441 protein-coding genes, 2 tRNA genes, 5 pseudogenes and 1 CRISPR repeat array (3 of these 449 cut by a window edge) are annotated in these 450,786 nt (G+C 71.6%); of the genes and pseudogenes, 162 read left to right on the forward strand and 286 right to left on the reverse strand.

Features of this window, described 5'->3' with window-relative positions:
- Positions 1-83, forward strand: partial view of a PhzF family phenazine biosynthesis protein gene (locus tag CRM89_RS13250; RefSeq protein ID WP_050768108.1) — the final stretch only. The gene continues 619 nt to the left of window position 1, outside the view; 83 of the gene's 702 nt are visible here — the last part of the coding sequence; its start codon lies off the left edge, out of view; the stop codon is at positions 81-83.
- Here the strand turns inward: CRM89_RS13250 and CRM89_RS13255 are convergent.
- Positions 1-1,120, reverse strand: the 5' portion of a protein-coding gene (locus CRM89_RS13255) for an AraC family transcriptional regulator (protein WP_106427544.1). It extends 32 nt beyond the left edge of the window; 1,120 of the gene's 1,152 nt are visible here — the first part of the coding sequence; the start codon lies at positions 1,118-1,120; its stop codon lies beyond the left edge, outside the window. The two genes, CRM89_RS13250 and CRM89_RS13255, sit on opposite strands and share 115 nt — an antisense overlap.
- Before the next feature lie 207 nt (positions 1,121-1,327).
- Between CRM89_RS13255 and CRM89_RS13260 the strand changes: the two genes are divergently transcribed.
- A complete protein-coding gene (locus tag CRM89_RS13260; protein ID WP_098084163.1) occupies positions 1,328-2,050 on the forward strand; it encodes an SDR family NAD(P)-dependent oxidoreductase in 723 nt (240 codons plus the stop codon).
- Here the strand turns inward: CRM89_RS13260 and CRM89_RS13265 are convergent.
- The 3 genes from CRM89_RS13265 to CRM89_RS13275 form a co-directional block, all read right to left on the reverse strand.
- Positions 1,957-3,582 (reverse strand): acyl-CoA synthetase, encoded by a 1,626-nt coding sequence (locus tag CRM89_RS13265; protein ID WP_098084165.1) that lies wholly within the window; start codon positions 3,580-3,582, stop codon positions 1,957-1,959. The genes CRM89_RS13260 and CRM89_RS13265 overlap by 94 nt on opposite strands.
- 121 nt (positions 3,583-3,703) lie before the next feature.
- Complete coding sequence (locus tag CRM89_RS13270) at positions 3,704-4,927, reverse strand: aspartate aminotransferase family protein (protein WP_098084168.1); 1,224 nt, start codon at positions 4,925-4,927, stop codon at positions 3,704-3,706.
- 47 nt (positions 4,928-4,974) lie between these two features.
- Positions 4,975-5,610 carry a Pr6Pr family membrane protein gene (locus CRM89_RS13275; protein WP_041560257.1) on the reverse strand — a complete coding sequence of 212 codons (636 nt, stop codon included), beginning with the start codon at positions 5,608-5,610 and terminating at the stop codon, positions 4,975-4,977.
- A gap of 136 nt (positions 5,611-5,746) precedes the next feature.
- Here CRM89_RS13275 and hrpA point away from each other — a divergent pair, with 136 nt between their 5' ends.
- A complete protein-coding gene (gene hrpA / locus CRM89_RS13280; protein WP_098084171.1) occupies positions 5,747-9,778 on the forward strand; it encodes an ATP-dependent RNA helicase HrpA in 4,032 nt (1,343 codons plus the stop codon).
- Positions 9,779-9,899: 121 nt separating this feature from the next.
- On the opposite strand, the gene nrdR is transcribed toward hrpA, so the two are convergent.
- Both nrdR and CRM89_RS13290 read right to left on the reverse strand, forming a co-directional pair.
- Positions 9,900-10,370 (reverse strand): transcriptional regulator NrdR, encoded by a 471-nt coding sequence (nrdR, locus tag CRM89_RS13285; RefSeq protein ID WP_011210331.1) that lies wholly within the window; start codon positions 10,368-10,370, stop codon positions 9,900-9,902.
- Positions 10,371-10,597: 227 nt separating this feature from the next.
- Complete coding sequence (locus CRM89_RS13290) at positions 10,598-10,990, reverse strand: hypothetical protein (RefSeq protein ID WP_011210332.1); 393 nt, start codon at positions 10,988-10,990, stop codon at positions 10,598-10,600.
- A 323-nt stretch (positions 10,991-11,313) separates the two neighbouring features.
- On the opposite strand from CRM89_RS13290, the gene lexA reads away from it, so the two are divergent.
- The 5 genes from lexA (at position 11,314) to CRM89_RS13315 (ending at position 17,140) form a co-directional block, all read left to right on the forward strand.
- Positions 11,314-11,991 (forward strand): transcriptional repressor LexA, encoded by a 678-nt coding sequence (lexA, locus tag CRM89_RS13295; protein ID WP_050768301.1) that lies wholly within the window; start codon positions 11,314-11,316, stop codon positions 11,989-11,991.
- A gap of 31 nt (positions 11,992-12,022) precedes the next feature.
- Positions 12,023-12,679, forward strand: coding sequence for a hypothetical protein (locus CRM89_RS13300; protein ID WP_060589756.1), 657 nt, complete (start codon positions 12,023-12,025; stop codon positions 12,677-12,679).
- Positions 12,680-12,776: 97 nt separating this feature from the next.
- Positions 12,777-13,622, forward strand: a complete 846-nt coding sequence (locus tag CRM89_RS13305) for an RNA polymerase sigma factor SigF (protein ID WP_060589754.1) — start codon at positions 12,777-12,779, stop codon at positions 13,620-13,622.
- Between the two features lie 261 nt (positions 13,623-13,883).
- Entirely contained in the window at positions 13,884-14,993 is a 1,110-nt protein-coding gene (locus tag CRM89_RS13310; protein ID WP_220276383.1) for a glycosyltransferase family 4 protein, read from the forward strand.
- A complete protein-coding gene (locus CRM89_RS13315; RefSeq protein ID WP_060589751.1) occupies positions 14,993-17,140 on the forward strand; it encodes a glycogen debranching N-terminal domain-containing protein in 2,148 nt (715 codons plus the stop codon). The genes CRM89_RS13310 and CRM89_RS13315 overlap by 1 nt, the downstream gene beginning before the upstream one ends.
- A gap of 7 nt (positions 17,141-17,147) precedes the next feature.
- Here the strand turns inward: CRM89_RS13315 and CRM89_RS13320 are convergent, their stop codons facing one another.
- Positions 17,148-17,522, reverse strand: coding sequence for a helix-turn-helix domain-containing protein (locus tag CRM89_RS13320; protein WP_011210338.1), 375 nt, complete (start codon positions 17,520-17,522; stop codon positions 17,148-17,150).
- A gap of 130 nt (positions 17,523-17,652) precedes the next feature.
- Between CRM89_RS13320 and CRM89_RS31725 the strand changes: the two are divergent.
- The 3 genes and pseudogenes from CRM89_RS31725 to CRM89_RS13330 all read left to right on the forward strand — a co-directional run.
- A pseudogene (locus tag CRM89_RS31725) lies at positions 17,653-18,111 on the forward strand (NAD(P)-dependent oxidoreductase); the annotation flags it as partial.
- 84 nt (positions 18,112-18,195) lie between these two features.
- Positions 18,196-18,891, forward strand: a complete 696-nt coding sequence (locus CRM89_RS32265; RefSeq protein ID WP_371392062.1) for a MarR family winged helix-turn-helix transcriptional regulator — start codon at positions 18,196-18,198, stop codon at positions 18,889-18,891.
- Complete coding sequence (locus CRM89_RS13330) at positions 18,888-19,256, forward strand: DUF5313 family protein (RefSeq protein WP_011210341.1); 369 nt, start codon at positions 18,888-18,890, stop codon at positions 19,254-19,256. Before CRM89_RS32265 ends, CRM89_RS13330 begins: the two co-directional genes overlap by 4 nt.
- Before the next feature lie 9 nt (positions 19,257-19,265).
- Here CRM89_RS13330 and CRM89_RS13335 read toward each other — a convergent pair whose 3' ends face one another.
- Both CRM89_RS13335 and CRM89_RS31735 read right to left on the reverse strand, forming a co-directional pair.
- The gene (locus CRM89_RS13335; protein ID WP_041560258.1) at positions 19,266-19,550 is read right to left on the reverse strand and encodes a YrhK family protein; all 285 of its coding nucleotides are present in this window, start codon (positions 19,548-19,550) and stop codon (positions 19,266-19,268) included.
- Between the two features lie 111 nt (positions 19,551-19,661).
- A pseudogene (locus CRM89_RS31735) lies at positions 19,662-19,742 on the reverse strand (MarR family transcriptional regulator); the annotation flags it as partial.
- A 154-nt stretch (positions 19,743-19,896) separates the two neighbouring features.
- On the opposite strand from CRM89_RS31735, the gene CRM89_RS13345 reads away from it, so the two are divergent.
- The 3 genes and pseudogenes from CRM89_RS13345 (at position 19,897) to CRM89_RS31340 (ending at position 22,171) form a co-directional block, all read left to right on the forward strand.
- Positions 19,897-20,292 carry a hypothetical protein gene (locus CRM89_RS13345; RefSeq protein WP_098084177.1) on the forward strand — a complete coding sequence of 132 codons (396 nt, stop codon included), beginning with the start codon at positions 19,897-19,899 and terminating at the stop codon, positions 20,290-20,292.
- A 57-nt stretch (positions 20,293-20,349) separates the two neighbouring features.
- Positions 20,350-21,047: pseudogene (locus CRM89_RS31335) on the forward strand (pyridoxal-phosphate dependent enzyme).
- On the forward strand, positions 21,044-22,171 hold the full coding sequence (locus CRM89_RS31340; protein WP_098084180.1) for an MFS transporter: 1,128 nt from the start codon (positions 21,044-21,046) through the stop codon (positions 22,169-22,171). Before CRM89_RS31335 ends, CRM89_RS31340 begins: the two are co-directional and overlap by 4 nt.
- A gap of 51 nt (positions 22,172-22,222) precedes the next feature.
- Here the strand turns inward: CRM89_RS31340 and CRM89_RS13360 are convergent, their stop codons facing one another.
- The 3 genes from CRM89_RS13360 to CRM89_RS13370 all read right to left on the reverse strand — a co-directional run bounded on the left by CRM89_RS13360 (position 22,223) and on the right by CRM89_RS13370 (position 24,434).
- On the reverse strand, positions 22,223-22,849 hold the full coding sequence (locus CRM89_RS13360) for a DUF305 domain-containing protein (RefSeq protein WP_098084183.1): 627 nt from the start codon (positions 22,847-22,849) through the stop codon (positions 22,223-22,225).
- 83 nt (positions 22,850-22,932) lie between these two features.
- Positions 22,933-23,415, reverse strand: a complete 483-nt coding sequence (locus CRM89_RS13365; RefSeq protein WP_098084186.1) for a hypothetical protein — start codon at positions 23,413-23,415, stop codon at positions 22,933-22,935.
- 65 nt (positions 23,416-23,480) lie between these two features.
- A complete protein-coding gene (locus CRM89_RS13370; RefSeq protein WP_098084189.1) occupies positions 23,481-24,434 on the reverse strand; it encodes a YafY family protein in 954 nt (317 codons plus the stop codon).
- Between the two features lie 61 nt (positions 24,435-24,495).
- Between CRM89_RS13370 and CRM89_RS13375 the strand changes: the two genes are divergently transcribed.
- Together CRM89_RS13375 and CRM89_RS13380 are read left to right on the forward strand one after the other, a co-directional pair.
- Positions 24,496-25,083 (forward strand): DinB family protein, encoded by a 588-nt coding sequence (locus CRM89_RS13375; protein ID WP_098084192.1) that lies wholly within the window; start codon positions 24,496-24,498, stop codon positions 25,081-25,083.
- A complete protein-coding gene (locus CRM89_RS13380; RefSeq protein ID WP_098084195.1) occupies positions 25,080-25,334 on the forward strand; it encodes a hypothetical protein in 255 nt (84 codons plus the stop codon). The genes CRM89_RS13375 and CRM89_RS13380 overlap by 4 nt, the downstream gene beginning before the upstream one ends.
- Here CRM89_RS13380 and CRM89_RS13385 read toward each other — a convergent pair.
- Entirely contained in the window at positions 25,288-25,881 is a 594-nt protein-coding gene (locus CRM89_RS13385) for a YdcF family protein (RefSeq protein WP_060589735.1), read from the reverse strand. The two genes, CRM89_RS13380 and CRM89_RS13385, sit on opposite strands and share 47 nt — an antisense overlap.
- A gap of 211 nt (positions 25,882-26,092) precedes the next feature.
- Positions 26,093-27,466 (reverse strand): AarF/ABC1/UbiB kinase family protein, encoded by a 1,374-nt coding sequence (locus tag CRM89_RS13390; RefSeq protein WP_098086981.1) that lies wholly within the window; start codon positions 27,464-27,466, stop codon positions 26,093-26,095.
- A 150-nt stretch (positions 27,467-27,616) separates the two neighbouring features.
- On the opposite strand from CRM89_RS13390, the gene CRM89_RS13395 reads away from it, so the two are divergent.
- The 5 genes from CRM89_RS13395 (at position 27,617) to CRM89_RS13415 (ending at position 32,300) form a co-directional block, all read left to right on the forward strand.
- Positions 27,617-28,252: a TetR/AcrR family transcriptional regulator gene (locus CRM89_RS13395; protein WP_011210349.1), complete on the forward strand. Its 636-nt coding sequence runs from the start codon at positions 27,617-27,619 to the stop codon at positions 28,250-28,252.
- 250 nt (positions 28,253-28,502) lie between these two features.
- Positions 28,503-29,756 carry a CdaR family transcriptional regulator gene (locus CRM89_RS13400; RefSeq protein ID WP_253805093.1) on the forward strand — a complete coding sequence of 418 codons (1,254 nt, stop codon included), beginning with the start codon at positions 28,503-28,505 and terminating at the stop codon, positions 29,754-29,756.
- Positions 29,757-29,808: 52 nt separating this feature from the next.
- A complete protein-coding gene (locus CRM89_RS13405) occupies positions 29,809-30,462 on the forward strand; it encodes a TetR/AcrR family transcriptional regulator (protein ID WP_011210351.1) in 654 nt (217 codons plus the stop codon).
- Positions 30,463-30,578: 116 nt separating this feature from the next.
- Complete coding sequence (locus tag CRM89_RS13410) at positions 30,579-30,998, forward strand: YciI family protein (protein ID WP_011210352.1); 420 nt, start codon at positions 30,579-30,581, stop codon at positions 30,996-30,998.
- A 15-nt stretch (positions 30,999-31,013) separates the two neighbouring features.
- Complete coding sequence (locus CRM89_RS13415; protein WP_098084201.1) at positions 31,014-32,300, forward strand: RNA polymerase sigma factor; 1,287 nt, start codon at positions 31,014-31,016, stop codon at positions 32,298-32,300.
- An 86-nt stretch (positions 32,301-32,386) separates the two neighbouring features.
- On the opposite strand, the gene CRM89_RS13420 is transcribed toward CRM89_RS13415, so the two are convergent.
- Positions 32,387-32,884: a CGNR zinc finger domain-containing protein gene (locus tag CRM89_RS13420; protein ID WP_041560260.1), complete on the reverse strand. Its 498-nt coding sequence runs from the start codon at positions 32,882-32,884 to the stop codon at positions 32,387-32,389.
- A 25-nt stretch (positions 32,885-32,909) separates the two neighbouring features.
- Between CRM89_RS13420 and CRM89_RS30420 the strand changes: the two genes are divergently transcribed.
- Both CRM89_RS30420 and CRM89_RS13425 read left to right on the forward strand, forming a co-directional pair.
- Positions 32,910-33,149: a hypothetical protein gene (locus CRM89_RS30420; protein WP_172964409.1), complete on the forward strand. Its 240-nt coding sequence runs from the start codon at positions 32,910-32,912 to the stop codon at positions 33,147-33,149.
- 739 nt (positions 33,150-33,888) lie between these two features.
- Positions 33,889-34,104 (forward strand): TrmO family methyltransferase, encoded by a 216-nt coding sequence (locus CRM89_RS13425; RefSeq protein WP_255266234.1) that lies wholly within the window; start codon positions 33,889-33,891, stop codon positions 34,102-34,104.
- Between the two features lie 117 nt (positions 34,105-34,221).
- On the opposite strand, the gene CRM89_RS13430 is transcribed toward CRM89_RS13425, so the two are convergent.
- The 8 genes from CRM89_RS13430 to CRM89_RS13465 form a co-directional block, all read right to left on the reverse strand.
- On the reverse strand, positions 34,222-35,367 hold the full coding sequence (locus CRM89_RS13430) for an acyl-CoA dehydrogenase family protein (protein ID WP_011210358.1): 1,146 nt from the start codon (positions 35,365-35,367) through the stop codon (positions 34,222-34,224).
- Positions 35,368-35,571: 204 nt separating this feature from the next.
- Complete coding sequence (locus tag CRM89_RS13435) at positions 35,572-36,633, reverse strand: alpha/beta hydrolase family protein (RefSeq protein WP_011210359.1); 1,062 nt, start codon at positions 36,631-36,633, stop codon at positions 35,572-35,574.
- Between the two features lie 79 nt (positions 36,634-36,712).
- A complete protein-coding gene (locus tag CRM89_RS13440; RefSeq protein ID WP_011210360.1) occupies positions 36,713-37,573 on the reverse strand; it encodes a lysophospholipid acyltransferase family protein in 861 nt (286 codons plus the stop codon).
- A gap of 322 nt (positions 37,574-37,895) precedes the next feature.
- Positions 37,896-39,338, reverse strand: coding sequence for a GTPase HflX (gene hflX, locus CRM89_RS13445; protein ID WP_050768302.1), 1,443 nt, complete (start codon positions 39,336-39,338; stop codon positions 37,896-37,898).
- A gap of 223 nt (positions 39,339-39,561) precedes the next feature.
- The gene (gene dapF / locus CRM89_RS13450; RefSeq protein ID WP_170916183.1) at positions 39,562-40,497 is read right to left on the reverse strand and encodes a diaminopimelate epimerase; all 936 of its coding nucleotides are present in this window, start codon (positions 40,495-40,497) and stop codon (positions 39,562-39,564) included.
- A complete protein-coding gene (locus CRM89_RS13455; RefSeq protein ID WP_098084204.1) occupies positions 40,494-41,330 on the reverse strand; it encodes an RNA methyltransferase in 837 nt (278 codons plus the stop codon). The genes dapF and CRM89_RS13455 overlap by 4 nt, the downstream gene beginning before the upstream one ends.
- Positions 41,327-42,268 (reverse strand): tRNA (adenosine(37)-N6)-dimethylallyltransferase MiaA, encoded by a 942-nt coding sequence (gene miaA, locus CRM89_RS13460; RefSeq protein WP_011210364.1) that lies wholly within the window; start codon positions 42,266-42,268, stop codon positions 41,327-41,329. The genes CRM89_RS13455 and miaA overlap by 4 nt, the downstream gene beginning before the upstream one ends.
- Entirely contained in the window at positions 42,265-43,038 is a 774-nt protein-coding gene (locus CRM89_RS13465; RefSeq protein ID WP_098084206.1) for a hypothetical protein, read from the reverse strand. The genes miaA and CRM89_RS13465 overlap by 4 nt, the downstream gene beginning before the upstream one ends.
- A gap of 281 nt (positions 43,039-43,319) precedes the next feature.
- Here CRM89_RS13465 and CRM89_RS13470 point away from each other — a divergent pair, with 281 nt between their 5' ends.
- Entirely contained in the window at positions 43,320-44,696 is a 1,377-nt protein-coding gene (locus CRM89_RS13470) for a DUF349 domain-containing protein (RefSeq protein ID WP_011210366.1), read from the forward strand.
- Positions 44,697-44,726: 30 nt separating this feature from the next.
- Here the strand turns inward: CRM89_RS13470 and CRM89_RS13475 are convergent, their stop codons facing one another.
- On the reverse strand, positions 44,727-45,308 hold the full coding sequence (locus tag CRM89_RS13475; protein ID WP_106427723.1) for a hypothetical protein: 582 nt from the start codon (positions 45,306-45,308) through the stop codon (positions 44,727-44,729).
- A gap of 161 nt (positions 45,309-45,469) precedes the next feature.
- On the reverse strand, positions 45,470-46,981 hold the full coding sequence (miaB, locus tag CRM89_RS13480; RefSeq protein ID WP_098084209.1) for a tRNA (N6-isopentenyl adenosine(37)-C2)-methylthiotransferase MiaB: 1,512 nt from the start codon (positions 46,979-46,981) through the stop codon (positions 45,470-45,472).
- A 297-nt stretch (positions 46,982-47,278) separates the two neighbouring features.
- Here miaB and CRM89_RS13485 point away from each other — a divergent pair, with 297 nt between their 5' ends.
- The 4 genes from CRM89_RS13485 to CRM89_RS13500 all read left to right on the forward strand — a co-directional run bounded on the left by CRM89_RS13485 (position 47,279) and on the right by CRM89_RS13500 (position 50,564).
- Entirely contained in the window at positions 47,279-48,007 is a 729-nt protein-coding gene (locus CRM89_RS13485) for an amino acid ABC transporter ATP-binding protein (RefSeq protein WP_041560263.1), read from the forward strand.
- A 65-nt stretch (positions 48,008-48,072) separates the two neighbouring features.
- The gene (locus CRM89_RS13490; RefSeq protein WP_011210370.1) at positions 48,073-48,906 is read left to right on the forward strand and encodes a glutamate ABC transporter substrate-binding protein; all 834 of its coding nucleotides are present in this window, start codon (positions 48,073-48,075) and stop codon (positions 48,904-48,906) included.
- Positions 48,907-48,996: 90 nt separating this feature from the next.
- Positions 48,997-49,668 (forward strand): amino acid ABC transporter permease, encoded by a 672-nt coding sequence (locus tag CRM89_RS13495; protein WP_011210371.1) that lies wholly within the window; start codon positions 48,997-48,999, stop codon positions 49,666-49,668.
- Positions 49,665-50,564 carry an amino acid ABC transporter permease gene (locus tag CRM89_RS13500; RefSeq protein WP_060589719.1) on the forward strand — a complete coding sequence of 300 codons (900 nt, stop codon included), beginning with the start codon at positions 49,665-49,667 and terminating at the stop codon, positions 50,562-50,564. The genes CRM89_RS13495 and CRM89_RS13500 overlap by 4 nt, the downstream gene beginning before the upstream one ends.
- Before the next feature lie 19 nt (positions 50,565-50,583).
- Here CRM89_RS13500 and CRM89_RS13505 read toward each other — a convergent pair whose 3' ends face one another.
- The 6 genes from CRM89_RS13505 to CRM89_RS13530 all read right to left on the reverse strand — a co-directional run bounded on the left by CRM89_RS13505 (position 50,584) and on the right by CRM89_RS13530 (position 55,743).
- A complete protein-coding gene (locus tag CRM89_RS13505; RefSeq protein ID WP_098084213.1) occupies positions 50,584-51,438 on the reverse strand; it encodes a 3-hydroxyacyl-CoA dehydrogenase in 855 nt (284 codons plus the stop codon).
- A gap of 165 nt (positions 51,439-51,603) precedes the next feature.
- Positions 51,604-52,191 (reverse strand): recombination regulator RecX, encoded by a 588-nt coding sequence (recX, locus tag CRM89_RS13510; protein WP_082668699.1) that lies wholly within the window; start codon positions 52,189-52,191, stop codon positions 51,604-51,606.
- A 508-nt stretch (positions 52,192-52,699) separates the two neighbouring features.
- Positions 52,700-53,743, reverse strand: coding sequence for a recombinase RecA (gene recA, locus CRM89_RS13515; protein WP_011210376.1), 1,044 nt, complete (start codon positions 53,741-53,743; stop codon positions 52,700-52,702).
- A gap of 173 nt (positions 53,744-53,916) precedes the next feature.
- On the reverse strand, positions 53,917-54,369 hold the full coding sequence (locus CRM89_RS13520) for a nuclear transport factor 2 family protein (protein ID WP_098084216.1): 453 nt from the start codon (positions 54,367-54,369) through the stop codon (positions 53,917-53,919).
- A 19-nt stretch (positions 54,370-54,388) separates the two neighbouring features.
- Complete coding sequence (locus CRM89_RS13525) at positions 54,389-55,270, reverse strand: pyridoxamine 5'-phosphate oxidase family protein (protein WP_098084219.1); 882 nt, start codon at positions 55,268-55,270, stop codon at positions 54,389-54,391.
- A gap of 11 nt (positions 55,271-55,281) precedes the next feature.
- Positions 55,282-55,743 carry a VOC family protein gene (locus CRM89_RS13530; protein WP_170986785.1) on the reverse strand — a complete coding sequence of 154 codons (462 nt, stop codon included), beginning with the start codon at positions 55,741-55,743 and terminating at the stop codon, positions 55,282-55,284.
- Between the two features lie 155 nt (positions 55,744-55,898).
- Between CRM89_RS13530 and CRM89_RS13535 the strand changes: the two genes are divergently transcribed.
- Entirely contained in the window at positions 55,899-56,423 is a 525-nt protein-coding gene (locus CRM89_RS13535) for a CGNR zinc finger domain-containing protein (RefSeq protein WP_098084224.1), read from the forward strand.
- Between the two features lie 35 nt (positions 56,424-56,458).
- On the opposite strand, the gene CRM89_RS13540 is transcribed toward CRM89_RS13535, so the two are convergent.
- Genes CRM89_RS13540 through CRM89_RS13555 form a run of 4 tightly spaced genes read right to left on the reverse strand, consistent with a single transcriptional unit; the run spans position 56,459 to position 59,747 of the window.
- Positions 56,459-57,601, reverse strand: coding sequence for a phosphotransferase (locus CRM89_RS13540; RefSeq protein ID WP_098084226.1), 1,143 nt, complete (start codon positions 57,599-57,601; stop codon positions 56,459-56,461).
- Positions 57,598-57,792 carry a DUF3046 domain-containing protein gene (locus CRM89_RS13545; protein ID WP_011210382.1) on the reverse strand — a complete coding sequence of 65 codons (195 nt, stop codon included), beginning with the start codon at positions 57,790-57,792 and terminating at the stop codon, positions 57,598-57,600. Before CRM89_RS13545 ends, CRM89_RS13540 begins: the two co-directional genes overlap by 4 nt.
- 46 nt (positions 57,793-57,838) lie before the next feature.
- Positions 57,839-59,002, reverse strand: a complete 1,164-nt coding sequence (locus CRM89_RS13550; RefSeq protein WP_011210383.1) for a glycosyltransferase — start codon at positions 59,000-59,002, stop codon at positions 57,839-57,841.
- 37 nt (positions 59,003-59,039) lie between these two features.
- Positions 59,040-59,747: a PIG-L deacetylase family protein gene (locus CRM89_RS13555; RefSeq protein WP_098084228.1), complete on the reverse strand. Its 708-nt coding sequence runs from the start codon at positions 59,745-59,747 to the stop codon at positions 59,040-59,042.
- Positions 59,748-59,834: 87 nt separating this feature from the next.
- On the opposite strand from CRM89_RS13555, the gene CRM89_RS13560 reads away from it, so the two are divergent.
- On the forward strand, positions 59,835-60,422 hold the full coding sequence (locus CRM89_RS13560) for a peptidylprolyl isomerase (protein ID WP_228821872.1): 588 nt from the start codon (positions 59,835-59,837) through the stop codon (positions 60,420-60,422).
- 122 nt (positions 60,423-60,544) lie between these two features.
- Here the strand turns inward: CRM89_RS13560 and CRM89_RS30955 are convergent, their stop codons facing one another.
- From CRM89_RS30955 to pgsA, 6 genes are all read right to left on the reverse strand, one after another.
- Positions 60,545-60,718 carry a hypothetical protein gene (locus CRM89_RS30955; protein ID WP_011210386.1) on the reverse strand — a complete coding sequence of 58 codons (174 nt, stop codon included), beginning with the start codon at positions 60,716-60,718 and terminating at the stop codon, positions 60,545-60,547.
- A gap of 161 nt (positions 60,719-60,879) precedes the next feature.
- On the reverse strand, positions 60,880-61,737 hold the full coding sequence (locus CRM89_RS13565; RefSeq protein WP_220276232.1) for a hypothetical protein: 858 nt from the start codon (positions 61,735-61,737) through the stop codon (positions 60,880-60,882).
- 57 nt (positions 61,738-61,794) lie between these two features.
- Entirely contained in the window at positions 61,795-62,622 is an 828-nt protein-coding gene (locus CRM89_RS13570; protein ID WP_011210388.1) for a PspA/IM30 family protein, read from the reverse strand.
- 198 nt (positions 62,623-62,820) lie between these two features.
- On the reverse strand, positions 62,821-63,258 hold the full coding sequence (locus tag CRM89_RS13575) for a helix-turn-helix domain-containing protein (protein ID WP_011210389.1): 438 nt from the start codon (positions 63,256-63,258) through the stop codon (positions 62,821-62,823).
- 136 nt (positions 63,259-63,394) lie between these two features.
- The gene (locus CRM89_RS13580) at positions 63,395-63,886 is read right to left on the reverse strand and encodes a CinA family protein (protein ID WP_041561198.1); all 492 of its coding nucleotides are present in this window, start codon (positions 63,884-63,886) and stop codon (positions 63,395-63,397) included.
- 29 nt (positions 63,887-63,915) lie between these two features.
- The gene (pgsA, locus tag CRM89_RS13585; RefSeq protein WP_041560267.1) at positions 63,916-64,554 is read right to left on the reverse strand and encodes a CDP-diacylglycerol--glycerol-3-phosphate 3-phosphatidyltransferase; all 639 of its coding nucleotides are present in this window, start codon (positions 64,552-64,554) and stop codon (positions 63,916-63,918) included.
- A 170-nt stretch (positions 64,555-64,724) separates the two neighbouring features.
- Here pgsA and CRM89_RS13590 point away from each other — a divergent pair, with 170 nt between their 5' ends.
- Positions 64,725-65,291: an amino-acid N-acetyltransferase gene (locus CRM89_RS13590; protein ID WP_011210392.1), complete on the forward strand. Its 567-nt coding sequence runs from the start codon at positions 64,725-64,727 to the stop codon at positions 65,289-65,291.
- 61 nt (positions 65,292-65,352) lie between these two features.
- The gene (locus CRM89_RS13595; protein WP_011210393.1) at positions 65,353-65,637 is read left to right on the forward strand and encodes a YciI family protein; all 285 of its coding nucleotides are present in this window, start codon (positions 65,353-65,355) and stop codon (positions 65,635-65,637) included.
- A gap of 21 nt (positions 65,638-65,658) precedes the next feature.
- On the opposite strand, the gene CRM89_RS13600 is transcribed toward CRM89_RS13595, so the two are convergent.
- Together CRM89_RS13600 and CRM89_RS13605 are read right to left on the reverse strand one after the other, a co-directional pair.
- A complete protein-coding gene (locus tag CRM89_RS13600; protein WP_011210394.1) occupies positions 65,659-66,663 on the reverse strand; it encodes a TerC family protein in 1,005 nt (334 codons plus the stop codon).
- Positions 66,664-66,744: 81 nt separating this feature from the next.
- Positions 66,745-67,707: an aminoglycoside phosphotransferase family protein gene (locus tag CRM89_RS13605; RefSeq protein ID WP_098084232.1), complete on the reverse strand. Its 963-nt coding sequence runs from the start codon at positions 67,705-67,707 to the stop codon at positions 66,745-66,747.
- Positions 67,708-67,734: 27 nt separating this feature from the next.
- Here CRM89_RS13605 and CRM89_RS13610 point away from each other — a divergent pair, with 27 nt between their 5' ends.
- Positions 67,735-68,409 (forward strand): GAP family protein, encoded by a 675-nt coding sequence (locus CRM89_RS13610; RefSeq protein ID WP_060593209.1) that lies wholly within the window; start codon positions 67,735-67,737, stop codon positions 68,407-68,409.
- Positions 68,410-68,413: 4 nt separating this feature from the next.
- Here CRM89_RS13610 and CRM89_RS13615 read toward each other — a convergent pair whose 3' ends face one another.
- Positions 68,414-71,005, reverse strand: a complete 2,592-nt coding sequence (locus CRM89_RS13615; RefSeq protein WP_060589698.1) for a DNA translocase FtsK — start codon at positions 71,003-71,005, stop codon at positions 68,414-68,416.
- A gap of 117 nt (positions 71,006-71,122) precedes the next feature.
- A complete protein-coding gene (locus CRM89_RS13620; RefSeq protein WP_011210398.1) occupies positions 71,123-71,746 on the reverse strand; it encodes a TIGR03085 family metal-binding protein in 624 nt (207 codons plus the stop codon).
- Between the two features lie 144 nt (positions 71,747-71,890).
- Here CRM89_RS13620 and CRM89_RS13625 point away from each other — a divergent pair, with 144 nt between their 5' ends.
- Together CRM89_RS13625 and CRM89_RS13630 are read left to right on the forward strand one after the other, a co-directional pair.
- Complete coding sequence (locus CRM89_RS13625; protein WP_041560269.1) at positions 71,891-72,259, forward strand: DUF4189 domain-containing protein; 369 nt, start codon at positions 71,891-71,893, stop codon at positions 72,257-72,259.
- Between the two features lie 71 nt (positions 72,260-72,330).
- Positions 72,331-72,888 (forward strand): hypothetical protein, encoded by a 558-nt coding sequence (locus tag CRM89_RS13630; protein WP_011210400.1) that lies wholly within the window; start codon positions 72,331-72,333, stop codon positions 72,886-72,888.
- 81 nt (positions 72,889-72,969) lie between these two features.
- Here CRM89_RS13630 and CRM89_RS13635 read toward each other — a convergent pair whose 3' ends face one another.
- Both CRM89_RS13635 and dapA read right to left on the reverse strand, forming a co-directional pair.
- On the reverse strand, positions 72,970-75,051 hold the full coding sequence (locus CRM89_RS13635; protein WP_011210401.1) for a ribonuclease J: 2,082 nt from the start codon (positions 75,049-75,051) through the stop codon (positions 72,970-72,972).
- Complete coding sequence (dapA, locus tag CRM89_RS13640) at positions 75,048-75,956, reverse strand: 4-hydroxy-tetrahydrodipicolinate synthase (protein ID WP_011210402.1); 909 nt, start codon at positions 75,954-75,956, stop codon at positions 75,048-75,050. Before dapA ends, CRM89_RS13635 begins: the two co-directional genes overlap by 4 nt.
- 148 nt (positions 75,957-76,104) lie before the next feature.
- Here dapA and CRM89_RS13645 point away from each other — a divergent pair, with 148 nt between their 5' ends.
- Positions 76,105-76,578: a toxin-antitoxin system HicB family antitoxin gene (locus CRM89_RS13645; RefSeq protein WP_098084233.1), complete on the forward strand. Its 474-nt coding sequence runs from the start codon at positions 76,105-76,107 to the stop codon at positions 76,576-76,578.
- Here the strand turns inward: CRM89_RS13645 and CRM89_RS13650 are convergent.
- From CRM89_RS13650 to CRM89_RS13690, 9 genes are all read right to left on the reverse strand, one after another.
- Positions 76,524-77,783, reverse strand: coding sequence for a winged helix-turn-helix domain-containing protein (locus CRM89_RS13650; protein ID WP_011210404.1), 1,260 nt, complete (start codon positions 77,781-77,783; stop codon positions 76,524-76,526). The genes CRM89_RS13645 and CRM89_RS13650 overlap by 55 nt on opposite strands.
- A gap of 200 nt (positions 77,784-77,983) precedes the next feature.
- A complete protein-coding gene (locus tag CRM89_RS13655) occupies positions 77,984-78,994 on the reverse strand; it encodes a hypothetical protein (RefSeq protein ID WP_098084235.1) in 1,011 nt (336 codons plus the stop codon).
- The gene (locus tag CRM89_RS13660; RefSeq protein WP_098084237.1) at positions 78,991-80,229 is read right to left on the reverse strand and encodes an ATP-binding protein; all 1,239 of its coding nucleotides are present in this window, start codon (positions 80,227-80,229) and stop codon (positions 78,991-78,993) included. The genes CRM89_RS13655 and CRM89_RS13660 overlap by 4 nt, the downstream gene beginning before the upstream one ends.
- Complete coding sequence (locus CRM89_RS13665) at positions 80,226-80,906, reverse strand: response regulator transcription factor (protein ID WP_229434762.1); 681 nt, start codon at positions 80,904-80,906, stop codon at positions 80,226-80,228. The genes CRM89_RS13660 and CRM89_RS13665 overlap by 4 nt, the downstream gene beginning before the upstream one ends.
- 104 nt (positions 80,907-81,010) lie before the next feature.
- The gene (locus CRM89_RS13670) at positions 81,011-81,466 is read right to left on the reverse strand and encodes a flavodoxin family protein (RefSeq protein ID WP_098084239.1); all 456 of its coding nucleotides are present in this window, start codon (positions 81,464-81,466) and stop codon (positions 81,011-81,013) included.
- A gap of 4 nt (positions 81,467-81,470) precedes the next feature.
- Positions 81,471-81,968: a hypothetical protein gene (locus tag CRM89_RS13675; RefSeq protein WP_098084243.1), complete on the reverse strand. Its 498-nt coding sequence runs from the start codon at positions 81,966-81,968 to the stop codon at positions 81,471-81,473.
- On the reverse strand, positions 81,965-82,711 hold the full coding sequence (dapB, locus tag CRM89_RS13680; RefSeq protein WP_098084245.1) for a 4-hydroxy-tetrahydrodipicolinate reductase: 747 nt from the start codon (positions 82,709-82,711) through the stop codon (positions 81,965-81,967). The genes CRM89_RS13675 and dapB overlap by 4 nt, the downstream gene beginning before the upstream one ends.
- Positions 82,712-82,783: 72 nt before the next feature.
- Positions 82,784-83,890: an alcohol dehydrogenase catalytic domain-containing protein gene (locus CRM89_RS13685; RefSeq protein ID WP_011210415.1), complete on the reverse strand. Its 1,107-nt coding sequence runs from the start codon at positions 83,888-83,890 to the stop codon at positions 82,784-82,786.
- A gap of 82 nt (positions 83,891-83,972) precedes the next feature.
- On the reverse strand, positions 83,973-85,196 hold the full coding sequence (locus CRM89_RS13690) for an MFS transporter (protein WP_011210416.1): 1,224 nt from the start codon (positions 85,194-85,196) through the stop codon (positions 83,973-83,975).
- An 89-nt stretch (positions 85,197-85,285) separates the two neighbouring features.
- Here CRM89_RS13690 and CRM89_RS13695 point away from each other — a divergent pair, with 89 nt between their 5' ends.
- Positions 85,286-85,633 carry a helix-turn-helix transcriptional regulator gene (locus CRM89_RS13695; RefSeq protein ID WP_011210417.1) on the forward strand — a complete coding sequence of 116 codons (348 nt, stop codon included), beginning with the start codon at positions 85,286-85,288 and terminating at the stop codon, positions 85,631-85,633.
- Here CRM89_RS13695 and CRM89_RS13700 read toward each other — a convergent pair.
- From CRM89_RS13700 to rpsO, 4 genes are all read right to left on the reverse strand, one after another.
- Positions 85,618-86,031 (reverse strand): hypothetical protein, encoded by a 414-nt coding sequence (locus tag CRM89_RS13700; protein WP_127516197.1) that lies wholly within the window; start codon positions 86,029-86,031, stop codon positions 85,618-85,620. The genes CRM89_RS13695 and CRM89_RS13700 overlap by 16 nt on opposite strands.
- A gap of 199 nt (positions 86,032-86,230) precedes the next feature.
- Positions 86,231-87,574 (reverse strand): pitrilysin family protein, encoded by a 1,344-nt coding sequence (locus tag CRM89_RS13705; RefSeq protein ID WP_220276237.1) that lies wholly within the window; start codon positions 87,572-87,574, stop codon positions 86,231-86,233.
- Positions 87,575-87,612: 38 nt separating this feature from the next.
- The gene (locus tag CRM89_RS13710; RefSeq protein ID WP_011210420.1) at positions 87,613-89,907 is read right to left on the reverse strand and encodes a polyribonucleotide nucleotidyltransferase; all 2,295 of its coding nucleotides are present in this window, start codon (positions 89,905-89,907) and stop codon (positions 87,613-87,615) included.
- Positions 89,908-90,371: 464 nt separating this feature from the next.
- A complete protein-coding gene (gene rpsO, locus CRM89_RS13715; RefSeq protein WP_011210421.1) occupies positions 90,372-90,641 on the reverse strand; it encodes a 30S ribosomal protein S15 in 270 nt (89 codons plus the stop codon).
- Between the two features lie 164 nt (positions 90,642-90,805).
- On the opposite strand from rpsO, the gene CRM89_RS13720 reads away from it, so the two are divergent.
- Entirely contained in the window at positions 90,806-91,039 is a 234-nt protein-coding gene (locus CRM89_RS13720) for a nuclear transport factor 2 family protein (protein WP_011210422.1), read from the forward strand.
- Positions 91,040-91,046: 7 nt separating this feature from the next.
- Here CRM89_RS13720 and CRM89_RS13725 read toward each other — a convergent pair whose 3' ends face one another.
- Entirely contained in the window at positions 91,047-92,006 is a 960-nt protein-coding gene (locus CRM89_RS13725) for a bifunctional riboflavin kinase/FAD synthetase (protein WP_011210423.1), read from the reverse strand.
- Positions 92,007-92,126: 120 nt separating this feature from the next.
- Between CRM89_RS13725 and CRM89_RS13730 the strand changes: the two genes are divergently transcribed.
- Positions 92,127-92,894, forward strand: coding sequence for a metal-dependent transcriptional regulator (locus CRM89_RS13730; RefSeq protein WP_011210585.1), 768 nt, complete (start codon positions 92,127-92,129; stop codon positions 92,892-92,894).
- A gap of 72 nt (positions 92,895-92,966) precedes the next feature.
- On the opposite strand, the gene truB is transcribed toward CRM89_RS13730, so the two are convergent.
- The 5 genes from truB to CRM89_RS13755 form a co-directional block, all read right to left on the reverse strand.
- The gene (gene truB / locus CRM89_RS13735) at positions 92,967-93,887 is read right to left on the reverse strand and encodes a tRNA pseudouridine(55) synthase TruB (RefSeq protein WP_098084251.1); all 921 of its coding nucleotides are present in this window, start codon (positions 93,885-93,887) and stop codon (positions 92,967-92,969) included.
- Positions 93,887-94,555: a 4'-phosphopantetheinyl transferase Npt gene (npt, locus tag CRM89_RS13740; protein WP_060594905.1), complete on the reverse strand. Its 669-nt coding sequence runs from the start codon at positions 94,553-94,555 to the stop codon at positions 93,887-93,889. Before npt ends, truB begins: the two co-directional genes overlap by 1 nt.
- A gap of 76 nt (positions 94,556-94,631) precedes the next feature.
- Entirely contained in the window at positions 94,632-95,588 is a 957-nt protein-coding gene (locus CRM89_RS13745; protein ID WP_098084253.1) for a metallophosphoesterase, read from the reverse strand.
- A gap of 69 nt (positions 95,589-95,657) precedes the next feature.
- The gene (locus CRM89_RS13750) at positions 95,658-97,856 is read right to left on the reverse strand and encodes a fibronectin type III domain-containing protein (protein WP_098084256.1); all 2,199 of its coding nucleotides are present in this window, start codon (positions 97,854-97,856) and stop codon (positions 95,658-95,660) included.
- A gap of 4 nt (positions 97,857-97,860) precedes the next feature.
- Complete coding sequence (locus CRM89_RS13755; RefSeq protein ID WP_060594903.1) at positions 97,861-99,543, reverse strand: Hsp70 family protein; 1,683 nt, start codon at positions 99,541-99,543, stop codon at positions 97,861-97,863.
- 102 nt (positions 99,544-99,645) lie between these two features.
- Here CRM89_RS13755 and CRM89_RS13760 point away from each other — a divergent pair, with 102 nt between their 5' ends.
- Positions 99,646-100,206 (forward strand): nucleotide exchange factor GrpE, encoded by a 561-nt coding sequence (locus CRM89_RS13760; protein ID WP_107646870.1) that lies wholly within the window; start codon positions 99,646-99,648, stop codon positions 100,204-100,206.
- A gap of 81 nt (positions 100,207-100,287) precedes the next feature.
- On the opposite strand, the gene CRM89_RS13765 is transcribed toward CRM89_RS13760, so the two are convergent.
- The 12 genes and pseudogenes from CRM89_RS13765 to rimP form a co-directional block, all read right to left on the reverse strand.
- Complete coding sequence (locus CRM89_RS13765; protein ID WP_098084262.1) at positions 100,288-101,022, reverse strand: TIGR03943 family protein; 735 nt, start codon at positions 101,020-101,022, stop codon at positions 100,288-100,290.
- Positions 101,019-102,023, reverse strand: a complete 1,005-nt coding sequence (locus CRM89_RS13770) for a permease (RefSeq protein ID WP_098084264.1) — start codon at positions 102,021-102,023, stop codon at positions 101,019-101,021. Before CRM89_RS13770 ends, CRM89_RS13765 begins: the two co-directional genes overlap by 4 nt.
- 51 nt (positions 102,024-102,074) lie before the next feature.
- Positions 102,075-102,992 carry a cupin-like domain-containing protein gene (locus tag CRM89_RS13775; RefSeq protein WP_098084267.1) on the reverse strand — a complete coding sequence of 306 codons (918 nt, stop codon included), beginning with the start codon at positions 102,990-102,992 and terminating at the stop codon, positions 102,075-102,077.
- A gap of 215 nt (positions 102,993-103,207) precedes the next feature.
- Complete coding sequence (locus CRM89_RS13780; protein WP_098084270.1) at positions 103,208-103,957, reverse strand: nucleotidyltransferase domain-containing protein; 750 nt, start codon at positions 103,955-103,957, stop codon at positions 103,208-103,210.
- Positions 103,958-104,115: 158 nt separating this feature from the next.
- Complete coding sequence (locus CRM89_RS13785) at positions 104,116-105,465, reverse strand: MATE family efflux transporter (RefSeq protein WP_011210596.1); 1,350 nt, start codon at positions 105,463-105,465, stop codon at positions 104,116-104,118.
- Positions 105,462-106,523, reverse strand: coding sequence for a bifunctional oligoribonuclease/PAP phosphatase NrnA (locus tag CRM89_RS13790; protein ID WP_098084272.1), 1,062 nt, complete (start codon positions 106,521-106,523; stop codon positions 105,462-105,464). Before CRM89_RS13790 ends, CRM89_RS13785 begins: the two co-directional genes overlap by 4 nt.
- A gap of 10 nt (positions 106,524-106,533) precedes the next feature.
- The gene (rbfA, locus tag CRM89_RS13795) at positions 106,534-106,977 is read right to left on the reverse strand and encodes a 30S ribosome-binding factor RbfA (protein ID WP_011210598.1); all 444 of its coding nucleotides are present in this window, start codon (positions 106,975-106,977) and stop codon (positions 106,534-106,536) included.
- Positions 106,978-107,010: 33 nt separating this feature from the next.
- The gene (locus tag CRM89_RS13800) at positions 107,011-107,301 is read right to left on the reverse strand and encodes a DUF503 domain-containing protein (protein WP_041561228.1); all 291 of its coding nucleotides are present in this window, start codon (positions 107,299-107,301) and stop codon (positions 107,011-107,013) included.
- A gap of 88 nt (positions 107,302-107,389) precedes the next feature.
- Positions 107,390-110,308: pseudogene (gene infB, locus CRM89_RS13805) on the reverse strand (translation initiation factor IF-2).
- A 112-nt stretch (positions 110,309-110,420) separates the two neighbouring features.
- Complete coding sequence (locus CRM89_RS13810) at positions 110,421-110,828, reverse strand: YlxR family protein (protein WP_081433323.1); 408 nt, start codon at positions 110,826-110,828, stop codon at positions 110,421-110,423.
- 59 nt (positions 110,829-110,887) lie between these two features.
- Complete coding sequence (gene nusA, locus CRM89_RS13815) at positions 110,888-111,916, reverse strand: transcription termination factor NusA (protein WP_011210602.1); 1,029 nt, start codon at positions 111,914-111,916, stop codon at positions 110,888-110,890.
- Positions 111,913-112,566, reverse strand: a complete 654-nt coding sequence (rimP, locus tag CRM89_RS13820) for a ribosome maturation factor RimP (protein WP_098084275.1) — start codon at positions 112,564-112,566, stop codon at positions 111,913-111,915. Before rimP ends, nusA begins: the two co-directional genes overlap by 4 nt.
- 183 nt (positions 112,567-112,749) lie before the next feature.
- Here rimP and CRM89_RS13830 point away from each other — a divergent pair, with 183 nt between their 5' ends.
- Positions 112,750-113,430, forward strand: coding sequence for a hypothetical protein (locus CRM89_RS13830; RefSeq protein ID WP_324188818.1), 681 nt, complete (start codon positions 112,750-112,752; stop codon positions 113,428-113,430).
- Positions 113,427-113,855, forward strand: coding sequence for a ferritin-like domain-containing protein (locus CRM89_RS13835; protein WP_011210605.1), 429 nt, complete (start codon positions 113,427-113,429; stop codon positions 113,853-113,855). The genes CRM89_RS13830 and CRM89_RS13835 overlap by 4 nt, the downstream gene beginning before the upstream one ends.
- 1 nt (position 113,856) lies before the next feature.
- Here CRM89_RS13835 and CRM89_RS13840 read toward each other — a convergent pair whose 3' ends face one another.
- Positions 113,857-115,608: an acyl-CoA dehydrogenase family protein gene (locus CRM89_RS13840; protein ID WP_060594894.1), complete on the reverse strand. Its 1,752-nt coding sequence runs from the start codon at positions 115,606-115,608 to the stop codon at positions 113,857-113,859.
- A gap of 150 nt (positions 115,609-115,758) precedes the next feature.
- Positions 115,759-117,516: a proline--tRNA ligase gene (locus tag CRM89_RS13845; protein WP_011210607.1), complete on the reverse strand. Its 1,758-nt coding sequence runs from the start codon at positions 117,514-117,516 to the stop codon at positions 115,759-115,761.
- A 58-nt stretch (positions 117,517-117,574) separates the two neighbouring features.
- On the opposite strand from CRM89_RS13845, the gene yaaA reads away from it, so the two are divergent.
- The 4 genes from yaaA (at position 117,575) to CRM89_RS31740 (ending at position 120,100) form a co-directional block, all read left to right on the forward strand.
- Positions 117,575-118,318 carry a peroxide stress protein YaaA gene (yaaA, locus tag CRM89_RS13850; RefSeq protein ID WP_098084279.1) on the forward strand — a complete coding sequence of 248 codons (744 nt, stop codon included), beginning with the start codon at positions 117,575-117,577 and terminating at the stop codon, positions 118,316-118,318.
- Between the two features lie 46 nt (positions 118,319-118,364).
- Positions 118,365-118,778: a PPOX class F420-dependent oxidoreductase gene (locus CRM89_RS13855; protein ID WP_098084281.1), complete on the forward strand. Its 414-nt coding sequence runs from the start codon at positions 118,365-118,367 to the stop codon at positions 118,776-118,778.
- Positions 118,779-118,986: 208 nt separating this feature from the next.
- Positions 118,987-119,271, forward strand: a complete 285-nt coding sequence (locus tag CRM89_RS13860) for a hypothetical protein (protein ID WP_098084283.1) — start codon at positions 118,987-118,989, stop codon at positions 119,269-119,271.
- Positions 119,272-119,368: 97 nt separating this feature from the next.
- A complete protein-coding gene (locus CRM89_RS31740; RefSeq protein WP_228821871.1) occupies positions 119,369-120,100 on the forward strand; it encodes an RRQRL motif-containing zinc-binding protein in 732 nt (243 codons plus the stop codon).
- 358 nt (positions 120,101-120,458) lie between these two features.
- On the opposite strand, the gene CRM89_RS13870 is transcribed toward CRM89_RS31740, so the two are convergent.
- The gene (locus tag CRM89_RS13870) at positions 120,459-121,097 is read right to left on the reverse strand and encodes a TetR/AcrR family transcriptional regulator (RefSeq protein ID WP_098084286.1); all 639 of its coding nucleotides are present in this window, start codon (positions 121,095-121,097) and stop codon (positions 120,459-120,461) included.
- A gap of 127 nt (positions 121,098-121,224) precedes the next feature.
- Here CRM89_RS13870 and CRM89_RS13875 point away from each other — a divergent pair, with 127 nt between their 5' ends.
- From CRM89_RS13875 to CRM89_RS13885, 3 genes are all read left to right on the forward strand, one after another.
- Entirely contained in the window at positions 121,225-122,106 is an 882-nt protein-coding gene (locus CRM89_RS13875) for an alpha/beta fold hydrolase (protein ID WP_098084288.1), read from the forward strand.
- A 313-nt stretch (positions 122,107-122,419) separates the two neighbouring features.
- Positions 122,420-123,352 (forward strand): tyrosine-type recombinase/integrase, encoded by a 933-nt coding sequence (locus CRM89_RS13880; RefSeq protein ID WP_229434764.1) that lies wholly within the window; start codon positions 122,420-122,422, stop codon positions 123,350-123,352.
- A 192-nt stretch (positions 123,353-123,544) separates the two neighbouring features.
- Entirely contained in the window at positions 123,545-123,817 is a 273-nt protein-coding gene (locus tag CRM89_RS13885) for a hypothetical protein (RefSeq protein ID WP_098084291.1), read from the forward strand.
- A gap of 48 nt (positions 123,818-123,865) precedes the next feature.
- Here CRM89_RS13885 and CRM89_RS30425 read toward each other — a convergent pair whose 3' ends face one another.
- Positions 123,866-124,204, reverse strand: a complete 339-nt coding sequence (locus CRM89_RS30425; RefSeq protein ID WP_127516199.1) for a hypothetical protein — start codon at positions 124,202-124,204, stop codon at positions 123,866-123,868.
- Positions 124,205-124,215: 11 nt separating this feature from the next.
- Complete coding sequence (locus CRM89_RS13890; protein WP_098084293.1) at positions 124,216-124,407, reverse strand: hypothetical protein; 192 nt, start codon at positions 124,405-124,407, stop codon at positions 124,216-124,218.
- Between the two features lie 109 nt (positions 124,408-124,516).
- Here CRM89_RS13890 and CRM89_RS32005 point away from each other — a divergent pair, with 109 nt between their 5' ends.
- The gene (locus CRM89_RS32005; RefSeq protein WP_256385935.1) at positions 124,517-124,645 is read left to right on the forward strand and encodes a hypothetical protein; all 129 of its coding nucleotides are present in this window, start codon (positions 124,517-124,519) and stop codon (positions 124,643-124,645) included.
- A 602-nt stretch (positions 124,646-125,247) separates the two neighbouring features.
- Here CRM89_RS32005 and CRM89_RS13905 read toward each other — a convergent pair.
- Both CRM89_RS13905 and cobA read right to left on the reverse strand, forming a co-directional pair.
- Positions 125,248-126,732, reverse strand: coding sequence for an MFS transporter (locus CRM89_RS13905; protein ID WP_011210610.1), 1,485 nt, complete (start codon positions 126,730-126,732; stop codon positions 125,248-125,250).
- A gap of 52 nt (positions 126,733-126,784) precedes the next feature.
- On the reverse strand, positions 126,785-128,056 hold the full coding sequence (gene cobA, locus CRM89_RS13910; protein ID WP_098084300.1) for a uroporphyrinogen-III C-methyltransferase: 1,272 nt from the start codon (positions 128,054-128,056) through the stop codon (positions 126,785-126,787).
- A 215-nt stretch (positions 128,057-128,271) separates the two neighbouring features.
- Between cobA and CRM89_RS13915 the strand changes: the two genes are divergently transcribed.
- Both CRM89_RS13915 and CRM89_RS13920 read left to right on the forward strand, forming a co-directional pair.
- Positions 128,272-129,402, forward strand: a complete 1,131-nt coding sequence (locus CRM89_RS13915; protein WP_098086984.1) for a phosphotransferase family protein — start codon at positions 128,272-128,274, stop codon at positions 129,400-129,402.
- A 7-nt stretch (positions 129,403-129,409) separates the two neighbouring features.
- Positions 129,410-130,537 carry a hypothetical protein gene (locus CRM89_RS13920; protein WP_098084303.1) on the forward strand — a complete coding sequence of 376 codons (1,128 nt, stop codon included), beginning with the start codon at positions 129,410-129,412 and terminating at the stop codon, positions 130,535-130,537.
- A gap of 39 nt (positions 130,538-130,576) precedes the next feature.
- On the opposite strand, the gene CRM89_RS13925 is transcribed toward CRM89_RS13920, so the two are convergent.
- The 6 genes from CRM89_RS13925 to mqo all read right to left on the reverse strand — a co-directional run bounded on the left by CRM89_RS13925 (position 130,577) and on the right by mqo (position 137,492).
- On the reverse strand, positions 130,577-130,966 hold the full coding sequence (locus CRM89_RS13925) for a cobalamin biosynthesis protein (protein WP_229434765.1): 390 nt from the start codon (positions 130,964-130,966) through the stop codon (positions 130,577-130,579).
- Entirely contained in the window at positions 130,963-132,387 is a 1,425-nt protein-coding gene (locus CRM89_RS13930) for a cobyrinate a,c-diamide synthase (RefSeq protein WP_098086986.1), read from the reverse strand. The genes CRM89_RS13925 and CRM89_RS13930 overlap by 4 nt, the downstream gene beginning before the upstream one ends.
- Positions 132,384-132,998, reverse strand: coding sequence for a cob(I)yrinic acid a,c-diamide adenosyltransferase (gene cobO, locus CRM89_RS13935; RefSeq protein WP_060594865.1), 615 nt, complete (start codon positions 132,996-132,998; stop codon positions 132,384-132,386). The genes CRM89_RS13930 and cobO overlap by 4 nt, the downstream gene beginning before the upstream one ends.
- A gap of 268 nt (positions 132,999-133,266) precedes the next feature.
- Positions 133,267-135,180, reverse strand: coding sequence for a magnesium chelatase subunit D family protein (locus CRM89_RS13940; RefSeq protein WP_098084306.1), 1,914 nt, complete (start codon positions 135,178-135,180; stop codon positions 133,267-133,269).
- 189 nt (positions 135,181-135,369) lie between these two features.
- Complete coding sequence (locus CRM89_RS13945) at positions 135,370-135,819, reverse strand: GNAT family N-acetyltransferase (protein ID WP_011210618.1); 450 nt, start codon at positions 135,817-135,819, stop codon at positions 135,370-135,372.
- Between the two features lie 149 nt (positions 135,820-135,968).
- On the reverse strand, positions 135,969-137,492 hold the full coding sequence (mqo, locus tag CRM89_RS13950; RefSeq protein ID WP_098084308.1) for a malate dehydrogenase (quinone): 1,524 nt from the start codon (positions 137,490-137,492) through the stop codon (positions 135,969-135,971).
- Between the two features lie 259 nt (positions 137,493-137,751).
- Between mqo and CRM89_RS13955 the strand changes: the two genes are divergently transcribed.
- A complete protein-coding gene (locus tag CRM89_RS13955) occupies positions 137,752-138,792 on the forward strand; it encodes an alpha/beta hydrolase (protein WP_011210620.1) in 1,041 nt (346 codons plus the stop codon).
- On the opposite strand, the gene CRM89_RS13960 is transcribed toward CRM89_RS13955, so the two are convergent.
- Genes CRM89_RS13960 through map form a run of 3 tightly spaced genes read right to left on the reverse strand, consistent with a single transcriptional unit; the run spans position 138,772 to position 141,839 of the window.
- Entirely contained in the window at positions 138,772-139,335 is a 564-nt protein-coding gene (locus tag CRM89_RS13960; protein WP_086846336.1) for a hypothetical protein, read from the reverse strand. The two genes, CRM89_RS13955 and CRM89_RS13960, sit on opposite strands and share 21 nt — an antisense overlap.
- A gap of 58 nt (positions 139,336-139,393) precedes the next feature.
- Entirely contained in the window at positions 139,394-140,956 is a 1,563-nt protein-coding gene (locus CRM89_RS13965; protein WP_098084311.1) for a cobyric acid synthase, read from the reverse strand.
- A 19-nt stretch (positions 140,957-140,975) separates the two neighbouring features.
- The gene (map, locus tag CRM89_RS13970; RefSeq protein WP_011210623.1) at positions 140,976-141,839 is read right to left on the reverse strand and encodes a type I methionyl aminopeptidase; all 864 of its coding nucleotides are present in this window, start codon (positions 141,837-141,839) and stop codon (positions 140,976-140,978) included.
- 168 nt (positions 141,840-142,007) lie between these two features.
- Between map and CRM89_RS13975 the strand changes: the two genes are divergently transcribed.
- Positions 142,008-142,814: an SDR family NAD(P)-dependent oxidoreductase gene (locus tag CRM89_RS13975; protein ID WP_086846316.1), complete on the forward strand. Its 807-nt coding sequence runs from the start codon at positions 142,008-142,010 to the stop codon at positions 142,812-142,814.
- Positions 142,815-142,904: 90 nt separating this feature from the next.
- Here the strand turns inward: CRM89_RS13975 and CRM89_RS13980 are convergent, their stop codons facing one another.
- Positions 142,905-144,611 carry a 3-ketosteroid-delta-1-dehydrogenase gene (locus CRM89_RS13980; protein WP_060594863.1) on the reverse strand — a complete coding sequence of 569 codons (1,707 nt, stop codon included), beginning with the start codon at positions 144,609-144,611 and terminating at the stop codon, positions 142,905-142,907.
- Between the two features lie 201 nt (positions 144,612-144,812).
- Here CRM89_RS13980 and CRM89_RS13985 point away from each other — a divergent pair, with 201 nt between their 5' ends.
- Both CRM89_RS13985 and CRM89_RS30960 read left to right on the forward strand, forming a co-directional pair.
- Entirely contained in the window at positions 144,813-145,160 is a 348-nt protein-coding gene (locus CRM89_RS13985; RefSeq protein ID WP_060594862.1) for a hypothetical protein, read from the forward strand.
- Entirely contained in the window at positions 145,153-145,329 is a 177-nt protein-coding gene (locus tag CRM89_RS30960) for a hypothetical protein (RefSeq protein WP_157838430.1), read from the forward strand. The genes CRM89_RS13985 and CRM89_RS30960 overlap by 8 nt, the downstream gene beginning before the upstream one ends.
- Here CRM89_RS30960 and CRM89_RS13990 read toward each other — a convergent pair.
- The 8 genes from CRM89_RS13990 to CRM89_RS14025 form a co-directional block, all read right to left on the reverse strand.
- Positions 145,326-146,192 (reverse strand): alpha/beta fold hydrolase, encoded by an 867-nt coding sequence (locus tag CRM89_RS13990; protein WP_011210628.1) that lies wholly within the window; start codon positions 146,190-146,192, stop codon positions 145,326-145,328. The genes CRM89_RS30960 and CRM89_RS13990 overlap by 4 nt on opposite strands.
- A gap of 82 nt (positions 146,193-146,274) precedes the next feature.
- The gene (locus CRM89_RS13995) at positions 146,275-146,790 is read right to left on the reverse strand and encodes a flavin reductase family protein (RefSeq protein ID WP_011210629.1); all 516 of its coding nucleotides are present in this window, start codon (positions 146,788-146,790) and stop codon (positions 146,275-146,277) included.
- 70 nt (positions 146,791-146,860) lie between these two features.
- On the reverse strand, positions 146,861-147,826 hold the full coding sequence (locus CRM89_RS14000; protein WP_098086987.1) for an alpha/beta hydrolase: 966 nt from the start codon (positions 147,824-147,826) through the stop codon (positions 146,861-146,863).
- A gap of 12 nt (positions 147,827-147,838) precedes the next feature.
- Positions 147,839-149,449, reverse strand: a complete 1,611-nt coding sequence (locus tag CRM89_RS14005; protein ID WP_098084314.1) for an NAD(P)/FAD-dependent oxidoreductase — start codon at positions 149,447-149,449, stop codon at positions 147,839-147,841.
- Positions 149,446-150,399 carry a VOC family protein gene (locus CRM89_RS14010; RefSeq protein ID WP_011210632.1) on the reverse strand — a complete coding sequence of 318 codons (954 nt, stop codon included), beginning with the start codon at positions 150,397-150,399 and terminating at the stop codon, positions 149,446-149,448. The genes CRM89_RS14005 and CRM89_RS14010 overlap by 4 nt, the downstream gene beginning before the upstream one ends.
- An 85-nt stretch (positions 150,400-150,484) precedes the next feature.
- Positions 150,485-151,567, reverse strand: coding sequence for a ferredoxin--NADP reductase (locus CRM89_RS14015; protein WP_098084317.1), 1,083 nt, complete (start codon positions 151,565-151,567; stop codon positions 150,485-150,487).
- Positions 151,568-151,719: 152 nt separating this feature from the next.
- A complete protein-coding gene (locus tag CRM89_RS14020) occupies positions 151,720-151,980 on the reverse strand; it encodes a metal-sensitive transcriptional regulator (RefSeq protein WP_041560309.1) in 261 nt (86 codons plus the stop codon).
- The gene (locus CRM89_RS14025; protein WP_011210635.1) at positions 151,964-152,383 is read right to left on the reverse strand and encodes a DUF302 domain-containing protein; all 420 of its coding nucleotides are present in this window, start codon (positions 152,381-152,383) and stop codon (positions 151,964-151,966) included. Before CRM89_RS14025 ends, CRM89_RS14020 begins: the two co-directional genes overlap by 17 nt.
- Before the next feature lie 96 nt (positions 152,384-152,479).
- On the opposite strand from CRM89_RS14025, the gene CRM89_RS30965 reads away from it, so the two are divergent.
- Together CRM89_RS30965 and CRM89_RS14030 are read left to right on the forward strand one after the other, a co-directional pair.
- Positions 152,480-152,617, forward strand: coding sequence for a hypothetical protein (locus CRM89_RS30965; protein ID WP_167547544.1), 138 nt, complete (start codon positions 152,480-152,482; stop codon positions 152,615-152,617).
- Between the two features lie 87 nt (positions 152,618-152,704).
- Entirely contained in the window at positions 152,705-153,715 is a 1,011-nt protein-coding gene (locus tag CRM89_RS14030; RefSeq protein ID WP_011210636.1) for an LLM class flavin-dependent oxidoreductase, read from the forward strand.
- A gap of 44 nt (positions 153,716-153,759) precedes the next feature.
- On the opposite strand, the gene CRM89_RS14035 is transcribed toward CRM89_RS14030, so the two are convergent.
- Positions 153,760-154,236: a hypothetical protein gene (locus tag CRM89_RS14035; RefSeq protein ID WP_098084320.1), complete on the reverse strand. Its 477-nt coding sequence runs from the start codon at positions 154,234-154,236 to the stop codon at positions 153,760-153,762.
- Between the two features lie 145 nt (positions 154,237-154,381).
- On the opposite strand from CRM89_RS14035, the gene CRM89_RS14040 reads away from it, so the two are divergent.
- Complete coding sequence (locus CRM89_RS14040) at positions 154,382-154,978, forward strand: DUF4126 domain-containing protein (RefSeq protein ID WP_060594857.1); 597 nt, start codon at positions 154,382-154,384, stop codon at positions 154,976-154,978.
- 210 nt (positions 154,979-155,188) lie between these two features.
- On the opposite strand, the gene CRM89_RS14045 is transcribed toward CRM89_RS14040, so the two are convergent.
- The 5 genes from CRM89_RS14045 to CRM89_RS14060 form a co-directional block, all read right to left on the reverse strand.
- The gene (locus tag CRM89_RS14045; RefSeq protein ID WP_041561235.1) at positions 155,189-155,548 is read right to left on the reverse strand and encodes a DUF4254 domain-containing protein; all 360 of its coding nucleotides are present in this window, start codon (positions 155,546-155,548) and stop codon (positions 155,189-155,191) included.
- Between the two features lie 393 nt (positions 155,549-155,941).
- On the reverse strand, positions 155,942-157,174 hold the full coding sequence (locus CRM89_RS14050; protein ID WP_011210641.1) for a helix-turn-helix domain-containing protein: 1,233 nt from the start codon (positions 157,172-157,174) through the stop codon (positions 155,942-155,944).
- Positions 157,175-157,280: 106 nt separating this feature from the next.
- Positions 157,281-157,439: a hypothetical protein gene (locus CRM89_RS30970; RefSeq protein ID WP_157838431.1), complete on the reverse strand. Its 159-nt coding sequence runs from the start codon at positions 157,437-157,439 to the stop codon at positions 157,281-157,283.
- 37 nt (positions 157,440-157,476) lie between these two features.
- Positions 157,477-158,646 (reverse strand): zinc-dependent alcohol dehydrogenase, encoded by a 1,170-nt coding sequence (locus CRM89_RS14055; RefSeq protein WP_011210642.1) that lies wholly within the window; start codon positions 158,644-158,646, stop codon positions 157,477-157,479.
- A gap of 12 nt (positions 158,647-158,658) precedes the next feature.
- On the reverse strand, positions 158,659-159,189 hold the full coding sequence (locus CRM89_RS14060; RefSeq protein ID WP_098084323.1) for a hypothetical protein: 531 nt from the start codon (positions 159,187-159,189) through the stop codon (positions 158,659-158,661).
- Between the two features lie 228 nt (positions 159,190-159,417).
- On the opposite strand from CRM89_RS14060, the gene CRM89_RS14065 reads away from it, so the two are divergent.
- Entirely contained in the window at positions 159,418-160,278 is an 861-nt protein-coding gene (locus CRM89_RS14065; RefSeq protein WP_011210644.1) for a helix-turn-helix transcriptional regulator, read from the forward strand.
- Between the two features lie 12 nt (positions 160,279-160,290).
- Here CRM89_RS14065 and CRM89_RS14070 read toward each other — a convergent pair whose 3' ends face one another.
- Positions 160,291-161,115: an ABC transporter permease gene (locus CRM89_RS14070; RefSeq protein WP_098084326.1), complete on the reverse strand. Its 825-nt coding sequence runs from the start codon at positions 161,113-161,115 to the stop codon at positions 160,291-160,293.
- 3 nt (positions 161,116-161,118) lie between these two features.
- Positions 161,119-161,925 carry an antibiotic transporter gene (locus CRM89_RS14075; protein WP_324188817.1) on the reverse strand — a complete coding sequence of 269 codons (807 nt, stop codon included), beginning with the start codon at positions 161,923-161,925 and terminating at the stop codon, positions 161,119-161,121.
- A 243-nt stretch (positions 161,926-162,168) separates the two neighbouring features.
- Here CRM89_RS14075 and CRM89_RS14080 point away from each other — a divergent pair, with 243 nt between their 5' ends.
- The 3 genes from CRM89_RS14080 (at position 162,169) to CRM89_RS14090 (ending at position 163,625) form a co-directional block, all read left to right on the forward strand.
- Complete coding sequence (locus tag CRM89_RS14080; RefSeq protein ID WP_098084332.1) at positions 162,169-162,663, forward strand: hypothetical protein; 495 nt, start codon at positions 162,169-162,171, stop codon at positions 162,661-162,663.
- Positions 162,664-162,709: 46 nt separating this feature from the next.
- Positions 162,710-163,216, forward strand: coding sequence for a peroxynitrite isomerase (locus tag CRM89_RS14085; RefSeq protein WP_098084334.1), 507 nt, complete (start codon positions 162,710-162,712; stop codon positions 163,214-163,216).
- 196 nt (positions 163,217-163,412) lie between these two features.
- Positions 163,413-163,625: a hypothetical protein gene (locus CRM89_RS14090; protein WP_098084336.1), complete on the forward strand. Its 213-nt coding sequence runs from the start codon at positions 163,413-163,415 to the stop codon at positions 163,623-163,625.
- 4 nt (positions 163,626-163,629) lie between these two features.
- Here the strand turns inward: CRM89_RS14090 and CRM89_RS14095 are convergent, their stop codons facing one another.
- The 5 genes from CRM89_RS14095 to dxr all read right to left on the reverse strand — a co-directional run bounded on the left by CRM89_RS14095 (position 163,630) and on the right by dxr (position 170,229).
- Complete coding sequence (locus CRM89_RS14095) at positions 163,630-165,420, reverse strand: penicillin-binding transpeptidase domain-containing protein (protein ID WP_011210650.1); 1,791 nt, start codon at positions 165,418-165,420, stop codon at positions 163,630-163,632.
- Positions 165,421-165,493: 73 nt separating this feature from the next.
- The gene (locus CRM89_RS14100; RefSeq protein ID WP_011210651.1) at positions 165,494-166,357 is read right to left on the reverse strand and encodes a GNAT family N-acetyltransferase; all 864 of its coding nucleotides are present in this window, start codon (positions 166,355-166,357) and stop codon (positions 165,494-165,496) included.
- Positions 166,358-166,413: 56 nt separating this feature from the next.
- Entirely contained in the window at positions 166,414-167,571 is a 1,158-nt protein-coding gene (ispG, locus tag CRM89_RS14105) for a flavodoxin-dependent (E)-4-hydroxy-3-methylbut-2-enyl-diphosphate synthase (RefSeq protein WP_011210652.1), read from the reverse strand.
- A gap of 152 nt (positions 167,572-167,723) precedes the next feature.
- Positions 167,724-168,923, reverse strand: a complete 1,200-nt coding sequence (locus tag CRM89_RS14110) for an RIP metalloprotease (protein WP_098084340.1) — start codon at positions 168,921-168,923, stop codon at positions 167,724-167,726.
- 148 nt (positions 168,924-169,071) lie between these two features.
- A complete protein-coding gene (gene dxr / locus CRM89_RS14115) occupies positions 169,072-170,229 on the reverse strand; it encodes a 1-deoxy-D-xylulose-5-phosphate reductoisomerase (RefSeq protein WP_098084342.1) in 1,158 nt (385 codons plus the stop codon).
- A 126-nt stretch (positions 170,230-170,355) separates the two neighbouring features.
- Here dxr and CRM89_RS14120 point away from each other — a divergent pair, with 126 nt between their 5' ends.
- A complete protein-coding gene (locus tag CRM89_RS14120) occupies positions 170,356-170,625 on the forward strand; it encodes a DUF2631 domain-containing protein (protein ID WP_011210655.1) in 270 nt (89 codons plus the stop codon).
- Positions 170,626-170,632: 7 nt separating this feature from the next.
- Here the strand turns inward: CRM89_RS14120 and CRM89_RS14125 are convergent, their stop codons facing one another.
- Complete coding sequence (locus CRM89_RS14125) at positions 170,633-171,610, reverse strand: LysR family transcriptional regulator (protein WP_098084345.1); 978 nt, start codon at positions 171,608-171,610, stop codon at positions 170,633-170,635.
- Positions 171,611-171,672: 62 nt separating this feature from the next.
- Between CRM89_RS14125 and CRM89_RS14130 the strand changes: the two genes are divergently transcribed.
- Together CRM89_RS14130 and CRM89_RS14135 are read left to right on the forward strand one after the other, a co-directional pair.
- The gene (locus CRM89_RS14130) at positions 171,673-172,110 is read left to right on the forward strand and encodes a DUF5997 family protein (RefSeq protein ID WP_011210657.1); all 438 of its coding nucleotides are present in this window, start codon (positions 171,673-171,675) and stop codon (positions 172,108-172,110) included.
- 61 nt (positions 172,111-172,171) lie between these two features.
- Positions 172,172-173,167: a zinc-binding dehydrogenase gene (locus tag CRM89_RS14135; RefSeq protein WP_098084348.1), complete on the forward strand. Its 996-nt coding sequence runs from the start codon at positions 172,172-172,174 to the stop codon at positions 173,165-173,167.
- A gap of 40 nt (positions 173,168-173,207) precedes the next feature.
- Here CRM89_RS14135 and rlmN read toward each other — a convergent pair whose 3' ends face one another.
- The 7 genes from rlmN to rpsB all read right to left on the reverse strand — a co-directional run bounded on the left by rlmN (position 173,208) and on the right by rpsB (position 179,158).
- Positions 173,208-174,317 carry a 23S rRNA (adenine(2503)-C(2))-methyltransferase RlmN gene (gene rlmN / locus CRM89_RS14140; protein ID WP_011210659.1) on the reverse strand — a complete coding sequence of 370 codons (1,110 nt, stop codon included), beginning with the start codon at positions 174,315-174,317 and terminating at the stop codon, positions 173,208-173,210.
- Positions 174,318-174,367: 50 nt separating this feature from the next.
- Positions 174,368-174,685 (reverse strand): lipopolysaccharide assembly LapA domain-containing protein, encoded by a 318-nt coding sequence (locus tag CRM89_RS14145; protein WP_011210660.1) that lies wholly within the window; start codon positions 174,683-174,685, stop codon positions 174,368-174,370.
- Positions 174,686-174,752: 67 nt separating this feature from the next.
- The gene (locus tag CRM89_RS14150) at positions 174,753-175,637 is read right to left on the reverse strand and encodes a phosphatidate cytidylyltransferase (protein WP_011210661.1); all 885 of its coding nucleotides are present in this window, start codon (positions 175,635-175,637) and stop codon (positions 174,753-174,755) included.
- A 107-nt stretch (positions 175,638-175,744) separates the two neighbouring features.
- A complete protein-coding gene (gene frr, locus CRM89_RS14155) occupies positions 175,745-176,302 on the reverse strand; it encodes a ribosome recycling factor (protein ID WP_011210662.1) in 558 nt (185 codons plus the stop codon).
- 50 nt (positions 176,303-176,352) lie between these two features.
- A complete protein-coding gene (pyrH, locus tag CRM89_RS14160; protein ID WP_011210663.1) occupies positions 176,353-177,081 on the reverse strand; it encodes a UMP kinase in 729 nt (242 codons plus the stop codon).
- Between the two features lie 286 nt (positions 177,082-177,367).
- Positions 177,368-178,195 carry a translation elongation factor Ts gene (gene tsf, locus CRM89_RS14165; RefSeq protein WP_011210664.1) on the reverse strand — a complete coding sequence of 276 codons (828 nt, stop codon included), beginning with the start codon at positions 178,193-178,195 and terminating at the stop codon, positions 177,368-177,370.
- A 105-nt stretch (positions 178,196-178,300) separates the two neighbouring features.
- Complete coding sequence (gene rpsB / locus CRM89_RS14170) at positions 178,301-179,158, reverse strand: 30S ribosomal protein S2 (RefSeq protein ID WP_011210665.1); 858 nt, start codon at positions 179,156-179,158, stop codon at positions 178,301-178,303.
- Between the two features lie 352 nt (positions 179,159-179,510).
- Between rpsB and CRM89_RS14175 the strand changes: the two genes are divergently transcribed.
- The 3 genes from CRM89_RS14175 to CRM89_RS14185 all read left to right on the forward strand — a co-directional run bounded on the left by CRM89_RS14175 (position 179,511) and on the right by CRM89_RS14185 (position 181,499).
- Positions 179,511-179,816 (forward strand): hypothetical protein, encoded by a 306-nt coding sequence (locus tag CRM89_RS14175; RefSeq protein ID WP_127516201.1) that lies wholly within the window; start codon positions 179,511-179,513, stop codon positions 179,814-179,816.
- 59 nt (positions 179,817-179,875) lie between these two features.
- Positions 179,876-180,472: a murein hydrolase activator EnvC gene (locus CRM89_RS14180; RefSeq protein ID WP_172964508.1), complete on the forward strand. Its 597-nt coding sequence runs from the start codon at positions 179,876-179,878 to the stop codon at positions 180,470-180,472.
- Between the two features lie 304 nt (positions 180,473-180,776).
- Positions 180,777-181,499: a GAF and ANTAR domain-containing protein gene (locus tag CRM89_RS14185; RefSeq protein WP_098084354.1), complete on the forward strand. Its 723-nt coding sequence runs from the start codon at positions 180,777-180,779 to the stop codon at positions 181,497-181,499.
- 50 nt (positions 181,500-181,549) lie between these two features.
- Here the strand turns inward: CRM89_RS14185 and CRM89_RS14190 are convergent, their stop codons facing one another.
- The 6 genes from CRM89_RS14190 to dprA form a co-directional block, all read right to left on the reverse strand.
- On the reverse strand, positions 181,550-183,445 hold the full coding sequence (locus CRM89_RS14190; RefSeq protein WP_172456857.1) for an alkyl/aryl-sulfatase: 1,896 nt from the start codon (positions 183,443-183,445) through the stop codon (positions 181,550-181,552).
- A 40-nt stretch (positions 183,446-183,485) separates the two neighbouring features.
- Complete coding sequence (locus CRM89_RS14195; RefSeq protein WP_086846332.1) at positions 183,486-183,806, reverse strand: DUF202 domain-containing protein; 321 nt, start codon at positions 183,804-183,806, stop codon at positions 183,486-183,488.
- A complete protein-coding gene (locus CRM89_RS14200; RefSeq protein WP_011210671.1) occupies positions 183,803-184,174 on the reverse strand; it encodes a YidH family protein in 372 nt (123 codons plus the stop codon). Before CRM89_RS14200 ends, CRM89_RS14195 begins: the two co-directional genes overlap by 4 nt.
- A 338-nt stretch (positions 184,175-184,512) precedes the next feature.
- On the reverse strand, positions 184,513-185,268 hold the full coding sequence (locus tag CRM89_RS14205) for an acetoacetate decarboxylase family protein (protein ID WP_195039551.1): 756 nt from the start codon (positions 185,266-185,268) through the stop codon (positions 184,513-184,515).
- Positions 185,269-185,312: 44 nt separating this feature from the next.
- Positions 185,313-186,236, reverse strand: a complete 924-nt coding sequence (locus CRM89_RS14210) for a tyrosine recombinase XerC (RefSeq protein ID WP_172964509.1) — start codon at positions 186,234-186,236, stop codon at positions 185,313-185,315.
- Positions 186,237-186,327: 91 nt separating this feature from the next.
- Positions 186,328-187,506: a DNA-processing protein DprA gene (gene dprA, locus CRM89_RS14215; RefSeq protein WP_172964510.1), complete on the reverse strand. Its 1,179-nt coding sequence runs from the start codon at positions 187,504-187,506 to the stop codon at positions 186,328-186,330.
- Here dprA and CRM89_RS32010 point away from each other — a divergent pair.
- Positions 187,480-188,343 (forward strand): hypothetical protein, encoded by an 864-nt coding sequence (locus CRM89_RS32010; RefSeq protein ID WP_127516203.1) that lies wholly within the window; start codon positions 187,480-187,482, stop codon positions 188,341-188,343. The genes dprA and CRM89_RS32010 overlap by 27 nt on opposite strands.
- Positions 188,344-188,453: 110 nt before the next feature.
- On the opposite strand, the gene CRM89_RS14230 is transcribed toward CRM89_RS32010, so the two are convergent.
- The 10 genes from CRM89_RS14230 to CRM89_RS14275 form a co-directional block, all read right to left on the reverse strand.
- Positions 188,454-189,962, reverse strand: a complete 1,509-nt coding sequence (locus CRM89_RS14230; protein ID WP_098084362.1) for a YifB family Mg chelatase-like AAA ATPase — start codon at positions 189,960-189,962, stop codon at positions 188,454-188,456.
- On the reverse strand, positions 189,962-190,318 hold the full coding sequence (locus tag CRM89_RS14235) for a YraN family protein (protein WP_041561245.1): 357 nt from the start codon (positions 190,316-190,318) through the stop codon (positions 189,962-189,964). The genes CRM89_RS14230 and CRM89_RS14235 overlap by 1 nt, the downstream gene beginning before the upstream one ends.
- A gap of 100 nt (positions 190,319-190,418) precedes the next feature.
- The gene (locus tag CRM89_RS14240; protein ID WP_011210678.1) at positions 190,419-190,724 is read right to left on the reverse strand and encodes a DUF2469 domain-containing protein; all 306 of its coding nucleotides are present in this window, start codon (positions 190,722-190,724) and stop codon (positions 190,419-190,421) included.
- 46 nt (positions 190,725-190,770) lie between these two features.
- Positions 190,771-191,526, reverse strand: a complete 756-nt coding sequence (locus tag CRM89_RS14245) for a ribonuclease HII (protein ID WP_011210679.1) — start codon at positions 191,524-191,526, stop codon at positions 190,771-190,773.
- Positions 191,527-191,593: 67 nt separating this feature from the next.
- Entirely contained in the window at positions 191,594-192,370 is a 777-nt protein-coding gene (gene lepB / locus CRM89_RS14250; protein ID WP_011210680.1) for a signal peptidase I, read from the reverse strand.
- Positions 192,371-192,452: 82 nt separating this feature from the next.
- A complete protein-coding gene (gene rplS, locus CRM89_RS14255) occupies positions 192,453-192,794 on the reverse strand; it encodes a 50S ribosomal protein L19 (RefSeq protein ID WP_011210681.1) in 342 nt (113 codons plus the stop codon).
- 162 nt (positions 192,795-192,956) lie between these two features.
- Positions 192,957-193,838 (reverse strand): hypothetical protein, encoded by an 882-nt coding sequence (locus CRM89_RS14260; protein WP_011210682.1) that lies wholly within the window; start codon positions 193,836-193,838, stop codon positions 192,957-192,959.
- Between the two features lie 47 nt (positions 193,839-193,885).
- The gene (locus tag CRM89_RS14265; RefSeq protein ID WP_098084364.1) at positions 193,886-196,237 is read right to left on the reverse strand and encodes a Tex family protein; all 2,352 of its coding nucleotides are present in this window, start codon (positions 196,235-196,237) and stop codon (positions 193,886-193,888) included.
- A gap of 220 nt (positions 196,238-196,457) precedes the next feature.
- Positions 196,458-198,125, reverse strand: a complete 1,668-nt coding sequence (locus CRM89_RS14270) for an AMP-binding protein (RefSeq protein WP_098084367.1) — start codon at positions 198,123-198,125, stop codon at positions 196,458-196,460.
- Positions 198,122-199,771 (reverse strand): AMP-binding protein, encoded by a 1,650-nt coding sequence (locus tag CRM89_RS14275; protein WP_060594839.1) that lies wholly within the window; start codon positions 199,769-199,771, stop codon positions 198,122-198,124. Before CRM89_RS14275 ends, CRM89_RS14270 begins: the two co-directional genes overlap by 4 nt.
- Positions 199,772-199,866: 95 nt before the next feature.
- On the opposite strand from CRM89_RS14275, the gene CRM89_RS14280 reads away from it, so the two are divergent.
- Together CRM89_RS14280 and CRM89_RS14285 are read left to right on the forward strand one after the other, a co-directional pair.
- Complete coding sequence (locus CRM89_RS14280) at positions 199,867-200,715, forward strand: LuxR C-terminal-related transcriptional regulator (RefSeq protein WP_050768311.1); 849 nt, start codon at positions 199,867-199,869, stop codon at positions 200,713-200,715.
- Between the two features lie 104 nt (positions 200,716-200,819).
- A complete protein-coding gene (locus CRM89_RS14285; RefSeq protein WP_098084370.1) occupies positions 200,820-202,010 on the forward strand; it encodes a PQQ-binding-like beta-propeller repeat protein in 1,191 nt (396 codons plus the stop codon).
- Between the two features lie 6 nt (positions 202,011-202,016).
- On the opposite strand, the gene trmD is transcribed toward CRM89_RS14285, so the two are convergent.
- The 12 genes from trmD to ftsY all read right to left on the reverse strand — a co-directional run bounded on the left by trmD (position 202,017) and on the right by ftsY (position 213,670).
- Positions 202,017-202,712, reverse strand: a complete 696-nt coding sequence (trmD, locus tag CRM89_RS14290) for a tRNA (guanosine(37)-N1)-methyltransferase TrmD (protein WP_060594837.1) — start codon at positions 202,710-202,712, stop codon at positions 202,017-202,019.
- Positions 202,713-202,722: 10 nt separating this feature from the next.
- Positions 202,723-203,247, reverse strand: coding sequence for a ribosome maturation factor RimM (rimM, locus tag CRM89_RS14295; protein ID WP_098084372.1), 525 nt, complete (start codon positions 203,245-203,247; stop codon positions 202,723-202,725).
- A gap of 15 nt (positions 203,248-203,262) precedes the next feature.
- Positions 203,263-203,505, reverse strand: a complete 243-nt coding sequence (locus tag CRM89_RS14300; RefSeq protein WP_011210690.1) for an RNA-binding protein — start codon at positions 203,503-203,505, stop codon at positions 203,263-203,265.
- On the reverse strand, positions 203,505-203,939 hold the full coding sequence (rpsP, locus tag CRM89_RS14305) for a 30S ribosomal protein S16 (RefSeq protein WP_011210691.1): 435 nt from the start codon (positions 203,937-203,939) through the stop codon (positions 203,505-203,507). Before rpsP ends, CRM89_RS14300 begins: the two co-directional genes overlap by 1 nt.
- A 220-nt stretch (positions 203,940-204,159) precedes the next feature.
- Positions 204,160-204,291 (reverse strand): hypothetical protein, encoded by a 132-nt coding sequence (locus CRM89_RS32015; protein WP_256385936.1) that lies wholly within the window; start codon positions 204,289-204,291, stop codon positions 204,160-204,162.
- Positions 204,292-204,380: 89 nt separating this feature from the next.
- A complete protein-coding gene (locus CRM89_RS14315) occupies positions 204,381-205,475 on the reverse strand; it encodes an amidohydrolase family protein (protein ID WP_086844048.1) in 1,095 nt (364 codons plus the stop codon).
- Positions 205,476-205,595: 120 nt separating this feature from the next.
- Positions 205,596-207,158 carry a signal recognition particle protein gene (ffh, locus tag CRM89_RS14320; RefSeq protein ID WP_011210694.1) on the reverse strand — a complete coding sequence of 521 codons (1,563 nt, stop codon included), beginning with the start codon at positions 207,156-207,158 and terminating at the stop codon, positions 205,596-205,598.
- Between the two features lie 91 nt (positions 207,159-207,249).
- Positions 207,250-207,564, reverse strand: coding sequence for a hypothetical protein (locus CRM89_RS14325; protein ID WP_060594834.1), 315 nt, complete (start codon positions 207,562-207,564; stop codon positions 207,250-207,252).
- A gap of 122 nt (positions 207,565-207,686) precedes the next feature.
- On the reverse strand, positions 207,687-210,140 hold the full coding sequence (locus CRM89_RS14330) for a [protein-PII] uridylyltransferase (protein ID WP_098084375.1): 2,454 nt from the start codon (positions 210,138-210,140) through the stop codon (positions 207,687-207,689).
- A gap of 66 nt (positions 210,141-210,206) precedes the next feature.
- Positions 210,207-210,545 carry a P-II family nitrogen regulator gene (locus CRM89_RS14335; protein ID WP_011210697.1) on the reverse strand — a complete coding sequence of 113 codons (339 nt, stop codon included), beginning with the start codon at positions 210,543-210,545 and terminating at the stop codon, positions 210,207-210,209.
- Between the two features lie 4 nt (positions 210,546-210,549).
- Positions 210,550-211,896, reverse strand: a complete 1,347-nt coding sequence (locus tag CRM89_RS14340) for an ammonium transporter (RefSeq protein WP_011210698.1) — start codon at positions 211,894-211,896, stop codon at positions 210,550-210,552.
- A 253-nt stretch (positions 211,897-212,149) separates the two neighbouring features.
- On the reverse strand, positions 212,150-213,670 hold the full coding sequence (ftsY, locus tag CRM89_RS14345; RefSeq protein ID WP_098086993.1) for a signal recognition particle-docking protein FtsY: 1,521 nt from the start codon (positions 213,668-213,670) through the stop codon (positions 212,150-212,152).
- A gap of 121 nt (positions 213,671-213,791) precedes the next feature.
- On the opposite strand from ftsY, the gene CRM89_RS14350 reads away from it, so the two are divergent.
- Entirely contained in the window at positions 213,792-214,181 is a 390-nt protein-coding gene (locus tag CRM89_RS14350) for a DUF2237 family protein (protein WP_011210700.1), read from the forward strand.
- Between the two features lie 102 nt (positions 214,182-214,283).
- On the opposite strand, the gene smc is transcribed toward CRM89_RS14350, so the two are convergent.
- Positions 214,284-217,895, reverse strand: a complete 3,612-nt coding sequence (smc, locus tag CRM89_RS14355) for a chromosome segregation protein SMC (protein WP_098084377.1) — start codon at positions 217,893-217,895, stop codon at positions 214,284-214,286.
- 305 nt (positions 217,896-218,200) lie between these two features.
- Between smc and CRM89_RS14360 the strand changes: the two genes are divergently transcribed.
- Positions 218,201-219,418 (forward strand): hypothetical protein, encoded by a 1,218-nt coding sequence (locus tag CRM89_RS14360; protein WP_098084380.1) that lies wholly within the window; start codon positions 218,201-218,203, stop codon positions 219,416-219,418.
- Between the two features lie 57 nt (positions 219,419-219,475).
- Here CRM89_RS14360 and CRM89_RS14365 read toward each other — a convergent pair whose 3' ends face one another.
- The 7 genes from CRM89_RS14365 to CRM89_RS14395 all read right to left on the reverse strand — a co-directional run bounded on the left by CRM89_RS14365 (position 219,476) and on the right by CRM89_RS14395 (position 223,579).
- On the reverse strand, positions 219,476-219,919 hold the full coding sequence (locus tag CRM89_RS14365; RefSeq protein ID WP_011210703.1) for a DUF1707 domain-containing protein: 444 nt from the start codon (positions 219,917-219,919) through the stop codon (positions 219,476-219,478).
- 116 nt (positions 219,920-220,035) lie between these two features.
- A complete protein-coding gene (locus CRM89_RS14370; protein ID WP_011210704.1) occupies positions 220,036-220,485 on the reverse strand; it encodes a DUF350 domain-containing protein in 450 nt (149 codons plus the stop codon).
- Between the two features lie 45 nt (positions 220,486-220,530).
- The gene (locus tag CRM89_RS14375; RefSeq protein ID WP_011210705.1) at positions 220,531-221,697 is read right to left on the reverse strand and encodes a glutathionylspermidine synthase family protein; all 1,167 of its coding nucleotides are present in this window, start codon (positions 221,695-221,697) and stop codon (positions 220,531-220,533) included.
- On the reverse strand, positions 221,697-222,428 hold the full coding sequence (locus CRM89_RS14380) for a hypothetical protein (protein ID WP_060594828.1): 732 nt from the start codon (positions 222,426-222,428) through the stop codon (positions 221,697-221,699). Before CRM89_RS14380 ends, CRM89_RS14375 begins: the two co-directional genes overlap by 1 nt.
- 31 nt (positions 222,429-222,459) lie before the next feature.
- Positions 222,460-222,762, reverse strand: coding sequence for an acylphosphatase (locus CRM89_RS14385; RefSeq protein WP_011210707.1), 303 nt, complete (start codon positions 222,760-222,762; stop codon positions 222,460-222,462).
- 68 nt (positions 222,763-222,830) lie between these two features.
- The gene (locus tag CRM89_RS14390; protein WP_011210708.1) at positions 222,831-223,289 is read right to left on the reverse strand and encodes an OsmC family protein; all 459 of its coding nucleotides are present in this window, start codon (positions 223,287-223,289) and stop codon (positions 222,831-222,833) included.
- A 101-nt stretch (positions 223,290-223,390) separates the two neighbouring features.
- Positions 223,391-223,579, reverse strand: a complete 189-nt coding sequence (locus tag CRM89_RS14395) for a hypothetical protein (RefSeq protein ID WP_115410186.1) — start codon at positions 223,577-223,579, stop codon at positions 223,391-223,393.
- A gap of 490 nt (positions 223,580-224,069) precedes the next feature.
- Here CRM89_RS14395 and CRM89_RS14400 point away from each other — a divergent pair, with 490 nt between their 5' ends.
- Both CRM89_RS14400 and CRM89_RS14405 read left to right on the forward strand, forming a co-directional pair.
- Complete coding sequence (locus CRM89_RS14400) at positions 224,070-225,200, forward strand: glycosyltransferase family 4 protein (RefSeq protein ID WP_060594825.1); 1,131 nt, start codon at positions 224,070-224,072, stop codon at positions 225,198-225,200.
- Positions 225,197-227,332 carry a glycogen debranching N-terminal domain-containing protein gene (locus CRM89_RS14405; protein ID WP_086844062.1) on the forward strand — a complete coding sequence of 712 codons (2,136 nt, stop codon included), beginning with the start codon at positions 225,197-225,199 and terminating at the stop codon, positions 227,330-227,332. The genes CRM89_RS14400 and CRM89_RS14405 overlap by 4 nt, the downstream gene beginning before the upstream one ends.
- A 246-nt stretch (positions 227,333-227,578) precedes the next feature.
- On the opposite strand, the gene CRM89_RS14415 is transcribed toward CRM89_RS14405, so the two are convergent.
- The 8 genes from CRM89_RS14415 to CRM89_RS14450 form a co-directional block, all read right to left on the reverse strand.
- Positions 227,579-229,087 (reverse strand): PstS family phosphate ABC transporter substrate-binding protein, encoded by a 1,509-nt coding sequence (locus tag CRM89_RS14415; RefSeq protein ID WP_229434767.1) that lies wholly within the window; start codon positions 229,085-229,087, stop codon positions 227,579-227,581.
- A 113-nt stretch (positions 229,088-229,200) separates the two neighbouring features.
- On the reverse strand, positions 229,201-230,256 hold the full coding sequence (locus CRM89_RS14420) for a PHP domain-containing protein (RefSeq protein ID WP_098084383.1): 1,056 nt from the start codon (positions 230,254-230,256) through the stop codon (positions 229,201-229,203).
- Positions 230,257-230,838 (reverse strand): dihydrofolate reductase family protein, encoded by a 582-nt coding sequence (locus CRM89_RS14425; protein ID WP_011210716.1) that lies wholly within the window; start codon positions 230,836-230,838, stop codon positions 230,257-230,259. It abuts the gene before it with no gap.
- Between the two features lie 66 nt (positions 230,839-230,904).
- Entirely contained in the window at positions 230,905-231,789 is an 885-nt protein-coding gene (gene mutM, locus CRM89_RS14430) for a bifunctional DNA-formamidopyrimidine glycosylase/DNA-(apurinic or apyrimidinic site) lyase (RefSeq protein WP_086844065.1), read from the reverse strand.
- A 1-nt stretch (position 231,790) separates the two neighbouring features.
- Positions 231,791-232,513 (reverse strand): ribonuclease III, encoded by a 723-nt coding sequence (gene rnc, locus CRM89_RS14435; RefSeq protein ID WP_011210718.1) that lies wholly within the window; start codon positions 232,511-232,513, stop codon positions 231,791-231,793.
- A 25-nt stretch (positions 232,514-232,538) separates the two neighbouring features.
- Positions 232,539-232,721, reverse strand: a complete 183-nt coding sequence (rpmF, locus tag CRM89_RS14440) for a 50S ribosomal protein L32 (protein ID WP_011210719.1) — start codon at positions 232,719-232,721, stop codon at positions 232,539-232,541.
- Positions 232,722-232,778: 57 nt separating this feature from the next.
- Entirely contained in the window at positions 232,779-233,405 is a 627-nt protein-coding gene (locus tag CRM89_RS14445; protein ID WP_011210720.1) for a DUF177 domain-containing protein, read from the reverse strand.
- A 129-nt stretch (positions 233,406-233,534) separates the two neighbouring features.
- Positions 233,535-234,281, reverse strand: coding sequence for a DivIVA domain-containing protein (locus CRM89_RS14450; RefSeq protein ID WP_041560319.1), 747 nt, complete (start codon positions 234,279-234,281; stop codon positions 233,535-233,537).
- A gap of 232 nt (positions 234,282-234,513) precedes the next feature.
- Between CRM89_RS14450 and CRM89_RS14455 the strand changes: the two genes are divergently transcribed.
- Positions 234,514-235,026 (forward strand): GtrA family protein, encoded by a 513-nt coding sequence (locus tag CRM89_RS14455; protein ID WP_098084385.1) that lies wholly within the window; start codon positions 234,514-234,516, stop codon positions 235,024-235,026.
- A 54-nt stretch (positions 235,027-235,080) separates the two neighbouring features.
- On the opposite strand, the gene coaD is transcribed toward CRM89_RS14455, so the two are convergent.
- From coaD to CRM89_RS14475, 4 genes are all read right to left on the reverse strand, one after another.
- On the reverse strand, positions 235,081-235,566 hold the full coding sequence (coaD, locus tag CRM89_RS14460) for a pantetheine-phosphate adenylyltransferase (protein ID WP_011210723.1): 486 nt from the start codon (positions 235,564-235,566) through the stop codon (positions 235,081-235,083).
- Between the two features lie 41 nt (positions 235,567-235,607).
- A complete protein-coding gene (rsmD, locus tag CRM89_RS14465) occupies positions 235,608-236,174 on the reverse strand; it encodes a 16S rRNA (guanine(966)-N(2))-methyltransferase RsmD (protein ID WP_098084387.1) in 567 nt (188 codons plus the stop codon).
- Positions 236,174-239,575, reverse strand: a complete 3,402-nt coding sequence (locus CRM89_RS14470) for a pyruvate carboxylase (protein WP_011210725.1) — start codon at positions 239,573-239,575, stop codon at positions 236,174-236,176. Before CRM89_RS14470 ends, rsmD begins: the two co-directional genes overlap by 1 nt.
- Positions 239,576-239,708: 133 nt before the next feature.
- Positions 239,709-240,089 carry an SgcJ/EcaC family oxidoreductase gene (locus CRM89_RS14475; protein WP_060594819.1) on the reverse strand — a complete coding sequence of 127 codons (381 nt, stop codon included), beginning with the start codon at positions 240,087-240,089 and terminating at the stop codon, positions 239,709-239,711.
- Between the two features lie 222 nt (positions 240,090-240,311).
- Here CRM89_RS14475 and CRM89_RS14480 point away from each other — a divergent pair, with 222 nt between their 5' ends.
- Positions 240,312-241,733: a short-chain fatty acyl-CoA regulator family protein gene (locus CRM89_RS14480; RefSeq protein ID WP_195039549.1), complete on the forward strand. Its 1,422-nt coding sequence runs from the start codon at positions 240,312-240,314 to the stop codon at positions 241,731-241,733.
- A gap of 22 nt (positions 241,734-241,755) precedes the next feature.
- Here CRM89_RS14480 and recG read toward each other — a convergent pair whose 3' ends face one another.
- Together recG and CRM89_RS14490 are read right to left on the reverse strand one after the other, a co-directional pair.
- The gene (gene recG / locus CRM89_RS14485; protein WP_098084389.1) at positions 241,756-244,023 is read right to left on the reverse strand and encodes an ATP-dependent DNA helicase RecG; all 2,268 of its coding nucleotides are present in this window, start codon (positions 244,021-244,023) and stop codon (positions 241,756-241,758) included.
- A gap of 24 nt (positions 244,024-244,047) precedes the next feature.
- Entirely contained in the window at positions 244,048-245,682 is a 1,635-nt protein-coding gene (locus tag CRM89_RS14490; protein ID WP_098084392.1) for a DAK2 domain-containing protein, read from the reverse strand.
- Positions 245,683-246,026: 344 nt separating this feature from the next.
- Between CRM89_RS14490 and rpmB the strand changes: the two genes are divergently transcribed.
- The 3 genes and pseudogenes from rpmB (at position 246,027) to CRM89_RS30980 (ending at position 247,571) form a co-directional block, all read left to right on the forward strand.
- Positions 246,027-246,218, forward strand: coding sequence for a 50S ribosomal protein L28 (gene rpmB, locus CRM89_RS14495; RefSeq protein ID WP_011210730.1), 192 nt, complete (start codon positions 246,027-246,029; stop codon positions 246,216-246,218).
- Positions 246,219-246,305: 87 nt separating this feature from the next.
- Positions 246,306-246,701, forward strand: a pseudogene (locus CRM89_RS30975) (N-acetyltransferase family protein); the annotation flags it as partial.
- Positions 246,702-246,794: 93 nt separating this feature from the next.
- The gene (locus CRM89_RS30980) at positions 246,795-247,571 is read left to right on the forward strand and encodes an enoyl-CoA hydratase/isomerase family protein (RefSeq protein WP_041561253.1); all 777 of its coding nucleotides are present in this window, start codon (positions 246,795-246,797) and stop codon (positions 247,569-247,571) included.
- A gap of 10 nt (positions 247,572-247,581) precedes the next feature.
- Here CRM89_RS30980 and CRM89_RS14505 read toward each other — a convergent pair whose 3' ends face one another.
- The 4 genes from CRM89_RS14505 to CRM89_RS14520 form a co-directional block, all read right to left on the reverse strand.
- Positions 247,582-248,463: an alpha/beta fold hydrolase gene (locus tag CRM89_RS14505; protein WP_011210732.1), complete on the reverse strand. Its 882-nt coding sequence runs from the start codon at positions 248,461-248,463 to the stop codon at positions 247,582-247,584.
- A gap of 90 nt (positions 248,464-248,553) precedes the next feature.
- A complete protein-coding gene (locus CRM89_RS14510; protein WP_011210733.1) occupies positions 248,554-248,811 on the reverse strand; it encodes a hypothetical protein in 258 nt (85 codons plus the stop codon).
- A 70-nt stretch (positions 248,812-248,881) separates the two neighbouring features.
- Entirely contained in the window at positions 248,882-249,565 is a 684-nt protein-coding gene (locus CRM89_RS14515; protein WP_011210734.1) for a uracil-DNA glycosylase, read from the reverse strand.
- An 11-nt stretch (positions 249,566-249,576) separates the two neighbouring features.
- Positions 249,577-250,578 (reverse strand): thiamine-phosphate kinase, encoded by a 1,002-nt coding sequence (locus CRM89_RS14520; protein WP_011210735.1) that lies wholly within the window; start codon positions 250,576-250,578, stop codon positions 249,577-249,579.
- A gap of 99 nt (positions 250,579-250,677) precedes the next feature.
- Here CRM89_RS14520 and CRM89_RS14525 point away from each other — a divergent pair, with 99 nt between their 5' ends.
- From CRM89_RS14525 to CRM89_RS14535, 3 genes are all read left to right on the forward strand, one after another.
- The gene (locus CRM89_RS14525; protein WP_098084395.1) at positions 250,678-251,436 is read left to right on the forward strand and encodes a DUF3515 domain-containing protein; all 759 of its coding nucleotides are present in this window, start codon (positions 250,678-250,680) and stop codon (positions 251,434-251,436) included.
- 102 nt (positions 251,437-251,538) lie between these two features.
- On the forward strand, positions 251,539-252,192 hold the full coding sequence (locus CRM89_RS14530) for a TetR/AcrR family transcriptional regulator (RefSeq protein WP_011210737.1): 654 nt from the start codon (positions 251,539-251,541) through the stop codon (positions 252,190-252,192).
- The gene (locus CRM89_RS14535; RefSeq protein WP_098084398.1) at positions 252,189-253,352 is read left to right on the forward strand and encodes an NAD(P)-binding protein; all 1,164 of its coding nucleotides are present in this window, start codon (positions 252,189-252,191) and stop codon (positions 253,350-253,352) included. The genes CRM89_RS14530 and CRM89_RS14535 overlap by 4 nt, the downstream gene beginning before the upstream one ends.
- A 9-nt stretch (positions 253,353-253,361) precedes the next feature.
- On the opposite strand, the gene CRM89_RS14540 is transcribed toward CRM89_RS14535, so the two are convergent.
- Both CRM89_RS14540 and CRM89_RS14545 read right to left on the reverse strand, forming a co-directional pair.
- Complete coding sequence (locus CRM89_RS14540) at positions 253,362-254,453, reverse strand: D-alanine--D-alanine ligase family protein (RefSeq protein ID WP_060594814.1); 1,092 nt, start codon at positions 254,451-254,453, stop codon at positions 253,362-253,364.
- Positions 254,454-254,518: 65 nt separating this feature from the next.
- Entirely contained in the window at positions 254,519-255,529 is a 1,011-nt protein-coding gene (locus CRM89_RS14545) for an NAD(P)H-dependent glycerol-3-phosphate dehydrogenase (protein WP_011210740.1), read from the reverse strand.
- A gap of 31 nt (positions 255,530-255,560) precedes the next feature.
- On the opposite strand from CRM89_RS14545, the gene cofC reads away from it, so the two are divergent.
- The 3 genes from cofC (at position 255,561) to CRM89_RS14560 (ending at position 259,442) form a co-directional block, all read left to right on the forward strand.
- Positions 255,561-256,241 (forward strand): 2-phospho-L-lactate guanylyltransferase, encoded by a 681-nt coding sequence (gene cofC / locus CRM89_RS14550; RefSeq protein ID WP_098084401.1) that lies wholly within the window; start codon positions 255,561-255,563, stop codon positions 256,239-256,241.
- Positions 256,242-256,314: 73 nt separating this feature from the next.
- Positions 256,315-258,483 (forward strand): RNA degradosome polyphosphate kinase, encoded by a 2,169-nt coding sequence (locus CRM89_RS14555; RefSeq protein ID WP_011210742.1) that lies wholly within the window; start codon positions 256,315-256,317, stop codon positions 258,481-258,483.
- A 20-nt stretch (positions 258,484-258,503) separates the two neighbouring features.
- Positions 258,504-259,442, forward strand: a complete 939-nt coding sequence (locus CRM89_RS14560; protein WP_011210743.1) for an NUDIX hydrolase — start codon at positions 258,504-258,506, stop codon at positions 259,440-259,442.
- Between the two features lie 127 nt (positions 259,443-259,569).
- Here CRM89_RS14560 and CRM89_RS14565 read toward each other — a convergent pair whose 3' ends face one another.
- The 3 genes from CRM89_RS14565 to leuC form a co-directional block, all read right to left on the reverse strand.
- Positions 259,570-260,268, reverse strand: a complete 699-nt coding sequence (locus tag CRM89_RS14565; protein WP_011210744.1) for an HU family DNA-binding protein — start codon at positions 260,266-260,268, stop codon at positions 259,570-259,572.
- A 158-nt stretch (positions 260,269-260,426) separates the two neighbouring features.
- On the reverse strand, positions 260,427-261,035 hold the full coding sequence (leuD, locus tag CRM89_RS14570; protein WP_011210745.1) for a 3-isopropylmalate dehydratase small subunit: 609 nt from the start codon (positions 261,033-261,035) through the stop codon (positions 260,427-260,429).
- A 39-nt stretch (positions 261,036-261,074) separates the two neighbouring features.
- Positions 261,075-262,499 (reverse strand): 3-isopropylmalate dehydratase large subunit, encoded by a 1,425-nt coding sequence (gene leuC, locus CRM89_RS14575; protein ID WP_011210746.1) that lies wholly within the window; start codon positions 262,497-262,499, stop codon positions 261,075-261,077.
- A 155-nt stretch (positions 262,500-262,654) separates the two neighbouring features.
- Here leuC and CRM89_RS14580 point away from each other — a divergent pair, with 155 nt between their 5' ends.
- The 3 genes from CRM89_RS14580 (at position 262,655) to CRM89_RS14590 (ending at position 264,231) form a co-directional block, all read left to right on the forward strand.
- Positions 262,655-263,356 carry an IclR family transcriptional regulator gene (locus CRM89_RS14580; protein ID WP_011210747.1) on the forward strand — a complete coding sequence of 234 codons (702 nt, stop codon included), beginning with the start codon at positions 262,655-262,657 and terminating at the stop codon, positions 263,354-263,356.
- 32 nt (positions 263,357-263,388) lie between these two features.
- Entirely contained in the window at positions 263,389-263,946 is a 558-nt protein-coding gene (locus CRM89_RS14585; protein ID WP_011210748.1) for a pyridoxamine 5'-phosphate oxidase family protein, read from the forward strand.
- Positions 263,947-264,048: 102 nt separating this feature from the next.
- Positions 264,049-264,231, forward strand: coding sequence for a DUF5302 domain-containing protein (locus CRM89_RS14590; RefSeq protein ID WP_098084404.1), 183 nt, complete (start codon positions 264,049-264,051; stop codon positions 264,229-264,231).
- Positions 264,232-264,330: 99 nt separating this feature from the next.
- Here CRM89_RS14590 and CRM89_RS14595 read toward each other — a convergent pair.
- The 4 genes from CRM89_RS14595 to CRM89_RS14610 form a co-directional block, all read right to left on the reverse strand.
- A tRNA-Glu gene (locus CRM89_RS14595) sits at positions 264,331-264,403 on the reverse strand.
- Positions 264,404-264,554: 151 nt separating this feature from the next.
- Positions 264,555-264,626: transfer RNA gene (locus CRM89_RS14600), tRNA-Gln, on the reverse strand.
- A 129-nt stretch (positions 264,627-264,755) separates the two neighbouring features.
- Positions 264,756-266,225 carry a glutamate--tRNA ligase gene (gene gltX / locus CRM89_RS14605; protein ID WP_098084406.1) on the reverse strand — a complete coding sequence of 490 codons (1,470 nt, stop codon included), beginning with the start codon at positions 266,223-266,225 and terminating at the stop codon, positions 264,756-264,758.
- A 13-nt stretch (positions 266,226-266,238) separates the two neighbouring features.
- Positions 266,239-267,012, reverse strand: coding sequence for a fumarylacetoacetate hydrolase family protein (locus tag CRM89_RS14610; protein WP_011210751.1), 774 nt, complete (start codon positions 267,010-267,012; stop codon positions 266,239-266,241).
- Positions 267,013-267,213: 201 nt separating this feature from the next.
- Here CRM89_RS14610 and CRM89_RS14615 point away from each other — a divergent pair, with 201 nt between their 5' ends.
- Positions 267,214-268,449 (forward strand): MFS transporter, encoded by a 1,236-nt coding sequence (locus CRM89_RS14615; RefSeq protein WP_098084409.1) that lies wholly within the window; start codon positions 267,214-267,216, stop codon positions 268,447-268,449.
- On the opposite strand, the gene CRM89_RS14620 is transcribed toward CRM89_RS14615, so the two are convergent.
- The 7 genes from CRM89_RS14620 to CRM89_RS14645 all read right to left on the reverse strand — a co-directional run bounded on the left by CRM89_RS14620 (position 268,415) and on the right by CRM89_RS14645 (position 274,690).
- Entirely contained in the window at positions 268,415-269,002 is a 588-nt protein-coding gene (locus CRM89_RS14620) for a Uma2 family endonuclease (protein WP_011210753.1), read from the reverse strand. The genes CRM89_RS14615 and CRM89_RS14620 overlap by 35 nt on opposite strands.
- A 132-nt stretch (positions 269,003-269,134) precedes the next feature.
- Positions 269,135-270,142: a 3-isopropylmalate dehydrogenase gene (locus CRM89_RS14625; RefSeq protein WP_098084412.1), complete on the reverse strand. Its 1,008-nt coding sequence runs from the start codon at positions 270,140-270,142 to the stop codon at positions 269,135-269,137.
- Between the two features lie 70 nt (positions 270,143-270,212).
- Positions 270,213-271,811 (reverse strand): phosphoglycerate dehydrogenase, encoded by a 1,599-nt coding sequence (gene serA, locus CRM89_RS14630; RefSeq protein ID WP_011210755.1) that lies wholly within the window; start codon positions 271,809-271,811, stop codon positions 270,213-270,215.
- A gap of 1,173 nt (positions 271,812-272,984) precedes the next feature.
- On the reverse strand, positions 272,985-273,191 hold the full coding sequence (locus CRM89_RS14635; protein ID WP_011210757.1) for a cold-shock protein: 207 nt from the start codon (positions 273,189-273,191) through the stop codon (positions 272,985-272,987).
- A 198-nt stretch (positions 273,192-273,389) separates the two neighbouring features.
- Positions 273,390-273,512: a hypothetical protein gene (locus CRM89_RS32020; protein ID WP_256385937.1), complete on the reverse strand. Its 123-nt coding sequence runs from the start codon at positions 273,510-273,512 to the stop codon at positions 273,390-273,392.
- 177 nt (positions 273,513-273,689) lie between these two features.
- On the reverse strand, positions 273,690-273,896 hold the full coding sequence (locus tag CRM89_RS14640; RefSeq protein WP_011210759.1) for a cold-shock protein: 207 nt from the start codon (positions 273,894-273,896) through the stop codon (positions 273,690-273,692).
- A 323-nt stretch (positions 273,897-274,219) separates the two neighbouring features.
- Positions 274,220-274,690: an HNH endonuclease gene (locus CRM89_RS14645; protein WP_098084414.1), complete on the reverse strand. Its 471-nt coding sequence runs from the start codon at positions 274,688-274,690 to the stop codon at positions 274,220-274,222.
- On the opposite strand from CRM89_RS14645, the gene CRM89_RS32025 reads away from it, so the two are divergent.
- A complete protein-coding gene (locus CRM89_RS32025) occupies positions 274,595-274,945 on the forward strand; it encodes a Scr1 family TA system antitoxin-like transcriptional regulator (RefSeq protein ID WP_256385938.1) in 351 nt (116 codons plus the stop codon). The genes CRM89_RS14645 and CRM89_RS32025 overlap by 96 nt on opposite strands.
- A gap of 249 nt (positions 274,946-275,194) precedes the next feature.
- Entirely contained in the window at positions 275,195-275,503 is a 309-nt protein-coding gene (locus CRM89_RS14655) for a hypothetical protein (protein ID WP_127516205.1), read from the forward strand.
- A 65-nt stretch (positions 275,504-275,568) separates the two neighbouring features.
- Here the strand turns inward: CRM89_RS14655 and CRM89_RS14660 are convergent, their stop codons facing one another.
- From CRM89_RS14660 to CRM89_RS14675, 4 genes are all read right to left on the reverse strand, one after another.
- Positions 275,569-276,222 (reverse strand): Uma2 family endonuclease, encoded by a 654-nt coding sequence (locus tag CRM89_RS14660; RefSeq protein ID WP_098084419.1) that lies wholly within the window; start codon positions 276,220-276,222, stop codon positions 275,569-275,571.
- A 112-nt stretch (positions 276,223-276,334) separates the two neighbouring features.
- The gene (gene ilvC, locus CRM89_RS14665) at positions 276,335-277,336 is read right to left on the reverse strand and encodes a ketol-acid reductoisomerase (RefSeq protein ID WP_170916168.1); all 1,002 of its coding nucleotides are present in this window, start codon (positions 277,334-277,336) and stop codon (positions 276,335-276,337) included.
- Positions 277,337-277,444: 108 nt separating this feature from the next.
- A complete protein-coding gene (ilvN, locus tag CRM89_RS14670) occupies positions 277,445-277,948 on the reverse strand; it encodes an acetolactate synthase small subunit (RefSeq protein ID WP_011210765.1) in 504 nt (167 codons plus the stop codon).
- A complete protein-coding gene (locus CRM89_RS14675; protein ID WP_060594805.1) occupies positions 277,945-279,888 on the reverse strand; it encodes an acetolactate synthase large subunit in 1,944 nt (647 codons plus the stop codon). The genes ilvN and CRM89_RS14675 overlap by 4 nt, the downstream gene beginning before the upstream one ends.
- A gap of 348 nt (positions 279,889-280,236) precedes the next feature.
- On the opposite strand from CRM89_RS14675, the gene CRM89_RS14680 reads away from it, so the two are divergent.
- Both CRM89_RS14680 and ilvD read left to right on the forward strand, forming a co-directional pair.
- Positions 280,237-280,875 (forward strand): PH domain-containing protein, encoded by a 639-nt coding sequence (locus CRM89_RS14680; RefSeq protein ID WP_098084422.1) that lies wholly within the window; start codon positions 280,237-280,239, stop codon positions 280,873-280,875.
- Between the two features lie 138 nt (positions 280,876-281,013).
- Positions 281,014-282,855 carry a dihydroxy-acid dehydratase gene (gene ilvD / locus CRM89_RS14685; protein ID WP_011210768.1) on the forward strand — a complete coding sequence of 614 codons (1,842 nt, stop codon included), beginning with the start codon at positions 281,014-281,016 and terminating at the stop codon, positions 282,853-282,855.
- Between the two features lie 71 nt (positions 282,856-282,926).
- Here the strand turns inward: ilvD and CRM89_RS14690 are convergent, their stop codons facing one another.
- Complete coding sequence (locus CRM89_RS14690; RefSeq protein ID WP_098084425.1) at positions 282,927-283,826, reverse strand: DoxX family protein; 900 nt, start codon at positions 283,824-283,826, stop codon at positions 282,927-282,929.
- A 117-nt stretch (positions 283,827-283,943) separates the two neighbouring features.
- Between CRM89_RS14690 and CRM89_RS14695 the strand changes: the two genes are divergently transcribed.
- Complete coding sequence (locus CRM89_RS14695; RefSeq protein ID WP_060594803.1) at positions 283,944-285,047, forward strand: sorbosone dehydrogenase family protein; 1,104 nt, start codon at positions 283,944-283,946, stop codon at positions 285,045-285,047.
- 102 nt (positions 285,048-285,149) lie between these two features.
- A complete protein-coding gene (locus CRM89_RS14700) occupies positions 285,150-285,560 on the forward strand; it encodes a DUF4259 domain-containing protein (RefSeq protein ID WP_172456852.1) in 411 nt (136 codons plus the stop codon).
- Between the two features lie 61 nt (positions 285,561-285,621).
- Here CRM89_RS14700 and gatB read toward each other — a convergent pair whose 3' ends face one another.
- The 10 genes from gatB to CRM89_RS14750 all read right to left on the reverse strand — a co-directional run bounded on the left by gatB (position 285,622) and on the right by CRM89_RS14750 (position 297,843).
- Positions 285,622-287,127, reverse strand: a complete 1,506-nt coding sequence (gene gatB, locus CRM89_RS14705) for an Asp-tRNA(Asn)/Glu-tRNA(Gln) amidotransferase subunit GatB (protein ID WP_371391990.1) — start codon at positions 287,125-287,127, stop codon at positions 285,622-285,624.
- Positions 287,128-287,179: 52 nt separating this feature from the next.
- Complete coding sequence (locus CRM89_RS14710; RefSeq protein ID WP_060594801.1) at positions 287,180-288,556, reverse strand: S9 family peptidase; 1,377 nt, start codon at positions 288,554-288,556, stop codon at positions 287,180-287,182.
- Positions 288,557-288,652: 96 nt separating this feature from the next.
- Positions 288,653-289,117 (reverse strand): hypothetical protein, encoded by a 465-nt coding sequence (locus CRM89_RS14715; protein ID WP_011210774.1) that lies wholly within the window; start codon positions 289,115-289,117, stop codon positions 288,653-288,655.
- A gap of 40 nt (positions 289,118-289,157) precedes the next feature.
- Positions 289,158-290,192, reverse strand: coding sequence for an ATP-dependent 6-phosphofructokinase (locus CRM89_RS14720; RefSeq protein ID WP_011210775.1), 1,035 nt, complete (start codon positions 290,190-290,192; stop codon positions 289,158-289,160).
- Between the two features lie 68 nt (positions 290,193-290,260).
- Positions 290,261-291,151 carry a hypothetical protein gene (locus CRM89_RS14725; protein WP_228787351.1) on the reverse strand — a complete coding sequence of 297 codons (891 nt, stop codon included), beginning with the start codon at positions 291,149-291,151 and terminating at the stop codon, positions 290,261-290,263.
- A gap of 186 nt (positions 291,152-291,337) precedes the next feature.
- On the reverse strand, positions 291,338-292,549 hold the full coding sequence (locus tag CRM89_RS14730) for an NADH:flavin oxidoreductase (protein WP_098084434.1): 1,212 nt from the start codon (positions 292,547-292,549) through the stop codon (positions 291,338-291,340).
- A complete protein-coding gene (locus CRM89_RS14735; RefSeq protein WP_098084437.1) occupies positions 292,546-293,130 on the reverse strand; it encodes a TetR family transcriptional regulator in 585 nt (194 codons plus the stop codon). Before CRM89_RS14735 ends, CRM89_RS14730 begins: the two co-directional genes overlap by 4 nt.
- Positions 293,131-293,362: 232 nt before the next feature.
- Positions 293,363-295,792: a protein kinase gene (locus CRM89_RS32270; RefSeq protein WP_324188816.1), complete on the reverse strand. Its 2,430-nt coding sequence runs from the start codon at positions 295,790-295,792 to the stop codon at positions 293,363-293,365.
- Positions 295,793-295,843: 51 nt separating this feature from the next.
- Entirely contained in the window at positions 295,844-296,536 is a 693-nt protein-coding gene (locus tag CRM89_RS14745) for a response regulator transcription factor (protein WP_011210780.1), read from the reverse strand.
- Positions 296,533-297,843 carry a sensor histidine kinase gene (locus tag CRM89_RS14750; RefSeq protein WP_011210781.1) on the reverse strand — a complete coding sequence of 437 codons (1,311 nt, stop codon included), beginning with the start codon at positions 297,841-297,843 and terminating at the stop codon, positions 296,533-296,535. The genes CRM89_RS14745 and CRM89_RS14750 overlap by 4 nt, the downstream gene beginning before the upstream one ends.
- A 176-nt stretch (positions 297,844-298,019) precedes the next feature.
- Between CRM89_RS14750 and CRM89_RS14755 the strand changes: the two genes are divergently transcribed.
- The 3 genes from CRM89_RS14755 to CRM89_RS14765 all read left to right on the forward strand — a co-directional run bounded on the left by CRM89_RS14755 (position 298,020) and on the right by CRM89_RS14765 (position 301,659).
- On the forward strand, positions 298,020-298,364 hold the full coding sequence (locus CRM89_RS14755) for a hypothetical protein (RefSeq protein ID WP_060594796.1): 345 nt from the start codon (positions 298,020-298,022) through the stop codon (positions 298,362-298,364).
- A 77-nt stretch (positions 298,365-298,441) separates the two neighbouring features.
- Complete coding sequence (locus CRM89_RS14760; protein WP_011210783.1) at positions 298,442-299,170, forward strand: ABC transporter ATP-binding protein; 729 nt, start codon at positions 298,442-298,444, stop codon at positions 299,168-299,170.
- Positions 299,167-301,659: an FtsX-like permease family protein gene (locus CRM89_RS14765; RefSeq protein ID WP_098084439.1), complete on the forward strand. Its 2,493-nt coding sequence runs from the start codon at positions 299,167-299,169 to the stop codon at positions 301,657-301,659. Before CRM89_RS14760 ends, CRM89_RS14765 begins: the two co-directional genes overlap by 4 nt.
- 13 nt (positions 301,660-301,672) lie before the next feature.
- On the opposite strand, the gene CRM89_RS32275 is transcribed toward CRM89_RS14765, so the two are convergent.
- Entirely contained in the window at positions 301,673-304,465 is a 2,793-nt protein-coding gene (locus CRM89_RS32275) for a serine/threonine-protein kinase (protein WP_098084442.1), read from the reverse strand.
- Between the two features lie 249 nt (positions 304,466-304,714).
- Between CRM89_RS32275 and CRM89_RS14775 the strand changes: the two genes are divergently transcribed.
- Positions 304,715-305,542, forward strand: coding sequence for a hypothetical protein (locus CRM89_RS14775; protein ID WP_228790404.1), 828 nt, complete (start codon positions 304,715-304,717; stop codon positions 305,540-305,542).
- 8 nt (positions 305,543-305,550) lie between these two features.
- Here the strand turns inward: CRM89_RS14775 and CRM89_RS14780 are convergent, their stop codons facing one another.
- Positions 305,551-306,213, reverse strand: a complete 663-nt coding sequence (locus CRM89_RS14780) for a response regulator transcription factor (RefSeq protein WP_011210787.1) — start codon at positions 306,211-306,213, stop codon at positions 305,551-305,553.
- Positions 306,214-306,272: 59 nt separating this feature from the next.
- Positions 306,273-307,610 (reverse strand): sensor histidine kinase, encoded by a 1,338-nt coding sequence (locus CRM89_RS14785; protein ID WP_098084444.1) that lies wholly within the window; start codon positions 307,608-307,610, stop codon positions 306,273-306,275.
- A gap of 257 nt (positions 307,611-307,867) precedes the next feature.
- On the opposite strand from CRM89_RS14785, the gene CRM89_RS14790 reads away from it, so the two are divergent.
- From CRM89_RS14790 to CRM89_RS14800, 3 genes are read left to right on the forward strand one after another with little or no spacing between them, the layout of a single operon-like run.
- A complete protein-coding gene (locus CRM89_RS14790) occupies positions 307,868-308,719 on the forward strand; it encodes a hypothetical protein (RefSeq protein ID WP_195039548.1) in 852 nt (283 codons plus the stop codon).
- Positions 308,716-310,068 (forward strand): alpha/beta-hydrolase family protein, encoded by a 1,353-nt coding sequence (locus tag CRM89_RS14795; RefSeq protein ID WP_098086996.1) that lies wholly within the window; start codon positions 308,716-308,718, stop codon positions 310,066-310,068. Before CRM89_RS14790 ends, CRM89_RS14795 begins: the two co-directional genes overlap by 4 nt.
- A gap of 21 nt (positions 310,069-310,089) precedes the next feature.
- Positions 310,090-310,536, forward strand: coding sequence for an SRPBCC domain-containing protein (locus CRM89_RS14800; RefSeq protein WP_098084447.1), 447 nt, complete (start codon positions 310,090-310,092; stop codon positions 310,534-310,536).
- Between the two features lie 37 nt (positions 310,537-310,573).
- Here CRM89_RS14800 and gatA read toward each other — a convergent pair whose 3' ends face one another.
- The gene (gene gatA, locus CRM89_RS14805; RefSeq protein ID WP_098084449.1) at positions 310,574-312,046 is read right to left on the reverse strand and encodes an Asp-tRNA(Asn)/Glu-tRNA(Gln) amidotransferase subunit GatA; all 1,473 of its coding nucleotides are present in this window, start codon (positions 312,044-312,046) and stop codon (positions 310,574-310,576) included.
- The gene (gene gatC, locus CRM89_RS14810) at positions 312,043-312,342 is read right to left on the reverse strand and encodes an Asp-tRNA(Asn)/Glu-tRNA(Gln) amidotransferase subunit GatC (protein WP_011210793.1); all 300 of its coding nucleotides are present in this window, start codon (positions 312,340-312,342) and stop codon (positions 312,043-312,045) included. The genes gatA and gatC overlap by 4 nt, the downstream gene beginning before the upstream one ends.
- 361 nt (positions 312,343-312,703) lie before the next feature.
- Between gatC and CRM89_RS14815 the strand changes: the two genes are divergently transcribed.
- On the forward strand, positions 312,704-313,354 hold the full coding sequence (locus CRM89_RS14815) for an amino acid-binding protein (protein WP_041561266.1): 651 nt from the start codon (positions 312,704-312,706) through the stop codon (positions 313,352-313,354).
- 63 nt (positions 313,355-313,417) lie between these two features.
- On the opposite strand, the gene CRM89_RS14820 is transcribed toward CRM89_RS14815, so the two are convergent.
- Genes CRM89_RS14820 through CRM89_RS14830 form a run of 3 tightly spaced genes read right to left on the reverse strand, consistent with a single transcriptional unit; the run spans position 313,418 to position 315,563 of the window.
- Positions 313,418-313,924, reverse strand: coding sequence for a GNAT family N-acetyltransferase (locus tag CRM89_RS14820; protein ID WP_086838676.1), 507 nt, complete (start codon positions 313,922-313,924; stop codon positions 313,418-313,420).
- 25 nt (positions 313,925-313,949) lie between these two features.
- A complete protein-coding gene (locus tag CRM89_RS14825; protein WP_041560326.1) occupies positions 313,950-314,285 on the reverse strand; it encodes a hypothetical protein in 336 nt (111 codons plus the stop codon).
- Between the two features lie 36 nt (positions 314,286-314,321).
- Positions 314,322-315,563, reverse strand: coding sequence for an ATP/GTP-binding protein (locus tag CRM89_RS14830; RefSeq protein WP_098084452.1), 1,242 nt, complete (start codon positions 315,561-315,563; stop codon positions 314,322-314,324).
- A 121-nt stretch (positions 315,564-315,684) separates the two neighbouring features.
- Between CRM89_RS14830 and CRM89_RS14835 the strand changes: the two genes are divergently transcribed.
- Complete coding sequence (locus CRM89_RS14835; RefSeq protein WP_127516208.1) at positions 315,685-316,038, forward strand: hypothetical protein; 354 nt, start codon at positions 315,685-315,687, stop codon at positions 316,036-316,038.
- Here the strand turns inward: CRM89_RS14835 and ligA are convergent.
- The 7 genes from ligA to CRM89_RS14870 all read right to left on the reverse strand — a co-directional run bounded on the left by ligA (position 316,035) and on the right by CRM89_RS14870 (position 325,106).
- Positions 316,035-318,086: an NAD-dependent DNA ligase LigA gene (gene ligA / locus CRM89_RS14840; protein ID WP_229435080.1), complete on the reverse strand. Its 2,052-nt coding sequence runs from the start codon at positions 318,084-318,086 to the stop codon at positions 316,035-316,037. The two genes, CRM89_RS14835 and ligA, sit on opposite strands and share 4 nt — an antisense overlap.
- A 171-nt stretch (positions 318,087-318,257) precedes the next feature.
- Positions 318,258-319,313, reverse strand: a complete 1,056-nt coding sequence (locus CRM89_RS14845) for a methionine synthase (RefSeq protein ID WP_060594787.1) — start codon at positions 319,311-319,313, stop codon at positions 318,258-318,260.
- Positions 319,314-319,359: 46 nt separating this feature from the next.
- A complete protein-coding gene (gene mnmA / locus CRM89_RS14850) occupies positions 319,360-320,475 on the reverse strand; it encodes a tRNA 2-thiouridine(34) synthase MnmA (protein ID WP_098084454.1) in 1,116 nt (371 codons plus the stop codon).
- Positions 320,475-321,704: a cysteine desulfurase family protein gene (locus CRM89_RS14855; protein WP_098084456.1), complete on the reverse strand. Its 1,230-nt coding sequence runs from the start codon at positions 321,702-321,704 to the stop codon at positions 320,475-320,477. Before CRM89_RS14855 ends, mnmA begins: the two co-directional genes overlap by 1 nt.
- A 212-nt stretch (positions 321,705-321,916) precedes the next feature.
- Entirely contained in the window at positions 321,917-322,870 is a 954-nt protein-coding gene (locus CRM89_RS14860; protein ID WP_371391992.1) for a lysophospholipid acyltransferase family protein, read from the reverse strand.
- Positions 322,867-323,688: a GNAT family N-acetyltransferase gene (locus CRM89_RS14865; protein WP_060595186.1), complete on the reverse strand. Its 822-nt coding sequence runs from the start codon at positions 323,686-323,688 to the stop codon at positions 322,867-322,869. Before CRM89_RS14865 ends, CRM89_RS14860 begins: the two co-directional genes overlap by 4 nt.
- A 113-nt stretch (positions 323,689-323,801) precedes the next feature.
- Positions 323,802-325,106 carry an NAD(P)/FAD-dependent oxidoreductase gene (locus tag CRM89_RS14870; RefSeq protein ID WP_011210810.1) on the reverse strand — a complete coding sequence of 435 codons (1,305 nt, stop codon included), beginning with the start codon at positions 325,104-325,106 and terminating at the stop codon, positions 323,802-323,804.
- 111 nt (positions 325,107-325,217) lie between these two features.
- Between CRM89_RS14870 and CRM89_RS14875 the strand changes: the two genes are divergently transcribed.
- Complete coding sequence (locus CRM89_RS14875; protein ID WP_041561269.1) at positions 325,218-326,075, forward strand: LysR family transcriptional regulator; 858 nt, start codon at positions 325,218-325,220, stop codon at positions 326,073-326,075.
- Positions 326,076-326,132: 57 nt separating this feature from the next.
- Here CRM89_RS14875 and CRM89_RS14880 read toward each other — a convergent pair whose 3' ends face one another.
- Both CRM89_RS14880 and CRM89_RS14885 read right to left on the reverse strand, forming a co-directional pair.
- Entirely contained in the window at positions 326,133-327,089 is a 957-nt protein-coding gene (locus tag CRM89_RS14880) for an electron transfer flavoprotein subunit alpha/FixB family protein (RefSeq protein WP_011210812.1), read from the reverse strand.
- A gap of 42 nt (positions 327,090-327,131) precedes the next feature.
- The gene (locus CRM89_RS14885; protein WP_011210813.1) at positions 327,132-327,917 is read right to left on the reverse strand and encodes an electron transfer flavoprotein subunit beta/FixA family protein; all 786 of its coding nucleotides are present in this window, start codon (positions 327,915-327,917) and stop codon (positions 327,132-327,134) included.
- 237 nt (positions 327,918-328,154) lie between these two features.
- Here CRM89_RS14885 and CRM89_RS14890 point away from each other — a divergent pair, with 237 nt between their 5' ends.
- The 3 genes from CRM89_RS14890 to CRM89_RS14900 are packed head-to-tail and all read left to right on the forward strand — an operon-like array spanning position 328,155 to position 331,788.
- Positions 328,155-328,922, forward strand: coding sequence for a bifunctional 2-polyprenyl-6-hydroxyphenol methylase/3-demethylubiquinol 3-O-methyltransferase UbiG (locus CRM89_RS14890; RefSeq protein ID WP_098086998.1), 768 nt, complete (start codon positions 328,155-328,157; stop codon positions 328,920-328,922).
- Positions 328,919-330,529: a glycoside hydrolase family 57 protein gene (locus CRM89_RS14895; protein ID WP_098084459.1), complete on the forward strand. Its 1,611-nt coding sequence runs from the start codon at positions 328,919-328,921 to the stop codon at positions 330,527-330,529. Before CRM89_RS14890 ends, CRM89_RS14895 begins: the two co-directional genes overlap by 4 nt.
- Entirely contained in the window at positions 330,526-331,788 is a 1,263-nt protein-coding gene (locus tag CRM89_RS14900; protein ID WP_011210816.1) for a glycosyltransferase family 4 protein, read from the forward strand. The genes CRM89_RS14895 and CRM89_RS14900 overlap by 4 nt, the downstream gene beginning before the upstream one ends.
- Positions 331,789-331,796: 8 nt before the next feature.
- Here CRM89_RS14900 and CRM89_RS14905 read toward each other — a convergent pair whose 3' ends face one another.
- Positions 331,797-333,119, reverse strand: coding sequence for a PQQ-binding-like beta-propeller repeat protein (locus CRM89_RS14905; RefSeq protein WP_267499173.1), 1,323 nt, complete (start codon positions 333,117-333,119; stop codon positions 331,797-331,799).
- A gap of 332 nt (positions 333,120-333,451) precedes the next feature.
- On the opposite strand from CRM89_RS14905, the gene CRM89_RS14910 reads away from it, so the two are divergent.
- The 3 genes from CRM89_RS14910 to CRM89_RS14920 all read left to right on the forward strand — a co-directional run bounded on the left by CRM89_RS14910 (position 333,452) and on the right by CRM89_RS14920 (position 336,225).
- Positions 333,452-334,798 (forward strand): lipase family protein, encoded by a 1,347-nt coding sequence (locus CRM89_RS14910; RefSeq protein WP_172964512.1) that lies wholly within the window; start codon positions 333,452-333,454, stop codon positions 334,796-334,798.
- Positions 334,799-334,900: 102 nt separating this feature from the next.
- Positions 334,901-335,650, forward strand: a complete 750-nt coding sequence (locus CRM89_RS14915) for an acyltransferase (protein WP_011210819.1) — start codon at positions 334,901-334,903, stop codon at positions 335,648-335,650.
- Between the two features lie 56 nt (positions 335,651-335,706).
- Entirely contained in the window at positions 335,707-336,225 is a 519-nt protein-coding gene (locus CRM89_RS14920) for a DUF1697 domain-containing protein (RefSeq protein WP_256385964.1), read from the forward strand.
- On the opposite strand, the gene CRM89_RS14925 is transcribed toward CRM89_RS14920, so the two are convergent.
- The 8 genes from CRM89_RS14925 to ctaD form a co-directional block, all read right to left on the reverse strand.
- On the reverse strand, positions 336,222-337,412 hold the full coding sequence (locus CRM89_RS14925; protein ID WP_098084462.1) for an SAM-dependent methyltransferase: 1,191 nt from the start codon (positions 337,410-337,412) through the stop codon (positions 336,222-336,224). The two genes, CRM89_RS14920 and CRM89_RS14925, sit on opposite strands and share 4 nt — an antisense overlap.
- The gene (locus CRM89_RS14930) at positions 337,413-338,381 is read right to left on the reverse strand and encodes a class I SAM-dependent methyltransferase (RefSeq protein WP_011210822.1); all 969 of its coding nucleotides are present in this window, start codon (positions 338,379-338,381) and stop codon (positions 337,413-337,415) included.
- A gap of 158 nt (positions 338,382-338,539) precedes the next feature.
- Positions 338,540-339,307, reverse strand: coding sequence for an enoyl-CoA hydratase-related protein (locus CRM89_RS14935; RefSeq protein WP_060594781.1), 768 nt, complete (start codon positions 339,305-339,307; stop codon positions 338,540-338,542).
- A gap of 50 nt (positions 339,308-339,357) precedes the next feature.
- On the reverse strand, positions 339,358-340,128 hold the full coding sequence (locus CRM89_RS14940; protein WP_220276279.1) for an NUDIX hydrolase: 771 nt from the start codon (positions 340,126-340,128) through the stop codon (positions 339,358-339,360).
- 99 nt (positions 340,129-340,227) lie between these two features.
- Positions 340,228-341,061, reverse strand: coding sequence for an ABC transporter ATP-binding protein (locus CRM89_RS14945; protein ID WP_098084465.1), 834 nt, complete (start codon positions 341,059-341,061; stop codon positions 340,228-340,230).
- A gap of 36 nt (positions 341,062-341,097) precedes the next feature.
- Positions 341,098-341,886, reverse strand: a complete 789-nt coding sequence (locus CRM89_RS14950; protein WP_170986797.1) for an aminoacyl-tRNA hydrolase — start codon at positions 341,884-341,886, stop codon at positions 341,098-341,100.
- 105 nt (positions 341,887-341,991) lie between these two features.
- Entirely contained in the window at positions 341,992-343,212 is a 1,221-nt protein-coding gene (gene serB, locus CRM89_RS14955; protein ID WP_098087000.1) for a phosphoserine phosphatase SerB, read from the reverse strand.
- 78 nt (positions 343,213-343,290) lie between these two features.
- Positions 343,291-345,036 carry a cytochrome c oxidase subunit I gene (gene ctaD, locus CRM89_RS14960; protein ID WP_011210828.1) on the reverse strand — a complete coding sequence of 582 codons (1,746 nt, stop codon included), beginning with the start codon at positions 345,034-345,036 and terminating at the stop codon, positions 343,291-343,293.
- Positions 345,037-345,307: 271 nt separating this feature from the next.
- Here ctaD and CRM89_RS14965 point away from each other — a divergent pair, with 271 nt between their 5' ends.
- The 3 genes from CRM89_RS14965 to CRM89_RS14975 all read left to right on the forward strand — a co-directional run bounded on the left by CRM89_RS14965 (position 345,308) and on the right by CRM89_RS14975 (position 348,218).
- A complete protein-coding gene (locus tag CRM89_RS14965; RefSeq protein ID WP_098084467.1) occupies positions 345,308-346,105 on the forward strand; it encodes a VOC family protein in 798 nt (265 codons plus the stop codon).
- A 44-nt stretch (positions 346,106-346,149) separates the two neighbouring features.
- Positions 346,150-347,217: an iron-siderophore ABC transporter substrate-binding protein gene (locus tag CRM89_RS14970; RefSeq protein WP_098084470.1), complete on the forward strand. Its 1,068-nt coding sequence runs from the start codon at positions 346,150-346,152 to the stop codon at positions 347,215-347,217.
- A gap of 110 nt (positions 347,218-347,327) precedes the next feature.
- Entirely contained in the window at positions 347,328-348,218 is an 891-nt protein-coding gene (locus tag CRM89_RS14975) for a dioxygenase (RefSeq protein WP_098084473.1), read from the forward strand.
- Between the two features lie 50 nt (positions 348,219-348,268).
- Here the strand turns inward: CRM89_RS14975 and nrdF are convergent, their stop codons facing one another.
- Complete coding sequence (nrdF, locus tag CRM89_RS14980) at positions 348,269-349,231, reverse strand: class 1b ribonucleoside-diphosphate reductase subunit beta (RefSeq protein ID WP_060594776.1); 963 nt, start codon at positions 349,229-349,231, stop codon at positions 348,269-348,271.
- A 307-nt stretch (positions 349,232-349,538) separates the two neighbouring features.
- Entirely contained in the window at positions 349,539-350,711 is a 1,173-nt protein-coding gene (locus CRM89_RS14985) for an alpha/beta hydrolase (protein WP_098087001.1), read from the reverse strand.
- A gap of 179 nt (positions 350,712-350,890) precedes the next feature.
- Between CRM89_RS14985 and CRM89_RS14990 the strand changes: the two genes are divergently transcribed.
- Entirely contained in the window at positions 350,891-352,699 is a 1,809-nt protein-coding gene (locus tag CRM89_RS14990) for a CocE/NonD family hydrolase (protein ID WP_098084475.1), read from the forward strand.
- A gap of 84 nt (positions 352,700-352,783) precedes the next feature.
- Here the strand turns inward: CRM89_RS14990 and mgtE are convergent, their stop codons facing one another.
- Both mgtE and CRM89_RS15000 read right to left on the reverse strand, forming a co-directional pair.
- Positions 352,784-354,148 carry a magnesium transporter gene (gene mgtE / locus CRM89_RS14995; RefSeq protein WP_098084478.1) on the reverse strand — a complete coding sequence of 455 codons (1,365 nt, stop codon included), beginning with the start codon at positions 354,146-354,148 and terminating at the stop codon, positions 352,784-352,786.
- A 711-nt stretch (positions 354,149-354,859) separates the two neighbouring features.
- A CRISPR array of direct repeats spans positions 354,860-355,802; the repeat unit is 29 nt; unit sequence GGGCTCATCCCCGCGTGCGCGGGGAGCAC.
- 288 nt (positions 355,803-356,090) lie between these two features.
- Complete coding sequence (locus tag CRM89_RS15000; protein WP_127516210.1) at positions 356,091-356,297, reverse strand: hypothetical protein; 207 nt, start codon at positions 356,295-356,297, stop codon at positions 356,091-356,093.
- Between the two features lie 373 nt (positions 356,298-356,670).
- Between CRM89_RS15000 and CRM89_RS15005 the strand changes: the two genes are divergently transcribed.
- The 4 genes from CRM89_RS15005 (at position 356,671) to CRM89_RS15020 (ending at position 359,781) form a co-directional block, all read left to right on the forward strand.
- A complete protein-coding gene (locus CRM89_RS15005; RefSeq protein WP_228821866.1) occupies positions 356,671-357,243 on the forward strand; it encodes an alpha/beta fold hydrolase in 573 nt (190 codons plus the stop codon).
- Positions 357,227-358,048: a MerR family transcriptional regulator gene (locus tag CRM89_RS15010; protein WP_098084481.1), complete on the forward strand. Its 822-nt coding sequence runs from the start codon at positions 357,227-357,229 to the stop codon at positions 358,046-358,048. Before CRM89_RS15005 ends, CRM89_RS15010 begins: the two co-directional genes overlap by 17 nt.
- A complete protein-coding gene (locus tag CRM89_RS15015) occupies positions 358,045-358,659 on the forward strand; it encodes a dihydrofolate reductase family protein (RefSeq protein WP_060594773.1) in 615 nt (204 codons plus the stop codon). Before CRM89_RS15010 ends, CRM89_RS15015 begins: the two co-directional genes overlap by 4 nt.
- A 129-nt stretch (positions 358,660-358,788) precedes the next feature.
- Positions 358,789-359,781 (forward strand): LLM class F420-dependent oxidoreductase, encoded by a 993-nt coding sequence (locus tag CRM89_RS15020; RefSeq protein ID WP_086848126.1) that lies wholly within the window; start codon positions 358,789-358,791, stop codon positions 359,779-359,781.
- Positions 359,782-359,846: 65 nt separating this feature from the next.
- Here CRM89_RS15020 and nrdE read toward each other — a convergent pair whose 3' ends face one another.
- The 4 genes from nrdE to CRM89_RS15040 form a co-directional block, all read right to left on the reverse strand.
- A complete protein-coding gene (gene nrdE, locus CRM89_RS15025; RefSeq protein ID WP_060594771.1) occupies positions 359,847-361,928 on the reverse strand; it encodes a class 1b ribonucleoside-diphosphate reductase subunit alpha in 2,082 nt (693 codons plus the stop codon).
- A 65-nt stretch (positions 361,929-361,993) separates the two neighbouring features.
- Positions 361,994-362,497 (reverse strand): class Ib ribonucleoside-diphosphate reductase assembly flavoprotein NrdI, encoded by a 504-nt coding sequence (gene nrdI / locus CRM89_RS15030; protein ID WP_041560332.1) that lies wholly within the window; start codon positions 362,495-362,497, stop codon positions 361,994-361,996.
- Between the two features lie 45 nt (positions 362,498-362,542).
- Positions 362,543-362,776 carry a redoxin NrdH gene (locus tag CRM89_RS15035; RefSeq protein WP_011210843.1) on the reverse strand — a complete coding sequence of 78 codons (234 nt, stop codon included), beginning with the start codon at positions 362,774-362,776 and terminating at the stop codon, positions 362,543-362,545.
- A gap of 466 nt (positions 362,777-363,242) precedes the next feature.
- The gene (locus CRM89_RS15040) at positions 363,243-363,809 is read right to left on the reverse strand and encodes an NAD(P)H-dependent oxidoreductase (protein ID WP_060594770.1); all 567 of its coding nucleotides are present in this window, start codon (positions 363,807-363,809) and stop codon (positions 363,243-363,245) included.
- 108 nt (positions 363,810-363,917) lie between these two features.
- Between CRM89_RS15040 and CRM89_RS15045 the strand changes: the two genes are divergently transcribed.
- Positions 363,918-364,580 carry a TetR/AcrR family transcriptional regulator gene (locus tag CRM89_RS15045; RefSeq protein ID WP_082668823.1) on the forward strand — a complete coding sequence of 221 codons (663 nt, stop codon included), beginning with the start codon at positions 363,918-363,920 and terminating at the stop codon, positions 364,578-364,580.
- Positions 364,581-364,584: 4 nt separating this feature from the next.
- The gene (gene nadE, locus CRM89_RS15050; RefSeq protein WP_060594769.1) at positions 364,585-365,409 is read left to right on the forward strand and encodes an ammonia-dependent NAD(+) synthetase; all 825 of its coding nucleotides are present in this window, start codon (positions 364,585-364,587) and stop codon (positions 365,407-365,409) included.
- Positions 365,410-365,421: 12 nt separating this feature from the next.
- Here nadE and CRM89_RS15055 read toward each other — a convergent pair whose 3' ends face one another.
- The 4 genes from CRM89_RS15055 to moaA all read right to left on the reverse strand — a co-directional run bounded on the left by CRM89_RS15055 (position 365,422) and on the right by moaA (position 368,769).
- Entirely contained in the window at positions 365,422-366,654 is a 1,233-nt protein-coding gene (locus tag CRM89_RS15055) for an RNA polymerase sigma factor (protein WP_098084484.1), read from the reverse strand.
- 1 nt (position 366,655) lies between these two features.
- Positions 366,656-367,369: a YciI family protein gene (locus CRM89_RS15060; protein ID WP_098084487.1), complete on the reverse strand. Its 714-nt coding sequence runs from the start codon at positions 367,367-367,369 to the stop codon at positions 366,656-366,658.
- A 106-nt stretch (positions 367,370-367,475) separates the two neighbouring features.
- Entirely contained in the window at positions 367,476-367,718 is a 243-nt protein-coding gene (locus CRM89_RS15065; RefSeq protein ID WP_098084490.1) for a MoaD/ThiS family protein, read from the reverse strand.
- The gene (moaA, locus tag CRM89_RS15070) at positions 367,711-368,769 is read right to left on the reverse strand and encodes a GTP 3',8-cyclase MoaA (RefSeq protein ID WP_098084492.1); all 1,059 of its coding nucleotides are present in this window, start codon (positions 368,767-368,769) and stop codon (positions 367,711-367,713) included. Before moaA ends, CRM89_RS15065 begins: the two co-directional genes overlap by 8 nt.
- Positions 368,770-368,892: 123 nt before the next feature.
- On the opposite strand from moaA, the gene glp reads away from it, so the two are divergent.
- From glp to CRM89_RS15085, 3 genes are read left to right on the forward strand one after another with little or no spacing between them, the layout of a single operon-like run.
- A complete protein-coding gene (glp, locus tag CRM89_RS15075) occupies positions 368,893-370,095 on the forward strand; it encodes a gephyrin-like molybdotransferase Glp (protein ID WP_098084494.1) in 1,203 nt (400 codons plus the stop codon).
- A gap of 46 nt (positions 370,096-370,141) precedes the next feature.
- Positions 370,142-371,191: a bifunctional molybdenum cofactor biosynthesis protein MoaC/MoaB gene (gene moaCB / locus CRM89_RS15080; RefSeq protein ID WP_098084496.1), complete on the forward strand. Its 1,050-nt coding sequence runs from the start codon at positions 370,142-370,144 to the stop codon at positions 371,189-371,191.
- Positions 371,181-371,618: a molybdenum cofactor biosynthesis protein MoaE gene (locus CRM89_RS15085; protein WP_060594764.1), complete on the forward strand. Its 438-nt coding sequence runs from the start codon at positions 371,181-371,183 to the stop codon at positions 371,616-371,618. Before moaCB ends, CRM89_RS15085 begins: the two co-directional genes overlap by 11 nt.
- A gap of 4 nt (positions 371,619-371,622) precedes the next feature.
- Here CRM89_RS15085 and CRM89_RS15090 read toward each other — a convergent pair whose 3' ends face one another.
- Together CRM89_RS15090 and CRM89_RS15095 are read right to left on the reverse strand one after the other, a co-directional pair.
- Positions 371,623-372,588, reverse strand: a complete 966-nt coding sequence (locus tag CRM89_RS15090) for a GTP-binding protein (protein ID WP_228821883.1) — start codon at positions 372,586-372,588, stop codon at positions 371,623-371,625.
- A gap of 343 nt (positions 372,589-372,931) precedes the next feature.
- Positions 372,932-374,236, reverse strand: a complete 1,305-nt coding sequence (locus CRM89_RS15095) for an N-acetylmuramoyl-L-alanine amidase (protein WP_098084499.1) — start codon at positions 374,234-374,236, stop codon at positions 372,932-372,934.
- 265 nt (positions 374,237-374,501) lie between these two features.
- Here CRM89_RS15095 and CRM89_RS15100 point away from each other — a divergent pair, with 265 nt between their 5' ends.
- Positions 374,502-375,251 carry an SDR family oxidoreductase gene (locus tag CRM89_RS15100; RefSeq protein ID WP_098084502.1) on the forward strand — a complete coding sequence of 250 codons (750 nt, stop codon included), beginning with the start codon at positions 374,502-374,504 and terminating at the stop codon, positions 375,249-375,251.
- Positions 375,252-375,374: 123 nt separating this feature from the next.
- Here the strand turns inward: CRM89_RS15100 and CRM89_RS15105 are convergent, their stop codons facing one another.
- From CRM89_RS15105 to CRM89_RS15120, 4 genes are all read right to left on the reverse strand, one after another.
- Complete coding sequence (locus CRM89_RS15105) at positions 375,375-376,793, reverse strand: aminotransferase class I/II-fold pyridoxal phosphate-dependent enzyme (protein WP_098084505.1); 1,419 nt, start codon at positions 376,791-376,793, stop codon at positions 375,375-375,377.
- A complete protein-coding gene (locus tag CRM89_RS15110) occupies positions 376,790-383,248 on the reverse strand; it encodes a type I polyketide synthase (RefSeq protein WP_098084508.1) in 6,459 nt (2,152 codons plus the stop codon). Before CRM89_RS15110 ends, CRM89_RS15105 begins: the two co-directional genes overlap by 4 nt.
- 63 nt (positions 383,249-383,311) lie before the next feature.
- Complete coding sequence (locus CRM89_RS15115; protein ID WP_229434769.1) at positions 383,312-383,884, reverse strand: GNAT family N-acetyltransferase; 573 nt, start codon at positions 383,882-383,884, stop codon at positions 383,312-383,314.
- A gap of 456 nt (positions 383,885-384,340) precedes the next feature.
- Positions 384,341-385,666 carry an MFS transporter gene (locus tag CRM89_RS15120; protein WP_098084511.1) on the reverse strand — a complete coding sequence of 442 codons (1,326 nt, stop codon included), beginning with the start codon at positions 385,664-385,666 and terminating at the stop codon, positions 384,341-384,343.
- 304 nt (positions 385,667-385,970) lie between these two features.
- Here CRM89_RS15120 and CRM89_RS15125 point away from each other — a divergent pair, with 304 nt between their 5' ends.
- From CRM89_RS15125 to CRM89_RS15140, 4 genes are read left to right on the forward strand one after another with little or no spacing between them, the layout of a single operon-like run.
- Entirely contained in the window at positions 385,971-386,378 is a 408-nt protein-coding gene (locus tag CRM89_RS15125; protein ID WP_060595179.1) for a molybdopterin-binding protein, read from the forward strand.
- Positions 386,375-387,130, forward strand: a complete 756-nt coding sequence (gene modA / locus CRM89_RS15130; RefSeq protein ID WP_098084513.1) for a molybdate ABC transporter substrate-binding protein — start codon at positions 386,375-386,377, stop codon at positions 387,128-387,130. Before CRM89_RS15125 ends, modA begins: the two co-directional genes overlap by 4 nt.
- A complete protein-coding gene (gene modB, locus CRM89_RS15135) occupies positions 387,127-387,939 on the forward strand; it encodes a molybdate ABC transporter permease subunit (protein WP_060594756.1) in 813 nt (270 codons plus the stop codon). The genes modA and modB overlap by 4 nt, the downstream gene beginning before the upstream one ends.
- Positions 387,940-387,959: 20 nt before the next feature.
- Positions 387,960-388,985 carry an ABC transporter ATP-binding protein gene (locus CRM89_RS15140; RefSeq protein ID WP_229434770.1) on the forward strand — a complete coding sequence of 342 codons (1,026 nt, stop codon included), beginning with the start codon at positions 387,960-387,962 and terminating at the stop codon, positions 388,983-388,985.
- 23 nt (positions 388,986-389,008) lie between these two features.
- On the opposite strand, the gene CRM89_RS15145 is transcribed toward CRM89_RS15140, so the two are convergent.
- Positions 389,009-390,505: a bifunctional phosphatase PAP2/diacylglycerol kinase family protein gene (locus CRM89_RS15145; RefSeq protein ID WP_098084518.1), complete on the reverse strand. Its 1,497-nt coding sequence runs from the start codon at positions 390,503-390,505 to the stop codon at positions 389,009-389,011.
- Positions 390,506-390,654: 149 nt separating this feature from the next.
- Here CRM89_RS15145 and CRM89_RS15150 point away from each other — a divergent pair, with 149 nt between their 5' ends.
- The 3 genes from CRM89_RS15150 to CRM89_RS15160 all read left to right on the forward strand — a co-directional run bounded on the left by CRM89_RS15150 (position 390,655) and on the right by CRM89_RS15160 (position 392,990).
- A complete protein-coding gene (locus CRM89_RS15150; protein WP_098084521.1) occupies positions 390,655-391,824 on the forward strand; it encodes a thiolase family protein in 1,170 nt (389 codons plus the stop codon).
- Positions 391,821-392,564, forward strand: coding sequence for an SDR family oxidoreductase (locus CRM89_RS15155; RefSeq protein ID WP_086848142.1), 744 nt, complete (start codon positions 391,821-391,823; stop codon positions 392,562-392,564). The genes CRM89_RS15150 and CRM89_RS15155 overlap by 4 nt, the downstream gene beginning before the upstream one ends.
- 177 nt (positions 392,565-392,741) lie before the next feature.
- Complete coding sequence (locus tag CRM89_RS15160) at positions 392,742-392,990, forward strand: CsbD family protein (RefSeq protein WP_060594753.1); 249 nt, start codon at positions 392,742-392,744, stop codon at positions 392,988-392,990.
- 31 nt (positions 392,991-393,021) lie between these two features.
- Here the strand turns inward: CRM89_RS15160 and CRM89_RS15165 are convergent, their stop codons facing one another.
- The gene (locus CRM89_RS15165) at positions 393,022-393,486 is read right to left on the reverse strand and encodes a MarR family winged helix-turn-helix transcriptional regulator (protein WP_060594752.1); all 465 of its coding nucleotides are present in this window, start codon (positions 393,484-393,486) and stop codon (positions 393,022-393,024) included.
- A gap of 93 nt (positions 393,487-393,579) precedes the next feature.
- Here CRM89_RS15165 and CRM89_RS15170 point away from each other — a divergent pair, with 93 nt between their 5' ends.
- The 8 genes from CRM89_RS15170 to CRM89_RS15205 all read left to right on the forward strand — a co-directional run bounded on the left by CRM89_RS15170 (position 393,580) and on the right by CRM89_RS15205 (position 400,447).
- Entirely contained in the window at positions 393,580-394,356 is a 777-nt protein-coding gene (locus CRM89_RS15170) for a dioxygenase (RefSeq protein WP_060594751.1), read from the forward strand.
- A gap of 59 nt (positions 394,357-394,415) precedes the next feature.
- Complete coding sequence (locus CRM89_RS15175) at positions 394,416-394,955, forward strand: DoxX family protein (protein ID WP_098084524.1); 540 nt, start codon at positions 394,416-394,418, stop codon at positions 394,953-394,955.
- Positions 394,956-394,995: 40 nt separating this feature from the next.
- Positions 394,996-395,853 carry an NAD-dependent protein deacetylase gene (locus CRM89_RS15180; RefSeq protein WP_098084527.1) on the forward strand — a complete coding sequence of 286 codons (858 nt, stop codon included), beginning with the start codon at positions 394,996-394,998 and terminating at the stop codon, positions 395,851-395,853.
- 206 nt (positions 395,854-396,059) lie between these two features.
- The gene (locus CRM89_RS15185) at positions 396,060-396,833 is read left to right on the forward strand and encodes an ABC transporter permease (protein ID WP_371392063.1); all 774 of its coding nucleotides are present in this window, start codon (positions 396,060-396,062) and stop codon (positions 396,831-396,833) included.
- A complete protein-coding gene (locus tag CRM89_RS15190; RefSeq protein WP_172964513.1) occupies positions 396,833-397,474 on the forward strand; it encodes an ABC transporter ATP-binding protein in 642 nt (213 codons plus the stop codon). The genes CRM89_RS15185 and CRM89_RS15190 overlap by 1 nt, the downstream gene beginning before the upstream one ends.
- On the forward strand, positions 397,471-399,081 hold the full coding sequence (locus CRM89_RS15195; protein ID WP_098084535.1) for an FAD-dependent oxidoreductase: 1,611 nt from the start codon (positions 397,471-397,473) through the stop codon (positions 399,079-399,081). The genes CRM89_RS15190 and CRM89_RS15195 overlap by 4 nt, the downstream gene beginning before the upstream one ends.
- Entirely contained in the window at positions 399,078-399,416 is a 339-nt protein-coding gene (locus CRM89_RS15200) for a ferredoxin family protein (RefSeq protein WP_098084538.1), read from the forward strand. Before CRM89_RS15195 ends, CRM89_RS15200 begins: the two co-directional genes overlap by 4 nt.
- 29 nt (positions 399,417-399,445) lie before the next feature.
- Positions 399,446-400,447, forward strand: a complete 1,002-nt coding sequence (locus tag CRM89_RS15205) for an ABC transporter substrate-binding protein (protein WP_098084541.1) — start codon at positions 399,446-399,448, stop codon at positions 400,445-400,447.
- A gap of 25 nt (positions 400,448-400,472) precedes the next feature.
- On the opposite strand, the gene CRM89_RS15210 is transcribed toward CRM89_RS15205, so the two are convergent.
- Together CRM89_RS15210 and CRM89_RS15215 are read right to left on the reverse strand one after the other, a co-directional pair.
- The gene (locus CRM89_RS15210; RefSeq protein ID WP_060594746.1) at positions 400,473-400,799 is read right to left on the reverse strand and encodes a hypothetical protein; all 327 of its coding nucleotides are present in this window, start codon (positions 400,797-400,799) and stop codon (positions 400,473-400,475) included.
- 54 nt (positions 400,800-400,853) lie between these two features.
- Complete coding sequence (locus CRM89_RS15215) at positions 400,854-401,465, reverse strand: flavodoxin family protein (RefSeq protein WP_011210879.1); 612 nt, start codon at positions 401,463-401,465, stop codon at positions 400,854-400,856.
- Positions 401,466-401,584: 119 nt separating this feature from the next.
- On the opposite strand from CRM89_RS15215, the gene CRM89_RS15220 reads away from it, so the two are divergent.
- Both CRM89_RS15220 and CRM89_RS15225 read left to right on the forward strand, forming a co-directional pair.
- Complete coding sequence (locus tag CRM89_RS15220) at positions 401,585-402,742, forward strand: AI-2E family transporter (protein WP_060594744.1); 1,158 nt, start codon at positions 401,585-401,587, stop codon at positions 402,740-402,742.
- Between the two features lie 81 nt (positions 402,743-402,823).
- Positions 402,824-403,702: an SDR family oxidoreductase gene (locus CRM89_RS15225; protein ID WP_050768145.1), complete on the forward strand. Its 879-nt coding sequence runs from the start codon at positions 402,824-402,826 to the stop codon at positions 403,700-403,702.
- Here the strand turns inward: CRM89_RS15225 and CRM89_RS15230 are convergent.
- Positions 403,662-404,717, reverse strand: a complete 1,056-nt coding sequence (locus CRM89_RS15230) for an AraC family transcriptional regulator (protein ID WP_060594743.1) — start codon at positions 404,715-404,717, stop codon at positions 403,662-403,664. The genes CRM89_RS15225 and CRM89_RS15230 overlap by 41 nt on opposite strands.
- Before the next feature lie 82 nt (positions 404,718-404,799).
- Between CRM89_RS15230 and CRM89_RS15235 the strand changes: the two genes are divergently transcribed.
- From CRM89_RS15235 to CRM89_RS15245, 3 genes are all read left to right on the forward strand, one after another.
- Positions 404,800-406,257, forward strand: a complete 1,458-nt coding sequence (locus tag CRM89_RS15235; RefSeq protein ID WP_098087003.1) for an NAD(P)/FAD-dependent oxidoreductase — start codon at positions 404,800-404,802, stop codon at positions 406,255-406,257.
- A gap of 23 nt (positions 406,258-406,280) precedes the next feature.
- The gene (locus tag CRM89_RS15240) at positions 406,281-408,026 is read left to right on the forward strand and encodes a GMC family oxidoreductase (RefSeq protein WP_060594742.1); all 1,746 of its coding nucleotides are present in this window, start codon (positions 406,281-406,283) and stop codon (positions 408,024-408,026) included.
- Between the two features lie 66 nt (positions 408,027-408,092).
- Positions 408,093-408,713 carry a DUF4334 domain-containing protein gene (locus tag CRM89_RS15245; RefSeq protein ID WP_098084543.1) on the forward strand — a complete coding sequence of 207 codons (621 nt, stop codon included), beginning with the start codon at positions 408,093-408,095 and terminating at the stop codon, positions 408,711-408,713.
- On the opposite strand, the gene CRM89_RS15250 is transcribed toward CRM89_RS15245, so the two are convergent.
- The 4 genes from CRM89_RS15250 to CRM89_RS15265 form a co-directional block, all read right to left on the reverse strand.
- A complete protein-coding gene (locus CRM89_RS15250; RefSeq protein WP_011210886.1) occupies positions 408,700-409,962 on the reverse strand; it encodes an acyl-CoA dehydrogenase family protein in 1,263 nt (420 codons plus the stop codon). The two genes, CRM89_RS15245 and CRM89_RS15250, sit on opposite strands and share 14 nt — an antisense overlap.
- Before the next feature lie 8 nt (positions 409,963-409,970).
- The gene (locus tag CRM89_RS15255) at positions 409,971-410,975 is read right to left on the reverse strand and encodes a phosphotransferase family protein (protein WP_098084546.1); all 1,005 of its coding nucleotides are present in this window, start codon (positions 410,973-410,975) and stop codon (positions 409,971-409,973) included.
- On the reverse strand, positions 410,972-411,268 hold the full coding sequence (locus CRM89_RS15260) for a DUF6285 domain-containing protein (protein ID WP_098084547.1): 297 nt from the start codon (positions 411,266-411,268) through the stop codon (positions 410,972-410,974). The genes CRM89_RS15255 and CRM89_RS15260 overlap by 4 nt, the downstream gene beginning before the upstream one ends.
- Positions 411,269-411,344: 76 nt before the next feature.
- Positions 411,345-412,226, reverse strand: a complete 882-nt coding sequence (locus CRM89_RS15265) for an oxygenase MpaB family protein (RefSeq protein ID WP_098084548.1) — start codon at positions 412,224-412,226, stop codon at positions 411,345-411,347.
- A gap of 112 nt (positions 412,227-412,338) precedes the next feature.
- On the opposite strand from CRM89_RS15265, the gene CRM89_RS15270 reads away from it, so the two are divergent.
- On the forward strand, positions 412,339-412,980 hold the full coding sequence (locus tag CRM89_RS15270) for a TetR/AcrR family transcriptional regulator (RefSeq protein WP_098084549.1): 642 nt from the start codon (positions 412,339-412,341) through the stop codon (positions 412,978-412,980).
- A gap of 239 nt (positions 412,981-413,219) precedes the next feature.
- Positions 413,220-413,738, forward strand: a complete 519-nt coding sequence (locus tag CRM89_RS15275; RefSeq protein ID WP_098084551.1) for a hypothetical protein — start codon at positions 413,220-413,222, stop codon at positions 413,736-413,738.
- Positions 413,739-413,990: 252 nt separating this feature from the next.
- Here CRM89_RS15275 and CRM89_RS15280 read toward each other — a convergent pair whose 3' ends face one another.
- The gene (locus tag CRM89_RS15280) at positions 413,991-414,887 is read right to left on the reverse strand and encodes an SDR family oxidoreductase (RefSeq protein WP_098084554.1); all 897 of its coding nucleotides are present in this window, start codon (positions 414,885-414,887) and stop codon (positions 413,991-413,993) included.
- A gap of 114 nt (positions 414,888-415,001) precedes the next feature.
- Between CRM89_RS15280 and CRM89_RS15285 the strand changes: the two genes are divergently transcribed.
- Positions 415,002-415,607: a TetR family transcriptional regulator gene (locus CRM89_RS15285; RefSeq protein ID WP_098084556.1), complete on the forward strand. Its 606-nt coding sequence runs from the start codon at positions 415,002-415,004 to the stop codon at positions 415,605-415,607.
- Positions 415,608-415,628: 21 nt separating this feature from the next.
- Here the strand turns inward: CRM89_RS15285 and CRM89_RS15290 are convergent, their stop codons facing one another.
- The 7 genes from CRM89_RS15290 to CRM89_RS15320 form a co-directional block, all read right to left on the reverse strand.
- Positions 415,629-417,047, reverse strand: coding sequence for a cytochrome P450 (locus CRM89_RS15290; RefSeq protein WP_098084559.1), 1,419 nt, complete (start codon positions 417,045-417,047; stop codon positions 415,629-415,631).
- A gap of 87 nt (positions 417,048-417,134) precedes the next feature.
- The gene (locus tag CRM89_RS15295; RefSeq protein ID WP_098084561.1) at positions 417,135-417,692 is read right to left on the reverse strand and encodes a type 1 glutamine amidotransferase domain-containing protein; all 558 of its coding nucleotides are present in this window, start codon (positions 417,690-417,692) and stop codon (positions 417,135-417,137) included.
- Positions 417,693-417,806: 114 nt separating this feature from the next.
- Complete coding sequence (locus tag CRM89_RS15300) at positions 417,807-419,000, reverse strand: ABC transporter permease (RefSeq protein WP_098084564.1); 1,194 nt, start codon at positions 418,998-419,000, stop codon at positions 417,807-417,809.
- Positions 418,997-419,905, reverse strand: coding sequence for an ABC transporter ATP-binding protein (locus CRM89_RS15305; protein ID WP_216641973.1), 909 nt, complete (start codon positions 419,903-419,905; stop codon positions 418,997-418,999). Before CRM89_RS15305 ends, CRM89_RS15300 begins: the two co-directional genes overlap by 4 nt.
- Positions 419,906-420,014: 109 nt before the next feature.
- A complete protein-coding gene (locus tag CRM89_RS15310; RefSeq protein WP_098084569.1) occupies positions 420,015-421,088 on the reverse strand; it encodes a maleylacetate reductase in 1,074 nt (357 codons plus the stop codon).
- A 101-nt stretch (positions 421,089-421,189) separates the two neighbouring features.
- Complete coding sequence (locus CRM89_RS15315; RefSeq protein ID WP_011210899.1) at positions 421,190-422,809, reverse strand: 4-hydroxyphenylacetate 3-hydroxylase family protein; 1,620 nt, start codon at positions 422,807-422,809, stop codon at positions 421,190-421,192.
- A gap of 30 nt (positions 422,810-422,839) precedes the next feature.
- A complete protein-coding gene (locus CRM89_RS15320) occupies positions 422,840-423,391 on the reverse strand; it encodes a flavin reductase family protein (RefSeq protein WP_098084572.1) in 552 nt (183 codons plus the stop codon).
- Between the two features lie 172 nt (positions 423,392-423,563).
- On the opposite strand from CRM89_RS15320, the gene CRM89_RS15325 reads away from it, so the two are divergent.
- Complete coding sequence (locus CRM89_RS15325; RefSeq protein WP_011210901.1) at positions 423,564-424,499, forward strand: AraC family transcriptional regulator; 936 nt, start codon at positions 423,564-423,566, stop codon at positions 424,497-424,499.
- 147 nt (positions 424,500-424,646) lie between these two features.
- Here the strand turns inward: CRM89_RS15325 and CRM89_RS15330 are convergent, their stop codons facing one another.
- Positions 424,647-425,861 carry a TerC family protein gene (locus CRM89_RS15330; RefSeq protein WP_011210909.1) on the reverse strand — a complete coding sequence of 405 codons (1,215 nt, stop codon included), beginning with the start codon at positions 425,859-425,861 and terminating at the stop codon, positions 424,647-424,649.
- Positions 425,862-426,215: 354 nt separating this feature from the next.
- Between CRM89_RS15330 and CRM89_RS15335 the strand changes: the two genes are divergently transcribed.
- Positions 426,216-427,349, forward strand: a complete 1,134-nt coding sequence (locus CRM89_RS15335; protein ID WP_228821862.1) for a DUF2332 domain-containing protein — start codon at positions 426,216-426,218, stop codon at positions 427,347-427,349.
- Between the two features lie 55 nt (positions 427,350-427,404).
- Here CRM89_RS15335 and CRM89_RS15340 read toward each other — a convergent pair whose 3' ends face one another.
- Positions 427,405-428,358 carry a DNA polymerase domain-containing protein gene (locus CRM89_RS15340; protein WP_172964514.1) on the reverse strand — a complete coding sequence of 318 codons (954 nt, stop codon included), beginning with the start codon at positions 428,356-428,358 and terminating at the stop codon, positions 427,405-427,407.
- Between the two features lie 123 nt (positions 428,359-428,481).
- Here CRM89_RS15340 and CRM89_RS15345 point away from each other — a divergent pair, with 123 nt between their 5' ends.
- Positions 428,482-430,050: an AIM24 family protein gene (locus CRM89_RS15345; protein WP_098087004.1), complete on the forward strand. Its 1,569-nt coding sequence runs from the start codon at positions 428,482-428,484 to the stop codon at positions 430,048-430,050.
- 6 nt (positions 430,051-430,056) lie between these two features.
- On the opposite strand, the gene CRM89_RS15350 is transcribed toward CRM89_RS15345, so the two are convergent.
- The 6 genes from CRM89_RS15350 to CRM89_RS15375 form a co-directional block, all read right to left on the reverse strand.
- Positions 430,057-430,398, reverse strand: a complete 342-nt coding sequence (locus CRM89_RS15350) for a DUF6766 family protein (RefSeq protein ID WP_060594723.1) — start codon at positions 430,396-430,398, stop codon at positions 430,057-430,059.
- 52 nt (positions 430,399-430,450) lie between these two features.
- Complete coding sequence (locus CRM89_RS15355; protein WP_011210914.1) at positions 430,451-431,464, reverse strand: alpha/beta hydrolase family protein; 1,014 nt, start codon at positions 431,462-431,464, stop codon at positions 430,451-430,453.
- A gap of 219 nt (positions 431,465-431,683) precedes the next feature.
- Positions 431,684-432,448: an ATP-binding protein gene (locus CRM89_RS15360; protein WP_127516212.1), complete on the reverse strand. Its 765-nt coding sequence runs from the start codon at positions 432,446-432,448 to the stop codon at positions 431,684-431,686.
- A gap of 42 nt (positions 432,449-432,490) precedes the next feature.
- A complete protein-coding gene (locus tag CRM89_RS15365) occupies positions 432,491-432,970 on the reverse strand; it encodes a Dps family protein (protein ID WP_098084579.1) in 480 nt (159 codons plus the stop codon).
- A 101-nt stretch (positions 432,971-433,071) separates the two neighbouring features.
- Entirely contained in the window at positions 433,072-433,752 is a 681-nt protein-coding gene (locus CRM89_RS15370) for a PAS and ANTAR domain-containing protein (RefSeq protein WP_228803152.1), read from the reverse strand.
- Positions 433,753-433,866: 114 nt separating this feature from the next.
- The gene (locus tag CRM89_RS15375) at positions 433,867-434,070 is read right to left on the reverse strand and encodes a hypothetical protein (RefSeq protein WP_011210918.1); all 204 of its coding nucleotides are present in this window, start codon (positions 434,068-434,070) and stop codon (positions 433,867-433,869) included.
- 240 nt (positions 434,071-434,310) lie between these two features.
- Between CRM89_RS15375 and CRM89_RS15380 the strand changes: the two genes are divergently transcribed.
- The 3 genes from CRM89_RS15380 to CRM89_RS15390 all read left to right on the forward strand — a co-directional run bounded on the left by CRM89_RS15380 (position 434,311) and on the right by CRM89_RS15390 (position 437,044).
- A complete protein-coding gene (locus CRM89_RS15380) occupies positions 434,311-435,003 on the forward strand; it encodes a hypothetical protein (RefSeq protein ID WP_098084585.1) in 693 nt (230 codons plus the stop codon).
- A complete protein-coding gene (locus tag CRM89_RS15385; RefSeq protein WP_011210920.1) occupies positions 434,966-435,256 on the forward strand; it encodes a hypothetical protein in 291 nt (96 codons plus the stop codon). Before CRM89_RS15380 ends, CRM89_RS15385 begins: the two co-directional genes overlap by 38 nt.
- A 144-nt stretch (positions 435,257-435,400) precedes the next feature.
- Positions 435,401-437,044: an alkaline phosphatase gene (locus tag CRM89_RS15390; protein ID WP_098084587.1), complete on the forward strand. Its 1,644-nt coding sequence runs from the start codon at positions 435,401-435,403 to the stop codon at positions 437,042-437,044.
- 9 nt (positions 437,045-437,053) lie between these two features.
- Here the strand turns inward: CRM89_RS15390 and CRM89_RS15395 are convergent, their stop codons facing one another.
- Both CRM89_RS15395 and CRM89_RS15400 read right to left on the reverse strand, forming a co-directional pair.
- On the reverse strand, positions 437,054-437,242 hold the full coding sequence (locus CRM89_RS15395; protein WP_060594717.1) for a hypothetical protein: 189 nt from the start codon (positions 437,240-437,242) through the stop codon (positions 437,054-437,056).
- A gap of 140 nt (positions 437,243-437,382) precedes the next feature.
- Positions 437,383-438,390, reverse strand: coding sequence for a YeiH family protein (locus CRM89_RS15400; protein WP_098084593.1), 1,008 nt, complete (start codon positions 438,388-438,390; stop codon positions 437,383-437,385).
- 71 nt (positions 438,391-438,461) lie between these two features.
- On the opposite strand from CRM89_RS15400, the gene CRM89_RS15405 reads away from it, so the two are divergent.
- From CRM89_RS15405 to CRM89_RS15420, 4 genes are all read left to right on the forward strand, one after another.
- Positions 438,462-439,397: a LysR family transcriptional regulator gene (locus CRM89_RS15405; RefSeq protein ID WP_098084595.1), complete on the forward strand. Its 936-nt coding sequence runs from the start codon at positions 438,462-438,464 to the stop codon at positions 439,395-439,397.
- A gap of 132 nt (positions 439,398-439,529) precedes the next feature.
- On the forward strand, positions 439,530-440,021 hold the full coding sequence (locus tag CRM89_RS15410) for a helix-turn-helix transcriptional regulator (RefSeq protein ID WP_098084597.1): 492 nt from the start codon (positions 439,530-439,532) through the stop codon (positions 440,019-440,021).
- Positions 440,022-440,026: 5 nt separating this feature from the next.
- Positions 440,027-440,437 (forward strand): VOC family protein, encoded by a 411-nt coding sequence (locus tag CRM89_RS15415; protein WP_011210928.1) that lies wholly within the window; start codon positions 440,027-440,029, stop codon positions 440,435-440,437.
- 33 nt (positions 440,438-440,470) lie between these two features.
- Positions 440,471-442,858: an excinuclease ABC subunit UvrA gene (locus tag CRM89_RS15420; protein ID WP_098084599.1), complete on the forward strand. Its 2,388-nt coding sequence runs from the start codon at positions 440,471-440,473 to the stop codon at positions 442,856-442,858.
- Here CRM89_RS15420 and CRM89_RS15425 read toward each other — a convergent pair.
- Entirely contained in the window at positions 442,843-443,397 is a 555-nt protein-coding gene (locus CRM89_RS15425) for a TetR/AcrR family transcriptional regulator (RefSeq protein WP_060594713.1), read from the reverse strand. The genes CRM89_RS15420 and CRM89_RS15425 overlap by 16 nt on opposite strands.
- A 105-nt stretch (positions 443,398-443,502) precedes the next feature.
- Between CRM89_RS15425 and CRM89_RS15430 the strand changes: the two genes are divergently transcribed.
- Positions 443,503-445,038 (forward strand): MFS transporter, encoded by a 1,536-nt coding sequence (locus CRM89_RS15430; protein ID WP_098084602.1) that lies wholly within the window; start codon positions 443,503-443,505, stop codon positions 445,036-445,038.
- 152 nt (positions 445,039-445,190) lie between these two features.
- Here the strand turns inward: CRM89_RS15430 and CRM89_RS15435 are convergent, their stop codons facing one another.
- From CRM89_RS15435 to CRM89_RS15455, 5 genes are all read right to left on the reverse strand, one after another.
- On the reverse strand, positions 445,191-446,369 hold the full coding sequence (locus CRM89_RS15435) for a phytoene/squalene synthase family protein (protein WP_098084604.1): 1,179 nt from the start codon (positions 446,367-446,369) through the stop codon (positions 445,191-445,193).
- Positions 446,356-447,888: a phytoene desaturase family protein gene (gene crtI, locus CRM89_RS15440; RefSeq protein ID WP_098084607.1), complete on the reverse strand. Its 1,533-nt coding sequence runs from the start codon at positions 447,886-447,888 to the stop codon at positions 446,356-446,358. The genes CRM89_RS15435 and crtI overlap by 14 nt, the downstream gene beginning before the upstream one ends.
- 19 nt (positions 447,889-447,907) lie before the next feature.
- On the reverse strand, positions 447,908-449,038 hold the full coding sequence (locus CRM89_RS15445) for a polyprenyl synthetase family protein (RefSeq protein WP_228787534.1): 1,131 nt from the start codon (positions 449,036-449,038) through the stop codon (positions 447,908-447,910).
- Positions 449,039-449,323: 285 nt separating this feature from the next.
- The gene (locus tag CRM89_RS15450) at positions 449,324-449,746 is read right to left on the reverse strand and encodes an organic hydroperoxide resistance protein (RefSeq protein WP_098084609.1); all 423 of its coding nucleotides are present in this window, start codon (positions 449,744-449,746) and stop codon (positions 449,324-449,326) included.
- 3 nt (positions 449,747-449,749) lie between these two features.
- Positions 449,750-450,196, reverse strand: coding sequence for a MarR family winged helix-turn-helix transcriptional regulator (locus CRM89_RS15455; RefSeq protein ID WP_060594708.1), 447 nt, complete (start codon positions 450,194-450,196; stop codon positions 449,750-449,752).
- A 114-nt stretch (positions 450,197-450,310) separates the two neighbouring features.
- On the opposite strand from CRM89_RS15455, the gene CRM89_RS15460 reads away from it, so the two are divergent.
- Positions 450,311-450,786, forward strand: the 5' portion of a protein-coding gene (locus CRM89_RS15460; protein ID WP_011210941.1) for a HEAT repeat domain-containing protein. 190 nt of this gene lie beyond the right edge of the window; 476 of the gene's 666 nt are visible here — the first part of the coding sequence; its start codon is at positions 450,311-450,313; its stop codon lies off the right edge, out of view.

Here is a 450,786-nt window from a genome sequence, read left to right on the forward strand (position 1 = left end):
CACAGCTGTTCACCGAGTGGGATTCCGACGGCTGGGTGCGGCTCGGCGGCCGGGTGGTCGCCGACTCGGTGATCGAGATCTGACGCCGGCCGGGCGCGGTCGCCCCGCGCCGCGGCGCCACCGCGCGGGCGAAATGCCCGGGTGAGATCCCGCGCCACTGCTTGAACGCGGTGGAGAAACTCGGCGCGCCCGCATAGCCCATCCGGTAGGCGACGTCCTCGACGGTCAGGCCGCCGGCCAGCAGTTCCTCGGCCAGTTCCCCGTAGGTCTGCGAGCACAGCCCACGGTAGCTGGTGCCTTCCTCGGCGAGCCTGCGCCGCAGCGTCCGCAGGCTCATGTGCAGCAGCGCCGCCATCTCCTCCTGCCCGACCCGCTCCCCCATCCGGCGCAACAGCACCTCGCGCACCGTTCCGGCGATGCCGTGGCGCAGCCCGCGCCGGTGCAGCAGCTGCGCGCACTGCTGCTCGAACAGCCGCGCGGTGAGCGGGCTGGCCTGCGGTAGCGGATCCTCGAATCCGGAGGTGTCGAAGACGACCAGGTGCGGGCCGACACCGTCCACGCAGTCGAGGCCGTACTCGTCGATGAGCGGCTGCAGCCGCGGGCGCAACCCGCCCGACACCGAGCCGCGCAGTACCGGCGCCGGGGCGTGATAGACCGCGGCCCAGTTCGCCAGCAGCACGGTGACGTCGCGTTCGAGCAGGAACCCGCGCAGCTCGGCGGGCACGTCGCTGTCGTCGGCGTACAGGTGCAGTTCGTCGTCACGGTAGACGTGCCAGATGCGGGCGAAGGTCGTGGTCATGCGGATGTAGCGCATGAGCAGATCCACCGCCGAGCGCACGGTCGGGCTGGCCAGCAATGCCAGGCCGAGCGCGCCGTAGCTGGTGACGTGGGTGCGGGCACCCGCGGCCAAGCCGAGGCCGGGCGGATCGCCCAGTGCCGTCACGATATTGCGGACCAGGGCCAGTTCCTGTGCGGCGGTGACCTCGCCGTCCGGCGTGTTCAGCAGAGCCGGATCGATGCCGGTGCCGCGCAGGCACGCGCGCACGCCGAGACCGTGCTCGGCCGCCACCTCGACCAGCACCGCCGACAGACCGACCGTACGCCGCCATTCCCAGGTCATCGCTGTCATGGTCGTCGGCTATGACCGGTCCGCGCAGGAAAACGATCGGACATCGACCGGACACCCGCTCGTCCGCCGCGTCCGCCGAAACCCGGTGTCGCCCACCGAGACGGCCGGAATTCGCAAGGTCGTGGCCCGAATTCGCATGGGCGCAACCGGGTCTCGGCGGTACCGTCGAGCGGACGGGACGGCGAGCGGAGACAGCGGATGGGCATGGGGACGCTCGCGGGCCGCCGGATCGCCATCGCCGGGGGTGCGCGGGAGCTGGAACAGGAAGTGGCACTGGCGTTTCTGGGGGCCGGGGCGCGGGTGGTACTGGGCGATCGGTCGGCCGCCACGGCCCGGCGGCGCGCCGCCCGCCTGGCGCACAGCACCGGCGCCGCCGTTCTCGGCGCGCGCGTGATCGCCTACCACGAGGACTGTTTCACCGCGTTCCTCGCCGAAGCACACGCCCGGTTGGGCGGGCTGGACGTGGTGGTCAACACCGTCGAAGCCGCCCCCGGCGCCGCGCAGGCACCCGACCTCACACCGGCGATCGTCGGCGCGCGCGTCGCGGCGCGGATGTTCACGGCCCGGGGCCACGGACACATCGTCAACGCGGGATCGGCGGCCGGGGTCGCCGGCGCGCTCGGCGCGGCCGTCTACTGCGCGACCAAGTACGCGCTGGTGGAGGCGGCCGGGCTGCGCGGACGCGCGGTCACCGGCGACACCCTGCTCAGCACGGTGGCGCCGGGCGGCGCTGCGGACGCACAGCGGATCGCCGCGGCGGTCGCCGACTGTGTGGCGCACGGCAGGAACGGCCTGGTCACCGTCGGAGACATCGACCTCGCGACGGTTCAGTCCAGCTCGCGCAGGACGCGGACGAGGACCTTCCCGCTCGGGTTGCGCGGCAGTTCCGGCAGGAAGAGCACGTCGCGGGGCACCTTGTAGCGGGCCAGGTGGGTGCGTACGTGGTCGCGCACCTGCTCGGCGGTGAGCGCGTGGCCCGGTCGCAGCACCACGGCCACCCGCAGCCGCTGGCCGTACTCGTCGTCGTCGACGCCGAAGGCGCTGGCCTCGGCCACCGCGGGATGGGCGGCCAGCAGGTCCTCGACCTCGCCGGGGAAGACGTTCTCACCACCGGAGACGATCATGTCGTCCTCGCGTCCGTCGACGAACAACCGTCCGGCCGCGTCGATATGACCGAGATCGCCGGTGGCCATCAGGCCGCGCACCCGCGGCTTGTCTCCGCCGCCGGTGTAGCCCTCGAATTGGTAATCGTTGCCGACGAAGATGCGGCCGGTGTGCCCGGCGGGCAGTTCGCGGTCCGTGGCGTCGAGGATCGCGACCACCGCGCCCGGCACCGGCCGACCCACGCAGCCGGGGGCCTCGGCCAGGTCGGCCGGGGTGGCGATGGTGGCGTAGGCGGCCTCGGTGGAGCCGTACACGTTGTAGAGCACGGGCCCGAACGCCTCGGTGGCGCGCAGGCACAGCGGAGCGCCCAGCTGCGACCCGGCGACGAAGACCACCCGCAGCCGGGACAGCTCCCGGTGGGCCCTGGCGTGCGGATCGGCGTCGACCAGGCGGCGCAGCATCACCGGCACCACCACCAGCGTGCTCGCGCGGTGCCGGACCAGGCTGTCCAGCACCGCCTCGGGGTCGAACTTCCGCCGGATCACCAGCGTGGTGCCGAATCCCAGCGCCAGGACGGCGTGCGCGAAGCCGAGCGTGTGGAACAGCGGCGCCGGGCATTCGGTCACCTCCCGGACGCGCAACGGCACGCGAGCCAGGAGGCCGCCCAGCGGCGACAGCGAGGTCGGCTCCCGCCGCGGGGCGCCCTTCGGGGTGCCGGTGGTGCCGCTGGTGAGCAACACGATCCGGGCGGGCGTGCGGGGCCGGCGGGCCGGTGTGCGGGCTCCGCCCGCGATGAGGTTGTCGAGGGTGTCGACGGCGGGCGCGTCGGTCCAGGCGCGGTATCGGCCCCGCCGCGGACGCAGGTCACCGAGCAGCCCGGTGAACTCCTCGTCGTGGACCACCAGGTCGGCGCCCTCCCTGGCCAGCACCTCGCGCAGCTGCCCGGCGCCGAAATCGGTGTTCACCAGGATGATTCGGGCCCCGCACTTGGCCGCGGCGAAGACCGCGTAGTGGAAGCCGCGGTGGTTGCGGGTCAGTACCGCCACGCCCTCGCCGTCGCGCAGTCCGCGGGCCCGCCAGGCGTTGGCGAGCGCGGTGGTGCGCTCGTCGAGTTCGCGGAAGCTCACCCGCCCGCGCTCGTCGAGCACCGCGGTGCGGTCCCGGTAGCGCACCGCCGCGACGCCGACCAGTCCGCCCAGCAGACCCGAGCGCACCACCGCGAGGCCCATTCCGGCCAGCCGGTCGGGCCGCTCGGGGGTGAGGAGCCCGGCGCGCAACGCCAGTGCGGCGTAATAGGTCTCGTCCCGGACCCGCCGCACCACCCCGGCCGCCGTCACCTTGGGCATCATCGCACTCCTGTCACCCGGCCGACCGGCCCGCGAAACCCCGCACGCGGAGTGCGGGCATCTGCCCTCACAGTATGGCCTGTCGGGTACCCGCGTCGAGTGCCCGACCCCACGGCGACGGCGCTCAGCCCAGGGCGCGGGCGAACGCGGCCGCCAGCTCGCGAACCTGCTCGTCGGTCATGACGAACGCGGGCGAGATCTGCAATGCCCCCTGACCCGCGGCCCGGCTCGACACCCCTTCCGCCCGTAGGGCTTTGACGAAGGCTGGCGCTTCGGCGGGATCGGCGAGCTGGACGGCGGCGACCGCGCCCAACCCGCTGCGCACCTCGGCGACCCGTGGATGCTGTGCCAGCGGAGCCAGCTCGGCGTGCAAGGTGGACTCCAGTCGCGCCGCCTCGGCGAGCAGGTTCTCGCGCTCGAGGATGTCCAGATTGGCCAGTGCGGCCGCGGCGGAGGCGGCGTGTCCGCCGTAGGTGTAGCCGTGGCGCCACCACACCCCACCGGCGAAGAACGGCTCGGCCAGGTGCGGCGCGATGAACACCGCGCCCATCGGCAGATAGCCGCTGGTGAGGCCCTTCGCGGTGGTCATCAGGTCCGGGCGGAGGTCGAACCGGCTGGAGGCGAACCAGGAGCCGCCGATGCGGCCGAAGCCGGTGACCACCTCGTCGGCGACGAAGAGGATGTCGTGGTCGGCGCAGATCGCCCGCACCTCCCTCAGATACCCCTCCGGTGGCAGGTACACCCCGCCCGCGCCGATGATCGGTTCGCAGAAGAAGGCCGCGATCCGCTCGGCGCCGACCTCCTCGATCAGCGCGAGCAGCCCCTTGGGGTCGTCCCAGTCGACCGTGCGTGCGTCGGGCATGAGTTCGCCGTAGCCGTCCCGGTTGGGCGGCAGGCCCGACAGCGCGGTGCCCGCGACGTGCATGCCGTGGTAGGCGCGCTGCCTGCCCACCACGATGGTCTTGCCCGGCCTGCCGACCTCGTGCCAGTAGCGGCGGGCGAACTTCGCGGCGGTGTCCACCGAGTCGGAACCGCCGGAGGTGAAGAAGATCTTGCTGCCCGGGATCGGCGCGATCGCCGAAAGCCGTTCGGCCAGTTCCCGGGTCGGCGGCTCGGCGATGTCGCCGAAGTTCGAGTAGTGCGCGATCCGGCGCAGCTGGGCGGCGACGGCGTCGGCGATCTCGGCGCGGCCGTGGCCGACGTTGGTGAACCACAGGCCCGCGGTGGCGTCGAGATAGCGGTTGCCCGCCTCGTCGTAGACGTAGGCGCCCGCACCGCGGGCCACCACGAACGCGCCGTCCCGTGCGACGGCGCCCATATCGGCGAATCCATGCCACAAGGCGTTCATGACACCACCTCTACCCTATGCCGGTGGCGCCCCGGTGTCGGCCCAGCTCACAGCGCCGGACTCGGCGCGCGCCCGCGCGCGGCGAACCCGCCCACCGCCGTGACGGCCACCGCGAGCAACGCGAACACCCCGGTCAGCACGACCAGCCCGACGATCAGCGAGGGATACCCCTGCTCGCGCGGGTCGATGAAGGGATACGGGTACCAGTCGACGACCGGGCCGCGGATCAACGTATAGGCGCCGTAGCAGGCCGGATAGATCAGCCAACCGCCGATCAGCCGGCCGGTGACACCGAGCGCGACCGGGGCGGCCAGCCAGTCGGCGACCAGCACGATCGGCAGCACGCGGTGCAGGATGTCGTTGATCCAGCGGTCGGTGAGCATCACATCGATGTCGGCCAGCAACACCGCGTACACCACGCCGGTGATCAGCAGATAGAGCGTGGCGGCGCCGCGCAGCAGCTGCCAGCGCCGCCCACCCGGGTCGCGCACCCCACCGACCAGCAGGACCAGCACGCCGAGCACGTTGGACTGGATGGTGAAGTAGCTGAAGTAGTTCGCCGTGGAGAACGCCGGTTGGTCGAGGTTGCGCAGCGGAATCCACACCAGCGCGACCACACCGAGTACTCCGAAGGCGATGCGCAGTCCCCGAATCCACCACGCGGTGCCCGAGCCACCGTTCATCGGCCGATCTTCGCACATGGGACCCGCCGAAGCGGGCCGATCGCACGACTCAGCACACCGCGGGTTATCCCCGCGTGCCGTCCCGCCCGCCGCCGCGGGGGCGCGCGCGACCGCGACCGGTAGGCTGGAGTGCGCAATGACCAGGACAGCTGACACCGGAACACGCGAGCTCCGCACCCGCCTGGCGAATCTCTCCCTCCGCGACGAACACCGGCTGCGCCGCAGGCTGGAGCGCGCCCGGGGCACCGACCTCGACGAGATCGCCGCCGACATCGCCGCGGCCGAGGCGCGAATCGAGGCACGTCGCGCGTCGGTACCGACGATCCGCTACCCCGAGCAGCTGCCGGTCAGCGCCCGCCGCGACGACATCGCCGCCGCCATCGCGGCCAACCAGGTCGTGGTCGTCGCCGGTGAGACGGGTTCGGGTAAGACCACCCAGATCCCCAAGATCTGCCTGGAGCTGGGCCGCGGCATCCGCGGCACCATCGGCCACACCCAACCGCGCCGCCTCGCCGCCCGCACGGTCGCCGAGCGCATCGCCGAGGAACTGGGCACCGAACTGGGCGACGTGGTCGGCTACACGGTGCGGTTCACCGACCAGGCATCCGAGCACACGCTGGTCAAACTCATGACCGACGGCATCCTGCTCGCCGAGATCCAACGCGACCGGCTGCTGCGCCGCTACGACACGATCATCATCGACGAGGCGCACGAACGCAGCCTCAACATCGATTTCCTGCTCGGTTATCTCAAGCAGTTGCTGCCGCGTCGCCCGGATCTGAAGGTGATCATCACCTCGGCCACCATCGACCCCGAGCTGTTCGCCCGGCACTTCGCCGCCGCCGACGGCACGCCCGCGCCGATCGTCGAGGTGTCCGGCCGGTCCTATCCGGTGGAGATCCGGTACCGGCCACTGAGCCTGGAGCTGCCCGCCACCGGCGACGAGGGCGCGGACACCGAGGACGAGACCACCGTCGTGGACCGCGATCCGGTCGACGCGATCGCCGACGCGGTACGCGAACTCTTCGCCGAGGGCGACGGCGACGTGCTGGTCTTCCTTTCCGGCGAACGCGAGATCCGCGACGCCGCCGACGCGCTGCGCGACCTGAAGCTGCCCCGCACCGAGATCCTCCCGCTGTACGCCCGGCTCTCCGCGGCCGAGCAGCACAAGGTGTTCGCCCCGCACACCGGGCGTCGGGTGGTGCTGGCCACCAACGTCGCCGAGACCTCGCTGACCGTGCCGGGCATCCGCTACGTGATCGACCCGGGCACCGCGCGCATCTCCCGCTACTCGCTGCGGACCAAGGTGCAACGGCTGCCGATCGAGCCGATCTCGCAGGCCTCGGCCCGGCAGCGCGCGGGTCGCTGCGGGCGCGTCGCCGACGGCATCTGCATCCGGCTGTACTCCGAGGAGGACTTCGAGTCCCGGCCCGCGTTCACCGAGCCGGAGATCCTGCGCACCAATCTGGCCGCGGTGATCCTGCAGATGACCGCGCTCGGGCTCGGCGACATCGAGAACTTCCCGTTCGTGGAGGCGCCGGACCGGCGGGCCATCCGCGACGGCATCGCGCTGCTCGAAGAACTCGGCGCCCTCGCCGAGCCCGCACCGCAGCCGGACGCGGCCGCGCCGTCCGAGGACGGCCCGCGTGCCCCGAAGGGGCGCCGCCGTCGCGGCGGCGAGGGCGCCGGCGGCATGGCGCTGACCCCGATCGGGCGGGAGATGGCCCAGTTGCCGGTCGACCCGCGCATGGCGCGGATGCTCGTGCAGGCCAACCGCAACGGCTGCCTGTCCGACGTGCTCGTCATCGTGGCGGCGCTGTCGATCCAGGACGTGCGCGAACGCCCGGCCGACCAGCAGCAGGCCGCCGACACCCGGCATGCCAGGTTCACGGTGGAGGGCTCGGACTTCCTGGCCTACCTGCGATTGTGGGACTACCTCACCGAGCAGCGGAAATCCTTGTCGTCCAACCAGTTCCGTCGCATGTGCCGGGAGGAGTTCCTGCACTACCTGCGCATCAGGGAGTGGCAGGATCTGCACGGGCAGCTGCGCACGATCACCCGCGGGCTGGGATGGACGGCCGAACGCCGTCGCGCCACCGCCGACGACGACACCCCGTGGGACTCGACCGCCATCCACCAGTCCCTGCTGGCGGGCATGCTCTCCCACCTCGGGGTGCGCGAGGCCGAGACCCGCGAGTACCTGGGCGCGCGCGGCGCGAAGTTCATGATCTTCCCCGGTTCCTCGCTGGCGAAGAAACCGCCGCGCTGGGTGATGGCCGCCGAACTGGTCGAGACCTCACGGCTGTGGGGCCGGATGGTGGCGCGGGTGGAGCCCGAATGGGCCGAACGGCTCGCGGGAAATCTGGTCAAGCGCACCTACTCCGAACCGCACTGGTCGGCCGGGCGCGGCGCGGCCCGCGCCTACGAGCGGGTCACCCTCTACGGCATTCCGCTGGTCACCGGACGCCCGGTGGACTACGGCCGCATCGACCCGGAACTGTCGCGCGAACTGTTCATCCGGCACGCCCTGGTGCAGGGTGAGTGGCGCACCCGGCACCGGTTCTTCCACCGCAACCGGGAGCTGCTCGATGATGTCGCCGACCTCGAGCACCGGGCCCGGCGCCGCGACATCCTCGTCGACGACGAGGTGCTCTTCGAGTTCTACGACCGGCGCATCCCCGCCGACGTGGTGTCGGTGCGGCACTTCGACAGCTGGTGGAAGAAGGCGCAGCGGGAGAACCCGGAACTGCTCGACTTCACCGAGTCGACGGTGGTCAACGACGTCGCCGCGGCGCTGGACCCCACCGACTTCCCGGACGCCTGGCGGCAGGGCGAACTCAGCTTCCCGCTCACCTACCAGTTCGAACCAGGCCAGGAGGACGACGGTGTCACCGTGCGCATCCCGGTCGAACAGCTCGCGCACGTGCGCCCGGTCGGCTTCGACTGGCTGGTGCCCGGCATGCGCGCCGAGCTGGCCGGTGCGCTGATCAAGACGCTGCCGAAGGCGCTGCGCCGCAGCGTGGTTCCCGCCCCGGACTTCGCGGCGGCGGCGCTGGCGGCGCTCACGCCGCGCGCCGAACCGCTGCGCGTCGGGCTGGCGCGCGAGCTGTCGCGGCTGGGCGGGGTGACCATCACGCCGGCCGACCTCGACCCGAGCGCACTGCCCGATCACCTGCGGATGACCTTCGCCGCCGTCGACCGTTCGGGCGCCGTCCTGGCCAAGAGCAAGAGCCTCACCGAGCTGAAAACCGCACTGGCCGAACAGGTGTCGAAGTCCGTGGCGAAGGCGACCGCGGGCGCCGAGCGGGCGCCTGCCACGGTGTGGACCTCCGAGACACTGGGCGCGGTGCCCGAGACGGTCCGCAGGCAGGTCGCCGGACAGACGGTGACCGGATATCCGGCCCTGGTGCCCGAAGGCGAGGGCGTGGCCGTCCGGGTGCTGAGCTCGCCCGCCGAGCAGGCGGCGGCGATGCGGGCGGGCATCAGAGCGCTTGTGCTGCAAGCTCTCCCGACCTCGGTGCGGGCGGTGACCGCCGGGCTCTCACCGACCGACCGGCTGGCCTTGAGCCAGAATCCGTACGGGTCGCTGGACGCGCTGGTGCAGGACTGCCGGGCGGCCGCCGCGGACGAACTGATCGCCGCCGCGGGCGGTCCGGTGCGCGACCCCGAGCGGTTCCAGGAGCTGCTCGCACGGATCCGGCCCGAGTTCGCCACCGCGGTCGCGCGGATCGTGCGGCTGGTGGTGCCGGTGCTCGCGGAGGCGCACCGGGTCACCACCGCACTGGGCCAGATCAAGGAGCGCGACATCGCCGAGGACGTGCGCGCCCAGCTCGACGAACTGGTCTTCGCCGGGTTCGTCTCCGAGTTCGGTACCGCCCGGCTGCGGGAGCTGCCGCGCTACCTGCGCGCGGCACGGGAGCGGCTCGCCGCCCTGCCCGCCTCCGCGGTGCGCGACCGGCAGGGCATGGCCGAGGTCGACCGCGCGCTGGCCGCTTACGACCGGCTGCTGCGCGCACTACCCGAGCCGCGCCGCACCGCGCCCGACGTGCTCGAGATCTGGTGGATGATCGAGGAGCTGCGGGTCAGCCTGTTCGCCCAGAAGCTCGGCACCCCGTACCCGGTGTCGGCCAAGCGCATCGAAAAGGCCATCGCCGCGGTCCGGCGTTGAACGGAGCCGCGGTCCGGCGTCGAACCGAGCCGCGGTCCGGCGTCGAACCGAGCCGCGGTCCGGCGTTGAACCGAGCCGCGGTCGGCCGTCGAACCGAGCCGCGGTCGGCCGTCGAGGCCGCTCAGTCGGCTGTCGCGCCCGCGCGCGCCCGCGCCGCGCGCATCTCGCTGATCTCGCGCTCGAAGTCCTCGGCCGAGGTGAAGGACCGGTACACCGAGGCGAAGCGCAGGTAGGCGACCTCGTCCAGGTCGCGCAGCGGGCCGAGGATGGCCAGGCCGACCTCGTGACTGGGCACCTCGGGCGAGCCCTTGGCCCGCACCGCGTCCTCCACCTGCTGCGCGAGCAGGTTCAGCGCGTCGTCGTCGACCTCGCGGCCCTGGCACGCGCGCCGCACGCCACGGATGACCTTCTCCCGACTGAACGGCTCGGTGACGCCGCTGCGTTTCACCACCGACAGGATGGCGGTCTCGACCGTGGTGAACCGCCGCCCGCAATTCGGACAGGAGCGCCGACGGCGGATGGCCGCACCTTCCTCGGCCTCGCGCGAGTCGACGACCCGGGAGTCGGGGTGTCGGCAGTACGGGCAGTGCATCCGAGATCCTTCGTCGATGCGTGCGCTCGCGGCGGATGCGCCCTCCGGTCGGGAGGCCGAGCCCGGCGAGCAGGTGTCCAGGCGGGTAGGCAGTATGTCGAGAATACCTGCCGGGATCACCTCGGCACCGGTCACCGCGGCCAAAACCTGGCCCGTTGCCGCATGGGCGGGCGCCGCGTCCGGTGCGCCACCGCGCCGAGCCGACGGCAGCGACGCGCGGAAACCGTTCAGCGCCACCACGGTTCAGCCGCCGCGCTCGGCTGTTCGACCACCGCGGGCGCGGGTTGCTGCGCCGGCTGCGGCGCCGCCGCACGCCACTGGGCGAGCACCAGGAAGCCCGCGACGATCAGCGCGGTGAGCAGGGCCGCGGCGGCCAGTGTCGCAAAACCCAACTGCGCCTGCTCCACCCGCCGCTGCGGCCGCGGGGCGGGCCGGCGCGGCGGCGTGAGACGCATGCGCTCGTAGCGCAGCGGCGCGCCACCGGGACGGCCGACCAGCGGCCTGCGGTCGACCGAGCGGACCCGCTCGCGATCGCGCACGCCGGCGCGCCGGGCGCGGGGCAGCGTGGCGCGGGTGGCGGTGCCGAATGCCGGTGTGCTGGAACGGGTCGCGCTGTACATCGGACAAACCTCCGTGGGGATCCTGGTTGCGGCTCGAAGGGCGTCGGGGCGGGGCGGGCGGTGGCAGCGGGCGGGGCGGCGCCCGGTCCGACCTGCTCGGATCACAGCTTTTCGATCACATGTTCGAAGAACTGATGTTCGAATTTCTACCACGGGCCGCCGACATTGTCAGCACGAAACGCCCGACATACTCGAACAGATGTTTGAAAGATCGCCGCGCCCGGACTAGATTCGAGAAACGATCTCGACAACGGAAAGGGCGGGTTGCGGTGAGCCGGACAGACGACACGGGTGAGGAGAGCGGAGTCGCCGTCGATCCCGCCCTGAACGGGGCGGATCTCACCGTGCGTCAGCGCAAGGTGCTCGAGGTCATCCGCACGTCGGTGAGCGAGCGCGGCTACCCGCCGAGCATCCGCGAGATCGGCGACGCCGTCGGCCTCACCTCCACCTCCTCGGTCGCCCACCAGTTGCGCGCCCTCGAGCGCAAGGGCTACCTGCGCCGCGACCCCAATCGGCCGCGCGCGGTGGACGTCCGTGGTCTCGACGAGGCGGTCCGCGCGGTCACCGCGCTGCCCGGCGCCGCGCTCGAGGAACCCGACACCCTCGCCGAGGACACCGGCCGCCCCACCCCCACTTTCGTGCCGGTGCTCGGCCGCATCGCGGCCGGTGGCCCGATCCTGGCCGAGCAGGCCGTCGAGGACGTCTTCCCGCTGCCGCGCGAACTGGTCGGCGACGGGTCGCTGTTCCTGCTGCGGGTGGTCGGCCAGTCGATGGTCGACGCGGCGATCTGCGACGGCGACTGGGTGGTGGTGCGCCAGCAGAACGTCGCGGAGAACGGCGACATCGTCGCCGCCATGATCGACGGCGAAGCCACGGTGAAGACGTTCAAGCGCACCGGCAAGGACGTCTGGCTGATGCCGCACAATCCGCTGTTCGAGCCGATCCCCGGTAACGACGCGCGCATCCTCGGCAAGGTCGTCACGGTCATTCGCAAGATCTGACCGTCCCGGCGCGGCGGCGGACAATGGCGGCATGACCGAGCTGGTCTGGTACGCCGCCTACGGCTCCAACATGCACAGCGAACGCCTGCGCTGCTACCTCGCGGGCGGCTGTCCACGGGGCGGGGCGCGCACGCTGCCGGGTGGACGCGATCCGCGCGATCCGGTGCGCACGGCCGCGGTGTACGTGCCCGGCGTGTTGTACTTCGCCACCGAGTCGGCCACCTGGACCGGCGGGCGGGCCTTCTACTGCCCCGACGCACCCGGGGCGATGCCCGCCCGCGCGTATCTGCTGACGGCGAGCCAGTTCGCCGACATCGTCGCGCAGGAGATGTACCGCCTGCCGGGCACCGACCTCGATCTCGCACCGGTGCTGCGCAGCGGCCGGGCCGCCCTCGGCCCCGGTCGGTACGAGACCCTGGTGCGCGTGGGCACCCTGGCGGGTCACCCGATCCTGACCTGCACCGCGCCGTGGCACCACACCGCGGTGCCCGGCAACCCACCGGCGGCGGCCTACCTGCGCCATCTCGCCGCCGGGCTGGTCGAAGGGCACGGCTGGACACCGGAGCGGATCGCCGGGTACCTGGCCACACGCCCCGGCGCCGACCTGGCCTGGACCCCGGAGACGGTGCTCGACGTCCTGCGCTCGCCCCGCCGCAACGGGTCGGCGACCGCCGCGCCACCGGGTTGAGCACACCGGAGTTGGTCTTGTTTGGGTCCGGAGCAGCCCGGGTATCACCACGGGCGTCGAGTACACGGCAGCGAGACGCAACCGAGGGAGATCTCTCATGCTCGAGACCGCCGCGACAACACGAACCACCACCCGCCCGACGGCACGCAGGCCGGGCCAGGCCGAAGACAGTTACGACAACATCGAACCGTGGTTCGCCGAACTGGCGGCGCTCGACGAGCACGACCCGCGCAGGCGGGCATTACGCGAACACATCATCGGGCTGTGCCTGCCGCTGGCCGACCACATCGCCCGCCGCTTCTCCGGCCGCGGCGAAGCCTTCGACGATCTGCACCAGACCGCGCGGCTGGGCCTGGTGCAGGCGGTGGACCGATTCGACGTGCGCCGCGGCAGCTCCTTCCTCGCCTTCGCGGTGCCCACCATCATGGGCGAGGTGCGCAGGCACTTCCGCGACCACACCTGGGCGCTGCGGGTGCCGCGCCGCGCCAAGGAACTGCAGGCCATGATCGGCCCGGCCACCGAGAAACTGTCCCAGCGGCACGGTCGCATGCCGACGGCCCGCGAGATCGCCGCCGAACTCGACGTCGAGCTGGTGGAGGTGACCCGCGCACTGGTGGCCGCCAACGCCTACTCCACCAACACCCTGCACGCTGTCGGTCGCGACGACGACGGCAACGTCGGCCTGTCCATCGGCGACAGCCTCGGCACCGAGGAGCCGTGCTACCGGCTGATGGAGGACGCGATGGCGGTTCGCCCGTTGATCGCCGCGCTCCCCGAGCGGGAACGCCAGGTGTTGATCTGGCGGTTCTACGATTCGCTCACCCAGTCCCAGATCGCCGAGCGTCTCGGCGTCTCCCAGATGCAGGTCTCGCGGATCCTCAACCGCACCCTGACCCGGCTGCGCGAGGAAGCGCTGGCCGAACCCACGGCCGCCGTGGCCTGAGAACCCCACGACACCCCGGGCGCGAGAGTTTGCAACCGGTCTCCGCTGCGGTTTGATCAGTGCGGCGCAGGGTAGTTGCTGTGCAGTAGCCACCCGGCCCGTGTTCGGTTGTTCCCACGGGCCGCTCGTTCGACGTGTTTCCCCGGTTCGACTTGTTTCCGCAGGACGTGGCACCACCCCTATTCAGGAGGATGAGTCGTGGGCGTTCGGTCAGGTTCGAGCTCTGGTTCTCTCCCGCACGACGGCGGCGACGTCGTCGGTCTGCTGCGCCCGCGCGGCGGACTGCACATCGTGCTCGTCGCCCCGCCCTACTTCCAGGTGCCGCCGACCGGCTACGGCGGCGTGGAGGAGGTGGTGGCGCAGCTGGCCGACGCGCTCGTCGCGCGCGGTCACCGGGTCACCCTGATCGGTGTCGGCGAGCCGGGCACCGCCGCGGATTTCGTCGCCGTCGCCACGCACGGCGCGGCCGAACAGCTGGGCGAAGCGTTTCCCGAGGTGGTGCACGCGCTCCGGGTGCGGCAGGCGATCGAGGAACTGGCGGCGACGGGCCCGATCGACGTCGTGCACGACCACACCTTCGCCGGGGTGCTCAACGCGCCCACCTACCGCCGGCTGGGTATCCCCACGGTCCTCACGGTGCACGGCGCGGTGGACGGCGAGTTCGGCGAGTACTACCGCCGCATCGGGGCGAGCGCGGGACTGGTGGCGATCAGCGACCGCCAGCGCGCCCTGGCGCCCGGGCTCAACTGGGTGGGCCGGGTCCACAACGCCGTCGTCCCCCAGCGCTGGCCGTTGCGCACCGAGAAGGAGCCCTACGCGCTGTTCCTCGGCCGCTACTCCCCCTGCAAGGGCGCCGATCTCGCGCTTCGCGCCGCGCACGAGGCGGGCGTGCCGCTGATCCTGGCCGCCAAGTGCATCGAACCGATCGAGAAGGAGTTCTTCGAGGACTGTGTCCGGCCGCTGCTCGGCGACCGGGACGTGGTGTTCGGGGAAGCGGATTCGACGCAGAAGCGGCAGCTGCTCGCCGGCGCCCGCTGCCTGCTGTTCCCGATCCGGTGGGAGGAACCGTTCGGGATGGTGATGATCGAGGCGATGGCCTGCGGCACACCGGTGGTCGCGCTGCGCGGCGGCGCGGTGGCCGAGGTGGTCGAACACGGGGTGACCGGCTGGGTCTGCGAGACCCCCGCGGAGCTGCCGGATGCGGTGCGGCGCAGCGCCGCTCTCGATCCGCGCGAGTGCCGGGCGCGGGTGGAGCGGCTGTTCAGCGTCGACCGGCTGGCCGCCGGGTACGAGGCCGTCTATCGCGAGACCGTCGCGACCGCGCCGCTGCCCGCGTCCGCGCCCGCCCTCGTCGGATCGGCGGTGCGGTGATGACCGCGCCACTGCGGCCGCTGGCCGGCACGGCGAATGTCTGTGCGGTCGAGGCGGATTCGGGATCGCTCTGCGTGAGCGACCGGCGCGGCGACATCCAGCGTGGCGCCACCCAAGGGCTCTTCTACCGCGGCGCGCGGGTGCTCTCGCAGTGGGAGTTGACCGTGGAGGGCCGGGGTGTGGAGCAGGTGGCCTTCGACAACGTCTGTCCCGGCCAGACCCGCTTCCTGCTGCGGGTGGCACCGCATTCGGGGCCGGAATCCACCGTGCTGCTCGAGCGCCACCGCATGCTGGGGCACGGTCTCACCGAGACCATCACCGTGCGCAATCTCGGCCACGAGGACACCGCGCTGACCCTGACACTCGACGTGGACGCCGATTTCGCGGACCTGACCGACGTCAAGCACGGCAGGCCGGGCGCGGGCGGCGCCGACGTCGTGATCAGCGGCGAGGAAATGCTGTTCACCGACGACAGCGACGCAGGCCACGGCGTCGCGGTGATCGCCGACGGCGAGCCCGCCGTCACGCCGGGCCTGTTCCGCTGGCACGCCGTGGTTCCCGCTCACGACCGGTGGCAGGCGACGGTGTTCGTCCAGCCGGTGCACCGGCACCGGCGATCCCCGGTGGTCGGTACCGAGGCGCCGCGTGAGCCGGACGAACCGAACACCAGCTGGCGCGCCACCCCGACCCGGGTGCACGCCACCGCCCGCGAGTTCGCGCGGGTGCTCGCCCACACCGAGACCGACCTGGCCACCCTGGCCGTCCGGCACGGCGACGGCCGGCCCGCCTACCTGGCCGCGGGCGCACCGTGGTCGATGTCGCTGTCGGGCCGCGACAGCATGCTCAGCGCGTGGATGACGTTGCCGCTCGATCCCGAACTCGCGCTCACCACATTGCGCACGCTCGCCGCCACCCAGGGCACCACCTGTAATCCGCACACCGAGGAGGAGCCGGGTCGCATCATCCGGGCCTTCCACGGGCCCGGCGAACCGGACCGGGCGGGGGCCTGTTACGGCTCGGTAGACACCACGCCGCTGTTCGTCATGCTGCTCGGCGAAGCCCTGCGCTGGGGTGCGGACCCGGGCGAGGTGCGGCGTTTGCTGCCCGCCGCCGACGCCGCCCTGGCCTGGATCGACGGGTACGGCGATCTCGACGGCGACGGCTTCGTCGAGTACCGCCGCCACACCGATCGCGGGCGGATCCACCAGAGCTGGAAGGACAGCTGCGACTGCATCAACGACGCGCACGGGCACCGCGCCGATCCGCCGATCGCGCTGGCCGAGGTGCAGGGCTATGCCTACGCGGCCGAACTGGCCCGCGCCGAACTCGCCGAGGCGTTCGGCGACATCCGCACCGCCGAGCGGATGCGGGCGCGCGCGGCCGATCGCAAAAAGCGCTTCGACGCCGCGTTCTGGATATCCGAGCGCGGCCACTACGCGCTCGGCCTGGACGGACACAAGAACCACATCGACGCGCTGACCAGCAATCCCGCCCACTGCCTGTGGACGGGCATCGTGGCCGACGCACGTGCCGCCGAACTGGTCGAATCACTGGCCCGCCGGTCGATGACCAACGGCTTCGGGCTGCGCACCCTCGGCGCCGACATGGCGGCCTACAACCCGATGAGCCATCACAACGGTGCGGTGTGGCCGCACGACACCGCCATCGCCGTCGCCGGGCTGCTGCGCTACCGGCAGGTGCCCGGCGCCAAGGCACTGGCCGAGACACTGACCGCGGGTCTGCTGGACGCGGCCGGGTTCTTCGACGGACGGCTGCCGGAGCTGTTCTGCGGCTTCGACCGCACCGAATTCCCCACGCCCGTCCCGCATCCCGCGTCGTGCGCACCGCACGCCGTCGCGGCGGCCGCGCCGCTGTTGTTGCTGCGCTCCTGGCTAGGCTTGCAGCCGGACGTGCCGCGCCGGACCCTGGTCCTGCATCCGAGCCTGCCGCACGACTGGGGCACGGTGCGCATCGGCGATCTGCGGCTGGGGAGCGCGACCGTGCACATCACCGCGCACACGAACTCGGCCGAGGTGACCGGCCTGCCCGCGGACTGGCAGCTGCGCCGGGCGGGCACCGGGCACGGCGCCGACCGCGGCGGCGCACCGTTCGCCGACGACGAGCACGTGTCATCGGCCACCCGCTGACAGACGATCAGCCCGCCGCGAGGTCCTCCCGCGGCGGCTGCACGCGCTGGGCGCCGATGCGCTCGATCCGGTCGCGGCCCCAGGTCGCCAGCGGTTCGAGCGCACGGTTCAGCGACCGGCCCAGCTCGGTGAGCCGGTACTCCACCCGCGGCGGCACCTCGGGATGGGCCTGGCGGTCGACGATCCCGTCCTCCTCGAGCTCGCGCAGTTGCTGGATGAGCATCTTCTCGGAGATGCCGGGCAGGCCGCGGCGCAGCTCGCCGAACCGGCGCACGCCGTGGTTCTCCAGCTCCCAGAGGATCAGGCCCTTCCATTTGCCGCTGACGACGTCCATCGCGGCGTCGATGCCGCAGAAGTACGGGCCGAATCTCTTCTCGCCCATGCCTCCCACCTCCTCACACACCCGTGGGTGAGTACCCCACCGAATAGTAGGTACTTGCCGGTTCCACCGTATCGGGTGAGGGTGGAGTCCGGCGCCGCACCAGCCCCTGCGAACAAGGAGAACCACCGCCATGGCGGACACCCGATCCACCCCCGTGACAGTCCTCGGCCTCGGTCCGATGGGCCGTGCGCTCGCCGCCGCGCTGCACAAGGGCGGTCACCCCACCACGGTGTGGAATCGCTCCCCCGGCAAGGACGCCGACCTCGTCGCCGCCGGCGTGCGCCGCGCGCCCGACGCGCCCGCGGCCGTGCGGGCGGGCGAACTCGTCGTGGTCGTGCTCAGAGATCACGCCTCCGTCCACACCGTGCTCGATCCGCTCGCCGCCGAGCTGGCCGGACGGCAGGTGCTCAACCTCACCAGCACCGCGCCCGCGGAATCGCGCGACCTGGCCGCGTGGGCCGAGAGCCACGGCATCGAATACCTCGACGGCGGCATCATGGCCGTGCCCGAGATGATCGGCACCGAGGGCTCCTCGATCCTCTACAGCGGCTCCCGCGCGGTGTTCGACCGCCACCGGACCGCACTCGAACTACTCGGCCGCGCCGACTATTTCGGCGCGGACGCCGGGCTCGCCGCACTGGTCGACTTCGCGTTGCTCTCCGCCATGTACGCGATGTACGGCGGGTTCTTCCACGGCGCGGCGCTGGTCGGGTCGGCGGGCATCTCCGCGACCGACTTCGCCGGGCGCGCCGGCGCGTGGCTCACCGCGATGGCGCAACTGCTGCCCCGGTACGGCGCGGTGATCGACGGTGGCGACTACACCACCGACGTGCAGCATCTCGATTTCCAGAAGGCCGCCTTCGACGCGATCGTGCGGGCCAGCCGGGACGCCGGTGTCGCGCTCGACATCGTCGCGCCGATCAAGACCCTCATCGATCGGCAGGTGGCCGACGGACACGGTGCGCTGGCGTTCGAGCGCACCGTGGACCGCCCCCTGCTCGAACCGCTCGGGCTCACCCACCCGCAGTACCTGGTGATGCTGGCGCTGTGGGAGCGTGCCCCGATGTCGGTCAAGGCCATCGCCGAGGCCATCCAGCTCGACTCGCCCACGCTGTCCCCGCTGCTCAAGCGGCTGGAGGCGGCCGGGCTGATCACCAGGGAGCGCGACCCGCGCGACGAACGCAACCTCCAGGTGAACCTCACCGAGGCGGGCGCCGCGCTGCGTGCGAAAGCCGAGCGCATCCCACCCGCCGTGGTGGAGAGCCTCGGCGTCACCATCGCCGACCTCGAGGAGCTGCGCGAGGTGCTCACCCGCGTCAACGAGGCGGCCCGCCGCTCGCTGTCCACCACCCGAGGAGTCTCCGCATGAAACGCCCCAATCCCGTCCAGTGGATCGGCTACTCCCTCGGCCGCCGCCTACCCGACGACCTGCAGGACTGGGTCCGCCACGACCTCACCGGCAGGCACGCGGTCGCCCGGCACCTCATCCGCGGCCTCGTTCCGTTCACCCCGCTGTTCGCGGTGTTCCTGATGTTCCCCGGCGAGCTGTGGCTGCGCGGCTCGATGGTGCTGCTCGCCGTGCTGCTCGCGCTGTTCTACACCGCGGCCTTCATGCCGATGAACCGCGCGCACCGCCTGGCCAAACACGGACTACCCGCCGATCTGGAGAACCCCGAGCGCGCCCGCAGACGCGCGGCCGACCGCGCCCGCTACGCGGCGAAATACCCTCATTAGCCCAGGTACTCAATAGTCGTACCCGTCGTCGCGGTCGGCGCCCAGCCGCTGCAGATGCACGCGGCGGTTGAGCCGGATCAGCGGCCGGGCCAGGAAGTACAGCGAGCCGATCAGGAACAGGCAGCGCCCGGCCACCACGGTGGCGTCGAAGAACTGCAGGATGCTGCCGGCGGTGAAGAAGACGGCGATGAGCACGTCGTTGGCGATGGAGATGCTCTCGTAGCGGTTGTTGACGACGATCTGCTGCCGGCCCACCGGCAGGCGCAGGGCCGGTTCGGAGTGGGTGTCGGTCATATCCCGGCGCCTACCCGGTCGGGCCCGGCTCATAACACCGCGGTGGGCGGTGGGCCGAGAAGCTCCGCTCGAGCCCACCGCGTCGGCGGCGGACTCAGCGCAGTTCCTCTAGACCGCCAGCACCGAGCGGTTGGCGACGGCGAGGGCGAAGCAAACCTGCCGGTCCAATCGCAGCGGGTCATCGATCTCCACGGAGCCTCCTTACAGCGCCGCCGCATGGCGCGGCCTTTCGTTTAGACACTATCAGTTAATGCGTTAATTGTTCACGCCGCCTCGGTTCCGGCGGCATACGGTAGGCGGGTACCGTAAATAGCGGTCGAATCTCGTTGCTAGAGTCGACGCCACCATGAGGCTCACCGATCCGTTGCGGCGCTTGGCATTACCGCTCCTGGCAATCCTGGTGTTGCTGGCCGGACTGCTCACCGTATGCGTCGGCGCCGCCGCCGCGAGCCACCACCACCCCGCCTCGACCGCCCCCTCCCCCGCGCACACCGCCGCCCACCCGCTCGACGACGCCGCCGCGCACCCGTGCGCGCCACACCCCGCGCACTGCGTGGAGAAGGCGCTCGCGCCCGCCGGCCTGCCCGCTCCGACGGGCACACCGGCGGCCGTCCCGGTCGCGGGTAGCGAGCCGGCCCCGGCGCCGTCGCCGGCGACCGCGACACCGCGCGGACCGCCCACCGCACTGCCGGTGCGCGGGGGCTGCGAGATCCTGACCCACCTCTGTATCGCTCGACGCTGACGGGCAGGCGCCAGGCCGGACCGCGTGGTCCGTGCCGGTGTCCATCCCGCTCCGCGCATCCTCCGCGCCGCGGCAGCCGCGGCGCGGCCACAGAAAGCGAACAGACGCATGAACGACCGGGCCGCCCTGCACATGGTGCGCCGCGGCGACCTCGCGCCCGGCGCCCGGATCGTCGAATCCAGCAGCGGCACCCGGGGATTCGGGCTCGCCCTGGCCGGGATCGCCCACGACCATCCGGTGACGGTGGTGACCGACCCCGGGCTGGAACCGCTCGTCGCCCAACTGCTCGCCGCCCACGGCGCGCGGATCGAGCTGGTCACCGAACCCCACCCGGTCGGCGGCCGGCAGCAGGCCCGGCGCGAACGCGTGCGCGCGTTGCTCGACCGAGACCCGGCGGCCTGGTGCCCCGACCAGTACACCAAACCCCGACTGTGGGGCAGCCGCACCCTGGCCGCCACCCAGTACGCGACCGGCGGGTGGAGCGTGGGCGCGGTCGCGTTGGTCGCGGGCTGGGCCGCCCGCGTGCACGACGCCGACGACGTGGTCGTCGCGGTGTTCCCTAACGGTCCGCATCGCTACTTCGACACCGTCTTCAGCGACAGCTACTGCCGCACCCACGGCCTGTTCGACACCGAGCCGCCCGCCGAACCCGCCACGCTCGACCATCCGGCGGAACGAGTCGTCACCTCGTGGACCGGTGTGCGACCGTGCTCGATCCGCGCCGGTTCAGCCCGGCGACGGAGGCCACCGCATGACGGCGCTGCGCACCTTCCGCACCTTCGACCGGCCCGTCCGGCTGCTGATGATCAACCAGTTCGGCATCAATCTCGGCTTCTACATGTTGATGCCGTACCTGGCCGGGCATCTCGCCGGACCGCTGGGATTGGCCGCCTGGGCGGTGGGTCTGGTGCTCGGGATCCGCAACCTCTCCCAGCAGGGGATGTTCCTGCTCGGTGGCACACTGGCCGACCGGATCGGCGACAAGCCGCTGATCGTGGCGGGATGCCTGCTGCGCACCGCCGGTTTCGGCCTGCTGGTGTTCGCCGAGACGCTGCCCGCGCTGCTGATCGCCTCGGCCGCGACAGGTTTCGCGGGCGCGTTGTTCAATCCCGCGGTGCGCGCCTACCTGGCCGCCGGCGCGGGCGAGCGGCGGGTGGAGGCGTTCGCGCTGTTCAACGTCTGCTATCAGGCGGGCATCCTGGCCGGGCCGCTGGTCGGGCTGGCGATGACGGCGGTCGACTTCCGGATCACCGCCGGTGCCGCCGCACTGATCTTCGCGGTCCTGACCGTCGCGCAGTGGTGCGCGCTGCCCACCGGCCCGGCGCGCACCGGACACTCGTCGGTGCTGCGGGACTGGCGCACGGTGCTGGGCAATCGGCGGTTCACCGCCTTCGCGGTGGTGATGACGGGTTCCTACGTGCTGTCCTTCCAGGTGTACCTGGCCCTGCCGCTGCACGCCCGCGTGCTGTCGGAGGCACACGCGCAGGCGCTGACCTCCGCGATCTTCGTCGTCTCCGGCGTGGTGGCGGTGGCGGGCCAGCTGCGGATCACCGCGTTGCTGCTCGCGGCCGCGCTCCTGGCGGTCGGCACGGCGGCGGTGTTCCCGTTCGAGATGGACATTGTGGTCGCGCTGGCCGGCGGTCGGCTGGTGGCCACCCACTACGGCTACTACAACACCGTGGTCGGCGTCGGCATCCTGGCGGGCAACCTGCTGACCGGCACGGTGCTCGGCGCCGCGCACGCCGCGGGCGCCGGGTGGGCGGTGTGGACCGGGCTCGCCGCCGTGGGAGCGGTGTCGGCGGTGGGCCTGCACCTGGTGGAACGGCGGGCAGCGGCCCCGCCGCGTGTCACTTCCGCGGCATCCACCGCCGCGCCGTGATCGACGGCCCGGTTCCCCCGGCGCGCGGCCGGGGGAACCGGGCCGCATCGGTCAGCCCTGCAGCAGGCCGCGCATCTGGTCGATCTCGGCCTGCTGGCCGTCGATGATCTGCTGAGCCAGTGCCTTCGCGGCCGGGTCGGCACCCTGCGCGAGCTCGGTGCGCGACATCTGCACCGCGCCCTCGTGGTGGGCGATCATCATCGTCAACCACATCCGGTCGAACTCGGCGCCGCGGGCCGCCCGCAACTGCGCCATCTGTTCGTCGGTCATCATGCCGGGCATCGACATGTCACCGTGCCCCATGCCGGCGTGGCCGCCGCCGTCGACGGGCGCGCCCCAGCTCTGCAACCAGCCGGTCATGGTGGCGATCTCGGGGTCCTGCGCCTGCTGGATGCGGGCGGCCAGGTCGCGCACGCGCGGGTCGGTGCTGCGCTCGGGCACCAGCGCGGCCATCTCCACCGCCTGGCGGTGATGCGGGATCATCTCCTGCGCGAACGCCACGTCGGCGTCGTTGTGCGCGGCCGCACCGGTCGCGCCGGTGGTCGCGCCGGCCGTCGTGGACGACGCGGTGGTCGCGTGCGTGTCGTGGTCGCCGCTGTCGTCGCCGCAGCCGGCGAGCAGGGCGGCGGTGGCCAGGACCGCGGGGATGGCAGCGCGCAGGGTCGTACGAGAGGTCATGGTGTGTGCTCCTGGAAGTAGGAATTGCTCGTGGCAGGTGAGAGCGCGCCGCGACCCGGAACGCCGGGTCCGGCGGGCGTCGATCACAGCCGCAACACGCACAATGCGGCCAGGCGCCGGGAGGTCGGGCGCGGTGGCGGCCGGGCCACGGACGGCGCGGTCCGGCGAGCTCGGGCGACCGCGTCGTCGCGGGTCAGGCCGACCAGGCCGAACAGCACCAGCGCGAGACCGGCCAGCGCGGTGAGGATCGCCGCGCACAGGTGGAGCAGATCGTGGCCGCCGTCGTGTTCGCCGGGGGCCGGTTCACCGGGGGCGCCGTCGCGCGGTCCCGCGGCATTCTCCGGTCCACCGGACCCATCGGCACGGTGGCCGTCCGGCGCGAACCCGGTGACCTCGTGCAGGTCCGCCGGGGCGGATGCCGCGGCGGGAACGGCCGCGTGCCGCGAATGATCCGCCGCCCCTGTCGAATCGAGTGCGGCGCCGACGAGGTGGTGCATGCCCAACACCGCCATCGCCACGACGGCGGGCAGCCATGCACGCAGGAGCGATCCATCGGCGAGCCGCACGCCCTCGAATCTAGCAGCCGCCGAGCCCCTCTCCGCGATCGCCGAGACCCCCGGGCCCGCGATACTCAGCCGCCCATCCGCGCCAGGCGCCGGGCCAGGCGGGCGGCGGCGGCGCGGAGTTCGGGCGGCTCGAGCACGTCGGCGTCGACGCCGAGCCGCGCGACGTGCACCGCGAGCCAGTCCAGGTCCATGCCGCCGACGATCAGGAGGCAGCGGCCGTCGCCGTCGTCCTCGATCCGGCCGACCTGCGGCGGCACCAGCTCGCGGATGCGCCGGGCGGGGGCGTGCAGCCGGATGCGGGCCAGGTGCGGGTAGGGCGCCTCGGTCATCGATCGCTGCACGTAGTCCACCGGATCCGGGTGCTCCCTCGGGCGGAAACGCCAGGTGGTGGTGACGAGGTCGCGCATCCGGTCCAGTCGGAAGGTCCGCCAGTCGGCCCGGTCGATGTCCCAGGCCATCAGATACCAGCGGTGGCTGGTGGCGACCATCCGCACCGGTTCGACGGTGCGCTCGGTGTCGGCGGCGCCGCGACCGGCGTACCGGAACCGCACCCGGACGGCGTCGCGGCAGGAGTGTGCCAGGCGCACCAGGACGTCGGCGTCGACTTCGGCGCCGGGCCCGACGAGGGTGTCGGTGGCGCCGTGCACCGCCCGCACCTCCGTGCGCAGCCGGGGCGGCATCACCTGATCGAGTTTGGCCAGCGCCCGTAACGCCGCCTCCCCCGTCCCGGCCACCGTCCCGCCCGAGGCCATGCGCAGCGAGACCGCCGTGGCGATGGCCTCCTCGTCGTCGAACAGCAGCGGCGGCAGCCGGGTGCCCGCGCCCAGCCGGTAGCCGCCGCCGACACCGGCGGTCGCCTGCACCGGATAGCCGAGGGCCCGCAGCCGCTCGACGTCGCGCCGCACCGATCGATCGGTGACGCGGAGTTCGGCGGCCAGCTCGGCCGCCGTCCACGACGGCCTGCGCTGCAACAGCGCGAGCAGCCGCAACACCCGCTCGGTGGTCGCCTCCACGCTCATACCCGGATCGTCGCACAGATCGCGGAACGTAGCTGTCCGCATTCGGCGAGACACTGGTGGCATGACTGATCAGACCTGGAACGCCCTGCTCCGCGACCAATTCGACTGGCACTGGACCCACCAGCTGCGCGGACGCCTCGACGGCCTCACCGACGCCGAGTACTTCTGGGAACCCGCGCCCGGCTGCTGGAGTGTGCGCCCGCGCGGCACCGGCACGGCGCCCGTGCAGGGCGGTTCCGGCGCCATGACCATCGACTTCGCCATGCCCCCGCCCGATCCGGCCCCGTTGACGACCGTCGCCTGGCGGCTCGGCCATGTCGTCGTCGGCGTGCTCGCCATGCGCAACGCCGCGCATTTCGGCAGGCCGGCCACCGATTACCAGTCCTTCGAGTACGCCGCCACGGCCGCCGACGCGCTGGCGCAGCTCGACGCCGAGTACGCGCGCTGGCGGGCGGGCGTCGAGTCGCTCGGCGACGCCGGTCTGGCCCGCCCGGCGGGACCGGCCGAAGGTCCCTACGCCGAGCTGCCGATGGCGGCGCTGGTCCTGCACATCAACCGCGAACTCATCCACCATCTCGCCGAAGTCGCGCTGCTGCGCGACCTCTACCTGCACACCCACGCCACCGATTCGCTGACGAGCACGCGTTGACCACGCTGCCCATCCCGGTCGATCCGCCGCGGCCGCCCATCGGCCCCACGTCCGCGCAGGGCAGGATCGCCCCGTCCGGACCGGCCCGCTACGTCGGCGGCCGGCACGGCGTCGACGCCACCGGCGCGCTCCTCGACGGCCTCGCGGCCCAGACCGAGCGGGCCCGGCGCCACGTCCTCGCCGTGCTGGACGGCGGCACCGTGCTCACCGGCCGAACGGAAGTGCGAGGGCCGGGACCTCCTCCGGGGTGAGTGCCGCGGCGACCTCGATGCCCGCGGCGCGGAAGAGGGCGACCGCCCGGGGAACGTGGTCGCCGGAGGTGACCACGACGGCGTCGCGGGCGCCGAGGGCGGCGAGGATGCGCGCGGCGTACTCGGCGTTCTCGCGGGTGGTGGTGGCGCGGTCGTCGCGGTGGACGCGGGCCGGCGGGATGCCGCGGGCGACGAGCCAGTCGGCCATGGCCGCGGCCTCGGTGGTGCCGTTACGGGGGTTGCCCCCGGTCACGATGATCGGTGACGCCGGGGCCAGCAGCGCCTGGGCGTATCCGGCGCGCAGGCGTTCGACGAGTTCGGGGCGCATGGCGCCGTCGGGCAGCAGTCCGTAGCCGAGCACCACGATGGCGGTGTCCGGGCCGCGGAAACCGAGTCGGGAGCCGGGCTCGGGCAGGCCGGGCAGCGGCGGGAGATCGAGCGGGGTCGCGCCGACGACGGCCGGGGCGGCCAGGCCGGTGGCCAGCGCGGCCGCGGCGAGCAGCACGCGCGTCGCGGCTCGGACGGTGGACGACAGGATGTGGCGCATGGAATCTCCCTGGTCTCGCACGTCCCGCCGGTGCCGAGCCGGGACGTGCGCACCATCATGGGGACGGCGCCGCGCCGTCCCGGCCGAAATCGCCCGGCTCTGGACAACTCACGGGACGATCCACGGCCCTTCGGTGACCCGCCACCCCGGCCTCGCCACCGGGCACAAACAGCACCGGCACCCGCCTGTCACCGGGCACGGCCCCCCGCGCTCACCCCCGCTCGGCCCGCCAGCGCGCGATCGCGCGCCCGACCTCCGTGTGCGGCGCATCTCCGAGCAGCCATTCGCGCGCCAGCAGGTGCCAGTTGGCGGTACACACCAACTGTCCGAGCACCGCGTAGGTGAACAGGTCGGCGCGGCGGGAGAACACGTGCTCGCGGGGCAGGTGCTGACGGTGGACACCCCGGAAGCGCACGGCGCGCGGGTCGACGGCGAGCACCACGGCGCCGGTGGCGATCTCGGGGGTGATGGTGATCGGCTCGTCGAGCAGGTGCCAGCCCGCCGCCGCCCACACGTACTCGAGGCAATCCTGGGCCGTGACACCGGAATCCGGGTCGACGATGCCCCGCCCGACCCAGGCCGCGTACAGGTCGTCGGCCCGGTGCTCGCCCGCCGCGCGCAGGCAGTCGCGTTCGAAATCGGCGTCGACCGGGTTCATCCGGTGGTACAGCCCGAAATCGACGAAGGCGGCGCGGCCGTCGGCGGCGAGCAGGACGTTGCCGGGGTGCGGGTCGCCGCAGAATTCGTAGTCGACGAACAAGGAATTGATGTAGAAGCGGTAGATCAGTTCGCCGAGGTGGTCGCGGTCGGCATCCGGAAGTGCCCGCAGCTCGTCGAAGGGCCTGCCGTCGACGAGCTCGGTGACGAGCACGTTCGGACCGCAGTGCTCGATGATGCTGTCGGGCACCAGGACGTAGGGGTGGCCGCGATAGCGGCTCGCGACGCGGTGCTGATCGCGGGCCTCGCGCCGGTAGTCGAGTTCGCCGCCGATGTTGAGCGCGACCTCGTCGAGCACGGCGGTGTCGGCGGCGCTGGGCAGCACCGATTTCCACAACCGCGCGATCATGCGCAGGTTGCGCAGATCCGCCTCGACGGCCTGGTCGACACCGGGGTACTTCACCTTCACGGCCACCGCGCGCCCGTCCCGCAGGCGCGCCCGGTACACCTGCCCGATGGAGGCGGCCGCGATCGGCGTCTCGTCGAAATCGGCGAAGATCCGCGCCATCGGCCCGAGGTCGTCCTCGATCACCCGGCGCATCGCCGCGAACGCGACGTGCGGTGCGCGGTCCCGCAATTCGGCCAGTTTGGCGCGGAAGAGCTCGCGATGGGATTCGGGCACCAGGTCGACGTCGAGCACCGAGAGCATCTGTCCGAGCTTCATGGCCGCGCCCTTCATTCCGCCGAGGACGGTGACGAGCTGCTGCGCGGCCTGCAGGGCGGACCGCTCGGCCAGCGCCCGGCGCGCCTGTTCGGTGCGCCCGAGCATCGCGACCTTGGTGCCGACACCGCGCACGGCCTGCCCGGCGGCGAGTCTGCCCAGCCTGCTGCCTCGTGCCAGCCTGCCGCGCGGCACCCGATCGTCCATCGTCCAACCCTCCACGACTCCCGGCCCGGCGGTGTCGCCGGTCACAATACCGCCGCCCCGGTATGGTGCCGGATTCTCGTGGTTCGTCCCGTTGTGCGTCGTTAAGCTGAGCGGAAGCTCATCTTCGTCGCCGGAGAACAGGAGGTTGCGGTGCCGTCGACGCCCGGGAGCCGACGCAGGCCGACCCAGGAACGGGCGAAGGCGACCAGAGAGCTGATCCTCGACACCGCCGCCCGGCTGTTCGGCGAACGCGGCATCGACGCGACCTCCACCAACCGCATCGCCGCCGAGGCGGGCGTGAGCGTCGGCACGGTCTACCGGTATTTCGCCGACCGCACCGTGATCGTGGAGGAACTGCTCGAACGGCTGCTCGAGGGCATCGAGCGGCGGCTGACCGAGCGGCTGTTCGGCATGGTGGCCGACGGGATCGAGTCGCTGGCCGCGCAGGTGTTCGAGGCACTGACCGAGGAACTGGTCGCGCACGCGCCGCTGGTGCGGGCCCTGGTGGGCGGTGTGCAGTTCTACAACAGCGGCATTCCCGAGTTCGAGCAGCGCCTGCGGGTGCTGGTCAAGGTCATGATCATCCAGCTGCTCGGCCCCGGCGACGACCGGCGCTACGACACCATGACCTTCGTCTTGATCAACACCGGATTCGCCACCGTGTTGCGCGCCTCGGCGCTCGAGGTGGGCAGCGCCGAACGCCGGGACGCGATCACCCTGACGGCTCGGATGATCGGGGCGTGGGCGGCCGTCGAGAGCGCCGACCCCACCATGATCGAAAAGTGAGCACCCTTCCGCTTCCGGACGGAACAAGCACCCGCTTCACCCACCGATTACCACTGTTCATGCAGGTGAGGGCGATTTTCTCGGAGCGGTGAACGGGATGTGAAGCGGAGTAGAAGGTGAGCACCGCGCCGGATTACCGTTCTCGATACCAGTCGACGCCGAGTCACAGGAATCGGCTCGACACCGACGCCGCCGGTCCGCGCTCGCCGCACCGCGGCGACTTCGGCACCCGGTGACAAGGAGGTCCCCCGTGACGATCGAGAGCATCGCCCCGTCCACGCCCGATGTCGATCGCCTGACCCGGGATGTGGTGGCGCACCTGACGCGCCCCGGCGCCCCCGGGCGTGCCCTGCCCGGTGACCGGCTGGGCGGCGACCTGACCGTCGTCGTCCGCGGCTGTCTGAGCTGGCTGCTGCGGCGCGCCGCCGGTGCCGCCACCACCGAGCAGATCCCGCGCCTGGACAGCGCAGCCGCGGGCTGGGCACGCGCCGGCGTCCCGATCGACACCGTGCTGCATGCCGTGCACGACGGCGTCAAGGTCAGTCTCGACCTGCTCTTCCCACGTTCCGGGCCCGCCCGCAGCGCCGACATCGTGCCCGCCGCGGCGGCCGCGCTGGAGCTGCTCAACCTCGTCTCCGCCACGGTCGGCAAGGCCTATGTGCGCGAACAGAAGGCGGCCGCCGCGCCACGCCACACCGCCGTGCACACGCTGACCTCGGCGCTGCTGAGCGGGCACGCGACCTCGGCGATCGCGCGCGACCACGGAATCCCGCTCGCCGAGCGCTATTTCGTGCTGGCGCTGGCGGTGCCCGCCCACCCCGACGAGCACCATCCCCGCCTGGACGGTCAGGTCGTGGCGCGGCGCAAACTGCGCAGGCTCCAGGCCGCGCTGGCCACCGAACTCGGCAACCAGGCGCTGTCGCTGCTGTCGGTCGACGGTGGCACGATCCTGGTGCCCACCACCGCCTGCGCGGAGACCGCGCTCGACGGCCTGGTCGAGCGGTTCTCGCGCGCCGCGCGGGTGCACATCACCGCCGCCGTGCTCACCGCCACCGTGGCGCAGATCCCGACCGCCGCCACCCAGGCACACGAATTGCTCGACACGGCCGAACATCTGGGCCTCGGGCCCGGCCTGCATCGGCTGGCCGACCTGGCGTTGCAGTATCAGCTCGTCCGTCCCGGCGCGGGTCGCGACAGCCTGGAGGCGTGTATCGCGCTGCTCGACGACCACCCCGACCTGCTGCGCACCTTGCAGACCTTCATCGACACCGATCTGAGCAGGCTGCGCACCGCCGAGGCGTTGTACGTGCACCCGAACACGGTCGACTACCGGTTGCGCCGGGTGGCCGAGGTGACCGGTCACGATCCGGCCCGCCCCGACGGCCTGTTCTACCTGCGCTCGGCGCTGATCGCGCGGGCGAGCGCGGGTGCCACGGCTCCCGCGCACCCGCCGCGGCCGGTGCGGCCACGCCGGGCCGTGCAGCCGCTGGCCACCGCGGGCTGACCCGGCGCCTACCATGCAAGATCATCGCCCACCGATCGGCAGGTGAACCACGATGCCATCCAAGGCCGCGCCGCGTCGGCGGCCCAATCAGGAGCGTGCCAAGCTCACCCGGGACCACATCCTCGACACCGCCGCGCGGCTGTTCGGCGAACGCGGCATCGCCAACACCTCCACCAATCGGATCGCCGTCGAAGCCGGGGTGAGCATCGGCACCGTGTACCGGTACTTCGCCGACCGCACCGTCATCGTGGAGGAATTGCTGGCCCGGCTGCTCGCCGACGCGGAGAAACACCTGCACCGCGCACTCGAGACGCCCGGTTCCTCGGCGCAGCAGCGCTTCGCCGTCGCCTTGGAGGCGATCTCGGCGGAGTTGACGGCCGAAGCGGCGCTGGTCCGGGCACTGGTGGGCGGGGTGCATTTCTACGACACCGCCATCCCGGACTTCGAACCGCGGCTGCACCGGCTCATCAAGGCGAACATGGTCCAGCTCCTCGGTCCCGGCGACGACCGCGAGTACGACATGATGACCTTCGTGGTGCTCAACACCGCCTTCGCCGGGGTGCTGCGCGCGGCCACGATGGATGTCGACGAGCACGAGCGGCGCGAGGCCGTCGCCATGACCGCGCGGCTGGCGGGCGCCTGGATCGATGCCCGGGCCGCCCAGCGGGACGCGCCTGCCGCCGGATCCGCGCCCGCACTCGGCTGACCTGCCGAAACGAACCGCGAAAAAATTCTTCGCCGATTTGTCGATTCGTGTCCGCGCCCGTTCGACCTAGGGATGAGAGGGTCGCAGGGACCCACCGATATCGCAGGAGACGAACGATGAAGTACATGCTGATCATGCGCGCCACCGACGAGGCCTACGCGTCCATGGGCGAGGTCGATTTCACCGAGATGATCGAGACGATGGGCCGGTTCAACGACGAGCTGATCCGCGCCGGTGTGCTGCTCGCCGCCGAGGGGCTGGAAGACCCGGCCGAGAGCGTCGTGGTCGACTACTCCTCCGAGGACCCGGTGGTCACCGACGGTCCCTACGGCGAGACCAAGGAACTGTTCGGCGGCTTCTACATTCTCAACGTGGCCTCCAAGGAGGAGGCGATCGAGTGGGCCAAGCGACTGCCCGCCGCCGGTCCCGGATTCAAGACCGAGATCCGCCGGGTGCCGACCATCGACGAGTTCCCGCAGGACAACGAGTGGATCCAGAAGGAGCGGGCCTGGCGCGAGGCGACCGGGCAGCTCTGAGCGGAGCCGGAGACGATGGCCGAACACACCGGCCGCGAGGCCGTCGCCGCCGTGTGGCGGATCGAGTCCGCGCGGATCGTCGGCGCGCTCGCCCGCTACACCGGCGACTTCGCCCTCGCCGAGGACCTGGCGCAGGAGGCGCTGGCCGAGGCGCTGGTGACCTGGCCGCGAGACGGCACGCCGCGCAATCCGGCGGGGTGGCTGCTGACCGTGGGGCGCCGTCGCGCGATCGACGCCTTCCGCCGCAACTCCGCCCTCGACGAGCGCTACACCGCCCTCGCCCGCGATCTGGGCGAGGGCGGTGCCCTCACCGGCGCCGAGGCCGGCGATCCCGCGCGGGACGCCGAGGAGATCCTGTGGGATCCCGATCGGATCGACGACGACGTGCTGGCCCTGATGTTCACCGCCTGCCACCCGGTGCTGTCCCAGGAAGCGCGGGTGGCGCTGACGCTGCGGGTGATCGGCGGCCTGGGCAGCGACGAGATCGCGCGGCTGTTCCTGGTGCCGACGGCCACCGTGCAGGCGCGCATCACCCGGGCGAAGAAGACCCTCGCCGCCGCGCGGGTGCCGTTCGAGGTGCCGCCGGCGGCCGAGCGCCCGGCCCGGCTGATCTCGGTGCTCAAGGTGATCTACGTGATCTTCACCGAGGGCTCCACCGCGGGCAGCGGTCCCGAGCTGATCCGCTTCGACCTGGCGGGTGAGGCCCAGCGCCTGGCCCGGGTGTTGACCCGCCTGATGCCCGACGAGCCGGAGGCACACGGCCTGCTCGCCCTGCTCGAACTCACCGCGTCCCGGTTCCCCGCCCGCACCGGCCCCGACGGCGAGCCGGTCCTGCTCGAGCAGCAGGACCGGCGCCGCTGGGACCGTTCGGCGATCCGGCGCGGTCGCGCCGCCCTGGCCCGCGCCGGTGCGCTCGGGCGCGGCCTCGGCATCTACGGCCTGCAGGCCGCCATCGCCGAATGTCACGCCGTCGCCGCCTCGGTCGAGGAGACCAACTGGGAGCGGATCGTGGTGCTGTACGAGGCGCTGGGGAGGTTGGCGCCCTCCCCGATCGTCGAACTCAACCGCGCGGTCGCGGTGTCGATGGCGCAGGGCCCGGCCGCGGCGCTGCCGATCGTGGACGGGCTGGCGACCGCCAAGGGACTGACGGGCTCGCACCTGCTGCCGACCGTACGCGGTGAACTGCTCAGCCGCCTCGGCCGTACCGACGAGGCCCGGGTGGAATTCGCCCGCGCCATCGAACGCTGCGGCAACGACCGCGAGCGCACCGTCTTGAAACGCAAGATCGCCGCCCTGGGCTGAGCGGATTCAGGCGGGCACGGGTTCGGGCGGGTGCGGGTTCGGGCGGGTGCGGGTTCGGGCGGGCGCGGGTTCAGGCGGGCGCGGGTTCAGGCGGTGCGACGGCGGTGTTCGGCGACGTGTACCCGGGTCGCGCAGCGGGTGGAGCAGTAGCGGCGGCGCCCGTTGCGGGAGGTATCGACGAACACCGCCGAGCAGCCCGCGCGAGCGCAGGTGCCGATGCGGTCGGGCGCCTCGCAGAAGAGCACGGCCAGACCGACGGCGGTGTAGGCCTTGACCCGCTCGTCCACCGGCGCGGTCACCTCGGCGTAATGCAGGTGCGGCGAGCGGCCGTCGTGCGTGGAGATGTGGGGCTTGCTGGCGGTCGCGGCCAGCAACGCGTTGAGCCGCTCCACCGTCGGATCGGCGAACACGGCCGCCAGTTCACCGATCCAGGAGCGCAATTCGGCCTCCTGCTCCGGCGCGACCGGGCCGACCGGCCGGTAGTCCATCTCGGCCAGCACCGCGCCCAGGTCCTCGTCCGGCCCGGCGTTCACCAGCCGGGCCGCCAACGCCGCCGCCATGCCGCCGTAAGGGTTGAACTGCACTAGACCATTACATCAGGCTGGGTTCATGTCCGCCACCTGCCCCACCTGCGCCTGGCCCACCCCGTCGATCGTCTCCACCCACCGCGACGTCCGCTACCTGCGCTGCCTCTGCGGCACCTGGATCGTCCAGGACCGCGACCAGGTGATCGCCACCGCGGGCGAGAGCGCCTTCCCTCCGGCCCACACCACCCTCGACCGGCCGACACCGGAGGAGCGCCGTGCCGGCCCGCCATCGACCGAGGTCGGCAGCAGACCGGGCCGCTGAATCGCCCTCGAACACCACCCGTCCCCCAGAGCACCAGCCGATCCCGCCATCGACGCCACGGAAATCCCGCGCCGCACAGCCGAATTCGTCCCATCGGACGCGCTCGGGTGGTTGGATCCCCCCATGGACAGTCCCGACGCCATCGTCGGCGCACAACTCCGAGCAGCCCGCACGGCCGCTGGGATGTCGCTGGATGCCTCGGCCTCACTGATCCCCTCCAGCAATGCTCCGGCGGCACCCACGATCCGACAGTCATGTTGCTCAACCTCGGAAAGGCCGATGTGGAACGACGCAGCTTTCTCCGCGCCGGATACTCCGCGGCTGTGAGCGCCTCGGTGCTGAACACGGGCCGGACCGGGAGTCCCGTGCCCGATTCCCGCGTCGCGGCGGGCACCCGTCACGTGGGCCGGGCCGACGTCACCGCGGTTCACGACGTCATCGCCCTGTTCTCCAGGATCGATCAGCGACACGGTGGAGGACACGGACGGTCGGCCGAACACGCCGCCGCCCAACGCTACTTCGTGGCGGCGACCAAGCTCGCAACGGAGGCGGACGACGCGCCGCTGACCGGTCACATCCTGCGCGCGATGGCTCACCAGGCGATCGACCTCGGTGACCCGAGATCGGGGCTGGCACTGGCCGAGGCTTCGGTCGACGGCTCCCGCTATCGCGGCGCCTGTCCGATCTCCATTTCGGTGCACGCAGTGCCCGCGACAACCCCGTCTGGCCGAAGGTCGGCATCTTCGGCCACCGCAACATGCGTCGGGTCAACTGGCTGGGTGTCTCCCGCACGCGGTTGCTCCGCATCGACGGCCTCGACCTGCACGTGGCCGAGCTGGACGCGGTCGACGGGACCCCGGTGCTCGACATCAAGCCCTGGTTCGCCGAGTTCGGCCCCCGGGGCGAGGTTCGGCAAGCCGCCTGGGCGACCGAGATGCTGCGAGACTACTTCTAGGTTTCCGACACCGGGAGTCCCTGTCGGATACCGCGCCGGTCGTCTGCATTCCGTAGTGCCCGGAGACGACGATGCCGGACGGGTCGAGCACCCGTCCGGCATCGAAAAAGGGTGGGATCAGGTGAGTTTGAGGGAGCGGCCGATGATCTCCTTCATGATCTCGGTGGTGCCGCCGTAGATCGTCTGGATGCGGGCATCGGTGTAGGCCTTGGCGATGGGGTACTCGCGCATGTAGCCGTAGCCGCCGTGCAGCTGCAGGCACCGGTTGATGAGGTCGAGCTGCTCCTCGGTGCTCCACCACTTGGCCATCGCGGCGTCCTCGGCGGAGAGCTTGCCCGCGTTGAGGTCCTCGATGAAGCGGTCGACCATGATCCGCACCGCGGTGGTCTTGGTGGCCAGCTCGGCCAACACGAACCGGGTGTTCTGCAGGGCGCCGATCGGCTTGCCGAACGCCTTGCGGTCGCGTACGTACTGACAGGTCATGTCCAGGCACGCCTCCATCGCGGCGGCCGCCATGACGGCGATGGACATGCGTTCCTGGGGCAGGTTCTGCATCAGGTGGATGAAGCCCATGCCCTCGGTGCCGAGCAGGTTCTTGCCGGGCACACGGACGTCGGTGAAGCTCAGCTCGGCGGTGTCCTGCGCCTTGAGACCGATCTTGTCGAGGTTGCGGCCGCGCTCGAAGCCGGGCATGCCGCGCTCGACGACGAGCAGGCTGAAGCCCATCGCGCCCTTCTCCGGGTCGGTCTGGGCGACCACGATCACGAGGTCGGCGTTGATGCCGTTGGTGATGAAGGTCTTGGCGCCGTTGAGGATCCAGTCGTCGCCGTCGCGCACCGCGCGGGTCTTGATGCCCTGCAGGTCCGAGCCGGTGCCGGGCTCGGTCATGGCGATGGCGGTGATCAGCTCACCGGAGCAGAACTTGGGCAGCCAGCGCTGCTTCTGCTCGTCGTTGGACAGCTCGAGCAGGTACGGCGCGATGACGTCGTTGTGCAGCGAGAAACCCAGACCGGAGTACTGCCCCTTGACGGTCTCCTCGGTGATCACGGCGTTGTAGCGGAAGTCCTTGACGCCGCCGCCGCCGAATTCCTCGGGCACGGCCATGCCGAGGAAACCCTGCTTGCCGGCCTCGAGCCACACGTCACGATCGACGATGCCCGCCTCTTCCCACTTCGCGTGGTTCGGGGCGACGTGCTGATCGAGAAACTTGCGGTACGACTCCCGGAACAACTCGTGCTCGGGCTCGAACAGTGTGCGCTCCACACCAACCTCCTAGTGACCACACCGGCCGGACCAACCGACCCGTCGTTACCGCATACGGTACCCGGAACACGAATCACAGTTCACTTCGCACCGGAAAATCGCGGTTTCACCAGGAAGAGTAGCGTCACAAGCACCCATCGAGCGAGATTCCCGGCAAACGTAACCGCGAGTACACGCTTATCCGTCGAAAATAGCGCATCGCTATCATTCCGGCAGGCCGAGCCCCTTGGCCAGGACCGGCCAGGACAGTTTCAGCGCGTCCTCCCAGTAGCCCCAGGAGTGGGTGCCGCGCGGCTGGAAGTCGTAGGTGGCGGGGATCCCGAGCTGCGTGAGCCGGTCGCGCATGTTGCGCGTGCAGTGGTCGGCTCCGGCCTCGAGGATGCCGCCGAGCACGAGCTGGTTGGTCAGCCCGTCGCTGCCCGGCATCGCGTGCGGGCCGTTGAGGGTGTCCCACTTGCCCGGCAGGCCGGTGCCGGTGGACAGGAACAGCTCGAGTCCGCGCAGGCGCTCGGCCTGCACGTAGGGATCGTTGGCCGCCCACATCGGGTCGTCCGGGGGGCCGTACATGTTCACCACGTCGCCGTGTCCGGCGGCGACCACGGTCGCCACGAAGTGGTGCCCGACCGGATCGCTGATCTGCGCGCACCCGCTGTAGGCCGCGACGGCGCGGTACAGCCCCGGTGCCGCGATCGGCAGTTGCAGCGCCGAGGTGCCCGACATGGAGAGCCCGGCGAGTGCGTTGACACCGTTCGTCCCGAGCGCCGCATCGATCACCGGGGGCAGTTCCTCGGTGAGGAAGGTCTTCCACTTGTTGACACCCAGCGCCGGATCGGGGGCGCGCCAGTCGGTGTAGTAGGTCCAGGCACCGCCGATCGGCTGCACCACGTTGACGTTCTTGTCGGCGAGGAACTCGAGCACCGAGGTCTGCTTCGCCCAGCTCGCCGAATCCTCGCCGCCGCCCGCGCCCGCGAGCAGATAGAGCGTCGGGCGCGGTGCGCCGGTGTCGGCGGGCCGCTGGACATCGATGTCGATCACGCGGCCCATCGCCGCGGAGTACACCCGCAGGCGCACGGTGCGCGCGTCGACCACGACCAGATCCACCGCCCGGGAACCGTCGGCCGAGGTCGGCGTGGCCAGCGGCTCGCCCGAGGTGACGACCGGATCGGGCGGCACGGGGTCGGCGGCCGCACCGGCCGCCGGAACGAACGCGATCGCAACCACCGCCGCAACCGCGGTGACCGCTGATCGGGTACCGCTCCACACCATTCCCTCACGCTACGCACGGCACGCCGGATGTTTGCCGGACCGACGGAAGATCGGGGAGGAAATGGGGAATGTCCCCGATTCAGCGGCGGAGCAGATCCTTCATCCGGCCGACGAGCGTACGACCGGAGTCGCGGTCGCGTTCGGCGAGCAGGAACCGGATCTCCTCCTCGAGGGCCTTGCGCACCACGTCGCGCAGGTCCGCGGCGGCGGATTCCGGATTGTCCGACTCGACCCACGGCGCGGGGTCGATCGGCGCACCGGCGGAGAAGTAGAACCGTTCCGGGCGCGGAATCGGGGTGAGCCCGATCCCGCGCACCAGCGGCGGGGTGAGATCGCGCTTGAGGCCGAGCGCCTCCACGGTCCAGCGCACCGGCCGCATCAGCGGATGATCGCCGTCCACGACGATGTCGAAGGCGTCATCGACGCCGATCATCGCCACCGGCACGATCGGCACGCCCGCGGTGAGCGCCATGTGCGCGAAGCCGGTACGACCCTCCCACTTGAGCACGTACTTCTCCCCCTTGCGGCGCACCGCCTCGCGCCCGCCGCCGGGAAAGACGATCACCGCCTCGCCGCGTTCGAGCAGCGCCAGGCAGTTGCCGCGGGTGCCGCGCACCGACCCGTACCGGTGCAGGAAGTGCCGCACGCCCGGCACCGCGATGAGCACGTGTTCGGCCAGGCCGCGGATGAGCCTGCCCCGGTGGCGCAAGACCTCGGGCAGCAGCAGCGGCGCGTCGATCGCGCCGAGCAGATTGTGATTGCCGACGAGTAGCACGGGCCCTTCGGCCGGGATGTTGTCCAGGCCGTAGAAACGCGGACTCGTCCACGCGCGCAGCGGCGCGAGCAGTGTTTCCAGAATTCGGATGTCGGTGTCCGCGAGTCGCACCTGCAGTGGCGCGCCGTCGGTCAGCACCGCCTCGGCGGGCGAGGATTCAGGCATAGGTGGCTACCCCATCGCATGTCGGATCCCTGCACGTCGTCGTACGGAATGTGATGTCCCCTGGTCCGCGAGAACCGCGGCTGTGACCCAGACTACCCAGATCGATGGAACATGTTGCAACTCGGATAGCGGATGTGCATCAATTCACAGTTCCGCCCACCCGGCGGCGGCGCGGGACGGGATCGCGAGGCGCATCAATCCCATTGGCCTAGCGCATGATCCGACGATGGCTCGCCCGTGGGCGCGAACCGGTGGCGAACCCGATACGTCCGGCGCCATCCGGCGCCGGACGTATCGGTCGGTTCTATTTTCCGCGTCGGTGCTATGTCCGCTCGGCCCCGACCGGCTCGCCGGCGGCACCGGCGTGCGCGTACTCCGACAGCGCCGCCGCCAGCGCGTGCGGGACACGGGCCCGCAGCCGGGTGCCGCCCTCCTCGTGCGCCGATTCGAGGATCCGGCCGTCGGCGTGCACGCGGGCCAGCAGGTCGCCCCGGGTGTAGGGCAGCAGCACGCCGACCTCCACGTCGAGACCACCGAGTACCTCGTTCAGCCGGGCCCGCAGCCCGTCGACGCCCGCACCGGTATGCGCGGAGACGAACTCCGCGTCCGGCAGCAGGCCGCGCAACTCGGTGCGCCGCATCGGCGAGATCGCGTCGATCTTGTTCACCACCAGCAGTTCCGGCGGCGCCGCGGCCCCGGACTCCTTGATGACGTCGGCGATCACCTCGCGCACGGCCTTGATCTGGCCCGCCGGGTCGGGATCGGAACCGTCGACCACGTGCAGCAGCAGATCCGCGCCGGTCACCTCCTCCAGCGTCGAACGGAACGCCTCGACCAGCTGGGTCGGCAGGTGCCGGACGAACCCGACCGTGTCGGTGAACACGACCTCGCGCCCGTCGTCGAGCTCGGCCCGACGGGTGGTCGGATCGAGCGTGGCGAACAGCGCGTCCTGCACCAGGACCCCGGAGCCGGTGAGCGCGTTCATCAGGCTCGACTTGCCCGCGTTGGTGTAACCGACGATGGCGACCTGGGGAATGCCCGAGGACGCCCGGCGCGCCCGCTTGGTCTCGCGGGCGGTCTTCATCTCGCGGATCTCCCGGCGCAGTTTCGCCATGCGCTCGCGGATGCGACGGCGATCGGTCTCGATCTTCGTCTCACCGGGACCGCGCAGGCCCACGCCGCCGTTGCTGCCCGCGCGGCCACCGGCCTGCCGGGACATCGACTCACCCCAGCCGCGCAGCCGGGGCAGCATGTACTCCATCTGTGCCAGCGAGACCTGCGCCTTGCCCTCGCTGGAGGTGGCGTGCTGGGCGAAGATGTCCAGGATCAGCGCGGTCCGGTCGATGACCTTGACCTTGACCACCTTCTCCAGCGCGGTCAGCTGCGCCGGGGTCAGCTCGCCGTCGCAGATCACCGTGTCGGCGCCGGTCTCGAGCACGACGGCCCGCAGTTCGTCGGCCTTGCCGGAGCCGATGTAGGTGGCCGGGTCCGGCTTGTCGCGGCGCTGGATCAGCGCCTCGAGCACCTGCGACCCGGCGGTCTCGGCGAGGGCGGCCAGCTCGGCCATGCTCGCCTCGGCCTGGGCGGCCGTGCCCGAGGTCCACACGCCGACCAGCACGACGCGTTCCAGGCGCAGCTGCCGGTACTCGACCTCGGTGATGTCGGTGAGTTCGGTGGACAGCCCGGCCACGCGGCGCAACGAGCTGCGTTCCTCGAGCTGTAGTTCGCCCGCGGTGGGCTCGGCGGTCCAGCCGTTGCGCTTCATGCGGGCGGCACGCTCGGCGAGGACGTCGCCTTCGCGCGCGTAGTCATCGTTCTCGTCGGTGACGTCGCCGTCGGTGAGATCGATGTCAGAAGTGAATTCGGCCTGGTCGGCGTCGTCGTTCGCGCCGGAGGTCGAAGTGATGTCGAACGTCTCTGATTTCCTCATACACCATCCATGCTGCCACGCCGGTGGGGTGGCGTGCATTCCGATTTCGCCCGGGTGATCATCCGAGCGTCTGCCACCAGTCCGCCGTGAGGCGACCGGTGGCGACCAGCACCGACGGACCGCGCAGCCACGCCGAGCCCGCCTCCAGCCCGACCCGCACCGCGCCGCCGGGCACCCGTACGGTGACCGCCCCGCTGCCGGTGGCCAGCTCGAAGCCCTCGGCACTCAGGGCCGCGGCCGCCGCCGCCACGGTTCCCGTTCCGCACGACCGGGTTTCGCCGACGCCGCGCTCGTAGACGCGCATGTCCACCGCGCGCTGCTCGTCGAGCGGGGTCAGGATCTCGACGTTCACCCCGTGCGGGAACAGGTCGGGGTCGTAGCCGGGCGAGACGGTCAGGTCCAGCTTGGCCAGCGCCTCCGCGGTGAGTGTGGGGTCCACGCACGCCAGGTGCGGATTCCCGACATCGATACCGAGACCGGAGTAGCCCCAGCCGGCCACGGTCGCGGTGGAGGCGCCCAGCGCACGGACCTCCCCCATCGCCACGGTGACCTCGCCGTGGGTCGGGCCGGCCGCGTGCACGGTCACCGGCCGCGCGCCCGCACGGCTGCCGACCACGTGCTCGGTGCCCTCCGCACGTCCGGTGGCGGCCAGGTAGTGGGCGAAGACCCGCACGCCGTTGCCGCACATCTCCGCGATCGATCCGTCGGCGTTGCGGTAGTCCATGAACCAGTCGGTGTCGGACACCCCGGCGGGCAACGCGTCGAGCACGCCCGCGCGCAGCAGCGCACCGGCGCGCGCCACCCGCAGCACCCCGTCCGCGCCGAGGCCGCGCTGCCGGTCGCAGAGCGCGGCCACCCGCGCGGGCGTCAGGTCGAGCCGGACGTCCTCGTCGGGCAGCACGACGAAGTCGTTCTCGGTGCCGTGGCCCTTCGTGAACTCGATGTCCGTCCCGCCGATGTCCGTCACGCCTGTGGTCTCCGTTTCCGTCGTCATCGGACAAACGTCCGCCGCTGCCGGGATATTTCGTAGAGGGCGACCGCACCCGCCGACGGTGCGCCCAGGGAACTGGCGGTACCGCCCATCGGGATGGCGACCAGTTCGTCACAGGCATCCTGCCAGGCGGCGCTCATTCCACTGGTCTCGTTGCCGATCACCAGGATGGTGGCGTCGCGGAAGTCGTGATCGAACACCGCCGCGGTGCCGTGCTCGTCGGTGCCGACCACGGTGGTCGGGATGCCGCGCGCGATCTGGCGGTCCCGGAACTCGAGCACCTGCGCCGGGCCGGGCACCCGGAACACCGGCACCGCGAACAGCGAACCGGTGGAGGCGCGCACCGCGCGCGGGTCGTACTGGTCGGCGCCGTGCCCGGTCACCACGACCGCGGCGGCGCCGAACGAGTCCGCCGAGCGGATCAGGGTGCCGAGGTTACCGGGCGAGTTGGGCCGATCGAACACCACGACCACGGGTGCGTCCTCACCCGGCTCACCGGGCGCGAACTCCGCCAGCTCGGGCTGGCGGGAGACCGCCACCGCGACGAGTTCCGGTGCGGCCTCGGTCTTTTCGCCGAGATCGGCCATCAGCTCGGGCACCAGGCCGACCAACGGCACGTCGGTGGTGTCGAGGATCTGCCGTGCCCAGCCCGACAACTCCGGCCCGCCGAGCCGGTACAGCAGCGTCTCCAGCGGCCAGCCCGCGGCCAGCGCCTGGGTGATCGGGCGCACCCCCTGCACGAGGAAGCGGCGGTCGCGATGGCGTTTGGTGCGGTTGGTCAGATAGGCCTGCCACACCTGCGCCGAGGCGTTGCGGGTGCTGACTCGTCGGGTCACTGCGTGGTCCGTTCCGTGGTCGCGGGCGCCGCCGCGGCGTCGCCGAGCAGGGCCAGTGCCGTGGTCACGAGGCCGGGGTCGGCGCCGTCGAGCCAGCGCACCCGCGGGTCGCGCCGGAACCACGAGCGCTGCCGCCGCACATAGCGGCGGGTGCCGATCAGCGTGCGCTCCTTGGCGTGTTCGAGGTCGTATTCGTTGTCGAGATAGGCCAGGACGTGGGCGTAGCCGATCGCCCGCCGCGCGGTCACGCCCTCGCGCAGTCCGCGCTCGACCAGGCCGCGCACCTCCGCCACCAGGCCGCTGTCGAACATCAGGGCGGTGCGGCGCGCGATCCGCTCGTCGAGTTCGGCGGTGTCGCGGTCCACGCCGAGGATGATCGTGCCCCAGCGCGGTGTCCCGATGCGCGGGGCCGACGCGGCGAACGGTTTGCCGGTGAGCTCGACGACCTCGAGCGCGCGCACCATGCGCCGCCCGTCGGTGGGCAGAATGGTCGCCGCCGCCGCCGGATCGGCCGCGCGCAGCGCCGCGTGCACCGCGGCCACGCCCTCGGTCGCCAGCAGCCGCTCCCACTTCGCGCGCACCGCCGGATCGGTGGCCGGGAACTCCCAGTCGTCCAGCAACGCTTGGACATACATCATCGAGCCGCCCACGATCACCGGTGTGCGCCCGCGCGCCAGGATCGCCTCGACGTCGGCGGCGGCGTTGCGCTGATAGGTGGCCACGCTCGCGGTCTCGGTCACGTCGAGGACGTCGAGCTGGTGGTGCGGGATGCCGCGGCGTTCGGCGACCGGCAGCTTGGCGGTGCCGATGTCCATGCCACGGTAGAGCTGCATGGCGTCGATGTTGACGATCTCGCCGTCGAGGTGTTCGGCGAGCGCGAGCCCGAGCTCGGATTTGCCGGTGGCGGTGGGACCGACCACCGCGATCGGCACCCTCATCCGGCCCTGCCTTCCCGATACTCCCCCGGACGCCACACGCTGACGTGATAGCCGACGCCGAACGGCGCGTCCCGATAGTAGGTGCGCACCGCGGGGTCGGCCGCGTCGGGGGCGAACAGCCCGGCCAGCACCTGGTAGGCGGCCCGGCCCGCGAGGCCGACCCGCGCGCACCGCGCCGCGTCGAGATCGGCCAGCCCGGCCCGGTCGCCCGCGTCGAGGGCGTCGTCGAGCCGCTGTTGGAGGGCGGGCGCGTCCTCGTGCCAGTAGCCGGGGGCGCTGGTGGACAGCGTGCAGGCGCCGTCGGCGACCACCAGCACCCCGCGCGGCCCGGGCGCGGCGTCGAGGTCGGCGCGCAGCTGGACGCCCAGTTCCCGGCAGCGCGGCGGCGGGGTGTCGGCGGCGACCAGCAGCGCGTCGGCACTCGCCGCGGGCGCGGCGATCCCGCGCAGCCAGCCCGCGATCAACAGGGGCAGCGGGAGCCGCGGATCGGGCTCGCCGTCCAGCGCCCGCGCCGACAGGCCGGCGCGCACGTCGGCGCCGAAGCCGCGGAAGGTGCCCACGGTGTCCGAACCGGCCTTCAGATCGGCCTCGTCCACCCCGATCACCGTCCAGTCGCGGACGCCGGAGAGCTCGCCCACGGCCGCCAGCGTGGCCGTGCGCAGCCGGGCCAGGTGCTCGGCCCGCTCGTCGCCGGACAGGCCGGGCTGCCCGCCGCACAGTTCCGGAACGAGGACGGGCGGCGAAGGGACCAGGGCCGCGATCGTGAACACGCCGTCAACCGTATCGGCTCGGCGTGGCGGGGCCGCGCGGTACCACGGGCCGGGGCAGGGTGGCGGGTTCGAGTGTCTCGCGGGTCAATCCCGGTGGGGATTGATAGTGTCGAGGTGCGACGACCCAGGTCATCACGGGTTGTCGACCCACAACGAACCGCGGGCAGGGTTGCCGTCCGCGGGCGAGTCGGCGGTGATGGTCGCGGCGGCTCGGACCGGGTTGAATGGGATGAGCTAGGGCGTAACCAGGCAGCCGTGACGCGCGGCAAGGACGGAGAGCAATGACCGACAGCAACGGAACCGCGAAGGCCACCCCCGGCGGCACACCGCGTCCGTCCGGTGCCCCCAAGCCAGGCGGATCGAAGTCCCATCCCAAGCCGCACGCGGTCAAACCGGCCCCGGGCCCGGCCCAGCACCATCCGCACCCGGTGGTGGTGCCCACCGTCAGCGACCCGAGCAAATGGGGGCGCGTCGACGAGGACGGCACGGCCTGGGTGAAGACCGCCGACGGCGAGCGCATCGTCGGCTCCTGGCAGGCGGGCGACGCCGCCGAGGGCCTGGCCCATTTCGGCCGCCGTTTCGACGACCTCGCCACCGAGGTGGCGCTGCTCGAGGCGCGGCTGGCCGCGGGCGCGGACGCCCGCAAGACCAAGGCCGAGGCCATCCGGCTGGCCGAATCGCTGCCCACCGCCGCCGTCATCGGCGACATCGAGGGGCTGGCCAAGCGCCTGCAGGCGATCACCGAACACTCCGAGGAAGCCGCCGCGCACGCCAAGGAGGAGAAGGAACGGGCCCGCCACGAGCACACCGAGCGCAAGGAAGCGCTGTGCGCGGAGGCGGAGAAGATCGCCGCCGAGTCCACCCAGTGGAAGGCCGCGGGCGATCGGCTGCGCGAGATCCTCGAGGAGTGGAAGACCATCCGCGGCGTGGACCGCAAGGTCGACGACGCGCTGTGGAAGCGCTACTCCAAGGCCAGGGAGGCGTTCAATCGCCGTCGCGGCGCGCACTTCGCCGAACTCGACCGCGAGCGGGCGGCCGCCAAGGCGCGCAAGGAAGAACTGTGCGCCCGCGCCGAGGAACTGTCCGACTCCACCGACTGGGTGGGCACGGCGGCGGTGTTCCGGGAACTGCTGGCCGAGTGGAAGGCCGCGGGCCGGGCGCCGCGCGAGGCCGACGAGGCGCTGTGGCGGCGGTTCAAGAGCGCGCAAGACGTCTTCTTCGCCGCGCGCAACGCGGCGGTCTCCGAGCGCGAGGCCGAATTCGAGGCGAACGCCGAAGCCAAGGAAGAGCTGCTGCGGGCCTACGAGCACATCGATCCGGCCCACGATCTGGACGCCGCCCGAGCGGCCCTGCGCGATCTGCAGGAACGCTGGGAGGCCATCGGCAAGGTGCCGCGCGACCGGATGCACGATCTGGAGGGCAGGCTGCGCGCCATCGAGAAGCGGGTGCGCGACGCCGTGGACGCGCAGTGGCGCCGCACCGACCCGGAGGCGATGGCCCGCGCCGCGCAGTTCCGCGAGAAGGTCGCACACTTCGAGGAGCAGGCCGCCAAGGCCAAGGCCGCGGGTCGCGAGCGGGACGCCGAGAAGGCGCTCGAGCAGGCCAAGCAGTGGCGGGAGTGGGCCGAAGCCGCCGAGGGCGCGGTCAGCAATCGCTGACCGCGTCGGCGCACGCGTCGCCGCTCGGGGTCACTCCTCGCCGGTCAGGCGCTTGCGGTCGCGTTCCTCGGCGGCCTTGGCCGCGTTTCGCCGCTGTTCCTCGGCTTCCAGGTGCAGGGCCGTGCGGCTCCACACCACGCGGACCCAGTGGAAGGTCAGCACGATGATGGCGATCGTGCCGATCACCAGGCCGATGCCGGGGCCCGCGCCCATGTAGTTGCCCAGGCCGGGGGTCTGGCGGTGCCAGATCGACAGCACGCCGAACACGCTCGCGATGGCCGAGCCCGCCACCGCGAACCAGGCCAGCACCCAGCGCCGGGTCATCAGCGCCAGCAGCGAGAAGCCGACGCCGAACACGGCGACGAACCACACGAACACCCGCGAGGGCAGGCCGATGTGCTCGATCCTGGCCGCGTCGGTGCCGAGCAGCACGTCGAAGCCGCGGGCGCTGCCCGCGTGCGAGAGCACCAGCGACAGCAGCAGCACGAACACCGCGCCCGCCACCACCATGGCACGCACGCCCGGATCGATTTCGCCCGCGATCCGCCGCTCCACCGCGTCGATCTCCGCGCGGAACTGATCGAAGTCGTTGCTCTGCTCGACCGAGCTCACCGCGTCCTCGCCTCCTGAGTCGTCACCGGATTGGTCCCGGTCCACTGTGCCATCCGTGGGCTCCGCCCCGGCAGGCGACCCACTACGCGGCGTAGTACCGGGATCGGTGCCGTCGTCCGCGCCGCCCTCGCGGCGGTCGTCGTCGTGCTCGCCCGGCCCGGTCATGCGCCGCAACCGGTCGAGCAGCCCGCGGCCACCGGCTCGGGGGCGGGCGCGCCGACACGGGGCAGGCCGAGACCGACACCGATGGGCGCGGTCTTCGGGGTGATGCCGCGCTCGTGCGCGTCGCCCGCCCGGGTGCGCCGATGCGTCTTGACCGGTGCGTCGGCGATCAGATGATGCGGCGCGGCCTCGGTGATGTCGACGGTGACCAGGTCGCCGGGCCGGATCGGCTCGGCGGTGCCGCCGGGCCGGAAGTGCACGAGCCTGCCGTCCCTGGCGCGCCCGCTCATCCGCGCGGTGGCGGCGTTCTTCTTGCCCGAGCCCTCGGCGACCAACAGTTCCACCTCGGTGCCGATCAGCTCGCGGTTGGCCGCCAGCGAGATCTCCTCCTGCAACGCGATCAGCCGGTCGTAGCGCTCCTGCACCACCTGCTTGGGCACCTGGTCGGCCATCTCCGCGGCCGGGGTGCCGGGCCGCTTGGAGTACTGGAAGGTGAACGCGCTGGTGAACCGGGCCTGGCGCACCACGTCCAGCGTCTCCTGGAAGTCCTCCTCGGTCTCGCCGGGGAAGCCGACGATGATGTCGGTGGTGATGGCCGCGTGCGGCATCGCCGCCCGCACCTTCTCGATGATGCCCAGGTAGCGCGCCTTGCGGTAGGAGCGCCGCATCGCCTTGAGCACCCGATCCGAGCCGGACTGCAACGGCATGTGCAGCTGCGGGCAGATGTTGGAGGTCTGCGCCATCGCCTCGATGACGTCGTCGGTGAACTCCGCCGGATGCGGCGAGGTGAAGCGCACCCGCTCCAGCCCCTCGATACCGCCGCACGCGCGCAACAGCTTGGCGAAGGCGCCGCGGTCGCGCGGCTCGTCCGGGTCGGCGAAGGACGCGCCGTAGGAGTTGACGTTCTGGCCGAGCAGCGTCACCTCGAGCACGCCCTGATCGACCAGGGCCTGCACCTCGGCGAGCACGTCACCGGGCCTGCGGTCGACCTCCTTGCCGCGCAGCGCGGGCACGATGCAGAAGGTGCAGGTGTTGTTGCAGCCCACCGAGATCGACACCCAGCCCGCGTAGGCGGACTCGCGCTTGGCGGGCAGCGTCGAGGGGAACGCCTCCAGCGACTCCAGGATCTCCACCTGCGCCTGCTCGTTGTGGCGGGCGCGCTCGAGCAGCACCGGCAGCGAGCCGATGTTGTGCGTGCCGAACACCACGTCCACCCAGGGCGCCTTGCGCACCACGGTGTCGCGGTCCTTCTGGGCCAGACAGCCGCCCACGGCGATCTGCATCCCCGGCCTGCCCGCCTTCACCGGCGCGAGGTGGCCCAGGGTGCCGTACAGCTTGTTGTCGGCGTTCTCGCGGACCGCGCAGGTGTTGAACACCACCAGGTCGGCCGTCGCCCCCGGGGCGGCCTTGACGTAGCCGGCGTCCTCGAGCAGACCGGACAGACGTTCGGAATCGTGCACGTTCATCTGGCAGCCGAAGGTACGGATCTCGTAACTGCGCGCTCGCGTCATCACCTGTCCTGCGTCCACCCCGATGCTCTTCGGTGTCGATTCCACCTGTCCAGGGTACGGGGGCCGCCGCGGGCCCCGCGCACGGCATCCGCGCTGGCACCGGGCGCGGGCGGGGCGGGTGACGGCAGATTACGACGGCGTGACGATGCGGCGTGCCGTCGCGGCGTGTCGTGGAAAGCAGGGCAAAACGCGGATTTCCCCTTAAGGTCTTGGACCATGAGTGATGCCGCCGCCACGCCCGGCACGACCGGCGACACCCCGAGCTTGGACAAGGGCCCCGCGAGTTCTGCGCCGCCGATGGTTTCGATGCGCGCGGTGAACAAGCACTTCGGCAAGCTGCACGTACTGCGCGACATCAACCTGGAGGTGCCGCGCGGACAGGTCGTGATCGTGCTCGGCCCTTCGGGTTCGGGCAAATCCACGTTGTGCCGCACCATCAACCGCCTCGAGCCGATCGATTCCGGCGACATCGCCGTCGACGGCGTGCCGCTGCCCGCTGAGGGCAAAGCGCTGGCCGCGCTGCGCGCCGAGGTCGGCATGGTGTTCCAGTCGTTCAACCTGTTCGCGCACAAGACGATTCTCGAGAACGTGATGCTGGCCCCGGTCAAGGTTCGCGGGGTCAAGAAGGAACAGGCCCGCGCCAGGGCGGTGGAACTGCTCGAACGGGTCGGCATCGCCGACCAGGCCGACAAGTACCCGGCGCAGCTGTCCGGCGGTCAGCAGCAGCGCGTCGCCATCGCCCGGGCGCTGGCGATGAACCCGAAGGTGATGTTGTTCGACGAGCCGACCTCCGCCCTCGACCCGGAGATGGTCAACGAGGTGCTCGACGTGATGGTCTCGCTGGCCAAGGACGGCATGACGATGCTCGTGGTCACCCACGAGATGGGCTTCGCCCGCCGCGCGGCGAACCGGGTGCTGTTCATGGCCGACGGCGCCATCGTCGAAGACACCGATCCCGAGACCTTCTTCACCGCACCGAAATCCGAACGGGCCAAGGACTTCCTGGGCAAGATTCTCAGCCATTGACCCTCTCGGCCCGTCGAAGCCTCCGGACACCGGTAGCGACAACCACACAAGGAGTTAGGAACTCGATGAGGATCACCCGTGCACTTCGTTTCGGCGTCGGGGCGCTCGCCCTGGCCCTGGCCGCGACCGCCTGCGGCGGCGGTGACGAGGGCAGCGCCCTCGAGCACGCCCAGGAGGGCAAGCTCACCATCGGCATCAAGTACGACCAGCCCGGCCTCGGCCTGCGCACCAAGGACGGCGCCTACACCGGCTTCGACGTCGCGGTCGCCCAGTACGTGGCGGGCAAGCTCGGCGTGCAGCCCGACGGCATCACCTTCAAGGAGGCCCCCTCGGCGCAGCGCGAGACGCTGATCGAGAACGGGCAGGTCGACTTCGTCGTGGCGACCTACTCGATCACCGACAAGCGCAAGGAGAAGGTCGATTTCGCCGGGCCCTACTACATCGCGGGGCAGTCGCTGCTGGTGAAGGCCGACAACACCGACATCACCGGGGTCGAATCCCTCAACGGCAACAAGAAGCTGTGCTCGGTGAAGGGTTCCACGCCCGCGCAGAACGTCAAGGACAAGTACGCCCAGGACGTCCAGCTGCAGGAGTTCGACACCTACTCGCTGTGCGTGGAGGCGCTGCGCAACGGCTCGGTCGACGCGGTGACCACCGACGACATCATCCTGGCCGGTTTCGCCGCCCAGTCCCCCGGCCAGCTGAAGGTGGTCGGGCAGCCGTTCACCACCGAGAACTACGGCATCGGCCTGAAGAAGGGCGACCAGGAGACCCGCGACAAGATCAACGACGCGATCGAGGCGATGATCGCCGACGGCTCCTGGGCCAAGGCGCTGCAGGAGAACGTCGGTGCCTCCGGCTTCACCCCGTCGGCCCCGCCGCAGGTGGACCGCTACTGATTCCCACCCGGGTGGCCCGCCGCGCGCGGGCCACCCGCCCATCTCACCACCGATCGACCACCACACACCGATGGGAGGGACGCGCCGGCCGTGTTCGACCTGATCTCGGAGTACGACAGCCAGATCCTGCAAGCCTTCTGGGTGACGATCAAGCTGACCCTGTTCTCGGCGGTCGGCGCGCTGATTCTCGGCACGATCGTCGCCGCGATGCGCGTGTCCCCGATCCCGGTGGCCCGCTGGCTGGGTACCGCCTACGTCACGATCTTCCGCAACACCCCGCTCACGCTGATCATCGTGTTCTGCTCGCTGGGCCTGTATTCGGCGCTGGGGTGGAAGCTGGCCGGTGACTCCATCGCCGACAACAACTACCGCTGGGCGATCGTCGGCCTCAGCGTCTACACCGCCGCGTTCGTCTGCGAATCGCTGCGCTCGGGCATCAACACGGTGCCGCTCGGCCAGTCCGAGGCGGGCCGCTCGCTCGGCTTCAGCTTCAGCCAGAACCTGCGGCTGGTGGTGCTGCCGCAGGCGTTCCGGTCGGTGATCGCGCCGCTGGGCAGCGTGCTGATCGCGTTGACGAAGAACTCCACCATCGCCGCCGCCATCGGCGTCGCCGAGGCCGCGCACCTGATGGCCGAGATGATCGAGACCGAGGCCGCGCTGCTGGCCATCGGCGCGATCTTCGCCTTCGGCTTCGTCCTGATCACCCTGCCGACCGGCCTGCTGTTCGGTTGGCTCGCGAAACGATACGAGGTGGCCCGATGAGTGCAGGCGCTTCGGTCCTGTTCGACGCGCCCGGCCCCCGGGCACGGGTGCGCAACCACGTCTTCTCGGTGCTCGTCGCCGCCGCGATCCTGGTGGTCGGCTACCTGTTCTTCCGCGCGTTCGAGGAGAAGGGCCAGTTCGAGGCCGACAAGTGGAAGCCGTTCCTGGAGGGCGAGGTCTGGGAGACCTACCTGCTGCCCGGCCTGCGCGGCACGATCGTCGCCGCGCTGCTGTCGATCGTGTTCGCGATGGTGATCGGCATGATCTTCGGCATCCTCCGGCTGTCCGATCACCGCTGGGTGCGCATCGTCGCCGGCGCGATCGTCGAGTTCGCCCGGGCCATCCCGGTGCTGATCCTGATGATCTTCCTGTTCGCCCTCTACAGCGAATACGACCTGTTCAAGTCCGACGATCTGGCGCTGGCCGCCGTGGTCACCGCGCTCACCGTCTACAACGGCTCGGTCATCGCCGAGATCGTGCGCGCGGGCATCCGGTCGCTGCCGCGCGGGCAGACCGAGGCCGCGATGGCGCTCGGGTTGCGCAAGAACCAGCTGATGCGGCTGATCCTGCTGCCGCAGGCCATCACCGCCATGCTGCCCGCGCTGATCTCGCAGATGGTGGTCGCGCTCAAGGACACGGCCCTGGGTTACCAGATCACCTACGTCGAGATCGTGCGGTCGGGTCAGCAGCTCGGCGCCTCGGAGAGCAACACCATTCCGGCGCTGATCGTGGTCGCCGTGGTGATGATCGCCCTGAACAGCACCCTGACCGTGGTCGCCACCCGGCTGGAGCGGCGCCTGCGCGCCGGGCGCCGGGCCAAGGGCGGTGGCGCCGTGCTGGCCGCGGACTCGATCATCACCGACGCCGCACCGGGCATGGACCTGGAGAAGAAGTGAGCCGGTATCTGTCCGTGAGCTAGTACTTGTAGAAGCCCTCGCCGGTGGCGATGCCGAGCTTGCCCTGGTCGATGTAGTTCTCCTTCAACCAGGTCGCCAGCTTCTGGGTGTCGGCGTCGCCGTGGGCGAGGATGTTGTAGGGGGTGGTGAGACCGATGACGTCGAGGATCTGGAACGGGCCCATCGGGGCGCCGGTGGCGATGCGCCAGGTCTTGTCGACGGCCTCGGGCTCGGCGTACCCGCCCGCGGCCAGTGCCATCCCCGCGTTGAGGAACGGCACGAGCAGCGAGTTCAGCACGTACCCCGACTTCTCCTTGTGCAGCTCGATCGGCACCATGCCGATGGCCTCGGCGAACTCGACCACCGTTCGGTAGACCGCGGGGTCGGTGTCGGGGGTGCCCATCACCTCGGCGGTGTTGAACTTCCACACCTGGTTGGCGAAGTGCAGGGCCAGGAATCGGTCCGGGCGGCCGGTGAAGTCCTTGATGTCGCTGGGCAGCAGCGTGGAGGAGTTGGTCGCGAAAATCGTTCGGGCGGGGGCGAGTTCGCCCAGACGCCGGTAGGTGTCGCGCTTGATGTCGAGCACCTCGGGGACCGCCTCGATCACCAGGTCGGCCTCGGCCGCGGCGGCGGCGAGATCGGCGGTGAGGGTGATGCCCGAGCGGGTGGCCTCGGTCTTGTCCTCGGTGGCCCCCGGCACGTCCTGCCGGTAGGCGGCGGCGAGCTTGGCGAAACGCTCCCGCGCGGCGTCGAGCGCCTGCTCGCTGATGTCGTAGGCGGTGACGTCGAACCCGTGGAAGGCGGTCTGGAACGCGATCTGCGAGCCGAGCACCCCGGTCCCGAGAACGGTCACCTTCTTGATGTCGACGGCCATGCTGTTCTCCTCTCCGCGAGACGGCGGTCGCCTCGGCACGCCACCCATCATGGCCCGGCCGCGGGGGGCGCCGCCGCCGACAGGCAGCGCGAGAACGGGCAAACCGGGCAACGGCGATAACGATTCCGCAAAATACGGGCAATCCAGACCGGGGCGCCGGGGCGGTCAGTCCGCCGGCCCGGCGTCCATGCCCGCGGCGCCGAGGTCCTCGGCGGCTCCCAGCTCGGCCTTCACCACGGCGAAGGCCGTGGACTGGGGGTACCCGCGCCGGGCGAGCATGCCGACCAGCCGCCGAAGAACCTTGTCGCGCTCCAGGTTTCGCGGCATGGTGCGCAGCTTCCGCCGCACCAGCTCGGCCGCCCGCGCCTGTTCGTCGTCGTCGCTCACCGCGGCCAGGGCCGCGTCGACATCGGCGGCGGCGACGCCCTTGCGGCGCAGCTCCTGCGCCAGCGCCTGCCTGCCCTTGCCGGAGTAGGTGTGTCGCGAGGCGACCCACTGCTCGGCGAAGGCGGCGTCGTCGATCAGCCCGACCTCGGCGAGCCGTGCCAGCGCCGCGTCGGCGACCTCGGCGGAGTAGCCCTTGGCGGCCAGCCGCTGCGCGAGTTCGGCGCGACTGCGGGCGCGGACGGCGAGCAGACGCAGGCACGCCTCCTTCGCCTGCTCGACCGTCCCGCCGTGCGGGGTGCGCTCCGACGTCGACCGGCTCGTGCCCGCCTCCGCCTCCTGCGCCTCCCACTCGGATCCGGCCGCCACCGGATCCGCCCGGCGCGCGGCGCGACCACCCGCGCCCGCCGACCGGGAGTTCTTGCCCCGCCGTCGCCTCTCGTCACCTCGGCCGGGATCCGCCGCTCCGCGGCGACCTCGACCGGAGCTCTGCCCCGGGCCGACGTCCTGGGAGCCGCCGCGATCCGACGGTTCGACGACGCCCCGCGCACCCTCGGCGATGGGGCTCTCGGCCGCGGCGAGGTCGCGAGCGCCGCGGCTCCGGTCCGGCTCGGGGTGGTTCCGGCGGGGGTGGGTGGACCCGGTCGAGCGCGCCCGCTGCGGATCGGGCTCGCTCGACCGGGTTCCCGGGCGGTCCGCGCGGGCCGAACCACCATCGGCCCGCGGGACGGGTTCATGCCTCGCCGACGCGGGGTGATCGCGTCCGGAAACGCCTACGCCGGCGAGGAGTTCGTGCAACCGGCGGCGCATGTCGTCGACCGGATCGGGCCGCTGCTCGGCAGCCCGGTCCGCGACGGTGCGCCGGCCGGAGTCGGGCTCAGAAATCGGCGGGCACCTCGGCCGCGTCCTCGGCGGTCAGATCGGCGCCGATGCCGAGTTTTTCCTTGATCTTCTTCTCGATCTCGTCGCGGACGTCGGTGTTCTCCAGCAGGAACTTGCGGGCGTTCTCCTTGCCCTGGCCCAGCTGGTCGCCCTCGTAGGTGTACCAGGAGCCGGACTTGCGGATGAAGCCCTGCTCCACACCCATGTCGATCAGCGAGCCCTCCTTGGAGATGCCCTGGCCGTAGAGGATGTCGAACTCGGCCTGCTTGAACGGCGGGGAGACCTTGTTCTTGACGACCTTGACGCGGGTGCGGTTGCCGACCGCGTCGCTGCCGTCCTTGAGGGTCTCGATGCGGCGCACGTCCAGGCGCACCGAGGCGTAGAACTTCAGCGCCTTGCCGCCGGTGGTGGTCTCGGGCGAGCCGAACATGACGCCGATCTTCTCGCGCAGCTGGTTGATGAAGATGGCGGTGGTACCGGAGTTGTTGAGCGCGCTGGTCATCTTGCGCAGCGCCTGGCTCATCAGCCGGGCCTGCAGGCCGACGTGGCTGTCGCCCATCTCGCCCTCGATCTCGGCGCGGGGCACCAGCGCGGCCACCGAGTCGATGACGATGATGTCGATGGCGCCGGAGCGGACCAGCATGTCGGCGATCTCGAGCGCCTGCTCACCGGTGTCGGGCTGGGAGACCAGCAGGGCGTCGGTGTCGACGCCGAGCTTGCGCGCATAGTCGGGGTCGAGCGCGTGCTCGGCGTCGATGAAGGCGGCCACACCGCCCGCGGCCTGCGCGTTGGCGACCGCGTGCAGGGCGACGGTGGTCTTACCGGAGGATTCCGGACCGTAGATCTCGACGATGCGGCCGCGGGGCAGGCCGCCGATGCCCAGCGCCACGTCCAGCGCGATGGAGCCCGTCGGGATCACCGAGATGGGCTGGCGGGCCTCCTCGCCGAGCCGCATCACCGCGCCCTTGCCGAAGCTCTTCTCGACCTGGGCGAGCGCGAGCTCGAGGGCCTTGTCGCGGTCGTAGGCCTGTGGTGCCATGTCCTGATCCCCTTTTCGACGGGTAGGTCCTGTTGTCCTGGTTGGCGCCCACAGTAGAGGGCGGCACCGACAAGTTCTGACCCCGAGCCTAGACGAACAGGTGTTCGACTCCAAGCGACTCGCCGCGCGGATCGCCCCACCCCGGCAATCCGCGCGCTACCCGTCCGTGGGGCCTACCACAGCGGCAGGGGCGTGTCCTCCTCGTCCGCACCGCGCGGGCCGCGGATACGACGCTCGGCCTCGGTGATCGGCACGTCGTCGATGCCGGCCTCCCGCCGTGACATCAACCCGTCCGGGGCGAACTCCCACTGCTCGTTGCCGTAACTGCGCCACCAGCGGCCCGCCTCGTCGTGCCATTCGTACTGGAAGCGCACGGCGATGCGGTTGCCGTCGTGCGCCCACAGCTCCTTGCGCAGCGCGTAGCCGTTCTCGATGCGCCATTTGCGGGTGAGGAAGTCGACGATGGCGGCGCGGCCGGTGAAGTACTCGGCGCGGTTGCGCCACACCGAATCGGCGGTGTACGCGGCGGCGACGAGTTCGGGGTCGCGGGTGTTCCAGGCGTGTTCGGCGGCGCGCACCTTGGCCAGGGCGGCGGTGTGGTCGAAGGGCGGCAGCGGTGGTCGCACGGGGTTCCTTCCGGGTGGGTCAGGGGTTGACGGGGGACAGTTCGGCGGGCCCCCAGCGCAGCGGGCCGTGCGGCCACGCGACGACCTCGTCGACGGTGAAGTCGATCGAGCACTGCGAGCCGGGCGCGAAGGTCGATGCGTCCCAGTTCAATGCGGCCGTTCCGGTGAGTTGCAGCGCACCGCCGGTGGTCCAGTCCGGGACGAGCAGTCCGCAGCGCGGGTACGCGGCGAGGTTGCCCAGCGTCATGAACATCGAGTTGCCCCGGTAGTCCGGCCAGCGCAATCGCGTCGGCGAGAGCACCCGCAGGAAGCCGGGATTGCCGCCGCGATGCGAGGCGTCGACGTGGCCGTCCGGGTCGGCGCTGGCGACGAAGAAGGTGTCGGCCGCCGCGATCATCGCCTGCTGGGCCACGTCCAGGGCGCTGCCCCGGCGCGGCGTCGTCACGCCGTCGCGCCGGTGGTCGACGACCGCGCGACGCGAGATGTACTTCGGGCAGTTGGCGTAGACCTGGTCGACGGTGATCGCCAGCTCGGCACCGTGCGGCGCCGACCGCCCGTTCACGCGCATCCGCCTGCGCCGGGAGGGTTGCAGGGCGATCATGCCGATACTCGCCGGCCCGGCGAGCGGGCCGGCGAGCGGATCGCCGTCGGCGGGGCGGGTCGCTAGGGTCATCGAGGAGTCGTCGATCACCCGCACGAAACCCGGTTCGCCCACCAGCCCGCTCGCCCACAGCCTGCCCCCGGCATCGGCGGCGGCCACCACCACCATCGGCTGGGCGGCCAGGAACTCCGCGGCCACCGGCGGGATGTCGGCGCGGATGGTCCGGCCGACCTTCGCCGCGATGCCGTCCTGCCCCAGCCGCCGCTGTACGGCGAGTTCGCCGGGATGGAAGGGCGTCATGATGCGCAGCCTCAGAAGAAGCCGCAGGTGGGCGCCGCACCGCTGGGTGCGGGTGCGCTCTCGGCGCCGCTGGGTGCGTACACCTCGAGCCGGATGCCGTCGGGATCGGTGAAGAAGATGCCGCCCGAGGCCGTGCCCTCGCCGTGCGCCACCACCCCGTCGTGCACCAACGCGACTCCCAGTTCTCGCAGCGTGCGTTCGATCGCGCGCACCCGGTCCATGTCGTCGACCTGGAACGACAGGTGGTGCAGGCCGGGCGTGCGCGCGGAGAACGTGCCGTCGGACTGGGCCCAGAGGGTCAGCACCAGCGCACCGTCCCGCCCGAGGAAGGCGAAGCGGGTGTCACCCTCTCCCCCGGCCGTGATCTGCTCGAAACCCAAGGCACGGCAATAGAACTCGGCCGAGCGGTCGAGATCTGAGACGTTCAGCCCGATGTGTCCGGTGGTGAGCACCGGAGCGGTCGCCGCGGTCATGGACATCCTCCTGGAATCATTAACCGTCTTTTACGGTTTCAGTGGTTAGAACGGTAGCCGGAGGGGCACAACAGAGTCAACCCATTGAAATGATTTAAGCGGTTAGAAAGGTGGTGACGCCCATGCGTGGGCCTCCGCACTCGATACCCTCGGGCATGCCCGATCCACGTCCGCACCTCGGGGAACCGCTGGCCCTGGACCTGTTGAACACACGCTGGAACAGCGACGGCCCCCGGGATCTGCTCACCGACACCACCGGCCTGGACATCTGGCTGACCTCGGCGGGGCTGGCCGGGCGGGCGACCGCCGACGAGGCCACCCGCGCCGCGGTCCTGGCCGCCCGGGACGCCATCCACGACGTGGTCCGCACCGACGACCCGCGCGCCCGCGCGGCACTGAACGCGGTGCTCGCCCACGGCCGGATCCGGCGCACGCTGACCGAGTCCGGCCCGGCCGCCGAGCCCGAGGTCGCCGATCCGGCGTGGTTACCGGCCTGGCTGGCCGCGGCGAATCTGCTCGACCTGCTGGCCGCCGCGCCCGACCGGATCCGCCAGTGCGCGCACGAGGAGTGTGTGCTGTTCTTCTACGACACGTCCAAGAACGGCACCCGCCGGTGGCATTCGATGGCCACCTGCGGCAATCGCGCCAAGGCCGCCCGGCACTACGCCAAGAAATCCTGACCGCCGAGAAGCCATGACCGCCGAGCAGTCCCGACTCAGAACAGTTCGTCGAGCAGGCGGTAGTACTCCAGCCGCGCGCGATCCGGCTCGGGCAGGCCGTAGGCGTCGAAGAAGGCGGTCACCTCCGCCGGACCGTACTCGCGCAGGTCACGTTCGGCCAGCGCCAGGTCGCGGTAGCGATCGGCGACCCCGAGTGCGCCGACGTCGATCAGCAGGTCGCCGTCGAGCACGTTGGGCGGGGTGTAGTCGCCGTGGGCGACCACCAGATCCGCCTCGGGCGGCCGCCGGTCCAGCAGCTCGGCCAGCACCGATTCGGGCGTGTGGTCGGCGTTGTCGTCGTCGAAGTCGTCGGCGTCGACCAGCCCTTCGATCACGTTGCGGCGCGCCTGGGCCAGCACACCGTCCAGGCGGCCGTCGAACGGGCAGCCGGCGACGGGCAACGCGTGCAGGCGCCGCAGCAGCGCGCCCATCGTCGCGCCGATCGGGACGCCCTCGGTGTCGGCCAGGGTGGCCAGACTGGGCACCCCCGCGTCGGCGAGCACCAGCACGCCACCGGCGCACACCACCACCTCGGGCACGCGGATACCGTTGTGCCGCAACCATTCCAGTCGTTCGTACTCCGCCACCGCGTGCGGGCCGCGTTTGACCCAGTGCCCGCTCGCGCGGACCACGCCGCCGCTGCGGCCCTCGTGCTCGTCCGACCACCGCGGGCGCGGCCCGAGAACCGCCGCCACCGGCTCCGGCAGCGGCTCGCGCAGCTCGTCGAGGGTGTCCAGGGCGGTGCGGGTCGATTCGATCAGCTCCGGATCGCCCTCGGCCAGCCGCACCCGCAGCGCCTCGGTGAGCACCTCCCGCGCCGCATCCCGCTCGCCGCGTGCGGCCAAGGTCAGTCCGAGATGATGGGCGGCGAAGGAGAACGCCGCCGGATCCGCGCCGGCGGCGAGATACGCGCGCCGGTAGAGGGTCTCGGCGGTGCCGAGGTCACCCCGGTAGCGGTAGACGTCGGCGAGCTCGATCCACACCGCGATCCGGTCGGACTCGGTGCGGGCCAGTTCCAGGGCGCGGTCGAGCCGGTCGAGCGCCTCGCCGTACCGGCCGCGCACCATCAGGTCCACCCCCGCCCGGCGGAAGGTCCGGAACTCACCCGGCGCGGTCGTCACCGCCTCGGGGCCGGTCACCAGCGTGCCTTCGGCACGTCGAATTCCGCGCACAGCGCCCGCCACACCTCACGCGGATCGATGCCCGCTTCGATCGCCTCGGCGCCGGTCCGGCCGCCGAGCGACAGGATGACGTGATCGGCGAGCAGCGCGTCGCCGCGGGCCACGCCGAACTCGGTGTGCAACAGCTCCTGGAACTCCGTCAACCGCACCGTCCCGAAGATACCCGCCCGCGCCGGACCGCCCCACCGTGGCGGGTCAGCGGGCCCGCACGCGGTCGAGCACCCGGTGACACACCTCGACCGGGTCCTCGACCTGCGCCACCGTCATGGCGGCGGCCTCGGCCGCGGCGGTGTAGCGCGGATGGTCGAGCACGGCCAGCACCGCGGCCCGCACCGCCTCGGCCGTCAGCGGGCGCACCACGATCGAACTGCCCTGCCGCGCCGCCCGATTGGCCAGCTCCCACTGGTCGCCGCCGCCGGGCACGGTGACGATGGGCACCCCGGCCAGCAACGACTTGGCGAGCAGCCCGTGCCCGCCACCGCCGACGACCACCGCGGCGTGTTTCAGCAACTCATCCTGGCGGCCCAGGCCCGCGGTGGCCCAGGCGGGCAGGTCGGCGGGCGGCTCGTCCAGCATGGAGATCGCCACCCGGACGCCCGCGCCGTCGAGGGCCCGCAGCACGGTGTCGACCAGGCCGGTGACGCCGGTGTGCGCGGTCGACGGCGCCACCACCACCAGCGGGCCGTCACCCGGGGGCAGAGCCAGCACGTCGGCGGTCGGCTCCCACAGCAGCGGACCGACCAGGTGGGCGTTGTCCGGCCAGTCCGGCCGTGGCACCTCCAAGGCGGGCAGGGTCGCCAGCAATCGGGCCGACGGGCCGGGATCGGCGGCGGGCAACCCGACGCTCTCCCGCGCGCGGGCGCGCTGCTGCTCGCCCGTGCGTATCGCGCGCGCGGTCATCGCCCGCAGCACGGCGTCACGCAGCCTGCCGCGCAGGCCCTCCCCCACCGCGAGGCCGCTGCCGATGGGCGGCAACCCCTTCGACGGCAGATACAGCGGATGCGGGGCGAGTTCCACCCACGGCACCCCGAGCCGTTCGGCCGCCATTCCGCCACCCGCGGTGAGCACGTCGGAGACCACCAGTTCCGGCAGCATCGCGCCCAGGTCGGGCAGGATCTCGGTGGAGATGTGCGCGGCGCGCTCGTGGATCCGTCGGCCAGCGTCGCGGTCGTCGTCGATCGCCCTGGGCGCCAAGCCTTTCAGGCGGCGCACCGGAATACCGGCCGCCTTGGCCATATCGAACCAGCGCGGACCGGTGAACAGCACCGGCTCGTCACCCGCCGCCAGGAATCGCGCGCACAGCGCGAGCGCCGGGAACGCATGGCCGGGGTCCGGGCCCGCTACAACGGCAACACGCATCGGCTCAGCCTGCCACACCGTCGTCGCCGGGTCGCGCTCACCGGAAGTAGTAGAGCCGGAACCCCACCGCGCGCTCGGCCGGGAACCCCTCGATCGGTCCGGTGCCCATCTCGACGATCGCGCGCACCTGGTCCGCCACCGGCTCGTCGCTGAGCGCGGCGAGGTAGCGCCGGTGTTCGGACAGCGAGGCGATCGCCCGGTCGATCGTGTCGGTGACGTCGACCGCGTGGGTGGGGCCCGGTCCCGTGACGGCCGCCCAGCGGGCGGTCCACGGCGCCAGGTCGGCCAGTTCGGGGAAGATCCACTCGTTGCCCGCGTCGGCCACCGCGTCCAGACCGGCCCGCCCGACCGCGCGGTGGTCGGCGCTGTTGAGATAGCCGGGACCCCAGGTGTCGCCGAAATGCAGCAGGATCACCATCTCCGGCCGATGCCGGCGGATCGCGGCGGCCAGATCGCGACGCAGCGCCAGCCCGTACTCCAGCCGCCCGTCGGGGTGACCGAGGAACTCGACCTCGCGCACGCCCACCGTGGCCGCGGCCGCGATCTCCTCGGCCTCGCGCAGCGGACCCGATTCCGCGGGCGGCAGACCGGCGATCCCGGCCTCGCCGCTGGTCGCCAGCACGTAGCGAATGTCCTTGCCCTGCTCGGTCCATCGCGCCACCGCGGCGGCCGCGCCGTATTCGATGTCGTCGGGATGGGCCACGATCACCAGGCCGCGTTGCCAGTCCTCGGGAACCTGCTCCATGCGCCCATTCAAACATCGGCGCCCACCCGGCGGCGAGAACGGCGGCCGGGCGCGCGGGAGGGCGATCGATGCGGTAGACACATGCCCATGACGAAGCTCACACCCGCCGCGGCGGTGCTCGCGCTGGCGCTGCTCACCTTCCTCGCGCCCGGGCCGCTGACCGCCCCGCAGGCGCATGCCGACGCGCTGCCGCGGGTGTATCTGGATCTGACCATCGGCGGCGCGCCCGCGGGCCGGGTGGTGATCGAGCTGCGCTCGGACGTGGTGCCGCGCACCGCAGAGAACTTCCGCGCACTGGCCACCGGCGAGCAGGGCTTCGGCTACCGCGGGTCGACCCTGCACCGGGTGATTCCCGGATTCATGGCCCAGGGCGGCGATTTCACCCACGGTGACGGCACCGGCGGGCACAGCATCTACGGCCCCGTCTTCGCCGACGAGAACTTCCAGCTGCCGCACGCGGGGCCGGGCGTGGTCAGCATGGCCAACCGGGGGCCGGGCACCAACGGCTCGCAGTTCTTCATCACCCTGGACGCGACGCCGTGGCTGGACGGCAAGCACGTCGTGTTCGGCACGGTGGTCGAGGGCATGGACGTGGTGCAGGCCGTGGCGGCCACGGGCAGCGACACCGGCGCGACCACGCAGCCGGTGGTCGTCGCCGACAGCGGGCAGCTCTGACGGCGATCCGACGACGACGGGCCGTTCACCGGAAGGTGAACGGCCCGTTGGTTTTTCGTCGCCACTGCTCGTCGCGCCACTGCTCGTCGCGCCACTGCTCGTCGCGCTACGGCTCGTTCGCGCTACAACTTGTCGACGGTCGAGCGGTCGGCACCGGAGATCGCCTTGTACAGCAGGTACGCGCCGAAGACGAGGGCGCTGATCACCAGGATCGGGAACAGCCCCTTGATCAGCGCACCGATGACGGCCAGTGCGATCCAGACGACCGCCACGACACCGATGATCTTCCACAGCATTTCCAGCCTCCTGGATGTCTCCTCCGATCGCCCGTCCGGCGACCCGATACGTCCAGCCTGGCAGCCCGAAGGCGGGAAATCAGCAGGTCAACGGCGATATCCGGGTGGAAATCAGGGTTCACCCCGAGCCGCGGGGCGACGCGGTGGGTGGCGGCCGGGGGTCAGCGGACCCGCGACCGCGCGGTGTCCAGGACGGGACGGTCGGCGATCTCGGTGAGCGCTTGCGCCCAGCCGTCCAGCCGGTCGGCGGCGTGGCGCAGGTCGGCCACGATGCCCTCGAATTGATAGGTGACCACCGAACTCTCGGGTACCGCCAGCACATGTCCGGCGGCGGCGAGCACCTGCTCGTATTCGCCCACACCGGCCTCGAGGCGGGCCAGCGCGCCGCGGGTGGACTCGGCCAGCGCCGCCGCGGCCTGCGGGTTGCCCCGGCCGATCACGTCGAGCGCCTGCTCCATCTGCACGATGTCGGCGGCCAGCGCGTGCAGTGCGGCGGCACCGGAGGCGGCGGTCTCCACCATCTCGACCAGTTCGTCGGGCGGGAGTCGACGACCTGCGGCGATCTGGGTGGTGACGCCGTGCATCGCCCGCTCCGCCCGGACCAGGCGGGCGATGGGCGCGCGGGCGGCCGAACGCAGCGGCGGCTGCCGGCGGGGCTGGAAGCGCGGCTGCGGCAGCGGGGCGCCGCGCATGCGCAGGTACCGGCGGGTGCTGACAGCGGCGCCGGTGACCGCGGCGATCGCACCGCCGCCCAGGGCGAGTACCGCCCACACCGGCGCGGAGACCACGACCAGGCCGAGGGTGCCGACCGTCGTCAGGCCGGAGACCGTGCCCAGCTGGACACTGCGCCTGCGGGCACGCCTGCGCCTGCGCAGTTCGCGCTCGCGCGGGTCGGCCCAGCGGCGCACCGCGACGAGGGCGTACTCGCCCATGTCGCGCAGCGTTTCGGGCAGGGTCCCCGCCTGCGGCGTACCGTACGGTGCGGGCGCGGACGCGGCGGGAATTCGCTTGCGGCTCATCTGTTTCCTCACACCTGTCGCGACCGAGGGCACCGACGGCTCACCGGATCGCGGGTCTCACTGCTGGGCGGTCTGGCCCTTGTTCATCTGGGGCTGGGCCTGCGCCGGGTCGGCCTGGGCGGGATTGATCGCGGGGTTGGCGCCACCGGCGGGCAGCGACTCGCCACGCATGGAGGCGCGGATCTGCTCGAGCCTGCTGTGGCCGGCCATCTGCACGCTGGCCTGCTGGACCTCCATCATCCGGCCCTGCACCGAGTTCTGGGCCAGCTCGGCGGCGCCGAGGGCATTGGCGTAGCGGCGCTCGATCTTCTCGCGGACCGCGTCCAGGCTGGGCGTGCTGCCGGGCGCCGACAGTGTGGAGTCCATCTGCTGCAGCGAGGCCGAGACCTGCTCCTGCATCTTGGCCTGCTCGAGCTGGCTGAGCAGCTTGGTGCGCTCGGCGACCTTCTGCTGCAGCAGCATCGCGTTCTGCTCCACCGCCTTCTTGGCCTGGGCGGCGGCCTGCAGCGACTGGTCGTGCAGCACCTTGAGGTCCTCGACGGCCTGCTCGGCGGTGACCAGCTGCGCGGCGAACGCCTCGGCGGCGTTGGTGTACTGGATCGCCTTCTCGGTGTCGCCCGCGGCGCTGGCCTGGTCGGCGAGCATGACGGCCTGGCGGGCGTTGGCGTTGAGCTTCTCGACCTCGTCGAGCTGCCGGTTGAGCTTCATCTCCAGCTGGCGCTGGTTGCCGATGACCGACGCGGCCTGCTGCGAGAGGGCCTGGTGCTGGCGCTGGGCTTCCTCGATAGCCTGCTGGATCTGCACCTTCGGATCCGCGTGCTCCTCGATCTTGGAGTCGAAGAGGGCCATCAGGTACTTCCAGGCCTTGACGAACGGATTAGCCATCGATTGATCCCGCCTCCATCTGATGTACCGCTTGACGCGGCCAGGGCACGCGACCCTCGCGCACCCGGTTGTCCTTATCCTCCACGATGCGGCACCTGGACCGGACCGGCCGGCCCAACCGACGCTTACTACAGAATCTAGCCGCTTTCGGCGTCCGCCCCCAGTGAAGACGACGGCCGGGTCACCGGTTGCGCGGGCTCAGTTGCTCTTCACCAGCACCAGCATGTCCGCCGTGGGGGCGGGAATCACGATGCGGGTGTCCTCGTCGATCTGCGGGCGGACGGCGCCCGCGGCCGACATGGTCGCACCGGCGGGTTCGCCGACGGGGGCGTCCTGTCCGGCGGTCGCGGCCTCCTCGTGCGGGGTGGGTTCGGTCGCGGCCGGTTCCTCGACCGGCACCGCGTCCGTCCCGGCCATGATCGTGCTCACGTCCCACAGCACCCGCGACAGCGGCACGTCCAGCGCGTCGCAGATGGCGGCGAGCAATTCGCTCGACGCCTCCTTGCGACCCCGTTCGACCTCCGACAGATACCCCAGGCTCACGCGCGCCGAGGTGGAGACCTCACGCAGGGTCCGGTGCTGGGCGAGACGTGCACGCCGCAGACTGTCGCCGATCGCCTCTCGCAGCAGCGTCATCTCGATCTCCTTCGCTCCCGATCACCGTGCCCGCTCCGGCAGCCTCGCCTGGCGCGCACCGCTCTTTCTGGCACAACGTCCCGCGGCGCGCGGTGGTTCCCGCCCGGCGAACTCCGGCGGAGCGTCCCGAGCGTTCTCAACCGCTCCGGACGCACCGCAGCAGCTCCGCCACCGCGCGCTGGGCCGCGGTGTGTCTGATGGTCCACCGCTGTCCGGCCAGCCGCAACCGCATGACCTCGGTGTGCCACGGCCCGGACAGCCCGAGGAACACCGTCCCCACCGGGTGCCCGCCCTGGGTGTCGGGTCCGGCGACGCCGGTGAGGCCGACGCCCCAGTCCGACCCGCAGCGGGCGCGGGCACCGACGGCGAGCTGTTCGGCGGTGCTGGCCGCGACCGGCCCCTCCGTCGCGAGCAACTCCGCGCTCACCCCGGCCAGGGTGTGCTTGAGGTCGGTGGCGTACACCACCAGGCCACCGCGCAGTACGGCGCTGGCACCCGGCACGCCCGCCAGGGTGGCGCTGAGCAGGCCCGCGGTGAGCGACTCGGCCGTGGCGACCGTCTGGCCCGCGGCCCGCAAGGCCCGTACCAGCTCGGCGACCGGGGCGTCCCCCGCGAGCGGGTCGGGCACGGCCGCCGGTTCGGACACATCCGCCCCGCTCATGCGCCGCGGGTCCGATGCGTGCCACCGGCGAACCACACCCGCGCCGCCTGGCCCACGTAGTCGAGTCCGGTCACCACCGTCAGCACCAGCGCCACGTACATCAGGATCATTCCCGCCGTCGCGAATCCGCCCGCGAGGGGCAGCAGCAGCACGGCGATGGCGACCGACTGCACCAGCGTCTTCAGCTTGCCGCCGCGGCCGGCCGGGATCACCCCGCGCCGCACCACCACCAGCCGCAGCAGCGTGACCCCGAGTTCTCTGGCGATGATCACCAGCGTGATCCACCACGGCAGGTCACCGAGCGCCGACAGGCCGATCAGCGACGCGCCGATGAGGGCCTTGTCCGCGATGGGGTCGGCCAGCTTGCCGAAGTCGGTGACCAGCCCGTATTTGCGGGCCAGTTGCCCATCGAAGCGGTCGGTGATGGCGGCCAGGCCGAACAGCGCGGCGGCACCGATCCGCCAGCCCGTGTCGTGCCCGCCACCGGCGAACAGCGCGAGCACGAACACCGGAACGATCGCGATGCGGGCCATCGTCAGCACGTTCGCGACGTTGAGGACGGGCACCGCCGCTTCCGAGGGAGCCGCGACGAAACCGGGGCGCCCCGGCACCTGATCAGGGCCGGGGCGCGACATCGCCGTATCGGCGTGACGGCCCTCGATCACGCGGAAACCTCGCTCCCGCGCGACGCCCGCGGCGTCACAGCCTGCGGTTGCGCTGCCCCGGCGCGATGCGGTGAGCGGAACGACAGGATGTGCGGCACACGTTCAGACTATCGGTAACCCGGCCGACTACTGTGCACCCCATGACCTCTCGGGGACCACTAGGTGGTTCGACCAGCGACGCGCCCACCGGCGCGGCCCCGGCCGCGCCCGGCTCCGTCCCGCTCGTGCGACGCGCCCGTACCTCGGACGTGCCCGAGATCAAGCGCCTGGTGGACGTGTACGCCGGTCGCATCCTGCTGGAGAAGAGCCTGGTCACCCTTTACGAGGCGGTCCAGGAGTTCTGGGTGGCGGAGCTGGACGGCCGGGTGGTCGGCTGCGGCGCCCTGCACGTGCTGTGGGCCGATCTGGGCGAGGTGCGCACCGTGGCCGTGCATCCCGACGTCAAGGGCCGCGGGGTGGGCAGGCTGATCGTGCAGCGCCTGATCGAGGTGGCCAGGGAACTGGAGCTGCGCAGGCTGTTCGTGCTGACCTTCGAGGTGGAGTTCTTCGCCAGGCACGGGTTCGTGGAGATCGACGGGACGCCGGTGACCGCCGAGGTGTACGCGGAGATGTGCCGGTCCTACGACACCGGCGTGGCCGAGTTCCTCGACCTCAGTTATGTGAAACCCAACACGCTCGGCAACACCAGGATGTTGCTGACCCTCTGAGCGCCCAGCGCTCGCCCGTTCGATCAGACCCCGCTCGATCACAGCCAGGAGTGACCAGCCCGTGCCGTTCTTCGCCGTCCACTACACCTACTCCGAGGCCACCGTGCCGGGCCGCGACACCCATCGCCCGCGCCATCGCGCCTGGCTGGCCGACCAGCTGACCGCGGGCGCGCTGGTCACCAGCGGCCCCTACACCGACGGATCGGGCGCGCTGCTGCTGTTCCGCGCCGAGAGCGCCGAGGAGCTGCGCGCCCTGCTCGCCGACGACCCCTTCGCCCGCGAGCAGCTCATCGACGCGGTGCGCATCGACGAATGGCTGCCGGTACTCGGCGCGTTCACCGACTGAGCGAGCGGTGACCGGCTTCGGTCACCGGTCCTCGCCGACGCGCGAGCGCACCGCGGACTGGCCGCGCGTCTTGATCAGGCTGGCCACCGTGGCCACGACCAGCACGCCGAGGATGACACTCAGCGAGAGCGGCGTGGAGATCTCCGGCACGCTCACGTGCTCGCCGCCGTTGACGAACGGCAGGGTGTTCTCGTGCAGCGCGTGCAGCACCAGCTTCACGCCGATGAAGGCCAGGATCGCGGCCAGGCCGTAGGACAGGTACACCAGCCGGTCGAGCAGGCCGCCGATCAGGAAGTAGAGCTGGCGCAGGCCCATCAGCGCGAAGGCGTTGGCGGTGAACACCAGGTACGGCTGCTCGGTGAGGCCGTAGATCGCGGGGATCGAGTCCAGCGCGAAGAGCAGGTCGGCGAAGCCGATGGCCAGCAGCGCCAGGGCCAGCGGGGTGAGCGCGCGCGTGCCGTCCACCCGGGTGACGAGCCGGTCGCCGTCGTACTCCTGGGTGGTGGGCACCACCTTCTTGACGAGGGTGACGATGCGGCTGTCGCGTTTCTCCTCGGCCTCCACCTCGTGGCCGCTCTCGCGCATCAGCTTGATCGCGGTGTAGATGAGGAAGGCGCCGAACAGGTAGAACACCCAGCTGAAGGCGCTGATCGCGGCGGCACCGACGGCGATGAACGCACCGCGCATCACCAGGGCGAGCACGATGCCGATCAACAGCACCTTCTGCTGGTAGATCCGCGGCACGGCGAAGGTGCTCATGATGATGAGGAAGACGAACAGGTTGTCCACCGAGAGCGCCTTCTCGGTGACGAAACCGGCGTAGTACTCCCCGCCGTAGGTCGAGCCCCACCGCCACCACACGTAGCCGCCGAAGGCGAGTGCCAGGCCGATGTACACCGCCGACCAGAAGCCGGACTCCCGGAAGGTGGGTTCGTGGGGGGTGCGCACGTGGGCGTAGAAGTCGAAGACGAAGAGCCCGATGATCACCGCGATGGTGACCACCCACTCGAGCGCGCTCACCTGCATGCGGAACTCCGTTCGACGGTCATGTCAGCCATCATGCCGGATTTGTCTGGTTCTGTCGGCTTTGCGGGTGTGTTGCCATGATTACACAGCGGCGCGGCCGCCCCCGGACAGCGCCTGCGCCACCGCCCGGTGCAGCCGCAGCAGGTCCGGCTCGTCGTCCTCGATCGCCCACGCGATCTCCTCGACCGCCCGCAGGAAGGCCCAGCCCCGGGCCCGCTCGGGATCGATGCCGAGCCAGTCCGCCGTGCGCGCGACGACCGCGGCGGCGTGCGCGGGCTCGGGCGCGCTCTGCACCTGGATCATGATCAGGAAGCCTGCGTCGAAGGCGGCCTCGCCGAGGTAGGACTTCGGGTCGATGAGCAGCCACGGCTCCCGCTCGGCCGCCACGATGTTGCCCAGGTGGGTGTCGCGGTTGACCACCAGCAGCGGCCCGTCCGGTTCGGCCAGGCGCGCACACCAGTCCAGCGCGTCGGCGCGCAGCCGCGGTCCGAGCACCTCGGCGAAACCGGCCGCCGGCCTGCGCAACGCCGCGGTCCACCCGGCGACCATGTCGAGTGCCGCGGGCAGCGGCGGGAATCCGGCGGGCAGTTCGGCGGGCGGACGGCGCAGGCGACGGTACAGCCGGCACGCCAGCTCGATCCGATCCCGGTGCTCCGGCCTGCCCTCCAGGCTCGGGAAGCCCGGCTGGGTCAGCAGTTCGGTGCCGGGCCGCGCCCGTTCGAGCAGCATGGCACCGGTGCCGGGATCGAAGGCGTACAACCGGACCGCGCCGTCGCCGTCGTAGCAGGCCAACCCGGTCGGTTCACCGACGTTCTCCTCGTCCACCACGGGCACCTTCAGCACCGCGTCGGACCCGTCCGCCCGCCGCACCGGCGCCACATAGGAGTGCGTCCCCCCACCGAACCCGGGCCCGGTCACGGTCAGCTCCCATTCGGCACAGCGCTCGGCCACGACGTCGTCGAGCCCGGCGAGCCAGGCCGCCCCGCGCGCGCCGAAGACGCGATCGATGGTGGCGGCGACGTCGGTGGGGAGATGGCTGCGCATGGGACACAGCGTATGTTCGGACAGGCCATGTTGACGCTGTTGCCCGCGCTGGCGGGGTTCGCCTTTCTCGATTCGCTGGACCTGCTGCTGGTCGGTGTGACGGCGGCGGTGGTGTACGACAGCCGGTTGCGCAGGCGCTCGCCGGTGCCGGGCGGGGCGAGTTTCCTCGCCGGGGTTTTCGTGACGACGGTGGCGTTCGGGGTCTGCACGGTGCTCGGCATCGGCTGGCTCACCGACCTGGTCGACTTCCGGCTCACCCCCGCCATCCGCTACCGGGGTGAGCTGGCCGCGGGGACGATTCTGCTGGTGCTGGCGGCGCTGCCGTCGACCGGCGAGCGCACGCCGCCCCGCTGGGCGGTCGAATTACGCGGCCGCCCAGCGGTTCTCGCCGCCACGGGACTGGCGATCGGCATCGTCCAGTCGGCCACCTCGGTGCCGTATCTGGCGGGCCTGGCGATGCTCTCGGCGCACGGCACCGCGCTGTGGCCGGTGATCCTGCCGGTCTACGGCGTGATCGCGCTGCTGCCACCGGTGCTCGTCCTGGTGCTGGCCACGCGCCGCACCGTGGGCGCGCGCCGCGCGTATCGCGCGATCGTGCGCGGCATCACCCGGTTCGGGCCACCGTCGGTGCGCGTCCTGTTCGCCGTGGCGGGGGCCGCCCTGGTGCTGGACGCGCTGGCCCACCCGGGGGACCTGTGGTGAGCGACTATTCGCCGTCCGCGCCGCCCTCGGCGGGGCCGCCGCCGCGGATGGAGTAGAGCAGCCCGTCGAGTTCGTCCGGCTTGACCAGCACGTCGCGCGCCTTGGAGCCCTCGCTGGGCCCGACCACGCCGCGGGTCTCCATGAGGTCCATGAGCCGGCCGGCCTTGGCGAAGCCCACCCGCAGTTTGCGTTGCAGCATCGAGGTGGAACCGAACTGCGAGGTGACCACCAATTCCACGGCCTGGAGCAGCAGGTCGAGGTCGTCGCCGATGTCGGGGTCGACGTCCTTCTTCTCCCCCGCCTTGGCCGCGGTGACGCCCTCCTGGTACTCGGGCTCGGCCTGGTTCTTGGTGAACTCGACGACGGCGTGGATCTCCTCGTCGCTGATGAAGGCGCCCTGCAGACGGGTGGGCTTGCTCGCGCCCATCGGCAGGAACAGGCCGTCGCCCATGCCGATCAGCTTCTCCGCGCCGGGCTGATCCAGGATGACGCGCGAGTCGGTGAGCGAGGAGGTCGCGAACGCCAGCCGGGAAGGCACGTTCGTCTTGATGAGGCCGGTCACCACGTCCACCGAGGGGCGCTGGGTGGCCAGCACCAGGTGGATGCCCGCCGCGCGCGCCTTCTGGGTGATGCGCACGATCGCGTCCTCGACGTCACGGGGCGCGGTCATCATCAGGTCCGCCAGCTCGTCCACGATGGCGAGAATGTAGGGGTAGGGCCGGTACACGCGCTCGCTGCCCAGCGGCGCCGTGATCGCGCCGGACTTGACCTTCTTGTTGAAGTCGTCGATGTGGCGGACCTTGTTGGCCTGCATGTCCTGGTAGCGCTGCTCCATCTCCTCCACCAGCCAGGCCAGCGCGGCGGCCGCCTTCTTCGGCTGGGTGATGATGGGCGTGATCAGGTGCGGAATGCCCTCGTAGGGGGTGAGCTCGACCATCTTCGGGTCGATGAGGATCATCCGCACCTCGTCGGGGGTGGCCCGCTGCAGCAGCGAGACCAGCATCGAGTTCACGAAACTCGACTTGCCGGAGCCGGTGGAACCGGCGACCAGCAGGTGCGGCATCTTGGCCAGGTTCGCCGAGACGAATTCGCCCTCGATGTTCTTGCCGAGGCCGATCACCAGCGGATGGTGATCGTTGCGGGTCGAGGGCGCCTTGAGCACGTCGGCCAGGCGCACCAGCTCGCGATCGGCGTTGGGCACCTCGATGCCCACCGCGGACTTGCCGGGGATCGGCGCGAGCAACCGCACGTTCTCGGTGGCCACCGCATAGGCGATGTTGCGGGCCAGCGCGGTGATCTTCTCCACCTTCACGCCGGGACCGAGCTCCACCTCGTAGCGGGTGACCGTCGGGCCGCGCACGAAGCCGGTGACCGCCGCGTCGATCTTGAACTGCACCAGCACCTCGGTGATCGCCTCGATCATCGATTCGTTGGCGGCGCTGCGCTTCTTGGGTGGGTCGCCGTCGGTGAGCAGGTTCATCGGCGGCAACGTGTAGTCGCCCTCGATCACCCGGTCGGCCACGAACTCCGGTTCCGGGGGCGGCGGCGGGGTCTGGTCGGCCACCGGCGGCGCCGGGCGCTTCTTCGGCTTGGGCGGCTCGGCGGGCGGGCTCGCGGCGATCGGCTTCGGATCGCGCAGCGGCGGCTCACCGGGCAGCGTGTCGCCGAGTACCTCGGTGACGGCGTCGGACCCGGCGAACTCGTCGGGCGGGTAGTTCTCCTCCGGGGTGCGCCCGCGGCGGCGGGACCGGCCGTGGTGCAGCGGGAAACCGTCGGCGTCGTAGCCGATGGGGTCGAAACCGCCGTCGTAGTCGCCGTATTCGTCGCCACCGCTGGCCGTGCCGAAGATCTCGCGCAGCCGGGCGGGCACCTCGCGAACGGTGGTACCGGTGACGAGCAGGACGCCGAAGACGATGGCCAGCACCAGGATCGGCACCGCCAGCCAGGCGGTGAGCCCGTCGGCCAGTGGGCCGCCGAGCACGTAGCCCACGAATCCCGCCGCGTGCGCGCGGCCCGCGGCATCGGTCGGCGCGCCCGCGGCCAGATGCCAGACGCCCAGGGCGGGCAAGCCGATCAGCAGGCCGCCGAGCACCAGGCGCGGCCGGATCTCCGGGCGCGGCTCGGTGCGCATCAACACGATCGCGATGCCGGTGGCGACGAAAGGCAGTGCGGCCGAGGCGGAACCGGAGATCGCCCGGATGACGCCCTCCACCCAGCGTCCGATGGGCCCGCCCGCCGAGAGCCAGACGGCCGCGGCGATCACCCCGCTCAGGCCGAGCAGGGCCAGCGCGATGCCGTCGCGGCGGTGACCGTGTTCGATCTCGCCGGCCCGGCTCAGTGTCCGGGTGGTGGCGCCGATACCGCGCGCCAGCATCGTCCAGCCACCGCTGATGCCGCGGCCGAGCACCGCCAACGGCGCGGTGTCGGACCGGCGACGGGCGGGCTTGCGCGCCGGTGTGGCGCGGGCTCGGGGCGCCGCGCCCGCGCGCGGGGTACCGCTCGCGCGCGGCGTGCGAGACCGTGCCGCCGTCGTCCGCCCCCGGGCCGATCCCGCCCGCGCCCGACTGGTCGTGGTGCTGCGGGACTTACCTGCCATGCCCCCAGGCTAGCCGCAATCGCCCCATCGAGACCATCCGCAACACCAGTACCGCCCACCTCATCGGGATGAACATCACGGGACGGCCGGGTGGAGAATGCGCCGTCCGGGCGCTGATCAGACCGATCGGTCGGTCTCGAGGACGGCGCGGACCGCCGCCGGATCACCCGCGGTCTCCAGCCGCACCTGGTCGCGACCGAAGGCGTGCAGCAGCAGTTCGGCGGGCGTGCCCGTGAGCGTCACCGCCGGGGCGGCGCCGGAACCGACGGTGACACTGCGGCCGTCCGGGGTTGCCAGCGTGACCGGTACCGGCGCCTTGCGATACGACATCCGGGCCATCCGGCGCAGCAGCGTCCACAGCCGGTCCTCGTCGGCGGCGGGCAGTTCGCGCGGCTCCCAGCCCGGCGCGGCCCGGCGCACGTCCTCGTGATGGACGAACATCTCGCTCGTATTGGCCAGCGCGTCCACCGGCTTGAGCGGGGACCACCAGGGCGGACCGGTGCGGATCTGCTCGAGCAGGTCCGGGAACGGCCTGGCCGCGACCTTCTCCTGCACCGACCGCAGATGCCCGGCGAAGGGCCGCAGCAGGATGCCGGGCGCCGCGTCCGGCCTGCGCTCGCGAACGATCAAGTGCGCGGCCAGATCCCGCACCGTCCAGGCACCGCACAGGGTGGGCGCGTCCGGCCCCGCCGCGGCCATCGCCTCGACCAGTGCCCGCCGTTCGCGCTGCGCCATACTCACGCGCCGAACATAGCCGATCCGGACCCGGCGGGAACACCCCCGACGCCGGGCGATCCGGCGCGGCGCTGGATTTCCTGGGGTGCTGGTGGGTAGCTTGTCAGGGCGTCCATCGGGTCGTGGACCATTCATCGAAGGGGATTCGTCTTGAAGAAGTTCTTCGCCGCCACGGCGGTGATGGTGGCGGCTGTCGCGTCGATGCTGGGGGCTGCGGCGCCCGCGCAGGCCGCCTACGGCTACTACGGCGCCATCGCCACCTCGCGCAGCGGCGCCTACGGCATCGCCAACAACTACGGCAGCTTCTCCGACGCCGAACAAGCCGCCGTCGACGCCTGCGGCGCCGGCTGCCGCGTGCTGGTGTCCTGGTCGAACGGCTGCGGCGTGCTCGCCAGCTCCAACACGCAGTGGAGCGCCGCCGCCCGATCGAGCTACACCGCGGCCCGCTCGGCGGCGCTGTCGCGGCTGTCCGGCGGCTGGGTCGTCGACTGGCGGTGCACCGCGGGCTACTCGCTGTAGGTCCGCCCGCCGCATCCACCGACCGCGGGCCGCGACCGCGGCCCGCGACAGACTTCATCCAGGGGAAACACGTGAAGAACCGTACTTTTCGGGCGTCGCTGGCCCTCGCCGTGACCGCCCTCGCCCTGACCCTCGGAGCATGCGGCTCCGAGAGCGACACCACCGCCGCCTCGACCACCGCGACCACCTCCGCGGCCGGACAGTTCGAGGCAGGCACCAACGAGGATGCTCCGGTGGAGGGCCAGGCCCCCACCTCGACCACGCCGCCGAACCTGCCCAAGCCGACGGCCGCCGAGCTCAACGACCGCCTGACCCGCGCCTTCGACTCCTCGGTCCCGGCCGAGGAGAAGATCGGCTGGATCCAGGACGCCGAGCGCGACCCGCAGCTGGTGGACAAGCTGGTCGACGCCGCCAAGCGCAACAACGTGACCGTCGAGATCACCAACGTCGGCGAGCCGCAGAACGGCACACTGAAGGCCGACGCCGAGGTCACCATCGACGGGCGCCCGGTGGAGAACGCCTACGTGGAGTTCGTCGCCGAAGACGACCAGTGGAAGGTCTCGCACCAGTTCACCTGCAACATCGTGCGTTCGGCGCAGCTCGATTCGGCGGCCTGCCAGGCCCAGTGAGCCAGCAGCCGTGACAGAGGGCCGGGAGGCCGTGACGAAAGGGCCGGGAGGCATGCCTCCCGGCCCTTCGCGTGAACGGACTCAGACCCCGATGACGGTGGGCACGATCATCGGACGGCGCCGGTAGGTGTCGGCCACCCAGCGCCCGACCACGCGGCGCACACCCTGGGCGATGCGGTGGGTGTCGGTGATGCCTTCCCCGGCCAGGCGCAGCAGTTCGGCCTCCACGAGTTCGGCGGCCTCGGCCAGTGCGGTCGGGTCGTCGGAGAACCCGCGACCACTCAATTCCGGTGCGCTGACGGCCTTTCCGGTCGTCTCGTCGATGGCGACGGTGATCGAGATGAAACCGCCCTCGCCCAGCACGAGGCGGTCGGACAGCGTCGACTCGCCGACATCGCCCACCGAGAGCCCGTCGACGTAGACGTGGCCGACCGGCACGCGGCCCACGATCGAGGCGATCCCGTCCACCAGGTCGACGACCACCCCGTCCTCGGCGAGCACCACCCGCTCCTCGGGCACCCCGGTCGCGACGGCCAGCGCCGCGTTGGCCCGCAGGTGCCGCCACTCGCCGTGCACCGGCATCGCGTTCGTCGGCCGCACCGCGTTGTACAGGTAGAGCAGCTCGCCCGCCGAGGCGTGCCCGGAGACGTGCACCTTGGCGTTCTGCTGGGTGATGACCGAGGCGCCGAGCCGTGCCAGCCCGTTGACGACCGCGAACACCGAGTTCTCGTTGCCCGGGATCAGCGAGGACGCCAGCACCACCAGGTCGTCGGGGCGGATGTTGATCTGGCGGTGGTCGCCGCGCGCCATCCGCGACAGCGCCGACAGCGGCTCGCCCTGGGACCCGGTGGAGATCAGCACCAGGCGGTCGCCGGGCAGGGTCGCGGCGACATCGAGGTCGACGACCACGCCGTCGGGCACCGTCAAGTACCCGAGATCCTGGGCGATCTGCATGTTGCGCACCATCGAGCGGCCCACGAAACACACCCGGCGCCCGTACTTCTGAGCCACGTCCACGACCTGCTGGATGCGGTGCACATGGCTGGCGAACGACGCCACGATCACCCGGCCACGGGCCTTGCCGATCACCGTGTCCAGGACGCCGCCGATCTCGCGTTCGGGGGTGACGAAGCCCGGCACCTCGGCGTTGGTGGAGTCGACCAGGAACAGGTCGACGCCTTCGTCGCCCAGGCGGGAGAACCCGGCCAGATCGGTGAGGCGACCGTCCAGCGGCAGCTGGTCGAGCTTGATGTCGCCGGTGTGCAGCGCGACGCCCGCCGGGGTGCGGATGGCGACGGCCAGCGCGTCCGGGATGGAGTGGTTGACGGCGAAGTACTCGCATTCGAAGGGGCCGTGCGAGGTGGTCTCGCCCTCGGTCACCTCGATCAGCTTCGGGTGCAGCCGGTGTTCGCGGCACTTGGCCGCGACCAGCGCGAGGGTGAACTTCGCGCCGAGCACCGGAATGTCGGAGCGGTTGCGCAGCAGGAACGGCACCGCGCCGATGTGGTCTTCGTGGCCGTGGGTGAGCACGATCGCGACGATGTCGTCCATCCGGTCCTCGATGGGCCGGAAGTCGGGCAGGATCAGGTCCACACCGGGCTGCTGGTCCTCGGGGAACAACACGCCACAGTCGACGATCAGCAGCTTGCCGCCGTACTCGAAAACCGTCATGTTGCGGCCGATTTCGCCGATACCGCCGAGCGCGAACACCCGCAGGCCGTTCTTGGGCAGCTTCGGCGGGGCGCCGAGCCGATCCTGTGCCGCGACCACCGGCGGCTGCGCGGGCAACTGCTCGGCGCGGCCGCGGCCCTGCCTGCCGCCACGGCCGGAGCGGCGGCCACCCGCGGAGCGGCCCTCACCGGAGTCGCCGCGGGCGGGCTTGTCCTGACGCTGGGTACGGGCGTCGCCCCGGTCGCCACGGGCCGGCCGCTCGGCCTTGGCCGGGGCGGTGGGCTGGTCGGTGCCCGCCGGAGCGGTGGGCTCACCGGCGCTCCCGCCGGGCCGGTCGGCGGCCGGTTCCGCGGCGGGTTCGGCGGCCGGTTCCGCGGGCCGTGCCGACTCCGCACGCTCGGCGGCGGCTTCGGCGGCGCGGCGTTGTTCGGCCGGGTCGGGCGCGCCGGCGGGGCGGCTCGCCGTGCGGCGGGGACGGCGCGGTGTGGTCATACGAGAACCCCCGCTGTCCGCAGATCCGCGGACAGCTGATCGAGTTGGGCGGTGTTGGGCATGAGCTGCGGCAGCCGGGGCTCGCCCACGTCGATGCCGAGCAGGCGCAAACCGGCCTTGGTCATGGACACGCCGCCGAGGCGGGCCATCGCGGCGTTCAACGGCACCAGGCTCGCGTTGATCTCGCGGGCGCGCACCACGTCACCGGCGACGAAGGCGTCGTACATCTCCCGGAGCCGCTCGGGGACCAGGTGACCGATCACGCTGATGAAGCCGACCGCGCCGATGGACAGCCACGGCAGGTTGAGGCAGTCGTCGCCGGAGTAGTAGTCCAGGCTGGTGTGCGCGATGATGTCCGCGCCGGAGTTGAGGTCGCCCTTGGCGTCCTTCACCGCGACGATGCGCGGGTGGTCGGCGAGCCTGCGCAGGGTTTCGGGGCCGATCGGAATGATCGATCTGGGTGGAATGTCGTAGAGCGTCACCGGCAGATCGGTCGCATCGGCGACGGCGGTGAAGTGCGCGTAGAGGCCGTCCTGGCTCGGCCGGGAGTAGTACGGGGTGACGACGAGCAGGCCGTGCGCGCCCGCGCGCTCGGCGTTGCGGGCCAGCTCGATGGAGTGGGCGGTGTCATAGGTGCCCGCGCCCGCGATGACGGTGGCGCGGTCGCCGACGGCGTCGACGACGGCGTGCAGCAGATCGAACTTCTCCGACTCGGTGGTGGTCGGCGACTCGCCGGTGGTGCCGGAGATGGCGAGCAGGTCGACGCCGCGGTCGACGAGATGGGCGGCCAGCGATACCCCGGCGTCGACATCCAGCTTGCCGTCGGCACTGAAGGGGGTCACCATCGCGACACCTACCGTGCCGGACGCACGCAGCTCCGTTGGCGTCGATTCACCGTTCGTCATGGTCAGAAAGGCTACCCGGTCCCCTGCGCGCCCTCGACACCGTGACCGCCCTACACGCCGGACGCCGAGCCGCCCGGCGACGGACCGACATCGAAATGACATCATCAATACCCTTGTGTGATGTCATTCATGACACCAGACTGATGTCATGAATCTGGAGAAGTACACCGCCCAGCTGCGCGAGAACCTGATCGCGGCGGCCGCCCTGGGTGACGAGAAGACCCAGGCCACCGCCGCGGCGCTGGCCGCGGCCACCGAGAACTCGGCCCGGCTGGTGCTGCTCGCGGCGCTGTCCGACCTCGCCGCCGAGGTCAGCACGACGCTGGGCGACCGTACCGTCCACGTCTCGATGAGCGGCACCGACGCCGTCGTCGATGTGCGCAAGGATCCGGCCGCCGACGAACCCCCGACCTTCGAGGAGATGACCGGCGACATCAGCCGGGTCACCCTGCGCCTGGTCGAGCAGATGAAGGCCAAGGCCGAGGAGGCCGCCGCCGCCAGCGGCGTCTCGCTGAACTCCTGGCTCTCCCGCGCCGTGGACGGCGCGCTCCGCGAGCAGATGCGCAGCTACGGCACCAGGCGCGACACCCCGGGCCGCGACAGCCCCGAGCGGGAAGGCTGAGCCGCGGCGAGCTCGGCGGCGAGATCGCCGCGCTCGCCGATCACCACGTCGTCGAGTTCCAGCCAGTCGGCCATTTCGCGCAACGATCCGGCCAGCGCGGCGGCCACCCGCACCGGGTCGTGGCCGGGCTCCACGAACGCGCCGGGCACCAGCAACCGGCCCGCCGCCCGCTCGGCGCGCAGATCGACCCGGCCCACGAGCTGATCGTCCAGCAGGAACGGGAAAACGTAATAGCCGTACACCCGTTGGGGTTCGGGCGTGTAGATCTCGATGCGGTAGTGGAAGTCGAAGACCCGCTCGGTGCGCGGCCGGAAGAAGATCAGCGGGTCGAACGGACACAGCAGGGCGGCGCCCTCGACCTTCCGCGGCGTCACCGCACCGGCGCGCAGATAGGCGGGCTTGTCCCAGCCGGTCACCGTCACCGGCTCGAGCTCACCCGCGTCCACCAGATCCGCGATCGCCGGTGCGCTCTGCGAGCGGTGCAGCCGGTAGTAGTCGCGCAGGTCGGTCTCGGTGGCGACGCCGAGGGCGGTCGCGGACCGGAGAATCAGCTCCCGCACGGCCTCGTCCTGCGGCACCGAGCGAGCCGACACCTCCGGCGGTACCACCCGTTCGGTGAGGTCGTAGTACCGGCTGAAGCCGACGCGGCGGTCGACGGACAGCTCGCCGGCGGCGAAGAGCTGCTCGCAGACGAGCTTGGTGTCGCTGAGATTCCACCAGGACCCCTTGGGGCGCGGACGATCCAGCTCCAAATGGCGCTCCACCTCGCCCGCGGTGCAGGCGCCCGCCTCGCGGATCACGTCGAGGATGTCGTTGCCGAGGGTGGGGTTGCGTTCGAGCGCCCGCCGCATGCCCGCCCAGCGGCCGTGCCGGTACTTCTCCATCCGCCACCGCATCAGCGGCCAGTCCGCGACCGGGATCAGCGCCGCCTCGTGCGCCCAGTACTCGACCAGCCGCCGCGGCTTGCGCGCCGAATGACTCCACGCGGCCTCGTCGAGCAACCCCCGGTCGTAGCCGCCGATCCGGCTGAACACCGGCGCGTAATGGGCCCGCACCACCGCCGACACCGAATCCAATTGCAGCAGTTGAGTTCTGCCGAGGACATCGAGCACCGTGCGCCGCGTCGGCGTGCCACCCCGCCGCCTGCCGAACCCCTGCGCCGCCAACGCCGTGCGCCGGGCCGCGGCCGCACTCATCCTCCGCATACCCGCACTGTGCCATGCGGCACCGACACGACCGGCCGCCGACCCGCTCAGGCTCAGTCCGAATTCGCCTGAGCGCGGCGGCCTCCACGGCCACGCTCCCGCTACCGCTACGGCCGCTGACCCGCTCAGGCTGAGCCGGATTACGCCTGAGCGCGGCGGCCCCCACGGCCACGCTCCGCACGCCTTTGGCCGCTGCCCGCTCAAGCGGTGACCGTGATCCTGCCGGTCGGGTCGATCTCGGTGCGCCTGCTGGCCGTGGGGCCGTCCACCAGGATCGTCGCCAGGGTGCGGCGGCCCGGCGGTAGCACGCGGACGGTCACGGCGGCGGCGTCGACCGTGTTCAGTTCCTCGACCGCCGTCCGGATCACCCGGTCGCGGACGGTCGCCGGGACGCCGGTGAAACCGCCGTCGTCGAGCAGCACCACGTCGGCACCCCGCGCCCGCGCCTGCCAGGCCGCGGCCGACAGCTCCTCGGTGACCAATTGCGGTGCCCGCAACCGGTCGCGCAACCCGGCTTCGAGCAGTCGGCACTGCTCGCGTTCGGCGGCGTCCAGGTCGGCGCCCGCGGCGATGCGCTCGAGCATCGGACGGGCCTTCTCGTCCAGTTCGGCGAGCTGACGGTCGCGCTCGGCGTTCTCGGCGGCCATGGTGGCCTCCGCGGCGGCGCGCATGGTCGCCTCCTCGCGCAGCACCCGCAGCGAACGCTGGGTGGGGCGCATCACCGCCACCCCGACCGTCACCGCGGCCACCGTCAGCGTCGGCACGTCGGCCGCGGAGAACACGCTCTCGACCCCGGCGAGATCGGCGGCCGCGACCGCCAGCGCCAGGCCCGCCACCCCGCCCCACGCCGCACCGAGGCGACCGCGCAGCACCAGCATGGCCAGTACATAGGAGGCGGCGAACACGGTCGCGGGGGTGACCTCGCGGTCCGGGCGTGGGAACAGCCGGGTCAGCGTGGTCGCGGCGATCGCGGCGACCAGCACGAACCAGGTCGCGCGCCACGGCAGCGGCTCGTCCTCGACCAGGACCACGACGGCGCCCGCCGCGGCGATGAGCACCAGCGCGACCAGCGTGGGCAGCGGACGGACGGTGCCGAAGTTGTGCACGCTGTACAGCCCCAGCGTGGCCTGCAGGATGGCCAGGAAGTACCAGGCGCTGCGGCCGTGCAGGCCGAGCAGTTCCCGCAATCCCGTGTCCGCGCCCGCGTTCATCGCGTCTGCTCCGGGTCGTGCCAGGACAGCGTCACCGTGGTTCCCTGGCCGGGGCGCGAAGCCAGCTCGGCGTCTCCGCCGGGCAGGCTGCGCATCCGGCCCAGGATGCTCACCGCGACGCCGAGCCGGTCGGCGGGCACCTTGGCGGGGTCGAAGCCCGCGCCGTTGTCCCGCAGGACCAGCCGGGCCGCGGCCGGGCCGAGTTCCACGGTGACCCCGCGGTGCACCGGCCGATCCCCGGCCCCGGCGTGCCGCACGCTGTTGCGCACCGCCTCGGCGGCCGCGGCGGCCATCGTGCCCGCCGCGTCCACGGGCATGTGCAGCGCCGCGCTGCCGGGTGGCCTGCGCACGAGCACCCCGATGCCCGGATCGACCTCCCGCACCGCCGTGGTCAGGAAACCCGCGACGGCATCGGCGTCGAAGCGCTCGGAACCGCCACTGCCGACCCGCAACCCGTCGAGCTGGGCGAGGGTGCGGGCGGCCTGCTCGCGCAGCACCGGCGAACTCGCGCCCGCCCGGGAAGCGTCCAGCAGGGTCGAGAGCACGGCGTCGTGGATCAACGCGGCGAACCGGGCACGTTCCCGGTCGCGGGCCGCCGCCCCCGCCGCCCGGGCGGCACGCGCGCTCGCCTCGGCGGTCTCCCGGTCGACCCGGGCCGCACCGGCCTGCGCGTAGATCGAGCACCACAGAAACAGCGAGCACAGGCCCGTCGAGCGGGCCAGCAGCCCGAGATACCACAGCGCGGACATGTCCCCGACCACCGCGAGGTTGCCCACCGCGAGCAGCACATTGCCGCCGAGCAGATAGGCGATCGACACCGGCGGCCGCCAGGCCAGCGAAGCCGCGAGCACGCCCAGCGAGAACACCCGGAACATCCAGCTGGCGGTGTGCTCGGGCTCCGGCTCGACGTAGGCGAACGACACCGCCGCCGCGGCCACCAGGTAGCAGGTCGCCAGCGCACCGGCGACCTGCCGCACCACCCGCACGTTCGTGCCGATCGAGACCGCGGCCAGCACCGGGAACAGCACGAAGGCCAGCACCGCGGCCGCCGCCGTCCAGTCCGGTGCGACCTCCCGATGTTCGAGCAGCTCCGGGAAGTCCAGTACCGCGGCGATGGTGCCCGCCAAGCCGACGGCCAGGGCCAGCCGCCGCGTGATCCGGTCCGCGGCGGCCTCGCCGGCCCGGGGCGGGCCGGCGGGCCGCGCCGGGACGCGATCCGCGACGGTGGCGATCATCCGCGCGCGCGTTCGGGCACCGGCAGCCAGCCGTCCTCGACCGCGCGCTTGTAGAGGTCCGTCTTGGTGGGCGCCGGCCTGCCCGCGTCGGCGTATTTCTGGCGGATGCGCCCGAGGTAGTCGTTCACCGTCTGCTCGGACAGGCCGGTCAGCCGCGCCACCCGGGACGCCTTCTCCCCCGAGGCGTACAGCGTGAGCACTTCCTCCTGCCGCGGGCTGAGCCCGACGCCGGACAACTCCGGATCACCATCGATCGCGGCGGCCCAATCGGTGGTCACCACCTGCTCCCCCGACGCGGCCCGGCGCACCGCCGCCACGACGGTCGCCACGCTCTCGGATTTGCGCAACACACCGAGCACGCCCGCGCGGGCGGCCGATCGGACCAGATAGGCGTTCTCGGCGCCGGTGAACACCAGCACCTCCACCCCGCGCTCGCGCAGCGCGCGCACGTTGTCCTCGGGCAGCGAGGAATCCGCCAGCCGCAGGTCCAGCACGCACAGATCCAGATCGGGCGACGGGCCGACGGCGTCGAGCAGTTCGGCCACGGTGCGCGCCGTGTGCACCAACTCCAGATCCGGCTCCGCGGCCAGCATCGCCGCCAACCCGATCGCCACCGACTCGTGATCCTCGACCAACGCGATCCGCCGCCGCGTCACCTCACCAGCATTCACCGACACACTCCCATCGTCACCACACTGAGCGACATCGATCGAAACCGGCGTCGTGTTGCAGTATGACCGTTCACGAACGAATCTGTTCAGCGAGGAGGTGATGCGTCGACCTACTCCCCCATGAGCTGCGCCGCCAGCGTCGCGCCGAGTTCCCAGCACGCTTCGAGATCGTCCTTGGACGGCTTTCCCGAGACCACCACGTACTCGGCTGCCTTCACCCACCTGAGCCCGGTGGTGATCGAGGTGACACCCTTCTCCGCGCCCTCGGTGCCCTCGTTGCCGTGCAGGTACAGCCCGAACGGACGGCCGCGGGTCGCGTCGAGGCACGGGTAGTAGACGGTGTCGAAGGCGTGTTTGAGGGCGCCGCTCATGTAGCCGAGGTTGGCGGGGGTGCCGAGCACATATCCGTCGGCTTCCAGCACGTCGGTCGGGGACACCGACAGGGCGGGGCGGCGGACCACTTCCACGCCCTCGATCTCCGGGTCGGTGGCGCCGGACACCACGGCCTCGAACATGGCCTGGCAGTGCGGGGACGGGGTGTGGTGGACGATCAGCAGCCGCGCCATCGGGTCAGCCCTTCTGTTCGCGTTCCAGACGTTCCAGGGCGACCGCGCGCCGCATCGTCTCGCGGGCGCGGGTGCGGTCGCCCGCGTAGTCGTAGGCCCTGGCCAGGCGGTAGGAGACGCGCCAGTTGTCGGGGTCGGCTTCCCATTCCTGCTGCACCCGCAGGAACAGTTCGTCGGCGGCGGCGCGTTCGATGCGGCCGGAGGGGCGGCGCGGCAGCTCGGAGACGTCGAGTTCCATGCCTTCCTCGTGGATGCGGCGGGCCAGGTGCTGGTGCGCCAGCGCGGCGCGCACCGAGGCGACGACCACCCACAGGCCGACGATGGGCAACAGCAGGACCCCGATCCCGATGGCGATGCCCGCGCCCTCTCCGGAGGTGAGCAGGCCGATCGCGATGCGCCCGAGCCACAGGAAGTAGAAGCCGAGCACCAGCACCAGCGCCGCGATGAACACGACGATGCGGGCCACCGCGCGGCCGTCGCCGGGTCCGGCCGCGGTGCTCACAGGTCCAGGAACGGGTCGAGTCCGACGGTGAGCCCGGGCCGCTTGCCGATCTCGCGCACGCCGAGCAGCACGCCGGGCGCGAAGGAGGACCGGTCGATGGAGTCGTGGCGGATGGTCAGCGTCTCCCCCTGGGTGCCGAACAGCACCTCCTGGTGGGCGACCAGCCCGGCCAGCCGCACCGAGTGCACCCGCACCCCGTCGACGTCGGCGCCGCGGGCGCCCTCGAGTTCGGTGCTGGTGGCGTCGGGGCTGCGGCCGACTCCGGCGCGGTTCCTGGCCTCGGCGATGAGCCCAGCGGTGCGGTAGGCGGTGCCGGAGGGGGCGTCGGCCTTGTTCGGGTGATGCAGTTCGATGACCTCGACCGACTCGAAGAACCGGGCGGCCTGCTCGGCGAACCGCATCGACAGCACCGCGCCGATGGCGAAGTTCGGCGCGATCAGCACACCGGTCGCGGGGCTCGCCGCCAGCCAGCCGCGCACCTCGTCCAGCCGCGCGGCGTCGAAGCCGGTGGTGCCGACGACGGCGTGGATGCCGTGCTCGACCAGGAACTTCAGGTTGCCCATCACCACGTCGGGGTGGGTGAAGTCGACGACGACCTCGGTGCCCGTCTCGGTGAAGGTCTCCAGGGCGTCGCCCTTGTCGACCTCGGCGACCAGCTCCAGGTCGTCCGCCGCCCGCACTGCCGCGCAGATCGCCTGGCCGACTTTCCCGCGTGCTCCCAGCACTCCGACCCGAATGGTCACCGCACCTCCTCGTCTCGCCGATGTGGTGGCAAGCCTATCGAGCGGCGCCCGCGGGCCGGCGCGGCCCCGTCCTCAGTCGAAGACGATCACCTGGCGCAGCGCGTGGCCGGCGGCGAGTTCGTCCATCGCCCGGTTGATCTCGTCGAGCCCGATGTGCGCGGAGACGAGCCGCTCCACCGGCAGTGTGCCCGCGCGCCACATCCGCACGTACTCGGGAATGTCGCGGGCGGGCACCGCCGAGCCCAGGTAGCTGCCGACGATGGACCGGCCCTGTGCGACCAGGCCCAGCGGGGCGATGCTGGCACGCGCGTCGGGTGCGGGCAGACCCACCGTCACCGTGGTACCGCCCGCGGCCGTGGCCGCGACGGCGGTCTCGAAGGCGCGCACATTGCCCGCGGCCTCGACGACCACCTCCGCCACGATCCCCCGCTCGGCCACCTCGGCCGGGGTGTAGGCCGCGCTCGCCCCCAATTCCCGTGCCAGCGCCAGTTTCTCGGGCACGGTGTCCACCGCGATGACCTCCGGTGCACCCAACGACACCGCGACCAGCACCGCCGCCATGCCGACACCGCCCAGCCCGACCACCATGATCCGGTCCGCCGGACCCGGCTTCGCCGAATTCAACAGCGCGCCACCACCGGTGAGCACCGCGCACCCCAACACCGCGGCGACCTCGGGCGGCACGTCGTCGGGCACCGGCACCACCGACCGCCGGTCCACCACCGCATGCGTGGCGAACGCCGACACACCCAGGTGGTGATGCACCGGCGCACCGTCGCGGATCAGCCGGCGACCGCCACCAAGCAGCTCCCCGGCGTTGTTGGCGACACTGCCCGGCACACACGGCATCCGGCCCTGGCTGGCACAGCCCGCGCACTCACCGCAGCGCGGCAGGAACGTCATCACCACGCGCTGCCCGACCGCGACATCGCTGTCCCCCGGACCCACCGCCTCGACCCGGCCCGCGGCCTCGTGCCCGAGCAGCATCGGCACCGGCCGCACCCGGTTGCCGTCCACCACCGACAGGTCCGAATGACACAGCCCGGCCGCTTCGATACGGACCAGCAACTCACCGGGCCCGGGCTCGCCCAGCTCGAGCTCACACACGTTGATCGGCGCCGACTCGGCGAACGGGGCCGGCGCCGCGATCCGCTCCAGGACCGCCCCACGAATCCTCATTCCCCCGACGCTACCGCCCGGCCCGGCGGGCGGGCATCGCCCCCGCCGAATCGGTCCCGCGGCCGGACACCACCGGGTGTGCTCAGGCCACGTCGAGGCGTTCCCGATCGATCCGGTTGCGCCGCACTCCCAGTCCGGCCGCGACCAGGCACGCCACCGCGACCAGTCCGACGAACCACGGGAACACCGTGCCGAGCCCCCAGGTGGTCGCCGCCCACCCGGCCGCGACCGTCGGCAACGCCATCGCCGAATAGGCGAGCAGGTAGTAGGCCGACATGGTCTCCCCGCGCTTGTGCTGCGGCACCACCTCCGACAGGTGCCGCAGCGACCCGCCGAATCCGAGCCCGAACGTCGCGCCCAGCGCCAGGCCCGCCCCGAGCACCGCGACCCAGTTGTGGGTGGCCAGCGCGGGCACCGTCAGCAGCAGCGCGATCGCCATGCCGGTGTCGCCGACGATGGCCGCGCGCCGGGCCGGGATGCCGGTGGCGAACAGCTGGGCCGTCGCACCGGACAGGGCGGTGGTAGCGACCACCGCGCCGCCGAAGACCAGATTGTGGATGCCGGTCTGCTGGGCGGCCAGCGATGGGTACAGCGACAGCAGCACGCCGAGCACCGACCAGGCCGCCATCACGCCGATCGCCGAGAACCAGAAGTCGGCGCGGATCTCCTGCGGCACCGCGGGTCTCGCGATCCGGATACGACCGGCGACCCGCTGGCCGTGCGGCTCCCGCAGCACCAGGACCCCGGCCGCGACCGCGAGGCACACCACGGTGATGGCGACATAGGGGGTGCGCAGCGGATGCGGGGCGTATTGGGCCAGCACCGCCGAACCCAGGATCGCCACCGCCATCCCGACGTTGAAGGCGACACCGCTCAACTGCCCGGACCGCGCGCCGCGGTGCGGGCGCAGATCCAGCAGCGCCGCCGCACCCGCGACCACCGTCGAGCCGACCGCGAGACCGTGTAATGCCCTGGCCAGCAACAACATCGGCACCGAATCGGCCAGTACGAAGACCACCAGCCCGGCGATCATGATGCCGAAGGCGCCCAGCAGCACCGGCTTGCGTCCCACCACATCGGAGATGCGGCCCGACACCAGCACCGCCGCCAAGGCCGCCACCGCGTACACCGCGAACACCACGGTCGTGGTGAACGGCGACAGCTGCCATTGCTGCTCGTAGATCCCGTACAGCGGGGCGGGCACGCCGGACACCCCGAGCGCCACCCCGCTGGCGGCCAGCACCAGTGCGTACGCCCACCGCTGGACGGACCGGCCTTCGCCGACCGTCACCGTCGTCGCTGTCATCGATGCTCCCCATCAGGTAAGTTTGATGTTGATCGAACACGACACTACAACCGGTTCGATGGTTGTCAAACCCATCGGTGAGGTAGCTCATGACCGACGCGGACGACGCATCACACCCACCCGTCGCGCCCTTGCCCGCCGTCCTCGGCGCGCTCCAGGATCCGGTGCGCCTGGAGATGGTGCGCCGGCTGAGCAACGCGGGCAGCGCGGTGCGCTGCGGCGCGCTCTACGACGTGATCAACAAGTCGACCGCCACCCATCACTTCAAGATCCTGCGGGAGGCGGGCCTGATCGAACGGCTCGTCGTGGACGGTCAGACCTGTCAGCGCCTGCGCGCCGAAGCGGTCGAGGACGCCCTGCCCGGTCTGCTGTCCTCGGTGGTGGCGGCCGCCAACCGCGCGCACGACCGGCGGGCACCCGCTCAGCAGGTGTCGTAGCGCCAGCTGCCGTCGACATAGGTCCAGGTGGCCGGTGCCGACTCGTCCTCGCTCGCGCGGGCATCGGTGTGGCGGACGGTGACCCGGCCGGTGGTGCCGGTCACCGTGACGGCGATCTCCGGCTCGGCGGCCTTCAGGTCCCGGCCCGCGTACCGCTGCGTCATCTCCTCGACGTAGGCGTCCTGGCCGAGGGTGAGCCGGCACCGCGCGGACCGGAACTGATAGGCGCCCGGGTAGTCGCCCGCGGCCAGCGCCTCGGTCATCTGCTCGGCGGCCGTGCGCAGCGACTCCTCGGTCGGGCCCTGCGCGGCGGCGTTGTCCGCGTCCGCCCCGCCGCAGCCGGCCAGCACGGCCACCACCGCGAGCGCACCCACGGCCCGGCCCCCACGTCCGATCATCTTCGCCTCCTCGTCTGCCGAACTCCGGGCGCGCCACGATCATTCGCCGCGCCCGATACCGCGCGCCACCGTATCGCGCCGGGCGCGCCGCTCCTGTGGCGAGTCCGGCGCGCCCCGGGTGGCAACCACCACGCGGCCCAGAGGTCACGCCGGGAATTTCACGCGAGCGAGCTTCCCACCCGGAGTCCGGCCGCCCGGTTCAGGCGACCAGGCGCCGGACCGCGGCGGGCAGGTCGCGGGTGCGCCGGTACGGCCCGGCGACCGAGACCCCGAACGGCCGCGACAGCAGCGTGCGCGCGATGGCGGCCACCTCCTCGGTGGTGACGGCGTCGATGCGAGCCAGCGTCTCCGAGACGCTGCGGTGGTTGCCGTAGCTCAGTTCGCTGCGGCCGATCCGGTTCATCCGGGAAGCCGAATCCTCCAGACCCAGCACCAGCCCGCCGCGCAGCGACCCCTTGGCGCGGGCGCATTCGGCGTCGGTCACGCCGTGTTCGGCGACCTCCTCGAGCACGCCCTTCGCCAGCCGCGCCACCTCGCCCAGGTTCTCCGGCTGGCAGCCGATGTACACCGAGAACGCGCCGGTGTCGGCGAAGGTGTCCACACTCGAGTACACCGAATAGGCCAGCCCGCGCTCCTCCCGGATGCGCTGGAACAGCCGCGAACTCAACCCGCCGCCGACCACTGTGTTCAGCACCGACAGCGGCCAGCGCCGCTCCCCCTCGTGCCGTCCGAACGCGCGCACGCCGAACACCAGATGCGCCTGCTCGCTGTCGCGGAAACTCCACTGCAATTCCGGCGCGCCGTGCGGACGGAACCTGCCCTCCCGCCGCGGCGCGGGCTGCGCCGCCGGATCGAGCCGGTTCTCGAAGGCGCGGTGCACCAGTTCGACGGTGTGCTCGTGCTCGACATTGCCCGCCACCGCCACCACCATCCGGTCCGGACGGTAGCGGCGCTGATGGAAGCCACGCAGCTGGGCGGCGGTCATCGACTCGATGGATTCCACCGAGCCGATCACCGGCCGGCCGATCGGATGGTCGCCGAACAGCGCGGTCAGGAAGGCGTCGCCGACCAGATCCTCGGGGTCGTCGTCGCGCATGGCGATCTCCTCGAGCACCACCTGCCGTTCGACGTCCACGTCGGCCGAGCGGCACAGCCCGTTGAGCACCACGTCGGAGACCATGTCCACCGCCAGCGGCAGGTCCTCGTCGAGCACATGCGCGTAGTAGCAGGTCTGTTCCTTGGCGGTGAAGGCGTTCAGTTCACCGCCGACGGCGTCCATCGCCTGCGCGATGTCGAGCGCCGACCGGGTCGGCGTCGCCTTGAACAGCAGATGCTCGAGGAAATGCGCAGCACCGGCCACGGTGCGGCCCTCGTCGCGGGAGCCGACGCCGACCCACACCCCGATCGAGGCCGACCGGACCCCGGGGACATGCTCGGTCACCACCCGCAGGCCGCCGGGCAGCACGGTGCGCCGCACGCCGGAGTCCACCGCCTCGTCGACCCGCTGCCGTAGTGACGGACCCCCCTGCCCGCTCGGGATCAGGGGGGTCGTCGTCTTCTTCTTGCTCACACCGACCAGTACTACTCGGTTCCGGCGTCGACGGCATCCGCCGCGGGCTCGTCGGCGTTCTCGTCGACCGGGACCAGCGAGATCTTGCCCCGGTTGTCGATGTCGGCGATCTCCACGCGCAGCTTGTCGCCGACGTTCACCACGTCCTCGACCTTGGCGACGCGCTTGCCGTTGCCCAGCTTGGAGATGTGCACCAGACCGTCGCGACCCGGCAGCAGCGAGACGAACGCGCCGAAGGCGGTGGTCTTGACGACCGTGCCGAGGAAGCGCTCGCCCACCTTGGGCAGCTGCGGGTTGGCGATGGCGTTGATCGCGTCGATCGCGGCCTGGGCCGAGGGGCCGTCGGTCGCGCCGACGAACACGGTGCCGTCGTCCTCGATGGAGATGTTGGCGCCGGTGTCCTCGGTGATCTGGTTGATGACCTTGCCCTTGGGCCCGATCACCTCGCCGATCTTGTCGACCGGGATCTTGATCGCGGTGACGCGCGGAGCGTAGGGGCTCATCTCGTCCGGGGTGGCGATGGCCTCGGCCATCACGTCCAGGATGGTGGTGCGGGCGTCGTGCGCCTGGCTCAGCGCACCGGCGAGCACCTGCGAGGGGATGCCGTCGAGCTTGGTGTCCAGCTGCAGCGCGGTGACGAACTCGCGGGTGCCTGCGACCTTGAAGTCCATGTCGCCGAAGGCGTCCTCGGCGCCGAGGATGTCGGTCAGCGCGACGTAGCGGACCTCCTGCTCACCCTTGTCGTTGGTGACGGTGTCCGACACCAGGCCCATCGCGATGCCCGCGACCGGCGCCTTGAGCGGCACACCGGCGTTGAGCAGCGACAGGGTGGAGGCACACACCGAGCCCATCGAGGTCGAGCCGTTGGAGCCCAGCGCCTCGGAGACCTGACGGATCGCGTACGGGAAATCCTCCTGGCTGGGCAGCACCGGGATCAGCGCCCGCTCGGCCAGCGCGCCGTGGCCGATCTCGCGCCGCTTGGGCGAACCGACCCGGCCGGTCTCACCGGTGGAGAACGGCGGGAAGTTGTAGTGGTGCATGTAGCGCTTGCTCGTCTCCGGGCCGAGCGAGTCGACCTGCTGCGCCATCTTCACCATGTCCAGCGTGGTGACGCCCAGGATCTGGGTCTCACCGCGCTCGAACAGCGCCGAGCCGTGCGCGCGCGGCACCACGGCCACCTCGGCCGAGAGCGCGCGGATGTCGGCCAGACCGCGGCCGTCGATGCGGAAACCGTCGGTGAGGATGCGCTGACGGACCAGCTTCTTGGTGACCGAGCGGAACGCCGCGCCCAGCTCCTTCTCCCGGCCGGCGAACTGCTCGGCCAGCCGGTCGAGCACGGCGAGCTTGATCTCGTCGATCTTCTCCTCGCGCTCCTGCTTGCCCGCGATGCTCAGCGCCTCGCCCAGCTCGGCCTCGGCCGCGCCTTCGACGGCCTCGTACACGTCGGGGCCGTAGGGCGGGAAGAGCGGGAACTCCTCGGTCGGCTTGGCCGCCAGCTCGGCCAGGTCCTGCTGGGCGCGGCACAGCCGGGCGATGAACGGCTTGGCCGCCTCGAGTCCCTCGGCCACCACGGCCTCGGTCGGCGCCTGCGCGCCGCCCTCGACCAGCTCGATGACCTTCTCGGTGGCCTCGGCCTCGACCATCATGATCGCGACGTCACCGGATTCCACGACCCGGCCCGCGACCACCATGTCGAACACGGCGCCCTCGAGCTGCTCCACGGTCGGGAACGCCACCCACTGGCCACCGCCCGCGGAGTTCGCACCCTGGTCCGGGATCAGGGCGACGCGCACGCCGCCGACCGGGCCGGAGAACGGCAGGCCCGCGATCTGGGTGGACGCGGAGGCGGCGTTGATGGCCACCACGTCGTAGAGATCCTTCGGATCCAGGCTCAGCACGGTGACCACGACCTGGACCTCGTTGCGCAGGCCGTCGACGAACGACGGGCGCAGCGGGCGGTCGATCAGGCGGCAGGTCAGGATCGCGTCGGTGGAGGGGCGGCCCTCGCGGCGGAAGAACGAGCCGGGGATGCGGCCCGCGGCGTACATCCGCTCCTCGACGTCGACCGTCAGCGGGAAGAAGTCGAACTGGTCCTTCGGGGTCTTGCCCGCGGTGGTGGCCGACAGGAGCATGGTCTCGTCGTCCAGGTAGGCCACGACCGACCCGGCGGCCTGGCGCGCCAGCCTGCCGGTCTCGAACCGCACCGTGCGGGTGCCGTAGCTGCCGTTGTCGATCAGCGCGACCGATTCGAACACACCCGGCTCGACCTCCACGGCCGAGGACTTGCGTTCACTTGTCTGCGTCATTGTCTTCTCTCAACCTCTCGTCTCGCCGGATCGAGCGTCCGTCGGACGCGATCCGGCTGTCGTCAGCCGTACCCGGCACGGTCGCGCGGTAGCCCTCCTGGCCACGACGCGCACACCCGGCCGATCCCCCTTGGAAACGGCGACGCGGAGGCGGTCATCGATCGAAGCCCGACGGGCGGATGTCCACTCGAGAGGCCACTACCGAAGACCGACGCCACGCGGCGGGTGCATACGGCTGTGCACATGTTGTTCGTGCCCGGGGGAGGTAACCACCCCTCATACACGAATAGCCAACGGGGCCGATTCTACGTCTCCCCGTCGGCTGTGGCCCGACCGGCTCACCGGAACGGGCGATATTCACCCCGGAAAACCCGCGCGAGCCGCCGGCGCGACGCTCCGTGGGGAGCGTGGGGCCGGCGGCTCGGGCGGATGGAGAAAGCGAGTGCGGCGGGGCCGCTACTCGGTCAGCGCCGGAGACCCAGGCGCTCGATCAGGGCGCGGTAGCGCTCGATGTCCTTGTCCGCCAGGTACTTCGACAGCCGCTTGCGGCGACCGATCAGCGCCATCAGGCCGTGGCGGGTGTGGTGGTCGTGCTTGTGCTTCTTCAGGTGCTCGGTGATGTCGGCGATCCGCTTCGACAGCAGCGCGATCTGGGCCTCCGGGGACCCGGTGTCCTTCTCGTGCAGGCCGTACTCGGCCAGGATGGCCGACTTCTGCTCGGTGGTCAGCGCCATGGGGCATCCACTCCTGTTTCTCAGTTCCGCGCTCGAATTCTCCGGTGATCCGGCCGGGCAGCCACCGCGGACCGCAGCAAACCCGAGGAGCCACTTTACCGGAGCCGGACCCGCCGATCCCAATCGCGGTACGCACGGGCACGCGGCGTGCTGGAATCGAAGGCGTGGACCCGGCCGTTGCGGATGTGCTCGACGCGCTCACCCGCGGTGATTACGCCGCGTTGCGCCCCATGCTGCACCCCTACCTGCGTTGGACCGACAACGGCGAGACCATCCGCGGCCGCACCAAGGTGCTCGCGCACCTGGCGGCCAACCCCACCGACGAGCCGCCGGTGGCGGTGGAGTTGCGCGACGGGCAGATCTACCGGTGGACGGTGCCGGAACGGGAGCTGCCCTAGGCGCCGCTCAGGCGGTGAGGATCCGGCGGGCGTTGTCCACGTCGCGCCGCATCGCCGCGATCAGCGAGTCCAGCCCGTCGAACTTCTCCATGCCGCGCAGGTGCTCGACGAAGTCGACGGCGACGTGCTGGCCGTACAGGTCGGCCTGACCGTCGATGACGTAGGCCTCCACCGTTCGGGCGCGGCCGGAGAAGGTGGGGTTGGTGCCGACCGAGATCGCCGCCATCGCGCGCTCCCCCGGCGTCACGGTGCCGATGGTCGGCCCCGGCCCGAGCACGGTGAACCAGCCCGCGTACACGCCGTCGGCGGGAATCGCGGCATACATCGGCGGCGCCACGTTGGCGGTGGGGAAGCCGAGTTCGCGGCCGCGGCCGTCGCCGTGCACGACCACGCCCTCCACGCGGTGCGGGCGGCCCAGCGCTTCGGCGGCCGCGCGCATGTCGCCGGCGTCGACGCAGGCGCGGATGTAGGTGGAGGAGAACGTGACGGCGTGTTCGCCGACCAGCTTGACCCCGTCGACCTCGAAGCCGAAGCGCTGCCCCAGCTCCCGCATGGTGTCCACGGTGCCCGCGGCCTTCTTGCCGAAGGTGAAGTTGTCGCCGACGACCACCTCGGCCACGTGCAACCGCTCGACCAGCAGGTCGTGCACGTAGCGGGCGGGGGTGAGCTTCATGAAGTCCTGGGTGAACGGCATCACGCAGAACACGTCGATGCCCAGTTCCTCGACCAGTTCGGCCCGGCGGGTGAGGGTGGTCAGCTGCGCGGGATGGGAGCCGGGCCGCACCACCTCCATCGGGTGCGGGTCGAAGGTCATCAGCACGGCGGGAACACCCCGTGCCGCGGCCGATTTCACGGCTCTGCTGATCAGTTGCGCGTGGCCGCGGTGCACCCCGTCGAAAACACCGATCGTGAGCACACACCGACCCCAGTCCGCGGGCACATCGTCGAGACTTCGCCATCTCTGCACACGCGCAGCCTACGCAAGACGCGGGGGGAACAGTATTCCGGCCAGCCCAAGTCACACGTCGCTTCCGGCCCGGTGTACGGCCGGTGAACACGGTCGTGGGATGTGTGGATCGGCGACCGAATGCATAAGCTCGCAGATGTGCCCGGTAAACGAGATGTCGCCACTCGTCGCGAGCTGAACGATCCCGCCGCAGGTGCCGCGGGCGACGGTCCCGCGACCGCCGCGCCGGAGCTGACCTCGGTCGCCCAGGATTATCTGAAGGTCATCTGGACCGCGCAGGAGTGGTCGCAGGAGAAGGTCTCCACCAAACTGCTGGCCGAGCGCATCGGGGTGTCGGCGTCGACGGTGTCCGAGGCGGTGCGCAAGCTGGCCGATCAGGGGCTGGTCGAGCACGCCCGCTACGGCTCGATCGCGCTGACCGACCACGGCCGCCGCGCCGCCGTGGCGATGGTGCGCAGACACCGGCTGATCGAGACGTTCCTGGTGAACGAGCTCGGCTACGGCTGGGACGAGGTGCACGACGAGGCCGAGGTGCTCGAGCACGCGGTCTCGGAGCTGCTGATGGCCCGCATCGACGCCAAGCTCGGGTACCCCGACCGCGATCCGCACGGCGACCCGATTCCCTCGGTCGACGGGGATGTGCCCACCCCGCCCGCGCGCCAGCTCAGCGATTTCGAGGCCGGCCAGTCCGGCCGGGTGGCCCGCATCTCCGACTCCGACCCGGACATGCTGCGCTACTTCGACGCGGTCGGCGTCGCGCTGGACACCGTCATCGAGGTGGTGGAGCGCCGCGACTTCGCGGGCACCATCGCGGTGCGGATCGGCGGCTCCGAGGGCGCCGTCGACCTGGGCCGTCCCGCGGCCGAGGCCATCTGGCTCACCCACTAGGCCGACGGCGACCGGGCGCGGCCGGGCCGGTCCGGCCCCGCCGAGGAGATCCGACGCAGCCACCAGTCGCGGTCAGTCCACCAGACCGCGCGGGCGCACCACGAACACCGGCGAGGCGCGCTTGCCCTTCTCCTCGAGCAGCGCGATGGCGGTGCCGTCGGCGGTCAGGGCGGCGTACACACCGGGGATGCCGACCGGGTCGAGCCAGCGGCCGTCGCGCAGCGACTCCGCCTCGCGGGCGTCGATCTCCCGGTGCGGGAAGGCGATTCGCACGGCCTCGTCCATGTCGAGGTTCAGCCGAGGCTCGTCGGCGAGCGCGTCGAGCGTGCGGGCGTGGTCGAGGGTGAACGGGCCCACCCGGGTGCGGCGCAGCGCCGTCAGGTGGCCGCCGACACCGAGCGCCGCACCCAGATCTCGGGCCAGTGCCCGCACGTAGGTACCCGAGGAGCACTCCACCACCACGTCGAGGTCGACGAATCCGGCGACGTCGCGGCGAGCCAGGATCTCGAAGCGCGACACCGTGACCGGCCGCGCGGCCAACTCGACCTGCTCCCCCGCGCGGTGGCGGGCGTACGCGCGCTCGCCGCCGATCTTGATCGCGCTGACGGTGGCGGGCACCTGCTGGATGTCGCCGGTCAGCGCCGCCACCCCCGCGGCGATCTCGGCGTCGCCGAGGTGGCCCGCGGGGACGGTGGTGAGCACCTCGCCCTCGGCGTCGTCGGTGGTGGTGGCACTGCCGAGGCGGATGGTCGCGGTGTAGGCCTTGGTGGTGAGGGTGAGCAGCCCGAGCAGCTTGGTGGCCCGCTCCACGCCGAGCACCAGCACGCCGGTGGCCATCGGGTCGAGGGTGCCCGCGTGCCCGATCTTCCTGGTGCCCAGGATCTTCCGGCAGCGCGCGACGACGTCGTGGCTGGTCATGCCGCCGTCCTTGTCGACGACGAGCAGCCCGCCGAGCGGGTCGACGCGGCGCGTCGGTGCGCTGCGCTCGCCCATCAGTCGTGCACGATCGCGGTCAGGATCAGCCCGTCGGCGATCAGCCAGCGTCCGTCGAACGAGGTCAGCGGCAGGCCACCGTCGGTGGTCTGGCCCGGCACCAGCAGATCGGTGTGAAAGGTGCCCGAACCGCCGCCCGCGCCGTCCTCCTCGACGGTGAAGGTGATGTGCGCGTCCTCGAAGCCGAGCCAGCGCCCGGTGAGCGGGAACCATGCCTTGTAGGTGGCTTCCTTGGCGCAGAACAGCAGCCGGTCCAGGTGCAGGCCGGAATCGGTGCGGCGCAGCCACTCCCGCTCCTGCGGCAGGCTCACCGAGTCGAGCACGCCGTCGGGCAGCGGGCCGTGCGGCTCGGCGTCGATACCGACCGAGCGGAACCGGATCTTGTGCGCCAGCGCCGCGGCCCGGTAGCCGTCGCAGTGGGTGAGGCTGCCGACGATGCCGCGCGGCCACACCGGCGCGCCCCGCTCCCCCTTGCCGATCGCCACCGGCGGCTCGCCGAGTTCACGCAGCGCCAGGCGCGCGCAGTGCCTGGCACCGATGAAGTCGCGACGGCGCTTCTCCACCGACTGGGCGATCAGATGTTCCTCGGCCGGGTGCGGCTTCAGATCCTCCGGGTACTCCAGCAGCTCGGCAGCGGCCACCCCGCTGGGCAGAATGTTCTCGATCATCGGATGCGAGCCTAGCCGAGCCGGGCGACCCTCCCCCGCGGGCGAACCGAGCGCTTCCCGACAATCGACGGCCGCCTCACAGTCCGCGCCTGCGCTGTGCCTTGGCGCGCATCTCCGCTGCCGCCGCCTCCATCTCGGGGGTGAGTCGGAAGTGGCCGCCCCACTTGTTCAGCGTGCCGGGCGGGTACTCCGGCGCGGGCAGGATCTGGCGCAGCAGGCGGTCGGGCAGGCCGCGCCGTTGCCATTCGCGCGGGTAGCCGAGGGAGACCTCCTCGAAGCGGACACCGTCGTAGTAGGAGGTGCGCGGAATGTGCAGATGCCCGTAGACCGAGCACAGCACGTTGTAGCGGGTGTGCCAGTCGGCGGTGCGGGTCGTCCCACACCAGAGCGCGAACTCCGGGTAGAACAGCACATCGGTGGGTTCGCGAACGAGCGGGAAGTGGTTGATCAGCACCAGCGGGGTGCCCGAGGGCAGCGCTTCGAGGCGCCGCTGCGTCACCTGCAGGCGGTCATGGCACCAGGCGTCGCGGGTGAGATACGGATCGGGTGAGAGCAGGAACTCGTCGGTGGCGACGACGTTGCGGGAACGGGCGATGGCGAGGCCGTCGGCCTTGCCGGTGGCGCCCTCGGGCAGGAACGAATAGTCGTAGAGCAGGAACATCGGGACCAGGGTCACCGCGCCGCCGTGCTCCTCGCTGCCCGGGCCGCGCCACACCGGAAACGGGTCCTCCGGGGTCACCACGTCCAGGTCGCGGCACAGCGACACCAGGTAGTCGTAGCGGGCGACGCCGTGCATCTGCACCGGGTCCTTGGCCGTGGTCCACAGTTCGTGGTTGCCCGGCACCCAGATCACCTTGGCGAAGCGTTCGCGCAGCAGGCGCAGCGCCCAGCGGATGTCGTCGGTCTTCTCCCCCACGTCCCCGGCCACGATCAGCCAGTCCTCCGGCGAATCGGGCCGGATCTGCTCGACCACGGGCCGATTGCCCTGGTGCCCGACGTGGATGTCGCTCACCGCCATCAACTTGGGTATCACTCGACCCACCTTGTCACATGACGCGCCGCACCGGCGCACGCGCCATGCCCGCCCGCCGGTCGCCGGAGTTCAGGACCGGTGACTCCACCGCAGCCGCGCGGCGGGGGCGAAACCGGGCGCGACGCGCAGGCGGCCGTCGGCCTCGCGGCGGCAGGAGGCGATCGCGACGTGGCAGGGACGCGGGAGATCCGCGGGAATCGCGACGCCACCGTCGAGTTCGTAGCGCATGTTCGTGACCTTCCACGCGCGGACGCCCGGCTCGTCGTGGGTGAGCGGCGCCCGGTCGCCACGGACGACCACCATCACCTCGGTGACACCGGCGGGCCAGTCGAACACCAGTCGGCCGCCGTGTTCGCGCGGATTGGTGACGACGGGGATGCCGCCGGGCACGGGGTCGTCGGGGAGCGCAGGGTCGGGCGGGTGCGGCGTGCCGGCGGCGCGGGACGGTGTGGTCGGCCCAGCGGCGGCGTGATCCGGCGCGGTGGCGCGCGGCTGTGCCTCCGCGTCCGAGCGGGCGGGCTCGGAGTAGCGGCCGGCGAGGGCGGTGGCGACGGCGTAGACCGGCATGGTGTCGGCGGGGGCGGCGCCGTCTTCGAGTTCGGTGGTGCGGGTGCGGCCGACCACGCGCCACGAGCCGTCCGGTTGCTGCCGGGTGACGCGGTAGTCCGCCGGTTCGGTGGTGGGGGGCGACCAGCGGATCAGCACCGAGCCGTTCGGCAGGCGGCTGGTGCGGACGTCGTGTGGGGCGGGCACGGGGGTGCGGGCCAGTTCCGCCGCGGCGGGGCCGTGGTCGGCGCAGCGGGTGAGCGCCTGGCTCAGCAGGCGGGCCCGTTCGAGCGGGGCCGCGGCGGAGGCGGCGGCGACGAGCCGGTCCGCCTCGGCGACGGCGTCGGCGGCCTCCCGGCCCAGGGCGTCGAGTCCGACGTCGTAGCCGGTGGGCGGCGGCACGTCGCGGGCGATGCGGCGCAACTGCTCGACCAGCGCCAGCACCTCGCCATAGCGGGCGCCCGCGCGGGCGGTGGCGGCCGAACGCCACTGCGCGGCGGCTTCGGCGAGCACGCGTTCGACGTCGTCGGCGACCGAGCGGATCTGGGTGGTGCCGTCCCGGTGGACGTCGAGCATGCGGGCGTCGGCGATGTGCCTGGCCGCCTCCTGCGGGCGTCCTTCGCGCAACGCCGCACGGGCCGCCTTCAACGGTTCCATCCAGGCGTTGACGGCCTGCCGCGGCGGCGGTGCGGTGTCGGCCCATCCCGGCCGCGGCGGGGCGGCACCGGCGTGCACGGGCGTCGCCTCCACCTGGGCGCCGAGTTCGCGGGCCAGATCGGCGAGCAGGGCGGCGGCGCCGGCCCGGTCGAGCCCGTGCTCGATCGCCTCCTCCAGCAGGAAGTCGTAGTCCTCCCCGGCCAGCCGGTCCTCCACCAGCACCGCGGCCCGCACCTTGGGCCGCAGCCGCTCGGCCACCTCGGCCACCACCGCGGCCACGTACGCATCGGTGACCGGGCCGCCCGGCTCCACCAGATCCCGGACGTGGACCAGCAGCTCGTCGAGCACCACGCGCATCCGTCCGGGCGGCAGCTCGCGGGCACGGGCCCGCAATGCCTCCGCGCGCAAGCGGATCTCCGCGGTCTCCGTGGCGCGGGTGGGGTCCAGGCCGAGCAACGCCAGCAGGGTCGGGGCGGGCGGGCCGTCGACCAGCCGCGCCCACTCGTCGAGCAATCGGCGGATCTCCGCGCGGCGGTGCTCGGTGAGGACCGTCGCGGCGGCCGCGGGCTCGGCGCGCGGTTCGTCGGCCACCACCGGATGCCCGCGCAGCCGTTCGGCGACCTCGGCCGCGCTCAATCCGCTCATGGCGCCGATCTCCTCGAGACCGGCCACCTTGCCCGCGGGCACGCCGCCGTAGCGCTGCACCAGCCGCTCGACGGCGGCGTCGAGCATGGCGAACCGTTCGGCGTCGCGCTCCTGGCGCTCGCGCCGGATGCGCAGCGCCTCGGCACGCCGGGCGGACTCGTCCAGCAGCAGGTAGGACAGCCGCTCGTGATTGTCGACGAGCACGCCGACCAGCACCCGGTATTTGGGGTGGTCGCGCTGGCGCTGCCAGAATCCCCACACCTCGGCGACCCGGGCCGCCACCTCCGCGTCGGTGAGCCGCTCGGCCTCCTCGAGCGGGATGTCGTAGAGCTCGAACGGGTCGGACTGCTCCATGCCGCCGCGGCGCTCCACCGCGGCCAGCACGCGCTTGCGGTAGTCGTTGGGGTCGAAGGGCTGCATGGCGCTAGCTGTCGCGCCGCCGGGAACGCTGCACCTGCTCGAGTTCGCGAGCGACATCGGCCTGCGAGAGCGTGGCACCGGTCTGCGCCGACAGCGTCAGCGGCATGTCGGCCTCCACGTGGTAGGCGGTCACGTGCAGCACCCCGTCGAAGCCCATCTCGAAGGTCACCCGCACCTCGCTGCCCGCCGGGTAGCCGGGCGGGATCCCGCGGATACGGCCCTCCACGAGCACCTTCGTGTCCTCCGGCCGCACCGATTCGGCCTGGCCCTGCTGTTCGACGATGGTCAGCTCGATCTGGTCCTGGTCGGCGCGCACGGTGCCGAACGAGCGGCGCACCCGCACCGGCAGGGTCTGGTTGCGATGGACCAACCAGGCGGCGGCCAGGCCGTAGTGCGAATCGAGCGCCAACACGCCGAAACCGCGCGAGACCACGGTGTCGACCTGGATCTCGAGCATCCGCCGCACCACGCTCACCGGCTGCCCGAACGAGGCCGCCACGCGGGCCACCGACTGTTCCAGATCGCCCGGCGCGGCTTCCGACACCGAGCCGCCGTCGCGCAGCCGTCCGCGGGTGACCAGGTCGGCGACGACGAGCCGCTCCATCTCCAGCTTCTCGCCGTAGAGCGCCGCGCCGCGGGCCACCGACAGATCCGGGTCGCGCAGTTCGCCGTCGAGCCCGAACTCCCGGCGCAGCTCGCGCGCCACCATCGGCATCCGCGACGACCCGCCGACCAGCAGCAGCCGGTCGACCCGCGCGACACCGCGTTTGGCGGCCTCGGCCAGGCAGTCGCGGGTCAGGTCGAGAGTGCGGCGCATCAGCGAGGCGGTCATCGCCTCCACCTCGGCGCGGGTGAGGGTGACCACCGCGCGGGCGCCGTCGTGCGCCACCACGACCTCGGTGCTCTCGGCCTCGCTGAGTTCGCGTTTCGCCCGCTCGGCGGCCAGCACCAGCATCTGGGATCCGGCCGAATCGTCGAGCGGGTCCTCGGCGTCCGGGTTGGCCGCGCAGAAGCGCTGGGACAGGTGCAGGGCGATGCGCTCGTCCCAGTCGGCGCCGCCGAGCTGGTGGTCGCCCTCGACCGCGAGGACCGAGATACGGCGGTCGGCCAGCTCGATGACGGTGGCGTCGAAGGTGCCACCGCCCAGGTCGTAGACCAGCACGGTCTCCCTGGTGCCTGCCTTACCGACGTCGACACTGCCGTCGAGTCTGCCGAACCCGTAGGAGAATGCCGCCGCGATGGGCTCCGACAGCACCCCGGCGACGTCGAAGCCCGCGTAGGTGCCCGCCTGGATGGTGGCCTTGCGTTCCTCGTCGCCGAAGTAGGCGGGCACCGTGATCACCGCGCGCCGCACCGGCTCGCCGCAGGCGAACTCGGCGTCGGCGGCGAGGCTCTCGAGAATCAGCGCGGAGACCGCCGGCGCCGACCACAGCTGGCCGTGCGCGGCGAACCGCCAGTCCGCGTCGCCCATGCGGCGTTTCACCAGCGCGCACACGTGCTCGGGGTCGAGCCGGGCCTGACGACGCGCGCCTTCCCCGACGAGATGGTCGAAGGGCGAGGCGAAGAGGACGACCGACGGCACCGTCGGTTCGCCGTGCAGGCCCGTGAGTACGTCGGGTCGACCGTCGGCGTCGATCCGTGCGATTGCCGAGTTGGTCGTGCCCAGGTCGATGCCGAAGACCCCCATGCGTGGTGATGCTAGCAGCACCCCGCGACGCCCTCGCGCGCATCGGCCGGTGAATCCGGCTGCCGCTCGGACCGATTCGCCCGGCCGGGCTATGGTGCCCCCATGACGGAACCGGCGCAGCGGGCCGACCGCCCCCGCGACAGCAGTCCCGACCAGGGCGAATCCGCCCCCGCGAGACCGCAGGAGGCCACCGGCGCCGCCGAACCGGCCGCCGCGGCGCTCGCGGCGCTGGCCGAGCGGGTGGAGGATCTGTCCCGGGTGGTCGCCCGACAGGCCGCCACGCTGGAGCGCATGGCCGACGAGGCCAGGGCGCGGGCACGCCGCGATCGCGCGGACCTGCCGCTGCTGACCGAACTCTTCGCCCTGCACGGCGATACCGTGACCTGCGCCCGCACCGCCGAATCCGACCGCGACCGCACCGCCTTCACCGCACTTGCCGGCCGCCTCGAACGCCTGCTCACCGGTCGCGGCGCCACCCTGGTCACGCCCGGACCGGACACGCCCTTCGACGCGCGCACGATGGAGGCCGCCGACGTCGTCGACGTCGCCGACCCGGCGGCCGACCGCACCGTCGAGGCGCTGCTCTCCCCCGGCCTGCTCGTCGAGGACCGCTCGGTGCGTCCGGCCGCCGTCGTCGTGCGCCGCCACCGGCCGACGACGTGACCCTCGAGCGGCCGGCACGACCGCGCCCGTGACCGACGGTCCGCCCGCGCGGGCCCGGCCGTGCCCGGCCCGCCCACGACCTCAGCGCACCTGTTCGTAGGAGTTCTCCGGCCGCTCGATCCGCCGGTGCCCGTGCACGACGAGCGTCGGCGCGAGTTCGGGATCGCTTCGGGCACTGCCGGTTTCGACCACGCCCCGCACCTCGAGCCAGGTGTCCTCGGCGAGCGGCTCGGGCACCCCCGCGAGATGGACGCGCACGTAGCGCGCGTCGGCCACGCAGCAGCTGATCACCACGCGGGCCAGATCCAGGCCGCCGGCGCGGCCGTGCAGCACGAACCCGCTGACGGTGACCTCCCGGCCGTCGAGCGAGCCGAGCGCGTCGAAGTTCGCCCGGTTGACCAGGTCGGTGATCGTCACGAACGGCGCAGGCCCGTCGGGCAGCGGCGGAAACGGCCTGACCCGCGATTCGGTCTCCGCCGACAGCGACCGCGGACGCAGCGGCGCACTCGTCACCGCGGCGTCGGCGCCCAGCGCGGGCGGGGTGACCAGCAGCAACGCCGCCGCGGGCACCAGCAGCACCCAGTGCACCTTCCCGCTGCCGTGCGCATGGGCGTCATCGTGCCCGTGGCCGGGTCCGCCCCGGTACACGTCCCGCACGATCGCCGCGGTGGCCAGCGCCAGCACCGCGAGGCCGGAGATCAGCAGGAACGGAAACAGGCCGGCCTTGACGTAGCGCAGGTAGGTGTCGTCGAAGACGATGCGCAACACCGCGATTCCGACGAGCACCAGCAGCAGGTTCTGCGTCTCCCGTCTCATCGCACACCGCCGAGGAACGCCAGGCCCGCCAGGGTGGCGCAGACGAGGGCGACCACGAACGTCAGCGGGGAGAACCACAGCGCGAACCGGCGGCCGAAGGTGCCCGCCTGCATGGCGAACAGCTTGACGTCCACCGCCGGTCCGACCACGAGGAACACCAGCCTGGGCAGTAGCGGCAGCGACGACATGCTCGCCGCCACGAACGCGTCGGCCTCCGAACACAACGCCAGCACCACCGCGAGCACCGCCAGCACCAGGATCGCGAGCAGGATCTGCCCGGCCAACTGCTCGTACCAGTGCGGCGGCACCAGCACGTGCAGGACGGCGGCGGTGGCCGCGCCGAGCACGAGGAACGCGGCGGCCTGCAGGAAATCGTGCCGGGCGGCCTCGGCGAACACCTCCGCGCGCGTCCGCCCCACCGCGCAGCTCGCGCCGCGTCCGGTGGGCAGCAGCCAGTGCGCGCTGCCGAAGCGCGACCACAGCAGACCCATCATCAGCGCGGTCGCCAGCGATCCCGCGAAGCGGGCGCCGACCATCCCCGGCTCACCGGGAAAGGCGACCGCGGTCGATACCAGCACGACCGGATTGATCGCGGGCGCGGACAGCAGGAAGGCCAGCGCCACCGATCCCGGCGCCCCTTGGTCGATCAGCCTGCGCGCCACCGGCACCACGCCGCATTCACAACCGGGCAGCGCGATTCCGGCCAGCCCGCCCACGCCGATGGCCGCGGTCTCGTTGCGCGGCAGGATCTTCCGCAACACCAGCGGTGACACGAACGCGGCGATCAGCCCGCTCACGAGCACGCCGAGAACCAGGAACGGCACGGCCTGCACGAAGACCCCGACGAACATCGTCAACCCGGTGCGCAGGCGCACGTGCGCGTCCACCGCCGCGGCCAGCGGCGCCTGCCAGAGGATCCCGGCGACGACGAGCAGGGCGAGAACGTGCGTGGAGGAGACCCGGAACCGCGCGCGGCGCACGGTCGACTGCTCGAGCATCATCCCATCTTGCCAAGGATGATTATCGTTATCGACAACCGCCGTGCGCGGATCTCAGGCCGCGCGCCGGAACCGGCCGGTCACCCCCGCCACGATCCGCAGCAGCCCGCGCATCGCCATCGGGAAGAACGCCGCCCGCATGAACTCGAAGTACTTCGGGTTGTACCGCGCCACATACGAGATCGAGGCGTCCAGCGATTCGACCTGGTGCCACCAGAACATCGGGATGTAGAGCACGTCGCCGGCGTCGAGCACCACGTCGTAGCTGGTGGCCCGGCGCAGCCGCGGGTAATCGGCGGTGTCGGGGTCGAACTGGTCGGGCAGCCGGGTGTAGGGATCGTTCACCCTGCGCGGGACGATGCCGTAGACGTTGTGGTACTCGTTCGGCGGGAACAGCCGCACCCGCTTGCGCCCGTGCAACTGGATCAGCAGACCGTGCCAGGGGTCGTTGTGCAGCGGAGTCAGGTTGCCGGACTGGCCCATCCACACGCTGCTGGCGGCCGTGCTCTGGGTGCGCCCGCCGACGGTCGCGGGCAGCTGCTCGGCCAGCGGCTTCGGATTGGCCGCCGCGCGCGAGTAGTACTTCTTGTCCGGGCGCGGCGTGTCGAATACCGCGTCCATCACGTCGCCGTACTCGAGCAGTTCCACCGGCGAGGTCTCCTGGGTGAAGACGTTGGTGGTGCTGGTGAGCGCGTAGACCTTCTCGGTGCGGTACTTCTCGCGCAGCCGCTGCGGCTGGTAGTCCTCGAACACCGGCCACGCGGTGGCGACGTCGCGGATCACCACCGGCGTCTTGCGATCGAAAACCTCGGCCAGTTCCAGGTTCTCGTGGTCGGGTACCACCCGGCCGGGGGTGCCGCCGGTGCGGGGCCGCACCCGGTCGCGCACGCTGCGAGCCAGCCACAGCGCGAATCCGGCGCCGAGGATCGGCGCCAAGGTCAACGGCCGTTCGTCGTACCCTTTGTCCGTCATCTCCCACTCCCCTTCGACACGTCGCGCCGCACCCGGGCCGGGCTGCGGGCCTCTGCTGACGTTATCGGCGTCACCACCGCGAATCGATACACCAGAAATGGTGTCTGTACAGGTAGACGGCGTGTCCGGCGCGGGTCGGCGGGTCCGAGCGCCCGGCGGCAGGCGGCGGTGCGCACCCCGCGGCGGCGGCCCACCGCGGGGTGCGCGAGCACGGCTCAGGAGTCGATACCGAGCAGGGTTTCGGCCCGGGCCAGCGCGTGGCCGAGCACCCCGGGTTGCGGTCGCAGTTCGGCGACGACGGCGTCGATGTCGCGCAGGCCGGCCCGCGCCAGCAGCCGCTTCTCGTTGGTCACCCACTCCCCGCGTTCGGCCAGGATCGCGTGCGCGGTGTACATCGCGGCGGTGGCGAGCGCGGCCGCGAATTCGGTGACCTGGGCGCGCGGGAGGTAGGCGCCGCGCGCGTACCGCAGGGTGAGCGCGGCCCGGTCCCGCCAGATCGGCGGCGCGGATTCGCGCAGCGCGGGCGGGTAGTCCGGGCGCGGCAGCTCGCCGGACAGGACCTGGTTGACGGCGAGTTCGGCCGGCAGCAGGTAGCTCGGAATGCCCGCGAGATGGAACATCAGCGGCTCCCAGTGGAAGTGCCCGGCCCGGGCCCGCTCGAGTTCGCGCTCGACCACGTCGAGGTCGCGGTAGTGCACATCCACGTGGCGGCCCTCGACGGTGAGCCAGGCGCCCCCGTTGAAGACGCCACCGCCCCAGGCGCCGAGCTCGGAGACCTCGCCGGGCCAGCCGATCGCCCGCAGGTGCTCGGGGCGGAAGTCGCCGCGGTAGTAGATGCCGAAGTCCCAGTCGCTGTCCGGGCGAGCGGTGCCCTGGGCGCGGGAACCGCCCAGGGTCACCGCCAGCACACCGGGCAGCGCGGCCAGGCGCTCGGCGACGTGATCACGGAATTGTTCGTCGGTCATGGAGTATCCGATCGTCGACGGTGCGGTGGAAGGCGATCGCGGACAGCACGATTCGACGCCGACGAGGCTCGCGGCGCCGTAGGTGTGTCACGCGCGATCGGTCACTGCACAGCCGCGATCCTACCGAGTGATCACGGGGCCGCCGCCGGTTTTTCCGGCTACTCGGCGGCCACGGCGGCGCCGTGGGGCACCTCGCTGCCGACCGTCGCCCACTTCCCCGACATCGTCCGCCGGCTCACCGCCGCCAGCCGCAACACCATGAACGCGGCCAGCCCGGACCAGATCCCGGCGATCCCCCAGTCGAAGGCCAGCGACAACCAGATCGCGGGCAGGAAGCCCAGCAGCGCCGCCGCGAGCGTGGCCGTGCGTAGGAAGGCGGCGTCGCCCGCGCCGAGCAGCACCCCGTCGAGCGCGAACACGACACCCGCGACCGGGATCAGCGCGACGAAGAACCACCACGCCACCTGGGTGCGCTCCAGCACCGCCGCATCGGTGGTGAACAGGGCCGGGATCACCGTGTAGCCCGCGGCGAACACCGCCGCCAGCGCCAGCGCGAACAGCTCCGACCACCGCGTGATGCGCCCGGCCAGCCGGCGCGCGCCCGTGGCGTCACCGCCGCCCAGCGCCGCGCCGACCAGGGTCTGGGCCGCGATGGCCAGCGCGTCGAGGGTCAGCGCGAGGAAGCTCCACAGTTGCAGCACCAGTTGGTGGGCGGCCACCGAGGCCGCGCCGAAGCGGGCCGCCACCGCCGCCGCGGAGACGAAGCACGCCTGGAAGGACAGGCTGCGCAGGATCAGGTCACGCCCGAGCACGAGTTGCGCGCGCATCACCGACCAGTGCGGGGTGAGCGGCACCCGTTCCCGCACCACCGCCGTGACGAACAGGGCCGCCGTCACCGTCTGCCCCGCGACATTGGCCACCGCCGAACCCGCCAGTTCCAGACGCGGCGCGCCGAGCAGCCCGTGGACCAGTACCGGGCACAGCACCGCGGACAGCCCGAGCCCGCACACCACGAACACCAGCGGCCGCCGGGTGTCCTGCACCCCGCGCAGCCAGCCGTTGCCCGCCATCGCGATGAGGATCAACGGCACGCCGAACAAGGCGATCCGCAGCCACGGCAGCGCCTCGGCGGCGATGTCGCCACCACCGGAAATGGCGGCGGTGACCGGCCCGGCCGCGGCCTGCATCACCACCAGGATCAGTCCACCGACCGCGACGGCCAGCCAGGTGGCCTGGACGCCCTCGGCCACCGCGCCGGGCCGGTCACCGGCGCCGTGCCGCCGCGCCGAGCGGGCGGTGGTGCCGTAGGAGAGGAAGGTCAGCTGCGTGCTCACCTGCGCCAGGATCAGCCCGCCGACCGCGAGCCCGGCCAGCGCCAGCGCGCCCAGTCTGCCCACCACGGCCAGATCGAACAGCAGATACAGCGGCTCGGCGACGAGCACGCCCAGCGTGGGCAGGGCCAGACCCAGGATGCGCCGGGGTCCCGCGGCGGCCGGGTCCGCGCTCACCCGAGCGCCCGCACCAGCGCCCCGACGATCTCCTCGGGGCTGCCCTCGGCGGTGTACCCGGCGGCGTACCGGTGCCCGCCACCGCCGAGCGCGGTGGCCACCGCGGCGACGTCGACGCCGTCGTCGGCGCCCGGCCCCGAATCCCGGGAGCGCAGCGACACCGTCCACCGGCCCGACTGTGCGCGCGACTCCTTGAAGACCGCGGCGATGCCCGCCTCGGCGGTGGTGCGGACGATGTCGATGACGCTCTCCACCTCCTCCGAACGCACGTCGGTGAGATCGGCCCGGTGCACGAACGCGTACGCGAGCCCGACCCCGCCGCGCACGCCCGGTTCCAGGCGCGCGGTGGACAGCACCCTGGCCAGCATCGGCAGCCAGGCGAAGGGGTGGGTGTCGAGCAGTGTGCGAGCGATCTCGGGGCCGTCGATCCCGGTCGCGAGCAGCCGTTCGGCCAGCTCGTGGGTGCCGGGGCGGACCCAGCGGAACGAGCCGGTGTCGGTGACCAGCCCGGCGTAGAGACAGTGCGCGACGGGGGCGTCGATCGGCTCACCCCACACGTCGAGCAACCGCGCGACGAGTCCCGCGGTCGACTCGGCGCCGGGGTCGACGACGTTGATCGCACCGAAGCGGGTGTTGGACCGGTGGTGATCGATCACCACGGTGGTCGCCGCGCCCGCGAGCCGGTCGGCGAGCGCACCCATCCGGCTCGCGCTGGCGCAGTCCACCGCGACGAGCACATCGGCGGTGTCCGGCACCTCGGCGGGCGGCACCAGCAGGTCGGCGCCGGGCAGGGTCGCCATGCTGGCGGGGAGTTCGGCGGGCTCGGCGAACGCCGCCCGCACGGCCACGCCGCGCCTGCGCAGCACCGTCGCCAGTGCCAGCGCGCTGCCGACGGTGTCGGCGTCGGGCTGCACGTGACTGACCACGGTGACCGAGCCCGCCGCCGCCAGCGCGGTGACGGCGGCACGCAGCGCCGCGCCGAGCATGTCCGGCGAACCGTCCGAAGAGGCTTGCGCCGCAGCGGAATCCGCTCCGACGCCGGGACCGCTGGTCGTCATCGGCGGCGCGTCACTCGGCGTCGTCGCGATCGGTCTTGTACGGGTCCGGCTCGCCCGCGTGCCTGGCCTCCGCGGCCACGCGCGCCACCTCGGCGTCCGCGGCGCGCGCCCTGGCCAACAGCTCCTCCATCTCCCGCGCGGCGTCGGGCACCTTGTCCAGCACGAACGCCAGCGACGGGGTGAACTTCACCCCGGTGCCCGCGCCCACCTTCGACCGCAGCACCCCCTTGGCCTTGGCCAAGCCGGCCGCCGCGGCGTCGTAATCGGGTTCGGCGTCGATGGTCTCGCCCATGACCGTGTAGTACACGGTCGCCTCGCGCAGATCACCGGTGACCTTCGCGTCGGTGATCGTCACGAAACGCAGCCGCGGATCCTTCACTTCGTACTCGATGGCGGTGGCCACGATCTCCGAAATCCGCTTCGCGAGTCGGCGTGCCCTGGCTTGATCCACCACGGCTGTCCCTCCTCACTATCGATGAAAAACCGTCTAGTCCTCGGGTCCGAAGACGCGGCGGCGTACTGCCAGCAACTCTAGCTCCGGGCGCGCCGCGACGTGCCGCTCGCATTTGTCGAGCACGGCCGTCAAATGGCTCATGTCCGGGCTGACCATGCCCACGCCCAGCAGCGTGCGCCGGTACCGGTCGTGTTCCCCGGCCTCGGCCACACTCACCCCGAAGCGCTGCAACTCGGCGAGCACCGGCCGGATGACCGACCGCTTCTCCTTCAACGAGTGCACGTCGCCGAGCAGGATGTCGAACTCCAGTGCACCCAGGTACACCCACACACCTTCCCGTTCACGGCGACCGGACCGCGCGGCCGCGCCCACCTCCCAGGGCAGGCGCGGCCGCGCGGTGGTCGTCGAGGCGTCAGTCGCGCGGCTTCTCGCGCAGCTCGTAGGCCTCGATGATGTCGCCTTCCTTGATGTCGTTGTAGGTCAGCGTCATACCGCACTCGAAGCCCTCGCGGACCTCGGTGACGTCGTCCTTCTCCCGCCGCAGCGAGGAGATGGTCGTCGTCTCGGCGACCACCACGTTGTCGCGCAGCAGGCGCGCCTTGGCGTTGCGCTTGACCGACCCCGACAGCACCATGCAACCGGCGATGTTGCCGACCTTCGACGAACGGAAGATGGCCCGGATCTCGGCGCGACCCAGCTCGACCTCTTCGTAGATCGGCTTGAGCATGCCCTTGAGGGCCTTCTCGATCTCGTCGATGGCCTGGTAGATCACCGAGTAGTACCGGATGTCCACGCCTTCGCGGTTGGCCAGCTCGGTCGCCTTGCCCTCGGCGCGCACGTTGAACCCGATGATGATCGCGTTCGAGGCCGAGGCCAGGTTGACGTTGGTCTCGGTGACACCACCGACACCGCGGTCGATGACCCGCAGGCGCACCTCGTCGCCGACCTCGATCCCCATCAGGGCCTCTTCCAGCGCCTCGACGGTACCGGCGTTGTCGCCCTTGAGGATCAGGTTCAGCTCCGACGTCTCCTTCAGCGCGGCATCCAGATCTTCCAGGCTGATCCGCTTGCGGCTGCGCGCGGCCAGAGCGTTGCGCTTGCGCGCGTTGCGCCGGTCGGCGATCTGGCGGGCGATGCGGTCCTCGTCGACGACCAGCAGGTTGTCACCGGCGCCCGGCACCGAGGTGAAGCCGACGACCTGGACCGGCCGCGACGGCAGCGCCGCCTCGACGTCCTCGCCGTGCTCGTCGACCATCCGGCGCACGCGACCGTAGGCGTCACCCGCGACGATCGAGTCGCCGACCCGCAGGGTGCCGCGCTGGATGAGCACGGTCGCCACCGGGCCGCGGCCGCGGTCGAGGTGCGCCTCGATCGCGACGCCCTGGGCGTCCATGTTCGGGTTGGCGCGCAGGTCCAGCGCCGCGTCCGCGGTGAGCAGCACCGCTTCCAGCAGCGCGTCGATGTTGGTGCCCTGCTTGGCGGAGATGTCGACGAACATGGTGTCGCCACCGTATTCCTCGGCCACCAGCCCGTATTCGGTGAGCTGCTGGCGGATCTTCTCCGGGTTCGCGCCTTCCTTGTCGATCTTGTTGACCGCCACGACGATCGGCACGTCGGCCGCCTGCGCGTGGTTGATGGCCTCCACCGTCTGCGGCATGACGCCGTCGTCGGCGGCGACCACCAGGATCGCGATGTCGGTGGCCTTCGCACCGCGGGCACGCATGGCGGTGAACGCCTCGTGACCCGGGGTGTCGATGAAGGTGATCAGGCGGTCCTCGTCGCCGAGGTGCGTCATCACCTGGTAGGCGCCGATGTGCTGGGTGATGCCACCCGCCTCGCCCTCGCGGACGTTGGCCTTGCGGATAGTGTCCAGCAGTCGGGTCTTGCCGTGGTCGACGTGACCCATGACGGTGACCACCGGCGGACGGACCTGCAGGTCGTCCTCGTCGCCCTCGTCCTCGCCGTAGGTGAGGTCGAAGCTCTCGAGCAGCTCGCGGTCCTCGTCCTCGGGGCTGACGACCTGCACGACGTAGTTCATCTCGCTGCCGAGCAGCTCGAGGGTCTCGTCGTTGACCGACTGGGTCGCGGTCACCATCTCGCCGAGGTTGAACAGCGCCTGCACCAGGGCCGCCGGGTTGGCGTCGATCTTCTCCGCGAAGTCCGACAGCGACGCACCGCGGGCGAGGCGGATGATCTCACCGTTGCCGCGCGGCAGCCGCACGCCGCCGACCGACGGCGCCTGCATCGAGTCGTATTCCTGGCGCTTCTGGCGCTTGGACTTGCGGCCACGACGCGGGGCGCCACCGGGACGGCCGAACGCGCCCGCGGCACCGCCGCGACCGCCCGGACCACCCGGGCGACCGCCGCCACCACCGGGACGACCGCGGAAGCCACCGCCCGCCGGTGCACCCGCACCGGCGCCGGGCGCGCCGCCACCGCCGCGGTAGCCGCCGCCACCGCCACCGGGACGACCGGCACCGGGGCACCGCCGGGACGACCGGGACGGCCGCCAGCGCTGGGGCCGGGACGCGGCGTGCGCTGCGGCATCGCACCCGGGTTCGGGCGCGGCGGCATCGAGCCGGGGCTCGGCCGCGGACCACCCGGACGCGGACCGCCCTGCGCGGCCGCGGGGCGCGGGCCCGGCGTGGCGCCGGGACGCGGCGCACCCTGGCCGGGGCCGGGACGCGGACCACCCTGCGCGGGCCGGGACGCGGGCCGCCGGGCCCGGGACGGGCCGCCGGACGCTCCCGCTCGGGCGCGGGCTGGGACGAGTAGGGGTTGTTGCCGACGCGCGGGGTCTTCGGACCCGGCTTGGGGCCGGGTCGCGGACCGCCCTGCGCCGGAGCGCCGGGGCGCTGCTGCTGCTGGCCGGGACGCGGGCCACCCGGGGTCGGCCGCTGGGCGGGCGCCTCGGGCGCCGCCTTGGCCGCGGGGCCTCCGGGGCGGCCGGACGCGCCGGGGTGGGCGCGGGACCGGGCTTCACGGCCGGGCCGGGCCGGGCGTCGGTGGGACGCGCGGTCTGCTCGGCGGGCGCCTGGGGCGCCGACGCCGCGGGGGCCGGGGTACGGGGACCGGGGCGCGGACCGCCGGGGGTGGGCTTCGCGCCCGGACGCGCCGACGCCGCAGGACCCGGCTTGGCGCCGGCCTTGGCGCCGTTCGCGGGTGCGGACTTCGACGCGAACGACTCGCGCAGCCGGCGTGCGACGGGTGCTTCCACCGTCGACGACGCCGACTTCACGAACTCGCCTTGCTCCTTGAGCGTTGCGAGTAGTTCCTTGCTCGTGACACCGAGTTCTTTCGCCAACTCGTGCACGCGGGCCTTGCCTGCCACTGCTCTCCTCACTGAGAGGTCGAGCAGCGCCACCGTTGTGGGAGGGGACGGCGGCCCGCACGACCTCGGGTTATCTCCGATGGACGTTCATCGTTGGTACTTCACGGTGTGCTCATGAGTGCTCGTGCCTGTTCTCGAGGTATTGCTCCAGGGCTGAGATATCCAGATGTCCGGACACTCGTAGTGCTCTGCCGAATGCTCGGCGTCGAACCGCTTGGCTCAGACAAGCCGAAAGGGGGTGCAACCAGGCACCCCTCCCGGGAAGTCTGCGCCGTGGATCGGGAACGACCACGACGATACGGGATCCGTCGCCGGCGTCCCGATCACGTGCCACGATCCGTAACAGATCGACGGCCGACTCGCGCTTCCGGCATCCGATGCACGTACGCACCGGCTCCGACCGGCGCGGAGTCGTCCGGTGGTGCTCGGTGGTGCGTTCGGGCAACGGCGCCGAAGGCTCGTGTCGAACCTGACACCACTCTACAGCCGCACCACCGTGATCACCGAACCCGTCCCCCATCGACATGCTCAACGCGCCGTCGGGGGCCGCTGATTCCCGGCTCGTGCCGCGGGCTCCGCTCAACTGCGATGCGCCTCCGTCCGCATGCCGTCGCCCACGTCCGGGGCGGCGTCGCTGCGGATGTCGATGCGCCAGCCGGTGAGCCGGGCCGCGAGCCGCGCGTTCTGCCCCTCCTTGCCGATGGCCAGCGAGAGCTGGAAGTCCGGGACCACCACCCGCGCCGCGCGGGCGTCGGGATCGACGATGGTGACCGAGACCACCTTCGAGGGCGAGAGCGCGTTGCCGACGAAGGTCGCCGGATCGTCGGCGTAGTCGATGATGTCGATCTTCTCCCCGGCCAGCTCGCTCATCACGTTGCGCACGCGCTGGCCCATCGGGCCGATGCAGGCGCCCTTGGCGTTGACGCCGGGCACCGTGGAGCGCACCGCGATCTTGGAGCGATGCCCGGCCTCGCGGGCGACCGCCACGATCTCCACCGAGCCGTCGGCGATCTCGGGCACCTCGAGTGCGAAGAGGCGGCGGACCAGGTTGGGGTGTGTGCGCGAGAGCGTGATCTGCGGGCCGCGCGGACCGCGCGAGACGCCGACGACGTAGCACTTGATCCGGTCACCGTGCTCGTATGTCTCGCCCGGCACCTGCTCGGCGGGCGGGATCAGGCCCTCGGTGCCGTGCAGTTCGCTGCCGATACGGACCACGACGGTGCCGCGGGCGTTGGCGCGCGCGTCGCGCTGCACCACACCGCCGACGATGTCGCCCTCGTGGGTGGAGAACTCGCCGAAGGACTTCTCGTTCTCCGCGTCACGCAGGCGCTGCAACACGACCTGCCGGGCGGTGGTCGCGGCGATGCGCCCAAAGCCTTCGGGGGTGTCGTCCCACTCGGAGATGACGTTGCCGTCGGCGTCGAGCTCGCGCGCCATCACCCGGACCGCGCCGGTGCGCTGGTTGATGTCTACGCGCGCGTTGGGCTGGTGGCCCTCGGTGTGCCGGTAGGCGGTGAGCAGGGCCGACTCGATCGCGGAGATCACCGTCTCGATCGAGATCCCCTTGTCGGCGACGATCGCGCGCAGGGCTTCGATTTCGATGTTCATTCCTCGATCCCTTCGGTCGGGTCGGACGCTGCTGCTGTCGTTGTTTCCTCGCTGATCGCCCCGTCGGCGGCGATGGCCCGGTCGGCACCGGGATCCGGCCTGCCCGGCGCCACCCCGCCCGCGAGTTCCAGTTCCCTGGCCCCCGGCGGGGAGAACTCCACCTGCACGACCGCCCGCTCGATGTCGGCGAGCGGCACGCGCACCCGGTGCGGATTCCGCTTGCCGCCGAGCACCAGGGCGATCTGCTCGCCGTCGAGTACCCCGACACGGGCCTCGAAGCCGGCCGAGCCGCCGGGATCGGGAGGCTCCGCCCCCGGCCGCAGGGTGATCCGCACCTTTCGCCCCTGGGCCCGGCGCCAGTGCCGCGGCGCGGTGAGCGGCCGGTCGACCCCGGGGGTGGTGACCTCGAGCAGATACGGCGAATCGCCGAAGATGTCCGTGTCGTCCAGGACCACCGACATCTCCGAACTCAGCTCGGCGACCGCGTCCAGGTCGGCTGCCCCGTCGCTGTCCACGACGACCGTGACCCGGGTCTGCGCGTCCGCGCGGCTGCCTGCCCTGGTGATCTCGACGCCCTCGAGGTCGAATCCCCGGCGTTCGACGAGACCAGCAACGAGCTGGCTCACCCTTTCCTCGGTCGGCATGGGCATGTGGGGCGGCTCCTGGTTCAGTTGTGGCGCGGTCGAAGATTCTGTACCGAAGGTCTAGCGTAACGCGCCCCGAGAGTGTAAAGGACCAGCGCCCTAGAGCAAGTTCACCCGGCGTGGCGGCGAGTGGTGGCGCGGCGCGCTCCGGCGGCGAGCGGCCGCCGGCGAATCTGGCACGATGATGCCGTGCCCATCCGCCTCCCCGCCCCGCCGCATGCCGGCGTCCTGCCGCCCCGGGCCGACGCCCCGGTGGATCATCCCGGACGCAGCCGTCGCGAGCCCGCCGACACCCGCGCCCGCGGCGTCCACCGGTCCAGCGCGGCAACAGGTTCCGGTCACTTCGGTGGTCCCACGGTGGGTCGCCGTACCGCGCTGCGGGTCGCCGGTGCGGGCACGCTCGGTGTGCTGGCGCTGGGCGCGAGCGCGGGCTGTGCGGAGGAGCCGGTCCACGACCCCGATCCGCTCGCCGCCCAGGAGGCGCTGGCCCGCGCCGACGCCGCCGCGGCGACCGCCGCGATCGCGCTCGCGCCACAGCGGCAGACCACCCTGACGACGATCGCCGCGCAGCGCACCGAGCACGCCGACGCGCTGCGGGCCGAGGTGGCGCGGGTGATCGGGGTCTACGGCGACGGGACCACTCCGGTGCACAAGACCAGGGAGCCGAGCGCACTCGCCGCTACCGGCACGCCCGTCCCCGGCACGGCACCGCCCGCCGCACCGCCCAGCCTGGACCAGCTGCGCGAGCAGCTGACCCGTTCGGCGAAGGCCGCCGCCGACGCCGCCGTCGTCCAGGCCGGCTACCGCGCCGGCCTGCTCGCCTCCATCAGCGCCGCGTGCGCCGTCCATGCCCGGGAGATCAGCGCATGACCGACGCCGAACGTCAGGCGTTGCTCGACGCCCTGCGCGCCGAGTACGCCGCCGTCTACGCCTACGGCGTCATCGCCGCCTACGCCTCTCCCGAACGCGCGGGCCTGATCGCCGAGCACACCGCCGCCCACCGCGCCCGCCGCGACGCCACCGCGGACGCGCTGCGCGCCGCGGGCGCGGACGTGCCAAGCCCGGACGCCGCCTACGGTGTCCCGTTCCCGGTGCAGGATCCGGTCGCCGCCGCCCGGCTCGCCGAGACCGTGGAGACCGATGCCACCGTGGCCTGGCGCGCCGTGGTCGAACAGGGCGACAGCGAGGCGACCCGCAGGCTCGGGGTGGAGGCACTCACCGAGGCGGCGCTGCGCCTGGCCGCCTGGCAGGCCATCCTCGGCACCCCGAGCCCGGCGCTACCCGGCACCGTCTGAGTCAGGGCCGCATCTCGTAGGCGCCGTCGTAGCCGACGACCTGTGCCCACACCCGGTCGAAGCGCTCCCGGTCGGTCGCCGGGGTGCGCAGGGCGGCCACCGCCTGCGCGCGCTGCGTCTCGGTCGCGGAGGGTTTGCCGTACAGGGTGGTGGCGTGCGCGTTGAAATCGCGGATCTGGAAGTCGAAGATCTGGTCGAGCACATCGCGGTCGAGCCCGGTGATCGCCGCCTGTTCCAGGATCAGCTGACCGTAGACCACCAGCGAGAACAGATGGCCGATGGTGAGCATGAAATCCAGGTCGCCCTGCTGGTTCTCGTCCGGGCCCGCGGTGGCGAGCAGCTCGCGCAGCGCGAGGGCCTGCTCCAGGAAGCGCCCGACGTTGGGGACGTCGGCGTGCGCGCGGTACACCGGTACCCAGTCGGCGAACCGCACCTTGCCCGCGCCGCGGGCGGGCCCCTGCCGCCAGAAGAACGCGTCGTCGCCCGCGTCCTGCCTGGTGCCGATCTCCGGGTACTCGGCCGGGTGGAACAGGTAGTTGGGCAGGAACTTCAGGATCTGGCCGACGTTGACGTGCACCGTGCCCTCGAGCCGCGGGAGCGTGCGGATCAACCGCTGCACCTGGTCGAAGTAGGTGTTCTTCTCGAAGCCCTTGGCGGCGAGCACGTCCAGCAGCAGGGTGACGACCACCTCGGCCTCGGAGGTCACCTTGGACTTGGTCATCGGGTTGAACAGCAGGTAGCGGCGGTCGTCCAGGCTCGCGCTGCGGAAGTAGTCCACCGCGCGGTCGCTGAACAGCTTCATCGCCACGATCCGGCTGTAGGCGTCCACGAAATTGCCGCGCACATGCGGGAACTCGGTGACGCGCCGGCCGTAGAGGATCCGGTTGTGCGCGTGCGTGATCGCCTCGTAGAAGGAGTGCTCCACCATGCCGATGCCGCCGTGGCAGAGATTGAACTTGCCGACGTTGACGGTGTTGAGCGCCGCCGAGAACGCCTCCGGACCGGTGTGCAGGATGTCCTCGGCCCGCACCGGATAGTCCACGAGCCGGAAGGTGCTCACATACATCTGCTGGTGCACCACGTTGTCGATCAGCTGGTAGTTCTCATGTCTGCTGTCGGCCACGAACCACACGTATCCGTCGGCGCCCTCGACGTCGCCGCGCCGGGAGAACACCGAGACCATGCTCGCCACGTTGCCGTTGCCGATGTAGTACTTGGTGCCGTCGGCGCGGAACAGGATGCCGGCCTCGTGGTCGGCGCTCCCCGGTTCGGTGGGCGTGAGCACGAGGTCGGTGTGGTAGATGTCGGCGCCGTGCGCCTGCTCGGACAGGGCGAAGGCCATGACCTGACCGTCGGCGAGGTCGGCCGCGGCGCGCTGTTTGGCGGCCTCGTTGTCGCTCTGCCAGATCGGGCCGAGGCCGAGGATGGTGACCTGCTCGGCATACCAGTAGGCCAGGCCGTAGAAGCCGAGGATCTCCGACAGCGCCGCGTTGCGGGCGGCGTCCCATCGCCGGTCGGGATCACCCGCGGCGTAGGCGGCCGGGGTGAGGAAGGTCGCGAACAGCTTTTCCTTCGCGACGAACTCGACGAAGTCGGCGGTCCACACCGCGGCGTGGTCGTCGGCCAGCAGCCGCCGCTTGCCCTTGTTCTCGAACCACTCGATCGTCGCCCGCAGCAGGCGGCGCGTCTCGGCGTCGAAGTGCTCGGGATCGTAGGTGGCCGGGTTGAACAACAGCGGATCGGTGCTCGTCATAGGGGTCAAGCTACCAGCGGGTAACAGCGGCTGACCAGCGGTTACACCTTACGGTGGCGTAGGTGGAGCCGAACTCTCTCACGGCCGGTTCGCCCGGCCGCTGACACGGCGATGCCCCGGCCCGGGACGGGGCCGGGGCATCGCCGGGATTCAGCCGCGGATCCGCGCGACCACCGTCGCCACCGCCTCCGCGGCGGGCACGTTCTCGGCCTCGCCGGTGAAGCGGTTGCGCAACTCCACCGTGCCGTCGGCCCAGCCACGGCCGATCACCACCACCCACGGCATGCCGAGCAGTTCGGCGTCCTTGAACTTCACCCCGGGCGAGGCGGTGCGGTCGTCGAACAGCACGTCCAGCCCCTGCGCGTCCAGTCCGGCCACCACCTGCTCGGCGCCGGTGCGGGCGGCCTCGTCCTTGTTCGCGACGACCACGTGCACGTCGAACGGCGCGACCGCGGCGGGCCAGCGCAGGCCCTTCTCGTCGTGCTGCTGCTCGGCGATCACCGCGACCATGCGGGAGACACCGATGCCGTAGGAGCCCATGATGAGCCGCACCGGCTTGCCGTTCTCGCCGAGCACGTCGACCTCGAACGCGTCGGTGTACTTGTAGCCGAGCTGGAAGATGTGGCCGATCTCGATGCCGCGCGCCGCCTCCAGGGTGCCGCGCCCGTCCGGCGACGGGTCGCCGTCGCGGACCTCGGCGGCCTCGATGGTGCCGTCGGGGGTGAAGTCGCGGCCCGCGATCAAGCCGACCACGTGCTTGCCCGGGCTGTCCGCGCCGGTGATCCAGGCGGTGCCTGTGCCGACCCGCGGATCGACGAGGTAGCGGATGCCGTTCTCCTGCAACGCCTTCGGGCCGATGTAGCCCTTCACCAGGAAGGGATTGGCGGCGAAGTCGGCGTCGGTGAGCAGTTCCACCTCGGCGGGCTCGACGGAAGCGCCGAGCCGCTTGTCGTCCACCTCGCGGTCGCCGGGCACGCCGATGCCGACGATCTCGGTCTTGCCGTCCGGGTGGCGCAGCTTGACCATCACGTTCTTGAGCGTGTCGGCGGCGGTGACCGGACGCCCGAACTGCTCGGCGATGCCCGCGGCGTTGGCCCACTCGACCAGCGACGCGATGGTGGGGGTGTCGGGGGTGTCGTGCACGACCGCGGCGGGCCTGCCCTCGATCGGCTGCGGTTCGGGCGCGGGCGTGACCACCGCCTCCACGTTCGCCGCGTAGCCGGACTCGCGGCAGATGACGTAGGTGTCCTCGCCGACCGGGCTGTCGGCCAGGAACTCCTCGGAGGCGCTGCCGCCCATCGCGCCGGAGGTGGCCGCCACGATCACGTACTTGACGCCGAGCCGGTCGAAGATGCGCTGGTAGGCCTCACGGTGCGCGTTGTAGCTCGCCTTCAGCCCGTCCTCGTCCAGATCGAAGGAGTAGGAGTCCTTCATGACGAACTCGCGCCCGCGCAGGATCCCCGCGCGCGGCCGCTCCTCGTCGCGGTACTTGGTCTGGATCTGGTACAGCGTGACCGGCAGATCCTTGTAGGAGTTGTACTCACCCTTCACGGTGAGCGCGAACAGCTCCTCGTGGGTGGGGCCGAGCAGGTAGTCCGCGCCCTTGCGATCGTGCAGCCGGAACAGGCTGTCGCCGTATTCGGTCCAGCGGTTGGTGGTCTCGTAGGGATCACGCGGCAGCAGCGCGGGCAGCGAGATCTCCTGGCCGCCGATGGCGTTCATCTCCGCCCGCACGACGTCCTCGACCTTGCGCAGCACCCGTAGCCCCAACGGCAGCCACGAATACACACCCGGGGCGACACGGCGCACGTACCCGGCACGGACCAGCAGTTTGTGACTGGGCACCTCGGCGTCGGCGGGGTCGTCGCGCAGGGTACGCAGGAACAGGTGGGAGAGGCGGGTGATCACGGCTCCACAGCGTAGTCCCCGCTCGAATCGCCGCTCAAAGGCATTACCGTATCCGCTCGTGCTGGTGCTGCTGCCTCCTTCCGAAACCAAGTCCGACGGTGGTCCGGCCGGTCCGCTCGACCTCGACGCGCTCGCGATGCCCCAGCTCACGCCGGTGCGGGCCGCGCTGGTCGACCACCTGATCGCGCTGGCCGCCGACCCCGAGGGCAGCCGCGCCGCGCTCGGGCTCGGCAAGGGCGCCGAGGCCGAGATCGCCCGCAACGCCGCACTGCGCACCTCCCCCACCCGGCCCGCGCTCGAGCGCTACACCGGCGTCCTCTACGACGCGCTGGACGCGCGATCGTTCACCCGCGCCCAACGGGACAAGGCCCGTGCCCGACTGGCGATCGGTTCCGCGTTGTTCGGCGTGGTGCGGGCCGGTGACCTCATCCCCGCCTACCGGCTCTCCGGCGGCTCGAAACTGCCCGGCCTGCCGACGCTTTCGGCGATGTGGCGCGACGTGCTGCCGGACGCGTTGACCGCCGAGGCCGCCGGCGAGCTCGTGGTCGACCTGCGCTCGGGCGTCTATCAACAGCTGGGCCGGGTACCGGGCGCGATCACCGCCACCGTGCTCACCGAGCACCCGGACGGTTCCCGCACCGTGGTCAGCCATTTCAACAAGCACCACAAGGGCCTGCTGGCGCGCGCGCTGGTGCTCACCCGCGCCGAGCCCACCGACGTGCGCGGCCTGGCCAGGGTCGCGGCCAAGTCCGGGTTGCGGGTGGAAATCGCCTCGCCGACCGAACTTCTCGTGCTGACCTGAGGCGTGCCGGGAATGCGCGGGCGCGCCCGCGCGGTTCCACCTTCACGTGACCGCTACCACGACGCTCTCCGACGAGCTGAAGACCTACATCGACGAGGCGAAGGTGTTCGCCACCGTGGCCACGAACGGGCCCGGCGGCCAGCCCCACCTGACCGTGGTCTGGCTGGCCCGCGACGGCGACGACCTGCTGTTCTCCACGACCGTGGACCGGCAGCAGGGCAAGAACCTCGCCGCCGACCCCCGGGTGACCGTGATGATCAACCCACCGGAGAAGCCCTACGTCTACGCCGAGATCCGCGGCATCGCCACCCTCACCCCCGACCCGGATCGGACTCTGCCCGACCAGCTCTCGCTGAAGTACACCGGGCAGCGCTACGCCGAGTTCAACCCGGCCTCGGCCCAGGACGGCGACCGGATCGTCGTGCGGGTCACCCCGCGCAAGGTGGTCGGCCGCTTCTGAGCCGGGTCAGCGGGAGCTGCTCGCGTCCAACCAGGCGCCCCGGGCACCGCCCACCGCGCCCGCGACGTCGTCACCCGCGTGATGAGCGCCCGGAACGACCCCGCCGCCGGGCGGGCCACCCTGCCCGACTACGAACGCAGCGGGCCTGGACCAGGAACTCGACGCCCACCTGGCCGTCGCAGGCGCCCGCGACCCGCTGCGCCACACCGTGCGCGCCCACCTCGATCTGGCTGCCAGCGAAGCCGCCACCGTCGCCAAACAGGCATCCCGGATCTCGGACCGGTGGGGTGAGCGCCGCGACGCCGTCGTCGCCGCCCGCACCACCGCCAAGCCGCCCTTCGACAGCCCGCAGCGCCGCGAGCAGATCACCCGCCGGATGCGGGCAGCAGGGCTGTCGGAGGACTCCATCGCCCAGCGGCTGGCCGCCGAAGCCGGCCAAGCCCACCCGGTCGCCACCGCGCTCGAGGCCCTCAAAGACCGTGCCCGCGCCTGACCGATCCCGGCGCCGGAATCGGCCAGGTCATCCACCCCAATCCGGGCAAGGGCCGCGACACCGACCGCGACCTCGGCTTCCGAACCTGCTGACCACGATGACCGTGGACGACCGGCAGCCCGACACCTTCCCGTGGCGGGCTGCCCCAGCTCATTTGAAGACCCGTCGCCAGCTGCGTGCGGCCGGCCTTTCGCCCGGCGGGCAGGACGTCGCCGCGGTGATGGTCGGCAAGCGCCGCGGCCGCCGCCTGATCGCCTACCTGTTCGACGTGGGGCGGGCGCGGCCGAAGCGGACGCCCTCACCCGCCCAGCTGGCCGCGATCGAGAAGGCAACCCGCGAGCACCAGGCCCGCGCCGCCGCCCGCCGCGACGACGCCATCGCCCAGCAGCACGCCGCCCGGACCGCACGACCTCGTTCCACGAAGACGTGCGCCACCCGCGTCGACCGCTCGGCTGCAGACCACCTCCCCCGCCCCAACCGGCGCCCGGACAGCGGCCAGGCGGCACTACACCCCGGGGGTGGAGCGGTGACCGACCTCGTCGAGCTGCTGGCCATCGCCCGCATCGACACCACGGCCGCGGTCGCTGACCTGTTCAGCTGCCAGACCTACGACGACGCCGACACCGGGACCGAAACCGGACCCGGCGTGGAGGCGATGTGGGAGACGCTGACCGTCGACCCCGCCGCCCCGATCTGCCTGGACTCGCTCGACCAAGCGCTCACCACCTCCGGCTACCGGCGCACCAGCGCCTGGCGCAAACGCGTCACCGCCGCCGGCGCCATCCGCTACTTCGCCCACGCCACCATCGCGATCCCCGACCTGCCCTAAACCCGCAGGCGCGAGTCAGCCCCCGCCAGAGCGCGAACCTGGGGGGCTGACTCGCGCCTACGACCTGATCTTCCCGCGATCGTTCTTGGCCGCGCTGGACTGCGCGCGTGGCGCGAACCCCGACTTCGCCGTGCTGCTGTCGGGTATCTCGCCGCCGTCGACTGGATCCGCGAGGCGTCGGCACCGGTCATCTTCGTCTCACCGCCGCTTTCAGCCTACGGAAACGCACTGCCGCGCAGTGTGTCTCGCGAACGATCGTTCGTGAGACAAAGCTATAGGTGACGCAAAGCTGGCTTGCAGCAAGCTCGCGGTTGCCCTTTGGTCGATGAGGCGGTATCGGACTGCTGTCCGGTGGCGCTCAGTTCGATGCCGACCGGGTCGAGTCGGTGTCTGCGGTGTTTGTCTCCAGCACGCGATCGAGCAGATGGTCGATGAGTTCGAGCGCGGATTGTGGGGTGATGAAGTTCTGGAGCATGGCCTGGGCCAGTCCGCCGATCGTCATGGTGATGAGTTCGGCGTCGCGTTCGGGGACGTTCGTGCCCGACCGGCCGGAGCTCCGGGTGCGCCGGAGTTGGTCGGTGACGATCGCGACGAGGGCGTGGGGCGCGGCGAAGGTTTCTTCGGCGGTGATGCCTCGGCTGGCGATCGCCGCGGTCGCGAACACGTTGAGCACGATGACTTCTTCCCGGCGCTGCTCGTCCAAGGGCAGCAGTTCGGTGAGGACCGCGTGAATCGCCGCTCGGGGTGTGGCCTCGGGCCCCAGTGCGGTCCACCGATGGTGGAATCGGGCTCCGGCGTCTTGCATGACCGATCGGTGGGTCGCCAGCAGGAACTCGTTCTTGGTCCCGAAGTAGTACTGCACCAGCCGTATCGAGATCCCGGCCTCGGCGGCGACCGATTGGAAAGTCACCGCTTCCAGGCCGCCGGTGACGATGACGCGGCGCACGGCATCGGTGATCTGGCGGCGCCGCACTTCACGGTCGACCAATCGTGGCACGGGAACCTCGTCTTCATCGTCTTGTGGCGTTCTCGGCACTAGATGGTATGCCCATACCGCATAAGTGGTACGTACATATCATCTAGATGATATGTTCATGCCATCAAGCGGATGAAAGGGTCGTCCAATGCCGAAACTCGGGAAATTCACCAGCGAGGAAGCGAAAGTGAGCTTCCTGCGCGCCTACGATGCGGTCGCCGTAAAGTGGCCGGTGCCTTCGACTCAGATCGACGTCGAGACATCGTTCGGGACGACCCGAGTGCGCAAATCGGGAACCGGTGCGGGTGCGCCGATCGTGCTACTGCCGGGTATCGGGGGAAACGGTCAGGTGTGGTGGCGGTTCATCGCGGAGCTGTCCCGCGGTCGCGTCGTCTACACACCGGACGTCATCGGCTGGGCAGGCCATTGCACACAAACCGCCCCCTTGCGCGATACCGAAGACATCGCGACGTGGATGGCCGAGACGCTCGATGGACTCGGCGTCGATCGTGTCCATCTGGCCGGAAACTCTCTCGGAGCATGGCTTGCGACCGCCATCGCGGTACATCGCAGCGATCGACTGGCAACTCTGACCATGCTCGAGCCCAGCGCGTCGACCTTCGCCAAACCGCGCCCTAGCCTGCTGTTCAAATTCTTGATGGCCGGGATGCGGCCGACGCCCGAACGGATGCGGAAGTTCAACAATTGGCTGATGCCCGGCTTCGAACTCGACGACGAAGAATTCGCCCTGGCGCTCGCCACGACCAAATTCCGGCCCGGCATGCCATGGGACCGCCCGTTCACCGACGAGCAACTGGCACTCATCACCGTCCCGACTCTCGTGCTCTTCGGAGCCGAAACGGTAGTGAACGACCTCGAACACACGGCAGACCGCGCCCGCCGACAGATCCGGTCGGCCGAGGTCGAAATCTACCCCGGAGTCGGGCACGACCTGCTGTGGGCCAACCCCGAGCAGATCATTCCCCGCTACCTCACCTTCGTCGGCAACCACGACCAGATCCACGCCTGACCCATACCCACCCGGGACTACGCGGTCCTCGCCACTCGCGTCACCTGGCAGCGCGAGAACACCGCCACTCATCGCTGCGATTCACAGGTGACGCACCCGCAGGACCGAATGTTCGGAAACCCGTTCGGAAACAGCTCGTCGGTTTCGCGACCGCGCTTCGAGCCGGGCAGAGGCCCGCCCTCTAGTAGTTGCCTGGCAACTGTGGTTATCGGGCAAGGTAGAGCCGAACGGGGTCGAGCGACCTGGCGCGAGGGGGTTCCGGCGCCCGGAGCTCGATTCCCGGTTATCGGGCAACTCGGCGGAGGAGGGTGCGGTGCGCGATGAGAACGAGGTCATCGACGAGGAGTTCGTGGCGCCGCCGCTGGCGGTGCCGATCGAGCAGTTCCTCACCGACCTGGCCAACGCCAACCGGCCGGCCAACACCATCCGCGCCTACCGCGCCGACCTGACCGGCTTCGCCGAGCACGTCGACGGCGGGCTCCCCGGTGTCGACGTCGCCGCGGTCCGCGCGTTCCTGTCCGGGATCGCCGACCTCGCCCCGGCCACCCGCAAACGCAAGCGGGCCGCGGTGGCCGCGTTCTGCCGGTGGGCGGTGCGCCAGGACCTCCTGGCGGTCAACCCGATGAACCGCGTCGACACCATCACCGTGCCCAAGACCCTGCCGCGTCCCGCGACGGCCGCCGACATCGCGAAGGTGTTCGCCGCGATCTGCCCGCGCCGCCCGCGCAAGGAGGTGCCGGTCGAGGTGCTGCGGGACCGGGTGCTGTTCGAGACCGCCTACGTCTGCGGCGCCCGCGCCAGCGAGGTGTGCGCGCTGCACGTCGAGGACTTCGACCTTCGCCTGGACGACGAGCACGTGCGCCTGCACGGCAAGGGCGGCACGGTGCGCACCGTGCTGCTCCACGACCGCGGCTACGTCGCCATGCTCCGGCTCTACCTACAGCGCACCGGCTACAGCGCCGGGCCGATGTTCCGCGCCAGCATCAACGGCCGCGGCGGCCCGCTGTCCTACTCCGCCGCCCACCACCGGTGGAGCCGCTACTGCGCCGCGGCCGGGGTCGACATCGACATCCACCAGCTCCGGCACTCCCACGCCACCGAACTCATCAACGCCGGCGTGAGCATCGAGGTCGTGCGCAAGCGGCTCGGCCACGCCTCCACCGAGACCACACAGGTGTACGCGCTGCTGGCCGACCAGGTCGCCGACAATGAGATTCGGGCTGCCCGACGGCGCCGGGGGCTGTAGCCGCTTCGGGGAGAACCTGGCCTAGCCAACATCGAGTGAATTTCGTCCGGGCGGCATACCGTAGAAGCAATCCGGGTGCACGCCGACCGAACCCAGGGGGACCAGTGGCCAGGCGCCTCGCCCTCGGTCAGGGTGCGGTCATGCGAAGCAGGTGTCGAGGCCGGGTGGATCCGGCCCGCCCAGGTGCACGGGATGAAGATCGGCCGCTACCGAACCGTGGACGTGCCGTTGTACCGCACCGGCGACGTCGAAGCCCTACTCGAACGTCCGGACGTCGATTGGGAAGCGGTGCGTGCCTGCCCGAAAGGCGAGAAGTCGCCGTTGCTGGAGATAGTGGGCCGCCGACAGATCACCCGCGCGCAGGCCATCCGGTCGTTCCTGCAGTGGTACGGCGCCGGCGAAGAACAACCGGCCCCGGACCATGTCCAGGGCGGGTTGCTTGTCGGAACTGCACCGGGCGGATAGTGCCGGCGGCCGTAGGGCAGCTGACCGGCAAGAATGTTCAAGCCGATGTCAGGCGCGGATACTCGCCTCGAGCTCAGCAGCATCGGGTCCGGTAATAGTGAACTCCACGTCCACCGGCCTAGCCGGGGTGCTCGCACCATTGGCCGGACCTGGCACGATCGACTGCGCCAGATCGCTGATCAGGTCGAGCGGGCCGATCAACTCCCGCGCGGTCGCGTGATGGCGCAGTGCGGATCGTGGTTCCGCGAGAAGAACCGCAAGGACATCTTCGACGCCGAACCAGCTACGGCCGCTACTCTCGGCCGCTTGCGCAGCTTGACGCAGCGCGCGGATCAGGGCCGGAGCCGCACCAGTCAAAGTCGCTCGAGTTTCGTTGGTTTCAGTCACTGCTTCTCCCATCAGAAGAGGATTTCCAAGCCCGTGTAGAACCCGCCGATACAGGTTCGAGTGCCGTCCATCTCGTCGATCACAATCCCACCGCCCTCGACGCACTGCCCGCTGGTGATCGCTGATGCCTGTCCGGAGGCACCTATCGTAACCAGCAGCGCGAAACCGGCGACTGCTACGGCTTTGGTCAGAGTTTTACGCATTTCAGAACCCCCACATGTGTTGAGCCGGTGAAGGACTCGCCGACATCTATTCTGACGCGCCTCGCCCGTGCAGGGTTCCATCCATTGACAGTCCAGTTATCCACCCCGCTTGACATTCGTCGCTGTCGAGACCGTCGACTTCGTCGAATTGACGACGTTCTGCGGTATTCGACAAACGATCGTTCCGCGGCTGACCGATGCCGACACCGGTTCCCGGCGCTGGTTCACCCACACCTGATACTGCATTGAAACATCGAGTGGGTGGGGTCCTCGACGACCGTCGTGGGATAGCCGGGCTCAGTCGACAGCGCTGCGGTCCGGGCATATCGGACCGACGTCGGTGCTTCGCCATCGGCGCACCGCCAACCAGCGCCGCACCAAGCCGGGGATGTCACCGGTGTCTCGCAGCTCGGTGGCGTAGGCGCCGGTAAGCAAGGGTGCTCGCCGACCAGATCGCCGACACCGAAAATCCGGGCAGCACGGCGCCGCCGCCGCGATTGCCCGCCCATGAGCCAGCCAGGAGCCGGCGTCGACGAGGCGCATCGAGCCCTCGACGATGCCGAACCACACGAAAGCAGCTGCAGCGCCTGACTGCCCCTGATCGGTGAATCACCGGACCCGGGTTCGACCATTGCCGCATGCACTCCACACGGCCCGAGGCACTGATCGAGATCCGCGACGCCATCTTGGGCGAGCTGGACCGCGGCGGCGCGGTCAGTCCGGCCCACGCCGTCGCCCCAGGCGCCTCGGCTCACCAACTTCTCGGCGAGGACCAGATCCGTGTGCTGGAGGCGGACCTCGTCCTCGTGCAAGAGGCCCTCGCCGGCGACGTGTTCTCCATCAGCTCCGCTGCGCTTCCTCCTGGGCGTGCTGGGCCCTGGCGATCTGTTCGGGGGTGAAGCGCAGGGTGAGCGCGATCAGGCCGATGACGGCGGCCACGCCCGCGCACACCGCCAGCACCAGTGTGTAGCCCTCGCCGAGCGCGACGATCTGGGCGTCGGTCATCGCCGAGACCTTGCCGGTGGTGCCGCCCAGCGACAGCGTGCGCGAGACCGCGACCGGGGTGAGGATGCCGATCGCCATCGGGGTGCCGAGGTTCATGAACATCTGGCCGACCGCCGAGAGCGGGCCGATGTCGGAGGGCGGTACGCCGACGAGCACGCACAGCGGGGTGACGACCATCGCGACACCGACGCCGAAGCCGATCACGATCAGCAGCGGCAGCAGCGTCGGTAGGTAGGACACCTCGCCGTCGAGGGTGGAACCGAACAGCAGGCCGACGGCCAGCACCAGCGCGGCGCCGAACAGCAGCCAGCGCGGCGCGACCGTCATGGCCAGTTTGGAGGCCAGCGCGCCGCCGATGCCGATGCCGACGGTGAACGGGATGGAGGCCACGCCCGCTTGCAGCGGACCGTAGCCGAGCACGTTCTGCAGGAACTGGGCGACGAAGTAGGTCATCGCGCCGAGCACACCGCCGGCGAGCAGGATCAGCACGAAGGTGGTGACCCGGTCGCGGCTGTCGAACAGCGACCAGGGCAGCAGCGGATCGTCGACGTTGCGTTCGGCGATCACGAAGACCACGAGCAGGATCGCGCCGCCGATCAGCGCGCCGATCACGGCCGGATGCGACCAGCCCAACTCCGGGCCCTCGGTGGCGCCGAAGACGATCGCCGCGCAGGCCAGCGTGCCGAGCACCGCGCCGCGCGCGTCGAGGGCGACCCGGTGGTGGCCGGTGTCGGCCAGGCAGTAGATCGCGCCGAGGATGATCAGGGCGCCGATCGGCACGTTGATCAGGAAGATCCAGCGCCACGACAGCTGGGTCAGCGCGCCGCCGACCACCAGCCCGCCCACCGAACCGATGCCGACCATCGAGCCGACGATGGCGATCGCCTGGTTGCGGGCCTTGCCGGGCGCGAAGGTGGTGGCGACCAGTGCGAAGGCGACGGGGGCCGCGATGGCCGCGCCCGCGCCCTGCAGCGCGCGCGCCGCGATGAGCATCGCCTGCCAGTGGGCGAGGCCGCACAGCAGCGAGGCGACCGTGAACAGCCCGACGCCGGCGATGAGCATGCGTTTGCGGCCGAACGCGTCGCCGAGGCGCCCGCCGAGCAGCATCAGCCCGGCGAAGGTCAGGCCGTAGGCGGTGACGATCCAGGCGCTGCCCGCGCTGGACAGCCCCATCTGGTCCTGCAGCCGAGGCAGCGCGAAGATCACCACCGTGCCGTCGAGCACGACCATCAGCTGTAGCCCGCTCAACACGAGGATGGCGAGCCCGAAGGCGCGCTGCGTCACCGGAAACTGCGTCGTCGCAGCGGGGTTCTCGAGCACAGTGAGCCACTGTAGTGGACGGCTCGACGGTTTCCGGTACGCACGGGTACGGCTACTGACCGGCCGAACCGGTGAGCGCGCCGATGTCCGCGAGCGCGAAGGCGGCGGTCGGTCCGATGACGATGATGGCGGGCGGCCGGATCCCCTCGGCCCGCACCCGGGCGGCGACCGTGCCGAGGTCGGCGCGCAGCACGCGCTGGGTGCGCAGGGTGCCCTCCTGGACGACCGCGGCCGGGGTGTCGGCCGGTCGGCCGCCCGCCAGCAGCGCGTCGGCGAACTGTTCGATGCGTTCGACGGCCATCATCAGCACGAGTGTGCCGCGCAACCGCGCCAGGGCGGACCAGTCCACCAGCGAATCGGGGTGGTCGGGCGCGACGTGACCGCTGACGACGACGAATTCGTGCGTCACGCCGCGATGGGTGACCGGGATGCCCGCCGCCGCGGGCACCGAGATCGGGCTGGTGACGCCGGGCACCACGGTGACCGGCACGCCCGCCGCCACGCAGGCCTGCACCTCCTCGTAGCCGCGGCCGAACACGTACGGGTCGCCGCCCTTGAGTCGCACCACGAACTTGCCCGCCTGGGCGCCCTCGACGAGTGCGGTGTTGATCGCCTCCTGCGCCATCGCCCGGCCGTAGGGGATCTTCGCCGCGTCCACGACTTCCACGTGCGGGCCGAGTTCGGCGAGCAGTTCCGGCGGCGCGAGCCGGTCGGCGACCACCATGTCGGCGCGGGCCAGCAGCCTGCGGCCGCGCACGGTGATGAGGTCCGGGTCACCGGGACCGCCGCCGACGAGGGCGACGCCGGGGGTGACCGGCACCGAATCGTCGGCCACCACACCGGATTGCAGCGCCTCGAGCAGCCCGGTGCGGACCGCGGCCGAGCGGCGATGCGCGCCGCGGGCCAGCACGCCCAGGGTCAGGCCCTCGTAGCGGGCGGTGGCGGGGGTGACGGCGGTGCCGAGGCGGGCGTTGTCGGCGCGCACGCAGAACACCCGGCGCCGTTCGGCTTCGGCGACGACGGCGGCGTTGGTCTCCGGTTCGTCGGTGCAGGCGATGGCGTACCAGGCCTCGGCGAGGTCGCCGTCGGCGTAGGGGCGCAGCGTCACCCGGATCTGGCCGGAGCTCGCCATGCCCTCGACGGTTGGTGTCACCTCCCGGCTGATGACGTGCACGTCCGCGCCCGCGGCGATGAGCAGCCCGAGCCTGCGCGCGGCGACCGTCCCGCCGCCGACCACGACGACGCGGCGGCCGCGCAGATCGAGTCCGACGAGATAATGCGGCTCGGCTACCTGGTCCTCGGTGGTGTCTGACGTGTTCGGCACAGTGTTCGAGCCTACGGCCTGCCCGCCCGGCGTTCGCACGCAGACCGGGAACCTTCCCGGCCGGTCGATTCTCGGCGTGTCGCTCGCGGTTTCCGACGATTTCACCCCCGCGAGAGAACTGTAACGCGTTACAGTCGGCCTCACTCGATGCGACGGCGCACCGGCCCCGTGGGCGTCCCGCTCGGGCGATGAAGCACAGCCTCAGGAGGTTCACGATGGCAGGCGAGGCAGATCCCGCGCAGCGGCGGCAGTTGACGGTCAGCGAGCGGGATCTCGACGGCCTCGCCGCCGACCTGTCGGCCTGGCTGCACGAGCGGACCGGCGCGGATTCGGCACCGGCGGTGACGGGACTCAGCAGACCGCAGAACTCCGGAATGTCGAGTACCTCGGTGCTTTTCGACGCCGCCTGGCAGGTCGGCGGGCGATCCGAGCAGGGCGCGTTCGTGGCGCGACTGGCGCCGGACCCGCGCGACTTCCCGGTCTTCCACACCTACGACCTGGCCACCCAGTACCACGTGATGGCCGGGGTCGCCGCGGCCACCGACGTGCCGGTGCCGCAGCTGTACTGGCTCGAGACCGACCCGGCGGTGCTGGGCACCGAGTTCTTCGTGATGCGACGGGTGGAGGGCCGTATTCCCACCGACAATCCGCCCTACGTCTTCCTCGGCTGGCTCTTCGACGCCACCCCCGAGGAACGGGCGCTACTGGCCACCCGCACGGTCGAGACGATCGCCGCCGTCCACGCCATCCCCGACGCCGCCGCCAGGTTCCCGATGCTGGACGGTCCCGGCCCGGCGTTGCGCAGGCACGTGGACTGGCATCGCGCCTGGTACGACTGGGCGCTGGCCGACGACGGCTACCGCATCCCGATCATCGAGCGCGGCTTCGACTGGCTCGAGGCGCACTGGCCCGCCGATCCCGGCCCGGAGGTGCTCTCCTGGGGCGATGCCCGGCCCGGCAACATCATCTTCGACGGCTTCGAACCGGTCGCGGTGCTGGACTGGGAGATGGCCGCGCTCGGCCCCCGCGAGATCGACGTGGCCTGGACGGTGTTCATCCATCGCTTCTTCCAGGACATCGCCACCCGCTTCGACCAGCCCGGCCTGCCCGATTTCCTGCGCCGCTCCGATGTGGTCGCCACCTACCAGCGGATCACCGGCCACACCGTGCGCGACCTGGACTTCTACCTGGTCTACGCCGCGCTGCGACACGCCATCGTGATGGCCAGGATCAAGCGGCGGATGCTGCACTTCGGCGAGGACACCGACTGCGCCGACCGCGACGACTACGTCATGCACCGCGCGGTGCTGGCCGCGATGCTCGACGGCACCTACGAATGGGATTGAGGACACGATGAGCGCAGCCACGCGCGTGCCCGGCTCGGCGCCGGTGCCCCTGGACGAATACCCCGTCCACCAGACCCCGCTCTCGCTGGCCCGGGTGGCCGGCAGCGACCGGAACTTCTACGACCGCAGCTATTTCAACGCCCACGACCGCGACGGCGGCACCCTGGCGATCACCGGGTTCGGGGTGTACCCCAATCTCGGTGTCACCGACGCCTACCTGGCGGTGCGGCGCGGCGACCTGGTGCGGTCGGTGCGCTTCTCCGACGCGCTGGGCGATCGCGGACTGGACATGCGGGTCGGCGGCTACCGCATCGAGGTGCTCGAACCGCTGCACCGGCTGCGGGTGGTCTGCGAGCACGACGACCTCGCCTGCGACCTCACCTGGACCGGCGCGTTCCCCACGGTGGCCGAGCAGCCGCACCTGATCCTCAACGGCGCCCGCCCGATCATCGATGCGTCCCGGTTCGCGCAGGTGGGCGCGTGGTCGGGCACGCTCAGTGTCGAGGGCACCGACATCACCGTGGACGAGCAGGTGTGGACCGGCACCCGCGACCGGTCCTGGGGCATCCGCCCGGTCGGGGAGGCCGAGCCGCCCGGACGGGCCGCCGCCGAGCCCTCCGGTGGCTTCTGGTGGCTGTACATGCCGTTGCGGTTCGACGACTTCGCCGTGGTGGTGATCGTGCAGGAGAACCCGGACGGCTACCGCACCCTCAACGACGCGGTGCGGGTCTGGCCGGACGGACGCGTCGAGCAGCTGGGCTGGCCGCGCGTCGACATCGACTACCGGTCCGGATCGCGGCATCCGGTCGGCGCCCGGCTGTCGATGACCACGCCCGACGGTAAACCGCTCGAGGTGGAGATCCGCACCGGGACCGGCATTCCCCTGCATGTCGGCTGCGGGTACGGCGGCGACCCGGACTGGCAGCACGGCCAGTGGAAGGGGCGCGGCTGGGCGGAGTTCCGTCGCTACGACCTCACCGATCCGGCGATCGTCCCCCGCATCCCGTTCGGTGTCACCGACCATGTCGCGCACGCCCGCTGCGGGGATGCGGAGGGCTGGGGGTTGTTCGAACACGCGAGCATCGGACGGCACGATCCCACCGGCTTCGCCGACTGGGGCGCGGTCGCGCCCTGACCGAGTCCTCGGCCCGGCACGAACCGCAGGCCCGGACGATCAGGCGCACGCCGCCGCCGCGACGGTGACCCCGCCGACCACGGTCTTGGCCAGGACCAGCGGCCCGCCCGCCGCGGCGAGGCGCGCGGCGGCTTCGGCGATGCCGGTCGCGCCGGTCGCCGCGGCCACGCGGGCCGACGGGTTCGGCACCGAGACGGCGGCCAGCCGGTCGGGTGGGTAGGCCAGCAGCGGAACACCGAGCTGTACCGCGGCGTCGGGCATCCCGCTGTCGGCCACCCGGCGGTCGAGGGTGGCCAGCCGACGGCAACGGTGCTCGCCCAGCACGGCGCGCACCGCCGCGACGATGTCGGCGGCGGGGGTGCCGGGGCGGCACCCGACGCCGACCGCGAGTTCCCGCGCGGACAGCCCGGCGGCACCGGCGGTGGTCACCGCGGCATCCGGGCGTGGTCGGCGGCCGCCGCGACGAACCGGACCGTCGCGCTCGGGTTTCCGGCGGGATGGGTGTGCAGGTACGAGGCGTGCACGCGGCGGGTGAGCAGCCCTTCGCGGACGGTGGCACCGGCGGGGTCGCGCCAGCCCCAGGCGGGCCGGTCGACCACGGCGGTGGTCAGGCGGGTGCGGTGGAATTCGTGGCCGCGGACGCGTTCGCCGGCCCGCCACAGCGGGGAATCGGCCAGCGCGACGGCCTCGCGATACCCGAGGGTCAGGCGCGGACCGAATTCGGCCTCGGCGTCGACCACCCCGGCCAGCGCGTGGCCGTCCAAGGATCGGGTGAGATACAGCAGGCCCGCGCATTCGGCGTGGATCGGCAGCCCGGCGGCGGCGCGTTCCCGCACCTCGGTGAGCAACGGGGTGTTGGCCGCCAGCGCCGCGGCGTGCTCCTCGGGGAACCCGCCGGGCAACACCAGACCCGCTGTGCCCGTGGGCAATTCGTCACGCAAGGGATCGAACACGACCACCCGCGCGCCTGCCGCCGCGAGCAGCTCGCGGTGCTCGGCGTAGCCGAAGGTGAAGGCGGGTCCACCGGCCATCGCGATCACCGGTCCGTCCGCCGCGGCAGGCTGCGCATCGGTGGTCCCCCGGTGGTCGGCCAGCACAGTGCGGACCACGTCCGCCGGATCCCACGCGGGCTCGGCCGCCGTGCACCGGGCCAGGGCCGCCACCGCGCCCAGGTCCACGTGGGCGGCGACGAGATCGGTCATCGCCGCCACGGCGTCGGTGGCGGCGCGACCGTGCTCCACGGCCGGGATGAGACCCAGGTGCCGGGACGGGACCTCGAGTGCCCCCATCCGCGGCAGCGCGCCGAGCACGGGCAGCCCCACGCGGGCGCAGGCCGCGCGCAGCACCTGTTCGTGCCGTTCGCTGCCCACCCGGTTGAGGATCACACCGCCGAGCCGCACGCCGCTGTCGAAGGTGGCGAAGCCGTGCAGCAGCGCGGCCAGGCTCTGACTGTGGCCGCGGGCATCGACGACCAGCACCACCGGCGCGCCGAGCAGCCCGGCCACCTGGGCGGTGGAGCCCTCCGCGACCGGGGCCGGATCGCCCTCGTCGATGCGGCCGTCGAACAGGCCCATCACCCCCTCCACCACGGCCAGGTCGCAGCCCGCCGTGCCGTGGCGGTACAGCGGCGCGATCCGCTCGGCGCCCACCAGCACCGGGTCGAGGTTGCGGCCGGGCCGTCCCGCCGCCAGACCGTGATAGCCGGGATCGATGTAGTCGGGCCCGACCTTGAACGGCGCGACCCGGTGCCCGGCGCGGCGCAGCGCGCCGATCAAGCCGGTGGCCAGCGTGGTCTTGCCGCTCCCCGAGGCGGGCGCGGCGACGACCACCGCGGGGACCGGGCCGTTCACCACTCGATGCCCCGCTGGCCCTTGCGGCCCGCGTCCATCGGATGCTTCACCTTCGTCATCTCGGTCACCAGGTCGGCGGCCTCCAGCAGCGCGGGCGGCGCGTCCCGGCCGGTGATCACCACGTGCTGGTTGCCCGGCCGATCGACCAGGGTGGCGACCACCTCGTCCACGTCGACCCAGCCCCATTTGAGCGGATAGGTGAACTCGTCGAGCACGTAGAACCGGTGCTCCTCGGCGGCGAGTCTGCGCGCGATCTCCCGCCACCCGGCCAGCGCGGCCGCGGCGTGATCCTCCTCGCTGCCGTGCTTGCGGGTCCAGGACCAGCCCTCGCCCATCTTGTGCCACTGCACGGGGCCGCCGACGCCGGTCTCCTCGTGCAGCTTTCCGAGCGTGCGGAAGGCGGCCTCCTCCCCCACCTTCCATTTGGCGCTCTTGACGAACTGGAACACCGCCACATCGAAGCCCTGGTTCCAGGCGCGCAACGCCATCCCGAAAGCCGCGGTGGATTTGCCCTTGCCCGGACCGGTGTGCACGGCCAGCACCGGCTGGTTGCGGCGCTGCCGCGTGGTCAGCCCGTCGTCGGGCACCGTCTCCGGCACACCCTTAGGCATCCTCACTCCTCGTATTCCCGTGCCGCACCGGCACTTTCACTTCGCCACCCGGTCCGTCGAGCGGGCGGCCTCCATGGTGACGCTGCGCTACCACCTCCGCCCGCTGACCCGCTCAGGCGGTGTCTGATTCTGCCCGAGCGGGGCGGCCTCCGTGGTGACGCTGCGCTACCGCCTCCGGCCGCTGACCCGCTCAGGCGGTGTCTGATTCTGCCTGAGCGGGGCGGCCTGCGTGGTGACGCTGCGCTACCGCCTCCGGCCGCTGACCCGCTCAGGCGGCGCGCGGCGATCGGGCGGGGTCGGCCGCGCGCACGACGTCGGCGACCGCCGCTCCGGTCAGCTCGCCGAGCCGCACCAGCGTGCCGCCCAGCGCCCGCGCCAGGTCGGCGGCCAGCCCGAGGCGGACCATGCCGCGCTCGCAGTCGACCACCATCGCGGTGACGCCGTCGCGGGCCAGCAGCCCCGCCGCCGTCTTCGCCCGGCCCACCGGATCGGCGCCGCCGGTGGCGCGGCCGTCGGTGAGCAACACCAGCATCGGCCGCCTGCGCGGGTCGCGGACGCGCTCGCGGGCGACGATCTCGCGCGCCCGCAGCAGACCCGCCGCCAGCGGGGTCTTGCCGCCGGTGCGCAGGCCCGCGAGCCTGCGGACCGCGATGTCCACCGAGGAGGTCGGCGGCAGCACCAGGTCCGCGGTCGCGCCGCGCACGCTCACCACCGCCACCTTGTCGCGGCGCTGATAGGCGTCGCGCAGCAAGGTGACGATCGCGCCGGTCACCGCCGACAGCCGGTCCCTGGCGGCCATAGAGCCGGAGGCATCGACCACGAACACGACCAGATTGCCTTCGCGGCCTTCGCGATACGCGCCGCGCAGATCTTCCGGCGCGAGCGCGAGCGGCCCGGCGAGGCGGCCGCGCGTGCGCTGGTGCGGCGCGGCGGCGAAGACGGTGCCGAGCAGGTGCAGGCCGGTCCCCGGCTCGGTGGTGGAGCGGACCACCCGGCCGGTGCGGGTCTGGGCGCGGGAACGGCGGCCGGGGGCGCCTTCGCCGACGCCGGGCACCTCCCAGCGCGGCGGTTTCGCGGCGCCGGGCGCCGGGGTTCCGGTCCGCCCTTCGGGGGCCTGCCCGCCACCCGGCCCGCCCTCGGGCGGTGTGCCGGGGTCGTCGGGGCCGTCGCCGGGATCCTCGCCGCGGTCCGCGGAGCGCGGCGGCTGGTCGGGCTCGTCGGTGGCAGGCGGTTCGGCCTGCTCGGCCGCGTCGCGCATGGCCTGGTCGAGTTGTTCCTCGCTGATACCCGGCTCGTCGAAGGGGTCACGGCGACGGCGATGCGGCAGCGCCAGTTCCGCCGCCACCCGCACGTCCTCGGCCTCGACCGCGTCGGCCCCACGCCACGCGGCGTGCGCGGTGGCCGTGCGCGCGACCACCAGGTCCGCGCGCATGCCGTCGACGTCGAAGGCCGCGCACAGGGCGGCGATCCGGCGCAATTCGGTGTCGTCGAGTTCGACGCAGGCGACCCGCTCGCGAGCGGCGAGAATGCGGTCGGCGATCTCCCGGTCGGCGGCGGCGTAGCGCGCGGCGAACCCGGCCGGGTCGGCCTCGTAGTCGAGCCTGCGCCGCACCACGGTCATGCGGACGTCCACGTCACGGGAGGCGGCCACGTCGACGGTGAGGCCGAAACGGTCCAGCAGCTGCGGACGCAGCTCGCCCTCCTCCGGGTTCATGGTGCCGACCAGCACGAAGCGCGCCGGATGCGAATGCGAGACGCCGTCGCGTTCGACGTGCACCCGGCCCATCGCGGCCGCGTCGAGCAGCACGTCCACCAGGTGGTCGTGCAGCAGATTGACCTCGTCGACGTAGAGCACGCCGTGGTGGGCGGCGGCCAACAGCCCGGGCCGGAACGCCTGTTCGCCGTCGCGCAGCACCCGCTCCAGATCCAGTGAGCCGACCACCCGGTCCTCGGTCGCGCCGACCGGCAGCTCCACCAGTCGCGCGGGCCGCGCCCCGGTCTCGTCCACCACCGGCGGCAACAGCTGCGCCAGCGCCCGCACCACCGTCGACTTCGCGGTGCCCTTCTCGCCGCGCACCAACACCCCGCCGATCCCCGGATGCACCGCACACAGGATCAGCGCCAACTGCAGCCGCTCCTGCCCGACCACGGCCGAGAACGGAAACCCCGCCTCCTCCGTCACCGACGAACCACCGGCATGCGCTCTTTCAGCGTGGGACAACGACACACCCCCACCCTAAGCACGCCCCCACCACCCCCGGACCACCACCCCGCCGCCGCTCCCCCGCGACGGCGGCGGCGGACGGTATGTCTCCGGATCGCCGATCCACCGGCCGTCGGTGCCGAAGCAGCCGGTCGATCCGGAGTCGGTCTATCCGCGGCGCATGGGGACGTGGCGGATGCCGTCTTCGACGAATTCCGCGCCGTCGGGTTGGAAGCCGTGCTTGGCGTACATGTCCACGAGGTAGGTCTGGGCGTTGAGGCGGACGGTGGCGGAACCGGCCTCGGCGAGGGCGGCCTGGAGCAGGCGGGTGGTGTAGCCGTGGCCGCGGGCGGCGGGGGCGGTGCAGAGGCGGCCGATGCGGAAGGACTTGACGCCGTCGTTGTGCTCTTCGAGCAGGCGCAGGGTGCAGATGACCTCACCCTCGTCGTCGAGCCAGAAGTGGCGGGTCTCCGGCAGCAGGTCGAGCCCGTCCAACTCCGGGTACGCGCACTTCTGTTCGACGACGAACACTTCGACGCGGAGTTTCAACAGCTGGTACAGGGTGGCGGTGTCGAGATCCGCGGCCCAGGAACGTTTGAGAACAACTGTCGACATCATCGCGCTTTGCTATCACACCGGGGCCGCTGCCCGCCACATCTGCGGCGCGCTGCGCGGTCGCACAGCGCGCCGTCGCCGGCCTCCGAGCAGGTCACGGCCGTCCGACAGACGGCGCGGACGGCTCGGACGGCTCAGACTGCTCAGACTGCTCAGACGGCGGAACCGACCCCGGCCGCCTGCGGGGTGTTCGACTCCGACAGGTGCAGCGCCTTGGTCGTCCAGTCCCACACCTCGTGGAACAGGGCCTTGTCCTCGGACAGCTTCACCCCGAGCGAGGGGATCATCTCGCGCAGTCGCGGGGTCCAGTCGGCGTATTCGCGCGGGAAGCAGCGCTGCAACACGTCCAGCATGGCGGTGACGCAGGTGGACGCGCCCGGCGAGGCGCCGAGCAGACCGGCGATGGTGCCGTCCTGGGCCGCGATGACGGCGGTGCCCAGCTCCAGCACACCACCCACGCCCTTGCGGCGGATGATCTGCACCCGCTGGCCCGCGGTGATGAGTTCCCAGTCGCGGCCGTTGGCGCGCGGGATGAACTCCTCCATCGTGTAGACCTTGCCCGCCTGCGACTTGAGCAGCTCCGAGACCAGGTACTTCACCAGCGACAACTCGGTGACGCCGACGCCGAGCATGGGCGCGATGTTGCCGGGGCGCACCGACTTGAACAGGTCGGCGTTGCTGCCGTCCTTGAGGAACTTCGGGGTCCAGCCCGCGTAGGGGCCGAACAGCAGGCCCGGCTTGCCGTTGATGACGCGGGTATCCAGGTGCGGCACCGACATCGGCGGCGCGCCCACGGCGGCCTTGCCGTAGACCTTGGCTTCGTGCTTGTCGATCAGCTCGGGGTTGGTGCAGCGCAGGAACTGGCCGCTGACCGGGAACCCGGCGAAGCCCTTGATCTCCTTGATGCCGGACTTCTGCAGCAACGGCAGCGCGCCGCCGCCCGCGCCGACGAAGACGAACTTGGCCGAGATGGTGCGGGTCCGGCGGGTGCGGGTGTTGCGCACGGTGACCGTCCAGCTGCCGTCGGACTCCTTGGACAGGTTGCGCACCTCGTGGCCGAAGGCCAGGTCCGCGCCGGTGGCGCCGAGGTAGGCGAGCAGTTCCTTGGTGAGCGAGCCGAAGTCGATGTCGGTGCCGCCGTCGGTCCAGTTCAGCGCGATCGGGTCGGAGAAGTCGCGGCCCTTGGTCATCAGCGGCAGCCTGCGGCTGAACTCGTCGGGGCTGTCGATGAACTCCATGCCCTCGAACAGCGGGTGCGGCGCGAGCGCGTCGTAGCGCTTGCGTAGGTACTGCACGTCGTCGGCGCCGTGCACGAAGCTGACGTGCGGGATGGGGTTGATGAAGCGGGACGGATCACCGAGGATGCCGTTCTCCACCGCGTAGGCCCAGAACTGCCGCGAGACCTGGAAGCGCTCGTTGATGTCGATCGCCTTGCTCACGTCCACCGAGCCGTCGGGGCGCTGCGGGCTGTAGTTGAGCTCGCACAGTGCCGAGTGGCCGGTGCCCGCGTTGTTCCACGGGTCGCTGCTCTCGGCGGCGGCGGCGTCGAGTCGCTCGAACAACGAGATCGACCACTCCGGCTGGAGCCGGCGGAGCAGCGCGCCGAGGGTGGCACTCATGATTCCGGCACCGATGAGTACCACATCGGTCTTTTCAGTCCTGGCAGCGTTCGGCACGGGTAGATCGACTTCCTTGTCACTGTCTGGCGCGGCCACCGTGGCCTGCCTGGGTTGTAACGAGCCTGGCGTGACTCGGCGGGGGTAGGTTACCCGCCGTTCACCTGAGGCCAATTGTGCACCTCATCTCCTGCGATCCCGGCAGCGGACCCGGTGAATGTGACAAAGATTCCTCCTGCGCCGCTGGTCGTGTGGGGTCTACTTTCCTGGGTAGCGCTGGCCTAGATTGGCTCTCGTGACGAAAGAACCCTCCGCGGGCGTGTCCGATATCACTGCGGCGAGCGGGGCGCGGTGGCGGCCGGACGTCCTGGGCGCGGACTACGAACAGCACACCATCGAGCTGGGCGCCGACCCCGACGGGGAAGGTGACATCGCGGCGACGCTGGTGCGGCACGTGCCGGGCTCGGCAAGCGAGGCCACCGACTGCGCCGTGCTCTACGTGCACGGGTTCACCGACTACTTCTTCCAACGCCACCTCGCCGAGCACTTCGCCGCGCGGGGGCACCGGTTCTATGCGCTTGACCTGCGCAAGTGCGGCCGCTCGCTGCGCTCCGGCCAGAGCCCGCACTACGTCACCGACCTGGCCTTCTACGACGCCGAACTGGACGAGGCGCTGCGCATCGTGCGCGCCGAGACGGGCGCGCCGGTGCTGCTGGTCGCGCACTCCACCGGCGGGTTGATCGTGCCGCTGTGGCTGGACCGGCGCAATCGGGCCGGGGGCACCGCCGCCGCCGGGGTGATCGGGCTGGTGCTCAACAGCCCCTGGTTCGATCTGCAGGGGCCCTCGTACTACCGCACCATCGGCACGCCGCTGATCGACGCGCTCGGCCGGTTCCGGGCCACCTCCCGGCTGCCCGGCGCGGGGATCAGCACCTACGGCGACAGCCTGCACAAGAGCGTGGCCGGGGAATGGGACTACAACCTGGACTGGAAGCCGCTGGCCGGTGCGCCGGTGCGGTTCGGCTGGCTGCGCGCGATCCGGCGCGGGCACTTCCGGCTGCACCAGGGCCTGGACGTGGGGGTGCCCTCGCTGATCCTGCGGTCGCGGCTGACGAAGTTCCTGCGCAAGTACGGTCCCGCCGCCGACGTGGCCGACACGGTGCTCGATGTCAAGCAGATCCAGCGCTGGTCGGGCTGCCTGGGCGATCGCACCAACATCGTGCCGATCGACGGCGCCCGCCACGACGTGTTCCTGTCGTCGGAGCAGCCGCGGGCGCAGGCGTTCGCCGAGCTGGACCGGTGGCTGGACTGGCTCGCCGAATACCGGCGCGCGGCGGCCTCACCAGAGACTGGTGCGTAGCACGATCTCGGTGGCCATTTCGTGGTCGGCCTCGGTGGCGACATTGTCGACGTCGACCTCCACCACCCGGAATTCGCCGTAGACGTGGCGGCCGGAGGCGTCGGCCACCGGCCGCGGCAGCCCCTTGGTGACCAGCACGGTCACCGGCAGTTCCAGCGGGCGGCAGTGGGTGTCGGCGACGGTGCCGTCCGGGCCGGGGACGGCGGGGTGGGCGCGGTCGGCGACGACGAGGCTGATGAACCGTCCGAACGGGCCCGAGCACAGCCGCCAGCCGATCTCGGCGCCCGCGCCACGCCCGGCGACGTGCGCGTACGGGACACCGAGGGCGTCGAGCAGGGCGTGCACATCGGCGGGTTCGAGGCCCTCGACCGACTCCACCGCGAGCGTGCGCAGATCCGAGGTCGTCAGCCGGGCCACCACCTGGTCGAACACGTCGACCGGGTCGCCCACGTCGGGCAGCAGCAGCACCGTGTGTCGCGTTTCGGGGCCGTCGACGCGGACGGTGAACGTCCGGTCGCCGACCGTGATCCGGCGAGACTCCATGTCGAGACGGTACACCGGCGCGGGGTGGCGTCGAAGGGGTCGCGTCACACCGATGCCGCTACGCCTGCCCGACGGTGAGCACCGGGAGCCCGGTGGGCGCACCATCGGTGAGGATCCGCTCGAGCGCGTCCTGATCGAGGTGCTTCTCGACCAGATCGGCGAGCAGGTCCAGTTGTCCGGCGCGCACGGCGGCCACCGAGGTGTCGGGCGCCACCTGGAAGCCGTGGCGACCGGCGCGCGCGGCGACCTCCCGCAACCAGGCGCGGCGGAACCCGTCGCTCTCCAACAGCCCGTGCACGTGGGTGCCCCAGGCCCCGCCCGTCACGGACCCTTCCGGCGACAGCGGCACGGCGTCCTCGCCCCCGTCGACCGCCGCCTCCGGTGCGTCGACGAGCCCGAGCCACGGCGCGTCGCCGGACCGGCGCACCCGGCCGTGGTGGATCTCGTACCCGCGCACCGGGTTTCCCGCGCCCACCCCGGTCACCCGCCGCAGCACCTTCGGCGCGGCGAACTCGGTCTCCAGGTCGAACACGCCCAGCCCGGCGACCTCGCCCGCCCCGGACTCGACCTCGTCCACGATGCGCCGCCCGAGCATCTGGTACCCGCCGCAGATCGCGAGCACCGGCCGGCCCGCGGCCACCCGCGCCCGTAACGCCTCGCCGAGACCGGTGCGGCGCAACCACGCCAGATCCGAGACGGTCGACTTGCTGCCGGGCACCACGACGAGATCGGCGTCGGCGAGCCGGGAGGGCTCGCTCACCCAGCGCACCGCGACGCCGGGTTCGCAGGCCAGCGCCTCCACGTCGGTGGAGTTGGAGATGCGCGGCAACCGCACCGCCGCGACCGTCAGCCACTCGGTCCCCACCGGCGGGCGCGGCCGGCCGACCGGCGCGTCGGCGACGGTGCCGAGCGAATCCTCGGCGTCCAGCCACAGCTCCTCGGCAAACGGCAGGACGCCGAGAGTGGGCCTGCCGGTGAGTTCGGCGAGCCGGTCGAGCCCGGGCCGTAACAGGTCGACGTCGCCGCGGAACTTGTTGACCACGAAGCCGGCGATCAACCGCTGGTCGTCGGGCTCGAGCACGGCCACGGTGCCGAACAGGTGGGCCAGCACGCCGCCGCGGTCGATGTCGCCGACGACGAGCACCGGCAGGTCCGCGGCGCGGGCCAGCCCCATGTTGGCCAGATCGGTGGCGCGCAGGTTGATCTCCGCGGGCGAACCGGCGCCCTCGCAGAGCACCACGTCGAATTCGGTCCGCAAGGAAGCCAATTCGGCGGCGACGACCTCGCGCAGGGCGGTGCGGTGGCGGAAGTAGTCGGCGGCGCCGACGGTGTCGACGGCCTGACCGCGCACCACCAGTTGCGAGCGCCGGTCGCTGCCGGGTTTCAACAGCACCGGGTTGAACCGCACGCTGGGTTCGAGCCCGCACGCGCGGGCCTGCAACGCCTGGGCGCGGCCGATCTCCCCGCCGTCGAGGGTGACCACGGAGTTGTTGGACATGTTCTGCGCCTTGAACGGCGCCACCCGCACGCCACGGCGCGCCAGCATCCGGCACAGCCCGGCCACCACCACGCTCTTTCCCGCGTCGGAGGTGGTGCCCGCGACCAGCAGCGCGCCCTTCACCGGCGGTGTCCGGCCGCGGTCACGGCAGAGTGAGCACTTCCGCGCCGGTCTCGGTGACGACCAGCGTGTGCTCGAACTGCGCGGTCCACTTGCGGTCCTTGGTCACCACGGTCCAGCCGTCGTCCCAGATCTCGTAGTCGATGCCGCCGAGGTTGATCATCGGCTCGATGGTGAAGGTCATCCCGGGCTCGATGACGGTCTCCACCGCGGGCTGGTCGTAGTGCAGGATCACCAGGCCGTTGTGGAAGGTGGGGCCGACGCCGTGCCCGGTGAAGTCGCGCACCACGCCGTAGCCGAAACGGTTGGCGTAGGCCTCGATGACCCGCCCGATGACGTTGAGCGCCCGGCCCGGCCGCACCGCCTTGATGGCCCGGTTGGTGGCCTCCTCGGTGCGCTCGACCAGCAGCCGGACCTCCTCGTCGACGTCGCCGGCCAGGAAGGTCTTGTTGGTGTCGCCGTGCACGCCGTGGATGTAGGCGGTGACGTCGATGTTGACGATGTCGCCGTCCTGGATGACCGTCGAATCCGGGATGCCGTGGCAGATCACCTCGTTCAGCGAGGTGCAGCAGGACTTCGGGAAGCCCTTGTAGCCGAGCGTGGACGGGTAGGCGCCGTGATCGCACATGTACTCGTGCGCGATCCGGTCCAGTTCGTCGGTGGTGACCCCCGGTGCGACGGCCTTACCGGCCTCCTCCAGCGCCTGCGCGGCGATGCGGCAGGCGATCCGCATCTTCTCGATGGTCTCCGGGGTCTGCACCCACGGTTCGCTGCCCTCTTTCGCGGTCTTCTTCCACGCGTACTCCGGTCGCTCGATGGAGCGCGGCACCTCCCGGATCGGGGTCGGTGTGCCGGGAACGAGGGGCTGACGAGTGCGCACGGACATGCCGACAGCCTATCGGCAGCGGCGGTGGTGACGACCGCGGGAAGGCGCCGCGGCGACCCGCTGAGTGAGACACCCGTGTACTCCCGACCAGGTGGCGCGGCATCCTGGGGTGCCGGGCGGCGCCGCATCGGGTGAGCGCCGCCGTCACCAGAACAGGAGCTCACTCGTATGCCCCACCTCCAGCGTTATGACAACCGACGGGTCCTGGTCACCGGGGGCGGCAGCGGCATCGGCCAGGCCACCGTGCTGCGCATCCTGGCCGAGGGTGGCCGTGTCGTCGCCGCGGACATCAGCGAGGCCGGTTTGCAGGACACCGTCGCCAAGGCCGGCGAGCACGCGTCGAACCTGACCACCGTCGTGATGAACATCGCCGACGAGGAGTCGGTGCGGTCCGGTGTCGCCGAGGCGGTGCGGCACCTCGGCGGCCTCGACACGCTGGTCAACGCGGCGGGCGTGCTGCGCTCGGCGCATTTCGAGCAGACCAGCCTGGCCGATTTCGAGCAGGTGCTGCGGATCAACCTGGTGGGCACCTTCCTGGTGACGCGGGAGTCGATCGCGGCACTGCGGGCGGGCACCAGCCCGGCGGTGGTCAATTTCAGCTCCACCTCGGCCGCGTTCGCGCACCCGTACATGTCGGCCTATGCCGCGTCCAAGGCCGGTGTGCAGGCGATGACCCACGCGCTGGCCTCGGAGTTCAGCAAGGAGGGGATCCGCTTCAATTCGGTGCAGCCCGGCTCGATCTCCTCGGGCATGACCGACGGCAGCGGCGCCGCCAAGCAGAGTGTGGGCCCCGGCCTGCCCGCCGACGCCGACTTCGCGCTGTTCGCCAAGGCCTCCCCCGCGCTGCCGCTGCCCGGCGGCGCGATCTTCGCCGGGCCGGACTCGGTGGCCGCGGTGGTGGCCATGCTCGGCTCCCCGGACGCCTATTTCATGACCGGCACCGAGGTGCGCGTCGACGGCGGCTCGCACATGTGATCGCCGTCCCCGGCAACCGAACGCACCAAGGAAGGCCCGCCACCGGATCCGGTGGCGGGCCTTGTCGCTCGGGGACGGCGCAGCCGGTATCTATCCGCCGTCCCCGCGCGTCTGTGCCGCGTGCTGGGCCGCGATGTAGCCGTAGACGAGTCCCTGGCCGATGGTCGCGCCCGCACCGGGGTAGGTGGCGCCGAAGGCGTTGGCGGCGGTGTTGCCGATCGCGTAGAGGCCGTCGATGGCGCTGCCGTCCTCGCGCAGGACCCGCGCGTGTTCGTCGGCGACGACGCCGCCGCAGGTGCCCAGATCGCTGAGGATCATCTTCACCGCGTAGTACGGGGCCTTGGCCAGCGCGGCCAGGTTCGGGTTCGGCGACACCGTCGGGTCGCCGTAGTAGCGGTCGTACGCGCTGGCGCCGCGGTCGAATTCGGTGTCCACACCCGTTCCGGCGAGGTCGTTGAACTGCCGGAAGGTGGCGGTGAAGGTCTCCTCGGGCACCCCCATCGCCCGGGCCAGCGCGGCCGGATCGGCCGCCTTGTGCGCGATGCCCGCCTCGTACCATGACTTCGCCAGCGGCTGGCGCGGGTAGAACTGCCCGGCCAGGATGTAGCTGTTGCGGTAGCGCTGATCGAACACCAGCCACATGTCGGTGACCGGGTCGCCCGCGCGTTCCCTGGCCAGCAGCTGCTGCCCGAAGGACATGTAGTCGACGGCCTCGTTGACGAACCGCTTGCCGGTCTGGTCGACGATGAACGAGCCGGGCAGCGAACGCTCGGCGAGCATCACCGCGGGCGCGGCGCCGGGCAGCGGCGCGAACGCCGGGAACCACCACGCCTGATCCATCGACGCGATGCCCGCGCCGAGTTGCTGGGCGGCCTCGATGGCGTCACCGGTGTTGCCTTCCGCGCCGAGGCTGGCGTGTTCGGGCAGCGCCGGGGACTGGTACTTGCGGCGGGCCGCCATGTCGTGGTCGAAGCCGCCCGCGGCGAGGACGACACCGCGGCGGGCTGTCACGGTGACCTCGCGGTCGCCCTGCACCAGCACGGCACCGGTCACCCGGTCGCCGGTCATGACCAGGCGCACCAGGCTGGTCTCGGTCCAGACCGGGATGCCCGCGCGCAGCACACCGGCGAACAGGCCGGCCGCGAGCGCCTGACCGCCGGCCATGTACTCCCGGCCGATCAGCATGCCGCCGAGGCCGAGGGAGGCGCGTTTGACGATGCGCGGCAGCGCCTTCAGCGGTTTGCGCGCCAGCAGATTCATCCACTTGTAGTCGGCGCCGGTGACCGGCATCGGCACCGGCGCCTCCATGACGCCGGGCCGCAGCCGGGGCCGTTCCGCGCCGAGGACGGAGGCGTCGAACGGACGGCATTCGCAGGTGCGGCCTTCCGCGCGGCCGCCGGGCTGCTCGGGGTGGTAGTCCGAATAGCCCTCGGCCCAGAAGAACCGCATCGGGGTGGTGCGCTCCAGCATGGCGACCGCCGCGGGGCCGTTGTCCAGGAACGCCTGACCGCGCTCGGCGGGCGCCGAATCACCGACCACCGACCGGACATACGTGCCCGCCTCCGCCAGCGCCTGCGCGCCCTGGTCGGGCAGTATCGAGCTGCCCGGAATCCAGAACGCACCGCCCGAACGCGCGGTGGAACCGCCCACGTGGGCGGTCTTCTCGGCGATGACGACCGAGAGTCCGAGTTCGTGTGCGGCCAGCGCGGCCGCCATGCCCGTGCCCGAGCCGACGACCAGCAGATCGACGGTCACATCGTGGGCGGGCGTGCGCGGGGGCATCGTCTTGTTCACCATCAGTTGTTCACCATCAGTTCGGACTCCACTCCGGGGGTCGGGACGCGAGTGGACGTAACGTAGAATGTCGCGGGCGCGCCGCCGCCGCGCGTGTCCATTCAGCGGGAGTATCCGGCGTCCGGTGCGCGGGAGTACCGCGGCGCTCCCGGCCACCGGGAGATCGCCCCGCCGCCCACGCGGTCCCCACCTACGTTCGGGTACATGGACGATCGCACGCTCTACATCATCGACCGGGTGGTGCTGAAACCCGGGACCGCTCGCGCTTTCCTCGACGCCTATCTGACCGGGTACGTGCCCGGGGCGCGCGAGCGGGGGCTGACGCTGGAGCGGATCCTGGTGAGTCCGCCCGTGTGGATCGAGGGCGAGCCGAACACCGTGACCGCCACCTGGACGGTGCGCGGCCCGTCGGAGTGGTGGGCGGCGGCCGTGCGCGGCCGCCACGATCCCGGGCCGGCGCGGTGGTGGGAATCGATGGCGCCGATGATCGCCGAGCGCAGCCGGTCCACGGCCGCGCACCACGAGGATGTGGCGGGGTTGTGCGATGTATGAGGTGACCCGGCCGGTCGCCCGTACCCTGCCGCAGGCGCGCAACGGCGGCGACGTGCGCGCGCACCGCGCGGCCGTCGACAGCTCTCGCCCGCTGCTGTCGCGCGTCGGCAGCTCTCGCGCGAGACCGGCGCCGGTGGTCGACGCGGCGCCGGTCGCGGCGGCCGGCTAGCGGCCGAGGAAGGCCAGCACCACGGCCTCCCAGGCGCGCTTCTGCTCGATCATCACCCAGTGCCCGCAGTTGGGGAAGATGTGCACTTCGCCGTTGCGGAGCGTGCGCATCGGGAGCAGCGCCATGTCGACCGGGCTGACCCGGTCGTCACGGCCCCAGGTGACCAGGACCGGGGCGGTGATCCGGCCGAGATTCGCCCACCCCGGGGTGGTGTCGGCGGCGCGCGCCGCCTCGGCCATGCGGGCCAGCGCGGCGCTGCCGTACATGCGCCGCGAATTCTCCAGTGTGGCCGGGTCGGTCGCCTGCTGCCAGCGCTGCTCGATCAGTTCCTCGGTCACCAGCGACTGGTCGAACACCATCGACCGCAGCCACGCGATCAGCCGTTCCCGGGTGGGGTTGTCGACGAACTCGCCGAGCCGGATGATGCCCTCCCCCGGCTGCGCGCTGAACAACGGGGTGCCGATGCCGCCGATGGTGACCAGGCGCTCCACCCGCTCGGGCGCGGCGATGGCGAAATCGGTGGCGACGAAACCACCCATCGAGTTGCCGATGATGCGCACCTGTTCCAGGCCGAGCCCGTCGAGGAAGGCGCGCACGGCCTGCTGCGCCGACAGCATCGGGTGGACGGCGCCGAAATCGTCACTGACGCCGAACCCGGGGAACTCCAGGACCAACGTCCGGTAGTGCTCGGCGAAGACCGGGACGTTGCCGCCGAAGTTGCGCCATCCGGTGACGCCGGGGCCGGAGCCGTGCAGCAGCAGCAGCGGCGGCCCGTCCCCGCATTCGCGGTAGCGCAACACCCCGTGTTCGGTGGTGAGTTCGCGCAGTTCGGGGACGGCGAGGGTATCGACTGGAGTACTCATGCCCCGAGCCTGCCACCGGAGCGGCGCCCCGCCGGGCCGAATTCCCGGTGACCGGCACAGCTTTCCGCCGGGGCCGCCGGATTCACCGCGGGGTGCCGAGACTGCCGTAGCGGCCGCGGAAGAACACCAGCGGGTCCCGGTCGGTGGCGTGCAGGCTCCGCACCCGGGAGACGACGATGGTGTGGTCACCCGCCTCGTGTTCGGCCTGCGGCTCGGCTTCGATCCAGGCCAGGCACTCGCCGAGCACCGGAGCGCCGAGCGGCGACGGCGTCCAGTCCAGGCCCTGGAACTTGTCGGCGCCGCGAGCCGCCAGTTGGCGGCACACCGGCTCCTGCGCCGCGGCCAGGATGTTGACCACGTACCGCCCCGCCGCGCGCACCCGTGGCCACGATGTGCTCGTCGCGGCCACACAGAACGCGATCAGCGGCGGGTCGAGCGAGACCGAGGTGAACGAGTTGGCCGCCAGCCCGGTGGGTTGCCCGGTCTCGGGGTCGATACCGGTGATCGCGACGACGCCGGTGGCGAAATGCCCCAGCACATGCCGCATCAGGGTGGGGTCGAGCTCCGGCAGGTCGGTGCCGGTGAGGGTGTCGGTCATGGGTCACCTTCCAGGAGTGCGGCGCCCGTGCGGGCGTGGGTGTCGCGCGGCCTGCCCGTCGGCCGCCGGCTCATGCCGTGCCCTCGCCGACCGCGGGGCGCGGCGAGGCGAGGACCGCGCGCATCATCTGCCAGAGTTCCGCGCGGGCAGGTCCGGTGAGCGAGAGCTTCGGGAAGGTCAGGAACCCGTGGAACAGACCGTCGAAGCGGTGCGCGGTGACCGGCACGCCCGCCGCGGCCAGCCGCCGGGCGTAGTCCTCCCCCGCCGAGCAGGGCGGGTCGAGTTCGGCGGTGACGACCACCGCGGGCGGCAGCCCGGCGAGGCTGTCGGCCCTGGTGGGCACCAGATACGGACTGTCGGTGCCGTGCGGGGCGTACTGCTGCCAGTACCACCGCATGGCCTCGGTGGTGTTGTAGTACCCCGCGCCGTAACGGCGGTAGGACTCGGTGTCGAAGTCGTCGTCGATCACCGGATAGATCAGCACCTGCGCCGCGATCGGCGGGCCGCCCCGGTCGCGCGCGGCCAGGCTCACCGTGGCGGCGAGGTTCCCGCCCGCGCTGTCACCGGCCACCGCGATCCGCTCCGGGTCGCCGCCGAACTCGCCCGCGTGCCGGTGCACCCAGGTCACCGCGGCGTAGAGGTCCTCCATCGCCGCCGGACCGGGGTGCTCGGGCGCGCGGCGGTAGTCGACCGAGACGACCACCGCGTCCACCGCCTGCGCGGTGCTGCGGCAGAACTCGTCGTGGCTGTCCAGATCGCAGAAGACGAATCCGCCGCCGTGGGCGAACACCACCACCGGCCGCAGGGCGTCACCGTGCGGGACGTACACCCGCACCGTGAGATCCCCGCCCGGACCGGGTATCACGTGATCCCGCGCCGTCCGCATGTCCGGCTGACGGGTCAGCGGCGCGCGCCGGGCGGCGATGATCTCGCGGAGTTCGGCGGCCTCGTAGCGGGTGACGTCCGGGAACGACTCCAGTGCCGCGAGCATCGCCACCACGTCGGGGTGCAGATCGGACCGTCGCTGTGCGCCCATCTCGGTCACCCCTCACTCGTCCGCCGCGGCGCCGTCGAGGACGAAGCCCTTGTACCCGGCGGCGGCCACCTCGTCGCAGATCTGGCTGTAGTTGCCGAACCCGCCGATGTAGGGCATGAACACCCGCGGCTTCCCGGGGATGTTGGCGCCCAGATACCAGGAGTTGGCCTGCGGGAACAACGTGGCCGCGGCCTTGGTGTTGCACTCGGCCACCCACTGGTCCACCGCCTCGGCACCGGCCTCGATGGTGGTCACGTTGTGCTCGTCGAGATGATCCAGGCAGCGCGCGATCCAGTCCACGTGCTGCTCGGCCACCAGCACCATGTTCGCCAGCACGCTGGGGCTGCCCGGCCCGGCCAGGATGAACATGTTCGGGAAGCCCGCCACCGCCAGGCCCAGGTAGGTGCGCGGGCCTGCCGCCCATTCCTGCCGCAACTCCCGCCCGCCGCGGCCGCGGATGTCGATCCGCAGCAGCGAGCCGGTCATCGCGTCGAACCCGGTCGCGAAGATCAGCATGTCCAACTCGTAGGACCCGCCGCTGGTGCGCACACCGGTCGCGGTGATCTCCTCGATCGGAGTCCGCCGCAGGTTCACCAGGGTGACGTTGTCGCGGTTGTAGGTCTGGAAATAGCCGGTGTCGGTGACGATCCGCTTGGTGCCGATCGGATGGTCGGTCGGGATCAACTGCTCGGCGATCTCCGGGTCGGCCACCATCTCCCGGATCTTGGCCTCGACGTACTCGCGCGCGGTGTCGTTCGCCGCCTGGTTCGTCGTCTGGTCCGGGAACGCCTTGGCGAACAGGTAGCCGCCCCGCTGCCACCACTGGTCGTAGATCCGCCTGCGCTCGGCCTCGTCGACCTCGAGCGCACCCTTGGGATACGGACTGTTCGGCGTGCCGCCCCCGCTGATCCGCGACAGCCGCCGCCGCTCCGCGTAATTGGCCTTCACCTCGGCCACGAACTCCGGATCCAACCGCCGGTTGCCCGCCGGGATCGAATAGTTCGGGCTGCGCTGGAACACCACCACCTGCGCGGCCTCCTCGGCGATCACCGGAATCGCCTGGATCCCCGACGATCCGGTGCCGATCACGCCCACGCGCTTGCCGGCGAAACGCACCGGCTCGTGCGGCCACTCACCGGTGTGGTACAGCTCCCCGCCGAAACTGTCCCGGCCGGGGATGTCGGGTTTGTTCGTCGCCGACAACACACCCGTGGCGAGCACGCAGTAGCGGGCCGTCACCGTTCGGCCGGTGTCGGTGGAGACCGTCCACCGCGCCGTCTGTTCGTCGAAGACCGCCGCGGTCACCCGGGTCGAGAACTCGTAGGCCGAGCGCAGATCGTGCCGGTCGGCGACGTGCTCGAGGTACCGCAGGATCTCTTCCTGCGTCGCGATCCGCTCCGACCAGGTCCACTCCTGCTGCAACTCCTCGTCGAACGAATACGAGTAGTCGATGCTCTCCACATCGCACCGGGCGCCCGGATACCGGTTGTGGTACCAGGTGCCGCCCAGCCCCTCGGCGGACTCGAAGCCCCGCACCCGCATCCCGCGCTGCCGCAGTTTGTACACCGCGTACAGGCCCGAGATCCCGGCTCCGACCACCACGGCATCGAATTCGGTGCTCACGACGCCACTTCCCGCGGCTCGGCGGTCTGCGCGGCGGCCTCCTGCTGCGCCTGCTTCATCTCCCGCATCCACATCCACTCGTGGCCCCAGTAGCTGTCGGCGGTGATCTCCTCGGCGGTGTAGTAGGTCTCGTCGACGAGCTTGCCGCCGGTGCCGTACTCGATGTCCCAGCCGCCGGGCACCCGGACGTAGAAGGAGATCATCTTGTCGTTGGTGTGGCGGCCCAGCGTCGAGGACACCGGGAAGTCGCGCGCCATCACCTGGTCGTAGGCGCGGCCGACCGCGTCCAGTTCGTCGACCTCGACCATCACGTGGATCAGGCCGGGGTCGCGGCCCTCCAGGCTCGGCATGATGGCCAGACTGTGGTGGCGCTGGTTGACGCCGAGGAACCGGATCCGCTGCGGCGGCGCGTCCGGCGGCGACGGCATCCGGAACGCCCCGCGCGCGAGGAAGCCCAGCGTCTCGGTGTAGAAGGCGAACGACTCGTCGAAGTTGGTCGTGGGCATCACCACATGGCCGAGGCCCTGCTCGCCGGTGACGAAACGCTGGCCCCACTTGGTCAGCACCGGGCTGTGTTCGAGCACGGGCCCGTAGAAGAACTCCAGCGGTGTGCCGCCGGGGTCCTTGGCGCAGATACCCGCCTCGACCTTGCGGCGATCGGCCAGTTCCTGCGACATCTCGGTGTATTCCACCCCCGCGGCCTCCAGGGTGGCCGCCAGCCTGCGCAGCGCGGGCGCGTCCCGCACCTCCCAGCCGACGGCGGTCACCCGGTCCACCTCACCGTGTTCGACGGTGATGCGCGCGGGGCGCTCGTCCATCCGGAAGTGCAGGGCGTCCTCCTCGACGCCGAAGCCGGGGGCGAAACCCAACACCTCGAAACCGAGTTCGCGCCAGCGCTCCATGTCGGTGGCGTACACCCGGACGTAGCCGAGTCCTTTGATTTCGGTCATGGTTGCTCGTGTTTCCTTTCCGAACCGACCGCCGGTGACGTGCCGGAGATGGGGGACGATGGGTTGCTGTCAGTACTCGGGGCGTTCAGTACTCGATGGCGATCTCGTCGGTGACGGGCTCGGCCTGGCAGGCCAGGATGTAGCCGTCGGCGAGGTCGTCCTCGGTGAGGATCTCGTTGTGCGCCAACCGGACCCGGCCGGATTTCAACGTGCACACGCAGGCGCTGCAGGCACCTTCCCGGCACGAATACGGCGCGTCCACCCCCGCGGCGAGCAGCGCGTCGAGCAGGGTGCGCCCGGCCGCCCACGGCACCCGGCGCTCGTCCCCGTCGATGGCGACGTCCACCTGGCACACCACCTCGCCGCCGTCGCTTCCGTCGGCGGGTTCGGTGTCGGCGGCGAACGGGTCGGCCTGCAACGACAGGAACCGTTCGGAATGCACTCGGGCCCCGGGGAATCCGAGCGTCGCGCACACCTGCGCGGTGAGGTCCATCAGCGGGGCCGGTCCGCAGAGGAAGACGCTGCGGTCGAGGAAGGGCCGCAGCAGGGTCGACAACAACCGGCGGGACGGGTAGCCCTGCACCGACTCGAGCACGTGGATCACCGTGAACCGGTCACCGAAGCGGGCCTCGAGCGCGCGCAGTTCCGCGGCGAAGATCACCGAGGCCTCGTCCCGGTTGGCGTAGATCAGCACGACCTCGCCGGCACCGCCGAACAGGATCGATTTGGCGATCGCGATGACCGGGGTGATGCCGCTGCCCCCGGCCACCAGCACCACCGACTCGTCCAGCGAGCGCGGCGTGAATGTGCCGGCCGGTGGCAGCACCTCGAGTTCGTCACCCGCGGCGACGGTGTCACACAGCCAGTTGGAGCCGTGGCCGCCCTCGACCCGCTTCACGGTGAACTTCATGGCGGTGTCGCTGTGCGGCGAACTCGCCAGCGAGTAGCAGCGCCCCGACCCGCTGCCCGCGTCCGGCACCCGGACCGTCAGGAACTGACCGGGCCGGTAGCCGAAGGCCGCGGCGTGGTCCGGATGCGGCTCCACGACGAACGACCGCGCATCGGCGGTTTCGTCGATCACCTCGACCACGCGAACCACGCGTGCGCGCGAATCCGGCGCAGCCGGGCCCCCGGCAGCCCTGAGGCCGACACTGGTCTCCGCGGTCATCCGCCCTCCTGAGCCCTCTCGAATCGCAACCCGGGGCGTGTGGATCAGGCCCGGGATGCGGGAAGGCTACGGCGGTCAGGGGGGCGGCTGAGCCCGCTCGTCTCGCTGATCGGGACGGCATCTGCTCCAGCGGGCGGGTTCCGGCACCGGCCTCAGGCCAGGGCGAGGAACAGTTTCTCCATCTTCTTCACGTCCACGGAGTCGAGGTCGCCCTCGGCCAGGCAGCGTTGCAGGCCGGTGGCGACCAGGGCGTAGCCGCTGCGGCTGATGGCCTTGTCGACCGCGGCGAGCTGAGTGAGCACGTCCTCGCAGTCGGCGCCCGCCTCCATCATCCGGATGACGGAGGCGAGGTGACCGTGTGCCCGTTTGAGGCGGGTGGTCACCGCCTTCATCTCCTCAGCTTCGAGGCGCATGCCCGGCCTCCGCCTCGGTGAGATCGGCGAGCAGGCCGGTGAGCCGGGTCCGGGCGTCGGCCACGACCTCCGACAGTCCGGGCCGGTCGCTGAGCGAAGTCAGCACATCCGGATCCATCACGGTGACCGCGGTCGCCGATTCGCCCGCGCTGCGGACCACCACATTGCACGGCAGCAGCGCCGCCACCCGCGGATCGGCCTGCACCGCCCGATGGGCGAGCTGGGGGCGGCACGCGCCGAGGATCACCTGCGGCGGGGTCTCGACCCCCAGCTTCGCGCGCAGCGTCGCACTCAGATCGATCTCGGTGAGCACGCCGAACCCGGCGTCGGCCAGCCCGGCCCGCACCCGCGCCAGCGTCTGCTCGTACGGCTCGGCCACCGTGGCCTCGAGTGTGAAGTCCATCGGCTGTCTCCTTTCCTCCACCGTCGAGCCTACATCCCCCCAGGGGGATATGCTGCTGACCGAGAATCCCCGACCCAGCATCGAAAGGAAATCACCGTGTGCCAGCCGATCCGCTGCTCGACCTGCGGCAAGATCACCTGGACCGGATGCGGTCAGCACGTCGACCAGGTCCGCGCCCAGGTCCCCGCCGACCAGTGGTGCCCGGGCCACCCCGATCCCGGCCGGGCCGAGTGACCGGCGCCGATCCGGCCCGGAATACCGCACCCCGCCGCCCGGTTCAGTCGAGTAGTTGACATAGAAACTTCTCCGAGGGGACACGCCGTGGAACTGGGATTGACAACCTTCGCCGAGCGCTACCCGGTCGGCGACCGCCCGGCCCCGACCGCCGCCGAGCGGCTGCGCCAGGTGGTCGACGAGGCCGTGGCCACCGAGCAGGCCGGCCTGGACGTCTACGGCGTCGGCGAGCACCACCGCGTCGACTTCGCCGCGTCCGCGCCCGCGGTCGTCCTGGCCGCGATCGCCGCGCGCACCGAGCGCATCCGGCTCACCAGCGCGGTCACCGTCCTCAGCTCCGACGACCCGGTCCGCGCCTACCAGCAGTTCGCCACCCTCGACGGACTGTCGAACGGCCGGGCCGAGCTGATGGCGGGTCGCGGCTCGTTCACCGAATCGTTCCCGCTGTTCGGCTACGACCTGGCCGACTACGACGAACTCTTCGAGGAGAAGCTGGGCCTGCTGTTGCGGCTGCGCGAGGACGGGCCGGTCACCTGGTCGGGCAAGTTCCGGCCGCCGCTGCGCAGCACGATCGTGTACCCGCGCACCGAGGGCAGGCCGTTGCCGGTGTGGATCGCGGTGGGCGGCAGTCCCGAATCGGTGATCCGCGCGGGGCTGCTCGGCCTGCCGCTCGCGCTCGCCATCATCGGCGGCGAACCCGCGCGGTTCAAGCCGCTGGTGGAGCTCTATCACCGCGCGTTGGCCGAGGGTGGACACGAGCGGCAGCCGGTGGCGGTGCACGCGCACGGCTACGTCGCCGACACCGAGGAACAGGCCATCGCCGACTTCTACGACTCCTACGCGGTGGCGATGAGCAGGCTCGGCCGCGAACGCGGCTGGGGCGCGATGACCAGGGCGCACTTCGACCAGTTGCGCGCACCGGCGGGCTCCCTGGTCCTCGGCGATCCCGAGCAGGTGACGGAGAAGATCGCCGGCATCCGCGACACCCTCGGGCTGGACCGCTTCATGCTGCACACCAGCGTCGGCACGCTACCGCCGGAGAAGGTGCGGCACACCATCGAGCTGCTGGGCGAGAAGGTCGCGCCGCACCTGCGGTGACCTGCGGCAGCCGGCGCGCAGCCGCGGGCGGGGGTCGTTCGCGATCAGGCGTCACCGTCGCGGTCGGCGCCGCCGCGGTCACCCGCGTTCCGGTCGATCCGGCGTGGCCGGATCCGGCGCGGGGCGGGGGGCTTGCCGCTCGCGCGTTTCCGCTGCCAGGCGTGCAGCTCGACGAGTTCGCCGCCGCGCTCGGCCGCACCGGGCTCCGCCGCGGACCCGACCGGCCCGTCCGCCCCGGCCTGCCACGCCCCGGTCTCGGCCTGCAGTTCGGAGCGCAGCACCGGCCGGGTCGGCGGTGGATCGCCCGGTGCGTTGTCCCGCCAGGGCTTGTCCCGGCGTCCCGCGGGTTCCTCGACCACCCGCCGCGGCTGCCGCGGCAGCCGAACGACCGTGGACGGCTCCTCCGCGCCGCGCGCCGGGTCGTTCCTCGCGGGCTTCAATTCGTCCAGTTTGCGGCGCAGCTGATCGCGCACCGTGCGCTTTCCCGCCTCCGGCGGTCCGGGTGCTTCCCTGTCCGTCATGGTGCGGGCAGCCGGCGGCCACGGCACCGGTCGGTCGGGCTGGTCACGTCACTCACCCCTGCATTGTCCCCCGAGTGGGCGTGTCCGGTCACGGCCGTGTCGCCGCGCACGGCCGCCCGGCACGATTCGCCACTACCATCGCAGGGTGTCACTGCTCCCCCTGATCTTCACCGCGGGCTGGGCCAGCGGGATCAACGCCTACGCGGTGGTGCTGTTGCTCGGGCTGTTCGGCGTCACCGGCCTGTCCGACGAGGTGCCCGCGGGCCTGCAACGCGCCGATGTGCTGATCGCGGCGGCGGTGCTGTTCGCGATCGAGGCGGTGGCCGACAAGATCCCCTACCTGGACTCCTTCTGGGATTCCCTGCACACGGTCGTGCGTCCGGCGGCGGGCGCGGTGGTCGCCGCGCTCATCGCGGGCTCCGACGAATCGCTCACGCAACTGGCCGCCGCCGCGGTGGGCGGTACCACGGCGCTGGTGAGTCACCTGGTCAAGGCCGGTCTCCGGATGGCGATCAACACCTCACCGGAACCCGCCAGCAACATCGTCACCAGCGCCGCCGAGGACGTCGGGGTGGCGGCGGTGATCACGCTGGCGATCTTCCATCCGCTGGCCGCGGCGCTCGTGGCGGCACTGCTGCTGCTGATCGGGCTGACGGTGGTCGTCCTGCTGGCCGGGCGGATCCGCCGGTACCGGCGGCGATGGCGCGAGCGGCGGGAGCGCCGGACGCTGCCGACGGCCTGAGGGCCTGAGGCCTCTGGGAGGGCAGCCCCTGGGGAGGGCATAGGGGCTCTTGCTGAGCGTCGGGAGAAGGACGGCGCGGCGCGGGCCGGGCGTACCGCGCCGGTCGACGCGGTACGCCGGGCGAGACGCGCCGTTGCGCCCGCCGTCCCTGCGCCTGCGACGCGGCAGGCCCGGCGGATCGCGCGGTGACCTCGATGCGGGTCGCCCGGGCTACCGGCCGGGGAGGCGGCGACGGCCGCCCGCCACGTCGGTGACCAGATCAGTGTAGCCGTCGACGAGTTCGGCCAGGTGATACCAGTGTTTATGGGTGGTGTCGCTGCGCGGGCCCGCACTGTCGATGGCCTGGTTGGCATCGACCCAGCTACGCGCCATTCGGTCCACCACGGCGCCCAGGCTCTCGGTGTGCAGGGCGGCGTCGGGCCGGTGCACCGGCACCTCGTGTGCGATCCACTCGTCGATGTCGTCGACCAGTTCGCTACGACGGCAGTCGATTTCGGCGAGCAGGTGGGCGTCGGCCAGTTGGGCGCGGCGCGCGTGCAGCTCGGCGAGGGCGTGCGCGGAGCGCAACAGCTCCCGATCCTCGAACCGCCTGCCCTGGAAGGCGCTCAGCAGCTGTGGCGCCGTCGGCAGCACCCCTATCGTCGGTGCGCTCATCCCCGCGCCCCCGCATCCGCCACGGTCATCGCAAATCTCGGCATGATCGGCTTCTCGATTCGATTGTCCGGCGTTCCGGGCGCCGCCGCCGCTGGAGCGGCGACACCGGCTAGCTGGATCATGCGCGTGCAGATGCAAGAACGCAACGCCGAACGCAATAGTGCGTTCGGATCCATGCGCGGCACTGCGCGGGCGGGCCGGCCGAAAACCGTGGTCATGCGGCCGGAAGCCGCGAGCGACTCGCACGACATGCCGAAGGGTATGTGTAAGAGGGCTTTCCAGCGCGGGTCGGTGCTGTGGACCGATGGATCAGCCGCGCAGGGCGGTGTGCAGGCGGGCGGCGGCCACCGCCCGACGGGCGTCGTCGCGCGGGAGCAGCGCCAGGGCGTGCTCGTGCACCTCGATGTCGTCGGGGGCGCGCTCGCCGAAGCGCAGCGCGTGCTCGGGTTCGAGGCTCGCCAGGACGGCGGTGCGCACGCCCACCTCGAGATGCTCGCGCCATTCGACGATGCCCGGCGCCTCCGAATCCGGCAGCAGTGGGCCCTGGTACAACCGCACCGCCGAGGCGGTGTCGCCGGTGCGCAGCGCGGCGAGCAGTTCGACGGCGTCGCAGGCCAGCGGCGCCGACAACTGGTAGACCCGGCTGGTGATCTCCTCGCCGGTGACGCGGCGCAGATGCGAGACGTCGGCCTTCACCGTGGTCAGGGTGGCCGGACGATCGCCGTAGATGGCCCACTGCAGCCGTTCGGGGGTGAATCCCTCCGGCTCCAGCGCCAGCAGCGTGAGGATCTCGAGCTGCCGCGGCCGCAGCCGCACCGGCCGGCCCTCGCGCACCAACCGGCCCGCACCGAGACAGGTCAACCGCACCGTGTCGGGTGCGGACGCCATCGGCAGCCGTGCCTCGATTGCGCTCACCAGCGTGCGCACGGTCGACAACACCAGCGGATGCGCGCGGTCCCAGGTGGAGGACAGGTCCAGCACGCCGAGTTTGCGCCCGTCCGGGCTCTTGATCGGTGCGCTGTAGCAGACCCAGCCGTGCAGCGCCGCGACCAGGTGCTCGGCGGAGAACACGGTGCTCGGCCTGCCGGTGCGCAGCGACAGCGACAGGGCGTTGGTGCCCATGTGCGTCTCGTCCCAGCAGCCGCCGGGGGCGAAGTTCACCCGTTCGGCGCGGCGGCGCATCACCGGACCGCCGTAGGACCACAGGATGGTGCCGCTCTCGTCGGTGACCGCCGCGACGAACCCGGCGTCGTGGGCGATGTCGTGCAGTTGATCGGCCAGTTCGGTGACGGGCTTGCGCAGCGGTGATTCCAGCCAGCGGGCCCCGATGTCGTCACTGCCCGCGTGCGGGGCGCTGTCGCGGGCCGGGTCGACCGTGGCCAGCGAACGCCGCCACGATTCGGCGACCTCCTCCCGGACCGCGGCGGGCGGCTCGGGGGGCGCGGCGGGTGGCGGTCCCGGCACGCGGCGGGCCCACTCCTGCTCCAACGCAGCTCTGCGCTGCGAGAGCGTGCTGGGTGGTGCCATCTCGCGCTGACTCATCTGCCGGGACTGTCCCACTTCCTTGCTTCCTCGTGACAGTCTTCTTCGTCACAACCGTGCGGGACTTTCTATCATGCCTCACGCGGGCCGTGACGTGCAGACGAACTCAGTCCGGGGGCTCGACGGCGCCCGCCTCCTCGCTCACGTCCTCGGCGTCGGGGACCTCGCGGGAGTCCCCGGCGAGACGATCGTCGAGATCCTCGCGGTCGGCGGGTCGTTCCGCGGAACCGGGACGTTCGGGCTCGGTGTGTTCGGGTTCGGTCATACCGGGCGGTTACCCGGGCCGGCCGCGCTCACGCGCCTCACGGCCGGAACACCGCGCGGACACACCCCTCGTCCTTGTTCTTGAACACCTCGTAGCCGCGCGGCCCGTCCTCGAGCGACAGGTCGTGCGTGACGAGGTAGGAGGGATCGAGGTCGCCCTGCAGGATGTGGTCGAACATGCGCGGCACGTACCGCTGCCCGTGCTGCTGGGCGGTGCGGATGGTCAGGCCCTTGTTGGTGACCACGCCCATCGGGAACTTGTCGGTGAGCCCGTAGATGCCGAGCACCGCGACCACACCGCCCTTGCGGCAGGCCAGGATCGCCTCGCGCAGCGGGGTGGCCCGGTCGGTCTCGAGCCGCAGCAACTGCTTGGCGCGGTCGTAGATCTGCTGCAATCCGGTGCCGTGGCCCTCCATGCCGACCGCGTCGATGCAGGCGTCGGGCCCGCGGCCGCCGGTCATCTCCCGCAGCGCCTCCTGGACGCTGTCCACCGCGGTGTAGTCGATGGTCTCGGCGTCGAAGTGCTTGCGCGCCAAGGCGAGTCGCTCCGGGATGCGATCGATCACGACGACCCGGCCCGCACCGAGCAGGCGCGCGGTGTGCCCGGCCATCAGGCCGACGCCGCCGCTGCCCCACACCGCGACGGTGTCGCCGGGGGCGATGTCGCAGAAGTCGGCGCCCATCAGCCCGGTCGGCACCGCGTCGGAGACGAACAGCGCCTGCTCGTCGGTGATGCCCTCGGGCACGACGAAGCTGTTCACATCGCCGAACGGCACCCGGACGTACTCCGCGTGCGAGCCCTGATAGCCGCCGAACGGGTGGGTGTAGCCGTAGATGCCGCCGGTCGGATAACCGAACACCGGTTGTTGCAGTTCGGCGTTGGGGTTGGTGGTGTCGCACAGCGAGTACATGTCGCGGGTGCAGTAGAAGCAGGTGCCGCAGCCGATGAAGGAGGGCACCACCACCCGGTCGCCGACCTTGCGGTCGCGGACCTCCCGGCCGACCTCGACGATCTCGCCCATGAACTCGTGGCCGAACACGTCGCCCGCCCGCATCCCCGGCAGGTAGCCGTCGATGAAGTGCAGGTCGGAGCCGCAGGTGGTGGTCAGTCGCACGCGCACGATCACGTCGTGCGGGTTGACCAGCCTGGGGTCCTCCACGGTTTCGACGGCGAGGTCGTTGACGCCGTTCCAGCACAGTGCGCGCATCTCGTCTCCTGTTCAGCGCGCGCCCGCACGCGCGCTCGGGTTGTGGGCGAGGGTGGGCAGTTCACCGGTCTGCAGCAGGGCACGCGCCCGGTAGAGCACCTTGAACGCCACGGCGCCGGTGAGCAGGCCGGGCACCGGCGCGGTGACCCGCAGCGTCACCTCGGTGCCCAGATCGGCGGGGGCTTCGGCGAATTCGATGTGCAGCTGGGCGTCGACGCCGTCGGCGGCCGCGTCGGTGTACCGCAAGCCGTCGGCGTCGGTACTCAGGGTGGTGTGCCAGGTCGCGATCTCCTCGCCGTCGCGGCGCAGCGTCCAGTCGTAGCGGTCCGGTTCCGGGCAGCTCACCGCACCGAACTCGCCGAGCACCTGCGACAGCGAGGCCGGGTCGCGCCAGAACGCGGCGATCCGCTCTCGCGGCGCGGCGACGGTGAGCGTCTGCGCGCTGGTGCGCGAGCCCACCGTTCCGGCGACCTTGCCGACCAGATCGGTCACCTGATCCTTGACGCCGCTCACCTGATCCTTGACCGTGTCGATGTAGTGCACCGCTGCTCCTTCCCGAGTGCCGGCCCCCGCCCGCGTAGCCTCGGCCTACCCGGCCGGGGGACGGGCAAACCACGGGCACCGGACAGGGCATCGGACAACCGTTCACCCGCGGCCCGAAGTCGATGGCGGACAGGTAATCTGCCCGGAACGCGCATCGGCGACGCCGCGCCGGAAGCACGGCGGACCCGGATGCGTCCCGATCGCGCCGGGCGAAAGGAAATCCGTCTCATGGCTGGCAAGCGCACCGTCCTCACGGCCGGGTTGCGCCGCCTCGCGGCGCTGCTGTCGGAGATGCGAGAGAGTGCGGGGCTGAGCAAGGAGGAGGTCAGCGCCCGCACCGGCATCAACGTCACCACGCTCTACCGGATCGAGGCGGCGCAGGCCCGGCCGCAGCGGCGCACCCTCACCGCGCTGCTCGACCTCTACGCCGTCGACGACGAACGCCGCCGCTATGCGCTCGACCTGCTGGTCGACGCGCAGAAGCCGGGCATGTCCCGGCCGTGGGAGGCCAACCTCACCGAGGTGTACGCGGCATACATCAACTTCGAGGCCGAGGCCCTGTCGGCCCGGCACTACCAGACCTCGTTCATCCCCGGCCTGTTGCAGACCCCGCAGTACGCGATGGCCGTCATCGACACCTCCATGCCGAAGGTGGAGGCCGCGGTGATGGAGTCGCGCACCCAGGCCAGGATGAACCGCGCGGTGGTGTTGTCCAAGCCCGAACCGCTGGAGCTGTGGGTGGTGCTGGACGAGGCGGCGATCCGGCGTGTGGTCGGCGGACCCGACACCATGCGCGGCCAGCTGGAGAAGTTGCTCGAGATGAGCAAACTGAAGAACGTGATCCTGCAGATCCTGCCGTTCGACGCCGGGGCGCATCCGGGGATGGCCGGCTCGTTCACGCTGCTGGATTTCCGCGACCCCAACGACCCGGAGCTGGTGTACGTCGAAGGGATCGCCGGGGACGAGCTGGTGGAAGGGCACGCGGAAGTGCGCCGGTTCGGGGTGATCTTCGATCAGCTGCGCGCGATGGCGTTGAGCCCGCGTGATTCGGTGGGGCTGATCGAGTCGGCCGCCGCGACCATGCGCTGAGGACTCCCCGGGTCACGCGCCGCCACCGGCGCCGGACCGGGCGGCACGGCGATATCCGCGCAGGGCCGGGCCCGCGAACACCGCGAACGCGCCCACCGACCAGGCCAGTGTCGCCAGCAGCGGGCCGCGCACGGGGCCGCCGAGCGACAGTCCCCGCATCGCGTCGATCGCCTGGGTCAGCGGCTGATGGGCGACGAGCGGGCGCGCCCACGCCGGATATGCCGCGAGCGGCACGAAACCGGTGCTGAAGAACATCAGCAGCGAGGACAGCAGCGACACCGCCTCGACGAAGGCGGTGCGCGTGGTGACCATCGCCGCCGCGAACACCATCGTCGCGAACCCCAGCCCGAACACCAGCGGCACCGCCAGGAACACGACGCCGGCCAGCACCCCCTGCTGGAACCGGAATCCGAGCAGGACACCGACGATCACCATCACCGCGGTCGCCACCAGGATGCGCGCGGCTTCGGCGAGCAGCCGCGCCAGCGGGTCGGCGCCGCGGTGTACCGGCAGCACCCAGAACCGGGCGGGCAACCCCGCGTCGCGCTCCCGCCCGAGCGCGACGGCGCCGGCCACCGACCCGGACATCGCCGCGACCAGCGCGACCATCGGCACCGTCCCGTAGAGCGCACTCGCCCCGGCGAACGCCGACACCTGGCGCCCGGTCACCGCGTTCAGCACCATCAGCAGCCCGGCGGGGAACACCACCGTCGCGACCACGGTCTGCGGGTCGCGCGCGACGCGCAGCAGCAACCTGCGCGCGTGCAGCACGCTCTGGCCCCCGAGCAGCGCCACGGTCTCGGTGGGGCCGGTGACCACGGGGGGTTCGGTGCGCATCCCTCACCGCCCGCCCCGCCTCGCGACGAACACCGCACCCGCGCCGAACACCGCACCCAGCCCGAGGATCCACGCCACCGCGGGACCCAGCGTCGACCAGCCGATCGTGCCCGCCGCCCCGGTGGCGTCGCCCGCCAGCGCGCGCAACGCGTCGACGAAGGCCGACACCGGTTGGTGCGCCGCGAATCCGGCCAGCCACGGCGGGAAGTGCTCGGCGGGGGCCAACCCGGTGGACACCAGACCGAGGATCAGCTGCGGCAGCGCCAGTAGCTGCGTCGTCGCCTCGGGACCGGCCGAGAGGCTGCCCAGCAGGTCGGCGCCCAGGCTCAGGACCGCGCCGACGGCGAGCGCGAGCAGCAGGAAGCCCCCGGTCTGCCACCACGGCCCGAAGAACCGCGCGCCGATCACCCCGCCGCACACCAACGCGGCCGCCCCGGCGATGCCGCCGCGGTACAGCGCGGCGGCGAGCCGGGCCGCCGGCGGCACCAGCCGGGGCAGCGGCAGCGTGCGCAGGCGTTCGTCGAGTCCGGCCCTGGCGTCCACCGCGGCCCGGTGCGCCGCCGACACCGCGCAGAACGCGACCGCCTGCATCACGATCATCGGCAGCAGGAACTGCGCGTAGCTGCTCAGCCCGTGCCCGTAGGCCGCCATCACCGCGTTCATCGGCACGTAGAAGCCCAGCGTGAACACCGTCGGGGCGAGCACCGCGGTGAGGACCTCACCGTTGTGCAGCGAGGGACGCAGCAGCCGGGCGGTGAGCGTCCACCACTGCGCCGCGGCCGACGGGTGCGGCCGCGACGGCAGGACCACACGGTTGGGCTCCGTCGCACGGTGCGCCGGGCGGCGGCGGTCTCCCGGCAGACGGGTCCGGTCGGTCACGGCGCGCATCCCGAATACACGCGCGGCGCTCGCGCCTGGTTCATCCGCACTGGTCGGGCCGGGTGCCGTTCTCGTCGGCGCACGCGAAAACCGGTCGCGGCGAGCGCATCACGGCGGCGGTGTGACCGACGACGGACGTGACGGGTCGCCGGGGCGTCGGTAGAGTGAGCGCCGATGACCAGCATGGAAGCCCGTCTCGGCGACGCGACCCGGACGGTGCCGCTGCCCAGTCCGTGGGATGTCAACGAGTATCTGGCCAGGGTGGCGGCCCACCGCGGACGATCGATCTCGCTGCGGCCGGTGCCCGCCGAGCTGCTCGCCGGAAACGGCTGCCGCGGCGCGGGGCTGTGGGTGTCGCGCAGATTCGACGACATCATCGTCTACGACGCCGAAGCCACCGACCGCAACGCCGATCACATCATCCTGCACGAGATCGGCCACATGCTGCTCGGGCACGGGCCTGCCGACGACGCGCCGACCGCCGCAGAGCTGCCGCCGGAGCTGGCCGCCCTGGTGCCCGCGGTGCCCGGCCAGCACGTGCTCGGCCGCGCGGAGTTCGGCCAGGACCGCGAGCAGGAGGCGGAGGTGTTCGCCGACATGACGATGGTCTACGCCACCCTGCCGCGGCGCCGCAGCCGAGGGCTGCGGCGATTCGGCCGCCGACGGTGACCCGCGCGGCGGCCTGTGGTGCCGTCCCCGGTGACGCCAGCTATCCTTGTCCGCCGTGGCCGAACCGCAACCGTCCGTAGCCCTGCATCCCGACATCGCCGCGCTCGCGTCGCTGCTGGGCACCTGGCGAGGCGCCGGTCACGGGCAGTACCCGACGATCGAGTCGTTCGACTACCACGAGGAGATCAGCTTCGGCCATCTCGGCCGTCCGTTCCTCACCTACCGTCAGCGCACCCGCGCCGCCGACGGCAGCAGGCCCATGCACGCCGAGACCGGCTACCTGCGCCGCCCGCGCCCCGACCATGTCGAGCTCATCCTGGCGCACCCGACCGGGATCACCGAGATCTGCGAGGGGTCGCTGACGATCGCCGACGGTGAGCTGCGGATGGACTTCGACTCCACGCACATCGGCCGCAGCAGCACGGCGAAACTCGTGACGGCCCTGGGCCGTTCGTTCCGGGTCGCCGGCGACACCATCGAGTACTCGCTGCGCATGGCGGCGGTCGGCGAGCCGCTGACCCACCACCTGGCCGCCACACTGCACCGGGACTGAGCCCAGCCCGCGAGCCCCGGCCGCCGCGTCCCCGCCACCATCCGTTCCGCCGGTGTGCTGCGAACTGCACACGAGCGCGCGGTTGCGGGCTGCGTCACCGGGGTCTTGTCCGGTCCGCCGCGGCGCACTACCGTGTCAATCGGTTTCAGCAAATCGTCAGCAAACCGCCGGGAGTCGCGTAGCGAGGAGTCCGACCATGAAGCTGTCCACCACCGTCCTGGCCACCGCCGGTCTGTTGCTCGGCGGCACGCTCGCCGTGGAACTGCTCGGCGGCAGCGAATCGACCGCCGCGCCCGCCGGCTCGCCGGCCGCCGTGCACAGCTGCACCGCGGCCGTCCCGGATCCCCAGGCGGCGGCGACCCAGCGGTTCGGCTCGGTGGTGGCCGTCGGCCTCACCCGGGCCCGCTGAGCGCTCAGTACTCCGGCGGCAACGCCGCGAACATGTCCCTGGTCACCGCGACCGCGTTGTCGGAGCTGCCACCCTTGACCAGCAATGTGGCGAACGCGATGTCGCCGCGGTATCCCACGAACCAGGAGTGCGAACCGCCCTCCACCTCCGCCTCACCGGTCTTGCCGTAGACCTCGCCTTGGTCGACGATGCGGGTGGCGGTTCCGCCGGTGATCACCTTGCGCATCATCAGCCGCAGGCCCTCGATCACCGCCGGGTCGATCGCCGGGCGCTCGCCGTCCACGATCGTCTCCCGCCCGCCGATCAGCCACGGCACCGGGGCGCTGCCGTTGGCGACCGTCGCCGCCATCAGCGCCATCCCGAACGGGCTGACCACGACCTTGCCCTGCCCGATGCCGTCCTCGCTGCGCTGCACCATGTCCTCGGCGGGCGGCACCGAACCCGAGGTCGTCGGCAGTCCGACCACGGTGTAGTCGGGTCCCACGCCCAGCCCCGCCGCGGTCACGTGCAACGCGTCGGCGGGCAGCTCGCTGGCCAGCTTGGCGAAGGAGGTGTTGCAGGAGCGCTCGTACGCGGTGGCCATCGGCACGCTGCCGACACTGAACATGTTGTAGTTCGGGATGGTCCGCTCGCCGATGACGATCTGGCTCGGGCACGGCACGATGGTGTCCGGGGTCGCCAGCCCTTCGTGCATGGCCGCCGCCGCGGTGACCGTCTTGAAGATCGAGCCGGGCGGATACTGCCCGATGGTGGCCATCGGCCCGTCCCGGTCGGCCGCCTCGTTCTGGGCCACCGCCAGGATCGCGCCGGTCGACGGCCGGATCACGACCATCATCGTTTGTTCCTTGGGCACGTCCACCGCACGCTGCGCCGCGTTCTGCACATACCGGTCGATGCTCAGCGCGAACGACGGCGCGGGCTGCGCGGGCACCTCGGTGAGCACATCGGTGTCGACGCCGTTGGCGTTCTGGGTCACCACGCTCCAGCCCGCCTTGCCGTCCACCTCGGCGATCACGGTCTTGCGGATCTGGGTCAGCAGGTCGGGCGCGAAGCCACGCTCGGTGGACACCATGTCCCACTCCTGGTTGAGCCGCACCCCCGGCAACCCGATGAGCAGGGCACCGACCTCGTTGTATTCGACCTCGCTGAGCAGCGCGACGGTGTAGGGCCCGTCGGCGGCGCGAGCCGCGCGCAGGATCGCCTCCGGGGTGAGCTTCTTGTCGAAGCGCAGCAGCGCCGCCGACAGCGCACCGGCCACCTTCGCCGGATCCGGCGCGTCCGCGGGCGAGAACGCCACCCGCGTCACCTCGCCCGGCACCAGCACATCGCTGCCGGACTGCTCGTTGACGCGGGCGCGCGGCGCGGGCGTGGTGCGCAGCGCCAACGTCTGCGTGTCGCCGAGGCGAGGGTGGATGTTCGAGGAGGTCCAGCGCACCGTCCAGCGGCCCTCGCTGCGGCCCATCTGCAACTGCCCGGTGTAGCTCCAGACCCGGTTCTTGGGCAGGCGCCACTCGTAGCTGTAGTCGACGGTCGCGGTGTCGCCGGTCACCCTGGCCGCACCCGAGCGGGCGGTCAGCTCCTCGGCCTGCAGCTTCTCCCACGCCGAAGCCAAGGCGGCACTTGCCTTCTCCGGCTGGCTGGTGAGCTCCGCGGCGGCGTCGAGCTCACGGGCGGCAAAGGCGGAGAGGAAGGACTCGGCCACCGGAACCGGCCCCTGCGGGCCGGACGAGCAGCCCACCACCGCCGCCGCGACCAACATCGCGACGACGACCGGGATCAGTATGCGCGTCGACATCGCTGCCGATGGTACTGGCCACCGAACGGCAAACTCCTGCGGCGCACCGAATCTCGCGCCCCGGGCCGCGCGTTCAGTCGAGCAGGACCGTGGCGAACGTCGCCACCTGCCGGAACCCGACCCGGCCGTAGGCGCGGCGGGCGACGGTGTTGAAATCGTTGACGTAGAGGCTGGCCGTGCGGCCGGAGGCGACCACCGCGTTCGCGACCGCCGCCGTGCCCGCCGTGCCGAGCCCGCGCCCGCGCCGGTCCGGATGCACCCAGACGCCCTGGATCTGGCCGGTCCGCCGGGACAGCGACCCGATCTCGGCCTTGTACACCACCCGCCCGTCCTCGAACCGCGCCCAGGCGCGACCGGATTCGATCAGGCTCTGGATCCGCCTGCGATAGGCGCGGCCGCCGTCGCCCGCCCGCGGATCGACACCCACTTCCTCGATGAACATCGCGATCGCGGCCTCGAGGTAGCGGTCGAGTTCGTCGGGGCGGGCCCGGCGCACCTCGGCGTCGGGGTCGTAGAGCGCCGGATGGGCGAGCGCCAGCAGCGGCTGCGTGCCGCGCAGTTCCCGCGGCGGACCCCACCGCTCGCTCAGCATCTCCCACAGCGGCAAGGCCAGTTCCTGGCGGCCGACCAGGGACGAACACATCCGCGGCCACCGGGCGGCACGGTCGGCGAAGGCGCGCAGTGCCTCGTGGTCGCCGCGCAACGGCACCAGATTCGCCCCGGAGAAGCACAACGACTCCGCCGGACCCTCCCGGGTCCACAGTTCGCCCTGGGCGCCGCGGGCGTCCAACCCGAACTCCTGCAGCCGCGCGACCACCATGCACGAGGCCACCGGGTCGGTGTCGAGCACCCGCAGAACCTGGGCCAGGTCCCGGTTCGTCAGCGGACGCGCGGCAACATATTTCGCCCGACGCGTCGGCTCCCGCAGACTCCGCACACCGACAGCCTGCCACGAACCGGACCGACGCGGTACAACTCGTGGGAAAGACCAGGTCAGCTCACGGTGACGACCGGCTCGCCGGAGCCGGCCTGCTCGCCCATCTCCTCGGCGATCCGCATCGCCTCTTCGATCAGCGTCTCCACGATCTGGTGCTCGGGCACGGTCTTGATCACCTGGCCCTTGACGAAGATCTGGCCCTTGCCGTTGCCGGAGGCCACGCCCAGATCGGCCTCACGCGCCTCGCCCGGGCCGTTCACCACGCACCCCATCACGGCCACCCGCAGCGGCACCTCCATGCCCTCCAGCCCCGCGGTCACCTCGTTGGCGAGGGTGTAGACATCGACCTGGGCACGGCCGCACGACGGACAGGACACGATCTCGAGCTTGCGCGGGCGCAGGTTCAGCGACTGCAGGATCTGCGTGCCGACCTTGACCTCTTCGACCGGCGGCGCCGACAGCGAGACCCGGATGGTGTCACCGATGCCCTCGCTCAGCAGCGCGCCGAAGGCCACCGCCGACTTGATGGTGCCCTGGAACGCCGGACCCGCCTCGGTGACGCCCAGGTGCAGCGGGTAATCGCACTGCGCGGCCAGCTGCCGGTAGGCCTCCACCATGATCACCGGGTCGTTGTGCTTGACCGAGATCTTGATGTCGCCGAAACCGTGCTCCTCGAACAGGCTCGCCTCCCACAGCGCCGATTCCACCAGCGCCTCCGGGGTGGCCTTGCCGTACTTCTCCAGCATCCGCTTGTCCAGCGATCCGGCGTTCACGCCGATCCGGATCGGAATGCCCGCGGCGCCCGCCGCCTTGGCGACCTCTTTGACCCGGCCGTCGAATTCCTTGATGTTGCCGGGATTCACGCGCACCGCGGCACACCCGGCATCGATCGCGGCGAATATGTAGCGCGGCTGGAAGTGGATGTCGGCGATGACCGGGATCTGGCTCTTCTTCGCGATCGTCGCCAGCGCGTCGGCGTCTTCCTGACGCGGGCACGCCACCCGCACGATGTCACAGCCGGACGCGGTGAGCTGCGCGATCTGCTGCAGCGTGGCGTTGACGTCGTGGGTCTTGGTGGTGGTCATGGACTGCACGGAGACCGGGTGATCGCTGCCCACGCCGACCGAGCCCACCATCAGCTGGCGGGTCTTGCGGCGGGGGGCGAGAACGGCCGCCGGAGCGGTCGGCATCCCCAATCCGATGGTGCTGGTCACTGTCGGCTGCCTACTTTCCTACGTTCGTGCGGGCCGTTCGCTTCCGAGCTTAGTCACCGGCGGAGCCCGCCTCACCAGGTGAGGTCGAAGCCACAGCACCGCCGTGTCGGCGTCCGCCGGTACGGGCGACAGGGTACTCCGCGCGAGCGAACTCAGGGCGCCAGGCGAATCGGGTTGACGATGTCGGCGGCCAGGGTGAGCACCATGTACGCGCCGCCGATCGCGACCATCGCGTAGGTGAGCGGGAGCAGCTTGAGGTAGTCGACCGGGCCGCCCGGGGCGAGCCCGCGCCAGCCGCGCACGGTGTTGCGCACCTTCTCGTAGAGCACGACGGCGATGTGCCCGCCGTCCAGCGGCAGCAACGGCAGGATGTTGAAGGCGCCGAGGAAGAAGTTCAGGCTGGCCAGCAGGAGCACGAACACCTCCCACAGGCCGGCCTCCACGCTCTCGCCGCCGATGCGGCTGGCGCCGTAGATGCTGACCGGGGTCTCCGGGTCGCGCTCGCCGCCGGTCACGGCCTCCCACAGCGCGGCCACCTTGGCGGGCATCTGGGCCAGCGCCTCGAAGGTGCGCACGAACAGATCGCCGGTGAACGCGACGGACGCCGGGATCGCCGAGACCGGGCTGTACTCGATGACCGCGGGCGGCGCGTCCAGCGTGATGCCGATCGCGCTGACCTGCGCGGAGGAGCCGTCGGTCGCGTAGCGCAGCACCCGCTGCGGGGTGACCGTCACCTGGACCGTCTGCCCGCCGCGGTCCACGGTGTAGGCGATCGGCCCCTGCTGCTTGCGGGTCTGCTCGGTGAATTCCGCCCAGGTGCTCACCGCGACGCCGTTGACCGCGGTCACCCGATCGCCCGGGCGAAGGCCGCCCTGCTCGGCGGGTCCGGCGCCGGTGCACTGCTGCTGGCTGCCGTCGGGATTCTGGTCCGCGACGCATTGCATCTGGCCGACGACGGGGGCGGGTTCGTCGAGGTTGGGCAGGCCCCAGCCGATCGCGAGCACCACGATCAGCAGGAAGCCGAGCAGGAAGTTCATCACGATGCCGCCGACCATCACGACCAGGCGCTTCCAGGTGGCCTGGCGGTACATGGCCCGGTCCAGTTCCTCGGGCCGCACCTCGTCCAGCGCCGTCATGCCCGCGATGTCGCAGAAGCCGCCGAGCGGAATCGCCTTGAGGCCGTACTCGGTCTCACCCCGGCGGAACGACCACAGCGTCGGCCCGAAACCGATGAAGTAGCGGCGAACCCGCATGCCGGTGGCCTGCGCCGCCCACATGTGCCCGCATTCGTGCAATGCCACCGAGATGAGGATGCCGAGTGCGAACAGCACGAACCCGACGGCGAACACCATTAGCTCTCCAGCCCTCCTGCGTTGCGCAGCTCGTCGACATTCCGCGCACGCGCGCCGTACGGCCGCGAGCACCCGACCACACTATCGGTCCGCTCCCCCGGCCCTCACCCAGTCTGCCAGGGCGGGCCCGGTCGGCGCGCCGGTTCCCTCACGCCCCGACGAGTTCGGCGGCCCGACCCCGGGCCCAGCGGTCGGCGGCCAGCACGTCCTCGACCGTCTCCGGTTCGGCGCGCCACCGGTCGGCCGCCTCCACCGCCCGGGCGACCGTGCGCACGATCTCGGGAAAGCGGATCCGCCCGTCCAGGAACGCCTGCACCGCGACCTCGTTGGCGGCGTTGTACACCGCGGTGACGCTGCCGCCCGCCTGCCCGGCCTGCCTGGCCAGCTCGACGGCCGGGAACACCTCGGTGTCGACCGGCTCGAAGGTCCAGGTCGAGGCGGTGCTGAAATCGCAGGCCGCGGCCGCGCCGGGCACCCGGTCCGGCCAGCCGAGCGCGAGCGCGATGGGTAGCTTCATGTCCGGCGGGCTGGCCTGGGCCAGCGTCGAGCCGTCCACGAAGGTGACCATCGAGTGCACGATCGACTGCGGGTGCACCGTGACGTCGATGCGGTCGTACGGAATACCGAACAGCAGGTGGGTCTCGATGAGTTCGAGCCCCTTGTTCACCAGCGACGCCGAGTTCAGCGTGTTCATCAGTCCCATCGACCAGGTCGGGTGCGCCTTCGCCGCCTCGGGATTCACCGACTCCAGCATCTGGGCGGTCCAGCCGCGGAAGGGGCCGCCGGAGGCGGTGAGGACCAGCCGGTCCACCTCGTCGGCGCGGCCGCCGCGCAGGCACTGCGCCAGCGCCGAGTGCTCGGAGTCGACCGGCACGATCTGGCCGGGGGCGGCCGCGCGGGTCACCAGCGACCCGCCCGCGACCAGTGATTCCTTGTTGGCCAGGGCGAGCCGGGTGCCCGCGGTCAGCGTCGCGAGGGTGGGTTCCAGGCCGAGCGAACCGACCAGCGCGTTGAGCACCACGTCCGCCTCGGTGCGGCGCACCAGTTCGGTCACGGCGTGCGGCCCGGCCAGCTCGATGTCCAACGCCGCGCCCGCCGCCGGATCGGCCACCGCGACATTGCGGGTGCCGGTGGCGGCCATCTGCTCGGCGAGCAGGGCCGGATTGCCGCCGCGCGCGGCCAACCCGACCACCTCGAACTTGTCGGGGTTGGCCGCGATGACCTCCAGCGCCTGGGTACCAATGGATCCGGTGCTGCCCAGCAGCAGGACTCTCACGATGTCGGACACCCCGTCATTGTGGCGCATGCCCGGACACCGCGACGGCGGGCGCACGGCCGGGCCCGACTTCCAACGACGCGGCGTCGTATGTCACGATATGCGGCAGCAAGCCGACTGCGTACCGTCCCTTCGGTACCCGACAAAGGAGCGATCGTGGCCGCCACGGACATCGAACCCGCCCACACCGAGCGCGCCGTCGTCACTCACGTGGACACCGCCGAGGTCCCCTCGGCCGAATGGGGCTGGAGCGGCGAGGCGCCCCGCACCTTCAAGGCCGCGGGCATCATCGTCGCGCTGATCCTGCTGGCGATGATCATCGGCAACCACCACGGCAACATCGAGAACATCTTCCTGGTCGGCTTCGCCCTGGCGATCTTCGCGATCATCGGTTACGACTGGATCTACCGCCGCAAGCCGCGCTAGTCGCCGCTCAGCGGCCCCGCCGCCCGGCGCTTCCGCGCCGGGCACCCGCGCGCGGCGACGCGGCCTTCTCGGCGCCCGTCGCCGCACTCTTCTTTCCCGCACCCTTCTTCCCCGCGGCCTGTTTGCCCGTGGCCTGTTTTCCCGTGGATTTCGCGTTCGCCGCCGGTCCCGATGGGCCGCGTGAACTCCGGGCCGATCGTCCGCGCACCACGCCGATGAACTCCTCCACCAGCACGGTGGTCCGCTCGCTCGGCCAGGCCAGCGCGATCTCGGTGTCGGGATGATCGGTCACGGTCCGATACACCAGGTCGCGGCGCGCGTGCAGCCGGGCGATGGAATGCGGCACGATGGCGGGCCCGACACCGGCGGCGACCATCTCGAGCACGACCGCGGCCTGGTCGACGTCCGCGGCGTCCTGGAGCCGCTCGCCCGCCAGATCCGCCACGCTCACCTCGTCGAACAGCGAGATCTCGTGCTCCTTCGGCACGACCACCACCGGCAGCTCACGATAGAGCGGGATCACGCCGAGCCCGTCACGCTCGATCGGCTGGCGCACGAAGCACATGTCGACCCGGCCGTCGTCGAGCGCCGCGCGCTGTTCGGCGGCGGCGATCGGCACGGTCTCGAGCGGCGAGTCCGGGAACCGCTCGCCCCAGATCCGCTCCCACTTCGACACCGTCACACCCGGCACGAAGCCCACCCGCAACCGCTCCGGCGTGCGGGCCGCCGGCTCGGATTCCGCTGGCGTGGACAGGATTTCGCGGGCGGCCCGAAGCAGGTCCGCGCCGTCCTCGGTCAACTGCGTGGGCTGCGCCCCGGGCACGAACAGCCGCACCCCGAGTTCGTTCTCCAGCTCGATGACGGTGGCGCTGAGCCGTTGCCGCGCGATCCCGAGCGTCTTGGCCGCGCGCGTGAAGTGCAGCTGTTCGGCGACCTCCGCGAACCAGCGCAAGCGGGTGGGATCGATCGAGGCGTACCGGCTCATTCCAGCCAGCGTATTGCACGGGCGGCGCGGGAGCGGCCCCCGCCGCCCGCTAGGCTGTTGCGGTGAGTCCGGAGCAGAAATCGCAGATGATGAAGCCGCTGACGGCGGCGAACAAGCTCGGCATCTACCTTCCGGCCGCGCCCGAGGAGTTCCGCAACTCCCCCATTTCGCGGACCGAGCTGGAACGACTGCGCACCGATCCCCCGGCCTGGCTCACCGAACTGCGCCGCACCGGCCCGTTCCCGCGCGACGTCACCGCCCGCAAGCTCGGCGTCTCCAACAGTGGCCTGGCCCGCGCCGAGGTCTCCGACGCCCTCACCGCCGACGAGATCGCCGCGCTGCTGGCCGATCCGCCGGAATGGCTGATTCGGGAGCGCGAGAACTACGCGCAGGTGCAGCGCGAGAACGAGCGCATCAAGGCCAAGCGGGCCGAGCACCGCGCGGCCACCAACCGCCCGGCCAAGAACCGCTTCGGCACCGCGCCGGAACGCCGATCTTGACCTGAACCTCGCTCGAGGTTACAGGCTGGTGGTGTCACCGACCCCGATCCGAGGAGACACCATGCGTGCCGTGCAGGCCACCCGATTCGGCGGACCCGAGGTGCTCGCCGTCCGCGAGCTACCCGATCCCGTACCCGCGAGCGGCGAGGTCCTGATCGAGGTCGCGGCGGCCGACGTGATGTTCCTCGACACCCGGTTGCGGTCCGGCTGGGGCACCGATTTCTTCCCGGTACGGCCGCCCTATGTCCCCGGCGGCGGCGTCGGGGGCACCGTGCGGGCCGTCGGTCCCGGGGTGGACACCGCGTGGCTGGGCGCGCGGGTGGTCGGGCCGACCGCGGCCAGCGGTATCGGTGGCGGGGTGCCGACCGGCGGCTACGCCGAGCGTGCGCTCGTCACGGAGCAGACCCTGCTCGCGGTGCCGGCGGGCCTGGACATCGACCGGGCGGTCGCGCTCGTCCACGACGGCCGCACCGCCCTGGCCGCGTTCGATCGCGCCACCGTACAGCCCGGTGACCTGGTGCTCGTCACCGCGGCGGCGGGCGGTCTCGGCACCCTGCTGACCCAGCTGGCACATCGGGCGGGGGCGAAGGTGGTGGCGGCGGCGCGCGGCGCGGCCAAACTCGAGCTCGCCCACCGCCTCGGCGCCCACCTGAGCATCGACTACAGCGAACCCGACTGGGCCGAGCACGCCCGCGCCGCCACCGGTGGCTCCGGCTTCCACGTGGTGTTCGACGGGGTGGGCGGCGCGCTCGGCGATGCCGCCCTGGCCGTCACCGCCGACGGCGGCCGGTTCCTCGGGTACGGCTCCGCCTCCGGCGAATTCGCCGGCGCGCACGCCGAGGCCGCCCGCGCCCGCGGTGTCGAGGTCGTCGGCCTGTTCGATCTGCAGGCTGGCAAACCCGACTGGCGTGCGCTCGGCGCCGAGGCCCTCCGAATGGCCGCCGAAGGACACCTGGAAGTCGTTGTCGGCCAGACCTTTCCGTTGGCTCAGGCGGCCGGCGCGCACGCCGCGATCGAGACCAGGACCGCGGTGGGTCGAACCGTGCTGATTCCCTGACCCCGCGGCGGCTGCCCTGACCCGGCGGTGGCGCGTCGGGTCAGTTCTCGGCGGCGAGCTGTCCGCACGCCGCGGCGATCTCCTGGCCGCGCGTGTCGCGCACCGTGCACGGCACGCCCTGCTCGTTGACACGGCGCACGAATTCCCGCTCGACCGGCTTCGGGCTGGCGTCCCACTTGCTGCCCGGAGTCGGGTTGAGCGGGATCACGTTGACGTGCACCCGCGAGCCCAGCGCCTTGTGCAGCTTCGCACCGAGCATGTCGGCGCGCCAGGGCTGATCGTTGATGTCGCGGATGAGCGCGTACTCGACCGACACCCGGCGGCCGGTCGTGTCGGCGTAGTAGCGGGCGGCGTCGAGCACCTCGGCGACGGGCCAGCGGTTGTTCACCGGCACCAGGGTGTCGCGCAGCTCGTCGTCGGGGGTGTGCAGGGAGACCGCGAGGGTCACCGAGAGCCCCTCGTCGGCCAGCTTGCGGATGGCGGGGGCCAAGCCGACGGTGGAGACGACGACGTTGCGCTGGGAGATGCCGAGCCCGTCGGGAGCGGGTGCGGTGATGCGGCGCACCGCGGCGACCACGCGCTTGTAGTTGGCCAGCGGCTCGCCCATGCCCATGAACACGATGTTGGACAGCCGGCCCGGCCCGCCCGCGACCGCACCGTCGCGCAGGGCGGCCGCGGCCGCGCGCACCTGGTCGACGATCTCGGCGGTGGACAGGTTGCGGTTCAGCCCACCCTGACCGGTGGCACAGAAGGGGCAGGCCATGCCGCAGCCGGCCTGGCTGGAGATGCACAGGGTGTTGCGGTCGGCGTAGCGCATGAGCACGCTCTCCAGCAACGTGCCGTCACCGGCCCGCCACAGCGTCTTGCGGGTGCGGCCGTCGTCGCAGGCCACGTGCTTGACCACGTCCAGCAGGCGCGGGAACAGCGCCGCGCCGATCTGCTCGCGGACCGGGGCAGGCAGATCGGTCATCCGCGCCGGATCGGCCTCCAGCCGCCCGTAGTACTGGCGGGCGATCTGGTCGGCCCGGAATTTCGGCAGCCCGAGCTCGGCGACCGCCGCGCGCCGCTGCTCGGCATCGAGGTCGGCGAGGTGCCGGGGCGGCATGCCACGGCGCGGAGCGTCGAAAACCAGGGGGAGGGAGACCGTCATAGTGCTTCCAGTGTCCCATCTCCGCCCGGGTGCCGTGCAGCCGCCCGGAATCAGTGCTTGGCGGCGCGCCGCAACTGGAGAATCCGCACGCCGCCGACCAGCGCCATCACCAGCGCGCCGCCGATCACCGACAGCAGCACCGCCACCCCGAGCGGGAGGTTGAACTCCCAGAAGAACAGCTGCACCTCGACGGTGTCGAGATTCTGCAGGATGAAGATCAACAGCACGACCAGGATCAGCGTGCCCGCCACCAACCCGACCCAGGTGTAGCCGGTCTTGGAGGAGATGGAGCGCGTGGTGGTCTCCCCGACGACGGGCGGCACATCCCGCCCGCTCGCGTCGGGATCGTATTCGGGATTCGCGGCCATGGCTCGATCATGGCCGATCGCCGCACCGGCCGCCGGGATTTCCCCGCATGTCGCGGCCCCGCGCCGCTCAGATCAGGGTGCTGAGCACCAGCCACGCGACGAACGCCGAGGGCAGCATCGAGTCGAGCCGGTCCATGATGCCGCCGTGGCCGGGCAGCAGCGTGCCCATGTCCTTGATGCCGAGTTCCCGCTTGATCTGGGATTCGATGAGGTCGCCCACGGTGGCCACCAGCACCAGGCCGACGCCCAGCACCACGCCGATCATCGAATTCGCCTGCAACAGCAGGGTGACGGTCAGCAGGCCGCCGATGACGCTGAACACCAGCGACCCACAGAAGCCCTCCCAGGACTTCTTCGGGCTGATCGAGGGCACCATCGGATGCCTGCCGAACAGCACGCCCGCGACGTATCCACCGACGTCGGAGCAGACCACCAGGATCATGAAGGTCAGCACCCGCAGGTTGCCGTCCTCCTCGAGCAGCAGCAGCGTCGCGAAGGCGGCCAGCAGCGGGATCCAGGCGAGGGTGAAGACCGTGATGGCGGTGTCGCGCAGGAAGTTCCGTGGCGCGGTGCGCAGCCCGTGGTCGAACAGTCGCCACACCATGCAGCTCAGCGCGGTCGCGGCGAAAGCGGCCACCACGCCCTCCGCGCCGAAGGGCCAGCCCGCCCAGAACACGGCCTGCCCGCCGACGATCAGCGGTATGCGCGGCACCAGGACGTCGGCCTCCCGCAGCCGCTTGGCCACCTCCCAGGTCGCGACACCGATCCCGGTGGCCGCGAACGGGATGAAGACCAGCGGCGCGAACAGCAGAATCGCGATGAGCGAGAGCCCGAGACCGAAGCCGACGGCGAGCGCGGCGGGCAGGTCACGGCCCGCCCGGGATTTGGTGGCCGCGGGCGCGGGATCGCCCTGGTGCGCGTGGATCGTTTCAGGTGTGCCGTTCGCCGGCATCGGCTCGTCGGCCGCACCTTCGGCGGCGGCTTTCTCGGCCACGATTGTCCCGTCGCTCACTCGTCGTTCCGTTCGTCCCCCGCCCGGGCGGGCCCTCGGATCTGGCCTCAGACCTCGAGGAGTTCGGCTTCCTTGTGCTTGACCAGTTCGTCGATCTGGCTCACGTATTTGGCGGTGGTCTTGTCGAGTTCCTTCTCGGCGCGCCCGACCTCGTCCTCGCCCGCCTCGCCATCCTTCTGGATGCGGGCCAGCTCGTCCATCGCCTTGCGACGGACATTGCGGATGGCGACCTTCGCGTCCTCGCCCTTGCCCTTGGCCTGCTTGACCAGTTCGCGGCGACGCTCCTCGGTGAGCTGCGGGATGGTGATGCGCAGGATGTCACCGTTGTTGGTGGGATTCACGCCGAGATCGGAGTTGCGGATCGCGGTCTCGATCGCGCCGAGCTGCCCCGCCTCGTACGGCTTGATCACCACCATCCGCGGTTCGGGCACGGTGATGCTGGACATCTGGGTGACCGGCGTGGGCGATCCGTAGTAGTCCACGACCACCCGGGCGAACATGCCCGGATTCGCGCGGCCGGTCCGGATGGTCCCGAGATCGTCCTTCGCCACCGAGACGGCCTTCTCCATCTTCTCCTCGGCGTCGAAGAGCGCTTCTTCAATCACGACCATTTCCTCCACAGCGTCGTCATCGTCATGATCCGCAAGTCGCGGGCTCAGGAACGAACCAATGTGCCGATCTTCTCACCGGCGACCGCTCGGGCGATATTGCCCTTCGTCAACAAATTGAACACCAGGATGGGCATCTGGTTGTCCATACACAGACTGAAGGCCGTCGCATCGGCGACCTTGAGGCCGCGCTCGATCACCTCTTTGTGGGTGATCTCGGTGTACATCGTGGCGGTCTGCACCACGCGCGGATCGGCGTCGAACACACCGTCCACCGCCTTGGCCATCAGCACCACGTCGGCGCCGATCTCGAGGGCGCGCTGCGCGGCGGTGGTGTCGGTGGAGAAGTACGGCATGCCCATGCCCGCGCCGAAGATCACCACGCGGCCCTTCTCCAGGTGCCGCTTGGCGCGCAACGGCAGATACGGCTCGGCCACCTGACCCATCGTGATGGCCGTCTGCACCCGGGTGTCCACCCCTTGCTTCTGCAGGAAGTCTTGCAGCGCAAGGCTGTTCATGACGGTGCCGAGCATGCCCATGTAGTCCGAGCGGGCCCGCTCCATACCGCGTTCCTCGAGTTCGGCGCCGCGGAAGAAGTTGCCGCCGCCGATCACCACGGCCACCTGCACCCCGCCGGCGACCACCTCGGCGATCTGCTCGGCGACCGTTTCGACGACGTCGGGATCGAGTCCGACCTTGCCGCCGCCGAACATTTCACCACCCAGTTTGAGAAGTACCCGGCGATATCCTGGACGGTCGGTACCCGGGTCCGTCATCGGTGCTCTTCTCCTTCGGTGATCGGGGTCTGCCCACCTGGTGTGAGCCATCGGTCGGTGACCTTCCGGCAGGCTCGCAAGCCGCCCAACAAAGCCTCCTCATCCTGCCTTACCCGAGTGACCGCGATGCGTCAGACCCCCGGAAAAGGCGGCAATTCTCCGCCGTACGGCGCGATATGTCCGATCCGCGCCCCGGAATATCGATCGCGTGATTCGGCACCCGGACAAAGCAACAGGCCCCCCGCACGACGCCGTTGTCACGCGGGGGGCCTGCCTGAGCTCGGGGTCAGGCCTGGCCGACCTCGAAGCGGGCGAAGCGGGTGACGGTGACACCGGCCTCGTCCAGCTGCTGCTTGACGGTCTTCTTGTTGTCGGTCACCGACGGCTGCTCCAGCAGGACGACGTCCTTGAAGAAGCCGTTGACGCGGCCCTCGGTGATCTTGGGCAGGGCGGCCTCGGGCTTGCCCTCCTCGCGAGCGGTCTGCTCGGCGATGCGGCGCTCGTTCTCCACGATGTCGGCGGGGACCTCGTCGCGGGTCACGTACTTGGCCTTGAGCGCGGCGACCTGCATGGCGGCGGCACGGGCGGCCTCGGCCGCGGCGTCGCCCGCACCCTGGTACTCCACCAGCACGCCGACGGCGGGCGGCAGGTCGGAGGCACGCTTGTGCAGGTAGGTGGCGACCGGGCCGTCGAGCGACACCACGCGGCGCAGCTCGAGCTTCTCGCCGATCTTGGCGGCCAGCTCCTGCAGGGCGGCGTCGGCGGTACGGCCGTCGCCCAGGTCCAGCGCCTTGAGGCTGTCCAGGTCGGCGGTCTTGGCGGCCGCGGCGGCGGTGACGATCTGGTTCGCGAGCGCCTGGAACTCGTCGTTCTTGGCGACGAAGTCGGTCTCGGAGTTGATCTCGATCATCACGCCGTCCTTGGCGGCGACCAGGCCCTCGGCGGTGGTGCGCTCGGCGCGCTTGCCCACGTCCTTGGCGCCCTTGATGCGCAGCAGCTCGACGGCCTTGTCGAAGTCGCCGTCGGTCTCGGCCAGCGCGTTCTTGCAGTCCATCATTCCGGAGCCGGTGAGCTCGCGGAGCCGCTTCACATCGGCAGCGGTGTAGTTCGCCATCGGTGGCGAGCCTCCTCAGTGTCTAGGTCGGGGTGGGAAAACCACCTTGCCGACCGCTCCTGAACGCAGAAGGGTCGGCAAGGTGAACGAACGGCTCCGAACGACTCAGAAGTCGGCCGGGGTCTGCGCGGCCGGGGCTTCCTCGGTCGCGGCAGCGGGCGCGGCCTCGGCCGAGCCCTCCGCGTTCGGGTTCGCCTGCGCCAGCAGCTCCTGCTCCCACTCGGCCAGCGGCTCGCCCGCGCCCGCTTCGGGCTTGGCGTCGCCGGAGGCCAGGCCCGCGCGGGCCTGCACGCCCTCGGCCACCGCGGAGGCGACGACCTTGGTCAGCAGCGCGGCCGAACGGATGGCGTCGTCGTTGCCCGGGATCGGGTAGTCGACCAGGTCGGGGTCGCAGTTGGTGTCCAGGATCGCGATGACCGGGATGTTCAGCTTGCGCGCCTCGCCGACGGCGATGTGCTCCTTGTTGGTGTCGACGACCCAGATGGCCGAGGGCACCTTCTGCATGTCGCGGATACCGCCGAGGGTGCGCTCCAGCTTGTTCATCTCACGCGTGAGCATGAGGATTTCCTTCTTGGTGCGACCCTCGAAGCCACCGGTCTGCTCCATCGCCTCGAGCTCCTTGAGGCGCTGCAGGCGCTTGTGCACGGTGGAGAAGTTGGTGAGCATGCCGCCCAGCCACCGCTGGTTCACGTAGGGCATGCCCACGCGGGTGGCCTCGGCCGCGATCGACTCCTGCGCCTGCTTCTTGGTACCGACGAAGAGCACGGTGCCACCGTGGGCGACCGTCTCCTTGACGAACTCGTACGCCTTGTCGATGTAGGTCAGCGTCTGCTGCAGGTCGATGATGTAGATGCCGTTGCGGTCGGTGAAGATGAACCGCTTCATCTTCGGGTTCCAGCGCCGGGTCTGGTGTCCGAAGTGTGCGCCGCTGTCGAGCAGCTGCTTCATGGTTACGACAGCCATGGCTCCCGTATCTCTCTTTCGTTGCCGGTTGACGCAGGTGGTCGGCGACCATCTGCCCTGGCGCCGCCGAATCGTCGGACCCGATCGGTGATCGGGACCAGCCGGCGATTCCCTGTCCGTGCGGGCCGCGCGAAGCGAGGACACGAGATGTGGGCTCGGATTCACGAACGGCGCCGCTTCGAACAAGCACGGGTGGCGCGCGAAGTCGGTCCATGCCGGGCACGAACCGCTCGACCAGTCTACGGTCTGTGCGGCCCACCAGCTAAATCGGGTCTGTCCCCAGGCCGTCCGTCATCCCCAATCGCCGGTTCGACGGTACCGGCGGACGGAACGCGGCGGCAGGCTCGACGGCATGTCTCGCTTCTCCGTCACCATGACCATGCTGGTGCCGCTGTTCTTCGCGTCCGCGCTGTTCACCAGCCTCTTCGCGCCGCCGGTGCCGACCGGGAGCGGCGCGCCGCCCGGCCGCGCGGAGCTCCCGTCCGGCACCGGTTCGCCGGTGGTGTGCGAGCAGCCCGGGATCACCGGGTCGGCCTGCCGGCTCATCGAGCCGCCCGGGCGCGCGTGGCGGCGGATCGCACCGCTGCCGACCGGGTCGGCGATCGGAGTCGGGGTGGTTTCGGTGGTGCCGATGAGGACCTCCGTGGGACCGTCGTGACCGGAGGACTGGTTTCCGCCCCTCCCGGAGCGACGCTCCGCGGGGGCGCGCGGCATGCGGTGCGGGCATCGGTCATCGGTGGACTGCTGGTCCTGGCGCTGCTGTTGCCGGGCGGTGTGGCCACGGTGTCGACCGGTTCGGCCCCGGCGAGCGCGGCCCCCGTGACGCGCGAAGCGCCGGCCGATGTGCCGTCGGTCGCCGCGGCGCGGGGTGCGTTCGGGTGGCCGTTGCGGCCTCGGCCGCGGATCGAACGGCGTTTCGACAAGCCCGAGCGGGACTGGCTGCCGGGGCACCGCGGGGTCGACCTCGCCGGGATGCCCGGTCAGCCGGTGCTGGCCGCCGGAGACGGCATCGTGGTGTTCGCCGGAACGGTGGCGGGCAAGCGCGTGGTCTCGGTCGATCATCCCGGCGGGCTGCGCACCACCTACGAGCCGGTGCAGCCCGCGGTCACGGTCGGGCACCGGGTCACGCGCGGCACGGTGCTCGGGACGCTCGAGGTCGGCCACCCCGGGTGCCACGCGCCGGCGTGCCTGCACTGGGGACTGCGGCGGGAGGCGGGCCGCCGCGGACGGCCCGAGTACCTCGACCCGCTCGGGTTGCTCCATCTCGCACCGCTCCGGCTCCTGCCCCTCGACGGCACGCGGGCACCACCGTGATCACCGTCGCGCGGCGAGGTCCCCGGCCGGCCACCATGCCGGTCCGCGGTGCGCAGTAGTTCGGGCTCGAGTGCCGAGTGGACAGGCGATGCCGGGGCACGGCAATGCCCTCCGATCGCCCCGTCGACTCGTCCGGTCCGCGATGCGACGATGAGGAATCGGCTCCGCACCCGCCCCGCGGGTCCCGCCCGCAGTCCTGTCGCCGGGCGATCGGCGGCGACCGACGCGGCGGCACCGGGTCGGCCGGGGACGAACAGGCACCACCGCACGAACAGGCACCACCGCGACAGGCCAGGAGACCACCATGGGCGCACCGCCACCGCTGCTGGACGTGCTGGTGCGGTCCGTCGACACACTCACCGGCGATTTCGATGTCGTGGAACTCGCGCAGCAACTCGTCGACGCCTGTGTGGCGCTCACCGGTGGCGGCGATGCCGGGCTGTTCGTGGCGAACCATCGGGGGGAGCTGCGCCTGCTCGCCGCCACGGACGAGCGGGCGCGCCCGTTGGTCGAGGCGATCGACGGCCCGGGTCGTCACACCTACCGCACCGGAACCCGGTGTGTGGCCGATGATCTCAGCGCGGCGGCGGTGGTCTGGCCGGATTTCGCCCGGCACGCGCGGCGACAGGGCTACCGCTCGGCCTACGCCGTGCCGCTGCGCCTGCGCACCGATCGACTCGGGGTGCTCACGATCCTGGGCCGCACCTCGAACGCCCTGCACCGCAGCCAATTACGGGTGGTGCAGACCCTCGGCGACGTGGCCGCGATCGGCATCGCCCAGCACGTGCTCCGTCCGCGCGTCGAACCCATCGGCGACCGGCTGCCGGTCGCACTCAACGACCGCGTCACCGTCGAACACGCGCAAGCCGTGCTCGCCCAGCGCGGTGATCTCACCGATCCCGAAGCCTTCGATCGCCTGCGCAGCCACGCGCTGCGCACCGGCCGCCGCCTCGCCGACCTGGCCGGCGGCATCGTCGCGGGCACCGTCGACGCGGGCATCGTCCTCACCACTCCCGCCCGCCGCTGAACCCGAGCGCGGCGCCGGCCGCATCGTGAACCTGCCCTGGTTCTCGCCGCTCACGGGGTGACGATCGCGAAATCCGGGTCCGGGGTGTCGAGCACGGCCACCAGCGCGGCGAGCTTCGTCGGGTCGCCCTCGATGGCGATGTCGCCCGCCGCGACCGCGACGCCGAAATCCGCACCCCCCAGCAACACCCGGACGAGCGCCGAGCGGTCGAGGACGAAGGTCGCGTCGGGTTCGGGCAGCGGCCCCGGCGGGCGTGGGCAGTGGGTGAGTACGCCGTTGCGTACCTCCACCCGGTGGACCTCGTCGGTGTCGGTGAGCTGCCATTCGGTGAGCATCCGCAGCTCCCACGCCTTCGGCCCGTCGACCCGCAGTGCGACGGCGTCGAAGATCTGCTCGACGGTCATCGTCTCGGGCGCACCGGCCGGGGCCCAGGCGCTCGGTGTGCCGAAGATCCCGTACCGCAGCTCGTAGGCGCCGCCGAGGTAGATGTTGCGCCAGGCGGCGTTCTCCGCGCCGTAGGCGAGTTGTTCGAAGGTGCTGGCCTGCAGGTGCCGGGCTTCCTCGTTGTGCGGGTCGGTGAAGAGCACGTAGTCGACGACCTGGGCCACCCACCGATAGTCACCGGCCTCGTAGCTGGCGCGCGCCTTGCGCAGCACCTCCTCGGGGCCGCCCATGAACTCCACGTGCCTGCGCGCGGCCTCGACCGGCGGATGCTCCCACAGGTGCGCGGGGTTGCCGTCGAACCAGCCGAGGTGGCGCTGGTAGATCGCCTTGACGTGGTGGCTCACCGAGCCGTGGTAGCCACGCGCGTGCCAGGCGTGCTCGAGCGCGGGCGGCAGTTCCAGCCGTTCGGCGATCTCGGCGCCCACGTGGCCCAGATTCATCAGCCGCAGTGTCTGGTCGTGCAGGTATCCGTACATGTCGCGGTGCAGCGCAAGGAGTTCGACCACCCGGTCGCGGCCCCAGGTGGGCCAGTGGTGGCTCGCGAACAGCACCTCGCTGCGGTCGCCGAACAGCGTGATGGTCTCGCTGAGGTACTTCGTCCACGCGCGCGGGTCGCCGGCGGGCGCGCCGCACGGCGCCTCCGGATCGTGCAGGGTGTGCGCGGCGCTCGCGCCCACGCCCAGTGCCCGGTGCCGCGGCAGGTACACGGTCATCTCGGCCGCCGACGGGGCCGCGGCGACCTGGAAGACGAACGGCACCCCGTCGATGGTCGCGCGGCGGCCGGTGGTCGCGATCTCGACCGTCGGCGGCAGCAGCGTGACGGTGCCGAGCGAGGTGGTCTGCCCGAGTCCGGCCCCGACACTGCCCAATGGCCCACGCGGCAGGACCGCTCCGTACCGGTAGGAGGCGCGCCGGGCGGCCGCGACGCCCGCACCCGTGCTCATGGCCGCCGCCTGTTCCAGGAAGCCCGCGGGCGCGAGAACCGGACAGCGCCCCGCCGCGACCTCGGCCGCGGTGGTCACGCCGAGCGCGCCACCGAAGTGATCGACGCCCGCGTGCGTGTAGATCAACCCGGTCACCGGCCGGTCGCCGCGATGTTCGCGATAGAGGGCCAACGCCGCCGCGGCCGTCTCGGCCGACATCAGCGCATCGATGACGACGATGCCGCGCTCGCCCTCCACGATGGTCATGTTGGCCAGATCGAGCCCCCTGACCTGATAGATCCCTTCGGTCACCTCGAACAGCCCCTGCCGCACCGACAGTCCACAGTGCCGCCACAGGCTCGGGTGCACCGAGGGCGGACACGGCTCGCGCAGGAACGCGTAGGAGTCGCTGTCCCACACGACGGTTCCGTCGGCGGTGGTGACGACACCGGGGCGCAACGCCGCGACGAAGCCGCGGTCGGCGTCGGCCGCGTCGGTGGTGTCGGCGAACGGCAGCGCGGCGGCCGCACGCCGGTTGGCCGCGACGATGGCCGGGCTCGGATCGGCCGCAGTGCTCATGTCCATCGTGACCTCCTGGCGAACATCAGGGCCCGCGGTGTCAGGGCCAGGGTTCGGTGCCGACGACGGCCACACCGACGGCGGCGAGAACGAGGATGGCGAGCGTCGCCGCCGCGACGGTGACGCGCGCGGGACGAACCCGCTCGGGCCCGGCGTGCCGCAGCAGCCGGGCCCGTCGATTCGCGACGATCGCGACCACGGCCAGCGGCACCACGCCCGCGGCCAGCGGCAGGAGTCCGGCACCGCCGTCGCCGATGGCGTGTTCGGCCAACAGCGCCACCACGACGGTGGCCGCCAGCGCGGTGCGCCGCCACGCCAGCGCGGTCCGTTCGGCGGCCAAGCCGGTGTCGGGCGGGTTCATCGCAGGATCACCGCCACCGCCGCGAGCATCGAGACCAGTCCGATGCCCGCCGCCAGGATCGGCACCAGCAGGCTGTCGGGCAGCGGCGCGCCCCGGCGCATGGCCGCGCCGATCCGCCGCCAGTTGACGTACGCGCCGACCGCGACGATCACCGCGAGCAGGATGCAGGCCAGGGCGAGTGCCCGGCGGAACCCGCCGATCGGGAACGGCTGGACGAGCGTGTGGACGGCGACGCCACCGGCGAGCAATCCCAGCGCCGTCCGCATCCACGCCAGGAAGGTGCGTTCGTTGGCGAGGGTGAAGCGGTAATCGATCTCCGCGGCGGGCTCGTCGGTACCGGTTTCGCCGCCGCGGTCCGGGAGGGTCACCTCGACTCCCCCGGGCGCTCGGTGTCCGAAGCGGTACCGCGCGGCGCCGCGACCGGCCCCGTGGCCACGCTCCGAGCGCAAGGTCGCACGGGACACCACTCCCCATCCGGTCGGTTCGGACCGCAAGCAAACGGCCCGCAACGCCAGGTTAGCGGCGGACCGGTTGGTCGTCTACGAGCCGCGCGGGGCAGGAGTGTCCCCGACTTCCTGGCCGCGGCCGTGCCCGGTGAGGCAGCCCCGGCGTCCCGGTCTCGACCGGCTCCCCGGCAGCCGGCGGGCGGACCCGGGTCGCCGGATTTCCCGGCACCACAAGATATTCGGGCACGGACCGCCCGCCGCTACACCACCACGGCGTCCTCGAAGACCATCGCCAGGCGCTCCACCGTCGAAGCCGATACCGCCCGGCGCGGTAGCCCGAGCGAGGCCAGCTCGGCCGCCCACGGATGGTCGCCGAGCACCAGCTCCGCACCGCCCGGGCGGGCCCGCATCCCCGTCGGCGCCATCTCCCAGCGCGTGCAGCGCGTGACGCCGTCGATGTGGGAGTAGGCGTCGAAGGAGGCGCCCGCACCCCGGCGCAGCGGAGTGGGCAGGCCGGGCCGCACGGTCAGCTCCGCGATCAGCGCACCGTTCTGGCGCAGCACACCGCGCCGCACGCCGTGATGGGTGACGTCGAAGTCGGCGAGTTCCTTCGGGAAACCCCAGATGCCGCGACCCGCGGCCAGGGTGAATTCACCGTCCACCGGCAGCCGATGGATGAACACGCCCGCCGAGCCCCCGAGCAATCCGCGCAGGCCGGCGAGCGTGCCGCCGCCGGTCGCGGTGTGGTGTCGCACCATGAACGAGACCCCGAACTCGTGGTAGGGGCCCAGATCACCGTCCACGTACTCGACGAAGACCAGGGTGCACATCGCCCGCCCACCCGGCAGGCAGAGTACGCGCAGCCCGGAGTAGTCGATCAGGCGCTGGGCCGCGGCGACCGGGACGAGATAGGACGCCATGAAGGCGTGCGCGGTGCGGATCCGCACCGGCATCCGGATCTCCCGACCCAGCACCAGGTGGGTGCGCACCGCTCCGTCGCCTGTCTCCACCGCCATGCGCCCGCCTCCTGAAACTAGAACTTGTTTCAGAATAGCGTTCGTCAGGCCCGCGGGTGCGCCTGATCGTGCACCTTCTTCAATCGCTCGATGGACACGTGGGTGTAGAGCTGGGTGGTCGCCAGGCTGCTGTGACCGAGCAGTTCCTGCACCACGCGCAGGTCGGCTCCGCCTTCGAGCAGGTGGGTGGCCGCGCTGTGGCGTAGGCCGTGCGGGCCGAGGTCGGGTGCGCCGGGGATCGCGGAGACGACCTCGTGCACCACGGTCCGCGCCTGTCGCTGGTCCAGCCGTCGCCCCCGCCGCCCGATCAGCAGCGCCCGGCCCGACTCGACGGTGGCGAAGGCGGGTCTGCCGCGCCGCAGCCACTGTTCCACGGCCAGATCCGCGGGTCCGCCGAAGGGCACGGAGCGTTCCTTGTTGCCCTTGCCCAGCACCCGCACGAGCCTGCGCTCACGATCGACATCGTCGATGTCGAGGCCGCACAGCTCGCTCACCCGGATGCCGGTGGCGTAGAGCATCTCCACGATCAACCGGTCCCGCAAGGCCATCGGATCCTCTTGCCGGGCACCGGACTCGGCGGCGTCCATCGCGGCCACTGCCTGCTGCCGGGCCAGCACCGCGGGCAGGGTGCGGTGCGCCTTGGGCGCGGCCAGCCGCAGGCCGGGGTCGGCCGACAACCTACCCGTCCTGGTCAGCCACGCGGTGAACGTCCGCACCGCCGACGCCCGGCGCGCCAGCGTGGTGCGCGCCGCGCCCGCGGCGGCCAGATCGGCCAACCAGGACCGCAGCAACGGCAGGTCCAGCTCCCCGATCGCCGCGTCCGGCGACCGCGTGTACAAGTGCGTCAGCAACGCCCGGGCATCCCCCACGTAGGCGCGGACCGTGTGGGCGGAGCGATTCTGCCCCAGCCGCAGATGTCGCCCGTACTCCGCCAGCAACGCCGTCAGGTCTTCCGGCAAACCCTCCATTCCCCCACCGTGACCTGCCCGCTCGCGGTTGACAAGTTCCCGCGCCGCCGGCGGCGGCCGACCCCGTGGCTGGGCAAGTCCGAGTATCGAATCACCCATCCGCGGCGGTACCGCCGGACCGTCGAGGGCGGGCCAGACGTGACCATCCGGTGGCGTCGGCGCCGACCAGCCCCGCCATCTCCAGCGCGACCAGGGCCGCGCGGACGGCCGGTGTGGACAGGCCCGTGGTGCCGCGGAGTTCGCCGGGAAGCCGGGAGCCGATGGCCGGCAGCGCCGCGTAGACGACCGCTTCGTCCCCGGTGAGCGACTCGGCCACGGTGGTCACGGTCCCACCCGGCAGCGACAGCCGCAGCGGGCCCGCTTCGTCGATCACCTCCTCGGCGCGGGTGACGAGCAGCGCCTCGCCCTCGCGGATCATGCGGTGGCAGCCGACCGATGCGGCGGAGGTGACCGGGCCGGGCACGGCGAGGGCGGGACGGCACAGGCGGCGCGCCCATTTCACAGTGTTGCGGGCGCCGCTGCGCAAACCGGCCTCGACGACGAGGACACCGTCGGCCAGCCCGGCGATCAACCGGTTGCGCGCGAGGAAGCGGTGTTTGTGCGGGACGGTGCCGGGCGGATACTCGCTCACGACCAGCCCCACCTCGGCGATCTCGGCGAGCAGCCGGTCGTGCTGGGCCGGATACGGCCGGTCCACGCCACAGGCGAGGACGGCGATGGTGGGACCGCCGACGGCCAGGGCGGCCCGGTGGGCCATCGCGTCGATGCCGAAGGCCGCACCGGAGACGATGGTCCAGCCGCGGGCGGCCAGATCGCCCGCGAGCTCCGCCGTCACCCGGTTGCCGTAACCGCTGCTGCACCGGGAACCGACCACCGCCAACGCCTGCTCGCTGGACTCCAGCAGCGAACGCGGCCCCCGCACCCACAGCACCAGCGGCACCGCGCCGTCGGGGTCCGGTCCGCCCGCCAGCTGACTCAGCCCGAGCATCCGCCAAGCAGGCCACTCCGCGTCCTCGGGAGTCACCACCCGGCCACCGAGCCGTGCCATCGTCGCGAGATCGGCCTCGGCGCGGTCGACCTCGCGCCGTGCTCGGGTGGCACCCCGCAACGCCTCGGGCAACTCCCGCTCGCGCACAGCGCGCGCCGCCTCCACCACGCCCACCGACTCGATCAGCGCCGACAGCGCCGCACACGGTCCCTCCACCACCCGCGAGAGATACACCCACGCCAGTCGCCGCGCGTCGTGATCGGCCGAGGACGCGCACACCACGCGGGGGCCGCTCCCGGCTTCGCCACCGCCCCTGACCTCGATGCCCCCGCCGCCGCCATCCGCACCGCCGCCGTCCACGTCGCCGCCCCCGACCTCGTCGCCTCCCCGGTCCCCGTCACCTCCCCGGTCCCCGTCGACTCCGCTGTACGCGCCATCCCCTTCGACGCCGCCGCCACCACCTCCGCCGTTCCTGCCACCTCCGTCATCCCTGACGCCGTCACCGCACTTCCCGCCGCCGTTCCCGCCGCCGACGGCGCTGTCACCGGATTCGTCACCCCTGTCCCCCACGCTGCTGCGGGCTGCATCCGAGACCGCCCCCGCGCCGCCGTCGCCATCGCCATCGGCGTCACCGCGGCCACCTTCGCCGCCGCCGCAGGCACTGTCACCGAATTCCTCGCTCCTGTCCCCCACGCTGCTGCGGGTTGCATGCGAGATCGCCCCGGCACCGTCGCCGCCGTCACCACCGCCGTTGCCGTAGCCATCACCGTCACCGCCGCCGCCATCACCGTCACCGCCGCCATCACCGCCGTCGCGGGCACTGTCACCGGACTCCTCGCCCCTGTCCCCCACCCCCACACTGCTGCGAACTACGTCCGAGACCGCCACCGCGCCCCCGCGGGCTTCGTAGTCCTCCGGTCGGTCGCCGACTCCTGGCTCGCAATGCGCGGCCGCAGCACGACCTGCCCCGCGGTGACCGGTTGCGCGGTGACCGGGCTCGGCGTCTCCCTGCGCCGCCGAGCCGCGACCACCACCCGGTACCGCACCGGAGGTGTCGATCCTGTCCGCAGGCGCCGAGGAGGCGGCGGTTTCGTGCTCTCGGCTCGCTCGGCGCGCTGATGGTTCTCCGGCCCTCTCGGACACTACCTCGGTCATTTGCTGTCCCCCCTGGGAATCGTCGAATACCTGTGCGCCGACCGGCGTGTCCGCCGCGGCCGGGGTCTGTCGTGTCACGGTGCGCCGCGCTGCCGGAAGTTCAAGGCCAGCATCACGTCCCGTGCGGTGGGGACGGGAGCGCCGCGCAGGTCGCACACCGTCCAGGCGACGCGGATGGCGCGATCGGCGCCGCGCGCGGACAGCCTGCCCATCCGCACGGCCGCCTCCAGCGGGGCGACCGCCTCGGCGGGCAGCGGAAAACGCTGTCGCAGAACGTGTCCCGGCACTTCGGCGTTGGTCCGCCAGCCGTCGGCGCGCCAGCGGTGCGCCGCCGCGGCGCGGGCGGCGGCGACCCGCTCCCGCACCGTGGCGCTGCTCTCGGCGACCTCGGAGCCCAGTGCGGGCCCGGTGTGACCGTGCATGCGCACCCAGAGGTCGATGCGGTCCATCAGCGGACCGGACAGTTTGCCCAGGTAGCGGCGACGGGCCAGCGGCGGGCAGATGCAGTCCACGTCGCGGGCGGGCGCGCACGGGCACGGGTTGGCGGCGAGTACCAGCTGGAAGCGCGCGGGATAGCGGGCGACGCCGTCGCGGCGGGCGATGCGTACCTCGCCCTCCTCGAGCGGGGTACGCATCGCCTCGAGCACCTTGGTGCCGATCTCGGCGCATTCGTCGAGGAACAGCACCCCGCGGTGCGCCCGGCTGACCGCGCCCGGCCGTGCCGTGCCCGAGCCGCCGCCGATCATCGCGGTCACCGAGGTGGAGTGGTGCGGTGCCACGAACGGCGGGGTGGTGACGAGGGGATGCTCGCCCGACAACGCGCCCGCCATCGAATGGATGGCCGTCACCTCCAGCGACTCCGCTTCGGTGAGTGGCGGCAGCAGACTCGGAAGCCGTTGCGCCAGCATCGTTTTACCGATGCCGGGCGGGCCGGTGAGCAGCAGATGGTGGCCGCCGGCCGCGGCGACCTCGAGCGCCCACCGTGCCTCCTCCTGCCCGACCACCTCGCTCAGGTCGCCGTCGGGGGCGGCGGCGCCGGGCAGGACGCCGTCGGGTTCGGCCAGCCCACCCTCCCCGCGCAGCCATGCCACCAGGCCACGCAGGGTCTCCGCGCCGAGCACCTCGATGCCCTGCACCAGTCCCGCCTCGGCCAACGCGGCGCGTGGCACCACGACCGTGGGCCAGCCCGCGGCGCGCGCCGTCATCACCGCGGGCAGGATGCCGCGGACCCGCCGCACCCGTCCGTCCAGGGCCAGTTCGCCCAGCAACACCGCCTTGCCGAGCCGGGTGGAGGGGATCGCGTCGGCGGCGTCGAGCACCGCCGCCGCCAGCGCCAGGTCGTAGACGCTGCCCACCTTGGGCAATGTCGCCGGGGACAGCGCCAGGATGACCCGGCCGTCCGGCCACTTCTCCCCCGAGTTCGCGACCGCGGCCCGCACCCGGTCCCGGGATTCCGTCAGGGCGGTGTCGGGCAGGCCCACCAGATGCACCGAGGGCAGCCCCTGGCCGATGTCGGCCTCGATCTCCACCAACTGGCCGTCCACCCCGGCGACGGCGACCGAGTGGGCGCGGCCGAGCGCCATCAGAAGACCGCCTTCAGGTGGTCGATGACGGGGCGATGCCCGGGTGTCATCAGCACCGAGACCACGTCGAACCGGATCTGTTGCCAGGGCCCGTCCTGTTCGGCCAGCCACAGCAGAGCCAGGCGGCGGATCCGCTGGCGCTTGGTGAAGGTGACCGCTTCGGCGGGCGTGCCGAACCCGAGCCCGCGGCGGGTCTTGACCTCGACGAAGGCGGTGGTCTGTGCGTCACGCGCGATCAGGTCCAGCTCGCCGTAGCGGCACCGCCAGTTCCGCGCGACGATCTCCATGCCCGCGTCCCGCAGGAAGCGGGCGGCCAGTTCTTCCCCGTGTGCGCCGAGCGCCTGTTTGTCTCCCACACGGGCCAGGATGGTCGCCGACGTCGCCGATCCCGACGCGGCGACCTGGGCTTTCAGCCGCCCTGGGGATCACCGGACGGCTGAGGACAACGCGGCCGCGTCACTCGGGCAGGCGCAGGTCCGGCTTCTCCAGCTCCTCGATGTTGACGTCCTTGAAGGTGATGACCCGCACGTGCTTGACGAAGCGCGCGGGCCGGTACATGTCCCAGACCCAGGCGTCGCTCATGCGCACCTCGAAGTACACCTCGCCGTCGGCGTTCTGCGGGCGCAGCTCGACGGAATTGGCCAGGTAGAAGCGACGCTCGGTCTCCACCACGTACGAGAACTGACCGACGATGTCCTTGTACTCGCGATACAGCGAGAGCTCCATCTCGGTTTCGTACTTCTCGAGGTCCTCGGCACTCATCGGGTGGGACGTCCTCCTTCTCGGCGCAGTGCGTCGTATTCCGACATCATCCCGCATGCGCCGCGTCGGCAGCCACCCGGCTGTCCGCCACGCCGTCGGCGAGCACCGTCTCGGCGTATTCGACGGTGGGATCGAGCGGGCGCAGCCCCAGCCGCTCGCGCACATTCCGCCAGGACCGGCGGTGTTCGCTGCACGGGCCGAGCCGCTGCAACGCCGCGGTGTGTTCGGGGGTGTTGTAGCCCTTGTGGGCGGCGAAACCGTAGCCCGGGTGGCGGCTGTCCAGCTCGACCATGATCCGGTCCCTGGTGACCTTCGCGAGGATGCTCGCGGCGGCGATGCAGGCCGCCGCGGCGTCCCCGCCGATGACCGGCAGGGAGGGCGCCGCGAGGCCGGGCACCCGGAACCCGTCGGTGAGGACGTAGCCCGGCCGCTGTCGCAGGCCCGCGACCGCACGGCGCATGCCCTCGATATTGGCGACGTGGATGCCGATGGCGTCGATCTCCCAGGCCGGGATGACCACCACCTCCCAGGCCAGCGCGAGCCGCGTGATCACCGGGTACAGCTCCTCACGGGCGGCCTCGGTGAGTTTCTTGGAGTCGTCGAGCCCGGCGAGCCGGTCGTAGGCCTTGGGCGCCAGCAGGCAGGCCGCCACCACCAGCGGGCCCGCACAGGGACCGCGGCCCGCCTCGTCCACGCCCGCGACGGGTCCGAGCCCGCCGCGGATCAGCGCCGCCTCCAGCGTGCGCAACCCACCCGCCTTGCGCATCACCATGCGCGGCGGCCACCCCGTGCGTGCCGTCATCGCTCCACTCCGGCTTGCCTGCCCCACTGCGTGCATCCCTACCGTGCGAATTATCCGCCCGTGCCCCTCAGTTGCCCTGCGGGTCCTCGGCGCGGATGGGGCCGAGCCGGGTCGGCGGCCAGATCTTGAACACGGCCTTGCCGCGCACGTTCTCGATCGGCACGGTGCCCTGGAGCTCGTCACCGACGTGCGCGCGGGAATCCGCGGACTGGTTGCGGTTGTCCCCCATCACCCACAGATGGCCCTCGGGCACCTTGATCGGCCCGAACACCCGCCCGGCCGGGTAGCTCGCGTTCTGCTGGCCGGTCAGCCAGCGGTAGTCGTTCTGGACATACGGTTCGTCGAGGGCCTTGCCGTCGACCATCACCCGGCCCTGGGCGTCGCAGCACTGCACGGTCTGCCCGCCGACCGCGATGACGCGCTTGACCAGGTCGTTCTCGTCGGGCGGGACGAGCCCGAAGAAGGAGAGGAAGTTCTGGACGCCGCGCACCACCGGGTTGTCCGAGCGGATCGACTGGTAGCGGGTGTTCCAGGAGGGCGGACCGACGAAGACGACGACGTCACCGGGCTGCGGGTCCCCGGCGTAGTAGCTGATCTTCTGGACGTAGATGCGGTCGCCGATCTGCAGCGTCTCCTCCATCGACTGGGAGGGGATCACATACGGCCTACCGATGAAGGTGACCACGAGCGCGGCGATGATGGCGGCGATGCCGATCAGGATCGGCAGTTCCTGCCAGAACGGCCGCTGCTGTTTGGTCTTCCGATTACCCCTGCGCCGCCCGCGGCGGCCCGCCCCCTCGTCGTCCGATTCGGACACCCGCACCGACCCACTTTCGTCTGCCACGCCGAACAGACTAGCCCGGCACCATGACTCACGTCCGGTGCCGGGCCAGTCGACGATCAGTTGTCCCGGTCAAGGGCAGCGCTCAGCGCTTCTCCTTGATCTTGGCCGCCTTACCGCGCAGGTCGCGCAGGTAGTACAGCTTCGCCCGGCGGACGTCACCGCGGGTCACGACGTCGATGTGATCGATGTTGGGGCTGTGCACCGGGAAGGTGCGCTCCACGCCGACACCGAACGACACCTTGCGCACGGTGAAGGTCTCGCGGATGCCACCGCCCTGGCGACGGATCACGACGCCCTTGAAGACCTGGATGCGCTCCTTCGAGCCTTCGATGACCTTCACGTGCACATTCAGGGTGTCGCCGGGCCGGAAGTCCGGGACATCGCTGCGCAGCGACTTTTCGTCGACGAAGTCAAGGGTGTTCATTTCCATCCTTCTGGAGTTCGCGCGAACAGAGGACCCTGGCGGCACGGGTGTGCTCGACCGGTTCATGCTCCGAATTAAGGGATGCTCCCGGGGTCGAGAAAGCACCCAGGGCAACCTGAGCATTGTGCCAGACGGGCCGGGCCGCGACGAAATCGGCCGGGGTCAGCGGGGCGCCTCCGCCGGTTCGGGCCGGTCCGGTGCGGGCGCGCCGTGGTGCCGGTGCGGCGCGGGTGGCGCGGGCACCACGGTGCGGCTGAGCTCGGCCTCGGCGGCGGTGCGGGCGTGCTCGACGTCGGGTTTGCCCGCCACCAGATCCTGCACGAAGATCTTCGCCCGGATCACCGGCCTGCGGTAGCGGCGCTCGCGCACGATGGCGCGCGCCATCAATCGGCGGCGGTTGGCGTAACGCCAGCGTGCCCAGGGCGCGCCCGGCCTGCTCAGCCGCAGCGCGCCGACGAACAGCAGCGGCGGGAAGAACATGCCGAACAGGCCGGTCCAGATCTTGCCCTTGGCGATCACGACGGCGGCCATGGCCAGATTCGCCAGCGCGAAACCCGCCGCCACCAGGTGCCCGACAGTGCCGAGCGAGGTGCGGAAGTCGTTGATCTCCAGCAGCGACAGCGGATGGAAGCCGAGCAGCAACAGACCGGTCACGGCCAGCGCGACGAAGACCGCGTCGACCGAGGTGCGGCCCTGCTCCTCCCAATAGACGTCGCGCAGGTAGTAGATCAGCGCGAACTCGTCGAGCACCAGGGCGCTGCCGACGCCGAACGCCGCGGCCAGCGCCGCGGCGACCGGGGTGTCGGCGTCCTCGATCACCGCGACCATGCCCAGCCCGGACCCGAGGACGAGCACCACCCCGAACACCATGTGGTGGATGTGCACGTCACCGGCGCGCAGGTTGCCCGGCCACCACCGCACATCGGCCCGGATCATCCGGACGCTGAGCCGGATGAACAGGAAGCCGAGGATGAAGCCGAAGAGGAAGCAGAGCAGCGGCAGGCGGCCGTGCGCGATCACGTCCTGTTCGAGCCACCGTCGCATGACCGCCGGTACCTCCCCGCTTCTCCGGTGCGCCGCCGGGCCGGCTGCTACTTGCCGAATCCGGCGCGGCGCAGGGCGTCGGCCATCGACCCGCTGGGTGCGGGGGCATTGCGCCTGCCCTGGTTGCGACTCTGCTGCCGCCCCTGTCCATTCTGCCGTTGTCCGCCGCCGGCACCACCGGAACCGCCGCGGCGCCCGCCCTCGCGCTGGCCGCCGCGCTCGCCCTTGGCGGCGCCCGGCTCGTCGTCCAGCCGCAGCGACAGGCCGATGCGCTGACGGGCGACGTCGACCTCGAGCACCTTCACCTTCACCACGTCACCGGACTTGACGACCTCGCGCGGGTCCTTGACGAAGGAGTGCGACATGGCCGAGACGTGCACCAGCCCGTCCTGGTGGACGCCGACGTCGACGAACGCGCCGAACGCCGCGACGTTGGTCACCACGCCCTCGAGCACCATGCCCGGCTTCAGGTCGGCGACCTTCTCCACCCCGGCGGCGAATTCCGCGGTCTTGAACTCCGGGCGCGGGTCGCGGCCGGGTTTCTCCAGTTCGCCGATGATGTCGGTGACGGTGGGCACGCCGAACTTCTCGTCGGTGAACTCGGCGGGCCGCAACGACCGGAGCACGCCGGTGTTGCCGATCAGCTCGTCGACGCGGCGGCCGGTGGCCTCGAGAATGCGCCGCACCACCGGGTAGGCCTCCGGGTGCACCGCCGAGGTGTCCAGCGGATCGTCGCCGCCGCGGATGCGCAGGAAGCCCGCGCACTGTTCGAATGCCTTCGGCCCGAGCCGGGGCACGTCGAGCAGGGCGGTACGGGAACGGAACGGCCCGTTCTGGTCCCGATGGGCGACGATGCTCTCCGCGACGGCCGAGCCTATGCCCGACACCCGCGACAGCAGCGGCACCGACGCGGTGTTGACGTCGACGCCGACCGCGTTCACCGCGTCCTCGACCACCGCGCCCAACGAGCGGGCCAGCAGCGTCTCGGAGACATCGTGCTGATACTGGCCGACGCCGATCGACTTGGGGTCGATCTTCACCAGCTCGGCCAGCGGGTCCTGCAACCGACGTGCGATCGAGACCGCGCCGCGCAGCGAGACGTCCAGTTCCGGCAGTTCCTGGGAGGCGTAGGCGGAGGCGGAGTACACCGAGGCGCCGGCCTCGGAGACGACCACCTTGGTCGGCTTCTTGTCCGATGTGGGACCGATGCGGGAGATCAGCTCGGCCACCAGCGCGTCGGTCTCGCGCGAAGCCGTCCCGTTGCCGATCGCGATCAGTTCGACACCGAAGCGGGCCACCAGCGCGCCGAGCACGGCCAGCGACTTCTCGGTCTGGCCCTGCGGCTTGTGCGGGTAGATCACCTCGGTCGCGACCACCTTGCCGGTCGCGTCGACGACGGCCACCTTGACACCGGTGCGGTAGCCGGGGTCAAGGCCCATCGTGGTGCGGGTGCCCGCGGGGGCGGCCAGCAGCAGATCGCGCAGGTTCGCCGCGAAGACGTCGACGGCGTCCTTCTCCGCCGCCTGCCGCAGCCGCATCCTGGTGTCGATGCCCAGGCTCACCTGCAACTTGGTCCGCCACGCCCACCGCACGGTGTCGAGCAGCCAGCTGTCGGCGGGGCGTCCGCGATCGGCGATGCCGAACTTCGCGGCGATGCGGCCCTCGTAGACGCTGCGTTCCCCCGGCGCGAGTTCCTCGGTGTCGGGCTCGAGCTGGAGGCTGAGCACCTCCTCCTTCTCCCCGCGGAACAGCGCGAGCACCCGGTGTGAGGGCAGCGAGCTGAACGCCTCGCTGAACTCGAAGTAGTCGGCGAACTTCGCCCCCGCCTCCTCCTTGCCGGGCCGCACGGTGGAGGTGAGCTGCCCGCGATTCCACATCATCTCGCGCAACTCACCGACCAGGTCGGCGTCTTCGGCGAACCGCTCGACCAGGATCGCGCGGGCGCCGTCGAGCTGCTCGGCGGTGTACTGCGCGGGATCGGTGGTGGGGTCGGCCAGCAGGGCGTCGGCCACCGGCTCGTGCCCGGCCTCGCGCGCGATCTGGGCCTTGGTGCGCCGCTTGGGCTTGTAGGGCAGGTAGATGTCCTCGAGGCGGGCCTTGGTCTCGGCCAGCAGCAGGCTGCGGTGCAGCTCGTCGTCGAGTTTGCCCTGGGCGCGGATGGATTCGATGATGGCGGCGCGGCGCTCGTCCAGCTCGCGCAGGTAGTGCAGGCGTTCCTCCAGCGTGCGCAGCTGCGCGTCGTCGAGGCCGCCGGTCACCTCCTTGCGGTACCGGGCGATGAAGGGCACGGTCGAGCCCGCGTCGAGCAGTTCGACCGCGGCGCGGACCTGGCTCTCCCGCACCCCGAGTTCCTCGGCGATGCGGCTGCCGACGCCCGCCGGACCCGCGAGCGTGCCCACCGGTGCGGCGGTCGTATCGGTGCTGTTCGTCTCTGAACTGGCGATCTCGGGCGCTGTCGTCACGAGCGGCAACACTAGCGGCTCCCACCGACGGCGGCTGCTCCGCCTCTCCGCGGCGTTTCCCGGTGCGTGCGCCGGATACGGCGACGCGCCGGGGCGCCGGAACGAATCCCGTGGGATCCGCCGACGCACCCGGCGCGCCCGGCTGTGTGCGTGCCGATCACGTGCCGGACTGCAGCATTTCGCGGGCCAGCTCGCGCATCTCGGCCTTGCGCACCTTGCCGGTGACCGTCATCGGGAACTCCTCGACGACGTGCACGTACCGCGGGATCTTGAAGTGCGCGAGTTTGCCGGTGCAGAACTGCCGCACGGCCGCCGCGTCCAACGGTTCGGCGCCCGCGCGCATCCGGATCCAGGCCATCAGCTCCTCGCCGTAGCGTTCGTCGGGCACGCCGATGACCTGGGCGTCGAGGATGTCGGGATGGGTGTAGAGGAATTCCTCGATCTCGCGCGGGTAGATGTTCTCCCCGCCGCGGATCACCATGTCCTTGATGCGGCCGGTCACCGCGACATAGCCGTCCTCGTCCATCACGCCGATGTCGCCGGTGTGCATCCAGCGGGCGGCATCGATGGCCTCGGCGGTCTTCTCGGGCTCGTCCCAGTAGCCGAGCATCACCGAGTAGCCGCGGGTGCACAGCTCGCCGGGCTCGCCGCGCGGCACGGTGCGGCCGGTCGCCGGGTCGACGATCTTGACCTCGAGGTGCGGGCCGACCCGGCCGACGGTGGCGGTCCTGCGGTCGATGTCGTCGTCGCGGCGGGTCTGGGTGGAGACCGGGCTGGTCTCGGTCATGCCGTAGCAGATGCAGACCTCGCTCATGCCGAGCCGGTCGATGACCCGCTTCATCACCTCCACCGGGCACGGTGAGCCTGCCATGATGCCGGTGCGCAGGGTGCTCAGATCCGGTGCGGCGCCGGACTTCTCCAGCTCGGTGTCGAGTTCGGCGAGCACGGCGATGAACATCGTCGGCACCCCGTAGAGCGAGGTGCACTTCTCGGCGGCGACGGCGGCCAGGGTGGCGGCCGGATCGAACGACGGCGCCGGGATCACGATCGCCGCGCCGTGGCTGGTGGCCGCGAGATTGCCCATGACCATGCCGAAGCAGTGGTAGAAGGGCACCGGCACGCAGATGCGGTCCTGCTCGGTGTAGCCGCACAGCTCGCCGACGAAGAAGCCGTTGTTGAGGATGTTGTGGTGGCTGAGCGTGGCACCCTTGGGGAAACCCGTTGTGCCCGAGGTGTATTGGATGTTGATCGGATCGTCCATGGTGAGCTCGGCGCCGAGCTCGGCCAACCGGACCGGGTCGGGCGTGGTGCTCGTCACCTGCTGCCACTGGTCGTCGCCGAGGATGAGCACCTGCTCGAGCCCCGGACACTCCCCGCGCACCTCGTCGATCATGGCGACGTAGTCGGAGGTCTTGAACTCGCGCGCCGCGATCAGCATGCGCACGCCCGCCTGACGCAGCACATAGGCCAGTTCGCTGGTGCGATAGGCCGGATTGATGTTGACCAGGATCGCGCCGATCTTCGCGGTCGCGTACTGGGTGAGGAACCACTCGGCACAGTTCGGCGCCCAGATGCCGACGCGGTCACCCTTGCGGATACCGCGCGCGTCCAGGCCCGCGGCCAGCGCGTCGACCGCCGCGACGAGTTCGCGGTAGGTCCAGCGGCGGCCCGACGGAATGTCCACCAGCGCTTCCCGATCCGGATGCGCGGCCGCGGTGCGGTCGAGGTTCGCGCCGATCGTGTCGCCGAGCAGCGGGGTGGGAGACGGGCCGGAGTCGTAACTCGGCAGTGCTCTCGTCGCCGTCGTCGTTGTCGCCGTCGTCATCGCTTGGCCTCCTGTTCGCGCAGCACGAAACGCTGCACCTTGCCACTGGGCGTCTTGGGCAGACTGTCCACGAAATGCACGCGGCGCGGGTAGGCGTGCGCCGCGAACTTCTGCTTCACCAACTGCTGCAGCTCCGCGGCGAGCTCCGCGCTGCCGTCGACACCGGAGCGCAGCACCACGAACGCCTCGAGCACCTCGCCGCGCAGTTCGTCGGGCAGGCCGACCACGGCGGCCTCGGCGACGTCGTCGTGCATGACCAGCACGCTCTCGACCTCGAACGGGCCGATGCGGTATCCGGCCATGATGATGACGTCGTCGTCGCGGGCCGAGAAGGTGAAGAAGCCGTCGGCGTCGCGGGAGCCGGCGTCACCGGTCAGGTACCAGCGGCCGTCGGCGGTGAAGCGTTGCGCGGTGCGCTCGGGGGCGTCGAGGTAGCCGAGGAACCACATCAGCGGGCTGCGGGTGGTGTCGATGGCCAGCCTGCCCAGCTCGCCGGGGGCGGCCTCGACGTCGGCGGTGTCGGAGAGCACCGCGCAGGTCCAGCCCGGCAGCTGGCGGCCCATCGAGCCCAGCGGCGCGGCCGCGTTCAGCTGGTCGTGCCAGGCGTTGCAGATGACCATGCCGTGCTCGGTCTGCCCGTAGTGGTCGCGCACCGGCACACCGAGGGTGCGCGCGGACCAGGCCACCACCTCCGGGGTGAGCGGCTCGCCCGCCGAGGACGCCCGGCGCAGCGAGATACCGGCGGGCGCGGGCCCGTCGTCGGAGCGCAGCGCCCGGTACACGGTGGGGGCGGCGGCGAAGTTGGTGACGCCGAACTTCTCCAGCACCTGCCAGGTCAGCGCGGGCGAGAACCCGGCGTGCAGCAGCAGGCTGCGGGTGCCGGCGGCCAGCGGCGCCAGGATCGCGTAGTAGAGGCCGTAGGCCCAGCCCGGGTCGGCGGCGTTCCAGAACACGTCGTCCGGGCGCACGTCGAGGGCGAACTCCTGGTAGGCGTGGAACGAGGCCAGCGCGCGCACCGGAATCGGGACGCCCTTCGGCGTGCCGGTGGTACCACTGGTGAACAGCTGCACCAGCAGCCCGTCACCGCCGACCGCGACGGCCGCGCCACGCGGGTCGTCGGCGTCGTAGGACTCCAGCAGCTCGGCGAAGCGCAGCGGCTCGCGCACGGCCAGCGACTCGGGGACCTGACCGGCGACGATCAGCCGCCACGGGACCTCGGCCGGGATGTCCTCACCCGGCAGCAGCTTGGCGGCCTGATCGGCGTCGGCGATCACCGCCACCGTGCGGCTCGCGTCCAGCCGCAGCGCGATCGCGGGCGGGGCGAAGGCGGTGAACAGCGGCACGTGCACCGCGCCGCGCCGCCAGATGCCCAGCAGCGCGACCACCAGGTCCGCGGACTTGGCCATCAGCGTGGCGACCCGATCACCCGGGCCGACGCCGAGACCGGCGAGCGCCGCGGCGAACCGTGCGGATCGCTCGCGCAGCTCACCGTAGGTGAGGTCGGTCGAGGACAGATCCGACTCGATCACCGTGAAGGCGACCGCGTCCGCGGGGTGCCGGTCGCACAGCAGTTCCGCGGCGCAGGCGTCGGGTCCGTCGTAGGTGTCCAGGAACTCACGCACCCGTGCGTCCACGTCGATCGTCATCGTGCTCTCTCCTCCTCGGTGATCCAGCTCCCCGGTGTCGAATAGAATGTGGGTCGGATCACGTTGACGACTACCCCCGAAAAGGGGTGAAACCCTTGACAGGCACCTCCCTGCTGCGCCCGCGCGACGGTGACGCGCTGCGCGCCGAGATCCGCTGGATCGCCCGAGAGACGGGTGTACCGGTGGTGTTCGGCGGCGAAGTCCACGAGGACACCCTGCTGCTCTCGGAGTTCTTCGGCACCAAGACCAACGGCTTGCGCGGGCTGCCGGTACTGCGCAGTTCGGGACTCGGCGGCCGGGTGATGGACCTGCGCAGGCCCGCCTCGGTCGCGGACTACCGCAACGCCTCCACGATCACCCACCACTACGACGAGCCGGTCTCCGGCGAGGGCATCCGCTCGGTCGCGGCGGTGCCGGTGGTGGTCGGCGACCGGTCGCGGGCGGTGCTCTACGCGGCCACCCGCGGCGGGCCGGTCGGGGACCGCACGGCCGATCTGATCGTGCGGGCGAGCAGGCGCCTGGCCACCGAGATCGCCATCCGCGACGAGGTCGACCGGCGGCTGCGGTTGCTCGAGGTGGCCAGCCCGGCCCGCGAGGCCGGACCGGAGCTGACCGAGGAACTGCGCGAGATCAACGCCGAACTGCGCGGGTTGGCGGGCACGGTGCGCGACGAGCGCACCCGGGAGCGGCTGCACGGCGTGTGCGCCCGGCTGACCAGGATGCTCACCGGCGAGACCTCTCCCACCGCACCCAAGCTCTCCCGGCGGGAGCTCGACGTGCTCTCCGAGGTGGCGCTCGGATGCACGAATCAGGAAGTGGCGCAGCGACTTTCCCTCGGTCCCGAGACGGTGAAGAGTTACCTGCGCAACGCCATGACCAAGCTGGACGCGCATTCGAGGCACGAGGCCGTGGTCACCGCCCGTCGGCTGGGTTTGCTGCCGTAATCCACAGCGCTGCCGTCGTCCACAGCCGTCGGGCCACACATTCCGCGGTGCGGCCGCGCGTGCGATGATCGACCCCGTCCGATTCCAGGAGGGGGAGTTCGATCATGGGTGGGAACATCAGCGTGCGCGTACTGGCGCGGGTCGTCGTCGGTGTCGCACTGGCGCTCACCATGGCCGCGTGCGGTCTCGGCGCGCCGGACGCGCAGGGGCCGGGCGGACCGCCGGACGCGCCGGTCCTGGATCTGGCGGCCATCCGCACCCTCGAGGTCGGCGCCCACCGCGAAATCGGGGTGACCGAGACCGGCCTCTACACCGTGACCGAGGACGCGGTCGTCGGTTTCGCCCCCGACGGCACCCGACAGTGGACCCTGCGCAAGGACGGCGCCCGGCCCGACACCGACCGGGTGCGGCCGGTGTTGTTCCAGCCGGTGCTGCTCGTGGGCTGGGAGGGCACCCCGGGACTGGTCGCGTACTCGACCGAAACCGGCGAGCAACTGTGGAGCACGGCGGCCGAGGAGTGGACCCAGGGCGACACCGCCGACGGAACGGTGACCTTCGCCGACGCCCGCACCGGCACCCAGGCCTGGTCGGTGTCCCTCGCCTCCTTCGGTTGCCCGCCCACCGAGGACGCGCTCGTTCCGGTGTGGATCCGCGACGTGGTGCTGATCCGTTGCCACACGGCGACCGGCCCCGACGGCAAGGGTGCCGACCAGTGGGTCGCAGCGCTGGATCCGCGCGACGGGGCGGTGCGCTGGCAGCGGCAGCTCACCGGTGGCGACCACGTCGCCGTCGAGTCGCGCAACACCCTGGCGGTGAAACTGAGCAGCGGGGAGACCGACGTCCTCGACATCACCACCGGCGAATCACTCGCTCGCAGGCCCGCCGCCCCCGGCTCGCGGTACCGGCTCCCCCGTCCGGACGGGGTGTCGCTGGTCATGGACAGCACGACGCTGGCGGAGAACACCGCCATGCGGCTGGAGGAGGCCGACGGCCGGGTGCGGTGGACGGCGCTGCTCGACGAGCGGGAAGAAGTCCTTCCGCTCACCGCCGCGGTGAGCAGTAACGTCCTGCTCGCCACCATGCGGAAACGGCTCGGGGACAACGCGGTCTCGCTGGTCGCCTACGACATGGGCGACGGTACGCGCACGCTGGTCGCCGGTCCGGGGCCCAGTGTGGGCGACGAACAACCGACGCTGACGATGGCACTCGCCCGCCGCGACAACCCCACCATGGCGCCGTGGGGACTCCTGGTGCCGGGTGCGGACGGCACCGTGGCGGTGGTTCCGGCCGAGTGAGGTCGGTCAGCCCGACGACGACTCCGGCGGCAACAGGTCGGGACGGCGTTCCCTGGTGCGGGCCAGCGACTGCTCGCGCCGCCACGCCGCGACCTTGGCGTGGTCACCGGAGAGCAGGATCGGCGGCACCTCGAGGCCGCGCCAGCTCACCGGGCGGGTGTAGCTGGGCCCCTCGAGCAGGCCGTCGGAGAACGAATCCTGTTCGTGGGACTGCTGATTCCCGAGCACCCCGGGCAGCAGCCGGACGACCGCCTCGACCATCACCAGCACCGCCGCCTCGCCGCCGATCAGCACGTAGTCGCCGATGCTGACCTCCTCGACGCGCACCCGCCGGGCGGCGTCGTCGAAGACACGCTGGTCGATGCCCTCGTAGCGACCGCACGCGAACACCAGGTGACGTTCGGCGGCCCAGCGCTGCGCGGTGGCCTGGGTGAAAGGCACGCCGGCCGGGGTGGGGACGACGAGCAGCGCGTCGTCGGGGCACACCGCGTCGAGCGCGTCGCCCCACACGGTCGGCTTCATGACCATGCCGGGTCCGCCGCCGTAGGGGGCGTCGTCGACGGACTTGTGCACGTCGTGCGTCCAGCGGCGCAGGTCGTGCACGTCGACGGAGATCAGTCCCTTGTCGATGGCCTTGCCCAGCAGCGCCGTGCGCAACGGCTCCAGATATTCGGGGAAGATGGTGACGACGTCGAGTTTCATGCGGCCCGTGTCATTCCGGATCGAGCAGGCCCTCGGGCGGATCGATCACGACGTACCCCTCGGCGACCGAGACGGTCGGCACGATGGCGGTGACGAACGGGATCAGGATCTCCCGCCCGTCCTCGGCGGCTCGCACCGAGAGCAGTTCACCGGCGGCCGAATGCAGCACCTCGGTGACGGTACCGAGCACGGCACCGGCCGTGTCGCGCACACTCAGGCCCTCGAGTTCGTGATCGTAGAACTCGTCCGGATCGTCCGAGGGCGGCAGTTCGGCGCTGTCGACGACGAACAACGTGCCGCGCAGCGCGTCGGCGGCGGACCGGTCGTCGACCCCGGCCAGGGACACCAGAAGCCGGCCCGAGTGTTCCCGGGCCGACTCCACGGTGAATTCCCGCACCTCGGTCGAGCGCGGCAGCCGCCCGCGCAGGACGGTGCCCTCGGCGAAGCGCGCGTCGGGGTCGTCGGTGCGGACCTCGACGACGAGTTCTCCGCGCACCCCGTGCGATTTGGCGACCCGTCCCACGACGAGTTCCATCGGCGGCGTCTCCGGCTACTGGTCGGTGTCGACCACGTCGACCCGGATGCCCCGGCCGCCGATGCCCGCGACCAGGGTGCGCAGCGCGGTCGCGGTGCGACCACCGCGACCGATCACCTTGCCCAGGTCGTCGGGGTGCACGTGCACCTCGACGGTGCGTCCGCGACGGCCGGTGATCAGCTCGACGCGGACGTCATCGGGATTGGCGACGATGCCGCGCACGAGGTGCTCGACGGCATCGGCGACGACGGCGCTCATTACTCGGCGGCCTCGGCCTCGGTCGACTCGGCGGCGGCGTCGTCCTTCTTGGCCTTCTTCTTCGGGGTGACGGCCTCGGCGACGGGCTCGTTCTCGGCGGCGGCCAGCGCGGCGTTGAACAGGTCCAGCTTGGACGGCTTGGCGGCCTTCACCTTCAGGGTGCCCTCGGCGCCGGGCAGGCCCTTGAACTTCTGCCAGTCACCGGTGATCTCCAGCAGGCGCTGCACCGGCTCGGTCGGCTGCGCGCCGACGCTCAGCCAGTACTGGACGCGCTCGGAGTCGATCTCGATCAGCGAAGGCTCTTCCTTCGGGTGGTACTTGCCGATGGACTCGATCGCCCGGCCGTCACGGCGGGTGCGGGCGTCGGCGACGACGACGCGGTACTGCGGGTTGCGGATCTTGCCCAGGCGGGTGAGCTTGATGCGAACAGCCATGCTGATCTGCCTCTTTCGGGTAGGCGGCCACCGCCACGAGGGCGACGACCAGGATGGTCACCGCGCAATTCAGCGACCCGCACGGTCTGCGAGCCCGGTTTTGCGCTTGGAGTGCGTGACCGCCGCGCGGTACGTAACCGGAGACGGGCTGACACTGTCCTGTCCAGGACGGTGGTCCATTGTGCCAGACGGGCCAGCCCGGCTCGAAATCGGTCCGTGGTCAGGCGGCCATCAACTCGGCGTTGATGTCGGCCTGCTCCGCGAGGGCGTCGTTGCCGACGATGAACCATCCCTCGGTGGCCTCGATCACCCCGTCGACGGTGATGTTCTCGGTGACGACCAGATCGCGCACAGCGACCTCCTCCTCGGACCGGTGCTACCCCACGCGGGGAAAGGCGGACCGTCGACGCCCGGCCCGCCGGAACCTCGTCGACGCGCCGGTCACCGGTGTCCGGTGACGGGATCGGCGGACTTGACCACCCGCCCGCGCAGCACCACCCAGGCGGGCTCGGTGAGCACATCGGGATGCTCGCGCGGATCGTCGCGGTAGACGACGAAATCGGCGGGCGCCCCGTGCGCGATGCCCGGCCTGCCGAGCCAGTCGCGGGCCGCCCAGGACGCCGCGCCGAGCGCCTCGTGCGCCGACAGCCCGGCCTTGCCGAGCGCGGCGATCTCGTCGGCGATGCGGCCGTGCCGGATCGAGCCGCCCGCGTCGGTGCCCGCGTAGATCGGCACGCCGGCGTCGTGGGCGTTGCCGATGGTGTCGCGCACGCGACGGTGCAGGTCGCGCATGTGTGCGGCGTAGACGGGGAAGCGGCCCGCGCTGTCGGCGATCTCGGGGAAGGTGTCGATGTTGATCAGGGTGGGCACCAGGGCGGTGCCGTGCTCGACCATCATCGCGATGGTGTCGTCGGTGAGGCCGGTGCCGTGCTCGAGACAGTCGATACCGGCGTTGATCAACCCGGGCAGCGCGTCCTCGCCGAAGACGTGCGCGGTCACCCGGGCGCCCTCGGCGTGCGCGGCCTCGATCGCCTCGACCAGGACGGCATCACTCCACAGCGGGCGCAGATCGCCGACGGCGCGGTCGATCCAGTCGCCGACGATCTTGACCCAGCCGTCGCCGCGGCGGGCCTGCTCGGCCACGATCTGCGGCAGGTCCCGTTCGTCGTCGAGCTCGATCCCCAGCTCGCGGATGTAGCGTTTGGGCCGCGCGATGTGCCTGCCCGCGCGGATGATGCGGGGCAGGTCGTCGTGGTCGTCGATGAAGCGCGTATCGATGGGCGAGCCCGCGTCGCGCAGCAGCAGCGCACCGGCGTCGCGTTCGATCTCGGCCTGGGCGATGGCGCCGTCGTGGTCCTCGTCGCCACCGCCGTAGCGAATGCCGACGTGGCAGTGCGCGTCGACCAGGCCCGGCACGATCCAGCCGCTGTCACAGAGGGTTTCGGCATCCCGCATCGGCTCGAACGAGACCAGGCCGTCGTGTACCCACAGGTCACGAACCTCGTCGTCGGGCAGAACGACTCCACGAAGATGCACGGCGGGACCTCCCTCACTCGGTGCGCCGCCGCGGTGCCGCGGCGAGGCTCGCGAGTCCCATTCTGTCCCGTCCGCGCCGCCTGCGGGTGGCGCTCGGGCGCCGCGAGTCGGGCCGGGCGCCTACTTCTTCGGGAACTTCAGCTTCGACAGATCGAAGTTCTCCAGCCCCGGCGGCAGCTCGTTGAGACCCGCGGGCATGTTGGAGATATCGGGCATCCCGGCGGGCATCCCCGGCATTCCGGCGGGCATGCCCGGGAATCCGCCGCGCACCTTCGGCGGGGTGGGACCGCGACCGCCCTTCTTGCCCTTCTTGCCCTTCTTGGCGTTGCGGCGCGAGCCGGGCATGCCCATCTGGCGGCCCATCATCGCCATCATCTTCTTGGCCTCGAAGAACCGATCGACCAGCTGGTTGACCTCCGAGACCGTGACACCGGAGCCGTTGGCGATGCGCAGGCGCCGGGAGGCGTTGATGATCTTGGGGTTGGCCCGCTCGGCGGGGGTCATGCCACGGATGATCGCCTGCACCCGGTCGAGCTGCTTGTCGTCGACCTGGGCGAGCACGTCCTTCATCTGACCCGCGCCCGGCAGCATGCCCAGCAGATTGCCGATCGGGCCCATCTTGCGGATGGCGAGCATCTGCTCGAGGAAGTCCTCCAGCGTGAGTTCGCCGCTGCCGATCTTGCGCGCGGCCTCCTCGGCCTGCTGCGCGTCGTAGACCTGTTCGGCCTGCTCGATGAGGGTGAGCACATCACCCATGCCCAGGATGCGGCTGGCCATCCGGTCCGGGTGGAAGACGTCGAAGTCCTCGAGCTTCTCACCGGTGGAGGCGAACATGATCGGCGCGCCGGTGACGTTGCGCACCGACAGCGCCGCACCGCCGCGGGCGTCGCCGTCGAGCTTGGTGAGCACCACGCCGGTGAAGCCGACGCCGTCGCGGAAGGCTTCGGCGGTGGTCACCGCGTCCTGACCGATCATGGCGTCGAGCACGAACAGCGTCTCGTCCGGCTGGACGGCGTCGCGAATGCTCGCGGCCTGGCGCATCAGCTCCTCGTCGATGCCGAGGCGGCCCGCGGTGTCGACGATGACGATGTCGTACTGCTTGTTGCGGGCCTCGGCGACGCCGCCGCGCGCGACCTCGACCGGATCGGCCGCGGTGATGCCCAGCGGGTTCTCCCCGCCGCCCACCGAGGTGCCCGGGTGCGGGGCGAAGACGGGCACGCCCGCGCGCTCGCCGACCACCTGGAGCTGGGTGACGGCGCCGGGGCGCTGCAGGTCGCAGGCCACCAGCAAGGGCTGATGTCCCTGCCCCTTCAGGTATTTCGCGAGCTTGCCCGCCAGCGTCGTCTTACCGGCGCCCTGCAGACCGGCGAGCATGATCACCGTCGGCGGGGTCTTGGCCAGGTTGAGCCTGCGGGTCTCGCCGCCGAGGATGCCGACGAGTTCCTCGTTGACGATCTTGACGACCTGCTGGGCGGGATTCAGCGCCGCGGAGACCTCCGCGCCCTTGGCGCGCTCCTTGATCCTGGCGATGAAACCGCGCACCACGGGCAGCGCGACGTCGGCCTCGAGCAGGGCCAACCGGATCTCCCGGCACGTGGCGTCGATGTCGGCCGGTGACAGACGCCCCTTACCGCGCAGATCCTTCAGGGCACCGGTAAGCCGGTCGGACAGGGATTCGAACACCGATCGCGCTCCTGATCTCGAGTGACGTCAATTATCTCCCAGCGTAATGGGGTCACCCGGGCCTGCGCGCACGCGGTGCGCCGAGCAGCGGCTATTCGGCCACGATGCGCGCCGGATCACCGGTACCGCGATAGTCGTGATTCTCCAGTCGCACCAGATGGACGGCCTGGCGTCCGGTGAGGCCGAGTTCGAGCGCGAGCTCGTCGAGGCCGGCCCATTCGGTGGGGCCGGTCATGTCCCGGGTGGCGACGGCGGTGGCGATCGTCATCGCGGTGACCGCCTGCCTGCCGGTGAGCGTGCGCCCGGGCAGCCAGGAGACCACCCACAGGTCGCCGCCGACGCACCGCGCCATATGGGACGTCTCGTCGCTGGTCATCATCGATGCCGCAACCACCTGAATCGCCATCGACCTGCTCCCCTCGTGCTCGCGACAGCCGGACCTTGATGATCGTAGGGGCCGCGCGGGAACCGAGGAGGCGTTCCAGCAAATGATCTGCAACATTCCGGTCGCGGCCCGGCGGCGACACGCTAGGCCGGGGTCTCCTCCGGCGGCTTCGGGGCGGGCTGCGGCACCACCCGCAGCACCGCGTCGGTGAGCGCGGCACGCTGGGCCTGCTCGTCCGGACCGCCCAGCTCCAGGCAGAAGGCGTCGACGACGGCCGCGCCCATGGTGACGATCTTGGCCCAGCGGACATTGGCCCCGCAGTCGGCGAACGCGGCGGCGAGCCTGCTCAGCAGACCGATCCGGTCCTCGGCGCGCAGTTCCAGGATCACCTGCCCCGGCGTGCCGGTGGGCGTCCACAACAGCCGCGGCTGCGCCTGGGCATAGGGACCGCGACCGGCACCGACCGCGGCCCGCTCCCGCTCGGCGAGCACCGCGGGCAGATCGAGGTCGCCGGCGATGGCCCGGATCAGTTCCTGGCGCAGCAGGCCCGGGTCGGGCGGATCGCCGAATTTCGGTGTGACGACGAAGGTGTCGACGGCCGAGTCGCCGTGCACGCCCAGCGACGCCGACAGCACCCGCAGCGAGTGCAGGGCGAGCACACCCGCGGCATCGGAGAGCAGACCGGGCGCGTCCGGCGCGATGACGGTGACGACGTGGCTGAACTTGCCCTCCCCCGGCGCCAACTCGACGTGCACACCGCCCGCCGCGGCCTTGGCGAGCAACTCCGGCGCGATCGGGGCGGGCGTCGGCAGCGCGTCACCGGCCATCACCGCCCGGCAGCGGCGGACCAGATCCCCGATCAGCGAAGCCTTCCACTCGCCCCACACCCCCGGTCCGGTGGCCAGCGAATCGGCCTCGGCCAGCGTGTGCAGCAGCTCCAGCAGTTGCGGATCGCCGTCGAGCGCCTCCACGACGTGCCGCACGGTCTGCGGATCGTCCAGATCGCGCCGGGTCGCGGTGTCCGGCAGCAGCAGGTGGTGGCGCACGATCGCACTCAACGTCCGCACGTCGGAGGGCCACAGTCCGAGCCTGCGCCCGATCTGCGTCGCCAGCTCCGCCCCGACCACGCTGTGATCGCCCTGCCTGCCCTTGCCGATGTCGTGCAGCAGCGCGCCCAGTGCGAGCAGATCGGGCCGGGCCACCCGGGTACTCAGCGCGCTCGCGTAGGCGACGGTTTCCATCAGGTGGCGATCGACCGTCCAGGTGTGCAGGACATCGCGGGGCGGCAGATCGCGCACCGCGCCCCACTCCGGCAGCAGTCTGCCCCACAACCCGGTCCGGTCCAGCGCCTCGATCGCCGCGATCACGCCCCGGCCCGCGCCCAGCAGCACCAGCAGGTCGTTGAGCGCGTCCTTGGGCCACGGCTCCCGCAGTTCCGGCGCGTCCTCGGAGAGCCGGTTGAGTGTGGTGGCCGACATCGGCAGCCCGGTCTGCGCCGACGCCGCCGCCACCCGCAGGATCAGCCCGGGATCGCGCTGCGGCCGCGCGTCCCTGGCCAGCACCACCTCGCCCGCGTGCTCGACCACCCCCTCATCGAGTGGTCGACGCACCGGCATGCGGCGCAGCCTGGCCAGCCCGCGCCGCGGCAGCGCGTTGGCGGCCGTGCGCAATCCGACCTCGACGGAGTAGCTCACCGTCCGGGCCGAATCACTCAGTGTGCGAGCCAGATCGAAGCGGTCGCCGATGCGCAGCGCCGCGCCGATCTCGTCGGCGTCCTGCGCCCGCAACTGGTCGCGGCCGCGGCCGGCGACCCGGTGCAGCTCGGTACGGACGTCGAGCAACCGGCGGTGCGCCTGCCGCAGTCCGCCGCCGGGCACCTCCGGACCGAGCCCCGGCATGGCGTCGGTCAGGTGTGCGACGGCGAGTGCGTCGAGCAGCTGGATGTCGCGCAGTCCGCCGCGGCCGTTCTTCAGGTCGGGCTCGGCCCGGTGGGCGATCTCGCCGCAGCGCTGCCAGCGGGCCTCGGCCTGGGCGACCAGGTCGTCGAACCGATGCCGGATCCCGTTGCGCCACTCCCGGCGGACCCCGCCGATCAGCAGATTGCTCAGCTCCACATCGCCGACGATGTGGCGGGCTTCGAGCATGCCGAGCGCGGCGATCAGGTCGTCACCGGCCACCCGCAGCGCCTGCGGCACGGTGCGGACGCTGTGGTCGAGCTTGATGTGGGCGTCCCACAACGGATACCAGAGCTGATCGGCGACCTCGGCGACCCGCGCGGGATCGACCTCGTCGTGCAACAGCACCAGATCCAGGTCGGAGTACGGCAGCATCTCCTTGCGCCCGAGCCCACCGACGGCCACCACGGCCAGGCCGCTGTCGGCGGTGATGCCCAGCTCGGCGCCCTTGCCGGTGAGCCACAGCTCGTACAGGTCCACCAGCGCCTGCCGCAGCGATGCCGCGTCCAGCCGTGGATTGCGCGGCAGCCCACCCTCGAGCAACTGCGTCCGCGCCCGCACCAGATCGGCGGCACCACCGGCCTTGGCCGGTCCGCTGTCGGTCCGCCTGCTACCACTACCCACGACCACCACCCGTTTCATGAGTGCGGCCCCGCCCCGACCGGGCTGTCCGGTGGGAGCGGGGCCGCCGCTCGACTCGAAATCCCGCTACAGCGCGTCGGTGCCGCGCTCGCCGGTGCGCACGCGGATGATCGACTCGACGGGGGTGACCCACACCTTGCCGTCGCCGATCTTGCCGGTGCGCGACGCCTCGACGATCACGTCCACGACCTTGTCGACGGAGGCATCGTCGACGACGACCTCGACCCGGACCTTCGGCACGAAGTCCACCGAGTACTCGGCGCCGCGGTAGACCTCGGTGTGGCCCTTCTGCCTGCCGTAGCCCTGCACCTCGCTGACGGTCATGCCGAACACGCCCGCCTGTTCCAGACCGGTCTTGACGTCCTCGAGCGTGAACGGTTTGACGATTGCGGTGATCAGTTTCATGTCGTCATGCCTCCTTGACGAGCGAGCGTGCCGTGCCACCCACAGCAGCGAAATCGTATGCGGTTTCCGCGTGCTCGGACTCGTCCAGACCCACCGACTCGGCCTCGTCGTCGGCGCGCAGACCGATCGTGAACTTCAGGATCAGAGCAATGACGGCCGTCGCGACCAGCGAGTAGGCAAGCACGGTGAACGCACCGACGGCCTGCAGCTTCAACTGCTCGATCCCACCACCGTAGAACAAGCCCTCGACCGCCGCGGGCGCTTCCGGCGCCGCCACCAGGCCGACCATCAGGGTGCCGACCAGGCCGCCGACCAGGTGCACGCCGACCACGTCGAGCGAGTCGTCGAAGCCGAACCTGAACTTCAGGCCGACCGCCAGCGCACACAGCGCACCGGAGACCACACCGATGGCCAGCGCACCGAGCACGTTCACCGAGGAGCACGCCGGGGTGATGGCGACCAGGCCTGCCACGATGCCCGACGCCGCGCCCAGCGAGGTGGGGTGGCCGTCGCGGATCTTCTCCACCACCAGCCAGGCGAGCATCGCGGCGGCGGTGGCGATGGTGGTGGTGAGGAACGTCGCGCCGGCGATCCCGTTGGAGCCGACGGCCGACCCGGCGTTGAAGCCGTACCAGCCGAACCAGAGCAGACCGGCGCCGAGCATGACGAAGGGCAGGTTGTGCGGGCGGAACGGCGTCTGCGGCCAGCCCTTGCGCTTCCCGAGGATCAGCGCGAGCACCAGACCGGCGGCGCCGGCGTTGATGTGCACCGCGGTGCCGCCCGCGAAGTCGATGGCCTTGAGGTTGTTGGCGATCCAGCCGCCCTCCTCGCCGGTGTACCCGTCGAAGGCGAACACCCAGTGCGCCACCGGGAAGTAGACGATGGTGGCCCACACGCCCGCGAAGACCAGCCACGAGCCGAACTTCAGGCGGTCGGCGACCGCGCCCGAGATGAGTGCGACGGTGATGATCGCGAACATGAGCTGGAACGCGACGAACAGCGACAGCGGGATGGTGCCGTTGAGCGGGATCGCGGCGGGCTCGGCGGGATCGGTGGAGGCCAGGTAGCTGCCGCCGAACACCCCCTTCAGGCCGAAGTACTGGCCGGGGTCGCCGATGAGGTTGGCCTTGTCCTCACCGAAGGCGACGGAGAAGCCGTACAGCACCCAGAGGATGGTGATCAAACCCATCGCGCTGATGCTCATCATGATCATGTTGAGCACGTTCTTGCTGCGGACCATGCCGCCGTAGAAGAACGCGAGTCCTGGCGTCATCAACAGCACGAGTGCGGCACTGGCCAGCATCCATGCGGTGTCACCGGCGTCCGGTGCGCCGATTACGGGAAAAGCCACCTTAATGTCCTCCTCATCTCGGGCCCAGCCGCCTGTGGCAAATGGACCTGCAGAGAAGGGTGTTCGCTCGGTGTTTCATCCGGAGAGCTGTGGTGTTTCACCTGAGTGAACGGATGCCGCGGTTGTGTTTCGGTCACGTTTCGTGACGTTCACCACAGGTATCGCCCCTGGTGTGCGGACATGTCGGGCGAGCCGGGCAGCGCACGCCGCGGCCGGGCGCGCTGCCCGGCCGCGGTGGGTTCGGTGGTGCGGCTCAGCCCAGCAGGGCGTCCACGAAGGCGCCCGCTTCGAAGGGGGCGAGGTCGTCGGCGCCCTCGCCGAGGCCGACCAGCTTGACCGGCACGCCGAGTTCGTGCTGGACCTGGAAGACGATGCCGCCCTTGGCGGTGCCGTCCAGCTTGGTCAGCACCACACCGGTGATGTCGACGACCTCGGCGAAGACCCGCGCCTGCATCAGGCCGTTCTGGCCGACGGTGGCGTCGAGCACCAGCAGCACCTCGTCGACGGCGGCCTTCTTCTCCACCACGCGCTTGACCTTGCCGAGCTCGTCCATCAGGCCGGTCTTGGTGTGCAGGCGGCCCGCGGTGTCGATGAGCACGGCGTCCACGCCGCGCTCGATGCCCGCGGCGACCGCGTCGAAGGCGACGGCGGCCGGATCGGCGCCCTCCTTGCCGCGCACGGTCTCCGCGCCGACCCGCTCACCCCAGGTCTGCAACTGATCGGCGGCGGCGGCGCGGAAGGTGTCGGCAGCGCCGAGCAGCACGCGACGGCCGTCGGCGACCAGCACGCGGGCCAGCTTGCCGGTCGTGGTGGTCTTCCCGGTGCCGTTGACGCCGACGACCAGCAGGATCGCCGGGTGATCCGGATGCGGCAGCGCGCGGATCGAGCGGTCCAGCTCCGGGCGCAGTGCCTCCACGAGTACGTCGCGCAGCACCTGACGCGCCTGTTCCGGGGTGCGCACACTGCGCGCGGCCATCTCCTCGCGCAGCCGCTCGACGACGGCGGTGGTGCTCGCCGTGCCGAGATCGGCCAGCACCAGGGTGTCCTCGATCTCCTCCCAGGAGTCCTCGTCCAGGTCGCCGCCGCCGAGCAGGCCGAGCAGGCTCTTGCCGACGGCGTTCTGGGAGCGCGAGAGCCTGCCACGCAGCTTGGTCAGCCTGCCCGCGGTGGGCTCGATCTCCTCCAGGGCGGGCGCGGTCTCGGCACCGGCGGGGGTGGCGGGCACCTCGGGGACGACCGTGTCCGGCTCGGCGACCGGCGGGGTCGTGGCGGGCGCTGCCGGAGTGGTCTCGGCAGGTGCGGGCGTGTCGGTGGGCGCGGTATGGGTGGGCGCCGTGTCGGTGGGCGCGGTGTCGGTGGCCGGTGCCGTGGTGCCGGGCAGATCGGGTGCGGGGGTGGTCTCGGGTTCCGGTTCGGCGACGGTGGCGCCGCCGCCGCTGGGACCCTCGGTGACATCGCCCTCGGGCAGCGGCACGTTGGTGATGCCGCGCCGGGGCGCGTCGCGCGGCACGGCGGCGTCGTCACCGACGTGCGGTTGCCCCTCGGTGTCGGTGCGTTGCAGCGGCTCCGGGCGGGTGGCCGTCGCCGTCCCGCCCTGGCTGAAGGTGAATCCGCCCGCTGCCGTGTAGCCGCCCGAGCGGTCGGTCAGCTCCTTCTCCGCGGTGGGGGCGGACAGCGAGATCCGGCGGCGTTTGTACAGGACGAATCCGGCGACGAGCGCCACCAGCAGCAGGGCGGCGACGGCGGCTATCACAATCCAGGCTTCGGCACTCACGACGACCATCCTTGCAGAACGCCACATCGGTCCTGTTCGGCGCGGCCGGGAGCGGTGACACAGCCCCTCGAGATTTCTTGTCCTGCGGAACTTCTCGCCCCGGAACAATAGGATCGGCGACGTGACCGATCGAAACGTGCTTGGGGGGCCGCTGGAAGAGTGCGGCACCGATCCTCTCACCGGGTTCTACCGGGACGGCTGCTGTAGTACGGGGCCGGAGGATCTGGGCAGCCATACCGTCTGCACCGTCGTCACGGCGGAATTCCTCGAGCATCAGGCCTCCATCGGCAACGACCTGAGCACCCCGCGCCCGGAGAACAACTTCCCCGGCCTGCAGCCCGGCGACCGCTGGTGCGTGGTGGCGGTGCGCTGGCTGCACGCCCACGAGGACGGGGCGGCCGCGCCGGTGGTGCTGGCCGCCACCCACGAGAACGCCCTCGAGGTGATCTCGATGGACATCCTGCGCAAATACGCCGTCGACGTGCCCGACGACGTCAGCGATCTGCTCTAGGCGGCGCGTCCGCCGCCCCCGCCGGAGCCACACGATCGGTCGGTTCCGGTGGCGACCGGGCGTAGCGTCGTGCGGCTGCCGGGCCGGCCCGGCTGAGGTCGGTCAGGTCGCGGCGGGTGTCAGGTTCTCCCCGCGCAGACGCTGCGAGATCACCTGGGTGATGCCGTCGCCGCGCATGCTGACGCCGTAGAGGGCGTCGGCGATCTCCATCGTCGGCTTCTGGTGGGTGATGACGATCAGCTGGCTCTTCTCCCGCAGTTGCTCGAACAACCCGATCAACCGGCGCAGGTTGGTGTCGTCCAGCGCGGCCTCCACCTCGTCCATCACGTAGAACGGGGAGGGGCGGGCGCGGAAGATCGCCACGAGCAGCGCGACGGCGGTGAGCGACTTCTCCCCGCCGGACAGCAGCGACAGCCGCTTGACCTTCTTACCGGGCGGGCGGGCCTCCACCTCGATGCCGGTGGTGAGCATGTCGGAGGGGTCGGTGAGCAGCAGCCTGCCCTCACCGCCGGGGAACAGTGTCGAGAACACCTGCACGAACTCCCGCTCCACGTCGGCGTAGGCCTCGGTGAACACCTGCAGGATGCGCGCGTCCACCTCCGCGACCACGTCGAGCAGGTCCTTGCGCGCGTTCTTGACGTCCTCGAGCTGGGTGGCCAGGAAGTTGTAGCGCTCCTCGAGCGCCGCGAACTCCTCGAGCGCGAGCGGGTTCACCTTGCCCAGCGTGGCCAGATCCTTCTCGGCGCGCTTCGCGCGGCGCTCCTGCTCGGCCCGGTCGTACGGCATCGGCTGCGGGGCGCTGACCTGCTCACCCCGCTCCTTGGCCTGCTCGTACTCCTGCCATTCCAGATCCGAGGGCGGCAGCGGCACGTCCGGACCGTATTCGGCGATGAGGTCGGGCAGGGCGATACCGAACTGTTCGGCGATGGTGGCCTCGAGCTGCTCGATCCGCAGCGCGGCCTGCGCCTTGGCGACCTCGTCGCGGTGCACGGCGTCGGTGAGCTGGGCCAGCTGGGTGGTCAGTGCGCGCACCCGCTCCTTGGTCTGCTCCACCTGGGCCGCGCATTCGGTGCGCCTGCGCACCAGCTCGTCGCGGCGGGCGGCGGCCGCCGCGACCACCTTCTCCAGTTCGCCCGCGATGCGCGCGCCGGACTCGGCGACGGCGGCGGCCACGGCGGCGGCCTGCCTGCGGGCGGCCTGCGCGCGCTCGGCCCTGGCTCGCGCCTCCCGTTCGGCGCGGGCCGCGCGGCGCAGCGAATCCGCCTTGCCGCGCACCGATTCGGCGCGTTCCTCGGCGGTGCGTACCGCGAGCCTGGCCTCCACCTCCATCGACCTGGCCTCGGCGAGGGCGGCGGCGGCCTCCTCCCGGACCCGGGCGGCGGCCTCGGTGCCCGCGGTGCCGGCGCCCTCGTCGACGGCGGCCTGCTCGTGCTCGGCGTTGCGCAGGCGTTCCTCCAGTTCGGCGAGGGCGGCCAGCGTCTCCTCCCGGCTCGCCTCGGCGTCGGCCCGCTGGCCGGTCAGTCGTTCGGCCTCGGTCTGCGCCGACCGGGCGGACTGGCCGAGCCTGCCGAGCCGGTCGTAGATGGCGATCATCGCCTGGTCGGATTCGTGCAATGCCATCAGCGCGTGGTCGACGGCCTCCTTGCGGTCGGCCTGTTCGGCGAGCGCCCCCGCCAGCGCCGCCTCGAGTTCCTCGGCGTGCCGCTGGGCGGCGACGAGTTCGGCCTTCGCGGCATCGATGTCGGCCTGGATCTCGAGCTGGCTCGGCGCCCGGTCGGAGCCGCCGATGAGCCAGCCGGTGCCGGTGAGATCGCCGTCGCGGGTGACCACCCGCAGGTCGGGGCGCTGCGCCAGCAGCGCGGCGGCGGTATCGAGGTCGTCGACGACCGCGACGTCGGCGGTGAGCGCGCGGATGCCCGCGCGCAGCTCGGCGGGACAGTCGACGACGTCGGTGAGCCGATGCGCGCCCGCGGGCAGCGGCTCGCCCGCGGGCTCGTCCCCGGCGGCGGCGCCGAACACCAGGGCCGCCCGGCCGCCGTCGGCGTCCTTGAGTGCGCGGATGGCGGCGTGCGCGGCCGGTGCGGTGTCGGCGGCGACGGCATCGGCGACCGGACCGAGCACCGCGGCCACCGCCGCCTCGAACCCGGCGCGCACGCGCAGCAGCTCCGACAGCGGGCCGCGCAACCCCTCGGGGTGGTGTTCGACCAGCCAGGCCGACCCGTCGCGCCGCGCCAGCCCCATGCCGAGCGCCTCGATCCGGGCGGTGAGCGAGGCGACCCGCTTGCTCGCGTCGCGATCCTGCTCGCGCAGTTCGCGGACCCGCTCGTCGGCCAGCTCGAGCGCTTGCACGGCGTGCTCGTGCTGGGCGTCCAGCCCCTCCTCGCCCGCGTCGAGTTCGCTCAATTCCGCCTGCACGCCGTCGAATTCGGCCTGTGCGCTCTCCCCGCGCCTGCGCGCCTCGGCGATCGCGACCGAGAGCCGCGCGATTTCGGCATCGACCGATTGGGCGCGCGTGCGCAGGTTCTCCACCTGGCCGGTCAGGCGCGCCAGCCCCTCGCGCCGGTCGGCGATCGCCCGGACCGCCGCCAGGTGCGCCTGTTCGGCTGCCTTGGCGGCGTGCTCGCGCTCGGCCAGCTGGTCGCGCGCCGCCTCCAGTGTCTCGGCGGCGATCTCCACCGCCTCGCGCAGTTCCGCCTCCTCCGCCTCGACGCGGTCGGCCTCGGCCTCCAGCTGGTCGGGGTCGCGGCCGGTGCCGGCCGGAGCCTGGGTGTCGAGATGCCTGGCCCGGTCACCGGCGATGCGGATGGTGGCGTTCACCCGTTCGGTCAGCGCGGAGAGCTGGAACCAGGTCTGCGCGGCGGCCTCGGCACTCGGCGTGAGCTTGGACAGCTCGAACTCCTGCTGCGCCAGCGCGGCATTGGCGGCATCCAGCTCGGACTGCACGGTGATCTGCTGCTCGCGGGCGTAGGCTTCCTTGCTCTGCTGGCTGGCCAGCTCCGCCCGGCGCGTCACCAGATCGTCGGCCGCCAGCCGCAGGCGGGCATCACGCAGGTCGGCCTGCACGGTCTGGGCGCGGCGGGCCACCTCGGCCTGGCGGCCCAGCGGTTTGAGCTGACGGCGCAATTCGGTGGTGAGGTCGGTCAGGCGCGCGAGGTTGGCCTGCATGGCCTCCAGCTTGCGGACCGCCTTCTCCTTGCGCTTGCGGTGTTTGAGCACGCCCGCGGCCTCCTCGACGAAGGCGCGGCGGTCCTCCGGCCGCGATTCGAGAATCGCGGAGAGCTGGCCCTGTCCGACGATGACGTGCATCTCCCGGCCGATGCCGGAGTCGCTGAGCAGTTCCTGCACGTCCATCAGGCGGCACGAGTTGCCGTTGATCTCGTATTCGCCCGCGCCGTCGCGGAACATGCGCCGGGTGATGGACACCTCGGCGTAGTCGATGGGCAGCGCGCCGTCGGAGTTGTCGATGGTCAGGGTGACCTCGGCGCGACCGAGCGGTGCGCGGCCCGCGGTGCCCGCGAAGATGACGTCCTGCATCTTGCCGCCGCGCAGGGCCTTGGCGCCCTGCTCGCCCATCACCCAGGTGAGCGCGTCGACGACGTTGGATTTGCCGGAGCCGTTGGGCCCGACCACGCAGGTGATGCCGGGCTCGAAGCGCAACGTCGTCGCGGACGCGAAGGATTTGAATCCCTTCAACGTCAGGCTCTTCAGGTGCAAATTCGACGACCTTTCGTGCGCGGGTGGGACGGGCACTGCGCCACGGGGCGACCAGCCATGATATCGGCCGGTCAGCACCGTGACGGCGGCGCGGTCACCGCCCGGCCCGGCCCCCCGATCAGACTAACGAGCCCGGCGCCGTACGCCGGGATTTCCCGGTGCTGGAGATTTGCTGTCCGACCTGCCCGGACGGACGGGGTCGGCCCGGCCCGGCCGGACAGTTCTCACCCTGCCTTTTCGGCTCCGCTGCGCATACGATCCAGTCGGATTCGGCGACGGAAATTCTCGTTCGGGAGCAACAGCGGATGCGCGCACCATCGATCGGCACGGTTCTTCGGCTGGGCCGGATCACCGCGCTCGTCGCCGGGTGCCTGTTGTTCCTGCACGCCTGTGAGCGGACCCGGCGCATCGTCCCGACCGACGTGTGGCTCGAGCTGGTCGCCGCGGCGGTGCTCGGCGCGCTGGCGTTGCTGGCCGCGTGGTTCGAGATCGTGCGCGCCGAACACCTCGAGCACGTCGAGGAGCTGGAGGCCGAGCACCCGCCCGCCCCGCAACCGGAGGACTACCGCTACGCCACCGGCGGCCGGCGGATCCGGGCCAGGATCGCGAAGTCCGGCAACCTCGTCATCCACGGCCGCGATCACGACGGACCCCACCCGGGCCACGAATGGTCGTGGACCTTCCGCCCGGACACCTTTCCCGCCGTGCACGGCGTCCTCGGCGGCGACGGACACGTGCTCGATCTCCTGGAAGAGGTCGTTCCGCGGCTCGATCCGGACAGCCGCGCCGACCCCGGCGCCTGGTTGCGCGCCCACGGCATCCCCGGCACCTATCGGGAGAAGGGCGACCATCCCAGCCGGACCACCCACAAACTCCCCATCCTTCGTCCCGGCGCACGACGCCCCGTCCCGGGCCGGGAGGACACCCCGCCGCGTGAACCCGGCGCGCGATCCGGTGCGGACGCCCGGCGCCGGGACAACGATCCGGTCGAGCACAGGACGCGGAAGGAACGCGCCGGCCGCGCCCGGTCAGGGGCGATTCGCGACGAGCCACCGACCCGGCGTGGCCCCGGCTCCGGTCCCCTCCCCGCGGCCACGCCGAGCCCGTCCGGGCGCCGCCGCAGGCCGGACGCGGACGTGGTGCCGCCCGCAGACCGGCCCGCTCGGCCGGACCTGCCCCGGCGCACGCGGACCGGCCCGGCCACGACTCCGCCGAGACCGTCGCGTCCCCAGCCCGAGTCGGCGTCCGGCCCGTTCGCCGCCCGCACCGGGATCGACGCGGAGAATTCGACAGGCGTCCCGTCCCAGCCTTTTCCGAGCCAGGCTTACCCGAGCCGGTCCTCGTCGAGCCAGCAGTATCCGAGCCAACCCCGTCCCGGCCAGCCGTATCCGAGCCGGGTCGCGCCGAACCGGGACCGGGCCCGCCACGATGTCGCCGACGCGGTGGCCACCGCGCCCGGCGACGGTGCGGACCACCGCGCCGACCCGGCCCCACCCCGCCGCCGGGGCCACCGCTACCGATGATCGGCCGCTCGGTGCGCCACCGCCGGCCGAGCGGAACCGTCGGGCGACCCGTACCCCTCAGACCGGGCGCCCGCACCCCCGGCCGGACTCCCAGCCGGTGAGCATGCGGAAGCCCAGGACCGCGCCCCACGGGCCGATCACCCACACCGGCCAGGGGTAGGTGAACTCGCCGACCCCGAGGGAGACGGCGGCCCAGATGACGAGCACGAGCACGCTGACGCCCGCCCAGCTCGCGAATTCGATGCGCTGCCAGATCGGCAGGCGGGGCCGCGCGACCGGTGCGGGCCGCTCGGGCTTCTCGACGAGCGGCGGCAGATCCGACAGCACGAGGGTCAGGTCGGCACGGGTGGTGGTGGCGTAGACGCGCGCGACGCGCGAGTCGTATTCGGCCAGATCGATGCGGCCGTCGGCCAGGTGTCCGGTCAGCTGGCGGACGACCTGTTCGCGTTCGGCGTCGGAGGCGCGGGTGGCGGGCGAGATGTCCATGTCCGGTGTCCTCATCGGGTCGGCTCCATCTTCCAAGGGTGGATCTTCCACAATGGAATGTTCACAGTGTGCATCCTCCACTGTGGAATGTCAATGCCGTACCGGCCGCGGCACCGGCCGCCGTCGGGCCGTTAGAGGATCGCGACCGCGACGACCAGGCCGAGCGCGAAGTGCGCGGCGGCCACCACCAGCACCTCGGTGGTCCTGGTCTCCGAGTGCAGCGCCGCCCCGATGTCGATGCCGAACGCCCGCTCGAGCACCCGCACCGACACGATCTGCGCGACGATGCCCACCAGGCCGAACACCAGCGCGGCGATCAGGCCCTCGGCGAGCTTGCCCGCCGAGGAGTAGATGGCGAGCACCACGATGAACGCCATGCTGACCAGACCCGCCGCGGTGACGATGATGGCGTTGGGCTTGCCCTCGGCGACCAGCCTGCGCAGTTGGCCGGGCGTGCTCAGATCAACGGCGTAGAAGCCGACGAGCATCAGCGCCAGGCCGACGACGGCGTAGAGGAGGATGGCCCCTACGCCCTCGCCGAGCGCGCTCCAGTACCCCGATTCGAGGGCGACTGCGGTCATCGTGATCCTTCCGGAAGGTGTCGAACGAAAGAGGTGCGGTGCGAGCTAGTCGGTCGGGATGCGGTGCGGCACGAAGGCGGCGCCGTCGTCGGTGATCAGCCCGGCGGTTTCGCGGATGCCCAGCCCGGCGGAGGTGTCGCCGACCATCCACGCGCCGAGTACCGGTCGCATGCCGTCGAATTCGGGCAGTGGGTCCAGCAGCTGATAGACGTACCCCTCGGCGCCGTACACGCCGCCGGTGGCGGTCTCGAGGCCCGCGCCCACGATCGTCATGTTCGCGCCCTCGCGGCCGAGCTTGGGCTTGCGGATGTACTCGGTGAGTTCGTGCGGCTCGTCGAGGTAGGCGGGCAACAGATTCGGATGCCCGGGATACATCTCCCACAGCACCGCGAGAATCGCCTTGTTGCTCAGCAACGCCTTCCACAGCGGCTCGATCCAGGCGGTCTCCGGCAGGCTCGCGACGACCTTCCTGCCGAAGTCGTCGTCGAGCACCCACTCCCACGGGTAGAGCTTGAAGATCGCCTCGATGGGCGCCTCGGCGAGATCGACGAAACGTTCCAGCTCGACGTCCCAGCCGATCTCCTCGATCGGCAGGGCGATCGTGTCGAATCCGGCCTCGGCGGCGGTCTCCTGCATGTAGGCCGTGGTCACGTTGTCCTCACCGGAGGCGTCGGCCGAGGACCAGGCGAAGTGCAACTGCGGATCGGGCAGCTGCTTGCGCAGCTCGCCCCAGCGCTCGACCAGCTTCTCGTGCAGCGAGTTCCACTGGTCGTCGCCGGGGTGGGTGTCGGTGAGCCAGTGCCACTGCACGATCGCGGCCTCGAGCAACGAGGTGGGGGTGTCGGCGTTGTATTCCAGCAGTTTCGCCGGCCGCCGGGCGTCGTAGCGCAGGTCGAAGCGGCCGTAGACGTACGGGTCGCCGCGCCGCCAGGATTCGGCGATCGGTGCCCAGCTCCATTCCGGCAGACCGAAATCCCGGAACCGTTCGGTGAGCACCACATGCTCGACGGCGTTGAGGCACATCGAGTGCAGCAGTTCGACATCGGCTTCCAGGGCGAGGATCTCGGCCATGTCGAATTCGTAGTGCACCGACTCGTCCCAGTAGGGCCGCGGCGCACCGTGGGCGTCCCGGCCGGGTGAGCCGTAGACGAGACCCTGTTCTTCGATGATGCGCTGCCAGCCCGGACGCGGGGTCCCCCGCACGCGACGCATCAGGAACCACCGCCACCGGTGCTCTTGCTGCCCAGGCCACCGCGCTGGATCGTGGTGCCGGACTTGGTGGTGATCTGCGCGCTCTTGGGCTTGACCGTGGTGCCGCCGGTGGGCGGTTTGCCGACGGTGTTGGTGCCGCCGTAGTAGTAGCGGTACTGCGGGCCACCGCCGAGGATGATCAGCGAGCCGGTGCTCGAACGCCCGTCGTCGTCGACGAATCCGGCCTGGCCCGGCTGGCAGTAGCGGTCCTCGACCACGACCTCCTGGCCGTTCTCGGTCTTCACGCAATACGCGGTGACCTCGTCGGGTGCGCTGAGCGCGCGGTAGGCCAGGTAGCCGCCGCCGACCAGACCGGCCACGCCGACGATCGCGACGCCGCCGATCAGCACGCGGTTGCGGGTGCGGCGCTTGGCTTCGGCCGCCGCGGCGGCCGCGCGCTCGGCCTCGGCGGCCTGCTTGCGCGCCTTGTCCCTGGCCCGCGCCTCGGCCACCGTCGGCGGACGCGGTTGGGTGACACCCGGCTCCTGCCGTTGGATCCGGCCCGGCATCGGGGTGCCGCCCGGCGGTTGCGGCCCCTGCGGGCCGCCCTGCCCGGCCGCCGGCGAATCCGGTCCCGGCTCGGGCGCGCCGCGCGCGGGCTCGTCCGGCACGTTGAGCTGCGGCGGTTGCCAACCCGGCTGTTCCGGCCCGGGCTCCCGCGGATCCCCGTCCCCCGGCCCCGGCGTGCTCACCGGTCGCTCCCCGTCGGCCTTGCACCCACCACTAGCGCTCCTCGAATCCGGTCAAATCTCCCCGCGCGGGCTCCCAGCTTTCCACAACCAGGCTCACCCGGCCAGGCGTGGTGCCCGAACGCAGCAGCTCCAGCAACCGCTCACAGCGCTCCCGCGGGCCCTCGGCGATCACGTGCACCCGGCCGTCGGGCGCGTTGCGGGCGTAGCCGGTCAGCCCCGATTCCAGTGCGCGCGAACGGGTCCACCAGCGGAAGCCGACTCCCTGCACGTGCCCGTGCACCCAGGCCGAGAGACGGACCGGGTCGCCGGCGTGGTCGTGTGGGCTCTCGCTCATGGGCACAGCATGCCCGGTGCGGAGTGGGGCGTGCGCGCCGACCCGCGGGTGGGCGCGCGCCCTGCGGCTCAGGCGTCGATCTCGAAGGACAACGTCACCTTGGCGCCCGCCTTCAGCGTGCGCCCCACCGTGCAGACCTTGTCGATGGCCCGCTGCACGGTGACGAGTAGTCGCTCGCGCTCCTGCTCGTCGAGTTCGCTCAGGTCCAGCTCGAACACCTCGTCGAGCTGCGGGTAGACCTCGTTCTCGCGGTCGGCGTCGCCGGAGACGCGGATGGTGGCGTCGAAGTGGTCGCCGAGCTTGCGCGAGAGCGGGAAGTCGGCGCTGAGCCCCGAGCAGGCGGCCAGGGCGATCTTGAGCAGTTCACCGGGGGTGAACGCGCCCGGCACCCCCTGCGAGGCGATCTTCACCTCGGCTCCCCGCGAGCTGCGGCCGGTGTAGGCCCTGGTACCGGTGCGCTCGACCCACAGCGTGGTCGGCTCGGCGGGTGCGGAGGTCGAGGATGTCGTCGGGGTTGTCGCAGCCATAGCGTGGGATCCTGCCATCTGTCGTCGGGAACGCTCACGGCTGGCAACGCCGGGCCGGTTCCCGGGCATTCCGGGCAGCGACCCGCACCACACCGCGCGGGTTACGCGCGGCGGCGGTGCGCACCCGCGCGGGTGGGCCGGTGTGCGCGCCCCTCGGCGGGGTCGGCGGGCGCCGACGGCGCGCTGTCGGCACTGCTGAAGACCGGGCGCGGCACGGCGGCGGCGGACACGGTCTGGTTCTGCTCCGGCGTCGGCTCGTGGCTGAACGACGGTCGATCATCATGCGTCATGGGACGCTCCTGTCCCGGCGAGACGGCGGCCGGATCGCGAATCGGAGGCGGCACGGCCACGTCGGCGGTGCGCTCGGAAAGCCCCCGAATACCGTCCACCCTACGCGACAACCGTCCTGGACACATGACCGATACATCCGGCGCGCCGAAACTATCGTTCCCGTAACGAATACATAACGACACGGCACGCATCGTGGTTCGCGCGTCCGCGGCGCGGTACCACGGCGTCGGCCCCTCTGATCGTGGAGTTCCAGCGCGACCAGGCCAACGAAGCCCCATGGACGGCGAATGCACGAAAGCTTCACCTCCGCCGAGGCGGCCACCATGTTCGGCACCCGGCGCACCGGAGTGCTGGGTGGATGCGAGTGCCAACGGTTGTGTCCCTGGAAGGAGGGTCATGAGCGCAGTGTTCTCGGCGCCGGTCTCGGCGCAGCGTGCCGCTTCGGATCTAGTGTCGATCGATCACCCCGGTAGCAAATTCCACATTGCGATGGTTGTTCCGCCGTACTTCGACGTCCCGCCCAAGGCGTACGGCGGCGTCGAGGCCGTCGTGGCCGATCTGGTCGACTCACTGGTCGATCGCGGCCACCGCGTCACCCTGATCGGCGCGGGCGAGCCCGGTACCAAGGGCGAACTCGTGCCGGTCTGGGACCGGACCGTCCCCGAGCGGCTCGGCGAGCCGTTCCCCGAAGTCGTGCACGCGCTGAAGGTGCGGCGCGCGATCGAGCGCCTGGTCGCCACCGAGGGCGTGGATCTCGTGCACGACCACACCTTCGCCGGACCGCTCAACGCTCCGGTCTACCGCATGCTCGGCCTGCCGACCGTGCTCACCGTGCACGGCCCGGTCGAGGACGATTCCTACTGCTATTACCGCGAATTGGGCGACGAGGTCGCGTTGGTGGCGATCAGCGACCGTCAGCGCGAGCTGGCGCCCGACCTCCCCTGGGCCGGGCGCGTGCACAACGCGCTGCGGGTCGCCGAGTGGCCGTTCCAGCCCGAGAAGGAGGACTACGCGCTGTTCCTCGGCCGCTTCAACGAGTGCAAGGCGCCGCACCTGGCGCTGGAAGCCGCGCACGCGGCGGGCATTCCGCTGGTGCTGGCCGGCAAGTGCAGCGAGCCGCCGGAGCAGGCGTATTTCGAGGAGTACGTGCGCCCGCTGCTCACCGAGCGCGATCACGTGTTCGGCCTCGCCGACGCGACCGCCAAGCGTAAACTGCTGGCCGGTGCACGGTGCCTGCTGTTCCCGATCCGCTGGGAGGAGCCCTTCGGGATGGTGATGATCGAGTCGATGGTGTGCGGCACACCGGTCGTGGCACTGCGCGGGGGCGCGGTGCCGGAAGTGATCGTCGACGGGGTGACCGGGCGCATCTGCGACGACCCGGCCGAACTGCCCGCCGCGATCGCGGAGGTGCAGACCATGGACCCGGCCGCCTGCCGCGCCCATGTCGTCGAGCACTTCGACGCCGACACCCTCGGCCGTGGGTACGAGCAGGTCTATCGTCGCCTCCTGCTCTCGGAATCCCTTGCCACCACCGGTGATTCGGTGGCCCGCGGATTCGGCGCCGCGCAGCTGGGCGCGCGGTCGCGGTCTCTCTCGGTCGCCGCGGGCGGGTTGGCGTGACCGGTGCGGAAAACTCCGGCGGCCCTTCGCCGCTGAACTCGGGCGAGGCGGCGGGATTCGGCGGTTCCGGCTCGGTGACGCTGGTGGAGGGCTCGACCTTCTGCCTGTCGAACCGGCTGGGCGATGTCGAACCCGGCCGCCCGCACGGGTTGTTCTTCCGGGACGCCCGCGTGGTGTCCCGGTGGGAACTGCTCGTCGACGGCAAACCCGCCGAACCGCTGTCGGTGCTCAGCCCCGAGGCGTTCACCGCGCGCTTCGTGCTGCGCAGGCCGCCGCAGGCGGGCCTGGCCGACAGCACGCTGCTGGTGGTCCGTGAGCGCATCGTCGCCGAGGGCATGCACGAGCTGCTGATCCTGGAGAACATGGGCCGCGAACCGACCGCGGTGACGCTGGAACTGCACGTCGAAGCCGACTTCGTGGATCTGTTCGCGGTGAAAGAGGGTCGCGCGGGCCATCATCGGGCCGAGGTCACCGTCGCCGACGGTGAACTGCTGCTGCACGACCGGGTGGACCGGATGCGCGGGCTGTCGGTCTCGGCCAGCGTGGAGCCGCTCGTGCAGCCGGGCACCCTCACCTGGCGGGTGGTGGTGCCGGTCGGCGGCACCTGGCAGACCGAGATCATCGCCCAGCCCACGCTCGGCAACCAGCGGGTGCAGGCGGCGGTGGCGCCGGGCGAGCACTACGGTGTGAGCGCGCCGGGTCGCAAAATCGAGGCCTGGCGTGACACCGCCACCGACATCACCGCGGCCGATCCGGTCCTCACCCAGGTGCTGCGGCGCACCGAAAGCGATCTCGGCGCGTTGCAGATCCACGACGAGGCGGGCGACGGCAGGCCGTTCGTCGCCGCGGGCGCGCCGTGGTTCATGACGCTGTTCGGCCGCGACAGCCTGCTCACCGCGTGGATGGCGCTGCCGCTCGCGGTCGACCTGGCGCTGGGCACCTTGCAGCAGCTGGCCGAATTGCAGGGCCGCACGGTCGATCCGCTCACCGAGGAGGAGCCGGGGCGCATCATGCACGAGATGCGCCGCGGCCCGGCGGGCGGCCAGGTGCTCGGCGGCAACATCTACTACGGAACCGTCGACGCCACCCCGCTGTTCGTGATGCTGCTGGCCGAATGCCATCGCTGGGGCGCGGACCCGGAGGCGATCCGGGATCTGCTGCCCGCCGCCGACGCGGCCCTGGACTGGATCACCGAGTACGGCGACCGCGACGGTGACGGATTCGTCGAGTACCGCCGGGCCACCGATCGCGGCCTGATCAACCAGGGCTGGAAGGACAGCTTCGACGGCATCAACGACGCCGAGGGCCACATCGCCGAGGCGCCGATCGCGCTGTGCGAGGTGCAGGGCTACGTGCACGCGGCACTGCTGGCGCGTGCCGAACTGGCCGACGCCTACGACGAGCCGCGCCTGGCCGAGCGCCTGCGCGAGCGCGCCGCGGAGCTGCGGGTGAAGTTCGCCGAACAGTTCTGGCTACCCGAACGGGGCTGGTACGCGGTCGCTCTCGACGGCGCCAAGCGGCGGGTGGACGCGCTGACCAGCAACACCGCGCACTGCCTGTGGGCGGGCATCGCCGAGGACGAGCACGTGGCCGAACTCGTGCGCAAGTTGTCCGGCCCGGAGATGGACAGCGGGTTCGGGTTGCGCACGCTGGCCTCCTCGATGGGCGCGTTCAATCCCATGAGTTACCACTGCGGTTCGGTGTGGCCGCACGACACCGCCATCGCGGTGGCGGGGCTGCTGCGCTATCAGCACGTGCCGGGCGCGGTCGATCTGGCCACCCGGCTGGCGACCGGGTTGCTCGACGCCGCGGCCGCGTTCGACGGCAGGCTGCCGGAGCTGTTCTGCGGGTTCTCCCGCACGCGGTTCAGTGTGCCGGTCCCCTACCCCACCTCCTGTTCGCCCCAGGCGTGGGCCAGTGCGGCCCCGCTGCTGCTGGTCCGCGCGTTCCTGGGACTGGACCCCGACGTGCCCGCGCGCACGCTCACCGTCCGGCCGCATCTGCCCGCGGAGTGGGGCCGCGTCTCGCTCACCGAGCTACGGCTCGGCGACATCACCGTGGATCTGGAAGCCGAAGGCACGCGGGTGATCTCGGCCCGCGTCCCGGAGGACTGGAAGCTCGTCACCGACTGACGCCGCCGGCGTCACTCGCCCATCCGCTCGTACCTACACACGCAGCTGGAGTCACGATGCAGACATCGTTGGACAGGCGGGACCTCTGGGGGGCGCAACACCGGGACTGCACGGTGGAACCGACGGATCTGGACATGGATCTGGCGCAGTTCCTGCGCGCCACCCACGCCGGCCACGGCCCGGAGTGCAGGCAGTACCTGGCGGCGGCCGCGTACCTCTACGGCCGCGGCGAACACAACTGAGCCCTCACCCCGTCGGCGCGCAGCGGCCGGGCTCGAGCCTGCCGCCCGCGCAGGGCTCGTTGCCGTGCGCGCGCAACACCTCGGTGCCGAGCCCGGCGGTGAGGTAGTGCAGGAAGCTCGCCGCGGGCGACCCGGCGGGCGGATCGCCGTGCGTGTAGGCGTATTCCACGCCCCGGAACGGGTAGCGGCCCGCGATCGCGGCCGTCCGGTCGGGGGCGACGCCGTCGAGCGTGAGCACCGCCATCCCGGCGCGGCGCGCCTCGGCGAGTTCGCCGTAGCCGATGGCGCCGGGGATCTCGGCCACCGCCTGGTGCATGTCCTCGGTGACGGGCACGTCGCAGTAGGTGCCCGCGGTGTCCTTGATCGCGGTGCAGCTGCGGTGCGGCCGCGGCGGTTGCTCGCCGCCGAGCAGTGCCTGCTCGAAGATCACCCGGCTGCCCGAGCCGGGGGTACGGTCGATCAGCACCACCGGCAGATCGGGCCCGCCGAGGGTGCGCCAGTTGGTGATCCGCCCCTGGTACAGGTCCCGGACCTGCGCCACGGTGAGGTCGGTGATGCCGAGATCCCGGTGCACGAACACCCCGTACACCGCCAGTGCCAGCGCCCGCTCGCGCAACGCCGGATAACCGGGACCCTTTGGCCCGTCGCCGATGGCGATGAGCCCGGCGTCCGGTCCGGCCTGCGCCAGGCGGTCCAGGCCCCGTTCGGTACCGGCGAACTCGAAGCTGAATGTCGTGCCGTGGCAGCGGCGGCCGTACTGCGCGGCGGCGTCGCGGATCACCGGCTCGAACGCCGAGGAACCGATCACGCGCAACGCCCCCTCGGCACAGTCCAGCGGCGTCGGCGGCCGCTCCAGCACCGCCACCGCGAACTGCCCGACGATCACCGCCACCAGGAAGGCGGTGAGCGCGAGCATCACCCTCGGCACGCCGGTGCGGCTGCGGGTCTCGGTGATGCGGCCGCCGCGTAGGCTGCCCAACAGGACCGGTGGCCGGTACGCGCCATCACCGTCCGAGCGTTGCAGGATGGCCAGGATCTTGTAGTGCTCGCCGCGATTGAGCGGCACCTTCGGCAGGTCGATGACGCCGATGTGCCCGCCGGTGTCCTCCCGCACCGCGATACCGGAGCGGGTGTCGAGGCAGTCGCCGAGGGCGGGGTCGCTGAGTTCGGTGACCGCCATGCCGACCACCCGGCGTTGCGGGAACCGCAGATGCAGGCCGACCCGGTCGTCGGGGGTGAGATAGTCGCCGCGCTCGATGGTCGCGGTGCCGCTGTTCTCGATGCGGACCAGCACCACCGACAGCTCACGTAGTTCCGGGCCGCCGCCGTCGGGCCGCAGCCGCGTCAGCACCCCGGGGAAGACCGATTCGACCTCGCCGGTGACCGGCGTGTCCATCTGCACCCGGTACCCGAGCCTGCGCCGCCCGACGAGGACGAACTCCCACAGGAAGGCCCCGACCGGCACCGCGATACCGAGGATCGCCAGCACCGTGTCGAGCGGAAAATCAGCCACCCGCAACCACTCCCGCCCCGCTTCACCGCCGTCCGATCATTGTCGGCGCCGCAGGGTCCGCGGGACAGGGTGTTACCGCGGAGTTCGGCCGGAATTCACCGGCGCACACCGGATCAGGAGTGCGACCGGGTCCAGGTGAGCAGGTCCGCCACCGGCCAGGTGTTGATCACCCGTTCCGGCGCAACGCCGTTGGCCACGGCTCGCTCGCAACCGTAACCGAGCCAGTCCAATTGGCCGGGCGCGTGCGCGTCGGTGTCGATCGCGAAGAGACAGCCCATCTCGACGGCGAGGGTGAGCAGCCGGGACGGCGGGTCGAGACGTTCGGGGCGGCTGTTGATCTCGACCGCGGTGCCGTACTGCCGGCACGCCTCGAACACCATCTCGGCGTCGAACGTCGACTCCGGCCGGGTGCCGCGCCCGCCGGTGACGAGCCGGCCGGTGCAGTGGCCGAGCACGTCCACGTGCGGATTGGCCACCGCGTACACCATGCGTTTGGTCATCACCTCCGACTCGGCGCGCAGGTGCGAATGCACGCTGGCCACCACCACATCCAGCTCGGCGAGCAGATCGGCGCGCTGGTCGAGGGTGCCGTCGTCGAGGATGTCGACCTCGATGCCGGTGAGGATGCGGAACGGGGCGAGTCGCTCGTTCAGCTCGGCGACGACGTCCAGTTGCCTGCGCAGCCGGTCCGCGGACAGCCCGTTGGCGACCGTGAGCCGCGGCGAATGATCGGTGAGGGCGCAGTATTCGTGGCCGAGCGCGGCGGCCACCCGCATCATCTCCTCGATCGGGCTGCCGCCGTCGGACCAGTTGGAATGGGTGTGCAGATCGCCACGCAGCAACTGCCGCAACGGTTTTCCCGGTGCCCCGATGGGCGCGGCGGCGCGGCGCAGCTCGGCCAGGTACGCGGGCACCTCACCGGCGCAGGCCTGGGCGATCACGGCGGCGGTCTTGGGTCCGATGCCGGGCAGCTCCTGCCAGCTGTGGGCCGCCGCGTGCGCGGCCACCTCCGGCTCGGTCAGCCCGGCCACCACCTCGGCGGCCCGCCGGTACGCCTTCACCCGGTGCGTCTCCGCGCGGGCGCGCTCGAGCCAGAAGCCGATCTCGCGCAGCGCCTCCACCGGACCCGGCGCCCGGGCCGGGTCCGCCGCCGTACCGGGCGCACCCATCTACTTGATCCTGCTGTACTTCACGAACGCCACCCCGTCCTCGAACACCCGGCTGGTGATCACCCGGAACTTCGCGGGCTCGGGCAGCCGCGGGCCGGACCCGAAAAGCGGCCTGCCGCGGCCGAGCACGATCGGATACAACTTGAGGAAGATCTGATCGATCTCCGGCAACAACACCTGGGCCAGCTCGCCGCCGCCGCACAGCCAGATGCCCAGGCCCTTCTCCCGCTTGAGCTCACGCACCCGGCCCAGCGGGTCGTCGGCGATCAGCTCCAGGTCCGGGTCCGGCGCCTCGGGCAGGGTGGTCGAGACGACGAACTGCCGCAGGTGCGCGTACGGGCTCGACGTCCCCGTCCGCACCCCGAAATCGTGGGTCTTGCGGCCCATCACCACCGTGTCGAAACTGGCGTTGCGCTTGGTGATCCCCATCGACTCGCGCACCTTGGTCGGCAGGGTCTCGGGGTACTGCGCGGTGATCGCCGGGCCGTGATCGCCACCGACCGGGAAGAAGTCGACCGACCCCTCCTCGGTGGCGATGAACCCGTCGATCGTCGACGCGACGTAGTAGGTGAGCTTGCGCATGGTGTCCTTCCTCCGACGATCCGGCGAACGCACCGGACCACCCGAGGCAACGGTAACGCGCAAAGCTCAGCGGCGGCGAGGCCTCGGCTGACAGCGCGGGCAGGAATACGACGATCGGTTCATGAACTTCTCGCGCACGATCGGCGCGCCGCAGCGGCGGCACGGCTCGTCCTGCCTGCCGTAGACGGCCAGTGCGCGTTCGAAGTAGCCGGACTGCCCGTTGACGTTGACATACAGCGCGTCGAAGGAGGTGCCGCCCGCCGCCAAGGCCTCCAGCATCACCGCCCGCACCTCGGCGAGCAGCCTGCGCACCGCGGGGCGGGTGAGGCCGGACGCGAGCCGGTTGCCGTTGATCCCCGCCCGCCACAGCGACTCGTCGGCGTAGATGTTGCCGATGCCCGACACCACGGTCTGGTCCAGCAGCACGCGCTTGATCTCGGAATTCTTGGCCCGGATCGCGGCGACCACGGACTCGGCGTCGAAGCGCGGATCGAGCGGATCGCGGGCGATGTGGGCGACCGGCTCGGGCACCAGCGAACCGTCCACCTCGGCCAGCGGCGCGAGCGCCCAGCCGCCGAAGGTGCGCTGGTCGACGAACCGCAACTCGCTGCCGTCGTCGAGCGCGGCGCGGATGTGCGCATGCTTCTCCACGGGCGCGTCGGCGGGCTGCACCAGCATCTGACCGCTCATGCCCAGGTGCACCACGAGGGCGGCGTCCAGCGCGGTCTCGTCGGCGGCGCCCGGCTCGTCGAAGGTGAGCCACAGGTACTTGCCGCGACGCTGCGCGGCGCGCACCCGGCGCCCGGTCATCCGGGCGGCCAGATCGGCCGAACCCGCGAGATGCCTGCGTACCGAACGCGGGTGGGTGATGGTGACGGCGCCGACGACACGGCCGGCGACATGCTCGGCCAGCCCACGCCGGACGACCTCGACCTCGGGAAGTTCGGGCACGTCAGGATTCGGCGGTCAGCGCCTGGTAGGCGGCGCCCGCGGCCTTCTGCTCGGCTTCCTTCTTCGAGCGCCCGACCCCTTGCCCGTAGGCGCGGCCGCCGATCACCGTGGTCGCGGTGAACTCCTTGTCGTGATCGGGTCCGGTCGAGGAGATCTCGTAGGAGGGCACCCCGAGGCCGCGTTCGGCGGTGAGTTCCTGCAGGCTGGTCTTCCAGTCGAGTCCGGCGCCCATGCGGGGGCCGCGCTCGAGCAGGTCGGCGAACAGCCGCAGCACCACGCCACGGGCCACGTCGATGCCGTGCTGCAGATGCACGGCGCCGAGCAGCGATTCCATGCCGTCGGCGAGAATGCTCGGCTTGTCCCGGCCGCCGGTGAGCTCCTCGCCCTTACCGAGCAGCAGGTGCGCGCCGAGACCGCCTTCGCCCAGACCACGCGCCACCTCGGCGAGCGCGTGCATGTTCACCACGCTCGCGCGCAGCTTCGCCAACTCGCCCTCGGACTTGTCCGGGTGTTCGTGGTAGAGCCGCTCGGTGATGCTCAGGCCCAGCACCGAGTCGCCCAGGAATTCCAGGCGTTCGTTGGTGGGCAGGCCGCCGTTCTCGTAGGCGTACGACCGGTGCGTCAGCGCCAAGCGCAGCAGATCCGGTCGTACGTCGACACCGAGGGCCTCGAGCAGGCTCGCGTGATCATCGGACGCGCCCGCGTCGTCCTTGCTGGCCGTCACGTTCGATGTCAGGGGGTCGAACCGGTCAGACGGCGGCGGTGACCTGGCGGCCCTTGTAGGTGCCGCAGGAGGGGCACGCGATGTGCGGCAGAGTCTTCTGGCCGCAGGCCCGGTTCGGGCAGGTGATCAGAGTCGGCGCCGCAGCCTTCCACTGGCTGCGCCGCGACCTGGTGTTGGAACGGGACATCCGGCGCTTGGGAACGGCCACGACTACTTCTCCTCTTGTCCTATTACTCTGCCGGTGACGGCTGACGGGGGTCTTGCGCTATCGGTCTGGGTCGGCGTCCGCATCGGGACCGCCGGTGCCGGGCGATCCGGTGGCGAACTTCGCCAGCCCGGCCCAGCGAGGGTCAAGTATCTCATGCCGGTGCTCGGATCCCGCAATCGCCATCCGAACCCCGCACTGCGGGCAGAGTCCGGGGCAGTCCTCGCTGCACAGCGGCTGGAGCGGCAGTTCGAGCCCGATGGCATCGACGATCAGCGGCTCGAGGTCGATCAGGTCGTCCTGCATCCGGTAGACCTCGTCGTCCTCGGTGGTCTGCTCGGTGGTGCTGTCCGGGTAGGCGTACAGCTCGGTGACCCGCAACCGCACCTCGCCGGTGAACGGCTCCAGGCAGCGCGAGCACTCCCCCTCGGTGGGCGCCGACACCGTCCCGGTGACCAGCACGCCTTCGGAGACGGCCTGCAACTGCAGGTCGAGCTCGACCCGGGCGCCCTGCGGGATGGCGATCAGGTCCAACCCGATGCGCTCCTCGGTGGTGACGGTGCGCTGCAGCTCCCGCATCGTTCCCGGGCGGCGGCCCAGGCTGCGGACGTCCAGCACGAAACCCGCGTCCGCCGTGCGGTGCGAGGCCGCTCGGGGACGCGACGCGGAACCGGAACCGGCGGGCATCACGAACTCACTCACGATCGAAGGGAAATGGGCAACCACTCCACAATACGCCGGGCACGGCGGTCTGCCAAAAATCGCCGCGGTGGCCGCGGGCGGAGCGAACGCCGCCGACCTGCGGGCGGGGTGAGATCAGCGACGGTAGTCGGTGGCGTAGTCCGGGGCGCCCGCACCGCTGCGCAGCTGGTGCCTGCCGCGGCCGACGGTGCGCAGCGTGCTGTTGAGGGTCTCCTCGAACTGCGCCAGCGTCGAGTCGACGTAGTGGTCGCACTCGTCGCGCATCCGGTCCGCCTCGGCCTGCGCGGTGTCGATGATCCGCGCGGACTCCGCGTGCGCGGCCCGCACCACCTCGGTCTGGGCGACCAGGCGGGCCTGTTCGGCCTCGCCCTCGGCCACCGACCGCTCGTAGGAGGCCTTGCCGGACTCGATCATCCGGTCCGCCTCGGCGCGCGCCCGGCCGGTGACGGTTTCGTACTCGGCCTTGGCCTCGGCCACGATCCGCTCGGCCTCGGCCTGGGCGGTGGTGACCAGGTGGTCGGCGTGCGCGCTCGCCTCGGCGACCATGCGATCGGCGTGCGCCTTGGCGTCGGCCAGGATGCGGTCGGCCTCCTCGCGAGCGGAGTCGATGGTGTCGCGGGCCTGCTCGTCGGCCGAGGTGACGGTGGTCTCGGCGGCCGTGCGGGCATCGGAGACGATCTTGTCCCGGTGATCGAGCACGTCCTGGGCGTCGTCGAGTTCGCCGGGCAGCGCGTCACGCACATCGTCGAGCAGGTCGAGCACGTCGCCGCGGGGCACGATGCAGCTGCGGGTCGGCGGGATGCCGCGCGCCTCCTCGACGATCGCCACCAGCTCGTCGAGCGCCTCGAAAACCCGATACATGCTCACCAACCTCTAGTCGTTCCTGTCGCGGAGTACCCCGTCGCGGACACGCGCGCCCGTGGCCCAGTGTGCCCCTCGTCACCGGTTCTGCCGAGTCTCGGTCCGGTGTGTCGTTCGAGTGTCTCGAACACCACAGAAACCAAGTGGAGAGCGATCCTCCACTTCATGTACATTCGACCCAGGGGACCGTCGACGGGGACCGGTCCCGCGAGCACGTTCGATCGGATGGACCATGGCCACTCTGGAACCACCGCGCTCGGCGGTCCTGCCTGCCGGGATGTACACGCCGTGGGCGGTGCCCCAGCCGGTCCTGTGGACGGCCCCCATGCCCCGGCTGTCCCGGGTCCTGGCCTACCTGCGCGGCGATCGCGCCCTGCCGCAGCTGATCCGGTTCGCCCTGGTCGGCGGTTCCAGCAACGTCGTCTACGTCCTGCTGTTCCTGGCCATGTACGACCTCGGCTCGATCGCGGCCAACATCGCGGGCTCGGTGGTGAGCACCGTGATCGCCAACGAGCTGCACCGCCAGCTCACCTTCCACGCCGCCGATCGGGTCGGCTGGTTCACCGCGCAGTGGGAGGCGGGCGGTCTCGCCGTGCTCGGTCTCGCGATCACCACGGCGGCGCTGGCCGGACTCGAGTTCTTCGCGCCCGGCCTCGGCGACCTCGCCCAGGCCGGTGCGGTCCTCGCCGTCACCGCGGCGGTGGGCGGCATGCGCTTCCTCGCGCTGCGCGGCCTGGTTTTCTAGACAGCGCGTCTGCTGGACGACGAGCCGCGGCCCGGACCCACCGCGGCCCGAGCCTCAGCCGCGCCGCTCGGCGATCCGGTCCAGCAGCCGCTTGTGCACCACCGGCGGCAGCATGTCGCTGACGTCGCCGCCGTAGGTGGCGACCTCCTTCACCAGTGAGCTGGACAGGAAGCTGAACGCCGGATTGGTGGCGATGAAAAAGGTGTCCACGCCGGACAGCTTCTTGTTCATCTGCGCCATCTGCAGCTCGTAGCCGAAGTCGGTGGCATCGCGCAGCCCCTTGACGATCGCGGTGATGCCCTGCTCACGGGCGAAGTCCACCAGCAGGCCCCGCCAGGACGCGACCCGCACGTTGGGCAGATGCGCGGTGGTCTCGCGCAGCAGCTCCATGCGCTCCTCGACGTCGAACATGCCCTTCTTGTTCGGGTTGATCATGACGGTCACCACGACCTCGTCGAATTGCGCCGCCGCGCGGGTGAATACGTCGAGATGTCCGTTCGTCACCGGATCGAAGGACCCGGGGCACAGTGCTCCAGCCATGGGCCGACGCTATCAGGCCCGCGCCCGCCCCGCCGCGCCGCTCAGTCCGCTCCGGGCGCGTACTCGGCCAGTTCCAGCCGCGTCTCGCCGTACCGTCGCGGTGTGCCGGGCAGAAACGCTGCGGGCCAGTCGATTTCCGCGCTGCGCGCCGAGCGCTCGACCACCACCAGGGCGCCGTCGGCGAGCCAGCCGCGGGCGGCGAGCAGCGCCACGTCCGCCGCCACCGCCGCGGTGTCGAGCTCGTAGGGCGGATCGGCGAAGACCAGGTCGAACTCCCCCGCGCCGCCCTGCTCGAGCACCGCGCCCACCGACCCGGCGCGCAGTTCGGCGCCGGACAGCCCGAGTTCGGCGATGTTGGCCCGCACCACCTGCGCCGCTCGCCGGTCGGATTCGACCAGCAGGGCACGGGCCGCGCCGCGCGAGAGCGCCTCCAGCGCCAGCGCCCCGGAACCCGCGTACAGGTCCAGCACCCGCGCGCCGGCGAAATCCATCCGGGCGGCGAGCGCGCTGAACAGCGCCTCGCGCACCCGGTCGGAGGTGGGCCGGGTGCCCGCGGGCGGGACGCGCAGCCTGCGCCCGCCCGCGGTGCCCGCGACGATGCGCGGCATCAGTCCGCGGACTCGCGCAGCCGCAGTTCCACCAGCAGGTCACCGCCCTCGACCTGCTGCACCTTGCCGATGGCGACCCGGGCGACGGTGCCCGCGCGGGGCGCGGTGATGGCGGCCTCCATCTTCATCGCCTCGATGGTGCCGATGGTGTCGCCCGCCGCGACGGTGTCGCCCTCGCCGACGGCCAGGGTCACCACACCGGCGAACGGCGCGGCCACGTGACCGGCGTTGGTCTTGTCCGCCTTCTCCGCGACCGGCACCTCACCGGCCACCGAGCGGTCGCGCACCGCGACCGGGCGCAGCTGGCCGTTGAGGATGCACATGACGGTGCGCATGCCGCGCTCGTCCGGCTCGGAGATGGCCTCGAGTCCGATGAGCAGGGTGACGCCCTTCTCCAGCTGCACCCGGTGTTCCTCGCCGTGACGCAGGCCGTAGAAGAACTGGTTGGCCGAGAGCCCGGAGGTGTCGCCGTACTTCTCGCGGTGGGCGAGGAATTCGGCGGTGGGTCCGGGGAACAGCAACCGGTTGAGCGTCGCCCTGCGCTCGGCGGAGTCACCCGCCAGGGCGGCCTCGTCGGCCGGATCGAGCGGGGTCTCGGGCTTGGCGGGTCCGCGCCCGGCCAGCGCCTTGCTGCGGAACGGCTCGGGCCAGCCGCCCGCGGGAGTGCCGAGTTCGCCGCGCAGGAAGCCGATCACCGAGTCCGGGATGTCGTAGCGGCCCGGGTCGGCGGCGAAATCGTCGATGTCCACGCCGGAGCCGACCAGCGCGAGCGCCAGATCGCCGACCACCTTCGACGACGGGGTCACCTTGGTCAGGCGGCCCAACAGCCGATCCGCGGCGGCGTACTTGGCCTCGATCTCCTCGAAGCGGTCGCCCAGGCCGAGCGCGATGGCCTGCTGGCGCAGGTTCGACAGCTGACCGCCGGGGATCTCGTGGGTGTAGACGCGACCGGTGGGCGAGGGCAGTCCGGACTCGAAGGGCGCGTACACCTTGCGCAGCGCCTCCCAGTACGGCTCCAGGTCGCAGACGTTCTGCAGGTTCAGGCCGGTGTCGTACTCGCTGTTGGCCGCGGCGGCCACGATCGCCGACAGCGGCGGCTGGCTGGTGGTGCCCGCCATCGGCGCGCTCGCGCCGTCGACGGCGTCGGCGCCGGCCTGCCACGCCGACAGGTAGGTGGCGAGCTGACCGCCCGGGGTGTCGTGGGTGTGCACGTGCACGGGCAGGTCGAAGTTGCTGCGCAGCGCGGTGACCAGGGTGGCCGCCGCCGGCGCGCGCAGCAGCCCGGCCATGTCCTTGATCGCGAGCACGTGCGCGCCCGCGTCGACGATCTGCTCGGCCAGCTTGAGGTAGTAGTCGAGGGTGTAGAGGTTCTCGTTCGGGTCCGACAGGTCACCGGTGTAGCTGATCGCCACTTCCGCGACGGCGCGGCCGGTTTCGCGCACGGCGTCGATGGCGGGGCGCATCTGGTCGACGTTGTTGAGCGCGTCGAAGATGCGGAAGATATCGATGCCGGTGTCGGTGGCCTCCCGCACGAACGCCTTGGTCACCTGTTCCGGATACGGCGTGTAGCCGACGGTGTTGCGCCCGCGCAACAGCATCTGCAGGCAGATGTTGGGGATCGCCTCGCGCAACGCGGCCAGCCGCTCCCACGGATCCTCGTAGAGGAAGCGCAGCGCCACGTCGTAGGTGGCCCCGCCCCACGCTTCGATCGAGAGCAGTTCCGGCGTCATCCGTGCCACGTGGCCGGCGACCTGGAGCAGGCCGCTGGTCCGCACCCGCGTCGCGAGCAGCGACTGATGCGCGTCGCGGAAGGTGGTGTCGGTGACGCCGACGGCCTTCTGCGCGCGCAGCTCGCGGGCGAAGCCCTCCGGGCCGAGGCGCAGCAGCCGCTGCCGCGAGCCGTCCGGCGGCGGCGCGCTCAGGTCGATGGCGGGCAGCTTGTCGTGCGGGTAGACCGCGGTCGGGCGCTCGCCGTGCGGCTTGTTGACCGTGACGTCGGCCAGGTATTCGAGGATCTTGGTGCCGCGGTCGGCGCTCTGACGCAGCGTCAGCAGCTGCGGCCGCTCGTCGATGAACGAGGTGGTGACCCGGCCCGCCTTGAAGTCGGGGTCGTCGAGCACGGCCTGCAGGAACGGGATGTTGGTGGTGACGCCGCGGATGCGGAACTCGGCCAGCGCGCGCCGGGCCCGCGCGGCGGCGGCGGGCAGGTCGCGGCCGCGGCACGTGAGCTTGACCAGCATGGAGTCGAAGTAGGCGCCGATCTCCGCGCCGAGGTTGGCGCCGCCGTCGAGGCGGATGCCCGCGCCGCCGGGGGTGCGGTAGGCGGTGATGCGGCCGGTGTCGGGGCGGAAGCCGTTGGCCGGATCCTCGGTGGTGATGCGGCATTGCAGCGCCGCGCCGCGGATGGCCACCGCGTCCTGGCTCAGGCCGAGGTCGGCCAGGCTCTCCCCGGCGGCGATGCGCAGCTGCGACTGCACCAGGTCGACATCGGTGATCTCCTCGGTCACGGTGTGCTCGACCTGGATGCGCGGGTTCATCTCGATGAAGACGTGGTTGCCGCGCTCATCGAGCAGGAATTCCACGGTGCCTGCGTTGCTGTAGCCGATCTGGCGGGCGAAGGCCACCGCGTCGGCGCAGATGCGCTCGCGCAGCGCGGGATCCAGGTTCGGCGCGGGCGCCAGCTCGATCACCTTCTGGTGGCGCCGCTGCACCGAACAGTCGCGCTCGAACAGGTGCATCACGTTGCCGTGCTGGTCGGCCAGGATCTGCACCTCGATGTGGCGCGGGTTGACCACGGCCTGCTCGAGGAACACCGTCGGGTCGCCGAAGGCCGATTCGGCTTCGCGCGAGGCCGCCTCGATCGCTTCGCGCAACTGTTCGGGCGCGGCGACCCGGCGCATGCCGCGTCCGCCACCGCCCGCGACCGCCTTCACGAAGATCGGGTACTCCAGCTCGCGGGACGCCGCCAGCAGCTGGTCGACGTCGGCCGACGGTTCGCTCGAGCGCAGCACCGGCAGCCCGGCGGCCTTGGCCGCCTCGATGGCGCGGGCCTTGTTGCCCGCCAGTTCCAGCACCTCGGCCGAGGGGCCGATGAAGGTGATGCCCTCGCGCGCGCAGGCGGCGGCGAGGTCGGGGTTCTCCGACAGGAAGCCGTAGCCGGGGTAGACGGCGTCGGCTCCCGCGGTCTTGGCCGCGTCGATGATGGCGTCGATCGACAGGTAGGCGCGAACCGGATGGCCCTGCTCCCCGATCTGGTACGACTCGGCCGCCTTCAACCGGTGGACGGAGTTGCGATCCTCGTAGGGGAACACGGCGACCGTCCCGATGCCGAGTTCGTAGGCAGCGCGGAACGCGCGGATGGCGATCTCGCCCCGATTGGCGACCAAGACTTTCGAGAACATTGGACAAAGGTACCCGGCCACCTACCGGCCGCGGACACCGAAGTCCCGCTTCGGCATCTTCTTCACAACTTTGGCTGGCAAGGTTGCGAAGTTTCGTTCATCCGCCCGTCACACGCCCGTGGCGCCCGGCGGCTCACTCCGGTGGCGCGAACGCGGCGGTCACGGCCGCCATGTCGAAGTAGTCGCGCCAGGCCGTGATCAGGCCGTCGCGCACCTCGAACACACCCATGACCGGCAGCGGCGTGGCTCGGCCGTCCTTGCCGCGCATGGTGTCGGTGCGCTCGTTCATCACCACGCCGTCGGCGGCCACCTGGTGGTGGATCTCGAAATCGATGGCCTCGAAGGTGGTCAGGAATCCCGCGACGAACTCCCGGATGGCGGTGCGGCCGACGACCGGCTCCATCGGGATGTTGTGGTACACGGCGTCCTCGGCGAAGTAGGCCGCGATCGCGTCGGGGTCGGGGGTCGACCAGGCCTGGCACAGGGCGCGGACGACGGCGTCGGGGTCGGTCATGGGGCACTCTTCTCGTCGGCGGCGGGGACGGCTTCCGATTGAAGCAAACAACCGCTTGGTCTCACGCGGGTTCGGCGGATTGCGCGCCGCGGCCCGCCGGGGCCTTCGCACGCTACACAGCCGCGCCCGACGTCAGAATGCGTTGCCGCAGTGGGATTCCGGCGCCGACAAGCCGCGCGACGGCGAGGTCTGCGAAGCGCGAAGGGTCTAGGATTTGCGCCCGTGCGCAAGATGTACGCGGGTGCCCGGTTGCGGCGCTTGCGCGAGGAACGGCGGATGACCCAGGCCGCGCTGGCCAAATCCCTCGATCTCTCGCCCAGCTACCTCAATCAGCTCGAGCGCGACCAGCGACCGCTCACCATCCCGGTGTTGCTCAAGCTCAATTCCACGTTCGATCTGGACGTGCAGTTCTTCGCCGCCGACTCCGACGCGCGGCTGGTCTCCGATCTGCACGACGTACTGGTCGACGCCGCAGGCGGGGACAGCGCCCCGCTCACCGAGGTCGAGGAGCTGGCCACCCGGCAGCCGGAGGTGGCTCGCATCCTGGTGGCCATGCACCGGCGGTTGCGCGCGGCCACCGACCAGCTGGATCTGCTCTCGGCGCGGGTCGCCACCCCCGCGGGCGCGCCGGGGGTGCCGATGCCCTACGAGGACGTGCGGGACTTCTTCTACGACCACCACAACCACATCCCCCAGCTCGATCACGCCGCCGAGCAGATGTTCGAGGAGTGCGGGCTGACGATCGGCTCGCTGGATCGCCAGCTGGCGCGGGTCGCCGAGGAACGCGCGGGCGTGACGGTGCTGGTACGCGGCGACGGCGCCGACCCCGCCATCCCCAAGCGCCACTACGACCCCGAGAGCCGCACCCTGACGCTGGCCAGGCGGCTGCGGCCCGGCCAGCGGGCCTTCCAGATCGCGGCGACGCTGGGCTTCCTCCTGTACGGCGATCAGCTCGACGCCGTGCTCGCCGAAACACCGTCGCTCACCGGCGAATCCCGCGCGCTGGCCCGGGTCGGCCTCGGCAACTACTTCGCCGCGGCGCTGATCCTGCCCTACGGCCGGTTCCTGCGCTCGGCCGAGGAACTGCGCTACGACATCGACCTGCTGAGCCTGCGGTTCGAGGTCGGCTTCGAGACGGTCTGCCACCGGCTGAGCACCCTGCAGCGACAAGGGCAACGCGGCGTGCCGTTCTTCCTGGTGCGCACCGATCGGGCGGGCAACATCTCCAAGCGCCAGTCCGCCACCGCCTTCCACTTCTCCCGGGTCGGTGGCAGCTGCCCGCTGTGGGTGGTGCACGAGGCCTTCGCCCAGCCCGGCCGCATCCTGACCCAGGTGGCCGCGATGCCCGACGGGCGGCGCTACCTCTGGATCGCCCGCACCACCGCCCCCGCGCCGCGCGGATTCGGCGGCGCCACCAGGGAATTCGCCATCGGTCTCGGCTGCGACATCGAATACGCCGACCGGCTGGTGTATTCGGCGGGACTGCCGGTGGACGATCCCGCCGCCGCGGTGCCGATCGGCGCGGGCTGCAAGGTCTGCGAGCGCCCGGCCTGCCCGCAACGCGCCTTTCCGCAGATCGGCAGCCCGCTCACGGTGAGCGAGCACACCAGCACCGACCTGCCCTACCCACGCCTGCCGCGCTAGCCGGCGACCGGCCGCGGGCGGCTCAGGACTTGGCGAGGTATTCCAGCCGTTCGGCGTCCACGGCGGCGTGCATCATCGCGGCCAGGCCCGGGTGCTCGCGCAGGCCCGGGTCCGCCTCGACCAGCCGGCGCGCCAAGTCCTGCGCCGTGGTGATCACTTCGAGATCGTCCAGCAGCGACAGCAGCCGCAGGGAGCGGGCGGTGCCGGACTGGGCCGAGCCGAGCACATCGCCCTCGCGCCGCTGGCGCAGGTCGAGCACGGCGAGCTCGAACCCGTCGTTGGTGGCCGCGACCGCCTCCAGCCGCGTCATCGCCGACCCGCCCGGCGCCGCGTCGGTCACCAGCAGGCACAGGCCCGTATGCGCGCCGCGGCCGACGCGCCCGCGCAGCTGGTGCAGCTGGCTCACGCCGAACCGGTCGGCGTCGACGATCACCATCACCGTCGCGTTCGGCACGTCCACGCCGACCTCCACGACGGTGGTGCAGACCAGCACGTCCACCGCGCCCTCGTGGAAGGCGCGCATCACCTCGTCCTTCTCGTCGGCGGGCAGCCTGCCGTGCAGCAGGCCGACCCGCACCGAGGCCAGCGGACCGTGCCGCAGCATCTCGAACACGTCGAGCACCGCCTGCGTCGGCGGCGGCTCCTTCTCCTCGGCGGCCTTGCGCCCCTTGGCGGTCCTGCCACCCTCCTCGTCGTCGCCGATGCGCGAGCACACCACATACGCCTGGCGACCCTGCCCGACCTCTTCCAGGATGCGCTCCCACGCGCGGTCCACCCAGTTCGGATGCAGTTTGCGCGGTACCACCTTGGACGTGATCGGCGAACGGCCGCGCGGCAGTTCGGTGAGCGTGGAGGTCTCCAGGTCGCCGAGGGTGGTCATGGCGATCGTGCGCGGGATCGGGGTCGCGGTCATCACCAGCAGGTGCGGACTGGTCCCGGCCTTGGCCTTGGCGCGCAGGGCGTCGCGCTGTTCCACGCCGAAACGGTGCTGTTCGTCGACGATCACCATGCCCAGGTCGAAGAACTCGACGTTGTCCTGGATCAGCGCGTGGGTGCCGATCACGATCCCGGCCTCGCCGGTGACCGCCGCCAGCAGCGCCGCCTTCTTCGCACTCGCCGACATCGACCCGGTCACCAGCACGACCCGGGTGGCGTGCTCGGCCGCGCCGAGTTCGCCGGCGGTCCCCAGCTCGCCCAGCATCGCGGTGAGCGAGCGGTAGTGCTGGGCGGCGAGGACTTCGGTGGGGGCGAGCAGCGCGCACTGCTGCCCCGCGTCCACCACCTGCAACATGGCGTGCAGCGCGACGATGGTCTTGCCCGACCCCACCTCGCCCTGCAACAGCCGGTGCATGGGATGGGTGCGGGCGAGGTCGGCGGAGATCTCCCCGATCACCTTCTGCTGCCCCGCGGTCAGCTCGAACGGCAACCGCTCGGCGAAGGCTGCCGCGATGCCGTCGGCCCGCGGTGGGCACGGGCGCGCGGTGCGCGCGGACACCTCGTGCCTGCGTTCGGCCAGCACCAGCTGCAGGGCCAGCGCCTCGTCGAAGCGCAGCCGGTCCCGGGCGCGATCGATGTCGGCGCGGTGCTCGGGCAGGTGGATCAGCCGCAGCGCGTCCGAAACCGGCAGCAGCCCGCGCTCCTCGCGGATGTCCAGCGGCAGCGGGTCGTCGATCGGATCGAGTTGTTCGAGCACCTGGCGCACGCAGGCCAGCAGATCCCAGCTCTGCACCTTCGCCGTCGCCGGATAGACCGGGATGAACTCCCGCGACATGAACGAGACGTCCACTCCGGCGGCGCCTTTCGCGCTCTCGGCCAATCCGCGCAGATCACCGCCGCCGCGCACCCTGGTCATCGTGCCGACCGACTCGTCCTCGGTCTCGGGCAGGATCAGGTAACCGGGGTGGCTCAGGCTCCAGCTGCCCGGCCGCCAATAGCTGACGTTGCCCGACATCATCGCCCGCAGGCCCTGTTTCACGACGTACTTGACCTTGTCGCCGTTGAAGAAGGTGACATCGACCGGGCGGCCCGAGCCGGTGTCGAGCTGCACCTTCAGCAGCGAGCCGCGGCGGTTGCGCATCGGGCGCAGCTCGGTCTTGGTGATCCGGCCGATCACGGTGATGTGCGAGCCGTCCTCGGGCGCCTCCTCGGTGAGCGGCTGGCCCTGGGTCGCGTACCGGAGCGGGTAGTGCCGCAGCAGATCCTCGACGGTGTGCATGTCGAAGGCGTCGGCCAGCGAGTCGGCCGCCTTCGCGCCGAGGATGTGGTCGAGCCGGTCGCTCAGTGTCGCCATGTGTCAGCCCTCATTCCCCACCGTTCATTCCACCCCGATCTGCACCAGATCCCCCCGCTGTCCGCCCGGGTACACCACCACCTCGACGCCGGGGAATCCCGCCTCGATGTGCGCGCACAGCTCCTCGGCCAGCCCGGGATCGGCGTCGGCGCCCAGCAGCAGCGTCACGAGCTCGCCGCCGAGACCGAGCATCCGGTCCAGCAGCGTGCGCCCGGCACCGGGCACGTCCCGGTCGATGACGACGACGTCGTGTCCCACCAGGCCGAGGCCGTCGCCCGGGGCGCACGTGCCGACCATGGTGAGCGCGCGCTGCTCGGCGCGGCGCAGCGAACCCCAGCGGGTGGCGGCGGCGGCCTCGGACATGGCGAAGGCGTCGTCGACGGCGATGCGGGCGCGGTCGTGGACCGCCAGCGCGGCCAGTCCCTGCACCATCGACCCGCTCGGCAGCAGCAGCACGTCGCGATGCTCGCCACGCGCGGCCACACCGACGGCCACCAGCTCGTGCGCGGGGAGCGCGCCGTTGGGCAGCACCAGCACCTCGCGGTGCGGCATCTGCCGGATCGCCGAGAGCAGACCGGCCGAGGTGACCGGATGGTCGTCGAGCACCACCGCGCCCGCCGCCTCGAACAGCGCCGCCGCGTCGGCGCCGGTCGCCACCGCGAGCACCCCGCGGTCGGCCGGACCGTCCTCGGGCTCGTCGTCGGCGTGCCCGCCGTCCGGGCCGACGCCGTCGATACCGAAGCTCTCGATCCTGATGCCGCGCAACGTCCCCGCGGCCAGGCCGGCCTCCACCGCCGCCCCGGCATCCGCGCAGTGCACGTGCACCGACCAGGTGCCCGCGCCGTCGCCCACCACCACCACCGAGTCGCCCAGCACGGTCAAGGCGCCGCGGAGTCGCTCGATCCGCGCGTCGTCGGAGTCGGAGACGAGGTACATCACCTCGAAGCCCGGCGTCGGCGGGCCCTCCGACGCGGACGCGGACGCGGCCGGTGTCCGCGCCACCGCGTGGCCGGGAGCGGCGGGCCGCGCGCCGGGGACAGCCGCGGGCCGCCGGTACTCCGGCCGGGCCGGACGGTGCCCGCGGGTCACCGCGACCAGCGCGTCGAGCAGCACCACCAGTCCGCGCGCGCCCGCGTCGACGACGCCGTTCGCGCGCAGCACCGGCAGCTGCGAGGGGGTGTCGCCGAGCGCCTTGGCGGCACCGTCGGCCGCGGCCACGGCGACCTCGGCCAACGACGGCTCGCGGCAGGCCGACGCGCTGTCGGCCGCGCACTCGAGCACGGTGAGGATGGTGCCCTCCACCGGTGCGCTCAGCGCGGCCCGCACGAGTTCGGCCGCCCGCCGCAAGGCCCGCGGCAGGGTCGCCGCCGTCAGCGGGCCGGGTTCGCTCGCCTCGGCGATGCCGCGCAGCAGCTGCGACAGGATGATTCCGGAATTGCCGCGCGCGCCCGCGGTCGCGCCGCGCGCCATGGCGGTCGCGACCTCGTGCGCGGTGCCGTGGGACGCGCCGACCCGGTCTTCGGCCGCCGCGACCGCGGCCCGCATGGTGGCCAGCAGGTTGGTGCCGGTGTCCGCGTCGGGGATGGGGAACACGTTGAGCGAGTTGATCTCCTCGCGGCGCTCGGCCAGCCCCTCGAGGCAGAGCCGCCCCCAGAGCATCAGCGCAGCGCTGTCGATCGTTTCCCGCTCCCCGGGCACTGTCACCTCACTCCCTCGCACCGCTGTCCACCGCCGCCCGCCAGGTTAGCGGCCCGCGCCGACACCGGCCGCACAGCGGCGACGACCGCCGCCGGGGCGCGTGACCTCGGTGTCGGCGGCTGCCCCGCGGCCCCCGGTTTGGCCGATCGGGGGCCGGGCGGTTACTCTTGCAGGGTTGCCGCGCGCCGCCCGCCGAGGTTGGCGCACGCCGGTGTCAGCCGGCAGGGGCACATCACGACATTGTTTCCGGACATGCCGCTCGTTCCGGGCGGCGGTCCCCACCTGACATGAAGGAGTTCGCGACTATGGCTGCCGTCTGCGACGTCTGCGCCAAGGGCCCCGGCTTCGGGAAGTCGGTCTCGCACTCGCACCGGCGCACCAACCGTCGTTGGAACCCGAACATCCAGACCGTGCGTGCCCAGGTCGCCCCGGGCAACACCCGCCGCATGAACGTGTGCACCTCCTGCCTGAAGGCGGGCAAGGTCGTCCGCGGCTGATTCGCTCCGCGGCTGATTCACGCTGTTCCGCACACGCCCCGGCACCCCTTCGGGTGAGCCGGGGCGTTGTCGTCCCACCGGTCTCCGATGAGGACCACGAACCGGCCGTGGCGCATCCTGCCCGCCACCACCGCGCACGCCCGCGGCATCGCCGCCTGCCACATCGCCTCCTGGCGTGAGGCCTACCGCGGCCTGGTCCCGGCGCCGATCCTCGACGCGTTCGACGTCGACCGCCGGGCCGCCGCGGTGACCCGCGACCTCCGCGACGACCGTTCCGGTCGCACCCGCGTCGCGCTCGTCGGCGACGACGTGATCGGTTTCGCCACCGCCGCCCACGGCGAGCTGCGCGCCCTCTACGTCCGTGCCGGGTGGTACGGCACCGGGGTGGCCGACGACCTGCTCGTCGCGGTCCTCGACCCCGGCGTCACCACGAGTCTGTGGGTCTTCGAAGACAATCCCCGGGCCCGCGCCTTCTACCGCAGGCACGGCTTCACCGCCTCCGGCGAACGCGGGCCGGAGGCGTTCACCGCCCTACCCCAGGTCCGCATGGTCCGGCCCGCCGCTAAGGTGCCGAGCATGACCTCCACCGAGCAGACCGAGTACATCACCACCGCCGACGGCGTCCTGCAGATCACCATCGCCACCGCCGCCAACGGCACCGCACTGGATTTCGCCGGCATCGCCGCAGGCACCACCGCCCTGCGCGAGCGCGGCGCGGAGGTGGGTGCGGTCCTGCTCACCGGTACGGGCGCGAACTTCTGCGCGGGCGGCAACGTGCGCGGTTTCGCCGCCGCCGAGGATCGCGGCGCACACATCCACGGGCTGGCGACCGACCTGCACGAGTTCGTGCGCGCACTCGACGCGACCACCGTCCCCGTGGTCGCCGGGGTCCAGGGTTGGGCCGCCGGCGCGGGCATGAGCCTCGTGCTCGCCGCCGACATCGCCCTCGGCGGCCCGTCGACCAAGCTGCGCCCGGCGTATCCGGGCATCGGGCTCAGCCCGGACGGCGGCATGTCGTGGACCCTGCCCCGGGTGGTCGGCATGGGCCGGGCACGGGAGATCCTGCTCACCGACGCGGTGCTCGACGCCGAGGAGGCCGTGCGCCTGGGCATCCTCAGCCGGCTCGTCGCCGATGACGCGGTCCGTGAGGCGGCGCGGGAGTTGGCGGTGACGCTGGCACGCGGACCGCGCACCACCTACGCGGGCATGAAAGAGCTGCTGCGGGCCTCGCTGACCTCGTCGCTGAGCGACCAGCTCGACCGCGAGCGGGACGGCATCGCCGCGGCCGCGAACAGCCCGGCGGGCCGGGAGGGTGTGGACGCGTTCGTGCAGAAGCGCCCGCCCCGGTTCTGACCGCCGCGGATCAGCGCGCCGCGGCGAGCACGAACTCCGCGACGGCGTCGGTGAAGGCGTCGTTGTCGTCGCTCGCCGCGGTGTGCGCGGCGTTGCCGATCTCCACCACCTGCGCGTGCGGCACCTGCTCCAGGAATTCGGCGACCGCCTCCTCGCTCACCACATCCGACATCCGGCCGCGCACCAGCAGTACCGGGATGGTGAGCGCGCGGGCGGCGGGCTCGAGCAGCGCGGCCATGCTGTCGGTGTCGGCGTCGGCGGTCCGGCCGTCGATCATGTCCGGATCCCAGTGCCAGTACCAGCGGCCGTCGCGGTGGCGCAGGTTGCGCAGCAGGCCGTCGTGGTTCTTCGGCCGGGGGCGATGCGGCAGATAGGCCGCGACCGCGTCGGCGGCCTGCTCGACGGTGTCGAAGCCGTCGCGGTGCTTGCCCAGGAAGGTCATCACCCGCTCGACGCCCTCGGGCTGGGGCCGGGTGACGATGTCGACCAGGACCAGCGCGCGGATCGCGGCACCGCCCGGCTGCGCGGTGGCCAGCAGGCCGGTGATGCCACCCATGCTGGCGCCCACCACCACGGCACCCCGCTCCGGGGTCGCGCCGAGTTGGTCGAGCACCGCGAGCAGATCCGCCACCATCACCGCGCGGCTGTAGTCGCGGTCGGGGGCCCACTGGCTGTCGCCGTGGCCACGCGCGTCCAGGGTGACCACCCGCAGTCCGCCCGCGGCCAGCGCGGCGCCGGTGCGTTTCCAGGAGTGTCGGGTCTGGCCGCCGCCGTGCAGGAAGATCACCAGCGGCCCGTCCTCGGGGCCGAACAGGTCGGCGGCCAGCTCGAGCCCGCCCGAGCCGCGCAGCCGCAGCGTCTGCGGCTCGAGAAGGTAGTTCGCATTACTCACGATCCGAGGATCGCACAGATGAGTGCTTCCTCACAGTCCCCCCTGCGCGCCGGGCCGGGCGGCTGTCCGCCGGCCCGGCGTCGCGACAGGTCAGCAGTCCAGCGGCATCGCGCTGAAAGTGCGCTGGAAGGTGCAGGCGATCTTCGCGTTGACCGAGGCGGAGATGGTGGACGAACCGGACGAGGTGAACTCCTCGGCCACCGGCGCGGTCTCGACCGCGCTCGGCGCGGCGGGCTCGAGCCGCAACGGCTCGGCGTTCGCGACGGACGCGCCCCCGGCCAGGGCGGCGGCCAACGCCAGGGTCGCGGTGGTACCGCGCAGACCGGCGCGAACGGTGGTGTGCTGCATGGTGGTGCTCCTCAATCGATGTGTCGTGCGATGGAACAGGCCCCGGAGCGCCCGGGACACGGTGGGATGGTCAGGGCAGGCGCCAGTCGACCGGCTCGGCACCGAGTTCGTCGAGCAGTTCGTTGGCCCGCGAGAACGGCCGGGAGCCGAAGAATCCCCGCGACGCCGACAGCGGGGAGGGATGGGCCGATTCGATGTAGGGCACCTCGGCCTCGGTGAGCAGCGGCTTCAGGGTGGCGGCGTCGCGGCCCCAGAGGATCGCGACCAGGGGTTCGTCCCGGGCGACGAGCGCGCGGATGGCCTGCTCGGTCACCGCCTCCCACCCCTTGCCGCGATGGGAGGCCGGCTGGCCGGGCGAGACCGTGAGCACCCGGTTCAGCAGCAGCACACCCTGATCCGACCACGGGGTGAGGTCGCCGCAGGAGGGTGTCGGGTGGCCGAGGTCCTTGTGCAGTTCGGCGAAGATGTTGGCCAGGCTGCGTGGAATCGGCGAAACATCCGGCGCCACCGAGAAACTCAGGCCCATCGGGTGCCCCGGCGTCGGGTAGGGGTCCTGGCCGACGATCAGCACCCGCACGTCGCGGAACGGCCGCTGGAACGCGCGCAGCACATTCTCGCCCGCGGGCAGGTAGCCGCGTCCGGCCGCGTTCTCGGCCCGCAGGAAATCACCCATCGCCCTGATGCGGTCGGCCACCGGCTCCAGCGCCTGCGCCCAGCCCGGATCCATGATTTCCGACAGTGGTTTCGCGCCCATGACCGCACAACCTATCGCGGTTCGTTTCCCGGCGCAGCCTCCGCCCCACGGAACGATTCCCAGCCCACGGCGCCGTCCCAGCTCATCCCGTCCACGGTGACCCCCGACCCCGCGCGGACCGTCCCGATCGCCCGCCAGCCCGGCGGCAGCGGTGCCTCCCGCGCCCAGGCGCCGACGAAGGCGTGATCCTCGCCGCCACCCAGAACCCATTGCCGCGCATCGACATTCATCGTGGCGGCGAGTGCGGTCAGTGCGTCGTCGCGCAACGCGGACGCGGACAGGTCGATCGCCACCCCGGAGGCGTCGGCGATGTGGCCGAGGTCGGCCAGCAGGCCGTCGGAGACGTCGGTCAACGCGTGCGGGCGCGGGCCGCCACCCACCGGCGCCGCCTCGTACGGCGGGTGCGGAACCCGATGCAGCGCCACCGCTTCGGCCCCCGGACCGTCCGGCGCCGCACCGGTGGTCAGCACCGCCAAGCCGGCCGCCGACCAGCCGAGCCGGCCCGCGACCGCGACCACGTGGCCCGGCCGCGCACCGGCCCGGGTGATCGGCGGCAGTCCGCCCAGGTCGCCGAAGGCCGTGATCGAGACGACCACCTCGCGGCTGCGCACGAGGTCACCGCCCGCGACGGACGCGCCCACCCGCTCCGCCTCGGCCCACATGCCCGCCGCGAGTCCGTCGATCACCTCGACCGGGGTGTCGGCGGGACAGCCGAGGGCGACCACGAAGGCGGTCGGCCGCGCGCCCATCGCGAACACGTCGGCGGCGTTCTGGGCGATGGCCTTGCGGCCGACGTCGTGCGGTGTCGACCAGTCCAGCCGGAAATGCCTGCCCTCGACGAGCATGTCGGTGCTCACCGCGAACCGCCCGTCCGGCGCCGCCACCACCGCCGCGTCGTCCCCCGGGCCGAGCAGCACCTGCGGGCCCTGCCGACGACCGGCGTTGATCCGCTCGATGAGCGCGAACTCCCCGAGCTCGCGCACCGTCGGCGGCGTCCCGTCCTCGCCGATCACCGGTCCTCCTTCCGCGACGGTCGTGCAGGCAGAAATCCGCTCGACGGTACCCTGATCCCGACCGAGACCATCGAGGCGGACGAGGAAAGGACCCGGGGCATGGCGGCGGATTCGCCGGACGACGGCGCCGAACGCGAGGACGGCGGCCGCGAGGCAGCGGACGGCGCCCAGCGCCCCGACGGCGACCGGGCCGGAACCGAGACCGACCGCCCGTCCCTCGACAAACCGCCCGCCGGGAACCCCGAGCCCGCCGACGAGGCCGAGCAGGAGTCCGTCGACCCGGAGCCCGCCGATGCGGAGCCCGTCGTCCCGGAGCCCGCCGACCGGGCCTACTCCCCCGCCCTGATCGCGACCGCCGTCGCGCTGCCGGTCATCCTCGTCGTCGGTGTGCTGGTCGCGGCGGTGATGGCGCGCAACCTGCCCACCGAACGCGAGCCGCTCGCGCTGGGCCCGGTCCCGGCCCCCGCCGCGGACGGTCCGGCATGCCAGGCGCTGCTGCCCGCGCTGCCCGCCGACCTCGGCGACTACACCAAGGCCACCCTGATCGAACCCGCGCCGCCCGCCACGCGCGCCTGGCAGCCGGAGGGCGAGGGCGAGCCCGTCGTGCTGCGCTGCGGCCTGGACCGCCCGCTCGAGTTCAACCGCGCCTCGTCGTTGCAGATCGTCAACGGCGTGCAGTGGTTCCAGATCCGCGACGACGCCGCGGCGACCAGCACCTGGTTCGCCGTGGACCGCGAGACCTACATCGCCCTGACGGTTCCCGACAGTTCCGGCCCCACCCCCCTGCAAACCGTCTCCGACACCATTACCGCCACCCTTCCCGCCCGCGAGATCGACCCCGGCCCGCTCCCCAACTGACCACTGGGGGACGGCTGTCCCGTGGCGATTCCCACACCCCTCTTGCCAGCGCACGCCGGCGCCGCTTCACTGTAAGTAAGTGGTTACTTACAAGGAGGCGATGTGGCCCCGTCCACCCGCGAACGCATCATCTCGGCCGCCCTGCGCCTGTTCGGCGAGCGCGGCTTCGCCGCGACATCGGTGGCCCAGATCGAACAGGAGGCCGGACTCTCCGGCGGCTCGGGCGCGCTGTACCGGCACTTCCGGTCCAAGGACGCGCTGCTCACCGCGGCGGTGGCGCACCGGCTGACCGAGCGCGGCGCCGAATGGACGCGGCTGCTGGATCCGCAGCATCCCATCGCCGAGACGTTGGCCGCGGCGGCACCGGGTGGTAGCACCGCCGACCGGCTGGCGGTGCTGTGTCGGATCGGGCTGGACCGCCTGGAGCACGACCGGGACGTGACGCGAATCCTGCTGCGGGACAACAGCATCGACCCGTCCGTACTGGAGGTGTTCCGGCGCGAGGAGTACGCGACGGTGATGTCGGTGGTCACGCGGGCACTGGCCGGGCTGGCCGCACCCGAGCACCGCGACCGGGACTGGGGGCCCACCGCGGCCGTCGTCGTCGGCGCGATCTCGCACTTCTGGCTCATCCGCGACATCTTCGGTGGCGACCATCCCGCGGCGATCGATGCCGACAGCTACCTGCGCGCCACCGCCGAACTCACCGCCGCCCGGCTCGACTGGGCGGGCCCCGAGGGAGAGGAACGATCATGACCACCACGATCACCGTCGTCGGCGGCGGCCTGGCCGGGCTGACCGCGGCCATCGCGTGCGCGGAGGCCGGCGTGCCGGTGCGCCTGTACGAGGCGCACGCCACCCTGGGCGGCCGCGCCCGCGCCACCGCCCCGCCCTACGTCGCCCACGAGGGCGCCCACGTCTTCTACGCCGACGGCCCGCACTACGCGTGGTTGAAGCGGCGCGGGTTCGTCGCCGGACTCGGCCTGCCCGGCCCGGCGGCCATGGCGCGCTTCGGTTTTCGTGCCGACGGCCGGGTGCGTCCGATGCTCCCCATGGACGTGCTGCGCGCCCAGCTGCGCCCGGTCACCGCCCCGGTGGATCAGGATTTCCGGTCCTGGGCGGCCGGGCGCTGGGGCGAACGCACCGCGACCAGAATGGCCAACGCCATCGCGGTGGCCACCTACGACGCCGATACCGGCCGCCTGTCGGCCGCGTTCGTCTGGGACCTGGTGGGCCGTGTGTTCGGCCCGAAGGTGCCCGCCGTGCGCTGGGTGCGCGGCGGCTGGCAACGCGTGATCGATCGGATGGCCGCGCGCGCAGCCGAACTCGGCGTGGTCGTGGAGACGGGCGCGCGCCTGGACGCCCTGCCGTCCGGCGGCCCGGTCGTGGTCGCCACCGATCTGCACGCGGCCCGCCGCCTGCTCGGCGACGACACGCTCGCGTGGACCAGCGGCCATGCCGCGCTGCTCGACCTCGGTGTACCCGCCGACCGCCGCGACCGGACGATCCTGTTCGACCTCGACGAGGGCGGCTTCCACGAGAGCTACACCATGCAGGACCCGACGATCGCCCCGGCGGGCCACTCGCTGTTCCAGCTCCAGATGCCGGTGCGGGCCGGGGAATCCCCGCGTGCCGCGCAGGATCGGCTGGCCCGCTTCGCCGATCTCGCGGTGCCCGGCTGGCGGGATCGGGCCACCTTCCGCCGCACCGCGACGGCGAAGGGCCGCACCGGCGCGCTGGATCTGCCGGGACAGACCTGGCGCGACCGCCCCGCGGTGGTCCGCGGTGACGACGTGTTCCTGGCCGGCGACATGGTCGCCGCGCCAGGGATGCGCGGCGAGATCTCGATCAACAGCGCACTGCACGCCGCCCGCGCGGCCGTCGCCGCGTCCGCCCGCGCCGCCCGCGCGGTCTGACTCCGTCCGCTACCGCAGCCCGGTCCCCCGCGCCAGCGCCGTCTCGATCAGCGTCGACACCAGTGTCCCGTAGTCGATGCCGGTGGCCTCCCACATGCGCGGGTACATCGAGATCGAGGTGAAGCCCGGCATGGTGTTGATCTCGTTGATGACCGGGCCGTCGGCGGTGACGAAGAAGTCGACGCGGGCCAGGCCCTGGCAGTCCAGGGCCTGGAAGGCCCGCACGGCCAGTTCGCGGACCTGCTCGGCGATGTCGTCGTCGAGCTTGGCCGGGACGTCGAATTCGCACACGTCGTCGAGGTACTTGGTGTCGAAGTCGTAGAACTGCGGCCCGTCGCCCTCGGGCATCCGGATCTCGGCGAGCACGCTGGCCGAGATCCGGCCGTCCGGGAATTCCAGCACGCCGCATTCCACCTCGCGGCCGACGATGCCCGCCTCCACGATCACCTTCGGATCGTGTTCGCGCGCCGCCGCGATCGCGGTGTCCAGCGCCGCCCAATCGTCGACCTTGGTGATGCCGATCGAGGAACCCGCCCGCGCCGGTTTCACGAACACCGGCAGTCCGAGCCGCTCGCGCTGTTCCTCGGTGAGGGTCGCGGTGCCGGGCCGCAGCACCACCTGGGTGCCGACCGGAAGCCCCTCGGCGGCGAGCAGTTTCTTGGTGAACTCCTTGTCCATGCCCGCGGCGCTGGCCAACACGCCGGGCCCGACATAGGGCACCCCGGCGAGTTCGAGCATGCCCTGGAGCGTGCCGTCCTCGCCGAACGGACCGTGCAGGATCGGGAACACCACGTCCACCGTCCCGAGCACCGCACCCGCGTCGTCGAGCGCGACCAGCTCGCCACCGCGGGTGGGGTCGGCGGTCAGGGTCAGGGCGGTGCCGCCGGCGTCCACCGAGGGCAGCGCCTCGTGGCTCAGGCCGATCGCGGCGACGTCGGAACTCGCCAGCACCCAGCCGCCCTGTGGGGTGATGCCGATGGGGACGGCCTCGTATCTGGTGGGATCGAGGTGCCGCAGCACGCTCCCGGCCGAGACACACGACACCGCGTGCTCGTTGCTCCGCCCACCGAACACCACAGCCACCCTGATCCGGTTCGTCATGCACCGAACGGTACCGGGCGCGGCGGGCTTCTCCGTCGCTGCCCGTGCCCGGACTTCTGGGGTCCCTACTCCGGCTTGATGCGGCGTCCGAGCAGGCTGCCGACGGCCTCGCGAACCGAAATGCCCTCGTGGCACACCCGGTGCACGGCGTCGGTCAACGGCATCTCCACCTCGTGCGCGGCGGCCAGCGCCCGCACCGATGTGCACGACTTCACACCCTCGGCGACCTGTCCATGGGTCGCCTGCTGCGCCGCCTCCATCGATCCGCCCGCGCCGAGCACGTGCCCGAAGGAACGATTGCGCGACAGCGGCGAGGTGCAGGTGGCGACCAGGTCGCCGACCCCGGCCAGCCCGGCCAGCGTCACCGGCTCCGCGCCGAGGGTCACCGCCAGCCGCATGATCTCGGCGAGGCCGCGGGTGATGAGGCTGGCGATGGAGTTGTCACCCAGACCCATGCCCGCCGCGATGCCGCAGGCCAGCGCGATCACGTTCTTGCAGGCGCCGCCGATCTCGCAGCCGATCACGTCGGTGTTGGTGTACGGGCGGAAATAGCCGGTGTAGCTGGCCTGTTGCACGGCCTCCGCCCGGGCGGCGTCGGAACAGGCGATGACGGTCGCGGCGGGCTGTCCGGCCGCGATCTCCCTGGCCAGGTTCGGACCGGAGAGCACCGCGATGCGGCGTTCCTCGGCGCCGGTCACCTCCGCGATGACCTGACTCATCCGCAGCAGCGTGCCGGTCTCGATGCCCTTCGCCAGACTCAGCAGTGTGGCGTCGTGCTCGTCGATGGCGGCGCGCAGCGCGGGCCGCCACCCGGTGAGGTTGGCCCGCAGCGACTGCGAGGGCACCGCGAGCACGACCAGTTGCGCGCCGTCGAGCGCGGCCTCGGCGTCGTGCGTGGCCGATACGGCGGGTAGTTGCACGTCCGGAAGGTAGGCGGGATTGCGGTGTTCGGTGGCCAACGCCTCGGCGATCTCCGGGCGCCGCGCCCAGATCGTCACCTCTGTTCCCGCGTCGGCCAACACCTTCGCGAACGCGGTTCCCCAGGAACCCGCACCAAGTACTGCCGCCCTCGTCATCAACCCAATATGCCATGCAAGGATTGGGCGCATGCGTCCGCACGCCGTGCACGCCCTGATCGCGGTCAAGCGCCTGGATCAGGCCAAGAGCCGTCTCGCCGACCGGTTGCGCCCCGAGCACCGGGCCCGGTTGGTGCTGGCCATGCTCGCCGACACCATGACCGCGACGACGTCCGCGCCGGGCATCGCCGCGGTCACCGTGGTCACCCCGGACGCCGCGGTCGCCGACCTGGCTCGCTCGCTCGGCGGGCACGTGCATCCCGAGCCCGCCGCCGATTCCGCCGACAGCCTCAACGCCGCGCTGGCCGCCGCGGCGGCCGGGGTGCGGGCACGCCACGGTGGCGTCGACCTGCTGGCGCTCCAGGCCGATCTGCCCGCGCTGCGTCCCGACGAACTGGCCGACGTGCTGGCGACGGCGCCGCGCGGCGGACGCGCGATCGTCACCGACCACGCGGGCACCGGCACCGCGGCGCTGCTCGTGCGCGACGGCGGCGAGCTGGCCCCGGCGTTCGGCCCGGATTCGGCACGGCGCCACATCGCCGCGGGCGCGGTGGATCTGCCGGGCGAGTGGCCGGGGCTGCGCCGCGACGTGGACACCGCCGCCGATCTGGAGCGCGCGGTGGAGTTGGGCGCCGGTTCGTCGACACGCGCACTCCTGCGCGACATCGGCTGGTCCTGCCGTGTTCACGAACCGGCCCGCCGGGTGTGCTAGGGGGTCGCCGCGGCACCTGGGATTCGCCAGGTGTTCGGCGGCGTCGACGTGCACACCGCGTGGTCGGTAAGGGATGATCGGTGGCGTGAGCGATACGGAAACCGTCAAGCAGCAGCAGCTGCCCACGCCACCGCCGGCCGCGACTCCCCCTCAGGCAGACCAGGCGACGCAGCGGTTGCCACGAGATCGCTACCTGAACCGCGAGTTGAGCTGGCTCGACTTCAACGCGCGCGTTCTCGCGCTCGCCGAGGACGCCTCGCTCCCCCTGTTGGAACGGGCGAAGTTCCTGGCGATCTTCGCGTCCAACCTCGACGAGTTCTACATGGTGCGGGTCGCCGGGCTCAAGCGCCGTGCAGAAACCGGCCTGTCGGTTCGCTCCGCCGACGGCCGCTCGCCCAGCGAGCAATTGGCCATGATCACCGCGCGCACCCAGGAGATCGCCGACCGGCACGCGCGGGTGTTCCTCGACTCGGTCCTGCCCGCGCTCACCGCCGAGGGCATCGCCATCATCGACTGGAACGACCTCGACGCCGACGAACGCGGTCGCCTGTCGGCCTACTTCCAGGACCAGGTCTTTCCGGTGCTCACCCCGCTCGCGGTCGACCCGGCGCACCCGTTCCCATACATCAGCGGACTCAGCCTCAACCTCGCGGTGACGGTGAAGGATTCGCTGACCGGCGGCGAGCACTTCGCCCGCGTCAAGGTCCCCGACAACGTCGACCGCTTCGTGCGGGTGCGCCGCACCGACGGCTCGACGATCGCGGCGTTCCTGCCGATGGAAGCGCTCATCGCCGCCCACCTGGACCAGCTGTTCCCCGGCATGGAAGTGGTCGAGCACCACTCCTTCCGGATCACCCGCAACGCCGATTTCGAGGTCGACGAAGACCGCGACGAGGATCTGCTGCAGGCGCTGGAACGCGAACTGGCCCGGCGCCGCTTCGGTTCGCCGGTGCGGCTCGAGGTCTCCGACGACATGACCGAGCACATGCTCGATCTGCTGCTGCGCGAACTCGATGTCGACCCGGGTGACGTCATCCAGGTGCCCGGTCTGCTCGACCTGTCCTGCCTCTGGCAGGTCTACAGCGTCGACCGCCCCAACCTCAAGGACGCGCCCTACGTCCCGGCCACCCCGCCCGCCTTCGGCGAGCGCGAGACCCCGCGCAACGTGTTCGCCGCGCTGCGCGAGGGCGACGTGCTGGTGCACCACCCCTACGACTCCTTCTCCACCAGCGTGCAGCGCTTCATCGAGCAGGCCGCCGCCGACCCGCAGGTGCTGGCCATCAAGCAGACGCTGTACCGCACCTCGGGTGACTCGCCGATCGTCAACGCGCTCATCGACGCGGCCGAGGCGGGCAAGCAGGTGGTCGCGCTGGTGGAGATCAAGGCCCGCTTCGACGAGCAGGCCAACATCAAGTGGGCCCGCACGCTGGAGCAGGCAGGCGTGCACGTGGTCTACGGCCTGATCGGGTTGAAGACGCACTGCAAGACCTGCCTGGTGGTGCGCCGCGAGGGCTCGACCATCCGCCGCTACTGCCACATCGGCACCGGCAACTACAACCCCAAGACCGCCCGCCTCTACGAGGACGTCGGATTGCTCACCGCCGCACCGGAAATCGGCGCCGACCTGACCGACCTGTTCAACTCGCTGACCGGGTACTCGCGCAAGGCGAACTATCGCAACCTGCTGGTCGCGCCGCAGGGCGTACGGGCGGGCATCATCGAGCGCATCCAGCGCGAGATCGAACTGGCCCAGCGGGGCGCGTCGGCGCGAATCCGGTTGAAGGCCAACGCGATCGTGGACGAGCAGGTGATCGACGCGCTCTACCGTGCCTCCCAGGCCGGTGTGCCGGTGCAGATCGTGGTGCGCGGCATCTGCGGCCTCAAGCCCGGCGTTCCCGGCATGAGCGAGAACATCGAGGTGCGCTCGATCCTGGGCCGGTTCCTCGAGCACTCGCGGATCATGCACTTCCAGGCGCAGGACGAGTACTGGATCGGCAGCGCCGACATGATGCACCGCAATCTGGACCGCCGGGTCGAGGTGATGGCACAGGTGAAGGACCCGAAGCTGCGCGAGCAACTCGGCCAGGTCTTCGACTCGGCGCTGGCCCCCACCACCCGCTGCTGGGTGCTCCAACCCGACGGCAGTTGGCAGGCTTCCCCGGACCGTGCGGGCACCGCGGACGGGCAGGTGCGCGACCACCAGCAGTTCCTGATGCGCCTACGGAGGCCGGACCAGCAGTGAGCGAGAGCGCGGGATACACGATGGACGGCGGGCCGTTCTGGGATCCCCGGGTGACAGCCAATATTCATGCCGCGGGTGCGGTGGTGTGGCGGCGCTCCCCGGCGGGCACGATCGAGATCGCGGTGGTGCACCGGCCGAAATATCAGGATTGGTCGCTGCCGAAGGGCAAACTCGACCCCGGCGAGACCCCCGTGCTCGCCGCGGTGCGCGAAGTCCGGGAGGAAACGGGCCTGAACTGCCGGCTCGGCCGCTACCTCGGTCACGTCACCTATCCGATCCCCGGGCACCGCAAACTCAAGCGCGTGGACTACTGGGCGGCCGAGGTCGCCGACGGCGAGTTCCACGCCAACGCCGAAGTGGACGAGTTGGGCTGGTATCCGCTCGACAAGGTGATGGACCAGTTGTCCTATCCGATGGACCGGCAGGTGGTACGCACCTTCGCCCGCCTGCCCGCCGACACCGCCACCCTGCTGCTGGTGCGGCACGCCAAGGCCGGCCACCGGGAACGCTTCGACGGGCCCGACGAGCAGCGACCGCTGGAACGGGCCGGGCAGGAGCAGGCCAGGGCGCTGGCGGACAATCTGCTCGCCTTCGGACCCGCCCAGGTGTTCTCCGCGCCGCCGCTGCGCTGCGTGCAGACCGTGGAGCCGCTGGCCGAGCGGCTCGGCGTGCCGATCACGCTCGAACCGCTGCTGTCGGAGGAGGGCTACGCCGCCGATCCGGACGCGGGCCTGGCCAGGCTGGCCGAGCTGGTCTCGCCTGCGCACGTCCGGGTTGTGTGCAGCCAGGGCAAGGTCATTCCCGACCTGCTCGACCGGTGGGCCGAACGCGACGGATTGAAGCTGCCGCCCGCGCGCAATCGCAAGGGCAGCGTCTGGGTGCTGTCGATCGCCGGCGGACAACTCGTCGACGCCGACCACATGGACCGCTCGCTCTCGACCGGCGTAGTGAAATCGTGACCTTCGGCTAGGGGATCGTTAGGGGAATTCCCCCATGATCGAAAACCCGATCCCCACAAGCCGAAACGGCCCCGGGAGACTTCCCGGGGCCGTTCTCGGTCCAGCGGCGGGGTGTGGGTGGGCCGCTTCAGCGGCGGGCGGCGGTCTTCTTGGCCGCGGTCTTCTTCGCGGGCGCCTTCTTCGCGGCCGTGGTCTTCTTGGCGGCCGTGGCCTTCGTCGCCGTGGTCTTCTTGGCGGCGGTGGTGGTCTTCTTGGCCGCGGTGGCCTTGGTCGCCGACGCCTTGGTCGCCGAAGCCTTGGTGGCCGTCGTCTTCTTCGCGGGTGCCTTCTTGGCGGCGGTCTTGGTGGCCGTGGTGGTCTTCCGTGCGGTCGACTTCGCCGGGGCCTTGGTCGCCGTCGTCTTCTTGGCGGGGGCCTTGGTGGCCGTGGTGGTCTTCTTGGCGGCGGTCTTCTTGGCGGCGGCCGTGGTCTTCTTGGCCGCCGTCTTCTTGGCCGCCACAGGGGCATTCACGCCCCGCTTGACGGCCGGGCCGGTCGCGGCCAGCTTCTGCTTACCCGCGATCACCGCCTTGAATTGGGCGCCGGGCCGGAACGCGGGCACCGAAGTGGCTTTCACCTTGACGGTTTCGCCGGTGCGCGGGTTCCGGGCGACACGGGGGGCACGCTTGCGCTGTTCGAAGACACCGAATCCGGTGATGGTGACGCTCTGGCCCTTGTGCACTGCACGCACGATGGTGTCGACAACATGCTCGACTGCCGCGGTAGCCGTGCGCCTGTCCGTACCCAACTTTTCGGTCAGAACGTCGATCAGTTCCGCCTTGTTCATTGAATCCTCCGCAGACTAATGGCCCGTCGTCGGACCGACTAGGTACCACGGTAAACCCACTTTGGGCAAGAGTCTATGTGCCACGCCAAAATTCATGGTGGTTTAGCACACGTCCAGCTACCGCCCCCTGATCGGCGCCAGCTATCACTCCCGGATGATTACGCCTGCGAAATAGGCGCCGGGAGGGTGGTGGGCTTCCATGTCGGCCTTGCCTTTTCGAACTCGGCGATGACGTCGCTGCGGCGCAGCGTGAGACCGATGTCGTCCAATCCTTCCAGCAGACGCCACCGGGTGTAGTCATCAATATCGAACGGCAACACGACGGTTCCCGCGGTGACGGTGCGGTCGCGCAGGTCCACCACCAATTCGAGGCCGGGCTGTTCCTCGATCATCTTCCAGAGCATTTCGACATCGTTCTGTGACATCTGCGCGGCCAGCAGGCCGCCCTTGCCCGCATTGCCGCGGAAGATGTCGGCGAAACGGGAGGAGATGACCACTCGAAAGCCGTAGTCCGACAGCGCCCACACCGCGTGCTCACGCGAGGATCCGGTACCGAAATCCGGTCCGGCGACGAGCACGGTGCCGCGGTTGAAGGGCTCGGTGTTCAGAATGAAGTCCGGATCGGAGCGCCATGCGGCGAACAGCGCGTCCTCGAAACCGGTGCGGGTGACCCGCTTGAGGTAGACGGCCGGAATGATCTGGTCGGTGTCGACATTGGACCGGCGCAGCGGCACGCCGATTCCCTTGTGCACGGTGAAGGCTTCCATCGGGATTCTCCTGGGTCGGTTCGGGTGTCTGGGTGGACGTCAGTCCAGGTCGGCCGGTGAGGACAGGGTCCCTCGCACCGCGGTCGCGGCCGCCACCAGCGGCGAGACCAGATGGGTGCGGCCGCCCTTGCCCTGCCTGCCTTCGAAGTTGCGGTTCGAGGTGGAGGCGCAGCGCTGGCCGGGCTCGAGCTGGTCGGGATTCATGCCCAGGCACATCGAGCAGCCCGCCTGCCGCCATTCGGCGCCCGCGGCGGTGAAAATCTCGCCGAGCCCCTCCTTTTCCGCCTGCGCGCGCACCCGCATCGAGCCCGGTACGACCAGCATTCGCACGCCCTCGGCAACCCGGCGGCCCTTCAGGATTTCGGCCGCCGCCCGCAAATCCTCGATCCGGCCGTTGGTGCACGAGCCGACGAAAACGGTGTCGACGGCGACTTCGCGCAGCGGCGTGCCCGGGGTCAAATCCATGTACCGCAGCGCTTTCGCGGCGGCCTCGCGGGCGGTCTCGTCGGCGAAATCGGCCGGATCGGGCACGGTCGCGCTCAGCGGCGCGCCCTGGCCCGGGTTCGTGCCCCAGGTGACGAACGGGCTCAGCGAGCTCGCGTCGATGTGCACCTCGGCGTCGAAAACAGCGCCCTCGTCGGTCCGCAGCGCGTCCCACGCGGCCACCGCGGCGTCCCAGTCGGCACCCTTCGGCGCGTGCGGACGCCCCTTCAGGAACTCGTAGGTCACCTCGTCGGGGGCGATCATGCCGGCTCGCGCACCCGCCTCGATGGACATGTTGCACATCGTCATCCGCGCCTCCATCGACATGGCGCGCACGGCCTCGCCGCGGTACTCGAGCACATAGCCCTGGCCGCCACCGGTGCCGATCTGGGCGATCACGGCCAGGATGACGTCCTTGCTGGTGACCCCGGGCGGCAGCTGCCCGTCGATGTTGATCGCCATGGTCTTGAACGGGCGCAGCGACAAGGTCTGCGTGGCCAGCACGTGCTCGACCTCGCTGGTGCCGATACCCATCGCCAGCGCGCCGAAGGCGCCGTGGGTGGAGGTGTGGCTGTCACCGCAGACCACGGTCATGCCGGGCTGGGTCAGCCCGAGCTGCGGGCCGACCACGTGCACGATGCCCTGTTCCAGGTCCCCCATCGGGTGCAGCCGGATGCCGAATTCGGCGCAGTTGCGGCGCAGCGTCTCGACCTGCGTGCGTGAGATCGGGTCGGCGATCGGCTTGTCGATGTCGACGGTGGGGACGTTGTGGTCCTCGGTGGCGATGGTGAGGTCGGGACGGCGGACCGGGCGGCCCGCGGCGCGCAGGCCGTCGAAGGCCTGCGGGCTGGTGACCTCGTGCACGAGGTGCAGGTCGATGTAGATCAGATCCGGCTCGCGCGAGGCGCCCTCGCCCTCACCCCGGGCGACGACGTGCTCTTCCCAGACCTTCTCGGCCAGGGTACGTGGGCGGTCGGCCATTCTCGATCACCTTTCGAACGGGCTGCGGCCGCGACGGCGGGCTGTGCCGCCGCGGTTCGACTTCTGGGGATTGCGCGTCCCGGCCGGAAGCCGCATCTCCCGGCGATGGCCGCCGGAGTTGCGTTTCCCAGCATACGAGACGCTAGTATCGTTCTATGAGACAGCATAGCGGTATCGGTGTTCTCGACAAAGCAGTGGCGGTACTCCATGCGGTCGCGGAGCAGCCCTGCGGTCTCAACGAGCTCTGTGCCCGCACGGGCCTGCCCCGGGCCACCGCGCACCGGCTGGCGGTCGGCCTGGAGGTGCACCGGCTGCTCGCGCGCGACAACAACGGCATCTGGCGGCCGGGCCCGGCGCTCGCGGAGTTGTCCACGGGCGCGAGCGATCCGTTGCAGGAGGCGGCCGGGCTGATTCTGCCCCGGTTGCGCGAGATCACCGGCGAGAGCGTGCAGCTCTACGTGCGCGACGGCACCGCGCGCATCTGCGTGGCGGCGATGGAACCGCCGTCCGGCCTCCGCGACACCGTGCCGATCGGCGCCCGACTACCGCTGACCGCGGGCTCGGCGGCCAAGGTGCTGGTGGCCTGGGCCGAGCCCGAGTTGCAGCGCACCGTGCTGCCCGAGGCGGTGTTCGGCGAGCGCGCGCTGGCCGAGGTGCGCAGGCGCGGCTGGGCGCAGAGCGCGGCCGAGCGGGCCGCGGGAGTGGCGAGCGTGTCGGCTCCGGTGCGCGATACGGCGGGCGCCGTGGTCGCGGCGGTCTCGGTGTCGGGCCCGATCGACCGGATGGGCCGCAGACCGGGCGCGCGCTGGGCCGCGGATCTGGTGGCCGCCGCCGACGCGCTGCACAAGCGGCTGTAACACGTTTCACATCCGGTCACTACAGTTGGCGCATGGGAGTCAACCAACGCGCACAGATCGTCATGTCCGACACCGAGGTGACCGAGTTCCTCGAGCGCAGCCGCATCGCCACGCTCGCCACCCTCGGCCCGACCGGCACCCCGCACCTGACCGCGATGTGGTTCGCGCTGATCGGCGGGGAGCGCGGCCCCGACGGCACGGTGACCGCGCTGCCGGAGATCTGGTTCGAGACCAAGGCGAAGTCGCAGAAGGCGGTCAACCTGCGCCGCGATCCCCGGGTCACCTGCATGGTGGAAGCCGGCCAGACCTACGACCAGCTGCGCGGGGTCTCCTTCGAGGGCACGGCCGAGATCGTCGAGGACCCGGACAAGCTGTGGGCGGTCGGGGTGAGCGTGTGGGAGCGCTACACCGGTCCCTACAGCGAGGAGGTGCGCCCGCTGGTGGCGAGCATGCTGCACAAGCGGGTGGCGGTGCGCCTGGTGCCGACCCGTATCCGCAGCTGGGACCACCGCAAGCTCGGTCTGCCCGCGATGCCGCTCGGCGGCAGCACGGTCACCGCCGACCAGCCGTCCGTGGACACCCCCGGGTAATTCGAGCGACAACGCCCGCCCGCCGGGCTAGCGTCGAGGATGTCCGGATCGCGCGGGCCCACCGGGCCGCCGCCACCCCGGCAGAACCACGAAAGGAGCGCCATGACCGACTCCACCGATTCCCCCGGCACGCCCGAGGACCTGAAGCGCAAGTTCCGCGAGGCCCTCGACCGCAAGAACGCCCACCACACCAAGTCCGAGGCCCATCTCGCCGCCCGCGCGAAGGCCTCCCCCGCCCACGCGGCGGCCGGCCACAAACGCGAGTTCCGCCGCAAGAGCGGCTAGCCCCTCGCCGGGCGGGGCGTTGCGGGCTCCGCCCCCACACGACCAGTGCGAAGCAAAAAAGGCCCATGCTCGCCATGAGCATGGGCCTTTCTTCTTGCGTAGCCCCGACGGGATTCGAACCCGCGCTACCGCCTTGAGAGGGCGGCGTCCTAGGCCGCTAGACGACGGGGCCAGGACATGATCACTCACTTGCTCAGTGACCACCCGGTAGATCTTTCGATCTGTGGGAACTCGGTTAGCTTAGCCGACCGAAGCCCGGCGACCAAATCGCCGGATGCTGAACAACTTTCGGCCGCGAACCGAGAGACGTACAACATTCTCCGCTGGGGTACCAGGACTCGAACCTAGAATGGCTGAACCAGAATCAGCTGTGTTGCCAATTACACCATACCCCATTGACCAGGTCTTTCAGCCCCGGGTCCGGCTGACTCGGGGCCGCGTTTCCGGCCGAGGAAGAGATTACCAAACCTCGGCGGGTAAACTACAAATCGCCTGGTCAAGGCCCTGTTTTGGGCCGCTTTCGACTACTGCCGCGCCCACTCGAGCCCGGAGCGCAGCCGCGCCAGGGTGAGCTCGCGCCCGAGCAGCTCCAGCGACTCGTACAGCGGCGGGCTGATGTGCGAGCCGGTGACCGCCACCCGCACCGGCGCGAAGGCCTTGCGTGGTTTGAGCCCCAGATCGTCGATCAGCGCCGTTTTGAGTGCGTCCTCGATGACCGGGGTGGTCCACCCGGGCAGCGGCTCCAGCGCGGCGATGGCGGCCTCGAGCACCGGCACGGCGTCGGCGCCGAGGTTCTTGGCGGCCGCGGCCTCGTCGACGGTGAATTCGTCGGCCGGCGCGAACAGGAATCGCAGCAGATCCCAGGCGTCGCCGAGCACCACGATGCGCGTCTGCACCAATTCGGCGGCCGCGGCGAACACTTTCTCGTCCACGTCCGCGCCGATGTGGCCGTGTTCGGTGAGGAACTGCCGCAAGCGGTGGGCGAAATCACCCGGTTCGAGCAATCGGATGTGCTCGGCGTTGAGCGCGTCGGCCTTCTTCTGGTCGAATCGGGCGGGATTCGAATTCACTTTCGAAATGTCGAACGCCGCCACCATCTCGGACATGGAGAACACGTCGCGGTCATCGGCGAGACTCCAGCCGAGCAATGCGAGGTAATTCAGCAAACCTTCCGGGATGAATCCGCGGTCGCGGTGAGCGAACAGGTTGGACTCCGGATCGCGCTTGGACAACTTCTTGTTGCCCTGCCCCATCACGAATGGCAGGTGACCGAACTCCGGGGTGAAGTCGGCCACCCCGATCCGGCGCAATGCCGCGTAGAGCGCGAGCTGCCGCGGCGTGGAGGAGAGCAGATCCTCGCCGCGCAGTACGTGGGTGATCTTCATCGAGGCGTCGTCGACCGGGTTGACCAGCGTGTAGAGCGGATCACCATTACCGCGGGTGAGCGCGAAGTCGGGCACCGTGCCCGCCTTGAAGGTGGTCTCACCGCGCACCAGGTCGGTCCACGTGAGGTCCTCGTCGGGCATCCGCAGGCGCACCACGGCGGGCCGGCCCGCGGCCCGGTAGGCCTCGATCGCCTCGGGGGTGAGATCGCGGTCGTAATTGTCGTAGCCGAGCTTCGGATCGCGGCCCGCGGCACGATGGCGGGCCTCGACCTCCTCCGGGGTGGAGAACGATTCGTAGGCCTCGCCGGCCTCCAGCAGCCGCCGCACCACGTCCAGATACAGTTCCCGCCGCTGCGATTGGCGGTAGGGACCGTAAGGGCCGCCGACCTCGGGCCCCTCGTCCCAGGTGAGCCCGAGCCAGCGCAGCGCGTCGAGGATCGCGTGGTAGGACTCCTCGGAATCGCGTGCGGCGTCGGTGTCTTCGATGCGGAAGACGAAGGTGCCGCCGGTGTGGCGGGCGTAGGCCCAGTTGAACAGGGCCGTGCGGATCAGGCCGACGTGCGGCGTCCCGGTCGGCGACGGGCAGAAACGGACCCGTACTTCTGTCATGACTCTCTCTCGATCAGCGTTTGGCGGCAACGGGATTGGTCAGGGTGCCGATTCCCTCGACGGTGACCGACACCTGCTGTCCGACCTGCATCGGACCGACGCCCTCGGGTGTTCCGGTGAGGATCACGTCGCCGGGCAGCAGCGTCATGACCGTGCTCACCCATTCGATGAGCTTCGGAATGTCGTGCAGCAGCAGCGAGGTGCGGCTGCGCTGGCGCACCTCGCCGTCGAGCTCGGTGCGGATCTCCAGATCCGCGGGGTCCAGGGCGGTTTCGATCCACGGACCGAGCGGGCAGAAGGTGTCGTAGCCCTTGGCCCTGGTCCACTGGCCGTCCTGGCGCTGCTGATCGCGGGCGGTCACGTCGTTGGCGACGGTGTAGCCCAGGATGACCTCGCGCGCGCGGGCGGCGGACACGTCCTTGCACGGACGGCCGATCACCACCGCCAGTTCGCCCTCGTAGTCCACCTGCTGGGAGCTGGGCGGCACGATGATCGGCGCGTGCGGGCCGACGATGGCGGTGTTGGGTTTGATGAAGATCACCGGCTGCTCGGGCGCCTCGCCGCCCATCTCGGCCGCGTGCGCCGCGTAGTTCTTGCCCACGCAGACGACCTTGCTGGCCAGGATCGGCGCGAGCAGGCGCACGTCGGCCAGCGGCCAGCTGCGCCCGGTGAACGTCGGCGTACCGAACGGATGCTCGGCGATCTCCTTGGTGACGGCGTCGGCACCCTCCCCCTCGATGCTGACGAACGCGACCCCTTCGGGACTGGCAACTCGACCTAGACGCATGGTGGGGAGTCTACGGAAGCCGCTGGTCGCCGCGATGCGCGCCCGTACGCGCGGGCGCGCGCGATGTGAGATTCCTCGCCCGCGGCACCTCGCCGCCCGGGCGTGCGCCGCACCACCCGGCGGGTGTACGGTGAGTTTCGCAGTTCACTGGATGAGAAGTTCATCTTACATATTGAGATTTGAGATCCCGAGGTGAGGCCGATGACCACCGTGACGCAGATCAGCGCCGTCCGCCGGTGGTCCATGCTCGCGCTCGGCGTCTTCGCCCAGTCCGCCAGCGCCGTGTTCGTCCACGGCACGCCCTTCCTGCTGCCCGCGCTGACGAATCGCGGCATGGCGCTGCCGACGGCGGGCGTCCTGGTGGCGATGCCCACGGTCGGGCTGGTCTGCACCTTGATCGCCTGGGGCTATGTCGTGGATCGCATCGGGGAGCGCAAGGTGCTGGTGGCCGGTCCCCTGGTGATGTTCGTCGCGGGCGCCGCCGCGGCCGTCACCACGCACGACTTCGCCTTGGGCGCACTGTTGTTCGTCGGGGGCGTCGGCGCGGCGAGCACCAACGGCGCCAGCGGCCGGGTGATCGTCGGCTGGTTCCCGCCGCACCGGCGCGGGCTGGCGATGGGCATCCGGCAGACCGCGCAGCCGCTCGGTGTCGGCATCGCCGCGTTGACGATCCCGCCGGTGGCCGAACACCACGGCGTCGCCGCGGCCGTGCTGGTCCCCGCGGTGATGGCGGGCGTCGCGGCGCTGGCCTGCCTGGTCGCCATCATCGACCCGCCGCGGCCGAAAGGTGCTGCCGCCGACCGGGACAACCCCTATCGCGGAGATGCCACGCTGTGGCGCATCCACGGTGTCTCGGTGCTGCTGGCCGTCCCGCAGGGCGTGGTGTGGACCTTCGCGCTGCTGTGGCTGCACCGCGACATCGGCTGGTCGCTGCCGGTGGCGGGCGCGGTGGTCACCGCCACCCAGATCCTCGGCGCACTGGGCCGGATCGGCGCGGGCGCATGGTCGGATCGGGTGGGCAGCAGGTTGCGACCGCTGCGTCAGATCGCGGTGGCGGCGGCGCTGTGCATGGCCGGGCTCGGCGTGACGGCGTGGACGCAGTGGTGGTGGCTCGCGATCGGATTGCTGTTCGCCGCCTCGGTGATCACCGTGTCGGACAACGGATTGGCCTTCACCGCCGTCGCCGAGATCGCCGGTCCGTACTGGAGCGGACGCGGGCTGGGCATGCAGAACACCGGCCAGAATCTGGCGATGGCCGCCATCCCCCCGGTGTTCGGCGCGCTCGTCACCGTCGGCGGGTTCCCGGCGGCCTACCTGGTCACCGCGGCCGTCGCCGCGATGGCGGTTCCCCTGGTGCCCGCCGACCCGAAAGCCCACCGCGAGAACGGCTCCGCCGCAGGCGTCAGACCTCGAGCAGGTCGCCGGGATCCACGCTGACGCGAAACCCGTTGTCCGAGCCGATATCCGCGGTCAGCACCGAACCGGATTCCACCACCGCGCTCGCCCGGTACATGCCGTCCGCGAGCACCAGCCGGTGGATGCGCACCTGCGGATGATGTTCCACGATCCAGTATTCCGGGATGCCGACCGCCGCGTACTCGCGGACCTTGCGCACCCGGTCGGTGCGCTCGCTCGCGCTGCCCGGCGCGATCACCTCTACCGCCAGCCGCACCTGGGTGCCGGGGATGACGCGCGGCGGGTCGGCGACGATGGCCGCGCGGATCACCTCGCGCGGCACCACCACGATGTCGGGCTTGCGCACCCCGCCGGGCGTTCCGACCTCCCATCCGCCGCCGAGGCAGACGTGCACGGCCAGATCGGCACTGCGATCGAGCAGCCGGGCCATCCGCTGCACCACGTGGTTGTGCCGGGCACCGCGGTGCACTTCGACCAACCAGCCGTCCTCGAGTTCGTAGCCCTTGCCGTGCTCGGGCAGCGCGTGCAGGTCGCCGATCGTGTACGGACCGCGTCCCGTCCGCCGTCCACTCACCAGATCCTCCTGCCGTATCGCGCCGAACCTTCGGCGATACCGTGCGTCCGGGATACCCACCTGGGCGCCGCCCGAACGAGACAGGACGGGCCCCGCATCCGGTGCGGATGCGGGGCCCGTGTCATGACCGGTTCAGACCGCCGCGGCGATCCGGTCGCCGATCTCGACGGTGGAGGCGGTGCCCGAGCGGGCGGCCAGGTCCTTGGCGACCGCGGCGTCGATCCGCGCGGCGGCCTCGGTGTCGCCGAGGTGGTTCAGCAGCAGCGAGACCGACAGGATGGCGGCGGTCGGGTCGGCCTTCGACTGGCCCGCGATGTCGGGCGCGCTGCCGTGCACCGGCTCGAACATGCTCGGGTTGGTGCCGGAGGCGTCGATGTTGCCGCTGGCCGCCAGGCCGATGCCGCCGCTCACCGCGGCCGCGAGGTCGGTGATGATGTCGCCGAACAGGTTGTCGGTGACGATCACGTCGAAGCGGCCCGGGTCGGTGACCATGTGGATGGTGGCGGCGTCGATGTGCTGGTAGGCGACCGTGACCTCGGGGAACTCCGCGCCCACCTCGTCGACGGTGTGCTGCCACAGCGACCCGGCGAAGGTCAGCACATTGGTCTTGTGCACCAGCGTGAGGTGCTTGCGCCTGGCCTGCGCCTTGGCGAAGGCGTAGCGCACGACCCGCTCGATGCCGAAGCGGGTGTTGGTGCTGACCTCGGTGGCGACCTCGTGCGGCGTCCGCACCCGGATCGCGCCGCCGGTGCCGGTGTAGGGGCCCTCGGTGCCCTCGCGCACCACGACGAAATCGATGTCGGGTGCACCGGCCAGCGGGCTCCGCACGCCGGTGAACAGCCTCGACGGCCGCAGGTTCACGTGGTGGTCGAGCTCGAAACGGGTGCGCAGCAGCAGGCCGCGCTCGAGCACGCCGCTGGGCACCGACGGGTCACCGATCGCGCCGAGCAGGATCGCGTCGTGCTCGCGCAGTTCCGGCAGCACCGAGTCGGGCAGGATCTCGCCGGTCGCGTGATAGCGCTTGGCGCCCAGGTCGTATTCGGTCTTCTCGACGCCGGGCACGACCACGTCGAGCACCTTCAGCGCCTCGGCGATGACCTCGGGACCGATGCCGTCACCGGGGATGACCGCAAGCTTCATGACAACTCCTCGTCATGCCCCACGCGCCGCCACCGGGGTGCGGTGGCGGCGCGCGGCGACGTCGTTTCGATCAGAACAGGTCGACCAGGGCGATCTTGGCCGCGCCAACGGCCTCGGCGATCGCGGTCTGCACGTCGGCCGGAACCGGCTTGTTGACACGCAGGATGACGGTGGCGCCTTCCTTGTCGATGTCCTGGCTCAGCTGGGCGGCCAGGATGTCGATGTCGGCCTCGCCGAGGCGGGTGCCGATCTTGCCGAGCGCGCCGGGGCGGTCGTCGTAGTTCAGCACGGCCAGGTTCAGGCCCTCGGCGCGCATGTCGTAGTTGCGCCCGTTGATGTTGACGATCTTCTGCACCTGCTGCGGCTCGGTGAGCGTGCCCGCCACGTTCAGGGTGCGGCCGTCGCCGAACACCGCGCGCAGGTCGACGACGCTGCGGTGGCTGGGGCTCTCGGAGGCGGTGGTGACCTCGACGCTGATGCCGCGCTCCTTCGCCAACGCGGGCGCGTTGACGAAGGTGACCTGGTCCTCGACCAGCGCGGAGAAGATGCCGCGCAACGCCGAGAGCTCCAGCACCGCCACGTCCTCGGCGGCGAGTTCGCCGCGCACCTGCACCTCGACGCTGACCGGGAGCTCGTCCGACAGCGCACCCACCAGAGCGCCCTGCTTGCGGACGATCTCGAGCCAGGGGGCGACCTCGTCGCTGACCGCGCCGCCGGTGACGTTCACCGCGCCCGGCACGAACTCACCGGCCAGCGCCAGCAGCACCGACTTGGCGACATCGGTGCCCGCGCGGTCCTGCGCCTCGGTGGTGGAGGCGCCCAGGTGCGGGGTGACCACGACCTGCGGCAGCTCGAACAGCGGGCTGTCGGTGCAGGGCTCGGTCTCGAAGACGTCGATGCCCGCGGCCCGCACGTGGCCGGAGGTGATCGCGTCGGCCAGCGCCTGCTCGTCGATCAGGCCGCCGCGCGCGGCGTTGACGATGATGACGCCCTTCTTGGTGAGCGCCAGCTTCTCCTTGCTGAGCAGGCCCTTGGTCTCCGGGGTCTTGGGCAGGTGCACCGAGATGAGGTCGGCGCGGCCCAGCAGCTCGTCCAGCGTGACCAGCTCGATGCCGAGCTGGGCGGCGCGGGCCGGGGAGACGTAGGGGTCGTAGGCGATGATCTTGGTCTCGAAGGCGGCCAGGCGCGCGGCGAACAGCTGGCCGATGCGGCCGAGGCCGACCACGCCGACGGTCTTGCCGTAGATCTCGACGCCGTTGAACTTGCTGCGCTGCCAGGTGTGCTCGCGCAGGGTGGCGTCGGCGGCCGGGATCTGGCGGGCCGCGGCGAGCAGCAGGGTGACCGCGTGCTCGGCGGCGGTGTGGATGTTGGAGGTCGGCGCGTTGACGACCATGACGCCGCGCTCGGTGGCCGCGGGCACGTCGACGTTGTCGAGGCCGACACCGGCGCGGGCGACGATCTTGAGGTTCTTGCCCGCCTCGAGCACCTCCGCGTCGACGGTGGTGGCCGAGCGCACGAGCAGCGCGTCGGCCTCGGGGACCGCCGCCAGCAGGGCCGGCCGGTCGGGGCCGTCGACCCAGCGAACCTCGACACCGTCACCGAGCGCGTCGACGGTCGACTGGGCGAGCTTGTCGGCGATCAGAACAACAGGACGGCCTGCTTGGCTCACTGTGGGGTACTCCTGGAGAAAGGGGTCGGCAATTACCGCGCCCCAGCTTAATGGTCCAGCTTCGCGCGGGTGCCGCCACCCGGTGGGCGGGTGCCGTCAGTGGGTGCGATCGCCAGTGAATACGCGGCGAATCGGGCAACCAGGACACCGAAACGGGCCCCGCCCCGGAAAACCGGTGCGGGGCCCGCCACTACCCGATCGAACGCCTCACTCGGACGAGCCGAGCATTGCGCCGAGACCGTCGAGGATGCTGCCGACGATGTCGAGCACGCCGTCCAGCACCGCGCTGCCGGTTTCGATGATGATCGGAATCATGGGAACTCCTCTTCCTTCGGACCGGCCGGGGTGCGACCGGAAGGGACCGGGCCACCGCCGCAACGGCCGGACGACCCGGGTTCTCGGATGTGAGCCAACTTCCAACCGGGAGGCTAGCAACGCCTCGGGCGCGCTCCGACGTGCAAAGAGCTGATGTCGGCTACGATTCGGCAACTCATTTCCCTGCCGCAGATCCGCGGCTGCGCGAGATGCCGCAGTTCCGTAGATACCGAAAGGCCCCGCACAGATACAGAAAGGCCCCGCACCGACCGGTGCGGGGCCTTGTTCAACGCCTCAGCGTTCAATGCCCGCCTCAGCGTTCAATGCCTCGGCGTTCAACGCCTCAGCGTGATCAGCCGCCGAACGACCCCGTCCACAGGGTGTCCACGAGACCGTGCAGGGCGGCGCCGAGGGTGTCGAAGAGACCGTTCAGAGCAGCACTACCGGTGTCGATGATAACGGGGATCATATGAATTCCTTTTCGTCGAAAACGTCCCAGTCGAACTGGCTGACACAGGGCACATCGACGGCCGCGACGACCCGGTTACGGAAATTGCGGAAATTGTGACACAGACTACTTTTCGCATGCCGGGGTAATAGGTCTCGTCGTTTATCGGGCATCAGCTACCTCGGCAAACAGCTCTCACCAGCGCATACATACAAATAGCAACTGACCAGCACACGATCTCGAGCCTGCCTTTACCGTGCTGAACCGTGCTCGGCAAGCCCTGAGAATTGACGTCAACAATTCCGTGGCAGCGTGCGCGGCAAAATTCACATATCACCGCACTTCGAGACAGGGGAAACCCATCAGGAAATCGGTGGATCACACCACGAATATCCGTTCGGCAGCGCCGGTCAGCCGATGACGTGCACCCCGACGGCCTCGGGGCCGGACTTGCTCTGGCGTAGGTCGAACCGCACCCGCTGCCCTTCGTGCAACGAGCGGAATCCACCACCGACGAGCTCCAGGTAGTCGACGAACACGTCGGCGCCACCGCCGTCCTGGGCGATGAAGCCGAAGCCCTTCTTGCTGTCGAACCACAACACCGTGCCCTGAACCATACGTCTCGAACCTTCTGTCGAACGCGCAGAACCGACGAATCTTACTGCGACCCGGCGCAGTTCGTCCACGTCACGCCGCGGTCATGCCGGACGCCGGCGTGCCGCCGTCCACCATCTCGCTCGACGGGTTCGCCGCGAGCCCGAACCAGAGCGAGGACAACGCGCTCTGGGTAGGCGGCACCGCCCGCACGACCGGGCCTACCGCACCGCGACCGGCCGCGCCGTGCACGGCATACCGGCCGCGCCGTGCTCAGTGTGGACGGCGGTGCGGCGGCGGTCCGCCATCTTCTGCGCGCCCGCCTCGTCGACGAGATGCGTCACGGTCGTCGCGATCCCGCTCGGCGAGGGCGAGCGACTCCGCCACCGCCCCGGCCGACGTCCGGGCCACGAGGTGGCCTCGAACCGGCCGGCCCATGCCCGATTCACCAAGACCGGAGGCCCCCGAAAACGCGAGAAGCCCCGCACCATCCGGTGCGGAGCTTCTACCAAGTCGACGTATCAGGCGACGACGCGGACATCCTGGGCCTGCGGACCCTTCTGCCCCTGGCCGATCTCGAACTCCACGCGCTGCCCCTCGTCCAGCGACCGGAAACCGGAACCGCTGACCGCCGAGTAGTGCACGAAGACGTCGGGACCGCCGCCGTCCTGAGCGATGAAGCCGAAGCCCTTCTCGCTGTTGAACCACTTCACAATGCCTTGAGCCATTTCATACTTTCTGTTGACGAGCCGGGGAAACTGCGATGCACCGGTCTCGTAGATCCACCCTGCCACGGATCGCGGGATTCCTCCACCTCCACAGGGGGTGGTTGTGAGCCAATCGACCCTCCCGACGGCGCCGACACTCTACGGCCACCGGTGTTCACCGACCCATGTCACCAGGTCAGCGCACTATTCGACGGCACATCGAAGAATATTGTGGGACATGGAATTTTCACTGTTCGCCATGAGCGGAATCACCCCCGTTCGCCACCCCCGCAAGTGCGGGCACGCGCCGTCAAAAGCGCCCGCCGAAGTGGTCGCACCTGCCCTCAGACCGGGCCCCACCAGGGTTTTCGTAATCGAATCGGAACCTCAGAACTCCACCCGCTCGCCGTCCCGGGTCCGGCCGGCTGTCCGGACACCTGAACAACCTCGCGCAACTCTTCCGGACTCAACCACCGCGACCCGTGGTGAATCATCCGGTGACAGTTCGAGCACAGCAGCACCAGGTCCGACAGCTTCGTCACGGTCTCCCCCGAAACATGCAGCGGCACAATGTGATGGCATTCGATATAGCCCGCCCCGCGCTCCCCGTACACCGCTTCGAAGTCGAAGCCACAGACCTCACAGAAAACCCGGGAATGCACCCGGCGAAATTCCGCCAACTTCGCCTTCCGCAACTTCGGATTCCGCTCACGACGATAGTGCTTCGCCGCCAGCAGCGTCCCCTCCCGGATCTCCACCGAATCGATGAAGGCGACGTCGAAACCGAGCGATTCGGTCGGCGGCGTGGCGGGCATGTCCTCGAGCAGAGCACGGATCGTCTCGGCATCGTGCCCGCCGAGGCGGAGGCGCTCGTCGTCTCGACGAACTTCGTGATGTTCGACGATCGGCTCGTCATGGTCGAGGGCACCGCTGCCGAACTGACGATCAGCCGTCCGCAGGAGGTCGCGGTGTATGGGCGGGCCTTCGATCTTCTCGCCGGTCAGTCGGTGACCGGGCAGCGGGCCCGGGAGCTCATCCGTCGCTGTCAGGAACAGCGGGCTTCGGGGTGACAGCCGCCCTCCTCAGGGTTTCCCCTGACCGGACTCCTACTTGGTGCTGAAAAATCACTCGAATCCCGCTCCGACCGGTGATTTCGGGGCGTGAGTGCGCGAGAGTTAGGGGGTGCGGATCACAGCGTGGGGTGTCGGGGCTCGCGGTGTGGGGGCACGGACGATCATGACCCGTTCGCCGTGGGTGAGCGGATCCTCCGTCGGGGGAAGGCGGGCGTGGTGCCCGCCGGCGATCGAAAGGATTTGAAGGTGTATTCGACGACGCGTTCCGAGACGAGACGCAGGCTGGTGGCGCGGGTGGCCGCGGCCGGTGCGCTCGCCGTGATTCCGTTGGCCGCGGTGGCGGTGCCCGCCTCGGCGCAGCCGGAGGTGCCCGGGGTGACCGAGGTGCGGCACGATCATCGTGACCGCTTCGACTGCGACGAGCCGGGTTTCTGGGACGACTGGAACCACTCCCCCGGCCGCTGGGACGACTGCCGCAAGAACCGTCATTGGGACGACCCGCTGTGGCGGTTCTGGCACGACAACAAGCCGCGGGGGTTGTTCGGCAGCAGCTGAACCGGCACCCGCAACGGCCCGGCACCCACAGGTGTCGGGCCGTTCGGTGTTCGGGGGCCGACCGATCAATAGGCGAGCTCGGCCCAGGGGATGTCGATGGGAAACGGGAAGTCGATGTGCACGCCGTCCTGATCGTGGGGCGTCCATTCGCCGGCGAGCAGATAGTTGGCGGGCCGCAGCGGCCGCACTCCATCGGGCAGGCGGCCGTGCCCGGTTTCCAACGCGTAGGAGCGGACAACGGCGATCCTGCTCTCGTCGTGCGCGATGGTCACCTCCCAGTACCACGGGATGCCCGCACCCGCGTACCGCCCTTTCTTGGCCTCCATGTCGGACTGGGTGTTCGACGGCGAGAGCACTTCACCGACCATGAGCGTGTCCGCCGCCCGCACGTCCTGAAAGGCGGAGTCGAGACAGCGGAACACCAGGAAGTCGGGGGTGAGGAAGTCGGATTTACCGGTGCTGCCGAGGAAGACGTTGGTCTCCACGTCCACCTGCCAGCAGGTTTCTTGGCGCGTGGTCATGCTCGCGCGTGCGCAGCGTTCGAGTGCGTTCCGGATGCGCACGGTGAATCGCTGGCGTTCGCTCGGTCCACGCCGCACCCAGACGACCCGCCCGTGCCACAGCTCGATCTGACCGGCGATTTCGTCAGGCAGTCGCTCGAGGTCCTCCCAGGTCATGAATTCGGGGAGGTCCGGTCGCTCGATGAAGGACGCGGGCATGGCGCCATCGTAGGCAGTCGGATCGGGGCGGTACGCCGCATTCGACCGCCGGTCCCACGACGCGCGAAGGGCCGCCCGCGGGGGTGCGGACGGCCCTTCTGCGCGATACGGATCAGGCGGTTTCGGTGATGGGCCGGTCGACCCAGCTCATCAGACCGCGCAGCTTGGCGCCGGTGACCTCGATCGGGTGCTCGGCGTTCTGCTTGCGCAGACCCTCGAGCTCCTTGTTGCCACCCTCGACGTTGGCGACCAGACGCTTGACGAAGGTGCCGTCCTGGATGTCCTTCAGGATCTCCTTCATCCGCTCCTTGGTGCCGGCGTCGATGACGCGCGGGCCCGACAGGTAGCCACCGAATTCGGCGGTGTCGGAGACCGAGTAGTTCATCCGGGCGATGCCGCCCTCGTACATCAGGTCCACGATCAGCTTGAGCTCGTGCAGCACCTCGAAGTAGGCCATCTCCGGGGCGTAGCCGGCCTCGACCATGACCTCGAAACCGGTCTTGACCAGTTCCTCGGTGCCACCGCACAGCACGGCCTGCTCACCGAACAGGTCGGTCTCGGTCTCTTCCTTGAAGGTGGTCTTGATGACACCCGCGCGGGTGCCGCCGATGCCCTTGGCGTAGGACAGCGCCAGGGCCTGGCCCTCACCCTTGGGGTCCTGGTCGATCGCGATCAGGGCGGGCACGCCCTTGCCGTCGACGAACTGACGACGCACCAGGTGGCCAGGGCCCTTCGGGGCGACCATGCCGATGGTGACATTCGCCGGAGGCTTGATCAGGCCGAAGTGGATGTTGAGGCCGTGGCCGAAGAACAGCGCGTCGCCGTCCTTCAGGTTCGGCTCGATGTCGTTGGTGAAGATCGACGCCTGCGCGGTGTCGGGCGCCAGCAGCATGATCACGTCGGCCCACGCCGAGACCTCGGCCGGAGTGCCGACGGTCAGCCCGGCCTCTTCGGCCTTCGGACGCGACTTCGAGCCCTCGGCCAGACCGACCCGGACCTCGACACCGGAGTCGCGCAGGCTCAGCGAGTGCGCGTGCCCCTGGCTGCCGTAACCGATCACCGCGACCTTACGGCCCTGGATGATCGACAGATCGGCGTCGTCGTCATAGAACATCTCGACTGCCACTAGTGGTTTCCTTTCTGAAGAAACAGCTTGTGAAATCTGGCCCCGCCGGAACGGGGCGCACCGTGCTGACGCCGGTGACGGGTGGATATTCGGTACTCAGCGAGTCGCCGTGATCGACTTCGGTCCGCGACCGACGGCGACCACACCGGACTGCACGATCTCCCGGATCCCGTAGGGCTCGAGCATGCGCAGCAGCGCGTCGAGCTTGGAGCGGGTGCCGGTCGCCTCGACGGTGAGCGCGTCGGGCGAGACGTCGATGACCTTGGCGCGGAACAACTGCACGGCCTCGATCACCTGGGTCCGCACGCTCGCGTCCGCGCGCACCTTCACCAGGATCAGCTCGCGGGCCACCGACGCGTCGGCGTCCTGCTCGACGATCTTGATCACGTTCACCAGCTTGTTGAGCTGTTTGGTGACCTGTTCGAGCGGCAGGTCCTCGACGGTGACGACGATGGTCATCCGTGAGATGTCGGGGATCTCGGTGCCGCCGACCGCCAGCGATTCGATGTTGAACCCGCGGCGGGAGAACAGGCTCGCCACCCGCGCCAGCACGCCCGGCTTGTCCTCGACCAGGACGCTCAGGGTGTGGGTGCTGCTCATTCTTCGGTCCCCTTGTTCTGCTCGGCCGCGCGATCTCCGTGGGTCATCGCCTCGTGGATGACGGCGGGCTCGGCGGCCTGCTCGTCCTCGTCGAAGAGCGGTCGGATGCCGCGCGCGGCCATGATCTCGTCGTTGCTGGTGCCCGCGGCGACCATCGGCCACACCTGCGCGTCCTTGCCGACGATGAAGTCGATGACGACGGGGCGGTCGTTGATGGACTGCGCCTCGCGGATCGCGGCCTCGACGTCCTCTTCCTTCTCGACCCGGATGCCGTGGCAGCCGAGCGCTTCGGCGAGCTTGACGAAATCGGGGATGCGCAGGGTGTGGGTGCCCAGGTCGGTGTTGGAGTAGCGCTCCTCGTAGAACAGGGTCTGCCACTGGCGGACCATGCCGAGGTTGCCGTTGTTGATCAGCGCGACCTTGATCGGCACGCCTTCCACCGCGCAGGTGGCCAGCTCCTGGTTGGTCATCTGGAAGCAGCCGTCGCCGTCGACCGCCCAGACCTCGCGGTCGGGCATGCCCATCTTGGCGCCCATCGCGGCGGGCACGGCGTAGCCCATGGTGCCGAGGCCGCCGGAGTTGAGCCAGGTGCGCGGCTTCTCGTACTTGATGAACTGGGCCGCCCACATCTGGTGCTGGCCGACGCCCGCGCAGTAGATGGCCTCGGGGCCGGCCAGGCGGCCGAGCGCCTCGATGACGAACTCGGGCGAGAGCGAGCCGTCGCTGGGCGGGGTCCAGCCCAGCGGGTACTGCTTGCGCACGCCGTCGAGGTAGGTCCACCACTCGGTGAGGTTCAGCAGCGGGGCCTCGCCCGCGGTCGGCTCGGCCTTGAGCGTCTCGATGAGCTCGGCGATCACCTCGCGGCAGTCGCCCACGATCGGCACGTCGGCGTGCCGGTTCTTGCCGATCTCGGCCGGGTCGATGTCGGCGTGGATGACCTTGGCGCCGGGCGCGAAGGAGTCCAGCTGCCCGGTGACGCGGTCGTCGAAGCGCGCGCCGAGGGTGATGAGCAGGTCGGCCTTCTGCAGCGCGGCGACCGCGCCGACGGTGCCGTGCATGCCGGGCATGCCCATGTTGAGCTGATGGCTGTCGGGGAACGCACCGCGCGCCATCAGGGTGGTGACCACCGGGATGCCGGTGAGTTCGGCCAGCTCCAGCAGCTCGGCCGAGGCGTCGGCCTTGATGACGCCGCCGCCCACGTAGAGCACGGGGGCCTTGGACTCGAGGATCATCCGCGCGGCCTCGCGCACCTGCTTGCCGTGCGGCTTGGTGACCGGACGGTAGCCGGGCAGCCGCATCTCCGGCGGCCAGCTGAAGGTGGTCTGCGCCTGCAGCACGTCCTTGGGGATGTCGACCAGCACCGCGCCGGGGCGGCCGGAGGCGGCCAGGTAGAACGCCTCGGCGATGATGCGCGGGATGTCGATGCCGTCGGTGATCAGGAAGTTGTGCTTGGTGATCGGCATGGTGATGCCGGAGATGTCGGCTTCCTGGAAGGCGTCGGTGCCGATCAGGCCGCGGCCGACCTGCCCGGTGATGGCGACGATCGGCACCGAGTCCATCTGGGCGTCGGCGATCGGGGTCACCAGGTTGGTCGCGCCGGGCCCGGATGTGGCCATGCACACACCGACCTTGCCGGTGGCCTGCGCGTAGCCGGTCGCGGCGTGGCCTGCGCCCTGCTCGTGGCGGACCAGCACGTGACGCACCTTGGTGGAGTCGAAGAGCGGGTCGTAGACGGGCAGGATCGCGCCGCCGGGAATGCCGAAGACGGTGTCGACGCCGAGCTCCTCGAGCGAGCGCACGACCGACTGGGCGCCGGTCACTCGCTCGGGCGGAACCTGGCGGCGGTTCGCCGTGGTAGCGGCAGCAGGCGTGGCCTGCTGATTCGTCGAAGGCGCTGACCTGCGGGCCGAGGGCCCGGGTCGTGCGGTTGGTGCGCTCACCGTCTTCGTTTCCTCACTTGTCGTTCCGAACCCGGACAACACTTGTGTGCCTGGCACGACCGGCGTCCGCTGACCCGCCGTGCCGGACGATGTCCGAACACAAAAAAGCCCTCGACAGCGCGGGGCTGTTCGAGGGTGGCGCGTCGCAAACGCGAGCTGACGTATTCGACCTAGGCAGTCAGGCTCAACGCTGGACGCGCCGGCCGATTACGAGCAACTCGTTTCGATTCACGCGCACGACGTTAAGCGGGCGTGAACCGAAGAGTCAAACAGATGACCCTGCGCGTCCCATTATGTGGGACAACCGTGGTTGCTTGTGTCCGATCACCAGGATGCGAGGATGGTGGTGTGTCATCACCGCATCAGTCCGTGCCACCGGGTAAATCGTCCCACACCGCCGCGACCGGATCGTCGACGGGTAGCTCGTCGGGTGCCGTCGCCGAACGGGCCGTCATCCGCATCACGCCGCTCGCCTACCTCGGCGTGGTGGTGCTGGCGCTGTGCGTGTTCCTCTTCTTCGTCGGCTGGCCCGCCGGGCTGTGGTGGCTGCTGTTGATCCCGCTGGCCGTCGCCGTGTGGGTCGCCAGGACCAGGACCGTGGTGACCGGGGACGGGCTCGAGCTGCGGACCGTGTTCGGGTCGCGGCGCCTGGACTGGGCGCAGATCAAGGGCGTGAGCATCCCCAAACGTGGCTTCGCGCGGGCGCACCTCGCCGACGACTCGACCGTGGCGTTGCCCGCGGTGAGCTACGACCAGTTGCGCAAGCTCATCGCCGCGTCGCGGGGACGGCTGCCCGACGTGTTCGGCGCCGCGGCGCAGGCCGAGCGGGCGAGCGAGGACGCCGAGGCGGCGAGCGCGACCGACGATGCGCCCGGCACCGATTCCCCGCGCACCGGCACCGGCAGCGGCGACGGCGGCAGCGAGGACACCGGCAGCGGCGACACCGGCGGCGACGACACCGGCAAGAGCGACACCGGCAAGGTCTGAGCCTCCGGCGCGGCACCGGCGCTGTCGGCTACCGGTGTCCGGGCCGTCGATGCCGCGGGAGTACCGTGGTGAGGCCGCCGACCTCGTGTCCGGCGCGACGTCGCACCCCAGCCCCGCGACCCATCGAGGACCATCCACATGCCACCGCTTCGTTCACGCACCACCACCGCCGGACGCAATGCCGCAGGCGCACGCGCGCTCTGGCGCGCCACCGGCCTCACCGACTCCGATTTCGGCAAGCCCATCGTCGCGATCGCGAACTCCTACACCCAGTTCGTGCCCGGGCACGTGCATCTGAAGGACGTCGGGGAGATCGTGGCCGAGGCCGTGCGCGCCGCGGGTGGCGTGCCGCGTGAGTTCCACACCATCGCCGTCGACGACGGCATCGCGATGGGCCACGGCGGCATGCTGTACTCGCTGCCGTCCCGCGAGATCATCGCCGACTCGGTGGAATACATGGTCAACGCGCACACCGCCGACGCGCTGGTGTGCATCTCCAACTGCGACAAGATCACCCCCGGCATGCTCAATGCCGCCATGCGCCTGAACATCCCGACGGTCTTCGTCTCCGGCGGGCCGATGGAGGCGGGCAAGGCCGTGGTGGTGGGCGGTGTCGCGCAGGCGCCCACGGACCTGATCACCGCGATCTCGGCCAGTGCCAACAGCTCCGTCACCGACGAGGGCCTGAGCGAGGTCGAGCGCAGCGCCTGCCCGACGTGTGGATCCTGCTCGGGCATGTTCACCGCGAACTCGATGAACTGCCTCACCGAGGCGCTGGGTCTCGCGCTGCCGGGCAACGGTTCCACGCTGGCCACCCACGCCGCGCGCCGTGCGCTGTTCGAGAAGGCGGGCAGGGTCGTCGTCGACATCGCCAACCGCTGGTACCGCGAGGACGACGCCTCGGTGCTGCCGCGCAACGTCGCCAACGCCAAGGCCTTCCGCAACGCTATGGCCCTCGACGTGGCGATGGGCGGGTCCACCAACACGGTGCTGCACACGCTGGCCGCCGCGCAGGAGGGCGAGATCGATTTCGATCTGGAGACCATCGACGAGATCAGCCGCAAGGTGCCGTGCCTGTCGAAGGTCTCGCCGAACTCCGACTACCACATGGAGGACGTGCACCGGGCCGGCGGCATCCCGGCCATCCTCGGCGAGCTGCGCCGGGCCGGCCTGCTGCACACCGACGTGACCACCGTGCACACCCCGACGCTCGAGGAGTGGCTCGACACCTGGGACATCCGCTCGGGCAAGGCCTCCGCGGAGGCGATCGAGCTGTTCCACGCCGCGCCCGGCGGCGTGCGCACCACCGAGCCGTTCTCCACCGACAACCGGTGGTCCTCGCTGGACACCGACGCCGCGGGCGGCTGCATCCGCGACAAGGAGCACGCCTACACCGTCGAGGGCGGCCTGGTGGTGTTGCGCGGCAACATCGCTCCGGACGGCGCGATCCTCAAGACGGCGGGCATCGACGAGGACCTGTTCTCCTTCCAGGGCCCCGCGGTGGTCGTGGAGTCGCAGGAGGAGGCCGTCTCGGTGATCCTCGGCAAGAAGATCAAGCCGGGCGACGTGCTCGTGGTCCGCTACGAGGGGCCCGCGGGCGGCCCCGGCATGCAGGAGATGCTGCACCCCACCGCGTTCCTCAAGGGCGCGGGCCTGGGCAAGCAGTGCGCGCTGATCACCGACGGCCGGTTCTCCGGCGGCACCTCGGGGCTGTCCATCGGCCACATCTCCCCGGAGGCCGCCAGCGGCGGCGTGATCGGCCTGGTCGAGAACGGCGACCAGATCCGCATCGATGTCGCCACCCGCACCCTGGAGGTGCTCGTCGACGACGCGGTGCTGGCCGAGCGGCGGGCCAAGATGGAGGCCTCCGAACGTCCCTGGCAGCCGGTCGACCGCGACCGCACGGTCACCACGGCGCTGCGCGCCTACGCGGCGCTGGCGACCTCGGCCGACAAGGGCGCCGTCCGCCGCGTGCCCTGACGGTCCCGACGCTCCATCCGACGGCGAGACCCCCGGCTCGGGAGCCGGGGGTCTCGCCGTGTGCGGGCCGGTCAGCCGAACGGGCCGATGCCGGTGAGCGGGTTGCCGCCGTGCAGGTACCAGAAGGTGAGCCCGGCGGCGACGACGGCGGCGACCAGTGCCGCGAAGGAGCCGAAGGACGGGCGGGTGGCCCAGCCGCGAGTGCGGTCCAGCGCCCAACGACCCGGTCCGGTGAGGATGATGGCGGTGGCCGCGCCGGCGAGGATGCTGTCGATCTCGACGCCGGTCGGCACCGCGGCACTGAACTGGAAGCCGGGGATCATGCCCTGCTTCCACGCCCACGCGTTGAGGATCACCGCCAGCACCGCGCCGGCGGCCAGCGGGGTGGCCAGGCCGAGCACCAGCAGCGCGCCACCGCCGACCTCGCCGACGACGAGCAGGATGGTCGACAGCGTCGGGTGGTCCCAGCCGCCGTCGGCCATCATGTCCCTGGTGCCGTCCAGTCCGGGGCCGTGGAACCAGCCGGTGAGCTTCTGCAGGCCGTGGTAGAGGAAGATCGCGCCGACCACCAACCGCAGCACCAACAGCCCGAGATCGAGTGTGCCGCGGCGGTTCTCGGCGTTGCGCCGCCGGGCGGCCTTGCTCGGCTCGCCGGGCGCGTTGGCGGCGGGCGGGATGCTGGCGTAGGCGTAGGCGGCCGTCTCGGTGTCGTCGGCGGGATCCTCGGCGCGGTCGGCCGGCGGGGTCGCCGCGGTGTCGGCGACGGCGGCGCGCTCGCCGGTGGTGGGCACGTCCGGATCGAGACCGAGTTCCTCGTCGGTGCGCGGCACGTCCCGCTCGGACAGCTTCATCGCGGGGAACTGCTCGGTGGGGGAATCCATCGGGCTGGTCACCCCGCGACCGGTCTTCGACACCGCGGGCTCCGCGTCCGCGGGCGTTCCGGCGGACGTCTCGTTCGGCTTCTCGCTCACGGCTCTACACCCTATGCCGGGAAACGCGAGCGTGCGGCCAGTACGGGCGACGGCGTGTCCACGCCGGTGCCCACCCGGGAGCGGCGCGCGCGGCGGTGTTTCCGTAACGTCTGGGGCATGAGACTGGTTGCCGTGGGGCGCGTGGCGATGTGTGTGGCGCTCGGGTCCGCTCTGCTGGCCGGGTGCGCGAGGTTCGACGACTCCGCGTCGAGCCCGTTCACCCCGGAGCCGACGTTCAGTCCGGCCGATCCGCGACCGCCGGACCAGCCGCCGAGCTCGACCACCCGGCCCAGCGGCCCGTGCATCGACCCCGATCCCTCGGTGGTGGCGACCTGCTTGGACACCACCGGCGGCCTGGTCGGTGTCGGCCACGGCGCACTGGTGGCCGAACGGCGCACCGGGCGCATCCTCGAGGTCGTCGATCCGGACACCCCGCCGGTGGAGGTGGCGACGGTGAGCGTGGACGGCTCGGGCGACGGCGGCCTGCTCGACATCGCGCTCTCGCCCACCTACGGCGAGGACGGGCTGATCTACGCCTACATCACCACCGGCAGCGACAACCGGGTGGTGCGGCTGGCCGAGGGCGGCCCGCCCAAGGACATCCTCACCGGAATTCCCAAGGGCGCCACGGGCAATCGCGGCGCGCTCGAATGGGCGACGCCCGACCGGCTGATGGTGCTCACCGGCGACGCGGGCAACCCCGGCCTGGCGAATTCGCCGGGCTCGCTGGCGGGCAAGCTGCTGCGCCTGGACTCCCCCGCTCCCGGTTCCGCCGCGCCGCAGATCGTCGCCGCGGGTATCGGCACCCCGGGCGACCTGTGCCGCGACGGCAGCGACAACGTGTGGTTCACCGACCGCACCGCGGTGGAGGACCGGCTGCAGCGGATGGACCCGTCGGGCGCGGTGTCGGTGGCGTGGACCTGGCCGGACCGCCCGGGGGTCGCGGGCTGCGCGGTGGCCGCCGACGGCGTCGCGGTCGCGCTGACCTACGCCAAGGCACTGGCGATCGCACCGACCGATCCGAACACCCTCGCCGTCACCACGGCGCCGACGCTCATGGTGCAGGACCGGTACGGCCAGCTCGGGGGCGCGACGATCGGCCCGGACGGCACGGTGTGGGTCGGCACGGTGAACAAGGCCGAGGGCACCCCCGGGCCGAACGACGATCGCGTCGTGCGCGTCCCGCCGCCCTCCGGGGGCGGTGGCGGCGGTCCCGACTGACGGATGCGCCCGACACGGCCCGTCCGCGTGGCATCGCGGACGGGCCGCGCCGCTTCTTCCGGTTACGCTCACCGGCGCATCGGTGAGAGAGAGGGAAGACACGTGGGAGCTTGGGGCACGGGCCCGTTCGACAACGACGGATCGCACGACGCGATCGCCGCGCTCCGCGGCGCCGACCAGGCCGGGGCCGAGGCGCACGTGCGCCAGGTGTTCCGCGAGGTGCTGGCCGAGGAGTACGTCGAGGTCTACGAGGCGCAGGGCGCGATCGGTGTCGCGGTGCTGCTCGCCCACCTCGATCAGCCCCTGGCTGACCCCGAGATCGCCCGCGCGGCAACGGATATCGCCTTCACGGTGACGCCGGAGCTGCGGCAGCTGGCCGCACGGTGCCTGCGCAGGCTGCAGGACCCCGCCGACAACGAGTGGTTCGACCTGTGGGACGAGACCGGCGAGGGGATGGGCGAAGCCATGGTGCGCAGCCTCGACCGCTACCGGGACGCGCTCGCGGCGCACTGATCGCGCAGCGAGCGCACCCGGCCGGATCCGCCCGCGGCGGTGTCACCGCGGGCGGCACCGCTCAGGAGCAGGCGGCGAGCACGAGCTCGCGCACCCGGGCGGCGTCGGCCTGGCCGCGGGTCGCCTTCATGACGTCACCGACGATCTTGCCCGCGGCCTGCACCTTCCCGGCGCGGATCTTGTCGGCGATGTCGGGGTTGGCGGCCAGCGCCTTCTCCACCTCGGCCTGCAGCGCGCTGTCGTCGCTGACCATGCCCAGACCCTTGGCCTCGACGACGGCGGCCGGTTCCCCCTCGCCCGCCAGCACGAAGTCGACGACCTGCTTGGCGACCTTGCTGTTGACCGTCTTGGACTCGACCAACTTCACCACCTCGGCGACCTGGGCCGGGGTGATGGGCAGCTCGTCGAGCGCGACGCCGCGTTCCTTGGCCTTCTCGCTGAGGTAGGCGACCCACCAGGAGCGGGCCTCGTTCGCCGGTGCGCCCGCCTCGACGGTGGCGATGATGAGATCAAGCGCGCCCGCGTTGACGACGTCGCGCATGACCTCGTCGGAGACCCCCCACTCCTGCTGGATGCGGGCCCGACGCAGCCACGGGTACTCGGGAATGGTCGCGCGCAGTTCCTCGATCCACTCCGGGGACGGGGCGATCGGCTCGAGGTCGGGCTCGGGGAAGTAGCGGTAGTCCTCGGCGGTCTCCTTGCGGCGGCCGGGCGAGGTGGTGCCGTCGGACTCGTGGAAGTGCCTGGTCTCCTGCACGATGGCGCCGCCCGCGGCCAGTACGGCGGCCTGGCGGCGCATCTCGTAGCGCACGGCGACCTCGACGCTCTTGAGGGAGTTGACGTTCTTGGTCTCGGTGCGGGTGCCGAACTCGCTCGCGCCGACCGGCATCAGCGAGACGTTGGCGTCGCAGCGCAGCGAGCCCTGCTCCATCTTCACATCCGACACGCCCAGCGACTTGAGCAGATCGCGCAGCGCGGTGACGTAGGCGCGGGCCACCTCGGGCGCCCGCTCCCCCGCCCCGGTGATCGGCTTGGTGACGATCTCGATCAGCGGCACCCCGGCGCGGTTGTAGTCCAGCAGCGAGTGGCTGGCACCGTGGATGCGGCCGGTGGCGCCGCCCACGTGCACGGACTTGCCGGTGTCCTCCTCCATGTGCGCGCGCTCGATGTCGACCCGGAACACGCTGCCGTCGTCGAGCACCACATCGAGGTGACCGTCGGTGGCGATCGGCTCGTCGTACTGGCTGATCTGGTAGTTCTTCGGCTGGTCCGGGTAGAAGTAGTTCTTGCGCGCGAACCGGCCCCACGGGGTGATCGAACAGTTCAGCGCCAGGCCGATGCGGATGGCCGATTCGACGGCCTTCTCGTTGACGACCGGCAGCGAGCCGGGCAGGCCGAGGCACACCGGGCACACCTGGGTGTTCGGCTCGGCGCCGAAATCGGTCGGGCAACCGCAGAACATCTTGGTCGCGGTGGAGAGTTCGACGTGGACCTCCATGCCGAGCACCGGCTCGTACCGGGCGACGACATCGGCGTAATCCATCAGCTCGACCGTGGGTGCGCTCATGGCCATCAGTCTAGGTAAGCCCGCCCGCGCGATCGCCACGACCTCCTCGCGGTCACCGCGGCGGGACCCGGTCGGTCAGCCACTCGGTGACGGCGGTGAGGACTTCGGGCGCGATGGTGGTTTCGATGGTGCTGTACTCGTCGATCGCGCCGGTCGCGGTGGGCTGCATCAGGTGGTTGAGGCCGGGGAACACGCGCACGGTGGCGTCCGGGCCGGCAGCCAGCAGCTGCCGGGCGGGCCCCTCGTTCTGGCCGGGCAGCACCTGCAGATCCTTCTCACCGAAGAAGGCGAACACCGGGACGCGCAGCGCCGCCAGCGCGGGCGCGGGATCGTAGGCGACGAAGGCGGCGTAGTAGGGCGTGATCGGGTTGTCGGCCTCGGTCATCGACTCGCGCATCTCCGGCGGCAGCTGCGCCATCCGTCGCTGGAAGACCGCCCGCGCACCCTCGATGTCACCGGCGCGCAGCAGCCCGACCATCTCGGTGGTGTCGCTGACCTGCTTGTCGATCTCCTCGGCGGGCACGCCGGAGGCGGCGAGGATGGCGCGGGTCTGCTCGATCAACGCGTCACCGCCGGGGACGGCCGGTCCGGCCATCAGGATCGCGAAGGCGACGCCGCTGTCGGGGCGGGCGGCGACCAGCGGGGCGAGATAGCCGCCCTCGCTGTGCCCGAGCAGGCCGATGCGGTCGGGCGCGATGTCGGGTCGGCCACGCAGATAGGCGATACCCGCGGCGGCATCGTCGGCGAGGTCGTCGTAGTTCGAGGTCTCCAGGTCGCCGCCGGTGCCGCCGACACCGCGATCGTCGGTGCGCAGCACCGCGTAGCCCGCCCGGGTGAGGGTGTCGGCCAACAGCAGGAACGGCTTGTGCCCGGCGATCTCCTCGTCGCGGTTCTGCGCGCCGCTGCCGGTGATCAGCACGACGGCCGGGAACGGGCCCGCCCCCTCGGGGCGGGTGAGGGTGCCCGCGACGGTGATCTCCCCGCTGCGGAAGGTGACCTCCTCGGCCCGGTAGGGCAGCGGCGGCTTCGGCTCCTGCGGGCGATTCGGCGGCGCGAGTTCGCCCGGCTCCAACGTCAACGGCACGCTCTGCCCGAACTGGGTGAAATCACCGGTGATGCGGTCCTTTTCGCGGTCCAGCGCACCCTTGAAGGTGGGTTCACCGGGGATGCCGGGCAGCACGAAACCGACATCGCCGGGTGCGGTGCGCACATCGCGCAGCGCCATCCCGTCGATTCCCTGCGCCGGGATGTCGATGGTGGCCGAATCGGGCCCGGTGACATCGATCCCGACCGCCAGCGGCTGGCCGGGCACCTCGATCACGCCGTGCCAGGCGCCACTGACCTGGTCGGGTGCTTCGGACCCGGAGGAACAGGCCGCGACGGCGACCAGGACGGCGACGAGTGAGACGAGCAGACGACCGGTGCGCATGACCCGCACGGTACCTGTCCGTGCTGCCGGTCCGGATCGTTCACGGGTCGCGAGCCGGTCCGCCGAAAGGATGAATCAGGCGCGACCGACGCGGATTCACTGCCCCCGCGCGTAGCGCACGGCGGCGGCGATGGCCTCCATGTCGATGTTCAGCTCCGGCGCGCCCGCCGAGACCTCCGCGAACTCGGCCAGCGCGTCCTCGACGGTGGTGCGCCGCGCCGAGGCGATCAGCTCGCGGCGCACGTACTCACCCAGCGGCGTTCCGCTCGCGGCGGCGCGGCGGGCGAACACCGCCAAGGTCTCCGCGGGCAGGTCGTAGAACTGCGCCAGTTCCCGTGCGGCGCCGTCGATCTCGGGGGTGAGGTCGCGCTCGTGCGCGGCCAGGAACTCCACCACGGTGTCCTCGGGCACGCGGGTGGCCGCCCGCTGGACCAGTTCGGCACGCACGTATTCGGCGGGCGGCTGCCCGGCCGAGCGCGCTCGGCGGCGCAGCACCGTCACCGTCTCGGCGGGCAGATCCAAGCTGTTCGGGCAGGCCGGGGCGTCGTCGAGGAAAACCATGGCGGCCAGCCTAATTCGCGGCCCCGACGATGTCAGCGGGTCACCCGAAGAACGCCTGCGCCTCCCGGTACCGCTCGGTGGGCACGCGCTTGAGCTGCTTGGTCGCCTCGGCCAGCGGCACCAGTTCGATGGCGGTGCCGTGCAGCGCGACCATCTGGCCGAAATGCCCGGCGTGCACGGCCTCGGCGGCGTGCAGGCCGAAGCGGGTGGCCAGTACCCGGTCGTAGGGGGTGGGGCTGCCGCCGCGCTGCACGTGACCGAGGACGGTGGTGCGCACCTCCTTGCCGATGCGGCGCTCGATCTCGGTGCCCAGCTGTTGCGCCACGCCGGTGAACCGCTCGTGGCCGAACTCGTCGACACCGCCCTCGCGCAGGGTGAACCCGGAATCGGGCGCGGGATGCGAGCCCTCGGCCACCACGCAGATGAAATGCTTGTCGCCGCGCTGGAAGCGCCGCTTGATCATCGTGCACACCTCGTCGACGTCGAAGGGTTCCTCCGGCACCAGGGTGAGGTGGGCGCCCGCGGCCATGCCCGAGTTGACCGCGATCCAGCCCGCGTGCCTGCCCATCACCTCGACCAGCATCACGCGCTGGTGCGATTCGGCGGTGGTGTGCAGCCGGTCGATGGCCTCGGTGGCGATGCTGAGGGCGGTGTCGTGGCCGAAGGTGACATCGGTGCAGTCGATGTCGTTGTCGATGGTCTTGGGGACGCCGACCACCGGCACCCCCTCGTCGGAGAGCCAGCTGGCCGCGGTGAGGGTGCCCTCGCCGCCGATCGGGATGAGGGCCTCGATGCCGTTGTCGTCGAGGGTCTGTTTGATCTTGCCGAGCCCGGCGCGCAGCACGTCGGGGTTGGTGCGCGCGGTGCCGAGCATGGTGCCGCCCTTGTTGAGCAGCCGGTCGGTGCGGTCGTCGTTGAGGATGTTGATCTTGCGGTCTTCCAATAGGCCGCGCCAGCCGTCCTGGAATCCCACGATCGCGTCACCGTAGCGGCCGTTCGCGGTACGAACGACAGCGCGGATGACCGCGTTCAGTCCTGGACAGTCCCCGCCTCCGGTCAAGACTCCGATGCGCATGGCCGCTATCTTGCCCCTCGCGCGCGATTCCGGCAGCCGCGACCCCGGCAACGCCGCGTCGCGCCCGGTCAGGACGGGCAGCTGCCACCCGCGAGTTCGTCGAGATGGTCGGTGATCAGCGCGGCCATGGCGTTCAGCGCGGTCATCCCGTCGCTGAAGGCGCCCGATTCGGGCTGGGCGGCCAGCGCCACCGCGATCCGCCCGCCGGGGCCGTCGATGATGCCGAACTGCCGGACCAGGTAGTCGCCCGAGGTGTCCGGCCCCCAGCCACCCTTGAACTCGGCGCCGCCGACCGTGCCGAGGCCCCAGCGGTGGCTGGGCACGATCTGGGCCATCAGGTTCAGCACGGTGTCCGCCCCGGACAGGCACGGCAGCCGGGAGGCGAAGCGCACCTGCTCGGCCAGCGACCACTCGGCCTGCCCGAAGGCGGAATGCTCGGCCCGTACCCGGGTGGGCGGCACCGCGGTGGTGCTGTCGCCCGCTTCCCGCAGCACCGCCTCCACCGCCTCGGCCGCCTGCTTGCCACCGCCGAGGCCCTGCCACAGGGTGTCGGCGGCGGCGTTGTCGGACGCGGTGACCGCCGCCGACATCGCATAGGTGGAGGCGCCCGCGTCGGCGCGTTCGGCCGCGATCACCAACGGGATCTTCATCGTCGACCAGGCCGGGCCGCTGGTCCAGTCCCCGAAGGTCACCATCCGTTCGCCGCCGACCGGCATGACGGCCAGTCCCGCGCGCCCGCGCAGTCCGGCCTTCCACTGCTGGAAGTCCGCGGCCAGCGTGCCGGGCAGGGTGATCTCGATGCGTTGCTGATCGGCGGGGGTGGACGTCGTGGTCGCCACCGGCGGTTCGGCGGCCTGGGCATCGTCGCCGGTATCGATCGTGCAGGAGGTCAGCGCCAGCATCGCCAGCGCGGCCGCGACCAGCGCCTTCCCAGTCCGCCCGGACCGATCAGCAGACATATCTCGACACATCCTCGGGCTCGTCACCGCGCACGCCGGGAGCGTGCGCGCCGCCGCCGCCGGTGGCCTCAGCCAGCCGTCGCCGGCTCCGCACGGCCCCGATGGCGGTGGGGCCGCCCCGACACCGTACTGGGTACCACGGTCGGCGACCACCTCCGGTGCGACGCGGTGCGACGACGAGGACGTTCAGGCCGGTTCGATCTGCGACGCCGGGGCGTGGCGCACGGTGCCGGGGCTGTCGAGCCGCAGCACGCACCGTGTTCCGGAGTAGATGGTCGGCATGCATTCGTTGCAGTGGGTGCAGGCCGACCGGGTGCCCGCGTCGGCCTGGATGCGCTGCAGCAGATCGGGTTCGCGCAGCAGTGCGCGGCCCATCGCGACGAAGTCGAAACCCTCCGCCATCGCCAGCCGCATGGAGTCCAGGTCGGTGACACCGCCGAGCAACACCAACGGCAACGACAGTTCCCGGCGGAACTGGCGGGCGCGTTCGAGCAGATAGGCCGGCTGATAGGGGTACTCCCGGAGGAACTTCTTGCCGACGACGCGGAATCCCCACCGCGCGGGCACCGGCAGCACGTTCGCGAAGGACTTGCGCGGCGGCGTGCCGTGGAAGAGCAGCATCGGATTCAGCAGCGAGCTGCCCGCGGTCAGCTCCAGTGCGTCGAGGCTGCCGTCCTGTTCCAGCCACGCGGCGACCTGCAAGGACTCCGGCAGCGTGAGCCCGCCCGGAACCCCGTCTTCCATATTGAGTTTCGCCAGGACGGCCAGGCGGCCGCCGACGGCCGCGCGGACGGCGCGGGCGATCTCGCGGGCGAAGCGGGCCCGGTTGGCGAGTGTGCCGCCGTAGCCGTCGGTGCGCCGGTTCAGCAACGGGCTCAGGAACGAGCTGGCGAGGTAGTTGTGGCCGAAATGGATTTCCACCGCGTCGAATCCGGCCTCCTCGGCCAGCAGCGCGGCGCGGGCGTGGGCGGCGACGAGGTCGGCGATCTCGTGCTCGGCGGGCACCTTCATCCTCCGCATGCCCAGCGGGCTGAACATCGGGCTCGGCGCCAGAGCGGGCAGCCGGGTGGAGGACGCGTCGGCGACCGGACCCGCATGCCCGATCTGGGCGCAGGCGGCCGCGCCCTCGGCGTGCACGGCGTCGGTGAGGCTGCGCAGACTCGGCACCGCCTCCGGCCGCAGCCAGATCTGGCGGCGCTCGGTGCGGCCCTCCGGTGCGACCGCGCAGTAGGCGACGGTGGTCATGCCGACCCCGCCGGCGGCGACCTCGCGGTGGAAGGCGATCAGGTCCTCGCTCGCGATCGCGTCGGGGGTGCGGCCCTCGAAGGTCGCGGCCTTGATCACCCGGTTGCGCAGGGTGATCGGGCCGAGGGCGGCCGGGTGGAAGATCTCGGTCATCGCAATTCTCCTCGGGGAGCGGTCAATCCGGCCACGACGAAGTCGCGCAGGGTGGCCACCGCGTGCTCCGACAGGTGCCGGTCGTCGGTTCCGGCGCCGCCGAAACGCATGATGATCAGGTCGAAGGCCAACGCCCAGCGGCGGCGGCTCTCCGCGGCGCTCAGGTGCGGGAGCAGGCCGATCCACGACTCCATCCGGAACCAGCGCCTGCGCCAGGTGGTGGGCGGGCGGGCGAGCACGAACTGGGCGAGCAGCCGCAGATGCAGGCGGCCCACCGGATCCTCGGCGAGGTCGAGAAACGGGGCGAGCACCGCGTCGACCACCGCGGCCACCGAGCCGTCCGCGGCGGTGACCTCGGCCAGCCGCTCGTCCCACAGGTCACCGAGCCGATCCTCGAGCAGCGCCGCCACCAGCGCCTCCTTGGAACCGAAGTGGTAGTGCACGGCCGCCGGATTGGCACCGGCCGCGGCGCAGATGCCCCGCACGGAGACGTCGTCGAACCGCTCGGTGAGCAACAGGCGCTCGGCGGCGGCCAGCAGGCGCTCGCGAGTGGTGGTGGGTGTCTGGATCCGCTCGGTCACCCACCGAGTAGAACATGTTTCAGTCAGCGATTCAATCGTTGTTTGAATCTCGAGCGCAGCTACCCGCCGCGAGCACACGCTCGCGCGCTCGGGGGACGTAGGCCAGACGCCGGGGCGCGATCGCCAGCACGGCACGGACCGTCGCCGCGTCGGCCGCCGACGCGGCACGGTCGCAGGCCCACGCGGGGAGACCGAACATCTCGTGGGCGGCTACGAAGGCAGCGGCGGCCGTTCAGTAGACGTAGACGATCGCGTTCTCGCCGCCGGTGCAGGTGACCAGGCCGTCGTCCGGGACGCAGGTCATGGTGTACGAGCGGCCGGTGACGGGGCTGACGGCGGTGATCGTCTGCGGCGCACGGGTGCCGGGGGTGGCCTCGGCGGCGTAGGCGCGGCGGACCTCCTCGGCGAAGGGGCAGCTGGTCACCGAATTGCCCGCCGCCGCATTGCCGTTGGGCGTGCTGGAGGTGCTGCCGCAGGTCTTCGCGCCCGCAGGCAGCTGGACCCGGGTCGTGGTCGTGGTCGTGGGCCTGGCGCTGGTGGCGGGCGGCGGCGCGGCCCCGGTGGGCCGGGCGGCGGTGGTCGCCACCGGGACGGTGCCCTCGCTCGCGGTGGTGTCGGTGTCGCCGCCACCGAACATCCGCCAGGCGACCAGGCCGCCCGCGACGAGCACCAGGACGACCGCCAGGGCGGCCAGGAGCGGCAGCGCCATCGCCCGCCCGCGTTCCGGGCCGGGCGGGGCGTAGTCGTGCGGGTCGCCGTAGCCGGGCTGCGCGTGGCGGTCGCGCCGGGGGTCGGCGTAGGGCTCGCCGGGGGCCGCGTACTCCGCGCCCGCGTACGGGTCGGGGTGGTGTCCCGGCTGACCGCCGTACGGATCGGGGTGGCCGTACCGGTCGCGGTCGTCCGGTATCGCGCTGTAGGCCTGAACCCCGTGCGGATCACCGGGGCCGTAGGCGGCGTGCGGATCGGGGTGGGGCTCGGCGTGACCAGCGCCGTGCGGTGCCGCCGGCCCGAACGCATGCGGTGGGTAGGGCTGGTGGAGGGCGCGGGTGGCCGGGGCGGCGGGGTCGTCGTAGCGCGCGGTCTCCGGGGCGGGCTGACGGACCTCCGGCACCGGCGGCACCGGGTAACGCGTGGTCTCCGGCGCGGTGAAGGCGGGCCGGTCCGTGTCGCTGTAGGCCCGGGCGCCGACATAGCCGACCGGCTCGTCGGCGGGCGCGCGCCCGGTCACGGGGTAGGTGCCCGACGGGTGTTCGTCGGAGTAGGGCTGGGCGGCCGGCGCCGGTGGATCGTCGTGCGCGACAACGGGTCCGCCCGGCCCGGGCGAGGCCGCGCTGGTCGACACCGTGGGCGGGGCCACCCGCGGCGCGGCAGCCGCCGGCGCGGACGCGACCGGGCTCGGGGCGACCGGCGGCACCGCGGGCATCGGAGCACTGACCGACTCGCTGCCGTACCGCTGCGACTCCGGGTAGAGATGCTCGTCCGGGAACGGCCGCACCTGCGGGATCGCGCCCGAGGCGGGCGGCACGATCTCCTGCTCCTGTGTGGGCAGCGGGCTGAACTCGAACTCCGAGGGCCGCACCACGGTCGGCGCGGTCGGGTGGATGACGGCGGGCACCGACATCTCCCCCGTCGACTCCGGTGGCAGCACGGAGGCCGCCACCGTCGGTTCGGACTTGGCGCCGAACCGGGACGGGTCGGGGGCGCGCACCACGAACGTGGGACCGGTGCCGGTGGTGACCGGCACGCCACCGGTGGCCGGGGCGGGCGGAACCGGCGCGGCGGGGGCGACCCCGCCGGGACCGCCCGGCCGAGGCGGGGCCGCCGTGTCGCGCATGCCGAGGGCGGCACGGGCGGCACGGGTCATCTCCAGCGCCGACGCGAAGCGGTCGGCCGGATTCTTGGCCATGCCGCGGGCGATCACCGCGTCGATGCTCGCGGGCAGACCGGGACGCAGGGCGCTGGCCCGCGGCGGCGGCTCGGACAGATGCGCCTTGACCAGCACGTTCATGCTGGCAGACGGGAAGGGCGCTGCCCCGGTGAGGCATTCGTGCAGGACGCAGGCCAGCGAGTAGATGTCGGCGCGGCCGGTGACGGTGCCGGAATCGAACCGTTCGGGCGCCATGTAGATGTAGGAGCCGACCGCCATGCCGACCTGGGTGATGGCCGAGTCGCCCTCGGTGTGGGCGATGCCGAAATCGGCGAGGTAGGCGAAGTCGGCATCGGTGACCAGGATGTTCGCCGGTTTCACGTCGCGGTGGATCAGGCCGTCGGCGTGCGCGGCGTCCAGCGCCGCGGCGACCTGTTCGACCAGGCGCACCGCGCGCTCGGGTTCGAGCGGGCCGGTGTGGTGCAGCATGGTGCGCAGGTCGGTGCCCGCCACCAGGCGCATATCGATGAACAGCACCCCGTCCAGGACGCCCCAGTCGTGGATGGGGATGACGTGCGGTTCGGCCAGCCGGGCCGCGGCCTGCGATTCGCGCCGGAATCGTTCCTGGTAGACGGGGTCCTTGGCGAGTTCATCGGCGAGCAGCTTCACCGCGACCAGCCGGTGCCGGGAGGTGTCGAAGGCTTCGTAGACCTCGCCCATCCCGCCCTTGCCCAGCAGGGAACGCAGCTCGTACGGGCCGAATCGGGTACCGACTCGCCGTCCAGGTCCGTCCACCGCCGTGCAACCTCCAAGTCTCGGGCCGCGGCGTGGGCTTCCAGCCGCCCGTCAGATGTTGGATTCTCCTGGTGAGACCACCCCGTGGTCAAACGCGAAGACGATGGCGGCGGCGCGATCGCGCAGGTCGAGCTTGCCGAAGATATGGCCCACATGACTTTTCACGGTGACCTCGGAGATCCCGAGTTCGGTGGCGATCTCCGCGTTCACCCGGCCCCGGCCGATCAGCTCCAGCACCTCGTACTCGCGGGCGGTCAGTTCGGCGAGCCGGTCGTCGCGCCGGGCGGGCGCGGGCCGCACGGTGCGGTAGGCCGAGAGCACCCGGCCGGTGACCGCCGGGTCGAGCCAGGCGCCACCACCGGCCACGGTCCGCACGGCGCGGATCAGGTCCTCGGCGGGTGAGTCCTTGAGCAGGAAGCCTGCGGCGCCCGCCCGCAGCGCGCCCGAGAGCAGCTGGTCGTCGTCGAACGTGGTGAGCACGAGCACGGGCGGCGCACCGGGCCGCGAGCGCAGCTGACGGGTGGCGTCGATGCCGCCGAGGCGTTTCATCCGCAGATCCATCAGCACCACATCGGGATCGGTGGTGGCGACGGCGGCGAACACCTCGTCCCCGTCGGCGCATTCGTGCACGACGAAGCCGTCGCGGCGGCGCAGGATGCGGCGTAGTCCGCCGCGCACCAGTTCCTGATCGTCGACGACCAGGACGGTCAGCGGGCGGTCGTCGGCCCCGTGCGCGGCCGTCACCCGCGCTCTCCGCTCTCGCCCGAGCACAGCGGCCAGGCGCGCCCACCGGCCAGGGGGAACCGGGCGCGCACGCTCCACCCGTCGTCGACCGGGCCCGCGGTGAGCCGCCCGCCGAGCAGGTCGGCGCGCTGGCGCATCCCGGACAGGCCCATGCCCTCGCCCCGGGCGGGCAACCCGTCGGGCAGGGTGTTGTGCACGAGCAGCGTCGCCGCGCCCGCCCGCACCCGCACCTCCACCCGCACCGTCGCGCCGGGCGCGTGCTTGACCACGTTGGCCAGCGACTCCTGCCCGATCCGGTACAGCGCCAGCCCGACCGCGGCCGATACCGCGTCCAGATCGGCGTCGACGTGCGCGTGCTCGATCCGCAGCCCGGCCTTGGCGAAGTCGGCGATCAGCTCGGGCAGATCACCGACACCCGGTTCGGGGGCGGGGCTCGCGGTGCGTTCGCCGAGCAGGCCGACGGTGCGCCGGATGTCGGCCATCGCCTGCCTGCCCAGCCGCTCGGCATCGACCAGCGCATCCACCGCCTCGTCCACGTCGCGGTCGGTCTGCAACGCGTGCCGGGCGGCGGTGAGGTGCAGCAGGGTGACGCTCAGCGAATGCGCGATGACGTCGTGCACCTCGCGGGCGATCCGCCTGCGTTCCTCCTCGGCGGCCTGCACGGTGCGGATGTACTGGCTCTCCCGCTCCTGGTAGAGGAAGCGGCGCTGATACCGCAACATCACCCCGACCAGCCAGCCCAGCGCGATCCCGGTGGTGTACATCTGCAGACCCTGCAATCGCTGTCCGCTCGCGCTCCACAGCAGGTGCCCGGCGGCGTCGAAGGCGACCAGTTCCGCCACGGCGAGCGCCGCGAACAGCGCACTCCAGCGCTTCGGCGCGATGGCGGCCACCTCGCCGACCACGACGACGAGGACGAACGGCGCCAGATCGGCGGGCACCGGTTGCAGCAGGAACAGCCCGGCCGCCACCAGCGCCGCCCCGCCCAGCAGGATCGGGGTCGGTGTCACGCCCAGCAGGCCGAACAACGGCAACGGCAGGAACAGCAGCACCACGGCCAGCACCGGCAGCAGCGTCGGGAAGTACTCGTGGCGCTGCACGCACGCGCCCACGCTGAACAGCAGCAGCGCCGCGTCGGCGCACAGCAGCACGGCAGGCGGGTAGTCGAACGGCAGCTCTTCCAGGTTCCGGCGGAACACCGCGACCGGCTGACGCACGAAGGCCGCCAAACGGTCACGGACGGTGCCGCTGCGCCGGAACGGCACCCCCGCGCGGACGCCCACCGGCGTGGCCTGGAGCACATCCATGCCGACCAGGCTAGCCCCGGCACCGCCCCGCGCACATCGTCCCGCGACAGGTCGGGAACTCCTACCACGGTAGGACGCGGATTCGGTGCCCAGGCACGACGACCGGGCGGCGCGGCGCCCGTAGCGTTGGCGTCGTCGGGCCGCCACACCGGCGGCGGACCACGGAGGTGATTCTCATGTCCTGGGCAGACCTGCACGAACGGACCCGCATCGTGCACACCGTGCTCGCCCGCGCGGCCGTCGATCCCGACGACCCCGGCATCTTCGACGGGCTGGGCGATCTGGACCGCCTCTTCGGCGGGCCCGAGGGGCTGCTGCTCGCGCTGGGCCACCGGTGGCGCAACCATCTCGACGTCAAGATCGAACTGGGCCTGGTGCAGGGGCGCTCGGCGGCGCAGATGTACCGGGAGCTGTGCGCGGAACAGCCCGAACTGCGCGCACTGCTGGACGCGCAGTATCGTCGCCGCAACCTGGACGCCGTCGCCCCGGTGCCCGAGCGGGTCGGCGCCCGCGGGCGGTAGCGACGGCGGGCGCCCTGCTCAGGTGGGGGGGCGCGGCAGCCAGAACCGAGTCGTCGAACAGAGTTGGGGACCAAGCCATGTCGGAACCGGCCATGCTGGAGCTCTCGGACATCACCAAGCAGTACCGGGTCGGCGGGCAGACGGTGCGCGCCCTCGACGGGGTGAGCCTGCGGATCGAGCGGGGTGAGTTCACCTCGATCATCGGCCCGTCCGGCTCCGGCAAGAGCACCCTGCTGCACCTGCTGGGCGCGCTCGACACCCCCGATGCCGGCTCGATCCGGTTCCAGGGCAAGGAGATCGGCTCCTTGACCGAGGAGCGGCAGGCCGAGTTCCGCAGGCACCAGGTGGGTTTCGTTTTCCAGTTCTTCAACCTGCTGCCCACGCTGAGCGCCTGGGAGAACGTCGCGATTCCGAAGTTGCTGGACGGCACCGGATTGCGCAAGGCCAAGCCCCGCGCGCTCGAACTGCTGGCACGGGTCGGCCTGGCCGACCGGGCCGAGCACCGGCCCGCCGAGCTGTCGGGCGGCCAGATGCAGCGGGTGGCGGTGGCCAGGGCGCTGATCATGGACCCGCCGCTGATCCTCGCCGACGAGCCGACCGGCAATCTCGATTCCAAGACCGGCGCGGCCATTCTGGAACTGCTGGGCGGGCTGACCGGCGAGGGCAACTCGGTGGTGATGGTCACCCACGACATGGGCGCGGTGCGCTACTGCGACCGGGTGATCACATTGCGCGACGGCACCATCGGCTCGATCGAACGCACCGAGCGCCGCGCCGGCCTGGACGAGGGCACGGTGCCCGCATGATCCGCGCCGCCCTGGACCGCCTGCGGCTGTTCAACCTCGGCCAGCTGATCGCCCACCCGGGCCGCACCCTCATGTCGCTCACCGTCATGGGGATCAGTGCCGGGCTGCTGGTGGCGGTGCTGAGCATCTCCGGGTCGGTCACCGGGTCGGTGGAACGGCTGACCCGCTCGCTCGGCGGCGCGGCCGTGCTGGAGGTCACCGGCATCACCGACGCCGGTTTCGAGCAGAACCTGCTGCCCGTCATCGAGGCGACTCCCGGTGTGGCACACGCGGTTCCGATGCTGCGCGCGCCGATCGGAGCGGACGAGGACCGCGCGCTGCTGCTCGGCGCGGACGCGTCGATCACCGCGCTCGGCAGCGAGCTGGCCGGGCCGATGGGCACCCAGGCGGGCAAGCTGCTGACCACCCCCAACGGCGTGCTGGTCGGCGCGGCGATGGGGTATGCCGAGGGCGAGCGCTTCCCGCTCGGCCGCGAGACGGTGACCGTCGCGGGCGTGCTGGACGCGCAGACCTCGGACAAGCTGAACGGCGGGCACATCGTCGCGGCACCCTTGCCGCTGGCGCAGCGGATCACCGATCGTGTCGGCAGGCTCGACTCGGTGCAGATCCTCGCCGCCGAGGGCGCCGACATCGACCAGCTGCGCGCCGACCTGACCACCGCGGTGGGCGGGCGCGCGGTGGTCGCCGATCCCGATCTGCGCACCGCGCAGGCGGGCGGGGCCATCCAGATCGTGCGCTACTCGACGCTGATGTCCGCCGCGGCCGCGCTGATCGTGTCGGCCTTCCTGATCTACAACGCGATGAGCATGGCGGTGGCGCAGCGCCGACCGGCGCTGTCGCTGCTGCGCGCGATCGGCGGCAGGCGCGGGCCGATGGTGCGCGACCTGCTCGTCGAGGCCGCGCTGCTCGGGCTGTGCGGCGGCGCGGTGGGCGCGGTCGTCGGCATGGTCATGGGCCGCACCGCGATCGACCGGTTGCCCGCGGCGATGGTGCAGTCGGTGGAGGCGCGCACCGAATACCTGGTGCCCGGTTACGCGGTGCCGGTGGCGGTGGCCGCCTGTGTGCTCGCGAGCGTGGCCGCCGCCGCGTTGGCCGCCCGGCAGGTGTACCGGGTGGCGCCGGTCGAGGCGCTGGCGCCGGTCGAGGCGAGCGGCGGCGAACGCGGCGGGCCGGTGCTGCGCTGGGCGGCGGCCGTTCTCGGCGTCGCGCTGGCGGTCGCCGCGGTGTTCGTCGCGCGCGCCGATCTGGGCAGGCTCTCGCTCGCGGCGATCTCGCTGTCGTTCCTCGCGGCGGTGCTGATCTGCTTCGCCGCGACCGAACCCATCGTGCGCGGCACGGCGGTGATCGCGCGGTGGTTCGGCGGGCCGGGCGCGCTGGGCGCGACCACCTTGGAGCGGGCGCCGCGCCGGGTGTGGGCGACGGCGATGACGGTGATGATCGGGGTGGCCGCCACGGTCGCCGTCGGGGGCGCGTCGCAGAACATGGTCGACTCGGCCACCGAGTCGTTCGCCGACCTCGCCGAGACCGACCTCTACGTGACACCCGGCTCGATGGCCCAGTTCCCCACCGGCCCGCTGCTGCCCGCCGACCTGCGCGCGCGGGTAGCCGCCGTCCCCGGTGTGGCGGCGGCCGAGCCCGCGCAGATGGCGTTCGCCACGGTGGGCAGCGGGCGGGTGATGTTGCAGGGCTATCCGACCGAGCGTGGCGAACTGCGGTCCCGCGCGGTCGACCGCTCGCTGCTGCCGCGGATGGACAGCGGGGAGGGCGTGGTGATCTCGCGGGATGTGGCGCGCTCGCTCGACGTCGACACCGGCGCGACGCTCACCCTGCAGACCCCGTCCGGGCCGCACGAAGTGGAAGTCCTGCAGGTGATTCCGTACATGTCGGCGATCTCCGGCATCGTCATGATGGACCTGGACACGCTGCGCGAGTGGTACCAGCGGCCCGGCGAGACCGTGCTGGCCGTCGACCTCGCGCCCGGCGCCGACCCCGAGACCGTGCGCGCGGCGATCCTGGCGGTGGCACCGGCCGGCTACCACGTGGACACCGGTGACGAGGCGGTGGCGGCGGTGTCGTCGAGCCTGCGGCAGGGTTCGGCGATGAGCCGATCGATCCTGTGGATCGTGGTGCTGGTGGCGACGGTGGCGCTGCTGAACACGCTGATGCTCTCGGTCCTGGAACGCCGCCGCGAACTGGGGGTGCTGCGGGCGATGGGGACCAGCCGCAGGTTCCTGCTGCGGTCGGTGCTGGCCGAGGCGGCCGGCATCGGCGTGGTCGGCGCGGCGATCGGCGTGCTGGTCGGCGCCGGTGTGCAGTATCTGGCGGGGGTCGCGATCGGGCACGCCGTCACCATCGACCTCGTCTACGAGCCGAGCCCGATCCTGCTGGTCTACGCCCTGGTGGCGCTGCTGCTCGCGCTGCTCGGTTCCGTGCCGCCCGCCCTGCGCGCGGCGCGCATGCCGATCGTGGAAGCGCTCGCGGTGGACTGATGCCTCGGCCCCCTCAGAGCGGGGCCGAAGCCCACCAGGCGCCCAGTTGTTCGTCGGCAGAGGGCAGGGTAGCCATCGGGTGCCGGGAGGCGCCGTGATGGCTGGCGTAGAGGAGGTAGGGGGCGCGGGTGGCGTCGGTCGGGAAGGCGACGACGAGTTTCGCGGTGTAGTCCAAGGATTGGCGCGAATCCCGGTCGACCCAGGCGTGCTGGGTGTAGGGCACGCCGTCCTTCCGCCCGTTCAGCCCGACCGCGGTCGGCAGGTCCTCGATGGTGTCGCGAGCCGTGGCGGACGAATCATAGTGCAGGATGGTGTAATCCACGCCGTCCGCGCTCCCCGCGCCGGCCCGGCACTCCCACGCCACCAGCCAGGGTCCGCCCGCCAGTATCTCGTCGTCGATCCGCAGGTTCTGCCCCCGCCGCAGCGCGATACAGGTGGTGTCGCCGTACCCCGGTCCCTCCGTCTCGGTGCCCTGCGGCAGCAAGCCGGGAAAAGCCCTGCGGCTCTGGGAGAACGGGTCACCCGACATCGATCTGGTGGGCCCCGGGGGTTGCGCGGAGTCCGCGGCCGATTCGGTGTCCGGCTCCCCGCTCAGCAACAACACCGCCACGGCGCCCACCGCGAGCACGAGCACCGCGACCACCCCGAGCACCACGGGGGCCACCCACCGCCACGCGCTCCGTGGTCGCGGTGGGTGAGCGGGCGGCGGGTAGGGCGGCGGGGCGGAGAACCCGCCGGGCGGCGGTGGCGCACCCGCACCGGGCGCCTGCCATCCCGCCGGCCGCGGGCGCCGGACGGCCTCGGCGAGGACCTCGGTGCGCGCCGCATCCCGCTCGCCGCCGTGGTCGTCAACGCGCGGACCGGCCGGCGGATCGTCCTCGTGGGGAGATCGCGCGCCCCCGGCGGAATCGGCCGCATCCGCAGCGGAGGGCGACGCGGTCGCACCGAGCGCGGGATCCGAGGACGGCGCGGCGGAAGCCGCGGGCTGCGCGGGCGAGACGATTTCCTCCCGCTCGACACCGTCCGAATCCTGTTCGGTACCACCGATATCGGGCGTGGCGTCCTTGTGCAAGCTCACGCGGGCAGGCCCGTCGGCGTCCGCGGACGCGGGCTCCGCCGGCCCCGGCTGCGCGGCGTCCGCCGGCCCCGGCTGCGCGGCGTCCGCCGGTTCCCGCGGCGGCCCGCCGCGCACCTCGTGGTGCGGGACGGTCTCGGACCGCGCGACGTCCGTATCGCTTGGGATGGACGAATCACCCTGTGCGGGAAGGGCCTCGGCCGCTGACGGGACGGCTGTCCCGGGCGACGAGTCGCGCGCGGGGACGGGTGCGGAAGCGGGCAACGAGGCGGGCGCGGGTGGGGCGGCATCGGGCCCACCCGCGCCCGGCGGTACCGATCCGGCCCCGCCCTGCTGCCCAACCGGATCGACGGTCGGCGTCGGCGCGGGCTGGGCGGGACCGCCCGGCGCAGGCTGAGCGGAGACTTCCGGCCCGACCTCACCGGGAACACCAGGCGCGGGCTGAGCGGGAACGGCCGGTTCATGCTGGTCTGCGGTAAGCGGCGCGGACCGCGAGGGACCACCCGGCGTGGGCTGAACGGGAGCACCAGGCACAGGCGGGGCCGGAACACCCGGAACAGGCTGGCCCGAAACACCTAACGCAGGCTGGCCGGAAGCGGGCGGCGCAGGCTGAGCCGGAACACCCGACGCAAGCTGACCCGGAACACCCGGAGCCGGACCGGCCGGGGCGGCACCCGGCGGAACCGAACCGGCTGCGCCCGGAACCGGCATCGGCGCGCCGCCCGGCGGGAATCCCCCCGCTCCACCGGGACCCGCGGGCACGCCACCCGGCGGGACGGCGTGGCCCCCGTGCGCAGCCGGTGCGTGGCCGACCGGCACTCCCCCGGGCGCCGGAAACGCCTGCGCGCCCGGGTAGGGGTGGCCAGGGGGATACGGCGTCGGCAGTGGCGGTGCGCCGGTCGCGGTGAGGGCTTTCCGTGCGGCCGTGGCGAATTCGGTGCAGGTGCGGTACCGGTGGTCGGGGTGTTTGGCCAGGCCCGCGGCGAGCACCGCGTCGAGGGCCGGGTTGAGTCCGGGACGGCGCACGCTGACGGGGACGGGGGCGAGGTTGAGGTGGCCGTGGATGATGTCGGCGGGATTGGCCGCGTCGAACGGGCCGACCCCGACCAGCAACCAGTACAGGGCGCAGGCCAGTGAGTACTGGTCGGAGCGGTTGCCCAGCGGTGCGCCGGTCATCTGTTCCGGTGAGGCGTAGGCGAGGGTCGCGGTGAACATGCCGGTCTGGGTGAGGTGGGTGGTGTCCTCGCGCAGCCGCGCGATCCCGAAGTCGCTGAGGAAGACTCGCTCGCCCTGGCCCGCGCTCGCCCTGGCCAGCAGGATGTTGCCGGGTTTGACGTCGCGGTGCAGCACGCCGCGCCCGTGCGCGTAATCGAGCGCGTCGGCGACCCCCTCGATGATCTGGACGGCGCGTTCGGGCGGCAGCGTCAGCGGGTTCACCGAGGCCGCGTCGACGCCGTCGACGTACTGCATGCTGATCCAGAGCTGGTGGTTCTCCGAGCCGCGGTCGTAGACGGCGACGATGCCGGGATGGTCGAGCTGCGCGGCCAGGTCCGCCTCGCGGTCGAAGCGGGCGCGCACCTGCCGGTCGGTGAACAGCTCCGGGTTGAGCAGTTTGAGGGCGGTGAGCTTGCCGAGCCGGGGATGGCGCGCGAGGTAGACCGAGCCCATTCCGCCCTGGCCGAGTAGTCGTTCGACGGTGAATCCCGCGAACACCTCACCCCGTTCGAGCAAGGCGTCCCCCTTCCTGTCCAGGTCGTCAGCCTACCGTCGCCGGATCGCCGCCTTCGGTTTCGATTTCTCGCGACTATCGGCAAAACTATCTAGCGCGCACCGCCGCCGCGCCAGTTTCGCAGGCGCGCGGATGCGTGCCGGGCGGCGCGATGCCGTACCGGGGCAGCACGGGTAGTTGGGGTTTGCGTGAGGTCGCTTCGGTGGATGTCCCTGGGCAGGTCGGCGGTACAGGGAGGTCTCGCGGTCACGATGCTCGTGCTCGCGTCCTGCGGGCTGATGGCGGAACGGGTGGAGCCGCAGGCGACGGTGTTGGTCGCGGCCAAGTCCGCGGCCTGGCGCGGGCACACCATCGACCGGCCGGACGCGCTGGCCGTCGAGTTCACCCAGGCGCAGCCGCGGCTGCGCGGGCAGGTGGGTCTGGCGATCATGCCGGTGGGCGGCAACCGGACGACGGTGTTCGGTGACTGGACGACCGGCCTGGCCTGGTCGACGATCAAGGTGCCGCTGGCCGTGGCGGCGCTGCGCCGCGATCCCGAAGGCGCCATGGCCGACGCCGAGGCTGCGATCACCGTCTCCGACAACGATGCCGCCGACGCGCTGTGGGATTCTCTCGGCGACGGGCTGGCGGCGGCCGAGGCCGTACAGCAGGTCCTCGACGAGGCGGGTGACGCCACGACGGGTGTGCCCGGCCCGCGCACTCGGCTCGACTACGAGGCGTTCGGCACGACGGAGTGGTCGCTCACCGATCAGGTGCGGTTCGCCTCCCGGCTGCCGTGCCTGCCGCAGGCCGACGCCGTCACCCAGCTCATGGGCCGGATCACCCCCGACCAGGGTTGGGGGCTGGGCACCATCGAGGGCGCGATCTTCAAGGGTGGCTGGGGTCCGGACGACGAGACCGGCGTGTATCTGGTCCGCCAGTTCGGGCTGGTCCCCGCGCGCAACGGGCTGATCGCGGTGTCGATGGCGGCCCAGGCGGAATCCGGCGACTTCACCGACGCCACCCACCTGCTCGACGACATGGCCGCGCTGCTGGCCCGGCACCTGGATCAGCTGCGCGGCGGCCACTGCGCGCACTGACCGCCGGATCAGCCCGGCGTGACCAGTCCGGATTCGTAGGCCAGCACCACCGCCTGGGCCCGGTCGCGCAGGTTCAGCTTCGAGAAGACCTTGGATACATGGGTTTTCACCGTCTGCTCGGCGACGAAGAGCGCCTCGGCGATCTCGGTGTTGGACATGCCGCGGGCGACCAGCTCGAGCACTTCCCGTTCCCGCGGGGTGAGTGCGGCCAGTTCCGGGGCGGGTTTGCGGCTCGCGGCGCGGCGGCTGGTGACCTCGGCGATGAGCCTGCGGGTGACCGTCGGCGCGAGCAGCGCCTGCCCTTCGGCGACCACCCGCACCGCGCGCACCAGTTCCTCGGCGGGCGCGTCCTTGAGCAGGAACCCGCTGGCACCGATGCTCAGCGCCTCGTAGACGTAGTCGTCGATGTCGAACGTGGTGAGCATCAGCACCCGCACCGGCGGATCGAAGCCGGCCGCGAGGATGGCCCGCGCGGCGTCGAGTCCGTTCATCTCCGGCATGCGCACGTCCATGAGCACCACATCCGGACGCAGGCGCTTGGCCTCGGCGACCGCAACCTTGCCGTCCGGCGCGTCGCCGACCACGCTGATGTCTGGTTGGGCGGCCAGCAGCGCGCCGAAGCCCTGCCGCACCATTGCCTGGTCGTCGGCGATGAGAACCGTTGTTGCCACTCGCCCACCCTAATTGCCGCGCGGCAGACTCCCCGGTGTGGTGTTCGATCGCGCGGTGCTCACGCCCCGCGACCGGTGGCGTCGACCGGCGCGGGCTGCGCCACGACGGCAGAATCCGGCGCGACCGATGCGGCCGGCGCGACCGATGCGGCGGGCACGGCCGGCGCGGCGACCGTGACGACGGGGTCGGGGGTCAGCGGCATCCGGGCGCGCACCTCGAAACCGCCGTCGGCGGTCGATTCCGCGACGAGTTCGCCACCGGCGGCCAGTGCCCTGGCCCGCATCCCCGCGATGCCGTGCCCGCCGTTGCCCGCGGACCCGGCCGGGGCCGCCGCCGGGCCGTTGACGACCAGCAGGTCGAGGGTGTCGGCACAGCGCAGGGTCACCCGGACGGCCGCGCCCGGCGCGTGCCGGGACGCATTGGACAGCGACTCCTGCACGATCCGGTACAGCGCGAGCCCGGTGGTGTCGGCGACCCGCGACAGGTCGCCCTCGACGGTCCAGTCGATGTCGACACCCGCGCGGCGGGCACCCTCGAACAGGGCGAGCACCTCCCCCGCCTTCGGCTGCGGGGAGTGCTCGGGCGCCACACCGTCGCTGCGCAGCACCCCGAGCATCCCGCGGATCTCGTTGAGCGCCTCGCGCGCGGTGGTGGAGATGGATTCGAACTCCGCGCGCGCGGCCTCGTTCACGCCCGCCACCCGGTAGGGCGCGGTCTGCGCCTGCACCACCACCAGCGACATGTGGTGAGCCACGACGTCGTGCAGGTCGCGCGCGATGCGCGCCTTCTCCTCGAGGATGGCGCGGCGGGCCCGCTCCAGCTCGTTCTCCTCCTCCTGGCGCACCAGTTGCCTGCGGGAGAGCACCAGCCAGCGGATGAGCATCGCGAACAGCACGACCACCGTCAGCGCGATCGGCCAGCCCCAGGCCGCGTTGGCGAACGCCTCGCCCTCACCGGGCATGGTGGTGCCGAACAGCAGCGAGGTCGACGCCCAGGCCAGCAGCACCAGCTGCATCGGCGCGCGCAGTCCCACCGCGAACAGCAGCACGATCAGCGAGAGCACGTGCACGACCTGGAACGGCATCTCGTTGGCCGGCTGGTGCGGGATCGCGAGCGCGATCACCAGGGCGGAGCCCGCGGACACCGCCCAACCCAGTGCCGGGTTGATCCGCACCAGCAGCAGCGGGAAAGCGGCCAGCGTGGCGACGAACGGCTGCGCGCCCGGCGCGACCACGTGCGTCAGGTGCAGCGTCGGCCAGGCGACGGTGTAGAGCACGAGGACGACGAACACCGTCGCCAGGTCGAACCAGGCGGTGCCGCTCATCGTCGCGGCCTGCGCCCGCAGCCGGGCGCGCAGTCCGCGCCGCGCCACCGCCTGCCCCGTGTCCTGCTCCACGCTGTGTCCTCCGACCGTCGCTTCGGTGCTCGACGGCGCGGGATCCGCCGCCGTCGGGGATGCCCGCCGATTCCGTCGCCTGCCTCTCATGACTACGACACTAGGAACATCACCGTCGCGCGGCCTCATACCGGCGGGGTAATTCGCCCCCGTACCCGAGGGGGAGACCCGGCACGGGTGCGGACCGCACGGACGACGCGCGGACCGCTCCCCAGCGGGAGGCCGGACGCGGTGTCGCGTTCCTAGCGTCGGTAGCCATGCAGACTTCGAACTCCGCCGCCGACCGGCCGGTGTCGCGACGCCGCGCCACCGCGCTGGCCGCCCTGGCCGCCGCGTCGGCCGTCGTCGTCCTCACCCCCACCGCCGGGGCCGCCGTATCCGCGCCGCCGGCCCCCACCGCGGTGTCGAACAACATCGTGGCATCGAGCACCGCGGCATCCGACGACACCGCGACGGCGACCAGCCCTGGTGCGTCGACCAGCTCCGTGACGTCCGACAACCCGGCGACATCGGAATCCCTTGCGGCCGAGGCGATCTCGGCGCTGAGCCGTAATGCCGCCGAGACGGTCGCGTTCGTGCCCGCGGACTTCACTGCCACCTTCGGGTACCGGCCCGCGATGCTCGACGGACTGGTGGTCAAACCCTCGGGAGATTGCTCGTCCCCGGTGCCGCTGCCGGTCGAGTTCGACAGTGCCTGCAAGGCCCACGATCTCGGCTACGACCTGCTCCGGTACGCGGACGGCCGGGGTGCGCCGCTCGGCCCGTGGGCCCGCCAGTCCCTCGACGCCGCGCTGGACCGGAACATGCGCGCGGCGTGTGACAGCCGGCCCGGCACCCTGGCCCGTGCCCGCTGCACCGTGATGGCCGACGTGGCGAGTGTCTTCGTCGACCTCAATTCGCGCCGCCAGGACTACGGCGTGCCGGTGGTCGAGCCCGCGCTCGCCCAGCGGTTCGGTGGCGTGGGCGCCCGCGGGGCCGGCCTCGCCGCCGCCCTCACCGCCGCCATCGGGCTGGCCCTGGTGCTGGTCCGGCGCACCCGGGTGACCGGGTCGCGGCCGGCGGCCGGTCTCGGGTGGCGCGCCGGCGCGGCCGCGGAGGTGACGGCATGATCGGGCGGCTGCCGCGCGTGGGCACGAGCGTGGGAATCGGTGCGGGCGCGCTCCTCTCGCTGGCGCCCGGCCTGCTGCCGCGCACCGCGGGCGCGCAGGCGATCCTCACCGGTCTGCTGGTCGCCGCCGCGCTGGCGGTCGCCGCCTGCCTCGGATGCGCGCTGCGCAGAGCGGGTTTCGACACCGACCGCGCCTCGGCCCGCGGCCGGGCCCTGGTCGCCGCGGCCGTCACGGTGGCGGTCGGGCTGGCGGCGTGGCGGGCCGGGCACTGGCAGAACGGGCTGCGCGCGGCCATGGGGACCGCGCCCATCGATCCCGGGTACTGGGTGCGGTGCGGGTTCGGGGCGGTACTGGTCGGCGGCGCGCTGGTGGGTCTCGGGCGCGGACTGCGGTATTCGATCCGGAAGCTCGGGCGGGCACGGGTGCTGGCCGCGGGCCTGGTGACGGGGTTGGCGGGGTGGTTCGTGCTGGTTCCCGGGGTCGCCGACTGGCGGATGCAGACCTACGCGGCGGCCAATGCCGTCCTGGAGCCCGGCGTGGCACCACCGGTGTCCATTCATTCCGGCAGCGCCGATTCGGCGGTGTCCTGGTCCACCCTGGGGGCGCAGGGCCGCCGGTTCGTCGGCGGTGAGGCCGGCGGGCCGATCCGGGTGTATGTCGGCGTCGACTCCGCGCCCGACCTGGATTCCCGGGTGGCGCTGGCGGTCCGGGAACTCGAACGTTCGGGCGGTTTCACCCGCGGCAATCTCGTCGTGGCGGTGCCCACCGGCTCGGGCTGGATCGACGCCAACGCGATGGACGGCTTCGCCCGCCGCTTCGGCGACGACGTCGCCGTGCTCGGCCTGCAGTACTCCTACACCCCCAGCTGGGTGAGCTTCGTGTTCGGGCGGTCGCAGGCGGTCGATGCCGCCCGCGCGCTGTTCGAGGCGGTCGAGCGCCGGGTGGCCGGCCTGCCGCGGCCGCCGCGGCTGTTCGTCTACGGCCAGAGCCTCGGCGCGGTGGGCGGCAGCGCGATCTTCGCCGACGACGCCGACCAGGATCGGCGCACCTGCGCGGTGCTGTGGGCGGGCCCACCGGCCAACGACGCCCACCGCGACGGCGCGACGATCCTGGCCAACAGCTCCGACCCGGTGGTGCACTGGTCGCCGGCCCTGCTGTGGCGGGCCCCGGATCTCACCGGCGTGCGCCGGGACGCCCCGGTACCCGGGTGGCTGCCACTGGTCAGCTTCGTCCAGACCACCGCCGACCTGCTCGCCGCCCTGGACGCGCCACCCGGCCACGGCCACCGCTACGGCGCCGACCAGGGCACGGCGCTGGGCGAGTGCGCGACCACCGTTGACGGCCGCTAGAACTTGTTCTAGTTTTCTCGCATGGCCTTCGTCATCGATTCCACCGTCTACATCGACGCCCCCGCCGCGACGGTGTGGGAGGTCCTCACCGACTTCGACAGCTACGGACAGTGGAATCCGTTCGTGCTCGAATGCGCGACCAGCCTGGTACCCGGCGAGCCGATCGACATGGTCGTCGATCTCGGCGGCGGCAAGCCCAAGCGCCAGCGGGAGTACATGCGCTCACACACGCCGGGCCGCGAGTTCAGCTACACCATGAAGCCGATCCCGCTGGGCACCCTGCGCAGCCTGCGCTCGCACACCGTCACCGAGGTCAGCCCGGAGCGCACCCGCTACGAGTCGCACTTCGAACTCGGCGGCTGGCTGCACCCGGTGGTCGCCGCGGCACTGGGCGCCCGGCTGCGGCACGGCTTCGAGGGGATGACCGCCGCCGTCCAGCGGCAGGCCGAAACCCTGCGCGCCCGCTGAGGACGGCGGGCGTCCTCAGCGGCGCTCACACCCTGCTTCAGGCGATCGGACCGCGCGCGGCCTCGTACGCCGCGCCCACCCGGTAGAGCCGGTCGTCGGCCAGCGCGGGCGCCATGATCTGCAAGCCCACCGGCATGCCGTCGTCCTTGCTCAGCCCGGACGGCACCGACATGGCCGGGTGCCCGGCCAGGTTGGTGGGCAGGGTGCACAGATCCGACAGGTACATCGCCAGCGGATCGTCGACCTTCTCGCCCAGCTTCCACGGGGTGAACGGACTGGTCGGCGAGACCAGCACGTCGACCTGCTCGTAGACACGGTCGAAATCGCGGGCGATGAGGGTGCGCACCTTGAGCGCCTGGCCGTAGTACTCGTCGTAGTAACCGGCCGACAGGGCGTAGGTGCCGATCATGATGCGGCGCTTGACCTCCGGGCCGAAACCGGCGGCCCTGGTCATCGCCATCACCTGCTCGGCGCTGTGCGTGCCGTCGTCGCCGACGCGCAGGCCGTACCGCATGGCGTCGAAGCGGGCCAGGTTCGACGACACCTCCGACGGCATCACCAGGTAGTAGGACGGCAGGCCGTACTCGAAGTGCGGGCAGGACACCTCGACAACCTCGGCGCCCAGATCCTTCAGCACCGCCACCGCGGCGTCGAAGGAGGCGAGTACGCCCGGCTGGTAGCTGTCGGAGTGCAACTCCTTGACCACGCCGACCTTGACGCCGCGCAGGTCGCCCGCGGCGCCCCGGCGAGCGGCCTCGACCACCGGCGGGACCGGCACGTCCCGGGAGGTGGAATCGCGCGGGTCGTAGCCCGCGATCACCTCGTGCAGCAGCGCGGTGTCGAGCACCGTGCGACCACAGGGCCCGCCCTGGTCGAGCGAGGACGCGCAGGCGACCAGCCCGTAGCGGGAGACGGTGCCGTAGGTCGGCTTGGTGCCGACGGTCGCGGTGACGGCGGCGGGCTGACGGATGGAGCCACCGGTGTCGGTACCGATGGCCAGCGGCGCCTGACGCGAGGCCAGCGCGGCCGCCGAGCCGCCGCCGGAGCCGCCGGGGATGCGGGTGGTGTCCCACGGGTTGCGGGTCGGGCCGTAGGCGGAGTTCTCGGTGGAGGAGCCCATCGCGAACTCGTCCATGTTGGTCTTGCCGAGGATCGGGATGCCCGCCGCGCGCAGCTTGGCGGTCACCGTCGCGTCGTAGGGCGACATCCAGCCCTCGAGGATCTTCGACGCGCAGGTGGTCGGCATGTCGGTGGTGGTGAAAACGTCCTTGAGCGCCAAGGGAACACCGGCCAGCGGGGAGGCGGGCGCCTCGCCCGCGGCCAGGGCGGCGTCGACCGCGGCGGCGGCCTCCAGCGCGCGCTCGCCCGCCACGTGCAGGAAGGCGTTCAGCTCGCCGTCCACCTCGGCGATGCGGTCCAGGTGGGCCTGGGTGACCTCGACGGAGCTGATCTCGCGCGCGTGGATCTGCTGCGCGAGTTCGGCCGCGGTGCGGGTGGTCAGGTCGCTCATTCGCCCTCTCCCAGAATCTGCGGAACCATGAACCGCTGCTCCTCGACCGCCGGCGCGGCGGCGAGCGCCTGGTCCGGCGTCAGGCCGGGCACCACGGTGTCGGGGCGGGTCACGTTGGTCACCGGGTCGGGCGAAGCGGTGGCGGGGACGTCGGCGGCGGCGACCTCGGAGATGGTCCGCACGTGGCTCAGGATCGAATCCAGCTGACCGGCGAACTGGTCCAGTTCGGCATCGGACAGCGCGAGCCGGGACAGCCGGGCGAGGTGTGCGACCTCGTCGCGGGAGATGGCGGGCACCGCGGGACCCCTTTCGGCGTGAAGAGCGTGTGGATCGGCCAGGCAATACCCTACCGACCCCGCCCAGCGGCCCGACATCGCAGCCTCCCGGGCTGGTCGACACCGCCGCCCAGGCCCATCGACACCGACCGCCAGGCCCATCGACACCGCCTCCCAGGCCCGTCAACACAGCCTCCCGTCGGCCGCCACGCCGCGACACGCCAAGGGACACACAGCGACACGCCGTCGGCCACCGAGACCGTGGTGTGGTATAGGTCACGGCCCGCGCTTCGACTCGATAACCGGCGCGGACGGGTGTAAGTATTGCCAGACCCGGGTATCCGAGCAGCAGGCTCGGCCGGCCCAGAGGAAAGGAATGCGCGTGTCTTACCTGCTCCGCGTGCAACTTCCGGATCGCCCGGGAAGCCTCGGCGCACTCGCACTCGCACTGGGTTCCGTCGGAGCCGACATCCTGTCGCTGGACGTCGTCGAACGCGGCGCCGGCTTCGCGGTGGACGACCTGGTGGTCGAGGTGCCGCCGAACGCGCTTCCCGACACGCTCATCACCGCCGCCGAATCGATCGGTGACGTGCACGTCGACTCCATCCGTCCGTACTCGGGGGTGCTGGACACCCACCGCGAGCTCGAGCTGATCGACCAGGTCGCCAGCGCCCGGGACGACCGCCTGCAGGTGTTGGTGGACGGCGTGCCGCGGGTGCTGCGCGTCGGTTGGAGCACCGTCCTCGACCACGGTCCGCAGGGCGCCTACCGGGTGGTCGGCAGCCAGAGCGCGCCGCAGACCCAGGCCGCCTCGGCGCCGTGGATGCCGCTGGAGAAGCCCTCGGTGCTCGACCCCGAGGCCGACTGGGTGCCGCAGATCTGGCGCGACATGGACACCAAGCTCGCCGCCGCGCCGCTGGGCAACACCGGCAAGGTGCTCATGCTCGGCAGGCCGGGCGGACCGGACTTCCGCCCCTCCGAGGTCGCGCGCCTGGGCTACCTCGCGGGCATCGTCGCGACCGTCCTCGGCTGAGCGGACGATTCGCCGAGCGGACGATTCGCTGAGCGGACGAGTCTCTGAGCGGACGAGTCGCCGTCAGTCCAGCGGCAGCCGCATCACCGTCAGCGGCAGTCCGGTCTCGGTCGTCCAATCCCGCTGCGGCACATGGGCGAAACCCAGCCGGTCGTAGAGGCGGCGGGCATCGGCCATCGCGGGCATCGTGGTGAGCACCACGGCGTCGAAGGATTCGGCGCGCGCGAGGTCGATCACACTGCGCACCAAGCCCGTTCCCGCGCCGAGACCGCGCGCTCGCGACGACACCGCGAGCATCCGGAACTCCAGCTCTCCCGGCCGGGCGATGTCGGCGTAGGGGGTGCCGGGGCGGGCGACGGTCAGCGAACCGACCAGCTCGCCCGCGTGCTCGGCCACCAGGATCTGCGCGGCGGCGGCGCGGCGGGCGGTGTCGGCGAGTTCGGCGGCGTAGGGGCTGTCGGCCCGCACATACCCCTCCCCCACGTACACGGCGACGGTGAGTTCGCCGACGGCGGCGTGGTCGGCGGTGGTGGCGGTACGGATCGTCACCAGGTCGTTGCCGGTGGTCATCGAGACATGCTCCTCTGGACTCGGTTCAGGCCGGACCGGCGGGACGGACCAGCTGCCAGCGGTCCGGCTTGCCCGCCGGATAGATCACCGGCAGCTCGTCACCGATCTGCGGCCAGTACGCGCCGTCCCACACGAACCGCCCGTAGACCACGGTGCCCGGCACCGACGGACCGCTGAGCGTGCCGGTGATCGTCACGAACTGCTCCCCCATCGCCTCCGGGCGCGGGCTGACACCGGTGATGCGCAGCGATCCGTGCTCGGGTTCGGCGGGCGGCACCGCGCCGCCGCGGCCGCGCCGATAGGCGACCAGCAGGGCCACCAGCACGGTGACCATCATCAGCAGCATCGCGAATTCCAGCATGCCGCCCATCGTATGGGCGGCGGCCGGACCCGCTGCTCAGCGCGGGGTCAGCGTGCTCGCGCCGTCCTCGCGCCGGACCTGCCACACCGCCGTGCGGGTGCGCTGCGAGCGGCCGTTGCCGCGATCGATCAGGCCGCGGTCGTCGGTGGTGAAGACCAACTGCGCGCCGCGGGTGTTGGTCTCCGGATTCTGGAACAGCTGGACCAGCCGGTCGGCCTGCTCGATCGGCAGGCCCGCGCCGATGTCGTCGACGACCAGGACCCGGCCCTCGTCGAGCGCGTCGAGCATCGCGGGCAGCAGCCGCAACAGGGCCAGGGTCGCCGAGGACTCGTCGGCGATCTCGAACGGGGTGTCGATGCCCTCGTGCACCAGCTGCAACCCCACGCCGCGGCGGGCGACCATGCGCGCGTAGAGGGCATCGCGGGCCGCGCGCAGGTTGGTCAGCTCGCGCTCGGCCAGCACCGGCGTCAGACCGGTCTGCTCGAACAGCCGCTCGGCGTGCGCGGGCGAGGCCGCGGCGAGATCGGTCTGCTCGACCGCGGCGGCGATCTCGGCGTCGAGCTCGCGCAGGTAGTCGGCGTAGAGCGGATCCGGCTCGGCCACCAGCAGATCGGTGATGCCCAGCTCGGCGGTGCGCAGCAACAGCAACAGCCGGGCGGCATGATCGGGCGAGCGCGAGATGTGTCCGCCGAGCCGATGCGCCACCTCGGCCGGGTCGACCGGCCCCTGCCGCACCTCGAGCATCGAGGAGAACCAGCGGTAGGCGGGCACCAGCGCCTCGGCGTACATCTGCCCGGCCAGGCTCAGCAGCAGCGCGTTCGGCCGCACCAGCGGCACCAGCGCGACGATGCCGTACCGGGCGGCCTCGAACATCGGCCCGACCTTGACCTCGGTCCCGGTGCGCTCGAACACGATTCGCTTGCGCGAGCGCGGATGGCTGTACAGCCACTCGGCCGTCACGTCGGCGTTGTCGAGGCGGAAGCCGTAGGTGTAGGGGCAGCCCTCGGCGACGAAGGCGACCTCGAACTCCGAGGGCCGGTCCGCCCGCGCCAGGTGCGGCGAACGCACCGGCCCGGCGTACGGGTCCCAGCCGGTCACCGAATGCAGCACCGCGTCGCGCAGCTGTCCGAGCGCGTGGACCAGGCTGGACTTGCCCGCCGCGGCGCCACCGTGGATCGCGGTCACCGGGACCGCGACCGGCCCGCTCCCCTTGGTCAGTCGCAACTCCTGGCGCGCGGCCAGCGATCGATGGTTGGTCACCTGGAAACTGCGCAGCATGCCGACATACTCCCGTCCACGCCGCGCGGCGTCGACGGCAGCCCCGCGGCCCTCACCCGGACAGCCCGGCCCATCGGCGCTAGCATGCAGAATCGACGTCCAGCGATGAGGTGGTGCAACGATGGCAGTTCGAGTCGGTCGTGTGATGATCCGTGGTCTCGCCGCCGCGGCGCTCGGCAGCGGTGCGGTGCTCGCGATCCCGCAGACCGCCGCCGCCGACGGGCCGTGCCCGGTCGGCACCGCCAGCGTGTTCCTCAACGACGCCACCCACCACTGCCAGGGCGCGGGTACCACCACCTACACCGCGCGGCCCGCCGTCGCCAAGGTGTGCGCGATGAGCGGCACCGCGGTGACCGTCGACTCCGACGGCGCGCGCCGGGTCAACCGGCAGCACATCGAACTCGACCCCGGGCACTGCACCAGGCTCGAGATCGGCGGCCAGTACAGCGCCACCGTCCAGGTGAGCCCCCGCTAGCCCGATTCCGGTTCCTCGGCGGCGACCGCCGCGGGACCCTCCGCGAGCAACCGCACGAACCCCTCCTCGTCCAGGATCGGCACGCCCAGCTCCTCGGCCTTGGCCGCCTTGGCACCCGGCGCGTCCCCGACCACGACGAACGCCGTCTTCTTCGACACCGAACCGGCCGCCTTACCGCCCCGCGCCAGGATCGCCTCCTTCGCGCCGTCGCGGGAGAACCCCTGCAACGAGCCCGTCACCACGATCGACAGCCCCTCCAGCGTGCGTTCGATCGACTCGTCGCGCTCGTCGACCATCCGCACCCCGGCCGCGCGCCACTTCGCGACGATCGCCCGGTGCCAATCGACGGTGAACCACTCCGCCACCGCCGCCGCGATGGTCGGCCCCACCCCGTCGGTGGCGGCCAGCTCGTCCACGCTCGCCTGCTCGATCCGCTCCATGCTGCCGAACTCCGCGGCCAGCGCCCGCGCCGCGGTCGGGCCGACGTGCCGGATCGACAACCCGACCAGCACCCGCCACAGCGGCCGGTCCTTGGCCGCGTCCAGATTCTCCAGCAGCCGTTTGCCGTTCGCCGACAGACTCCCGTTCTTGTTGGTGAACAGCGAGGTGGTCAACAGGCGGGCCTCGTCCAGATCGAACAGGTCGCCCTCGTCGCCGATCGCACCGGACTGCAACAGGTCGATGGCCGCCTCGTATCCGAGTGCCTCGATGTCGAAAGCGCTGCGGCCGGCCACGTGATACACCCGCTCCCGCAGCTGCGCCGGGCAGGACCGCTGGTTCGGGCAGCGGATGTCGGCGTCACCCTCCTTCTCCGGCGCCAGCTCGGTACCGCACTCCGGGCAGTGTGTGGGCATCACGAACTCGCGTTCGGCGCCGGTCCGCGCGTCCACCACCGGACCGAGCACCTCCGGAATCACGTCACCGGCCTTGCGGATGGTCACCGTGTCGCCGATCAACACGCCCTTGCGCTTGACCTCCGACGCGTTGTGCAGCGTCGCCATCGCCACCGTCGACCCGGCGATCACCACCGGCTCCATCACCGCGAACGGCGTCACCCGGCCGGTGCGGCCGACGTTGACCTCGATGGCGCGCAGCTTGGTCGTCGCCTCCTCCGGCGGATACTTGTAGGCGATCGCCCACCGCGGCGCCCGGGAGGTCGCGCCGAGCCGCCGCTGCAGCGACGTCTCGTCCACCTTGATCACCTGGCCGTCGATCTCGTGCTCGATGTCGTGGCGGTGCTCGCCCCAATAGGCCACCCGCTCGATCACCGCGTCGATGCCCCGCACCCGGCGGGTGTGCTCGGAAACCGGCAGCCCCCACGCCGACAGCGCCCGATACGCCTCGAACTGCGACGCCGGGGTGTAGCCCTCGATCCGGCCCAGCCCGTGACAGATCATCCGCAACCGGCGCCGCGCCGTCACCGCGGGATCCTTCTGCCGCAACGACCCCGCCGCCGTGTTGCGCGGATTGGCGTACGGCGGTTTGCCCTCCGCCACGATCGCGGCGTTCAGCGCCTCGAAATCCGCGAGCCGCAGATACACCTCGCCGCGCACCTCCAGCAGCTCCGGCACCGGGAACTCGCCCCCCGCGGACAACTCGGAGGGCACATCCTCGATCGTGCGGGCGTTCAGCGTGACGTCCTCACCGGTGCGGCCGTCACCGCGGGTCGCCGCGCGCACCAGCTTCCCCCGCTCGTACACCAGGTTCAACGCCACGCCGTCGATCTTCACCTCACACAGGTAGTGCAGGTCCGGGCCGGTCTCGGCCTCCACCCGCGCCGCCCAGGCGCGCAACTCGTCGACATCGAACACGTTGTCCAGCGACAGCATCCGCTCGAGATGATCCACCGGGGTGAAATCGGTGGCGAACCCGCCGCCCACCAGCTGCGTCGGCGAATCCGGCGTCCGCAGATCCGGATGCCGGTCCTCCAGCTCCTGCAACTCGCGCAGCAGGGCATCGAACTCGCCGTCGGAGATGATCGGGGCATCGCGGACGTAATAGCGGAACTGATGCTCGCGCACCTCCTCGGCGAGCCGCTGCCACCGCACCCGATCCTCGTCGGAAGCGGGATCCTGTGCTGCTGCGGCCGCGGAATCCTCGGCCGCGGAGATAGCCGCGCTGTCGCTCACTGTGTCTATTTTGCCGCTCCTTCGTCGCGGCGGGGTCTCGGCCCGCCGCCGAGGTGGCGGAAGTGGTCGGCTCACCGTCCTCGGCGGGCGTCACAGGTGGAGGGATTCCGGTGACTCGGTGTAGGCGCGGGTGACCTCGGCGGCGAGGGTGAGGGCGCGGCGGGCCCAGGACAGCGGCGCGCCGGCGAGGCCGCAGGCGGGGGCGACGAGAATGTGGGTGGCCAGGAGGGTGCGGGGGAAGCCGAGGCGGTCGATGAGGCGGACGCCGGGTTCGGCGGCCTCGCGCCAGCCGAATTCTCCGGCGGGCTCGGTGGTCGGGACGAGGCCGAGGACGAGGCGGGTGCCGCTGTCGAGCGCTTCACCGAGGTGGTCGAGGTCGGCGGTGCCGAGGGTGGACACGTCGACGGCCAGGGCGGCGGCGGCGGTGCGACGCAGCAGTGCCAGCGGGGGGCGGTCGGCGCAGGAGTGCAGCACGACGGGGGCGGACTGGGCGTCGATCACCCGGTCCAGTACCGCCTGCGCTTCGGGTTCGGGCAGCGCCCGCACGGTGTCCAGGGCACTGACACCGCGCAGCGTGCCCGCGAGGACCGCGCCCAGCGAGGGCTCGTCCAGCTGCAACACCACCTCGGCGCCGAGTCGCGCCCGCACCTCCTCGGCGTGCCCGGCCAGACCCTCGGCCAGCGAATCCGCCAGGTCGCGGACCGCACCGGGATCGGTGAGCGCACGATGGCCGTTGGGCAGTTCGACCTGGGCGGCCAGCGTGAGCGGACCGGCCGACTGCAGCTTGAGCACCCGCCCGGTACCCGCCGACCCCGAGGTCTCCCACGCTTCTTCGAGCGCGTCCAGGTCGGCGCGCAGCAGGTCACGGGCGCGCCGGGAGACCGCGCCGGGCCGCGGGGTGAGGCGGTAGCCGCGGGTGCTGGTGTCGAAGCGCAGATCGACCAGCAGGGCCGAGACCCGGCCGATCATGTCCGCGCCGACGCCGCGCTCGGGCAGTTCCACCAGGTGCGCCAGGTCGGGCAGTTCGCCGAGCACGGTGGCGGCGGCCTCCCGCGGATCCGTACCCGGCCACGAACCCACCCCGGTCGCGACACCACCGCGCACGAGCTCACCGGAATCCGCTGCCGGCGTTGCTGTTTCCCTCACCTGTGCTACCCCGTCGTCGATGTCGAGTCCCGGGCGCGGCGCGGTGTCATCGCGCGGACGCGCCCGCCGCGCCGTCCAGCGCGTGCGTGCGGGCGGTGCCGCTGATCGTCCCGCTGCCGAGCACCTCGTCGCCCAGCGGGTCGGGACGGTACAGCACCACCGCCTGCCCCTTCGCGACCCCGGTCAACGGCTCGTGCAGGCGCACCACCAGCCCGCCGTCCACCGCCTCGGCGGTCGCGGGCGCGGTGCCGCCGTGCGCGCGCACCTGGGCGACGCAGTCGATCGGCCCCTCCGGGGTGCGCCCGGAGGTCCACACCGCGCGCTCGGCCCGTACCTGCCGCACCTGCAGATCCTCGGCGGAGCCCACCCGCACCGTGCCCGAGGCCGGGTCGATGTCGGTGACGTAGCGCGGCTTGCCGTCCGCCGCGGGACCGGGCAGGCCGAGCCCCTTGCGCTGGCCGATGGTGAAACCGTGCACGCCCTCGTGCTCGGCGAGCACCTGCCCGTCGGCGTCGACCACCGCGCCCGGCCGGATGCCGATCCGGGCGCCGAGGAAGGCGCGGGTGTCGCCGGAGGGAATGAAACAGATGTCGTGACTGTCCGGCTTGCTCGCCACGGCCAGACCACGCTCGGCAGCCTCGGCGCGGATCTGCGGCTTCGGGGTGTCACCGACCGGGAACATCGCGCGCGCCAACTGCTCGGCGGTCAGCACGGCCAGCACGTAGGACTGGTCCTTGTCGGCGTCCACGGCCCGGCGCAGCACACCGTCGGACAGCCGCGCGTAGTGACCGGTGACCACGGCGTCGAAGCCGAGCGCGACGGCGCGGTCGGCCAGCGCGGAGAACTTGATCTTCTCGTTGCAGCGCAGGCACGGGTTGGGGGTCTCGCCCGCGGCGTAGGCGGCCACGAAGTCGTCGATCACGTCTTCCTTGAAGCGGTCGGCGAAATCCCAGACGTAGAAGGGGATGCCGAGCACGTCGGCGGCGCGCCGGGCATCACCGGCGTCCTCCTTGGAGCAGCAGCCGCGCGAACCGGTGCGCAGGGTGCCCGGGGTCGCCGAGAGCGCCAGGTGCACGCCGACCACGTCGTGTCCGGCGTCGACGGCGCGCGCCGCCGCGACGGCCGAGTCGACGCCACCGCTCATCGCCGCGAGAACCCGCATCACACACCACCTTTCGCACCGGCGAGACCAGCCGCCCTGGCCCGCTCCACCACCTGGGGCAACACCTCGAGCAGGGCCCGCACGTCGGCGCGCGTCGAGGTGTGGCCGAGCGAGAAACGCAGCGACCCGCGCGCCACCCACGGCTGCACGCCCATCGCGATCAACACGTGGCTGGGTGTGGCCACCCCGGCGGTGCAGGCCGAACCTGTCGAGCATTCGATCCCGGCCGCGTCCAGCAGCATCAGCAGTGAGTCACCCTCGCAGCCGGCGAAGGTGAAGTGCGCGTTGCCGGGCAGCCGGCCCTGGCCCGCCGGGCCGTTGAGCACGGCATCGGGTACGGCGGCCAGCACACCGGCGATCAACTCGTCCCGCAACGCGATCAGCTCGGCGGTCTTGGCGGGCAGTTCGGCGACCGTGACGTCCAGGGCCGCGGCCAAGCCCACGGCGGCGGGCGTATCGGAGGTGCCCGAGCGCAGATCGCGCTCGTGGCCGCCGCCGTGCAACAGCGGCACGCAGGGCACCTGCCTGCCGAGCAACAGCACGCCGACGCCGTGCGGGCCGCCGACCTTGTGGCCGGCGAAGCTGGCGGCCGCCAGCCCGCTCGCCCCGAAGTCGATCGGCAGCTGAGCGGCGGCCTGGATGGCGTCGCTGTGCATCGGGATGCCGAATTCCTGTGCCACCGCGGCCAGTTCGTGGATCGGCTCGATGGTGCCGACCTCGTTGTTGGCCCACATGATCGAGATCAGCGCGACCTCGTCGGCGTGCTCGTCGAGCGCGGCGCGCAGCGTGCGCGGCGAGACCAGGCCCTGCGCGTCGACCGGCAGCCAGGTCACCCGGGCGTCCTCGTGCTGCTCGAGCCATTCGACCGCGTCGATCACGGCGTGGTGCTCGACGGCGCTGGTCAGGATGCGCACGCGGCGCGGATCGGCGTCACGACGGGCCCAGTAGATGCCCTTGACGGCGAGGTTGTCGCTCTCGGTACCACCGGAGGTGAACACGACCTCCGAGGGCCGGGCGCCCAGATTCGCCGCGATCGACTCGCGCGCCTCCTCCAGCATGCGACGGGCGGCGCGGCCGGAGCCGTGCACCGAGGAGGCGTTGCCGGGCCGGGCCATCGCAGCCGTCATCGCCTCGATGGCGGCGGGCAGCATCGGTGTGGTGGCCGCATGATCGAGGTAGACCGTCTGGGGCGCAGCACCGGTGACCGGACCCGAATAAGCCGACTTCATGACCATCAAAGGATAGCCGCCGCCGCTGCGCGCTTATTCCCGGCCGAGCGGGCGGCGGTCGCGATCCCGGTCACCCGCAGGTGAGGCGGCCCGGACACCGGCGCGACCCGGCCCGGTGCACGCCCGGTGCGCATGCCAGGCGCGGTGACGAGCAGGACCCCGGCGATTGTCACGAGAAGGCACACACGCACACCGTGACCGGGGCGCGCGACTCAGTGCGGGAGCCGGGTGGGGTCGGATGTGGGCGCCGGGGACGGGTCGGCGACCCTGGTGGTGGTCGCCTCGATCCACTGCGTGGCGTCCAGCCCGTGCCGGGACAGGTCCGCCCCGCGCACCGCGCGCTCGCACCGCCGCGCCAGGTCGCGCCGGTCCAGGCCCGGGTACTCGAGCGGCTCGAGCACGATCTCGGCGGTGGTGCCCGCCGCGCGCAGCACGCGCTTGGCCGAGGCCAGGAAGGAGTCCTCGCCCACGAAGCCCGGCACGGTGCACTGCGCGCCGCGGCGGTCCAGGTAGCGCAGGCGCACCGGCTGCACGAAGGTGCCGGTGTCGATCGCGGCCTGGAAAAAGGCCGGGCGCATGGTGCCGTAGGCGCGGCCGCACCAGGTGGTGCCCTCCGGGAACACGGCGATCCGCTCCCCGGCCGCCAGCCGCTCGGCGACCCGGGCCACGGTGGCCGGCAGCGCGCGCAGTCGTTCCCGCTCGATCGGCACGACGCGCATGAGCCGCGCGAGCCCGCCGAGGACTGGCCAGTCGATCAGGTCGGCGCGCGCGACGAAGCCCAGCGGCTGCACCGCGGCCAGCGCGACCACATCGGTCCACCCGACGTGCCCGGCGACGACGAGCACGCCGGTGCCGGCCGACGCGTAGCGGCCGCCGGGGTGCTCCGGATCGGGCCGGCGGTTGTCGACCACCCGCAGCCGCATCCCCAGACAGCCGAGCAGGGCGCGGGCGTAGCGCCGCTGCACGGCGGCGCGGCGGGCGGGCGGCGTGGCCAGGTGGGCGACCGGGTAGCTGACCAGCAGCCCGGCGATGCCCGCGGTGCGGGCGAGCACGCGGGCCGGGCTCACCTCGTCGGTGCGCTCGATGCAGGCGGGCCCGCACGGGCTCGACGGCATCCAGCTGTGTGCGTCCTTCGCCAACGGCGCGTCGAACACCACGGTCCTCACCGTCCCCCGTCGAAGGCCGTCGCGGCGCCCTGCAAGCGTTCCAGGTAGCGGGTGTTGATGGTGTCCAGCCCGAGCAGGGCGACGAAGTCGGCGACCGCGAAATCCGGGTCGTGCGCGGGCTCACCGCAGATCTGCGCGCCCAGGCGCAGGTAGCCGCGCAGCAGTGGCGGCAGCGTGGGCCGGGCGGGCGGGGTCAGGTCGTCGAGGCCGCGCCCGTCGACCACCACCGGGTGGTACGGGCGGACGCGGTGCCGCGGCTCGCAGGCGTGCTTGCTCAGCAGCAGGTCCCGCACGCCGCGCACGTTCACACCCGCGGGATCGGTGGGGCTGTTCTGCATGGGCACCGACACGCAGCCCATCACCCAGTCGTAGCCGGTGAGCTGGATGTAGTGCAGGATGCCCGCCCACATGAGGGTGAGCACCGAGCCGTTGCGGTGCTCGGGCACCACGCAGGCGCGGCCCATCTCCACGATCCGGCGCCCGTGCGGGTCGAGCCGGGTCAGGTCGAATTCCGTGGCCGTGTAGTACCCGCCCGCCCCGGCGGCCTTGTCCGGCGGAAGCATCCGGTAGCAGCCGACGAACGCCCCGGTCCGCTCGTCCCGGACGAGCAGGTGATCGCAGTGCTCGTCGAACCGATCGGCGTCGAGCCCGGTGCCGGTGTCGGGGATCCGGAAGCCGGGTTCGTCGGCGAACACTCGGTAGCGCAGGCGCTGCGCCGCCTCGCGGTGCTCGGCGTCGGAGGCGACCACCAACGCGTACCGCTGCCCCCCGGATTCCGTCGGTCGAGCCGGGGCCGTCAACACGGACGAAATAGTCATATCCGTGATGAAGCCAGCCCCAGACTGCGCCGGAGCGACCTCGAAGTGTCGGCGGAATGCCGGTTCGGTGAACGAGACGCCGGTCACACCGGACGTTCACCGGGGCGTCGGAATCAGGCCGCTACGCGTTCCCGTCCGGGTTCCTCGACGGTCCGGTCCACCTCGTCGAATCCCGGCCTGCCGGTGCCGATGAACGCCACCAGCCACGACGCCACCGCGGCGAACCGGTTGCGGAAGCCGACCAGGTAGAACAGGTGCACCGCCAGCCACATGAACCAGGCGATCACCCCGCGGAAGGTGATGTGCTCGTTGAGTTTCGCCACCGCGCTGAACCGGCTGATGACGGCCATGCTGCCCTTGTCCCAGTACACGAACGGGGTGCCGGGCTGCTTCTTGCGCCGGATGATGTCGGCGGCGTGCCTGCCCTCCTGCATCGCCACCGGCGACTGGCCCGGGTAGCCGTTGAGCGAGGTCATGTCGCCGATGGCGTAGATGTCGGCGTAGCCGCCCACGGTCAGGTCGGGATTGATCAACAGCCGCCCGGCGCGGTCGGTTTCGACGCCCGTGGCCTCGGCGAGGATCTCGGCGAATCCGCCCGCCTGCACGCCCGCCGACCACACCACGGTCTCCGCGGCGATCTTGCGCTCCACGCCCGCCTTGTCCTTGACGGTCACCTTGCCCGGCTCGATGTCGGTGACGAAGGTGTCCAGCAGCACCTCGACGCCGCCCTTGGCGAGCGACTTCTTCGCGTACTCCGACAGCCCGCCGCCGAACGGCGGCAGCACGGCACCGGCGCCTTCGACCAGGGTGACCGAAACCTCCTGGTGGAAGTGGCGTTTGGCGAGTTCGGTGAGCTGCCCGGCGACCTCGACGCCGGTCGCGCCCGCGCCGACCACCACGAAGCTGAGCAGCCGCTGCCTGGTCGCCTCGTCGGCGGTGGCGGCCTCGGTGAACACGCGCTCGATCTGCGCGCGCAGCAGTTTCGCGTCCTCGATGGTCTTGAGCGAATAGGTCTTCTCGGCGAAGTCGTCGCGGCCGAAGTACGACTGCGAGGCGCCGGTCGCGGCGATCAGCGAGCCGTAGCGGATGCGGCGTAGCTCGCCGCCGGGGGTGCGGTAGGTCAGCACCGCGGTGTCGGGTTCGATGGCGACGACGGTGCCCTGGCGGACGTCGGCGGTGTCGTGGCGGCGCAGGATCTTCGCGATGGGCGGGGCGATCTCCTCGGCGGCCAGCACTCCCGTGGCGACCTGGTACAGCAAGGGCTGGAACAGGTGCTCCGGCGTGCTCGAGATCAGGACGTAATCGACGTTCGACTTGGCCAGCTGCTTGGCAGCGGCCAGTCCGCCGAAGCCCGATCCGACGATGACGACATCCGAGTATTCGATTCCCGTGGCTTCCACCACAGCGACGTTATCCATGACAGCCTCCTTCTGTCATGACAAACCGTTATCGGGAACTCGGATATTTCAGGGGTCAGGGCGCATAATTCAGATGACTATTATCTGGATCGCTCATGAATGGAGATCGTGGTGGAGCTTCGCCAGCTCACGTACTTCGTCGCGGTGTGCGAGGAGCTCAGTTTCAGCAGGGCCGCGGCCCGCTGCTTCATCTCGCAATCGGCGATCAGTCATCAGATCGCCCGGCTCGAACACGACCTCGGGGTACAGCTGTTCGAACGCTCGACCCGCTCGGTGGTCCCGACCGACGCGAGCACAAGATTACTACCCCTGGCAAAGCAGATGCTCAGCCTGGAATCGGCGATCCGGGCGGCGGTGCGCACCACCAGCCCGCGCATCCGGCTCACCGCCAACATGTCCTTCGCGACCCGCTCGCTCTCGGCCATCGCCCGGGCCAGGGCCGCGCATCCGGACGCGGAGATCGAGTTCGTCATCAAGCCGTTCCGCCAGCGCATCGCGGCCGTGGCCGACGGCGACTGCGATCTGGCACTGATCCGCGGCAGCGTGCAGCAACAGGGTCTGTCGGTCGAACAGCTCTGGGTCGAGGACCTCATGATCGCCACCGCGCCGGAGCATCCGCTGGCCGGGCGCACCGACGTGACCTTGCGCGAACTCGGCGACTACCCGCTGCTGCTCCCCCCGGAGTCCGAGCAGGTCCTGCTGCACAACGTGGTCCGCGCGGCCTTCGCCGACCTGCCGACCGGCCCCATCTACGGCCCGCCGATCCCGCCCGACCACACCGCCACCATGGAGCTGATCAACCACCCCGACGCCTGGACCATCCTCTACGCGCACAGCCCCACCGAGGGCATCGCCACCGTCGAGCTGGCCGACCGCCCGCTGCGCGTCCCCGTCTCGGCCGTGCTGCGCTCCGATGCCCGCCACTCCCCCATCCTGGACACCCTCCTCTCCGCCCTGCACACGGCCTGAGGAAACGACAATGCCCGGCCGGGGAACCGGCCGGGCATTGCGCACAGCGCTGGAGGCTCAGCCCTTGTGGGACTTGATGGCCTCGGTCAGCTGCGGGGCGACGTTGAACAGGTCGCCGACGATGCCGTAGTCCGCGATCTCGAAGATCGGGGCTTCCTCGTCCTTGTTGACCGCGACGATGGTCTTCGAGGTCTGCATGCCCGCGCGGTGCTGGATGGCGCCGGAGATGCCCAGCGCGATGTACAGCTGCGGGGAGACCGTCTTACCGGTCTGGCCGACCTGGAACTGACCCGGGTAGTAGCCGGAGTCGACGGCGGCGCGGGAGGCGCCCACGGCCGCGCCGAGCGAGTCGGCCAGCTCCTCGACCACGGAGAAGTTGTCGGCGGAACCGACGCCGCGGCCACCGGAGACGACGATGTTCGCCTCGGTGAGCTCGGGGCGGTCACCGGCGACGACGGGCTCGCGCGCGGTCACCTTGACCACGCCCTCCTCCTGCGCGGGCACCTCGACGGTGACCTTCTCGCCCGCGCCCTGCTGCGCGACGGCCTCGATGGCGCCGGGGCGCACCGAGATGACCGGCACGTCGCCGTTGGCCTTGGCCTCGACGGTGAAGGCGCCACCGAAGATGGAGTGCACGGCCGAGCCGTCGGCGTTCACGCCGATGACGTCGACGAGCAGGCCGGAGCCGATGCGGGCGGCGAGGCGGCCCGACACCTCCTTGCCCTCGGCGGAGGCGGCCACGATGACGGCGGCCGGGGAGACCGACTCGACGAGGCCGGCGAGCACGTCGACCTTCGGGGTCACCAGGTAGTTCTCCACATCGTCGGACTCGGCGATGTAGATCTTCTCGGCGCCCGCGGCGGTCAGCGCGTCGGCGAGCTTGTCGCCGGTGCCGGGCGCGCCAAGCACGACGGCGGCCGGGCTGCCCAGGGTGCGGGCGGCGGTGAGCAGTTCGGTGCTGACCTTCTTGATCGCACCGTCGGCGTGCTCGACGAGCACGAGTACTTCAGCCATTTGTGTTCTCTCCTAGGAAGTCTCAGTCCGATGTGGCGCGGATCAGATGATCTTCTGGCCGACCAGGTACTGGGCGATCTTGGTGCCGCCGTCGCCTTCGTCGACGACCTTCTCGCCTGCGGTGCGCGGCGGCTTCGGGGTCGAGGAGGTGACGGTGCTGCCCGCGTTGGCCACACCGACGGTGGAGGGATCGACGCCGAGGTCGGCGAGGGTGAAGACCTGCACTTCCTTCTTCTTGGCGGCCATGATGCCCTTGAAGGACGGGAAGCGCGGCTCGTTGATCTTCTCGGTGACCGAGACGATGGCGGGCAGGGTCGCCTCCAGCTTGAAGACGCCCTCGTCGGTCTCGCGCTCGCCGGTGATCTTGTCGCCGTCGACGGTGAGCTTGCGCAGGTGGGTCAGCTGGGGCAGGCCCAGGTACTCGGCGATGATCGCCGGCACGGCACCCGCGCGGCCGTCGGTGGCCTCGTTGCCCGCGATGACCAGCTCCACGCCCTCGACCTGGCCGAGCGCCGAGGCCAGCACCCACGCGGTCTGCACCGCGTCGGAGCCGTGGATGGCCGGGTCGTTGATGTGGATGGCCTTGTCGGCGCCCATGGACAGCGCCTTGCGGATGGCCTCGGTGGCACGGTCGGGACCGGCCGACAGCACGGTCACCTCACCGCCCTGTGCCTCCTTGATCAGCAGCGCTTCCTCGACGGCGCGCTCGTTGATCTCGTCCAGCACCGCGTCGGCGGCCTCGCGGTCCAGGGTGAAGTCCCCGTCGGACAGCTTGCGCTCGGACCACGTGTCGGGAACCTGCTTGATGAGTACGACGATGTTCGGCATCGGTCTTCGTCGACCTCCTGTTCTGGGGGCGGGTATCTGGCGGTCGCACGAGCTGGGCCGTACGTCCATTGAGTAGCTCGGTCGGTGACATTACCTTACGTTAAGTTACTCGTGGGTAACTTAGTCTACGCCGTCTCGCGAAAGCCCCTCCGGGCGACGCCGGGACGCACCCCTACCAGTAACGTCGACGGGATGAGCGAGGCTGTGATCCCTGCCGCAGTGGGCGACGACGAGGTCATGACTGCGGACACCGGCGGCGAGCAGACGCTGCCGCTCACCGGAGAGCGCACCGTGCCCGGCATCGCCGAGGAGAACTACTGGTTCCGCAGGCACGAGGTCGTCTACGCGCGGCTGCTGTCGCGCTGCGCCGGAAAGACCGTGCTGGAGGCCGGTTCCGGCGAGGGCTACGGCGCGGACATGATCGCCGGGGTCGCCGCGGCGGTGGTCGGGCTGGACTACGACGCGAGCGCCGCCGCGCACGTGCGCGGACGCTACCCGCGGGTGCGGATGATCCGGGGCAACCTCGCCGCCCTGCCGCTGCCGGACGCCGCGGTCGACGTGGTGGTGAATTTCCAAGTGATCGAACATCTCTGGGACCAGAGCCAGTTCCTGCGCGAGTGCCTGCGGGTGCTGCGTCCCGGCGGTGAGCTGCTGATCAGCACGCCCAACCGGATCACCTTCTCCCCCGGCCGCGACACCCCGCTCAACCCCTTCCACACCCGGGAGCTGAACGCGGCCGAACTGGACGAGCTGCTGGTGGAGGCCGGTTTCCGGGTCGAATCGATGACCGGGGTGCACCACGGCGTGACGCTGCGCGCCCTCGACGCCAAGCACGGTGGCTCGTTCATCGACGCGCAGATCCAGCGGGCGCTGGCCGGGCAACCGTGGCCCGCCGAGCTGACCGCCGACGTGGCCGCGGTGACGATCGACGACTTCGATCTGCGCGCCGATGACATCGACGCCAGCCTCGACCTGGTGGCCGTCGCGGTGAAGCCGGGGTCGTGAATTCCGTGTCGTCGCAACAGGTTCCGGGCCAGTTCACGCTGGTCCTGCATTCCCACCTGCCGTGGTTGGCCCACCACGGACGCTGGCCGGTGGGCGAGGAATGGCTCTACCAGTCCTGGGCCGCCTCCTATCTTCCCGTGGTCGAGGTACTGAGAACGCTTGCCGCGGAAGGCCGTTCGCACCTGCTGACGCTCGGGATCACCCCGGTACTCGCGGCCCAGCTCGACGATCCGCACTGCCTGGCCGGCATGCACCACTGGCTGGGCAACTGGCAGCTGCGCGCCGACGAGGCGTCGGCGGCGGGCAACGTCGCGCTGGGGCGGCACGAGCACCGACTGGCCACCGCGGCCCTGGCCGAATTCGAACAGCACTGGCGCCACGGCGCGGCCCCGGTGTGGCGCAGCCTGGTCGACGCCGAGGTGGTCGAGCTGCTCGGCGGCCCGCTGGCGCACCCGTTCCAGCCGCTGCTGCATCCGCGGCTGCGCGCCTTCCAGCTGAGCGAGGGACTGGCCGACGCCCGGCACCGCTGGGGCACCCGGCCCACCGGCATCTGGGCGCCCGAATGCGGATACACCCCCGGTATGGAACGCGGCTACGCCGCGGCGGGCGTGACGCATTTCATGGTCGACGGACCCGCGCTGCGCGGCGACAGCAGCCTCGGCAGGCCCGTGCACGACTCGGATGTGGTGGCGTTCGGGCGCGATCTGCACGTCAGCTACCGGGTGTGGTCGCCCAAATCCGGCTATCCCGGCCACGCCGCCTACCGTGATTTTCATCACTACGACCACGCGACGGGTCTCAAGCCGTCCCGGGTCACCGGCAAGACCGTCGCCGGGCCCGACAAGGCCCCCTACGATCCCGAGCTGGCGGCCGCGGCGGTCGCCGGTGACGTCGAGGACTTCGTGCGGACGGTGCGGGCGCGGCTGATCGCGGAGTCCGACCGCATCGGCCGTCCCGCGCTGGTGGTGGCCGCGTTCGACACCGAACTCTTCGGCCACTGGTGGCACGAGGGACCGCAGTGGCTGGCGCAGGTGCTGCGGGCGCTGCCCGAGGCCGGGGTCACCGTCGGCACCCTCGCCGACGCGCGGGCCCGCGGTTTCGTCGGCGAACCGGTGCCGCTGGCCGATTCCTCGTGGGGCTCGGGCAAGGACTGGCGGGTGTGGGCCGGTGATCAGGTGCGCGATCTGGTCGAGCTCAACGACGAGGTCGTCGGGCTGGCCCTGGACACCGTCGACAAGATGCGCGCGGCCGACCCGGGCGCCCCGGCACTGCGCGACCCGGTGGCCGATCAGCTGCTGCGCGAGGCGATCCTGACCGTCTCGAGCGACTGGGCGTTCATGGTCAGCAAGGACTCCGCGGCGGGCTACGCGCGCGACCGGGCCCACCAGCACGCGCATGCCGTCCGCGAGATCGCGGCCGCGGTGGGGGCGGGTCAGGTCGCCAAAGCGCGCCAGTTGGCGGCAAGATGGAGCGCGGCCGACGGATTCTTCCCCGGAGTGGATGCGCGACGGCTGCCCGACGCCGACGCGCCGCCCGTGCCCAGCGCTGACGCGCCCCGTCCACCCGCCGCCGGGACGCCGGGCCCAGCCTCAGAAGGACTTGCATGAAGATCTTGATGGTGTCGTGGGAGTACCCACCGGTGGTGGTCGGCGGGCTCGGCAGGCATGTGCACCACCTGGCGGTCGAGCTGGCCGCGGCCGGACACGAGGTGGTCGTGCTCTCGCGCAGACCCACCGGCACCGACCCCACCACCCACCCGACGCACTCGTTCATCGAGGACGGCGTGCTCGTGGTCGCCGTCGCCGAGGACCCGCCGTGCTTCGACTTCGGCGAGGACATGCTGGCCTGGACCCTGGCGATGGGGCACGCCATGGTGCGCGCGGGTGTCGGTCTCGGCAAGCCCGGCATCGGTGAGGGCTGGACGCCCGACGTGGTGCACGCGCACGACTGGCTGGTCGCGCACCCGGCGATCGCGCTGGCCGAGTACTACGACGTGCCACTGGTCTCCACCATCCACGCCACCGAGGCGGGCAGGCACAGCGGCTGGGTGGCCGGCCGGGTCAACAAGCAGGTGCACTCGGTGGAGTGGTGGCTGGCCAACGAATCCGACGCCCTCATCACCTGCTCGTCGTCGATGCAGGACGAGGTGGAACGGCTCTACGGGCCCGAGCGCGTGCCGATCACGGTGATCCGCAACGGCATCGACGTGGGCGCCTGGACCTTCCGGCCGCGCGCGCCGCGCACCGGCCCGCCGCGGCTGCTCTACGTCGGCAGGCTCGAATACGAGAAGGGCGTGCAGGACGCCATCGCCGCGCTGCCGCGCATCCGGCGCGCGCACCCGGGTACCACGCTCACCGTCGCCGGGGTCGGCACCCAGTTCGAATGGCTGCGCGAACGCGCCCGCGTGCACCGGGTGGCACGGGCGGTGACCTTCACCGGGCAGCTCGGCCACGCGGAACTGCTCGGCTGGCTGCACGGCGCGGACGCGATCGTGCTGCCCAGCCGCTACGAGCCGTTCGGCATCGTGGCGCTCGAAGCGGCCGCGGCGGGCACCCCGCTGGTCACCTCGACCGCGGGCGGGCTCGGCGAGGCCGTGATCGACGGTGTCACCGGGGCCTCGTTCGAACCGGCCGACGTGGACGGGCTGGTGGAGGCGGTGCGCGCCACCCTCGACGACCCCGCCGCCGCGCAACAGCGCGCCTACGCCGCCCGCGAACGCCTCACCGCCGACTTCGCCTGGGACGTGGTGGCCGCCGAGACCGCGCAGGTGTACTCCTCGGCCAAGCGGCGGGTGCGCAATCCGCTGGGCCGCCCGGTCATCGTGGAACGGCCGCTGCCGGAACGGGATCCGAACAACCCGGTGTGACCGCCGGTTCAGTCCTCCGGCTCGAAGGCGAACACCTCGCCGATCCTGGTCGCCACCACGACCTCGCCCTTCGGGCCGACCGAGGTGCCGGTGGTGCTGCCCTGCGCGCCGGGCAGCACATCGGAATCGATGGTGGCGCCGGTGGCGGTGTCGAAGGTGACCAGGTTCAGGCCCGCGCCGATCGCGGCGGTGGTGTAGCCGATCCCGCCCGCGGTCTGCACCGGGAGCCCGCGCAGCGCCAGATCCTTACGCTCCCAGGCGGTTTCGACGCCGTCTCCGGTGTCGCGCAACGCCATCAGATAGCCCTCGTCACCGGCGGGCACGATCAGCCCGTCGGCGGCGACCGAGATCGCCCCGGCCGGGGTGAACGCGAGCTGATGGACCCACTTGGTGCGCCCGTCGGCGGTGTCGAGCGCCAACAACCGGCCGCTGTTGTCGCCGACGTAGACGGTGCCGCCGTCGGCCGAGAGCGCCGGACTGGTGGCGCTGCCGCCGGTGAGCAGCTGGGCGCTCCACTCCCGATGGAGACGCTGGTCGGCGTAGCGCATCGCGACCAGGTCGGCGGCGGGCTCGCCCGGCTGCCACACGGTGACGAAGAAGCGCCCGGAGGACTCGTCGATCGCGGAGACCGTGGCGATCGGGCACTGCGGCCCACCGGTGGCGCAGTCCTCGAGGCCGTTTCCGGAGGCCGGGCGGGTGAGGTCGGGATGCTCGAGGAAGTCCGGTTCGCCCAGCAACTGGGTGGTGGGCACCACCCGCTTGCCGGTCTGCCGTTCGAGCACGTCGACCTGGCCGGACTGGGTGATGGTGAGCACGTGTCCGTCGCCGGTGAACTGCACCGACACCGGCACGCCCGCGACCGGGGTGCGCCAGCGCGGCTGGCCGAGCAGGTTGTAGGAGTTCACCGCCCCGTCGTCGCCGAAATAGACGTTGGTGCCACCGTCGACGGCGGTCGGCGAGGAGATGGTGTTGGGGCCGAGGCGATCGCAGAAGCGCTTGCGGCCGGTGGGCATCTGCAACGACAGGATGGCGCAGCCGCTGGCGGTGCGGGTGGTCAGGAAGATCTGGCTGTCCGGGCCGATGGTGACGGGGTGGGCGATGGGGCCGCCCGCCGGACGCGACCAGCGCAACGTCATCCGTTCGGCGCCGGTCACCGGGCTCGTGGCGGCGTTGCGGCCGTCGTGGTGGACCGCCGGCCAGCCCGCCCCGGAGCCGACCGTGATGTCGTCGACGTCGGTGCCGCACCCGGCGGCCATCGCGCCGAGGACGACCAGCGCCGCCGCGGTCCGGACGCGTGATCGCCCGCGCTTCGGCACATCCGGCTTCGGCACATCCGGCGGGGGCACATCCCGCGTGGACTCGGCCCGCGCGCAACCGGTTCGCACCTGCTGATCTCCCCTCTGGTCGACGGCCGCACGCAAGACTAGCGGGTCCGGGCCCGGCCACGCCCGCCGCACGGCGTGTTCGCCCGGCGGTCCCGGCAGGTGGCCGAGCGCCGGCGCGAGCGCTCGCCTCCCCCGACCAATGTGAAACCGCGCGGGTTCGCTTTGCCCGCGCGTGTGTTACTGTGCGGTAAGTTGCCGTGTGATCGGGTTCATACCCGGGTCACCGGCGCGGTGCGGGACACCCGGCGACGGCGCCGGGCGGGCGGGAGAGGTATCGAATGGCACGGCAACAGCGGCGTTCTCGGGCGGGAGCGCGACGGTGGGTGGGGCGCGCGATCGCCGCGGCGGTGGCAGGCGTCTGCGCCGCCACGGCGACGGTGGCGGGACCGGAGCCCGCGCCCGCGGTCGCGGCGCCGGTGACCGACTTCTACACCCCGCCCGCGCAATTCCCCACCGAGCCCGGCGCCATCGTCAAGACGCAGCCGATGCCGCTGTACGCGTCGCTGCCCAGTGAACAGGGCTGGCCCGCCGCCGCCGATCTGGTGATGTACACCAGCCGATTGCAGGACGGCACCCCGGCGGTCGTCACCGGCACCTTCATCGATGCCGCGGGTCCGTGGCTCGGCGCGGGTCCGCGCCCGACGGTCGTCATCGCGCCCGGCACCTCCGGGCAGGGCGACCAGTGCGCGATGTCGCGTGCCTTCGCCACCGGGGTCGCGGCGTTCACCGAACCCGCCCTCGGCATCTCGGCCAACCAGGAACTGCCGTCCTCGGCCGTGTGGAGCAGGCTCGGCGCGCGCGTGCTGGTGACCGACTACATCGGCCTCGGCACCCCGGGCGTCCACACCTACGCCAACCGGATCGAGGAGGCGCACGCCGTCCTCGACGCCGTGCGCGCGGCCAACACGCTGGCCGGTGTCGGCCCGGAGACGCCCGTGGTGCTGTGGGGGTACTCGCAGGGCGGCGGCGCCACCGCGGCCGCGGCCGAGCTGGCACCGCGGTACGCGCCGGAATTGAACCTGAAGGGCACCTGGGCGGGCGGACCGGTCGCCGACCTCGCCGAGATCCTGAAGACCATCGACGGCGCACTCATCGGCGGGGCCATCGGCTTCGCCGTCAACGCCCTGCTGGCCCGCTATCCCGCCCTGTACCAGGCCCTGGACCGGGTGACCAGCGCCGAGGGCCGCGCGATGCTCGAGACACTTAGCAACGCCTGCATCGCCGACGTCATCACCCGGCATCCGTTCCTGCGCACGAACAGCCTGACCGTCGACGGCCGCTCGCTCACCGAACACCTGGCCGACATCCCCGAGGCCGCACCCGCGCTCGCCGAACAACGCGTCGGCACGCTCACCCCGGCCGGCCCGGTGTTCATCACCAGCGGCCGCAACGACGACACCGTCCCCTACGGGCAGGCCCGCGCGCTCGCCGAGAGCTGGTGCGCGCAGGGCGCGACGGTCACCTTCCGCACCAACGAGCTGCCGCCGATCCTGCCCGGCGCGACCATCCCCAACCATTTCGGCCCGGAGATGATCGACGCCTTCGGTCCGGACAACGCCGTCACCTACCTGCTCGACCGGCTCGCCGGCAAACCCGTCGCCGGTTGCGCCATCGACGGAGCCTGATCCCCAGGGTCGTCCCCGACGGGTGACGGCGCGAAAGTACGCTGTTCATCCAAACGAGACGGCCCCCGCGACGGGGTCCGGGAACACGACGGGAGAAGGTTCGTGACGAGCATGTGGGGCGCACCGTTGCGCTCGCGCTGGCGCGGGTCGCGGCGCCGGGATCCGCAGCAGGCGCGGTTTCTGACCATGGCGTCGCTGCGCTGGGTCATCGCCAACCGCGCGTACACGCCGTGGTACCTGGTGCGGTACTACCGTCTGTTCAAGTTCAAGCTCGCCAACCCGCACATCGTGTTGCGCGGCATGGTCTTCCTGGGCAAGGGCGTCGAGATCCACGCGACCCCCGAGCTGGGCCGCATGGAGATCGGCCGCTGGGTGCACATCGGCGACGGCAATGCCATCCGCTGCCACGAGGGCTCGCTGCGCATCGGCGACAAGGTGGTCTTCGGCAAGGACAACGTCGTCAACACCTACCTCGACATCGAGATCGGCGAGTCCACCCTGGTCGCGGACTGGTGCTACATCTGCGACTTCGACCACAAGATGGACGACATCACCCTGCCGATCAAGGACCAGGGCATCGTCAAGAGCCCGGTGCGCATCGGCCCGGACACCTGGATCGCCGCCAAGGTGACGGTGCTGCGCGAGACCAGGGTCGGGCGCGGGTGCGTGCTGGGCGCGCACGCGGTGGTCAAGGGCGAGATCCCCGACTACAGCATCGCCGTCGGCGCCCCTGCCAAAGTGGTGAAGAACCGCAAGGCCACCTGGGAGGCGGGCGCCGAGGAGCGGGCGAAGTACCTGGCCGCGCTCGAGGACATCGAACGCAAGAAGAACGGTGTGAGCACGCAATCCTGACGAATCCGTCGGCCTGGTGAACTAGGGTTCGGCCCATGCACAGGTAAGCGGCGCTGCTGCGCGGGATCATGCCGAGCAACCCCAACATGCGCAACGACAAGCTGCGCGGCGTGTTCGAGGGCCTCGGTTTCGAGAAGGTCGCCACCGTGCTCTCCAGCGGCAATCTCGTCTTCCGCACCGAGCCCACCGACACCGCCGAGCTCGAGGACCGCATCCAGGGCGCGCTCAACGCCGAACTGGGCATCGCGGGCGGCACGCTGGTGCGCGACTACGACGAACTGCGCGACCTGCTCGACCGCGACCCGTTCGAGGGCCTGGTCCACGAACGCGGCTCCTACCTCACCGTCACCTTCTTCAAACGGCCCATCGACGATCCCGAGCCCGCGGCACCCGCCGACCCGCTCACCCGTGTCGTCGGCTACGACGAGCCCACCCGGGCCCTGCTCACCGTCATCGACAACAGCACCCCGAAGACCCCCGACTTCATGGCCTGGCTGGACAAGACCTACGGCAAGGACATCACCACCCGCACCTGGCTCACGGTCCAGAAGGTGGTCAAGAAGATGGAGTCCTAGCGGAGGGAGTGCTGGTCCGCCGGCGCCTGCGCGGTGCAGAGGAAGGCGGTTGCGGTGCGGCCGATGCGGGTGAGGACGAGGGTGTAGGGCCGGGTGCCGCGGAGTTTGAGGCGTTTGCGGAGGGCGTCGGGGTCGATGTCGACGCCGCGGACGAGGATTTCCAGGGCGCCGCAGTCGCGGCGGGTGAGTTCCCGGCGCAGGGTCTTCTCGCGCAGGTCGAGGCGGTCGTCGATGCGGAAGCCGCGGACCCCGGGTGGCACCCGGTCACCGGTGAGGTAGGCGATCTGCGGGTCCAGTTGCCACAGGCCATGTTTCGCGGCGTAGTGGCGAACCAGCCCGGCGCGCACGATCGCGCCGTCGGGGTCGATGATCCAGGTGCCGGGCGGGCGCTGCGGGATGTCGTCGGGCTCGGTGTCGGTGAGGGTGATGCCGGGGCCGGTGGAGGACAGCACCGTGGCGCGGCGGCGCACGCCGGGCTCGGCGAGACCGGGTGACCAGAGACAGGCTTCGCGGACCGCGCCGTCGAGGGAGACCACCTCGACCTCGCCCGCCCAGTCCAGGCGCGCGAAATCCAATCCGGGAGCACACTTCACGGCCAGGTCGCGGCCCGCGTACACCGACAGCAGGTCCGGCAGCGGCGGTTGCAGGGCGGCCGGGTCGTGCGTGCGTCTGCCGCCCGCGCGGCGGGCCGGATCGGCGACGACCACCGTGTCGCGGGTGACGGGCGCGAGCGCGTCGGCGCGGGCCAGCAGAACGTTGGCGGCCCCGCCGAGGTTGTGGGCCGCCATCGCCAGCCGCACCTCGTCGAGGTCGCTGCCGATCACCGCCGGGCACGCCGGGGCCAGCTCGGCGAGCTCCGCGCCGATCGAACAGGTGACGTCGTGCACGGCGCGCCCGGCCAGCCGCCGGGCGCGGTGCCGGGCGACCGCGGTCGGGGTGGCCTGTTGCACGGCGTCGTCGGTGAGCAACCAGTCGGCGGCATCGGCCAGTTTGGCGGCCGCCTTCCGGCGCAACCGCACGGTTTCGATCAGGGCGGGCGCCGCCGCGCCGTGCGCGCGGCGAACCCGCTCCAGGTCGTGCAGGTGCGAGGCGGCACTCAACTCCAGCCCCGCGACCTCCGCGAGCGCGGCGCGACCCGCCGCACTCGCGAGGAACGCGACGTCGGCGCGGCCGAAGCCGTAGCCCACCTACTTCGCGGGCTTCACGCCCGTGATCATGGCGTTGTAGAAGAACTGGCGCGGCACCACGTGGCGCATCACCTTCTCGTCCACCCAGCTCAGGCCGAGCCACGCCCGGTACATCGCCATCCGGTAGCGCCAGGTCAGCTTCTCCTCGGGCACCGCGGCTTCGAAGGTGCGCACCGGCCAGCCCCACAGCGCGGCCGCGAACTCCTCGGTGGTCGCCTTCACCTGGGTGGCGCCCGCCGACCGGGCCATGGCCTCGAGGTCGGCGGGATCGAAGGTGTGCAGGTCGACGACGGCCTCGAGGGCGGCCGCGCGGGAGGACTCGTCCAGTTCCTCCTGCGGACGCCGCCACCCGGCCAGGGCGGGCAGCTTGGTGACGGTGGTGGTGGCCTTCCAGGTGATGCGGCCGAGCCAGCGGGCGTAGAAGTTGCCGACAGTGGTCGGCTCACCGGCGAAGACGAAGCGGCCGCCCGGCTTGAGCACCCGCAGGCATTCGCGCAGCGCCTGCTCCACATCGGGGATGTGGTGCAGCACCGCGTGCCCGACCACCAGGTCGAAGGTGTCGTCGTCGTACGGGATGGTCTCGGCGTCGGCGACACGGCCGTCCACGTCGAGTCCGAGGTTCTCGGCGTTGCGCAGCGCCACCTTCACCATGCCCGGCGACAGGTCGGTGACCGAACCGGACTTGGCGACCCCGCCCTGCATGAGGTTCAGCAGGAAGAAGCCGGTGCCGCAACCCAGTTCGAGCGCGCGCTCGTAGGGCAGCGGAGCCGGCCCGACCGCGGCGTCGAACCGACCGCGGGCGTACTCGATGCAGCGCTCGTCGTAGGAGATGGACCACTTGTCGTCGTAGGTCTCGGCCTCCCAGTCGTGGTAGAGCACCTGGGCCAGCTTCGTATCCTTGAACGCCGCTTCCACCTCCGCCTCGGTGGCGTGGGGGTTCGGCGCGGGGTCGGAGGGACGTACCGTCATGGTCGCCAAGCCTACCCAGATCTACCCGGCGGTACGGTGCGCGGGCCGGTCATTCGGACAGGTGACCGAGAGCCGCCGGAACTAGAACCTGTTCCTATCAGCGCAATCGTGCCGCACACCCCGCCCGAGCCGGTCGCTCGGGCTGCCTCCGGGGTCCGTCACCGCCCGGTGAACACCGCCGAGCCCGGCCCTTCGGCGACGTAGGAGCTGGTGCCGATGCGCCGGTCCGCGGTGTCGAACAGGGCGGCCCATTCGGTGCGGGCACGGTCGAGACCGTGCGGCCCGGCCTCGAACACGGCCTTGGCGGCGGCCAGCGCCCGCGCCGGACCGCCGGTGAACTGCCCGGCCCAGCGCCGCGCCGCCGCGAACACGTCGTCGGGAGCGACCACCTCGTCCACCAGACCCAGCGTCCGGGCCTCGTCGGCCGCGACGAAGCGGCCGGAGTACACCAGATCCTTGGCCGCGGACGGGCCGATCGACAGCGCCAGCCGCCGGATGCCCGCGAGCGGGATCAACCCGGCACGGATCTGCGGCAGACCGAGTTTGACGTTGTCGCCGATGATCCTGCGGTCGGCGCCGAGCGCGAGTTCCAACCCGGCGCCCAGGGCGTACCCGCAGATCGCGGCGACCGTCGGCTGCGGCACCCTGGCCAGACATCCCAGCGCGTCCTGCAGATCGGCGGCCCGTGCCGCGGCGCCGTCGCGGTCGAGCCCGGCGAGTTCGGCCATGTCGTCCCCCGCGCAGAACACCCGCTCGTCGCCGTAGACGATGAGCGCCGCCACCGCCGGATCGGCGGCCACCCGCGCGGCCGCCTCGGCCACCTCGCGTGCCACCTGGATGTTGATCTGATTCATCGGCGGGCGGGCGATGCGCAGGACGGCGACCCCGTCCTCGTCCGGCTGCCCCAGGGTCACGAATTCGGCCATACCAGGCAACCTACCGCCCGGCGCACCCGCGCCCGCGCGATGCCCGGCGCTCAGCTGCGCGCCGAACCGCGCAGCTTGCCCGCCTCCGGCAGGTCGGCGAAGTAGCGGGCGCCGTCGGGGAACGTCAGCTTCTGCGCGCCGCCGGCGGGGGCCAACACCGGCATGATCGGCTCGATCACCGGTTCGGCGGCCAGGATCTCGGCGGTCGAGTCGAAGGCCGCGAGCGCGTCCAGCTGGGCCCAGGTGGGCGGCAGCAGGATGTCGACGCCCTCGCGCCAGCGGTCCAGTTCCTCGGCGGGGGTGCGCCAGTGCACCTCGGCGGCCTCGGAGGTGGCGCCGTCGGCGCGCTGGCCCGAGGGCAGCACGGCGACGAAGAACCGGGTGTCGTAGCGGCGCGGCTCGATCACCGGGGTGATCCAATTCGCCCACGGCCGCAGCAGATCCGCGCGCAGGACGAGCTTCTCCTCGGCGAGGAAGGCGGCCAGCGAGAGTTCGCGCCGTTCCAGCTTCCCGCGTGCTTCGCGGTAGGCGGCGGTGTCGCCCACGACGGTGTCGGCGGTCGGCCCGGCCAGCAGCACCCCGCATTCCTCGAACGTCTCCCGCACCGCCGCGCAGACCAGGGCCTTGACCCGTGGCTCGGTGGTGTCGAAACGGCGTGCCCACCAGGCCGGTTCGGGACCGGCCCAGGCGATGTCGGCGGTGGCGTCGGAGGGGTCGACCCCGCCGCCGGGGAACACCGTCATGCCCGCCGCGAAGGCCATCCCGCCGACGCGGCGCTGCAGGAACACCTCGGGTCCGCGTGCGCTGTCGCGCACCAGCATCACCGTCGAGGCGTCCTTGGGCTGGGGCGCCTGCGACGCCGGGGCGCCCGCCGAATTGGTCTCACTCACCCCAGCACCATAACCCGCGTCACTGTGGCGTCAGCGCGAGCGGTGCCTGCCCGCCCGGCGCGCCCGCCGCGCGAACCAGCGGCCTTCGATCCGGTCGAGGGCGATGGCCTGGCGGAATGCCTCGCTGAGATTCTCGGAGGTCAACACGTCGCCGAGCAGGCCCTGGGCCACCACCTCGCCCTCGTTGAGCAGCAGGGCGTGGGTGAACCCGGGCGGGATCTCCTCCACGTGATGGGTCACCAGCACGATGGCGGGCGCGTCCGGGTCGGCGGCCAGGTCGCCCAGTCGCTCGACGAGCTCCTCGCGCCCGCCCAGGTCGAGCCCGGCGGCGGGTTCGTCGAGCAGCAGCAGTTCGGGATCGGTCATCAGCGCGCGGGCGATCAGCACCCGTTTGCGCTCACCCTCGGACAGGGTGCCGTAGGTGCGGTCGGAAAGGTGTTCGGCGCCGAGGCTTTCCAGCATGTCCACGGCCCGGTCGGTGTCCATGTCGTCGTAGCGCTCCCGCCAGCGGCCGAGCACCGCGTAGCCCGCGGAGACCACCAGATCGAGCACCTTCTCGTCGCGGGGCACGCGCCCGGCCAGCGCGGCCGAGGACAGGCCGATGCGCGGGCGCAGTTCGCTGACGTCCACCCGGCCGAGGGTTTCGCCGAGCAGGTTGGCCGTGCCCGAGGTGGGGTGGGTCTCGGCGGCGGCGATACGGAGCAGCGAGGTCTTGCCCGCGCCGTTGGGTCCGAGCACGACCCAGCGTTCGTCGAGCTCGACCTGCCAGGTGACCGGGCCGACGAGGGTGTGCCCCGAGCGTCGGATGGTCACGTCGGTGAAGTCGATGAGCAGATCGGGATCCGGTTGCGGCACGCGCTCCATCTTGGCTCAGATCCCGCGGCGGTGTCGGACCGGCCCTCACCAGGTGTCGGCGGGCACCCCGATCACGGTCAGCGAACCGGGCGCGATCTCGGTGAATCCGGCGTCCCGCACGGCGATCGCCGCGCCGGCGTCCACCAGCGCGGTCAGCGCACGCCAGCGGTCCGGGTCGGCCTCGCGCACCGAACAGCGGAAACCCGCTCCAGCCCAGCGCAACGCGTGCTCGGCGCTCATCGCGCCCGCCAGCAGCATGCTCGCGTGTCCCACCTGTGCCGCGGATTTGCCCAGCGACATGCCCAGGGCCGAATTCACCCACAGCACGGGCAGATCCGGGTCCGGCGGGCCCGGCTCGTCGTGGGCGAGGTCGGTGCCGCCGATCTGCAGCTTCCTGATCCGCGGGTCCACCTCCCCGACCGGGCCGGGCACGTAGGCCCGCGCCGCGGCGCCGTCGACCTCGACGGTCACCCCGTCGACCTCGGTCGCGGCCTGCCACTGCGCGCCGCGCGCCCGCCGGGCCACCTTGCGGATACGCGCGCCGGTCCAGGCCAGGAACCGCTGTTCCCACGGCCCGCCGTGGCCGACCCGCGGGTCGAGGCACAGCGCCACCACCGCCGACGCGGCGGCGGCGAGCAGGGCGCTGCGCGCGGGTGGATCCACCTTGGGCAGGTGCAGCACCATCTGCATGGCCTGTACGCGATCCGGGTCCGCCGGATCGTCGGCGCCGCCGTAACCGCGGGCCAACACGGCATGCCTGGCACGGAAAGCCGCCGGTGTGTCCGGGATTTCGTCGACGAGCCGGATGTCGCCGCCGCTGTCCGGGTCGGTCATGCGCTCCCCCTTCGGGCGTCACGGTGCATCCGGTGCGTGCGGATGCCTGGCGTGTGCAAGGCGCGGGCGGCGCCGGGCATTCCCGGCGGCGGGCCCGCGGCCCGCTCAGCCGATCAACGGCACCCGGCGCAGCAGGCCGTCGCGCGCGTCGGCCGCCTCCACCTCGTCCCGGGTGACGCCGAGGATGAACAGCACCGCGTCCAGGTACGGGTGCGACAGCGCCGCGTCGGCGACCTCGCGCAACGCGGGCTTGGCGTTGAACGCCACCCCGAGCCCGGCCGCGTTGAGCATGTCGATGTCGTTAGCGCCGTCGCCGACCGCCACCGTCTGCTCCATGGGCACGCCCGCCTCGGCGGCGAACTTGCGCAGCGCGGTCGCCTTGGCCGCGCGGTCGACGATCTCGCCGACGACCCGGCCGGTGAGCTTGCCGTCGACGATCTCGAGGGTGTTGGCCTGCACGAAATCCAGTTCGAGGTCGTGCGCGAGCGGCTCGATCACCTGGCGGAACCCGCCGGAGACCACGCCGCAGCGGAAGCCGAGCCTGCGCAGGGTGCGGATGGTGGTGCGCGCGCCCGGCGTCAGCTCGATGCGCTCGGCCACCTCGTCGATGACCGACTCGTCCAGGCCCGCGAGCGTGGCCACGCGCTGACGCAGCGATTCGGCGAAGTCGATCTCCCCGAGCATGGCGGCCTCGGTGACCTGCCGGACCTGCTCCTCCACCCCGGCGTGCGCGGCCAGCATCTCGATCACCTCGCCCTGGATCAGGGTCGAGTCGACGTCGAACACGATCAGCCGCTTGGCGCGCCGGGCCAGGCCCGCCCGCTCCACCGCGACGTCGACCTCCTCGGCCACGGCCACCTCGGCCAGCGCCGTGCGCAGCCGCGAATCGGTGTCGCTGCCGGTGTCGATCGCGGTGACCAGCAGCTCCATACCGGTCACCGGGTAGTCGGCGATACCGCGGATGGTGTCGATGTTGGCGCCCAGCGCGGCCAGCTGCCGCGAGACGGCGCTGAACGCCCGCGCGGTGACCGGCGCACCGAGGATGACGACGGCGTGCGTGGACATCGGCTGCCTGCCGATGGCCGCGCCCACCTCCACCTCGACGGCCATGCCGACGGTGTTCATCGCCTCCTCGAGCTCGTCCTGCAACGCCTCGGGGTCGCTGGGACAGCTGATCAGCACGCCCAGGGTGAGCCTGCCGCGAATGACGACCTGCTCCACGTCGAGCAGGCTCACCTGGTGCCGCGACATGGCCGCGAGCAGCACGGACGTCACGCCCGGCCGGTCCGGCCCGGTGACGGTCACGAGAACGGTGGTGTCGGCCACGTCGGTGCGCTCCAAGTCTTTCTGCTCGTCACACGAGTGTGCACCCGCTGGGGCCCAGCGGGTGCACAGTCGTCGTCGTTACTTCTTCGCCAGCAACGCGTCGTCGTCCTGCGGGGTCCCGTGCTTGCCCGAGCCCCAGCCCACGTGCGCCTCGGCGCGCATGCGCTCGATCATGTGCGGGTAGTGCAGCTCGAAGGCCGGACGCTCGGACCGGATGCGCGGCAGCTCGTAGAAGTTGTGCCGCGGCGGCGGGCAGGTGGTGGCCCACTCCAGCGAGTTGCCGTAACCCCACGGGTCGTCCACGGTGACGACCTCACCGTAGCGGTAGCTCTTGAAGATGTTCCAGATGAACGGCAGCATCGAGGCGCCGAGCACGAACGCGCCGATCGTGGAGATCGTGTTCAGCGTGGTGAAGCCGTCCGAGGGCAGGTAGTCGGCGTAGCGGCGCGGCATGCCCTCCGCACCCAGCCAGTGCTGCACCAGGAAGGTGGTGTGGAAGCCGACGAAGGTGGCCCAGAAGTGCCACTTGGCCAGGCGCTCGTCCACCATGCGGCCGGTGATCTTCGGGAACCAGAAGTAGATGCCGGCGAAGGTGGCGAACACGATGGTGCCGAAGAGCACGTAGTGGAAGTGGGCGACCACGAAGTAGGAGTCGGTGACGTGGAAGTCCAGCGGCGGGCTGGCCAGGATGACGCCGGACAGACCACCGAAGAGGAAGGTCACCAGGAAGCCCAGCGACCACAGCATCGGCGATTCGAAGGTCAGCTGACCCCGCCACATGGTGCCGATCCAGTTGAAGAACTTCACGCCGGTCGGGACCGCGATGAGGAAGGTCATGAACGAGAAGTACGGCAGCAGCACCGCGCCGGTGGCGTACATGTGGTGCGCCCACACGGCGATGGACAGCGCGGCGATGCCCAGGGTCGCGTACACCAGGGTGGTGTAGCCGAAGATCGGCTTGCGGCTGAACACCGGGAAGATCTCGGAGACGATGCCGAAGAACGGCAGCGCGATGATGTAGACCTCGGGGTGGCCGAAGAACCAGAACAGGTGCTGGTAGAGCAGGATGCCGCCGGTGGCCGGGTCGTAGATGTGCCCGCCCAGGTGGCGGTCGTAGGCCAGGCCGAACAGGGCCGCGGTGAGCAGCGGGAAGGCCAGCAGCACCAGCACGCTGGTGACGGCGATGTTCCAGGTGAAGATCGGCATCCGGAACATGGTCATGCCGGGGGCGCGCAAGCAGACGACGGTGGTCAGCATGTTCACGCCGCCCAGGATGGTGCCCAGACCGGAGACGGCGAGGCCGAGGATCCACAGGTCGGTGCCGACACCGGGCGAGTGCAGGATGTCGGTCAGCGGCACGTAGGCGGTCCAGCCGAAGTCGGCCGCGCCGCCGGGGGTGATGAAGCCCGCGGTGGCCATGGTGGCGCCGAACGCGTAGAGCCAGTAGCTGAAGGCGTTCAGGCGCGGGAAGGCGACGTCGGGGGCGCCGATCTGCAGCGGCAGGATGATGTTGGCGAAGCCGAACACGATCGCGGTCGCGTAGAACAGCAGCATGATCGTGCCGTGCATGGTGAACAGCTGGTTGAACTGCTCGGGCGAGAGGAACTGCAGACCCGGGCGCGCCAGCTCACCACGCATCAGCAGGGCCATCAGACCGCCGATCATGAAGAAGCTCATGGCGGTCACCAGGTACATGGTGCCGAGCACCTTCGGGTCGGTCGTGGTGACCATCTTGTAGAGGAAAGAACCCTTGGGTCCGGTCCGTGCCGGATACGGTCGAGTCGCTTCCAACTGAGGGACTGGTCTGGGCTCTACCGCAGTCACTGATCCTCCTGAAGGTGCCTTTAGGTCGCTCCGCAGGCTCCGCTGCTCGCACACATCCCGTTACCGGAACAGCGGACAGTTCGCTTGCGCTCCACAGATCGTAAACCGTGCGCCCGTGCCACACGGCAGGTGGTCCTACTCTGCGTCGTATTTCCCGGCGGCGGTCCCGCGCGCGAACCTCCCGCCGGGCCGATGAATTCCACCGACGCCGCACGTCTGAAGGGGTGACAGCAGCACACGGCCACTGTTCCCGACCACCGAGGAGACCATCATGACCACCAAGCCGGGCGATCCCGTCTGGGTCGACCTGTTCACCTCCGATCCCGAGGGCGCCGTCGCCTTCTACGGCGGGCTGTTCGGCTGGACGGCCGACCGCGCCGAGGAGTTCGGCGGCTATCTCACCTTCCGCAAGGACGGCAAGGCCGTCGCGGGCGGCATGGGCAAGACCGAGGCCGACGCCGACGCCCCCGACCAGTGGACGATCTACCTGTCCGCCGCCGATGCCCGCGCCACCGCGGAGGCGGCCGCCACGCACGGCGGCACGGTCGTCGTGCCCGCCATCGACGTGGGCGATCTCGGCACCATGGTGGTGCTCGGCGATCCCGGTGGGGCCGGGGTCGGCGTGTGGCAGGCGGGCACCTTCCCGGGCATCGAGACCAGCGCGATGGTCGAGGGAGGGCGGTGGCGCGACCACGCGGGCGCGCCGTCCTGGTTCGAGCTGCACACCACCGAGTACGAGAAGGCGCTGGCCTTCTACCGCGACGTGTTCGGCTGGGCGGACACCTTCGAGATGCCCGGCGCGCCGGACTTCCGCTACACCACGATCCACTCGACGAGTCCGATGCTCGGCGGCGTCATGGACGCCGCCGTGGTGGATCCGGCCCAGCGGATGTCGGGCTGGACGGTGTACTTCGGCGCCGAGGACGTGGACGCCACCGTGGCGAAGGCGGTGGACCTGGGTGGACGCGTGCTGCACCCGGCCGAGGACAGCCCGTACGGGCGGATGGCGGTGCTGGCCGATCCGACCGGTGCGCGCTTCTGCGTCGGCGGGGACGTGCCCGGATCCTGAGCCCGGCACCATCGCAGAGGGCGCTCGCCTGTACCCTCTCCGGCATGCCGGTGAGCGCCCTCGTCCGCACCCGAAACCGCACCGTGGTCACCCGATTCGCCGTCGCGGCCGTGGCGGCGCTGTGCGCGGCCGCCCTCACCGGATGCGGTGATCGCGCCGACGACGCCAGTTCGATCGTGCGCACCACCACCAACATCGCCGGTGCGGGCGTGGTCGGCCTGGAACGCGACACCACGCACGCCTGCCCGCTGCCCAGCGCCCCCGACCAAGCGTCGGGTACCCGCTCGGTGACCCATGCGGCGGGCGTGTCGGAGGTGCCCGCCGACCCGCAGCGCATCGTCGTGCTCACCACCTCGGCCCTGGACGCCACCTGCGCGCTCGGCCTGTGGGAGCGCGTGGTCGGCGCGGTCGCGGTGGACGGGCCGCGTCCGCAGCCGCAGTATCTGGGCACCGGCGTGCTGGAGATTCCGGTGGTCGGCAGTGCCGCCGAGCCGGATCTCGCCGCCATCGCCGGGCTGCGACCGGATGTGATCATCGGCGAAACCCCCTCGGGCGCGGCTACTTTCGACGCGTTGCGGGCCATCGCCCCCACGGTGCTGGTCGGTTCCCCCACCGGCTGGCAGGCCGAATTCGCCGCCTTCGCGGCGGGACTGGGTCGCGAGCAGGCCGCGGCGGCGGCGTTGCGGAGCTACCGTGACGAAGCCCGCGAGACGGGCACCGCGATCGCGGCCACCGAGAGCCAGGCCTCGGTCGTCCGGTTCACCGCCGACACCATGCGGGTGCAGGGTGCGGACAGCTTCGCGGGCGGCGTACTCGCCGACGCGGGGGTGCAGCGCCCGGCCGCCCAGCGCGGCGCCTCCTTCGACGTGGCCGCCGGTCGGTACCAGGAGCAGGTCGAAGGCGACCTGATCTATGTGATCCTGGCCGGTGAGCAGGGCAAGGAGTACGGCGAGTCGGTGATGCGCGGCCGGGAGTGGAAAGACCTGGGCGCGGTGTCGGACCACCGCGTCTTCGCCGTGGAGGACAGCGTCTGGCACGGCGGCGGCCTCACCGCGGCCCGCGCACTGCTCACCGACCTCCGCAACACCCTCAACGGGTTCGTCACCGACTGAGCGGCCCGGCGGCGGCTTCGACCCGCTCCCAGCGGTCTCCCAGCGGTCCCCCAGCCGGATGGCAGCGGCGCTTCCTACCGTCGGCACGGACACGGCTGAAGGAGGCAGGGATGGGCGGAGACGATCGACACGAGCACGACCGCGGGCTCGGCTACGACATGGCGGTGATGTCGCGGCGGCGGGCGTTGTTCTTCCTGGGCGCGGCGGGCACCGCGGCGGTGGCGGCGGGCTGCGCGTCCGGCGACGACATCGCCGCGACGACGGGCGGCACGACGACGGGCGGCGCGACATCCACCTCGGCCGGCACGGTCGCGGCGGCGCCGCAGGAGACCGCGGGCCCCTATCCGGGCGACGGGACCAACGGGCCGAACGTCCTCGTCCAGTCGGGCGTGCTCCGGTCCGACATCACGCGCAGTTTCGGCGGCGCGACCGGCGTGGCCGAGGGGGTGCCGATGACGCTGTCGCTGTCGCTGCGGGATCTCGCGAACGGCGGCGCGGCAGGCACCGGCATGGCCGTGTACGTGTGGCACTGCGATCGCGACGGCGAGTACTCGCTCTACGGCGCGAACGTCACCGGTGAGAACTATCTGCGCGGTGTCCAGGTGGCCGACGATTCCGGTACCGTCACGTTCACCTCGATCTTCCCGGCGTGCTATTCCGGCCGCTGGCCGCACATCCATTTCGAGGTCTACGACTCGCCGGCTTCGGCGCTCTCGGGCGAGAACGCCCGGCTGACCTCGCAGATCGCGCTGCCACAGCAGTCCTGCGAGCAGGTGTTCGCGCACGATTCCGGCTACGCCCGCAGCGTGACCAACCTGTCGCGGGTGTCGCTGGACTCCGACAACGTCTTCGGTGACGGCTGGGATGCCGAACTGGCCACCGTCACCGGCAGCCCGGCGGACCGGATGCTGGTCTCGCTGACGATCGGCGTCGCCGAGCGCACGCAGAACACCCCGCGCAACCCGATGGCGCCCGGTGGCGCGCCGCCGCGCAGCCGCTGACCCACCCCGCACCCCGCGTGTCCCGCGGGGCCGGGGCGGTGCCTACGGACTCAGAAGTCCCAGTCCTCGTCCTCGGTGTTGACGGCCTTGCCGATGACGTAGCTGGAGCCGGAACCGGAGAAGAAGTCGTGGTTCTCGTCGGCGTTCGGCGAGAGCGCGGACAGGATCGCCGGGTTCACCCTGGTCTCGTCGGCCGGGAACAGGCCCTCGTACCCGAGGTTCATCAGCGCCTTGTTCGCGTTGTAGCGCAGGAAGGTCTTGACGTCCTCGGTGAGGCCGACCTCGTCGTAGAGGTCCTGGGTGTATTCGACCTCGTTCTCGTAGAGCTCGTAGAGCAGCTCGAAGGTGTAGTTCTTCAGCTCCTCGCGCTCGGCCTCGGACACCTGTTCCAGGCCGCGCTGGTACTTGTAGCCGATGTAGTAGCCGTGCACCGCCTCGTCGCGGATGATCAGCCGGATCATGTCGGCGGTGTTGGTGAGTTTGGCCCGCGAGGACCAGTGCATCGGCAGGTAGAAGCCGGAGTAGAACAGGAAGCTCTCCAACAGAGTGGAGGCCACCTTGCGCTTGAGCGGGTCGTCGCCCTGGTAATAGTCGAGGACGATCTCGGCCTTGCGCTGGAGGTTCCGGTTCTCCTCCGACCAGCGGAACGCCTCGTCGATCTCCTTGGTGGAACACAGCGTGGAGAAGATCGAGCTGTAGCTCTTGGCGTGCACCGACTCCATGAACGCGATGTTGGTGAGCACCGCTTCCTCGTGCGGCGTCAGCGCGTCCGGGATGAGGCTCACCGCGCCGACGGTGCCCTGGATGGTGTCCAGCAGCGTCAGGCCGGTGAAGACCCGCATGGTCAGCTGCTGCTCGTGCGGGGTCAGCGTGTTCCACGAGGGGATGTCGTTGGACACCGGCACCTTCTCCGGCAGCCAGAAGTTGCCGGTCAGCCGATCCCAGACCTCGGCGTCCTTCTCGTCGGGCACCCGATTCCAGTTGATGGCCGACACCCGATCGATCAGTTTCATGCTGCCTCCACACCCTTTCCCGAACACACTGCGGTTCTCCGGACACCCCGCGGTCACCGAGTACCTACCCAGTCAGACACTACTCGTTGTGTCCGACAACTCCACGCAACACAAGGTGTTGTGTTGCCCGCAGTGGCGGCACCGGCGGTCGATCCGCCACGGACCGGCGACGCGCGGCCCCTATTGTGCGCCACCCGATCCCGCGGGCCGCACCGGGTCCGAGCCGACCCCGCGGATCGGTCGCCGATGGTTTGCTCGGCGGCTCGCCGACCTGCCCGAACCGCGATCCCGACGGGCCGCGGGCTGCTCAGAGCATGTGGAATCGCGCCTCGGGGCGCCCCGGGGTTGGGCCGTCCAGCAGCGGCTGCGGGATCCCGCGCAGCCGCTGATCGAAGAACGCGCCGACGTAGGCGCGGGTGAGCGCCACGGCACGCTGCCCGGACAGCGTGCCGCCGGGCGGCAATCCGAGTTCGCTCCCGTCCAGTTGCTCCGCGAGCACCGGGATGTCGGTGAAGGAGTAGTGGTCGGCCCCGGCGAAGGTCACCCAGCGCTTCCACATGCCCAGTGCGGGCCAGGTCAGCGTCCAGGTCGGATCCGAACCGCCGGGCCGGTGCACCTCGTCGTCGGTGCCGAGTAACAGGAACGCGCGCCCGGCCGGATCGTCGCCGGGCGGCAGGCTGAAGAACGCCCCGTCCATGTTCACCCCGGCACGCACCCGGCCGTCGCGCGCCATGGCCGCGGCGGCGCTCGCCCCGCCGATCGAATGGCCCGCCATCCCGATGCGGGTGAAGTCGACCGACCGGGCCACCGGCGGCGCGTCGGCGGCGGCGAGGCGGTCCAGCAGCACCGACACGTCCCGGGCGCGCGTCTCCACGAGGAGGGCGAAAGCGCCCTGGTCCTCCAGTGTTTCGCAGGCGCGGCAGGTCGACATCCGCCCGTCCGGGAATTCGACGCCCATCGCCTCGTTCGCGTGATCGACCGCGGCCACGACATACCCGCGCGAGGCGAGCTCCTCGGCCAGCGAGGTCAGGGTGTAGCGCGGCATCCCGAAGCCCGGGGAGAGCACGACGAGCGGGAACGAACCCGGTTGCGGGGTGGCGCCGGTGACGCTGTGGGTTCCGGTGGCGCGCACCGCTTCCCCCGCGTCACTCGACCGGGCGCCCGCGCGGGTGACGAGCAGGCGCGCCTCGGCCGGCGTGGCATACGGCGCCACGGCGCCGTCGCCCGGTAGCGCGGGATAGAACAGGCCGACCATCAGTTCGCGGGGCTCGCTCGGCACCCAGGGGTCCCGGCGGGAGTCGTCCACGACATGCCAGGTATCGCGGCCGACCGCGAAAACGCCGGTCGGCATGGGCAGTTCGGGCGCGGACACCGGGGCCGCCGCGACCGGTGCGGCGGTCACCGGGGCGGCGGTGGCGGCTCCCAGCGGAAGGACCGCCACCGCCACCGCGGCGGCGACGAGGCGACGCAGTTCGATCATCAACCCGACACTAGGCGGGCACGTCCTGCCGCGGAATCGGCCTGAGGTCGGCTTCGCCGCCCACGGATTCTCAGGGTGCGCGTCATCCCCGAGAACGATGGGGAGGGCACCGCCACTCCGGGAAAGATCGCCCCGCCGGACGATGCGCGCGCGCCACCGCACCGGGCACGGTGACCGGTATGAACAGTGCGACACGGGTTTCGCGCCGCCGCCGCGTCGCGTCCGTGCTGGCGGCGGTCGCCGTCGCCGCCACGGCCTGCGCGACGGCCGAGGCGCCGGCCTCGAACGAGCCGGTGCGGCAATGGGGCTACCTGACCCTGCCGACGGGCGAACGCATGCGGTACTCGGTGGTGCTCCCCGAGGCGAGCGGGCAGTTCCCGGTACTGGTGGAATACGACGGCTACGGCGCGGGAACCGAGCCCTCGATCGGCATGCCCTGGGTGCGTGAGGGTTACGCCGTCGTCGGGCTGAATGTGCCCGGTACCGGCTGCTCCACCGGTGACAACCACATGTTCGGCGCGGAGATCGGGGCCGCGGGCGCCTTCGCCGTGGAATGGGCGGCACAGCAGCCCTGGTCCACCGGGCGGGTCGGCATGATCGGTTACTCCTACTCCGGCTACAACCAGCTCTGGACCGCCGCCGAGCGGCCGCGCGGGCTCACCGCCATCACCCCGAGCAAGAACGTCGGTGATCCCTATCGGGATGTCGCCTACCCGGGCGGCATCCGCAACTCCGGGTTCCCGACCGCGTGGTGGGGCGAGTTCCCGGAGATCTGGCGGTCGGCGGCACAGCGGGCCGCTGAACTCGACGGCGACACCGACTGCGCGGCCACCGTGGCCGACAACATCGCCAAGGCGCAGCGCCCGGAGTTCGACTTCGGCCGCCGCATCACCGAAACCACCGAGCACGAGGGCTTCTACGTCGACAAGAGCGCCCGGTCGCGCACCGACCGCATCGACGTACCGGTGCTGGCCACCCAGTCCTGGCAGGACGAACAGGTCGGCACCCGGATGGGCTACGTCGAGGAGACGGTGCGCCCGGACCTGCTGTGGACGGTGAGTTCCAACGGCGACCACCACACCGACCTGACCTCCGCCGACATCCGGGAACTCATGCGCCGCTTCCTGGCCCGCTACGTCAAGGACGAGGACAACGGGTTCGAGCGCGAGCCCCGCGTGCGTGTGCTCCAGGAGATGCAGGTCGCCGGCTCGGGCGAGGAACAGACGACCACGCCGACCGCGGTCGCCGAATTCGGTTTGCCGGTGCCGGTCACACCGCTGCGCCTGTGGTTCGGTCCGGACGACACGCTCACGCAGGCACCCCCGGCCCCGGACACGCCCGGTGCCGAATACCGGTATCCCGTCTCGGGCAGCGTGGTGAACGATCCGCCGGCCGAGGGCTGGTCGCCGGACACCGCCCCGGACGGCAGGCGCGCCTTCACCACGGCCGCGCTGCCGCAGGCGCTGAGCTTCCTCGGCGCGGGCTCGGTCGACCTGTGGCTGAGTTCGACCGCGCCCGACACCGACGTGCAGGTGACCCTGTCGGAGGTGCGGCCCGACGGCAAGGAGATGTTCGTCCAACGCGGTTGGCTGCGCGCCTCCGAACGACGACTGGACCCCGCACTGTCCACCGAACTGCGCCCCTGGGGCGACTTCGGCCCCGGCGCCGCCGAGCCACTCACCCCGGGCGAACCGGCCCTGCTCCGCGTCGAACTTCCCAAGTTCGCGCACACCTTCCGGCCCGGCTCCAGCATCCGGATCACCATCGACGCCCCCGCGCGGACCGGTTTCTGGGAGTTCGACCGGATCACCACCGAGGCGGTGAACACCGTCCTGCTCGATGCCGCCCACCCGTCCAGCGTCGTCCTCGGCTACACGCCGTACCCGCACGCACCGGCGCTCCCGTCGTGCGCGACGACGCTGCGCCAACCCTGCCGCGACAACACCACCCCGATCCCACCCGGCGAGGGACCGCGTCCCCCGGCCTGACCCGCCACTCCGCACCGCGGAGTTGGCGAACGAGGCGATGGCGAACGAGGTGAGGGCGGCGGCGCTTTCGCTGTTCCCCCGACCTCAGATCCCCAGTACCAGTTTGGCGGTGGTGAAGTAGATGACCAGGCCGGTCGCGTCGACCAGGGTGGTCACCATCGGGGCCGAGACGACGGCGGGGTCGATGCGGAGCTTCTTGGCCAGCAGCGGCATGGTGCCGCCGATGGTGGCCGCCCAGCCGCAGATCAGCACCAGCGTGATCGCGACGACCACGGCGATGCGCGGGCCGACGAACAGGGCCGCGATCGCCAGGCCTGCCGAGGCCAGCAGTGACCCCAGCACCAACCCGACCCGGCACTCCCGCCAGATCACCTTGAACAGATCCGACACCCGGACCTCGCCCACCGCCAGCGCGCGCACACAGGCCGTCGCCGCCTGCGCGCCCGCGTTGCCGCCCGCGCCGATCAGCAGCGGGATGAACAACGCCAGGTGGGCGGCCTGTTCCAGGGTGGCCTGGAAGAAGTCGGTGACGCTCACCGTCAACGTCGCCGCGAACAGCAGCAGCATCAACCACAGCGCACGATAACGGGCCAGCTGGAACACCCCGGCGGCCATGTAATGGCCCTCCCACGGCGCCGAACCCGCTTGCCGCGCAACGTCTTCGCTGTCGGCGGCCTCGATCACCTCGACCGCGTCGTCGATGGTGAGCAGGCCGACCAGGCGGTTCTCGCTGTCCACCACCGGCAGGTTGATGTCGTTGGTCTCGCGCATCAACCGCGCCGCCTTCTCGGCGGAGTCGGTGGCGCGCGCGAACGCCGGTTCGGTGACGACGAGTTCGGACACCATCGTCTCCGGCCGGGCCAGCACGAGTTCCCGCAGCTCCACGACGCCGGTCAGCCGCCGGCCCGAGTCGACCACCGGCAGCGTGTACACGGTCTCGGCGTGCGCGCCCTTGGCCCGCACGGTCGCCAGCGCCTCGGCGACGGTGAGATCGCTGGGCAGCGCGACCACCTCGGGAGTCATGTACTGCCCGGCCGAACCTTCCGGGTACCCCAGCAAACTCGCCGTCATCCGCCGTTCCCGCGGGCTGAGCCCGGCCAGCACCTTCTTGGCGACCTTGGCCGGCGCCTCGCGCAGCATGCGGGCGCGGTCGTCGGGCGCCATCCCTTCCACCAGCTCGCGGAAACTCTGATCCCGCAAGCCCTGCAGGATCTGCTGCTGGTCGACCGGTTCGAGTTCCTCGAACACCGCCAGCGCCTGATCCTTGTCCAGCAGCCGGAACGCCACGCCTGCCTGGACGGCGTCCATGCGGGCGAGTTGGTCGGCGATCAGGTGCGGCGGATGGTTGTCCAGCCAGTCCAGTGCGGCGTCGACGCGGTGGTCGGCGACGAATTCCGGCAGCGATTCGGCCGGAACCGGGCGTGCTTCGATGAGATCGATCTGCGACATGGGGAGTCCTCAGCTCGAGTGGTCGGCGCCCGAAGGCGGCAGCGGAGCGTGACCACGGCGGGCGCCCCGCGCGAGCACAGGGGCACCGCTCACCGTGGGTGAATGAGCGCGAGATTCACACCGCGTGGCGCCTGCCCCGGCGACGCAGAACGTCGAACGACGTCTAGGAATGCGAAGGGGCGGCGCCGCGCGGCCTTCGACTGGGAGGTTCACTGCGCATGCGACCCACCTCCTCGTCCTAGGCGGCGATCCTGCCGATCGCGCGCGCCGTTCGTCCCCGCGTTTCGTTCCGGGGAACCTTCACATTGCTCGAACACAGCGTGTGCTCGAATCCAATATGCCCGAACACGACGTGTTCGAACACAATTCTGACCGAACGCGAATGCGTCCTCCGGCAGGATACCTCTTTCGCCGGGAACTTTCACGGCGAGCCCCCACCGACCGCACAACGCCCCCGGCGAGGTGATCCAGGCCACCCCAGCCGTTTTCGGACACCAGGTGTGCGCACCCGAGGGTCGAGGACGCGGGACGCCGGTGGGACCGGCGCATTCGACCGGAGCCCAGCGGGCGGTTGGTGCGGTTGCCGCGCCGACCGAAGAAGGCGGTTCCGCGTGCGCGGGTACGACCTTGCCCAGCCCGAACGCGACCAGGTCGCGGGATTATCCCCGTGCGGGAGCACCTGTCGCACAGCACCCATAGGTTGTTGTCGTCGGACTCATCCCCGCGTGCGGGGGGAGCACTTGCCTGCCTTCCGGGTCACCTCCCGGATCGGGGGCTCATCCCCGCGTGCGCGCGGGAGCACCCACAGTGGCGGCCAATCGGGATTCAGGGGCGGGGCTCATCCCCGCGTGCGCGGGGAGCACAGAACCGCACCAGCACGGCCGTCGTCCGCCAAGGGCTCATCCCCGCGTGCGCGGGGAGCACAACCCGTACCACCACACCGGGACGTCGCCGCGGGGCTCATCCCCGCGTGCGCGGGGAGCACTACTGGCGCGGGGACCAGCCCTCGGTGCCGTTGGGCTCATCCCCGCGTGCGCGGGGAGCACCGGCCGGTGTCGGGCGGAAGTCCAGCGGCGACGGGCTCATCCCCGCGTGCGCGGGGAGCACGCGTTCCTGCGCGGGCAGATCGGCGCCACCCCGGGCTCATCCCCGCGTGCGCGGGGAGCACCGCGCCAGCTCTCGTCGCGCGGACAGCGCCTCGGGCTCATCCCCGCGTGCGCGGGGAGCACCCAGTCCGCGTACAGGCAGCCGTGCGTGAAGGGCTCATCCCCGCGTGCGCGGGGAGCACTTGCTGTCGGTGGTGTTGTGGTCGGTGGTCTCGGGCTCATCCCCGCGTGCGCGGGGAGCACCGATGCCGCCGCTGCCGTCAACTGTTCTGCGTGGGCTCATCCCCGCGTGCGCGGGGAGCACCTCTACGACCTGCCCGACACCCTCTCCGGAATGGGCTCATCCCCGCGTGCGCGGGGAGCACGACTGAGGATTGCACGCCGAGGCCGATCACCTGGGCTCATCCCCGCGTGCGCGGGGAGCACATCGCCGCCGGGGATGCGCGGATCTACGTCGAGGGCTCATCCCCGCGTGCGCGGGGAGCACGGCACCGGTTCGCGCACACAGCCGCTGATCGTGGGCTCATCCCCGAGTGCGCGGGGAGCACACTTCCTGACCTGCATGTTCTCAGCCCACTACCCCAGTTTTCATTCACTTTCACCCAACTCACGCGCCGCAATCCACCTCCTGATACATCACACCTCCGTCGTCCCGCGTGAGCCTCCGCACAGGTTCCCACAACCTACGCCTACAACACCGGAAGGGAGGCCCCGCGAGCTCCAACAGCCCCCACAACGAGCCCGTTGAAGCTCGTAGCCTCGTTTCCGCTCGCGACCCTGGACGTGTACCGCATGCACCCCTAGACGCACGAAGGCAACTCGCTTGCAGTCGACCGCTACGGCCAAGCGGGCGTTTTCCGCCACGGATCGGCCGGCACCACCCGCTCCCCCGCCCGCACCATCATCCGCTCGAGCACGGCCATGCGCTTGCGCTGCGCGAGCACCTCGTGCAGCGCCGCGTTCACCGTCTCCTCCGTCCGTCCCGCGGTGCCCAGCAGCGCGCCGACCATTGCCAGCGCTGCCTCGTCGACCTCGATCGTCACCCGCGCCATACCCACCTCCACTCGACCCCGTATGCGAAATGGTAAGCCGCCACCTCCCGGAGAACGGACATCTCGGGCGTGCCCGGGCTTGTCTGCGCTTGACCCTGACGCAGTGTCACCCTCGCAGCATGATCGGCATGAGCGACGAGTTCACCGTCCGGGTCGACGGCGCCACCATCCCGGTCGTCCGCGCCGGTCGTGGACGACCACTGATCCTGTGCCCCGGCCTGTGCACCACGCAGGCCGGGCTGTCCGAGCTGATCGGCCTGCTGCGGCGCGACCACGAGGTCTACTCCTTCGACCTGCGCGGCACGGCGTCTCCGGTGCCGCCGACCGGTACACCGTCGCCGGGTTCCTGGCCGATGTCACCGCCGTGCTCACGCGGGTGCGCGGCCGCTCGGCGGTGGCGCCGGTGCTCGTCGGGTACTCGCTCGGGGCCGACCTGGTGGTGCACTATGCGTCCGATCATCCCGGCGCCGCCGCCGAACTGGTGTTGCTGGACGGGGCGAATCCGGTCCCCGAGCCGTTCGTCACCGACGACGCCCTGCCCGAGTTCCGTGCGATGTTCGAGGACGTGGCGGCCTGGACCGCGAGCGTCGCGGACACACCGCACCGGGTACTGCTCACCGCCGCGGACATCCTCGCCGTCGATCGGGAGGTCGACGCGATGCGCGCGGCGACCCTGCCCCGCTTCGCGCGGATCGAGTGCCCGGTCCGGATGGTCACGTCCACCGCGATGGCCGGTGACGACGGCGACGACCGCGCCCGACGGCGAAATCGGAACTGGCGGGCCGGGATCGAGCGCCTGGTCCGCGAACACCCGCACATCCGCACCCGGTGGCTGACGGCCGGTCACGACCTGGTGCACACCCGGGCCGAGGACATCGCCCGGTTCATCGCGACCGGCGAAGACCCGGGAGACTGGTCCCATGCTGACCATCGGTGAGCTGGCCGCCCACGCCGGAGTCACGGTGCGCGCGGTGCGCCACTACCACGCCAAGGGATTGCTGGCCGAACCCGAGCGGGACCACTCCGGGTATCGGCGGTATCCGGCCGCCGCGGTGGTGGAGCTGATCAGGATCCGAACCCTCGCCGAGGCCGGGGTGCCGTTGGCGCGGGTGCGGGAGCTCCTGCGCGCCGATCCGACCGAGTTCGCCGCCGCAGTGGCCGAGATCGATGACACGCTGCGCGCGGAGATCCGGCGCCGGGAGGGACTGCGGCGGCGGATCGCGCATCTCGCCGCCGGTGACCGGCTGGTGCTGCCGCCGGAGCTGATCGAGCTCCTGGACCGGTTGCGAGCGCTGGGCGTCGACGAACGGATCGTCCAGGCCGAACGCGACGGCTGGATCCCGTTGGTCGCGCGCGAGCCCGAGCGGGCGGCGCGGTGGATCGCGCACAAACGCGCCCGGATCGCCGATCCGGGACTCGTCCAGGTCTACCGCGCGTTGAGCGGCGCCCTGGACCAGGCCGGCGACCACGACCTCGCCGAACTGGCCGACACCATGGCCGCCTACCTGACCGGTGCGGCCGACGACCCGGGCGAGAACAACCTGCCCACCATCGAGGCGCCGCTGGTCGCCCTGGTGGAAGCACTCGCCTTCGACACCTGGCCACCGGCCCGCCGCCTGCTGACCCTGCTGCGGGAGCGCGGCTGGAGCGGCTGGACCGAACCCCAGCGCGTGGAACCGTCTCGGGGAGCGGATCGAGCCACCGATGAGTTCGCGCGGCGAATCCGGTCTGAACGGTTATGACTCGTATCGTCGCCGACATCTCGATGTCCCTCGACGGCTTCGTCACCGGCCCCGACCCAGGCCCGGACAACGGCCTCGGTACCGGCGGCGAGCCGCTACACACCTGGGCGTTCTCCGACGACCCCGAGGACCGCCGCATGCTCAGCGAGGGGACGGCCCGCTCCGGGGCCGTCGTCCTCGGCCGCAACCTGTTCGACGTGGTGGACGCGCCCGGCGGCTGGAACGACGAGGTCGGCTACGGCGCGGCCGAGGTCGGCACGCCCGCGTTCGTGGTCGTGACCAGCGCACCGCCGACCTCGGTGCGGCTGGCGCACCTCGACTGGACCTTCGTCACCACCGGCCTGTCCGACGCGGTCGCCGCCGCGCGCGCCCGCGCGACGGCGGCCTCGGCCGAACGCGGCGAGGATCTCGACGTCGTGCTCATGGGCGGCGGCACCCTCATCGGGTCCGCGCTCGCCGCGGGTCTGGTGGACGTGCTGTCCCTGCACCTCGCCCCGGTCCTGCTCGGCGCCGGAACCCCGCTGTTCACCGACGGTCCACCCCGCACCCTGCGGCAACGCAGCGTCACCCCGACCTCGACCGCCACCCACCTCCGCTACGACGTCGGCTGAGCGGCCACCGCCTCCAGCTGCCGCCCCCTTTCGAACCGGCGCGCGTGGAAGGATTGCCTGGGGTATGCCGACGGTTGAGAGTGACGACGGCGGGTGGACCGCCGACTGGTCGAGACAAGGAGAACTCGGGTGCGTTTCGGATTGTTCGTCCCGCAGGGATGGCGGCTGGATCTGGTGGGGATCGAGGTCGAACGGCACTGGGACGTGATGCGGGGGCTGGCCCGGCGGGCCGACGAGCACGCGGAGTGGGAGTCGATCTGGGTCTACGATCACTTCCACACCGTGCCGGAGCCGACTCAGGAGGCCACGCACGAGGCGTGGACGCTGATGTCGGCGTTCGCGGCGAGCACCGAGCGGGTGCGGCTGGGACAGATGTGTACCGCGATGAGCTACCGCAACCCCGTCTATCTGGCGAAGGTGGCGGCCACCGTGGACATCGTCTCCGGTGGCCGGGTGGAGATGGGCATCGGCGGCGGCTGGTACGAGCACGAGTGGCGGGCCTACGGCTACGGCTTCCCGTCCGCGGGTGAGCGGCTGGCCCGGCTCGACGAGGGCGTGCAGATCTTCCGGCAGGCGTGGACCACCGGCGAGGTGCACCTGGCGGGCAAGCACTATCAGGTCGACGGCGCGATCGTGCGACCGCTCCCGCTGCAGGACGGCGGAATCCCGGTGTGGATCGCCGGCGGCGGCGAACAGAAGACGCTGCGGATCGCCGCGAAGTACGCGAACTACACCAACTTCGCCGGTGAGCCCGACGAATTCGCCCGCAAATCGGAGATCCTGCGCGGGCATTGCGCCGAGGTCGGCACCGATTTCGACGCCATCGTGCGCTCGGCCAACTACAACGCGATCATCGGCGCCGACCGGGCCGAGGTGGCGGACCGACTCGCCGCCCTGCGCGCCCGCCTCACCGGAGCGGTCACCGCCGAGGTCGCCGACGAATGGGTCGATCGCCTCTTCGGCACCAGCCTCGCCGTCGGCACCCCCGAGCAGGTCGCCGAGAACCTGAGCAAGGTGCGCGACCTCGGCCTGGGCTACGCCATCCTCAACTTCCCCGAATCCGCCTACGACACCTCGGGCATCGAACTCTTCGAACGCGAGGTGATCCCCGCCCTGCGCTGAAACGGCTACGGGCCCGGGAGCTTCCGCGACGGAAGCTCCCGGGCCCGTTCGGCGCGAACCGCGGATCAGAGCATGCAGCTCACGCAACCCTCGACTTCGGTGCCCTCCAGCGCCATCTGCCGCAGGCGGATGTAGTACAGGGTCTTGATGCCCTTGCGCCAGGCGTAGATCTGGGCCTTGTTCAGGTCGCGGGTGGTGGCGGTGTCCTTGAAGAACAGCGTCAGCGACAGGCCCTGGTCCACGTGCTGGGTGGCCGCGGCGTAGGTGTCGATGATCTTCTCGTAGCCGATCTCGTAGGCGTCCTGGTAGTACTCCAGGTTGTCGTTGGTCATGTAGGGCGCCGGGTAGTAGACGCGCCCGATCTTGCCTTCCTTGCGGATCTCGATCTTCGACGCCACCGGGTGGATCGAACTGGTGGAGTGGTTGATGTAGGAGATCGAGCCGGTCGGCGGCACGGCCTGCAGGTTCTGGTTGTAGATGCCGTGCTCCATCACCGAGGCCTTCAGCTCACGCCAGTCGTCCTGGGTGGGGATGCGCACACCCGCGTCGGCGAACAGCTGCCGCACCCGCTCGGTCTTGGGCTCCCACACCTGCTCGGTGTACTTGTCGAAGTACTCGCCGCTGGCGTACTTGGACTCGGGGAATCCGCCGAAGTAGGTGCCGCGCTCGATCGCGAGCCGGTTCGACGCCCGCAGCGCGTGATACACCACCGTGTAGAAGTACATGTTGGTGAAGTCGATGCCCTCGTCCGAGCCGTAGTGGATGCGCTCGCGGGCCAGGTAGCCGTGCAGGTTCATCTGGCCGAGGCCGATGGCGTGCGACTGCTGGTTGCCCTGCTCGATGGAGGGCACCGAGGTGATGTGGGTCTGGTCCGACACCGCGGTCAGCGCCCGGATCGCGACCTCGATGGTCTGCGCGAAATCCGGCGAGTCCATCGCCTTGGCGATGTTGAGCGAGCCCAGATTGCAGGAGATGTCCTTGCCGACCTTGGCGTAGGACAGATCGTCGTTGAACTCCGAGGGCGTGGAGACCTGCAGGATCTCCGAGCACAGGTTGGAGTGGGTGATCTTGCCCGCGATCGGGTTGGCCCGGTTCACCGTGTCCTCGAACATGATGTACGGGTAGCCCGACTCGAACTGCAGCTCGGCGATGGTCTGGAAGAACTCGCGCGCTTTGATCTTCGACTTGCGGATGCGCTTGTCGTCGACCATCTCGTAGTACTTCTCGGTGACGTCGATGTCGGCGAACGGCTTGCCGTAGATCCGCTCCACGTCGTACGGCGAGAACAGGTACATGTCCTCGTTCTTCTTCGCCAGTTCGAAGGTGATGTCGGGGATCACCACGCCCAGCGAGAGGGTCTTGATGCGGATCTTCTCGTCGGCGTTCTCCCGCTTGGTGTCCAGGAAGCGGTAGATGTCGGGGTGGTGCGCGTGCAGGTACACCGCGCCCGCGCCCTGCCGCGCGCCGAGCTGGTTGGCGTAGGAGAAGGAGTCCTCGAGCAGCTTCATGATGGGGATGACGCCGGAGGACTGGTTCTCGATCTTCTTGATCGGCGCGCCGTGCTCGCGGATGTTGCTCAGCAGCAGTGCCACACCGCCGCCGCGCTTGGACAGCTGCAGGGCGGAGTTGATGGAGCGCCCGATGGACTCCATGTTGTCCTCGATGCGCAGCAGGAAGCACGACACCGGCTCGCCGCGCTGCTTCTTGCCCGAGTTGAGGAAGGTGGGCGTGGCGGGCTGGAAGCGGCCGTCGATGATCTCGTCGACGAGCTTGCGGGCCAGCTCCTCGTCACCGGCGGCCAGCGTCAGCGCCACCATGCACACGCGGTCCTCGAAGCGCTCCAGGTAGCGCTTGCCGTCGAAGGTCTTTAGCGTGTACGAGGTGTAGTACTTGAACGCGCCGAGGAAGGTGGGGAACCGGAACTTCTTGTCGTAGGCCTGCTGGAACAGGCTCTTGACGAACGCGCGGCTGTACCGGTCGAGCACCTCGGGCTCGTAGTAGTTCTCCTCGACCAGGTAGTCCAGCTTCTCGTCGAGATTGTGGAAGAAGACCGTGTTCTGGTTGACGTGCTGCAGGAAGTACTGGCGCGCCGCCTCGCGATCCTTGTCGAACTGGATCTTGCCGTCGGGGCCGTACAGGTTCAGCATCGCGTTGAGAGCGTGGTAGTCGAGTACCTCGCCCGCGGTGTCGGCGGTACGCGCCGCGGGCTGCTCTAGGCGGGCCGACTTTCCGGCCGGCGCTGTCGTTGCTGTTGCCAAAACAATCCCAATCCCTCTCGGACGCGCTCGACGTCCTGCGCGGTTCCCATCAGTTCGAAGCGGTACAGGTACGGCACCCCGCATTTCCGCGAGATGACCTCGCCCGCATAGCAATAGGTGTCGCCGAAGTTCGTGTTGCCCGCCGCGATGACGCCGCGCAGCAGCGACCGGTTGTGCGGATCGTTGAGGAACTTGGCGACCTGGCGCGGCACGAACTCCTTGTCGGACCTGGCCCCACCGAGCACGTGCCGACCGCCCCCGTAGGTGGGGACGATCAGCACGTAGGGTTCGCCGACGCGCAGCGAGTCGGCGGTGTGCAGCGGTATGCGAGTCGCCGGGAGTCCCAGCTTCTCGACGAAGCGGTGCGTGTTCTCCGATGCGCTGGAGAAGTAGACGAGCGCGGTGTCGCCGAACGCCTCGGTGCCGCGCGACGCGACGCCCTCGGGTGACACAGCCATGCCCACCTGCCCTCTCCTCGGATGAACCGGCAGCGCGGCGGCCGGTCAGGCCGCGACGGTCGCCAGTGCCTTGATGCGGTCGGGGCGGAAGCCGGACCAGTGGTCCTCGCCCGCGACGACGACCGGCGCCTGCAGGTAGCCCAGCGCCATGACGTAGTCACGCGCCTCGGGGTTCTCGGTGATGTCGACGACCTCGTAGTCCACCCCGGCCTTGTCGAGCGCCTTGTAGGTGGCATTGCACTGAACGCAAGCGGGCTTGGTGTACACAGTGACGGTCATGACAGTCCCTCTCTCCTATGCCTGATCCACAGCCGGTGATCCCTGTGCAGTGCCTTGATCGGCCTTGATCGACGTACGCTGCGCAAACTCCCGGATCCGGTGCAGAAGACCCTGCTCACACCGCCTGCGGTGTCGCCGAGCGCCTGGGGCCTCACCCCGTGTTCCAGTAGGGAAGACACTACACCTAGTGGCCGACAGTTCTCTACAACACGACATGTTGCGAACAACAAAGATGAAATTTCGGCGGCGTAAGCCCCAGGACACGCGATTCGCAACCCGACACGGCGGTGGCCGACATCACAATTTCGTCGCGCAGCGCCCTCCCAGCAAACCCTCCCGCCACGCTGGTCACACCCGCCGCATCGACCCCGGCATTCCCTCCGGTAGACCGGCGAAACAGCGGCAGGGGCCGCTCCCGGACGGGAGCGGCCCCTGCGGTCGCGCGTGGTGGATCAGGCGGGTCGGATCAGGCGGAGACGAGCTTGCGCGCGGCCTCGGCCAGCTCGTGCACGCTGGCGCCGAGTTCGGTGAGCGCCTCGGCGTCCTCGCGCGGATGGGCGGCGCCGAACCGCTCGCCGATGGTGCCGAAGTGGGCGTGCGCGGCCTCGACGACGGTGCCACCGGCGATGCCGACGGCCTTCACCGCGTCGCCGTGGGCCCACCGGGCGGCGTTGGGGCTGATGGAGGCGCTGAGCACCGCGACCGGCTTGCCCTTGAGCGCGCCGGCGCCGTAGGGGCGCGAGATCCAGTCGATGGCGTTCTTCAGCACGGCCGACAGGGTGCCGTTGTACTCGGGAGTGACCAGCAGGACGCCGTCGGCGTCGGCCACCGCGTCGCGCAACCGCTGGGCGGGCGCGGGCACCGCACCCTCGACGTCGATGTCCTCGTTGTAGAAGGGAATCTCACCGAGGCCGTCGTAGACGGTGACCTCGACGCCCTCGGGCGCGGTCTGCGCCGCCGCCTCGGCGAGCTGACGCGTGATGGAGGCGCTGCGCAGGCTGCCGGAGAGGGCGAGGATTCGGGTCTGGCTCATCACAACTCCTGGTGTACTGATGGTGGTGGTTTCCGTTGCGGTCGTCTGACTCAACCGACTCAACCGGACCACGGTCCGATTACATTCCCGGGAGGGGTGCACACAGACGTGGGCTCCATCACACCCGCGCCGAACGGCGCGCATCGTTCGCTGCCGCGCGTCGGCGCTCCACTGCCCGGTACCGGCGAGCCGGGCGAGCGCGCCGACGCCGCGCGCAACCGCCAGCTGCTGCTCGACGCCGCCCAGCAGCTGGTCCGCGAGCACGGCGTCGACAGCCTCACGATGGACGCGCTGGCCCGCCGGGCCGGTGTCGGCAAGGGCACGGTCTTCCGGCGGTTCGGCAACCGCTCGGGCCTGCTGCGCGCGCTGCTCGACCACTCGGAACGAAAGTTCCAGCACGGCTTCATGTTCGGCCCGCCCCCGCTCGGCCCCGGCGCGCCGCCGCTCGACCGGCTCGTCGCGCTCGGCCGCGCCCGGCTGCTCGACATCGAGGTGGAGGGCGAGCTGTATCGCGCCGCCGAGGTGGGCGAGGCGGGCGAACGGTACGTGGGCGCGCCGTACAGCCTGCTCAAGGCCCATGTCCGGATGTTGCTGCGGGAGGCGCGCACCGCGGGCGAGCCCGATCTGCTCGCCGACGGCCTGCTCGCGTTGCTCAGCGCGCCGCTGGTGATGCACCAGCTCGACGTGCTCGGTTACAGCCGCACGCAGATCGGTGACAACTGGGAAGCTTTCGTTCGACGGGTGGCCGGGGTCGTCGCGCCAGTAGAGTGAGGCCATGGCGAGCCTGCGCGAACAGATCATCACCGAATTGGGCGTCCAGCCGGTCATCGAACCGAAGACCGAGGTGCGCCGCCGGGTCGACTTCCTCAAGGACTACCTGCGGTCCACGCCCGCACAGGGTTTCGTGCTCGGCATCAGCGGCGGGCAGGACAGCACGCTGACCGGCAGGCTGTGCCAGCTGGCCGCCGAGGAGGTCAGGGCCGAGGGCGGCGAGGCGACCTTCGTCGCGGTCCGGCTGCCCTACGGGGTGCAGGCCGACGAGCACGACGCGGCGGTGGCGATGGAGTTCATCCGCCCCGATCGGGCGGTGACGGTGAACGTCAAGCCCGGGGTCGACGCGACGGCCGGGGCGGTCGCCGAGGGCCTCGGCCTCGACGCGCTGCGCGATTTCGTGCGCGGCAACATCAAGGCCAGGGAACGGATGATCATCCAGTACGCGATCGCCGGGCAGGAGAACCTGCTGGTGGTCGGCACCGATCACGCGGCCGAGGCGGTGACCGGGTTCTTCACCAAGTACGGCGACGGCGGTGTCGACCTGACGCCGCTGACCGGACTGACCAAGCGGCAGGGCGCCGCGCTGCTGCAGGAACTCGGCGCACCGCCGAGCACCTGGTCCAAGGTGCCCACCGCCGACCTCGAGGACGACCGGCCCGCGCTGCCCGACGAGGAGGCGCTGGGACTGCGCTACAGCGAGATCGACGACTACCTCGAGGGCAAGGAGGTCACCGAGGCGGTGGCCGCACGGGTCGAGCAGCTCTACACCGCCACTCGGCACAAGCGCACCGTGCCCGTGTCGCCGCTCGATTCCTGGTGGCGCTGAACCACAGCGGCGTCACCCGCCGCTGAGCGCGGTCTGCACCTCCCGTAGCCGGCGGGCCAGGAACGCGCGGGTCTCGTCGTTGCCCGCGCGGTCGAGCGCGATCCGGTACTGCTCGGCGGCCTCCCGTGGCCGTCCGGCCCGGCGCAGCAGGTCGGCGCGGCTCGCGGCGACCATGTGCGTGGCCGCGAGCCGGGGATGCCCGGCGATCTCGTCGATCGCGGCCAGCCCGGCGTCGAACCCGGCCAGGAAACCGAGGGCGACCGCGCGGTTGAGCCGCACCACCGGGGACGCGGAGTACCGCAGCAGTTCGTCGTAGCCCGCCACCACCCGCGCCCAGTCGGTCGTGGACCAGTCCGGGGCGCTCGCGTGCGCGGCGGCGATGCGCGCCTGCGCGAGATAGGGCCCGCGCGCGTCGGCGAGGTCGGCCAGCAGCGCCCGGCCCTCGGCGATGGCCGCGCGGTTCCAGCCCCCGCGGTCCTGTTCCTCCAGCGGCACGGCCGCGCCGTCCGGGCTGCGGCGCTGCCCGCGTCTGCTGTCGTGCAGCAGCATGAGCGCGAGCAGGGCGCGGGCTTCCGGCTCGGCGGGCAGCAGGGCGCACAACAGCCTGCCCAGCCGGATCGCCTCGTCGCAGAGCTCCGCCCGCACCGCCGCCGGGCCGCCGGTGGCCGAGTAGCCCTCGGTGAAGACCAGGTAGACGCAGGCCAGCACGCCGGGCAGCCGCTCGGGCAGCAGGTGTCGCGGCGGCACGCGCAACGGGATGGCGGCCCGGCGGATCTTCGCCTTGGCCCGGGAGAGCCGTTGGGCCACGGTGTGTTCCGGTTGCAGGAAGGCGCGCGCGATCTCGCTCGTGCGCAGCCCGCAGACCAGGCGCAGGGTGAGGGCCACCTGGGATTCGCTCGACAGCGCCGGGTGGCAGCAGGTGAAGATCATCCGCAACTGGTCGTCGGGCACCGGGGTCACCTCCTGCGGTTCGTCCGGCGGACGCACCCGCGCCGCTTCGACCTCCCGGTCGGCGCGGGTGGCCTCGCGCCGCAACCGGTCCAGCGCCCGGTTGCGGGCGACGGTCGTGATCCAGGCGCCCGGGTTGGCGGGTGTGCCGCGGGCGGGCCAGGTGCGCAACGCCTCGGCGAAGGCCTCCTGTACGGCGTCCTCGGCGGCGGCGATATCGCCCACCAGCCGGGCGACGGTGGCCAGGGCCCGCCCGAACTCGGCGCGGTAGACCGCGTCGACGGCCGGGCCCGCCACCTCACTGCCCCAGGTGGACGATCGGGCGCACCTCGGTGTGTCCGCGCTCGCCGAGCGGGATCTGCGCGGCGATCTCGGCGGCGGTGGCCCGGTCCGGGGCGGTGAACAGGTAGAGGCCGTCGACGACCTCCGCGGATTCGACGAACGGGCCGTCGGTGAGCAGCACCCGGCCGTCGCGCTTGCGCAGGGTGGTCGCGGTCGCGGGCGGATGCAGCGCCCCGCCGCCGCGGATCGCCTCGGCGTATTTCTCGCCGAACCGGCGATGCTCCTCGACCGCGGCGTCCCACGCCGGGGTGTCGGGCGCGAGCACGGCGTCGGGAGCCTCCCAGAGCAGCGCGAGCCACCAGTCCGGTCCCGGCTCCTCGTGTGGGTACCACATGACCATCGGCCGCACCTCGAAGCAGCCGGTCTCCGACATCGGCAACTGTTCGGCGAGTTCGATGGCCGCGTCCAGGTCGGGTGCGTCGAAGACGTAGAAGCCGCCCACCACCTCGGCCTGCTCGGCGAACGGGCCGTCGGTCACCAGTGTGCGCCCCTCACCGCGGCGGATCGTCAGCGCCGTCTCGGACGGGTGCAGCGCGGCACCGCCCGCGACCGCGTGCCCCGAGCGCCGCTCGAACTCGGCGAACTGCGCCACCTCGGCCTCGAACTCGGGCGTGCCCGGCTGGTAGACCGGCCCGTCCTCGGGTCCGGCGAGTGTCACCAGGTAGTGCATGGCGTCATCCTTTCTCGATTCGGCGGGAGCGGATACCCCCGGCTATGAGGACGACGATCGGGATCGGGCTTCTTCTACATCCGCGCGAGAAGTTTTTGCGGCGGTGTCAGCCGCCTGCGAAGGGGGGCAGCACGTCGACCTGGCGGCCGAGCGCGGCGGCCGGGTCGCGGGTGAGCTCGTCGCCGATCAGGTAGGCGCACACGGCCAGCATCTTGTCCAGGTCGGGACCGTAGGCGTCGGCGAGGGTGGTGCGCAGGTCGGCGACGGTGGCGCCGGGTGGCAGGTCGAGCTGTTCGGTCTCCTTGCCGACCGCGTCGGCGATGGCGGCGAAATAGCGGATCTCAACCACCGATGGCTCCCATCGTGCGTTCGGGCGGGACGAAGTTCTCCGATTCGATGCCGTGCCCGGCCCACTTCTGCCACATGGCGCCGCGCCAGATGGCCGCGATCTCGGTGTCGTCGGCGCCCGCCCGCATGGCCTGGCGCACGTCGAATTCCTGATCGCTGAACAGGCAGGAGCGCAGCATGCCGTCGGCGGTGAGCCGGGTGCGGTCGCAGGTGTCGCAGAACTTGCGGGTGACCGTCGCGATGATGCCCACGGTCGCCGGGCCGCCGTCGACGAGCCACTTCTCCGCGGGCGCGGACGGGTCGGCGCGACCGGCCTCGGTGAGCGCGAAGCGGGTGCCGAGCACGTCGAGCAGTTCGGCGGCGGTGACCATGTTGGCGCGCGCCCACTCGTGGTCGGCGTCCAGCGGCATCTCCTCGATGAACCGCAACTCGCACTCCTCGTCCAGACACCACCGCAGCAGATCCGGTGCGTCGGCGAGGGTTTGGCGCATCAGCACGGCGTTCACCTTGACCGGGGCCAGGCCCGCCGCCCGCGCGGCGCGGATGCCGGCGAGCACCGAGTCGAGGCGGTCGCGGCGGGTGAGGCGGGCGAAGCCGAGCCGGTCGACGGTGTCGAGCGAGACGTTCACCCGGTGCAACCCGGCGGCGGCCAGCCCCCGCGCCCGGTGCGCGAGGCCGACACCGTTGGTGGTCATGGCCAGCGGCGTCTGCGGCACCCGCGCGTGGCAGCCCGCGATGATCCGCTCCAGGTCACGCCGTAGCAGCGGCTCACCGCCGGTGAACCGGACCTCCCGCACCCCCAGTTCCTCCACGGCCAGGGCGACCAGGCGGACGATCTCGTCCACGGTCAGCAGTTCCTCGGCCGGGATGGGCGGCAGGCCCTCCTCGGGCATGCAGTAGGTACAGCGCAGCGAGCACTTCTCGGTGATGGACACGCGCAGGTCGCGGGCGACCCGGCCGAAGCGGTCGATGAGCACGGGCGTATCGGGCCGTCCGTCGAGCGAGGGCCGCCCGGATCGCACGGCGGGGATGCCCATATCGACCAACGTCACCGCTCCATTATGACCGCTGCCCCCGACACGGGCAGGCCCGACGGGAGAACCCGTTCGACCTGGGGCTCTCACAAATCACCACGTCAGGCCGTGAGATCGGGGTGTCGCGATAGGCTGACCGCCATGAACGCACGGGCCGCGGACGGTGCCGCCAGAACCGTCGACGAGTACCGCGACACCATCGAGCAGGTCCTGCGGCCACTGGCGGCGCGCCGGCTGGAGACGGTGCCGGTGCCCGCGGCGCTGGGCCGCCTGCTCGCCGAGGACGTGCACTCGCCGGTCGACCTGCCGGTGTTCCGCAACTCGTCCATGGACGGTTACGCCGTGCGCGCGGCCTCGGTGGCGGACGCGCCGGTGACGCTCCGGCTGGCCGGGGTGGTCGCGGCGGGCGAGGCGGGCGACACGCCGTTGCCCGAGGGCGGCGCGTGGAAGGTGATGACCGGCGCCCCGGTGCCGCCGGGCGCGGACTGTGTGGTGCCGGTCGAGGACGCGCGCGCCGAGGGCGATCGGGTCGTCGTCGAACGCGGCCGTGCGGCAGGCGATTTCATCCGCGAGCCGGGTACCGATGTGCGCGCGGGCGCGTTGCTCGTCGCGGCGGGCACCGGGCTCACTCCGCGCCACATCGCCGCGTTGGCCGCGGTCGGGGTGGCGCGGGTGCGGGTGTTCGAGCCGGTGCGCGCCGCGGTGATCACCACCGGCGACGAACTCGTGCCCGCGGGCAGCACCCTGCGGCCCGGACAGATCTACAACTCCAACGGCATCGCACTCGCCGCCGCGCTCACCGCCGACCGGGTGCGGGTGGTCTCGGTCGAGCACAGCACCGACGATCCCGCGGTCTTCCGCCGGTTGCTCGCCGCCGCAACCGAATCCGCCGACGTGGTGTTCACCTCCGGCGGGGTGTCCCAGGGCGATTTCGAGGTGGTCAAGGAGGTGCTCGGGCCGCGCGGGGAGTTCGGTGCGGTGGCCATGCAACCGGGTGGGCCGCAGGGGCTGAGCGTGGTCGACGGCACGCCGGTGCTGAGTTTCCCCGGCAATCCGGTGAGCACGCTGGTCTCGTTCGAGGTGCTGGCCCGGCCGGTGCTGCGCAGGCTGTCCGGCCTGCCGCCTCTGCGCGGCTTCGAGACGACGTTGCGCGAGGCGGTGCGCTCCCCCGCGGGCAAGCGCCAGTTCCTGCGCGGGCGGCTCACCGACGACGGCGTCGAGACCGTGTCCGGGCCGGGGTCGCACCTGATCGCGGGCATGGCGCGGGCCGATGTGCTCATCGACGTGCCCGCCGAGGCCACCGAACTGGCCGCGGGCGCCCCGGTGTGGGTGCGGGAACTGTGAGATCCGGCGCGGCGACCGCGGCGGCGACTGTGCCAGGCTGGAGTTCATGAGCGAGCTGTCCCATGTCGACGCCGAGGGCCGTGCCCGGATGGTGGACGTGAGCGCCAAGGCCGACACCGCGCGGGTCGCGGTCGCCGCGGGCGAGTTGCGCACCACGCCCGAAGTGGTGGCCCTGGTGCGCGCCGACGATCTGCCCAAGGCCGATGTGCTGTCGACCGCGCGACTGGCCGGTATCGGCGGCGCCAAGAAGACCTCCGAACTGATCCCGCTGTGCCATCAGCTCGCGCTGTCCTCGGTGACGGTCGAATTCGGCTTCACCGACAGCGCCGTCACCATCGAGGCCACCGCGAAGACCAAGGGCCCCACCGGTGTCGAGATGGAGGCGCTCACCGCGGTGGCGGTGGCGGGGCTGACGCTGCACGACATGGTCAAGGCCGTCGATCCGGCCGCCAGCCTGCACAACGTCCGGCTGCTCACCAAAGACGGTGGGAAACACGGGCATTGGGAGCGGTCCGGCGAACCCGCCCGAGCGGGCGATCACCGGCACGGCACCGCCGCGCCGGACCGCCCGGCCGGTGCGGTCGCCGAAGGCACGGCAACCGGTAGCGCCGCCGGGCCGGTGCGCTCCGCGGTGGTCCTGGTCGCCTCCACCGGTGCGGCGGCGGGCACCCGCGAAGACACCACCGGCCCGGCGCTGGCGGCCTGGTTGGCCGGGCTCGGTTTCGAGGTGCGCGGCCCGCTGGTCTGTGCCGACGCCGAGATCGCCGTCGGGCTCGCCGACGCGCTGCGCTCGGGCCCCGACCTGGTGATCACCACCGGCGGCACCGGCGCGGCACCCTCCGACGCGACACCGGAGGCGACGCTGGCCGTGCTGGACCGCGAACTGCCCGGGGTCGCCGAGGCCATCCGGGCCAAGGGCGCGGCGAAGTTCCCGCTGGCCGCGCTGAGCCGCGGGGTCGCCGGGCTGGCCGGCCGGTCCGTGATCGTGAACCTGCCCGGTTCCCCGGGCGGGGTGAAGGACGGTATGTCGGTGCTCGAGCCGCTGCTCGACCATCTGCTCGCGCAAGTAGCCGGAGGCGGTGCCCATGACCAGTGAGACGACGACCGGGGTGCGGCTGGCCCGCATCAGCGACCAGCCGCTCGACCCGACGAGGGCCGAAGCGGCCGTCACCGGCCCCGAACACGGGGCGGTGGTGGTGTTCACCGGCAAGGTCCGCAACCACGACGGCGGGCAGGCGGTGGCGGCGCTGGAGTACTCCGCCCACCCGCGGGCCGAGCGCTTCCTGCGCGAATGCTGCGCGGCGATCGCGACGAGCAGCGGCCTGCCGGTCGCGGCCGAGCACCGCGTCGGGGCGCTCGGGATCGGCGATCCGGCCATCGTGGTGGCGGTGGCCGCACCGCACCGGGCCGAGGCCTTCACCGCCTGCGCCGAACTGGTCGACCGGATCAAGCACGAGGTGCCGATCTGGAAGCGTCAACTCTTCGCCGACGGCCTCTCCGAATGGGTGAACGCCTGCACCTGAGCGGTCAGTGCGGCACGTACCGCCACACGCCGAGCATGGCCTGCTCGTCCGGCGGCTCGGGCTCGGCGTGCACGGTGTCGCGCAACCGGGCCAGCGCCGTGTCCGCGGGCAGGCCCGCGCCGATGAGCACGAGGGAGCTCGCGCGTGCCTCGTCGCGCCGCCAGGACTGCGGTTCGAGGCGGATGTGCCTGCCCACCACGTGCAGGGTGAACTTGCGGTGGTCACCGGCGAACGCGAGCACGCCCTTGGCGCGGAACAGCCCGGGCGGCGGATCCTCCAGGACGCCGATCAGCCTGCGCGGGTGCAGATCTCGGTCGCTGGTGAACGACACGCTCGTGTAGTCGTCGTGCAGATGCCGGTGCCCGGGGTCGCCGTGATCGTGCTCGCGCCACAACTCGTCGAAGCTGAGCTGCTCGGCCACCGGTGTGCGCTCGCGCGCGGGCGGGTCGAACAGCAGGGCCGGATCGATGCGGCCGTGCGCGGTCGCGTACACCGGGACACCGCGGGCGTGCTCGGCGATCTCGGCCCGCAGCCGGTCGAGCACGCCGGGCTCGACCCGATCGGCCTTGTTGAGCACCACCAGATCGGCCATGCGCAGGTGACCGGCCAGCTCGGGGTGGCGGGCCCGGCTCTCCGGGAACTGCTCGGCGTCGACCACCTCGACCAGCCCGCCGTAGCGGATGCGCGGGTTCTCGCTGCCCAGCACCATCCGGATCAGATTGCCCGGCTCGGCCAGGCCGCTGGCTTCCACCACGATGACGTCGATGCCGGCCTGCGGCTGGGTCAGCCGCTCGAACATCTCGTCCAGTTCGCTCACGTCGATCGCGCAGCACACACAGCCGTTGCCGAGCGAGACCATCGCGTCGACCTGCCCGGCGACCAGCATCGCGTCGATGTTGACGGCGCCGAAGTCGTTGACCACGACACCGATCCGCGTGCCGCCGTCGTCACGCAGCAGGTGGTTGAGCATGGTGGTCTTCCCGGCGCCGAGAAAGCCGGCCACGATCAGCACAGGAATCCGCTCGCTCACCCCGACCACCCTAGGCGCCGCCACCGGGCCGCCCGCCGCAGGTGTGAGCGAGCGGTCGCGGGCGCCGGCCCGCGCCGCACCGGCCGAGGCGAGCGACCAGGAGGCCGCCGTCCGACACCCTCGCCGCCGAGAACCCCAGGATTCGGGTCCGTGGAACCCGTTGCTCGCCGGTCCGGGTCACCGCGGCGGGATCCGGACCGGTGGTGGAGACGGTCGGCGTCCACCTCGCTCGGGCCGGCCGAGCGTGCGTGCCTGAGCGGAGCCCGGCGGTCGGGCAGGTTTCCTACCTGGTCGGCGGGAACAGGGTGGCGGCCAGGGTGTAGGCGAGGTTGATCAGTTCGGCGGTGACGGCCTCCCGGTCCATGCCCAGCGCGCGGGCCAGGGGCATGAGCAGCTCCAGTGCCTTGCCCGCCGGGCCGGTGACCGCGGGGGCGGCCGATGAGGTCGGGGTGGCGGGTGTGCCGGTACCGGCCGGTGCGGGCGTCGTGCGCGCGCCCGGCGCGGGTGTGGCGGTGGTGCCCGGCGTGGGGGCGGCGCCGGGCGCGGGTGTCGGTGCGGCACCGGGGGCAGGTGACGGCGCGGCGCCCGGAGCAGTCGCGCCACCCGGAGTGGTCGCCGTGCCGGGAACGGGTGCGGTAGCGCCGGGTGCCGGTGCCCCACCCGGTGCGGGTGCGGTGGCGGTCGGTGCGGTGAAGCCTGGCGTCGTGGGCGACGGCGTGGTGGGCGCGTTCTCCGGGGCGGCGGGCAGCGGGTCGCTCGGCTCGGTGCGGGCGGGGGCCGCGCCCGCGGGCAGGTCGGCCGAGCCGGAGCCCGGGTCGACGGGGGCGTTGAGCAGGTAACTCACCACGCCGGTGGTGATGGCGATGGCGTGTTTCAGTTGTCCGTCGCCGGATTCGAGTACGGCGGCGTCCTCGGGGTTGGCGCCGTTGCCCATTTCCACGAAGACGTTCGGCACCGCGGTCAGCGCGGGCCCGGCGACATCGGCGCGCGACTGCAGGCCCTCCCGGACGCCGGCGTAGGTGGCGGCCGGGAAACCGGCCTGCACGTAGGCGTCCCGCACGGCCTTCGACACCGCCAGTCCGGGTCCGGACTGCACCCGATCGACCTCGGGATCGGGGACCGGCAACTGCGGGACGATCAGGTGGAAACCACGCTCACTCGCGGGCGCGCTGTCGGCGTGGATGCTGACCGCGACGGCGGCGCCGGACTCGTTGGCGGCGCGGGCGCGTTCGTCCACGCAGCCGCCCCAGCCGCTGTCGTCCTGCCGGCTCAGCACGACCCGCGCGCCGAGGCTCTCCAACGACGCCTTCACCAGCTGGGCGACGTTCCAGTTGATGGTGTGTTCGGCGACCCCGTTGACGGTGGTCATGCCGGTGGTCTGGCAGTCCTTGGTACCGCCGCGGCCGTTGTCGACTTGGCGGGACAGGTCTTCGGAGTGGTTCGGTCCCTGGTGCCCGGGGTCCAGGAAGACGGTGCGGCCGGCCAGCTTGGTGGCCATCTCCGGGGACACCGGTTCGGCGACCGCGGGCCCGGTTCCCACGACGGCCAGTGCGAGGGCGCAGGCGGCGGTGATGACGGTCGGCTTCATGTTTCGGTCGGTGCCCCGGAACGGAGCACCCCTCCCTTCCCATTGGCAACACCAAACCCAACGCTTCACTCTGGCAACGCCAGCATCACCCAGACAACCCCCAGTTACCGAACTGTTACCGCCGCCACACCCCGACCGCAATTCATGCGCGAACGCGCGCATTGTGACGTGTATCTCTTTGTCGAGTTTCCCGGCCGCCGATTTCGCGGGGGTGAGCGGTTCCGCGAGCGGTGACCCGGCCCCGGTCCGCGGCTAGGGTCGGCCCATGACGAGGACCAGGATCTTGATCACCGGCGCGAGCTCCGGGCTCGGCGCGGGCATGGCACGCGAGTTCGCGCGCAAGGGGCGCGATCTGGCGCTGTGCGCGCGGCGGCTGGAGCTGCTCGAGGAGTTGCGGAGCGAACTCACCACCGCCCACCCGGACATCACCGTCGCCGTGCGGGCGCTCGATGTGGACGACCACGCCGCCGTCCCGCGCGTCTTCGCCGAGCTGCGTGCCGAACTCGGCGGCCTGGACCGGGTGATCGTCAACGCCGGTATCGGCAAGGGCGCCCGGCTGGGCACCGGCCGCGCCGACGCCAATCTCGCCACCGCCACCACGAATTTCGTCAGCGCGCTGGCCCAGGCCGAGGCCGCGCTCGAGATCTTCCGCGGCCAGGACGGCGGACACCTGGTGCTGGTCTCCTCGATGAGCGCCGTGCGCGGGCTGCCCGGAAAGAAGGCCGCCTATTCGGCGAGCAAGGCCGGGCTCGCCGCGCTGGGCGAGGCGCTGGCCACCGAGTTCGCGGGTTCCCCCATCGCGGTGACGACGCTGCTGCCCGGTTTCATCGCCACCGACATGGCGGCCAAGGCGGGGGACGCGCAGCTGGTCGCGCCCCTGGACAAGGGCGTGGCGGCGATGGTGGACGCCATCGAGCGGGAACGCCGCCGCGCGTGCGTGCCCGGCTGGCCGTGGCGGTTGCTCGACCCGGTGCTGCCGCGCCTGCCCGACGCGGTGGTGCGGCGCCTCGGCTGAGCGCCACGACCGGGCCATTAAGGGCTCTGTAAGCCCCTGTCAAGACCCCCGAGGGATGGTTTGTTCCAGCCCGGCCGGTCCCTGATCCAGGAGGGGGGAACAGGGCCCGGCCGGGCTCTCGCACTACTGCACGGTCGGGTCGGGCAGGTGCCGCGCGTGGCCGATGGCCTCGGCGAGTAGATCCGCCGCGGTGACCAGCTGCTCGTCGGTGTGTTCGCTGGTGAGGAAGAACCGCAGCCGCTCCTGACCGGCGGGCACCGCGGGCGCGGAGATGTTGCCCGCGTACACCCCGCGCCGCAGCAGGTAGGAGGAGACGAATCCGGAGCGCACCTCACCGGGCACGATCACCGGGCAGATCGGCGTGCCCTCCGAGCTGCCCAGGTCGAGGCCGCGTTCGGTGAGCAGCGCGGTGAACTGTTTCGCGTTGGCCCACAGGCGGGTCAGGCGCTCGGGTTCGTCCGCGAGCACGTCGAGCGCGGCCAGCGCGGCGCCGACCGCGGCCGGTGCGGGTCCGCCGGTCAGCATCGCGATGCCCGGTGCCGCGGCCTTCATCGCGCGGATGAGGTCGGCGTCGGCGGCCAGGAACCCGCCGCAACTGCCCAGCGCCTTCGACAGCGTGCCCATCCAGATGTCCACCGCGTCGGTGGGCATCCGGTAGTGCTCGCGGATGCCGTGGCCACGGTCGCCGAACACGCCGAACGAGTGCGCCTCGTCGACCATCACGGCACAGTCGTATTCCCGTGCCACGGCGGCCAGTTCGTCGACCCGGCCGACGGTGCCGTCCATGCTGTAGTGCCCCTCCAGCACCACCAGGGCGCGGTCGAAGCCCGCGCGCGACATCCGCAGGACGGCGCGCAGCGCGTCGGGGTCGTTGTGCCGGAAGGTGATCCGGCGGCACCCCGACCATTGCGTCCCCGAGACCACGCTGCCGTGGATCAGCGCGTCGCACACCGCCACGTCGCCCTCGCGCAGCAGGAAGCCGAGCGCGCCCGCGTTGGTGAGGTAGCCGCTGGTGGTGATCATGGCGTCGCCGACACCGTAGAGTGCGGCCAGCCTGGCCTCCAGCTCACGGTAGAGCGGGATCTCGCCGGCGATGATGCGGCTGGCCGAGGCGGACGCGCCGTACCGGTCGAGCGCCTCCTTCGCGCCGCGCACCACCCGGGGACGGTTGGCCAGGCCGAGGTAGTTGTAGGCACTGAAGTTGATCAGGTCGCGATCGTCGGCACGGATCGTCGCGTCGTTGGGGCCCGACCGCACCAGGAACAGCGGATTGGGCATGTCGCTGTCGCCGTAGAGCTTGTCGATCGCGGCCTGCTTGGCCACCGTCGCGGCCACTTCGGGGTGGTCGGCGAACTGCTTGCCGGGGCCGCGGCGGGGACGGGCCGCCGTGCCGCCCGGCCGTCCCGGAGTGGCGGCGGGGCGCGCGGGGGCCGCGGCGGGCACCCCCGACCCCGGCCTGCCCGGCCCGCCGGTGGGCGCTCCCGCGGCGGCGCCGCCGGCGGACAACAACTTGCGCGCCAACTCGCGGGCGGATTCGCTCACGACCGCACCTCCGCAGGGACCGGCGCGTCCGCCGCCCCGTTCGGCGCCACCGCCGCGCCGTCCGGATCGGTTGTCCCGCCGTTCGGCCCCGGCGCTGCCGCCCCCGCCGCGCTGGCCCCGGCGTCACCGCCGTCCCCCGGATCGCCGACCAGATGCTCGGCGATCCGGGCACCGGCCTGCTCGAGGGTGAACGTGCGGCCCATGCTCAACGAGGACATGTCGATGCCGAGCGTCTTGGTCACCAGCGCGCCGAACTCGACCGCCATCAGCGAGTCGAGGCCGAGTTCGGGCACCGGCACGGTGAGGTCGATGGATTCGGCGGCCACGCCCATCACGGTGGCCAGCTGCTCGGCCAGCATGTAGGCGACCACCTCGCCGCGCTTGCCCTCGTCGAGTTCCCGCAGCGCCGCCGCCAGCCGGGCGGTCTCCGAATCGTCCTGCGCGGCGGCGGCGATGAGTGCCGCCACCCGCCCGGTCTGGGCGAAGTGCGGGCCCGACGCGGCGACCTTGCCCCAGTCGATCGGGATGATGTCGGCGTGGTGGTGCAGGCCGAGTTCGAGTGCCTTCTCCATGTACTCGGTGCCCTCGTCCAGCGGCATCGAGTCGAAGCCGGTGTTGCGCAGGTAGCGGGCCATGTTGTCGTCGTGCTCGGCCATGCCGCCGCCGGACATGTGGCCCCAGCCGATGGCCAGCGCGGTGCCGCCGGCGCGCACGACGGCATCGGCCTGGGCCTGCAACGCGATGTTGGCGGCGGTGTAGGAGTACTGGCCGACGCCGCCGAAAATGGCGCTGCCGGAGGAGAACAGCACGAACATGTCCAACTCGGCACCGATGGTCGCGAGCGCATCGACCAGCGCCCGGGTGCCGTCCACCTTCGGCCGGTAGACCGCGGCCAGGCTGTCGCGGTCCATCATGGTGATGCGCTTGTCGTCCAGCACGCCCGCGGTGTGGAAGATGCCGCGCAGCGGATGCTCGGCGGTGTGCAGCTCACGCAGGATCTCGGTCATCGCCGCCGGATCGGTGACGTCGCCGCGCGCGGCGGTCACCGCCACGCCCATCTCCTGCCAGACCGCCAGCTGCCTGCGCGCCGCCTCGCTGCTCGCGCCGCCACGGCCGAGCAGGGCGAGCCGGGTGGCGCCCTTGCGCACCAGCCACCGGCCGACCGCCAGGCCGAAAGCGCCGTAGCCGCCGGTGACCAGATACTGTGCCGCCGGGTCGATCTCGACCTCCGGGATGCGCGGCCGCACCAGCGGCGCCGGCTCCTCGAAGGTCAGCGCCACCCGGCCGATCCGCGTCGAGCGGGCCACCTCCTCGAACGCCTTCGCCACATCGGCGGTGCCGTACAGCTCGTAGGGCAGCGGCCGGTACACGCCGTCGGCGAGCTTGGCGTTGACACCGCGCAGCAGTGCCACGGTCTCGGCGCGCCGCCGGGCGAGCATCCGGTCCAGATCGAGGGAGTGGTAGGAGACGTTCTTGTCGAAGTGGCGCATGTCGAGCATGCCGCCGGTGTAGATGTCGGCCTTCCCGACCTCCACGATGCGCCCGAACTCCGCGACGGCGACGAAGTTGCGCCGCAGGATGTCACCGGGGGCGGTGCTGATCACCACGTCCACGCCCCGGCCGTCGGTCAGCGCGAGCACGTCCTCGGCGAAGTTCAGCGATCGGGAGTCCAACACGTGGTCGGCGCCCTGGGTGCGCACGTAGGCGCGGCGCTCGTCGGTGCTCGCGGTGCCGATCACGACGGCGCCGTGCAGTTTCGCGATCTGCACCGCCGCCGAACCCACACCGCCGGCCGCGCCGTGCACCAGCACGGTCTCGCCCGCCCGCACCCGGGCCAGCTCCAGCAGCGCGTATTCGGCGGTGCCGAAGGCGGTGGAGTTGGTGCAGTGCCCCGGCTCGGTGTCCGGGTCGAGCCGGCTGATCAGGTCGGCGTCGGCGGTGTTGTAGCGGCGGATCATGTCCTTGCAGCCCAGACTGACCGTGTCCCCCACCGCGACGTGGTCGACGCCCGCGCCCACCCGCACGACCGTGCCGATGCCTTCCATGCCCGGCGAGCCGCCGAAGAAGGTCTGCGCCAGATCGCGTTCGGTGAGCACGCCGAGGATCTTCAGCGGATCCTTGTAGTTCAGGCCGACGGCCCGCATCCGCACCTCCACCTCGCCCGGACCCGGCGCGCGGCGGCCGCATTCGCGCCAGGCCAGCCGGGACAGCACCCGCGACTTGGGGATCTCCAGCGCGAAGTTCGCCTCCGGATCGGTGAGCGGGGCCGCCTGGTCGAGGGCCTCGATCCGCTCGGGCAGGCTCGCGGTCACCACGGTGACCCACCGCACGCCGTGGCGCAGGAACACCTCGTCGGCGTGGTCGTAGCTGAAGGCGCCGGGCACGGCCAGCTCCGCGGCCAGTTCGGGGTCGGCGGTGTCGGCGTCGAGGTCGACCAGTCGCCAACGCAGCCGGGGCTGTTCGTTGAGCAGTACCCGGCGCGCACCGGCGACGGCGGCGTGCACCGGGTCGGGAGCGGTGTCGCCGTCGGGATGGGCGTAGGCCTGTTCGGTGACGACCGTGGCGTGGATCGAGCCGTCGCCGGTCATCGGCATATCGATGCCGAGCTGGTCGATGCGGACCTCCAGGAAGCCCTCCAGCGCGACGGCCAGCCTGCGCAGCGTCCACAGGTTGTCCAGGTCGGTGTAGCCCGAGCCCGCGACGACCACCACGTGCACCCGGTCCACATCGGCCGCGGCGACGGCGGCGTGCAGCCGGGCGACGAATTCGTCCTCGAGATCCGCGCGGCCCGGCTCGCCGACGGTGAGCAGTTCGCCGCGCGGGACGAGCCCGGCGATGCGGCGGGCACGCGCGGACGGCTCGGCGGCCAGATCGACCACCAGCGTGTGCACCGCGTCCGCGGGCGGCAGCGCGCCGCGGTCCACCGGATCGCGCATCTCCCAGCGGTTCTCGTAGAAGAAGTCGGTCATCCTGGCCAGTGCGCCACGGCCGGGAGCGATGGAGCCGAAGCGCATGCCGCGGATCTGCATCAGCACGGCCCCGTCCGCGCCGAGCAGGTCGATGTCGGCGCGCGGCTCGTCGGCGGTGTCGAGCCGCGCGAGCACGGTCACCTGCTCGGGCAGTGCCGCGAAGGCGCGTACCGAGTCCACACCGACCGGCACCATCGCCCCGTCCCGGCTGTTGCCGCTGCCCACCAGCAGGGCGGCGATGCTCTGTAGCGCGGCGTCCACGACGCACGGGTGCGCCAGATGCCCCGAGTCGGCGGCGATCGTCGCGTCCAGGGTGGCCAACACGGTGGTCTCGCGCACCCGCACGGCGGTGGCCCGGCGGAAGGCCGGACCGTACTGCAGACCGCGCTCGGCCAGCCCGCCGTAGAAGTCCTCGGGCGCGATCTCGTGCATGCCCGCGGTGTCGGGCAGGCGCACCTCGGTGGGCGCGAACACGCCGTCGACGAGCCTGCCGGTGGCGTTGACCGTCCACGCGTCGGCCGCCGCGCCGCGCGAACGGATGACGAACTGCCCGGTCGACTCGGCCACCCGCAGCTCCATCACGGGCGCGTCGCCGTCCTCGACGACCAGCGGCGCGACGAAACGCACCTCCTCCACCGCGACCCGGGTGGTCTCGGTGCGGACCGCGGCCGCGCTCAACGCCGCGTCCAGGTAGGCGGCGCCGGGCAGGATACGGGTGCCGCCGACGACGTGGTCGGCCAGCCACGGCATCGCCCCCACACTCAGCTGCACCGTCCAGGTGGTGCGCGGATCACCGAGATCCGGGTCGCCGAGCATCGGGTAGGCGCCGGGTGTGCCGTGCCTGCGCTGTTCGAAGGCGGGCAGGTCCGCGCGCAGCTTCGTGCGCTGCCAGGGGTAACGCGGCAGGTCGGCGTGCGGGGTGGCGGGCAGGTCGGCGAAGAGCGCGTCGATGTCGAGCACGCCCGCGGTGTACAGCCCGGCCAGCGTGCGCCGGAGGCTGTCGTGATCGTCCTGCTTGCGATGCAGGGTGGCGACGGTGGTGCCGGTCTCGCCCGCGCCGATCAGGATCTCGCGGATGTTGGCCCCGAGCACCGGGTGGGGGCCGACCTCGAGGAACACCCGGCTGCCGTCGGCCACCAGGGCGCTCACCGCGTCGGCGAAGCGCACCGGGTTGCGCACGTTGCCGCACCAGTATTCGGCATCCCAGTCACCCGCGGTGACCCGCTGCCCGGTCACCGTCGAATACAGCGGCAGCACCGGATCGGTGAGCTTCAGGTCGGCCAGCGCGCCCCGCAGCTCGTCGAGGATCGGCTCCATCAGATAGCTGTGGTAGGGCACCTCGACGTGCAACCGCTTGGCGAAAACGCCCTGGACGGTGAGGCTTTCGGCGATCTCGTCGAGCCGGTCCACCGCCCCGGCGAGGGTCACCGCGCCGGGGCTGTTGATCGCGGCGATATCGACCCGCGTGTCGCCGTCGATGAGGTCGCGGGCCGCGGCGGGTGCGAGACCGACCGCGAGCATGCCGCCCGAGCCGGCCGTGCCTGCCTGCAAGCGCGCCCGATGGTAGCTCACCAGCAGCGCGTCGTGCAGCGACAGCATGCCGGTGACATACGCCGCCGACACCTCACCGACGCTGTGCCCGACCACCGCGGCGGGGCGGATGCCGAGTTCGGCGAGCGCGGCGACCAGCGACACCTGCACGAGGAAGTTGGCCGGTTGCGCGATGGCGGTGCTGGTGACCCGCGAGTCGTCCTCGGGGCGCAGCAGCTCCTCGACGATGGACCAGCCGGCGATCTCGCGGAAGACCGCGTCGATGCGGCGGGCCTCGGCGGCGAAGGCGCCGTCGGCCGTCAGCAGCTGCCTGCCCATCCCCCACCACTGCGGGCCCATACCGGTGAACACGAACACCGGCTCGGCGGCGCGGCGCGGGATCACCTTGGTCGCCCCCCGCGCGCTGCCCTCGGCCAGCTCGACCAGGCCGCGCACCAGGTCGGCCTCGTCGCCGAAGGGCACCGCGGTGCGGTAGGGGTGGTGCTGGCGGCGGGTCCAGGCGGCTTCGGCGAGGCGCTGCGGATCGCCGCCCGCGGCGATCTGTTCGGCGAAGCCGCGGGCCAGCTCCCGCACGGCCGGTTCGCTGCGGCCCGACAGCGGCAGCACGCCGTGATGGCGGGGTGGCCGCGCCGGACGCGGCGGCGCCACGTACTCCTGGAGGATGGCGTGCGCGTTGGTGCCGCCGTAGCCGAAACCGTTGACCGCGATGGTCATCCGCTCCACCTCGGGGCCGACCGGTTCGGCCTCGAGCTGGAGCCGGATCCCCAGTTCGTCGAAGGGGATCTCCGGGTTCGGCTCGTTCAGCCAGCCCTGCGGCGCGATCGTGCGGTGCGCGATGGCCAGCGCCGACTTGATCACGCTCGCGATGCCCGAGGCCGCCTCGGTGTGCCCGAGCTGCCCCTTCACCGAACCGACCCCGAGCGGCCGGGTGCGGCCGGGCACCTGCCCGTAGGCGCGGCCGATGGCCCGCAGCTCCAGCGGGTCACCCACGGGGGTGCCGGTGCCGTGCGCCTCGACGTAGGTCACCTGGTGCGGCGCGATACCGGCCCGCTCGGTGACCGACTTGGCCAGTGCCTCCTGCAAATCGGCGTTCGGCACCGTGATGGCGGTGGTGCGGCCGTCCTGATTGGACCCGGTCGCCTTGATCACCGCGTAGATCCGGTCGCCGTCGCGTTCGGCGTCGGCGAGTTTCTTGAGCACGACCATGCCCGAGCCCTCGCCGCGGCCGTAGCCGTCGGCGGCGGCGTCGAACGGCTTGCTGCGGCCGTCGGCGGCCAGGAAGCCGCCCTTGCACATGGACACGAACGGTTCGGGTTGCAGCAGCATGGTGACGCCGCCCGCCATCGCCACCTCGCAGTCGCCGTTGTCCAGCGCCTGACAGGCCAGGTGCAGGGCGACCAGCGAGGACGAGCACGCCGTGTCGACGGTGACGGCGGGCCCGACCAGGTTGAGCGCGTAGGCGATCCGGTTGGACAGCATGGTGTAGGAGGCGCCGACGGCGGTGTGCATGTCCACGTGCGGCAGCGCGTCACCGGCCACCGACACCGCCAGCTGGTCCAGGGTGAACGCGCCGACGTAGACGCCGACCGGCCTGCCCGCCACCCGGCCCGCGATGCCCGCGTCGTCGAGCGCCTCCCAGGCCACCTCGAGGATCAGGCGCTGTTGCGGGTCCATCGAGGCCGCTTCGCGCGGGGAGATACCGAAGAAATCGGGGTCGAATTCCCACGGATCGCCGGTCATGAAGGCGGCGCGTTTGGTGTACATGCGGCCCGGGGTGCGCTTGTCCGGGTCGTAGAAGCGCCGGTAGTCCCAGCGCTGCGGTGGGATGTCGACCACGCCGTCGCGTTTGTCGATCAGGAAGTCCCAGAACGATTCCGGCGAATCGATACCGCCCGCGTACCGGCAACCGATACCGACAACGGCGATGTCAGACACAACGACTCCTCGTAGAACTCGAAAGACCCGGCGAACTCGAAACGACCCGGCGCCGGGGGCTGATCAGCGCGGGGCGGGACGCGCGGGCGGGCGCAGCACCATGTTCATCTCCGGCCCGTCCCGGCCGACCCGGACGCGCTCGACCACGTCGCAGCCGAGCGCGCGATAGTAGGCGACATTGTCGTCCTTGCAGATGCCGCCGAGACTCGCCTCGGCGGCATCGGATGCCTCGGCCAGCGCGCCCCACAGCGCCTTGCCCACGCCGCGGCGCTGCAGGCCGGGCGCACATCCCAGGTACACCAGGAAGGTGTGCGGTCGGGTCGGCGCCACTCGCGCCATCGCCGCGTCGACCGCCATGCCGCGGCGGGTGCCCGCCGCCCCCATCGCCCGCATCAGTTGCGGACCGGCCACCGCCTGGTGCCACAGCGGTGTGCGGTGCCGCGGCGGGTAGTACAGCGCGGCGCCGACGACGCGGTCGTCGAGCAGCGCGACCGAGGCGCCGCCGATCGGCAGGAAACGATGGCGGAGCATCACCCGCAGCATCGCCGGTGTGCGCTTGCGCCGCTCCGCGAGCGACGGGAAGACGTACTCCTCGATCGGATCGTCGGTCTCGAAGGCCTGTGCGATGACTCGCACGATGTCGTCCGCGTCCCGGTGGGTGGCTCGGCGAACGACCGGACGAGCCTGCTGGTTCACCACTGTCCCTTACGCTTTCGTGCTGTGCCCGTTTTGTACGAACTGTGCCGCATCACGCTCCGGCGGGCCCGATGACGGGCTACTCGACAGTAGGTTACTCACCGGACACCTACACGCCAGCGGGAACCGTTGTGACATAAAACAGTCGACCGCACTCTTGTCACACCGGCAACGGTCACCTAGGCTGCGCGCTCGAAAGGGTCTGCGCCGCACGATGTTCCGCGCACCATGCGCGCTCGGGCCGGGGCACGGCGCTTTCGGCAACCGCGCAGCAAGCGATCGCCGCCGAGGACGAGTGAGCGATCCACCCGCACCCTCGACGGCGCCGCCCCGGCGACCGCACCCCCGAACCCGGCCCGACCCCCGACGCCGGACCGTGACCGTGGGCGCCGCCGGTCAGCCCGCCGCCGCGGCGGCGACCGGAACGGCCGTCCGCTGGGCGTCGGGAACCTCGGTACCGCGCAGCGACGTGCCCGCGGTCTCGCGCAGATAGGCCCAGGCGACCAGGCCGAGCACCGAGGCGCCCACCATGTAGAGGGCGGGGAACAGCACCCAACCGGTCGACTCGATGACAGCCTCGTTCACCAGCGGCGCGGTGCCACCGAAGGCCGCGGTCGAGACGTTGTAGGCCAGCGCGAAGCCCGCGTACCGGACATGGGTGGGGAAGATCGCCGGGAAGGTGGCGCTGATGGTGGACAGCTGCGGCACGTACAGCAGGCCGAGCACCACGAAGCCGAGCACCGCCCACACCGGGCCCTGGCCCATCAGCCAGTACATCGGCACCGCGCACACGGCCAGGCCGACCAGCGAGAACAACCACATCGGGCGGCGGCCGACCCGGTCGGAGATCGCGCCGAAGAACGGCAACACCAGCATGATCACCACCTGCCCGATGAGCATCATCGTGGTGGTGGCGGACTCGGACATGCCGATGGTCTTCTGCAGGTAGGTCGGCTGGTAGGTCAGCAGCGTGTAGTTCACCACGTTCAGCGCGATCACCAGGCCGCCCAGGGTGAGCAGCTCGCGGCGGTAGTGCAGGATCAGCTCGCGCAGGCCGGTCGGCGGGTGCGGGTTCTGGGCCACCTCCTTGAACACCGGCGACTCGTCCAACCGCGAGCGCAGGTACAGGCCGGTCAGGCCGAGCGGCACCGCGATCAGGAACGGGATGCGCCAGCCCCAGTCGTGCATGGCGTCCGAGCCGAGCACCAGCTGGCAGGCCAGTACCACGGCCGAGCCGCCGACGAATCCGGCGAGCGTGCCGAACTCGAGGAAGCTGCCGAAGAAGCCGCGACGGCGGTCGCTGGCGGATTCGGCGAGGTAGGTCGCCGCGCCGCCGTACTCGCCGCCGGTGGAGAAGCCCTGCAGCACGCGCAGCAGGATCAGCAGGATGGGCGCGAGCACGCCGACCGAGGCGTGCGTGGGCAGCAGGCCGATCGCGCCGGTGGCCGCCGACATCAACAGGATCGTGCTGGCCAGCACCCGCTTGCGGCCGAGCCGGTCACCCAGCGGGCCCCAGACCATGCCGCCGAGGGGGCGCAGCACGAACGAGATGGCGAAGCCGAGCATGGTGCCCAGCGTGCCGAGTTCACCGGGAAAGAACGCGTCGGTGAGGTAGGTGGCCGTCGCGGCGTAGACGCCGTAGTCGAACCACTCGGTGGCGTTACCCATCGCCGACGCGGCGACCGATCGTCGCAGCCGCCCGGGATTCTGCGTCTCGGTCATTGCGCCTCCTCACCGGCCCGCGTCCGCAGACCTCCGGTTCTGCCTCTCGCGCACCCGTCCCGCTACGTTCGGTCCGGGCACGAAAAGAACCGTTACCCACGTTCCGCACGGGGCAAACTCACCGGGGCGCAACCATCCGGCGAACGCATACCCGCTCACCAGGCACCGAACCGGCAATCGTGACGCTCGTCACACAATGGTGACCCGATCGGCTACGCCGGCCTCCACGAGAAAGCGCTCTTCGATCTCAGATGAGGATCGGATCAGGTGCTTATTCCGCAGATGCGCCTGTATTGTTCGATCCGTGACGAGTTTGCGGATCAGCGAGGCTGCCGCGCTGCTCGGTGTCAGCGACGACACCGTGCGGCGCTGGATGGATCAGGGGAAGCTGCCCGCCATCCAGCTGGACAACGGGCGCAAGGGGGTGGCGGGCAAGGATCTCGCGGAATTCCTGCGCAGCACCGCCGAGGCGCCGGAACCCGGCGTCACCGTGGCCGCGTCGGCCCGTAACCGGATGCGCGGGATCGTCACCCGGATCGTCAAGGACACGGTGATGGCGCAGGTGGAGATGCAGGCCGGCCCGTTCCGGCTGGTGTCGCTGCTGAGCCGGGAATCGGTCGACGAACTCGGCCTCGAGGTGGGCAGCGTCGCGGTCGCCTCGGTGAAATCCACCCACGTCGTGGTCGAGATCCCGGAAGGTACCCGCGGATGAGAAGCCTGGTCGGCGCAGTCGCCGCCGCCGTCGTCCTGGCCACCTGCGCGACCGGCTGCGCGAGCGGGCCGGACGCCACCCGCACGATCACGGTGTTCGCCGCGGCCTCGCTGACCCAGACCTTCACCGAGCTCGGCGACCGCTTCGAAGCCGCCAACCCGGGCACCGAGGTGGTGTTCAGCTTCGGCGCCAGCTCCGCCCTGGCCGAGCAGCTGCGCCAGGGCGCGCCCGCCGACGTCTTCGCCGCCGCGTCACCGGAGAACATGGGCCAGGTCGTGGCCGCGGGCCGGATCACCGCGACCCCGGTCACGTTCGTGCGCAACCGGCTCCAGATCGCGGTGCCGGCCGGCAACCCGGCGGGCATCACCGGGCTGGCCGATTTCGGCAGGCCCGAACCCGTGCTCGCGCTGTGCGCCGAGCAGGTGCCCTGCGGTGCCGCGGCGCGGAAGGTGTTCGACCTGGCGGGCATCACCGCCCAGCCGGACACCCGCGAAGCCGACGTCAAGGCGGTGCTCACCAAGGTGACCCTGGGCGAGGTGGACGCGGCACTGGTCTACCGCACCGATGTGGCCGCCGCGGCCGAGCGGGTGGAGGGCATCGACTTCCCCGAATCCGAGCGTGTGCTCAACGACTACCCGATCGCGCCGCTGGCCGCCGCCCCCGAACCCGCCACCGCGGCGGCGTTCGTCGACTTCGTCCGGTCACCGCAGGCGCGGGAGATCTTCGACCGCGCGGGGTTCGCCGCGCCGTGAACACCGTGGCGCGGCGGCGAGCGGTACACGGGCGACGGCCGCTGATCCTGCTGGTCCCCGCCGTGCTCGCGCTGGCGTTCCTGGTGGCGCCGCTGCTCGGCCTGGTGGCCCGGGCGCCGTGGGCGACCATGCCGCAGCGTGTGGCCGAGCCGGAAGTGCTTCAGGCCCTACGCCTTTCGCTGGTGTGCGCGACACTGGCGACCGGGTTGTGCCTGGTGCTCGGTATTCCGCTGGCCTGGTTGCTCGCCCGCGGTGACGTGCCGGGCCGGGGACTGATCCGCGCGCTGGTGACGGTGCCGCTGGTGCTGCCGCCGGTCGTCGGCGGTGTGGCGCTGCTGCTGGTGCTGGGCAGGCGCGGGCTGATCGGCAGCCACCTGCACGAGTGGTTCGGCATCTCGTTGCCGTTCACCACCGCCGGGGTGGTGCTGGCGGAGGCGTTCGTGGCGATGCCGTTCCTGGTGATCTCGGTGGAAGGCGCACTGCGCGCGGCGGATCCGCGATTCGAGGAGGCGGCGGCCACGCTCGGCGCGACCCGCTGGTACACCTTCCGCCGGGTGACACTGCCCTCGGTGCTGCCCGGTGTGCTCGCGGGCGCGGTGCTGTGCTGGGCACGGGCACTGGGGGAATTCGGCGCCACCATCACCTTCGCCGGCAACTTCCCCGGGCGCACCACCACCATGCCGTTGGCGGTCTATCTGGCGCTGGAAACCGATCCCGACGCGGCGATCGTGCTCAGCCTGGTGCTGCTGGCGGTCTCGGTGGTGGTGCTGGTGGCGTTGCGGGAGCGGTGGATGCGAGGCGCGCTGTGACGCTGCGGGCCGATTTACGCGTGCGGCGCGGGGCTTTCGCGCTGGAGCTGGACCTGGAGGTGGCCGCGGGCGAGGTGGTGGCCCTGCTCGGGCCGAACGGGGCGGGCAAGACGACGGCGCTGCGCGCGCTGGCCGGACTGACCGCGCTCGACGGTGGACGCATCCGCCTCGGTGACCGCACCTGGGACGCGCCACCGGCCGTGTTCGTGCCCGCGCCGCGGCGGCACGTGGGCGTGGTGTTCCAGGACTACCTGCTCTTCGCGCACCTGTCGGTGCTGGACAACGTGGCCTTCGGGTTACGCGCCCGCGGCATCGCCCGCCACGCCGCCCGCACGGCCGCCGCGCGCTGGCTGGACCGGGTGGGGCTGGCCGAATTCGCCGCGCGGTCACCGCGCGCGCTCTCCGGCGGGCAGGCCCAGCGGGTCGCGCTGGCCCGCGCGCTGGCCACCGAACCGAGCCTGCTGCTGCTCGACGAGCCGCTGGCCGCGCTGGACGCGGCCACCCGGTCGCAGGTGCGCGCGGAACTGGGCGGCCACCTGCGCGACTACCCCGGCCACACCGTGCTGGTCACCCACGACCCGCTCGACGCGATGGTGCTCGCCGACCGCCTGGTCATCCTGGAGCACGGCCGGATGGTGCAGCAGGGTCCCCCGGCCGAGGTGGCCCGTCGCCCGCGCTCGGACTACGTCGCCCATCTCGTCGGCCTCAACCTCTACCGCGGCACCGCGCACGGCACGTCCGTCGCGGTGGACGGCGGCGGGTCGTTCACCACCGTGGAACCCGGCACCGGCCCGGTGCACCTGGCCTTCCCGCCCAACGCCGTCGGCCTGCATCCCGAGCGCCCGGCGGGCAGCCCGCGCAACACCTGGCCGGTGGTGGTGTCGGCCGTCGAACAGCACGCCCACACCGTGCGGGTGCGGCTGGACGGTGCCCCGCCCGTCCTCGCCGACGTCACGCCCGCCGCACTCGCGGAACTGGACCTGACGCCGGGCGCGCGGCTGTGGGCGGCGGTCAAGGCGACCGAGACCCACGTCTACCCGGCCTGACAGCCCGGCCGGTGCGCGCGGCCTCAGTCCCCCGCGCGGAAGAGTGCCAGCGCGCCCGGCTCGCTGCCGAACACGAAATGGGTTCCGCGGTAACCGACTTCCCCGTCGGTGGCGAGGGAGACCGCACCGCCGCCGACCCGGACCTCGAGGCGGTCGGTCTCGTGGCGCACATAGGTGGCGGAGTGGGCGAGCGTGCCGGTGAGGGTGGCCCAGATCAGCCGGGTGCGGGAGAAGGCGACGTCGGCGCGCAGGTAGCGCACGTCGAGGGTGCCGCGATGCAGCTCGGGGCGCGACATGGGGATCTGGTCGGCGGGGCTGTAGCGGCCGTTGCCCACGAACAGCATCCACAGCGCCACCGGCACACCGTCGACCAGCGCGTGCAGTGGCTGGGCGCGCAGCAGCACCCGCACCATGGCGATACCGGCGGCGGGCCACTTGCCGATCCGGTGCTCCCAGCGCTCGCGCAGTCGCACGAAGTCGGGGTAGCCGCCGAGGCTGGCGGTGTTGACGAACACCCGCGAGTCGTCGCCGTCGAGGGCCACGCGGGCGGTGTCGACCCGCACCACCGTCCCCGCGCGCAGCGCCGCGACCGTCGCCTCGGCCGAGTCCACCCCGGCATCCCTGGCGAAGTGGTTGAGTGTGCCGCCGGCGAACACGGCCAGCGGGAGCTTCTCGCGCACAGCGATTTCGGCGACGGCCGAGACGGTGCCGTCTCCGCCGAGCACGCCGAGAGCGGTCACCTCGCCCGCGCGTAGGGCGTCGGTGACCTGATCGTCGAGATCGCGGTCCGGGTCGAAGGCGAGGATGCGGGCGGCGGGCAACCCGGCGCGCACCTGCGCCAGGTGCACTTCGGCGGCTCCGCTGCCGGAGAGGGTGTTGGCCACCAGCAGCAGTCCGCGGCCCTGGGGCAGCGGATCGACCTGTTCGGCGACGCCGACCAGCGCGGGCTCGTCGACCCGCACCGCCCACCACCGGTGGGTGCCGAGCGCCACCCCGGCGCCCAGCAGCGCCCCGGCGACCACGTCGGAGGGCCAGTGCACGCCGATGTGCACGCGCGAATATCCCACGGCCGCCGCGACCGGGGCGACCACCGCCGCGGCGGCCGGGCTCTCCAACCCGACCCCCGTGACGAAGGCGGCCGCCGAGGCCGCGTGCCCGGAGGGGAACGACGAGGAGACCGGCGGCTTGACCAGCCTGCGCACGAACGGCACCGATTCGTCCGGTGGCCGCCTGCGCGGGAACAGCGGCTTGGCGACGCCGTTGGCGATGCCGCTGGCCAGCGCGACGGCCAGCAGTCCGCGCGCGCCCGCACGCCGGGTGGGGCGATCGCCGAGCAGCAGCATGGCCGCGCCGAAGCCCAGCCACAGCCGGTTGTGGTTCGCGCTGGTGCTGAGCAGGCGCAGGGCGCGGTCGGCGCGGGTGGGCCGCACCCGCGCGCTGCGGGCGACCAGCCATACGTCGAGGCTGCTCGCCGTGCCGGTGTGCCGGGTGAGGCGCGTGCGCACCCGCTGGAATCGCATCAGCCCAGGGTAGCCCGAGTTGCGATGCGCGCCAGGGGCCATCGGTCCCCGCCGCCCGCGCGACGCCGGGGACACTGGACGAGCGCAGGCGAATCCGTGTTAACTTAACTCCGAATCAGTATTAACTTACGGAGCGATCGGAGCCAGCTATGAGGTCCGCCGTCATCGTGGACGTCGTCCGCACACCGTCCGGGAAGGGCAAGGCCGGGGGCGGCCTGGCGGAGGTGCACCCGGCGACGCTGCTCGCGGGCGTGCTCGCCGAACTCGTCGCGCGCAACGACCTCGACCCCGCCGTGGTCGACGACGTGATCGGCGGCTGCGTCACCCAGAGCGGCGAGCAGGCGCTCAACATCACCCGCACGGCCGTGCTGGCCGCCGGCTTTCCCGAGACCGTGCCCGCCACCACGGTCGACCGGCAGTGCGGCTCGAGCCAGCAGGCCGCGCACTTCGCCGCGCAGGGCGTGATCTCCGGCGCCTACGACGTCGCCATCGCCTGCGGCGTGGAGATGATGAGCCGCGCGCCGATGTTCTCCAACGCCCAGGGCAAGGACACCAACCGCGGCCCGCTCGCGCACCGCTACCCGGACGGGTTGATCCAGCAGGGCATCGCCGCCGAAATCCTCGCCGCCCGGTGGAAGTTCGACCGCGCCGCGCTCGACGAGTTCGCCGCCCGCTCGCACCGGCTGGCCGCCGCGACCGCGGCCGCGGGCGGTTTCGACCGCGAGCTGGTCGCCGCGGGCGCACTCACCGCCGACGAGACCATCCGTCCGGGAACCACGGTGGAGGGGCTGGCCGGGTTGCGTCCCGCCTTCGCCGACGACGCCTATCAGGCCCGCTTCCCGGAGATCGACTGGTCGATCACCCCCGGCAACTCCTCCCCCCTCACCGACGGCGCCTCCGCCGCGCTGATCGTGACCGAGGAGGCCGCCGCGAAACTCGGCCTGACCCCGCGGGCCCGGTTCCACTCCTTCGCCGTGGTCGGCGACGACCCGCTGCTGATGCTCACCGCCGTCGTCCCGGCCACCCGCAAGGTGCTCGAGCGCGCGGGCCTCGGCATCGAAGACATCGACGCCTACGAGGTCAACGAGGCGTTCGCCTCGGTACCGCTGGTGTGGCAGCACGAACTGGCCGCCGACCCGGCCAAGCTGAACCCGCGCGGCGGCGCGATCGCACTGGGTCATCCGCTCGGCGCGTCGGGCACCCGCATCCTGGCCACCCTGGTCAACCACCTCGAGCAGAGCGGCGGCCGGTTCGGCCTGCAGACCATGTGCGAGGCGGGCGGGCTGGCCAACGCCACGATCATCGAGCGGCTCGGATGACGGGCACGCGATCGGCGCTGGTCACCGGCGGGTCGCGGGGCATCGGTGCCGAGATCGCCGCCCGGCTGGCCGCCGAGGGCTACCAGCTCACCCTCGCCGCCCGCACCGCCGACACCCTCGAGCAGACCGCCCAGCGGTTGCGCGCGGAGTACGGCGTGCGGGTGCAGCCGGTGGTCGCGCGCATGAACGAGCCCGAGCAGGTGCGCGCGCTGGCCGCCGCGCACGATGCGGCGTTCGGCGGAATGAACGTGCTGGTGCTCAGCGCGGGCACCGGCACGGCGGGCGCGGTCGCCGACATGCCCGCCAAGACCTACGAGCGGATGCTCGACGTCAACTTCCGCGGGCCGATCACCCTCATCCAGGCGGCGCTGCCGCTGCTGCGCAAGAGTGCCGCCGAGGATGTCGCCCGCGGTGCGAAAATCGTTGCGCTGGCCTCGATCACGGGCGTCGCCGGGGAGGCGGGCCTGGCTGCCTACGGCGCGACCAAGGCGGCGCTGATCTCGCTGTGCGAGACGGTGTCGCTCGAGGAGTCGGCGGGCGGGGTGAGCGCCACGGCCATCTCGCCCGGCTATGTGGACACCGACATGACGGCGTGGAAGCGCGACGAACTCGACCGCGCGGCGATGCTGACCACCGGTGATGTGGCCGAGATGGTGCTGGCGATCACCCGGCTGTCTCGCACCGCGGTGGTGCCCAACATCGTGCTCTCCCGCGCGGGCGAGCAGATCTGGCGCGCCTGAGCCGGCGAAAACCCTGACACGACAAGGATTCTGCGGATCCGCCGCTCTCCCGGCCGCCGTCACCCGTCCGCTCGGTGGCCGGGGGACGCGGCGCCGGTCACAGTCCACGATTGAGGCCGGCTCGACCGGGTATGCGGCTGATGTCAGCGACCGAGCCGATAATTCGGAGGTGTCAGAATGACACAGCACGAGAGTGGTCCGCGCGAGGGAATCAAGGGCGTCGTCGAGGACGCCAAGGGCAAGGTGAAGGAAGCCGCCGGCGTCCTCACCGGCCACGACGACCTCGAGCAGGAGGGCCGCGCCCAGCAGGACAAGGCCGAATCCCAGCGCAAGGCCGCCGAGAAGGAGGCCGCTGCGGAGAAGGCGCGTTCGGAGGCCGACGTGGACGAGGCGCGCCAGCGCGCCCACCAGGACGACAACCGATAAGAACACCCCGGAGGGCGGGTGGGCCGGTGGCTCACCCGCCCTTCGGCGTACTCAGCCGCGCCACCACGGTGCCGAGCCCGTCGGCGAGCGCGCGCCGCTGCTGTTCGGTGAGCACGTCGATGAGGGCGCGCCGCACCGTCGCGACGTGTCCCGGCGCCACCTCGGCCAGCCGCTCCCGGCCCGCGGGCGTCAGCACCGCGAGCACGCCGCGATCGTCGGCGTCGGCGGCTTCGCGCCGCACGTACCCGGCCTTCTCCAGCTGGCCGATCTGATAGCTCAGCCCGCTCTTGGAGGTGAAGAGCGCATCGGCCAGCTCGGTCATCCGTAGTCGCGCCTGCGGCGCCGCCGACAACCGGACCAGCGTCTCGTACTGGGGATGGGACAACCCCTCCCGCTTGAGATGCTGTTCGATCTCCCGATTGACAAGGGCCCCCGCACCCAGGAATGCCTCCCAGGCGCGCATCTCGTCGGCGTCGAGCCACCGTGTCTCGGTCACACCACCACCCTAACCATGTTGTTCAAATTTGAACTAGGCGCTATGCTGGCATCGTTCAAATTTGAACTATCTGGACCGAGAACGGAGTGAGTCATGGCGAGCACCACCACCGAGCGCATGCCGGTGCTGTACCTCTCGCACGGCGCGCCGCCGCTGGTCGACCACGAGCGCTGGCCCGCCGAACTGGCGGCGTGGGCCGCGGAGCTGCCGCGGCCCACCGCGATCCTGATCGTCTCCGCGCACTGGGAGGCCGCGCCCATCGCCCTCGGCGCCACCACCACGGTGCCGCTGGTCTACGACTTCTGGGGCTTCCCTCAGCACTACTACGAGGTGCGCTATCCCGCGCCGGGCGCGCCCGACCTGGCGCGCACGGTCCGCGGCCTGCTCGGGGCAGGTGTCGCCGAGGTCCCCGACCGCGGCCTGGACCACGGCGCCTACGTGCCGCTGACGCAGATGTACCCCGACGCCGACGTGCCCGTTCTGCAGCTGTCCATGCCCACCCTCGACCCCGAGGCGCTGTTCGGGATCGGGCGCAAGCTCGCCCCGCTGCGCGAGGAGGGCGTGCTCGTCGTCGGCAGCGGATTCTTCACCCACAACCTGCGTGCCATGACCGAGGACGACGTCCACGTGCATCGCTTCACCGCCGAGTTCGACGACTGGGGCGCCCGCGCCCTGGCCGACCGCGACCTCGACGCGCTGCTCGATTTCGAACACAAGGCGCCGGCGGCCCGGCTCGCGCACCCGCGCGCGGACCACTTCGCACCCCTGTTCGTCACGCTCGGCGCGGGCGAGAATGAGCTGGACACGTTACGAACGGTCATCGACGGCTACTGGTACGGCATGGCCCGCCGCTCCATCCAGGTCGGCTGAACCGCACCCCGGTCCACCGGCGTATACCCACCGAACAACCCGGACAGTAAGGACACGGCATGACGACCACGACCGGCAACACCGCATCCACCGCACTCACCCCGGCCCGGGCCAACCCCGGCGTCGACGTCGGCCTGCTGATCCTGCGCCTGGCCGTCGGCCTCACCATGGCCGCGCACGGGTCGCAGAAGCTGCTCGGCTGGTTCGACGGCCCCGGCCTGGACGGCACCGAGGCCATGCTGTCATCGATGGGTTATCCCTCGCCGCAGATCTTCGCCGTCATCACCGCCGTCACCGAGACCTTCGGCGGCTTGGCGCTGGCCCTGGGCCTGCTCACCCCGCTGGCCGCCGCCGCGATCCTCGGCACGATGGTCAACGCCATCTCGGTCAAATGGGGCGGCGGCTTCTGGGCGCCCAAGGGCATCGAATACGAGCTGCTGCTGGCACTGGGCGCGACCACGCTCGCCTTCACCGGCGCGGGCCGCATCTCCGTCGACGCGGCGGTGCCCGCGCTGCGCTACCCCCGCCTGGCCTCCGGCCTCGGGTTCGTGATCCTGGGCCTGGTGGTGGCCGGGGTGGTCCTGCTCATCCGCAACTGAGGCGGCGCCGGTCCGCCGAGCGGGTCGGTACGCTCGTCTCATGACGCAGCTCGCCCCGTCGCCGCTCGGCACCGGCGTGGACCGGCTGATCGATCTGCTCGCCGGCCTGCGCGTCGCGGTGCTCACCGGGGCGGGCCTGTCCACCGACAGCGGCATCCCCGACTACCGCGGGCCGGACTCACCGCCGCGCAATCCGATGACCTACCAGCAGTTCGTCGGTGATCCGGTGTTCCGCCGCCGGTACTGGGCGCGCAATCACATCGGCTGGCGGCGCATGGACGCCGCCCGCCCCAACCCCGGCCATCGCGCGCTGGCCCGGCTCGAACGGCTCGGCGCGGTCGGCGGGGTGATCACCCAGAACGTCGACCTGCTGCACACCAAGGCGGGCAGCCGCCGGGTCATCGACCTGCACGGCACCTACGCCCGGGTCCGCTGCCTCGGCTGCGGGGCGCTGATGTCCCGGATGACGCTGGCCGACCTGCTCGAGGCCGCCAATCCCGGCTTCGCCGACGCCGCGACCGCGACCGGCATCGAAGTCGCCCCGGACGCCGACGCGGTGGTCGCGGACACCGAGCACTTCCGCATGGTCGACTGCGCGCACTGCGGCGGCATGCTCAAACCCGACATCGTCTACTTCGGCGAGAACGTCCCCAAGGACCGCGTCGCCGCCGCCTACGACCTCGTCGACTCCTGCGACGCGTTGCTCGTCGCGGGCTCCTCGCTCACCGTGATGTCCGGCCTGCGCTTCGTGCGCCGCGCCGCTCGCAACGGCCACCCGGTGGTCATCGTCAACCGCGGACCCACCCGCGGCGACGACCTCGCCACCCTGCGCCTGGACGCGGGCTGCTCGCCCACGCTCGCCGCGTTCGCCGCGCACTGCGGCGACATCCCCGGCTGACCGGCACGGCCTCGCCGCGGGCGCCGTCGTGCCGCCCCTCGAATCTCGCTGATCGCAACCGTGTTCCGGCCCGCAGGCGGCCCCTAGCGTGGCAACGCACTCCCTCGCGTTAGGACCGTTGCCCTCTGACACTCCAACTGGATCCGGTCGCCACCGCACCCCCGCCCACGGCCGTGCCGGTGCCCACCCCCGCCACCACTGCACCACTGCCGGCCGCGTGGCGGCGCGCGACCGGCCTGGCGCGCAAATCCGCCGGATTGGTGCTCGTACTGATCCTGTGGCAGCTCGGCGCGCGCGGCTGGCTCGGCGCGACCACGCCCGCTCCCACCGAGGTGGTGGCAGCGGGCTGGGATCTGATCAGCTCCGGCGAGCTGTGGCGGCATCTGGCGGCGTCCGCACGCCGGGTGGGCACCGGGTTGGCGCTCGGAATCGGGATCGGACTGGTCCTCGGTGTGGCGGCCGGATTGTTCCGGCTGGCCGAGGATCTGGTGAACGCACCGGTACAGGCACTGCGGATGATGCCTGCGCTCGCGCTGCTGCCGGTGTTCATCATCTGGTTCGGCATCGGCGACTCCTTCAAGATCGCGTTGATCGCCGTCGCGCCGGTCTTCCCGATCTACCTCAACGTCTTCGCCGGTATCCGTTCGGTGGACCGGCGGCTGGTGGAGGCCGGGGAATCGCTCGGCCTCAACCGCTTCGAGCTGACCACCCGCATCATCCTGCCCGGCGCGCTGCCGCAGATCTTCGTCGGTCTGCGCCAGGCACTCGGCATCGGCTGGCTCGCGCTGGTGGTCGCGGAGATGCAGACCACGCCGGTCGGGCTCGGGTTCCTGATGAACGACGCCAAGGAGTTCCTGCGCACCGACCAGATCTTCCTGGTGCTGGTCGTCTACGCGCTGCTGGGGCTGCTCAGCGACCTGCTGGTGCGGCTGCTGGAGCGGCGGTTCCTGGCCTGGCGCACCGGATTCGAGGGGCAGTGATGGCCGGCTCCACCACCACGACGACGACCACCACGACGACCGCCGCGGTGCGAGTGCGCGGTGCGGGCCGCGCCTTCGCCGGGCGGCAGGTGCTGCGCGGCGTCGATCTCGATATCGCGCCCGGCGAATTCGTCGCGCTGCTGGGCGCCAGCGGATCGGGCAAGAGCACGTTGCTGCGTGCCATCGGCGGCCTCGACCGCGGTTTCACCGGCACGCTGGAGGCGCCGCGCTCGAAGGCCATCGTGTTCCAGGAGCACCGGCTGATCCCGTGGATCTCGGTGTGGCGCAACGTGGTTCTCGGCGTGCGAGGCCGGGACCTGGCCGCGCGCGCCCGCACCGCGCTCGACGAGGTCGGCCTGTCGGCCGAGGCCGACGCGTGGCCGGCGACGCTGTCCGGCGGCGAAGCACAGCGGGTGGCACTGGCCCGCGCGCTGGTGCGTCACCCCGACCTGCTGCTGCTCGACGAACCGTTCGGCGCGCTCGACGCGCTCACCCGGCTCAAAGCCCAGGCGCTGGTGGCGCGGCTGTGGCAGCAGCACCGGCCACGGTCGGTGGTCGATTCCGAATTCTCCGCGCTGCGCCGCAGGTTGCTGCTGGCTCTCGGCGTGGACCCCGACGCACCGACAGGAGCGCAGTCATGAACGAGACCCGAGCCGACGCAACCTGGCAGAGCAGCACCGACGTGCTGATCATCGGCGGTGGCCCGGCCGCGGCCTGGGCCGCCGTGCACGCCACCGAAGCCGGTGCCGAGGTGACGCTGGTGGACAAGGGCTACTGCGGTACCAGCGGCGCGACCGCACCCGCGGGTACCGGCGTCTGGTACGTCGCGCCGGAGCCGGCCGCCCGCGCCAGGGCCAAGGCGAGCCGCGAGGCACTGGGCGGACACCTGGCCGACCACCACTGGATGGACCGGGTGCTGGATCAGACCTACACCAACATGCACCGCCTCGCGGTCGAGGGCCGCTATCCCTTCCCGGTCGACCCCGCCACCGGCGAACAGATCCGCACCGGCGTGCAGGGCCCGGAGTACATGCGCCGGATGCGCGCCTGGCTCAAGCGGATCGGCGTGCGCATCCTCGACCACTCCCCCGCGCTGGAGCTGCTCGTCGACGACGCCGGGGTGGTACGCGGCGCGGCCGGCCATCAGCGCCAGCTCGGCCGCGACTACCGGATCACCGCGGGCGCGGTGGTACTGGCCACCGGCGGGTGCGCGTTCCTGTCCCGCGCGCTGGGCACCAACGTCGACACCGGCGACGGCGCGTTGATGGCCGCCGAGGTCGGGGCCCGGTTCTCCGGTATGGAGTTCTCCAACGCCTACGCCATCGTGCCCAAGGGCTCCACGATCACCAAGACCGCCTACTACGGCTACGCCACCTTCTTCCACGAGGACGGCCGGGTGCTCGAGGGCGCGGGATCGCAGAAGGGCCGGTCGGTGATCGCCCGGGCGCTGCTGCACGAGCGGGTCTTCGCCCAGATCGATCGCGCCGACGACCGGGTGCAGGCGCAGATGCGGCTGGGCCAGCCGAACTTCTTCCTGCAGTTCGACCGGCGCGGCATCGACCCGTTCCGGCAGCGTTTCGAGATCGACATGCTCGCCGAGGGCACCGTGCGCGGCACCGGCGGCATCGACGTGGTGGACGACGACTGCGCCACCACCGTGCCCGGTCTGTTCGCCGCGGGCGACGCCGCTACCCGGGAGCGCATCTGCGGCGGATTCACCGGTGGCGGCAGCCACAACTCCGCCTGGGCGATGTCCTCGGGCAGCTGGGCCGGGCGCGGCGCGGCCCGGTTCGCGCTGCGCTCCGGGCGACCGGCCGATGCCCGGCTGCGGGGCGCGGGCCGGGTCGGGTTGCGGCCCAGCGGATCCGGCGCGGTGGACGCCGCCGAGGTGGTGGCGGCCGCGCAGCGCGAGCTGATCCCGTTCGAGAAGAACTACCTGCGCCACGGCGACCGGTTGCGCCCGGCGCTGTCCGAGCTCGACGCGCTGTGGACCGCGGCGGCGTCCGGCCTGGGCGGGCACACCGGCGAACAGCGGGTGCGCGCCCGGCAGGCCGCCGCCATCACCGCCGTGGGCAGGCTGATGTACCGCTCGGCGCTGGCGCGTCCGGAGACACGCGGCATGAACAAGCGGGCCGATCACCCCGAGCAGGACCCGGCCCAGCACCACCACATCCTGGCCGGTGGCCTGGACCGGGTATGGACGGACACCGCGCCCGCGCACCACAGCGGACTGGCGGTGGCGTCGTGATCGAACTGCTGCGCACCGAGGACTGCATCGGCTGCGACAAATGTGTGGACGCCTGCCCGACCAACGTCTTCGACCGGACCGCGAGCGGCATCCCGGTGATCGCCCGGCAGAGCGACTGCCAGACGTGCTTCATGTGCGAGGCCTACTGCCCGGCCGACGCGCTCTACGTCGCCCCGCAGGACACCCCGCTGCCCGACCCGACCGCCATCCCCGCCGACCAGATCGGCCGGTACCGCGAGAAGCTCGGCTGGGGTCGCGGCCGCAGGCCGGGCAGCCTCGTGGCACTCGGCCCCGAGCTGCCGCACGGCACCCCACCGCCGCGACTGCGGTCCTGATCCCACCACCGGAAAGAAGCTCCATCCCCATGCGTACCCTGCGGCTGGCCGCCGCGCTCCTGCTGTCCACCGCCCTCGTCGCGCTCACCGGCTGCGGCGCGGGCTCCGACGAGTCGGCGACCCGGGCCGAGATCCAGACGCTGCGCGTCGGCGTGATCGGCACCGGCAACGTGCTCACCGGCACGCTCGGCTTCGCCCACCAGCGCGGCGCGCTGCTGCCTGCGCTGCAACCGCTGGGCGTCGACGCCATCGAGGTCTACAGCTTCCCCAACGGCCCCGATCTCAACCAGGCCCTGGTGGGCGGCAGGCTCGACGTCGCCACCTACGGCGACACCCCCGCCCTGGTCGCCAAGGGCAGCGGCCTGCCCACCCGGCTGCTGGCGGTCAACGCCGTCGGACTGAACGCCGGTGTGGTGGTGCGCGATCCGGCGCTGCGCACGCTGCGCGACCTGGCGGGCAAGAAGATCGGCGTGCAGTCCGGCTCCTACATCGACCGCTATCTGCAGGGCGCGCTGCGCGCCGAGGGCATCGAGGCCGAGCTGGTGCACCTGCTCTCCGCCGACGCGGAGGCCCCGCTGACCAACGGCGACGTGGCGGCGGTCGCGCTGCCGGATGTCAACCCGTCGTCCTTCCTGCAGGCCTTCCTGGCCAAGAGATTCCGACTGGTGGACTCGGTGCGGGAGAACCATCCCGAGCTGGCGGGCACCACCGCGGCGGTCAGCAGCCAGCCGTTCCTGGACACCCACCCGGAGTTCGGGCCGACCTGGCAGCGGGCGCTGACCGAGGCCAACGCCTACGCCGCCGCGCACTGGGAGGAGTACGTGGCCTACGAGGTCGCCCAGTCCAAGGCGCCGGAAGCGGTCGTGCGCGCCACCGCCCACCCGGACTACATCCCCACCGGCCTGTTCGACGAGGCCGGGGTGCGGCTGCTGACCGGCACCAAGGAGTTCCTGGTGAACCAGGGCAAGATCCGCCAGGACTTCGATCTGCACGAGTGGTTCTACCAGCCGGAGGGCCGGACGGCGGGCTGAACCGCGCGGGCGTGCCGCGGCGGGTTCAGCCGCGGCCGAGTGCGCGCTCGAGCTGGCTCTTGTTCATGCTCGAGCGGCCCTTGATGCCGCGCTTCTTGGCCTCGTTGTAGAGCTGGTCGCGGGTGGGGCCCTTCGAGCCGCTGTGCGAACGCTGTCCGCCGCGCTGCTGCGGGGAGCGGTCCTTGGTGGAGGAGCGGCTGGCGGTCTTGGTCTGGCCGGCCTGCGCGCGGTTCTTGTTCACGGTGCGGGCGGCGATCTCCTTGGCGCGCTTGGTGCCCGCGCCGCGCTCCTTCGCCGAGTCCTTGATGTGCTCGTACTGCCGTTCCTGTTTGTCGGTCCATTCCTTCGGCATGACACACCTCCTCTGTAGCGCGGGATACCCGGCCCGGCCGCGGTCAACCGGGGGCTACTCGTAGGCGGGATAGGGCCGCTCGCGCAGCAGCCCGGCGAGGTGGGCGGCGTTGCGGGCCATCGCCGCGGTGGTGCTTGCCACCGCCTCGGGCGTCTCGTCCAGGTCGATGTAGTCGGTGGTCTGCATGGCGTTGCCGTTCCAGTAGGTGCAGCCCTGCGCCGGGATGGTGAAGCCGATGTCGTTCAGCCCCTGGAAGAGATCGGCGACGATCTTGTGCGCACCGTCCTCGTTGCCGACCACCGCGGCCAGTCCGACCTTGCCGACCATGGCGGGCCTGCCCTGGTCGTCGGTGGTCGACAGTTCGGCGTCGAGCCGTTCCAGCACCCGCTGCGCCACCGACGACATGTGCCCCACCCACGTCGGCGTCGCCACCAGCAGGATGTCGGCCGCGGCGATCCGCTCCCGCAGCTGCGGCCACTGGTCGCCGTCCCCTTCGTCCGCGGTGACGCCGGGCCGGACGTCGTAGTCGACCACCCGCACCAGCTCTCCCCGCACCCCGTGCCCGCCCAGCCGGTCGAGCACCTGTCGCGCGATCAGTTCCGAACTCGACTGCGCCGAAGACTTCTTCAACGTGCACACCAGTGCCAACGCCGTCGGTGCCACCATGCCTCGCCTCCTGCCCTCGCGGAAAGTCCGTTCACCGGCAGCCTTACCCGGTGCCGAGTGACGCAATCGGGGCTCGTCGTTGGCGGGCCCGCGCCGGTGTGTCGTGTAAGACTGGGCCGGTGAGCGAGGAGAGCAAGCCCACGAAGGAGATCGGAACGGGCGCCCGGACAGCGCGGGACCGGGGCGACGTCATCGGCCAGGGGTTGTTCTGGCTCGCCAAATGGTCGCTGTGCATCGTCGCGGTCGCGGCGGGGGTGTGGGTGGTCTGCTGGACCATCGCGCTGCTGTGGGTGATCGTGCTGCCGGTGGCGCTGGCGCTGGTGGTGGCCACCGTGCTGTGGCCGCCGACGCGGTGGCTGACCAACCACGGGGTGCGGCCCGGGCTGGCGGCGACGCTGTCGGTGCTCGGGTTCCTCGGCATACTGGCCGGAGTGATCGCGTTGATCGTGCCCTCGGTCGCCGATCAGGCGCCGGACCTGGCCGACAAGGCCAGCGAGGGCATCAACAAGGTGCGCGACTGGTTGCGCGGCCCGCCGCTGCGCATCCGCGACGAACAGCTCGACCAGGCCGTCGACACCATCGGCAACCGCCTGCAGTCCAGTGCCGAGCAGATCGCCACCGGCGTCTTCAGCGGCGTCACCACCGCCACCTCCGCCCTGATCACCCTGTTCCTGGTGCTGGTGCTGGCGTTCTTCTTCATCAAGGACGGGCCGAAGTTCCTGCCCTGGCTGCACAGCGTCACCGGGGCGGGCGCGGGCAGGCACTTCGAGGAGGTGCTCAACCGGATCTGGGTCACCCTGGGCGGATTCATCCGCACCCAGGCGTTGGTGAGCCTGATCGACGCGGTGCTGATCGGCGCGGGCCTGGTGATCCTCGGTGTCCCGTTGTCGCTGGTGCTGGCGGTGCTGACCTTCATCGGCGGCTTCATCCCGATCGTCGGCGCGTTCGTGGCCGGCGCGCTCGCCGTGCTGGTCGCCCTGGTGGCCAACGGCGTGACCACGGCGCTGATCGTGCTGGCGATCATCATCGCGGTGCAGCAGCTGGAGGGCAACATCCTGCAACCGGTGCTGCAGAGCCGCAGCATGCAGCTGCACGCGGTGGTGGTGCTGCTCGCGGTCACCGCCGGTGGCTCGCTCTACGGCATCGTCGGCGCGTTCCTCGCGGTGCCGGTCGCGGCCGTGGCGGCGGTGATCCTGCGCTACGTCGGCGAGCAGATCGATCTGGTGACCACACCGCCGCCCCCGGACCAGGCGGAGGCGTCGGCGAAGACCGACTGACGCGGGCCCCGGCCGAGCCCGGCAGGCGCGGATTTCGGCGCGTCCCGGCGCGACGCCCGCCGCTGTGGCACGGTGGCGTATATGAAGACGATCCTGATCACGGGGGCGACATCGGGTATCGGATCGGCGGCGGCCGAGCAGCTCGGCGCGCGGGGGGAGCATCTGATTCTCGTCGGTCGCAACCCGGAGAAACTGGCCGCCACCGAGCAGCGGGTGCGGGCGGCCGGCGCGGGCGCGGTCGATACGCTGCGCTGCGATGTCGGCTCGCAGGCGGCGATCCGCGAGCTGGCCGAGCAGGTCCGGCAGCGCTACGACCGCCTCGACGTGCTGGCCAACAACGCGGGCGGGCACTTCCCCGACCGCGCGCTCACCGAGGACGGTGTCGAGACCACCTTCGCCGTCAACTATCTCGGCCCGTTCCTGCTCACCGAACTACTGCTGGACCTGCTGCTCGACAGCGCCCCCGCGCGGGTGGTGTTCACCTCCTCGGTGCTGCATTTCGGCGCCCGCCTCGACCTGGACGATCTGCCCTTCGAACACGGCTACACCGGCGAGAAGGCCTACAGCCGTTCCAAGCTGGCGCTGATCCTCTACACCCGGGAGCTGGCCCGCAGGCTCGACGGCACCGGCGTGACGGTCAACGCCTTCCACCCGGGCGCCGTGGCGACCGGCATCTGGGACACCATGCCCTGGTACGGCAAGCCGCTGGCCGCGATCGCCAAGCGGATCTTCATGATCTCGCCGGAGCAGGGCGCCGAAGCCCTCACCTATCTGGCCACCGACCCCGAGGTGGCCGACACCACCGGCTGCTACTTCCAGCGCAACAGACCGAAGCAGCCGGGCCGGCGCGCCACCGACGACGAGCTGGGCGCGCGGCTGGTCGAGGTGAGCGCGCGGCTGTGCGGACTGCCCACCCCGCTCAAGGCCGGTGATGCGCGCGGCGGTACGCCGCCGGCGTGAGTCCGGTCCAGCGTTTGAACGCGTGGATGAACGGGGTGGCCTCGGCGTAGCCGAGCCGGATGGCGATGTCGTCGACCGACAGCGGTGCGGCGGTCAGCATCTCCTCGGCCAGCGCCCGGCGCACCTCGTCCAGCAGGGCGCGGTAGCTGGTGCCCGCCTCGTCCAGGCGGCGGCGCAGGGTGCGCGCGCTCATGTTCAGGTCGCGGGCCACCGCGTCGATGGTGGGTGGCGTGCCCACCCCCATCGCCCCGCTGCCGGGTAGCAGCCGCTCGCGCACCTCGGCGGCGATGCCGGTGCGGGCGGTGCGGCGGCGGATCAGCTCGTGGCACTGCGCCACGCACATCTGCCAGGTCGGCTGATTGGCTTGCGGCAGAGGGCGATTCAGCACCTCGGGGTCGATCGCGAACAGCGTGTGCTCGCTGCCGAACCGCGGACGCACTCCGAACACCGAGGCCATCCGGGCGGCGTGTTCGGGTTCGGGACAGGCGAATTCGGCGCGGGCGAGGTTCAGCCGCTCGCCGAGCAGGTCGCTCATCACCCGGTGGATGGCAACCACGTCGCGTTCCACCAGGAAGTTCCGCACGTCGGCGGGGATCAGTTCATGGTTGATCCAGGCCACCACCTCCCCGGGCCGGAACTCCACGATCGGGGTGCAGAAGGCGTAGCCGAGGCGGTAGTAGCGCAGCGCCAGCGTGATGGCCTCGCGCAGGGTCGGGCTGGTGACACACGCGTAGCCGAAGATGCCGAAGGTGCTCACCCGGTACCGCCGGCCGACCCGCAGGCCGAGACCGGGCTCACCGTCGAAGGCGGCCAGCAGGTTGCGCACCGCCGCCAGCTCGGTGCGCGCGGGGATCTGGCGGTCGGGTTCGGCCAGCGCCTGCTCGTCGAGTCCGGTGCCGGCCAGCACCCGCTCGACCGGTACCCCGTGCCGGGCGGCGAACTCGGCCATGACCGCGACCCCGGCGACGCCGCGCGGGAAATCCCACGTACGGACCTCGGGGTGGATGGTGCTCACCCCCCGATTATGGCCGAAAGTATTGATTTGTTGACCTCAGGTGTTTGCCGGAGACATTTGTCCAGGTCCTAGCGTTGTGTTCATGAACACACCGTCGATCGTCATCATCGGTACCGGCTTCGGCGGGCTCGGCATGGCGATGGAACTCCAGCGTGCCGGCGTGCACGATTTCGTCATCCTGGAGCGCGCCGAGGACGTCGGCGGCGTCTGGCGGGAGAACACCTATCCCGGTGCGGGCTGCGACATCCCCTCGCCGCTGTACTCCTACTCCTACGCCCCGCGCACCGACTGGCCCAAGCGGTTCTCCCAGCAGCCCGACATCCTGGACTACCTGCGCGGTATCGCCCGGGACAACAACCTGCTGCCGAAGATCCGCTTCCGCAGCGAGGTCACCGACGCCGAATACGACGACGCCACCGGCCGCTGGCGCGTCCGCACCGCCGACGGCACCGAATACACCTGCGCCGTGCTGATCTCCGCCGTCGGCCAGCTCTCCCGGCCCGCGCTGCCGGACATCCCCGGCGTGGAGACCTTCCGCGGCACCGCCTTCCACTCCGCCGAGTGGGACCACGAGGCCGATCTGACCGGCAAACGGGTCGCGGTGATCGGCACCGGCGCCAGCGCGGTGCAGTTCGTGCCCGCCATCGCGCCGCAGGTCGCGCACCTGACGCTGTTCCAGCGCTCGGCGGCCTGGATCATGCCCAAGCCGGACGTCGAATACCGGCCCTGGCACCATCGCGCGTTCGACCTGCTGCCGATCACCCGGCTCTCGGAGCGGTTCGCGTTCTGGGCGTTCTGCGAGTTCCTGTCGCTGGGCATCGTGGATGTCCCGGTGATCCGGAAACTCGTGACCGACATCGGCCTGCGCCATCTGGAGAACCAGGTACCCGACCCCCGGCTGCGCGCCATGCTCACCCCGGACTACCCGGCCGGCTGCAAACGGGCGCTGTTCTCCAACGACTACCTGCCCGCGCTGACCCGCCCGAACGTCGCGGTGGAGACCACCGCCATCACCGAGATCACCCCCGAGGGGGTGCGCACCGCCGACGGCGTGCTGCACGAGGTGGACGCGATCGTGTACGGCACCGGCTTCAAGGGCACCGAATTCCTCTGGCCCATGCGGATCTCCGGGCGCGGTGGACGGAAGCTGCAGGACGAGTGGGCCGATGGGGCGCGGGCGTACCGCGGCATGACGGTGCCCGGCTATCCCAATCTGTTCCTGATGTACGGCCCGAACACCAACCTGGGCGTCGGCTCGATCGTCTACATGATCGAATCGCAGGCCCGCTACATCCGCCAGGCCGTCGCGCACCTGGCCCGGCGCCCCGGGCACGTGCTCGACGTGCGCCCGCAGGTGGCGGCCGAGTTCGACCGCAAGCTCCAGGCCCGGCTCGACCGCACCCCCTGGAACTTCTGCTCGAGCTGGTATCGCAACGCCGCGGGACGCATCACCAACAACTGGCCGGGCACCGTCACCAGTTACCGGTGGCAGACCCGCCGGTTCGACCCGGCGGACTTCGAGTGCAAGCCCGTTTCCTGACGACGAGAAGTGGTGGAGATCAGATGACGTTCGACTACGACGTGGTGGTCGTCGGCTCCGGTTTCGGCGGCAGCGTGACCGCGCTGCGGTTGACCGAGAAGGGCTACCGGGTGGGCGTGCTGGAGGCGGGCAGGCGCTTCGCCGACGAGGAGTTCGCCGAAACCTCCTGGGACGCCAGGAAATACCTGTGGGCGCCCGCGCTCGGCTGCTTCGGCATCCAGCGGCTGACCCTGCTGAAGGACACCTTCATCATGGCGGGCGCCGGGGTGGGCGGCGGCTCCCTGGTCTACGCGAACACCCTCTACGAGCCGCCGGACAAGTTCTACCGCGACCGCCAGTGGGCCCACATCACCGATTGGAAGGCCGAACTCGCCCCGCACTACGACCAGGCCAAACGGATGCTGGGCGTGACGACCAACCCGGCCACCACCCCCAGCGACCGGGTGCTGGCCGAGGTGGCCGAGGAGATGGGCGTGGCGGAGAGCTACCGCAGCACCCCGGTGGGTGTGCTGTTCGGCGGCAAGGGCGTGCGACCGGGCGAGAACCTGCCCGACCCGTTCTTCGGCGGTGTCGGGCCCGCGCGGGCCACCTGCACGCACTGCGGCGAGTGCATGACCGGCTGCCGCCACAACGCCAAGAACACCCTGGTCAAGAACTACCTCTACCTCGCAGAACAGGCCGGGGCGACGGTGCACCCGCTGACCACCGTGACCGACGTGCGCCCCCGGCCCGGTGGCGGCTACACGGTCTCGACCGTGCGCACCGGCCGCTGGGTGCGCAAGGCGCGGCGGACCTTCACCGCCGAACAGGTGGTGTTCGCCGCGGCCGCCCTCGGCACCCAGAAACTGCTGCACAAGCTGCGCGACCGCGGTTCGCTGCCCGACATCTCCCCCCGCCTGGGCGAGCTCTCGCGCACCAACTCCGAGGAACTGCTCTCGGTGCGCAGCCGACGCAAGGACTCCGATTTCACCAAGGGTGTCGCGATCACCTCCTCGATCCACCCCGACGACGACACCCACATCGAGCCGGTGCGCTACGGCAAGGGCAGCAACGCCATCGGCCTGATCGGCACCGCGATGATCGACCCGGACGGGCGCACCGGCAAGGTGCGGCTGTGGGCGCGCACCATGCGCCGCCTCGGCCTGCGCGACGCACTGCACCTGCAGAACCCGCGCGGCTGGTCGGAGCAGATGATCGGCCTGCTGGTCATGCAGTCGGTGGACAACTCCATCACCACCTACACCAAGCGCGGGCTGTTCGGCCGCACGATGACCACCAGGCAGGGTGCGGGTGAACCGAACCCGACCTGGATCCCGGCCGGGCACGAGGTGGCGCACCGGGTGGCCGACAAGATCGACGGCATCGCGGGCGCGGGCTGGAGCGCCCTGTTCGACATCCCCATGACCGGCCACTTCATCGGCGGCTGCGTCATCGGCGACTCCCCCGACACCGGCGTGGTCGATCCGTACCATCGGATGTACGGGTACCGCGGCCTGCACGTCATCGACGGCTCGACCATCTCGGCCAACCTGGGTGTGAACCCGTCGCTGACCATCACCGCGCAGGCCGAACGCGCGGTCGCGCTGTGGCCCAACAAGGGCGAGGCCGACCCGCGGCCCGAGCCGGGGCAGCCCTACCGCCGGATCGCCCCGGTGCCACCGCGCAACCCGGTGGTTCCGGCGAGCGCACCCGCCGCCCTGCGGTTGCCGATCGTCGAGATCACCGGCCCGGCAACCGAATCCGAACCCGCCGCCGGGTCACCCGCCTGACCGACCCGGCGCACGACCATCAGCCACGCCCACTCGGACGCGAGCGGGCCGCCGACAGGAGCCGAAATGCCGACCGATCCCACCGCGAACGGACCCGCCACCGACGGCGGCACCCTCACGACCGCCGACGCCACCGCCGCCCTCGCCGCCCTCGAACGCGACGGCGGCCTGGCCACGGCCGTCACGCTGTTCGACGCCCTGCCCACCGTGCGAGTCGAGGAGATCACCCTGGGCCGCTGGCGCGGCGGCGAGATCCGCACCGGCCACCCCTACGACGGCGTGCTCGCCGCCTCCGGGTGGTACGGCAAGCAGTTCGACGACGCCGAAACCGTGCAGCCGCTGCTGTTCTCGACGCCGAACGGCGCCGTCTTCCCCGTCGACCCCAAGAAGGTGCCGCTGGCGCTGGCGGGCAAGGTGCCCAACGATCTGGTGGCGCGTGGCAAGGCGATGCTGCCGGTGCTCGCGCCCGCGCTGCGGGCCCGCCGTCCCCGGGCCCGGCTGCGGCACGTGGAGTACCGGGGCAAGGTGAGCGCCGCCATGGTCTACGACCATCTGCCGATCATCGACGTCTTCCGCCGCGTCGACGAGCACACCCTGCTGGGCGTGATGGATCAGCGTGACGCGCCGCAGCCGTACTTCTTCACCCTGCGACTGGACCGGTGGGCGTCCGCGTTCACACGCCCTTGACGTTCGCCCGGTCCATGAAGCCGAACAGATAGCCCGCGACGCGGCGCATCTGGATCTCCTCGGCGCCTTCGGTGATCCGGTAGCGGCGATGGTGGCGGTAGATGTGTTCGAACGGCTTGTGCCGGGAGTAGCCGAGCCCGCCGTGCACCTGCATCGCCTGGTCGGCAGCCGCACAGCACAGCCGGTTGGCCCAGTAGTTGCACATCGAGACCTGCTCGGAGACGGCGAAGGTGCCGTAGGTGTCCATCGACCAGGCGGTCTTGTGGATCAACGCGCGCAGCATCTCGCACTGGGTGTGCAACTCGACCAGCGGGAACTGGATCGCCTGGTTGGCCGCCAGCGGCTTGCCGAAGGGCTTGCGCTCCTTGGCGTAGGCCACCGCCTGGTCGATGCAGTACTGCGCGGCGCCGAGGCTGGAGGCGGCCTGGCGGATGCGGTTCTCGTTGAAGAAGTGCTGCACCACCGCCAGGCCGCGGCCCTCCCCGCCGAAGATCGCCGCATCGGGTACCCGCACGTCGGTGAGGCTGATGCGGGCGTGGTCGGTGGGCATGTTGAACGTCCACAGGTACTCCTCGACGGTGAAGCCGGGAGCGTCGGTGGGCACCAGGAACGCGGTGATGCCGCGCCCGTCACCCGCCTGGCCGGAGGTGCGGGCGAAGATCAGGTCGGCGTCGGCGATGTGCACGCCGGTGTTCCAGGTCTTGGTGCCGTTGATGATCCAGTGGTCGCCGTCGCGCACGGCGGTGGTCTCCATGTGCGTGGCGTCGGACCCGTGCTCGGGCTCGGTGATGCCGAAGGCGAAGAACTTGGTGCCCTCGGCCAGCCCGTCCACCCACTGCGCCCGCTGTGCGGGCGAACCGTACTCCAACATCAACAGCAGGCCGACGTTGTTGGCGACGATGGCGTGCTCGTTCTGCAGATCGCAGTGCAGGCCGAGGCCGCGGCGGGCCAGGTGCTCGCGGATGACGGCCATGCCCAGGTTGGTGCCGTCCCGACCGCCGAACTCCTGCGGGAAGGCGTACCGGTAGTGTCCGGCGGCGTCGGCGCGGCGGCGTGACTCGGCCAGCAGCGCTTCCCATTCCGCGGTCGGCAGGCCGCCGCGCTCCCAGTCGGTGCGCGCGTCCTCGCGGCGGTGGTCGAAGAACCGGATGTTGTCGTCGGCCTGTTCCAGGGGAATGATCTCGGCCTCGATGAAGGCGTCCAATTCGGCCAGGTAGGCGGTCAGTTCCTCGGGCAGTGCGAAATCCACGCTCTCTCCTACGCTCGTGCGGCGGGCCGGATCTGCATGAGCAGATCCCATTCGATTTCCGACACCCGGCGCCCGCTGGCCGCCATGACGATGTCGCGGACGGTGCCGTCCAGATGTGCGGCGGCCTGCCCGGCCAACCCGACACCCCAGGCGAGCGTGCCCATCACCTTCCACCACCGGAACCGGTCCAGGTCGAAGCTGCCGCCCGCCGCCTCGTAGCCGCGCACGAAGGTGTCGCGGTCGGCGAAGCCACCGAATTCCCTGGCGTCCTCGCGGAAGCGCCACATCCGCAGCGCCGGCCAGGCCACATCCCGCATCGGATCGCCGAACCGCTGCACGCCCTCCCAGTCGAGCACCGCGCGCAGGCCGTCGGCCCCCACCACGATGTTGCCGTTGCGCAGGTCGGTGTGCAGCAGCGCGGTGCGCGATGGCGGTGCGGGCAGCCGCCGCTCCAGCCAGCGCAGCGCCATCGCGAACACCGGACGGTCGGCCAGCAGCGCGCGCACGCCCTTCTCGGCGTCGGCCAGCGCGTCGGCCGCCGGGTCGGCGCCCGCGGCGGGCAGCGCCTCCGGCGCCCGGCCGGGATCGACCGCGTGCAGCCTGCCCATCGCCTCGCCCCACTGCCCGGCCACCCGGTCGGCGGTGCCCTCGGCGGCGATGAGGCGCAGCACCTTGCGCGGCACCGTCTCGCCCGCGACATGCGCCGAGATCAGGAACGGCTCGCCGACGCGGGCCGGATCGGCGCAGACCGCCACCACCTCGGGCACCGGAACGCCGTTGCCGCGGGCCAGTTCCCGCACCGCCGCCTCCACCGACACCGACATGATCTCCACCGCGGCCGGGACGAGGGTGGCCACGAGCGTGCGCGGCGCCTGCCCCTCGACCTCGGCGGTGAACGCGACGTTGCGCCTGCGCGCGCCCGCGGACAGGAACTCGAGATCACGCACCCGCACCGGCGCGCCGAAGGTCTCGGCGAGTACGTCGGCCAGGCCCGCCGCCGGATCGGCGCTCATTCGCCCTCCCACCGGTCGTAGCCGGGCTTGGCGATGGCCAGGTCGGCACGCACCACCTCGGTGAGCGCCCGCCAGAGGGCGTGCTCGTCACCGTCGGGCACCGCGGCCAGCAGCGCGCGTTCGCGCTCGGCCGCCTGCGGGCCCAGCTCGACCTCCCGCCGCACGATCCTGGCCAGATTCGCGCCGACCCTGGCCCGGTGTTGCAGCGCGGGCGGCAACGCGGGCAACAGCGTGTCCTCCAGCAGTTCGGCCAACGACTCCAGCAGCTCGGCTGCCGACGGTCGGTTCTGCACAGGCGACTCCCTCGTCGTTGTCGCGCCCAGCATCGCACGGGGCACGGTCGTGCTCAACGGGCGTGGATCGGGCAGCTCAGTGTGCTTGCGCGGAACGGACCCGCTTGATTCCCGCGTAGGCGCGGGGCGCGTAGCGCAGACGCTCGGGCAGCAGCGGCCAGGTGTGCCGGATCGCGGCGCAGAACACGCCGAACACCGCCTGGTCCACCCGGCCCCACCGCATGCCGAGGATCTCGCGGGCGCGCTCGGGCATGAGCCCGTTGGCCAGCCACAGGTTGAACGCCATCACCGGACGCCAGATCACCGACCACACCGGCTCCGGGATACCGGGCACGGTGGGAATCCGGGTGCGGTCCAGCCGCAGTGCGAAGTCGGTGGTGGCGTTGGCCTCCAGCACCTCGTCGATGGTGCGGTCCCAATATTCTTTGAACTCCGCGTAATTCGACACCAGCACCCGGTCGGAGAGTCCGTACATCCGCCACCAGGTGATGCCTTCGGCGATGAGCTGGTCCTTCTCCGCGTCGGTGAGCGGGGTGCCGAAGAACTCGTTGATCGCGATGCTCAACTCGATGAAGGTGGCGTGTGTCCACCAGTACACGTCGGGGTTGAGCGCGTGGTAGCGCCGGCCGCGGGAATCCTCGCCCTTGAGCGGCTTGTGGTAATCGCGGACGCGACCGGCCTGTGCCTCGTTGTCGGCGTCGTAGATCATGCCCTGGATCTGCGGCACCGAACGCACCAACCGGTCCCAGGGATTGTCGAAGAAGTTCGAATGCTGTTGCAGCGCGGCGCCGACGGCCGGGTGCATGTTCTGCAGGATGCCGGTGCGGCCGAGGAACAGCATGTTCCGCCAGTCGCCCGCGTACTTCCAGGTGAGCGAGCCGGGACCGATGGGAAGGCCGGCCGGGGCCGGGGCTTCGATGATGTCGGTGTCGACGGCGACGCCGTTCCTAGCACCCACGGGTAGACCTCCTCGTCGCGCGGATGATGCAATGCAACAAAAGATAGACGATTGTCGCACTGTTGCGCCAGACCCCGGTCGGTGAACCGCCCGTCCCGGTAAGGTCTGCGACGTGTCGGAACCGAGCAGTTACGCCCTCCTGCTGGGCGCCGAGGTCGACCGCGACCCCACCGATGCGCGCATCCTCGACGCCGCGCTCACGCTGTTCGCCGACCTCGGCATCACCCGGGTCAGCGCCGACGACATCGCCCGGCAGGCCGGGGTCAACCGGGCCACCCTCTATCGCAGGATCGGCGCCAAGGACGTGATCGTGCGTGCGGCACTGCTGCGCGAAACCGCCCGCGTCCTCGACCGGATCTCGGCCGCGCTGGACGCGGTCGACGACCCTGTCGAGCGGGTGACCCGCGGCTTCGCCGTCACCGTCACCCTGCTGCGCACCAACCCGATCCTGGTCAAGCTCCTCGCCGTCGACCGGGACCAGACCCTGGCCGCCATCACCGTCGGCGCCGCCGACATCCTCGCTCTCGCCACCGCGTTCGTCGCCGAGCAGATCCTGGCCACCGACCGCGGCGTGCGCGACGCCCACACCGTCGCGGGCATGATCGTGCGCTTGGTGCACTCGCTGGTCCTCACCCCCGACGCCCCGCCCCTGCTGCGCACCGAAGCGGACCTGCGGACCTTCGCCGGAGAACACCTGGTGCCGCTGCTGCTTCCGGACGACACCGCCCCGCAGAACACCGTGCCGACTGCCTGAACTCCCGGCACTTCGGTCGCGGCGTTGCGGGCCGCGCGGTGTCCGCTCCGGCGGCGTCGATCCCGCGTGATCGCGGTCCCACCGGCCGGAAGCGGACTAGAATCGGAGCCGAGGACTACCCGGCAGCACGCGCCCCTCGAGCGCGCGCAGACCGAGTTCGCGCACAGACACTGCCGAGTCGTGTGGTCCCCCCGGACCGCGCGGTGCCGACCGTTTCCGAGTCCACCCGTGGAGGACGCATGTCCTACCCCCCGAACACCACAGTCGCCCTGGTCGAAGGACGGCGGCCCGCGGTGTCGCTGTTCCTGGCGCCCGAACCCCTGATGCCCGGCGGCGCGATCCTGCACGTCCTGGAACAGGACCCGGTACCCGCCGCGCGGGAGCCCGAACCGGACGTGGGGCTCATCGATGCCGCCCAGGCCACCGCCGAACCCGCCTGGCACGCCCGATTCCGCCCCTTCGCGCCGCGGCCGTGCGATCCCGACCTGATCCGCGCCGTGCTGCGCGACCACCTGATCGACGATCCCGAACCGCCGGGCCTCGACGTCGCCGACCGCACCGAGGTGCTGCGGCTGGCGACCCTGCCCGAACATCGCATCGGCATGCGCCGCATCGAGGACTTCCAGTGCTGGTCGGTGCGCCAGGCGATGCTCGCCGTCTACCGGCACTTCGCGATCGATCAGCAGGTGCCGCTGGTCTACCACGGTTTCGCCGACCCGGGCGAAGGCTGGTTCGCCCTCCGCGCCGCCGACGCCTGAGCGGTCAGCGGCCGGAGGCGGTAGCGCAGCATCACCCCGCAGGCCGCCCCCGCTCAGGCGAATCCAACACCGCCTGAGCGGGTCAGCGGCCGGAGGCGGCAGCGCAGCATCACCCCGCAGGCCGCCCCCGCACAGGCGAAATCCAATACCGCCTGAGCGGGTCAGCGGCCGGAGGCGGCAGCGTAGCATCATCCCGCAGGCCGCCCCGCACAGGCACGATCCAATACCGACTGAGCGGGTCAGCGGGATGAATCAGGGCTGGTCGTAGTGGCCGGCGGCGATGTCTTCGAGGAGGGTGGGTCCGGCGGGGCGCCAGTCGAGCAGCTCGCGCGTGATGGTGCTGTCGGCTGCCATGTCGGCGCCAAGGACGCCGCCGATGAACGGGATCTGCGCGGCGAGTTCCGCCGCGGTGACCGACGTCGCGGGCACCGCGAGGCGTTCGGCGAGCGCCTCGACGATCCGCCGGACCGGCACCCCTTCCTCGGCCACCGCGTGCAGGATCGTGCCCGCGGTCGCCTTCTCCAGGCCGAGCCGGACCAGTCGCGCGGCGTCGAGCCGATGCACGGCAGCCCATCGGTTCCGGCCCTCGCCGGGGTAGACGGCGGCGCCGCGCTCCCGGGCCGTCCGGGCGACGACGGCGACGAAGCCGTGGTCGCCTTCGCCGTGCACGGTCGGCGCGAAGCGCACCGAGACGACGCGTACACCGTTCTCGGCGTAGCCGAGGGCGAGGTTCTCCGAACCCCCACGCGGGGCGTCCGGGCCGACCGCGGGATTGATGTCGCGTTCGGTCGCCGCGCGTCCCAGTGCCGGTAACGCGAGACCGGAGGCGAGCACGAACGGACGATCGGAACCGACGAGCGCGTCGGCGATGGTCGCGACGGCGGCCCGCTCGGCGCGGTTGGAACCGTCGATGTCGGCCCAGTCGTGTTTGTTCGCGAGGTGTATCACCCCGTCGGCGGCCCGCGCGCCCGCGCGGATCGAGTCGAGGTCGTCGAGGTGGCCGCGATGGACCCGCGCGCCGAGACCGGTGACGACGGACGCCGATTCCGGGGAACGGGCCAGACCCGTCACCTCGTGGCCGCTCGCGAGCAGTTCGGCGACGACGGCGCGGCCGATGAATCCGGATGCTCCGGTGACGAAAACGTGCACGGTGACCTCTTTCGCAGACGCAGGACACAAGTGATGTCAGATGCTGACATCACCGACGGTAGCACCGATGTCAGAAGCTGTCATCAGAGGATCGCGTCCGGCTAGGATGCGGGCATGGCACGTTGGGCACCAGGGGCGTCGGAGCGGCTCCGGCAAGCCGCGCTCGAACTGTTCGCCGAGAACGGGTTCGACGCGACGACCGTCGCCGAGATCGCCCGCCGGGCCGGCGTGACCGAACGGACGTTCTACCGGTACTTCGCCGACAAGCGCGAAGTGCTGTTCGCCGGCGAAGAACAGCTCGAGCAGGTCTTCACCACCGCGGTAACGACCGCGCCCGCGAACGCGCCGCTGAGCCGGCTGCTCGCCGCGGCGCTCGAGGCCGGCGGGCGCGAGTTACAGGATCGGCGGGGGCGGGACTACGCCCGGGCACGCGACGCCGTCATCACCGCGAACGAGCAGTTGCAGGAGCGCGAACTGCTCAAGATGGCCAAGCTCTCCCGTGCGCTGACGTCGGCGTTCGTCGCGCGCGGGAGCGCACCGATGGCGGCTCGGCTGGCCGGCGAGCTGGCTGTCTCCGTCTTCGGCACCGCATTCGCGCGGTGGATCGCGCCGGGGGAAACCCGCGACCTGGTGGAATTGCAGCGCGACGGGCTCGCGGTCATCGCGGAGTTGACCCACACCGGGTCGACCGTCGAGACCGGTTCCCCGGTCCGAGGCTGAGGGAGCCACCCGACGGACGCGTCAGCTCGCCACGTTCGGCAAACGCGTGACGTCGAAGTCCAGGCCGAAGTTGTTGAGGGTCAGCGGGAGTGGCGACTGGGGTGACATGCGGTGGCCGGAGCGCAGCCGGAATTCCGCGGCGGCGAGCAGGTGGGCGAGCAGGGTGCTGGTGGTGAACAGCACCAGGTTGCGGCCCGGGCATTCGGCGGGTCCGGCGCTGAACGGCACCAGTTGCGGATACTGCGCGGCCTGTCCGTCGAGCCAGATCTCCGGGGCGAACCGGTCGGCGAAGGGCAGCAGGTCGGCGTCGCGGTGGAAGGCGGGCACCAGGATGAGCAGGGCGGCGCCGGGGGCGATGGTGAAGGCATCGGCACCCGCGCGCCACTGCGTCGGCTCGGTGATGTCGCGCAGGATGGTCGAGGTGGTCGGCCACAGCCGCACCGATTCGAGCACGCAGGCGCGCAGGTAGGGGCGCAGGTGCACCTGGTGCGGGTCGGCCGCGTCGGCGGTGGCGGCGGCCTGCTGGTCGGGGTGGGTGGCCAGCACCGCCAGCGCGCGCTGCGCCGCCATGCCCGCGGCGTCGAAGGCGAACAGCCAGTGCGGGATCTGGCCCACCGGGTCCACCGCGCCGCCGGTCTGCACCGCGGCCACCGCCCCGGCCAGGCTGTTCGGGTCCGGCCGCTCCACGTAGCGGTAGAGCTGTTCGGTGAAGACCTCGCGGCGCCTGCGATGCGGCGGCGCCAGGAACGACCAGTTGGCGGCCGACCGCAGCCGCCACAGTTCGTCGGTGATGGCGCTGTCGTCGCGGCCCCGCTCCCCGAGCACCAACCGGCGCACCATCCGCCACCACTGGATGGTGAAGTGCTCGGCGTCCAGGTGCCCGCGCTGCAACGCCGACGCCATCAGCTGCGCCGCTTCCTCGGCGATGATCGCCGCGAAGGGCTCGGCGAGCCGGTGCAGCGGGGCGTCGGTGTCGAGGACGGCCTCGTTCACCGCGCGGCGCTGTTCGCGCACCACACCCTTGGACAGCAGCACCCCGTGCGGCTGGAACTGGCGCAGCGCGGCGCGCTTCTCCCGGTTGGCGGGATGGAACGGGGTCGGCGCCTCGGCGAGCACGCGTCCCACGTCGCCGGGGTCGAGCAGGACGACGATGCGGCGGCCGGGCACCACCAACTCCACCGGGCCCGCGCCGAATTCGCGGCGCAACTGCCGCATCCGCTGCAACGCCCTGCTGTCGGCCTGGGCCTTCTCCAGCAGGCCCATCACCGGCCGTCGGCGCGCGATCACCCCCGCGGCGATGGCCGCGAAGCCCAGATCGGTCAGCGCCGCGACGGCGCGGGTGCCGTCGAGCCGCCTGCCGTGCTCGGCGCTGGTCGGGACGGGCGCGGGGGAACGCTCGTCCTGATCACGCGTCACCGTTTCCGGATGCCGACCGCTCATGCCGCTCCTTTCCGGGTGTGCCTGCCGCCGACCGGTGCCGACGACCGGCAGGTACCCGGCGCGCGTCCGACGAAACCGCAGGCCCGGTCAGCGGGTCGAGACCTCGCGCACGATCGCGGTCACGAAGTCGTCCAGGTCACCGGGGTTGCGGGAGGTGATCAGGGTCCAGTCCCGCTCGGTCGAGCGGACCACCGGTTCGTCCACCCACCGGCCGCCCGCGTTGCCCAGGTCGGTGCGCAGCGACGGATACGAGGTGAGCGTCTTGTCCGACACCAGGTCGGCTTCGGCGAGCAGCCACGGGCCGTGGCAGATCGCGGCGATCGGTTTGCCCGCGCCCGCGAAGTCCTTGGCCAACGCCACCGCGCGGTCCTCCAGGCGCAGCTTGTCGGCGTTGACCGTGCCGCCGGGGACCACCAGCACGTCGAAGTCGTCGGCGTCGACGCCGTCGAGCGCGCTGTCGGGTTCCACGGCCTGCGCCGGGTCGAGATCGTGTTGGAAGGTCTGCACCTGTTCCGGTTTGGGCGCCGCGTGGGTCACCCGGGCGCCGCGTTCGCGCAGCCGGTCGCGCGGCACCAGCAGTTCGTCGCGTTCGACCCCGGTGTTCGACGTCACGATCAGCACCCGGACACCGTCCAGTTCGGCCATCGGTCACTCCTTCCCATCGGCGGAACTTCTCACCGGAAGGCATGCCGCACGGGCGGACGGCTAAACGTCGCCCGGCCTCGGCACCGGTGCGCCCACCCCGCCGCCGACTCGACCTCAGCCGCGCAGGGCCGCCCGCCACGACAGGCGGGAGCCGGTGTGCAGGACGCTGCGGGTGTAGACGCGGGCGGCGATCCGGGACACCAGCGCACAGGCCAGGAGCATCGCCACCGCGGCGCCGGCGATCTCCCACCCCGTCGCGGCGCCCGCGGCCGTCCGGATCGGCATGACGAACGCCGAGAACGGCGGGATCCACCCGGCGACGCGGGCGAAGGTGCCGCCGGGGTCGCCGATCGCGCCGATGCTCAGGCCGTAGGCCAGCATCGCCAGCAACATCAACGGAGCGGTGACGCCCTGCACCTCCTCCTGCCGCGACACCAGGGAACCCGCCGCCGCGTACAGCAGCGAGAACAGCAGGTAGCCGAGCACCGACCAGATCAGGGTCGCGGCGAACACGGCGACGGCCGTGTCGGTGAGGGTGATCAGCCCGGTCGCCCGCCCCGCCACGAGCGCGACCGCGCCGATCACCAGCACCTGCAACAGCGCGGACGCACCGATGCCGATCACCTTGCCCCACAACAACTGCGACGGCCGGATGGTGGCCAGCAGCAGTTCGACCACCCGCGTCGACTTCTCCTCCACCACCCCGATCGCGACGTACACACCGAACCCGAGCACGGTGGTCAGCAGCAGCAACAACGACACCCACGCCATCCGCACGCGCTCCCCCTGCTGCGGGTCGGGCGGGTCGAGCGCGCGCACCGTGAACGCCGACTCGCTCAGCGCGCCGAGCACGGCCGCGCTGTCGGTGCCCACCGCGCGGGTCAGCGCCTCGGTGCGCACCACCTCGGTGAGGGCGGCGCCCAGCTGCGGGTCGAGCGATTCGCGGACCAGCACCTCGTCGGGTCCGTCGCCGGTGCGCAGCAGTGCCGCGTCCACCATGCCCGCCTCGACGGCAGCGCGAGCGCCCTGCGAGTCGCGGCCGGTCTGGACGCGGACGTCGAGTCCGGCGGCGCGCGCGGCCACGGGCAGCTGTTCGGCCAGGGCCGTGGTGCCGGGGCCGACGACGGCGACGTCGGCGGTGGCGGGTCCGTCGTCGTCGACCATGCCGAAGACCACCGACGCCAGCACGACGGCCGCGCTCATCAGCAGCACGCTCCAGCGATACGCCTTGGTGCGCACCTGGGCGAGGAATTCCCGCCGCACCACCAGCCCGATGGCGCGCAGGTAGGACGTGTCCGGCCCGGTCATGCCGCGACCACCTCTCGGTAGAGCTCGGTCAGGGACGGGCGGTAGGAGGCGAACCGGCGCACCGGGCCGGTGCGCAGCGCGGCAGCCAGCACCGCCTGGTCGTCGGCGTCGTCGTCGAGGGCGAGCAGCGTTTCCGGCGGTTCGCCCGGCCGGGCCGGTGTGTGTCCGAGGACGCGGACGCCGGGCAGCTCGTCGGCCCAGTCCGCGGGCGCGTCGGGCGCGGACACCGCGAGCCGGCGGCCGCCGCGGGAGCGCAGCTCACCGACGCCGCCCACCGCCCGCATCCGGCCCGCGACGATGATGCCGACCCGGTCGCACAACCGCTGCACCAGATCGAGCTGATGGGAGGAGAACAGCACCGGCACGCCCGCGTCGGCCTGCTCCCGCAGCACCTCGCTCATCACGTCGACCGCGACCGGGTCGAGGCCGGAGAACGGTTCGTCGAGGACGAGCAGCCGCGGCCGGTGTACCAGCGCCGCGGCCAGTTGTGCGCGCTGCTGATTGCCGAGGCTCAGTTCCTCGAGGCGACGCTCGCGCTTGTCGGCGAGGCCGAGCCGCTCGCACCAGCGATCGACCTCCCGCGCCGCGTCCCGCCGCGTCAGCCCGTGCAGTTGCGCGAGGTACCGCAACTGTTCGGCGACGCGCATCTTCGGGTAGAGACCGCGTTCCTCGGGCATGTACCCGAACCGCTGCCGCACCGCGAAATCGACCGGGGCGCCGTCGAAGACGACCTTTCCGGCGTCGGGCGCGAGCACACCGAGCACGATGCGCATGGTCGTGGACTTGCCCGCCCCGTTGCTGCCGACGAACCCGAAGATCTCCTTCGCACCCACCTCGAATCCCACGTCGGCCAGCGCCGTCACCGCGCCGAACCGCTTCGCCAACCCCTCGAGTTCCAGCCGCACCACACGCAACCTTCCGATCGTCGAATCACCGCCACGCTAACGGTTGTCCGGGTCCGGGCCGGGAGGCCGGGGTGTGAGATGTGCCGAGGAACGCGAGGGAGGCGGGTGGTCACGGCACCGGCGCACCCGCCCACGCGCGTTCGACCAGCTCGCGCAACGCGGCGCGGTCCAGGGGCGCGGGATTCGCGTACGGCGCGTCGAGCACGGTGTCGACCACTCGGTCGAGGGCGTCGCGGGGCAGGCCCAGATCGGCGAGGCGGGTCGGGGCGCCCAGGCCCGCGGCGAAGGACTGCAAGGCCCGGCCCGCCGCGGGTGGTTCGGCACCGCCGGGCAATGCGGCGCCCACCGCAGCGGCGGCGTCCGGCGCCGCCGCCGCGTTGTAGCCGAGGACGTGCGGCAGCAGAACCGTGTGTGTTTCCGCGTGCGGCAGTGCGAAACCGCCGCCGATCACATGCGCGAGCTTGTGGTGCAACGACATCGACGTCGAGTCCAGGCTCATCCCGCACATCCAGGCTCCGCGCAACGCTCCGGCGCGCCCGGCCGGATCATCCGCGGCCAGCGCGGGCAGGGCGGTGAGCATCGTGCCGATCGCCGCTTCGGCCACCAGGTCGGTCACCGGCGTGCGGTCGGGGGCGTACCGCGCTTCCACCGCGTGCGCGAGAGCGTTGAACGCCGAGGGCACCGCCAGCGCGGTCGGGAAGCCGGCCAGCAACTCCGGGTCGTAGAGCACCACCCGCGGCGCGACGACCGGATCCCGGCCGGTGCGCTTCACACCGCCCGCGGTGGTTCCCCACACCCGGGTCATCTCCGAGCCGGAGAAGCTCGTCGGCACGGCCACGATCGGCACCCGGTGGGTGAGCGCCACCGCCTTGGCCAACCCGACCGCCGATCCGCCGCCCACCGCGACCAGCCCGTCGACGCGCGCTTCGGTGGCACGGGCCCGCACCGCCTCCGCCTGCTCGACGGGGACGTGCATCCGCGGATCGGCCACCACGACCACCGCCCGCGCCCCGAGCATCCCGGCCACCCGGTCCGCGTATCGGCGTCCGGCCACGACCGCGACCCGGTCCAGCCCCAGCCGCTCGACCTCCCGCGGCAGGTCCGCACACGACCCGGCGCGGAACACCACCCGCACCGCGCGCTGCTCGTGCACGAAACCCGCTGGTGTGCTGTCGGTACTCATCGAACCAACCCTAGTTTCCGACGTTCTTCGGCTCGGCGGTCCGGGGTGGCGCCGTTGCCACCGACGACGTCGTTGTCGACCCGGACCGCCGGTCACCACCGTCAGCGGGCGCCGAAGTAGCTGACGTCCTCGTTGCCGATCAGGTCCGGCACCGTCCAGCCGTCGAGGTCGTACTCGGCCAGGCACTGCTCGGCCAGCCCGCGCATCCGGCTCACCCCGCCGCGGTTCTGCGCCGCGAACAACAGTTCGGCCTTGACGTTCTCATGGTTGCCCGAGTAGTTGCGCTCGTAGAGTTCATGGCGCCCACCGAATTCCGAGCCGATCGAATCCCAGAGGGCCTTCATGACCTTGACCCGGTCCACGGCGGTGATGCCGTCCGAGCCGCGCACGTACTTGTCCAGATACGGCCGCACCTCGGGGCTCTTGAAATCGGCGGCCGAGGACGGCAGGTAGATCAGGCCCGAGGCCACGTCCTGCTCGATGATCTCCTTGATCCGCGGATAGCCCTGGATCATGAACATCCGGTAGGTGAGCCCGTATTCGAGGCGCGGGATCACGGTGTCGCCGATCCACGGTTCGGGGTTGTTGGCCATCGCGTCGGTGAGCGTCCAGAACAGGTTGCGCCAGCCGATCACCTCGCCGACCCGGGTCTGCACGCCGCGGAACCCGCCGGCGCCGGTGGCGTCGAGGGCCTTGAGCAGCAGCCCGGCGATGAAGTCGAGCTTGACCGCCAGGCGGGTGCAGCCCTGGAAGGTGAACCGCGGCAGGAACCCCGACTGTGGGAAGAAGGCGTTGATCTTGTCCACGTCCCCGTACATGAAGACGTTCTCCCACGGCACCAGCACCTTGTCGAAGACGAAAATGGTGTCGTTCTCGTCCATCCGGCTCGACAGCGGGTAGTCGAACGGGCTGCCCATCACCGCCGCGTGCTGGGTGTAGGAGGAGCGGCAGATCAGTTTCACCCCGGGCGCATCCATCGGCACCGTGCAGATCAGAGCGAATTCCTTCTTCTTGATCGGCAGGCCGTAGTGGGCGATGAAGTTGTAGTTGGTGATGGCCGAGCCGGTGGCCACCACCTTCGCCCCGGACACGATCAGCCCGGCGTCGGTCTCCTTCTCCACCTTCATGAACACATCGCCCACCTCGTCGGGCGGCAGCTGCCGGTCCACCGGTGGGTTGATGATCGCGTGGTTCCAGTACAGGACCTTCTCCTGCGACTCCCGGTACCACCGCTCGGCGTTGTCCTGGAACGGCGCGTACAGCTCCTTGTTGGCGTGCAGCGTGCCCAGGAAACTGGCCTTGTAGTCGGGCGAGCGGCCCATCCAGCCGTAGGTCATCCGCGCCCAGGCGGCGATGGCGTCGCGTTCGCGCACCAGGTCGGCGGCGCTCGTGGGGGTCTTGAAGAACGGCATGGTGACGCCGCCGTTGCCGGTGTCGGTGGGCGCGGTCACCACGTCGGTGTGCGGGCCCGAATGCAGCGAATCGTACAGGCGCGCGGTCATCCGGATCGGGTTGCGGAACGCCGGATGCGTGGTGACGTCGGCGACGCGCTCGCCGTGCAGCCAGATCTCGCGCCCGTCCCGCAACGACTCGATGTACTCCGCACCGGTCATCGGGCGGGAAGCGAAATTCTTCCGGTTGTTGGCCGGATGGTCGGCGGCGGGATTCGCGACGCTCGGATCGACGGACAGGCCGCCGTCCCGGGTTTCCACGGTGGTCATCAGAACTCCTTCGGTGTGAGGGGAAAGCTGTCAGCCCAGCGGCTGCGCCGCGAGCACCGCGTCGGCGCCGAACCAGCCGGTGTGTGGGTCGTCCATCGAGCCGAGCCAGGCATTGCCTGCGCAGGTGGGGCCGAGGTCGTGGAAAGCGCTGCGGTAGTAGAGCAGCGGATCCTTGCCGGTGCAGTCGGCGTCGACGATCTCGCCGAGGAAGATCATGTGGTCGCCGCCGTCGTATTCGCGCCAGGGCAGGCACGACAACGTGGCCGCGCACCCCGGCAGGACCGGCGCCAGCGGCCCGTCGGCCCAGCGCGGCCCCGGCACCGTCGGACGGCCCGCGAAGTGCATGGCCAGGTCGACCTGGTCGGCGGCCAGGATGTTGACCGCGAAGGGCGCCCCGGTGAGGAATCGGCAGGCCTTCGCGGTGCGGGTCATGGTGACCTGGCACAGCCGGGGCTCCAGCGACACCGCGGTGAACGCGGTGACCGTCGCCCCATGCGGTTCCCCGGCGGCGTTTCGGCAGGTCACGACGGTGACGCCGCTGGCGAACCGGCCGAAGATGCCACGCAGCTCGCGTGCGTCCATGGGTGATCCCTCCTTTCGGATCGGCGGAATGTGGTGTAGAACACTAGGACGGTCCGGCAGGCCCGGAAATCCGCGCAGCGCGATGCCGATCCGCTCCGCGCGACCGATCTGTTTCCCCTGGCCCACGCCGTTTCGAGGCGCCGGGAGAGTAGCCACGAGGAGGTGGCAGGCCATGCAATCCACAACCGCACAGCACCCGCCGCAGGACTGGGACGATGCCTGCGCGGCGGTGTCGCGCGCCTACTTCCCCCACGTGCTCACCCCGCTGCGGCGCGGCAGCCGCGCCGACGGGCTGACCGTCGACAACGTCGACTTCGGCCCGCTGCGCATCGCGGAGATCGGCTGGGGAGCCGACGTCTCGGTATCCTCCGAGCATCCCGGCGCCTACGCCGTCAACATCCCCGTCGGCGGCCTGCTCGAATCCCGCAACCCGGCCGCCTCGGTGGTCTCCACCCCCGGACTGGCCACGGTCAATCCCCCCGACACCCCGACCGTCATCACCCGGTGGACGAGCAGCTGCTCGATCGTCGGCGTCAAGATCGACCGGGACTACCTGCACCGCGAGATCGCCCGCCTGCTACGCAGGCCGGATGTGCGGCTGCCCGCGCAGTTCCAGGTCCGCGAGGCCGCGGGCGCGGACTGGTTACGGATGGTCCGCGCCGCCTACCACGAAGCCGGCTGCGGCGGTGCGCTGTGGCGCAATCCCGTGGTGGCCGAACAGCTCTCGGGAATGCTCACCAGCGCGCTGGTGCTGGCCGCGGTGCCCGATCTCGACGCGCGGCCGGTCCGACCGCGCATCGTCACCCGGGTCACCGACGCGGTGCACGCCGATCCGGCGCGCGCCTGGACCCCCGCCGACCTCGCCGAGATCGCGGGCGTGAGCATCCGGCGGCTGCAGGAGGGATTCCGGGAGTACGTCGGGATGACGCCACGCGAGTTCGTCGCCGACGTGCGACTGGAGCGGGTACGGGCCGAACTGCTGAACCCGCGCGAGCTCACCGGCGTCACCGATATCGCCCTGAAATGGGGCTTCACCCACACCGGCCGCTTCGCGGCCGCCTATCGACGCAAGTACGGCGAGCCGCCGTCGGCAACCCTCCGCGGCTGACGCCAGCGCGACTCCGGAGGCGATGGCCGTGTCCGAGCAGCACGTGCGTGCCCGGCCGAAGGGGAACCGCAAGGAATATCGGCACCCGCGGGCTCCGGGAACTGCACCGGGAGGACGACGCGCGGCGGTCGGATGTGACCGGGCAGCTCACCGCTCGGGCGTGCGCCCCTGCGCGGCGGCGGCCACGCGCTCCTCGTGCACCTGCTTTGCGTCGTCGAGCAGTTCGAGCAGTTCGCGTTCCTCGCGGATGCGCCGCCGGTATTTCTCGGGCAGCAGGCGGATGTTGGCCGCTTCCCGGACCACCTTGGCGTACAACACTTCCCGCCGGTCCAGGTCGGTCTCGTAGGTGGTGCTCAGGTACTGGAGGGCGAAGCGGCGCGCGTTGTTCACCGCGGTCTGCGCCTTACCGGCGGGGCTGACGAGCGAGGCGACGACGGTGAGGATCAGCACGCCGACGATCACGCTCAGCGACAGGCCCGTCGAGATCTCCACGACGGGCACCGGTTCGCCCTCGTTGACGAACGGCACGTTGTTCTCGTGCAGTGCGTGCAGGATCAGTTTCACGCCGATGAATCCGAGGATCGCGGCGAGACCGTAGCTGAGATAGATCAGGCGGTCGAGCAGGCCGTCGAGCAGGAAGTAGAGCTGGCGCAGGCCGAGCAGGGAGAACACCGTGGCGGTGAACACGATGTAGGTGCTCTGGGTGAGGCCGAAGATCGCGGGGATGGAGTCGAGCGCGAACAGGATGTCGGTGCCGCCGATCGCGACCATCACCAGCAGCATGGGGGTCAGCACGCGGCGGCCGTTCTCCACGGTGAACAGCTTGTCGCCGTCGTAATGCGGGCTGGTGCGCAGGAACCGGCGGGCCAGGCGCACCACGATGTTGTCGCCGGAATGGCTGTCCTGTCCCTCGGGCCGGAGCATGTTGCCCGCGGTCAGCAGCAGGATGAGGCCGAAGAGATAGAACACCCAGGCGAACCGGTTGATCAGGGTCGCGCCGACCAGGATCAGCGCGGTGCGGGCGAAGATGGAGAACACGATCCCGAACAGCAGCACCTTCTGCTGGTCGGCGCGCGGCACCGCGAAGCTGGTCATGATGATCAGGAAGACGAACAGGTTGTCCACCGAGAGCGCCTTCTCGGTGATGTAGCCCGCGAAGTACTCCACCCCCATGGCGCTGCCGCCGAAGACCAGCACCGCCAGGCCGAACAGCACCGCGATGCCGATGTAGAGCGCCGACCACACCGCCGCCTCGCGCAACGTCGGGGTGTGCGCCTTGCGGACGTGGAAGAAGTAGTCGTAGCCGATCAACGCCACGATCAGCACGAGGGTGGCCGCCCACACCGGCGCCGAGACGCTCATGCCCGCCCCGCCGCTACCTGCCGCCCCACCGCATCCTCCCGCCTCACCGAATCACCGTCGATGCTCATGCGTGTCCTCCGGTTCGCAGCCGATCTCCCCAGGCTAACGACCTCGGACCGCCGAACCGGTGCGGGCACCCGGCCGGACCGGGGTGGGCTCGGTCGCACCGGAGCGCGGGTTGCCGCGCGGCGGTGGCGACTCGACCGACCGGGACGCGCGGTGATCGCACCCCTGGTTCCCGGCCGTCGCGGACCCGCTCCGCGTTTTGAGACTTATCGGCTGATTATTTCGGCTATCAACGCTCAGGTTTGCATGGAAGTTTCAACGTTACGATCTACTCATATGCCTCGAGAGATGCCCAGGCCAACACCCCCTTCCTCATCGAGTGACGCACCGGCCACCTCGCCGCCGCCCCGCCGGAACACCCGGGACAGCGACCGCACACTCGCCGAGACCTATCGCCGATTCGGCGAGACGATGATGGCCGGGTCGTCCCCGCTGTACGCCCGCGTCGCCGTCGCGCTGAGCGAGTCCGCCGCGGCGATGCGCGCGCTCGGGAAGGCGCCGGCGCGCCGGCGGCACCCGGCGTTCGTGCTGGCCGTCCTGCACGAGCTCGCGCTCGCCGGGCAGGCGCCCGCGCTGGCCGCGGCCTTCGCGGCGGCGGACGGCGACGGTGCCGCGTCCGCCGCGATCGACACGCTGCTGAGCGCGGTCGACCGGGTCGTCTCGCTCGCCGCGCACCCGCGGGTGCGGTCCACGGAGACCGGACGGCATGCCGTGCTGTATCCGGCCGTCGCCGCGGCGGCCCACCGGGTGGGCGCCGAGTCGGTGGCCTTGATCGGCGTCGGCGCCGGATCCGGGTTCGACCTGAGCGTCGACCGCGCCGGAATCGCCTACAGCACCGGGCAATTCCTGGGTGACCCGGCCTCGCCCGTGCGGCAACGCGCGACCGTCGTCGGCGACGGAACGCTCCCGTCCCTGCCGATCCCCGAGGTCGTCTCCCGGATCGGGATCGACGCCGACCCGCTGGACGTGACCGTCCCGGAGAACGCGCGCTGGGTGCGCGCCTGCCTGCCGCCGGACCGAACCGAACGGGCCGCCGAACTGGACGCGCAGCTCGCCCTGACCACTGCCGCCCCTCCCCTCCTGCTGCGCGGCGACCCCGTCGACCTGCTGCCCGACGCGCTCTCCCGCGTGCCGCCCGGCACCCTGCCCGTCGTCACGACCACGTGGTCGCTGGCCCGCCTCACCCGCGACGACCGGCTCCGATTCCTGCACCGCCTCGACGCCGCCGCCACCCACCGGCCCGTCGCCTGGGTGTCGGCCGAGGGGGTCGGCGTCGCCCCCGCCGTCCCCACCTTCGGCGACCGCCACGCCTCCGGCCACAGCATCCTCGGCCTGGCGGTCTTCGGCCACGGCACCCTGCACGCCGAAAGCCTCGGCCGCTGCTGGTCCCGGGGACGGCTGCTGTCCTGGGTCGCCGGGTGAGCACGGCGACGGTCCGCGATCACGCGGTATCCGGAATCGCCGCGGTGTCCGGAACTCAGCCTTCGCGCCGCGCTCGCGCCCGGCGTTTGCCTTCGTGCATCGCCTGGACACGCGCGACCGGAATGGTGTGCCCCTCCTCGACGAGGTCGTCGGGGAGGGACTGCGGTGCGGGCATGCGGGCGGTCCACGGGTCCCGGTCGCCGAGCAGGCCGGGCACCGTGTCGATGGTGAAGTCGGTCGGGGTGATGTCGGGCAGCTCGTCCCAGGTGACCGGGAAGGACACCGGGACGCCGGGGCGGATGCGCGGGCTGTAGGTGGCGACCACGGTCGCGCCGCCGGAGCGGGTGGCGTCGAGGAAGACCTTGCCCTCCCGGTCGTCGCGGATGAACGCGGTGGTGGCGAGCGCCGGGTCGAGGCGTTCGGCACGGGCCGCCACGGCGCGGGTGGCGGCGGCCGCGTCCTCGAGCGGGATGCCGGGCCGGAGCGGGACGAACACGTGCACGCCCTTGGCCCCGCTGGTCTTCACCGCCGCGGACAGGCCGTCGGCCGCCAGGGCGGTGCGGATGAGCTGGGCGGCGAGGACGGCGTGGCGGAAGGTCTGGCCGGGCGAGGGATCCAGGTCGAGGACCAGGTGGGTCTGGCCGACCTCGGGGTCGGTGGTGAGCAGGGTCGGGTGGTATTCGACCGCGCGCTGATTGCCGAACCAGAGCAGGGTGCGCAGGTCCTGGCAGACCGGGTAGGTGATCGTGCGCTGGGCGCTGGCCGCCCAGGTGGTGACCCGCGGCACCCACTCCGGGGCGTACTTCGGGAGGTTCTTCTGCATGAACCTCTCCTGGCCCGGCCGGACCCGCACCACCGACAGCGGACGGTCCCGCAGCTGCCCGACCAGTTGGTCGGCGACGGCCTCCAGGTAGTCGACGAGGTCGCGCTTGGTGGCCTGCGCGCCGTCGAACAGCGGTTGGTCCAGATTGGTCATCCCGACGCCGGCGCGCTCCTCGTCGCTGCTCATCGCCCCACCTTGCCCCGGCGCGGAGGGCGGGTCAACCATCGGCGGGTTGGCGCGGAACCGGCATCCGCGCCAGACTTGATCCGTGAGTTGGATGTCATCGCCCGGTGCCGCGGGGAGTGCGTCGTGACGGTGCTCGCGCGCGGGGAGAACCGGCCCGCCCCCGCCGACCGGCTGACGGTCACCGTCGCGGGTAACGCACCGCTGGATGTGTCGGCGCTGCTGTTGAATTCGGCGGGCAAGGTCCGTTCGGACGCCGATTTCGTGTTCTTCAACCAGCCCGCCGGGCCGGGCGTCACCTACCGGCACGGCCGCGGCGCGCCCGACGCGGTGGACGTGGTGACCTCGGCGTTGCCCGCCGACGTGCAGACCGTGGTCGTCACCGCCAGCCTCGACGGCAGCGGCCCGCCCACGCCGGCGGCGGCGGGCGGGCTCACCGTCACCATCGGATCCGATTCGGGCACATTGACTTTCCCGATCGCCGGGCTCACCACCGAAACCGCGGTCGTCTGCGTGGAGATCTACCGTCGCGGACCCGGCTGGAAGGTCCGCGCCGTCGGCCAGGGCTACGACAACGGGCTCGCGGGCATCGCGACCGCCTACGGGGTGAACCTCGACGACCCCGCGGACGAGCAGCCTGCGCCGAGCCCGACGCCGCCGAGCCCCGCGCCGGCACCGGGCGGCGGCGGATACCCCGCTCCCCCAACGGGTTCCGCCCCGCCCGCACCCGCCACCGGATACCCCGCAGCCCCACCCCATCCACCCGCCCCCGGCCATCCACCGCCCGGCGCTCCCGGCGGGCAGCAGATGCCCCCTGCCTATCCGCCGCCGCACCTCCCGGCGCAGCCACCGCCCGGCGCACCGCATCCGGGCTACCCGCCACCCGCGGGCGGTCCCGGCCGTCCACCCGTACCCGCGCACACTCCCCCCTTCGCACCCCAGCAAGGAGCGCTGCCGATGCAGAGCGATCTTTTCGACCCCCGCCACGCCGAGGTCAACGGCCTCGGTATCCAGAAGCAGGGCGGCAAGATGATCAAGGTGGGGGTGCAGGGCGAGGTCATGGCCCGGGCCGGGTCGATGGTCGCCTACCAGGGCGAACTCCAGTTCCAGGCGCTCGGGTCGGGCGGGATCGGCCGCGCCATCCAGCAGCGGCTCACCGGCGAGGGCGTGCCGTTGATGAAGGTGAGCGGTCGCGGCGACCTGTTCCTGGCCAACGGCGCCGCCGACGTGCACCTGATCGACCTCGACGGCACCGACGGGCTCACCATCAACGGAGCGAACGTGCTCGCCTTCGACCCGACCCTGCGCTACGACATCAAGATGGTGCAGGGCGCGGCCGGTTTCGCCAGCAACGCGGGCCTGTTCAACTGTGTCTTCACCGGGCGCGGCCGGATCGCGATCACCACCCACGGCTCGCCGGTGGTGCTGAACGTGGACCAGCCCACCTACGCCGATCCGCAGGCCGCGGTGGCGTGGTCGTCGAGCCTGCAGACCGGGATCAAGCGCAACGACTCGTTCGGCCTGGGCAGGCTGATGGGCCGCAGCACCGGTGAAGGGATGACGTTGTCGTTCAGCGGGCGCGGATTCGTCATCGTCCAGCCCTCGGAGTTGCCGCCCGGCGGCATGCTCGGTGGCACCGGCGGCGGCCAGGAGGCCGGGCAGTCCGGCGGCATGCTGGGCGGGCTGTTCGGCTAGCCGGCCTCACGGCTGGGGTGCCCGGGCCTCCAAACGTCCCAGGGCACTGTGCATCTGGTCGACCTTGCGTTCGATCCGCTCCAGATCCTCGGCGTCGACGCGGAACAGCCAATGCTTGGCGCCGAGCAGCAGCACCGCCTGGAAGACCAGTTGCAGCCACTCGCTCTGCCAGTTCTCGAAGGTGCTGGCGAAGAACGAGGCCCAGTAGTCGTTCCACAGGAACGGCTGCCCGTGCTCCTGCTGCTCGCTGCGAAACTCCGCGAGCTGGGTGAAGAACTGCCCCAGCCAGGAGCCCAGGAACAGCAGGACGAGCACGTAGACCGCGCCCCACCGACGGAAGTGTTTCATGCGCCGGGAATACCCGGCGCACCGGCCAGCTAACTGTGGGCAGACCGCCCGCTCACTCGCTCAGCGCCGCCTCGAACATCGGCCACGCCTTGTGCAGGTCCTCCTGCCAGTAGCCCCAGGCGTGCGTGCCGGTGGGGCGCAGGTCGACGGTTGCCGGGATGCGCAGTTCCTGCAGGCGATCCCGCAACTGCCGGGTGCACATGCCGGTCACCGCCTCCAGCGGTGCACCGAAGAGCAACTGGTAGCCCAGCTGCATCGGATCGCCGCCGACGGCGGCGGGGTTGTCGAGCGGGCCGGGCAGGCCGGAGCCGCTGGAGATGTAGATGGCGGTGCCGCGCAGGCGGTCGGCGTGCAGGTAGGGGTCGTTGGCGCGCCAGGTGGGGTCGGTGGGCGGGCCCCACATGTTGACCGGGTTGCCGCGGTGCGACGCGACCACCGCGTTGACCATCACCTGCCCCTGCGGATCGCTGGTGCGCACGCAGCCGCTGAACGACCCGATCGCCCGGTAGAGCCCGGGCGCGGCGAGCGCGAGCTGGAACACCGACGTGCCCGACATCGAGACGCCTGCGACGGCGTTGGCACCCGAGCCGTGGAAGTGCTCGTCGAGCAGCGGGGGCAACTCCTCGGTGAGGAAGGTCGCCCAGCGCTGCCTGCCCAGCACCGGGTCCTCGGCGCGCCAGTCGGTGAAGTAGCTGCCCGCGCCGCCGAGCGGGATCACCACGTTGACCTGTTTGTCGGCGAAGAACCGCTGGTAGTCGGTGCGGTCGTGCCAGCTGCCGTCGACGTGGCCGGAGGCGCCGTTGAGCAGGTACAGCGTGGGTGCCGGGCGGTCCGGATCGGGAGCGCGCAACAGCAGCACCCTGGTGGTGCTGTCCATCGCCGGCGAGTGGATCTCGAGATCGAGCAGGCGGTCGTTCTCCGGCCGGATCTCGGTGATGCGGGCGAGCGACTGCTGCCCGCCGCTGGCCGGGGCGGCCGCCGCGGGCGCCGCCCCGGCCAGGAGCAGGGCGAGCGCGATCAGCACCGCGGTGGCGCCGCGCCTGGTCCCCGAACCCGATCCGATCACCGTGCACCTCGCTTTCCCCGACAGTCCCGCGCCGACCGTCCTCCGGCCCGATTCCCGAGCCCCGGACCGCTGACCACCAGACCCCGAGTCGACCACCTCGAGTGAACGACACCGCCGCCGGTGCGCGGAACCCGGCGGGGCAAAGATTGTGCCGGTTACCAGGGCGGGCACCGGACCACTGGGACCGGGACCCAAAATCCCGGTCGGGTACGGCGGCGCTCAGCGCTTGCGCAGCAGGCCGGGCGCGACCGCGATCGGCAGCGAGGCCCACACCACCTTCCCGGACGGCCAGCGCGGCGCACACCCCCACGCGCGCGCGATCGCGGCGACGGCGTGCAGGCCGTGCCTGCGCATCCGGCCCGGCGGTGCCTCCCGCAGCACGGCGGCGTGCGGATCGGCGTCGGCCACCGCGACGGTCAGCGCGTCCGGCCGCAGTTCCACCCGCAGGTCGAGGTCGCCGCGGCCGTGCACCAGCGCGTTCTCCACCAACTCGGTGACCACCAGTTCGGCGTCGGCCTCGGCGTGCTCGACACCCCACGCCCGGCACAGCTCGCGCAGGAACCGCCTCGCCCGGCCGGGCGAGGCGATGTCCGGATACAAGGCGAGCCGCTCGCTGCGCTGCCGGGAGGGCGGGTCGACGGCCTGCGCGGCGGCGGGCACGCTGCCGACCACCGGCACGGTCTGCGGCAGGGCCGCGCGCACCGCCCGTCGGTCCGCCTCCTCGGCGACCACCAACAGGATCGGTACGCCCGGCCACTCGCGGACCCGCGCCCGGGCGGCGGAGAACGCGGTGAGCATCGAACTACCGCCCAGCACCAGGTCGTCCAGCGCGACGATCAGCGCACGCGGCTCCTCCACCGCGAATTTGACCAGGTCGTCGCCGAAGCGGCGATACGACTCGACGTCCAGCACGCCCGCCGGCCGGAGCACCGTGCACTCGCCGTACCGGGTGCGCCGCCAGCGCACCATTCCGCTGCCCGGCAACAGTCCTCCGCGGCTACCGTGCGAATCCACGCGGCCCGGCCGTCAGGCCGAGGCCACCTGGGCCTGCCACATCCAGTGCAGCTGTTCCAGGCGGGCCGCGATCTCGATGAACAGATCCTGGGTCACCGGGTCGGCCTTCTCGGTGGCGTCGATCCGCTCGCGCAGCCGCGCGATCACCGCGGACAGGTTCTCCACGATGGTCTCGATGACGGCGCGGTCCTCGAGCCAGCCGTCGCCGATGCCGGTGGCGCCCGAGTTCTGCGCCACCGTCGCGGCGCGGCCGTCCGGACTGACCCCGACGGCGGTGGCCCGCTCGGCGGCCGCATCGGTGAAGTCGCGGGCGGCGGTGACCAGTTCGTCCAGCGCCAGGTGCACGGAACGGAAGTTCTGGCCGATCACATTCCAGTGCGCCTGCTTGGCGATCAGCGACAGGTCGATCAGGTCCACCACCGTGTCGCGCAACGCCTCACCCGCGATGCGCTGCTGCTCGGAATCGAGGGTGCTGGTGATTGGCTGGGGCATCGCTCATGCCTTTCCGGTCGTCGGTCCGTGTCACGATCGGGCTTACCCAGCGGGCGCGCCGCCAACCAGAACAGCGATCTCGGCCACACCGGCCCGGTCGGTCAGTTCTGCTCCGGCATGCGGTCGTGCAGGGTCAACAGCAGGTGATCGAACGCCGTCTGGGTCTCCGGGGTCACCGGGGGCAGGGTGTCGAGCTCGGCGATGAGGCGCTCGGCGAGCGCGCGGAGTTTGACGTTGGTCTCCTGGGAACGCCATTGCAGCACCCGGAACGCCTGATCGGCGTTGATGCGGTCCATGCGCATCAGCACGCCTTTGGCCTGTTCGATGACCGCGCGGGAGCGCACCAGCTCCGGCAGGGTCTCGTCGAGCACCTCGCGGCGCTCGGCGTTCATGGCTTCGGTGAGGTCGATGTAGTAGCCGGTGGTGCCGACGGTGTTGCCCGCGTCGTCGGTCATGGCGTCGCCGAGCACGATCACCTCACGGACCCGGCCGGAGGTGTCGATGATGCGGTGACGGCTACAGAACGGCTCGGCGCGGCGCACCGCGTTGTCGATGGTGCCCGCGACCTGTTCGCGGTCTTCGGGATGCTTGTGCGAGAGCAGCAGCTCGGTGGTCGGCGTGACGCTGCCGGGCGCGTAGCCGTGCAGGACGGCGACCTCGTCGGACCACTCCCAGCGCTGGTCCGCGTAGCGGAATCGGAAGGTGCCCGTCGTTTGCGGACGACCGGCACCCACGACCTTGGCGATCACGCTCGCCGCGGTCTCCGGGGTCATTTCGTCCATAGCCATCACGCATCCAAGTATGCTCCCGCCGCCGCGCGGCGTGCCCTCCCCGAGGAGAGAGCGACGAGCGCCGGGCGGCGCGTGCCACCCGGCGCTCGTATCCGTCACTGAAGGTCAGTTGCCGCCGCTGCGGCTGTGTTCGCCGCCTCGGATCTTGGCCTCGGTGGGCTGTGCCTGCGCACCCTTGCGGCCCGCCTCACGGGGGTCCGCCGAGTTGCGGTCGCCGAAGCTACCGGTGCTGGCCTGGCCGCCGCGGCGCGCCTGCTCCGCGGTGTCGGAACGGTTGCCGAACTGACCGGCGTTGTTCGGATCAGCCATGGTCCAATCCTCCTTCGGTGATCGGTCTTCCTTGCGTCGCGACCACTGTCGCGGTCACAACCGAGGCCTACCCGGCTCTGCGGCGCTCAATCGGCGGAATCGAAGAAGTCCGAAATGCGGTGAATGCCGCTGCGGCGCAGACACTCTGGATCGCGACCCGCCAATACCCCGGATACGCAGGAGGTTCGATGGCATGACCGGGCTCTCGATGGGTATGCGACCCTCGAACGGAGGTGTGGCATGGCACACGGGATCGAACGTCCCGCCGACGCGCGGCGCGCTCGGGCGCAGTTCGCCGACACGGTGCTGGCGACGGTGACCGGACCCGACCGGATCGCGGCGCTGGTGGACCGCATCGTCGGTGATCGCATCGAGGTGGGACCGCTGCCGGTCGGACCGGGCGGGCTGGTCTCGGCCACGGCGGTCGCGCGGCCGTGGCCGGTCCGGTTGACCGCGGTGCCGGAGCGGGACTGGGAATTCGCCATGTTCCTTCCGATGCTGCTGCACGTGCGGGTGCGGATCCCCGGTCGCACCGTGGTGTTCAGCGGCGCCGTCGCGGTGCGGACCACGATCGCCCTGGAGCCTGCGGGGCGGTGCGCGCTGGCGGTGCGGATCGCCGAGATCGAGCGGTCGGACGTGCGGGCCCGGTTGCATCCCGCCGACACCGTCGCGGGCCTGCTCGGGCGGCTCGGCCGGGTGGAGCGGCTGGTGGCCGACCGGGTGCGCCGGGTCGCCGCGGAGGTGTTCGACAGCCCGGCCGTGCGGGAGCTGCGCCACATCGACGTGGCCGCGCTGATCGACCGGGCCCTGTGGACGGACCTGCTGCCCGCCGCGCCCGCGCCGCCGCTCGGCGCGCACGGTGTTTCCGGCGGGGCGAGCCGGGCACCCGAGACCCATGGACGACAACTCGACCGGACAGACATCCCGGCCTGACGCCACGGCCGCGCACACCACCGTCACCGGCGACGACCTGCGGGAACTGCTGCATTCGCACGGGTCCGACGCCCGGCTCGTCCTGGAGGAGGGCCGGGTGACGCTCGTCCCCGACACCGACCGTGCCGAGCACGGGCTGGTCATCGCCACCAAATCCGACGTGCTCCAACGCGCGGGCCGCGACCCCGACGCCACCGCCCTCGCCGAACTGGCCGAACTCCTGACCAGCGAAATCCGTTTGCAAGGCGCCTGAGCGGGTCAGCGGCCGGAGGCGGTAGCGCAGCGTCACCACGCAGGCCGCCCCGCCCAGGCGAAGAACAGCACAGCCTGAGCGGGTCAGCGGCATCCGCTACCGCTCAACCGGAGAACTCGGCTCCGGTGCCGTACCGTGTGGGGTATGGCTCTGCCCCGCCGGAACCTGCCCCGCCGGAATCTGCTCCGCGTCGCCGCCGCCGGGTCGGCCGCCGTGCTGGTGGGCACCGCGGCGGCGAGCAGCGGCCGGTTCCGGGTGCCGCGCTGGTCGGACGACCCGTTCACGCTGGGTGTCGCCTCCGGTGATCCGGCCCCCGACGGGGTGGTGCTGTGGACGCGGCTGGCGCCGGACCCCTTCGCGCCCGACGGGCACGGCGGGATGATGAACGCGCCGGTCTCGGTGGACTACGAGGTCGCCCACGACGAGCAGTTCCGCTCGGTGGTGCAACGCGGCACCGCGGTGGCGACCCGCGAGCTGGCCCATTCGGTGCATCCCGAGGTGCGCGGGCTCGAGCCCGACCGCTGGTATTTCTACCGGTTCCGGGCGGGTTCGGTGATCTCTCCGGTGGGCCGCACCCGCACCGCGCCCGCCCCCGGCCAGGCCGTCGAGCGCCTGCGTTTCGCCTACGCGTCCTGTCAGTCGTGGAGTTCGGGGTATTACACCGCCTACGAGCATCTGCGCGCCGAGGATCTCGAGCTGGTCGTGCATCTGGGTGACTACATCTACGAGAGCAGCTGGCGCCACGGCAGGCTGGAGGATCCGCGCACCCTGGAACGCGGCGAGTCGGTGGATCTGCCGGGGTATCGGTTGCGCTATGCCCAGTACAAGGCCGAGCAGCCGCTGCGTGACGCGCATGCCGCCTTTCCGTGGATCGTCACCTTCGACGACCACGAGGTCGACAACAACTGGGCCGCCGACCATCCCGGCCTCGGCGTGGACATCTACCGGTTGCCGCCGTTGTTCCGCGGGCGCAAGGCGGCCGCGTTCCAGGCCATGTACGAGCATCAGCCGCTGCGGTTGGCGCAGCTGCCGGACGGTCCGTCGATGCTGCTGCATCGCCGGTTCGGCTGGGGTGACCTGGCCGAACTGACCATGCTCGACACCCGTCAGTACCGTGACGTGCAGGTTTGCAGCGAGAACGTGACCGCCGACTGCCCCGAGCGCTTCGCCACCGACCGAACCATTCTCGGTGCGCGGCAACGGGATTGGCTGCTGGCGGGGCTGGTCAGCTCGCCCGCCCGCTGGCAGATCCTCGGCAACCAGGTGGGGATGAGCCAGATGGACGTGGATCCGGGGCCGGGGCTGACGGTGTCCACCGACTCCTGGGACGGCTACGTCGCCGACCGCAACCTGATCCTGGGAACCGCCGCCGATCGCGGGGTGCGCAACCTGGTCGTCATCACCGGCGACCGGCACCAGAACCATGCCGCCGACCTGCGCCGCGACCACGCCGACCCGCAGTCGCCGGTGGTGGCCGCCGAATTCACCGGCACCTCGATCACGACCGGGGGCGACGGCGCCGACGTCACCGACACCGGCCGTCGGCTGCTGGCGGCCAACCCGGATCTGAAGTTCTTCAACTCCCAGCGCGGTTATGTCCGGGTCGAACTCGACCACCGGGTGTGGCGCAACGACTTCCGGGTGGTGCCGTTCGTCCAGCGCCGTGGCGCGCCGGTGCACACGCGGTCGACCTGGGTGGTGGAGGACGGCATCCCCGGCGTCGCCGAGGCGGCTCGCCCGGCCGCGCCCACCACCGGATTGTCCGCCGCGCCGGACGGCGGCGGCTGAGCTGCCGCGTCAGCGGCCGTGGGCCATGTCGTACCAGCGGTGCGGGATGGACCAATCCCAGTGCGCCGCCGCGGCTTCGGCCTCCGCGGAGCGCCGCAGCCATTCCTCGTAGCACGGCAACGATCCACCGACCCCCGCCCCGTACAACAGGAAACCGCGCACCAGCTGCTGCCACACCGCGCGTCCCGAAATGCGCATCGCGACCTCCTCGCCGACCGCCCCGCCCGGCGGTCCCTCGCCCCGACTCGGGTTCGGTGGCGACAGGATAATTCCGCCACGGGCCTCGGTGTCCGAATTCCCCGTTTCCGTCAAAAGATGCCCGATTGCCCGGTGGCCGGTCACAGCCAGCCGGTCGCGGCCTGCAGTGCCAGGGCGGAGCCGGCCAGCACGAGGCCGAGGATCCCGCCGTAGACCAGCGGACGCGAGCCGGTGGCGGCCAGTCGCCGCCAGTCCAGCCCGGCGCCGACGGCGGCGAGGACGGCGGCGACCAGCCAGCCGCTGAGGTGGGTGAGGCCCGCCGTCCAGGCGGACGGCAGTACCCCGAGTCCGGCGACTACAGAGGCAGCGAGGAACAGCACGACGAACAGCGGGATGGTGCGCCACAGCGGGGTGGGCTCGGCGGCCTCCCGCCCGGCGCCGCGGCGGCCCGCCAGGTGCAGACCGACGCACAGCGGGACGATCATCAGGCTGCGGACCAGCTTCACGATCACCGCGAAGGACGCCGCGACCGGGCCGAAGGCGACCCCGGCCGCCAGCACCGAGGAGGTGTCGTTGATGGCGGTACCCGCCCACAGCCCGAACGCCTCCTCGGAGAGGCCGAGCGCGTGGCCCAGCGGCGGGTAGACCAGCACGGCCAGGATGTTGAACACGAAGATGGTGCCCAGCGCGTAGGCGACCCGGTCCCGGCTGGGCTTGATGACGGCGGTGACCGCGGCGATGGCCGAGGCGCCGCAGATCGTGGTTCCGGCCGCGATGAGGATGCCCGACTCGCGATGCAGGGCGAGCAGCCGCCCGACCACGAGCGCGGCCACCGCCCCGGCCACCAGGGTGCCCAGCAGCACGACGGCGGTCTCCCGCCCGACGGTGAGCACCGCGTCCAGCGGCAGCCCGAGCCCCAGCAACACGATGGCGATCCCGAGCACCCGCTGCCGGGTCAGGTCGAGGCCGGGGCCGAAGCGGCCGTCGTCGGCGACCGCCCGGCGCGCGGCGACACCGGTCAGCGCACCCGCGGCCAAGGCGGTGACCGGCGCGCCCGCGACCGGCACGAGCCGCCCGACGACGGTGGCCACGGTGGCGAGGACGGCGGCGAGCAGGAGACCGGGGACGGCGGGGCGCAGGGTGTTCACCCCGTCGACATTCCTCGCGCGCGGCCCGGACCGGTAGCGGGCAACTTCGTCTGACCCCATAAACTGCGGTTATGACCCTGCCGCCGGGGACACCCGACCTGGCCGTGCTCGACCTGCTGGTGTCGGTCGCCGACACCGGCAGCCTCGGCGCGGCCGCGCGCAGGCACGGCATCAGTCAGCCCGCGGCGAGCATGCGGATCAGCGCGCTGGAACGGCGGCTGCGGCTGCGGCTGCTCGACCGCGGGCCGACCGGCTCGGTGCTCACCGAGGCCGGCCGGGTCGCGGTCGAGCAGGCGCGCGAGGTGCTCGCCGCGGCCCGCTCGTTCACCGACACCCTCACCGCGCTCTCGGCCGACCACGCCCCGCGCGTGCGGGTCGCCTCCTCGAAAACCATTGCCGACCATCGGGTTCCGCAGTGGCTGGCGGCGCTGCGGGCGGTGCGCCCGGACGTGACGGTGGCGCTGGAGGTCGGCAACAGCCGGCAGGTCGAGGCGATGGTGCGCGACGGCTCGGCCGACATCGGCTTCGTGGAGGGCCCGCATCCGCCCGTCGGGCTCGCCGACCGGGTGCTCGGCGCCGACCACCTGCTGGTGATCGTCGGACCGGAGCACCCGTGGGCGCGCCGCGCCCGCCCGCTCGGCCTGCGCGAGCTGGCCGCGACGCCGCTGCTGTGGCGCGAACCGGGCTCGGGCACCCGCGACACCGTGTGGGAGATCCTCGCCGCGCACTGCCGGCCCGCTCCCCCGGCCGCCGAATTGGGTTCGGCCGTCGCGATTCTGGAAGCGGTGCGCACCGGCTTGGCGCCCGCCGTGCTCAGTGCCCTCATCGCCGCACCCGAACTGGCGGCGGGCCGCGTCGTCGAGGTCCCGGTCGCCGACGCCGCCGTCCTCACCCGCCGCTTCCGCGCCATCTGGCGGCGGGAGGCCCCGCCCTCCGGCGCGGCCGAGACCCTCGCGGCCTGCGCGGCACGCATCGAGTCGGCCCGCACGGCCGCCGATCCGGGCTGAGCCGACCGCCTCGACGGAGTGCTCCGGCAGCCGGGCCAGGAATCCCGGCGCCCCGCCCGCCTCGGCGCGCGCGCCGGATCGCGCCCAGCGGGGCGCTCCGGTGCCGGTTCGCCGAGAACTGAGCGCACCGAGATGGACGCTCGACCATTCGGCCTCCCGTGTGCGACGATCGGGCACGTGAGCAGACCCGCTAACGATCAGCATCTGCGTGACCTCGCCCGGCTGCGGCGGGTGCGGGACCGGATCGACCGCGAGTACGCCCAACCGCTGGACGTGGAGGCACTGGCCAGGGCGGTCCACATGTCGGCGGGGCACCTGAGCAGGCAGTTCCGCCAGGCCTACGGCGAGTCGCCCTACAGCTACCTGATGACGCGCCGGATCGAGCGGGCGATGGCGCTGCTGCGGCGCGGCGACCTCAGCGTCACCGAGGTGTGCTTCGCGGTGGGCTGTTCCTCGCTGGGCACGTTCAGCACCCGGTTCACCGAACTGGTCGGCATGCCGCCGAGCGCCTACAAGCGCGAGGCCGCCGACGAGATGGCCGGGGTGCCCTCGTGCGAGTCGAAGAAGGTCGTCAGACCGGTCAGGAATCGAGAAGCGCGGGCCGCGACGGCGCGATTAGCGTGAGCGGCATGGACATCACCATTCACTCCTCGTTCCTCCCGCACGACGACGCCGAGGCCGCCCTCGCCTTCTACCGCGACACCCTCGGCTTCGAGCTGCGCAACGACGTGGGTTACGACGGCATGCGCTGGCTCACCGTGGGCCCGCCCTCCCAGCCGGGCATCAACATCGTGCTGCACCCGCCGGCCGCCGACCCGGGCATCACCGACGACGAGCGCCGCACCATCACCGAGATGATGGCCAAGGGCACCTACGCCAGCATCCTGCTGGCGACCGATGATCTCGACGCCGCGTTCGAGAAGGTGCAGGCCGGTGACGCCGAGATCGTGCAGGAGCCCATCGAGCAGCCCTATGGTGTCCGTGACTTCGCCCTGCGGGATCCGGCGGGCAACATGATCCGTATCCAGCAACTGCGCTGACCCCCTCTTCCGATCGCACCCGATGGAGACCCGATGACCACGGCCCCGACCACGACGGAGACCACCGCGCGGCACGCCGCCGACAGCCACGATCTGATCCGCGTGCACGGCGCGCGCGAGAACAACCTCCAGGATGTCAGCGTCGAGATTCCCAAGCGCAGGCTCACGGTGTTCACCGGCGTGTCGGGGTCGGGGAAGAGCTCGCTGGTGTTCGGCACGATCGCCGCGGAGTCGCAGCGGATGATCAACGAGACCTACAGCGCGTTCGTGCAGGGTTTCATGCCGACACTGGCCCGCCCCGAGGTGGACTTCCTGGAAGGGCTGACCACCGCGATCATCGTCGATCAGGAGCGGATGGGCGTGAACGCCCGCTCCACCGTGGGCACCGCGACCGACGCCAACGCGCTGCTGCGCATCCTGTTCAGCAGGCTGGGCGAGCCGCACATCGGCTCGCCGCAGGCGTTCTCCTTCAACGTCGCCTCGATCAGCGGCGCCGGCGCGGTCACCCTGCAGCGCGGCGGCCAGACCATCCGTGAACGGCGCGACTTCGCCATCACCGGCGGCATGTGCCCGCGCTGCGAGGGCATGGGCAAGGTCTCCGACTTCGATCTGAGCGCCCTCTACGACGACAGCAAGTCGCTGGCCGAGGGCGCGCTCACCATCCCCGGCTACAGCATGGACGGCTGGTACGGGCGCATCTTCATGGGGTCGGGCTTCCTCGACCCGAACAAGCCGATCCGCAAGTACACCAAGCGCGAACTCAACGATCTGCTCTACAAGGAGCCCACCCGGATCAAGGTCGACAACGTCAACGTCACCTACGAGGGTCTCATCCCGCGCATCCAGAAGTCGTTCCTGTCCAAGGACCGCGAGGCGATGCAGCCGCACATCCGGGCGTTCGTCGACCGGGCGATCACCTTCCGCACCTGCCCGGAGTGCGAGGGCACCCGGCTCAACGAGGGCGCGCGGTCGTCGAAGATCAAGGGCATCAACATCGCCGACGCCTGCGCCATGCAGATCAGCGATCTGGCCGAATGGGTCCGCGGACTCGACGAGCCCTCGGTGGCGCCGTTGCTCACCACGCTGAAGCACACCCTGGACGGGTTCGTCGAGATCGGCCTGGGCTACCTGTCACTGGACCGCCCCGCGGGCACGCTCTCCGGCGGTGAGGCGCAACGCACCAAGATGATCCGGCACCTCGGTTCGGCGCTCACCGACGTGACCTACGTCTTCGACGAGCCGACCATCGGCCTGCATCCGCACGACATCCAGCGCATGAACGAGCTGCTGCTGCGGTTGCGCGACAAGGGCAACACGGTGCTGGTGGTCGAGCACAAGCCGGAGACCATCACCATCGCCGACCACGTGGTCGATCTCGGTCCCGGGGCGGGCACCGCGGGCGGCACCATCTGCTACGAGGGTGACGTGGCGGGGCTGCGCGCCTCGGACACCCTCACCGGCCGCCACCTCGGCTATCGCGCCTCGCTGAAGAAGTCGGTGCGCACCTCCACCGGCGCGCTGGAGATCCGCGGCGCGAACCAGAACAACCTGTGCGACGTCGACGTCGACGTGCCGACCGGGGTGCTCACCGTGGTCACCGGCGTCGCCGGGTCGGGCAAGAGCTCGCTCATCCACGGCAACCTCGCCGGGCGCGAGGGCGTGGTGGTGGTCGACCAGACCGCGATCAAGGGGTCGCGCCGTTCCAACCCCGCCACCTACACCGGGCTGCTCGACCCGATCCGCAAGGCCTTCGCCAAGGTCAACGGCGTGAAACCGGCACTGTTCAGCGCCAATTCCGAGGGTGCCTGCCCGACCTGCAACGGCGCGGGCGTGGTCTACACCGACCTGGCGATGATGGCCGGGGTCGCCACCACCTGTGAACTGTGCGAGGGCAAGCGGTTCCAGGCGTCGGTGCTCGACTACAAGCTGGGCGGGCGCGACATCAGCGAGGTGCTGGCGATGCCGGTGACCGAAGCCGAGGAGTTCTTCGGCTCCGGCGAGGCGCGCACCCCCGCCGCGCACAAGATCCTGCAGCGCATGGCCGACGTGGGCTTGGGCTATCTGACCCTGGGCCAGCCGCTGACCACGCTGTCGGGCGGCGAGCGGCAGCGGCTCAAGCTGGCCACCCAGATGGCGGAGAAGGGCGGGATCTACATCCTCGACGAGCCGACCACCGGCTTGCACCTGGCCGACGTCGAGCAGTTGCTCGGGCTGCTGGACCGGATGGTGGATGCCGGTAAGACGGTGATCGTCATCGAACACCACCAGGCCGTGATGGCGCACGCCGACTGGATCATCGACCTCGGCCCGGGCGCGGGCCACGACGGCGGCCGGGTGGTCTTCGAGGGCACTCCCGCCGACCTCGTCGCCGATCGTTCCACCCTCACCGGCACGCACCTGGCGAGCTACGTCGGAGCCTGACCGCCGGTCAGCAGCCGCTCGACGACCCGGCGGTAGCGCTCCGGGTCGATCGGCGGAATGCCCAGCAGCGCGCGCAGATACACACCGTCGCCGACCAGCCGGATGATGTCGGCGCGCACCGGGTCGTCGATCTCCTCGTCCAGGCCGTCGGACCAGGAGACCATCAGGTCGGCGAGCGCGCGCTGCACCTCGTCGGCGTCGTCCTTGGCGTCGACGCTGCGCATGGTCGCCAGCATGGAACGGTAGAGCTCCATCTCCACCGCGTCGGCGACGTTGTCGGGATTCGGCGTCTGTAGGTACCACTCGGCGATCGAGACGCCCTTGGCCGTGGTGTCGGCCATCTGGTGCGCGGCGCGCTCCCCCAGTCGGCGGACCAGTCCCGCCAGCAGCGCGTCCTTGCTCTTGAAGTGGTAGAGCAGGCCCCCTTTGGAGACGCCCGCCGCCGCGGCGACGTTCTCCAACGTCACCTGTGACATGCCCTTTTCCAGCAGCAGGGCCTCCAGCGCGTTCAGGATCCGGTCGCGGGTGCTCGGCGTCACGGGCGCCGACTATACCGGCCGGACGGTCATGTCGTGTACTGTACCGTCTGGACGGTAAACCAACGACGACCAACGTCGAGAAAGTCACGGAAGTCGAGAACATCGATGAACCCCCAGACCACGACCCCGAGCACCGGCGTGCCCACCACCCCCGGCCCGCCGCCGCGCGCGACCGCGCGGGCATGGTGGGGTCTGGCCGTGCTGGCCCTGGCCCTGCTGCTGCTCTCGATCGACGCGACGGTGCTCGACCTCGCGGTCCCCGCGATCAGCGCCGACCTCGCGCCCACCACCCCGCAGCTGCTGTGGATCATCGACGTGTACTCGTTCGTGCTCGCCGGCCTGCTGGTGGTGATGGGCGACCTCGGCGACCGCATCGGCCGCCGCAAACTGCTGCTCATCGGCGCGGTCGGCTTCGGCCTGGCCTCCGCGGTCGCGGCCTGGGCGGTCTCGCCCGAGATGCTCATCGCCGCGCGCGTGCTCCAAGGTGTCGCAGGCGCCACCCTCATGCCCGCCACACTGGGCCTGATCCGCTCGATGTTCCTCGACCCGCGCCAGCGCACCATCGCCATCGCGGTGTGGAGCGCGATGGCCGGTGGCGGCGCGGCGGCCGGTCCGCTACTGGGCGGCTGGCTGCTCGAGCACTACTGGTGGGGCTCGGTGTTCCTGGTCAACCTGCCGGTCATGCTGGTGCTGCTGATGCTCGGCCCGGTGCTCATCCCGGAATCGCGCGACCCGTCACCCGGCCGGTTCGACGTGCCCAGCGCGGCGCTGTCGCTGCTGGCCCTGGTGCCGATCGTCTACGCGATCAAGGAAACCGCCGCGCACGGCCCGCGGCCGGTCCTCGCGTCGGCCGCCGCCGTGGGCGTGCTCGCCGCCGTGCTGTTCGTGCGCAGGCAGCGGCGGCTGCCGCGACCGATGCTGGACCTCACGCTGTTCGCGCGGCCGCAGTTCCGGGTCGCGGTCGTGACCAGCCTGCTGGCGGTCTTCGCGCTCGCCGGTGTGCTGTTCTTCGGCTCGCAGTATCTGCAGCTGGTGCTCGGCCGGTCGCCGTTGCAGGCCGGTCTGCTGTTGCTGCCCGGCCTGGCGGCCAGCGTGGTCGCCTCGCTGGCCGCGGCGTGGCTGGTGCAGCGCTGGCGGCCGGGCGCGGTGCTGGCCGGTGCGCTGGTGACCGCCGCCGCGGGTGCCGCGGTGTTCCTGCGGCTCGGCCCCGACGCCGCGACCAGCACCCTGCCGTTCATCCTCGGCTTCCTCGGGGTGGGCGCGGGTGTCGGTGTGGCGCTGACGGTGTCGTCGGATCTGGTGGTCAGCTCCGCCCCGCCGGAACGCGCGGGCGCGGCCGCCGCGGTCTCGGAAACCGCCTACGAGACCGGCATCGCCCTCGGCGTGGCCCTGCTCGGCAGCGTCGTGATGGCGATCTTCCGCGGCTCGCTCACCGACCTGCCCGACACCGCACGCGAATCCCTGGGCGCCGCTACGGAATTCGCACGCGGCCTGCCGCAGGCCACCGCCGAGACGATGTTGACCTCGGTCCACGAGGCCTTCCTCTCCGGCGTCCACCTCGCCGCCACCGGCACCGCGACGATCCTGCTGATCGCCGCCTGGGTGGCCCTGCGCCTGCGGGCCGGCACGACCGAGCGGTGACGCCGCGCCACCGCCTCGGGGGCGCTGACCGGCTCAGGCGTTGAGCGCCCTCAGTGCGCCTCGAAGCCCTGTTCGGTGATCAGGAGCATCTCGGGGTCGGTCGCCACGCCGGCAGTGCGGTCATCGCCCCCTCTGTCTCGGATCGGTCCAGCTCAATGCTGGGCGCGCGGTGGTGCCGTGTGGCGGGGGGTGGGGCGGCGCGACCACCAGGCGCGGGTGAGGGCCGGGAGGGCGACGCCGAGTTTGCGGGTGCGGCCGACGGTGGCGCGGGTGGCGAAGATGTTGTGGTCGGCGGCTTCGATGCGGTCGAGGATGGCGGCGTAGAGGCGGAACGCGGTGGTCACGCAGGGGCGGGCCATCGGGTCGAGCAGGGCGATACCGGGCTCGGCGGTGCGGTAGACCGCCCGGGTCATGGCGATCTGGTCGGTGAGGGCGGCACGGACGGCCGCGTCGGGGCGGCCGCGGGTGCGGCACCAGGCCAGGCGATCCCGGTCGACACCGTGCGCGGCGAGTTCGTCGGCGGGCAGATAGACGCGGCCACGGTCGAGGTCTTCGGCGACGTCGCGCAGGAAGTTGGTGAGCTGGAAGGCGTCGCCGAGCGCGGCGGCGAACGGAGCCGCCACGGCGGTGTCGGTGACGGTGCCGAGGACCGGCAGCAGTTGCAGGCCGATCACCTGTGCCGACCCGTAGGTGTAGCGCTGGAGGGCGGCACGGGTCGGGTAGTCGCGGACCTCCAGGTCCATGCGCATGGACGTCAGGAAGGCCGCGAACAGCGCGGGGTCGATACGGTGGCGGCGCACGGTGTCGGCGAGTGCGGTCACGACCGGCTGAGCGGGCACGACGGGTTGGGCGGGCGCGGCCGAATGGGCGGGCACGACGGGTTGGCCGGGCCCGGCCGGCTGAGCGGGCACAACCGGTTGGCCGGGCCCGGCCGGCTGAGCGGGCACAACCGGTTGGCCGGGCCCAGCCGGCTGAGCGGACGCGACCGGTTGGCCGGTCACGATCGGCTGAGCGGGCACCGATTGAACGCGCACCGATTGGGCGAGCGCGGCGGTGAGTTCCCGCTCGGCCGTGTCGATGTGGGCACGGATGCGCGCGTCCGCGGCGAGGCCGGAACCGGGCGCGTCCCGATCGGGCAGATCGACCAGGTCGTCCACATACCGCGCGAAACCGTAGAGCGCATGCACCGCGGGCCGCCGGTCCGGCGGCAGCAACCGGGTCGCCAGGAAATAGGTGCGCCCGTGCGCGGCGTTCAGCGCGCGGCACCGGGTGTAGGCGTGGCGCAGGGTGGGGTCGGTGATGCCCGCGGCATCGAGTTCACGCCGCGTCATGGCGGGCTCCCGTCGCTCGCACCCGAGCGGTCCCCCGTACCACGCCGGTGATCCGGTCCGCGGCCAGTTGCCCGGAGATCAGGGCGGTCGGCACGCCGACGCCGGGGGTCGTGCCCGAACCGGCGAGCACCACGTTGTCGAAGGCGCGGGGGAAGTTGCCCGGCCGGAACGGGCCGGTCTGGGTGAGCGTGTGGGCATAGCTGAACGGGGTGCCCGCGAACATGTCCGCGCGCGCCCAGTCGGCGGGAGTGATCGTCGCCAGGATCTGCGCGTCGGCCAGGCCCGGATGGACCCGTGCGGCGGCGACCGCGAGGACCTCGCGCAGATACCGCTCCCCGTCGGCGTCCCAGTCCAGGACCGAACCATCCCGGTGCACCGCGAGGTTCGGCACCGGCGCCAGCACCGAGACCAGATCGCGGCCGGGTGGGGCGAGACCGGGATCGGTGGCGGTGGGCCGGGTGATGAGCAGGGACGGGTCGCTCATGGTGCGCCCTTCGGTGATGAGTTCGTCGAAGGTCCGCCGCCAGGCCGCCCCGAACCCGATCGTGTGGTGGCCGATGTCGGCTCCGGCCGGCAACCCGACGTGCACGATCGCGGCCGAGGGCGCTGCCCGCAGCGGAACCACCCGGCGCGGCGCCGCACCGAGCAGGCGGTAGGTGAGGTGCGGTTCGGTCGTGGCGACCACCGCGTCGCAGGCCAGCCGCTCCCCCGCGGCCGTCCGGACCGCGGTGACCCGTGCGCCGCTGCGCTCGAGCGCCGTCACCGCCGCGTCGTAGCGCAGGTCCACCCCGGCGTCCACCGCGGCCGCGGCCAGCGCGTCCGGCAGCGCCCGCACTCCGCCGCGCGGAAAATACACTCCCGCAACGGTGTCCATGTAGGCGATCACCGCGTACACCGCCAGCGCGCGCTGCGGCGCCACGCCCGCGTACAGCGACTGGAAACTGAACACCCGCCGCAGCCGTTCGTCCCGCAGCATCTGCGCGATCTTCGTCTCGACCGACCGGAATCCGCCGAGCGCGACCACCCGGGCGAGCGCGGGCGTCACCGCCGAGAGCGGGGAATCCAGGTTGGCCGCGATGAACCGTTCGTACTGCGCGCGATACAGCCTGCCCAGCCAGTCCCGCAGGCGCACATAGCGATCCGCCTCCGCCGCACCCGCGAACCGCCGCACCTCCGCATACATCGCGTCGGGCTCGCTGTGCACGGCCAACCGGGTGCCGTCGGCGAAGCGCGCGTCGTAGGCCGGGTGTAGAGGCCGCAGGTCGAGGCGGTCGCCGAGGGTGTCGCCGACGGCCGCGAAGGTCTGCTCGAGGATGTCGGGCATGGTCAGCACGGTCGGCCCGGTGTCGAGCCGGTAGCCGTCGACGTCGAGCCGTCCGGCGCGTCCGCCGGGCACCGCCGCGCGTTCGAGCACGACGACCTCCCGGCCACGCCCGGCCAGGTGCAGTGCCGCCGACAGCCCCGCCAGCCCTGCCCCGATCACGACCACGCGATCTGTTCTCCCGCGCACGGTGCGCATCGAATCCTCCTCCGAGATGTCAGCGCGACCGGTCGGTGCACGCGTGGGCGAGATGGGTGAGCACCGCGCGGGCGCCCGGCTCTAGCCCGGCGATGGCGGCGAGCCCTTCGCGCAGCCGGTGCGCGATCAGCAGTTCGAGCCGCCGTGGCGCGCCGGTCTCCGCGATCACCCGCACGTACCGGGCGATCTCCTCGGCACCGAGTTCCGGCAGTTCGGCCAGCCGTGCCAGCTCCCGCCGCGTCACGCCGTCGGCGTATTCGCGGGCCAGCACCACCACGGTGGTGGCCTTGCCGTTGCGCAGGTCCGCCCCGACCGGCTTGCCGGTCGCGCCCGGATCGCCGAAGACGCCGAGCAGGTCGTCGCGCACCTGGAACGCCTCCCCGATGGCGACCCCGTACCGGCCGAGCGCCGCGAGCACCGCCGGCGGCGCCCCGGCCAGCTCCGCCCCCAGCTCCAGCGGTCGGCGCACGGTGTAGTGCCCCGACTTCGCCCGCGCCACCGCCAGCACGTCGGCCAGTGCCGGCCGCCGCCGCGCGTCGTTCACCAGGTCGCGGAACTGCCCGACCGCCAGTTCGCTGCGCATGGCGTCGTAGCGGGGCAACGCCCTGGCCAGTGCGGCGGCGTCCACCCCGCTCTCGCGCAGCAGCTGCTCGGCCCACACCAGGCACAGGTCGGCCGCCAGCGTCGCCGCGGACTCGCCGAAGCGGTCCGACGATCCCGAAAGTCCTTGCCGCGCATGCCACTGCGCGAACCGGACGTGCGCTGCGGGCCGGCCGCGCCGCCGCGCGGACTCGTCCATCACGTCGTCCTGCATGAGCGCGAAGCAGTGCAGCAGTTCGGCGCTCGCCGCCGCGCGGATCGCGGCCGCGCCGACCGGCGCCACGGTCGACCAGCCCGCCAGGTGCAGCGCCGAACGCAGGTACTTGCCGCCCGCGACGAAGTCGCCGATCACCTGCCCCAGCACGGCGGTTTCGGGCGCGCCCAGGTGCTCGCGGCGGCGCGCGCGCACGAAATCGTCGAGCACGCGCGCGGTGTCGTCGCGCATCCGGGTGCACCACGCGGCCGGATGCTCGGGCACCGGAGGCGCCTCGGTATGCACCGGCCGGTCGATCATCGTCTCGCCCGCCATCTCGGCCTCCAGTTCTCGCATCGGTCTCGCATCGAAAATGCCGAGGCGGCCGGACTCGGCCGACCGCCCCGACGGCTGCCCGCGTTACCGCGGCAGAGCGTTGTCCAGCAGGTAGTACAACTGAACGAGCGGGTCGTGAACGAGCTGGAAGATCATCTCGAACGCCTCACGCACGGCGATCACCTCTCTCGGTTGAAGTGCGATACGAGCAGACTACCCGTAAAACGATGCATAAACGATTCAACCGGCGAGAAATGAAAAGGCGGGCATCTCCACCGGGGAGACACCCGCCCGACGCGGGACCGATCAGTCCTCGGCGACCTGCACGGTCACGTCGATGTTGCCGCGCACGGCGTTGGAGTACGGGCAGACCTGATGCGCCTTGTCGGCCAGGGCCGGCGCCTGCTCGGCACTCAGGTGCGGCAGCGATACCTCGAGCGTGACGGCCAGCTGGAAGCCGCCCGCCTCGTTCGGGCCGATGCCGACCTTCGCGCCGACCGCGGAGTCGTCGATGTTCGCGCCCTCGCTCTTGCCGACCAGCCGCAGCGCGGAATGGAAGCAGGCCGCGTAGCCGGCCGCGAAGAGCTGTTCGGGGTTGGCGCCCTCGCCGGAGCCGCCCAGCGCGGGCGGGGCCGCCAGCTTCAGGTCGATGACGCCGTCGGTGGTGCGGCTGCGGCCGTTGCGCCCGTCGCCGGTGGCCAGCGCTTCGGCGGTGTAGAGGACCTGCATCGTTTACTCCTTCGGGGAATCGGCGGACGTGAGTGCCCGCGTCAGGCGGCGCAGCGTCGTGCGCAGCGCCGCGAGTTCATCGAGCGACATACCGGTCGCCTCGGCCAGCTCGCGGGGAATGTCGCAGGCTCGCGCGCGCAGCGCCCGGCCCCGGTCGGTCAGCCGGATCTCCACCCGCCGCTCGTCCGCGGTCGAGCGCACCCGCTCCACCAGCCCCGACGCGGCCAGCCGCTTCAACAACGGCGAGACGGTGCCGGTGTCCAACGCCAGCTCCTGACACAACTCCCCCACGCTGCGCCCGTCCCGCTCCCACAACACCAGCATCACCAGGTACTGCGGATACGTCAGTCCCAACCCCTCCAACAGGGGCCGATACACCGCCGTCATCGCCCGCGAGGCCGCATACAGCGGAAAGCAGACCTGCTGATCGAGCGCCAGTTCATCACCCACCCCAAGAACAGTAGCCCACAACTATGTTGTGCACAACATGAATGAGCCCACAACTTCTCCGCTTGACCTTCACATCGTGACAAGGTCTTCACTGGGGGTCGGAGGTGGTCGATCATGAACCCGACGGACGGGAAACCCCAGGTCACACAGGTGATGGCGGCGTTGGCGGCCGGAAATTCGTCGACGCGGCTGGCGGCGGCGATGGCGGCGGGCACGCATCCCGACCCCGCGCTGCTGGAGACGCTGGTGCGGCGGTGCGCGGTGGAGCCGGACTTCTTCGTGCGCGACATGCTCACCTGGGCGCTGACCCGGCTGCCCGCCGACCGCACCGTGCCGCGACTGCGGACCGAGCTCGAGTCCGCGCGGCCCCAGGCGCGCAGTCAGGCGCTGCACACGCTGTCCAAGATCGGCGACAAGTCGGTGTGGCCGGCGATCACGCGGGCGCTGCTGCAGGACGCCGACGACGAGGTCGCGCGCAGCGCGTGGCGCGCGGCGGTCGTGCTCGTCCCGGAGGGGCAGGAAGCGGCCTTGGCCGCCGAGCTGGCCACCCAGTTCGGCCGCGGTGACCGGGAGGTGCAACGCAGCCTGAG

It is taken from the genome of Nocardia sp. FDAARGOS_372 (assembly GCF_002554515.1).
In the GTDB taxonomy this organism is placed as follows: Bacteria; Actinomycetota; Actinomycetes; order Mycobacteriales; family Mycobacteriaceae; genus Nocardia; species Nocardia farcinica.

Coding starts and splice junctions, on each gene's coding strand:
- CRM89_RS13260 (WP_098084163.1), top strand. CDS start 1,328: ATGGGCATGGGGACGCTCGCGGGCCGCCGGATCGCCATCGCCGGGGGT.
- CRM89_RS13265 (WP_098084165.1), bottom strand. CDS start 3,582: ATGATGCCCAAGGTGACGGCGGCCGGGGTGGTGCGGCGGGTCCGGGAC.
- CRM89_RS13270 (WP_098084168.1), bottom strand. CDS start 4,927: ATGAACGCCTTGTGGCATGGATTCGCCGATATGGGCGCCGTCGCACGG.
- CRM89_RS13275 (WP_041560257.1), bottom strand. CDS start 5,610: ATGAACGGTGGCTCGGGCACCGCGTGGTGGATTCGGGGACTGCGCATC.
- hrpA (WP_098084171.1), top strand. CDS start 5,747: ATGACCAGGACAGCTGACACCGGAACACGCGAGCTCCGCACCCGCCTG.
- nrdR (WP_011210331.1), bottom strand. CDS start 10,370: ATGCACTGCCCGTACTGCCGACACCCCGACTCCCGGGTCGTCGACTCG.
- CRM89_RS13290 (WP_011210332.1), bottom strand. CDS start 10,990: ATGTACAGCGCGACCCGTTCCAGCACACCGGCATTCGGCACCGCCACC.
- CRM89_RS13300 (WP_060589756.1), top strand. CDS start 12,023: ATGACCGAGCTGGTCTGGTACGCCGCCTACGGCTCCAACATGCACAGC.
- CRM89_RS13305 (WP_060589754.1), top strand. CDS start 12,777: ATGCTCGAGACCGCCGCGACAACACGAACCACCACCCGCCCGACGGCA.
- CRM89_RS13315 (WP_060589751.1), top strand. CDS start 14,993: ATGACCGCGCCACTGCGGCCGCTGGCCGGCACGGCGAATGTCTGTGCG.
- CRM89_RS13320 (WP_011210338.1), bottom strand. CDS start 17,522: ATGGGCGAGAAGAGATTCGGCCCGTACTTCTGCGGCATCGACGCCGCG.
- CRM89_RS32265 (WP_371392062.1), top strand. CDS start 18,196: ATGTACGGCGGGTTCTTCCACGGCGCGGCGCTGGTCGGGTCGGCGGGC.
- CRM89_RS13330 (WP_011210341.1), top strand. CDS start 18,888: ATGAAACGCCCCAATCCCGTCCAGTGGATCGGCTACTCCCTCGGCCGC.
- CRM89_RS13335 (WP_041560258.1), bottom strand. CDS start 19,550: ATGACCGACACCCACTCCGAACCGGCCCTGCGCCTGCCGGTGGGCCGG.
- CRM89_RS13345 (WP_098084177.1), top strand. CDS start 19,897: ATGAGGCTCACCGATCCGTTGCGGCGCTTGGCATTACCGCTCCTGGCA.
- CRM89_RS31340 (WP_098084180.1), top strand. CDS start 21,044: ATGACGGCGCTGCGCACCTTCCGCACCTTCGACCGGCCCGTCCGGCTG.
- CRM89_RS13360 (WP_098084183.1), bottom strand. CDS start 22,849: ATGACCTCTCGTACGACCCTGCGCGCTGCCATCCCCGCGGTCCTGGCC.
- CRM89_RS13370 (WP_098084189.1), bottom strand. CDS start 24,434: ATGAGCGTGGAGGCGACCACCGAGCGGGTGTTGCGGCTGCTCGCGCTG.
- CRM89_RS13375 (WP_098084192.1), top strand. CDS start 24,496: ATGACTGATCAGACCTGGAACGCCCTGCTCCGCGACCAATTCGACTGG.
- CRM89_RS13385 (WP_060589735.1), bottom strand. CDS start 25,881: ATGCGCCACATCCTGTCGTCCACCGTCCGAGCCGCGACGCGCGTGCTG.
- CRM89_RS13390 (WP_098086981.1), bottom strand. CDS start 27,466: ATGGACGATCGGGTGCCGCGCGGCAGGCTGGCACGAGGCAGCAGGCTG.
- CRM89_RS13405 (WP_011210351.1), top strand. CDS start 29,809: ATGCCATCCAAGGCCGCGCCGCGTCGGCGGCCCAATCAGGAGCGTGCC.
- CRM89_RS13410 (WP_011210352.1), top strand. CDS start 30,579: ATGAAGTACATGCTGATCATGCGCGCCACCGACGAGGCCTACGCGTCC.
- CRM89_RS13415 (WP_098084201.1), top strand. CDS start 31,014: ATGGCCGAACACACCGGCCGCGAGGCCGTCGCCGCCGTGTGGCGGATC.
- CRM89_RS30420 (WP_172964409.1), top strand. CDS start 32,910: ATGTCCGCCACCTGCCCCACCTGCGCCTGGCCCACCCCGTCGATCGTC.
- CRM89_RS13435 (WP_011210359.1), bottom strand. CDS start 36,633: ATGGTGTGGAGCGGTACCCGATCAGCGGTCACCGCGGTTGCGGCGGTG.
- CRM89_RS13440 (WP_011210360.1), bottom strand. CDS start 37,573: ATGCCTGAATCCTCGCCCGCCGAGGCGGTGCTGACCGACGGCGCGCCA.
- hflX (WP_050768302.1), bottom strand. CDS start 39,338: ATGAAGCGCAACGGCTGGACCGCCGAGCCCACCGCGGGCGAACTACAG.
- dapF (WP_170916183.1), bottom strand. CDS start 40,497: ATGACGACGGAAACGGAGACCACAGGCGTGACGGACATCGGCGGGACG.
- miaA (WP_011210364.1), bottom strand. CDS start 42,268: ATGAGGGTGCCGATCGCGGTGGTCGGTCCCACCGCCACCGGCAAATCC.
- CRM89_RS13470 (WP_011210366.1), top strand. CDS start 43,320: ATGACCGACAGCAACGGAACCGCGAAGGCCACCCCCGGCGGCACACCG.
- miaB (WP_098084209.1), bottom strand. CDS start 46,981: ATGACGCGAGCGCGCAGTTACGAGATCCGTACCTTCGGCTGCCAGATG.
- CRM89_RS13485 (WP_041560263.1), top strand. CDS start 47,279: ATGGTTTCGATGCGCGCGGTGAACAAGCACTTCGGCAAGCTGCACGTA.
- CRM89_RS13490 (WP_011210370.1), top strand. CDS start 48,073: ATGAGGATCACCCGTGCACTTCGTTTCGGCGTCGGGGCGCTCGCCCTG.
- CRM89_RS13500 (WP_060589719.1), top strand. CDS start 49,665: ATGAGTGCAGGCGCTTCGGTCCTGTTCGACGCGCCCGGCCCCCGGGCA.
- CRM89_RS13505 (WP_098084213.1), bottom strand. CDS start 51,438: ATGGCCGTCGACATCAAGAAGGTGACCGTTCTCGGGACCGGGGTGCTC.
- recA (WP_011210376.1), bottom strand. CDS start 53,743: ATGGCACCACAGGCCTACGACCGCGACAAGGCCCTCGAGCTCGCGCTC.
- CRM89_RS13525 (WP_098084219.1), bottom strand. CDS start 55,270: ATGACGCCCTTCCATCCCGGCGAACTCGCCGTACAGCGGCGGCTGGGG.
- CRM89_RS13530 (WP_170986785.1), bottom strand. CDS start 55,743: ATGACCGCGGCGACCGCTCCGGTGCTCACCACCGGACACATCGGGCTG.
- CRM89_RS13535 (WP_098084224.1), top strand. CDS start 55,899: ATGCCCGATCCACGTCCGCACCTCGGGGAACCGCTGGCCCTGGACCTG.
- CRM89_RS13550 (WP_011210383.1), bottom strand. CDS start 59,002: ATGCGTGTTGCCGTTGTAGCGGGCCCGGACCCCGGCCATGCGTTCCCG.
- CRM89_RS13555 (WP_098084228.1), bottom strand. CDS start 59,747: ATGGAGCAGGTTCCCGAGGACTGGCAACGCGGCCTGGTGATCGTGGCC.
- CRM89_RS13560 (WP_228821872.1), top strand. CDS start 59,835: ATGACGAAGCTCACACCCGCCGCGGCGGTGCTCGCGCTGGCGCTGCTC.
- CRM89_RS30955 (WP_011210386.1), bottom strand. CDS start 60,718: ATGCTGTGGAAGATCATCGGTGTCGTGGCGGTCGTCTGGATCGCACTG.
- CRM89_RS13565 (WP_220276232.1), bottom strand. CDS start 61,737: ATGAGCCGCAAGCGAATTCCCGCCGCGTCCGCGCCCGCACCGTACGGT.
- CRM89_RS13570 (WP_011210388.1), bottom strand. CDS start 62,622: ATGGCTAATCCGTTCGTCAAGGCCTGGAAGTACCTGATGGCCCTCTTC.
- CRM89_RS13575 (WP_011210389.1), bottom strand. CDS start 63,258: ATGACGCTGCTGCGAGAGGCGATCGGCGACAGTCTGCGGCGTGCACGT.
- pgsA (WP_041560267.1), bottom strand. CDS start 64,554: ATGTCGCGCCCCGGCCCTGATCAGGTGCCGGGGCGCCCCGGTTTCGTC.
- CRM89_RS13590 (WP_011210392.1), top strand. CDS start 64,725: ATGACCTCTCGGGGACCACTAGGTGGTTCGACCAGCGACGCGCCCACC.
- CRM89_RS13600 (WP_011210394.1), bottom strand. CDS start 66,663: ATGCAGGTGAGCGCGCTCGAGTGGGTGGTCACCATCGCGGTGATCATC.
- CRM89_RS13605 (WP_098084232.1), bottom strand. CDS start 67,707: ATGCGCAGCCATCTCCCCACCGACGTCGCCGCCACCATCGATCGCGTC.
- CRM89_RS13610 (WP_060593209.1), top strand. CDS start 67,735: ATGTTGACGCTGTTGCCCGCGCTGGCGGGGTTCGCCTTTCTCGATTCG.
- CRM89_RS13615 (WP_060589698.1), bottom strand. CDS start 71,005: ATGGCAGGTAAGTCCCGCAGCACCACGACCAGTCGGGCGCGGGCGGGA.
- CRM89_RS13635 (WP_011210401.1), bottom strand. CDS start 75,051: ATGACCACACCGCGCCGTCCCCGCCGCACGGCGAGCCGCCCCGCCGGC.
- dapA (WP_011210402.1), bottom strand. CDS start 75,956: ATGACGAACGGTGAATCGACGCCAACGGAGCTGCGTGCGTCCGGCACG.
- CRM89_RS13645 (WP_098084233.1), top strand. CDS start 76,105: ATGAATCTGGAGAAGTACACCGCCCAGCTGCGCGAGAACCTGATCGCG.
- CRM89_RS13650 (WP_011210404.1), bottom strand. CDS start 77,783: ATGCGGAGGATGAGTGCGGCCGCGGCCCGGCGCACGGCGTTGGCGGCG.
- CRM89_RS13655 (WP_098084235.1), bottom strand. CDS start 78,994: ATGAACGCGGGCGCGGACACGGGATTGCGGGAACTGCTCGGCCTGCAC.
- CRM89_RS13660 (WP_098084237.1), bottom strand. CDS start 80,229: ATGATCGCCACCGTCGCGGATCGCGTCCCGGCGCGGCCCGCCGGCCCG.
- CRM89_RS13670 (WP_098084239.1), bottom strand. CDS start 81,466: ATGGCGCGGCTGCTGATCGTCCACCACACCCCGTCCCCGCACTGCCAG.
- CRM89_RS13685 (WP_011210415.1), bottom strand. CDS start 83,890: ATGAGGATTCGTGGGGCGGTCCTGGAGCGGATCGCGGCGCCGGCCCCG.
- CRM89_RS13690 (WP_011210416.1), bottom strand. CDS start 85,196: ATGACAGCGACGACGGTGACGGTCGGCGAAGGCCGGTCCGTCCAGCGG.
- CRM89_RS13695 (WP_011210417.1), top strand. CDS start 85,286: ATGACCGACGCGGACGACGCATCACACCCACCCGTCGCGCCCTTGCCC.
- CRM89_RS13700 (WP_127516197.1), bottom strand. CDS start 86,031: ATGATCGGACGTGGGGGCCGGGCCGTGGGTGCGCTCGCGGTGGTGGCC.
- CRM89_RS13710 (WP_011210420.1), bottom strand. CDS start 89,907: ATGACGCAGACAAGTGAACGCAAGTCCTCGGCCGTGGAGGTCGAGCCG.
- rpsO (WP_011210421.1), bottom strand. CDS start 90,641: ATGGCGCTGACCACCGAGCAGAAGTCGGCCATCCTGGCCGAGTACGGC.
- CRM89_RS13730 (WP_011210585.1), top strand. CDS start 92,127: ATGCATAAGCTCGCAGATGTGCCCGGTAAACGAGATGTCGCCACTCGT.
- truB (WP_098084251.1), bottom strand. CDS start 93,887: ATGGGCGAGCGCAGCGCACCGACGCGCCGCGTCGACCCGCTCGGCGGG.
- npt (WP_060594905.1), bottom strand. CDS start 94,555: ATGATCGAGAACATTCTGCCCAGCGGGGTGGCCGCTGCCGAGCTGCTG.
- CRM89_RS13750 (WP_098084256.1), bottom strand. CDS start 97,856: ATGCAGCCCTTCGACCCCAACGACTACCGCAAGCGCGTGCTGGCCGCG.
- CRM89_RS13755 (WP_060594903.1), bottom strand. CDS start 99,543: ATGGGGGTCTTCGGCATCGACCTGGGCACGACCAACTCGGCAATCGCA.
- CRM89_RS13760 (WP_107646870.1), top strand. CDS start 99,646: ATGACGGAACCGGCGCAGCGGGCCGACCGCCCCCGCGACAGCAGTCCC.
- CRM89_RS13765 (WP_098084262.1), bottom strand. CDS start 101,022: ATGAGACGGGAGACGCAGAACCTGCTGCTGGTGCTCGTCGGAATCGCG.
- CRM89_RS13770 (WP_098084264.1), bottom strand. CDS start 102,023: ATGATGCTCGAGCAGTCGACCGTGCGCCGCGCGCGGTTCCGGGTCTCC.
- CRM89_RS13775 (WP_098084267.1), bottom strand. CDS start 102,992: ATGACGGACAAAGGGTACGACGAACGGCCGTTGACCTTGGCGCCGATC.
- CRM89_RS13780 (WP_098084270.1), bottom strand. CDS start 103,957: ATGACCGACGAACAATTCCGTGATCACGTCGCCGAGCGCCTGGCCGCG.
- CRM89_RS13790 (WP_098084272.1), bottom strand. CDS start 106,523: ATGACGACCAGCGGTCCCGGCGTCGGAGCGGATTCCGCTGCGGCGCAA.
- CRM89_RS13810 (WP_081433323.1), bottom strand. CDS start 110,828: ATGGGGGACGGGTTCGGTGATCACGGTGGTGCGGCTGTAGAGTGGTGT.
- nusA (WP_011210602.1), bottom strand. CDS start 111,916: ATGAACATCGAAATCGAAGCCCTGCGCGCGATCGTCGCCGACAAGGGG.
- rimP (WP_098084275.1), bottom strand. CDS start 112,566: ATGCCCATGCCGACCGAGGAAAGGGTGAGCCAGCTCGTTGCTGGTCTC.
- CRM89_RS13835 (WP_011210605.1), top strand. CDS start 113,427: ATGACCGACGCCGAACGTCAGGCGTTGCTCGACGCCCTGCGCGCCGAG.
- CRM89_RS13840 (WP_060594894.1), bottom strand. CDS start 115,608: ATGACGAGCACCGATCCGCTGTTGTTCAACCCGGCCACCTACGATCCC.
- CRM89_RS31740 (WP_228821871.1), top strand. CDS start 119,369: ATGACCGTGGACGACCGGCAGCCCGACACCTTCCCGTGGCGGGCTGCC.
- CRM89_RS13875 (WP_098084288.1), top strand. CDS start 121,225: ATGCCGAAACTCGGGAAATTCACCAGCGAGGAAGCGAAAGTGAGCTTC.
- CRM89_RS13885 (WP_098084291.1), top strand. CDS start 123,545: ATGAAGATCGGCCGCTACCGAACCGTGGACGTGCCGTTGTACCGCACC.
- CRM89_RS13890 (WP_098084293.1), bottom strand. CDS start 124,407: ATGCGTAAAACTCTGACCAAAGCCGTAGCAGTCGCCGGTTTCGCGCTG.
- CRM89_RS13915 (WP_098086984.1), top strand. CDS start 128,272: ATGGCAGGCGAGGCAGATCCCGCGCAGCGGCGGCAGTTGACGGTCAGC.
- CRM89_RS13920 (WP_098084303.1), top strand. CDS start 129,410: ATGAGCGCAGCCACGCGCGTGCCCGGCTCGGCGCCGGTGCCCCTGGAC.
- cobO (WP_060594865.1), bottom strand. CDS start 132,998: ATGCCTAAGGGTGTGCCGGAGACGGTGCCCGACGACGGGCTGACCACG.
- CRM89_RS13945 (WP_011210618.1), bottom strand. CDS start 135,819: ATGATGTCGACAGTTGTTCTCAAACGTTCCTGGGCCGCGGATCTCGAC.
- CRM89_RS13960 (WP_086846336.1), bottom strand. CDS start 139,335: ATGGAGTCTCGCCGGATCACGGTCGGCGACCGGACGTTCACCGTCCGC.
- map (WP_011210623.1), bottom strand. CDS start 141,839: ATGTCCGTGCGCACTCGTCAGCCCCTCGTTCCCGGCACACCGACCCCG.
- CRM89_RS13975 (WP_086846316.1), top strand. CDS start 142,008: ATGCCCCACCTCCAGCGTTATGACAACCGACGGGTCCTGGTCACCGGG.
- CRM89_RS13980 (WP_060594863.1), bottom strand. CDS start 144,611: ATGGTGAACAAGACGATGCCCCCGCGCACGCCCGCCCACGATGTGACC.
- CRM89_RS13985 (WP_060594862.1), top strand. CDS start 144,813: ATGGACGATCGCACGCTCTACATCATCGACCGGGTGGTGCTGAAACCC.
- CRM89_RS30960 (WP_157838430.1), top strand. CDS start 145,153: ATGTATGAGGTGACCCGGCCGGTCGCCCGTACCCTGCCGCAGGCGCGC.
- CRM89_RS13990 (WP_011210628.1), bottom strand. CDS start 146,192: ATGAGTACTCCAGTCGATACCCTCGCCGTCCCCGAACTGCGCGAACTC.
- CRM89_RS13995 (WP_011210629.1), bottom strand. CDS start 146,790: ATGACCGACACCCTCACCGGCACCGACCTGCCGGAGCTCGACCCCACC.
- CRM89_RS14000 (WP_098086987.1), bottom strand. CDS start 147,826: ATGGGCGCACAGCGACGGTCCGATCTGCACCCCGACGTGGTGGCGATG.
- CRM89_RS14010 (WP_011210632.1), bottom strand. CDS start 150,399: ATGACCGAAATCAAAGGACTCGGCTACGTCCGGGTGTACGCCACCGAC.
- CRM89_RS14015 (WP_098084317.1), bottom strand. CDS start 151,567: ATGACCGCGGAGACCAGTGTCGGCCTCAGGGCTGCCGGGGGCCCGGCT.
- CRM89_RS14020 (WP_041560309.1), bottom strand. CDS start 151,980: ATGCGCCTCGAAGCTGAGGAGATGAAGGCGGTGACCACCCGCCTCAAA.
- CRM89_RS14025 (WP_011210635.1), bottom strand. CDS start 152,383: ATGGACTTCACACTCGAGGCCACGGTGGCCGAGCCGTACGAGCAGACG.
- CRM89_RS14035 (WP_098084320.1), bottom strand. CDS start 154,236: ATGACGGACAGGGAAGCACCCGGACCGCCGGAGGCGGGAAAGCGCACG.
- CRM89_RS14050 (WP_011210641.1), bottom strand. CDS start 157,174: ATGAGTCAGCGCGAGATGGCACCACCCAGCACGCTCTCGCAGCGCAGA.
- CRM89_RS30970 (WP_157838431.1), bottom strand. CDS start 157,439: ATGACCGAACCCGAACACACCGAGCCCGAACGTCCCGGTTCCGCGGAA.
- CRM89_RS14055 (WP_011210642.1), bottom strand. CDS start 158,646: ATGCGCGCACTGTGCTGGAACGGCGTCAACGACCTCGCCGTCGAAACC.
- CRM89_RS14065 (WP_011210644.1), top strand. CDS start 159,418: ATGGCTGGCAAGCGCACCGTCCTCACGGCCGGGTTGCGCCGCCTCGCG.
- CRM89_RS14070 (WP_098084326.1), bottom strand. CDS start 161,115: ATGCGCACCGAACCCCCCGTGGTCACCGGCCCCACCGAGACCGTGGCG.
- CRM89_RS14080 (WP_098084332.1), top strand. CDS start 162,169: ATGACCAGCATGGAAGCCCGTCTCGGCGACGCGACCCGGACGGTGCCG.
- CRM89_RS14090 (WP_098084336.1), top strand. CDS start 163,413: ATGAAGCTGTCCACCACCGTCCTGGCCACCGCCGGTCTGTTGCTCGGC.
- CRM89_RS14095 (WP_011210650.1), bottom strand. CDS start 165,420: ATGTCGACGCGCATACTGATCCCGGTCGTCGTCGCGATGTTGGTCGCG.
- CRM89_RS14110 (WP_098084340.1), bottom strand. CDS start 168,923: ATGGTGTTCGCCGTCGGGTTCGTGCTGTTCGCACTCGGCATCCTCATC.
- dxr (WP_098084342.1), bottom strand. CDS start 170,229: ATGCGCCACAATGACGGGGTGTCCGACATCGTGAGAGTCCTGCTGCTG.
- CRM89_RS14125 (WP_098084345.1), bottom strand. CDS start 171,610: ATGAGCCGGTACGCCTCGATCGATCCCACCCGCTTGCGCTGGTTCGCG.
- CRM89_RS14135 (WP_098084348.1), top strand. CDS start 172,172: ATGCGTGCCGTGCAGGCCACCCGATTCGGCGGACCCGAGGTGCTCGCC.
- rlmN (WP_011210659.1), bottom strand. CDS start 174,317: ATGACGGTCTCCCTCCCCCTGGTTTTCGACGCTCCGCGCCGTGGCATG.
- CRM89_RS14145 (WP_011210660.1), bottom strand. CDS start 174,685: ATGGCCGCGAATCCCGAATACGATCCCGACGCGAGCGGGCGGGATGTG.
- CRM89_RS14150 (WP_011210661.1), bottom strand. CDS start 175,637: ATGCCGGCGAACGGCACACCTGAAACGATCCACGCGCACCAGGGCGAT.
- pyrH (WP_011210663.1), bottom strand. CDS start 177,081: ATGACGGACCCGGGTACCGACCGTCCAGGATATCGCCGGGTACTTCTC.
- tsf (WP_011210664.1), bottom strand. CDS start 178,195: ATGGCGAACTACACCGCTGCCGATGTGAAGCGGCTCCGCGAGCTCACC.
- rpsB (WP_011210665.1), bottom strand. CDS start 179,158: ATGGCTGTCGTAACCATGAAGCAGCTGCTCGACAGCGGCGCACACTTC.
- CRM89_RS14175 (WP_127516201.1), top strand. CDS start 179,511: ATGTCTCGCTTCTCCGTCACCATGACCATGCTGGTGCCGCTGTTCTTC.
- CRM89_RS14185 (WP_098084354.1), top strand. CDS start 180,777: ATGGGCGCACCGCCACCGCTGCTGGACGTGCTGGTGCGGTCCGTCGAC.
- CRM89_RS14190 (WP_172456857.1), bottom strand. CDS start 183,445: ATGAGCACTGCGGCCGATCCGAGCCCGGCCATCGTCGCGGCCAACCGG.
- CRM89_RS14195 (WP_086846332.1), bottom strand. CDS start 183,806: ATGAACCCGCCCGACACCGGCTTGGCCGCCGAACGGACCGCGCTGGCG.
- CRM89_RS14205 (WP_195039551.1), bottom strand. CDS start 185,268: ATGGCGGTGGAGACAGGCGACGGAGCGGTGCGCACCCACCTGGTGCTG.
- CRM89_RS14210 (WP_172964509.1), bottom strand. CDS start 186,236: ATGGAGGGTTTGCCGGAAGACCTGACGGCGTTGCTGGCGGAGTACGGG.
- CRM89_RS14230 (WP_098084362.1), bottom strand. CDS start 189,962: ATGGCGCTCGGCCGCGCCCACTCGGTCGCCGTCGCCGGGGTGGACGGC.
- CRM89_RS14240 (WP_011210678.1), bottom strand. CDS start 190,724: ATGAGTGCCGAGGACCTCGAGAAGTACGAAACCGAGATGGAGCTCTCG.
- CRM89_RS14245 (WP_011210679.1), bottom strand. CDS start 191,526: ATGACGGCACGCACGGGGTGGCCGCCGCGCATGGTGATGCGCAAGGCG.
- rplS (WP_011210681.1), bottom strand. CDS start 192,794: ATGAACACCCTTGACTTCGTCGACGAAAAGTCGCTGCGCAGCGATGTC.
- CRM89_RS14260 (WP_011210682.1), bottom strand. CDS start 193,838: ATGCGACGGTGGCTCGAACAGGACGTGATCGCGCACGGCCGCCTGCCG.
- CRM89_RS14270 (WP_098084367.1), bottom strand. CDS start 198,125: ATGACGACGGCGACAACGACGACGGCGACGAGAGCACTGCCGAGTTAC.
- CRM89_RS14275 (WP_060594839.1), bottom strand. CDS start 199,771: ATGACGATCGACGTGGACGCACGGGTGCGTGAGTTCCTGGACACCTAC.
- CRM89_RS14285 (WP_098084370.1), top strand. CDS start 200,820: ATGGGTGGGAACATCAGCGTGCGCGTACTGGCGCGGGTCGTCGTCGGT.
- trmD (WP_060594837.1), bottom strand. CDS start 202,712: ATGAAACTCGACGTCGTCACCATCTTCCCCGAATATCTGGAGCCGTTG.
- rimM (WP_098084372.1), bottom strand. CDS start 203,247: ATGGAACTCGTCGTGGGACGGGTCGCCAAATCGCACGGGGTGCGCGGA.
- CRM89_RS14300 (WP_011210690.1), bottom strand. CDS start 203,505: ATGAGCGCCGTCGTCGCCGATGCCGTCGAGCACCTCGTGCGCGGCATC.
- rpsP (WP_011210691.1), bottom strand. CDS start 203,939: ATGGCTGTTCGCATCAAGCTCACCCGCCTGGGCAAGATCCGCAACCCG.
- CRM89_RS14325 (WP_060594834.1), bottom strand. CDS start 207,564: ATGGCGATTCAGGTGGTTGCGGCATCGATGATGACCAGCGACGAGACG.
- CRM89_RS14330 (WP_098084375.1), bottom strand. CDS start 210,140: ATGAAACGGGTGGTGGTCGTGGGTAGTGGTAGCAGGCGGACCGACAGC.
- CRM89_RS14335 (WP_011210697.1), bottom strand. CDS start 210,545: ATGAAACTGATCACCGCAATCGTCAAACCGTTCACGCTCGAGGACGTC.
- CRM89_RS14360 (WP_098084380.1), top strand. CDS start 218,201: ATGCGCGCACCATCGATCGGCACGGTTCTTCGGCTGGGCCGGATCACC.
- CRM89_RS14365 (WP_011210703.1), bottom strand. CDS start 219,919: ATGAGGACACCGGACATGGACATCTCGCCCGCCACCCGCGCCTCCGAC.
- CRM89_RS14370 (WP_011210704.1), bottom strand. CDS start 220,485: ATGACCGCAGTCGCCCTCGAATCGGGGTACTGGAGCGCGCTCGGCGAG.
- CRM89_RS14375 (WP_011210705.1), bottom strand. CDS start 221,697: ATGCGTCGCGTGCGGGGGACCCCGCGTCCGGGCTGGCAGCGCATCATC.
- CRM89_RS14385 (WP_011210707.1), bottom strand. CDS start 222,762: ATGAGCGAGAGCCCACACGACCACGCCGGCGACCCGGTCCGTCTCTCG.
- CRM89_RS14390 (WP_011210708.1), bottom strand. CDS start 223,289: ATGGCTGCGACAACCCCGACGACATCCTCGACCTCCGCACCCGCCGAG.
- CRM89_RS14395 (WP_115410186.1), bottom strand. CDS start 223,579: ATGACGCATGATGATCGACCGTCGTTCAGCCACGAGCCGACGCCGGAG.
- CRM89_RS14400 (WP_060594825.1), top strand. CDS start 224,070: ATGGTTGTTCCGCCGTACTTCGACGTCCCGCCCAAGGCGTACGGCGGC.
- CRM89_RS14420 (WP_098084383.1), bottom strand. CDS start 230,256: ATGGGTGCGCCCGGTACGGCGGCGGACCCGGCCCGGGCGCCGGGTCCG.
- CRM89_RS14425 (WP_011210716.1), bottom strand. CDS start 230,838: ATGCGCAAGCTCACCTACTACGTCGCGTCGACGATCGACGGGTTCATC.
- CRM89_RS14445 (WP_011210720.1), bottom strand. CDS start 233,405: ATGCCCGCCGGTTCCGGTTCCGCGTCGCGTCCCCGAGCGGCCTCGCAC.
- CRM89_RS14450 (WP_041560319.1), bottom strand. CDS start 234,281: ATGTATCGGGTTTTCGAGGCGCTCGACGAGCTGGTGGCGATCGTCGAG.
- CRM89_RS14455 (WP_098084385.1), top strand. CDS start 234,514: ATGGCCACTCTGGAACCACCGCGCTCGGCGGTCCTGCCTGCCGGGATG.
- coaD (WP_011210723.1), bottom strand. CDS start 235,566: ATGGCTGGAGCACTGTGCCCCGGGTCCTTCGATCCGGTGACGAACGGA.
- rsmD (WP_098084387.1), bottom strand. CDS start 236,174: ATGCCGCGCATCGTCGCGGGCACCGCGGGCGGGCGCAGGCTGCGCGTC.
- CRM89_RS14470 (WP_011210725.1), bottom strand. CDS start 239,575: ATGTTCTCGAAAGTCTTGGTCGCCAATCGGGGCGAGATCGCCATCCGC.
- CRM89_RS14475 (WP_060594819.1), bottom strand. CDS start 240,089: ATGACCGACCCCGACGCCGTCGTCCGCGCCCTGTGCCAGGCCTGGTCG.
- recG (WP_098084389.1), bottom strand. CDS start 244,023: ATGGCGACACTGAGCGACCGGCTCGACCACATCCTCGGCGCGAAGGCG.
- CRM89_RS14490 (WP_098084392.1), bottom strand. CDS start 245,682: ATGCTCTGGGGGCGGCTCTGCCTCGAGGGGCTGGCCGAGCGCCGCGAG.
- rpmB (WP_011210730.1), top strand. CDS start 246,027: ATGGCTGCCGTCTGCGACGTCTGCGCCAAGGGCCCCGGCTTCGGGAAG.
- CRM89_RS30980 (WP_041561253.1), top strand. CDS start 246,795: ATGACCTCCACCGAGCAGACCGAGTACATCACCACCGCCGACGGCGTC.
- CRM89_RS14510 (WP_011210733.1), bottom strand. CDS start 248,811: ATGCAGCACACCACCGTTCGCGCCGGTCTGCGCGGTACCACCGCGACC.
- CRM89_RS14515 (WP_011210734.1), bottom strand. CDS start 249,565: ATGGGCGCGAAACCACTGTCGGAAATCATGGATCCGGGCTGGGCGCAG.
- CRM89_RS14525 (WP_098084395.1), top strand. CDS start 250,678: ATGGCGGCGGATTCGCCGGACGACGGCGCCGAACGCGAGGACGGCGGC.
- CRM89_RS14535 (WP_098084398.1), top strand. CDS start 252,189: ATGACCACCACGATCACCGTCGTCGGCGGCGGCCTGGCCGGGCTGACC.
- CRM89_RS14540 (WP_060594814.1), bottom strand. CDS start 254,453: ATGACGAACCGGATCAGGGTGGCTGTGGTGTTCGGTGGGCGGAGCAAC.
- CRM89_RS14545 (WP_011210740.1), bottom strand. CDS start 255,529: ATGACGAGGGCGGCAGTACTTGGTGCGGGTTCCTGGGGAACCGCGTTC.
- cofC (WP_098084401.1), top strand. CDS start 255,561: ATGCGTCCGCACGCCGTGCACGCCCTGATCGCGGTCAAGCGCCTGGAT.
- CRM89_RS14555 (WP_011210742.1), top strand. CDS start 256,315: ATGATCGGTGGCGTGAGCGATACGGAAACCGTCAAGCAGCAGCAGCTG.
- CRM89_RS14560 (WP_011210743.1), top strand. CDS start 258,504: ATGGACGGCGGGCCGTTCTGGGATCCCCGGGTGACAGCCAATATTCAT.
- CRM89_RS14565 (WP_011210744.1), bottom strand. CDS start 260,268: ATGAACAAGGCGGAACTGATCGACGTTCTGACCGAAAAGTTGGGTACG.
- leuD (WP_011210745.1), bottom strand. CDS start 261,035: ATGGAAGCCTTCACCGTGCACAAGGGAATCGGCGTGCCGCTGCGCCGG.
- leuC (WP_011210746.1), bottom strand. CDS start 262,499: ATGGCCGACCGCCCACGTACCCTGGCCGAGAAGGTCTGGGAAGAGCAC.
- CRM89_RS14580 (WP_011210747.1), top strand. CDS start 262,655: ATGAGACAGCATAGCGGTATCGGTGTTCTCGACAAAGCAGTGGCGGTA.
- CRM89_RS14585 (WP_011210748.1), top strand. CDS start 263,389: ATGGGAGTCAACCAACGCGCACAGATCGTCATGTCCGACACCGAGGTG.
- CRM89_RS14590 (WP_098084404.1), top strand. CDS start 264,049: ATGACCGACTCCACCGATTCCCCCGGCACGCCCGAGGACCTGAAGCGC.
- gltX (WP_098084406.1), bottom strand. CDS start 266,225: ATGACAGAAGTACGGGTCCGTTTCTGCCCGTCGCCGACCGGGACGCCG.
- CRM89_RS14610 (WP_011210751.1), bottom strand. CDS start 267,012: ATGCGTCTAGGTCGAGTTGCCAGTCCCGAAGGGGTCGCGTTCGTCAGC.
- CRM89_RS14615 (WP_098084409.1), top strand. CDS start 267,214: ATGACCACCGTGACGCAGATCAGCGCCGTCCGCCGGTGGTCCATGCTC.
- CRM89_RS14625 (WP_098084412.1), bottom strand. CDS start 270,142: ATGAAGCTTGCGGTCATCCCCGGTGACGGCATCGGTCCCGAGGTCATC.
- CRM89_RS14635 (WP_011210757.1), bottom strand. CDS start 273,191: ATGGTTCAGGGCACGGTGTTGTGGTTCGACAGCAAGAAGGGCTTCGGC.
- CRM89_RS14640 (WP_011210759.1), bottom strand. CDS start 273,896: ATGGCTCAAGGCATTGTGAAGTGGTTCAACAGCGAGAAGGGCTTCGGC.
- CRM89_RS14645 (WP_098084414.1), bottom strand. CDS start 274,690: ATGCCCGCCACGCCGCCGACCGAATCGCTCGGTTTCGACGTCGCCTTC.
- CRM89_RS14660 (WP_098084419.1), bottom strand. CDS start 276,222: ATGCCCGCGTCCTTCATCGAGCGACCGGACCTCCCCGAATTCATGACC.
- ilvC (WP_170916168.1), bottom strand. CDS start 277,336: ATGTTCTATGACGACGACGCCGATCTGTCGATCATCCAGGGCCGTAAG.
- ilvN (WP_011210765.1), bottom strand. CDS start 277,948: ATGAGCAGCACCCACACCCTGAGCGTCCTGGTCGAGGACAAGCCGGGC.
- ilvD (WP_011210768.1), top strand. CDS start 281,014: ATGCCACCGCTTCGTTCACGCACCACCACCGCCGGACGCAATGCCGCA.
- CRM89_RS14695 (WP_060594803.1), top strand. CDS start 283,944: ATGAGACTGGTTGCCGTGGGGCGCGTGGCGATGTGTGTGGCGCTCGGG.
- gatB (WP_371391990.1), bottom strand. CDS start 287,127: ATGAGCGCACCCACGGTCGAGCTGATGGATTACGCCGATGTCGTCGCC.
- CRM89_RS14710 (WP_060594801.1), bottom strand. CDS start 288,556: ATGCGCACCGGTCGTCTGCTCGTCTCACTCGTCGCCGTCCTGGTCGCC.
- CRM89_RS14715 (WP_011210774.1), bottom strand. CDS start 289,117: ATGGTTTTCCTCGACGACGCCCCGGCCTGCCCGAACAGCTTGGATCTG.
- CRM89_RS14720 (WP_011210775.1), bottom strand. CDS start 290,192: ATGCGCATCGGAGTCTTGACCGGAGGCGGGGACTGTCCAGGACTGAAC.
- CRM89_RS14725 (WP_228787351.1), bottom strand. CDS start 291,151: ATGTCTGCTGATCGGTCCGGGCGGACTGGGAAGGCGCTGGTCGCGGCC.
- CRM89_RS14730 (WP_098084434.1), bottom strand. CDS start 292,549: ATGACCGAGATCTTCCACCCGGCCGCCCTCGGCCCGATCACCCTGCGC.
- CRM89_RS14750 (WP_011210781.1), bottom strand. CDS start 297,843: ATGGATGTGCTCCAGGCCACGCCGGTGGGCGTCCGCGCGGGGGTGCCG.
- CRM89_RS14755 (WP_060594796.1), top strand. CDS start 298,020: ATGTCCTGGGCAGACCTGCACGAACGGACCCGCATCGTGCACACCGTG.
- CRM89_RS14760 (WP_011210783.1), top strand. CDS start 298,442: ATGTCGGAACCGGCCATGCTGGAGCTCTCGGACATCACCAAGCAGTAC.
- CRM89_RS14765 (WP_098084439.1), top strand. CDS start 299,167: ATGATCCGCGCCGCCCTGGACCGCCTGCGGCTGTTCAACCTCGGCCAG.
- CRM89_RS14775 (WP_228790404.1), top strand. CDS start 304,715: ATGCTCGTGCTCGCGTCCTGCGGGCTGATGGCGGAACGGGTGGAGCCG.
- CRM89_RS14790 (WP_195039548.1), top strand. CDS start 307,868: ATGCAGACTTCGAACTCCGCCGCCGACCGGCCGGTGTCGCGACGCCGC.
- CRM89_RS14795 (WP_098086996.1), top strand. CDS start 308,716: ATGATCGGGCGGCTGCCGCGCGTGGGCACGAGCGTGGGAATCGGTGCG.
- CRM89_RS14800 (WP_098084447.1), top strand. CDS start 310,090: ATGGCCTTCGTCATCGATTCCACCGTCTACATCGACGCCCCCGCCGCG.
- gatA (WP_098084449.1), bottom strand. CDS start 312,046: ATGAGCGACCTGACCACCCGCACCGCGGCCGAACTCGCGCAGCAGATC.
- CRM89_RS14820 (WP_086838676.1), bottom strand. CDS start 313,924: ATGACCACCGGCAACGACCTGGTGACGATCCGTACCGCCACCACCGCC.
- CRM89_RS14825 (WP_041560326.1), bottom strand. CDS start 314,285: ATGCTGGAATTCGCGATGCTGCTGATGATGGTCACCGTGCTGGTGGCC.
- CRM89_RS14830 (WP_098084452.1), bottom strand. CDS start 315,563: ATGCTGCGCAGTTTCCAGGTGACCAACCATCGATCGCTGGCCGCGCGC.
- CRM89_RS14835 (WP_127516208.1), top strand. CDS start 315,685: ATGGCAGTTCGAGTCGGTCGTGTGATGATCCGTGGTCTCGCCGCCGCG.
- mnmA (WP_098084454.1), bottom strand. CDS start 320,475: ATGCGGGTTCTCGCGGCGATGAGCGGTGGCGTCGACTCGGCCGTCGCG.
- CRM89_RS14855 (WP_098084456.1), bottom strand. CDS start 321,704: ATGAAGTCGGCTTATTCGGGTCCGGTCACCGGTGCTGCGCCCCAGACG.
- CRM89_RS14865 (WP_060595186.1), bottom strand. CDS start 323,688: ATGACTATTTCGTCCGTGTTGACGGCCCCGGCTCGACCGACGGAATCC.
- CRM89_RS14870 (WP_011210810.1), bottom strand. CDS start 325,106: ATGGATAACGTCGCTGTGGTGGAAGCCACGGGAATCGAATACTCGGAT.
- CRM89_RS14880 (WP_011210812.1), bottom strand. CDS start 327,089: ATGGCTGAAGTACTCGTGCTCGTCGAGCACGCCGACGGTGCGATCAAG.
- CRM89_RS14885 (WP_011210813.1), bottom strand. CDS start 327,917: ATGCCGAACATCGTCGTACTCATCAAGCAGGTTCCCGACACGTGGTCC.
- CRM89_RS14890 (WP_098086998.1), top strand. CDS start 328,155: ATGACTGCGGACACCGGCGGCGAGCAGACGCTGCCGCTCACCGGAGAG.
- CRM89_RS14900 (WP_011210816.1), top strand. CDS start 330,526: ATGAAGATCTTGATGGTGTCGTGGGAGTACCCACCGGTGGTGGTCGGC.
- CRM89_RS14910 (WP_172964512.1), top strand. CDS start 333,452: ATGGCACGGCAACAGCGGCGTTCTCGGGCGGGAGCGCGACGGTGGGTG.
- CRM89_RS14930 (WP_011210822.1), bottom strand. CDS start 338,381: ATGACGGTACGTCCCTCCGACCCCGCGCCGAACCCCCACGCCACCGAG.
- CRM89_RS14935 (WP_060594781.1), bottom strand. CDS start 339,307: ATGGCCGAATTCGTGACCCTGGGGCAGCCGGACGAGGACGGGGTCGCC.
- CRM89_RS14940 (WP_220276279.1), bottom strand. CDS start 340,128: ATGCTGGTGCGCGACAGCGCACGCGGACCCGAGGTGTTCCTGCAGCGC.
- CRM89_RS14945 (WP_098084465.1), bottom strand. CDS start 341,061: ATGGAGCGCGTGCCGCAACCGGATCCCGATCTGCTCATCGACTTCACC.
- CRM89_RS14950 (WP_170986797.1), bottom strand. CDS start 341,886: ATGACCGACCCGGACAGCGGCGGCGACATCCGGCTCGTCGACGAAATC.
- CRM89_RS14965 (WP_098084467.1), top strand. CDS start 345,308: ATGACCACCAAGCCGGGCGATCCCGTCTGGGTCGACCTGTTCACCTCC.
- CRM89_RS14970 (WP_098084470.1), top strand. CDS start 346,150: ATGCCGGTGAGCGCCCTCGTCCGCACCCGAAACCGCACCGTGGTCACC.
- CRM89_RS14975 (WP_098084473.1), top strand. CDS start 347,328: ATGGGCGGAGACGATCGACACGAGCACGACCGCGGGCTCGGCTACGAC.
- nrdF (WP_060594776.1), bottom strand. CDS start 349,231: ATGAAACTGATCGATCGGGTGTCGGCCATCAACTGGAATCGGGTGCCC.
- CRM89_RS14985 (WP_098087001.1), bottom strand. CDS start 350,711: ATGATCGAACTGCGTCGCCTCGTCGCCGCCGCGGTGGCGGTGGCGGTC.
- CRM89_RS14990 (WP_098084475.1), top strand. CDS start 350,891: ATGAACAGTGCGACACGGGTTTCGCGCCGCCGCCGCGTCGCGTCCGTG.
- mgtE (WP_098084478.1), bottom strand. CDS start 354,148: ATGTCGCAGATCGATCTCATCGAAGCACGCCCGGTTCCGGCCGAATCG.
- CRM89_RS15010 (WP_098084481.1), top strand. CDS start 357,227: ATGCTGACCATCGGTGAGCTGGCCGCCCACGCCGGAGTCACGGTGCGC.
- CRM89_RS15015 (WP_060594773.1), top strand. CDS start 358,045: ATGACTCGTATCGTCGCCGACATCTCGATGTCCCTCGACGGCTTCGTC.
- nrdE (WP_060594771.1), bottom strand. CDS start 361,928: ATGCTGAACCTGTACGGCCCCGACGGCAAGATCCAGTTCGACAAGGAT.
- nrdI (WP_041560332.1), bottom strand. CDS start 362,497: ATGGCTGTGTCACCCGAGGGCGTCGCGTCGCGCGGCACCGAGGCGTTC.
- CRM89_RS15035 (WP_011210843.1), bottom strand. CDS start 362,776: ATGACCGTCACTGTGTACACCAAGCCCGCTTGCGTTCAGTGCAATGCC.
- CRM89_RS15040 (WP_060594770.1), bottom strand. CDS start 363,809: ATGAGCCAGACCCGAATCCTCGCCCTCTCCGGCAGCCTGCGCAGCGCC.
- nadE (WP_060594769.1), top strand. CDS start 364,585: ATGGCGAGCCTGCGCGAACAGATCATCACCGAATTGGGCGTCCAGCCG.
- CRM89_RS15060 (WP_098084487.1), bottom strand. CDS start 367,369: ATGCACTACCTGGTGACACTCGCCGGACCCGAGGACGGGCCGGTCTAC.
- glp (WP_098084494.1), top strand. CDS start 368,893: ATGAACGCACGGGCCGCGGACGGTGCCGCCAGAACCGTCGACGAGTAC.
- moaCB (WP_098084496.1), top strand. CDS start 370,142: ATGAGCGAGCTGTCCCATGTCGACGCCGAGGGCCGTGCCCGGATGGTG.
- CRM89_RS15085 (WP_060594764.1), top strand. CDS start 371,181: ATGACCAGTGAGACGACGACCGGGGTGCGGCTGGCCCGCATCAGCGAC.
- CRM89_RS15090 (WP_228821883.1), bottom strand. CDS start 372,588: ATGCTCAACCACCTGCTGCGTGACGACGGCGGCACGCGGATCGGTGTC.
- CRM89_RS15095 (WP_098084499.1), bottom strand. CDS start 374,236: ATGAAGCCGACCGTCATCACCGCCGCCTGCGCCCTCGCACTGGCCGTC.
- CRM89_RS15100 (WP_098084502.1), top strand. CDS start 374,502: ATGACGAGGACCAGGATCTTGATCACCGGCGCGAGCTCCGGGCTCGGC.
- CRM89_RS15120 (WP_098084511.1), bottom strand. CDS start 385,666: ATGACCGAGACGCAGAATCCCGGGCGGCTGCGACGATCGGTCGCCGCG.
- modA (WP_098084513.1), top strand. CDS start 386,375: ATGAGAAGCCTGGTCGGCGCAGTCGCCGCCGCCGTCGTCCTGGCCACC.
- CRM89_RS15145 (WP_098084518.1), bottom strand. CDS start 390,505: ATGCGATTCCAGCGGGTGCGCACGCGCCTCACCCGGCACACCGGCACG.
- CRM89_RS15150 (WP_098084521.1), top strand. CDS start 390,655: ATGAGGTCCGCCGTCATCGTGGACGTCGTCCGCACACCGTCCGGGAAG.
- CRM89_RS15155 (WP_086848142.1), top strand. CDS start 391,821: ATGACGGGCACGCGATCGGCGCTGGTCACCGGCGGGTCGCGGGGCATC.
- CRM89_RS15160 (WP_060594753.1), top strand. CDS start 392,742: ATGACACAGCACGAGAGTGGTCCGCGCGAGGGAATCAAGGGCGTCGTC.
- CRM89_RS15170 (WP_060594751.1), top strand. CDS start 393,580: ATGGCGAGCACCACCACCGAGCGCATGCCGGTGCTGTACCTCTCGCAC.
- CRM89_RS15175 (WP_098084524.1), top strand. CDS start 394,416: ATGACGACCACGACCGGCAACACCGCATCCACCGCACTCACCCCGGCC.
- CRM89_RS15180 (WP_098084527.1), top strand. CDS start 394,996: ATGACGCAGCTCGCCCCGTCGCCGCTCGGCACCGGCGTGGACCGGCTG.
- CRM89_RS15190 (WP_172964513.1), top strand. CDS start 396,833: ATGGCCGGCTCCACCACCACGACGACGACCACCACGACGACCGCCGCG.
- CRM89_RS15195 (WP_098084535.1), top strand. CDS start 397,471: ATGAACGAGACCCGAGCCGACGCAACCTGGCAGAGCAGCACCGACGTG.
- CRM89_RS15205 (WP_098084541.1), top strand. CDS start 399,446: ATGCGTACCCTGCGGCTGGCCGCCGCGCTCCTGCTGTCCACCGCCCTC.
- CRM89_RS15210 (WP_060594746.1), bottom strand. CDS start 400,799: ATGCCGAAGGAATGGACCGACAAACAGGAACGGCAGTACGAGCACATC.
- CRM89_RS15215 (WP_011210879.1), bottom strand. CDS start 401,465: ATGGTGGCACCGACGGCGTTGGCACTGGTGTGCACGTTGAAGAAGTCT.
- CRM89_RS15225 (WP_050768145.1), top strand. CDS start 402,824: ATGAAGACGATCCTGATCACGGGGGCGACATCGGGTATCGGATCGGCG.
- CRM89_RS15235 (WP_098087003.1), top strand. CDS start 404,800: ATGAACACACCGTCGATCGTCATCATCGGTACCGGCTTCGGCGGGCTC.
- CRM89_RS15240 (WP_060594742.1), top strand. CDS start 406,281: ATGACGTTCGACTACGACGTGGTGGTCGTCGGCTCCGGTTTCGGCGGC.
- CRM89_RS15245 (WP_098084543.1), top strand. CDS start 408,093: ATGCCGACCGATCCCACCGCGAACGGACCCGCCACCGACGGCGGCACC.
- CRM89_RS15255 (WP_098084546.1), bottom strand. CDS start 410,975: ATGAGCGCCGATCCGGCGGCGGGCCTGGCCGACGTACTCGCCGAGACC.
- CRM89_RS15275 (WP_098084551.1), top strand. CDS start 413,220: ATGTCCTACCCCCCGAACACCACAGTCGCCCTGGTCGAAGGACGGCGG.
- CRM89_RS15285 (WP_098084556.1), top strand. CDS start 415,002: ATGGCACGTTGGGCACCAGGGGCGTCGGAGCGGCTCCGGCAAGCCGCG.
- CRM89_RS15290 (WP_098084559.1), bottom strand. CDS start 417,047: ATGAGCGGTCGGCATCCGGAAACGGTGACGCGTGATCAGGACGAGCGT.
- CRM89_RS15295 (WP_098084561.1), bottom strand. CDS start 417,692: ATGGCCGAACTGGACGGTGTCCGGGTGCTGATCGTGACGTCGAACACC.
- CRM89_RS15300 (WP_098084564.1), bottom strand. CDS start 419,000: ATGACCGGGCCGGACACGTCCTACCTGCGCGCCATCGGGCTGGTGGTG.
- CRM89_RS15310 (WP_098084569.1), bottom strand. CDS start 421,088: ATGAGTACCGACAGCACACCAGCGGGTTTCGTGCACGAGCAGCGCGCG.
- CRM89_RS15315 (WP_011210899.1), bottom strand. CDS start 422,809: ATGACCACCGTGGAAACCCGGGACGGCGGCCTGTCCGTCGATCCGAGC.
- CRM89_RS15320 (WP_098084572.1), bottom strand. CDS start 423,391: ATGGACGCACGCGAGCTGCGTGGCATCTTCGGCCGGTTCGCCAGCGGC.
- CRM89_RS15325 (WP_011210901.1), top strand. CDS start 423,564: ATGCAATCCACAACCGCACAGCACCCGCCGCAGGACTGGGACGATGCC.
- CRM89_RS15330 (WP_011210909.1), bottom strand. CDS start 425,861: ATGAGCGTCTCGGCGCCGGTGTGGGCGGCCACCCTCGTGCTGATCGTG.
- CRM89_RS15335 (WP_228821862.1), top strand. CDS start 426,216: ATGCCCAGGCCAACACCCCCTTCCTCATCGAGTGACGCACCGGCCACC.
- CRM89_RS15340 (WP_172964514.1), bottom strand. CDS start 428,358: ATGAGCAGCGACGAGGAGCGCGCCGGCGTCGGGATGACCAATCTGGAC.
- CRM89_RS15350 (WP_060594723.1), bottom strand. CDS start 430,398: ATGAAACACTTCCGTCGGTGGGGCGCGGTCTACGTGCTCGTCCTGCTG.
- CRM89_RS15365 (WP_098084579.1), bottom strand. CDS start 432,970: ATGCCCCAGCCAATCACCAGCACCCTCGATTCCGAGCAGCAGCGCATC.
- CRM89_RS15370 (WP_228803152.1), bottom strand. CDS start 433,752: ATGGACGAAATGACCCCGGAGACCGCGGCGAGCGTGATCGCCAAGGTC.
- CRM89_RS15375 (WP_011210918.1), bottom strand. CDS start 434,070: ATGGCTGATCCGAACAACGCCGGTCAGTTCGGCAACCGTTCCGACACC.
- CRM89_RS15380 (WP_098084585.1), top strand. CDS start 434,311: ATGGCACACGGGATCGAACGTCCCGCCGACGCGCGGCGCGCTCGGGCG.
- CRM89_RS15385 (WP_011210920.1), top strand. CDS start 434,966: ATGGACGACAACTCGACCGGACAGACATCCCGGCCTGACGCCACGGCC.
- CRM89_RS15390 (WP_098084587.1), top strand. CDS start 435,401: ATGGCTCTGCCCCGCCGGAACCTGCCCCGCCGGAATCTGCTCCGCGTC.
- CRM89_RS15395 (WP_060594717.1), bottom strand. CDS start 437,242: ATGCGCATTTCGGGACGCGCGGTGTGGCAGCAGCTGGTGCGCGGTTTC.
- CRM89_RS15405 (WP_098084595.1), top strand. CDS start 438,462: ATGACCCTGCCGCCGGGGACACCCGACCTGGCCGTGCTCGACCTGCTG.
- CRM89_RS15410 (WP_098084597.1), top strand. CDS start 439,530: ATGGACGCTCGACCATTCGGCCTCCCGTGTGCGACGATCGGGCACGTG.
- CRM89_RS15415 (WP_011210928.1), top strand. CDS start 440,027: ATGGACATCACCATTCACTCCTCGTTCCTCCCGCACGACGACGCCGAG.
- CRM89_RS15420 (WP_098084599.1), top strand. CDS start 440,471: ATGACCACGGCCCCGACCACGACGGAGACCACCGCGCGGCACGCCGCC.
- CRM89_RS15430 (WP_098084602.1), top strand. CDS start 443,503: ATGAACCCCCAGACCACGACCCCGAGCACCGGCGTGCCCACCACCCCC.
- CRM89_RS15435 (WP_098084604.1), bottom strand. CDS start 446,369: ATGACGCGGCGTGAACTCGATGCCGCGGGCATCACCGACCCCACCCTG.
- crtI (WP_098084607.1), bottom strand. CDS start 447,888: ATGCGCACCGTGCGCGGGAGAACAGATCGCGTGGTCGTGATCGGGGCA.
- CRM89_RS15445 (WP_228787534.1), bottom strand. CDS start 449,038: ATGCGAGAACTGGAGGCCGAGATGGCGGGCGAGACGATGATCGACCGG.
- CRM89_RS15450 (WP_098084609.1), bottom strand. CDS start 449,746: ATGCAGGTCCTCTACACCGCCGAAGCGCTGGCCACCGGCGACGGGCGC.